This is a genomic window from Gramella sp. AN32, assembly GCF_023718305.1.
Lineage (GTDB): Bacteria > Bacteroidota > Bacteroidia > Flavobacteriales > Flavobacteriaceae > Christiangramia > Christiangramia antarctica.
In genome coordinates this window covers 173,015-531,081 of record NZ_QEYO01000001.1, presented here as the reverse complement: position 1 = coordinate 531,081, position 358,067 = coordinate 173,015, and the positions used below count along the sequence as shown (strand labels likewise).

The 358,067-nt window shown below is 37.6% G+C and carries 305 protein-coding genes, 8 tRNA genes, 3 pseudogenes and 1 CRISPR repeat array (1 of these 317 cut by a window edge); of the genes and pseudogenes, 168 read left to right on the top strand and 148 right to left on the bottom strand.

From position 1 onward, the window contains the following. Positions 1-458: 458 nt before the first annotated feature. The 13 genes and pseudogenes from DHD80_RS02425 to DHD80_RS02365 all read left to right on the top strand — a co-directional run bounded on the left by DHD80_RS02425 (position 459) and on the right by DHD80_RS02365 (position 15,760). Positions 459-638, top strand: coding sequence for a hypothetical protein (locus DHD80_RS02425; protein ID WP_251739315.1), 180 nt, complete (start codon positions 459-461; stop codon positions 636-638). A 6-nt stretch (positions 639-644) separates the two neighbouring features. Further along, on the top strand, positions 645-902 hold the full coding sequence (locus DHD80_RS02420) for a hypothetical protein (protein ID WP_251739314.1): 258 nt from the start codon (positions 645-647) through the stop codon (positions 900-902). Between the two features lie 256 nt (positions 903-1,158). Further along, positions 1,159-1,833 (top strand): annotated as a pseudogene (gene nfi, locus DHD80_RS02415) (deoxyribonuclease V); the annotation flags it as partial. 240 nt (positions 1,834-2,073) lie between these two features. Further along, on the top strand, positions 2,074-5,607 hold the full coding sequence (locus DHD80_RS02410) for a sulfatase-like hydrolase/transferase (RefSeq protein WP_251739312.1): 3,534 nt from the start codon (positions 2,074-2,076) through the stop codon (positions 5,605-5,607). 230 nt (positions 5,608-5,837) lie between these two features. Then, positions 5,838-6,944 (top strand): glycoside hydrolase family 88 protein, encoded by a 1,107-nt coding sequence (locus DHD80_RS02405; protein WP_251739311.1) that lies wholly within the window; start codon positions 5,838-5,840, stop codon positions 6,942-6,944. Positions 6,945-6,995: 51 nt separating this feature from the next. Next, positions 6,996-7,310 (top strand): L-rhamnose mutarotase, encoded by a 315-nt coding sequence (gene rhaM / locus DHD80_RS02400; protein WP_251739310.1) that lies wholly within the window; start codon positions 6,996-6,998, stop codon positions 7,308-7,310. Between the two features lie 23 nt (positions 7,311-7,333). Continuing rightward, a complete protein-coding gene (locus DHD80_RS02395) occupies positions 7,334-8,254 on the top strand; it encodes a DUF6807 family protein (RefSeq protein ID WP_251739307.1) in 921 nt (306 codons plus the stop codon). Between the two features lie 164 nt (positions 8,255-8,418). Continuing rightward, complete coding sequence (locus DHD80_RS02390) at positions 8,419-9,720, top strand: Gfo/Idh/MocA family oxidoreductase (protein ID WP_251739305.1); 1,302 nt, start codon at positions 8,419-8,421, stop codon at positions 9,718-9,720. Between the two features lie 139 nt (positions 9,721-9,859). After that, positions 9,860-11,431 (top strand): ThuA domain-containing protein, encoded by a 1,572-nt coding sequence (locus DHD80_RS02385; protein ID WP_251739304.1) that lies wholly within the window; start codon positions 9,860-9,862, stop codon positions 11,429-11,431. A 199-nt stretch (positions 11,432-11,630) separates the two neighbouring features. Beyond that, positions 11,631-12,653 (top strand): sugar kinase, encoded by a 1,023-nt coding sequence (locus DHD80_RS02380; RefSeq protein ID WP_251739302.1) that lies wholly within the window; start codon positions 11,631-11,633, stop codon positions 12,651-12,653. Positions 12,654-12,685: 32 nt separating this feature from the next. After that, positions 12,686-13,354 carry a bifunctional 4-hydroxy-2-oxoglutarate aldolase/2-dehydro-3-deoxy-phosphogluconate aldolase gene (locus tag DHD80_RS02375; protein ID WP_251739301.1) on the top strand — a complete coding sequence of 223 codons (669 nt, stop codon included), beginning with the start codon at positions 12,686-12,688 and terminating at the stop codon, positions 13,352-13,354. 10 nt (positions 13,355-13,364) lie between these two features. Beyond that, entirely contained in the window at positions 13,365-14,762 is a 1,398-nt protein-coding gene (gene uxaC / locus DHD80_RS02370) for a glucuronate isomerase (RefSeq protein WP_251739299.1), read from the top strand. 5 nt (positions 14,763-14,767) lie between these two features. After that, entirely contained in the window at positions 14,768-15,760 is a 993-nt protein-coding gene (locus DHD80_RS02365) for a Gfo/Idh/MocA family oxidoreductase (RefSeq protein ID WP_251739297.1), read from the top strand. A 177-nt stretch (positions 15,761-15,937) separates the two neighbouring features. Here the strand turns inward: DHD80_RS02365 and DHD80_RS02360 are convergent, their stop codons facing one another. From DHD80_RS02360 to DHD80_RS02325, 8 genes are all read right to left on the bottom strand, one after another. Continuing rightward, positions 15,938-17,233, bottom strand: a complete 1,296-nt coding sequence (locus DHD80_RS02360) for a TRAP transporter large permease (protein ID WP_251739296.1) — start codon at positions 17,231-17,233, stop codon at positions 15,938-15,940. After that, a complete protein-coding gene (locus DHD80_RS02355) occupies positions 17,230-17,709 on the bottom strand; it encodes a TRAP transporter small permease (RefSeq protein WP_251739295.1) in 480 nt (159 codons plus the stop codon). The genes DHD80_RS02360 and DHD80_RS02355 overlap by 4 nt, the downstream gene beginning before the upstream one ends. Beyond that, positions 17,709-18,686, bottom strand: a complete 978-nt coding sequence (locus DHD80_RS02350) for a TRAP transporter substrate-binding protein (protein ID WP_251739293.1) — start codon at positions 18,684-18,686, stop codon at positions 17,709-17,711. The genes DHD80_RS02355 and DHD80_RS02350 overlap by 1 nt, the downstream gene beginning before the upstream one ends. Before the next feature lie 204 nt (positions 18,687-18,890). Further along, positions 18,891-20,087, bottom strand: coding sequence for a DUF4861 family protein (locus DHD80_RS02345; RefSeq protein ID WP_251739291.1), 1,197 nt, complete (start codon positions 20,085-20,087; stop codon positions 18,891-18,893). Between the two features lie 12 nt (positions 20,088-20,099). Then, on the bottom strand, positions 20,100-20,894 hold the full coding sequence (locus DHD80_RS02340; RefSeq protein ID WP_251739290.1) for a gluconate 5-dehydrogenase: 795 nt from the start codon (positions 20,892-20,894) through the stop codon (positions 20,100-20,102). Between the two features lie 2 nt (positions 20,895-20,896). After that, a complete protein-coding gene (gene kduI, locus DHD80_RS02335) occupies positions 20,897-21,739 on the bottom strand; it encodes a 5-dehydro-4-deoxy-D-glucuronate isomerase (protein WP_251739288.1) in 843 nt (280 codons plus the stop codon). Positions 21,740-21,774: 35 nt separating this feature from the next. Next, positions 21,775-22,971 carry a mannonate dehydratase gene (gene uxuA / locus DHD80_RS02330; RefSeq protein WP_251739286.1) on the bottom strand — a complete coding sequence of 399 codons (1,197 nt, stop codon included), beginning with the start codon at positions 22,969-22,971 and terminating at the stop codon, positions 21,775-21,777. 79 nt (positions 22,972-23,050) lie between these two features. Next, positions 23,051-23,878, bottom strand: coding sequence for an SDR family oxidoreductase (locus DHD80_RS02325; protein ID WP_251739284.1), 828 nt, complete (start codon positions 23,876-23,878; stop codon positions 23,051-23,053). Between the two features lie 196 nt (positions 23,879-24,074). On the opposite strand from DHD80_RS02325, the gene DHD80_RS02320 reads away from it, so the two are divergent. The 5 genes from DHD80_RS02320 (at position 24,075) to DHD80_RS02300 (ending at position 31,062) form a co-directional block, all read left to right on the top strand. After that, complete coding sequence (locus DHD80_RS02320; protein ID WP_251739283.1) at positions 24,075-25,115, top strand: LacI family DNA-binding transcriptional regulator; 1,041 nt, start codon at positions 24,075-24,077, stop codon at positions 25,113-25,115. A gap of 510 nt (positions 25,116-25,625) precedes the next feature. Next, a complete protein-coding gene (locus tag DHD80_RS02315) occupies positions 25,626-27,113 on the top strand; it encodes an FGGY family carbohydrate kinase (protein ID WP_251739332.1) in 1,488 nt (495 codons plus the stop codon). Then, positions 27,113-28,420, top strand: a complete 1,308-nt coding sequence (xylA, locus tag DHD80_RS02310; RefSeq protein ID WP_251739281.1) for a xylose isomerase — start codon at positions 27,113-27,115, stop codon at positions 28,418-28,420. Before DHD80_RS02315 ends, xylA begins: the two co-directional genes overlap by 1 nt. A gap of 12 nt (positions 28,421-28,432) precedes the next feature. After that, positions 28,433-29,881 (top strand): D-xylose transporter XylE, encoded by a 1,449-nt coding sequence (xylE, locus tag DHD80_RS02305; RefSeq protein ID WP_251739279.1) that lies wholly within the window; start codon positions 28,433-28,435, stop codon positions 29,879-29,881. 161 nt (positions 29,882-30,042) lie between these two features. Continuing rightward, complete coding sequence (locus DHD80_RS02300) at positions 30,043-31,062, top strand: LacI family DNA-binding transcriptional regulator (RefSeq protein WP_251739277.1); 1,020 nt, start codon at positions 30,043-30,045, stop codon at positions 31,060-31,062. A gap of 125 nt (positions 31,063-31,187) precedes the next feature. Here the strand turns inward: DHD80_RS02300 and DHD80_RS02295 are convergent, their stop codons facing one another. Beyond that, positions 31,188-32,093 (bottom strand): alpha/beta hydrolase, encoded by a 906-nt coding sequence (locus DHD80_RS02295; RefSeq protein WP_251739276.1) that lies wholly within the window; start codon positions 32,091-32,093, stop codon positions 31,188-31,190. Positions 32,094-32,446: 353 nt separating this feature from the next. Here DHD80_RS02295 and DHD80_RS02290 point away from each other — a divergent pair, with 353 nt between their 5' ends. After that, on the top strand, positions 32,447-35,842 hold the full coding sequence (locus DHD80_RS02290) for an MBG domain-containing protein (protein WP_251739275.1): 3,396 nt from the start codon (positions 32,447-32,449) through the stop codon (positions 35,840-35,842). A gap of 150 nt (positions 35,843-35,992) precedes the next feature. Continuing rightward, positions 35,993-36,355: a hypothetical protein gene (locus tag DHD80_RS02285; protein ID WP_251739274.1), complete on the top strand. Its 363-nt coding sequence runs from the start codon at positions 35,993-35,995 to the stop codon at positions 36,353-36,355. A 34-nt stretch (positions 36,356-36,389) separates the two neighbouring features. Here the strand turns inward: DHD80_RS02285 and DHD80_RS02280 are convergent, their stop codons facing one another. The 9 genes from DHD80_RS02280 to DHD80_RS02240 form a co-directional block, all read right to left on the bottom strand. Then, a complete protein-coding gene (locus tag DHD80_RS02280) occupies positions 36,390-37,379 on the bottom strand; it encodes a YpdA family putative bacillithiol disulfide reductase (protein WP_251739272.1) in 990 nt (329 codons plus the stop codon). After that, the gene (rpe, locus tag DHD80_RS02275; RefSeq protein WP_251739271.1) at positions 37,360-38,028 is read right to left on the bottom strand and encodes a ribulose-phosphate 3-epimerase; all 669 of its coding nucleotides are present in this window, start codon (positions 38,026-38,028) and stop codon (positions 37,360-37,362) included. Before rpe ends, DHD80_RS02280 begins: the two co-directional genes overlap by 20 nt. Before the next feature lie 37 nt (positions 38,029-38,065). After that, entirely contained in the window at positions 38,066-38,482 is a 417-nt protein-coding gene (locus tag DHD80_RS02270) for a BLUF domain-containing protein (protein WP_251739269.1), read from the bottom strand. Between the two features lie 196 nt (positions 38,483-38,678). Further along, complete coding sequence (locus tag DHD80_RS02265) at positions 38,679-39,542, bottom strand: sigma-70 family RNA polymerase sigma factor (RefSeq protein WP_011708302.1); 864 nt, start codon at positions 39,540-39,542, stop codon at positions 38,679-38,681. 336 nt (positions 39,543-39,878) lie between these two features. After that, on the bottom strand, positions 39,879-42,161 hold the full coding sequence (locus tag DHD80_RS02260; RefSeq protein ID WP_251739268.1) for a polyribonucleotide nucleotidyltransferase: 2,283 nt from the start codon (positions 42,159-42,161) through the stop codon (positions 39,879-39,881). Positions 42,162-42,360: 199 nt separating this feature from the next. Next, complete coding sequence (gene rpsO, locus DHD80_RS02255) at positions 42,361-42,630, bottom strand: 30S ribosomal protein S15 (RefSeq protein ID WP_251739267.1); 270 nt, start codon at positions 42,628-42,630, stop codon at positions 42,361-42,363. Between the two features lie 112 nt (positions 42,631-42,742). Next, positions 42,743-43,600 carry an acetyl-CoA carboxylase, carboxyltransferase subunit beta gene (gene accD, locus DHD80_RS02250; RefSeq protein ID WP_251739266.1) on the bottom strand — a complete coding sequence of 286 codons (858 nt, stop codon included), beginning with the start codon at positions 43,598-43,600 and terminating at the stop codon, positions 42,743-42,745. An 82-nt stretch (positions 43,601-43,682) separates the two neighbouring features. After that, complete coding sequence (gene fbaA / locus DHD80_RS02245; RefSeq protein WP_251739265.1) at positions 43,683-44,750, bottom strand: class II fructose-bisphosphate aldolase; 1,068 nt, start codon at positions 44,748-44,750, stop codon at positions 43,683-43,685. Positions 44,751-44,794: 44 nt separating this feature from the next. Beyond that, a complete protein-coding gene (locus DHD80_RS02240) occupies positions 44,795-47,254 on the bottom strand; it encodes a BamA/TamA family outer membrane protein (protein ID WP_251739264.1) in 2,460 nt (819 codons plus the stop codon). Positions 47,255-47,392: 138 nt separating this feature from the next. Here DHD80_RS02240 and DHD80_RS02235 point away from each other — a divergent pair, with 138 nt between their 5' ends. Beyond that, a complete protein-coding gene (locus tag DHD80_RS02235) occupies positions 47,393-48,124 on the top strand; it encodes an RNA methyltransferase (RefSeq protein ID WP_251739262.1) in 732 nt (243 codons plus the stop codon). Here the strand turns inward: DHD80_RS02235 and DHD80_RS02230 are convergent. Both DHD80_RS02230 and ubiE read right to left on the bottom strand, forming a co-directional pair. Continuing rightward, on the bottom strand, positions 48,111-48,812 hold the full coding sequence (locus DHD80_RS02230) for a porin family protein (RefSeq protein ID WP_251739261.1): 702 nt from the start codon (positions 48,810-48,812) through the stop codon (positions 48,111-48,113). The two genes, DHD80_RS02235 and DHD80_RS02230, sit on opposite strands and share 14 nt — an antisense overlap. 4 nt (positions 48,813-48,816) lie before the next feature. Continuing rightward, complete coding sequence (ubiE, locus tag DHD80_RS02225) at positions 48,817-49,545, bottom strand: bifunctional demethylmenaquinone methyltransferase/2-methoxy-6-polyprenyl-1,4-benzoquinol methylase UbiE (RefSeq protein WP_251739259.1); 729 nt, start codon at positions 49,543-49,545, stop codon at positions 48,817-48,819. Positions 49,546-49,676: 131 nt separating this feature from the next. Here ubiE and trkA point away from each other — a divergent pair, with 131 nt between their 5' ends. Both trkA and DHD80_RS02215 read left to right on the top strand, forming a co-directional pair. After that, positions 49,677-51,026, top strand: coding sequence for a Trk system potassium transporter TrkA (gene trkA, locus DHD80_RS02220; protein ID WP_251739258.1), 1,350 nt, complete (start codon positions 49,677-49,679; stop codon positions 51,024-51,026). Further along, positions 51,026-52,522: a potassium transporter TrkG gene (locus DHD80_RS02215; RefSeq protein ID WP_251739257.1), complete on the top strand. Its 1,497-nt coding sequence runs from the start codon at positions 51,026-51,028 to the stop codon at positions 52,520-52,522. Before trkA ends, DHD80_RS02215 begins: the two co-directional genes overlap by 1 nt. A gap of 144 nt (positions 52,523-52,666) precedes the next feature. On the opposite strand, the gene DHD80_RS02210 is transcribed toward DHD80_RS02215, so the two are convergent. Next, entirely contained in the window at positions 52,667-53,854 is a 1,188-nt protein-coding gene (locus DHD80_RS02210) for a pyridoxal phosphate-dependent aminotransferase (RefSeq protein WP_251739330.1), read from the bottom strand. 115 nt (positions 53,855-53,969) lie between these two features. On the opposite strand from DHD80_RS02210, the gene rsmG reads away from it, so the two are divergent. Then, on the top strand, positions 53,970-54,599 hold the full coding sequence (rsmG, locus tag DHD80_RS02205) for a 16S rRNA (guanine(527)-N(7))-methyltransferase RsmG (protein ID WP_251739329.1): 630 nt from the start codon (positions 53,970-53,972) through the stop codon (positions 54,597-54,599). Here rsmG and DHD80_RS02200 read toward each other — a convergent pair. From DHD80_RS02200 to pruA, 4 genes are all read right to left on the bottom strand, one after another. Then, complete coding sequence (locus DHD80_RS02200; protein ID WP_251739256.1) at positions 54,596-60,673, bottom strand: LamG-like jellyroll fold domain-containing protein; 6,078 nt, start codon at positions 60,671-60,673, stop codon at positions 54,596-54,598. The genes rsmG and DHD80_RS02200 overlap by 4 nt on opposite strands. 186 nt (positions 60,674-60,859) lie before the next feature. Beyond that, positions 60,860-67,183 carry a LamG-like jellyroll fold domain-containing protein gene (locus DHD80_RS02195; RefSeq protein WP_251739254.1) on the bottom strand — a complete coding sequence of 2,108 codons (6,324 nt, stop codon included), beginning with the start codon at positions 67,181-67,183 and terminating at the stop codon, positions 60,860-60,862. 154 nt (positions 67,184-67,337) lie between these two features. After that, positions 67,338-77,462, bottom strand: a complete 10,125-nt coding sequence (locus DHD80_RS02190; RefSeq protein WP_251739252.1) for a T9SS type A sorting domain-containing protein — start codon at positions 77,460-77,462, stop codon at positions 67,338-67,340. 305 nt (positions 77,463-77,767) lie between these two features. Continuing rightward, positions 77,768-79,396: an L-glutamate gamma-semialdehyde dehydrogenase gene (gene pruA / locus DHD80_RS02185; protein ID WP_251739251.1), complete on the bottom strand. Its 1,629-nt coding sequence runs from the start codon at positions 79,394-79,396 to the stop codon at positions 77,768-77,770. Between the two features lie 137 nt (positions 79,397-79,533). Between pruA and DHD80_RS02180 the strand changes: the two genes are divergently transcribed. Then, complete coding sequence (locus DHD80_RS02180; protein ID WP_251739250.1) at positions 79,534-80,253, top strand: NRDE family protein; 720 nt, start codon at positions 79,534-79,536, stop codon at positions 80,251-80,253. On the opposite strand, the gene apaG is transcribed toward DHD80_RS02180, so the two are convergent. The 3 genes from apaG to DHD80_RS02165 are packed head-to-tail and all read right to left on the bottom strand — an operon-like array spanning position 80,238 to position 82,912. Continuing rightward, the gene (gene apaG / locus DHD80_RS02175) at positions 80,238-80,624 is read right to left on the bottom strand and encodes a Co2+/Mg2+ efflux protein ApaG (protein ID WP_251739249.1); all 387 of its coding nucleotides are present in this window, start codon (positions 80,622-80,624) and stop codon (positions 80,238-80,240) included. The genes DHD80_RS02180 and apaG overlap by 16 nt on opposite strands. 2 nt (positions 80,625-80,626) lie before the next feature. Then, positions 80,627-81,712: a DUF3667 domain-containing protein gene (locus DHD80_RS02170; RefSeq protein ID WP_251739248.1), complete on the bottom strand. Its 1,086-nt coding sequence runs from the start codon at positions 81,710-81,712 to the stop codon at positions 80,627-80,629. Positions 81,713-81,724: 12 nt separating this feature from the next. Then, positions 81,725-82,912 carry a DUF5103 domain-containing protein gene (locus DHD80_RS02165; RefSeq protein WP_347709946.1) on the bottom strand — a complete coding sequence of 396 codons (1,188 nt, stop codon included), beginning with the start codon at positions 82,910-82,912 and terminating at the stop codon, positions 81,725-81,727. A 223-nt stretch (positions 82,913-83,135) separates the two neighbouring features. Here DHD80_RS02165 and DHD80_RS02160 point away from each other — a divergent pair, with 223 nt between their 5' ends. From DHD80_RS02160 to DHD80_RS02125, 8 genes are read left to right on the top strand one after another with little or no spacing between them, the layout of a single operon-like run. Next, positions 83,136-84,479: a Na(+)-translocating NADH-quinone reductase subunit A gene (locus tag DHD80_RS02160; RefSeq protein ID WP_251739245.1), complete on the top strand. Its 1,344-nt coding sequence runs from the start codon at positions 83,136-83,138 to the stop codon at positions 84,477-84,479. A 13-nt stretch (positions 84,480-84,492) separates the two neighbouring features. Then, entirely contained in the window at positions 84,493-85,674 is a 1,182-nt protein-coding gene (locus tag DHD80_RS02155) for an NADH:ubiquinone reductase (Na(+)-transporting) subunit B (protein WP_251739244.1), read from the top strand. Positions 85,675-85,676: 2 nt separating this feature from the next. Beyond that, positions 85,677-86,417: a Na(+)-translocating NADH-quinone reductase subunit C gene (locus tag DHD80_RS02150; RefSeq protein ID WP_251739240.1), complete on the top strand. Its 741-nt coding sequence runs from the start codon at positions 85,677-85,679 to the stop codon at positions 86,415-86,417. A gap of 2 nt (positions 86,418-86,419) precedes the next feature. Then, positions 86,420-87,166: an NADH:ubiquinone reductase (Na(+)-transporting) subunit D gene (locus DHD80_RS02145; protein WP_251739239.1), complete on the top strand. Its 747-nt coding sequence runs from the start codon at positions 86,420-86,422 to the stop codon at positions 87,164-87,166. Between the two features lie 20 nt (positions 87,167-87,186). Beyond that, a complete protein-coding gene (gene nqrE / locus DHD80_RS02140; RefSeq protein WP_251739238.1) occupies positions 87,187-87,801 on the top strand; it encodes an NADH:ubiquinone reductase (Na(+)-transporting) subunit E in 615 nt (204 codons plus the stop codon). A 15-nt stretch (positions 87,802-87,816) separates the two neighbouring features. Next, entirely contained in the window at positions 87,817-89,103 is a 1,287-nt protein-coding gene (nqrF, locus tag DHD80_RS02135; protein ID WP_251739237.1) for an NADH:ubiquinone reductase (Na(+)-transporting) subunit F, read from the top strand. 39 nt (positions 89,104-89,142) lie between these two features. After that, positions 89,143-89,499, top strand: a complete 357-nt coding sequence (locus DHD80_RS02130; RefSeq protein WP_251739236.1) for a Na(+)-translocating NADH-quinone reductase subunit F — start codon at positions 89,143-89,145, stop codon at positions 89,497-89,499. Between the two features lie 3 nt (positions 89,500-89,502). Then, on the top strand, positions 89,503-90,501 hold the full coding sequence (locus DHD80_RS02125) for an FAD:protein FMN transferase (RefSeq protein WP_251739234.1): 999 nt from the start codon (positions 89,503-89,505) through the stop codon (positions 90,499-90,501). Here the strand turns inward: DHD80_RS02125 and DHD80_RS02120 are convergent, their stop codons facing one another. The 7 genes from DHD80_RS02120 to DHD80_RS02090 all read right to left on the bottom strand — a co-directional run bounded on the left by DHD80_RS02120 (position 90,502) and on the right by DHD80_RS02090 (position 96,051). Next, positions 90,502-91,263, bottom strand: a complete 762-nt coding sequence (locus DHD80_RS02120; protein WP_251739233.1) for a methyltransferase domain-containing protein — start codon at positions 91,261-91,263, stop codon at positions 90,502-90,504. After that, positions 91,264-91,827: an HNH endonuclease gene (locus DHD80_RS02115; RefSeq protein ID WP_251739232.1), complete on the bottom strand. Its 564-nt coding sequence runs from the start codon at positions 91,825-91,827 to the stop codon at positions 91,264-91,266. Then, positions 91,820-92,635 (bottom strand): type I methionyl aminopeptidase, encoded by an 816-nt coding sequence (gene map, locus DHD80_RS02110; RefSeq protein ID WP_251739230.1) that lies wholly within the window; start codon positions 92,633-92,635, stop codon positions 91,820-91,822. Before map ends, DHD80_RS02115 begins: the two co-directional genes overlap by 8 nt. 6 nt (positions 92,636-92,641) lie before the next feature. Further along, positions 92,642-93,046 (bottom strand): hydrolase, encoded by a 405-nt coding sequence (locus DHD80_RS02105; protein WP_251739228.1) that lies wholly within the window; start codon positions 93,044-93,046, stop codon positions 92,642-92,644. A gap of 14 nt (positions 93,047-93,060) precedes the next feature. Continuing rightward, complete coding sequence (locus DHD80_RS02100) at positions 93,061-93,681, bottom strand: thioredoxin family protein (RefSeq protein ID WP_251739227.1); 621 nt, start codon at positions 93,679-93,681, stop codon at positions 93,061-93,063. Positions 93,682-93,686: 5 nt separating this feature from the next. Next, positions 93,687-95,204, bottom strand: a complete 1,518-nt coding sequence (gene gpmI / locus DHD80_RS02095; RefSeq protein ID WP_251739226.1) for a 2,3-bisphosphoglycerate-independent phosphoglycerate mutase — start codon at positions 95,202-95,204, stop codon at positions 93,687-93,689. A 76-nt stretch (positions 95,205-95,280) separates the two neighbouring features. After that, the gene (locus DHD80_RS02090) at positions 95,281-96,051 is read right to left on the bottom strand and encodes a M48 family metalloprotease (protein ID WP_251739224.1); all 771 of its coding nucleotides are present in this window, start codon (positions 96,049-96,051) and stop codon (positions 95,281-95,283) included. Positions 96,052-96,272: 221 nt separating this feature from the next. Here DHD80_RS02090 and DHD80_RS02085 point away from each other — a divergent pair, with 221 nt between their 5' ends. Further along, entirely contained in the window at positions 96,273-97,004 is a 732-nt protein-coding gene (locus DHD80_RS02085) for a murein L,D-transpeptidase catalytic domain family protein (protein ID WP_251739222.1), read from the top strand. On the opposite strand, the gene DHD80_RS02080 is transcribed toward DHD80_RS02085, so the two are convergent. From DHD80_RS02080 to DHD80_RS02070, 3 genes are read right to left on the bottom strand one after another with little or no spacing between them, the layout of a single operon-like run. Next, complete coding sequence (locus tag DHD80_RS02080; protein ID WP_251739220.1) at positions 96,985-98,613, bottom strand: L,D-transpeptidase family protein; 1,629 nt, start codon at positions 98,611-98,613, stop codon at positions 96,985-96,987. The genes DHD80_RS02085 and DHD80_RS02080 overlap by 20 nt on opposite strands. A 34-nt stretch (positions 98,614-98,647) precedes the next feature. Next, positions 98,648-98,932, bottom strand: a complete 285-nt coding sequence (locus DHD80_RS02075; RefSeq protein WP_251739218.1) for a GNAT family N-acetyltransferase — start codon at positions 98,930-98,932, stop codon at positions 98,648-98,650. After that, complete coding sequence (locus DHD80_RS02070; RefSeq protein ID WP_347709948.1) at positions 98,922-99,485, bottom strand: ATP-dependent Clp protease proteolytic subunit; 564 nt, start codon at positions 99,483-99,485, stop codon at positions 98,922-98,924. Before DHD80_RS02070 ends, DHD80_RS02075 begins: the two co-directional genes overlap by 11 nt. Positions 99,486-99,532: 47 nt before the next feature. Between DHD80_RS02070 and DHD80_RS02065 the strand changes: the two genes are divergently transcribed. After that, the gene (locus DHD80_RS02065) at positions 99,533-99,985 is read left to right on the top strand and encodes a GNAT family N-acetyltransferase (protein ID WP_251739215.1); all 453 of its coding nucleotides are present in this window, start codon (positions 99,533-99,535) and stop codon (positions 99,983-99,985) included. Positions 99,986-100,032: 47 nt separating this feature from the next. Continuing rightward, a tRNA-Gly gene (locus DHD80_RS02060) sits at positions 100,033-100,105 on the top strand. Positions 100,106-100,400: 295 nt separating this feature from the next. Here DHD80_RS02060 and rho read toward each other — a convergent pair. Next, the gene (gene rho / locus DHD80_RS02055) at positions 100,401-102,113 is read right to left on the bottom strand and encodes a transcription termination factor Rho (protein ID WP_251739213.1); all 1,713 of its coding nucleotides are present in this window, start codon (positions 102,111-102,113) and stop codon (positions 100,401-100,403) included. Between the two features lie 192 nt (positions 102,114-102,305). Here rho and DHD80_RS02050 point away from each other — a divergent pair, with 192 nt between their 5' ends. Further along, positions 102,306-102,716, top strand: a complete 411-nt coding sequence (locus tag DHD80_RS02050; RefSeq protein WP_251739211.1) for a DUF4293 domain-containing protein — start codon at positions 102,306-102,308, stop codon at positions 102,714-102,716. Between the two features lie 59 nt (positions 102,717-102,775). Here DHD80_RS02050 and DHD80_RS02045 read toward each other — a convergent pair whose 3' ends face one another. Beyond that, positions 102,776-103,267 carry a metallophosphoesterase family protein gene (locus DHD80_RS02045; protein ID WP_251739210.1) on the bottom strand — a complete coding sequence of 164 codons (492 nt, stop codon included), beginning with the start codon at positions 103,265-103,267 and terminating at the stop codon, positions 102,776-102,778. Positions 103,268-103,371: 104 nt separating this feature from the next. Here DHD80_RS02045 and truA point away from each other — a divergent pair, with 104 nt between their 5' ends. Both truA and DHD80_RS02035 read left to right on the top strand, forming a co-directional pair. Beyond that, positions 103,372-104,127: a tRNA pseudouridine(38-40) synthase TruA gene (gene truA, locus DHD80_RS02040; RefSeq protein ID WP_251739209.1), complete on the top strand. Its 756-nt coding sequence runs from the start codon at positions 103,372-103,374 to the stop codon at positions 104,125-104,127. Continuing rightward, a complete protein-coding gene (locus DHD80_RS02035; RefSeq protein ID WP_251739208.1) occupies positions 104,117-105,883 on the top strand; it encodes an ABC transporter ATP-binding protein in 1,767 nt (588 codons plus the stop codon). Before truA ends, DHD80_RS02035 begins: the two co-directional genes overlap by 11 nt. Before the next feature lies 1 nt (position 105,884). Here DHD80_RS02035 and DHD80_RS02030 read toward each other — a convergent pair whose 3' ends face one another. The 5 genes from DHD80_RS02030 to folP all read right to left on the bottom strand — a co-directional run bounded on the left by DHD80_RS02030 (position 105,885) and on the right by folP (position 110,419). Continuing rightward, positions 105,885-106,658: a hypothetical protein gene (locus DHD80_RS02030; protein ID WP_251739207.1), complete on the bottom strand. Its 774-nt coding sequence runs from the start codon at positions 106,656-106,658 to the stop codon at positions 105,885-105,887. 683 nt (positions 106,659-107,341) lie between these two features. Continuing rightward, a complete protein-coding gene (locus tag DHD80_RS02025) occupies positions 107,342-108,061 on the bottom strand; it encodes a class I SAM-dependent methyltransferase (RefSeq protein WP_251739206.1) in 720 nt (239 codons plus the stop codon). Next, positions 108,061-108,777, bottom strand: coding sequence for a glycosyltransferase family 2 protein (locus DHD80_RS02020; protein ID WP_251739205.1), 717 nt, complete (start codon positions 108,775-108,777; stop codon positions 108,061-108,063). The genes DHD80_RS02025 and DHD80_RS02020 overlap by 1 nt, the downstream gene beginning before the upstream one ends. Before the next feature lie 5 nt (positions 108,778-108,782). Next, a complete protein-coding gene (cdaA, locus tag DHD80_RS02015) occupies positions 108,783-109,556 on the bottom strand; it encodes a diadenylate cyclase CdaA (RefSeq protein WP_251739204.1) in 774 nt (257 codons plus the stop codon). Positions 109,557-109,594: 38 nt separating this feature from the next. Beyond that, a complete protein-coding gene (gene folP, locus DHD80_RS02010) occupies positions 109,595-110,419 on the bottom strand; it encodes a dihydropteroate synthase (RefSeq protein WP_251739203.1) in 825 nt (274 codons plus the stop codon). Between the two features lie 86 nt (positions 110,420-110,505). On the opposite strand from folP, the gene DHD80_RS02005 reads away from it, so the two are divergent. From DHD80_RS02005 to DHD80_RS01980, 6 genes are all read left to right on the top strand, one after another. Beyond that, positions 110,506-111,069: a DUF1599 domain-containing protein gene (locus DHD80_RS02005; RefSeq protein WP_251739202.1), complete on the top strand. Its 564-nt coding sequence runs from the start codon at positions 110,506-110,508 to the stop codon at positions 111,067-111,069. 4 nt (positions 111,070-111,073) lie between these two features. Next, entirely contained in the window at positions 111,074-112,171 is a 1,098-nt protein-coding gene (locus tag DHD80_RS02000) for a BT_3928 family protein (RefSeq protein ID WP_251739201.1), read from the top strand. A gap of 28 nt (positions 112,172-112,199) precedes the next feature. Further along, complete coding sequence (gene tpiA, locus DHD80_RS01995; protein WP_251739200.1) at positions 112,200-112,952, top strand: triose-phosphate isomerase; 753 nt, start codon at positions 112,200-112,202, stop codon at positions 112,950-112,952. Then, on the top strand, positions 112,952-113,785 hold the full coding sequence (gene prmA, locus DHD80_RS01990; RefSeq protein ID WP_251739199.1) for a 50S ribosomal protein L11 methyltransferase: 834 nt from the start codon (positions 112,952-112,954) through the stop codon (positions 113,783-113,785). The genes tpiA and prmA overlap by 1 nt, the downstream gene beginning before the upstream one ends. 49 nt (positions 113,786-113,834) lie before the next feature. Beyond that, the gene (locus DHD80_RS01985) at positions 113,835-114,110 is read left to right on the top strand and encodes an ATP-dependent Clp protease adaptor ClpS (protein WP_251739198.1); all 276 of its coding nucleotides are present in this window, start codon (positions 113,835-113,837) and stop codon (positions 114,108-114,110) included. A gap of 88 nt (positions 114,111-114,198) precedes the next feature. After that, a tRNA-Arg gene (locus tag DHD80_RS01980) sits at positions 114,199-114,272 on the top strand. Positions 114,273-114,664: 392 nt separating this feature from the next. Beyond that, a CRISPR array of direct repeats spans positions 114,665-123,447; the repeat unit is 30 nt; unit sequence ATTTCAATTCCTATATGGTTCGATTGAGAG. 205 nt (positions 123,448-123,652) lie between these two features. Here DHD80_RS01980 and cas2 read toward each other — a convergent pair. The 8 genes from cas2 to DHD80_RS01940 form a co-directional block, all read right to left on the bottom strand. Further along, on the bottom strand, positions 123,653-123,916 hold the full coding sequence (cas2, locus tag DHD80_RS01975; RefSeq protein WP_251739197.1) for a CRISPR-associated endonuclease Cas2: 264 nt from the start codon (positions 123,914-123,916) through the stop codon (positions 123,653-123,655). A gap of 1 nt (position 123,917) precedes the next feature. Then, positions 123,918-124,922 carry a type I-B CRISPR-associated endonuclease Cas1b gene (gene cas1b, locus DHD80_RS01970; protein ID WP_251739196.1) on the bottom strand — a complete coding sequence of 335 codons (1,005 nt, stop codon included), beginning with the start codon at positions 124,920-124,922 and terminating at the stop codon, positions 123,918-123,920. Continuing rightward, complete coding sequence (cas4, locus tag DHD80_RS01965; protein ID WP_251739195.1) at positions 124,919-125,449, bottom strand: CRISPR-associated protein Cas4; 531 nt, start codon at positions 125,447-125,449, stop codon at positions 124,919-124,921. The genes cas1b and cas4 overlap by 4 nt, the downstream gene beginning before the upstream one ends. A gap of 117 nt (positions 125,450-125,566) precedes the next feature. Further along, entirely contained in the window at positions 125,567-128,344 is a 2,778-nt protein-coding gene (gene cas3, locus DHD80_RS01960; RefSeq protein WP_251739194.1) for a CRISPR-associated helicase Cas3', read from the bottom strand. Beyond that, positions 128,328-129,098 carry a type I-B CRISPR-associated protein Cas5b gene (gene cas5b / locus DHD80_RS01955; RefSeq protein ID WP_251739193.1) on the bottom strand — a complete coding sequence of 257 codons (771 nt, stop codon included), beginning with the start codon at positions 129,096-129,098 and terminating at the stop codon, positions 128,328-128,330. The genes cas3 and cas5b overlap by 17 nt, the downstream gene beginning before the upstream one ends. 32 nt (positions 129,099-129,130) lie before the next feature. Beyond that, a complete protein-coding gene (locus DHD80_RS01950; RefSeq protein WP_251739192.1) occupies positions 129,131-130,054 on the bottom strand; it encodes a type I CRISPR-associated protein Cas7 in 924 nt (307 codons plus the stop codon). 2 nt (positions 130,055-130,056) lie between these two features. Further along, positions 130,057-132,012 (bottom strand): hypothetical protein, encoded by a 1,956-nt coding sequence (locus tag DHD80_RS01945; RefSeq protein WP_251739191.1) that lies wholly within the window; start codon positions 132,010-132,012, stop codon positions 130,057-130,059. A gap of 72 nt (positions 132,013-132,084) precedes the next feature. After that, complete coding sequence (locus DHD80_RS01940) at positions 132,085-132,414, bottom strand: DUF5615 family PIN-like protein (RefSeq protein ID WP_251739190.1); 330 nt, start codon at positions 132,412-132,414, stop codon at positions 132,085-132,087. 98 nt (positions 132,415-132,512) lie between these two features. Between DHD80_RS01940 and DHD80_RS01935 the strand changes: the two genes are divergently transcribed. Continuing rightward, entirely contained in the window at positions 132,513-132,740 is a 228-nt protein-coding gene (locus DHD80_RS01935; protein WP_251739189.1) for a DUF433 domain-containing protein, read from the top strand. Here DHD80_RS01935 and DHD80_RS01930 read toward each other — a convergent pair whose 3' ends face one another. From DHD80_RS01930 to DHD80_RS01885, 10 genes are all read right to left on the bottom strand, one after another. Continuing rightward, positions 132,741-133,370 (bottom strand): plasmid pRiA4b ORF-3 family protein, encoded by a 630-nt coding sequence (locus tag DHD80_RS01930; RefSeq protein WP_251739188.1) that lies wholly within the window; start codon positions 133,368-133,370, stop codon positions 132,741-132,743. Between the two features lie 20 nt (positions 133,371-133,390). Then, complete coding sequence (locus tag DHD80_RS01925; RefSeq protein WP_251739187.1) at positions 133,391-134,212, bottom strand: CRISPR-associated endoribonuclease Cas6; 822 nt, start codon at positions 134,210-134,212, stop codon at positions 133,391-133,393. A 419-nt stretch (positions 134,213-134,631) separates the two neighbouring features. Further along, the gene (locus DHD80_RS01920) at positions 134,632-135,081 is read right to left on the bottom strand and encodes a DUF6730 family protein (RefSeq protein WP_251739186.1); all 450 of its coding nucleotides are present in this window, start codon (positions 135,079-135,081) and stop codon (positions 134,632-134,634) included. A 12-nt stretch (positions 135,082-135,093) separates the two neighbouring features. Then, the gene (locus DHD80_RS01915; RefSeq protein WP_251739185.1) at positions 135,094-135,966 is read right to left on the bottom strand and encodes a relaxase/mobilization nuclease domain-containing protein; all 873 of its coding nucleotides are present in this window, start codon (positions 135,964-135,966) and stop codon (positions 135,094-135,096) included. Next, on the bottom strand, positions 135,963-136,259 hold the full coding sequence (mbpA, locus tag DHD80_RS01910; protein ID WP_251739184.1) for a mobilization protein MbpA: 297 nt from the start codon (positions 136,257-136,259) through the stop codon (positions 135,963-135,965). The genes DHD80_RS01915 and mbpA overlap by 4 nt, the downstream gene beginning before the upstream one ends. Positions 136,260-136,649: 390 nt before the next feature. After that, positions 136,650-137,312 (bottom strand): hypothetical protein, encoded by a 663-nt coding sequence (locus DHD80_RS01905; protein ID WP_251739183.1) that lies wholly within the window; start codon positions 137,310-137,312, stop codon positions 136,650-136,652. Continuing rightward, entirely contained in the window at positions 137,305-138,123 is an 819-nt protein-coding gene (locus tag DHD80_RS01900; RefSeq protein WP_251739182.1) for a hypothetical protein, read from the bottom strand. The genes DHD80_RS01905 and DHD80_RS01900 overlap by 8 nt, the downstream gene beginning before the upstream one ends. Before the next feature lie 36 nt (positions 138,124-138,159). Next, positions 138,160-138,474 (bottom strand): helix-turn-helix domain-containing protein, encoded by a 315-nt coding sequence (locus DHD80_RS01895; protein ID WP_251739181.1) that lies wholly within the window; start codon positions 138,472-138,474, stop codon positions 138,160-138,162. A gap of 78 nt (positions 138,475-138,552) precedes the next feature. Further along, entirely contained in the window at positions 138,553-139,446 is an 894-nt protein-coding gene (locus DHD80_RS01890) for an RteC domain-containing protein (protein WP_251739180.1), read from the bottom strand. A gap of 20 nt (positions 139,447-139,466) precedes the next feature. Beyond that, entirely contained in the window at positions 139,467-140,753 is a 1,287-nt protein-coding gene (locus tag DHD80_RS01885) for a phage integrase SAM-like domain-containing protein (RefSeq protein ID WP_251739179.1), read from the bottom strand. Between the two features lie 811 nt (positions 140,754-141,564). Between DHD80_RS01885 and DHD80_RS01880 the strand changes: the two genes are divergently transcribed. From DHD80_RS01880 to DHD80_RS01870, 3 genes are read left to right on the top strand one after another with little or no spacing between them, the layout of a single operon-like run. Next, positions 141,565-141,807 (top strand): helix-turn-helix domain-containing protein, encoded by a 243-nt coding sequence (locus DHD80_RS01880; protein ID WP_251739178.1) that lies wholly within the window; start codon positions 141,565-141,567, stop codon positions 141,805-141,807. After that, positions 141,779-142,096: a HipA N-terminal domain-containing protein gene (locus DHD80_RS01875; RefSeq protein ID WP_251739177.1), complete on the top strand. Its 318-nt coding sequence runs from the start codon at positions 141,779-141,781 to the stop codon at positions 142,094-142,096. The genes DHD80_RS01880 and DHD80_RS01875 overlap by 29 nt, the downstream gene beginning before the upstream one ends. Then, positions 142,089-143,039 (top strand): HipA domain-containing protein, encoded by a 951-nt coding sequence (locus DHD80_RS01870; RefSeq protein ID WP_251739176.1) that lies wholly within the window; start codon positions 142,089-142,091, stop codon positions 143,037-143,039. Before DHD80_RS01875 ends, DHD80_RS01870 begins: the two co-directional genes overlap by 8 nt. 71 nt (positions 143,040-143,110) lie before the next feature. Here the strand turns inward: DHD80_RS01870 and DHD80_RS01865 are convergent, their stop codons facing one another. Further along, positions 143,111-143,692 (bottom strand): RNA polymerase sigma-70 factor, encoded by a 582-nt coding sequence (locus DHD80_RS01865; protein WP_251739175.1) that lies wholly within the window; start codon positions 143,690-143,692, stop codon positions 143,111-143,113. A gap of 161 nt (positions 143,693-143,853) precedes the next feature. Between DHD80_RS01865 and DHD80_RS01860 the strand changes: the two genes are divergently transcribed. The 6 genes and pseudogenes from DHD80_RS01860 (at position 143,854) to DHD80_RS01835 (ending at position 148,331) form a co-directional block, all read left to right on the top strand. Next, entirely contained in the window at positions 143,854-144,987 is a 1,134-nt protein-coding gene (locus DHD80_RS01860) for a FecR family protein (protein WP_251739174.1), read from the top strand. A 226-nt stretch (positions 144,988-145,213) separates the two neighbouring features. Further along, positions 145,214-146,911, top strand: a complete 1,698-nt coding sequence (locus DHD80_RS01855) for a SusC/RagA family TonB-linked outer membrane protein (protein ID WP_251739173.1) — start codon at positions 145,214-145,216, stop codon at positions 146,909-146,911. Positions 146,912-146,934: 23 nt separating this feature from the next. Next, positions 146,935-147,123 (top strand): annotated as a pseudogene (locus tag DHD80_RS01850) (MFS transporter); the annotation flags it as partial. Positions 147,124-147,135: 12 nt separating this feature from the next. Beyond that, on the top strand, positions 147,136-147,486 hold the full coding sequence (locus DHD80_RS01845) for an L-rhamnose mutarotase (protein WP_251739172.1): 351 nt from the start codon (positions 147,136-147,138) through the stop codon (positions 147,484-147,486). Positions 147,487-147,690: 204 nt separating this feature from the next. Further along, entirely contained in the window at positions 147,691-147,894 is a 204-nt protein-coding gene (locus tag DHD80_RS01840) for a hypothetical protein (RefSeq protein WP_251739171.1), read from the top strand. Then, positions 147,891-148,331 (top strand): PIN domain-containing protein, encoded by a 441-nt coding sequence (locus DHD80_RS01835; protein WP_251739170.1) that lies wholly within the window; start codon positions 147,891-147,893, stop codon positions 148,329-148,331. Before DHD80_RS01840 ends, DHD80_RS01835 begins: the two co-directional genes overlap by 4 nt. Before the next feature lie 86 nt (positions 148,332-148,417). Here DHD80_RS01835 and DHD80_RS01830 read toward each other — a convergent pair whose 3' ends face one another. Both DHD80_RS01830 and DHD80_RS01825 read right to left on the bottom strand, forming a co-directional pair. Next, a complete protein-coding gene (locus DHD80_RS01830; protein ID WP_251739169.1) occupies positions 148,418-150,136 on the bottom strand; it encodes a sulfatase in 1,719 nt (572 codons plus the stop codon). Between the two features lie 460 nt (positions 150,137-150,596). Then, the gene (locus DHD80_RS01825; protein ID WP_251739168.1) at positions 150,597-154,817 is read right to left on the bottom strand and encodes a two-component regulator propeller domain-containing protein; all 4,221 of its coding nucleotides are present in this window, start codon (positions 154,815-154,817) and stop codon (positions 150,597-150,599) included. 262 nt (positions 154,818-155,079) lie between these two features. Between DHD80_RS01825 and DHD80_RS01820 the strand changes: the two genes are divergently transcribed. Continuing rightward, on the top strand, positions 155,080-155,307 hold the full coding sequence (locus DHD80_RS01820) for a glycoside hydrolase family 97 catalytic domain-containing protein (RefSeq protein WP_347709945.1): 228 nt from the start codon (positions 155,080-155,082) through the stop codon (positions 155,305-155,307). A 14-nt stretch (positions 155,308-155,321) separates the two neighbouring features. Here DHD80_RS01820 and DHD80_RS01815 read toward each other — a convergent pair whose 3' ends face one another. From DHD80_RS01815 to DHD80_RS01725, 19 genes are all read right to left on the bottom strand, one after another. After that, positions 155,322-156,059: an energy transducer TonB gene (locus tag DHD80_RS01815; protein ID WP_251739167.1), complete on the bottom strand. Its 738-nt coding sequence runs from the start codon at positions 156,057-156,059 to the stop codon at positions 155,322-155,324. Between the two features lie 328 nt (positions 156,060-156,387). Further along, entirely contained in the window at positions 156,388-156,735 is a 348-nt protein-coding gene (locus tag DHD80_RS01810; RefSeq protein ID WP_251739166.1) for a cupin, read from the bottom strand. Between the two features lie 299 nt (positions 156,736-157,034). Continuing rightward, entirely contained in the window at positions 157,035-159,818 is a 2,784-nt protein-coding gene (gene acnA / locus DHD80_RS01805; protein ID WP_251739165.1) for an aconitate hydratase AcnA, read from the bottom strand. A gap of 60 nt (positions 159,819-159,878) precedes the next feature. Beyond that, positions 159,879-160,238 carry a DUF488 family protein gene (locus DHD80_RS01800; protein ID WP_251739164.1) on the bottom strand — a complete coding sequence of 120 codons (360 nt, stop codon included), beginning with the start codon at positions 160,236-160,238 and terminating at the stop codon, positions 159,879-159,881. Positions 160,239-160,306: 68 nt separating this feature from the next. Next, positions 160,307-160,603 carry a cupin domain-containing protein gene (locus tag DHD80_RS01795; RefSeq protein WP_251739163.1) on the bottom strand — a complete coding sequence of 99 codons (297 nt, stop codon included), beginning with the start codon at positions 160,601-160,603 and terminating at the stop codon, positions 160,307-160,309. A gap of 2 nt (positions 160,604-160,605) precedes the next feature. Further along, positions 160,606-161,514: a tryptophan 2,3-dioxygenase family protein gene (locus DHD80_RS01790; protein ID WP_251739162.1), complete on the bottom strand. Its 909-nt coding sequence runs from the start codon at positions 161,512-161,514 to the stop codon at positions 160,606-160,608. Between the two features lie 68 nt (positions 161,515-161,582). Continuing rightward, positions 161,583-161,972: a group III truncated hemoglobin gene (locus DHD80_RS01785; RefSeq protein WP_251739161.1), complete on the bottom strand. Its 390-nt coding sequence runs from the start codon at positions 161,970-161,972 to the stop codon at positions 161,583-161,585. 81 nt (positions 161,973-162,053) lie between these two features. Then, positions 162,054-162,476, bottom strand: a complete 423-nt coding sequence (locus tag DHD80_RS01780) for a cytochrome C (protein WP_251739160.1) — start codon at positions 162,474-162,476, stop codon at positions 162,054-162,056. A 2-nt stretch (positions 162,477-162,478) separates the two neighbouring features. After that, positions 162,479-162,748, bottom strand: coding sequence for a hypothetical protein (locus DHD80_RS01775; RefSeq protein WP_251739159.1), 270 nt, complete (start codon positions 162,746-162,748; stop codon positions 162,479-162,481). A 3-nt stretch (positions 162,749-162,751) separates the two neighbouring features. Then, positions 162,752-163,765: a cbb3-type cytochrome c oxidase subunit II gene (locus DHD80_RS01770; protein WP_251739158.1), complete on the bottom strand. Its 1,014-nt coding sequence runs from the start codon at positions 163,763-163,765 to the stop codon at positions 162,752-162,754. 14 nt (positions 163,766-163,779) lie between these two features. Further along, positions 163,780-165,588, bottom strand: coding sequence for a cbb3-type cytochrome c oxidase subunit I (locus tag DHD80_RS01765; RefSeq protein WP_251739157.1), 1,809 nt, complete (start codon positions 165,586-165,588; stop codon positions 163,780-163,782). A 95-nt stretch (positions 165,589-165,683) separates the two neighbouring features. Then, on the bottom strand, positions 165,684-166,118 hold the full coding sequence (locus DHD80_RS01760) for an Rrf2 family transcriptional regulator (RefSeq protein ID WP_251739156.1): 435 nt from the start codon (positions 166,116-166,118) through the stop codon (positions 165,684-165,686). A gap of 178 nt (positions 166,119-166,296) precedes the next feature. Next, positions 166,297-167,508 (bottom strand): hypothetical protein, encoded by a 1,212-nt coding sequence (locus DHD80_RS01755; protein ID WP_251739328.1) that lies wholly within the window; start codon positions 167,506-167,508, stop codon positions 166,297-166,299. A 129-nt stretch (positions 167,509-167,637) separates the two neighbouring features. Then, entirely contained in the window at positions 167,638-169,887 is a 2,250-nt protein-coding gene (locus tag DHD80_RS01750; RefSeq protein WP_251739155.1) for a nitric-oxide reductase large subunit, read from the bottom strand. 97 nt (positions 169,888-169,984) lie between these two features. After that, positions 169,985-170,716, bottom strand: a complete 732-nt coding sequence (gene ric / locus DHD80_RS01745; protein ID WP_251739154.1) for an iron-sulfur cluster repair di-iron protein — start codon at positions 170,714-170,716, stop codon at positions 169,985-169,987. A gap of 118 nt (positions 170,717-170,834) precedes the next feature. Next, complete coding sequence (locus DHD80_RS01740) at positions 170,835-171,305, bottom strand: hemerythrin domain-containing protein (protein WP_251739153.1); 471 nt, start codon at positions 171,303-171,305, stop codon at positions 170,835-170,837. 108 nt (positions 171,306-171,413) lie between these two features. Continuing rightward, positions 171,414-172,016, bottom strand: a complete 603-nt coding sequence (locus DHD80_RS01735; RefSeq protein ID WP_251739152.1) for a thioredoxin family protein — start codon at positions 172,014-172,016, stop codon at positions 171,414-171,416. Between the two features lie 12 nt (positions 172,017-172,028). Next, entirely contained in the window at positions 172,029-173,837 is a 1,809-nt protein-coding gene (locus DHD80_RS01730) for a hypothetical protein (protein WP_251739151.1), read from the bottom strand. Between the two features lie 412 nt (positions 173,838-174,249). After that, positions 174,250-176,118, bottom strand: coding sequence for an ABC-F family ATP-binding cassette domain-containing protein (locus tag DHD80_RS01725; RefSeq protein ID WP_251739150.1), 1,869 nt, complete (start codon positions 176,116-176,118; stop codon positions 174,250-174,252). 538 nt (positions 176,119-176,656) lie between these two features. Between DHD80_RS01725 and DHD80_RS01720 the strand changes: the two genes are divergently transcribed. The 8 genes from DHD80_RS01720 to DHD80_RS01685 all read left to right on the top strand — a co-directional run bounded on the left by DHD80_RS01720 (position 176,657) and on the right by DHD80_RS01685 (position 185,063). After that, positions 176,657-177,445 carry a polysaccharide biosynthesis/export family protein gene (locus tag DHD80_RS01720; protein ID WP_251739149.1) on the top strand — a complete coding sequence of 263 codons (789 nt, stop codon included), beginning with the start codon at positions 176,657-176,659 and terminating at the stop codon, positions 177,443-177,445. Beyond that, positions 177,445-179,913, top strand: a complete 2,469-nt coding sequence (locus DHD80_RS01715) for a tyrosine-protein kinase (RefSeq protein ID WP_251739148.1) — start codon at positions 177,445-177,447, stop codon at positions 179,911-179,913. Before DHD80_RS01720 ends, DHD80_RS01715 begins: the two co-directional genes overlap by 1 nt. Before the next feature lie 32 nt (positions 179,914-179,945). Next, positions 179,946-180,278 carry a four helix bundle protein gene (locus tag DHD80_RS01710; RefSeq protein ID WP_347709947.1) on the top strand — a complete coding sequence of 111 codons (333 nt, stop codon included), beginning with the start codon at positions 179,946-179,948 and terminating at the stop codon, positions 180,276-180,278. Between the two features lie 199 nt (positions 180,279-180,477). Further along, a complete protein-coding gene (locus DHD80_RS01705) occupies positions 180,478-181,341 on the top strand; it encodes an ABC transporter permease (RefSeq protein ID WP_251739325.1) in 864 nt (287 codons plus the stop codon). Positions 181,342-181,531: 190 nt separating this feature from the next. Next, a complete protein-coding gene (locus tag DHD80_RS01700) occupies positions 181,532-182,434 on the top strand; it encodes an IS1595 family transposase (protein ID WP_251739147.1) in 903 nt (300 codons plus the stop codon). 85 nt (positions 182,435-182,519) lie between these two features. Next, complete coding sequence (locus DHD80_RS01695; RefSeq protein ID WP_251739146.1) at positions 182,520-183,299, top strand: polysaccharide pyruvyl transferase family protein; 780 nt, start codon at positions 182,520-182,522, stop codon at positions 183,297-183,299. 4 nt (positions 183,300-183,303) lie between these two features. Further along, positions 183,304-184,152, top strand: a complete 849-nt coding sequence (locus tag DHD80_RS01690) for a class I SAM-dependent methyltransferase (RefSeq protein ID WP_251739145.1) — start codon at positions 183,304-183,306, stop codon at positions 184,150-184,152. Continuing rightward, a complete protein-coding gene (locus DHD80_RS01685) occupies positions 184,149-185,063 on the top strand; it encodes a glycosyltransferase (protein WP_251739144.1) in 915 nt (304 codons plus the stop codon). The genes DHD80_RS01690 and DHD80_RS01685 overlap by 4 nt, the downstream gene beginning before the upstream one ends. Before the next feature lie 192 nt (positions 185,064-185,255). Here DHD80_RS01685 and DHD80_RS01680 read toward each other — a convergent pair whose 3' ends face one another. Beyond that, a complete protein-coding gene (locus DHD80_RS01680; RefSeq protein WP_251739143.1) occupies positions 185,256-185,528 on the bottom strand; it encodes an STELLO glycosyltransferase family protein in 273 nt (90 codons plus the stop codon). A gap of 187 nt (positions 185,529-185,715) precedes the next feature. Beyond that, positions 185,716-186,240, bottom strand: a complete 525-nt coding sequence (locus tag DHD80_RS01675) for a hypothetical protein (protein ID WP_251739142.1) — start codon at positions 186,238-186,240, stop codon at positions 185,716-185,718. Between the two features lie 428 nt (positions 186,241-186,668). Here DHD80_RS01675 and DHD80_RS01670 point away from each other — a divergent pair, with 428 nt between their 5' ends. The 13 genes and pseudogenes from DHD80_RS01670 to DHD80_RS01610 all read left to right on the top strand — a co-directional run bounded on the left by DHD80_RS01670 (position 186,669) and on the right by DHD80_RS01610 (position 198,101). After that, positions 186,669-187,934 carry an ABC transporter ATP-binding protein gene (locus tag DHD80_RS01670; protein WP_251739141.1) on the top strand — a complete coding sequence of 422 codons (1,266 nt, stop codon included), beginning with the start codon at positions 186,669-186,671 and terminating at the stop codon, positions 187,932-187,934. 1 nt (position 187,935) lies between these two features. Beyond that, positions 187,936-188,871, top strand: coding sequence for a hypothetical protein (locus DHD80_RS01665; protein ID WP_251739140.1), 936 nt, complete (start codon positions 187,936-187,938; stop codon positions 188,869-188,871). Beyond that, a complete protein-coding gene (locus tag DHD80_RS01660; RefSeq protein ID WP_251739139.1) occupies positions 188,858-189,742 on the top strand; it encodes an FkbM family methyltransferase in 885 nt (294 codons plus the stop codon). The genes DHD80_RS01665 and DHD80_RS01660 overlap by 14 nt, the downstream gene beginning before the upstream one ends. Position 189,743: 1 nt before the next feature. After that, positions 189,744-190,820, top strand: a complete 1,077-nt coding sequence (locus DHD80_RS01655; protein ID WP_251739138.1) for a glycosyltransferase family 1 protein — start codon at positions 189,744-189,746, stop codon at positions 190,818-190,820. Between the two features lie 18 nt (positions 190,821-190,838). Then, positions 190,839-190,937, top strand: a pseudogene (locus DHD80_RS01650) (hypothetical protein); the annotation flags it as partial. A gap of 140 nt (positions 190,938-191,077) precedes the next feature. Then, positions 191,078-191,899, top strand: coding sequence for a glycosyltransferase family 2 protein (locus DHD80_RS01645; protein WP_279346973.1), 822 nt, complete (start codon positions 191,078-191,080; stop codon positions 191,897-191,899). Between the two features lie 30 nt (positions 191,900-191,929). Beyond that, positions 191,930-192,805, top strand: coding sequence for a glycosyltransferase family 2 protein (locus DHD80_RS01640; RefSeq protein ID WP_251739136.1), 876 nt, complete (start codon positions 191,930-191,932; stop codon positions 192,803-192,805). Next, complete coding sequence (locus tag DHD80_RS01635; protein ID WP_251739135.1) at positions 192,802-193,680, top strand: glycosyltransferase family 2 protein; 879 nt, start codon at positions 192,802-192,804, stop codon at positions 193,678-193,680. The genes DHD80_RS01640 and DHD80_RS01635 overlap by 4 nt, the downstream gene beginning before the upstream one ends. 4 nt (positions 193,681-193,684) lie before the next feature. Further along, positions 193,685-194,731, top strand: a complete 1,047-nt coding sequence (locus DHD80_RS01630; RefSeq protein ID WP_251739134.1) for a hypothetical protein — start codon at positions 193,685-193,687, stop codon at positions 194,729-194,731. Then, positions 194,728-195,555, top strand: coding sequence for a glycosyltransferase (locus DHD80_RS01625; protein WP_251739133.1), 828 nt, complete (start codon positions 194,728-194,730; stop codon positions 195,553-195,555). Before DHD80_RS01630 ends, DHD80_RS01625 begins: the two co-directional genes overlap by 4 nt. Positions 195,556-195,566: 11 nt before the next feature. Then, complete coding sequence (locus DHD80_RS01620) at positions 195,567-196,328, top strand: class I SAM-dependent methyltransferase (RefSeq protein ID WP_251739132.1); 762 nt, start codon at positions 195,567-195,569, stop codon at positions 196,326-196,328. Positions 196,329-196,352: 24 nt separating this feature from the next. After that, entirely contained in the window at positions 196,353-197,147 is a 795-nt protein-coding gene (locus DHD80_RS01615; RefSeq protein WP_251739131.1) for a hypothetical protein, read from the top strand. 9 nt (positions 197,148-197,156) lie between these two features. Beyond that, positions 197,157-198,101: a glycosyltransferase family A protein gene (locus tag DHD80_RS01610; RefSeq protein ID WP_251739130.1), complete on the top strand. Its 945-nt coding sequence runs from the start codon at positions 197,157-197,159 to the stop codon at positions 198,099-198,101. On the opposite strand, the gene wecB is transcribed toward DHD80_RS01610, so the two are convergent. Continuing rightward, positions 198,091-199,173 (bottom strand): UDP-N-acetylglucosamine 2-epimerase (non-hydrolyzing), encoded by a 1,083-nt coding sequence (gene wecB / locus DHD80_RS01605; protein ID WP_251739129.1) that lies wholly within the window; start codon positions 199,171-199,173, stop codon positions 198,091-198,093. The genes DHD80_RS01610 and wecB overlap by 11 nt on opposite strands. A 154-nt stretch (positions 199,174-199,327) precedes the next feature. Between wecB and DHD80_RS01600 the strand changes: the two genes are divergently transcribed. The 20 genes from DHD80_RS01600 to DHD80_RS01505 all read left to right on the top strand — a co-directional run bounded on the left by DHD80_RS01600 (position 199,328) and on the right by DHD80_RS01505 (position 222,073). Continuing rightward, a complete protein-coding gene (locus tag DHD80_RS01600) occupies positions 199,328-200,569 on the top strand; it encodes a UDP-glycosyltransferase (protein WP_251739128.1) in 1,242 nt (413 codons plus the stop codon). A 251-nt stretch (positions 200,570-200,820) separates the two neighbouring features. Further along, positions 200,821-201,714 carry a glycosyltransferase gene (locus DHD80_RS19980; protein WP_251739127.1) on the top strand — a complete coding sequence of 298 codons (894 nt, stop codon included), beginning with the start codon at positions 200,821-200,823 and terminating at the stop codon, positions 201,712-201,714. Between the two features lie 35 nt (positions 201,715-201,749). Further along, the gene (locus DHD80_RS01590) at positions 201,750-202,901 is read left to right on the top strand and encodes a hypothetical protein (RefSeq protein ID WP_251739126.1); all 1,152 of its coding nucleotides are present in this window, start codon (positions 201,750-201,752) and stop codon (positions 202,899-202,901) included. 26 nt (positions 202,902-202,927) lie between these two features. Beyond that, positions 202,928-204,004: a glycosyltransferase family 2 protein gene (locus DHD80_RS01585; protein WP_251739125.1), complete on the top strand. Its 1,077-nt coding sequence runs from the start codon at positions 202,928-202,930 to the stop codon at positions 204,002-204,004. 2 nt (positions 204,005-204,006) lie between these two features. Further along, a complete protein-coding gene (locus DHD80_RS01580) occupies positions 204,007-205,014 on the top strand; it encodes an N-acetylneuraminate synthase family protein (protein WP_251739124.1) in 1,008 nt (335 codons plus the stop codon). A gap of 96 nt (positions 205,015-205,110) precedes the next feature. Further along, a complete protein-coding gene (neuC, locus tag DHD80_RS01575; RefSeq protein WP_251739123.1) occupies positions 205,111-206,268 on the top strand; it encodes a UDP-N-acetylglucosamine 2-epimerase in 1,158 nt (385 codons plus the stop codon). Continuing rightward, positions 206,268-206,960, top strand: coding sequence for an acylneuraminate cytidylyltransferase family protein (locus DHD80_RS01570; RefSeq protein WP_251739122.1), 693 nt, complete (start codon positions 206,268-206,270; stop codon positions 206,958-206,960). Before neuC ends, DHD80_RS01570 begins: the two co-directional genes overlap by 1 nt. After that, entirely contained in the window at positions 206,960-208,672 is a 1,713-nt protein-coding gene (asnB, locus tag DHD80_RS01565; protein ID WP_279346972.1) for an asparagine synthase (glutamine-hydrolyzing), read from the top strand. The genes DHD80_RS01570 and asnB overlap by 1 nt, the downstream gene beginning before the upstream one ends. A gap of 48 nt (positions 208,673-208,720) precedes the next feature. After that, positions 208,721-210,106, top strand: coding sequence for a UDP-glycosyltransferase (locus DHD80_RS01560; RefSeq protein ID WP_251739120.1), 1,386 nt, complete (start codon positions 208,721-208,723; stop codon positions 210,104-210,106). Position 210,107: 1 nt separating this feature from the next. Further along, the gene (locus tag DHD80_RS01555) at positions 210,108-211,256 is read left to right on the top strand and encodes a glycosyltransferase family 4 protein (RefSeq protein ID WP_251739119.1); all 1,149 of its coding nucleotides are present in this window, start codon (positions 210,108-210,110) and stop codon (positions 211,254-211,256) included. After that, entirely contained in the window at positions 211,253-212,815 is a 1,563-nt protein-coding gene (locus tag DHD80_RS01550) for a glycosyltransferase family A protein (protein WP_251739118.1), read from the top strand. Before DHD80_RS01555 ends, DHD80_RS01550 begins: the two co-directional genes overlap by 4 nt. Continuing rightward, entirely contained in the window at positions 212,808-213,806 is a 999-nt protein-coding gene (locus DHD80_RS01545) for a glycosyltransferase (RefSeq protein ID WP_251739117.1), read from the top strand. The genes DHD80_RS01550 and DHD80_RS01545 overlap by 8 nt, the downstream gene beginning before the upstream one ends. A 283-nt stretch (positions 213,807-214,089) precedes the next feature. Next, positions 214,090-214,323 carry a hypothetical protein gene (locus DHD80_RS01540; RefSeq protein WP_251739116.1) on the top strand — a complete coding sequence of 78 codons (234 nt, stop codon included), beginning with the start codon at positions 214,090-214,092 and terminating at the stop codon, positions 214,321-214,323. A 110-nt stretch (positions 214,324-214,433) separates the two neighbouring features. Continuing rightward, positions 214,434-215,144, top strand: coding sequence for a class I SAM-dependent methyltransferase (locus tag DHD80_RS01535; RefSeq protein WP_251739115.1), 711 nt, complete (start codon positions 214,434-214,436; stop codon positions 215,142-215,144). A gap of 3 nt (positions 215,145-215,147) precedes the next feature. Beyond that, the gene (locus DHD80_RS01530; RefSeq protein ID WP_251739114.1) at positions 215,148-216,254 is read left to right on the top strand and encodes a glycosyltransferase family 4 protein; all 1,107 of its coding nucleotides are present in this window, start codon (positions 215,148-215,150) and stop codon (positions 216,252-216,254) included. Continuing rightward, positions 216,251-217,312, top strand: a complete 1,062-nt coding sequence (locus DHD80_RS01525; protein WP_251739113.1) for a glycosyltransferase family 4 protein — start codon at positions 216,251-216,253, stop codon at positions 217,310-217,312. The genes DHD80_RS01530 and DHD80_RS01525 overlap by 4 nt, the downstream gene beginning before the upstream one ends. A gap of 277 nt (positions 217,313-217,589) precedes the next feature. After that, on the top strand, positions 217,590-218,669 hold the full coding sequence (locus tag DHD80_RS01520) for an O-antigen ligase family protein (RefSeq protein WP_251739112.1): 1,080 nt from the start codon (positions 217,590-217,592) through the stop codon (positions 218,667-218,669). Further along, on the top strand, positions 218,626-219,642 hold the full coding sequence (locus tag DHD80_RS01515) for a glycosyltransferase family 4 protein (RefSeq protein ID WP_251739111.1): 1,017 nt from the start codon (positions 218,626-218,628) through the stop codon (positions 219,640-219,642). Before DHD80_RS01520 ends, DHD80_RS01515 begins: the two co-directional genes overlap by 44 nt. Further along, the gene (locus tag DHD80_RS01510; protein ID WP_251739110.1) at positions 219,639-220,643 is read left to right on the top strand and encodes a glycosyltransferase family 4 protein; all 1,005 of its coding nucleotides are present in this window, start codon (positions 219,639-219,641) and stop codon (positions 220,641-220,643) included. The genes DHD80_RS01515 and DHD80_RS01510 overlap by 4 nt, the downstream gene beginning before the upstream one ends. A gap of 38 nt (positions 220,644-220,681) precedes the next feature. Beyond that, entirely contained in the window at positions 220,682-222,073 is a 1,392-nt protein-coding gene (locus DHD80_RS01505; RefSeq protein ID WP_251739109.1) for an exopolysaccharide biosynthesis polyprenyl glycosylphosphotransferase, read from the top strand. A 247-nt stretch (positions 222,074-222,320) separates the two neighbouring features. On the opposite strand, the gene lnt is transcribed toward DHD80_RS01505, so the two are convergent. Beyond that, on the bottom strand, positions 222,321-223,916 hold the full coding sequence (gene lnt / locus DHD80_RS01500; protein ID WP_251739108.1) for an apolipoprotein N-acyltransferase: 1,596 nt from the start codon (positions 223,914-223,916) through the stop codon (positions 222,321-222,323). A 135-nt stretch (positions 223,917-224,051) separates the two neighbouring features. On the opposite strand from lnt, the gene DHD80_RS01495 reads away from it, so the two are divergent. Next, entirely contained in the window at positions 224,052-224,804 is a 753-nt protein-coding gene (locus tag DHD80_RS01495) for a CDP-alcohol phosphatidyltransferase family protein (RefSeq protein WP_251739107.1), read from the top strand. On the opposite strand, the gene DHD80_RS01490 is transcribed toward DHD80_RS01495, so the two are convergent. From DHD80_RS01490 to DHD80_RS01470, 5 genes are all read right to left on the bottom strand, one after another. Continuing rightward, the gene (locus tag DHD80_RS01490; RefSeq protein WP_251739106.1) at positions 224,798-226,642 is read right to left on the bottom strand and encodes an asparagine synthase-related protein; all 1,845 of its coding nucleotides are present in this window, start codon (positions 226,640-226,642) and stop codon (positions 224,798-224,800) included. The two genes, DHD80_RS01495 and DHD80_RS01490, sit on opposite strands and share 7 nt — an antisense overlap. A gap of 20 nt (positions 226,643-226,662) precedes the next feature. Then, positions 226,663-227,403 (bottom strand): LPS export ABC transporter ATP-binding protein, encoded by a 741-nt coding sequence (lptB, locus tag DHD80_RS01485; protein WP_251739105.1) that lies wholly within the window; start codon positions 227,401-227,403, stop codon positions 226,663-226,665. 296 nt (positions 227,404-227,699) lie between these two features. Further along, the gene (locus DHD80_RS01480; protein ID WP_251739104.1) at positions 227,700-228,071 is read right to left on the bottom strand and encodes a carboxymuconolactone decarboxylase family protein; all 372 of its coding nucleotides are present in this window, start codon (positions 228,069-228,071) and stop codon (positions 227,700-227,702) included. Next, positions 228,068-228,901, bottom strand: a complete 834-nt coding sequence (tatC, locus tag DHD80_RS01475) for a twin-arginine translocase subunit TatC (RefSeq protein ID WP_251739103.1) — start codon at positions 228,899-228,901, stop codon at positions 228,068-228,070. The genes DHD80_RS01480 and tatC overlap by 4 nt, the downstream gene beginning before the upstream one ends. Beyond that, positions 228,901-229,866: a KpsF/GutQ family sugar-phosphate isomerase gene (locus DHD80_RS01470; protein WP_251739102.1), complete on the bottom strand. Its 966-nt coding sequence runs from the start codon at positions 229,864-229,866 to the stop codon at positions 228,901-228,903. Before DHD80_RS01470 ends, tatC begins: the two co-directional genes overlap by 1 nt. An 83-nt stretch (positions 229,867-229,949) precedes the next feature. Here DHD80_RS01470 and DHD80_RS01465 point away from each other — a divergent pair, with 83 nt between their 5' ends. After that, complete coding sequence (locus tag DHD80_RS01465; protein ID WP_251739101.1) at positions 229,950-232,145, top strand: ATP-dependent DNA helicase RecQ; 2,196 nt, start codon at positions 229,950-229,952, stop codon at positions 232,143-232,145. Here DHD80_RS01465 and DHD80_RS01460 read toward each other — a convergent pair whose 3' ends face one another. Both DHD80_RS01460 and DHD80_RS01455 read right to left on the bottom strand, forming a co-directional pair. Further along, positions 232,146-232,916 (bottom strand): hypothetical protein, encoded by a 771-nt coding sequence (locus DHD80_RS01460; RefSeq protein ID WP_251739100.1) that lies wholly within the window; start codon positions 232,914-232,916, stop codon positions 232,146-232,148. It abuts the gene before it with no gap. Between the two features lie 43 nt (positions 232,917-232,959). Continuing rightward, positions 232,960-233,658 carry a class I SAM-dependent methyltransferase gene (locus DHD80_RS01455; protein WP_251739099.1) on the bottom strand — a complete coding sequence of 233 codons (699 nt, stop codon included), beginning with the start codon at positions 233,656-233,658 and terminating at the stop codon, positions 232,960-232,962. Between DHD80_RS01455 and DHD80_RS01450 the strand changes: the two genes are divergently transcribed. Then, positions 233,658-234,152 carry a YkgJ family cysteine cluster protein gene (locus DHD80_RS01450; protein ID WP_251739098.1) on the top strand — a complete coding sequence of 165 codons (495 nt, stop codon included), beginning with the start codon at positions 233,658-233,660 and terminating at the stop codon, positions 234,150-234,152. The genes DHD80_RS01455 and DHD80_RS01450 overlap by 1 nt on opposite strands. A 502-nt stretch (positions 234,153-234,654) precedes the next feature. On the opposite strand, the gene DHD80_RS01445 is transcribed toward DHD80_RS01450, so the two are convergent. Further along, positions 234,655-235,890: a DUF1343 domain-containing protein gene (locus tag DHD80_RS01445; RefSeq protein ID WP_251739097.1), complete on the bottom strand. Its 1,236-nt coding sequence runs from the start codon at positions 235,888-235,890 to the stop codon at positions 234,655-234,657. 6 nt (positions 235,891-235,896) lie between these two features. On the opposite strand from DHD80_RS01445, the gene DHD80_RS01440 reads away from it, so the two are divergent. The 11 genes from DHD80_RS01440 to DHD80_RS01390 all read left to right on the top strand — a co-directional run bounded on the left by DHD80_RS01440 (position 235,897) and on the right by DHD80_RS01390 (position 248,654). Continuing rightward, complete coding sequence (locus DHD80_RS01440; protein ID WP_251739096.1) at positions 235,897-237,129, top strand: FtsX-like permease family protein; 1,233 nt, start codon at positions 235,897-235,899, stop codon at positions 237,127-237,129. Positions 237,130-237,277: 148 nt separating this feature from the next. After that, positions 237,278-238,258 (top strand): cysteine synthase family protein, encoded by a 981-nt coding sequence (locus DHD80_RS01435; RefSeq protein ID WP_251739095.1) that lies wholly within the window; start codon positions 237,278-237,280, stop codon positions 238,256-238,258. 291 nt (positions 238,259-238,549) lie between these two features. Beyond that, positions 238,550-239,680, top strand: coding sequence for an FIST N-terminal domain-containing protein (locus tag DHD80_RS01430; protein WP_251739094.1), 1,131 nt, complete (start codon positions 238,550-238,552; stop codon positions 239,678-239,680). Beyond that, positions 239,677-241,452, top strand: coding sequence for an ATP-binding protein (locus tag DHD80_RS01425; RefSeq protein WP_251739093.1), 1,776 nt, complete (start codon positions 239,677-239,679; stop codon positions 241,450-241,452). The genes DHD80_RS01430 and DHD80_RS01425 overlap by 4 nt, the downstream gene beginning before the upstream one ends. Before the next feature lie 61 nt (positions 241,453-241,513). Further along, entirely contained in the window at positions 241,514-242,209 is a 696-nt protein-coding gene (locus DHD80_RS01420) for an SGNH/GDSL hydrolase family protein (RefSeq protein WP_251739092.1), read from the top strand. A 47-nt stretch (positions 242,210-242,256) separates the two neighbouring features. Beyond that, positions 242,257-243,528: a DUF2851 family protein gene (locus tag DHD80_RS01415; RefSeq protein ID WP_251739091.1), complete on the top strand. Its 1,272-nt coding sequence runs from the start codon at positions 242,257-242,259 to the stop codon at positions 243,526-243,528. Positions 243,529-243,545: 17 nt separating this feature from the next. Continuing rightward, positions 243,546-243,776, top strand: coding sequence for a PspC domain-containing protein (locus DHD80_RS01410; protein ID WP_251739090.1), 231 nt, complete (start codon positions 243,546-243,548; stop codon positions 243,774-243,776). Then, the gene (locus DHD80_RS01405) at positions 243,776-244,786 is read left to right on the top strand and encodes an NAD-binding protein (protein ID WP_347709944.1); all 1,011 of its coding nucleotides are present in this window, start codon (positions 243,776-243,778) and stop codon (positions 244,784-244,786) included. Before DHD80_RS01410 ends, DHD80_RS01405 begins: the two co-directional genes overlap by 1 nt. 90 nt (positions 244,787-244,876) lie before the next feature. After that, entirely contained in the window at positions 244,877-246,523 is a 1,647-nt protein-coding gene (locus DHD80_RS01400) for an alanine/glycine:cation symporter family protein (protein WP_251739089.1), read from the top strand. A 9-nt stretch (positions 246,524-246,532) separates the two neighbouring features. Then, positions 246,533-247,399 carry a helix-hairpin-helix domain-containing protein gene (locus DHD80_RS01395; RefSeq protein WP_251739088.1) on the top strand — a complete coding sequence of 289 codons (867 nt, stop codon included), beginning with the start codon at positions 246,533-246,535 and terminating at the stop codon, positions 247,397-247,399. A gap of 85 nt (positions 247,400-247,484) precedes the next feature. Next, entirely contained in the window at positions 247,485-248,654 is a 1,170-nt protein-coding gene (locus tag DHD80_RS01390; protein ID WP_251739087.1) for an acyl-CoA dehydrogenase family protein, read from the top strand. A gap of 322 nt (positions 248,655-248,976) precedes the next feature. Here the strand turns inward: DHD80_RS01390 and DHD80_RS01385 are convergent, their stop codons facing one another. Beyond that, positions 248,977-250,707: an APC family permease gene (locus DHD80_RS01385; protein WP_251739086.1), complete on the bottom strand. Its 1,731-nt coding sequence runs from the start codon at positions 250,705-250,707 to the stop codon at positions 248,977-248,979. 68 nt (positions 250,708-250,775) lie between these two features. Continuing rightward, positions 250,776-251,660 (bottom strand): MBL fold metallo-hydrolase, encoded by an 885-nt coding sequence (locus tag DHD80_RS01380; RefSeq protein ID WP_251739085.1) that lies wholly within the window; start codon positions 251,658-251,660, stop codon positions 250,776-250,778. A 150-nt stretch (positions 251,661-251,810) separates the two neighbouring features. On the opposite strand from DHD80_RS01380, the gene rpsU reads away from it, so the two are divergent. From rpsU to DHD80_RS01280, 20 genes are all read left to right on the top strand, one after another. Next, a complete protein-coding gene (gene rpsU, locus DHD80_RS01375) occupies positions 251,811-252,005 on the top strand; it encodes a 30S ribosomal protein S21 (RefSeq protein WP_251739322.1) in 195 nt (64 codons plus the stop codon). Between the two features lie 71 nt (positions 252,006-252,076). Next, positions 252,077-252,964, top strand: a complete 888-nt coding sequence (locus DHD80_RS01370; protein WP_251739084.1) for a tyrosine-type recombinase/integrase — start codon at positions 252,077-252,079, stop codon at positions 252,962-252,964. Between the two features lie 33 nt (positions 252,965-252,997). Further along, complete coding sequence (gene raiA / locus DHD80_RS01365) at positions 252,998-253,300, top strand: ribosome-associated translation inhibitor RaiA (protein WP_251739083.1); 303 nt, start codon at positions 252,998-253,000, stop codon at positions 253,298-253,300. A 103-nt stretch (positions 253,301-253,403) separates the two neighbouring features. Beyond that, positions 253,404-253,477 (top strand) — tRNA-Thr (locus DHD80_RS01360). Positions 253,478-253,676: 199 nt separating this feature from the next. Next, a tRNA-Tyr gene (locus tag DHD80_RS01355) sits at positions 253,677-253,758 on the top strand. Positions 253,759-253,832: 74 nt separating this feature from the next. Next, positions 253,833-253,905, top strand: a tRNA-Gly gene (locus DHD80_RS01350). A gap of 186 nt (positions 253,906-254,091) precedes the next feature. Continuing rightward, a tRNA-Thr gene (locus DHD80_RS01345) sits at positions 254,092-254,163 on the top strand. 57 nt (positions 254,164-254,220) lie between these two features. Further along, positions 254,221-255,408: an elongation factor Tu gene (tuf, locus tag DHD80_RS01340; RefSeq protein WP_251739082.1), complete on the top strand. Its 1,188-nt coding sequence runs from the start codon at positions 254,221-254,223 to the stop codon at positions 255,406-255,408. 159 nt (positions 255,409-255,567) lie between these two features. Then, positions 255,568-255,640 (top strand) — tRNA-Trp (locus tag DHD80_RS01335). A 158-nt stretch (positions 255,641-255,798) separates the two neighbouring features. Next, positions 255,799-255,996 carry a preprotein translocase subunit SecE gene (gene secE, locus DHD80_RS01330; RefSeq protein ID WP_251739081.1) on the top strand — a complete coding sequence of 66 codons (198 nt, stop codon included), beginning with the start codon at positions 255,799-255,801 and terminating at the stop codon, positions 255,994-255,996. 11 nt (positions 255,997-256,007) lie between these two features. Continuing rightward, on the top strand, positions 256,008-256,559 hold the full coding sequence (gene nusG, locus DHD80_RS01325) for a transcription termination/antitermination protein NusG (RefSeq protein ID WP_251739080.1): 552 nt from the start codon (positions 256,008-256,010) through the stop codon (positions 256,557-256,559). Between the two features lie 70 nt (positions 256,560-256,629). Beyond that, positions 256,630-257,067, top strand: coding sequence for a 50S ribosomal protein L11 (gene rplK / locus DHD80_RS01320; protein WP_251739079.1), 438 nt, complete (start codon positions 256,630-256,632; stop codon positions 257,065-257,067). A 20-nt stretch (positions 257,068-257,087) separates the two neighbouring features. Next, positions 257,088-257,786, top strand: coding sequence for a 50S ribosomal protein L1 (rplA, locus tag DHD80_RS01315; RefSeq protein WP_251739078.1), 699 nt, complete (start codon positions 257,088-257,090; stop codon positions 257,784-257,786). Positions 257,787-257,794: 8 nt separating this feature from the next. Further along, positions 257,795-258,316: a 50S ribosomal protein L10 gene (rplJ, locus tag DHD80_RS01310; RefSeq protein ID WP_251739077.1), complete on the top strand. Its 522-nt coding sequence runs from the start codon at positions 257,795-257,797 to the stop codon at positions 258,314-258,316. A gap of 56 nt (positions 258,317-258,372) precedes the next feature. Beyond that, positions 258,373-258,750, top strand: coding sequence for a 50S ribosomal protein L7/L12 (gene rplL, locus DHD80_RS01305; protein WP_251739076.1), 378 nt, complete (start codon positions 258,373-258,375; stop codon positions 258,748-258,750). A 132-nt stretch (positions 258,751-258,882) separates the two neighbouring features. Further along, positions 258,883-262,695 (top strand): DNA-directed RNA polymerase subunit beta, encoded by a 3,813-nt coding sequence (gene rpoB, locus DHD80_RS01300; RefSeq protein WP_251739075.1) that lies wholly within the window; start codon positions 258,883-258,885, stop codon positions 262,693-262,695. A gap of 69 nt (positions 262,696-262,764) precedes the next feature. Next, positions 262,765-267,066 (top strand): DNA-directed RNA polymerase subunit beta', encoded by a 4,302-nt coding sequence (gene rpoC / locus DHD80_RS01295; RefSeq protein WP_251739074.1) that lies wholly within the window; start codon positions 262,765-262,767, stop codon positions 267,064-267,066. A 240-nt stretch (positions 267,067-267,306) separates the two neighbouring features. Further along, positions 267,307-267,621 (top strand): DUF3467 domain-containing protein, encoded by a 315-nt coding sequence (locus tag DHD80_RS01290; protein WP_251739073.1) that lies wholly within the window; start codon positions 267,307-267,309, stop codon positions 267,619-267,621. A 9-nt stretch (positions 267,622-267,630) separates the two neighbouring features. Continuing rightward, positions 267,631-268,647 (top strand): dipeptide epimerase, encoded by a 1,017-nt coding sequence (locus DHD80_RS01285; protein ID WP_251739320.1) that lies wholly within the window; start codon positions 267,631-267,633, stop codon positions 268,645-268,647. Continuing rightward, on the top strand, positions 268,640-269,686 hold the full coding sequence (locus DHD80_RS01280; protein ID WP_251739072.1) for an aminotransferase class I/II-fold pyridoxal phosphate-dependent enzyme: 1,047 nt from the start codon (positions 268,640-268,642) through the stop codon (positions 269,684-269,686). Before DHD80_RS01285 ends, DHD80_RS01280 begins: the two co-directional genes overlap by 8 nt. On the opposite strand, the gene DHD80_RS01275 is transcribed toward DHD80_RS01280, so the two are convergent. From DHD80_RS01275 to DHD80_RS01250, 6 genes are all read right to left on the bottom strand, one after another. Beyond that, positions 269,683-271,050 carry an amino acid carrier protein gene (locus DHD80_RS01275; protein ID WP_251739071.1) on the bottom strand — a complete coding sequence of 456 codons (1,368 nt, stop codon included), beginning with the start codon at positions 271,048-271,050 and terminating at the stop codon, positions 269,683-269,685. The two genes, DHD80_RS01280 and DHD80_RS01275, sit on opposite strands and share 4 nt — an antisense overlap. Positions 271,051-271,145: 95 nt before the next feature. Continuing rightward, entirely contained in the window at positions 271,146-271,523 is a 378-nt protein-coding gene (locus DHD80_RS01270) for a cupin domain-containing protein (RefSeq protein ID WP_251739070.1), read from the bottom strand. Positions 271,524-271,545: 22 nt separating this feature from the next. Further along, entirely contained in the window at positions 271,546-272,934 is a 1,389-nt protein-coding gene (locus tag DHD80_RS01265) for an FAD-binding protein (RefSeq protein ID WP_251739069.1), read from the bottom strand. Between the two features lie 22 nt (positions 272,935-272,956). Next, positions 272,957-273,346 carry a group 1 truncated hemoglobin gene (locus DHD80_RS01260; protein WP_251739068.1) on the bottom strand — a complete coding sequence of 130 codons (390 nt, stop codon included), beginning with the start codon at positions 273,344-273,346 and terminating at the stop codon, positions 272,957-272,959. Positions 273,347-273,493: 147 nt separating this feature from the next. After that, positions 273,494-274,591: a nickel-binding protein gene (locus DHD80_RS01255; protein ID WP_251739067.1), complete on the bottom strand. Its 1,098-nt coding sequence runs from the start codon at positions 274,589-274,591 to the stop codon at positions 273,494-273,496. A gap of 237 nt (positions 274,592-274,828) precedes the next feature. Beyond that, positions 274,829-276,418, bottom strand: a complete 1,590-nt coding sequence (locus DHD80_RS01250; protein WP_251739066.1) for a peptide chain release factor 3 — start codon at positions 276,416-276,418, stop codon at positions 274,829-274,831. A 336-nt stretch (positions 276,419-276,754) separates the two neighbouring features. Here DHD80_RS01250 and idi point away from each other — a divergent pair, with 336 nt between their 5' ends. The 5 genes from idi to DHD80_RS01225 all read left to right on the top strand — a co-directional run bounded on the left by idi (position 276,755) and on the right by DHD80_RS01225 (position 278,549). Continuing rightward, the gene (idi, locus tag DHD80_RS01245; protein ID WP_251739065.1) at positions 276,755-277,273 is read left to right on the top strand and encodes an isopentenyl-diphosphate Delta-isomerase; all 519 of its coding nucleotides are present in this window, start codon (positions 276,755-276,757) and stop codon (positions 277,271-277,273) included. Beyond that, entirely contained in the window at positions 277,270-277,680 is a 411-nt protein-coding gene (locus DHD80_RS01240; protein WP_251739064.1) for a 6-carboxytetrahydropterin synthase, read from the top strand. The genes idi and DHD80_RS01240 overlap by 4 nt, the downstream gene beginning before the upstream one ends. A 1-nt stretch (position 277,681) precedes the next feature. After that, positions 277,682-278,134, top strand: coding sequence for a peroxiredoxin (locus tag DHD80_RS01235; RefSeq protein ID WP_251739063.1), 453 nt, complete (start codon positions 277,682-277,684; stop codon positions 278,132-278,134). Positions 278,135-278,200: 66 nt separating this feature from the next. Beyond that, positions 278,201-278,467: a hypothetical protein gene (locus DHD80_RS01230; protein ID WP_251739062.1), complete on the top strand. Its 267-nt coding sequence runs from the start codon at positions 278,201-278,203 to the stop codon at positions 278,465-278,467. A gap of 8 nt (positions 278,468-278,475) precedes the next feature. Beyond that, positions 278,476-278,549, top strand: a tRNA-Thr gene (locus DHD80_RS01225). A 39-nt stretch (positions 278,550-278,588) separates the two neighbouring features. Here the strand turns inward: DHD80_RS01225 and mqo are convergent. From mqo to DHD80_RS01185, 8 genes are all read right to left on the bottom strand, one after another. Then, positions 278,589-280,085 carry a malate dehydrogenase (quinone) gene (gene mqo, locus DHD80_RS01220; RefSeq protein WP_251739061.1) on the bottom strand — a complete coding sequence of 499 codons (1,497 nt, stop codon included), beginning with the start codon at positions 280,083-280,085 and terminating at the stop codon, positions 278,589-278,591. Between the two features lie 86 nt (positions 280,086-280,171). Continuing rightward, positions 280,172-280,921 (bottom strand): DUF4369 domain-containing protein, encoded by a 750-nt coding sequence (locus DHD80_RS01215; RefSeq protein ID WP_251739060.1) that lies wholly within the window; start codon positions 280,919-280,921, stop codon positions 280,172-280,174. Between the two features lie 53 nt (positions 280,922-280,974). After that, a complete protein-coding gene (locus tag DHD80_RS01210; RefSeq protein ID WP_251739059.1) occupies positions 280,975-282,243 on the bottom strand; it encodes a DUF819 family protein in 1,269 nt (422 codons plus the stop codon). A gap of 65 nt (positions 282,244-282,308) precedes the next feature. Further along, the gene (locus DHD80_RS01205) at positions 282,309-283,115 is read right to left on the bottom strand and encodes an HAD family hydrolase (protein WP_251739058.1); all 807 of its coding nucleotides are present in this window, start codon (positions 283,113-283,115) and stop codon (positions 282,309-282,311) included. Continuing rightward, a complete protein-coding gene (locus tag DHD80_RS01200; protein WP_251739057.1) occupies positions 283,115-283,282 on the bottom strand; it encodes an Arc family DNA binding domain-containing protein in 168 nt (55 codons plus the stop codon). Before DHD80_RS01200 ends, DHD80_RS01205 begins: the two co-directional genes overlap by 1 nt. A 4-nt stretch (positions 283,283-283,286) precedes the next feature. Then, positions 283,287-284,231 carry an alpha/beta hydrolase gene (locus DHD80_RS01195; protein ID WP_251739056.1) on the bottom strand — a complete coding sequence of 315 codons (945 nt, stop codon included), beginning with the start codon at positions 284,229-284,231 and terminating at the stop codon, positions 283,287-283,289. Next, positions 284,228-284,707, bottom strand: a complete 480-nt coding sequence (locus DHD80_RS01190; RefSeq protein WP_251739055.1) for a hypothetical protein — start codon at positions 284,705-284,707, stop codon at positions 284,228-284,230. Before DHD80_RS01190 ends, DHD80_RS01195 begins: the two co-directional genes overlap by 4 nt. Before the next feature lies 1 nt (position 284,708). Further along, complete coding sequence (locus DHD80_RS01185) at positions 284,709-285,569, bottom strand: SPFH domain-containing protein (RefSeq protein ID WP_251739054.1); 861 nt, start codon at positions 285,567-285,569, stop codon at positions 284,709-284,711. A 106-nt stretch (positions 285,570-285,675) separates the two neighbouring features. Here DHD80_RS01185 and DHD80_RS01180 point away from each other — a divergent pair, with 106 nt between their 5' ends. Beyond that, positions 285,676-286,458 (top strand): S1/P1 nuclease, encoded by a 783-nt coding sequence (locus tag DHD80_RS01180; RefSeq protein ID WP_251739053.1) that lies wholly within the window; start codon positions 285,676-285,678, stop codon positions 286,456-286,458. Here the strand turns inward: DHD80_RS01180 and DHD80_RS01175 are convergent. Beyond that, positions 286,455-287,039: an alpha-ketoglutarate-dependent dioxygenase AlkB gene (locus tag DHD80_RS01175; RefSeq protein WP_251739052.1), complete on the bottom strand. Its 585-nt coding sequence runs from the start codon at positions 287,037-287,039 to the stop codon at positions 286,455-286,457. The genes DHD80_RS01180 and DHD80_RS01175 overlap by 4 nt on opposite strands. 3 nt (positions 287,040-287,042) lie before the next feature. Then, positions 287,043-287,402: a hypothetical protein gene (locus tag DHD80_RS01170; RefSeq protein ID WP_251739051.1), complete on the bottom strand. Its 360-nt coding sequence runs from the start codon at positions 287,400-287,402 to the stop codon at positions 287,043-287,045. Positions 287,403-287,591: 189 nt separating this feature from the next. Between DHD80_RS01170 and DHD80_RS01165 the strand changes: the two genes are divergently transcribed. Then, positions 287,592-289,775 carry a response regulator gene (locus DHD80_RS01165; RefSeq protein WP_251739050.1) on the top strand — a complete coding sequence of 728 codons (2,184 nt, stop codon included), beginning with the start codon at positions 287,592-287,594 and terminating at the stop codon, positions 289,773-289,775. On the opposite strand, the gene DHD80_RS01160 is transcribed toward DHD80_RS01165, so the two are convergent. Beyond that, positions 289,772-290,569, bottom strand: a complete 798-nt coding sequence (locus DHD80_RS01160) for a DUF6503 family protein (protein ID WP_251739049.1) — start codon at positions 290,567-290,569, stop codon at positions 289,772-289,774. The genes DHD80_RS01165 and DHD80_RS01160 overlap by 4 nt on opposite strands. 95 nt (positions 290,570-290,664) lie before the next feature. Beyond that, positions 290,665-292,554 carry a molecular chaperone HtpG gene (gene htpG, locus DHD80_RS01155; RefSeq protein WP_251739048.1) on the bottom strand — a complete coding sequence of 630 codons (1,890 nt, stop codon included), beginning with the start codon at positions 292,552-292,554 and terminating at the stop codon, positions 290,665-290,667. A 204-nt stretch (positions 292,555-292,758) separates the two neighbouring features. Between htpG and DHD80_RS01150 the strand changes: the two genes are divergently transcribed. The 3 genes from DHD80_RS01150 (at position 292,759) to DHD80_RS01140 (ending at position 296,038) form a co-directional block, all read left to right on the top strand. Then, positions 292,759-293,430: a TetR family transcriptional regulator C-terminal domain-containing protein gene (locus DHD80_RS01150; protein WP_251739047.1), complete on the top strand. Its 672-nt coding sequence runs from the start codon at positions 292,759-292,761 to the stop codon at positions 293,428-293,430. A 9-nt stretch (positions 293,431-293,439) separates the two neighbouring features. Beyond that, the gene (locus tag DHD80_RS01145; RefSeq protein WP_251739046.1) at positions 293,440-294,747 is read left to right on the top strand and encodes an AarF/ABC1/UbiB kinase family protein; all 1,308 of its coding nucleotides are present in this window, start codon (positions 293,440-293,442) and stop codon (positions 294,745-294,747) included. A gap of 280 nt (positions 294,748-295,027) precedes the next feature. After that, the gene (locus tag DHD80_RS01140) at positions 295,028-296,038 is read left to right on the top strand and encodes a beta-ketoacyl-ACP synthase III (protein WP_251739045.1); all 1,011 of its coding nucleotides are present in this window, start codon (positions 295,028-295,030) and stop codon (positions 296,036-296,038) included. On the opposite strand, the gene DHD80_RS01135 is transcribed toward DHD80_RS01140, so the two are convergent. The 3 genes from DHD80_RS01135 to DHD80_RS01125 all read right to left on the bottom strand — a co-directional run bounded on the left by DHD80_RS01135 (position 296,039) and on the right by DHD80_RS01125 (position 297,283). Next, entirely contained in the window at positions 296,039-296,248 is a 210-nt protein-coding gene (locus DHD80_RS01135; RefSeq protein ID WP_251739044.1) for a hypothetical protein, read from the bottom strand. Continuing rightward, on the bottom strand, positions 296,241-296,486 hold the full coding sequence (locus DHD80_RS01130) for a DUF2007 domain-containing protein (protein WP_251739043.1): 246 nt from the start codon (positions 296,484-296,486) through the stop codon (positions 296,241-296,243). Before DHD80_RS01130 ends, DHD80_RS01135 begins: the two co-directional genes overlap by 8 nt. A 71-nt stretch (positions 296,487-296,557) precedes the next feature. Continuing rightward, positions 296,558-297,283 carry a hypothetical protein gene (locus tag DHD80_RS01125; protein ID WP_251739042.1) on the bottom strand — a complete coding sequence of 242 codons (726 nt, stop codon included), beginning with the start codon at positions 297,281-297,283 and terminating at the stop codon, positions 296,558-296,560. Positions 297,284-297,462: 179 nt separating this feature from the next. Here DHD80_RS01125 and DHD80_RS01120 point away from each other — a divergent pair, with 179 nt between their 5' ends. Further along, positions 297,463-298,044 carry a DUF4136 domain-containing protein gene (locus DHD80_RS01120; RefSeq protein WP_251739041.1) on the top strand — a complete coding sequence of 194 codons (582 nt, stop codon included), beginning with the start codon at positions 297,463-297,465 and terminating at the stop codon, positions 298,042-298,044. A gap of 54 nt (positions 298,045-298,098) precedes the next feature. Here the strand turns inward: DHD80_RS01120 and pheT are convergent, their stop codons facing one another. Continuing rightward, on the bottom strand, positions 298,099-300,525 hold the full coding sequence (pheT, locus tag DHD80_RS01115) for a phenylalanine--tRNA ligase subunit beta (RefSeq protein WP_251739040.1): 2,427 nt from the start codon (positions 300,523-300,525) through the stop codon (positions 298,099-298,101). A gap of 281 nt (positions 300,526-300,806) precedes the next feature. Next, entirely contained in the window at positions 300,807-302,906 is a 2,100-nt protein-coding gene (gene recG, locus DHD80_RS01110; RefSeq protein WP_251739039.1) for an ATP-dependent DNA helicase RecG, read from the bottom strand. 123 nt (positions 302,907-303,029) lie between these two features. Here recG and DHD80_RS01105 point away from each other — a divergent pair, with 123 nt between their 5' ends. From DHD80_RS01105 to DHD80_RS01095, 3 genes are read left to right on the top strand one after another with little or no spacing between them, the layout of a single operon-like run. Beyond that, positions 303,030-305,144, top strand: coding sequence for a M1 family metallopeptidase (locus DHD80_RS01105; RefSeq protein WP_251739038.1), 2,115 nt, complete (start codon positions 303,030-303,032; stop codon positions 305,142-305,144). Continuing rightward, positions 305,145-306,047: a patatin-like phospholipase family protein gene (locus DHD80_RS01100; protein WP_251739037.1), complete on the top strand. Its 903-nt coding sequence runs from the start codon at positions 305,145-305,147 to the stop codon at positions 306,045-306,047. Continuing rightward, entirely contained in the window at positions 306,047-306,970 is a 924-nt protein-coding gene (locus DHD80_RS01095) for a patatin-like phospholipase family protein (RefSeq protein WP_251739036.1), read from the top strand. The genes DHD80_RS01100 and DHD80_RS01095 overlap by 1 nt, the downstream gene beginning before the upstream one ends. Here DHD80_RS01095 and DHD80_RS01090 read toward each other — a convergent pair. The 4 genes from DHD80_RS01090 to DHD80_RS01075 are packed head-to-tail and all read right to left on the bottom strand — an operon-like array spanning position 306,954 to position 310,908. Further along, the gene (locus DHD80_RS01090; RefSeq protein WP_251739035.1) at positions 306,954-307,475 is read right to left on the bottom strand and encodes a hypothetical protein; all 522 of its coding nucleotides are present in this window, start codon (positions 307,473-307,475) and stop codon (positions 306,954-306,956) included. The two genes, DHD80_RS01095 and DHD80_RS01090, sit on opposite strands and share 17 nt — an antisense overlap. Before the next feature lie 12 nt (positions 307,476-307,487). Then, on the bottom strand, positions 307,488-309,083 hold the full coding sequence (locus tag DHD80_RS01085) for an FMN-binding glutamate synthase family protein (protein ID WP_251739034.1): 1,596 nt from the start codon (positions 309,081-309,083) through the stop codon (positions 307,488-307,490). 1 nt (position 309,084) lies between these two features. Next, on the bottom strand, positions 309,085-310,356 hold the full coding sequence (locus DHD80_RS01080) for an amidohydrolase (RefSeq protein ID WP_251739033.1): 1,272 nt from the start codon (positions 310,354-310,356) through the stop codon (positions 309,085-309,087). 9 nt (positions 310,357-310,365) lie between these two features. After that, entirely contained in the window at positions 310,366-310,908 is a 543-nt protein-coding gene (locus DHD80_RS01075) for a DsrE family protein (protein WP_251739032.1), read from the bottom strand. Between the two features lie 146 nt (positions 310,909-311,054). On the opposite strand from DHD80_RS01075, the gene DHD80_RS01070 reads away from it, so the two are divergent. The 4 genes from DHD80_RS01070 (at position 311,055) to DHD80_RS01055 (ending at position 315,244) form a co-directional block, all read left to right on the top strand. Continuing rightward, positions 311,055-313,376: a UvrD-helicase domain-containing protein gene (locus DHD80_RS01070; RefSeq protein WP_251739031.1), complete on the top strand. Its 2,322-nt coding sequence runs from the start codon at positions 311,055-311,057 to the stop codon at positions 313,374-313,376. A gap of 71 nt (positions 313,377-313,447) precedes the next feature. Next, the gene (locus DHD80_RS01065) at positions 313,448-313,660 is read left to right on the top strand and encodes a DUF2945 domain-containing protein (protein ID WP_251739030.1); all 213 of its coding nucleotides are present in this window, start codon (positions 313,448-313,450) and stop codon (positions 313,658-313,660) included. A 26-nt stretch (positions 313,661-313,686) separates the two neighbouring features. After that, positions 313,687-314,307: an L-threonylcarbamoyladenylate synthase gene (locus tag DHD80_RS01060; protein WP_251739029.1), complete on the top strand. Its 621-nt coding sequence runs from the start codon at positions 313,687-313,689 to the stop codon at positions 314,305-314,307. 100 nt (positions 314,308-314,407) lie between these two features. After that, entirely contained in the window at positions 314,408-315,244 is an 837-nt protein-coding gene (locus DHD80_RS01055) for an alpha/beta hydrolase (protein ID WP_251739028.1), read from the top strand. A 271-nt stretch (positions 315,245-315,515) separates the two neighbouring features. Here DHD80_RS01055 and DHD80_RS01050 read toward each other — a convergent pair whose 3' ends face one another. The 3 genes from DHD80_RS01050 to DHD80_RS01040 form a co-directional block, all read right to left on the bottom strand. Then, positions 315,516-316,373 (bottom strand): OmpA family protein, encoded by an 858-nt coding sequence (locus DHD80_RS01050; RefSeq protein ID WP_251739027.1) that lies wholly within the window; start codon positions 316,371-316,373, stop codon positions 315,516-315,518. Between the two features lie 97 nt (positions 316,374-316,470). Next, positions 316,471-317,463: a glycosyltransferase family 2 protein gene (locus DHD80_RS01045; RefSeq protein ID WP_251739026.1), complete on the bottom strand. Its 993-nt coding sequence runs from the start codon at positions 317,461-317,463 to the stop codon at positions 316,471-316,473. After that, entirely contained in the window at positions 317,464-317,910 is a 447-nt protein-coding gene (locus tag DHD80_RS01040; RefSeq protein WP_251739025.1) for a type I restriction enzyme HsdR N-terminal domain-containing protein, read from the bottom strand. A gap of 85 nt (positions 317,911-317,995) precedes the next feature. Between DHD80_RS01040 and holA the strand changes: the two genes are divergently transcribed. The 7 genes from holA (at position 317,996) to DHD80_RS01005 (ending at position 325,144) form a co-directional block, all read left to right on the top strand. After that, positions 317,996-318,997 (top strand): DNA polymerase III subunit delta, encoded by a 1,002-nt coding sequence (gene holA, locus DHD80_RS01035; protein ID WP_251739024.1) that lies wholly within the window; start codon positions 317,996-317,998, stop codon positions 318,995-318,997. Continuing rightward, entirely contained in the window at positions 318,997-319,899 is a 903-nt protein-coding gene (locus DHD80_RS01030; RefSeq protein WP_251739023.1) for a 1,4-dihydroxy-2-naphthoate polyprenyltransferase, read from the top strand. Before holA ends, DHD80_RS01030 begins: the two co-directional genes overlap by 1 nt. Positions 319,900-319,990: 91 nt before the next feature. Continuing rightward, entirely contained in the window at positions 319,991-320,671 is a 681-nt protein-coding gene (locus tag DHD80_RS01025; RefSeq protein WP_251739022.1) for a metal-dependent hydrolase, read from the top strand. Beyond that, the gene (locus DHD80_RS01020; protein WP_251739021.1) at positions 320,671-321,705 is read left to right on the top strand and encodes an o-succinylbenzoate synthase; all 1,035 of its coding nucleotides are present in this window, start codon (positions 320,671-320,673) and stop codon (positions 321,703-321,705) included. Before DHD80_RS01025 ends, DHD80_RS01020 begins: the two co-directional genes overlap by 1 nt. A 7-nt stretch (positions 321,706-321,712) precedes the next feature. Next, entirely contained in the window at positions 321,713-322,657 is a 945-nt protein-coding gene (locus DHD80_RS01015) for a type II CAAX endopeptidase family protein (RefSeq protein ID WP_251739020.1), read from the top strand. A 62-nt stretch (positions 322,658-322,719) separates the two neighbouring features. Next, the gene (locus tag DHD80_RS01010; RefSeq protein WP_251739019.1) at positions 322,720-323,817 is read left to right on the top strand and encodes an AMP-binding protein; all 1,098 of its coding nucleotides are present in this window, start codon (positions 322,720-322,722) and stop codon (positions 323,815-323,817) included. Positions 323,818-323,830: 13 nt separating this feature from the next. After that, positions 323,831-325,144 carry a M24 family metallopeptidase gene (locus tag DHD80_RS01005; RefSeq protein ID WP_251739018.1) on the top strand — a complete coding sequence of 438 codons (1,314 nt, stop codon included), beginning with the start codon at positions 323,831-323,833 and terminating at the stop codon, positions 325,142-325,144. Here the strand turns inward: DHD80_RS01005 and DHD80_RS01000 are convergent. Continuing rightward, a complete protein-coding gene (locus tag DHD80_RS01000) occupies positions 325,134-326,774 on the bottom strand; it encodes a M1 family metallopeptidase (RefSeq protein ID WP_251739017.1) in 1,641 nt (546 codons plus the stop codon). The genes DHD80_RS01005 and DHD80_RS01000 overlap by 11 nt on opposite strands. Positions 326,775-326,832: 58 nt before the next feature. Next, positions 326,833-328,461 carry a carboxyl transferase domain-containing protein gene (locus tag DHD80_RS00995; RefSeq protein ID WP_251739016.1) on the bottom strand — a complete coding sequence of 543 codons (1,629 nt, stop codon included), beginning with the start codon at positions 328,459-328,461 and terminating at the stop codon, positions 326,833-326,835. 175 nt (positions 328,462-328,636) lie between these two features. On the opposite strand from DHD80_RS00995, the gene DHD80_RS00990 reads away from it, so the two are divergent. The 4 genes from DHD80_RS00990 to DHD80_RS00975 all read left to right on the top strand — a co-directional run bounded on the left by DHD80_RS00990 (position 328,637) and on the right by DHD80_RS00975 (position 331,582). Continuing rightward, complete coding sequence (locus DHD80_RS00990; RefSeq protein ID WP_251739015.1) at positions 328,637-328,816, top strand: CAL67264 family membrane protein; 180 nt, start codon at positions 328,637-328,639, stop codon at positions 328,814-328,816. Further along, positions 328,816-329,295 carry a DinB family protein gene (locus DHD80_RS00985; protein ID WP_251739014.1) on the top strand — a complete coding sequence of 160 codons (480 nt, stop codon included), beginning with the start codon at positions 328,816-328,818 and terminating at the stop codon, positions 329,293-329,295. The genes DHD80_RS00990 and DHD80_RS00985 overlap by 1 nt, the downstream gene beginning before the upstream one ends. 59 nt (positions 329,296-329,354) lie before the next feature. After that, a complete protein-coding gene (gene ettA / locus DHD80_RS00980) occupies positions 329,355-331,046 on the top strand; it encodes an energy-dependent translational throttle protein EttA (protein WP_251739013.1) in 1,692 nt (563 codons plus the stop codon). A gap of 335 nt (positions 331,047-331,381) precedes the next feature. Continuing rightward, complete coding sequence (locus tag DHD80_RS00975; protein WP_251739012.1) at positions 331,382-331,582, top strand: hypothetical protein; 201 nt, start codon at positions 331,382-331,384, stop codon at positions 331,580-331,582. On the opposite strand, the gene DHD80_RS00970 is transcribed toward DHD80_RS00975, so the two are convergent. Next, on the bottom strand, positions 331,552-331,785 hold the full coding sequence (locus tag DHD80_RS00970) for a DUF1456 family protein (protein WP_251739011.1): 234 nt from the start codon (positions 331,783-331,785) through the stop codon (positions 331,552-331,554). The genes DHD80_RS00975 and DHD80_RS00970 overlap by 31 nt on opposite strands. After that, on the bottom strand, positions 331,785-333,089 hold the full coding sequence (locus DHD80_RS00965) for a DUF2254 domain-containing protein (RefSeq protein ID WP_251739010.1): 1,305 nt from the start codon (positions 333,087-333,089) through the stop codon (positions 331,785-331,787). Before DHD80_RS00965 ends, DHD80_RS00970 begins: the two co-directional genes overlap by 1 nt. 198 nt (positions 333,090-333,287) lie before the next feature. Between DHD80_RS00965 and DHD80_RS00960 the strand changes: the two genes are divergently transcribed. Further along, on the top strand, positions 333,288-333,737 hold the full coding sequence (locus DHD80_RS00960) for an Hsp20/alpha crystallin family protein (RefSeq protein ID WP_251739009.1): 450 nt from the start codon (positions 333,288-333,290) through the stop codon (positions 333,735-333,737). A gap of 111 nt (positions 333,738-333,848) precedes the next feature. On the opposite strand, the gene DHD80_RS00955 is transcribed toward DHD80_RS00960, so the two are convergent. From DHD80_RS00955 to DHD80_RS00940, 4 genes are all read right to left on the bottom strand, one after another. Beyond that, positions 333,849-335,066 carry a hypothetical protein gene (locus tag DHD80_RS00955; protein WP_251739008.1) on the bottom strand — a complete coding sequence of 406 codons (1,218 nt, stop codon included), beginning with the start codon at positions 335,064-335,066 and terminating at the stop codon, positions 333,849-333,851. Between the two features lie 91 nt (positions 335,067-335,157). Continuing rightward, a complete protein-coding gene (uvrB, locus tag DHD80_RS00950; RefSeq protein ID WP_251739007.1) occupies positions 335,158-337,161 on the bottom strand; it encodes an excinuclease ABC subunit UvrB in 2,004 nt (667 codons plus the stop codon). 98 nt (positions 337,162-337,259) lie between these two features. Continuing rightward, positions 337,260-338,096, bottom strand: a complete 837-nt coding sequence (locus DHD80_RS00945) for an ABC transporter permease (RefSeq protein WP_251739006.1) — start codon at positions 338,094-338,096, stop codon at positions 337,260-337,262. Next, positions 338,096-339,001, bottom strand: a complete 906-nt coding sequence (locus tag DHD80_RS00940; RefSeq protein ID WP_251739005.1) for an ATP-binding cassette domain-containing protein — start codon at positions 338,999-339,001, stop codon at positions 338,096-338,098. The genes DHD80_RS00945 and DHD80_RS00940 overlap by 1 nt, the downstream gene beginning before the upstream one ends. A 184-nt stretch (positions 339,002-339,185) precedes the next feature. On the opposite strand from DHD80_RS00940, the gene DHD80_RS00935 reads away from it, so the two are divergent. Then, positions 339,186-340,250, top strand: coding sequence for a hypothetical protein (locus tag DHD80_RS00935; RefSeq protein WP_251739004.1), 1,065 nt, complete (start codon positions 339,186-339,188; stop codon positions 340,248-340,250). Positions 340,251-341,106: 856 nt separating this feature from the next. Here DHD80_RS00935 and DHD80_RS00930 read toward each other — a convergent pair. The 6 genes from DHD80_RS00930 to DHD80_RS00905 all read right to left on the bottom strand — a co-directional run bounded on the left by DHD80_RS00930 (position 341,107) and on the right by DHD80_RS00905 (position 347,463). Beyond that, the gene (locus DHD80_RS00930; protein WP_251739003.1) at positions 341,107-342,165 is read right to left on the bottom strand and encodes a nucleoid-associated protein; all 1,059 of its coding nucleotides are present in this window, start codon (positions 342,163-342,165) and stop codon (positions 341,107-341,109) included. 131 nt (positions 342,166-342,296) lie between these two features. Beyond that, positions 342,297-342,806, bottom strand: coding sequence for a plasmid pRiA4b ORF-3 family protein (locus DHD80_RS00925; protein WP_251739002.1), 510 nt, complete (start codon positions 342,804-342,806; stop codon positions 342,297-342,299). Positions 342,807-342,920: 114 nt separating this feature from the next. Next, positions 342,921-343,946 (bottom strand): COX15/CtaA family protein, encoded by a 1,026-nt coding sequence (locus DHD80_RS00920; RefSeq protein WP_251739001.1) that lies wholly within the window; start codon positions 343,944-343,946, stop codon positions 342,921-342,923. Positions 343,947-344,185: 239 nt separating this feature from the next. Next, positions 344,186-345,613 (bottom strand): HD domain-containing protein, encoded by a 1,428-nt coding sequence (locus DHD80_RS00915; protein ID WP_251739000.1) that lies wholly within the window; start codon positions 345,611-345,613, stop codon positions 344,186-344,188. 133 nt (positions 345,614-345,746) lie between these two features. Continuing rightward, positions 345,747-346,316 carry an L-threonylcarbamoyladenylate synthase gene (locus tag DHD80_RS00910; RefSeq protein ID WP_251738999.1) on the bottom strand — a complete coding sequence of 190 codons (570 nt, stop codon included), beginning with the start codon at positions 346,314-346,316 and terminating at the stop codon, positions 345,747-345,749. After that, positions 346,303-347,463, bottom strand: a complete 1,161-nt coding sequence (locus DHD80_RS00905) for a glycosyltransferase family 4 protein (protein ID WP_251739319.1) — start codon at positions 347,461-347,463, stop codon at positions 346,303-346,305. The genes DHD80_RS00910 and DHD80_RS00905 overlap by 14 nt, the downstream gene beginning before the upstream one ends. Before the next feature lie 78 nt (positions 347,464-347,541). On the opposite strand from DHD80_RS00905, the gene DHD80_RS00900 reads away from it, so the two are divergent. Next, complete coding sequence (locus DHD80_RS00900) at positions 347,542-348,324, top strand: glycosyltransferase family 2 protein (RefSeq protein ID WP_251738998.1); 783 nt, start codon at positions 347,542-347,544, stop codon at positions 348,322-348,324. On the opposite strand, the gene DHD80_RS00895 is transcribed toward DHD80_RS00900, so the two are convergent. Continuing rightward, the gene (locus DHD80_RS00895; RefSeq protein ID WP_251738997.1) at positions 348,321-349,463 is read right to left on the bottom strand and encodes a CDP-glycerol glycerophosphotransferase family protein; all 1,143 of its coding nucleotides are present in this window, start codon (positions 349,461-349,463) and stop codon (positions 348,321-348,323) included. The genes DHD80_RS00900 and DHD80_RS00895 overlap by 4 nt on opposite strands. A 114-nt stretch (positions 349,464-349,577) precedes the next feature. Between DHD80_RS00895 and DHD80_RS00890 the strand changes: the two genes are divergently transcribed. Beyond that, positions 349,578-350,327 carry a lipopolysaccharide kinase InaA family protein gene (locus DHD80_RS00890; RefSeq protein ID WP_251738996.1) on the top strand — a complete coding sequence of 250 codons (750 nt, stop codon included), beginning with the start codon at positions 349,578-349,580 and terminating at the stop codon, positions 350,325-350,327. Here the strand turns inward: DHD80_RS00890 and DHD80_RS00885 are convergent. The 3 genes from DHD80_RS00885 to DHD80_RS00875 all read right to left on the bottom strand — a co-directional run bounded on the left by DHD80_RS00885 (position 350,324) and on the right by DHD80_RS00875 (position 353,322). Next, a complete protein-coding gene (locus tag DHD80_RS00885; RefSeq protein WP_251738995.1) occupies positions 350,324-351,394 on the bottom strand; it encodes a CDP-glycerol glycerophosphotransferase in 1,071 nt (356 codons plus the stop codon). The genes DHD80_RS00890 and DHD80_RS00885 overlap by 4 nt on opposite strands. After that, a complete protein-coding gene (locus DHD80_RS00880; protein WP_251738994.1) occupies positions 351,391-352,440 on the bottom strand; it encodes a glycosyltransferase family 9 protein in 1,050 nt (349 codons plus the stop codon). The genes DHD80_RS00885 and DHD80_RS00880 overlap by 4 nt, the downstream gene beginning before the upstream one ends. Before the next feature lie 66 nt (positions 352,441-352,506). Continuing rightward, entirely contained in the window at positions 352,507-353,322 is an 816-nt protein-coding gene (locus DHD80_RS00875) for a 2,3,4,5-tetrahydropyridine-2,6-dicarboxylate N-succinyltransferase (protein WP_251738993.1), read from the bottom strand. An 85-nt stretch (positions 353,323-353,407) separates the two neighbouring features. Between DHD80_RS00875 and ruvX the strand changes: the two genes are divergently transcribed. Genes ruvX through DHD80_RS00855 form a run of 4 tightly spaced genes read left to right on the top strand, consistent with a single transcriptional unit; the run spans position 353,408 to position 355,343 of the window. After that, positions 353,408-353,815, top strand: coding sequence for a Holliday junction resolvase RuvX (ruvX, locus tag DHD80_RS00870; RefSeq protein WP_251738992.1), 408 nt, complete (start codon positions 353,408-353,410; stop codon positions 353,813-353,815). Between the two features lie 32 nt (positions 353,816-353,847). Then, positions 353,848-354,216 (top strand): four helix bundle protein, encoded by a 369-nt coding sequence (locus DHD80_RS00865; RefSeq protein WP_251738991.1) that lies wholly within the window; start codon positions 353,848-353,850, stop codon positions 354,214-354,216. Positions 354,217-354,252: 36 nt separating this feature from the next. Next, positions 354,253-354,843, top strand: a complete 591-nt coding sequence (gene def / locus DHD80_RS00860) for a peptide deformylase (RefSeq protein WP_251738990.1) — start codon at positions 354,253-354,255, stop codon at positions 354,841-354,843. A 53-nt stretch (positions 354,844-354,896) separates the two neighbouring features. Then, positions 354,897-355,343, top strand: a complete 447-nt coding sequence (locus DHD80_RS00855) for a DUF5606 domain-containing protein (RefSeq protein WP_251738989.1) — start codon at positions 354,897-354,899, stop codon at positions 355,341-355,343. 466 nt (positions 355,344-355,809) lie between these two features. Here the strand turns inward: DHD80_RS00855 and DHD80_RS00850 are convergent, their stop codons facing one another. Then, a protein-coding gene (locus tag DHD80_RS00850; RefSeq protein WP_251738988.1) for a DUF5686 and carboxypeptidase regulatory-like domain-containing protein crosses the window boundary here: on the bottom strand, positions 355,810-358,067 show its 3' portion. It continues 208 nt past the right edge of the window; the window shows 2,258 of its 2,466 coding nt (coding positions 209-2,466); its start codon lies beyond the right edge, outside the window — the gene reads right to left on this strand; its stop codon occupies positions 355,810-355,812.

The window sequence follows — 358,067 nt, the reverse complement described above, 5'->3', positions numbered from 1 at the left end:
TTTCGTACCGCCTGAACAGATCGATTCATAAGGAAACTATTTTTGATGGCCTGATAGGTAGAATGGTGGAACATCCACCAGTGAATTATGGAAAATTAAAACTCTGTAATTAACGTAGTAACTCTATTAAAATTTAAAAATGAATAAAATAACAATCGACTGTAATAAATAGTTCCTGAAAATATACATTTTTTATAGAAAAACTAAAATTGCTTATTTTAAGCAATCGATTACTTTAAATGATTTACAAAAATTAGTATTAAACTAATTTTACGGTTTCGAATAAAAAAATCCTTTTCGGATTTTTTTATTTAAGGACGACTTTTCATAAATTTTCAGTAAAAAATTATGCAAACTGATAAAGCTTTGTTATTATAGTGCAATTGATCACAAAACTAATATAATATGTTTCTATCCAGGGTTTAGATTTTAATTAGTTTTAGTTTTTTCAAATTTTATTGTTTCCATTTGCGTGTTGGGCCAGACAACCGTATGTTCTGGAGAGCAATCAGGATTATCATTTAGTAGTTTCCAAAAATGGAAATGGAAATTTTGAAACTGTCCAGGAAGCTATTAATGCCATTCCTGATTTTAGAAAAGAGGGAAATAAGAATACTTATAACGAATGGGGTATATAAAGAAAAATGGAAAGTAAGAAAACTGATAATGTAGACGGAGTATCTGGGGCAACCGTGCAATGGGAAAAAGGTAAAGGAATTCCCATTGAAATAAATCATGCCGATCCCAGCAAGCAGGCCCTTATGGATTTTAGGGATAGTATTATAAACAATACGCAGCCAAATTCAAATGTCCATACTGGTAAAAAAGCTGCCATTGCTGTGCAGATGGGATTGGATGCCATGTATAATGATGAAATAGTAAGATGGACATGTTTGGATTAAGTATGAATTCAATTATTTTAACTGCCTTTATCATATGATTTTGTGTAGGGATATTTTCTATTATTTAAAGACAAACCGGAGTGCCTACAACTATTTTTATTTTTCTTGATTGTTCCATCCTCCTTAGAAGCCAAGTCACCGATTATCTTGGGACAATTGAAAAAGGACACTCTAGAGACCGGATCTCACCATGACATGCTAAGAAAATACAAAAGAATTCCTTCCCCATTCCTGGGACCTTAGCCCACAAGAAGCCGTTGATTTACAACGGGAACTAAGAAAGAAAATTAGTATAAAGCCTTTGCAGAAAAAGGTAAATTTTATCGGTGGGGCAGATATCTCATTTAACAAATTTTCTGAAACCGTATATGCGGGGATTGTGGTGCTTCGCTATCCTTCTATGGAACTCCATGCCCATTCGCTCGTTATATCCCAATCTAAGTTTCCTTATTTACCGGGACTGCTTTCTTTCCGGGAAATTCCCGCGTTACTGGAAGCCTGGGAGCAGCTTGACCTGAAACCCGATGTTGTGATGGTAGACGGCCATGGGATCGCGCATCCGCGCAGGCTTGGTATTGCCACACATTTTGGGCTGGTAACCGGATATCCCACGCTTGGTTGCGCCAAAAAAGTGTTGACAGGAAGTTATGTAGAGCCTCATTCATCAAAAGGAAGTACCGTTCCTTTAATGGATGGGAAAGAACAAATTGGTATTGCATTTCGAACAAAGGATAAGGTAAAACCAATGATTATCTCTCCCGGAAACCTGCTTGATTTTAAAGATGCGGAATCCCTGGTGTTGTATTCCATTTCGGGCTATCGACTGCCAGAACCTACAAGGCAGGCACATTTGTTTGTGAATAGGTTAAGGAGGGAGGAGATAAGGCCCGGGGTGGTCCATTACCCCTGGAAACAGGGGAAACTATTTTAAAAGTTTTATTTTCTTAGTATTTATAAGCATTTCTACCTGTGAGATTGCACAAAACCCGATAGTCAGAAATTTTGGAATGTAAATTATTATTCCATGGGTAAATAATAATTTACAAATATGGGATAGTACAGGATACAAATAAAAAAATGAAAATTTATATTTAATTTTTCTATTTGTACAATCGATTGTTTTTTTGAAATTTTTAGTAAATTTAATTTATAAAAGCAAAAGAAATATGCTATGAGTAAATTAGCGGGCCTGTTATCGATAATACTAGTAAGCTTTCCGAGTTTTGGCTTTGCATTGCATCAAATATCATCAAATAGCGATAATAATGGTAAACCCCATATAATCTTTATCCTAACCGATGACCAACGCTGGGATGCTTTAGGCTATGCCGGCAACAAACTCATACATACCCCAGAGATGGATAAACTTGCCAAAGAGGGTGCTTATTTTGAAAATGCTCTCGTGACCACACCTATTTGTGCTGCCAGCCGGGCGAGTATACTAACCGGGCTTTATGAACGTACACACCGCTTTAATTTCCAAACCGGAAATGTACGTCAGGAGTATATGGACCGGTCCTATCCTAAACTTCTCAAAGAAGCGGGTTACCACACCGCATTCTACGGTAAATATGGCATACGAGATGATAGCCAGGAAGCAATGTTTGATGATTACGAAATTTATGATCGTAATAACGCCTACGATGACAGGCGTGGTTACTATTATAAAACTTTAGGAAAAGATACGGTGCATCTTACCAGGTATACCGGTCAGCAAGCGATTGATTTTATTGAAGCTGCCCCTGCTGATAAACCTTTTTGTCTCTCCTTGAGTTTTAGTGCGCCCCACGCGCATGACCCTGCTGAAGATCAGTATTTCTGGCAAACCACTACTGACGGGCTTTTGCAAAACATCACCATGCCCGAACCAAAACTGGGAGAAGATAAGTATTTTGAGGCACAGCCTAAATATGTACGCGATGGTTTTAACCGTTTACGCTGGACCTGGCGTTATGATACTCCTGAAAAATATCAACATAGTGTCAAAGGATATTACAGGATGATTTCCGGTATTGATCTGGAAATTGCCAAAATACGCGAGCAACTTAGAAAGAAGGGAATGGATAAAAATACTATTATCATCCTGATGGAAGATAATGGGTATTTTCTGGGAGAAAGACAATTGGCCGGGAAATGGTTGATGTACGATAACTCTGTACGTGTGCCCCTAATCATTTTTGACCCACGTCAAGAAAAACATCAGGATATAACAGAGATGGCACTTAATGTAGATGTGCCTTCAACAATTTTGGATTATGCAGGCCTAAAAATACCAGAAAGCTGGCAGGGCAAAAGTCTGGTGCCCTTGGTTAACGAAAAGAAAAATACCCTGGCCCGGGATACGGTGCTTATTGAACATATCTGGAATTTTGAACATATCCCTCCCAGTGAAGGTGTACGAACTAAAGATTGGAAGTATTTTCGGTATGTAAATGACAAAGCGCATGAGGAATTATACCATCTCAAAAAGGATCCTGACGAAATAAATAATCTGGCAAATGATGCCAAATACGCAGATGTTCTTAAAAAGCTGCGAAACTCATGTGACCGTCTAATTGCTGAAAAAAGCGATACCTATGCTGAGGGTCCTAGTGATCTTTCCGTAGAATTTATTCGTCAGCCTCAAGGGATTAAAATAGTTGATGCCACACCAGAATTTAGCTGGGTTGTACCGGAAGGAGCAGTTTTTCAGTCGGCCTACCAGGTTTTGGTCGCTTCCACCCGGGAGAATATCGATAATAACAACGGGGATGTTTGGAATAGTGGCGAGGTGCGCTCTGCAGCTTCGGTAGGAATTGAGCACCAGGGGGAGAAGCTCCGGGCGGGCGAAACCTACTTCTGGAAAGTAAGGGTGTGGGATGAGGATAACCGGCTTTCAGATTATTCAACTTTACAAGAATTTACAATAGGTAAACCGGGCAAAATGATCACAACCCCCAACAGTTTCCAGATTGACAGCATTCAACCGAAAAACCTAAAAAAAATTGACGATAAAAGCTACTTTATCGATTTTGGTAAAGCCGCTTTCGCCACGATGGAATTTGAATATGATGCAAAAGAAGATCACATCCTCACCATTCATATAGGTGAACAACTGAATGGGGACAGACTCAACCGCAAGCCTGCCGAAAAAAGCCATATTCGTTATCAGGAAATTCAGGTTCCTGTGAGCCCTGGAAAGAAAAAATACCAGCTTCCCGTTAAAGTGGACGAGCGCAATACGTTGCCCAATAAAGCAGTTGCCCTTCCAGATTCCTTTCCGGTACTGGTTCCATTCCGCTATGTGGAAATTGAGAATGCCCTATCAAAGCTAAATGCAGAAGATTTTACGCAATTGGCTTTTCATGGTTATTGGGAGGATGATGCAAGTAGTTTCAACAGTTCAGATGAAATTTTAAATCAGGTATGGGAACTTTGTAAATATTCTATTAAAGCAACCACATTTGCCGGCCTTTATGTAGATGGGGACCGGGAGAGGATTCCTTATGAAGCTGATGCCTATCTCAATCAGCTAAGCCACTATACCACAGACCGTGAATATGCAATTGCCAGAAGGACTATCGAATACTTCATGGAACATCCCACGTGGCCAACCGAATGGCAACAGCATGTTGCATTGATGTTTTGGGCAGATTATATGTACACGGGAAATACGGAACTCATTGAAAAATATTATGAAGATTTAAAATATAAAACGCTTTACGAACTTTCGAATGGAGATGGATTGATTACTTCCACAAAAGTAACACCGGCATACATGCAGAAATTAGGCTTTGAAGAGAACTACTCAAAACCACTTACCGACATTGTAGATTGGCCTTCTGCTGGTTGGGGCGGGGACGCAAGTAACAAAGGCGAACGCGATGGCTATGTTTTTAAAGATTACAACACTGTTATTAATGCTTTTTACTACCAAAACATGGGGATTATGGCTGAATTTGCTAAGAAATTAGGTAAATATTCGGAAGCTGCAGATTTTGAACTTCGTGCTTTAAAAGCCAAAAAAGCGGTAAACGAACAAATGTTTGATGCTGAAAGGGGTATTTATACAGATGGAATTGGTACAGACCATGCTTCCCTACACGCCAATATGTTGCCTATGGCTTTTAACATGGTGCCTGAGGCACATATAAAATCTGTTATAAAATTCATTAAATCACGGGGAATGGCTAGTAGTGTATATGGTTCCCAATACTTACTGGAAGCTTTGTACAATGCCGGAGAAGCTGATTATGCCCTGGAGTTGCTCACTTCTACTTCAGATAGAAGTTGGTACAATATGATTCGTGTAGGCTCTACTATGACTTTGGAAGCCTGGGATATAAAATACAAGAACAACCTGGATTGGAACCATGCCTGGGGCGCAGTACCCGCAAATATAATTCCCCGTGGCTTATGGGGGATTCAGCCCAAAGAACCTGGATATAAGGTTGCCACGATCAAACCACAAATGGGTACCCTAAAAAATAGCAGCATAGAAGTGCCCACTTTAAAAGGGATAATCAAGGCAGATTTCAAGTATTATAATGACCGGAAAGAAACTTATACATTGAGCATTCCAGCCAATATGGTAGCTGAATTTGTCCTTAAAACAGAAGAAGGTAAGGTGATAATGCTCAATGGAAAAAAAGCACCTTCAGCCTTTGAAACAATACGGTTGACGCCAGGAACACACACAATTGAAGTGGTGGTAAATTCATTTTAAGAGTAAAATTAGGAAATAGGAACTTACATAAATCATAAATGAAAAAATTATATATTTTTTACGTCTTATTAATGATTTGTTTTACAGCTTCGGCACTTGGAGCTTGGGTGTTCACCTAAAGTCAGATAATAATAAAGGAGACTTTTTAGAATTTCAAATTACCGGATAGCAAAAAGGACTTGAAATTCTTAATTTTTAAAAGATATATAAAATTATAATTCTAGCAAATAATGAGAAAATTCACTGCACTTTATTTAAGCATTTTGGGAATGCTACTTTTCCAATCCTGTAAAACGACGAAAAGTATTGAAAAAACAGAAACCGAGGTGAAAATGCTAAAAGCACTGGAATGGCAGGAAGCGAACCCCATCCAGGCACAGAGCCCGACCGATTGGACAAATGGCGCTTATTATACGGGAGTGGCCAAAGCACACCAAAGCACGGGAAATAGAGAATTCCTTACGGCTTTGATTGATATGGGTCAGCGCAACAACTGGCAACCCTGGGAGCGGTACTACCATGCAGACGATCTAGTGATCACCTATCCTTATCTATACTTAGTGACCATTGGCGTAAAAGAAGTTGACCTAAAACCTACTGAAAAAATTATTGAAGAACACTTATATAAACCACATGCCTGGAAAGAGGGAGAAAGGGAGATGGAGAAAATTCTTTGGTGGTGGTGCGATGCCCTTTTTATGGCTCCGCCGGCACTTACCTTGTATGCGGAACTGGAAGACAATCAGAAATATTTGGATGAAATGCACAAATATTATATGGAGACCTACAATTTGCTGTATGATAAAGAGGAGCATTTATTTGCGCGTGATAACCGTTTTTTATGGAAAGGGGAAGATTCCGATAAAAAAGAAGAGAATGGTAAAAAGATCTTTTGGTCACGGGGCAATGGCTGGGTCCTGGGCGGCCTTGCTTTAATTTTAGAGAACATGCCAAAAAATTATGAACACCGGCCCTTTTATGTGAATTTATATAAAGAAATGGCAGCTAAAATAAAAGAGATCCAACCTGCAAGTGGGCTTTGGCATACCAGCCTGCTATCTCCTGAATCTTATGACCACGGGGAGGTAAGTGGAAGCGGCTTCTTTACTTTTGCCCTGGCCTGGGGAATCAACAATGGACTTCTGGATAAAGCAGAATATTCTCCTGTAGTAAATAAAACCTGGAAAGGACTGCAGGCAGCCCAACAGGAAAGCGGAAAAGTAGGTTGGGTACAAAATATTGGTGCCGAACCTAAACCGGCTACAAAAGATAGTTGGCAAAATTATGGTACCGGCGCATTCTTATTGGCGGGAAGTGAAATGCTGAAACTTAAATAAGGATTGCGCATTTAGAATAAGATTTATGCGAAAAGTAAAAAAATTGAAAAGATGCAACGACTTGCTTTTAAAATGCAATTAAAATCGGGCTTTAGAGAAGAATATATTAAAAGACATAGTGAAATATGGCCAGAGCTTAGAGTCTTGCTCAAGGAAGCTGGAATTAGTGAATATTCTATTTTTTTAGATGAAAAAACAAATACGCTGTTTGCATTTCAAAAAGTGACCGGGAGTTCGGGTTCACAAGATTTGTCCGGGTATCCTGTGGTTAAGAAGTGGTGGAATTTTATGGCAGATATTATGGAGGTAAATCCCGATAATTCCCCGATTTCTACAGCCTTAGAAGAAGTTTTTTATATGCAATAACCGCGTTTATGAACTGGAAACTTATGAACATAGTATGTAACCAAAACTTAGGGATTTTCTTGTTCCTCTTTGTTCCATATTTTGGGGTTTCACAAAATCTGGAGTTTCAGGACGAAAAAGAAGGCCTCCTTTTACTTGAAAATGGGCAGCCGCGATACTTTTATCGCAGCCTTCCTTATGGGAATAGTGAATTCACCAGGGCAAATTATATCCATCCGCTTTATGGACTTGATGGGGAAGTTTTAACCGAAGATTTTCCGGAGGACCATCCACATCACCACGGGATTTTTTGGGCATGGCACCAGTTGTATGCTGAAGGAAAAAGGATTGCCGATCCCTGGTTGAACGAGGGGATAACATGGCGGGTTGTGGATACTGAAACCCAGATTAAAGAAAATAGGGCATTACTATTTTCAGAAATTGAATGGATCGAGGTTGAGACTGATAAAGTTGTGATAAAGGAAGATTTAATTGTTGAGTTTGAGCGAATCGGGAAAGATATGTTTAGCCTTAATTTGGATATTGAATTAACAGCTTTGATTGATGGGGTTGCGATAGGAGGTTCAGAAGATAAAAAAGGCTATGGTGGTTTTTCTGCCCGTATCAACCTTCCGGAAGATGTAAGTTTTAGATCCAGAAAGGGAAATGTGGAGCCGACAAACCTAGCTCTGGAAGCCGGCCCATGGATAGATATTTCGAGGAATTTTGGTTCTTCTCGAAATGATCCTTCAGGAATTACAATTATGGGGGAACCGACAAAACTACCCTCGTATAAGGGATGGATATTAAGAAATGCCAACAGCATGCAAAATATGGCATTTCCAGGCCAAACACTGATTGCTATTCCTAAAGGGGAAACTTTAAGGTTCAGAAATCAGCTTTTAATCCATCGTAATTTAAATATCTGTGAAATTGATGAGATGTATAAAAAATTCAGCAATTAAGGATGAAACGGAAATAACGGCGCTGTCATGGTATTTGGTGTAAAGCAGCTTAATGTTGTGACATTAGGCCAGATGAATGAATATCAATTTGTACCGGACAGCGGGGAATATAAAAATGTAGATTTTGATAAATAATTTATGTATAAAAGATTAACCAACGAACTATGAAAAACAATAGCACACAGGATGGGGAAGCCAACAAAATTTCGCGTAGAAAATTTGTTCGAAACACGTCAATGGTTTTCGGGGCCATTAGTATTGTGCCTCGATTCGTCCTGGGACGCGGCTTTACCGCTCCAAGCGATAAAATTAACCTTGGTTATATAGGCCTGGGGAAACAGGGGAATATTTTGGCCAGTAAGTTTTTAACTAATACAAACGCACAAATAGTGGCGGGAAGTGAAGTATGGGATACTAAACGTACTTTTTTTAAGACTAATGTAGAAGCTATGTACGCCCAGCATAGGAACACAGCAGCATATAAAGGTGTAAGGACCTATCTGAATTATCAGGAAATGCTCGAACGTAAAGATATTGATGCAGTGGTGGTAGCGACTCCAGATCATTGGCATGCCCTGCAATGTATAGACGCTATGAAGGCAGGTAAAGATGTGTTTTGCGAAAAGCCCCTTACCAATACGATTAAAGAAGGAAGACAAATTGTAGATACCGCTGAAAAAACAGAAAGGGTTTTTCAAACAGGAAGTATGCAACGTTCCTGGGATCGGTTTATAAAAGCGAAAGAACTGGTTAGTTCTGGTGCTTTGGGCAATATTAAAAAAGTACTGGTAAATGTGGGCGACCCTGCAATAAAATATAATCTTCCCCCAGAACCATTGCCAGAAGGTATAGACTGGAACCTGTGGTGCGGCCCTGCACCGCTTTTGGGATATAACGATAAAATTGCCCCAGCCATAGTCAAAACCTATCCAGACTGGCGAAATTTTGAAGAAACAGGGGGTGGCATCTTATCCGACTGGGGTGCTCATATGTTCGATATCGCCCAGTGGGCACTGGGAATGGACCATACAGGGCCGGTTACCTACATCCCACCTTCAAACCCTACAGCGGTTCGGGGCTTAAAAATGTTTTATGAAAATGGCGTAGAAATGGTGCATGAAGACTTTGGCAGGGGCTGGGCCGTACGTTTTATAGGAACTGAAGGTAGTCTTGATGTAAGCCGGAGCTTTTTGGAAACCACTCCCAAAAACTTGATGGGCAGCACTATTGATACTGAATTCAAAGGCCAAAACAATCATTATCAGGACTGGTTATCGGCAATTAAAACCCGCGGACAAACTATTGCCCCGGCAGAAATAGGGCATCGAACGGCTACGATTTGCAATGTTGCCAATATCGCCTACGACCTAAATAGGCCTTTAAACTGGAACCTTAAAAAAGAGCGGTTTAAAGGAGACCGCCAGGCCAATAAAATGCGAAAAAGGCATAATCGTGATTTTGAATAAATTTTTTTATGTATGTCTAAAATAACTGGAAATGGCTTCCAAACAAGGCTGTTGCAAATAGGGAATCTAGGCAGAGAAAAGAAAAATTAACCTAAGAATTTTAATAGATTTTTATTCATTAGTATATAATCAGCAATAAATGAAATTTAAGTACATTTTTATTGGTATAGTTACATTCCTAATGAATATAGGCTTATACGCTCAAAATCAGGATTTAAAGCTCCTTGCTTTCTCAAAAACAAGTGGCTTCAGGCATAAATCCATCCCCGCCGGAAAGGCGTTTTTAAAGCAGATGGCCCAGGAAAATAACTGGAAGATCGATTTTTCTGAAGATTCCAATATTTTCAGCAATAATGGCTTAAAGGGCTATGATGTACTGATTTTTCTAAATACCACCGGCGATATCCTTAATGAACAACAAGAGGAAGGATTAAAGAAGTTCCTGGCGGTAGGTAAAGGCTTTGTAGGGATCCATTCCGCTTCAGATACCGAGTTGGACTGGCCCTGGTACAATGAAATGGTTGGGGCTGCTTTTAAGGACCATCCCAAAGTGCAGGAAGCTAAACTCATGATTTCAAAAGAAACAGGTCATCCCGCTGCTTCCAGTTGGGATGATACCGAATTTTTCAAAGATGAATGGTATAATTTTCGGGAGCCTGTAGGAAAACATGTGAATGTCCTGGCTACTTTGGATGAACGTAGTTATGAAGGCAAGAGAATGAACATGGAGCATCCTATAAGTTGGTACCACCATTATGATGGCGGCAAGATTTTTTATACCGGCCTGGGCCATACCGATGAAAGTTATGCCGACCCCCGCTTTTACGATCATGTACAGGGCGGGATACGCTGGGCAGCTGGGATTGCTGAAATTGAAGGGAATAAAAATAAAAAATGGACTTCCCTGTTAAATGAAGACCTTCATGATAATTGGGATATTTTTATGGGAGTGCCCCATGCTAGCGTAAAAGGACTGGATAAGGTAGATCCCCAGAGCGATGGTAAAAATGGCAAAGCATTGGGGTTGAACAAAGATCCTAAAAATGTATTTCTCATAGAGATGCAAGACGGGGAGCCCTTACTCCATATTTCGGGGGAAATCTATGCTGCGATTACTTCTAAAAAAGAATATGAAAATTACCATTTAAAACTTGAATTTAAGTGGGGTGAAAAGAAATGGGAGCCACGTTTGCAAAGAAAACGCGACAATGGTATCCTTTACCATGCTACCGGACCATTTAGGACTTTTTGGAATGTGTGGATGCAATCCCAGGAATTTCAGGTTCAGGAAGGGGACATGGGCGATTATTATGCCCTGGGGAATACCGAAATGGATATCCCTTCAATAAAACCTGAAGGGAATAAAGAATTTGATTATAAAAAAGGAGCACCATTGAATCGATTTTCGGCAAATACAAAAGAGTTTATGAACCATGCCAATAAGGGTTTTGATAATGAAAATCCGCATGGGAAATGGAATACCTTAGAGCTTATTTGTTATGGGGATACCAGTTTGCACATTGTTAATGGCAAAGTGGTCATGGCGCTTTACAATTCCAGATATAAAAACAAGGATGGAAAACTTGTGCCTTTAACAAAGGGGCATATCCAGATACAGAGTGAAGCTGCCGAAGCTTTTTACAGGAATATTGAAGTTAAACCTATATCTAAATTTCCCGGGAAGTATAAGAAAGAACTACGAAAAAAATAAAATTACGTATTTATGAAAGTATCTAAATTTTATTTTGGTAAAATCCCCGGCAAGTTTGAAAATGAAAAATTATACGCTGCCCTAAAATAATTAAATGGATTTTAATTCGAACTTTGTAATATGTAATTGATATCCTTTTTAAGGCGGATTATATTTTAGAATAAATTTTAATATTAAATGAAGAAATTGAAAATATTTTATGGATAAAGTAATCACCTTCGGGGAAATCATGTTGCGTCTTTCTACCGGGAATAATCTGAGATTTTCCCAGGCCAGGGAATTTACTGCTAATTACGGTGGTGGGGAATACAATGTTGCCGTTTCGCTGGCCAATTATGGCATTAAAACTGAATTCGTAACCCGCTTGCCAGAAAATGAACTTGGGAATATTTGCTTGGCAGAAATGCGAAAAAACAACGTAGATAGCAACCACGTAATTTCAGGAGGAAGCCGATTGGGACTTTACTTTTTGGAAACCGGCGCGGCATCCCGGGGCAGCAGTGTGATCTACGATCGGGCATATAGCGCTTTTTCTGAAATTGAGCCGGGAATGGTAGATTGGGAAGAGGTATTTAAAGGAGCTACCTGGTTTCATTGGAGTGGAGTAACCCCAGCGGTTTCCCAAAGCGCTGCAGAAGCCTGTCTGGAAGCGGTTAAGACAGCCAGCAAAATGGGACTGACCATCTCAGCCGACCTTAATTATCGCTCGAAACTTTGGAGATACGGCAAGGAACCGAAAAAGGTCATGCCCGAATTATTGAAATATAGCCATGTGATCCTGGGCGATCTGGATACAGCTTTTTTTATGCTGGGTGAAAAATCAGTAAATCCAGATTATCAAAATGCTGATTCTTTACCCGAATTATACAATCGATTGTTTGATAGGTATCCTGATTTAAAACTGATGGCCACCACTCTGCGCTATTCGGTAAATGCCTCCCACCAAAGAATTGGCGGGATCCTTTACGATGGGAAAAAAGTCCATACGGCTGAGGTTAGGGACGTCGCTCCAGTAGTAGATCGTGTAGGCAGCGGAGATGCTTTTATGGGGGGATTGATTTACGGGCTAATAAGCGCTCCGGAAGATACACAACGCAGCTTAAACCTTGCGGTTGCAGCCTGTTGTTTAAAGCATACCATCCCCGGGGATATAAACCTTATTAATTTAACCGAACTAGAAAAAATGGCGGCAGGAGATGCTTCCGGAAAGGTTATCCGTTAAATACTTAATTTTAAAATACTAAATCAAAAAGAATGTCACAATTTACCCGAAACGAAGTAGTCCGGATAATGCAGGAAACAGGACTGGTCCCACTTTTTTATCATTCCGATATCGAACTGGGAAAGAAAATCCTTAAAGCATGTTATGATGGCGGGGCGAGATTATTAGAATTTACTGCAAGGGGCGATTTTGCCCACGAAGTTTTTTCAGAATTGAACAAATATGCCATAAAGGAACTGCCCGGGATGGCACTGGGCGTTGGTTCTATTACCGATGCTGGTGCGGCTTCACTTTATATACAAATGGGCGCGAATTTTATAGTGACCCCAAGCTTGCGGGAAGATATCGCGAAAGTTTGTAATCGGCGTAAGATTTTGTGGTCTCCGGGTTGCGGTAGTCTCACCGAAATCAATGCAGCAGAAGAACTGGGTTGCGAGATCGTTAAATTATTCCCAGGGGCTATTTATGGCTCCGAATTCGTAAAAGCCATTAAAGGACCCCAGCCCTGGACTTCCATCATGCCTACCGGTGGTGTGACTACCGCCGAAGACAATTTAAAATCCTGGTTTGATGCCGGGGTGATCTGCGTGGGAATGGGATCCCAGTTAATTTCTAAACAAATTCTGGAAAAAAGGGATTATATAGACTTAGAAAAGAAGGTGCGGGAAACTCTTGCACTCATAAAAAAGATAAGAAAATAAAACACGTTTGATGAAAACATTTATCCAGGAGGATTTTTTATTACAAAATGAATTTGCAAAAAGGCTCTATCATAATTATGCAAAGGACCTGCCTATAATCGATTACCACAACCATCTTCCGCCAAAAGATATTGCTGAGGATACGCAATTTAACAACATTACCCAGGTTTGGCTGGCAGGGGACCATTACAAATGGCGTGGCATGCGTGCTCTGGGGATAGATGAAAAATTCATTACGGGTAAAGCCAGTGATAAAGAGAAATTTTTAAAGTGGGCGGGGGTGGTTCCCTATACCGTGCGTAATCCTTTATACCACTGGACGCACCTGGAGTTGTTGCGTTATTTTGATATAGACGAACTTTTATCTTCAGAAAATGCGGAACATGTTTATGCCGAAGCTAATAATATCCTGCAACAGGATTCTCATAGTACGCTGGGATTGCTGAAAGGGCAAAATGTAGAATCTTTGTGTACCACAGATGATCCTACAGATTCGCTGGAACATCATAGCCAGATTAAAAAGCAAGCGATAGGTCTAAAAGTATTGCCCACTTTTAGACCAGATAAAGCTTTTGCTGCTGAGAAGGCAGGGTATTGGGATTATATTGAAAAATTAGGCTCGGTAACAAATAGTTCTATTGAGAATTATGATGATCTACTAAGCGCACTGGAAAGTAGAATTGATTACTTCCACAAACATGGTTGCCGACTAGCAGATCACGGATTGGAACAACTATATGTTTTTGAAGAAGGAGCCTTTGATATTCACGCTCTCTTTTTAAAATTGAAAGAAGGAAAAAGTTTGCTTCCTGAAGAAGTCCGGCACTTTAAAATGAACATACTCGTATTTTTAGGTCAGCAATATCACGAAAAAGGCTGGACGCAACAATTTCATCTGGGTGCGATAAGGGATAATAATAAAAGACTGCTTACGCGGTTGGGGCCAGATACAGGATTTGATTCTATCGGGGATTTTTCCCAGGCCAGAGGCTTATCTGGATTTTTAAATTTGTTGGACAGTACGAATCAACTTCCTAAAACGATACTTTACAATAATAATCCTGGCGATAATGAAGTCTTTGCAACCATGGCCGGCAATTTCAACGATGGTACACAAAAGGGAAAAGTGCAGTTTGGTTCGGCCTGGTGGTATATGGACCAGAAAGATGGCATGGAGAAGCAGATCAATACGCTGTCTAATTTGGGGGTGCTTAGTTGTTTCGTTGGGATGTTAACTGATTCCCGCAGCTTTTTATCATTTCCAAGACATGAATATTTTAGAAGGATTTTGTGTAACCTTATTGGGACCGATGTGGCCAATGGGGAGTTGCCTGCCGATGAAAAATGGCTTGGGAAGATTGTAAGTGATATTTGCTATTCCAACGCCAAAGAGTATTTTAAATTCTAGATAGTATGCAGCATACATCGAAGGTAGTATGGGGAATTATTGGTTGTGGCGATGTGGCCGAAGTAAAAAGCGGTCCGGCTTTTCAAAAGCTGAATCATTCTGAATTACATGCGGTAATGAGGCGTAATACTGAAAAAGCTCAAGATTTTGCTTCAAGACATCAGGTACCTAAATGGTATAATAATGCAGATGAGCTTCTTAAAAATGAATATATAAATTCGATATATATCGCCACCCCGCCATCTACACATTTGGAATATACCATACGGGCTCTGGAAGCCGGTAAAAATGTTTATCTGGAAAAGCCAATGGCACTTTCTTATAAGCAGGCAAAAAAAATTACTGCTGCTGTAGAAAAGTATAATTCGAAACTCACACTTGCCCATTATAGGCGACACTTACCAGCTTTTTTAAAAGCAAGACAACTTTTAAATAGTGAAGTAATTGGGGAAGTACGTTTTGCAGACATTCAGGTGCTGCAGCCTATAAAATCTGCGCTTGTGGCAGATTCTGAAACAAACTGGAGGGTAGATTCGGCTATATCTGGAGGGGGATATTTTCACGATTTGGCACCCCACCAAATAGATTTGATGTGTTACTTTTTTGGCCCTTATGATACTGCGCATGGATTTTCGGCTGGCCAGGACAATACCTATAAAGCCGACGATATAGTGAACGGGATTATTTCTTTTCAGAATGGGGTGCAGTGTCGGGGAGTGTGGTGTTTTAATACTGCTGAAGAAAATAAGAAAGAATCCTGTATCATTTATGGTAGCAAGGGCAGGATTGAATTTTCTTTTTTTGGAGACGTGGTAAAGCTGATTATGGAGAATAAAACAGAAGAATTCCGTTTTAAAAATATACCTCAGGTCCAGCAACCTATGATTGCTCGCACTATAGGTTATTTTCTTGGAAAAGAATCAAATCCTTGCAGCTCGGACGAAGGCTTGCAGGTTGCCAAAATTATGGATATTTTCTGTGGTATTTCCGTTTCGTAAATAGGTGTATTTTTCCAAAAATATTTGAGATAAGCATATTTATTTTTGGATATAAACCAGGTTTCCGGCTTTTGAAAAGCAGAAACTCTACAGAAAAATGGATATAAAAACCGCCCAGATATTAAAATCTGGGCGGTTTTGCTTGATTAAGGCTTCAAGTTATTTCTGAGCTAATGATTAAAGATCAAACTGTCTCGGCAACCAAAGGCTTAATTCCGGGATATAAGTGATTAAAAATAATACTACAATCATTATTATAAATAGGGGCATCAGCGGTTTTATAACCTTTTGGATGCTCAAATCGGCCACGCTACAACCTACAAAGAGTACAGAGCCTACCGGTGGGGTGCATAAGCCTATACATAAGTTTAAAATCATTATAATCCCAAAGTGAATAGGATCTATTCCAATATTGGTGACAATAGGTAAAAATATGGGCGTGAAAATAAGTACTGCGGGGGTGATGTCCATAAAAACCCCTACAAATAATAAAATAAGGTTTATAATTAAAAGGATTACGATAGGGTTATCGCTAATCCCCAAAAGGGTACTGCTTAATTCCTGCGGAATATTTTCATATGACATGACCCAGGACATCGCAATAGAAGTAGCAATCAACAAGAGTACAATAGCCGAAGTTTTTATGGTCTCCAGTAAAATAGGGGAAACATCTTTCCAGCTGATTTCTCTATAAACCGCGGCAAGTATAAATGTGTAAACTACGGCAATGGCTGAAGCTTCGGTAGCGGTAAAATAACCTGCTACAATTCCACCAATTACCAGTACCAATAAAAAAAGACTGGGTAAGGCATCTAAAAACCGCTTGAAAAATTCTTTTATCCCAACGGCTTTATCGGTAGGGTATTTTTTTATGATAGAGTAAATGGCAGCTACCATCATCAAAGACAGACCAATTAAAATCCCCGGAACATAGCCCGCCACGAACAAAGCTGCGATAGAAACACCACCACTGGCCAAAGAATAAATGATTAAAACATTACTTGGCGGAATGATCAAGCCGGTGGTAGCGCTCGTAATATTTACTGCTGCACTAAACGATTTGTCATATCCGTCTTTTTCCATCATAGGGGTCATAAATCCTCCTATAGCTGAAGCTGCTGCCACGGCAGAGCCTGAAATAGCCCCAAAGAGCATACAGGAAATGATATTAACAAAAGCGAGGCCACCCGGTAAAGGCCCCACGATGGCTTTGGCAAAATTTATTAGGCGCACCGCGATCCCCCCGCGGTTCATCACTTGTCCTGCCAGTATAAAAAACGGGATAGCCAGCAGGGTGAAACTGTCTAAAGAGGTGGCCATACGCTGCGCCAGGGTAGTAACCGATGGCAAAACAGACATGGTGCTTAGCACCGTAAGAAGTGCAGCTAATCCAATGGCATATGCAATAGGCACCCGTAATGAAAGAAAAACAAGAAAGCTTAGGACTAATATTAAAATTTCAATATGATTCATTTTTTAAGCTTTTTTGAATTATTGACTTTTTCACTGAAAATAAATATGGTATAATAACAGGTAAGTATTCCCGAAATTGGCAGGGCGAGGTAGATATAACCCAAAGGAATTTCTAAAGCTGCAGAAGTTTGCTCAAACTGGAATGTGAGAAGACATAGCCTTATACCGCCAATAATCATTACAGCAAATGCAAAAATGAAAACCGAAATATGGACAATAGCTTCATAAAACAGCCTGTTTTTTTCTACTGCTTTTTCAGGAATGAGATCTATGGCAAGGTGGAGGTTTTTTCCGGTAGCGTAAGCAGCTCCTAAAAGACCAAGCCAAATAAGGGAGAAACTGGAAATTTCATCGGTAATGGTGCTGGGGTCTTTTAATATAAACCTTGAAAATACCTGCCATACTACACTTATCAACATCAGGGAGATGATGAAAATAAGTATTTTTTCCAATAGGGAATCAATGCTTGCTTTCATTATTTTGTGGCTTTTATTTTTTTGATGAGTTCTAACATTTCAGGTTGTTCTTTGAACATATTTATAATTACTTTAGTTTTTTCTTCAAAAGGCTCAATATCAGGATAGATGACGTTCACACCGGCTTTCTTGATTTCTTCCAAAGATTCTTTTTCCGAAGCAGCCCAGAGTTTACGTTGTGCGACCGTAGATTCGGCTGTGGCTTCCTGTAACCATTTTTTTTGCTGTTCTGTTAAGATTTCCCAGGTATCAAGGCCAATAAGGAGGACATCGGGAACAGCGGTATGTTGGTCCATACTGTAGTATTTGCAAACTTCGTAATGCTTGGAAGTGTAGAAACTCGGTAGATTATTTTCGGCTCCATCTACTACCCCTTGTTGCAACGCGGTATATAATTCCCCATAAGAAATTGGGGTTGGCGCTCCGCCTAAATCATTTACCATGGCTACGGCCATATTACTTTTTTGCACCCGTATTTTGAGGCCTTCCAAATCTTTAGGTGAATTTATAGGGTTTTCTTTAGTATAAAAACTCCGGCTGCCGGCATCATAAAAAGTTAAGCCACGAAGCCTGAATTTATTCCCTTTATTTAGTAATTCCTGGCCTATTTCGCCATCAAAAACCTGAAAAGAGTGCTCCTTGTTCCTAAATAGGTAAGGCACACTAAAGACCTTGTATTCAGGAATAAAGTTTTCTAAAACTGCGGCAGATACCTTGGTAATGTCCAGACTCCCAATTTGTAGTAATTCCAGGGTCTCCCGTTCCCCGCCCAACTGGGCACTGGGATAAATTCGGAGTTTTAGTTTTCCCCCAGACTTTTCCTCCAAACGTTCCCCAAGAATTACCATCGCCTTATGCACTGGGTGTTGTGTATCCAGGCCGTGTGCCAACCTCAATATTTTGATTTCCTTGTGAGAATTGCAGGAAATAACCCCTAAAAAGAGTAAGAAAACAGGAAAAAGAAATCTATGTTTCATTCATTATAAAATTTGTGGACCAATACGATTATAAGTTCATTTTTTAAATGATATCTATAGATATTGGTCTTTTTGTTATGTCTATTAAGACTCAAAGTTAATTCCCTTGGGAAAAGCCCAATTGAGTGAATTTTGCCGCCGGCATCTCAGTATTTCAAATCCCAATTAGAGAATGAAAGTTTAAACCAGTTCGCTAGGCTCATACTATTTTTCGGCTATTACTTCAACACTAAGGGGTGAATTTATTTTTTCAGAAAAAGAAGTTAGGTAATTTTCCCATGCTTCTTTTGTGGTAAACTCTCCGCTTTCTTTCCAGCTAAAGCCTGCATAATATACCACTTCGTTATTCCTGGTTTTTAAATGCGCATACAGGTTGCTTAAATCTTTTCTGGAAGTAACGTATTTGTCAAATCCCAATAAAGTATTTCCGGGAGCTACGATCCCAGTCCCCAATTCTGAACCTTCATGGGGTTCCCAGTAACTTACCCATCCCTCTTTTTTGGAGGTCGTAGTTTCTCCTTGATTCTCATGCAGGGTCACGCCCACCGACAAGGTATCTACTTTGTCCACCAAAATTTTGAACTTAGATAGGTTGCTTCCATAATCCAGGGAAATATGCTTTTCTTCTGAAAATTTTTGTCCGCTGCTATCCACGGCTTTGTATGTTAAAACAAAGCTAGTTCTTATGGGGCCATTGGTAATGGTTTTCCATGAGTCAAAATTGGTATTACTAAGGTAGGTACTGTCTTTCTTTAGAGCCGTCCCACCAACCCCGCGGCTGGCACCAACGTGATAGTTATCCAGGCCTTCGCCGGTATCTTCATGGTAACTTCCTTTTCCGGTCACGGTTTTCTCATACCATTTGTCTATAATAGGATATTCCACTTTTTTGAGCCAGGCATCAATCCCGCTGGAAAGTGTTCCTCCTTTAATATTGTCTTCAACCATTTTACGGGCAGTAGGTCCGTAAGTCCTAAAAGCAACCTTGTTATTTTCCCAGGCATAATCGTCCGTTCTTTCGGGAACGAATCTTGAAAAACAACGATTTATAGTGTCTTTTTTTCTTAAGGTGGCTGTTTTTATAACTTTGAATTTTTTTTCTGAAAGGCTTTCCATAGGGGGCTGGAATAATAGCAAATCTATAGTACCATCCCCATCTTCATCTACAAATTGAGAGGTTAAAGTGTCTTTGGTTTTCAAATTTAAAATTTGAAAGTATTGCAGAGAATCGTCGATATTTAGGTTAAGTTTCCGTGTATCGACTTCTACTGTTTCAAAAGACCTATCTATTTTTAATGGGTTTTTCACCAAAATAATATTTTCAGTCTCTTGTTTTTCAGCACAGGAATGAAGAAGGGCAATAGTTGATAAACTTAGCAGTGCTTTAAAAAAATGTTTCATTATTGCGTTATTTTAGTCTTCATTGGAAGGTTTTCCTATAGTGGCCAGAATACCTCCATCTACATATAAGATATGGCCATTTACAAAGTTGCTGGCGCTTGATGACAGGAATATGGCTGCACCTGCCAGGTCGTTGGGATCGCCCCATTTCGCTGCCGGGGTGCGTTGTATAATAAAATCATTAAAAGGATGGCCATCTTTCCGGATTGGTTCAGTTTGGGAAGTAGCAAAATAGCCAGGGCCAATTCCATTTACCTGGATATTGTGCTTCGCCCATTCTGTAGCCATGTTTTTGGTTAGCATTTTAAGTCCGCCTTTAGCAGCCGCATATGCCCCCACAGTGTTTCTTCCTAATTCCGTCATCATAGAACAGATATTAACGATTTTCCCCTGCTTTCTTTTTATCATTCCTTTTACGACATGCTTAGAAACTATAAAAGGGCTCACCAGGTCTATATCTATCACTTGCTTAAAGTCTGAAACTTCCATTTTTTCTAAAGGGATGCGCTTAATGATCCCTGCATTGTTAAAGAGGACATCTATAGGTGCAACCTCTTTTTCTATTTTTTCAATGGCGGCAATTACTTCTTTTTCTTCTGCGACATTAAACTTATAGCCTATGGCACTGATTCCTTCTGCCTTATAGGTTTCTACAGCTTTATCTATCTTTTCCTGTGAGGAATTTCCGTTTACGATAATTGTAGCCCCGGCATTTCCAAGCCCTTTGGCCATGGCCATTCCCAGACCGTGGGTGCTTCCGGTAACAAGTACTGTTTTTCCTTTTAAATCAAATAAATTTAGTGACATAGTTATTTTAATTCGGTGATTTTAGCTACATCCATATCGGTATAATCAAGGTTCTCACCGGCCATTCCCCAAATAAAAGTATAATTGGAAGTTCCTGACCCGGCGTGAATGGACCATGGTGGCGAAATAACTGCTTCGTGGTTTTGCATCCAGATATGTCGGGTTTCTTGTGGCTCTCCCATAAAATGACATACCGACTGTCCTTCGGGTACTTCCAGGTAGAAATAGACTTCCATACGGCGGTCATGGGTATGTGCCGGCATCGTATTCCAAACGCTACCCCTTTTAAGTTCGGTCATTCCCATTTGCAACTGGCAGGTCGTTACGATCCCCCCAATAATCATTTGATTTACGGTACGGTCATTTGCAGTCTCCAAGGATCCCAGTTCCAGTTTGTTCGCTTCAGATAGGCTAACCTTTTTGGTAGGGTAACTGGTGTGGGCAGGAGCTGAATTCAGATAAAATTTGGCTGGGTCTTTTGGATCATCACTTTTAAAGGTAACATCTTTATTACCCTGGCCGATATAAAGGGCGTCTTTATGCTCCAGCTTATATGAAGTGTCATCAACCAAGACCTCGCCACTTGCACCAACATTAATTATTCCCAGCTCTCTTCGTTCTAAGAAATAATCGGCCTTTAAAAGATCGATGGTTTCCAGTTTTAAAGGTTCTAAAGGTACTGCGGACCCAGCGATATACCTGTCGTAATGCGTATGGACCAAATTGATTTTAGCTTGCTCCATAAGATTATTGATTAGAAACTCTTCCCGCAATTGGGAAGTATCATATTTCTTCACGGTTTGTGGAGAAGAAGCATATCTGGTTTCGAAGGATATTGTTGACATTATAATTTTTTTTATAGTTTAATTTGAGCTCTTATTTAATGAGATTCTTGAGATCTTCTAATTCCAAGTTCCAAACCTCTCAATTCGGCAAGCCCTCTAAGCCGACCTATCCCTGAATATCCCGGATTGGTTTTTTTCTTCAGATCGTCTAACATTTTATGACCATGATCTGGTCTAAAAGGCATTCTTACATCTTTTCTGCCGCTTTTTATTCGTTTTTCTTGCTCAGTAATCAGAGCTTTCATTACCGCATACATATCTACATCGCCTTCTAAATGGTTGGCTTCATGAAAATTCCCTTTTTCATCCCGTTTTGTGCTACGTAGATGAATAAAATGAATACGATTTCCCAAACGATCTATCATGCCGGGTAGGTCATTGTCTTCACGAACCCCAAATGATCCCGTGCAAAAAGTAAGTCCGTTATTGGGGCTATCTACGGCCTCATACAATTCCCGGATATCTTCTTCGGTACTTACTACCCTTGGTAAGCCTAAAATAGGGTAGGGTGGATCGTCAGGGTGGATGCACATTAAGACCCCCGCTTTTTCAGCGGCTGGAATTATATGTTTTAAAAAGCTGAACAGGTTGTTCTTTAATTCCTTCGGTCCAATATTATTGTATGTAGCGAGGATATTATTAAAATCCTTTAAAGAATAGCCTTCTTCAGCCCCTGGTAAACCCGCGATAATATTATTTACAAGCTTTTCTTTTTCTTCTTCAGTCATCCTTTCGCCTAAGGCTTTGGCCTCGGCTATCTGTTCCTCAGAATAATTTTCCCTAGAACCAGGTCGCTTCAATAAAAATAATTCGAAAAGTGCGAACGCATTAGCGTCGAATCGTAGCCCGGTAGAACCGTCTTCTATTTCATAATCGAGGTTGGTACGGGTCCAGTCCAGCACAGGCATAAAATTGTAACAAACCGTATCTATGCCACATTGGCCAAGATTGATAATACTTTGTTTGTAGTTTTCAATGAATTCCATATACCCCTCCGTTTGGGTTTTAATGTTTTCATGAATAGGTACACTTTCAACAACCGACCAATTGAGCCCGGCATCTTCTATCTGGCTTTTTCGTTTTTTAATTTCCTCAACAGGCCAAACCTCTCCATTAGGGATATGATGCAAAGCGCTTACTACACCGGTAGCCCCCGCCTGTCTGATGTCAGCTAATGAAACGGGGTCATTTGGCCCATACCATCGCCATGTATTTTCGAAACTTGATTTCATTTTTATTGATTAATTGGAAGAAGTTAAAACTTATTTTTGTTCCTGAAGGTTACTCCAGACCTGTTCCGGAATTCTATATTTAAACGCCGCTATAGGCACTAAAGCCGCCATCTATAGGGACCACAACTCCAGTTACGAAGGCAGAACCTTCCCCGCACAACCATAAGGTAGTACCTATAAGGTCTTCGGGCTCCCCGAACCTTCCCATAGGGGTTTGGTCTATAATTGTATTGCCTCGTGGGGTAAGGCTACCATCTCCTTTAGTTAATAAGGCCCGATTTTGATCGGTTAGGAAAAATCCTGGAGCCAAAGCATTCACACGAATGTTAACTTTGGCAAAATGCACAGCCAGCCACTGGGTAAAATTTGAAACAGCCGCTTTTGCACCACTATAAGCAGGAATTTTTGTGAGGGGTGTAAAGGCGTTCATAGAAGAAATATTTAGGATGCTACAGCCTTTTTTTCCTATCATATCTTTAGCAAAAACCTGGGTGGGCAATAAAGTACCAATAAAGTTCAAATCAAAAACAAATTTAATCCCCTCTGTATCCAGGTCGAAAAATGTTTTAAAATCGGCTTCATTATTTTCTAGGTCCTCTTCTAATAAATGAGTATTGGAAGTGGTTCCTTTAGGGTGGTTTCCACCAGCTCCATTAACGAGTATTTCACAGCTTCCCAATTGCTCATTGATTGTTTTTTTGGCTTTCTCCAGGGAATCTCTCTTTAAAACATTGGCTTCAACACCAATAGCTGTTCCCCCGGCAGCATTTATTTTATCTGCTACTTCGTCTGCTGCTTCCTTTTTAAGGTCCAGAATCGCTATTTTATGCCCTTTTTCTGCCAGGGCTATGGCCAGGGTGCTACATAAAACACCTCCGGCACCTGTTAATACTATTACTTTACTCATATCCTGCTTTTAATTCTTTGTTGGGATTATTCGCTATTCCCAAAAATAATAAAAAATGTACAATCGATTGTATATTTCTGAAAATGTTTAATTTTATCTTTTATTTTACAAATTTAATTAGCGCTTTAATTTCAACCATTGAAAATTTCCATTTCAGGTTAATGAATCCTTTTATTTTTCTTATCCTCTACAACCAATGAAAAAAGCAACCATACATGAAATAGCTAAGGCTTTGAATATTGATAGCTCTACTGTATCGAGGGCTCTCAATAATAATAGTAGAGTTGCAAAAAAAACAAAAGAAAAGGTGTTTAATAAAGCTAAGGAACTGGGCTATAAACCTAATCTTTTAGCATCCAACTTAAGAAAAAACAGAAGTAATACTATTGGTGTGGTAGTACCACGAATCTCCAGGTATTTCTTCTCCACTATTATTGCGGGTATTGAAGAAGTAGCTTTTAAGGAAGGATTTAATGTGGTAATTTCCCAGTCTTTAGAGCAGGTGAAAAGGGAAAAGAAGATAATGGACAATTTTGTTTCCAATAGAGTAGATGGCGTATTGATGTCCATTGCATGGGAATCTAATGATTTCCAACATTTACAGAATTTGGAAGGGCTTGGTATTCCATTGGTTTTTCTTGATAGGCATCCGGCTAGTTTAGAATCTTGTAATAAAGTAATTATTGATGATTATAAAGGAGCTTGTGAGGCTGTAGACCACTTAATCAAGAGTGGTTGTAAAAAAATTGCCCATTTTGCAGGGCCTCAATTTCTTGAAATCTACAAATCGAGGTTAAAAGGTTATTCGGACACCCTGAAAAAAAATAAATTAAAATCGGAGCCTAAACTTATTGTAGCCTCACATTTGATGAAAGACGATGGATTTAATATTATGAGGGATTTACTGGAAAAACATCCTGATATTGACGGAGTTTTTTCAGCTAATGATGAAGCAGCCGTTGGAGCGATAAAGTTTCTAAAAAAGATAGGGAAGAAAGTGCCCGAGGATATTTCTATTGTGGGTTTTAGTAATGATCCGCTTTCTGAAGTTGTGGAACCCCCATTAACCACAGTAGATCAATTTGGTGCTGAAATGGGGAAAAAGGCATGTGAACTGTTAATTCAAAACATAAAGCATCAAAAGGATGATCCTTTTCAATATCAAACAATCATCTTAAGTCCTAAGCTTATTGAAAGAGAGTCTAGCCGGGGAGTAATAGAACGACGCATTAATTAAATACTACTTTTTCAAGCCTGAAATTTAAGATATTGACCAACACTGGATTTAATTTGGGAGAAAACTTTCATCTTTAAATTGAGAAATTCTCAGTAATCCCCCACAGCGCAATGCTTATTTAGTATACAATTTCTTCAATTTTATATATGCGATATTGGGCATAAACAACTTTATTTTTTTAATTAGTGTTTTTTACGAAACGCTTTTCGTAAATTAAAAAATCAATTATACTAAATATAATATATTGATAATCATATATTTAAATGTTATTTCTGAATATTTATTTATTTCGTGTTACGAAAATAAATAAATAAATTTTCGGAAATAATTGGAGTCTCATCTGCCATCTATTATTTTTATCTAATTAAAATATCTCTTTTTTAAAGAATCCGATTTAGAAAAATAGAAAATAATAGGGATTTCGTAAAAATTGATACATAAATTCTCCAAATTCTTAAAATGGGTTTTCTAAGAAGATCACGAAATATTTAAATAATTTAAGTGAACTCAATGTACTATATAGGTTTAGATCTGGGAAGTTCTTCCATAAAAGCAGCGATAATTCAAGCTGATTCAGGAAAGTCTGTTAAGGTAGTAACCGAACCGGAGGATGAAATGGAGATCAATGCCCCACAGGTGGGTTGGGCCGAGCAAGACCCTGAAACCTGGTGGAAGCATGTATGCAGGGCGATAAAGAAACTTTTAAAATCAACTAAAGTTGACGCGTCTACTATAAAAGGGATAGGGATATCCTACCAGATGCATGGTTTGGTGCTGGTAAACGAAAAAGGAAATGTCCTTAGAAATTCAATTATTTGGTGTGACAGCCGTGCTGTAGAGATTGGTAAAAAAGCCTTTCAGGAGATTGGCGAAGAACGATGTACCTCCCATTTATTGAATTCCCCGGCAAATTTTACTGCTTCAAAATTAAAGTGGGTCAAGGAAAATGAACCAACTACTTATCGGCAGGCCTATAAAATGATGCTTCCTGGCGATTTTATTGCTTTTAAGCTTTCCGGGACTATTAATACTACGCTTTCAGGGCTTTCTGAAGGAATCTTCTGGGATTTTAAATCCAATAATATATCCAATAGTCTTTTGGAATATTATGGCCTGGATAAAAGCCTTATCCCGGAAATTGTAGATACATTTTCAGTTCAATCAACTTTATCCAAAGAAGGCGCAATTGCTTGTGGTTTGGCTGAAGGTATTCCCATTTTGTACAGGGCAGGGGACCAGCCCAACAATGCTTTGTCCTTAAATGTATTTAATCCGGGAGAGGTAGCTGCTACAGGAGGTACTTCCGGGGTTTTATATGCGGTAACCGATAGTTTGTCGGCCAAAGAAACCACCCGGGTCAATAATTTCGCCCATGTAAATTATAGCGCCGATGCCCCAAGGATAGGAAAACTACTGAATATAAATGGTGCCGGGATCATGTACCGATGGTTAAAAGAAAATTTGAAAGTTGATTCTTATGAGGAAATGAACCAGTTGGCCTCTAAAGTCAATATAGGATCTGAAGGCGCAATAATTATCCCTTTTGGCAATGGGGCCGAACGTATGCTGGAAAATGAGATGACCGGGATGCAACTTAACGGTGTGAATTTTAATATACATAACAGGGCACATCTATGCCGGGCTGCTTTAGAAGGGATCGCTTTTTCTTTTGTTTACGGTATGGAAATCCTTAAAAATGACGAAACTCCTATCCATGTAATACGTGCGGGGAACGATAACCTTTTTAGGTCTGAAATATTTGCCGATGCCGTAGCCAGCCTTATCAATCAGGAAATTGAAATCTACAATACTACCGGGGCTATAGGTGCGGCCAGGGCGGCAGGTTTGACCGATGGGGCTTATAAGGATTTAAATTCAGTTGTAGCGCAAAATGATCTTGAAAAAGTTTATAAGCCACGAAAAAACCAGGCTGAGTATACGAATGCCTATTTAAAATGGAAAGAACAATTAAAAAACATATTAAAAAATAAACAATAATGAAATACTTTGATAAAATAGGAAAAATCAAATTTGAAGGAAAAGCTTCAGACAACCCTCTTGCCTTTAAATATTACGATCCCAATAAGGTGGTAGCGGGAAAAACCATGAAAGAACATTTTAAATTTGCGGTAGCCTACTGGCATACTTTCACAGGTACGGGTGCAGATCCTTTTGGACCTGGTACCCTGCAATTCCCCTGGGATAAACCATCAGATGCTATTGAAGCCGCCAAAGCCAAAGCTGATGCGGCATTCGAGTTTATTTCCAAATTAGGCTTTGATTATTACTGTTTTCACGATTTCGACTTAATCAGAGAAGGGGCAAGTTTTTCAGAATCGGAAAAAAGACTTTCTACGATCGTGGATTATTTAAAACAAAAACAACAGGAGACGGGGATAAAACTATTGTGGGGAACCGCGAATTGTTTTTCCAATCCACGTTACATGAATGGTGCAGCGACGAATCCCGATTTCAACGTACTGGCCAGAGCGGGGGGACAGATAAAGCTGGCCCTGGATGCTACCATCGAATTAGGAGGCGAAAATTACGTGTTTTGGGGAGGCCGTGAAGGTTATATGAGCCTTTTAAATACCAATATGAAAAAGGAGCAGGAGCATATGGGAATGTTCCTGGCCAAAGCCAGGGATTATGCCAGGGCACAAGGTTTTAAAGGAACCTTCTTCATTGAACCAAAACCTATGGAACCGATGAAACATCAGTATGATTTTGATGCCGCTACCTCCATCAACTTTTTAAGGGAATATAACCTGGATAAAGACTTTAAACTCAATATCGAGGTGAACCATGCTACCCTGGCACAACATACTTTTCAACATGAACTGCAGGTAGCAGCCGATGCCAATATGCTGGGAAGCATAGACGCTAACCGTGGTGACTATCAAAATGGTTGGGATACAGATCAGTTTCCTAATAATGTTTATGAAGTTACCGAAGCCATGCTCGTCTTTTTAGAAGCTGGTGGTGTTCAAGGTGGTGGGGTAAATTTTGATGCTAAAATCAGAAGAAATTCAACCGATATGGAAGATGTTTTCCATGCCCATATTGGCGGTGCCGATGTTTTTGCACGTGCACTTTTGGCCGCAGAATCTATATTGGAATCCTCTGCATATAAAAATCTACGTAAGGAACGTTATAGTTCGTTCGATTCAGGAAAGGGGGCCTCTTTTGAAAGAGGAAAATTAAGCCTGGAAGAGCTCTATGAGCTTGCAAAAGAAAATGGTGAATTGCAACTTCAAAGTGGAAAACAAGAATTGTTTGAAAATATTATTAATCAGTATATCTAATAATCAGCGTTTATGTCTACATCTACAAGTAATGCATATTTACTAAAGCTTACCCTGGTTGCTACCTTAGGAGGCCTTTTGTTCGGTTACGATACGGCGGTGATATCGGGAACGGTGAGTTCCCTGGAAAGCTTTTTCGTCCTGCCCTTTGGTTTAGGGGAAATGGATGCCAATTCACGGTTGGGATTTGTTGTTTCCAGCGCGCTGATTGGTTGTATAATAGGTGGTATTTCCGGGGGTGTTATCAGTAAAAGCATGGGGCGTAGAAATGGATTGCTGTTAGCGGCATTTCTATTCCTGCTTTCAGCGCTGGGATCGGCGATGCCCGAAATGTTTTTTGAAGCTATCGGCGAGGGCGACCATACCTATATTTATATTTTTATTGGGTATAGGATCATTGGTGGAATTGGCGTAGGACTGGCTTCTATGCTTTCCCCATTGTATATTTCTGAAATTGCTCCTGCCAAAATCAGGGGAAAACTGGTGTCCCTAAACCAATTTGCCATCATTTTCGGGATGCTGATAGTTTATTTTGTGAATTATTATATCGCCAGTCAGGGGGATGATACCTGGTTGAACACCGTGGGATGGCGTTGGATGTTTGCTTCGGAAATTATTCCTGCAAGCCTTTTTCTAATCCTCTTACTTTTAGTTCCGGATACCCCGCGTTCGTTGGTGTTGAAAGATAAACCGAAAAAAGCCCTGGATGTATTGATCAAAGTGAATGGTGTGGAAGAGGCCAATAAAATTCTAAAAGAGATAAGAAGTACTGTTGTACACCATTCTGGAAAATTGTTCTCTTATGGGACTACGGTAATAGTTATCGGTATCTTATTATCCATCTTTCAGCAATTTGTAGGAATTAATGTAGTGTTATACTATGCTCCTGAAATTTTCAAAAATATGGGTACCGAGACAGATACCGCATTATTGCAGACTATTATCGTAGGAGCAGTAAATCTTCTGTTCACGGTTCTGGCTATCTTAACGGTAGATAAGTTTGGAAGAAAGCCTTTAATGAGTATAGGAGCCTTAGGGATGGCCTTGTCTATGTTCGCGCTGGGTACCGTATTTTTCTCGCAAACCCTAGGCCTTATAGCCTTAATCTGTATGCTGGTTTATGTGGCCAGTTTTGCCATGAGCTGGGGGCCGGTTACCTGGGTATTGCTATCAGAAATTTTTCCAAATAAAATAAGGGGAAAGGCCATGGCAGTAGCCGTTGCCGCACAATGGATATCAAATTATCTTGTATCCTGGAGCTTCCCACTTATGGATAAGAATTCCTATTTAATTGAAAAGTTCAATCATGGTTTCGCTTATTGGCTCTATGGTTTTATGGCTATTTTGGCCATGTTATTGGTGTGGAAATTCGTGCCGGAGACCAAAGGGAAGTCATTGGAGGAGATGGATAATTTATGGGCCAGAAAGGATGCCCCTTATTTGGAATCTGACAAAGTTTAAATAGTCCTATACCAAAGAAAATATGATACATAAAATCAGAAAAGTTATAGGACTTAAATAGAACGCTGAAGTGAATAAAGGGATGGAACATTGCTTAAACCGGGATCTATTCAAAAATTATTAATTCTCTATATTTAGTCTAAATATACAAGTCCTTCAGGATGACAAAGCTTACTCTAAAAGATATTGCCAAGGTTTTTAATGTTTCCATTTCAACGGCATCAAAAGCATTAAATAATAAAGAGGATATTAGCCAGAAGCTTCGTGGAGAAATTCAACTCTTTGCGGCCGAAAACAATTATCGTCCAAACAGGGCTGCCCAGATCCTAATTACTAAACAATCTAAGACCATCGGGCTAATCCTTCCGAATATATTGAACTATTTTTTTACGCAGGTATTTTGCGGGGTGGAAAAGATTGCCAATGAGCGGGGTTATAAAATTATTACCGGTATTACTGGTGATTCACATCAGAAAGAAGTGGATATTCTCAATTTTTTAGGAGGTGGATCTATTGACGGCCTTATAGTTTCCTTAGCAGAAGAAACCCAACAAGTGGAAGATGTAAAACATTTAGGAGTATTCGTAAACAATAATATTCCTATTGTACTATTTGATAGGGTTACCGATAAAATTGAATGCGACAAAGTAATTGTTGATGACCTCGAAGGAGCCTACAGGGCAACAAAGCATTTCTTAAGTACTTCCTGTGAAACCGTTGCCATGGTTACCCCTATTGGCCATTCCAGCGTTGGAAAATTACGAGAAAAGGGCTACAGGCAGGCTTTGGAAGAACAGGGGATTGCTTATGATGATAAATTGATCTTACGCCTAAGTCCAAAAGACGACCTGGAATTACTGATGTCTTTTTTATTAAATTATAAAAAGATAGATGGAATTTTAGTGCTTGATGAGCTTACGGCCGTGGAAGTCCAACGCATTGTAAAGCAAAGGGGATATGTGGTGCCAGACGATGTGTCTATAATAGGATTTACAAGTGGAATGTTGTCGAAATATGTAACACCTTCCCTTACCGTAATGAGCCAGCATAGTTCTTACATAGGTGAGCAGGCAGCACAAATTTTAATAGATCGTATAGAAAATTCACCTAGATTGGATAAGTATAAAACAAAAATAATTAAAACGAGCCTCTTGGTAAGGGACTCTACAAAAAAATTATAATTCAAACCGGGAATAACTAAAATTGGAAAAAAAATTTAGGTAAAGCATTGTAAATGGAGAGGAAGATGTTTTGAATCCCTCCGGGGTCACTTTTAAAAGCCTGTTGTGTTTTAGACAGGCTTTTATTATAAATTCAAATCCTGTCTTTCCAGAAATTTAAAAATAGTTTGGTAAAATCTTTCTTTTTGATCCAACCAGCCATAATGTTTGGTTTTTGGAAGGAAAAAAAGTTCTGAATTTGGTAAAATTTCATCTGCCTTTTTCGGTATTGAAATGTCAACCACATCATCTTCTCCATGGATAATCAAAACGGGTTTATCAAATTTTTTCATTTGATTTATGACATTAAAATTCATAGCTCTGAGATCTTGCCAAACTAAATTATTAATTTCCATATTTCCCTGAGTAAGCCTTTCAGCAACAACTGGAATATACTCGCGATTATAAACATATGCCGGAGCCAGAAAAGTTGCTCTTTTGTAACGGGTAGAAAAGGAGATATCGCCATTATCAATTTTTTCAGTATAGAATTGGAGCGAATCTCGCTCTAATTGAGATAATCCAGATCTAATATCGAGATTATTCAATAGAGTTAGATCCATTCCTCCCGATGATGATTGAATCATTGCCACTATATTTTCAGGATGTTTTGAAGCATAATAGTATCCCAACATACCGCCAAAAGAATGTCCCATAATTATCCATTTATCGACTCCAAGTTTCTTTCTTAGTTTTTCCATATCTCCTACCATGGCATCTAGGGTTATTGTTTTAGAATTTACATTCTTAAGATAAGATTTCCCGGTGCCTCGCTGATCATATAATATTGTTTTATAATTTTTACTAAGTGCAATAGCCAGAGGTTTAAACCCTTCGCTGTTAAATCCTGGACCACCATTAATGATAAGAAGAGGTGGGCCTTCTCCATATACCGTATAATGAATACTTGTTTGCTGATCCTTAAAGGGTTCTCCTGGAAACAGAAAATGCAGACTATATAAAAATATAATAGAAATTAAAATTGCTCTCATGTCTTGTATTTATAATAGAAAGTTATTTTTTATTTATTGCAGAACTAGAATTTTGATATCAATGCAGCTATAATTGAATTAAAATATTTTCTTTTCAAATAAAATATTTTAATTCAAAACTCATCTTAAATGGAAAGATCTATCTATAACTATCTGTAAATAAGAAAAGTATAATTTATGTACTTAGTCGATTTTAATGAATTATTCTTCGATTATTTCAAATTTTTTAATGATTAAACAATAAAAAAGTATTCATTTGATAATTCTTTTGAAGCTGGACATCCTACTACCCGAGCAAAAGATAGAAGACCCTTGCAGGGGTTAATTTCAGTTCACAACTTAAACCATATTGAATGATGAAAATTCTACCTTTTTTAGGTGCGAATTCCAGGGCGGTTATCCTGAATTTCACCCTTATTTTTCTATCGACTCTTGGATTTGCGCAAAGCGTAACTACAGACAAAGATGATTATGCTCCTGGTGAGTATGTGATAATTACGGGTTCAGGATGGCAAGCCGGTGAAACCGTTAGTTTCCATTTTGATGAAACCCCTAAACCTGCTACTTGTTTGTTATCTCATGATCTATTTGCAGTTGCAGATGCTTCCGGAAACATTTCTAATAGTGAATTTTTAGTAAAGCAAAATCATCTGGGGGTAGCTTTTGTGTTGACAGCAACAGGTCTCACATCTGGATTTACGGCGACTGCTGAGTTTACAGATGCAAATGTAAGAGTTAGAACATCTGGCGGGAATATAACAGTGACTGCCAGACTTAATAATACTTTAAATTGTTCTGGAAGTGGAACGAATTCTAGCGGTACGGCTACTACAGGAAATGATTATTCTATAGCTGTAACAAGTACTCAATCAGTACAACTTACCGCTCCGGCTACAAATTCACTTGGTCAAATTTTTGATGAATGGACATCCAATACAACTTTCAGTATTCCAGATCCTTCTAATCCAAGATTAATTTGTATTTCAGGTAATGTGAGTAATGGTTCAGTAACTTATACAGCGAACTATACCACCTGCAATTCTCCAATAATTACTTCACAACCTACAAGCCAAACAATCACCTATGGAAATGCTAACCCTGTTTTCTCTGTAATAGCTTCTGGGACATCCCCTTCTTATCAATGGCAATATAGAATTAATAGTTCAACTACCTGGATAGCCATTTCTGGTGCTACATCTTCAACATATACTGTTACGAATCCAACTGTAGCTATGAGTGGATACCAATATCGAACTGTAATTTCAGGATGTAATACATCAGTAACCAGTAATGACGCTGTGTTAACTATAAATAAAAAATCAATATTTGGAAACTTCACTGCTGAAAGTAAGGTTTATGATGGAAATAATACTGCCGTTGTTCTAAGCAGTTCCCTTTCAGGAATTGTATCAAATGATGCCGTAGATTTAAGTGGAGGCAATGCTACTTTCGATAATTCAAACTCAGGAACAAATAAAATAGTCACTTTAAATGATTCTTATTTAAGCGGAGCTTCTGCAGGAAATTATAATTTGGTTTCGGTTTCTACAACAACTGCAAATATTACCAAAGCTGATGCTGTCGTTTCAGTAACTGGATATAGCGGAGTGTACGATGGAATAGCTCATGGAGCAAGTGGCACTGCCAAAGGGGTTCAGGATGAAGCTTTAAACGGATTAAACCTTGGAGCCAGTTTTACCAATGTTCCTGGCGGAACAGCCAGCTGGACATTTACCGATGCTAGCGGAAACTATAAAGATCAGTCAGGTTCTGTAGCTATTGATATTACTAAAGCAGATGCTGTCGTTTCAGTAACTGGATATAACGTTGTATACGATGGATTATCCCATGGAGCAAGTGGCACTGCCAAAGGTGTTCAAAATGAAGTTTTATCAGGATTAGACCTTGGAGCCAGTTTTGCCAATGTACCCGGCGGCACTGCCAATTGGACTTTTACCGATGTTACCGGGAATTATAAAGATCAGTCAGGTTCTGTAGCTATTGCTATTACCAAAGCCGATGCAATTGTTTCCGTGACAGGATATAGCGGAATTTACGATGGATTATCTCATGGCGCAACCAGCTCAGCTAAAGGCGTTCAGAATGAAGCTTTAACAGGTTTAAATCTTGGGGCCAGTTTTACCAATGTCCCCGGAGGAAATGCCAATTGGAGTTATACAGATGCCACCGGAAACTATAAAGATCAGTCCGGTTCAGTAGTTATTGAAATTACGAAAGCCGATGCGATAGTTTCTGTTGACGGATATAGTGGTGTTTACGATGGATTATCTCATGGAGCTAGCGGCACTGCCAAAGGAATTCAGGATGAAGTTTTATCAGGATTAGACCTTGGAGCCAGTTTTACCAATGTACCCGGTGGCACTGCCCACTGGAGTTTTACGGATGCTACCGGAAACTATAACAACAAGTCAGGTTCTGTAGTTGTTGAAATTACGAAAGCGACTATAATCGCAACGGCACAAAATTTTTCCAAATATTGTGGTCGGCTTAATCCTTTATTCACTGTATCTTATTCAGGTTTTGTGAATGGTGAGACCATAACTGTTATTGATGTACAGCCTATAGCAAATTCAGTTGCGAATGCTACCAGCACAGGTGCTTCTTATCCAATTACAGTTTCCGGTGGATTTGATAATAATTATCAATTCACCTATGTAAGTGGATTATTAACAATTAATAGTATAACCATAGATGCCAGTGCCAGTAGTAGTCCTGTTAAGGTGAATACTGAAGCAAAATTGATTGCAAAAGTTAATCCAGCTGTTGAAGGTGTTTTGGTTAATTTTAGTCTGGATGGAATACTGAAAGGTAATGCCCTCACTAATGATGAAGGGGTTGCAACATTGAACATCTCAGGTTTGGAAACAGGAGTATATGTAGTATCCGCAATTGCAGGGGGTGGTTGTGATCGCTCAGAAGCATATTTACCGGTATATGATCCCAACGGTGGCTTTGTAACCGGCGGCGGATGGATTGAATCCCCTGCTATCGCAATGTCCTCAGGTGTAACTGGAAAAGCTAATTTTGGTTTTAATGCCAAGTACAAAACAGGTAAAAATAATATTGCTGAGGTAGATGGCAATACCAATTTTCAATTTAAAACTGGTAACCTGAATTTTTCAAGTGAAGGACACGATAATATGTCTTTGGTGATTTCCGGAAAAAAGGCAACTTATACCGGTACAGGAACTGTAAATGGTATAGGAAATCACAGATTTCGTGTGATCGCCATTGATGGTGATTCTGACACTCCTTTAAGCCCCGATCAGTTCAGAATTAAGATCTTTGCAAATGGTTCAACCTCAGATGTATTATATGACAACCAGAGAGATGCTGGAGAAGAGTCTGATCTTGCAACAACAATTTTAGGGGGCTCCATCGTAATTCATAAACCTAAAGGAAGTGGAAAATCTGCAGAAATTGACCTCAAAGTAGTTTCTGCAGCTTCAGCTGAACCCATAATAATCGTAAATTCTTTAGAAATTGCGCCAAACCCTGTATTAAGTATTTCTGAAGTTAGATTTAGTTTAAAAGTGAATTCAAGTGCAAACCTTCAGGTTTATGATTATAATGGAAGGTTGGTTAAAACCTTATTTTCAGGAAATGTTGCTGCATATGAAGTAGTTCAAATAGAATTTAGTAAAGACAATTTAATGGCTGGCATCTATATTTGTAAGTTGACGACAGGGGATGGTCAAACTTATGAAAAACAGATCGCTGTTAAATAAAGCCGAATATGAAATCTTTAAAAGCCTCACTTTTAACAGGGAGGCTTTTTTATTTTTACTTTTTTTTAAGCGTGAGCGTTAAATGTTTTACAAAATATTTTTATAAAAGCAATAAGCCTCTAAATTTACCCCACATAAAATATAAAAGTTATGGCCGCTTATTTCAATAGTACTCAACTTAGATTATCCCTTAAAGAAGTTGTTGCAGATTATATTACAGAATGTAAAAATTGTGGGGAATTAAATCAGGATTGTATAGATTTATTAAGACATAACTATCTGGCAGATTTTGTAGTCTATAATAAAGAAACAAGGTCGATAGAAGTGGGAATTAATAAGAATGAACTTTTTGACGGCTATCCTGAAATTGAAATTTATACATTTCCAATTGAACATGCATTGAAAAAAATAGATCATTCATTTCGTAATAATAATGAAGACCTTGAATTTTACGGTAGATTGATTGGGAGAAGAAAAGGACTTGGATCTAATTCTGTAGTTGTTTTAAACTAATATTATTCCATATATAATCTGAAAACCTCGCTTATTAGTGAGGTTTTTTATTTTTAGAAATATTGTTCATGATCATTTTGGCATGAATTCTAGAATTTTCTATAAACCATTTATGGGTTTCAGTTCCACCGCAAATAACACCGGCCAGATACATGCCCGGTACATTAGTTTCCATTGTTTCATCATCGTATTGAGGGATCTTTTTGCCATCGTTAGATAATTTAATTCCCAGATCTTGTAAGAACTTAAAATTGGGGCGATAACCAGTGAGCAATAAAACAAAGTCATTCTCGAGTATTTTTTCTCCTTCCGGAGTATTTAAAACAACTTCAGTCTCTCTTATTTCCTTAATATCTGAATGAAAATAAGCTTTTATGCTTCCTTCCTCTATTCGGTTTACAATATCCGGTCTTACCCAATATTTTACCCGTGAACCAATTTCCGCCTGACGAACAACCATGCTTACCTCTCCGCCTTTACGATAAATTTCCAGGGCAGCATCTACAGCAGAATTACTTGCGCCTACTACCACAGTCTTTTGGGTGGCGTAATAATGTGGGTCATTATAATAATGTGAAACTTTCGGCAGATCTTCTCCCGGGATATTCAGAAAATTGGGGATGTCATAAAATCCAGTAGCGATAATGATATTTTTCGCGAGATATTCCGCCTTTGTAGTGAACACTTTATGCCAATTATCCTCAATCGTTTCTACGGAATTTACCTTTTCAAAAAGTTTAATATTAATTTCATTTGTCGTAGCGATCCTTCGGTAATATTCTAATGCTTCCCTTTTTACAGGTTTGGGATTACTACTAATAAAAGGTATGCTATCCAGTTCAAGCTTTTCAGAAGTGGAGAAAAAAGTCATGTTAGTAGGGTAGTGGTACAGTGAATTTACCAGGCAACCCTTTTCCAGAACGATATAGGATAATTTTTTCTTTTGAGCTTCTAAAGCGCAGGCTATTCCTATAGGCCCCCCTCCAATAATTACAACGTCGAACTTATTTTCCAGAATTTGCAATTTTTCTCAAGTTTTTGATGGTTTCCGGCTGATTATCAGATTTAAAAACAAAACTACCTGCAACAAGAACATCTGCACCGGCTTTTGCCAATGCCATGGCATTCTCATCAGTCACACCACCGTCAATTTCAATTATGGTGTTAGCATTTTTTTGAGCGATTAATTGCTTGAGCCTATGAATTTTATGGTAAGTATTTTCAATAAAACTTTGTCCGCCAAAACCGGGATTCACACTCATGATAAGGACCAGGTCAATATCCTGAAGAACATCTTGTAAAAGATCTACAGAAGTATGTGGATTAAGTGCAACTCCGGCTTTCATTCCGGCAGCTTTTATAGCCTGAAGGCTCCTATGCAAATGTGTGCACGCTTCATAATGTACCGTAAGAATATCAGCCCCAAGATCTGCGAATTCCTGAATATATCGGTCAGGATCCACGATCATCAAATGAACATCAATTGTTTTCTTGGCATGTTTTGAAATTGCTTTCAGAACCGGCATTCCGTAAGAAATATTCGGGACAAATACGCCGTCCATAATATCGATATGGAACCAGTCTGCTTTACTTTCGTTAACCATTTCAATATCCCGTTGGAGATTTCCAAAATCTGCAGCAAGTAGGGAAGGGGCAATCAATGTTTCGGTCATTTTTATTTACTTTCTATGGCAAACAAAAATAAAAAGATTAAACCGATTTGATGCCTTCTGTAAATTTATTTAGGATATAACGTACAGAACTTTGAATTTTAGGATTTAATTTCTCGATCTGAGAGAGATAGAGATTTATATTTTCGGAATTAAAGCGAGAATTTAAAGAAATAAAATCAGATATATAGGTATCAAACTGATTCTCAGAAACTGATTTCTCGAAGATCACCATGACATTGTGATGTCTTTTATCAATAGCTATCCGGGAAAATAAGCTTTTTATTATTTCTTTTTCTCCTTCAATCACCTGGAAAAAATTTCCTTCAGAGAACAATAATATACCTGTAATATCGTGATCTATATTACATCTCCTGCTAAAATTTAAAATTTCTAAAATTTCCTTTTCTGTAAGCTCGGGATTTACACTGCTTACATAACTAACGGCATAACGCATAAATGGGTTTTATAAATCTGATAGATAAAATTAAAAATCCAATTCGTTAAAATAAAGAAATTTTATACTTAATGAAACAAATGTTAAAAGAAAAAACCCCGGTCATCACTCCGGGGTCATTCATCAATCAAAAAACGAACAGTTATTTTCATACCGGTCATCACTCCGGCACTAAACTGTTGTTGCTTTAAATATCTTATCCAAGATACGTTTTTAAAATTTTACTTCTGGAAGTATGTTTTAACCTACGTATTGCTTTTTCTTTAATTTGTCTAACTCTTTCTCTGGTTAAATCAAAAGTCTCGCCAATCTCTTCCAAGGTCATTGGATGTTGATCCCCTAAACCAAAATAAAGCCGGATAACATCAGCTTCACGCGGAGTTAGTGTTTCCAGAGCTCTCTCGATTTCAGTTCGAAGTGATTCATGTAATAATTCCTTATCTGGATTTGGAGACTCACCAGAACGTAAAACGTCGTAAAGGTTAGAATCTTCACCTTCTACAAGAGGGGCATCCATCGATACGTGACGCCCGGAGTTCTTCATAGATTCCTTAACGTCGTTAATGGTCATATCCAATTCCTTGGCGATCTCTTCCGCGCTTGGTGGGCGCTCATGGGATTGCTCAAGAAAAGCAAAAGTCTTATTGATTTTATTAATAGAACCAATCTTGTTCAAAGGCAAACGAACAATACGAGATTGCTCTGCTAATGCTTGCAGGATGGATTGTCTAATCCACCAAACAGCATAGGAGATAAATTTAAAACCACGAGTTTCATCAAAACGTTTCGCAGCTTTAATTAAGCCTAAATTTCCTTCGTTAATAAGATCGGGAAGCGTAAGGCCTTGATTTTGATATTGTTTTGCTACAGAAACGACGAAACGTAAGTTAGCTTTGGTTAATTTTTCCAGAGCACGGTCATCACCTGCTTTAATCCTTTGAGCCAATTCTACCTCTTCATCAGCGGTAATCAGGTCAACCTTTCCAATTTCTTGCAAATACTTATCCAGCGAAGCGGTTTCTCTATTGGTTACCTGCTTCGTAATTTTAAGTTGTCTCATCTATCTTTCGTGGGATTTTTTATTATGAATAGCTCTTGTACATATTTATACGTAAAAATGTCGCAGAATGTTACAAAAATTACAATTAAATTTATTTGGGCGTTGCACTTCGTGCCGGGCTTTTCGCTATAAGTCCTCGCTGCCGATAGCAGCTGCGGGCTTTCCGTTGCAACCTGCCTGCCGACAAGGCAGGTCCCTAACGCGAAATATTTTTTCCATTTTTTTAGAATTTTCAGGATAGTCGCAATAATTAAGTGCAAATTTCAGTAAGATTTTAAAATTTAAGAATAAAAAAAGCCCGGCAAGTTGCCGGGCTTCTGCTATAATATCAGAAAACTAATCCCTGTCTTCTCTGGGTTTGTCTTCTCTGTCTTCTCTGGGTTTTCTATCGTCCCGGCGATTATCGCGTCCTCGATCGTCCCTTCCTCTACGATCATCACGCCCGCGACTATCTCTGGAACCGCTACGTTTGTCGTCTCTTGGAGCCCTTTCTTTATAACCTTCCGGTTTTTCCAATAAAGCTTTTCTGGAAACCTTGTCTTTTCTCGTCTTAGGATCAAGGCCAAAGTATTTCACATCCAGGGTATCTCCCATTTTAAGGACATCATTTACATCATTGGTACGTTCCCATGCCAATTCAGAAATATGAAGTAAAACCTCGTTACCCGGAGCATCTAAATATTCTACCACTGCACCAAAATCTAAAAGTTTGATCACTTTTACCTCGTATACGCTACCCTTTTCAGGTTTGAATGTAATAGATTCAATTTTGGCCAGCACCTTATCAATTCCTTCCTGCTCAGTACCCAGAATCTCTACAATTCCTTCTTCTGTAACCGGATCTTCGTTGATCACGATCTCGGTTTTAGTAGTTTTTTGTAGTTCCTGGATCACTTTTCCTCCAGGTCCAATAAGAGCTCCAATAAATTCATTCGGAATTCTTCTGGTGATGATCTTTGGAGAATGAGCTTTTACATTCTGGTTAGCTGAAGATATAGTTTCATTCAGTTTATCAAGAATATGAAGTCTTCCTGCCCTTGCCTGTTTTAAAGCATTTACAAGAATCTCATAAGAAAGCCCCTTGATCTTGATATCCATCTGGCAGGCTGTAATCCCATCGGCCGTTCCGGTTACTTTAAAGTCCATATCCCCAAGATGATCTTCATCTCCAAGAATATCAGAAAGTACCGCGTAGTTTTCACCATCAGAAATCAATCCCATTGCAATCCCTGAAACCGGCTTTTTCAATTGTACCCCGGCATCCATTAATGCCATGGTACCGGCACAAACAGTAGCCATAGAAGAAGAACCGTTAGATTCCAGTACTTCAGAAACTACTCTAACCGTATACGGGCAATTATCGGGGATCATCCCTTTGAGCGCTCTTTGGGCAAGGTTCCCGTGACCAATCTCTCTTCGTGAAGTTCCTCTAATTGGGTAGGCTTCTCCGGTAGAAAAAGGAGGGAAGTTATAATGTAAATAAAAAGTTTCTTCTCCCTGTTGCGTGGGAAGATCCACCTGATTTGCTTCTCGGGAAGTACCAAGAGTTACCGTGGCAAGTGCCTGGGTTTCCCCTCTGGTAAATAATGCCGATCCATGCGTGCTGGGTAGATAATCTACTTCACACCAGATGGGCCTGATTTCATCAGTTTTTCTACCGTCAAGACGAACACCTTCTTTTAAGGTAAGATCCCTAACCGCTTTTTTGTGTGCAGCTGAAAAATACCGGGATACAAGACTTCCGTTTTCTTCCAATTCTTCTTCAGAAAATAAAGCTTTAACTTCTTCTTTTAAATCAGCAAATGATTGGGAACGATCTTTTTTAGCAGATGCATCTTTAGCAATATCGTATACTTTTTGATACGTTGCTTCGTGCACTTTTTTCTCTATAGCTTCATCAGTCCTTTCAACTTCATATTCCCTGGTTTCTTTCTTGCCAAATGCTTCAGCAAGTTTCACCTGAGCCTCGCATTGTTTTTTAATAGCTTCATGAGCGAATTTGATAGCTTCAGCCATCTCTTCTTCTGAACATTCGTCAAACTGCCCTTCTACCATCATTACAGAATCTGCCGAAGCTCCAACCATAATATCCATATCGGCCTCTTTCAAAGCTTCACGGCTTGGGTTTAAAACGAATTCACCACCTATTCTGGCAACACGTGCTTCAGAAATTGGCGTTTCAAAAGGAATATCTGAAAGTTGAATTGCTGCTGATGCGGCCAATCCGGCAAGTGCATCTGGCATCACTTCATCATCATGGGACATCAACTGGATCATCACCTGAGTCTCAAATTTGTAATCTTTAGGGAAAAGTGGACGCAATACACGGTCTACTAATCTCATTACTAAAATTTCTTCGTTACTCGGCCTTGCTTCTCTTTTGAAATAACCTCCGGGAAATAAACCTGCAGCAGCAAATTTTTCACGATAATCTAATGTTAATGGAAAGAAATCCATGGTGGTAGGTTTGTATGAAGACACTACCGTACAAAGTAACATGGCGTTACCCATTTGAACAACAACCGACCCGTGGGCCTGTTTTGCCAATTTTCCGGTTTCGAGGGAAATGGTTCTACCATCTCCAAGATCGATAACCTCTTTAAATGTTTTTGGAATCATAATTTTGAATGTTTGATCTGAATAACATCACCAGATCTTTTAGTTAAACAATGGTCTCCGCCATTCCGGGCGGCCGGGTTGTGTGTTGTGTGCAGTTGTGGGTGGACCAATGAAAAACTACCCTTTGGGCGACAATTTTTGAAAACCTTTGCAGGTTCAATCTAAAGTATAAAAAAAGGGGCATAAAGCCCCCTTAAATTTATTTTCTTAATCCTAATTCTTTAATGATGGCACGATATCTTAAAATATCCTTTTTCATTAAATAATCAAGCAGGCTTCTCCTTTTACCTACCAGCATCACCAGTGAGCGTTCAGAATTGTAATCTTTACGATTGCTTTTTAAATGCTCAGAAAGGTGAGCGATTCTGTGCGTGAATAACGCAATTTGACCTTCAGCGGAACCGGTATCGTTTTTTCCTTTACCGTGTTTTTCGAAGATCTCTTGTTTTTTTTCTGTTGTTAAATACATTCCAATATTATTTAAATGATTTTCTTGTATCGACAGTTTTTCTGTCCGGCGGCAAAGATACTCAGAATTTGAAAAGTACCTAGCCTAAATTAAAAATTTATTTGGTGACTTTTTAGGCCCTAACTTTTTGATTCTGAATAAGGTCTATATAAAGGTTTACTTTATTCTTTAATTCAGATCGCTGTACGATAAAATCCAAAAATCCTTTCTCTTTTAAGAATTCAGCAGTTTGAAAATCTTTGGGTAGGTCTTTTCCAATGGTTTCTTTTACTACCCGAGGGCCGGCAAAACCAATTAAAGCACCTGGTTCAGAAATATTAATATCTCCCAACATCGCAAATGAAGCGGTAGTCCCACCCGTGGTAGGATCGGTACAAAGTGAGATATAAGGTAGTTTTGTTTCAGCTAGCTGCGCCAGTTTTACAGAAGTCTTTGCTAATTGCATCAAGGATAATGCTGCTTCCTGCATTCTTGCCCCGCCAGACTTTGAAATTATCATTAGAGGGATGTTGTGCTTTATAGAGTATTCGGCTGCCCTAGCAATTTTTTCACCCACGACCGCACCCATACTTCCGCCAATAAATTTAAAATCCATACAGGCAATCACCAGGTCCTTACCTTTGGACTTTCCTACGGCTGTGCGTATGGCATCAATAAGCCCGGTTTTTTCCTGTGCCGCCTTTATACGATCTGTATATTTTTTTGTGTCTTCAAAATTCAAAGGATCCTTAGAAGTCATATTTTTATCCAGTTCTTTGAATTCATTATCATCAAAAAGGATTTTAAAATATTCTGCACTTCCAATTCTAACATGGTAACCATCCTCGGGGCTTACATAAAAATTGCTTTCAAGCTGTTCCGCATCAACAATTTTTCCGGTAGGTGATTTATACCAAAGACCTTTAGGGACATCTTTTTTATCTTCAGTAGGAGTTTGAATCCCTTTTTGTGTTCTTTTAAACCAAGCCATTTTCTGCAATTTTTCCGCCGTATGGCATTATTGTAAATAAAAAACAGTCTTTCCAAATGATGAAAAGACTGTTTCAATTAATTTATAAAGTGTTTACGTTATTAAGGTCTTCAAAGGCTTTTTTCAGACGGTCTTTAAAAGTAATTTCACCTTCCCGTAACCATTTTCTGGGATCGTAATATTTCTTATTTGGAGAGTCTTCACCATCTGGACTTCCTATTTGGGCAGCCAAATACTCTTTTTTCTCCCCTATATAATCACGAATACCGGTTAAAAATGCATATTGTAAATCTGTATCAATATTCATTTTTATAACACCGTAACCAATTGCTTCTTTAATTTCTTCAACCGTAGAACCACTTCCACCGTGGAAAACAAAATCAATATGATTTTTTTCAACATTATATTTTTTGGTAATATATTCCTGAGAATTCTGAAGGATTTTCGGAGTTAATTTTACGTTTCCAGGTTTATACACCCCGTGAACGTTTCCAAAGGCAGCGGCGATGGTAAATTGATCGCTAACCTTGCTCAGTTCTTCATAGGCATAAGCGACTTCTTCCGGTTGAGTATATAATTTAGAGGCATCCACATCTGAATTATCCACACCATCTTCTTCGCCTCCAGTGATACCCAGTTCGATTTCAAGGGTCATTCCCATTTTTGCCATTCTGGCAAGATATTTTTTACAAATTTCAATATTTTCCTCGATAGATTCTTCGGAAAGATCCAGCATGTGTGAGCTATATAATGGTTTCCCATGCTGCTTGTAGTATTCTTCACTTGCATCTAATAACCCATCGATCCATGGAAGTAATTTTTTTGCGCAATGATCTGTATGCATGATTACAGTTGCACCGTAAGCTTTGGCTAATTCATGAACGTGTTTTGCTCCCGCAATTCCGCCTGCAATTGCAGCTTTTTCCCCTTCATTGCTCAAGCCTTTTCCAGCATTAAACTGGGCTCCCCCATTTGAAAATTGAATGATTACGGGTGCATTTAACTCAGCTGCTGTTTCTAAAACCGCATTGATCGTGTTAGAACCAATTACGTTTACAGCAGGTAATGCAAAGCCTTTATCTTTGGCATATTGAAATATTTCCTGAACCTCTTTTCCAGTTGCTACTCCAGGTTTAATGTTGTGACTCATAATATTTTTTAATTAGGAATACAAAAATAGGAAAATTAACTGTCTTAGAAAGGATAATTAATTCCAACATTGTAAACCGCATTGTTGAAGTTGTAATCTTTAAACCAGCGACTTCCTTCAGGTCTCGCAGGGTCATAGGTTTTAAATCCTACATCAAACCGGAGTACGAAAAAATTAAAATCGTATCGAATACCAAATCCTGAACCAACGGCAAGCTCTTTTAAATCTGAAAATCCGCTGAAAGAATAAGATTCCACATTGTCAAAACGATCCAGGACATTCCAGATATTCCCAACATCTACGAAGAGTGCTCCTTTGATATTATTTAAAAGTCCGAAGCGATATTCCCCATTAAAAGCAAGTTTCATATTGGCCTCGTTAAATTCGAATAGGCTACCACTACTTCCGGGACCCAGATCATAGGCCTGCCAGGCACGGTTGTCATTTGGCCCACCGGCAAAAAATGTCTTGGTGATAGGAATGGAGTTGGCATTGCCGTATGGAATGGCAATCCCTCCAAATGCCCGGGTTGCAAATACATTATCTCCACCCAGGTCCCAATGTTTAATAAAGTCAATTTCAGTTTTTACATATTGGGAGAATGGAACGCCGAAGATCTTATAATTGCCATTTTCATTTTTCTCGAAATTCCCAATTTTAGAAAGAGCAGCCAGGATATTTCCCGCTGTTTCTATTTTAAACCTAAAACGGGTAAATTCTGAATCGTATAGATTTTCCTTGGTGTTCCAGAGATAGGTATAGTTAGAGGCAAAAATCAGGTTATTTTCAGTCAGCCTATCTTTTCGTTCAACAATATCTACAAAATTTAAAAAATCATCCTGCCCAATATCGGTAACTTCAGAATCCTGAATAGAATTGATAAATTCGTCAGTTTCATCTGGAATTTCCAGACGTGGTTCTGATGAAGGATCGTTGAATACAAAAGATGTTCTACGGGCAATTTGAGTCAATTCTTCATAAGAATTTCGGTATACATTGAAGTAATTATCAATATTTAAATTGCGAACGTATTGTATATTCAATAAATCTACGCTGTTGAAAAGCAGTTTTGAAGGTTTCCAGTTATAATTAAGGATTCCTGAAAAAGTTTGTTTATCCAACCCAATATTTCGTTGGGTACTTATTCCCAAACTCATTTCGGTAAATGGGGAAGTATATTTCGGAATAATTTTTTCAGTATTTATAGGAAAGGAAATTCTGGGAAATGAAAGTTTTACATCTGCACCAATTTCAGAAATATCAAAAAAGCGATCTTCAGCACCGCTTTTAGCTGCATCTTTTGAAGAGCCAATACTTCCCCTGGCGTTAATTTCAAAATTTTCAGCCCCTCCAAAAACGTTTCTAATCAATAAGGAACCTCCAAAACCAATTCCAAAATCCTGAATATTACTTTGGGAAACATCAAAATCGAATCCCAGAGAATATTTAGGTAACGGACTCAGAAATATATTGGAAATCAAATCTGTTTCCGTGCTATCTTCAGGATCCAGAGTGTATTGGATATTTGGATATTTAAAAACACGTAACGAGCTAATGCGGTTATACGTTCTGGTCCTGTCGAGGTCCCGATAGATATTTCCGGGCTTTATAAAGATTGCATCGCTAACTGCTTCCGGTTTGAAATCCATTTTTTCGTTGAAGGAATAGAGATTATAACCTTCAAAAGTGGCGCTATCCTGAATAGGTTTATTTCGGTTCTCGTAAGTATAATCGGTTATAATATTAACCTTACTTATTTTATGAACTTTAAATGGAAGTCTGGATACACTATCACCCACATTATTTCGGCGATTTTGAATAATTAGGGTTGTATTAAGAGAGTGATTGGTTTCAACCGTATCTGCATCAAAACTAATGTATTCCTGATCAAAATTATATACGCCATTATTTCTGAAAAGATCAGATAGGCGGTCCCTTTCCGCATTAAAATCCAGCGTATTGTATTTGGTTCCGGAAATGATTTTGCTTTCAGATTCGTGAACTTTATAAATTGAATCCAGTGCTACTGCCGAAATATCGGTTTTGATAGAATCGACGAAGTAAGGTTTGTGCGGAGTAACATAATATTCCACCCTTGCCCGCTTTTCTTTTTCTAAAGGAATGATCTCATAATCTGCTTCAATATTAAACCAGCCATTATTCCAATACCAGGATTTAAGCCTGTTTAAAGATTTTTTTGTTTCTTCCTGACTAACTATAACAGGAGCTTCCCCGGTTCTTTTTAACCAAGTATTGAATTCTTTCCTGGAATGAACAAAGCGTTCAAACTGTTTTTTAGAAAGTAGACTGGTGAGAAATTTCCTTTTTTGCTCATTTTCCAGGTATTTTACCGTTAGAATACTGTCTATATCTGGTCGTGCAAGATTGTAATAATGAAGCTGAAAAGGTATGCCGAGAAACCGGACATTTGGCTCCTGATAAAGCTGGCTGTATATTTTGGAATTTTTGACTACTTCACCATTGCTGAAAATTTCATTTTTCATCAATAATTTTTGGTCTTCTTCGAGTCTTTTTACCGCACTACAGCTTAGAATTACTGAAGTGAATATGAAAAATAGTAATATTTTTGCGAGAAGCCTTTTCAATCAAGAGCAATTATTCGCTCAAAAATACATTTTTTAATGCTTAGCAAAAACCAGATTAAGTTAATAAAAAGTCTTTCTCAGAAAAAGTATCGAAAGAAACATGGATTGTTTGTAGTGGAAGGTAAGAAGGGAATCATGGAATTTTTAAATTCCGGGTTTGAATTGGAGAACCTCTTTGCGAAAGCAAATATTTTTTCTGATAATATGGCCACCATAATTTCTGAAAATGATTTAGGAAAAATATCAAATTTAGTGTCACCTAATGAAGCATTAGCTATTTTTAAAATTCCTAAAGAATCAAATTTTGATAAATCAAGCGGTCTAATTTTAGCACTGGATGGAATTAGGGATCCGGGAAATTTAGGAACGATCATTAGATTATGTGATTGGTTCGGGATTGAAACTTTAGTTTGTAGTGAAGATACAGTAGATTGTTATAATCCCAAAGTTGTTCAGGCGAGCATGGGTTCTCTAGCCAGAATAAAGGTGTCTTACCTTGATTTGGCCGAGTTTTTACAGCAGTCTAAAATGCTAAAGTATGGAGCATTTCTGGAAGGCGATAATGTGTATAGAAAAGATCTAATGGATAATGCTATTTTAATAATGGGTAATGAAGCTAACGGAATTTCTGAAAAAATAGAAGAACTGGTCTCTGAGAAAATCAATATTCCACAATTTGGAAAAAATCAAAATACTGAAAGTTTAAACGTGGCAACGGCAACTTCAATATTGCTAAGTGAATTTAAGCGAAGGACTACTGAAAGGTGAAGTTTAGAAATACCCCTCGGGACGACATTTTATCTATATTTCCGGTATAGATGCTATTGGGATCGGCATCTCGAACCAGTTCATCGTTAATTGTGAAAACTCCGCGAAGGGTAGGGGTAAACTTAAAGTAATACAGGTAAAGGTCGATACCAAATCCAACTTCATAATTATAAGTATTAGCTTTCATCCGAAATTGACCTGCGCTATTGTCATCAGGATTATTTTGATTGCTGGACAGGTTGATGGAAGTAGATACACCACCTACCACAAAGGGTTTGAAATTATTTAAACGATTAGCGCTGAATTTTATTAGAAGTGGAAGGTGAACATAGGTTGAATTTATTTCCCTGTACGTGTTGATGTCAGATTTTAAAGACTGAAAACCACGCGTGCTAAAATTAACACCTGGTTCAAACCTAAGGTCTAAATTGTTATCTAATTTTAAATTTCCCACCAGACCAACATTGAAACCTACTCGGGTTTCCACACGAATATCGGGCTTGGTATCGGGCTCATAATCGATATAATCAAAATCGAAATCATAGGTATTAAATCCCAGATAATATCCCCAGGACCATTTCTGGTTATCGATATTTTCCTGATTTGTAATGGATTCCCCACCAAAAATCTGGGCATTGGAAAACTGAATGCTTAATAAAGCAAGTATCACAAAAGTAGATTTTTTCATCCTATTACTTTGAGGCAGTGTAAATAGTTGAGACTCCAAATGTTTGCGGTAAATCTTCTATGTTTATAAACCCTATTTTCTTTAAAATATTGTTGAACTTTTCTCCATATGGAAAATTTGCTGCACTTTCACTCAAATAGGAATAAGCATTTTTGTCTTTGCTGAAAAGTTTTCCAATCATGGGAAGAATTACACCTGAGTATACATGGTAACCTTGTTTAAAGGGGAATTTTCTGGGGACTGAAGTTTCCAGGACTACAAAAATTCCGTTTGGTTTTAAAACTCTATAGATTTCCTTTAAACCCTTTTCTAAATTTTGAAAATTTCGCACACCAAAAGCTACAGTGATGGCATCAAATTCATCATTTTGAAAAGGTAAATCTTCAGAATCACCCTGAATCATTTCAATTTTAGAATCTAAATTTTTATTAGAAATTTTCTTTCGGCCTACCTTCAGCATACCTTCAGAAATATCCAGGCCTATAATTTTTTTTGCTCCTGAATTTGCCATTTGAATGGCAAGGTCACCTGTGCCGGTTGCAATATCAAGAATTTTTTCTGGATTAGTCTCAGTAACTTTTGCAACTACCTTTTTTCTCCATTTCACATCGGTTCCTAAAGAAATTACCCGGTTCAATCCATCATAATTGTCCGAAATACTATCGAACATCTGCTCCACCTGCTCTTTTTTGGAAAGTTTGGAATCCTTATAAGGAGTCACGTTTTTACCCATAGAAAATCTTTGCGCCAAATATAATTGATAACTCGGAGAATTAAAGGACTATCATTCAAAATTTATAATGCCCTTATCATTTTTCAATTATGATAAATACGTTAACTTTGTTCTATAATCTGATATTTTATATGAAGATAATTATTGCCGGCGCAGGTGAGGTTGGCTTCCATTTAGCTAAATTACTTTCTTTTGAGTCGCAAGATATTACACTTATAGACCCCAATCGTGATAACCTCGTTTATGCTGATACTCACTTAGATATAAAAACTCTAAAAGGTGATGCATCTTCCATTAAAATATTAAAAGAGGCCCAGGTTAAGTATGCAGACATGTTAATTAGTGTGACTGCGAGTGAAGCCACCAATATCACGGTTTGCGTTCTAGCAAAGCAATTGGGCGCTAAACGAACCATAGCCAGAATTTCTAATACTGAATTTCTTGAAAATCAGGAAGAACTGGGATTTGTAAGATTTGGGATAGATGAACTGATTTCCCCGGAAGCTCTGGCTGCTCGTGAAATTGAATTGTTATTGAACCAGTCTGCTTTCAACGACAGCTATGAATTTGAGGAAGGAGCTTTGACCATGATGGGTGTAAGCCTTTCCAGAACGGCAACTTTTGTTGGAAAAACGGTGAAAGAAGCAGCTAAAATTTTTCCTGAACTAAATTTTGTTCCTATTGCTATTCAACGCTTTGGAACCCAATATACCTTAATCCCCAGAGGGGATACCCAATTTAAAGATGGGGACCAGGTGTATTTTATAACCCTTAAGAGTGGTGTTGAAGAGCTATATAAACTCACAGGGAAAGTTCGCCAGGATATCAAAAATATCATGGTTTTGGGCGGAAGTAAGATTGGTAGAAAAACTGCCCGTGATCTCTGTAGAAATAATTTCAATGTAAAATTAGTTGAAAAGGATAAGGATAAAGCATACGATCTGGCAGATGAACTTCCAGATACTTTAATCATCAATGGAGATGGTAGGAATGTTGAACTTTTAGAGGAGGAAAATATTCATGATATGGATGCTTTTATCGCTGTAACGGGTAATTCTGAAACAAACATTATGTCTTGCCTGGTTGCAAAATCAAAGAGTGTAAAGAAAACCATCGCCCTGGTTGAAAATATGGATTATTTTCAGCTAAGCCATTCTATTGGGATCGATACGCTTATCAACAAAAAATTACTTGCCGCAAATAATATTTTCCGATATGTAAGGAAAGGGGAGGTAGTGGCCATGACCAAACTTAACAATATGAATGCGGAATTACTGGAATTCATTGTAAAACCAGATTCGCGGGTAAGTAATCAAAAAATTAAAGATCTCGAGTTTCCTAGATCTGCAATTATAGGAGGAATTATAAGAAATGGTGAAGGTCTAATTGCTCTTGGTGATTTTTTAATAAGACCAAAGGACAGGATTGTTGTTTGTTGTCTTCCCAGATCTATTAATAAAGTAGAAAAATTGTTTCTCTAATGCCCCGACTGAATTATAAGATAATTCTACACGTAATGGGTTTGTTGCTGCTGTGCAATGGGGGCTTCATGTTGCTTGCCACCATTGTTAGCTGGATTTATAATGATGGAGTTACTCTCGAAATTTCTACAGCTGCTTTAATTACATTATTTCTTGGAACTCTTTTAATGTTCACTACACGTGGGCACAGTAAAGAGGTCAAGGTTCGTGAAGGTTATATTATCGTGACTTTTGGTTGGATCTTCATGGCCTTAAGTGGAGCGCTTCCTTATGTAATCAGTGAAACTATTCCACGATTTACCAACGCTTTTTTTGAAACAATGTCTGGTTATACCACGACCGGAGCCTCCATCTTAAATGATATTGAGGCAATCCCAAAAGGAATATTATTCTGGAGGAGTTTAACTCACTGGATAGGCGGGATGGGAATCATTGTACTTGCCATTGCTATTTTGCCATTATTGGGAATTGGAGGGATGCAGTTATTTTCTGCGGAATCTCCCGGCCCCAGCGCAGATAAACTTAAACCTCGCATTACAGATACCGCGAAAAGGCTTTGGCTCATTTATGTTTCCTATACGGTAGCAGAAACTATTTTACTTTGGGTGGCAGGTATGAGTTTCTTTGATGCTATTAACCATGCCTTTAGCACGCTCTCTACAGGAGGATTTTCTACAAAAAATGCCAGCATGGCCTATTGGAATAATAATCCAATCATTCAGTATATTGTTATCATCTTTATGTTTCTGGCAGGAAGCAACTTCGTTCTAAGTTATTTTGCCTTTAAGGGGCGGTTTAGTAAAATTTTGCACGACGATGAGTTCAACTGGTATTTTTACTTCATAGGAGGTTTTACCGTGATTAGTGCATTGGTGATCTATTTTCAGGCAGATGTAAGTATATCTTCCATAGACCATCCTATGGTTTGGGGTGAAGCTGAAAGTGCTTTTAGACATTCATTGTTTCAAGTACTGGCGGTAATTACCACAACAGGTTTTGTCTCTGCAGATTATACCATGTGGACACCTTTCCTAACCATTTTTTTCTTCGGAATGTTTTTTCTGGGTGGATCTGCAGGATCTACTGCAGGGGGCGTAAAAGTGATGAGGCATATTATCATGATTAGAAATGGAATTATTGAATTTAAACGGACCCTGCACCCAAATGCGATCTTACCAACTAGATTTAATGGGAAATCTATCAGCAAAGAGATCGTTTTTAATATCCTTGGATTTTTTATTTTATATATGCTTTCCTTCATCATTGGCGCAGTTGTTCTGGCATCCTTTGGGCTGGATTTTGAAACCGCAATTGGTGGTGCAGCCTCAACTTTAGGAAATGTGGGTCCGGCGTTTGGTGGTTTGAGTCCGGTGAATAACTTCGATATGTTGCCAGATCTTGGTAAATGGTGGTGTGCCTTTTTAATGCTTATTGGAAGACTTGAACTTTTTACCGTTTTAATAATCCTTACTCCATTCTTTTGGAGAAATCGATAAAATTCCTCGACGGCTCACCCTCGGAGATAGTCGGTTTCACTAAATTTTTAATTCAGCTTCTGAAGTTTCTCAATTTCTTTTTAAAAAAACTTAATAACAAAACCGGCACTAAGCCGGTTTTTTATTTCAGAAACAGGGAAAATTTTATTTCAGAATATCTTTAATTCTTTTTAGTGCTTCCGTGATTTGATCCTCGCTTGCGGCATAGGAAATTCTTATGCAATCTGGATTACCAAAAGCTGCTCCGGTGACCGTCGCGACATTGGCCTCTTCCAGTAAAAACATACTAAAATCATCAGCATCTTTAATGGTATGCCCTTTAAATGTTTTCCCGAAGAACGAAGATACATTTGGGAAGACATAGAACGCTCCTTCAGGTTCCGGGGTTATAAAACCATCAATATTATTCAATAAATCAATGATCAGTTCCCTTCGTTTTTTGAAGGTTTCGATCATATGGCTAATTTTCGAAACCGGAGCCTCTAAAGCTGTAATTACCGCTCTTTGAGCAATACAATTCGCACCACTTGTAATCTGCCCTTGCATTTTATTACAAGCTCTGGCGATATAAGTGGGTGCTCCAATATAGCCAATACGCCAACCGGTCATAGCAAATGCTTTGGAAACACCATTTACGGTAACTGTACGATCATACATATGCTCAAATTCGGCTATGGAAGCATGATCGCCCACAAAATTAATGTGTTCATAGATCTCATCGCTTACCACGATGATATCTGGATATTTTCTCAAAACTTCAGCTAGAGCTTTTAACTCTTCCCTACTATAAACCATCCCGCTGGGATTACAGGGAGAGCTATACCAGATCATCTTTGTTTTTGGGGTGATCGCAGCTTCAAGTTCTTCCGGAGTAATTTTAAAATTAGATTTTACTGAGGTTGGCATTTCTACGGGAACACCTTCGGCAAGTTTCACAATTTCAGAATAGCTCACCCAATAAGGGCAGGGCAGGAGTACTTCGTCTCCGGGATTTAAAACAACCATGGCAACATTGGCTAAAGATTGTTTCGCACCTGTGGATACTACAATTTGTGAACGATCATAGGTTAAGTTATTATCGCGTTTAAACTTTGTAATGATAGCATCTTTTAATTCTACATAACCATCTACCGGGGTATAGGAATTGTAATTATCGTTGATTGCCTGTATCGCAGCATCTTTTATAAAATCTGGAGTATTAAAGTCTGGCTCTCCCAAACTTAATCCGATAATATCTTTGCCTTCTGCTTTTAGTTCCCTCGCTTTAGCGGCCATTGCTAAAGTTTGCGAGGTGGCCATACTGTTAATTCTGTCTGATAATTGTTGCTGCATGGAATGTTTTCTTTTCAATTTTTAAAATTCAAAGTTAAAATTTTAAAAACTCTGCGCTGTTTATTTCTGAAAAAAATTCGCACTAAAATTGAATACCTTTGTGAAAATTTTTGAAGTGGAATTAATTACAAAATACTTTCCTGATCTCACTGAAGATCAACTATCCAAATTTGAGAAACTAGAGGAGCTTTATAAAGACTGGAATTTGAAGATCAATGTGGTTTCCAGAAAGGATATCGATGAGTTATACATAAGACATGTGCTTCACTCGCTGGGGATCGCGAAATTTCAGGAATTTAAAGCGGGATCCAAAATTATAGATGTGGGTACCGGTGGAGGTTTTCCCGGTATCCCCTTAGCCATACTTTTTCCGGAGGTGAAATTTCACCTGGTTGATTCTATTGGAAAAAAAATAAAAGTAGTGGATGAGGTGGCTGAAGGCCTTCAATTGGAAAACGTAAAGTCCTATAATAGCAGGGTAGAGGAAGTTAAAGGACAATATGATTTTATTGTTAGTCGGGCGGTTGCTGCGATGCCAACTTTTGTGCATTGGACAAAAAATAAAATAGCGAAGAAAAATAAGCACGCAATCAAGAATGGAATTCTTTATTTAAAAGGTGGGGATTTAAGCGAAGAGCTCAAAGATTATCCAAAATCGGAAATCCAGGAGCTCTCAGCATATTTTGAAGAAGATTTTTTCGAGACAAAAAAACTGGTATACCTTCCTTTAAAATATAAATCCTAGCGGTTGATAATGATCTTTTTGGAATACTGTCCTTTTTCTGAAAATACCTTGACTATATAAACCGCAGAACTCAAGGTTTTTTCTATAGTTAAGTTGATCACTTCCTGCACCGGAGTATTTTCAAATACACCAAGAGATTGCCCGTTAAGGCTATAAAGTTCTACTCTTTCAATTTTTAAAAGATCAGGATTTTCGAGGATAAGAACTTTCGATTCTCTTAGGTAATCGATATTGAATTGGGTCCCAATCAAAATTTCCTCTACCGGAACTTCGATTACTTCCTCGTCAGTCTCATCTACGGCTACTTCTCCGGGTTTAGCAAAAACTATTTCAAACAAATCATTGAATTCCCCCTCTTCAGCTTCGGCTTTAAATTCATTTTTAGAGAGATTGTGATAGGTGCCATTTTCCTTATCGTGTACATAAATATTGAAACTTTTATCCAAATTTTCAAGATTCTCAATTTCTATGGAAAATTCCCCTGCTTCGCCAACGCGAATCCCAAGAGGTAAAACCTGCTCTTTATCAAAATTTGGAACTGCCTGGATCACAAATTCAGATTCGTTAATAAGCCAGTACATATCTTCTAGATTATCTTCGATTAAAGGCGCGTCATAACCAAGATCAAAATTATTTGTAGTCAATTCATCGGCTGTGACCAGGATCTCACGGTGATAGCCTTTAGGGCCACGATAATGCAAGCGTATTTTAAATCTGTTGTCTTTTGAATAAGTAGATTTAAAAGCTTTTCTAGGATTTTCATGACTTAAGAACTGGCTATCGGCTTTATTCGCTTCAGTAACAAAAACTCTTTGCCCGTTAGTGAACTTTACAGTTCCACCGGAACTAGTGCCACTTCCATTTACATCCTGAACTGTACTGATAAAAAATGCCTGTCCCACCGGGATATACCTTCCGGGATATTTATTCGAAATTTCATCATTGCTGTTAATCCTTTCATCTGTGGAAATGGCCCGTACTTCACCGGCTTTATTTGTGATGGCGTAACCACCAACATAGTCGGCAAGATAATGGGAGTTTTCAGGGCCAAAATGATCCCATAAATAAATACTTCCATTAAATGCACCCAAATTATCATCGATAAATTTAGTTCCATCAATTGCTGAAGGATATGGATTTCCTATGAGCAAATTGCTGCCAGAACTAATTTGTAGTGTGATATCGCCGTTGTTAGGTTTTCCCCGGAAGGTATAGTTTTGATAGTCCTGAACATTTGCCCAGCCCATAGTTCCTTTCATAGTATAACCAATACCGGCGGGCAATAAATCAAGTTCACTAACCTGCGACCATTGCACATAAGTATCGGCATCGCCATTAAAGGTATAGAACCAGTAACTGCTAATATGCTTAGGTCCCGAATACGTATAATCTGCATATTCATACCAGTAATCGAATGAAATTGGACCGGGAATCTGAGGATCAGTTCCGTCATTTAAAACTTCTCCAATTTTATATCCGGAATTATTTCCGGTACCTTGTATACTTACAGGGGAAGTCCAGTAATTGTAGTTGAAACTGTTCGCAGTTCCCTGTTGATCACGTTCCAGGTATCCCAAGCTGGTCTCCTCCAGAATACTTCCGGTGGTTTGAACCAATTGTGATTCGCCGTCAAGATCAATAATACCATTTAAATTAAGATAATGTGAAATAGTGAGAGCTTGACCAGTTGCCGTATTATTATCGCCGGTCATAGTTAGGGTGTTGGATTCAGATAATAAGCCAAGCAGATAAATATCATTAGCTTTTGAGTCTATAGTGTGGGATATTTTGGCAATATTCCATTGAATATCAGTCCCATTAATACCTTTATCATTTGGATAGGACCACCAGTTTTCCTGGGCGTTGCCAATATTTTGATCCCACGTGGACCTACTAGTCCAGTCACCATTTCCTTCTGATATATATGGAAGCGGTGCAGAATTATACTGATTGGTTTCTATGTTCTTCAAGACTCCGTTAACTGGCGTAGCTGAAATATCGATTGTTTCATTACTCACTATTTCATTAGGAAAAAGCTTATAATAGCCAATCAAATTATTCCAGCTTGAGCTGCCGGGAACTATATATTTATTGGTAAGCACAGATCCCTGGATTCCCGCACCTATTGCTTCTACCCTTTGGTTCATTAAGAACCTTAATTGTTCAACAGAAATTGCTTTGTTCCAAATCCTAAGTTCTTCCATCCATCCAGTATAGTAATCTTTGGGAATGGCTGCAGAGGTGCTGTCATAAACTGCTCCAAGCATAAATGGAGCTGAACTAGCGCCAGGGTTCATAGCTGAACTATTTCCAACTTTAATACCATCCACATAAAGTTCAACACTTGAACCGTTGAAAATAACTGCGATATGGTACCATCTATTTGTTCCCACTTTACTGGAAGTAGAAACAGAGTTCGCATTCCATCTAAAAGTAGGAGCGCCATTATTGATAATCAAATCGTAACCCCCTGCATTGGGGTTTGAATAATCCCTTTTTGAAAGGATAGTGCTAACTCCGGAAACCGATTTAGGCCTAATCCAGGTTTCTATGGTAAATGCCCCTAAATTTAAAGAGTAAGTATCTCCCATTATTATATGGTCATCAATCCCGTCAAAATCCAATTGGCTACAATTACCTGAGAATGTAACATTCATATCACTACTGGTTGCGCAAGTTCCATCAGGGTGGGCAATAGTCCATCGAAATGTATAAACACCATTAATTCCTGTAAATTCTGAATTAGGGTTGGAAGGATCGGTTATAGTTCCTCCTGTTCCCGAAACTAAAGTCCATTTCCCGGTGCCTGTTACAGGAGTATTTGCATCAAGTGTAGTAGTATTAAAGCCACACCCAAAATTTTGGTCCGGCCCAGTTTCCGAAATTGTAAGTTGCTCGGGTTGGGTAATAGTAACCGTTTTAATAGCCTGGCAACCATTGGCATCAATAACCGTAATAGTATATTCCCCAGCGCTTAAACCGGTTGCCGTTTGTGTGGTTTGTTCTGAAAGATCGTTCCATAGGTAAGTGTAAGGTTCTCCGGTTTGGTATGGTGTTCCCCCGCTACCTGTAGCTGTTACTTCACCAGTACCTCCAAAACATTCTATATTTTCTATGCTCGTGATAATAGTAACGGGGGTGTCCGGCTGAGTAATTGTGACGGGGGGAATTTGAAATATTGTCCCTTCTGCATCTTTTACCCACACATCATAATCTCCCGCTTTTAATATTCTGAAAACATTATCTGTTTGATAGCCATTTACGGCGTTCTGAATGCTGTACTGGTAAGGAGCACGTCCTCCAGAGGCCCTTACTTCAATGGTGCCCAATTCAGAATCAAAGCAAAGCAATTCATTAGGGATTGCTTTGGCAAACAGAGGTGAGCTTATAATTTCCTGATTGTTGCTGGAATAACATTTGGGGTTTGGTCCCTGTCCACACGTCCATTTTTTATTATTTGAAAATGTAAGGTAAATATTGTCCAATATAATATCATCCCCGCAATTCCATTGGATAGGAATTGTACGGGTTGGATTTGGGACTTCCTCTTTAGAATAAAAACAACCGTTTTCTTTTCTTGTAATGCTTTCCCCTGTATCAATGTTGGTAATGGTATAGGTCATTTCAGCATAAAGTGAATATCTGGTGGAATTACTGCTTAAGTTAATATAAATATATCGTTGCTGCCCATCATTGCAATTAGTGGAGGAAGTTCGATTTCCATTGGCATCCCCTACATAATAGTTATTAATTTCAAAATCATTGGAGCCACAATTATCCCGGTAACATTCTCCAACAAACTGTGTATAATTAAAAGTCTTACTTATGTTCTCAGCATCCGTCACTGTAAGTGTTATCGCTTTATTGCCTGTCGTGCTATATTTTACTTCAATAGATCCAGGTCCGGTAGTGGTTACAGGTGTAGCGTCAGTTCCAAAATTCCATGTATAGGTATAAGGTGCGACTCCTCCTAAAGCAGTAAGGTCTTCTATTTCAAAGTAAGAGGTCCTGATTAAATCTTCCTCTCCCCCACAAATTGAAGTGGGGATAATCTTCGCTTCAAGGATTTCGTTAATTGTAAAAGTAGAGTCAAACTTACAAGCATTTTGATCTATTACGGTAACTTGGTAATTACCGGCAGCTAAATCTGTAGCTGTTTTGGTAGTTTGCAAGACTGCTGTCTCCCCTTCCTTTCTCCATTCATAAGTATATCCTGGTGTCCCGCCCGATGCATTTGCAGTTGCCGACCCGGTTGCCGATAAATAAACCGTTGTCCTGGTCGTAGAAATGCTGGCGCTTAAAGCTGCGGAAGGTTTGTTAATCTGCAATTCGCTATTTAAAACCACTTCGCAACCCGGAAATGCCGCATCGCGAATATAAACTGCATAACTTCCAATGGAAAGATTTTGGAAGGATGAATTAGTCTGCCAGATGGTTCCGTTGATGCTGTATTCATAGGTACCATGTCCCCCAATGGGAGCAGATAGTGTAATGGACCCATCAGTTCCCGCAAAACAACTAACATCAGTTTTGCTCAAGGTTGCGGCAAGTATGTCTGGTTGTGAGATTGTTACCGTTTTCTGTAAAGCACATTCTTTTGCATCTTTTATGAAAATGGTGTGGTTTCCGGCGGAAAGCCCGGTAAAAGTAGTTTCTGTGGTAAAATTAGTGTTGTCAATGGAATATAAATAACTCCCATTTCCCCCTGTAGCAGTCCCTACCGTAATTGTCCCATCATTTCCATTAAAACAAGTCACAGCCGTGCTGGAAGGCGTGGTCATTTCCAATACTTCCGGTTCCCCCACGATTACAGTTTGGGTCAGGGAGCAAGCTTTGTCATCTTTTAAAGTAATAACATAGGTTCCAGCAGTTAAATCTTCAAATTTTTGAGAAGTGCCAAATGTCCCGCCATTGATTGCATAACGATAATTACCATTTCCACCGGAAGGGGTTCCTGCCGTAATGCTCCCATCGGTTCCCCCGTTACAGCTGACCGGTGTGCTTGATGCCGCCGTTGCGGTTAATGCCGGAGGTTCACTTACAGTTATATTTTGGGTGATCTCGCAAGCTTTGGAATCTTTAATAGTCAGGATATAATTGCCAGCGGAGATGTTGCTAAAAGTTGCCGTGGCTTGAAAACTTATTCCATCCATACTATAGGTATAGCTTCCATTCCCACCGGAAGGGGTTCCTGCCGTAATGCTCCCATCGTTTCCCCCGTTACAGCTGACCGGTGTACTTGATGCTGCGGTTGCGGTTAATACCGGGGGTTCACTTACAGTTATATTTTGAGTGACCTCGCAAGCTTTGGAATCTTTAATAGTCAGGATATAATTGCCAGCGGAGATGTTGCTAAAAGTTGCAGTGGCTTGAAAACTTATTCCATCCATACTATAAGTATAGCTTCCATTCCCGCCGGAAGGGGTTCCTGCCGTAATGCTCCCATCGGTTCCCCCGTTACAGCTGACCGGTGTGCTTGAAGCCGCCGTCGCGGTTAATACTTGAGGTTCACTTACAGTTATATTTTGAGTGACTTCGCAGGCTTTAGCATCTTTAATAGTTAGGATATAATTGCCCGCGGAGATGTTGCTAAAAGTTGCAGTGGCTTGAAAACTTATTCCATCCATGCTATAGGTATAGCTTCCATTTCCACCGGAAGGGGTTCCTGCCGTAATGCTCCCATCGGTTCCCCCGTTACAGCTGACCGGTGTACTTGATGCTGCCGTTGCGGTTAATGCTGGAGGCTGATTAATTTCTATAATTTTGGAGCCTGAATTACCAAGTCCATCAGTAACATTTAAAGTATAAGAGCCAGAAGAAAGACCAGATATATCCTCGCTGGGGGAACTATAACTTGGGCCAGACCATGAGTAGCTATAAGTGCCTGGATCACCACCTGTTACAGAAACATTGATGGCCCCATCGTTTCCATTATTGCATGAAACAGCTGTAACCAGGTCTACTGTAATAGTAAGACCGGCTAAACTTTTTGTAGATGCTACAATGCTTAAAGAGAAAACCAGAAAAATGATTAAAATTCCTCCGGATTTCGCCGAGGGGGTAATTTTATACATAGGCGGTTAAATAGATTTTCGTTCGGTGAAAATACATAAAAAACCGATTATAGTAGGTCTGTAATTTGAAAAAGATGTGAATAAGGCGCTATTTAACAGGAATTTAGCTCATTTTATCGATTTTTGAAAATATATAGTAAGAAAATACTTTCTATTAAATATTTATTATTGTATGAAACCGGCAATTTATTCGTCGATAATGATCTTTTTTGAATAGTATCCTTTTTCTGTTTGCACTTTTACAATGTAAACCGCTGAACTTAAGGTTTTTTCGATAATTAAATTAATGACTTTCTTTGGTGGCGTATTTTCAAAAATTCCTATAGACTGGCCGCTAATGCTGAAAAGTTCAACACGATTAATTTTTAAGAGATTCGGATTCTCCAGCACCAGAAGTTTAGATTCTTTCAAATAATCCACATTAAACCCATAAGTGGGGGAAATTCCTTCTTGAGGCTCTCCAATGATTTCATCCTGGGGTTCCGCAAAAACAATTTCAAACTGATCATTGATTGCCCCGGCTTCTGCATCAAAAATAAAGCTTGCCTTGGCTAAATTGTGATAGGTATGATTCTTTTTATTGTGAATAAAAATACTAAAGTTATTATCCAGGTTTTCCATATTTTCAACTTCAATAGAAAACTCTCCCGCTTCACCCAGTTTAACCCCTATAGGTAAGACCTGGTCACTATTAAAGTTAGGAACCGCCTGGATTATATATTCATAATCATTAATAAGCCAGTACATGTCTTCTATATTGTCTTCAATTAAAGGGGCATCGTATCCCAGATCAAAATTATTGGTAGATAATTTATCTGCGGTTAGTAATAATTCCCGATTATAGCCCTGTGGGCCTTTATAAAGCAGTCTTATTTTAAGCCTATCATCTTTGGTATATGTAGATTTAAATCCTTTTCTCGGCGTTTGATGACTTAAAAACTGGCTATCTGTAGGATCGGTTTCAGTTACAAAAGCTCTTTGGTCATTTTTAAATGTAATGCTTCCGCCTGCGCCCATATTTCCGGCAGACATATCCTCTACGGTACTTATGAAAAAAGCCTGGCCTACAGGAATGTAATCTGTGGGATATTTATAAGAATTGGAATTATCATTATTGATTCTTTCATCTATCGAAATTGCACGTACAGCTCCAGATTTATTCGTGATCGCATAACCTCCTATATAATCGGATAGATAATGTGTGTCTTCTTCCCCAAAATGATCCCACAAATAAATGCTTCCATTAAATGAGTTGAGGTTTTTATCTATAAATTTGGTGACACTAATGGCCGAAGGATAGGGATTTCCAACAAGTAAATTACTTCCGGTATTAATATTTAAAGTGATGTCCCCATTGTTAGGTTTTCCGCGGAAGGTATAATTTTGTGTATCTGAAATAGATTTCCAGCCTTTACTTCCCTTCATGCTATAACCTAAACCCACCGGCATAATATCATTTTCAGTAATTCCATACCATTCACTGTAATTATCAGCAGAGCCATTATTAAAGGTATAAAGCCAGTAACTGCTTATATGAATTGCCCCGGAATACGAATAATCTGCCCACTCATACCAAAAATCAAATAGAATATTCCGGGGGTTATCTGGATTTGTTCCGTCACGTAAAACTTCCGCAATTTTATATCCGCTGTTATTTGCCGCACCCTGCACACTCACGGGAGAGGTCCAGTAATTGTAATTAAAACTATTTTCAGTACCCTGTTGATCACGTTCTAAGTATCCAGAACTTGCTTCTTCCAAAATACTTCCTTCAGTCTGTACCAATTGCGATTCACCATCAAGATCTATAATCCCATCAAGGGCAAGATAATGAGAGATAGTTAGTGATTGTCCTGTTTTTACGGAATTAGACCCGGTCATGGTTAATTCTTCTGCTTCAGAGAAAAGAGCAAGCAGGTCAATATTGTTCGTTTTAGAGTCGATCTTATGGGAAATCTTTGCAATATTCCAATTTATGGGATTTCCGTTTATTCCTTTGTCATTGGGGTAAGTCCACCAGTTTTCAGTGGCAGTCCCAATATTTTGATCCCAGGTACTCCTGTTAGTCCAATCCCCTCCTGCTTCAGAAATATAGGGCAGGGGCGCAGAGTTATATTGATCGGTTTCAATATTTCTTAGCATTCCGTTTACAGGATTTGAAGAAATATCTATGGTTTCGCTATTCACTATTTCTGAAGGGAACAAGCGATAATAGCCCAGCAGATTGTTCCAATTTGAAGAGCCTGGAACGGTGTATTTATTGGTGAGGACAGAACCTTCAATTCCTGAACCTGTAGGCTCCACCCGCTGATTCATCAAAAATCGTAATTGCTCTTCAGAAACTGCTTTATTCCATATCCTTAATTCTTCCATCCAGCCGTGGTAATAATTACGGGGAACATCTGGATTTGCAGTATCATAGATACCCCCCAGTAAAAATGAAGCAGAGGTGGGGGCAATATTTGCGGCAGTATTGCTGCCAACTTTAATTCCATCTACGTAGAGATAAATTCCCGAACTGTTTGAAATTACAGCTAAATGGTACCAGCGGTTCGTGCCAATTTTACTCGAGGTGGAAACTGAGGATCCGTTATATCTGAATGTGGGCGCACTATTATTAATGACAAGATCGTAACCACCTGAAGTAATATTAGAAAAATCACGTTTGCTCAAGATCGTTTTTATTCCTGAAACAGATTTAGGTTTTACCCATATTTCTATAGTAAATTCCCCTGAACTCAAATCATATGTGTCACCCATGATCACATGATCATCGACCCCATCAAAATCCAGTTTGCTGCACCCTCCAGTAAAGGTGACTGAAGTGCTTTTACTTTGGGAGCAGCTACCGTCTTCGTGAGCAATTGTCCAAATGAGAGTGTAAGTTCCCGGAGGTGCCGAGAATGAGGAATTGGGATCTAAGTTATTTTCAATCATTCCCCCGGCATCTGAATTAAGAGTATCTAAGGTCCATTTTCCTATTCCTGTTAGTGGGGTATTTGCTACTAGCGTGGTGCTGTTGGTTCCGCATTGAAAAGTTTGAGGTTCGCCTACTTCAGGAATGCTTAGTTGTTCGGGTTCAGTGAGGCTTATAGTTCCTAAAGTCTGGCATCCGTTTGCATCAATGACCGTAACTGTATATTCTCCGGCAATTAAATTACCGGCTGTAGCTGTAGTCTGTTCAGTAGCGTCATTCCACAAATACTGGTAAGCTTCACCTGTTTCGAATGGAGTTCCGCCCGCCGCGACTACAGTAGCTTCCCCAAATTCACCATAACAAAGAGGATTTGTTGCAGAAATTTGTAAAGTAAGAGGATTGGTAGGTTGCAATATGGTGACATCTGGAATTGTGATCACTTCTCCATTATAGTCTTTTACATGAACATTATATTGGCCGGCACTTAATCCGCTAAAAGAATCTTCGGTTTGATACCCGGAAGTTGCACTGGTAATGCTGTAGGTATAAGGGCTCATCCCTCCTGATGCTTTTACATCGATAGTTCCGAAGTTATCCCCATGGCATAATATTTCATTTGGGATTGCTTCAGCATATAGTGGGGTTTCTACAACTTCCTGATTGCTGGAGGAATAACATTTTGGACGTGGTTGGCCCTGACCGCAATTAAAATGCTGGGCGTTATTGCTAAAAGTTAAATAAATATTTTGGAGCGTTACAATATCGCCACAGGCAATATCAATTGGAATTGTCCTGGCAATAACCGGGATGTCCTGTCGTTCATAAAAACATCCATTTTCAATAAAGGTTGAAATAGCTCCCGTGGAAAGATTTTTTACCGTATACGTTAATTCTGCATATAGGGAATAGCGGGTAGATTGACTACCGAGATTAATATAAATATATTTTTGATCTGCGGAATTGCAATTGAAGGAGGTGATTTTATTCCCATTTTCATCTCCAATAAAATAATTTTCACCTATAAAATCATTCGATACACAATTGGGACGGTAGCATTGGCCTACAAAATGCTCCAATGTAAAGGTTTCACTTACATTTTCAACATCGGTTACTGTAAGGCTAATAACTTTATTGCCAACAGCCGTGTAATTAATTTTGTGAGACCCGGTTCCAGTAGCATTTTGAGGAACGGCGTTATCTCCAAAATCCCAGGAATATTGATAGGGTCCAACACCTCCAATTGCTGTTGTATTTAGAACTTCAAAATAGGATGTGCGTATGGCATCTTCTTCCTCACTTTCACAAATAGATGTGGGCAGAATTTCAGCAAAAAGTTTGTCAATTATCGTAATAGTTGTTTGGAAGGAACATCCTTTACTGTCCTTTACAGTGACTTCATAATCACCTGCAGGTAAATTAGTAGCGGTTTTCGTCACCTGTATAACGGTAGGACTTCCTGCAATTCTCCATTCGTACGTATAGCCGGGCGTTCCGCCACTGGCATTTGCTGTAGCTGTTCCGGTGGAAGAACCATACGATGTAGTTCTGGTGGTAGTGACATTGGCGGTTACTGCAGAAGATGGTTGGGTTAAGACAACAGTATTAAGGAGTATTGAACAATCAGGATAATTGGCATCTCTTATAAAAACATCATGGGAACCACTTTTTAAATTTTCAAAAACTGCTGAAGGTTGCCAGTTTAAATTATCCAGACTAATTTCATAATTACCGTGACCCCCTGAAAATGAACTAAGAGTGATAGTGCCATCAGCGCCATCGAAACAGCTAATATTCTTTGGAGAAATACTGGCATTTAATAGTTCAGGTCCAGAAACTGTGACAGTTTGCTGTAGTGCACATCCGTTAGCATCTTTTACAAAAATGGTATGGTTGCCGGCTGGAACGTTCAAGAAGGTAGGGGAAGTGGTGAAATCTACATTATCAATCGAATATTGAAAATTTCCACTTCCGCCAGTCATACTACCTACGCTAATTGTTCCGTCGGCTCCATCATAACAGGATGTTGGTATACTGCTAGGAGCGGTCATCACTAAAAGATCGGGTTCAGTGATGACAACTGTTTGAACTATTTCACAATTTTTAGAATCCCTTATTTTTAGATTATAGGTTCCGGCTGCCAGATCGCTGAACATTTTTGATGAGCTAAAACTGCCATTTTCCAAGGCATAGGAGTAGTCGCCATTTCCTCCCGAAGGAGTTCCTGCGGTAATACTACCCTCGTTACTTCCAAAACAGGTAAGATGTACCAAAGTAGGTTCTGTTGAAATAAGTGGGGCTGGTTCATTCACGATAATATCCTCTGTAGCGGTACAAATATTGGCGTCCTTTACATATACAGTGTAGTTTCCGGCAGAAATATTCAAGAAGTCCAAGGTGGTTTGCCAGCTGGTGCCGTCGATACTGTATTCATAGGGTGCAGTTCCTCCCAATACATTTCCTACGGTTATGCTAGCATCACTTCCTCCATTACAGGAAACAGGAGCAAAGGTTGATCCTGATATAACTAATTGTTCAGGTTGGGTTATGGTAATTGTTTCGCTCTTTTCACAAGAGTTTGCGTCTTTGGCATAAACTGTATAATCTCCTGCCGGTAATCCCGTAAATTCTAAAGAATCCTGATAGGAACCAGATGCAATTTTAAATTGATAAGGGGGATTACCACCGTTTGGGTTTGCCGCAGTAATGATACCGGTAGAAGATCCAAAGCAAGAGACCGGTGTAGCGGTTGAGCCGGAAAATATTAATTCAGACTGATTTGCTATGCTTATATTTTCAGTAGCGGTACATCCATTACTATCTTTTACGGTAAGGGTATAGGAGCCTGGACTTAGATTTTCAAAGATTTTTGAAGTTTGATAGGATCTACCATTGATTTTATACTGGTAAGGCAGCGTAGTCGTCGAAGTTCCGCCCGTAGCACTCCCGGCAGTAATTGTTCCCGTATTCTGCCCAAAACATGTTGGCGGGGTAGAGGTAGATCCTGTAATCGTTACCGGATCTGGTTCGGTAAGCGAAATTGTTTTGTAAGCTGTACATCCTTCAGAATCTTTTACTCCTAATATATAATCACCTGCCTCTAGATTGCTAAAATTCTTTTTGTTTTGCCAAACACCACCACTAATATTGTAGGTATACGAGCCACTGCCACCTGTGATATCCATATTTACTACCTGCCCGTCTTTATTCCCTTTACAAGTGGGTTTTGCTAAATCTTCATTTAAGATCTGCAGTTCAGGATTTTCAGTAAGGGTGACGGTAATTGAGCCAGAATTTGAACTTCCGTCGGTAACATCCAGGGTATATGTCCCGGCGAATAAATTTGAAATATCTTCAAGATTGGAGCTATATCCATCTGGGCTCGTCCAGCTGAATGTATAAGTTGATGCATTTCCACCACTAACGGAAACATTTATTATCCCGGTTGAGGTGCCAAAACATGCAATATTGGTTGAGCTTTCCAGAGTAATCTGGATACCTGCTACTTCTTTATTGGAAGCAACTAGAAAGCTTAGCGTAAAAAGGAGGCTTAGCAAGACACCTCTGATTTTCGCCGAGGGAGTAATTTTATGCATAGGCTAACAATAAATTTCCTATCGTTAAAAGTAAGCATAAAATCGATAAAATGTAAAAAAGTAATTTTTATTTTATAATAAATCGCTAGAAAGCAACGATATATGATATTATGAAATGATTTTAATTTATATAAATGTAAGAAATATAGTACTTTTATTTAATGACTATCTTTTTAATATTTATCCCCTCTTCACAAAGAGTATGAACAATATAAATTCCAGATCTAACGGGCCTTATACTTAAGTAAATTTCACTATCGCTTCTTAGATTATTATATTCCTGAATCAGTTTTCCTCCCATATCGAAGATCATCACCTTTTCAACATCAAGCTTATTGTAATTAGATATTTTAACTTTTTTGTCAAAAACACTGTACGATACTCCAATGCCTTCAATAATAGGAAGCTCACCAATGGGTTCCTCAACAGGTTCTTCCACAATTGGGGGTTCTTCATCTACGACTGCTTCTTTAAAGAAAACAATTTCAAATCTATTTTTGATTTCCCCAGCATCTGTTTGGGCAGTATATTTTTCTGTGAAAATAGCATGAATGGAATCCTTGAGTTTGTCCCTTAAATAAACAGGTTTACCTTCAGGCCAGTTCTCTAATTTTTCAATTTCTATTTTGAATTCACCACCTTCTTTAGTTTTTATAGCTAATGGAAGAACCCGTTCGTCTTCAAAATCTGGTACAGCCTGGATTACATAAGGTTGATCGTTGACCAGCCAGTACATATCTTCCATGTTATCCTCAATTAATGGCGCGTCATATCCAAGATCAAATCCATTAGTTGTACTCTCATCTCTTGTTACCAGTAACTGCCTGTTATATCCCGAAGGAGAATAGAAATTAATTCTAATTTTTGCCCTTTCGTCTTTTTGAGCGGTAGCCTGAGCTTTTCCTTTTGAAGGTGTTTCATGGGAAAGGAAAATTGAAGGATCGTTTGATTCTGTTGCATAAATTCGTTGGGTATTGTTAAATACTATATTACCTCCCTGTATATTTATACCAGCTGTTGCTGCTGCCGGATCTGTAACGCTGTTTAAAAAGAATCCCTGTGCAACGGGTATATATTGCATGGGTTCTTTGCCACCACCACCACTTTCAGCGGTAATTCTTTCATCATTACTTATGGCTTCAACCCCTCCAGCCAGGGTATAAGCTGCATAACCGCCTATATATTCTTCAAGGATATGGGTTTGATTGGCATAATGATCCCAGAAATAAATCACTCCATTAAACACATTTTTGGTGTTTCTACCCCCGGCGACGTTTAATAAATTATCCCGAATAAATTCATTTGCATCCATTGCTGAAGGGAATGGGTTGCCCACCAAATAATTTTGATCTGGGGCAATGCTTAACGAGGTCGTAGGAATATCACCATTATTAGGTTTGCCGCGGAAAGCATAATTTTGTAGTTGACTTAATCCTACCAATCCGGTAGTACCTTTCATAGAATATCCTGCTGCAACAATTTCTTTAGTTTGGGAGCCTAAGAAGTTCCAGTCAGCATAAAGATCAGCCTTGCCTGCCCTGAAATCCCAAATCCATTCTCTACTAATAGTGATGGGTGAAGTTAATCCACCATCTGCGGAATAGTAGCCATCAACAAAATTTACCTTAGCGCCAGCTGCAGGATCCCACATTACATTCTCTAAAGTATAACCTGAGTTGTTATCAGTTCCCTGGTCACTTACAGGACTACTCCAATAATTATAATTATAACTGCTTTGTCTTCCCTGTTGTTCCCTTTCCAACCAACCCTTACTGCTATTGGCTAAAATACTACCATGATCCTGTAATAATTGAGATTCACCTTCAAGATCCATATTACCATCTAAGAGCAGATAGTGTGAAATTCTGATTGGATGATCGGCATTGATGGTTAGAACTTTATCAATCGTTTCAGAAAGTATACCTAGCATGGTTATGTCCTTCCCTTCAGAGGTGATATTATGGTTTATCCTGGCAATATTCCATTTGATACCATCGCTATTTGGGGGATCCCAAACTGTTGGTCGGGCCCAGGTGCCATCGGTAGCCCACGCACCATCCTGTCCTGATAAATAAGGGGTGGGTGATGTGTTTTCCTGATCTGTGGTAATATTATATAACCTACCATTAATTCCATTTAAAGATAAATCTGGAGTATAGCCGGCCTGAGGTTCCTGCTCAGCAGGGAAGCTAATTAAACCAGCAGGATCCGGATTATTCGAAATAAGCCTGTAATACCCTGCGAGGTCGTTCCAGGTAAGGTCATAGAACCGAACTCCATCCTGGTCAAGATTAAAATTCCCCTCGGTATAATAACTACCTGCAACAGAAAGGTTAGGGACAACCTCTCCTTCAACGGTATTTCCTGCTCCTTTGGAGGATAGTTGGAGACGCTGATTCATCATAAACCGAATTTGCTTTTCAGTCAATTCTTTGTTCCAGATCCTCATTTCATCGATCCAACCGGAGAAATGATGCTCGGTAGTCTTACTGGTAGAATTCCACCTGGCGCCAATTATTGTTTTATTTGTTCCGTTTCCATTAATTGTTATAGAGCCTGCGCTGTTTCCATCTACGTACAATTTTCCGCTATTATTAACAGCAATATGGTACCATCTGCCATTTGTGGTAATTCCGGGAAGGTTCTCCATTTGAATATCAAATCCGGGCCCTGATATAATACTTCCGGTTGAAGCTTCCGGTCTAATCCAGGTTTCTATAAAATAATTACCGGTAAAGTTATTTCCGAGATCCACATAATCATCTATACCATCAAAATCTAAAGTTGTACAATCAATAACTTCAAATATTGCATCTATATGATTAAGAATACATGGGTTCGCTGGTAGGTCCATTTCACCTTCTACAGGGGTGATCTTAGGAGTAATTTTCCAGCGTAGAGTATAAGATCCACCCATTGTAGGTTGAAAAATGGCGTTTGGATCATTAATTCCCGATAGTTCTGGATCATTATTAAGAAAATGATTTTGAGAAAAAGTATAACCGGCCGGTGCGCTTATAACCTCCCAGGCCACAGTAGAACCATCGCCTTCGGGAAATTCGGTAATTTCACCTTCCTGTGTTCCTGCAGTTATGGAGGCAGATAAATTGACATTTAAATTGCCACATTCACCAACTTCTGCAGTAGCAGTAGATTCGTAGGTATCATAAACATATACCTTAACCGTTTCTGAATTCTCCGCAGTTTCACATGGATCGCCATTCGTATCGAAAACTAAGGCAGTCCTTACTTCAAAATGATTCCATCCAATTTTTTCAGGAATAAACTGTACCGTCTCCTGATTTACTTCTCCAATCTGCAATAATTCATTATCGGGATTCTCAAGACTTTCATCATAATACCAGATAAGTTGAACATCCTGAGGTCCTTCCGGGACTTTAATATTATCCAGGGTCCACACATCACCATCACGCGCCCCGGTATAATTAAACCTGATTCTCAGGTTACTTCTACCCATATAATTACCTAAGTCAATCGTCATTTGGTTAACTCCAGGTGTACCATCTCCAAAATGGTCATAATTTCCACTACTTGCAGGTCCGGTTATGGAATATAAAATGGGCTCGGTGGAATAAGATGAACCCCCATTCGTGGATATTTCAACCTGTATTTTAGCACCTGCGGTTAAGTTGAACGCCTGATCAAAGGTTAAGATCGCCTCATCTATTCCCGTTAAAGAAAAAACCGCTGTTTCCAAGGTGGAAGTATTGTTTCCTGATACAATAGCAAATCCTTTATTCCCCTCCGACTCTAAAGAAGTATCCCATCTTTGAAGCGAGGTTGCATTTGTGTTGATATTTGCGGTGATGAAGTTGTGCGGATTAGTTCTCAACCATTTATCTGGACGAATATTATCTGCATCAGAACTGAAGTTATAATTTGAATTACCATTTTTATCGGTTATTCTCCAGCCTTTATTGGTGATTGAAGAATTATCGAAAGCCCCGCCTTCGAATTTCCCGTATTCTGCGCCATATCCTGTACTGGAGTTTAATGTTATGGTATCCCCAAGACATAAGGTACGTGGATCAACTGAAACAGGGGCGGGTTGAATATCAGAAGGGATTACACTTATAATTGCGGTTTGGGAAAATTTATTTGGTGAACAGGCTCCACTGGTCATTTCAACCCTGAAAACTGTAGTTTCATTATTCACCACACTTTCAATCTGGGATGCAATTAAAGAGGTGCCAATAAAATTTGAACCATCGGAATTTTTAACTATAGACCAGGTAGGATCGGAATCCCCGCGATATCTCCATGCCACAACGGTACCAGCCTCTCCGCTTAATTCAAGGGGAACTGCATAGCCTGAAATTGCAGATTCACAAATCATGAATAGTCTTCCAATATTGGTCCCACCATCAACAAAATTTAATTCTCCGCCTACCGGAAGAGGATCGATAGTGATACTCGCGTAGGTATATTTTGCTTCGCAAACTCCACTTTGTACTTGCGTTCTAAAGGTGGTGGTTTGAGTTAATCCTGAAAAAGCCTGGGTATTAATGGTACCAGATAACGTTGTCCAGGTTGCCGTCTCCCCTTCAGCAATCACTCCCGGAGCACTTTCCCAGCTGATAATTTCACCGGTATAGCCTGATAGGATTAATTGTCCTGATGCATTGCTAATACAAACGCTGGTGGGTGCAGTGATTGTTCCTGCAATTGTAGGTGGATCTACGGTGATGGTTACGGAATCTATGTTAATACATCCAAATTCATTGGTTGCAGTTAAATTATAGGTAGTAGTTGTAGTTGGACTCACTGTAACGCTGCTGCCAGATAAAGGATTTCCAGTGTTTCCCTCCCAGTTCCATGAAAAAGTAGTCGTATTTCCGGTATTAGAATCAGATGCAGTGAGATCAATGCTACTGCCTTCGCAAATAGTAGCATCATCAGAAATGCTGATCACGGGTAATTCTTTAATTTTTACAGTAATGCTGGATCTTGGTCCTTCACATTCGCTTAAATTCGTTTGGCTAACCCAGTAATCCAGATCTCCGGAAGCAGCTGTAGGTGGGGTAGGAGCGGTTTCCAGTTTTTCAATTGAAGTTTCAGAAGTGTACCAGTTTAAGGTATGGTCGGTATCCGGAGTAACGGAAAGTTGTTCCGCAGTTGCGCCCAAACAATAAATTATTTCAGCATTAGTGATCGTTGGTGCAACGGGAAGGGCGTTAATAATAACTTTTATTTCAGCCAGTTCACTCTCACAATAAACCGGAGTTTGAGAAACATAATAGGTAGTGGTACCCACAACATCTGAGGTTGGTGTTGGAGCGGTTTGGGACGGGGTTTCATCATCTAGGCTGTCATACCAAAGAAGATTGGTGCCTTCAGCAGTAAGGGCAACAACATTTTCGCCAATACAATACATTACATCGGCAACAATTGGCGGGGTTGGTACAGGATCAACGTCAAGTTTAAACGAATTTGATGTTGCGATGGGACAGGTAAATCCATTATCGGAACCGTCAATAAGTACCGCATATTCGGCTTCATCGGCTTCTTCAACAGTTGTAATAGTTAATGTACCTTCATATACAGTGAAATTCAGGCCTTCATAATCATTTCTCTCGATTAGTTCGGTGCTGTAATCGCCGGAAATTGTAACGGGAGTTCCATTAGCATATACCCAGGTGAAGTTAAGTGGTGCACCATTGGCATGGGCAACAAATTTAAAAGTGACATCGGTACTTCCATCTGCACACACCTTTACATCTGTTGCAGGTTCAATAATTATAATATCTTCATCAACGTTTAGGGTGGCAGGATCTGAAGTTACAACAGACTCCCCATCTGGAGTACAGGCATTTGTCCCGGTAACCTGTACATAATATTCGCCGGCATCTTTTGAAGTAGCCACATTCAATAAAAGGGTGGCAGCTTTTGCTCCAGGTATTAGGACTCCATCTTTAAACCATTGGTAAGCTAAATCATCTCCGGTCGCAGTAATCGAAAATTCAGCATTTTCAGTAGAACAAATTCCTATATTGGCAGGCTGGCTGGTGATTGAAACTTTTTCGTAAACTACAATATCTAAAGTGACCTCTTTAGCTTCGCAGCCCCCGCTGGCAGGAATCTCATATTTAATTATATAATCATTTGGAGCATTATTAGCGGGAACAAATGCTCCAGTTTGCGGATTGATATCTAAACCCGTAGCACTAAAAATCCCATTCTCATACGCTCCAATTCCACTCAGGCCGGGAGTATGCGTATTGGTATCTGCGGTACAAAATTCAACCTGATTATCGGTAAATGCTATAATTGCTTCAGGATCTGGAGAAACGCTAATAGTTGCTTCCGAAGAAATAGTATTGCTACAATTAGGATCATCGCTATAGGCAATAGATTGGACCGAATAAACATAATTGGTGTTGGCATTGGAAGTAGCTGCCAGCTTGCCGGTATTTAAAACGACACTTCCCGATGCATCTATAGCAACCGTTAAAGGATTGGTGTTATTTCCATTAAGTATATAAGTAACTACAGTATTGGGAGTACCTGTAAAGGTTAATTCCGCCTCTTCTTTATCGCAAATTGAAGAAGTTCCGGTTACTTCCACGCTGGGCGTTTCCCTTACATTTAGTGTAGCTGCATCTGATGTTTTTACGGAACAAAGATTTCCGCTGCCACCGCTTATCTCCACATAATAATCACCGGAATCTTCAATACTCGCATTGTTAAAAGTAAGTGTTGAGGAGATCGCCCCGGAAACCGCATTTCCTGCACCAGGAATGCCTTTAAACCATTGATAGGTATAACCGGAATTTAAAGCCGTCCCACCTGAAGTTGCGGTAAAAGTGATTTGGGCCGTTCCGTTTTCACACACACTAAGATCTTGTGGTTGTTCTGAAATAATGACATTTTCATCTACAATCAATGCTGCTGAATTGGACACTACCGAAGTACATGGTAAAATACCTTTGATTTCAACCAAATAATTGCCCGCATTGGCCGAAGTAATACCAGATAAGTTTAAAACGGCATTAGTGCCCCCGGAAATTTCATTTCCAGCTGCAACAGAATTTTTATACCATTGATAGGTTAATCCGTCGCCAGTCGCACCAACCTGAAACTGTACATCGCTGCCCTCGCAATTTTGAACAGCAACCGGTTCACTGGTCACGACTATTTTTTCATAAATAGATACATCAGCCGTAATTTCTACTTTCTCACATCCACCTGCTACGGGGGTAGAATAAGTCACTTTATAAGTCCCGGGAGTTACAGTTGAAGGATTGAAAACACCTGTAGAAGCATTAATAATTGTAGATAATGCTCCTGTTGCTGTATAAGTTCCATTTTGCCATGCCCCGCTTCCCGCAGTAAATGTTGGAGCCAGGGTGGTAGCAGAGGTACAAACATTTCCATAAGACATGCTTACATTTGGTACGGCATTTACCTTAATAGTAGCTGATCCTGTAAAAGTTTTAGAACACCCTGTTCCTGCAGTATATTGAGAACTTACAAGATTATAGGTAGTATTTGTGTTTAATGCCGCGGTGGTATAGGTGGCAGAACCAGAATCTCCAATTTGAATGGTTTGATTGCTTCCCGTCCCTATTTTATAAGTTACCGTTGTATTGGGTGTACCTGTAAAAACAACATTAGCAGTTTGTCCGGCACAAATTTCAGCAGGTGCAGTAATGGTGATTGTTGGATCTGGTTTAAAGGTAAGGATCATAGAATCTTCACCTGTACCAGTTCCACAAATTCCACTGGTGTTCCCTGTGGTAGGTTTAGGCACCTTCACAGTAATGGTTACTTGTCCTAAATTATAGTCTGCCTGCGAAGGTTTGTAAGTGTAATTAAAATTTCCACGTACGCCAGTCGGCTGGTTAGGAAACGTACCCGATCCGCTAGTGGTAAATGTTGGATCAAATTTCGAACTTCCAAATTCCGCAGAACCTGTTAATGTTATATTCGGGAATGACTGAAGCTTACAAACAGTAATATCTTCACCGGCTGAAGTGACAATATGATTTTGAATTTCAATATTCCCATAAGCTACCCTGTTGCTGGTTCCACAATTATTAACGGCTTCAACATACACAGTTTTCGTACCGGAAACCGCCGCAGAAGAAATACTTACCATGATGGAATTTGTCCCCTGACCGGAAGCTATGGACCATCCAGCATCGGGTAAAATCCAGTTATAAGAATCTGCATTGGAAATGGGGGCAACTGTAAAAGGTATATTTGTTACTGGTGGACATACATTCTTATTGGTGTCCAATTTTGTAGACGAGATGGCACCTAAAGTAACAGGAGGTGCATCTTCAGTAGTAACACTTAAACTAATAGCGCTACTTGGTCCACAACTATTTTCGGCATAAACTGATATATTCCCATCTGTAGTTCCTGCACTAACTTTAATAGAGGTAGTTCCATTTCCTGCCGTAATATTCCATCCTGTGGGTACTGACCATACATAATTTGAAGCATTATTAATCATAGGAATTGAATAGGTAAGCCCGCCTGAACTTGCACAAACATCTATTTCTCCCGAGATCGTTTCTGAATTAATTACAGGCGCTGGTTTTTTAACAGAAACCGCAAATGTTGCATTCACCTCACCACAAAGATCACTTTTGGCCGTTGCAGTAATATTTCCATTTTGATTATAATTTCCCGCCTTAACATTAAGAGTGTTAGAAGCCTGACCTGAGGTGATGGTCCATCCCGTAGGGACGGTCCAGTTATAAGAATCAGCTTTGGCATCGGTAGGAATTGAAAAAACTGCAGGATCACCGGGACAAAATTCATTCCCTCCGTTACTGGTAATAGTAATTACATCAGGTTTTCCATCATCAATGCTTATGGATCTTGTACTTCCGCTAATTGAAGTATAGCTAGCGGGATCTATGCATTCATTTACGGCAATAACCTTAAGATTTCTGGTGCCAGTTGCCCCGGAATTAAAACTTAGAGTGGCCCCGTTTTGACCATTCTGTACTATATTATCCACATACCAAACATAACTATCTGCATATTGTACAGCGTCAACCGTATAGGAAACTGTGGTATTGGGACACGCAATAATTTCACCTGAGATTGGACCCGGATCATTGGGTGCCGGTTCATTAACAGTAACAGCAAGAGACCTTACATCACTATCTAAACAATCATTACTTGCAATTACCGTAATATTGCCATTCTGATTATAATTGCCCGCTGTAACATTAACTGTATTCGTATCCTGGCCAGAAATTATGTTCCAACCGGCTGGGACGTTCCATGTATAGGTGACTGAAGGATCATTCGTAACACTAAAACTTAATGCCTCTCCCGGACAAATTAAACCGGGGTTGGATATGGCTGAAGGGGTAGCAGGCTTTCCAGGCCCTACGTTGATACTTAAAGTTTGGTCACTACTTGCGCCACAGTCATTGATCGCCTTTACTTTTAAAATTTTCCCGTTTCCAACAGCACCAACAGAAATTGATATGGAATTTGAAGTGGAGCTTCCCGTCCATCCTGAAGGGAGTGTCCATTGATAGGATGTGGCCCTATCTACAGCCGCGATCGCATAGGTATGATTGTTTGTATTGGGACATAAAACTATATCTCCGCTAATCGCTGCAGGAGTATCCGGAATAGCTGATTTTAGGGTTATGGGAAGAATATTGCTTTCAAAATCATCCACACAGGGAGTAGATGAAGTCATGAATAATTGTACCTGGTCGTTATTGCTGAAATTATTATAAGAGAATGATGCAGCAGTTCCCTGTTGGGTTCCATTTACCCTCCAGCTATAAGTTGGGCTCGTTCCCTGGTTGCTAGGAGAAGCAGTAAAATTCACCGTGGTGCCAGGGCATATATTCGTATTAGCAGTACTTATAGTTACTGAACCTGTTTTCACCTGGTTTACGGTAAGGGTAGCTGAAGAAGATCCATTATAAGTTTGTTCCTCATTCTGACCCTGACAATAAGTTATATTCAATCTAAACTTGGAATTATTTTGAATCGCAGTGTAATTAATAAGATCTTTTGAATTGGCATTAGTGATATCTGTCCATCCGCCCGAACCTATCTTTTCCTGCCATTGGTAGCTAGGATTAGCTCCTCCTGTTGCTGTAATAGTAGAATTTACAGTAATAGATGCATCTGAACAAACAGTAGAGGAATCCTGAATGCTTGCGCTGATAGTAATACTGCTTGGATTATCTGTGCATTGAGCATTAACCTTAGAAGAATTAAGACTAAGGAAAGAGATAAATATATAAACTAATAAAGAAAGTAATTTTTTCCCCATAGTAACCCAGGTTTAAATTTTCACAAAACACAATATAATGTAGGGTCGTAAATAGTGGGGCTCGGTTCAGTAGTGGGGACTACTGTAAATAACTAAGCGCTTAAATAGTTGGGAGAAAGCGATTTAGTTGATAAATTTATGGCAAAAAATAGTATTTGAGATATATTTTCGCCTAAATGCGTTAATACTCGGTAAGAGTGATAATTTTTTGGATCAACGGAAGTAATTGACTGAATTTTAAGCCAACAAAATAAAAAAACCGTCAGAGCGAACTGACGGTTTTAGGTATGGATATATAATATGTATTATTCTCCAAGAAATGGATACCTGTAATCTTTTGGAGCGTCGTATGTTTCTTTGATTAGACGCGGAGAAACCCATCTTAACAAATTCAATTTTGAACCAGCTTTATCATTGGTTCCGCTTGCTCTCGCCCCACCAAAAGGTTGTTGTCCTACAACAGCACCTGTAGGTTTATCGTTCAGGTAGAAATTTCCTGCAGCATTTTGTAGCATTTTCGTGGCTTTATTTAACTCATATCTATCTCCAGAGAAAACTGCTCCTGTAAGCCCGTAAATACTAGTCTCATCAACCAGTTTAAGGGTGTCTTCCCAGGCTGCATCTTTGTAAAGATAAATGGTAACCACAGGACCGAACAATTCAGTTTCCATGGTAGTGTAATGAGGGTCTGAAGTTAAAATTACCGTTGGCTCAATAAAATAACCTTCAGATTTGTCATAGTTTCCACCAATAACCACTTCAGCATTTTTATCTTTTTTAGCCTGGTCGATAAATTTTGCAAGTTTATCGAAAGAGCCTTCATGGATCACCGCGGTAATAAAATTAGTCATGTCTTCAGGAGAACCCATTTTAAAGGAGTTGAGGTCCTCAGTTAAGTGTTCCTTAATTTCAGGCCAGAGACTTTCCGGTAAATAGACCCTTGAAGCTGCACTACATTTTTGCCCTTGGAATTCGAAAGCTCCCCGGGCGATGGCGGTAGCCACCTGTTTTGCATTTGAAGTTGGGTGTGCGATGATAAAATCTTTTCCACCGGTTTCTCCAACTATTCGCGGGTAGGTTTTATATTTCTGAATATTGTTTCCAATTTTTTGCCAGATACCTTTAAATACCGTAGTGCTTCCCGTAAAATGGATTCCGGCGAAATCTGGGCTTGCAAGAATCGTATCCGTGATCATGACTGGATCACCCATGACCATATTAATAACACCATCAGGAACTCCTGCTTCCTTGAAAATTTCCATAATTACCTGAGCTGAAAATATCTGGCTGTCACTTGGTTTCCATATAGCAACATTACCCATTAAGGCTGCACTTGCTGGTAAATTTCCTGCAATTGCAGTAAAGTTAAATGGAGTGATAGCATATACAAAACCTTCTAAAGGTCTATATTCAATACGGTTCCAAACACCATCAGAGGATTCTGGTTGCTCGTCATATATTTGGGACATGTATTCAACATTGAACCTTAAGAAATCACAAAGTTCACAGGCAGCATCAATTTCAGCCTGATAAATATTTTTCGACTGACCAATCATGGTGGCCGCATTGATCTTTGCGCGATATTTTCCGCCAATCAAATCTGCAGCTTTTAGGAAAACAGCAGCGCGCTGTTCCCAATCCAAATTAGCCCATTTTTCCCTGGCTTCCAAAGCAGTGGCAATTGCCTGTTCAATATGTTTCTTTTTTGCTTTATGAAATACGCCAAGATTATGTTTGTGATCATGGGGAGGATGCATACTTTGAGTGTCTCCCGTTTTCACTTCGTCTGGGCCAATATAAAGTGGCACTTCAACTTTTTTATTATATAAATCTTTGTAAGTAAGTAGTACTTCCTCTCTTTCTGGAGACCCTGGAGCATAACTTTTAACTGGTTCGTTAACAGCTACAGGGACATGAAAAAATCCTTTTCCCATAATTAAATTTTGCTTTTTTTCTGTTCATTTTTAATTCGGCTAAAGGTAAAAAAAATTAAGTGTTTAGAAGAAGGATAGTCGACTGTTCTGCAAGCAAGAACATTTTTTGTATTTTCCCCTGAATTATCAACCAATTTATGTGTACAATCAGTCTTGTCCCTCATCCTGATCATGCCGATGGATTTATTTTAACTTCCAATCGTGATGAATCTTTAAGCAGGAATGCGGTTCCACCGAGAACAGAATATCATAAAGACAAAAAGTTATTTTTCCCAATGGATATTCAGTCCGGAGGAACATGGGTGGGTGTTAGCGACGCAAAGAGATGTATTTGTTTAATGAATGGAGCTGAAAAGCCACATGAAAGAAAAGCGGAATATCGCAAAAGTCGTGGCATTGTGGTAAAAGATTTTCTCGCTGCAGATAGGATAAAGAGATATGCTGAAAGTTATAAATTTGAAGGCATTGAGCCTTTTACAATGATTGTGGTAGAATGGAATAATGGCCTTGCGTTTTACGAACTCATCTGGAATGAAGTTAAACTTAAGGTTAAAAACCTTAAACTGAGAGAACATATCTGGTCAAGCTCACCTCTATATTCTTCTGAAATGCATGCTAAGCGAAAAAAATGGTTTGAAGCCCTTAAAAAGGAAGATGGTTATACCTGTTCAAGTTTAAGGACATTTCACGAGACTGCAGGAGAGGGCGACAAATTAACCAATTTGATTACAGATCGTGGATTCTTAAAAACACAAAGCATTACTCAGATAAAAAATTCTGCGGAAGGAATAAAATTTTGGTACAAAGATCTTTTGAAAAAAGAAGTGACTTTGGAAATGCTTCAGTTTAAAGCATAGGGTACGGCAAATTTGAAATTAGGAATCCTTACCTGAAATTTTTCACCGCTGTTGAGATCTATCATTTTATAAAAACCTTTCATGGCGCCAAAAGAGCCCACAATTAAGCATCCACTTTCGTAGGAGTGACTTTCCCCGGGTTGTAAAACAGGTTGTTTTCCAATAACCCCATCACCAATAACGATTTCAGTTTCATTAAGCGCATCCTTGATACTCCAAAATCTTGATTTTAGCTGAACTGCTTCTGTGCTCCTGTTTTCAATGGTGATTTGATATCCAAAAGCATAATGTACTTTGAAGTTTTTATAAAACAAACCCTGAAAATGAGTTGTTACAGAAATCTTGATGCCTTTGGTTACCTGTTGGATCATAATTAATAAAGAGCTACGGTAAAAAATAAGGAAATTATAAATCCTATAAAAGCTAATGTAAAGAAAATTACGTTTAGGCATAGGAACTTTAAAATGGTTTTAACACGTCCCTGCCCATAAAACCTACGCAATGATTTGTATAAATAGAACAAGAATACCAAGTTAAAGAGGCCTATAAAACTGAAGTTTTCGAAAATAGCCCCTAATAAAACTGCGACTCCGGTTAAGATTAAATAAACACTTTGGGTATAAAATGTAAAGACCAGATGTTCCATATAAGTATATGGCTTCCTCATATATAAAAGCCAAAAAAACAAGGCTAGCACCGGGAGAAAAAAGAAAATGAACAAGGGCATCTTTTGGAGCATATAATTCACAAAAGATCTTGGATTCTTTTTTATTTCATTAAAATTAACAGATTTTTCATAGAGATAATTATTATAAGCGGTTTGTGGATGATGTAAACTATCCAGGGCAATTTTAGGTAATACAATATCTGTGTCGCTATTAAATTCAGTATACAGATTGGTGCGTTTTCCTATCTCCTCAAAAAACCCATAAGAATTTAATTTCTCATCAGTTTCATAATCATCCAAATAGGTTTTTTTATCAGTTTTTATAGCTTCATCACCACTGCTGTCCATATTGAAAGAAAAAGGCACTTTTACCTGCTTTAATTCCTGCTCAATTTCAGCTTTTTCTTCAGGGGTGAGATTTTTCATTGATTCCCGGGGAGATACAGAATCTGAAAAATTCCATTCATTAAAAGTTCCAAAAATCAGGAAAAATATGATGGCAATGCTTAGTAGAAACCGAAACGGATTTACATATTTGACCCGTTTTCCTTCTATATATTCCTTGGCAATTTTCCCTGGTTTGAATAGAATCGTAAAAAGCGTATTGTTTAACCTGGAATCGTAAGCGAAAAGCCCCGAAAAGAATTCGTTGAAAAAGTCCTTAAAACTGAGTTTTTTATAGGAGTTAAGCTGCGAGCAATTCGGGCAGAACCGGTCACTTTTATCCAGGGGATGACCGCAATTAAGGCATTTTTCGCCCCGGTATTTTGCGAGCGACCTTTCTTTCTCCATAAGGAAGAAGGCTTAGTTAGTTATATTTCTTGAATTTGTATTCCCAACTCCTATCAACCTGTCATATCTCGCTCCCGGTGAACGATAATAAGCGTAAATGGTATACAGGTTTTCGGTTTCATCAAAATTACCACTAATTATTCCGTCATCCAACATCCCGTTCTCTAACAATACATACTTATAATTGTAGTAACCCTGCTTGAATAATCTGGCATTTTCGAAATAGCCGGTTTCCGGATTATACTTTAAAAGAGTGCTGTCGTCTAATATAAAATTATTGAAACCGCCATAAAGATGAATTTCAGCATTGGGGGAAATAGCATAATTCTTTAGACGGAAATGCATCCAAACATATTCAGCTTCTGTATCTGAATTTTGTGCCAGGTAATTTCTCACTACAAAAGCACCATTAATATCTGGATTATAAGTATAAGGCTCGCCATTTCTGGTAACATTTGTGTATAAAAAATGATGGTACAATTCTTCCAGTTCCACTTTGGCAATATTGGCATTGGTGACCCTCAATTCTTTATTGTCAAACTGAAGGTATTCGTTGCCACCCCAAAAAGCAGATTCCTGGTCATACCTATAGAGCAATTCATTGGCGATGGTGTACTGGGGTTTCAGGTTGGTGATCGCCGTTTTTAAATTATGGTTCTGAAGGATTACAACTTTTACATTTTGTTCAGGATTCTTCAGAAGAAGATCCGGACTGTTTATGCTGAAATTTACCGTTTGCTTTTCATTGATAAAATTAAGGTCCCGGGCGCGTTTCACTTCAGCACCAATTTGGGCAATCGCCTCATAGATCATAAATTTCCTGGAAAAAACCAGTTCCTTATTGGCGTTAAAAATGTTCAGGATATAATTTCCTGAAACTTTTAAACCTTTGGTATTCTTATTCGGAATAGTTAAAGTGTAATGGGTATAGGGTTGAAGGGTATTCACGGCATTTTCGTAATCGAGAATACGAACGTTGTCAAAACCATTCATATATTCATTCTTGGAAAGGGAAGTAGGAGTCCAGTCGAAATTATAATGATCAATAGTATAGTAATAATCGGCTTCGTCGCCAATTATATCATCAAAGCTTAACTTTAAGCCTGCACCTAACTGAACTGCCGGATTTCCCTGATTCCCCCTTGAATCACCGGTAAACTGAACAGTTCTAATATAATTAGGGGGGGGTACCTCTTCCATGATCTGAGAAAAACAAGACTGTAAACCCATAAAAAGACCAAGAAATAATAAAAATCTTCTCATATATGCGATAATACATAAACCAGGCCGAAATTAGTGATTTTCAGCCATATTATTTTAACACCAAAAGGAAGTAAAATTCTTTCAATTCTTGGGATAGTTGGACTGAAAATTCATAAATTTGCACGACTTTAAACTTAAAATTTAACATACACTCCATCCTATGTCAAAAGACATTCGAATTAAAAGAGGCTTAACTCTTAGATTAGAAGGAGAGGCGGAAAAAGAGCTTGTAAAAGCTCCCAGATCCAAAACTTACGCAATCAAACCGCCAGATTTTCACGCTGTAGTACCAAAAATGGTTGTAAAAGAAGGGGCTAAACTTCTCGCAGGTGATGAACTCTTTTATTCAAAATATACCGAAGCTATTCGTTTTACATCACCGGTAAGTGGTGTGCTGAAGGAAATTAAACGAGGGGACAAAAGAAAAATCCTCGAAGTGATCATTGAGGCCGATGCCAAGGATACTTATCGCGATTTCGGAAAAATGGATGCTTCAACCGCAGACCGTAAAGATGTTTTGGGGAAAATTTTAGAAAGTGGTTGTGGTGCTTTTATCTATCAGCGACCTTATTCTATCGTGGCAGATCCGCAGGATACCCCAAAGGCAATTTTTATTTCCGCCGTTACTACAGCGCCACTTGCAGGAGATAAAGGTTTTATCATTAAAGATAAAATCGCCGCCTTCCAGGAAGGAGTAAATGCTTTGGTTAAATTAACTCCAGGAAAAGTTCATGTAAGTGTAGATGAGAGTTCGGCTCAATATTTAAAAGATATTAAAGGGGTTGAATTGCATCATGTGAAAGGGCCGCACCCCGCAGGAAATGTAGGGGTTCAAATTCACAAAATCGATCCTATCAATAGAGGGGAAAGAGTTTGGACAGTTGGAGTAGAAGACGTTGCTACAATTGGAAATGTCTTCCTCACCGGAAATTATATAGCCCAGCGTACTATTGCATTAACAGGAAGTGAGGCCAAAAATAGAAAATACTATTCTTCAGTAATCGGAGCGAATGTTTCAGATTTTATTGGCGAGGTTTCTGAAGAGATCAGGATTATTTCCGGGGATGTTTTAACCGGGACACAGCTGTCAAACAATCAATATCTTGGGTTTTTGGAAAATGAGATCACTTTAATTCCGGAAGGGAATAATTACAGGGTATTAGGCTGGCTGCCGTTTACCTATAATAATATACATTCGAATTCACATACATCCTTATCGTGGTTGTTTCCGAAGAGAAAATACACTCCTACCACCAATTTAAATGGGGAAGAGCGTGCTTTGGTCGTTACCGGTGAGATGGAAGAAGTTTTGCCCATGGATATCTACCCCATGCAGCTTTTGAAATCATGCATGGCAGGGGATATCGAAAAAATGGAAAATCTTGGGATTTATGAAGTAGCTCCTGAAGACTTTGCAACTGTGGAATATGTGAATACTTCTAAACTGGAAGCACAGGGAATTATAAGGCTAGGTTTAGATTTAATGATTACCGAAGTAGGTTAAAACCTGAAGAATAATGGATTGGATTAGACAAAGATTAGATAAAATTAGAGAACCTTTTAATAAAGGTAATAAATTGGAAAAGTACGCACCGGCGATCAACGCCTTGGATACTTTCCTATTTACTCCAAATCACACTACAAAGACGGGATCGCACATTCGGGACGCGGTAGATTTGAAGCGAACAATGATCACGGTGGTAATCGCACTAATTCCTGCCCTTATCTTCGGGATGTGGAATGGTGGTTACCAATATTTAAGTCAATTGGGCGAAGCGTTCACATTTTGGGATGCCTTTTTACATGGAGCGGGAAAAATCTTACCAATGATAGCCGTTTCTTACGGGGTAGGCCTTGGGATTGAATTTGCTTTTGCGATTTTCAGGGGCCATGAAGTAAATGAAGGATATCTGGTAACAGGATTGCTTATTCCTATGATCATGCCGATTGACATTCCGCTTTGGATGGTGGCATTATCTGTAGTTTTTGCCGTGCTGGTTGGAAAAGAAGCTTTTGGAGGTACGGGGATGAATATCCTTAATCCTGCACTTACCGCCCGTGCTTTTGCATTTTTTGCCTATCCAACCTATATGTCTGGAAATACGGTTTGGGTAAGCAATGCGTATGAAGTTGATGCTGTGACCGGAGAAACTATTTTAGGAAAACTTGCTTCGGAATCTGAAGTTCCTTATTCGGCAATGGATATGTTTACTGGTATTATTCCGGGATCTATTGCAGAGACTTCGACGATCTGTATTCTGGTAGGAGCCCTTATTTTAATATTAACGAAAGTTGGAAGCTGGAGAATTATTTTAAGCGCATTTATTGGCGCTGCCCTAATGGGCTTCATCTTCAATTCCCTTCCTGCTATGGGACTCGAAGGAAATGATCTTACAAACTTCCCCTGGTATTTACATTTAATTGTTGGAGGATTGGCCTTCGGAATTGTCTTTATGGCAACCGATCCTGTTTCTGCTGCACAAACCCTAAAAGGAAAATGGATCTACGGATTTTTAGTGGGATTCCTTTCAGTAATGATTCGGGTATTTAACCCAGCCTATCCTGAGGGAGTCATGCTGGGGATTTTATTGATGAACGTATTCGCCCCAACCATAGATCATTATGTGATCCAGGCGAATATTAATAGAAGAAAGAAAAGGCTTAATAGTGCTAACCCACAAGTGGAAACCGCAATTTAGTTATGGAAGAAAAAGGAGTACAAAAAACAAACAGTAATGGCTATACATTTATGTTTGCCATTATTCTGGTAGTGGTTGTTGCGTCTGTACTGGCGTTTACAGCGACAAGCCTGCAGCCTACCCAGCGTGAAAATGTTAGACAGGAAAAAATGCAGAATATCCTGGCTACCGTTGGAATTGAAACAGACCGGCCCGGAGCAAAAGTGTTGTATGATAAGTATATTATAGAACAGTTAGCATTGAATTCTGAAGGAGATGTAGATGAATCTGTAGATGCATTTGAAGTAGATTTGTCTAAGGAGTTAAAGAAAGATGATGATAAGCAGATTTTCCCTCTCTATATTGCTGAAGTGGAAGGAGAAAAATACTATATTTTACCTTTAAGAGGTAACGGATTGTGGAATGCGATCTTTGGATATATTTCATTAAAGGATGATATTAATACCGTAAAAGGGGCAACTTTCGATCACGTGGGTGAAACTCCGGGCCTCGGGGCTGAGATCACTAAAGAATGGTTTAGGGAAGCCTTTGCAGATGAGAAAGTTTTGGATGAGAATGGTAATATGGTAGGTGTTTCTGTGGTGAAAGGCAATAATGGACCCAGCAAAGATGATAACAAAGTCGATGCGATTTCCGGAGCAACAATCACCGGTGATGGGGTTTCAGATATGATTTCAGAACGTTTGAAACGATATATCCCATATTTCAAAAAACAAGGAGATATTAAAGTAGCAATAAAATAATTATGGCTAAAGAAAAAATACATGAGGCTTCTAAAGCTGAAGAGAAAAAACAGGAAATGATCCTCTTCCTTTCAGATTCAGAAGAGAAAGAACATTTTCTTTCTAAAGGAAACAGGAAATTATTAACTGATCCTTTAGATGATAATAACCCTATTACCGTACAGGTTTTAGGGATTTGTTCTGCCCTGGCGATTACAGTACAGTTAGAACCGGCACTGGTTATGGCTATCGCCGTAATGGGAGTTATGGCCTTTAGTAATATGATCATCTCTATGCTTCGGAATTTAATTCCAAGTCGTATTAGAATTATCGTACAACTTGTAATTGTCGCATCCCTGGTAATTTTGGTCGACCAGATACTTAGAGCTTATGCTTACGATGTAAGCAAACAACTTTCAGTTTTTGTGGGTCTTATTATTACCAATTGTATCGTGATGGGACGATTAGAGGCATTTGCACTTGGTAATGGGGTTTATAAATCCTTCCTTGATGGGATTGGAAACGCGGCTGGTTATGGGTTAATCCTGGTAATTGTTGCATTTTTTAGAGAGCTTTTAGGTTCAGGAAAATTATTTGGTTTTGAAGTTCTTGGCCATCAGGGTTCAACAGCGGCAGAATCTACCGGACTCTACGCTTTTGGATATGAAAATAACGGTCTTATGTTATTATCGCCCATGGCACTTATCGTAGTAGGTCTTTTAATCTGGGCTCAGAGAGCAAGAAACAGAACCTTAATTGAAGAAAACTAATAGTTTAAAGAAATTATAAAATGGAATTAGTTAACCTATTTGTTAGAAGTATTTTCATAGAAAATATGATTTTCGCCTACTTTCTGGGTATGTGTTCTTATCTGGCGGTATCAAAAACGGTAAAAACTGCTGTTGGTTTAGGAGCTGCGGTGATCTTTGTATTAGTTGTGACAGTTCCCATAAACTTTTTACTGGACACTTATTTGCTGCGGCCTGGAGCCCTAAGCTGGTTGGGAGCCGAATTTAAGGACGTGGACCTTAGCTTCCTGAGTTTTATCATGTTTATCGCGGTAATTGCCTCCATGGTACAGCTGGTTGAGATGGTTGTAGAGAAATTCGCCCCGGCTTTATATGGTGCTTTGGGGATTTTCTTGCCATTGATTGCGGTAAACTGCGCAATTCTTGGTGGATCCCTGTTCATGCAACAAAAGAATTTCCTGGGAATTTCTGAAGCCGTCACCTACGGATTAGGAAGTGGGATAGGATGGTTTCTGGCCATTCTTGCTATTGCAGCGATTAGAGAAAAAATAGCTTATTCAAATGTTCCTGCTCCATTAAAAGGCCTTGGGATAACCTTTATTATTACCGGGTTAATGGCATTGGGATTCATGAGTTTTATGGGAATTAAATTATAATCGAAAAGAAGGGTTATGACAGTTATAATAGCGAGTGTAGTAGTATTCTTAATTTTGATCTTATTATTGGTTTCTATATTGCTGGGGGCAAAAGCTAAATTGGTCCCTTCAGGACCAGTGACGATCAATGTGAATAACGAAAAAGATATCGAAGTAGGATCCGGCGGAACGTTGCTTTCTACTTTAGGTGATAATAAATTATTCCTTCCTTCTGCCTGTGGTGGCGGTGGAACCTGTATCCAGTGTAAATGTATCGTAAAAGAAGGGGGAGGGGCGATTCTTCCAACTGAAGAACCACATTTTACCAGGAAAGAAATTGCCAATGGCTGGAGGCTAGGTTGCCAGGTAAAGGTGAAGCAGGATATGAAAATCACTATTCCTGAAGAAGTCTTCGGAATTAAAAAATGGGATGCTACGGTAGTGAGAAATTATAATGTAGCCTCTTTTATTAAGGAATTTGTAGTAGAAATTCCCGAAGAAATGGATTATAAAGCTGGAGGATATATTCAGATTGAAGTTCCCAAGATTGAAGTGAACTTTAAAGATATGGATATTACCGCGCATCCTGAAGAACATGAAACGCCGGACAAATTTAAAGCGGAATGGGATAAATTCGATCTTTGGCCGTTAACCATGAAGAACCCGGAGACAGTGGAGAGAGCCTATTCCATGGCTTCTTACCCTGCTGAAGGACGGGAGATCATGCTAAATGTTCGTATTGCCACGCCACCCTTCGACCGTGCTAAAAATGGCTGGATGGATGTTAATCCCGGTGTTGCTTCTTCTTATATTTTTAGTTTAAAGAAAGGTGACAAAGTAGTAATTTCAGGACCTTATGGTGAATTTTATATCAATGAGAGCGATTCAGAAATGCTTTATGTGGGGGGTGGAGCCGGAATGGCACCAATGCGTTCCCACTTATACCACTTATTCAGAACCTTAAAAACAGGTAGAAAAGTGACCTACTGGTATGGTGGTCGTTCTAAAAGGGAACTTTTCTATACAGAACACTTTAGGGCATTAGAACGGGATTTTCCAAATTTCAAATTCTATTTAGCTTTATCTGAACCTGCAGAAGAAGATAACTGGCAGGTGAAAAGTAATATCGACGATGAAGGTGATGGTTTCGTAGGATTTATTCACCAGGTAGTGATCGATAATTATCTTTCACTTCACGAAGAACCTGAAGAGATTGAATTATATTTTTGTGGACCTCCATTAATGAACAAAGCCGTTCAGAAAATGGGAGAAGATTATGGGATCCCACCGGAAAATATCAGATTCGATGATTTTGGAGGATAAAATACGATCCCGCTTCGGCGGGATTTTTTATATTTAATTATGCCGAAACTTACACCTCAGGAATTGCATAATCTCGCCATGAATATTGTGGGGAAAGACCTCGAAGATCATGGTTATGAATTTTTAGGGGTAAACAGTAAGCTGAAAAGAAACCCGCAGTTTGTTGCCCTAAAAGACAAAGGACTTCATTTTATAATCGTAAGGGCGATAGAATATCCAGATGACCCTAAAGCTTTTGATCCTGTTTTTATGAAAGATATAAAGGATCATGCGCAAAAGTTTAATGCGAAGACTTTCTACGCCGGTGTTGGACTGGCAAATTCAAAAAATTATGAAAATCCCATTACCAGCGATGAAGATTATGTAGTAAATTATGCCGGTTGGATAGAATTTTAGGATATGAAATATTACATTTTCTTTTTCTCTGCTTTATTTCTTTTTTCCTGTAATCCTAAGAATGGTTTAGGACAAGTATATACAGGAGAAGCGTTAGGAACAACGTATAATATTCAATTTTTTTCTGAAGGACCTCTGGAAAATTTTGAGTCGTCTCTCGATAGTATTTTTAGCGTAATCAATCATTCTTTAAGCACTTATACTACAAAATCTGACATTTCAAAGATCAATCGTGGCGATACACTGGTTGTTGTTGATGATCACTTCAGAAAAGTTTTTGAAGCCTCTAAAGATGTCTACAATAAGTCTCAGGGCTATTTTGATCCAACCGTGGGAATATTAGTAAATGCTTATGGTTTTGGTCCGGGGAAACCTATCAAACAACTTGACAGACCTGTTTTAGATTCTTTGCAACAACTTGTTGGTTTTAATAATATTGAACTTAGTACAGATAATACCATTCAGAAAAAGGATGCCATGATTTATCTTGATTTCAACGCGATTGCAAAAGGATATACCATTGATGTGATCGCCGATTTTTTAGAATCTAATGATGTTGATAATTACCTGGTTGAATTAGGGGGGGAATTAAGGGCGAAGGGAAAAAATTTGGATAAGGATGCCAACTGGGTTGTAGGGATAGATGATCCTATGCAGCAAGAAGGGGATAGGGTCTTGAAAGCTACTTTAGAATTGAACAATTCGGCGATGGCGACATCTGGGAATTATAGAAAATTTAGAGAAGATAGCCTCACTGGCCAAAAATTTGTTCATACCATAAATCCTTTAACCGGTAAAGCTGAAAAAAGTAATTTACTTAGTGCTTCAGTCCTGGCTGAAACCTGTATGATGGCCGATGGGTATGCCACAGCTTTTATGGCGATGGGATTTGAAAGCTCCCGCGATTTGGCAGAAAAATTAGACATACAGGTTTACTTAGTCTATTCTTCTGAAAACGGGCAGGTAAAAATTTATAACTCGCCAGGGTTTAAATATCAATAGTTACTTGTAGCAAACAGGAATGATCTCACCTTTTGCAAGCCGAAATTTATCTATTTCGGTATCACTAAATTTTGAAGTGTAATCAACTTCTTCCACTTTAAAGCCTATAGATCTCAGCTTATCAAAATAATCCCTTCCGTAGACCCTAACATGGTCATACTGCCCAAAAATTCTCGCGCGATCTTTAGGATCTATAATAGAATCATCCTGAAAAGTTTCCTGCCGGGTAAGGTCCTGAGGGATTTGTAGAATTGCAGTCCCATCTTTTTTTAAAATCCGGTAAATTTCCTGCATTGCTTTGGTGTCATCTGGAATATGCTCAAGTACGTGATTGCATAGAATAAAATCAAAACTATGATCTTCAAAAGGTAAATCACAAATATCGGCTTTTACATCGGCCAGGGGAGAATTAAGGTCGGTGGTGATATAATCGAGATTCTTTAATTTCCTAAACCTTTTATAGAAAGCCTGTTCCGGGGCAAAATGTAAAACCTTTAATTGGCGGGTAAAGAATTCAGTTTCATTTTTTAAAAAAAGCCATAGGAGCCTATGCCTTTCAAGAGAAAGGGTGGAAGGAGAGAGCACATTATCCCGTTGGTTTTCGTAACCATAAGGTAAAAATCTCCTAAAGGTTTCACCATCTATGGGATCTTCATAGCGAGTACCATTGTAATAAAATTTCAAAAATGGCCTTAGAAGATAGCTGACTCTAATAAGTAACGGCCTAGGAATCGAATTTAAGGCCAGTTTGAAAAACTTCATTTATACTTCTATATCTCCCCAGTTTTCTCCAGATTTTATGCGGTACAGTTGCATTTCTGAAACACCAAATTGTTTGGCCAATATCCTGATGCGGGTTTTCCTGTTTGGATCCAGCAATTTTTTCTTCAGGATCACGGCCTGGGAATAGGTAAGTTTAGAATAGGAAACAACCTTTCTAAGCCTTCGTTTTTCCTTGTTTTCCTTAACCTTTGGGCTATTGTACTGGTGTTTTACCCATTCATCTTTGGTTGCCCAATCAAGATTAACAACACGATTGTCATTTTTCACAAAATTCTTGTGAATTACGTATTTGTCATCTTCTTTCTTGTCTAAAAATAACTCAGCGACAATTCTATGAATGTAATACGTTTTGTGTTTTCCATTCTTTAATCTTACCGCAAAATTTACATATCCACCTACTTTACCGCCTGTCATTAAAGTGCCTTTAGGATCTTTGATATAACTTATCATTCTTCCAAAATTAGACACTTTATAAATGAAGCGGTCTTCCCAGGAATCTTTATGTAGGGTTTTCCAGATTTCCTGTCTGTAACTTTTAATCATAAATTTTTACTCTAAATTGATTTTCTTCGTTGGTTTTAAGGTTTAAAGATTCATAAATATATTGAAAGGTCGATAGCAGCTCTGGCTTACCATCTACAAGGGCAACATTATGTTCGAAATGTGCACTTGGTTTGTTATCGGCCGTTAAGATAGTCCATCCATCGGGCAATTGCTTTATTCTTTTGGTTCCTAAATTGATCATAGGTTCAATAGCTACAACCATTCCTTCTACGAATTTTTTTCCGCGGCCACGTTTGCCATAATTCGGCATTTCAGGATCTTCATGCATTGTTTTCCCAAGGCCATGACCAACTAATTCCCTTACCACGCCATAACCGTGATCTTCTGTATATTTCTGAATAGCGTATCCTACATCACCTGTACGGTTTCCAGATTTAAATTCAGCAATACCCACATAGAGTGATTCTTTGGTGACCTCAAGTAATTTTTTGGTTTCCGGAAGAACTTCGCCTACCTCAAAAGTATAGGCATGATCGCCGTAAAAACCATTTTTAACTGCGCCACAGTCTATCGAGATAATATCCCCATCCTGTAAAGGAGTTTCATTGGGGATTCCATGTACAACCTGGGCGTTAGGGCTCATGCATAAGGTATTAGGGAAATCATAGAGGCCTAAAAATCCTGGCTCGGCGCCGTGATCGCGAATAAACTCTTCAGCAAGTTTATCCAGATATAAGGTGGTAACACCAGGCTTAATTTCCGGGGCAAGAATTCCCAAAGTTTTGGAAACAATAAGAGCGCTTTCACGCATTAATTCTATTTCTTCGCTGGATTTTGGTATTATCATTTTAGTCTAAAATCTTCCGAAAAGTCCGGATTTTTTTTTCTTTTTTAATTTTTGATCAGGTTTCTGTAAAGAGAGGGAATGATAAATTTCACCCCAACCTTTCATGCCCCCAAGATTTCTATCATCAATAAAAATATCGGCAAGGATTTTTCGACTTATAGTGTCATCAAATTCCTCTTCAGGATAACTTTTATTGATTGCATGAAATTTTAAGCCATTCTTCCCGCAAAATTCTACGGCATCATCTAATTTAACTCCATGCCTGTAGGTCCATAAAATTAATCGATGACCTTCTTCCTGAAGTTTTCGCAATGATTCAAATGCGAAAAGCATTGGTTTACCTATTTCAGGAAATTTATTTTCTACAATTGTTCCGTCAAAATCCACAGCAATTGTGAGAGATTTCGGCATAGTTTGTTTTTTAATTAATCTGCGTAAGAGTTTTTATAATTTTCCCCGCTTACAATATTGGCAATGTCATCTTCGATACTATTTCCCTGTGGATATTCTACAAATCGGTTTACTTCTTTACCGTTTTTGAAAAATACAATGGTAGGTACCCGGATAATTTCTAACTCTTCTTCAATATCCAAGGGTGTTTTTTTACCCCGATCTACCGCTATGAGCTGTAATTTTTCATAATCATAACCCGCATTATCAAGAATTTTAAGAAATTTTGGAGTTTCTCTTTTACTATCACCGCACCACGTCCCCATTAATAAAGTAATATCATAGTCATTGATGTTTTCTTTAATCACTTCCATCGCTTCTTTACTGGGAGTGTAATCCTCATATCCGGGAGTGAACCAGGATTTAAATGGTGCCTGTTTTAGCTCTTCCTTATGAAATTTTCCAAGGAGCATGTCTTTGGGAATTTTATGATTTTCTGAAGTTTTTACTACTTCAGTTTCAATTTTGGTTTTAGTATCCATATTTACTTTAGTACTTACAGCCTCTGTTGAAGAAGATGCTGGCTCTGAAGTGGTGGTTTTAGTTGAATTACAACTTATGCCTACAGCTGCAATTAGAATAAAAAGTCTTTTCATTTAAGTTAAATTAAAGGTTCTTCTGTCATCAAATCCGGCTTCGTAATTCCCATAAGCTTTAGGATAGTCGGAGCAATATTCCCTAACTTACCGTTTTTGATAGATTTTATATCCCTATTCATTAAAATTAATGGAACCGGATTGGTAGTATGCGCAGTATTAGGGCTTCCATCGGGGTTTTTCATTACCTCGGAATTTCCATGATCAGCAATAATAATTACGGAATATCCATTTTCATAGGCTGCTTCAGCTACTTCTTTGGCACATGCATCAACGGTTTCACATGCCTTAACCGCTGCTTGAAAATCACCAGTATGGCCAACCATATCTGCATTTGCAAAATTCAGACAGATGAAATCTGCAGATTCAGCATTTAATTCCGGAATAATTTTATCCCTAATTTCATAGGCACTCATTTCTGGTTGAAGGTCATAAGTAGCCACCTTTGGAGAATTGCACATAATCCTGCTTTCCCCTTTAAAAGGTTCTTCCCTTCCTCCGGAAAAGAAAAATGTAACATGTGGGTATTTTTCAGTTTCTGCGATCCTGATTTGTTTTTTACCCTGATATTCTAAAACTTCACCTAAGGTAGCCCGGATATTATCTTTCCTGAAAATTACATTGATATTAGAAAAACTGTCATCATATTTCGTCATGGTTACGTAATACAATGTCATTTTTTTCATATCATATTCTGGGAAATCATTCTGAGTAAGAGCCTGCGTTAGTTGCCTTCCCCTATCTGTCCTAAAATTGAAAAAGATCACTACATCCTTTTCCTGTAGTAAAGCAACCGGTTCATTATTGCTACCAGTTAAAACAATGGGCTTAATAAATTCATCAGAAACATCTTCATTATAACTCTCCTGGATTTTACCAATCGCATCCTGCGTTTTTTCACCTTTTCCCTTTACAATAAGATCATAGGCCATTTTTACACGTTCCCATCGCTTGTCACGGTCCATGGCATAATATCTTCCAATTATTGAAGCAAGTTTGGAATTAGTTTCCTCTAAAAAGGGAAGTAAATCTGCAATAAAATCTTTTCCTGAATGAGGATCTACATCTCTACCATCAGTAAAGGCATGGACATATTTTTCTTTTACGCCTAATTGATCGGCAGCAGAAAGCAAACCTTTGAGATGGTTGATGTGGGAATGAACTCCCCCGTCACTTACCAATCCTATAAAATGAACAGGCTTATTATTTATTTTAGCGTAGTTAAAGGCTTCTTCCAGAACAGGTTCCTGAATTAAGGTGTTTTTTTCAACCGCCATATTTATTTTCACTAAATCCTGATAAACGATCCTTCCGGCGCCAAGGTTCATATGGCCCACTTCACTGTTTCCCATTTGCCCTTCAGGTAGTCCTACGTTCATACCATCGGTTCGAAGGCTAGCGTGTGGAAATTTATCGGGTAAAGAGTCCATAAATGGTGTTTTTGCCTTTGCGATTGCAGAGACTTCCGGATCCTCGGTTATACCCCAGCCATCCAATATCATTAAAAGAACCTTATTATTCATAGGGAAAAAATTTAACCCCCAAAGTTAACAACATTGGGGTATATCATAAAATTTTGGTACTAATGTTTTATTAAATCTACTGATATTCTTCAATGGCTTCCCTAATCTTTTCCTTGCGATTCTCCGGGTCTGGATGAGTGCTTTGGAATTCCGGAACCTGCTGGCCGCCACTTGCTCTTTTCAAAATTTCCATCACATTTATCAGGGCTTCCGGATCATAACCGGCATCGAGCATTATTTTAACACCCAGATTATCGCTTTGAAGCTCATCCCCTCTACCATACTTCATATTTACAAGATTGCCAATAACCGCTGCGGCCTGGGTTGCTCCCTGACTTTCAGATCCAACCGCTACTCCCGTTAAAACAGAATTGGATAAACCCTGCTTCGCCATTCGTTCTGCAGAATGTCTTCCAATTACATGACCAATTTCATGGCCAAGTACACCAGCCAGCTGGTCTTCGTTCTCCAACCGGGAATAGAGTGCATAAGTTATAAAGACTGGTCCACCGGGCAAGGCAAATGCATTGACTGTTTTTGGATCTGCTAAGAGATAAAATTGAAATTCGTAAGGAGAGGAGGAAGCTATGCTGTTATTGACTAATTTTTCACCTAGACTTCTCACTGCATTTTGTTCCTGCTGATTTTGATGTAATCCGCCATACTGTTCGACCATCGCTGATAGACTTTGTTGACCTAAGGCGATTTCTTCTTCAGGTGTTAAATCTACATATTGTTTTTCACCTGTATATGGATTGTCTTCAGAAGAAGAACAAAATTTTATCACGCCAAAAAGAATGATTCCTGCCCCTATGACTAACCTGAGGATGTTTTTTCCGAATCTCATTTATTCAAAACTTAAAAATTTAACATATAAGAATTGGCTGCATTTAAAATATTAACAAACGTATTGCGTTGTGAAGTTAGCATTTTTTAATAAACATAATTAATGGAAGCCGTTATAAATGTCTTAAATGTTAAAAACAGAGATTTTTGTTTCAAAAGATATAAAAATTGTATGTTGGCATAAATTTTGGTTTTTGTTAACAAAAATATAGAAGATTGAATATGAAGTACCGAATTCTTACCGTTGTTTTTGCACTTACTTTTTCCTTTGCTTTTACCAGTGCCCGAGAGCTTAATTCCATTACAGAACCTGTCAAATTAACTGAGAACATTCCTGCCGATATTACAAACGCGGAGATCACCGTTATAGAATTATACAGCAGTTTTACTGAAATTAACAGCTCCATGCCTGCGCTTTCTGTTTTTGAGAAGGCTATTCAGGGCTATCAGAAGCTTGATGCTGAGGGAAAGATTTCTAACCCACTTTTGACTATCATCGATTTTGACCTTTCTTCAGTAGAAAAAAGATTGTGGATCCTTAATATGGATACGCAAAAAGTTGTCTTTAATGATTTAGTAAGCCACGGTAAAAATACCGGGGTGAAATTCGCAGAAAAATTTTCCAACCAGGTTAATTCACATCAAAGTTCTCTTGGGTTTTATCTTACGGGAGAAACTTATTACGGGAAAAATGGATTGTCCTTGTTTATTGATGGGCTTGAAAAAGGCTTTAATTCTAATGCCCGCAAAAGATATGTAGTTATTCATGGGGCAGATTATGCCGAGCCATCCTTTGTAAAAAGAGTGGGAAGATTAGGCAGAAGTTATGGTTGTCCTGCAATTCCAAATTCTATTGCGAAAAATTTAATCAACACGATCAAAGGAAAATCTGTGGTCTATATCCACAAAAGTGATTCTAATTATCAAAAAAAATCTACTTTTTTAAATTCGTAGGTTGCAATAGTTTCCAAATTTTTTCATCCTGATCGTAAACATCATCTACAAATTGTAAGTTTTTATCCTTTACAACTGCTGTCCAGTACAGGTGATGCACACTTACATCTTTCTTCACTTTGATTTCCTTCGTTTTACCTGAAGCTAGAATTTCCTCAATTTCGTCATGATCGTATTTTTTTTGATCATCCAGTAGATATTCCGCTAAGTCTAAAGCTCCCTGAACCCGAACGCATCCAGAACTCCTGGCCCTTGAATTTTTGCTAAAAAGATCTCGGGATGGGGTGTCGTGGAGATAAATTAAATATTTATTGGGATAAATAATTTTTACCCTTCCCAGCGGATTTGATGGCCCGGCTTCCTGTCTATAGGTGAAATTATAGGGAGCATTTGAAGACCAGTCGATATTTTGAGGGTCTAATTTATTGCCACCCTGATAAACTTCAATGTTGCGATCAGCTAAATACCCCAAATTTTTACGGGCCCCCGGGATGACATCATTCTTTTTGATCGTTGGAGGGATCGTCCAGGTTGGATTATAAACTACATAATCAATATGGTCTGAAAATACCGGTGTTTCCCGGGCCTGCACACCTACCATTACATCATGGCGGGCAACAGTATCTCCCTCTTTTACCACGCTTAAATGATATTCGGGAATATTTATAAGTATATAATGCTCTCCCAAATTTCTTGGAAACCACCGCCATCGTTCAAGATTTACGAGTAATTGATGGTATCGATCCTCTGCTGAATAATTTAGATTTTTAATGGTGTTATTGCCAATTAAGCCATCGATTTCCAGTAAATGATCTTCCTGGAAATTCTTAATTGCATCCTGTAATTCTGAAGTAAAATTATCCTCAATAGAATCTGATGTTTCTTTAAAATACCCCAGGTTTTTCAATCTTGTTTTTACTAAAGGAATTCGAGGTTCTTTATCGCCAGGTCTCACAATTTTTCCGGATGGGATTAATTGAAGACTATCTTTTTTGTTGGCTAAATTCTTATAATCCTGAAGATTCCTTTTTAAAGAATAATAAATAGGGCTCGTAGGCTTTAATTTCTCCAGTTCTTTAGAGATTGCTTCAGCCTTGAGCGCGGTTTTTAAACTCTGGCTTAAATCTATGGTGTCCCGATCGATTCCCCAAATTTCAAAGATTTTTTTGGGATCTAATTTTCCGTAGTAAAGATCATGGGCAAGTGTAAAATAGCTTTGCGTTAGAAGGATTTCAAGGTCAAAACGTTTTTTTTCTGAAATTTCATCCAGGTTTGAAAGTGTATTTTTCAAACTTTCCAGATTATAATCCTCAGCATACAAACCTTCTTTTTCGATCGTTTCAATATTTCTGAAAAGGTCTTCCCTTAACTCTCTTGAATTCCATACGGGCTGGAAATCATTTTCAGAATAAAAAGAATATAAAGGGCTTCCATATTCAGCAGAAGTGGAATCGATTTTAATAAAATAATCCTGGATTTGTTTGGCTGAAGTAAGTTCAAAAACTTCTTTTACGTCATTTCTCTCTTCAACACCTAGCTTTTCCTTGTTCTTACAACTGGACGCAAGGAAAAGCACCAGAAAAATACTGTATGCACAAATATGCTTCATGGTGGTTGGGTTCCATTAGAAAAAAGGTACTTAGCTAAGCCCTCACGTCCTGATATGATTTGTTCATATCAAATTGAACTTCAGCAAAGGGACAAAGCGGATCGATCTTAAGGTTGTTTTCACGAGCGTATTCAACGCTTTTTTTAACCAGTTTCGAGCCAATACCCCTATTTTCCATTTCCCTTTTTACTTCGGTATGGTCTATTGTAATGATATTGTTCTTCGCTTTTTGATAGGTAAGTTCGCCAATCAATCCCTGCTCTTCGTTTTCGATATAGAATATCCCTCTGCTATCGGTTTCTTTGTGTTTAATTTCCATTCTCCCTTTTATAAATTCCGTCAACTATACCATATTCTAAGGATTCGTTGGCATCCATCCAGTAATCACGATTAAAATCTTTTAAAACTTTTTCTACAGATTGACCGCAGTTCTCGGCTAAAATTTCAGCACTCAGGGTCTTTGTTTTCAAGATTTCATTAGCTGCAATCTCAATGTTTGAAGCCTGTCCCCGAGTTCCACCACTAGGTTGGTGAATCATCACTTTTGCGTGTGGCTGTATGAACCTTTTACCTTTTACACCTGCGGAAAGTAATATAGATCCCATTGAAGCAGCCAGGCCGGTACAAATTGTAGAAACCGGTGCATCCAGACTTTTTATAGTGTCATAAATGGCAAAGCCATCGGTAACATAACCGCCGGGGCTATTAATGAAAAGTTCGATTTCTTCATCGCCTTCCAATCCTAAATACTCCAACCGATCTATTACATGCTTTGCTGTTTTATCATTTACAGCTCCCCATAAATAAATCTTTCTTTTCCCTAGTAGCTTATTATCAATTAAATCCTGAATCTTACCAGTTTTATTTTTTATCAAATCCATTTGTGCTTGTTTATTCTATTGCAGTAGGAGCTAAAAATATGACTATTTTAGCAGAAAAAAGAATGAACGAACCGGCATTTAACAAGATTTTAAAGGAGGATGTCCACATTATCTTTCCATTTCTGAAAAAACTTGCCAAATCTCCCCTAGACGAGAAAATATTAAAAGAAAGGGTAGAGGAATCTATGACCCAAAATTATGAGTGTTTTGGAGTTTTTCTGAATGAGAAACTTATCGGGGTTTTTGGATTGTGGTTTATGACCAGGCATTACGTGGGGAAAAGTTGTGAAATAGACCATATTATTTTTGATGATGCCTATCGAAATAAAGGCTTCGGAAAGAAAATGCTGGATTTTATTGAAGATTATACTAAAGAAAAAGGCTGCAATGCGATGGAATTAAATTCATATGTAGAAAATTTCCCTTCCCATAAGTTTTTTATGAATTCTGGGATGGTGGCGAGGGGTTTTCATTTCCTAAAAAAGTTTTGATTTGTTTGGAACTTGAAAAAGTTTCCAATTATATTTGTGCTGTTATTGCGGGAGTAGCTCAGTTGGTAGAGCGTCAGCCTTCCAAGCTGAATGTCGCCGGTTCGAACCCGGTCTCCCGCTCTAAAGCTTCATCGTATGGTGAGGCTTTTTTTCTAAACTTATCTAAATATTTCCCCTACGGCTGCATCGGGGTTTCTTCTTCACCTCTCCTTGGGAGAGGTCGTAACTGCTTTTTAGGAGTTACGGGTGAGGGAAAATATAAAATTTCGGTTTTTGGTTGAAAGATCATAATGAAATTAGCGAAATACCCTTATGACTTGTCTGGGGAATAGTCTGTTTTAAGAAATTTTTATTTAAAATTAAAAAGCCGGAAATTCACGAATTTCCGGCTTTCAAGTAGGGATTAAAAAGAACTTTAACCGTTCATGGAGACTAAAAATTCTTCATTGTTTCGGGATTGTTTTATTCTACCATTAATGAATTCCATTGCTTCCACGGGATTCATATCTGCAAGATATTTTCTAAGCACCCAAAGCCTTTGGATAGTGGCTTCATCTAAAAGGAGATCATCTCGTCGTGTACTGGAAGAGATAAGATCGATGGCAGGGAAAATTCTACGGTTAGAAATTCTTCTATCTAACTGAAGTTCCATGTTACCGGTACCTTTAAATTCTTCAAAGATCACTTCATCCATTTTAGATCCTGTCTCGGTAAGTGCTGTTGCAATGATAGAAAGGGATCCTCCATTTTCAATATTACGGGCCGCTCCAAAGAAACGTTTTGGTTTATGTAGGGCATTTGCATCTACACCACCACTTAATACCTTACCACTTGCTGGTTGTACTGTATTGTATGCTCTGGCCAATCTTGTGATCGAGTCTAAAAGGATCACAACGTCGTGACCACATTCTACCAAACGTTTCGCTTTTTCAAGGACGATATTGGCCACGCGAACGTGTTCATGTGCTTCTTTATCAAAAGTTGAAGCCACTACTTCCCCTTTCACGTTACGTTGCATATCTGTTACCTCTTCAGGACGTTCGTCTATTAAAAGGATAATTTGATAAACTTCCGGATGGTTCGCCGCAATTGCATTGGCGATATCCTTAAGCAACATGGTTTTACCGGTTTTCGGTTGTGAAACGATCATTCCACGTTGTCCTTTTCCGATAGGTGAAAAAAGATCCATTACCCTTGTAGAGATAGTACTTTGCTTCTCTGCAATGTTGAATTTCTCTTTGGGGAATAATGGGGTTAAATGTTCAAAAGATACCCGATCCCTCACCACTTGCGGATCAAGGCCATTGATCTTATTTACCTTTATTAAAGGGAAATACTTTTCACCTTCTTTGGGTGGGCGAATTTGTCCCTGAACCGTATCTCCGGTTTTAAGTCCAAATAACCTAATTTGAGACTGTGAAACATAAATATCATCTGGCGAACTAAGGTAGTTGTAATCTGAAGATCTAAGGAAACCATAATTATCCTGCATAATGTCCAGAACTCCTTCACTTTCTATAATCGCATCGAATTCATAATCTGGTTCCCGGTAACGATTTCTGTTATCGCGATTTCCATTATTACCGCGATTATCATTGCGACTGTCGTTCCGGTTATCGCTGCGGTTTTCGTTACGATTATCATTCCTGTTGTCGTTGCGATTATCATTTCTGTTATCGTTACGATTTTCGTTCCTATTATCCTTACGCTTGTCGGTACGGGCATCATTCCTGTTATCAGGACGATTGTCATTACGACTTCGTGGTTCTTTCTTTGGACTGGAGGTAGGATTGGTGTTTTTTGGTGGGCGGGAATCTTTTTTCTCGTCGCCACTGGAATCTGAAGATTTTACTTCGGTAGGAACTTTTGGTTTCCTGGGAGCTTTTGGAGGCCTTTTAACTGAACCAACTTTGTCAGTCTTTGCAGGTTTTCTCTCTTGTTTAACCGAATCTTTTGAATCTTCGGTTAATACCTCTTTTACCTTACCTGGATTGGCTGCCTGATAGTCTAGAATTTGATATACCAGGTCTAATTTTTTTAAGGTTTTGAACTTAGGAACGCTGAGATTTTCCGCAATTTCCTTTAGTTCAGGAAGCTTTTTAGCTTTTAATTCTGAAATTTCAAACATGAATGCGTTAAAATAAATTTTTTCTTTTGGATTGATTAAAACTTTTCGAAGAAGAACAAAAAGTTTTGAGACTTAAGTAACCTTCGTTGAAATGGTTACAAATTGTTCTTGCAATAATACAACTTTATTTTAGACTTTTACACAGGTTTTCTAAAAAGAATCTTTTATTTTTGTGCCCGCAAAGAACTATTTATGCTGCAAAGAATACAAACTATTTATCTGCTTCTTGCCATTTTTGTGAGCGCAGGTTTAATATTTGTTTTTCCAATTTGGGAAAATTCTGCCGGGGAAGATGTTTTCGCCTTAGATGTGCTTATGGCGTTTGGTATGTTTATTGCCTCTGCAGCAATGTCTTTGGTTAGTATTTTGATTTTTAAAAATAGAAAGCTCCAGTTTGTACTGGGCAGGCTCAACATAATTTTAAACTTTTTTTTACTAGGAGTGTTTGTTTATTGGTCTCTAACTTTACCTGGAGAAATGGATATTTCTGAGAAAGGTATTGGGATGTTTCTTCCTATTATTTCTATCGTTTTTCTTGTTTTGGCCAATAAGGCCATTAAAAAGGACGAAGATCTCGTAAAATCTGTAGATCGATTACGATAAGCCTATAATCTTAGTAGTATTAGTGCGTGGAAAACCCGAAGTCTTAGCTTCGGGTTTTTTTATGAACTCAACTCAATTACTTCAAGATCTTTGATCTCTTTGCCTGTAATAGAAAATCGCAACATGGTCCTTTTTTTCTGAAAACCTTGTTTTCCAGCCGCTCCGGGATTCATATGCAAAAGCTGTAAATTTTTATCATTCATCACTTTTAAGATATGGGAATGGCCACAAATAAATAATTTAGGCGGATTTTGCCTGATTTCTTCCCTAATCGCCGGAGCGTATTTTCCCGGATAACCGCCAATATGGGTGATCCATACATCTACTTCTTCACAAAAGAATCTATTGTTTAAAGGAAATTCCCTCCTAATCTTTGCATCATCTATATTTCCATACACCGCTTTAAGGGGTTTTAAGTGGGATAGTTGATCTGTGACCCATAAATTACCAATATCGCCTGCATGCCATATTTCATCTGCCTGGGATGCATAGTGCAAAATCCGGTCGTCCATATGCGAATGCGTATCACTTAGCAATAAAATTTTTTTCATTTTTTACTGATTTTCGGGCATTCCAAAACCTACCTCAAATTGGACATTACCTTGATATAATTGCTTTATCTTTGCCTTTCGCAAATATAAAAATATAGCGACGATTGAGATATTTTATTGAACTTTCATATTTTGGAAAAGCTTATCATGGGTGGCAAAACCAGCCAAATGCGATAAGTGTACAGCAAATGATCGAAGAAAGTTTGAGCAAAGTCCTTCGAAATAAAATTGAAATCACAGGTGCTGGAAGGACAGATGCCGGGGTTCATGCAAAGCAAATGTTTGCCCATTTTGATTTTACTGAAAAACTAGACGAAGAAATTTTGGTCTACAAGTTAAATTCCATGCTTCCTAAAGATATTGCCATTGCAAATATTTTTGAGGTGACTGAAGATGCCCATGCAAGGTTCGATGCTGTTTCCAGAAGTTATGCATACCAAATAATTCAGAAGAAAAGCGCGTTTGAATTTGGCAATTCCTGGTTTGTGAATCAGGAGTTAGATATTGAAAAAATGAATGAAGCTTCAGATGTATTGTTGAATTATAAGGATTTCAAAAGTTTCTCCAAGACCAGGACGGATGTAAAGACTTTTGATTGTGATATTACCGAAGCAAAATGGATTTCAGAAGAAGATCATTTAATTTTCACAATTTCAGCAGATAGATTTCTTCGGAATATGGTGCGGGCGATTGTGGGAACTTTGGTAGAGATAGGACAAAATAAATATCCGGTAGCCCATATGAAAGAAGTTATCGAAAGTAAAGACAGAAGTATTGCCGGGGCATCTGTTCCTGCGCATGGATTATATTTAACCGGGATCACTTATCCCGATTCTATTTTTAAAATGAATGGCGAGTAAAACTGGAAATGCATTTGATATGGATCTATTTAAGCGCTTGCTTAGGTATACCAACCCATATAAACGTATTTTTTATTTTGTGGCGGTTGCGGCGATATTGGTTTCCCTTTTCGCGGTATTAAGGCCAATCATCCTTCAGGAAACGATTGATGAAGCCTTAATTCCTTCAGATTTTGACAGTCTGGTTTATTATGTCTCCCTTATGTTCGGGGTGCTTATCCTCGAAGTGATCTTTCAGTTTGGGTTTATTTACTACGCCAACCTTTTGGGACAGGAAGTGGTACGGGATATTCGGGTGAAGCTTTTCAAACACATGCTGGGTTTCCGTATGAAATATTACGATAAATCTGCCGTAGGCCGGTTAGTGACCCGCGCCGTAAGCGATATTGAGACTATCGCCAGTATCTTTAGTGAAGGTTTATTTATGATCATTAGTGATCTGCTCAAAATGCTGGTAGTTCTTGGCGTGATGTTCTATAAAAGCTGGTCCCTGACCCTGTTGGTACTTACTGTTTTACCCTTTATTTTATATGCCACGCGGGTATTTCAGAAGAAAATGAAACTGGCTTTTGAAGAAGTAAGGACACAGGTGGCGAATTTAAACACCTTTGTACAGGAGCGAATCACCGGAATGAAGATCGTTCAGCTTTTTACCCGGGAAAAAACAGAATACGATAATTTTAAAGAGATTAATGATAAGCATAGAAAAGCCTGGGTAAAAACTGTTTGGTATAACTCTATTTTCTTTCCTATTGCTGAAATGTCTTCCTCCATAACTATTGGTCTTATCGTTTGGTTTGGAGGTTTGCGTATCGTTGCCGGAGATGAAATGAGTTTGGGTATTATTGTGGCTTTTATTGAACTTTCTCAAATGTTATTCCGCCCATTACGCCAGATCGCTGATAAATTCAACACGTTGCAAATGGGTATGGTTGCGGCGAACCGTGTATTTGATATTTTGGATACGGAAGCGCATATTGAAGACAAGGGAACCACAAAAATTGGTAAACTAAATGGGGACATTGAATTCAAAAATGTAAGGTTTAGTTATGTGGAAGATGAAGAAGTCTTAAAAGGGATTTCTTTTAAAGTAAATCCAGGGGAAACAATCGCAATTGTTGGTGCTACGGGAGCGGGAAAATCTACCATAATTAATTTACTGAACAGGTTCTATGAAATTGATGGCGGGGAAATTTTAGTAGACAATATTAATATTAAAGATATAGGGCTAAAATCCCTCCGCTCTGAAATTGCCGTTGTTTTACAGGATGTTTTTCTTTTTGCCGATACGATTATGAACAATATCAATTTAGAAAATCCTGATATTTCTGATGAAAAAGTGATTTCGGCAGCCAAACAAATCGGGATTCATGAATTTATAAACACGCTTCCGAATGGTTATTATTATAATGTAAAGGAAAGAGGGGCGATGTTGTCATCGGGCCAACGACAGTTAATTTCTTTCTTGAGAGCTTATGTAAGTGATCCTAGTATTTTGGTTTTGGACGAAGCCACCTCTTCTGTTGATTCTTATAGCGAACAATTAATTCAGGATGCAACAGATAAGATTACCACGGGAAGAACTTCAATCGTCATCGCCCACCGGCTTGCCACTATTAAAAAAGCCGATAAGATTATGGTGATGGATGCCGGCGAAATTGTAGAAACCGGAACCCATAAAGAATTGCTCAAAAAACAGGACGGCTATTATAAGAAATTATATGAGGTGCAGTTTAAGGTTGAAGAGGCGTTGTAGGTTATTTTAATTTATAGATAGCATATCCATTTACCCGTTGAATCAGTTTTGCATTATTACTTTGAATTAATTCCATAATAACCGGTTCTGGCGGTGATTTTTTATCTGAATGACCAAATTTTTCAGATTGACGGCCTACTATTACACTCCCAGGTTTCCACGAAAATTCCTTCAGAATTTCGGAATTTTTCAGCTTTTGAAAATCCTCTTTTTCATATTTTGTCATTAATAACCAATTTTTAATTGAAGACTTCGCTTTTCGAGTTAACAAAATATGCTCCGTTTTTGAATTTAAATAGTTATTCAATGTTATAATATCATTTGATTTATTCGAGATATATGTAAAAAATAGAACTATCGCTGAAAAAGGTACGATATAGATAAGGTTTTTAGCTTTCGGTCTAATTTTACATAACCAATCGTTTATCTCCATTAATCCAATTCCTAAAATTAAATAAATTCCAGGAGCTATCCATAAAAAAAGTCTGTCTGAAAATGGATATAACTGAAATGCGCTTAGGCTAATTTGAACTAAAATAGCCAGTATATAGATAGAAGTAATCTTATAAAGGAAGGAAGTGTATTGAATCCTAAAATTTAGAAAAAGTTTAAAAATTCCTATAATAAAAATGACCAGCAGGGTATATTGAAGTAGGCCATAAGAAGAAAAGAAAAATAAAGAAATGGAATTTCCCTGTATGGCAATCCATTTTATAATTCCCGCATCATGGGGCATAAATGAACCCTTCCAGTAATGTGTCATGTAGGATTTCATTCTTTCGGCCCCTGGCTGACTCATAAACCATAAAAAATATAGTATGTATGGAACTGGAGCTAGAATATATGGTGAGATTCTACGAATAAATATTTTAGGATTTAATTTTTGCTTCTCTATAAAAGCCTGTATCGTAATAAATAAACCGAAGGCAGTACAAATAAAAATACCAACGTTGCTTAAAAGACAAAAAATGCTAAAAAATAATACTGTAACTCCGAATGGTCTTTTTTCAATAAAATAATTTACTGCTACCAGGCTTAAAAAAAGATCTGCGGAATATTGCTTTAGGGTTAGTGAAGTGCCAATTATAAAGGGGCTAAAACATACAAACGCCAACAGAATAATAAGGATGTTTTTTGAAAACAACCTGATTAGTACCTTATGCCATAAAAGAAGCGTTCCAATAGAAAATAAAAAGCTTAAAATTTTTAAAGAAATATAGGGTTTAGCTAGGTACAATAATATTTTTTCTATGAATAGGAATAATGGAGGTGCACTCTGTAAATTTTTAAAAGGGAATAGGATATCATTAATATCATTTTCGATAATTTCAAGTCCTAAATTTATTTCATCACCATTGAAAGACCACTCAATAAATTGATAGTAAAATCTTAAAAGGATTCCTATGATGATTAAAAACCAACATATTTGATTTGAATATTTTGAAAAGTTTTTCAATTTTATTCTTTTCTACCCACTACAATAACCGATAACCCCACTTGCTTCAAAGTCATAATATCCGCTAATTTAAATAACGGCACCATCTTATTATATAATTTCATCTGCCCTGCGGGGATACTCTCTTTTTTTAAAATTTTCCCACTCAGATACCAGCCGAAAATGCCGGCGAAATTGAAATACTGTCTCCGAATTATTGACAATTTGTTCTGTATAAATATGTTTTTTAGAGTATCTAAGGTATATCTCCTAAAATGGCCAAGATTTTTATCGAATTGATTATATAATTTCTGAAAAGCTGGAACCAGGATGATTAGGTGTCCTCCCGGCCTGAGCATTTTTTTGCAATTTTTAAGAGCCAGGTCATCATTTTCAATATGTTCAATAACATTTAACGCGAAAACAGTATCATAAGAATTTATATGATCAGCATATAAACTTTCAAAGTCCTTGTGGTTAAGGTCGATTTCTTCTACACCTAAAAAATTTGATTTGGTATTATATTTCGCTTTCAGAATTTCACAATATTCAGTTCGTAAATCTGAAAGCATTATTTCTGCACCGTCTTCAATAAATAGTTCTGATATATTACCAATACCGCTGCCTATTTCCAATACCCTGCCTTTTACAAATGGTTTAATGGTATCATACATCCATTTATTAAAAGCATCAGCCTGACTAATTACATCTAAAGTTTGCTTACCGATTGGATCTTCTGCCATTATCGAAAAAGATTGTATTTAAAAACGCATAAAATTGCTTTCATGCCATCTTTCCAGCTAATTTTTTTTCCTTCAGCATAAGTTCTTCCGTAATACGAAATTCCCACCTCGTAAATCCTAATCCCCGGGATTCGGCAAATTTTAGCCGTTACTTCCGGTTCAAAACCAAAGCGTTTTTCTTCCAGGGTGATACTTTTAATGATGCTGGTCCTAAAAAGTTTATAGCAGGTCTCCATATCTGAAAGGTTCAGGTTGGTAAAAGCATTGCTAAGCATAGTAAGAAACCTGTTCCCGATCGTATGCCAGTAAAAAAGTATGCGATGCGCGTAGCCACCCATGAATCGTGAACCATAAACCACATCAGCAACACCTTTAAGCATAGGTTTTAAAAGCAAATTATATTCTTCGGGGTCATATTCCAGATCGGCATCCTGGATGATCAAAAAATCTCCGGTTGCTTCAGAAATACCTCTATGTAGTGCTGCACCTTTTCCTTTATTTTCAGGTTGGTATAAATCTCTAATTGCCAGCGCCGGGAATTCCAGTTTTAACTGGCTGATTAATTCTCGGCTACCATCGGTAGAAAAATCATCGATGATGATCAATTGTTTTTGAAGATCATCAATCAATATTACTTCATTAATTTTTTCCACAATCTCACGAAGCGTCTTTTCCTCGTTAAAAGCAGGCATTACAATGGAAAGAGTTTGGGGCATAGGTTTTAACTAAGATCTTCTTTTAATTTATCCTGCAATTCTTCCATGGTTTCAAACATTACAAACTGCCCATCTTTAATATAAGAAGTCTGGCCGGTTTCTTCACTTACCACGAGAGCGAGCGCATCGGTTTTTTCAGTAATTCCAACTGCTGCACGATGGCGTAACCCAAATCTTAGTGGAATGGAACGATCATTAGAAACCGGTAAAATTACCCGGGTCGCGGTGATCTTATTATCTTCAATAATCATGGCCCCATCATGCAACGGACTATTTTTAAAGAAAATAGATTCAATTATAGGCTGGTTCAATTCAATTTTCATCTTATCGCCAGTGTTTTTTACAAAATCCAGTTTGTTGCTTTTCTGGATCACCATTAAGGCGCCGGTATAAGTACTGCCCATAGTCTCACAGGCCTTTACTATATGGTCGAGTTTAATCTTGGGTTCAAAATCGTCTTTTGTAAATCTGAAACTTCTTAAAAAACGACCCTTCTGAGTAAAATTATTGGAACCAATCATCAGTAGAAATTTCCTGATCTCCTGCTGAAAAACAACAATCAAAGCAAACACCCCAACCCCAACGAATTCTCCCAGCACACTGCTCAGCAATTCCATTTGCAGTAATTGGGTAAGCAGCCAAACCAGATAGATCACCACGATCCCAATAAATATATTTACGGCAACCGTACCACGAACAAGTTTGTAGAGGTAATAGAGTAGGAGGGCTACGAAAACAATGTCCAGAATATCGAGAATCCGAAGATCTAAAATGTCCAAATTTTTATCGGTTTTATGTAAAAATAGAAAATCTAAGTTTAGTTCGTTAGTTCACCTGTTAATTTGATGCATTCCTTTGCTTCTTTAACATCATGTACCCTCAAAATTTTTGCCCCTTTTAATAAGGCAACCGTATTTAAACTTGTGGATCCATTCAATGCTTCAGAAGGTTCAACTTTAAGGGTCTTCCAAATCATGCTTTTTCGGGATACTCCAGCTAAAACCGGAAGGTTCAGGTTGTTTAAAAGTTCGAATTTTGAAAGCAGTTCAAAATTTTGTTGCATGTTTTTTGCGAAACCAAAGCCGGGATCCAGGATAATATCACTGATTCCCAGTTTTCTGGCCGTGTTGATCCTTTCAGAAAAATAAAAAATGATCTCCTTCAGCAAATCTTCATATTGGTTAAGCTCTTTCATGTTTTGCGGGCTTCCTTTCATATGCATCATCACATAAGGCACCTGAAGTTTAGCCACGGTATTTAGCATCCTTTCATCCAATTTTCCTGCGGAAATATCATTTATAATGGAAGCTCCATAATTTACCGACGCTTCTGCAATTTTTGATCTGAAAGTATCAATTGAAATCAATGCTTCCGGGAATTCTGAAAGAATGCTTCTTATTGCCGGCAAGACCCGTTGTAATTCTTCTTCTTCGGAAATATCTTTTGCGCCGGGCCTGCTGCTATATCCGCCAATATCAAGAAAATCGGCACCCTCAGTCAGCATTTTTTCAGCAGTATCTAATATCGATTTTTCTGAAACCTTCCTGCTTTCAGCATAAAATGAATCTGGGGTGATATTTAAAATTCCCATCACCTTTGGGGTGGAGAGATCGATTAAATTTCCTTTACAATTTAGAAACATGTAGAAAAATTAGGCAGAGACTGGTTCGAAATAACTTTGACTATCTAAAATATTTCCCCGAAATTTACGGAAATTACATCTACTTCATGCAGGATACCTCAAAACAATACGACGCGGTCATCGCAATTTGCCGTAGTTTGTTTCTTAATAAAATGCAGGATTATGGAAGTGCATGGAGAATTTTACGTTTACCTTCACTAACCGATCAAATTTTTATTAAAGCGCAGCGAATTCGTAAACTACAGGAAAATACAGTGCGTAAAGTAGATGAGGATGAAAAATCTGAATTTATAGGGATTATCAATTATTCGGTGATGGCGCTAATTCAGCTGGAAAAGGGAATTGTAGATCAACCCGATATGAATACCGAAACCGCGGTTGAATTGTATGACGCGAAAATTGCTGAAACCAGGCAGTTAATGCTGGATAAAAATCATGATTATGGCGAAGCCTGGCGGGATATGCGGATAAGTTCACTCACAGATCTTATTATTCAAAAGTTATTGCGGGTAAAACAAATAGAAGATAATCTGGGGAAAACGCTGGTAAGTGAGGGAATTGATGCGAATTACCAGGATATGATCAATTATGCCATTTTCGCAATGATCCATTTTGAAGAAGCCGAACAAAAAACCAAAAATTTAGCTTAACTGTATGAAAGTGATCGTAAATATTTCAAGGATCTTAGTGGGGATTTTATTTATCTTTTCCGGGTTTATCAAGCTGAACGATCCTGTGGGGTTTTCTTATAAACTTCAGGAATATTTTAGCGCGCCTGTTTTAGACCTTCCTTCCCTCATTCCTTTTGCACTCATCATTGCCATCGTTATTGTTATTTTTGAACTGGTTTTAGGGGTGATGTTGCTTATTGGCTATGCCCCAAAATTTACTACGTGGTGCCTTTTATTAATGATCATTTTCTTTACATTCCTCACATTTTATTCAGCATATTTCAATAAAGTGACAGATTGTGGATGTTTCGGGGATGCTATTCCACTAACACCCTGGGAATCTTTTTATAAGGATTGCATATTATTTGTTCTTATTCTCATCTTATTTTTTAACAGGAAATATATCGAGCCATTATTTCAAACAGCCTTTCATAAGTGGCTCATATTTGCCTCTTTTATTTTGTCCTTTGGATATTCCTATCATGTGCTCATGCACCTTCCGGTTTTTGATTTCAGGCCATATAAAATCGGAAAAAATATCACGGAACAAATGACTATTCCTGAAGGTGCTCCCGAAGCTCAATATGAATATTCCTGGAAATTCAAGGTAAACGGAAAGGAGCAAATTATAACGAATAGGGGCGCTTATCCACAAATAGATGGCGAATTTATAGATGTGGAAACTACTCAGGTTACCGAAGGTTATGAACCTCCCATCCATGATTTCATAATTGAATCTCCTGAAGGAACAATTACCGCTGAGGTGCTGGAGAAAGAAAAACTGGTCCTAATTATTGCCTATAATCTTCGCAATAGTGAAGCAGAAGGTATGGAAGCGGTTAAAAAATTAAGTGATAGAGCATTAAAAGCAGGATATGAGGTTATAGGATTATCGGCGAGTGGAGATGATTTGAAACAGAAAGTAAAGGAGAAATATAATTTTGATTTCGACTTTTATTTAACCGATGAAACTGCCTTAAAAACAATAATTCGGTCAAATCCCGGAATACTCGTATTGAATAAAGGAACGATAACTCAAAAGAAACATTGGTTCGATGCAGAGGATATTGAGCTGGAATAAATAAATCAGAAATTTAAATAACAAAAACATGAGAAAAAAAATAGTTGCAGGAAACTGGAAAATGAATAATGATCTTTCAGAAACTGAAGAATTAATCAGTCAGTTAAAACTTCAAATGGTCAAAGATCCCGAGGCTACCGTGATGGTGGCACCTTCTTTTACCAGTCTTTATCCTGCTTTTCAGGCTTTAAAAGACACCCCGATAGTAGTTGCTGCCCAAAATATGAATGCCGCTAAAAGTGGAGCTTATACTGGTGAGGTTTCAGCATTAATGTTGAAAAGTATTGGTATTAATACCGTAATTCTTGGCCACAGTGAAAGAAGGGCTCAATTTAAAGAAAGCAATGAGATGCTTGCAGAAAAAGTTAAGACTGCGATCGACAATGAAATGGACGTAATTTTCTGTTTTGGGGAAGAGCTAAACGAGCGTAAAGCCGGTAAGCATTTTGATGTAGTAGAAACCCAGTTAAAAGAAAGCCTTTTTCAACTTCCAAAGAGTGCCTGGAAGAATATAATTCTGGCATACGAACCGGTTTGGGCGATTGGAACTGGTGAAACCGCCAGCCCGGAGCAGGCCCAGGAAATCCACGCTCACGTTAGAAGTTTACTGGAGAAGAATGTGGGGAAAGAAGTTGCTGAAAACACTTCAATTCTATACGGTGGAAGTGTAAAACCAAATAATGCATCTGAAATTTTCGCGAAAGACGATGTAGATGGAGGTTTAATTGGAGGAGCTAGTTTAAATGCTGTGGATTTTGTAAAAATTGTGAATGCCTTTTAATGAATGGAAATTATATTGAATTCGATTTTAAAATTGAACCGGTAGAACCCGCTTCAGAAATTCTCATTGCAGAGTTAGGTTATTTAGGCTTTGAAAGTTTTGTGGAGAATGAAGATGGAGTTTTGGCGTATATTCCTGTTGAAGAATATGAGGAAGATCTTTTAGTGAACGTTCATATTTTACAATCTGATGAATTCGAGATCACTTATTCAAAGAAGGAAATCGAGAGGGTAAATTGGAATGAAGAATGGGAGAAAAACTTTCAGCCCATTTTGGTTGATGATATTTGTACTGTAAGAGCACCTTTTCATGCAAAACCAGATACCGAATTTGATATAATTATTGAGCCAAAAATGTCTTTTGGGACCGGCCATCACGCTACTACGCATTTAATGATTCGGCATATTTTGGAAAATGAATGGATAGATACATCGGTTTTGGATATGGGATGTGGCACCGGTGTTCTGGCAATTCTTACCGCGATGAAAGGAGCTTCAAAAATTGATGCAATAGATATTGATAACTGGTGTTATATAAATACGCTGGAGAACGCTGAAAGGAATTCCTGTGATTTTATTAATGTAGAGGAAGGTGGAGCAGAATTGCTTAATGACAGGAGTTACGATATGATATTGGCAAATATCAACCTTAATATATTACTGAAGGATATGCCGGTATATGCCACATGTTTGAAAGAAGGCGGAAAGATCTTTTTAAGCGGTTTTTATGAAGGTGACCTGCCGGCTATAAAAAAATCTTTAGAAGTCAATGGATTGAAATTCAGGGATTATCTGGAAAAAGATAATTGGATTGCGGTAAAAGCCTTTCGATAAATTTTTTGATAATTTGTATATTTGAAGGGTACAGAAAGAAAAATTGGAGATGAGTACAAAAGAAGAAGTTTTAGAAAAAGTTGAAGTTCACGAAAAGGTGAGCAAAAACAATGAGATTGTCCTCTATAATGACGATCATAACACTTTTGATCATGTGATCGAAACTCTTATATATGCTTGTGAACATACCCCTGAACAGGCAGAACAATGCTCCCTCCTGGTTCATTATAAGGGAAAATGCACCGTTAAAACAGGTCCTTATAAAGATCTCGAACCTCGATGTTCCAAATTACTGGACGCAGGATTAAGTGCCGAGATTGTTTAAGCTAAAAAACTGAACGAATGTTTCCCCCTTTTCTAAATAAAAATATATATTTGCACCCGCTTAGCAAATGGCTAAGTTTTAATAATTAGGCCTCGTGGCGCAACTGAATAGCGCACTTGATTACGGCTCAAGAGGTTACAGGTTTGAATCCTGTCGAGGTCACTTTTAATATTTCTTATTCAAACGCAACTCACTGTTTTTCAATCTGTTGCGTTTTTTTATTCTTTAAAAAGAAATTATCTAGTCCACATCTAGTCCACATTCATTTTATTTTTGCTCGGATATGAGGTTTATATTGGAAATCGGTGGTTTTATTAAATCGGTAAAATTGTAGGTTATTAAAGGGGTAGCATAATTCATTAATATCAAAAAGCTTCAAAAGGAATTATTTGAAATGAAGATATTTAAAATGTTCATTTTTATGACATATTTCGACAATGGACACTATTTCACAATTTTTAAAATGATATTTCAATAAATGAACATAAATTAAATCCTTTAGGCGTCACCTTTTCCTTAACACCACAAGTTCGTAGAAATGTTCAAAATATTAATAAATAATTCCCATAAGGTTCGATTGAGAGCCTGGTTGAAGAGCAGCTCTGCCTTCCTGCATAGTAATTTCAATTCCTATATGGTTCGATTGAGAGGGTGAAGGTGAATTAGAGATCGCTTATGTGATCAAATTTCAATTCCTATATGGTTCGATTGAGAGAAAAGAAACTGTGCGCCAAGAAACTATTGTAACTAAATTTCAATTCCTATATGGTTCGATTGAGAGAAAGATGATTTGTATGTAAAAGCAAACCAATGGAATTTCAATTCCTATATGGTTCGATTGAGAGTTTCTTTTTCGAAATTCTTGTCAATTTCCCTGGCAAATTTCAATTCCTATATGGTTCGATTGAGAGTGGTGGGGATTATTAATTTTCCGTTCTTTTCTTTCGATTTCAATTCCTATATGGTTCGATTGAGAGAATAGGCTCCGGCTCTACAGGATCAATTATTACAGGATTTCAATTCCTATATGGTTCGATTGAGAGTGGTTAAATACGGGTTTATCTCGATCATTTTTCCAAATTTCAATTCCTATATGGTTCGATTGAGAGTGAACCTGAGAAACCTAAAGAAATAGTATTAATTAAATTTCAATTCCTATATGGTTCGATTGAGAGGATTGGGAAAATATTTTTCAAGATAAAGAAAATAAAATTTCAATTCCTATATGGTTCGATTGAGAGCCCTTCCTTTAGATGTGCTTTGGTGATGTTTACAAAATTTCAATTCCTATATGGTTCGATTGAGAGCAATTCTAAACCGGCCAATAGTCTGAATTTAGTTTGATTTCAATTCCTATATGGTTCGATTGAGAGTGCCCGTCTTTCCGATATAGAAAGAGAAAAACAAGATTTCAATTCCTATATGGTTCGATTGAGAGTGGGTAATCAAATTCAATCCAATCATACGCATGAATATTTCAATTCCTATATGGTTCGATTGAGAGCTAACTGCGCGGCAGTAGCTCTGACGGTTGCTCCTGATTTCAATTCCTATATGGTTCGATTGAGAGTTCTCCTGCCATAGACTTGAAAGCCGCTTCAACTAAATTTCAATTCCTATATGGTTCGATTGAGAGTTTTAAATATTCAACTGCTTGCTTTGCTAAAGCATCATTTCAATTCCTATATGGTTCGATTGAGAGCTTCCGGGTATCTGCTTAGCGAGTTTAATTTTGCAATTTCAATTCCTATATGGTTCGATTGAGAGGGTGCTGCTACAGCGGCCACGGTACTGCTTAAAGAATTTCAATTCCTATATGGTTCGATTGAGAGTGGAATGAATGGAGTAGTACTCTTCAAAATCTTTCGATTTCAATTCCTATATGGTTCGATTGAGAGCCAATGATAAGGATGTAGAAGAATGGATGGAATCAATTTCAATTCCTATATGGTTCGATTGAGAGCCGATGTGGAGAAAGTACGTGCATTTCTATTCTCCAATTTCAATTCCTATATGGTTCGATTGAGAGGATCCAGGAGGTAGATTTTAAAGGCTTGGAGAATTATTTCAATTCCTATATGGTTCGATTGAGAGTGTAACCGTGCTAATCAATCTGCTTTGTACTATCTAATTTCAATTCCTATATGGTTCGATTGAGAGTAACCCCACAGGGAATAACATTATCACATCATTGGAATTTCAATTCCTATATGGTTCGATTGAGAGCCTTTCTGATGCTGACTACTATTTCAATAACCCCAAATTTCAATTCCTATATGGTTCGATTGAGAGAAAAAATAGATCACGGGCTAATGTTATCAAAAAACATATTTCAATTCCTATATGGTTCGATTGAGAGAACAATCTTCGCCAAATGGATTCGTATATGGATTTAATTTCAATTCCTATATGGTTCGATTGAGAGCGAAAATGAACCAATCCCAATTAATATCTTCAACATTTCAATTCCTATATGGTTCGATTGAGAGGCCTCTCACATGAATAATCTGCAGTAGATTGATTCCATTTCAATTCCTATATGGTTCGATTGAGAGATGGTGGGGGACGTTGTTCTTATCCCCCCATAAAGATTTCAATTCCTATATGGTTCGATTGAGAGTATCCCCATCTGAACTTAGGTTATATAATTTTTCCAATTTCAATTCCTATATGGTTCGATTGAGAGTCGTGAAAATTTCCAGTGAAGAGATCCTGGAGAAAGATTTCAATTCCTATATGGTTCGATTGAGAGCTTTCCAATTCCCTTCTTCTTCATATTCTTCGCTAATTTCAATTCCTATATGGTTCGATTGAGAGTATTTGGAAAGTCTACTATAGTTTCCCCTCTTACAAAATTTCAATTCCTATATGGTTCGATTGAGAGATAATTCCACCACAGGAAAACAAGGCGGTACAGCTAAATTTCAATTCCTATATGGTTCGATTGAGAGCGCAGAATTTGACCCGAAAAACGTAATCTTTGGAAGATTTCAATTCCTATATGGTTCGATTGAGAGTTTAATAACTCAAATATCACATCACATTATGAAACTATTTCAATTCCTATATGGTTCGATTGAGAGTATATCCCCAATTTCTTTCAAATGCTTGGCTACTTCATTTCAATTCCTATATGGTTCGATTGAGAGACAGCCTTTTGCAGAAACGCTACAAGCATATATGAAATTTCAATTCCTATATGGTTCGATTGAGAGATTAGATGCCGTGGATGATATCTTGACTATAACCGTATTTCAATTCCTATATGGTTCGATTGAGAGCTTTCCATGTACCTTAATGAAACAAGGCGAATGCCATTTCAATTCCTATATGGTTCGATTGAGAGCCTGCGGGGTTTAATAAAGAAATAAACGATCAATAATTTCAATTCCTATATGGTTCGATTGAGAGAGGCTGTTGAAGCGCAAATAATTAGCCCTATTAATAATTTCAATTCCTATATGGTTCGATTGAGAGGAAGAGCAGACTTAATCAAAAACTCATTCTTATCAATTTCAATTCCTATATGGTTCGATTGAGAGATGCGCGCCCCAGTAAACTAGCCCCAATTCATTTTGATTTCAATTCCTATATGGTTCGATTGAGAGATCAACTTTTGGTTTTCATCTAGATTGCCATTTGCGATTTCAATTCCTATATGGTTCGATTGAGAGAATGAAGAAAATAACCTGAACGATTAAAATATAATATTTCAATTCCTATATGGTTCGATTGAGAGTGCTAAGAATATAATTTACTGGCTTTGTACTTAAAATTTCAATTCCTATATGGTTCGATTGAGAGATGGTGGGGGACGTTGTTCTTATCCCCCCATAAAGATTTCAATTCCTATATGGTTCGATTGAGAGTATCCCCATCTGAACTTAGGTTATATAATTTTTCCAATTTCAATTCCTATATGGTTCGATTGAGAGTCGTGAAAATTTCCAGTGAAGAGATCCTGGAGAAAGATTTCAATTCCTATATGGTTCGATTGAGAGCTTTCCAATTCCCTTCTTCTTCATATTCTTCGCTAATTTCAATTCCTATATGGTTCGATTGAGAGTATTTGGAAAGTCTACTATAGTTTCCCCTCTTACAAAATTTCAATTCCTATATGGTTCGATTGAGAGATAATTCCACCACAGGAAAACAAGGCGGTACAGCTAAATTTCAATTCCTATATGGTTCGATTGAGAGCGCAGAATTTGACCCGAAAAACGTAATCTTTGGAAGATTTCAATTCCTATATGGTTCGATTGAGAGTTTAATAACTCAAATATCACATCACATTATGAAACTATTTCAATTCCTATATGGTTCGATTGAGAGTATATCCCCAATTTCTTTCAAATGCTTGGCTACTTCATTTCAATTCCTATATGGTTCGATTGAGAGGATCAATCCAACTCCGATATAAGCCGGGTTTGTTAATTTCAATTCCTATATGGTTCGATTGAGAGCCGCGCTCATCCTGGCCGCGGTGTACGGCCTGACCCATTTCAATTCCTATATGGTTCGATTGAGAGAAAACCACGTGCTACCGTAACCTGTATCTATATTTATTTCAATTCCTATATGGTTCGATTGAGAGAATTATTAGTGGTTGCCGATCTAAGAAAACATTTTCATTTCAATTCCTATATGGTTCGATTGAGAGGGTATTTAAAAGCGACCACTTAGGAAGCGCAGATCTATTTCAATTCCTATATGGTTCGATTGAGAGTGTTCCGCCTCCAGATCAACAATTTGATCCAGCTAAATTTCAATTCCTATATGGTTCGATTGAGAGAAGGGGAAACAAAATACTTTAATTCAATCCAGGGATATTTCAATTCCTATATGGTTCGATTGAGAGTCTCTAGTATTCCCATAACCGCATTTAGAAGATAAAATTTCAATTCCTATATGGTTCGATTGAGAGTTTACTAAGTTTGTGGTGATCTTAAATAATATAGATAATTTCAATTCCTATATGGTTCGATTGAGAGGGAGCTAACCGCAGAGGAATTAAAAGCTTTGCCCGAATTTCAATTCCTATATGGTTCGATTGAGAGCCGTAAAGGATCCTTAAAATTGCCGGCTTTATCTTATTTCAATTCCTATATGGTTCGATTGAGAGCACCTTTCAGAAATATCTTTTCTCTTATTCTTTTCAATTTCAATTCCTATATGGTTCGATTGAGAGACAGTTCCAGCCCCTTGCCTTCTTAATGTTATTTCTATTTCAATTCCTATATGGTTCGATTGAGAGTGCTCCATTGGTTATGATTGGGGTTTCGTTTGCTGTATTTCAATTCCTATATGGTTCGATTGAGAGAGCATCTCTAAATTGCGTGTAAATCTCAGGAAATCTATTTCAATTCCTATATGGTTCGATTGAGAGCCTTACCTTGCTCTGTCCTTTTAGTTATCTGACCTAATTTCAATTCCTATATGGTTCGATTGAGAGTAAAATGGAGTCTGTTACTAACGCGCCGCCACCGGAATTTCAATTCCTATATGGTTCGATTGAGAGACGAGCAGAAAAAACCACAGATTAACGTTGAATCTTATTTCAATTCCTATATGGTTCGATTGAGAGATAGCAACAAATATGACCACTAGAATTGTAAACCCCATTTCAATTCCTATATGGTTCGATTGAGAGTTCTACACTGTCGTAGTATGAAGTATCGCCTTCGTCATTTCAATTCCTATATGGTTCGATTGAGAGACGGTCAGCGCTTCGGCTTCTATTTTAGCTTTAGGAATTTCAATTCCTATATGGTTCGATTGAGAGAACAAAGTTTCGACATTAAAAAAAGGTTAGATACCTATTTCAATTCCTATATGGTTCGATTGAGAGCAATACGGATTGCCATTATGGTACGTACATGTTACATTTCAATTCCTATATGGTTCGATTGAGAGATATAGAAGGGAATCAGCGAACTTTCAATTAAGCTAATTTCAATTCCTATATGGTTCGATTGAGAGAAAAACTGTTTTGAAAACTTCTACGGTGTCAATTCTATTTCAATTCCTATATGGTTCGATTGAGAGTTAAGCCATTTAGAACTAAGGTCTACAAGTAGTTGGATTTCAATTCCTATATGGTTCGATTGAGAGGATAGCACCCACATCTAAAGAAGAGGATGTAAACGAATTTCAATTCCTATATGGTTCGATTGAGAGCTATAAGTCTTTCTAATTGTAAATGTTCTTGCTGATATTTCAATTCCTATATGGTTCGATTGAGAGACGATTATGTTACCACCATGCTGAAGGTTAAGGCCAATTTCAATTCCTATATGGTTCGATTGAGAGTAAAATAGAGTCTGTTAATAACGCGCCGCCACCGGAATTTCAATTCCTATATGGTTCGATTGAGAGACGAGCAGAAAAAACCACAGATCAACGTTGAGTCTTATTTCAATTCCTATATGGTTCGATTGAGAGTGGGAAGAATCTAAATTTTAAGGGAGATTGAACGCATTTCAATTCCTATATGGTTCGATTGAGAGAAGTGGACAAAGACTTTTGTTAACAGACCGATGGGAATTTCAATTCCTATATGGTTCGATTGAGAGGTTACCGGAAAAGGCGGGGCTTTCTTAACAAAAAAAATTTCAATTCCTATATGGTTCGATTGAGAGGCACAATAAATTTTACTCCCCTTTAATCGTGTTACATTTCAATTCCTATATGGTTCGATTGAGAGTTCACCGAAAGTGTTCGTGCCACCTCTATTAATGAATTTCAATTCCTATATGGTTCGATTGAGAGCCCACCTATTACATGGGATAGCACACAAGTTAATTTATTTCAATTCCTATATGGTTCGATTGAGAGTCTAAGAAATGGAGGTCAAAAGATAACGACCAACCTATTTCAATTCCTATATGGTTCGATTGAGAGAATTGGTGGTGGTTCTCTTATGAGAGTAATTTCAACATTTCAATTCCTATATGGTTCGATTGAGAGTTTTCGTCTGCATTCTCCAATAACAACTTAACCCTTATTTCAATTCCTATATGGTTCGATTGAGAGGAACCTGGATTTCCTTATGGGGGTGAAATTAATAAAATTTCAATTCCTATATGGTTCGATTGAGAGTCTAAATTTTCTTCATAATTATACCCAAGATACCCTATTTCAATTCCTATATGGTTCGATTGAGAGGGGGCGATGGCGTATATATAGAAGGTGCAGAAGATTATTTCAATTCCTATATGGTTCGATTGAGAGATGCTAAGAATATAATTTACTGGCTTTGTACTTAAAATTTCAATTCCTATATGGTTCGATTGAGAGGTGTTGTGCCTAATTATGATGTTCTTCGGGCAGAACGATTTCAATTCCTATATGGTTCGATTGAGAGGTTAGTGATAGTGTAAGTGTATCTGAAAGTGTAATATTTCAATTCCTATATGGTTCGATTGAGAGCTTAATTCATCAGGTAGTGCTTGCTCTTCTCTTTTAATTTCAATTCCTATATGGTTCGATTGAGAGTGGAACAAATCGGAAAGCAAACACGAATATTTCAAATTTCAATTCCTATATGGTTCGATTGAGAGGGAAGCATTAGCAACCGCCTAATTAGGGTAAAAAAGATTTCAATTCCTATATGGTTCGATTGAGAGATCACGCTATAGATGCTGTTAGATATCACGAAATGAATTTCAATTCCTATATGGTTCGATTGAGAGCTATTCCCTGCTCCAATAGAACCGCCCGGTAATACTATTTCAATTCCTATATGGTTCGATTGAGAGCTAAACAACCACACAGATACACAGGTTCTTTCATAATTTCAATTCCTATATGGTTCGATTGAGAGAATAAATTTCAAGATCATGTTATATCCTATATTCGCATTTCAATTCCTATATGGTTCGATTGAGAGTGAAGTCGCTCAATTACCCATAAACCGAATTTAAAATTTCAATTCCTATATGGTTCGATTGAGAGATGGGAGATAAGGGGCAATAGTTTGGTAAAGGTTATATTTCAATTCCTATATGGTTCGATTGAGAGAAATTTATGACGTCAAGGCCGGGCTGGTTTTTTAATATTTCAATTCCTATATGGTTCGATTGAGAGTACACTGCTTGGGGAAAGCACCGGAACATCTTTAGAATTTCAATTCCTATATGGTTCGATTGAGAGCTTAATTCATTAACAGCTGCCTTTCGCTTATCCATATTTCAATTCCTATATGGTTCGATTGAGAGTTTGCAATTTGCCTCTCCTGGAAGATTATATGCTCTATTTCAATTCCTATATGGTTCGATTGAGAGGATGCGCAGGCGATATAGATCCAAAGGCTTAGTTCCATTTCAATTCCTATATGGTTCGATTGAGAGTCGGCTGAATTACCGGGTTGTCTTCGCTCCCAAAACATTTCAATTCCTATATGGTTCGATTGAGAGCCTACCGGTTGGGCAGTTCTATATAGGGAAATTGCCATTTCAATTCCTATATGGTTCGATTGAGAGTAAAAAACCTATCGAAACCCTATCTGTTAGTGTTAGATTTCAATTCCTATATGGTTCGATTGAGAGTCGGTTTTCTTGTCCGCTAATAAAAAGGTTAGATTTATTTCAATTCCTATATGGTTCGATTGAGAGCTAGACCCTTCTGAAAGCCCTATAGATCACTATTTATATTTCAATTCCTATATGGTTCGATTGAGAGTATGCTTTCTTCAACGAAGGCATGTTTATTTCCAAATTTCAATTCCTATATGGTTCGATTGAGAGGATATCCTATAAGCTGGCTTGAAATGCCGAAAGCATATTTCAATTCCTATATGGTTCGATTGAGAGTTTCACTGGTAATAGTCGTTGTAACGATCCCGGAAAATTTCAATTCCTATATGGTTCGATTGAGAGATATAACATGATCTTGAAATTTATTCAGGATCGAAATTTCAATTCCTATATGGTTCGATTGAGAGTACGCTGCAAATCGTCGTATTCATCCTGCAATAACTATTTCAATTCCTATATGGTTCGATTGAGAGTCTGTCCTTTTAGTTATTTGCGCTATAATTTTTTCTATTTCAATTCCTATATGGTTCGATTGAGAGTTAGCCAAACATTAGCAGACTTCTTAGTAAGAGAAAATTTCAATTCCTATATGGTTCGATTGAGAGTCATTTCTGAAGGTAACTCTTTAACCTGCTCAGGAGATTTCAATTCCTATATGGTTCGATTGAGAGGGAGAAGATCTAATAAAGGGTATATCCCTGAAGGAAATTTCAATTCCTATATGGTTCGATTGAGAGTCCCAATCCAATAATTCAACTGTTTGGCCTTTTAAAATTTCAATTCCTATATGGTTCGATTGAGAGCCGTGGCTAAAAAAATGGCAACGACTTGTATTCTAATTCGTTATGTTATTTAAAAATGTAAATATAGGCATAAAAAAGCGTCAATGCCCAATAGTACAATTTATCCCGGGACTCGACGCCTTTTTATAGACCTGATAATAAGTGGCGTATGTTTCAAAATGTCAAAGAACATTTATTTAAGATGCATTTTATATAGGGCAGACGCTTAGAGAAGGTTGTCCAATTCATTTTTTTCCCTTCCCACGACCTCTTTCTCCAACCAATGTTCTTCCCTGCTTTTAAAGATAATCAAACTATCGGTTTCCTCGTCCATCATCAATTTGGCCTCTGCGATCAATTCTTTGAGTTTTACTTCGGTGATGGCACCTTCAAAAACACTGTTCTGTATCCAGTTGAGGTACTGGCGGCAAAGTTTGAGCATTTTGCCCACCCGCCTTTTGTCCATGTCATATACCAGGATCACATACATGCTACCACCACATTTTAAAGGGTTTGTATTCCTGCATCCCCATCACGTGTTTTACCAGTTTGTAACATTCCAACCGGATCAAACGTTTGTAGCTGATGCTGCGGTCAAGTGTACGGTGCTTGATGGTCTCGTCAAGTTTTTCGTCCCAGGCACGCATTACTTTCTTTCGTCCGGATTCCTTCAAAAGGCAACTGTTCAGTTTTTGGTCGAAGTCGTTTTTTTGAATTATTTTTTTGTTGAGCAGCGAAAATATAAGGCGGTCTGCCAACAGCGGCTTAAAGATTTCGGCCAGATCCAGGGCTAGGGAATACCGCCGAAAACCCGGTTCGTGCAAGAAACTAATGGTGGGGTTGAGCTGGGTGTGGTAGATTTGATCCAAACAGGCCGTGTAACATATCATATTTACAAAAGAGATCATGGCATTCACCTCATTGCTGGGCGGCTGTTTGCTGCGGTTGTTCATTTCAAAATCATTGATGATCTCACCAAACGCGCTATAATAGGCCATACGGATATTCCCCTCGATACCCATCAGTTCGTCGATGGCTCGGGTATGCTGTATTGCCGTGACCAGTTGTTCGATTTGCGTAATCTGGAGATTTATATCCCTTTCGCGCTTGGAATAATATTTTAGATTTTTGAGCATATTAAAGGCAGCCCCTTCAACAAAACTCTGGGCAAGAACCATCCTTTTTTTCTTTGAATTGTAATGCTTCACCTGGTTTACAATCACTTTGCCGCTTAACAAATAGTCCTTGGGCATAAAACTGCCCGTATAATGTTCGTAGTAATCAAAAAAATGTACCCCGATCTGGTGTTTTCCCAGGAAATTGTATAGGGCACTGTTGGCATCGAGACTTCCAAAACAGAACAGGTTTTTTACACCCTCTACCGGAAGGTATTTGGGCTTCCCTTCCTTGCCCTCTTCATCTACGGGCAAGAATTTTAAGGTATTGTCTTTTCTAGAGAGCCTCCCGGGATTGAACAAGTAGTAACTTTTCTTCATGCTTCGTCAATATAACAGAGTTCATAATAAGAACATTTTTTACATATCCTGGCATTTATGGTGGGTGGACATTTTTCCCGCTGTACCAATTCCCGGATATTGGGAACGGTTTCCTCTAAAAAAGCCCGGTCCGGCCCGGTTAGGAATACCTCAGTCGTTTTACGCAGCCTCGGGTATTCTATTTTACCCATCGCCCCTTCGACCCCGTTGAGTTCCAACAGCCAGATATAAAATTTCACCTGCCAGGTATGCGCCTCTTCTACAGATTTTCCCCGCTTGGTCTCGTGGATGGTCTTTTCCTTCTGGTCGTAGAAGTCGATTTTTCCACTCAAGGTCGCCCCGTTCCAATTGGCGGAAAGTTCGATTTCGGTGTATTTATCCGCCCGTTGGGGGTAGCTCGTCTCGTGCAGCAGCTTGCCGTCGTAAACCGTGTCTGAGGTGTGCTCCATGTTGATGCCGTTGGCATGTAGCCAGCACTCGCGGGGGCAAACATGATAAAGGTTTATGAGTGTAGCATTAAGGTTCATTATTACAACGGTTTTATAAAAGCAGGTTTTTGCACATTCGGATGTGCATTTTTGATTGATTTTTGCACATCCGAATGTGCATAATTATTTTTCAAACCAATTACCTCATCAAACATTTTACAACAATTGATTCTCCACACTGTTGAAATGAGAATCATCAATACCTTTAATCTCATCGTAAAAACCCTCCCAGTGCTGTATATAATAATATCCGAAATCGCTTTTTTCCATGTCGGCAAATTCAATGATTTGCGTTTCAAATTTCTTCGTTTTAAAAAGTGAAAAAACATATTTGGCGAGTGTGGATTGAAGTATTTTTATATCCAAATTCTTTTTGAAAAATGACTTTTTAGAGTTTATGAGTTCCACATACAAGTCAAAAACCTGAACACCACATATTTCTTTATCTGCATTTGGCTGAACACCAAAAGTTGCCAAAAAATCCAATTCGCTTGCACTAAATATTTTTTCTTCTGTTCCCGTTTCCTCTCCGCATACCGATACCGGAATATTTAAAGGAATAAAACAACTTATGTTTTCCTGATCAATCAATTGAAATTCGTCTGAAATGGACCTAAACTTTAAATCCTCCACCAAATTGTGGTATTGATTAAAACCGGAAAAGTTTTTATCCGCATTGCGTTTGTCCTTAAAGGCAATTACCTTGTCGTAAAGCAAGTCAAAATTCTTGGTCTCAAGAATCAGCTTCTCTTCTTCTTTGCTGATTTCGGTCCTTGTCATCTTGTATCTCAAATCGTCTCCATAAATCACGGATTCTCTATTGAAATCAAATAAGAATAACTTGCAACCGATCTTGTTTACGTTGCGATTTATCCTTCCTGCCAATTGCTCGTCGCTGTCCAATAAGGATTTGTCCTTAAATCCTATATCCATATCTATGTCCACGCCCGCTTCGACAACTTGTGTGGTAATGAGCAGGATTTTCTTATCACGGTTTCCTTTTCGTTTTAAAAAATTGATGATATAGCGTCGCCTATGCTCTAGGATAGTTCCAGAAAGCACGAAAACCTCGTCGAAGAAACCATTGTGGATTTGTTTGATTTCCGAAAAGAATCGAGTAGCGGATTTTTTGAATATAAATTCGACTATCGTAAAAACGCTGCCTTTTGGTTTGACCGTTCCCAAATCCTTCTTGGCATATTCTTGGGATTCTTCCAATACTTTTTCGGCTAGATAGTCCAATTCTATTTTTTGTTCGGTCAAACTGAAATCAAAGGCAACCCTATCCCTAAAATTAACATTTTGAAAATAGTCTTTACGAGCATTCGGTAGCAGATAAACGATATTTTCAACAGGTATTTCTAGCTTCAACTTATTGATTTTAGGCAAAGTGGCCGACATGATAATGAATCGGATATTGTACGCCCTGGCATATTCCTGAATAAGGTAGATGACCTTATCCCATTGCTTTGGTGAGTAAGACTGCAATTCGTCAATTACCACAACGGAATTCGCCAACCGATGCAATATATAGTTGCGTTCTTTTTCGTTAGTTACCAACATATTAAAGAAACGGACATGCGACAATAGACAAAAAGGATAATTTAAAAAAAGGTGACCTAGATAATTTTTACGCTTGTCTCCATAATCGTCATCTTCTTCATTGTCTTTGAGAAATGAAGTTTTTGAATGTAAGGCCACAATCTCGATCTCCGATAAACCTAGGCTTTGCTGAATGCTTTTGTAGGTTTGATCGATGAGCGTGGTGAAGGGGAATACGTAAAACACCTTGTTGAGCGCGGGATTCGCTTCTAAAAGTTCTAGGGCCACCAACATCGATATATTGGTTTTTCCACCGCCGGTAGGTGCTTCAATATAAAAAATCCTTTCACCAAGGTTCTCTCGCACATTACGAATGGCTTCCGTTGCCATCTGCTGACGGAGTAGATTTAGGTTCTCATTGCTTTTGGTAATTGGTTTTTCTAAACTTAGGGTGTTCAGTTCTTGATAGGTCTTTTTATTGAAGTTTCTTTTTTGACCCTGCTCGTCCAACCAATCTTCCGTTTGTATTCTTTGAACCATTCTGTTGATACGCGTTTTGGATAAAACACCAAAATCCGTTATCCTATCTTGGTTCATATATTCGTTTGTCGCCAAATAATCTGAAGCTGTAAGCAATGAAAAATTTAAACGAAGTAGTTGATAAAACGAAAAAGATTTCGCATACTTGCTATATTGCTTAATATCTAATAATAAGTAATTTAAATCGGATATGTCGTCTGATATTTCCTTATAATCGTAGTTTTCTTTGAATTTGTTCAGAAATGGAAGTAGTGACTTAAAATTGGCACTACAAATGGCCAAATATTCTAAATATTCCTCATTCAGAAATTTACTATGATGCCTAAGAATGATAAAGCTAAAAGAAAAAATTATCAAATAGCTTAAATCTAATTCTTCATTCTCGAACAGTTCATCTGCTTTTTTGATAAGGTGGACATTGAAAATATATGCACTTAGTCTCGAGTGATTCGTTCCGAGTCCATTATAACTTTCTTTTAATTCCTCAAACAGCGGATTTGCCATCTTTACTGAAGAGGCTTGAAAGTTGTCGTTGATTTTTCCATGGTCATGATAGCAAATGGAATAAACAAAAACTTTTTTGACAAACTCGGAAAAGGATGGATGGTTTAAATTTAGGCTTTTGAGGTAATCGTGAATCAATCCATCAATTACGTCATCAACCCCATGAACATCCACAAGTTGAGAGAAGTAGTATTCAACAAGTTTTAAATGCTCTTCTAATGTTTCCTTTTGCCTAATTGGTGAAGTATGAGCCAAATAGTTTTCTACATTATCAAGCGTAATCGATAGGCAATCAGATTGTCTGAACTCCTCAATAATTTGAGAACATGGTTTAATTGAGTTGTACATAACCTTTTAACTCCTTGATGTTGTAAAGATTTGAAATGTTCGCCGAATTTTCCAAATCAAAATTTGTGTAGACCATTTCAGCCAATTCATATTGCATTAGTTCAAGATTGAAATCAATAGGCAATCTTTCAAAATACACAAAGGGTAAGTTCACTTTATCTCTATTACCTCTTTCGGACCTTGGTTCACTGATAATTGGTAACATCGCACCTTTTTTAATAAAAAGAGATTTAATTTTTATTCGCTCAGGTTTTTCGGAAATATTGACTTCATAGTCATATATTTTAAAAGATTTTCTTTCCCACCAAGCAGTAAATTCATTCTTTCCAAAATAAGGAATGAACTCAGTACGGCATCCTTTTAAATTTTCTAGAAGCTGTTCCTGATCTTTATTAGCACTATCCAATAATAAAAAAACACGGTATTGGGGGGATACTAATGTAAGTTCCTCCGTAAGGAAAGTAGTTCCCTTATTGGCATACCCCACCGTATTTGAATATTTGATAGAGGTCTTGGTGAAATTTCCCTTATCATGATTTAAGGGTTCAATACCCACTTTGACCTTGGATAGTTTTTGATAATATTCTGGGAGCTCCCCTTTCTTTTTATACCCTTTTAAACCGATAACTGCCCCCAAAAGACCAAGCAGGGCCGGTTTGTGCAACATATTGTAGGAAACATTGAGGGTATTGTTGGTTTCCGGTTTTCTAAAAAACCCGAAATCACCCTTTAAATCAAATGATACGAGGTGCATGTGTTTTGAGATATTAGAGATCGTTTAAAAAATCAGATAGTTTTTTGCATCGCTATTTCAGGTTCGTTTACCACCTTGGTAACTGCTTTGTTATAATAGATTTCAACCGTATCGATATCATTTTTCACGTCCTCACTCTGTAAATAGGATGTTACTTTTTTAAGGTCTATTGTGCGGTCTTGGTCAATATCTACAAATTCTATAAATGAGGGCATGACCAGTGTAGAACCTTCCTTTAATTGAATCCAGAATAAGAGTTCGTTTTCGGTTCCCGACTTGGCGGCACTATCATAATAACTTGCTCCCTTGCGCAGGCCTTCTTTTAATTTATCGATGTCAGCTGATGTGAGACCCTCGGCATCAACACGGGCTACATCATCGGCAATGTTTTTTGGGTTGACCGAAAAATGGTGTACGTAGTGACCTTCTTCCAGTTTGGACTGTGTTCCCAATGTGGTGTTTCCTTTGTCTCCTTCATTTTCTTTCCCCGGTGTACTTACCGGTGCCATAATCTGTTCAGTATATATTATATTCTCTGGAAAACGATTTAACCCGTGAGTAATTTGGCAGGGGCCATGAATCGAAATATTCTTTTTATCAACTCCACTACCTTTAGGGGCGAATGTGGCACCAAAAAATCTTACGTCTATTGATGATAATAGGTTGTTTAAAATGGTGTTTTTATCATCATTTTTCACCTCTGATCCAAAGACTTTTTTGTACAAACCAACTAGGTCGAAAGGATTCATATCGTTATTTAAACGCTTAAAATAAAAGACTCTTTCACTGGAAACATCTCTCCAAAAATTCCGGATGGAATACTTGAGTGCTTTATCGGTGGCATAAACTTTTCCGTTCGGCAACTTTCGCGGTTGCCCTGAAAAGTCTGCATTGTAATTGGAATTGATGGATTTAATGATTGCAAATCCATAAACACGATTGTTGAATGCTGGCATGATTAGTCGTTTTTAGTTGATATATATTTAATTGATTTTGAGAAAACACCTGAAATAAGTTCAGGTAATAAATCTTTAATATTTTTATTGGTTTCCCATGTTTCTACGAAAGCGAAAACATTTTTGAACCTCAATTCATTGTTTTCTATGGCGTGTTTATATCTGATTACATCATTTGCAATCGCTTTTTGTAACTCATCGCATTTCGATTTTTGAAGATAAGGTTCTAGCAATTGATAGTTTTTGTTTTCGGACGCACTCTTATCTAGCAAATATCCGATTACCTGACCGGCAGCAAAAGCAAAATGTTTGTCCGTAACGTCATCAAGATTGTATTCTTTTCCTGTTGCTACATTTACTACAAAATCTCGATACTCTTTTAATTTACTTGCCATATTTTTGGGTTTTAGGTTGTTTGGTTCATGAAAGTAGTCGTGTAAGCTATACCAAAGATTCAGTTTTTCCTTGATGCCATATTCGCTGTTGTTTTTAAAATCATCCTTTATGCCATTAAAAACCATTTCATCAAAATGTTCTCCGTGAATGGTGTTTCGGTTGGATTTATACACATAATCATAAATGGCCTTTCTATACTTACAGAATGACAAAAAGGTGAAGTCCCTGTTTTCATAATCCTCTTTCTTGAAATCCGAAAAATAATCGACCCTGTGATATTTGTTTTGAATCAAATATTTGAGCACCCTATCCTCTAATTGAAATATGTTTTTGACGGATTTGTAATGTTTCTCTTTTCCACTCTCATATAAATTGAAATAGTTCTCGATTTTAAGACCTCCTACATCTCCCAAACTATATTCAAAACGTGCAACAAAATCAAAGTCATTGAAGACAATGCCATTTTGGGTATTTGACCAATTCAGTAAATAGTAATTCTTAAAATCCTCTTTATGGCTCTGATACAAAGAGTCCACAAGATCCCTAAAACCTAGACGGCCAACTTTATACAATGCAATCACTCTTTTTTTGAACTCATTTTCATAAACAAAAATCGGCAACGGATTCGGTAAAGTCTTACGGGGCAGTATGTTACCGAATTCATATAATGTTCTTGCATCTAAATTTGAAATCCTACCCGTTATGTCAAATGTTGCCGTTTGATGAAGTAAAAAAGGCATATTTGCATTGTAACCATTTTGAAAATCATTCGTTCCGTAGATTATACCTTCTGCATCAGGCTTAGTATTATATTTATCGGTATTGAATAATTTGTCATCCAAATATTTCCCGTGGGTTTCTTTATAAACCGCTAGCGGAAAATCTAGATAGAACAGAATATAATCACTATCCGCCAAAGGTTGAACAGTTAAAAGTTGGGATTGAACCTCCTGCAAACTTTCTTTGAGCAACTCTTTTTCAGACTTATCTAGGGTATCCTTTATTTTATCTTCAATCTTTTCTTTTTTCTGGAATAAAACCTCGTGTTGCCCTGCACGTTGTTTTTGGGTATCTTCTAAAATAACTTTCCAAGACTCTTTCTCAAAAATGGCTTTGAAGCTCTCAAATGCCTTTATTAAGAGTTCATTTTCGGTCAAAAGATCTTCTGCTTTTTCGAAATATGACTCAAAGCGTTCTTGGAGTTGTGGTTTGCCTTTTGCAATATTTGCATCAAACTTGGCACCACCTTTAAGATGCTCTCGTTTAAAGGCCATACAGATTGGCGAACAAGTGTGAATAGCTTTCATGGGCAAATCGAAACACTTATTTGTGTTTACACACCAAGCATTTTCCTGAAGTTTCTTGCATTTTTCAAGTATGGCATCCTGTTCCCCTTTTAATTTTTTGGAATAAAATGCATGCCGAATGGTTTCCGATTTAGTTGTAATTGAACCATCGTCTTTTACTTGCAACAGAATATGAAGCCCTTCTTTTGGGTTTAGGCCAAGACTTTTAAAGTCTTCGCTCAGCGTTCCAGTAAAGTTTATAAGTTCTGTGAGCATAATCTGATTATTAAAATTTCATAAAATTGGTTCGATTATTTTTATTGTTCCTAATATATTTCAATTCCTTCTTTATGAAACTTCTATAATACCTAATGTATCCTTACTTAAAAAATCGATGATTTGCAGCCAGCTTGCATCCAATAGATCCATAATTATACGTGTGCTTGCGTTTCCACATTTTAAAATAATAATCTTAGGTGGGAAACCCCAAATACTTTGAAGCACTTCAAAATCTGTATCTTTTGTCAAAATAGTGTAACCCAAATTTTTAGCGTATTGCCAAATTTCTACATCATCTGCTCCATGCAAATCCTCAGCGTAAACGTGGCGCGCTACCACTTTTTTATTCATAAAAAGTTTACCCAACTTATGCGATAAATTTTGGTCGATTAAAATCATTGTAATATAATCAATATTAGGAACTATAAAAAGACGAATATAAAAATTTTAATTTATATATTAAAAAAATTAAAGTCAGAATTGTTATTTTAGTATCTATGAATTCAGATCTTATATCAATCACCAAAGGAAAACGCTCCGGGCAACCCTGTATCCGCAACCTCCGCATTACCGTAGGCGACATCCTCGGCTATCTTGCTTCCGGTATGACCCAGGAAGAAATTCTGGACGATTTCCCTGAATTGACGCAAGACGATATCCTTGCCGCACTCGATTATGCTTCTCAACAAATCAACCGTACCGGAAGAATTATAACTACCGGCTGATTATGGGTAATCATCCCTGTCTTTCATCTTCCAAACCACCCTTAACCGCTCCCGCACCTCCTCCAGATCAAATTCATTTACCTCCCATTTTTGTCCTTTTTTATAACCCACCCATTCTATAAATTCCTCGTGTTCCGGGTGTTTGCGGTTGTTAATGGCCTCTACCATTTCGTAATATCCAGGGATGCCTCCACAGTCTTCCATGGGTGTATGTCCCTTCCCGGCCAGGCAAACGGGATGTAGGATTTTCTCGTCCGTGATCTCTACCAGCTCTACCGTATGTTCCCAATCGTCCCCAAAATCATAGATATAGGTTGTCTTTTGTTTCGGGGAATGGAAATAATCCTTCAGTTTGATTTTGGAACAAGCATAGCGTTCACCATGAGGCCAGGTCTTGGGATCGCTGAAAGGGGCCTGGTCCGGATACTCGATTCCGTGATCTTCCTGCAAAACGGGGGTGCCATTCCAACCCCCGGGGGAAAATTGGTGCAGGTGGGAGTTGTGCCACCCGAACGCCCCTTGAATCACCCAGTGCAGTTCCAGGAAGGTGAGGGACTCGTTTACCTTTACCTTCCGCCAAATGGGCGGTTTTGAGGAACCTTCCAATTTTATCTTAAAAACGTATGCCATATAAAGTTTGATTTAATTGCTTATGTGTTGTCATGGTTAATTTCCCAATTTTCTTTAATCCCCAGAAACCCGCAACCCAAACTGGTGTACGCCCCGCACCCGGCATTGTACAGCAGTTCCAAGGCTGCTGATGGCCCCGTGGCCCTGATCCCAAAATCACGATAACCCTTGATGCGGGTTTGCGCCTTCGTGCCGGCCTTGATGACGATGAGCCGTGATGCCGGTTTCTTTTTGTCCAGCAAGGTTTCTATATCCATAATGGCCCATTCGGTCTCGGAAAAGTCCAGGCTCGCTGCCCTGCATTTTTCCTTCCAGTTGTAGAGTACCATGGGTTTCCAATTGGGATCTTCGGGCGAGAGGAAAACGTAATTGCCATCGTCGTTTTTCCTACCGCAGACAACCATGGAAAGCACATCGAAATGCAAGGAGTCGATACTGCCGTTTGGGATGTTCAAGGGTAGCAATGCCTCCACCTGTTCTACCAAGAAAAGGGCTTTGCTTGTCCCATCGGCAATGGCGATTTCCCGGTTCAAAAAGATCCCCTTGATAAAATGTTTCGCCGCTTCGGGCAAATAAAAGGAAACGATGAGTTCTGGATTGGAATGAAGGTGCATGCGATCCTTATCCCTTAACTTGAATTTGGCCCTTAAATCAGAAAAAGTAAAAAACTTAAAACGTTTTAACCCATCGCCCACCTGATAGCCTTTTTCATGCAGAAAGGAAGCATATTTTTCATCTGCACCGCTCAAGACTTTATAAATTACCGCGCTCAAGGGGTATTGATAATTGATCGGGATAATCGGGTTCTTGGATATGGGAACAAGTGTAATTTTAAAGCGCATTCATTTTTTTTTTAATACAATGAAAAATGACCGCCATAAAATTTTATAGATGTGGACATTTATATGATTTGGCAAACAGGTTTAGGTGGAAAGCCAATTTAAAAATATTATTTGGAAGACTAAATTTTTCACTTGATTAAATGAGTAAAAATAAAGTTCAATGGTTGTTAGATATTGGCAGCAATTTCGGTCTTTATTAATTTAGGGGTTTGCCCCATATCTACCATAACTAACCTGCGCGTGGTTCCTGTGCTGTTTTTATAGCGTACGGGAAGTTAAGCGTAAAGTAAAAACAGCAGAGGGCGCACCCTCTTATGATTCTTGATTTACAGTAAAAATTTACCAGTTTAAAAGACTTACTGAGGCATTTACTGTAAAAAGTGGTTACTATGCGGCAACGGGGATTGTCATGACAAAAGCTACTTTTTTTCTTCTAACCACTCGCAATAATCATTCATAATTTCAGGCTTCTCTGAGAAATATTCCTGATAGCGGTTATTTTCTGATTTCGTCATTATCTGGAACACTCCAAATTTTTCCTCTTTTGCTGCCTTACAGCTAACTCCAAAATAACCCAAAAGCCCTAACATCAATATTCCAAGTATTCCGAAGATCACGAGCATATAATTTGGAATGATCATCGCATGCTCTAGCTTCTTATCAATACTTTTAAGAGTATCATCCTTTAATTGATTTTTAGCCTCCTGTTTTTCAAGAAAAGTGTTCAGATTCTTTTCCATAGCTTCTGTGCTGATCGGAATGCTCAGGTCGAACAGCTGTTTCGAAATTAATTGTAGTTTTAATATCGAGGTTTTAAAGTCGGCCATCTCATCGGCCATCAATTCCATGATCTCATCTAGTTTTTTCATAGCTTTTAAATTTTAAAATCCCATGCCCATTCCGGTCTCCAGTCCTCTTTTGATCACCTGTTTCAACAGGTCTTTAGCGATTTTTGCAGCCATATTAGAGCTCAATTGTACTGTCTTATCCATCAGTTTTAAGCTGTTAGGCACCTCCTTCATTCTGGTAAATTTTGCGTTTTGGGTGATTTCCCCAATGAGTTTACTACCGGACATAGATCTGTGTACCTCACTTCCTTTTAGACTGGCTCCTTTATACTCAAACCTAAACCCCTGCAGCTGGTTAGATTTATTAATACTTGGAATCACTTTTACGTTAGAGTCCTTCATTTTGCCTATATATTCATCCAGGGATTTAGGCCTGGTTTCTATCACCTTGTTATTGATATGCCTAATAGCCAACCGCTGCCATTTGAGTTCCTGTAGTTTTTCCTGCTGTACTTCCCGGACCCTGGTAAGGCCTAACTCTTTTGCGACATTATCCGCGGCGATCTGACTTCTTTTTCCAATAAAACTATCATTATAGGCTTTCCCATCAAAACCAATCCTATTCACATAGACATGCACATGGGTATGTGCCTTATCCCTGTGTACAAATGCTATGGCCTGCCTGTTTTTTAATTCCATTTCCTTGAGAAATCGGCTGGTGATCTCTTTAAGTTGCGCTTTGCCCATTTCCTGCCCATCTTTAACGGTAGGACTTAGTATAAAACTGAGCGTATTCTGGGTGCACCGTTCATTTTGTGACTGGATGATCTTAAATTCCTCGGTAATCTCTTTCGGGGTCTCCCCGGCCAGGTATTCTTTAAGAACTACTTCGGCATCTTTCTCCTGGTTCCATCCATAATCTATGGATGCCCCGGTGCTTGCTATGGAATGTCCTTTCCCGATCATTTTTTAAAGTTTTTTAAATGTGTCCTGATCTCTTCGGCCAATTCTTTCACTTCCTTAGATAAATTGGGATTGCTCTTTTTGAACATATTGCCGATCCGGCTAAAGTTGTTTTTGTATTGCACCAACAGCTGATAAGATTCCAACTGCTCGGGGGTAATCCGTTCGACCATGTTTATTTTGAAAGCAGTTGCCCGAAGATATTCCGAAAGGGAAATTCCCGCCCTGGCCGCCCTTTTTTTGAGCAGCTTTTTCTCGTAGATCGAGCAGCGTATCTGGATGTATTCTCGTTTCATCTTTTTTTAAAATCTTTGCAACCTGCGGGCGCAAAGCAAGATTGTCATGACAATGACACATCTTGCTTTGCTACTCAAAAATGAATGTGGTTCCTGAGGAAATTTTCAGTTTTAATGATGTTTTTCAATCAATATTTATTTCCCGGCTAACCAATATCCAGGTAGAGATCAATTTAATTTTTTCCAAAAAGAGCAGCTGAGGAGGTAGGCCAAAATAGTATCTGTGTTTAATTTTATAATTATTATCAAATAAGGTCAAATGTGATCTAGGCTTTATTTTGGTCTACTTCCAAATCCTATTTTTAGACGAACCTCTTTTCCCTAAGATGAAATTTTTGCTTCATCGTGGGAAATGTGGTGAGGACTTTTGATTTTATTAAAGTTCCCTTTTTATTCCCTCCAGCTTTTACCTTCCCATTTTATGATATTGAACATTTCTAGCAATCGATCCCCAATATGGCTCCCATATCGTGCGGCAATGGCTGACGGATTTTCATTGGTGGTAACAAATGTTTTAAGTCTTCCCCTATGTCTTTCAAAAAGCAATTTTCCAATAATTTCTTCCCGGTTATATGCTTTATCTTCTTTTCCCAAATCGTCCAAGTACAATTTTCCCCGGTAGTAATTTTCCAGTTTAAAATTACTGGCAGGATCTTTTTTTGCTTCATAATATTTGGTAAGCATATGAACGGTGGATATACGCGGAAACCAAAGTTGAGTATTCTGGTTCTTGCCAACAATTATTTTTCCGGTTTCATGGATGGCATCGAAAAGCGTTGATTTACCTACTCCATAATCTCCATATACCAGCAAACCTTTTTCAAGGCAAGGTTTGTTTTTTATAACCCCAAATTCATTAAAATTGGCTTGACCCAAAAAGTAGCGGAAGATGGTATAAATAATTTTTTCATTTTCGGGATTAATTTTGAAACCAGGTGAATGAATCTGGAATAGCTTCCAAAAAAACTGTTTGCTGATCAAATTTTGATTTCTGCCGATAGGGTTTATCGGCGAATAAATTTCCTGTAAAACTTCTTTATTTGGACTAATCATAACTTCTTACTTTATCCTTCACCCTGATATCCATATCTTTTTCTTTCATCGGCATTTTTCCCTGAGCGATCAGCTGACCTATTTTTTCCTTCAGTTTACCGGTATCCAGAATCACTCCTTTCCAGAAATCATCCTGTCCATTTAGTAGATCATAGGCTATTTGCAATTGTGCTGCGTTGACTCCATCCTTTTCCATCATATCCCGAATCGGCTTTACGCAATCTTCAAACACAGCCTCCTTTGTTTTTTTCAATGGCGCGCCTTTTTGCTCTAAGTTTTTTAAAAAGAGCCTATGAAATTTAAGTGCCCATTTAAAATAAACTTCCTGGTCTTTTTCAACATTAATTTTTTCTACTTCGAGTAATGGCTTTTGGTTTATAAGTTCTAGGTTTAAAGGTTTATGGTTTATAGGTTTATTTATACTAGCAATGCCCCGATAGTTGCTTTGGACCTGCTGGGAATCTTGCTTTGTATAATGCCCAGATAGTGCTTTATTCAATGCCTGGGGCGATGCATCGTCAATTTTTACCAAAGCAATAATATTGGCGGTGTATTGGTTCTTGCTTTTCTGAATCCATCTTATAAATCCCCACTCCACCAAATCCTGAAGAGCCCGGTAGTAGGTTTTGTAATTTTTGATGCCCACAGCTTCCATGGCCAGGTCGGTAGGGAAACCAAATTCTTTTTTCCACCCCAGCCGATTACAACGTTCTATGGCAAAAAAGAAAATAGCACTATGGACTGGGTTGACCTTACAAGTATTTGTAAAGCTGAAATCAAACCAGGCTCTGGAAAGTTCATATCCATTCATAACAGCTAAATTTTAGAAATTGACGGAAATGTTGATTTAATGGATCTGGGGTGTAATTTCTAGTAGCGACTGTTCAATATCGCTTCTTTTGTAGTACACACGCCTGCCCAGTCCATAACGTCTAAGCCTTCCGCTTTTGGTCCAATGATGTACGGTGGAGAGATCAACTTTCAACATTTTGGAAACTTCTGACCGAGTTAGGTACTCTTCCGGTTCTTGTGGGCGGAAATCTTTCTTAAGGCTTTCAATTTCTCCTTTAACACCTAGTAATATATCCTGTACTAATTGTTCTGGAGTGGTTTGGTGAAGTTGGATTACTTTTTTCATTGCATTTGGTTTATGAGTTACCATGCAAATCAATAAAAACATATGACGTACTAATAGCATACTTAATCGAGAGTATGCCTATATTTTAACAAATATGTATGATTAAGGTTTGTTTATCCATTGTTTGAGATGGAATTCCATCTCATCGATCAGTGGTGTTAGATCTGATGATCGTTTCCGCAGGGATTGAAGTTTTTCACGTTTATCAAAAGGCAAATCTAACACCTGCTGAAAAAAATGAAATATCTGTTTTTCCGATATTCCAGAAATTTTTTTTGCTTCAATTAGCCCTTTAACTAATTCGGCCAGTTCCATGGAAGTACCCAGCCATTCAATGTTGTTTTCTTGCCGGAATTTCCCCAATTCCTTGAAACCTCTGGGTAAAGTATTTTCAGAAATTTCACTTTTCGGCACATTTCCGCTCTTATTCTTGTCTAGGGCTAGGATAGTTTCTTTAAAATTCGATGTATCCTGTAGAGCGTATCCCGGTAGCGGATTGTAGGATGTAAAAAATTCGGTAATTACATTGTTTTTTTCTGGAATATGGGTATGCCTCAATTTTTGATGAAAAGCTCGAATAAATTCAAAATCCGGAGTAAGATCAGGTGGATTTTCAATGGGCAACCTAGGCAACTGTTGCTCCACAGCTAACACCCCGGTTATTTTTTGGACAACAGTTTCAAATAATAAGAAATGGTATTTTTCTTTTGTTTTCAATGCCACCCCTTTGTAGTGAAGCGCTCTTTTGTAGGTATTGTTGAAATAGATATCGACTTGATGGGGGAGTGTTTCGTGATTATTTATAAAAATTAGAATATCGTAATATAGGTCCCTGAAAAAAACTTCCATATCTACCTTGAAATCTATACCGCGTGCTTTTTTAAAATAGAAATCATAAAAAGAATTATTGATATCAATACCCAAAAATGCCTTCAATGGGCATTCCTCTAAAGAGGGTTGTTGCAATTGGTTGTATTCGCGACTTTTGACCTTCATAATTTTTTCTAAAAGAGCCATTACTTACTTTGCTCAGCAAAAGATTTCATCGCCTTGGCCAAGGTAAGGGCCTGTTGATTTCCATCTTTTCCTACATATTTTAAAAATTGGGTTTCAGAAGAATGCCCAGTGGCGTTTATCAAAAGGGCGGTATTTATTTTCCCATAATAATTGGTTGCAAAAGACCTTCTTCCAATGTGTGTACTGACTGCTTTATATTTGGGCACTTCCCTAAATTCATACCTATTGGTCTTAGGGTTTTTCCCATGGGAGGTAACTTTATTGTTGATCTTAGCCACACGGCAAACTTCTTTAATAAGAGTATTGTAAATCGTTTTGTTTCCTTCGAGATGGTCGGAAAAAGCAGGCGGGAATTCCCCACCACGTTTGTCCAATATTTCAGTTACTTCTTTGGTTAAGGGGATATAGAGTGCTTTACCGGTCTTTTTTTGGCTGATATCCAGAAATTGCATTCCTTCCATTTCAACTATTTTATTTTTAGAAAAGCGCAGAAAATCGGAAACCCGTTGGGCAGTAAAGCAACTAATAATCAACCAATCCCTGGCATTCTCCAACCTTTGGTCGGGCATTGGGGTTGCTGCTATTTTTTTCAGTTCCTCAAAATTTAAATGGACGTGACTGGTCTTTTGGTATTTCAGGCCTCGGGTAATATAAGGTAATTGGGTACTGGTCAAAATTCCGTTTTCTTTGGCGTGGTTGCAAACGGTCAATAAGACCTTCAGGGTTTTTACTTTGGTGTTATGTGCATAATTTTCCCGATCACACCAACGTTGAAGGGAGAGCGCAAAACGTTTGTCCACTTCGTTGATATAAACGATCCCATGCGTTTTCTCATAACGCTCCAATCTGTGTTTGAATACCTTTATCTTTTTAATGGTGGTGGCGTTTAAGCTTGTCTTTTTGGATTCCAGAAAATAATCAAAATAAGAGAGGAGTGCCTTAGGAATTTCATTTTTACTGCGGGGATAGATAACTTCATTAAGCCATTGGCTATTGATTGTTTGCCCATTTTTGCGGTTGTTGAGCCGTTCGTTAAGTAACACCTTTAGCTGGTCTAGTTTTTTTTGGATGAGGATGAGTTCATTGTTTGCCTTTTGGATCCAGTCTTTGGCGTTTGCATCTGCCCCTGTGGGAATCTTTCGAAGTTTTATCTTTCCTTTACTGAAAAGTTTGGGATCAATAGTCGTCTGAATTTTGCATTTCGCGTCCACATCCCGACCTTCCCGAACGCGCACGTAGATGGGAGCAGGATTTTTACTGGATTGGATATAAAAAGAAATGGTCATGGTTTATAGACTAAAAAATCAATTTCTAATATACATTTTCTAGTCCACATCTAGTCCACATCTAGTCCACAATTGCTCCATAATACCAAATTCAACTCAATTGTATTCCATTTTTAATGGAGATATAAAACGCTGTAAACATGTTGTTTATAAAGGGTTTTGCTAATAAAATAGGGCTTTAAATGCAGTCGTCAAATTCTATAAAACTCCTCCTGTCGAGGTCACAAAAAGCTATATCAAATAGCATCAAAACCACGCAAATCTTAGGATTTACGTGGTTTCATGGTTTTTAGAGGTTCATTTAATTTGATGTTATTAATTCACAAATCGTCAACAAAATTTCTAAACTGTCAACAATGTTGACGATTTGGTAATCAATTGATTACATAGTTTATTTGACTTTCGTAACAATTCAAGTATAAATTTAAAATAAAGTTGTTATGAAGAGCTTCGTGACAAGGGCGAGAAAGTAACGAGCATAGCAATTAAGGATCTCTTTTTAAATTAAAGCTCATCTGTCTATACTTTTCAAGAGCTTATCATTTATCGCTTAAAAAAATTGAAAATACTCATGCAATTGTGTTATTAGAAATATTAAAGTTACAGTAAACCTACCAATAGCCGGAAACAATAAATCTTAATCGATTTATTGTTTTTTTAGATTTCGGAGGGTTTGCACTCACTTAATTTTACTTAAAATGGAGATTAATTATACCTAAATGGGTATAAATTTATTTTTAATATATTGAATATACCCAAAAAGGTATAAAAACTGTATATTGTATTGATTTACTGCCTAATGGGTATAACTATGAAGAATTGGAATAGACATAATGCTATTGCTGAATTTGTCAGAAAACGTAGAAATGAAAATAAAATGACACAGTTAGAGTTATCCGACTTGACCGGTGTTGGACTTCGCTTTGTGCGAGATCTTGAACAAGGAAAACCTAATCTAATGACCGATAAAGTAAATCAAGTATTGCTTTTTTTTGGGCATACCTTAACACCAACAACTATAAGTGATGAGACAAGGAGAAATTTGGGTGCATAATCAAAAAGCAGGAATGCTTACTGAAAATGACGAAGGCTATATATTTCAATATGATAAAACATATTTGTCATTGGAAAATGCAACACCAGTATCATTAACATTTCCGTTACAGGAAACATCTTTTATATCAGAAAATTTATTTCCATTTTTTGACGGATTAATACCAGAAGGCTGGTTGCTAGATATTGCACAAAAAAACTGGAAACTCAACCCGCGTGATCGAATGGGATTACTACTGACCACCTGTCGTGATTGTATAGGAAACATAAGTGTTATGGAAGATGAATAATTGTTTAGCCTGTCATAAAGAACTGGATTCAGTAGATATGCAATATCATCCTGCATGTCTCGATACTTTTTGGGGAAATGACACGCCTGTGTTACAGTTAGACTATAAACTATCTCAAATAAATGAACTTGCCAAGGAAAACGTTGCACAACGGATTATTGTAACTGGTGTGCAACCCAAATTGTCTTTAGGATTCACAACTACTGGAACTGAAAAACGTCTTACCATTGTTGGCGCTTTAAATGGGAGGTACATTTTAAAACCGCCATATACCGAGTATCCCCAAATGCCAGAAATCGAAGCGTTGTCTATGCTTATGGCACAGTCTTGCGGTATTGATACCGTTCCGTTTTTATTAATTCCTTTGAAAGATGGCGAACTGGCTTACTTAACTCGTCGTATAGATCGCCACGAAAAAGGAGAAAAATTCGCCATGGAAGATGCCTGCCAATTTACGGAACGGCTAACAGAACATAAATATCGTGGTTCTTATGAACAAATCGCTAAAGGAATCATTGCCTATTCAAAAAACCCCTTAAAGGATGTAGTTCACTTTTATGAACAAGTCATCGTGTCTTTCTTAATTGGAAATAATGATATGCACTTAAAGAATTTTTCGCTTATCGCGAAAGTATCAAACTCATATGAACTCACACACGCTTATGATATGATTGCTGCACAATTATTATTGCCAGACGATCTAGATGATTTAGCTCTAAACATAAACGGAAAAAAGCGAAAACTAAAACGAAACGATTTTAATGAAGCCATGTTAAAAGCACACATACCAGAAAAAGCGATTGAAAACCTTTGGAAAAGGATTGAAAAAGGGATGCAGGAATGGCCAGGGTTGATTGATCATAGCTTTCTTTCCCAAGAACGGAAAAAGAGTTTTAAAAAGTTGATTATTAGTAAAACAGATAGATTTAAAATGGAATTTTGAGATTATCAACTTTTAGAATAATGACAAATAAAAGCGGGTTAAAAAGCGGATTTATCTCCAGCAGATAACTTTTAATCTTTATTGCCAATACGTAATTTTTTAAATAAAGCAAATAATAGCAAAGTATCATTCTCGAAAGCTTCCCGTATTTTGGTAAATGCAATCCGCATTTGTGATTCAACGGTTTTAATCGAGATTCCCATTTGTTCTGCAATATCTTTGTACCTGATTCCCTGAACTTTATTCATCTGAATAATTTTCTTGCACTTAGGAGGTAAAGTTTCAATTACTTCCTTCACTTTCTGTATGCGTTTCTCCTGAGTTTCGGAATCCTCTTCAATCCTATCCCGTAAGGCATGTTCCCAAATCTCATCTATTATTTTTTTCTGTTTCTTCGATTTTTTAATAGCGTCCATATAGGTATTATAGGCAATGGCATATAGATAGCCTTTGGGTGATTGATTGTCATCGAGTTTTTGTCTGTTCTCCCAGAGGTTTATGAAAGTTTGTTGCACAATATCTTCTGCCTGGGCTTTATTGTGGTTATAAGTCATTATGTAAGCTACAAGCCGGTTGTAGTATGTATCGAATAGATATTTAAAAGCACGTTTTTTTTCTTTTTTTAACATCCTAACTGCTTCTATATCATTCATTTATTTAACAATTTGTTAGTTTTACTTTATGAAATAATATATAGTTTATAAAAAATTTCATAATTTTTTAAGGGTTTATTAAGATTTATCAGTATAGATAGTATCATGTGAATTTAAAGATTGTTAAAATGTAAATACTATCCCGAATTTAATTACAATAAATGAAAAAAAATATTACCAAACTACTTATGGGTTCCATTTCTAAAGATGAGCTCATCGTACTGAGAAAGTGGTTGAATGATCCCGAAAATCAGTCGACCCTTAAAGCCTATATCCAGGATTATCATGATCTAAACCTTGCCGTGCTAAAGGATATAGCAGACGAAGCCTATAAAAAAACAGTAGACCAGATTGAGCGGAAGGAAAAGCCCGTTGAAAGCTTTGCTCCTCACTGGATCAAATACGCGGCGGTGGCAGTTTTACTTATTGGTCTGGGAATTATTTTTCAACAAGGTTTTTTTTCATTCCAGAACGATACCCTTCTCGTTCCCCAAGATGAACCGATTACCCTGCAACTGGATAATGGGGAGATATATACCATCGATGTTTCCCAGTCAAAAGAGGTAAGGGATTCTGAGGGTAATATTCTTGGAAAACAAAAACAACATCAGCTAAGCTATTCCCAAATCTCAGATGTTGAAGAGCTGACTTTTAATACTTTAACCATTCCCTATGGAAAACGCTTTGAACTTGTATTGTCAGATGGTACCCTGGTTCATTTAAACGCCGGAAGTTCTTTGCGATACCCCATAAACTTTTTAAGTAAAGGAAATAGAGAGGTATACCTTAGCGGGGAAGCATATTTTGATGTTGCTAAAGATAAATCCAATCCCTTTGTTGTAAATGTTGACGATCTGGAGGTGAATGTGCTTGGAACAGAATTTAATGTATCAGCATACGAGGAGGATAGCAATATTGAAGTTGTTTTGGTTGAAGGGGCTGTAAGCCTTAGCAGCAATGAAGCCTCTCTTCGTGCGTCCACAAACCTGGAACCAGGCCAAAAAGGATCTTTTGAACGCACTTCCAACAACATGAGTATCGACCAGGTAAATACATCCCTTTATACCTCTTGGCGAGAAGGACACCTGGTATTCCGTAACCTGACTTTTGACCAGATCATGGCAAAACTGGAACGTCATTATCACATAGAAATTGAGAATGAAAATACAGAATTAGGCAAGGAAGTTTTTAATGCAAGTTTTAACGATGTTAAAATAGAGGAAGTGCTGAGTTTTTTTAATGATGTACATGAAATCAATTATAAAGTAAAAAATAATAAGGTAATTATCAGATAAATAAATATTTAATCAATAAGAAATAATAATGATTTAAAAAAGATTACTAATCTTAACTAGGTACACTTTGTTTACAATAAAAACAATGCCGGAAAATGCGCCAACATTTTCCGGCATAAAAGAGTGATCGCAATTATTCGCTAACCACAATTAAACATTTAAAAATATGAAAAACCAATTGAATCAAGAGAGGTTTAAAAGGCCTTTATTGAAATTTGACTTAAAGATGAAACTTACAACCCTACTCTTGTTTGCTTCCTTGGTGGGATTACATGCCAATAACAGTCATGCCCAGACCAGGGTGACATTAAATGTAAAGAATTCAACAGTTCAAAACATTATTGACAACATTGAGTCTACTACTGATTTTAAATTTATTTATAAGACAAAACATGTTGATCTAAATCGAAAATTATCGCTTACGGTAAATAAGGAACATATCGATAAAGTACTCGAAAGCTTGTTCGAAGCGACAGATATAATACCTAAAATTCGCGGAACACATATTATTTTAAAACGTAATAAGGAAAAAAAGCTCACCATTATTAACAGTCGCACTCCGACTTTGGTAGATTTTATACAACAGAAGACTATTACCGGGGTGGTTGTGGATAAATCTGGAGTTCCCCTACCCGGGGTAAATGTGATTGTTGAAGGGACAAATCGTGGAACTCAAACAGATTTTGATGGATTTTATGAAGTGGAAGCTCAACCAGGGGAAGTTTTGGTTTTCTCCTTTCTTGGCATGGCAGCCCAACCCCATACTGTCACTGATGAAACTTCGACCCTGGATATAACGCTACAGGATAATCAGGCAGAATTAGATGAAGTGGTGGTGGTAGGTTACGGTACCCAGAAAAAAGTAAATTTAACGGCTGCAGTTTCAGAAATTGGAGCGGAACTATTTGAAAATAGACCTGTTGCAAATGCCACAAGTGCTTTACAAGGAGCCGCTCCCGGCTTGGTAATAACCAATTCAACATCCGGAGGGCAACCAGGAGCTACCCCTAATATAAATATTCGTGGTTTTCAAGCGACCGATGCTAATGGCAACCTTTCAGATGCATCTCCTTTAATACTTGTTGATAATATTATTATGGATATTAGCAATGTGGATCCCGAGGATATTGAATCTGTCTCTGTACTTAAGGATGCAGCGGCGGCCTCAATATATGGATCAAGAGCTGCAGGCGGAGCAATAATCATAACCACGAAAAGTGGTAAAAACATGGAGGGTGGGGTTCGTGTGAACTATAGTAATAACTTTTCTTTGAGCCAGCCAACTATATGGCCGGAATCTGTTGACGCTTTAACATTTGCTTATGTGATGAACGATGCCAGGGCTAACATCAACGCCAGCCCCTACTGGAATGAGGAACAGTTAGGCTGGATACAGCAAAATATGGAAAATCCGGGGAGTGCGCCAAGCCTTGTGCCAAATGAAGCTGGCACTGCTTGGGATCAAAGTGCAGCAGGCCTTGGTGCGACCGGGGCAACAGATTGGAAAGATTTTTTATTCAAAGATTGGGCGCTAAGGCAGAAGCATAATTTGAGCGTAGCTGGAGGTGACGAAAAGCTCAATTACTACATTTCTTCTGGAATATTTGAGGAAAAAGGATTATTGAGTGTTGGAGACGAAGATTTCCAGAGACTTAATTTAGATGCCAAGATAACTGCAAAACCAAAAGACTGGCTTACCCTGGAACTTTTAACTAAATTCATAAAAAGTGAAACGGATTACCCAACTGACATTGGTAGGGGGAGTACAGCAAGAAACACCTCATTTATTTTTGATAGATTGTCAAAAATAAAACCAACCTTGCCATCAGTAGATCCATTTGGAGAGCCATTAGTTCAGGCATTCTATCCTTTCTGGAAAAATGAACGCTTTCAAACCGAAAAAAATCAGATAGTCACCGCATAATCATTGGCCCCAATAGGCATCCTGCATAAGTTGGAGGTGCCTTTATGCCTTATTTACAAGGGTATATTCTGGACTTCGGCGGGCCGGGTTATGTTGATACTCTAATTCTGGGGGTTCCTGAAGTGAATTTCTCGTTTATTCTCCCTCTAATATGTTTTGTAGTAATTGGTATCTACGGAAGACAGGTTTATAAAGTTTATCACACAAATTAATTACAGAAGAAAATGAGTGCTATAAAAAGACTATGTTATTCTTGCGACCTAAAGAATGACCCGCAACTGATTGAAAAATATAAAGAATACCATGCCGCGGGCAATGCCTGGCCAGAGATTACCAAAAGTATTAAGGATGCCGGGATTATAGATATGGAAATCTATCTTACCGGCAACAGATTGTTTATGATCATGGAAGTCGATGAAACTTTTGATCCTGAACAAAAGGCGAGAATGGATGCAAGTAATCCAAAAGTTCAGGAATGGGAAAAACTGATGGATACTTTTCAGCAGAGATTACCCTGGGCTGAAAATGGTCAAAAATGGGTGCCTTTGGAGAAAGTGTTTAAGTTGGAAAAATAAAATATTTCATAGTTTAATTCCTTTTATTTTTTATTCTTTTTTGGTGTAATCATATTGCCTGAAAATGCACTTTATTAAGAAGTTAATATGTTTGAAAAATTTTATGTAGAAAATGTAAATAATGGACTTTACCTTCTATAAAAAGTTAGTAAGCATTTTGAGAGAAACTTTAGGCTTAATTATAAAATTTGAGTAGATTTAAATATGCAAATCGAAAGAACAAATAAGGAAATATTAATCCGCTTATCTTCTGGAACAGATTTGGTCGGACTTCAGCGAATTTTAGACTATTTAAAGTTTCGTGAAATAGCCTCGAAAAGTAAAGCATCTCAAGAGCAAATTGACGAACTTGCCACAGAATCTAAAGAATCCTGGTGGAGTAAAAATAAAAGTCGATTCGGGAAGTGAAAATTGTAGTAGACACCAATATAATTTTCAGTGGACTTTTAAGTCCGAATGGAACGATAAGCGACCTCTTACTAAATTCTTTCGATGTTTTTGATTTCTATTCGCCGACATTCATTCTTGAAGAACTCAGCAATCACCGAGAAAAACTTCTCAAAATAACCGGTTTTTCAGAAAAGGAATTGGACTTCCTTCAAATTACTATTTTGAAAAAAATTGACCTGATAGATATAGAATCCATTCGGAAATCAACTTTTGAAAAATCAATCGCATTGACTAAAAACGTCGATGAGTTTGATGCACCTTTTATTGCTCTTGGGCTAGAATTAGCCTCCCCACTTTGGACAGGTGACAAAAAGCTGATTAAGGGACTAACCAAAAAAGGAATTGATTGGATTTTAACGACCGATATCTTAACAAAGATAAGAGCTGCGCATTAATATATGAAAATCAATCACACCTAGGAAGAGGAATAAAAAAGGGGAACTATTGTTCCCCCGAGGCTAATCAAACTATAATATAAGCTTTAATCATCCCAGTGTTCATCTATAACTTTCTGGATGTGGGGATAATTTTTATCGGTCTCGTTGAGCTCTTGCCTTAGATCTTTCAACTTAATTTTTAAATTGGAAATGATCTCTTTATAATAAGGATCGTCATACGCATTATCCATTTCGTAAGGGTCGTTCCTTAGATCATAAAATTCCCAGGCCACCGGGGTGTGCCTTGTAAAATCGTTCCCCCAGCTGTCTTTGTTCCAGGTCGCATCTGGATCATCGGTATCTACCCAGTATTTACCATAAAAGAAAATAAGTTTAAAGTCTTTTGTCCTTATGCCAAAATGCGCAGGATTGCCATGTTTATGGGCCATATGCATCCAGTAACGATAATAGGTGGCGTCCTGCCAGCCTTCCGGTTCTTCCCCGGTTTCGAGGATGGATTTAAAACTGTGTCCCTGCATATAATCAGGGGCTTTTCCCCCGGCTAATTCTATAAGGGTAGGAGCAAAATCGGTATTGTTTATAATGGCATTGGTACGGGTGTCGGGTTGTATGGATTTGGGGTAACGTACAAAAAATGGCATACGCATAGATTCATCGTACATCCAGCGTTTATCTATATAATCATGCTCTCCAAGCATGAAACCCTGGTCTCCGGTATAGACAATAATGGTATTTTCCAGTAGTCCTTCTTTCTTCAGGTAATCAAGCAAACGTTTCACATTATCATCCACTCCTTTTACGGCGCGAAGATATTTTTTAAGATAATCCTGATAAACGGTACTGGCATATTTTCGTTCTTCAGCATCCAGTTCAAAAGGAATATGCTCACTAATATCAATATCTCCTGCATCCCGGTAATTTTTATAGATTTCTTTTTCGGGATAAATGTTCATGGCCTGGTTCCTTACCAAATTCCTTCTGGAAACCGATGAACCTATAATTCGGGTAAGGGAATCGTGGGCGCCTCTTGTCGCGATGGAACCATTATTGGCATTGTAATACATGCTGGCCGGTTCTGGTATAAAGGCGTTTTTAAGATATTCTTCGTACCTGGGAGCATGTTCAAAATCATCATGAGGCGCTTTAAAATGGTGCATCAGGAAAAATGGCTTATCCGGGTCACGCTTATTTTTTAACCAGTCTAAACTAATATCGGTAATTATATCGGTGGAATGTCCCTGGGTTTGAACTACATTTTGTGGCCAGGGCTTCTCGCCGCGGATTCTAAAATCAGGATCAAAATATTTCCCTTGTACGGGTAGTACTTTATAATAATCGAAGGCAGCGGGTTCGTCATGCAAATGCCATTTTCCCACGAGGGCAGTTTGATAACCCAGTTTGCTCATTTCTTTGGGCAGATATTGTTTTTCCAGAGGAAGTGTTCCTTCAAGATCTATCACCCCATTAGTCTGTCCGCGCTGGCCGGTTAAAATAGCTGCACGGCTAGGTACACAAATAGAATTGTTTACGAAGGCATTGTCAAAGATCATCCCGCTACGAGCTAAACTATCCAACACAGGTGTAGGATTCAGTTGAGCAAGTCTGCTACCGTAAATCCCGAAAGCCTGGGTGGTATGATCATCGGCCATTATATAGATGATATTAGGCTTTTTCTTGCTGTTCTTTGAAACATCAGTCTGGGCATTTGCAGCACAGGAGATAAAAAATACAATAGGTATTACTAGAAAGTAATGATGCTTCCTAAAAATAGCTTCAGAAATTTTGAGAATACACTTCTTCATACAAATATGGATTAATCCCACGGCTTATATATTTTGAAATAACAAAGTAGGTAAATATTCGATTTTTGGCATAAAACGAAAGCTACGTATGTTTAAAAAGCTATCTCAAATGATTTTCAGGCACTTTTAAGTGTTTTTTCTTAGAGTTAAATGGCTTGTAATCAATAATTAAATATGAAATGCCTGTCCTGTATAAAACCTAATAAGCAAATTATAACTAAAATTGTCACGTCGAGCATTTGGACTTCGCTCAATACAGGCTCAAGTCGAGACGTTTTTGTTTAACCTTTCGACTGGGCTCAAGGTGACAAAAACTAACTTTTAGGTGTGTCTATACGAACAATCATAAAATATGATATTTAAAGAATAGGGTAGGTGAGTTACTAATTAAATCTTATAGCTATTTTTATTCTTAAAAAGTTTGATTTTAAAATAATTTTGGCTGAATTTGAGAGCATGATCAGGTTTTATGTAATTTATTAACGTATTCGCTAGGAGTCTTACCGAACTGTTTTTTGAAACATTTAGCGAAATAGGAGGCCGTATTAAAACCTGTCATATACATGATTTCTTTCACAGAAAGGTCGCTTTTTTCCAGCAACTGCACCGCTCTTTTTAACCGGATACTGCGAATAAATTCACTTGAAGAAAGACCGGTAATTTCTTTTAGTTTCAGGTAGAGATTGCTTCGGCTTAGTCCCATTTCCTTAACAAGCATTTCCACACTGAAGTCGGTATTCATCATGTTGATCTCCACAATATCCATAGCTTCCTGCAGGAATTTTTCATCGGCTGAAGTTACTGTGACGTCTGCTGGTTTTAGAATGATTTCTCGGTTGAAACGTTTCCTTAAATGATTTCGCTTGGTAATAATATTTTTCAGTTTTAACTGAAGTAGCTCCAGGTTGAAAGGTTTTATTAGATAATCATCGGCCCCGCTTTCCATGGCCACAAGTTCACTCTCCTGGGAATCTTTTGCAGTTAAGAGTAAGAATGGAATATGGCTGGTAGCCTGATTATTTTTGCAATGCTGGCAAAATTCTATGCCATCCATTTCAGGCATAATAAGGTCACTAATGATAATATTGGGAACTATTTCTTTGGCTTTTTCAAAACCTTCCCTGCCATTTTCAGCTTCCTGAATATTGTAATTATACTGTAAACTTTGCCTTATAAACTTCCTGATATCCTTATTATCATCTACCACCAGTATTATTGGTAATTCAGGCCTGTCTTTAAATATGTTTTTATCATTTTTTTCATCACTTAAAGAAATGAGGTAAGACGAAGAATTGGCCGGATTGAGAAGAATCTCTTTATCTTTCCCTTTATACAGTTTGATGCCCTCTTTATTAATATAGGAGCTTTTATCTTTGGGGAGGCTTATAACGAAGGTAGAGCCTCCCTTTTCATTTTTATCAATATTTATAGTGCCTAAGTGTAAATCTACCAGGCTTTTAGTATAACTAAGACCAATGCCGGTTCCCACCATTTGTTTTTCCTTAGAAATATCTTTGCTATAAAACCTTTTAAAAATCCGCTCTTTTTTAGCTGCTGAAATTCCTGCGCCGGAGTCGGTCACTTCTATAACGACCATATCTGAAGGTTGTCCAGCTATCTGCTTTTTCTCGATTTTTATTTTGACTAAAACGTAACCATCCGCAGGACAGAATTTAAACGCATTAGATAGCAGGTTGTTCATTATTTTCTCTAATGCATCAGGATCAAAATGTGAGGTGATAATATTCTTTTCAGCTTCGAATTTATATTCGATATTCTTCTTTTCGCTTATAAATTTAAAAGGCTCGCCAACTTCTTTTAAGAATTTTACAATATTGCCTTTTCTAACGGTCAGCTTCATTTTACCCTGATCCATCTTTTCAAAATCCAGTAACTGCGTCAATAATCTTAATAAGTATTTGGTGTTTTTGTACATCATAGCATATTGGTTCTCAATAATACTATAATCCAGGTCTTTGCCTTTTTGTTGCAGATATTCCAGAGGCCCTTTTATTAAGGTAAGGGGCGTGCGAAATTCGTGGGAGACATTGGTAAAGAAATCCATTTTCATCTGTTGCAATTCTTCATTCTTTTCCTTCTCTAAGTGCTCCATCTCCAGCTGATATTTTTTAGTAGTGCTGATGATCGTGTATTTAAGAAGTGCATATAACAAGGCAATAAATAGTAGAAAATAGATTATATATGCAGTATTGGTCATCCAGAAAGGAGGGGTCACTTCAATTCCCAATACTGCAGGGGTGGGATCCCACACTCCATCATTATTGGTAGACTTAATTTTTAGGAGATAGTCGCCCGGGTTTAAATTAGTATAGGTGGCGAAACGCTTTTCAGAATCTGTATAAATCCAGTCGTCATCAAAACCTTCTAATTTATAAGCATACTTGTTTTTTTTAGGGGAGGCATAATGAAGTCCGGCAAATTCAAAAGAAATATTATTCTGACTGTATTTTACTTTTATATTTTCAGTTTCAGTAATAGATTTATCCAGAATAATTCTTCCGTTTAATTTTTCATCTATTTCAACGGGTTTATTCGCAATGGAGAAATTGGTAATTACCGTTTCGGGAGGGTAGGGGTTCGCTATGATTTTATCAGGGTAGAAGGCATTGAATCCATTTATTCCCCCAAAAAGCATTTCACCGTTATCCCGCTTTAAAAATGCCAGTTCCTGAAATTCATTATTCTGAAGGCCGTCGTTAACATTGAAATTTTTAAAAGTTTCCTTTTCCGGATCAAACTTTGAAAGTCCTTTATTGGTAGATAACCACAAATTTCCATTTTCATCTTCCAGAATTCCTTTTATAAAATTATTTGGCAAGCCATCTTCTTCAGAATATGAAATAAACCGTTCAGGTTGGGACTGTGACGCAGGAATATATTTATTAAGCCCGCCACCAAAGGTTCCAATCCATAGAACCCCATTTTTACTTTCATGCAGGCTTAAAATATAATCATGGCTAATACTGGTAGTATCATCTTTTTGGTGTTTGTAATTGATGAAATTAGGATTCTCTTTTTCAACCTGATTCGGTTTTAGCCGTGCCAATCCATCCCCTGTGGCAAACCAGATATTTCCCTTACTATCTTCAAAGATGCTCCGAATAATATTATCTGAAATGCTGTTAGGCTTATTTTGATCATTTAAGAATTGTTGTTTTTTAAATCTGTCAGGAGATTCTTTGTCTTTTATCCATCTATGCACCCCGCCACGATAAGTTCCAATCCATAAATTTTCGTTGCTGTCGGTTAAAAAGGAAAAGACACTGTGTTCAATTTCAGGTATTGGAATTATGTCACTTTCAACAATTTTTTCAGGATTTGAAATATCCAGTTTATAAAGGGAAGGAGTGCCTTCAGCACCAATAAGTAGCGTTTTTTTATTACCAATTGTAATTTCTGATAAGGCAAAAGGCTTTAGAACGGTTTCAAATTTTTTAAAACCTGAATAATTCCGATTATATTCCTCTAAGAGCATATTCAAGCCTCCTCCTTCGGTTCCTATCCATAAAGTCCCGTTGGAATCTTCATACATAGCCCTTATCTTATCATAGCTTAAACTATTTTCGGCTGTAGTTTTTCGTATATGCCGAAAATCTTTGTGCCCGGGATCAAATTTATTTACACCTCCACCATTGGTGCCGACCCAAATAATTCCGGTGTCATCGGTATAAAGTGATTTTACAATATTCTTGCTTAGACTGTTCAAATTTCGGGGATCATACTGAAAATGATCTGTGACTGCCGGAGATTTCCCGTTTTTTAGATAAATCAAACCTTTGTTGGTGCCAGCCCATACATTGTTCTCTTTATCTATTTGAAGATCGTTAAAGAAACCGTCGATCAGACGAATAACATTTTTCTTTTGCTTGGTTTGGTTAGGTAAAAAATAAAGCCCGTCTGAAGTTCCGAAAAATAATTTACCGGCCTCATCCTGCGCAATAGCTTCTACCATGTTTGCAGGAAGATTTATTTCTTCATTTACTTTTGAAAAACTAAAAGAGCCTCCATCGTTCGATTTTGAAGAATACAAGCCTATTTGACCACCTACCCATATCTGACCGGAGCTGTCTTCGAAAATCGAATAAATATTATTGTTTTCGGGACTTTCCTTATCTTTTTCCATATAAAAGCGCTGAAAACGATATTCATTTTTAGATTTGGTTAGATCTAGCAGGTTCAAACCGTTCCGGGTTCCTATCCATAGGCGGCCTTTTTTATCTAAAAGCAAACAGGTAATATGATCATTGCTTAAACTGTTTGGATCATCTTTGTCATTTTTATAGGAGGTAAAAGTATCTTTGGTTTTATCGAAAAAATTAAGCCCGCTGCCCGTGGTACCTATCCATAAATTGCCTTTTTTATCACCCGTTATGGAAAATATTAAATTACTGCTAATTGAATTTTCGTCCTTTTTTGGCTTATAAACCGTAAAATTATAACCATTAAATTTATTAAGTCCGTCATGGGTCCCAAACCAAATGAACCCGGTTTGGTCCTGATAAATAGCATTGATATCACTTTGGGACAGGCCATCGTTGGTAGAAATTCGTTCAAAACTAATTTGGTTTTGAGCGGATACATTTAGAAAACATCCTAAAAACAATAACAGATTTATAATTAGTCTGTAAATTAGAATTGTCTGTTTAATTAATGGAAGCATAGAATTTTTAAAAGACTGTAAGGACTGAAATTTCTGGAAAAAATAGGCCTTTATATGATCAAATCATTGATTTTATTAAATGCAATTTAGGGATTATGTGAAAAATGCTTATTTCAATCATACGAGAGTTGGAAATTAAAAAAATGCTATCAAATTATTCGTAGTATTTATAAAATTATAATTTGTTGTCTTAAGTATTGGACTCTGAATATGCTCTGGGAGTTACTTTTCATGTTGCACTTTACCCCGTGGATGGCAACGAATGTTTCCAAATTTTGTAAGTTCTGAAGCGGTGCTGGCATCAGAAAATTTAGTTTTTCGGCAGGATGCTTTAAATAAGCATGCCCTGAATACCACACTCTTGCCCTTTACCAGAAATGCCGTGGGAGTTATGGATTTTGCACCTGTTTTTCTGAATAAGAAATTATCCAGGGAGCAAAACGAAGGTACGGTGCGCAGTACAATAGATGCTTTTCGCAGTTACTGGTGAGGTAGTTACCGGGCTTATAAATTCTTCACTTCAAAAGTAATAGGCAGGTTATAAAGAACGCTAACGGGTCGGTTTCTTTGTTTCCCCGGCATCATTTGGGGTAATAATTTTATAACCCGCTCGGCTTCTGCTTCCAGGGCTTTATGGGGACCGCGGGTCTTAATATCGGTCACTTTACCGTTTTCGTCTATTTTGAAGATCACGAAGATACGGTTAATACCATATAGGTTTAATTTATCGCCCAGGCTGGTATTAAACTCATTTCTTACCAGTTCATTAATTTTGGCCGACATACATTTTTTTCTTGCTTCATTATCCCCCTTATTTTCACAGCCGGGATACAGGGGAACCTCTTCTATAAGTACAAAAGGAACCGCTTCCACTTTCTCTTCTATTTTTTCTTCTATGATCTCAGCAACTTCTACTATTTTTTCCATCCTTTCTTCCTGGTTGGTTTCAGTAGATCGTATCTCGGTTTCTTCAACTTCCAGTTCATCGGGTATAACCTCAATGAATTCGGGAATTGGAGGAGGAGGAGGTGGCGGTAGTAGCTCTTTAACTTCCGTTACCGGGATATCTTCCAAAGTAAGCTCCGGGACGGCAGTTTCGTAGCTTATAGAAGAGGTTTCGCGAACATTAAACTTCCATTCGATACCATAATAAACCAATGCCAGAACGAAAATCAAACCGATCTGGAAGAATATCAAGCTTTTACGGCTTAAATCTGCCCTGGGATTTTTCTTGACTTGCATGACCAATGATTTAAAAGTCTACTAAATACTAGTCTTGAAGATACTTTTAAACCTCGCTAGAAAATATGATAAGCGTCATATAACAAGGTTTTTAAAGCCTATTTAAAACCTCTAAAAGTCCGTGTGGTCTTTTGAGTTTCCCTGCATTGTTTTAGTCGTAAAATCCTCTGAAACTCTTCTTAGAATGTTATAATTTTTTTATTTTTTTCAGGTTTCATAAAACTGTTACTTATTAAATACTCGCATATGGATCTTATATTTAAGTTTTATCAGATGTTTTTAGTCAACGTCTAACTTGTGGGATAGATTCCAACCATAAAAACGAGAGTTATGATGAACTTTTCGCAACATCTTCTACACGCTTTGCGGTATCAGCTTTATTTAGACTTAACCTTACAATACTGTCTTTTAAGGCCGTAAGATCGTGGGACACACTGGCTTCCAAAGCGAGCAAATCACCTTTGTTTACAGTATAAACTTCCCCGTTAACTCCAAAATCAATACTGCCTTCAAATATTTCCACCACTATGGGAAATGGCGTATGGTGTTTTTTCATGACCTGGCCTTTTTTAAAGGCAATCCTTATTTCTTTCCCGGTGTCGGTATCCAGTAATACGTTGATAACAGGATGTTTTTCATTATATTCAAGATCGTTTGTTAAAGATGCTGTTTTCATAAATCTGGTTTTTCTTATTTAAATTACTTCTGTCAATTCTTCCCTGTTTTTAGAAAACAGGTTCAATCTATAAAATTCCCCGAGGGCTCAGCCTCGGGGTTTCCGTTTCACCTCTCCTCCTGCATCCGACGAGTGAAGCGAGAGGAATGCAAAGGTCAGAATTGCTTTTTCGCAGTTCTGGGTGAGGGGAAATACAATCCCGAAAGCTTTCGGGACGGTTTTTGGCCCAGAGGCCAAAATGAAACCGGTGAAATATCCCTACGGCTTGCCTCGGGGGGATAGTCGGTTTCAAGAAATTTTTATTTACCTAAAAACTGGCGTAAAACGTATTGTAAAATCCCGCCGTTTTGATAGTACTCTATTTCGATATTTGAATCTAATCGGGCAATAGCAAAAAATTCAATTCTTTCACCTTCTTTATTTTCAGCGGTTACATGCAATTCTTTTCGCGGTTCTAATCCTTCTGAAATGCCTAAAATAGTGAAGCTCTCTTCCCCGGAAACACCTAAGTTTTTTGCATTTTCGCCCTCCTTATACTGAAGTGGAAGCACACCCATGCCCACAAGGTTGCTGCGGTGGATACGTTCATAACTTTCGGCCAAAACACATTTAATACCCAATAGAAACGTTCCTTTTGCAGCCCAGTCCCGGGAGGAACCACTGCCATATTCTTTTCCGGCTAGTACAATTAGCGGGGTTTTGTCTTCTTTATATTTTTCGGCGGCGTCAAAAACTGTCATTTCTTCACCTGAAGGAAAATAGCGGGTATATCCGCCTTCTTTTTCCGCCAGTTGGTTTTTGATTCGCACATTGGCAAAGGTGCCACGTACCATTACTTCATCATTTCCGCGACGAGAGCCGTAGGAATTGAAAGCTTTTTCCTCGACGCCGTTTTCTAACAAATATTTTCCCGCTGCCGAACTTTTACTGAAAGCACCTGCAGGGGAAATATGGTCGGTGGTAATGCTATCGCCCAGTACCAACAAAGCCTTTGCTTGTTTTATATCCTGAAGAGCTTCCGGATTTTCAGAAATATTTCTGAAAATGGGAATTTCTTTGATATAAGTGGAATTTGCATCCCACTGGTACACCTTATCTTCTGGTACCTGAAGGCTTCTCCATATTTCATTTCCGGCGAATATCTCCCCATAATTTTTTTCAAAATCACCGGGGGAAAGCACGTTCCTTAAAATTTCATTGATCTCATCGTTGGTGGGCCAGATGTCTTTAAGATAAACGGCTTGCTGATTTTTATCGTAACTAATAGGGTCGTTCAGCATATCGATGTCTACCCTTCCGGCGATGGCGTAGGCCACAACCAGCATTGGGGACATTAAAAAATTCATTTTTACCTGTGGGTGCACCCGTGCTTCAAAATTACGGTTCCCTGAAAGCACTGAAGCCACAACTATATCATATTCATCTACAGCTTTTGATATTTGTGGGGGCAGGGGCCCGGAATTGCCAATACAAGAAGTACAACCATAACCTACCAAATGAAATTGAAGTGCTTCCAGGTCTTTCATCAGATCGGCTTTTTCCAGGTAATCGGTAACCACTTTAGAGCCAGGTGCCAGGGAAGTTTTTACCCAGGGCTTAACGTCGATTCCCAATTCCCGGGCTTTTCGGGCTACCAAACCGGCACCTACCATCACAAACGGATTCGAGGTATTGGTACAGGAAGTAATTGCTGCGATAGCTACCGAACCGTCTGAAAGCATGAATTTATCCTGTCCGCGGGTAATCCAAACAGTTTTAAGAGCATTTTTATCGGCTTCTACTTTGGTATCGGGCCTTGCAGAAGGAGGTTGAGGAACAGGTTGATTTCCACCTTCAGATTTCCACCTGCTGATAGAATCTTCCAATTCCCTGTTATCAGGATGTACATATTTCCTTCCAAAAGAAGTGTGGAGTAGATCGATAAATTTATTTTTGAAATCCTTCAGAAGAATTTTGTCCTGGGGCCGCTTAGGGCCGGCAACGGTTGGTTCAATAGTAGAAACATCGAGTTCTACCACTGTCGAATATTCGATCTCTTCTTCATCTTTGCGCCATAGCATATTGATTTTGCAATACTCTTCAACTAATTTTACCTGTTCTTCCTTTCGATTCGTCTGGCGCATGTAATCCAGGGTTTTATCATCAATAGGAAAGTAGGTAATGGTACAGCCAAACTCGGGGGACATATTTCCAATGGTAGCCCGATCGGGAACGGAAAGATGATCCAGTCCGGGTCCAAAAACTTCCACAAATTTGCCCACCACCCCGTGTTTTCGGAGTAAATTGGCAATATTCAGAACCAAATCTGTAGAGGTGGAGCCCAAAGGTAATTTCCCGGTGAGTTTAAGGCCTACCACTTCGGGCATTATAAAATAAATGGGTTGACCTAAAATAGCGGCTTCAGCTTCAATTCCGCCAACTCCCCAGCCAACCACTCCAATACCATTTACCATCGGGGTATGGCTATCTGTGCCTACCAGTGTATCTGGAAAAACTTTTCCATCCCTTTCTACCACTCCCTGCGCAAGATATTCCAGGTTTACCTGATGGCAAATTCCCATTCCCGGAGGCACTACACTGAAATTATTAAAATTTTGCTGCGCCCATTTTAAAAACTGGTAGCGTTCCTGGTTGCGTTTGTATTCTTCTTCCATATTCCGTTTATAGGAATAATTTGTCCCGAAATAATCTACTTGTACCGAGTGATCTACTATCAAATCTACGGGGATGAGAGGGTTAATACGATCTGCATTTTTCCCTTTTCGTGCAACTTCTGCTCTTAAGGCTGCCAGATCGACCACAGCAGGAACTCCGGTAAAATCCTGCATTAACACCCTTGCAGGTTTAAAAGGAATATCCTGTTCTGATGCTTGCGGCTTCCAGTTCAGGATGATTTCTATATGTTCTTTGGTTACCGAGAAACCATCGAAGTTACGCAGGGCATTTTCTAATAATATGCGAATTGAGAAGGGAAGTGACTTTATTTTATGTCCTTGCTTCTCCAATTCTTGTAGGCTGAAATAAGTTAGATTATCCCCTTTTAATTTAAATGATTTCAGGGTTTGGAATGGATCGTTGGACATAGTTGTTAATTTTTAGGTTTCTATCAGCAGCTGTTCTCTATTTTTTGTATTATGACGATTTTATAAGGCATTCAATACCTCTTTTAAAATCACCGCCTGGTTATGTTTTTCGTCCTTTGCCCCGTATAAAAGACATACCCGTTTGTCTTGCGCCATTTCTTTAATGCGCTCCAAATCTTCTTGTTTGTCTTTTAGTTCTTTTTTATAGCGCTTGGTAAATTCATCAAATTTGTCCGGGTCGTGATCAAACCATTTTCGAAGTTTATCTGAAGGTGCCAGATCTTTATTCCATTCATCTAATTGCGCATCTTCCTTTGATACGCCCCGCGGCCAGATTCTATCGACGAGCAACCTATAACCATCGTTGTTCGCTACATCGTCATAAACCCGCTTTGTCTTGATTTTTAATTTCTTGCTCATGATTGGTTTTTAGATTTCTATTTTTTAGAAATGCATACATCAAATTTTTAGGTTGGTTTTAGCATTATTTATTGGTTGAAATTTATTTCAGAATCTGTTGCCATGATAGCAATGGCTTTAAAATCCTGTATAATCTCGAGGCTGTGTTCTGCCCCGGCCGGGACAATAAATACAGCTCCCTGCCTTAACCTATGGTCTACATTAGGCATTTTTAATAGAGCTTCGCCCTCCTGAACAATAATTACAGCTTCTTTGGTGGTATGGTGCGGTGGCATTCTCATTCCCGTTAAGGCAGTTACCTGCAATGTTTTTAAAGCACTTCCTTTATCCAGGGGCGTTAATTCGGGTTTTTGTATCTTTTCCATATCTATATCTTTATTTTTTCTTCCTCTAACGAATCTTCTTTTGTCCACAACGAAGGGAAGAATTTTCGCTGCTGAAATTTAGGGTGCAAATATTTTTTCCATTCTGAACCTCCGGTGGCCGCTTTATTTTCCCCTTTTTTGTCAAGATAATGTTGCGCGGTGTTAAGGTGTACCAGGGGCCATTCTATGTTGTAAAGTTTATCGAACTTCAAGAACTTTTTTTGTAATGCTTCAGTAGGCTTTTTAAGCCTCAGAAATTTTTCTTCCAGGCTTTGACCTTGGACTTTCTTGGCTATTGTAATTAAGCTGTCGAGGTATTTTTCTTCAAACTGAAGCATAGTCAGGGTTTTGTTACCCGTTTTTTTGTTGATACCGGCTTCTTTCCAATAAATATTTTCAAAATAATCTTCTATGGAAGGGGAGCCAGGCAAGTGTTTTTTTTCTTCCTGTTTTACCAGGTTTTCCAGCCTGGTGCAATAAATTTCAATATATCTAAACTGTGCGCTTTGGAACCCACTTGCGGGGGCCAGGGCAGTTCTAAACCGGTTATAATCCTCATAATCCATTCCATCTTTCATAATATCAAAAGAGGTAATGAGCATGCTTACATAGCGGTTCATCCTGTTAATTCTATCCAGCCATATTTCTTCGGAAAAACTATCGGTTTCAACAAGTTGTTTAATTTCGTGAAGCAGCATTTTTAAAAGAAGCTCGGTCATTTGATGGTACATAATAAAGATCTCTTCATCTTTAAAATTGGTGCGCGGCCTTTGCAGGGATAAAAGTGTTTCCACCTCAATGTAATCCCAATAATTGATTGGTTTGGAATGCAATAGCCCTTCTAAATAGGTTTCAGGATTCTCGCCTAATTCGCTATATTTTTGTGCTATTTTCTGATTTATACGCGACATATTTAAATTTTAAAAAGCTTGTTTCCGAAGAAATAAAAATCCTCGCTACCGTATTTTTATAGGGATTATTATATCAAAGGTTTCGAATTGGTTTGTTGATAATGGGCAATTTTAAACTGGAACATTTCGGCCATTTTGGTTGCGCGCCATTTAGCTTCATCCGCTTTCTCACCATCAAAAAGTTCATCCAGGGTTTCATAGAACAAATCCAGCCACCGGTCAAAATGCTTTTTACTCACCGGAAGGTTGATGTGGGGCATAAATGGCGCCCCGTAATAGGTATGTTCCCCCAAAAGCACCGTTTGCCAAAAAGTGTACATTTTCTCTAAATGTTTGGGCCATCGATCCTCAATCACCTGGTTAAAAATTCCTGCCATGAGTTCATCCTGCTGTACTTTAGCATAGAAGGTGTCTACCAGTTCCTTAATATCGTCAATATTTGAAATATCTTTTTGCATTAATCTTTAATTTTTTTCCTCGTTTATGGGTTTTTTGAGACTTGCTCAGGATGTTTGATCTGCCATCCGGGTTATATATAGCTAAAAAAATGATTTATAAAGTTCCGGGCTCCAATACATGATTATATAGAATAGTCCGAAAGCCAGAAATATAATTAACAGCGCCCACACCCAGGCAGGAATGGCTTTTGGTGTTTCAGAGCCCCGAATCACAAAAAAATCGTTGGTCTCGCTCCCATAGGCATTGATGGTAATAGGGATTTGGGTATCTATTATTTCATTTTCAATTAAACCCACAACCGAAATTGCCGGGCCATTTCGCACTACAAAAGGAATTTCCCGAATCCCCTCAACTCCGTTGGAGGATTTGGCCACAATTTTTAACGTATGCTTGCCATCAGGTATTTTAGTACTGTCAAATACGAATTTTACCGGTGGCGCAAAAGCGGCAAATGGCTTTGGGTCATCATCCAGAAATACTTTTATGATCCTATGGTCTTCCATTTTTAAAATCCTTCGTTTTTCACAATGTTTTTAATATGTCCCGGGTTGTTCTCTTTTGGTTTTATGAGATATTTGACGCTTAGAAAAAGAGTGATCCCCACAATGATAATTGCAGACCAAATGATTATGTAATCCAATGTTCCGGATGGACCGGCACCATGGGTAATATTCTCAAAACCTTTGGGCTGATTTTTTTTACACAGCTCACATGCAATGGCAAAATCAAAACTTAATAAAAACACTGCCGTTAATAGAAGAGTGAACTTTTTCATTTTCTATTGGTTTAATTCATTGTTGATGTAATCCCTTATTTTTTTCACATCTTCTTCTGTAACCGCAGGGGCGTCATTACCCCAGCTACTCCGCTCGTGGGTTGCAATGGCCGCAACTTCAGCATCGGAAAGCTGATCGGCAAAAGGGGGCATCACTGCAAATTCACTTCTTGCGTCATATCCCTGGAGGATAATTTTAATTAGCATTTCCGGGTTTTCATCATTTACAAATCCGCTGCCAGCCAGGGGAGGAAAGGCTCCGGGAACTCCTTTCCCATTCGCCTGGTGGCAGGCAACACAGGTGGCATTATATAATTTTGCACCATTAGGACCGGTACCAGTGTTGCCGTCGCCCATATTTCCGGTTTGTATTTCCTTTAAGGCCGGGATAAATTGTGGAACACTTCCATCGGGTAACTCTGTTTGTTTCAAAGATTTTAAATAAGCTACCAGGTCTAAGGCTTCCTGGGATGCTATGATTTTTTTCCCGGGTTTATTAAAAAATTCTTTTGGAATAGAGAGCACAACATCTTCTTCGGTAACCGCAGTACTGTCTACTTCTTTGAATAACCAGGAATAGGACGGCATGATAGATTCTGAAACTACCGAACGCGGATTATATAAATGCATTAAATGCCAATCATCACTGGGTTGCCGTGCGCCAATATTTGTCAAATCCGGGCCCGTACGTTCACTTCCCAAAACTGATGGGGATTGCCTCCATACATCCAGGCGCTGTTTGCTGTAATAATAATCTGATGGGAGGGAAGGCCGGTCACCCCACATATTATCCATTTCAATACCACGTACCTGTTGGGTATGACAGGCAGCACAGTTTTCAGAAACATAAACCCGCAATCCTTTTTCTTGCTGACTTGTCAATGCTTCTTGCGATGGTATTGGAACTGTGGCCTGCATTTGATACGCAGGAACGATTGCCACAAGAATGCTTAAAGCCACAAATATGATAAGCGCTGCAAGCACCAGGTTTTTATGTTCTTTATGAAAATTGAGCATTTTTAAAAATTATATTAAACAGTAATCTCTTCTACAGGTTTTGTGGCTTCGGATACCAGAACCTGTTTCCGGTTTTTAACGATGTAATAGAAATTATACGCAAAAATGAGATGGGACGTAAACATAAGCGAACCACCAATAGCCCGCCATACCCAATAGGGTTTCATCAATATTACAGACTCAATAAACGCATTTCCTTCTATCCAACTTAACCCCTTATAGGTGCCACCTACCATAAGTGAAACCATATAGGCAAAAAGGCCGATAAATGCCATCCAAAAATGTGCTCCCACCAATACCTGAGGTGGTTCTTTCCCGGTCAATTTTGGTAGAATGGCGTAGATCGCGGCCCATAAGAAAAATGCTATTATTCCATACATCGTCATGTGGGAATGGGCCACATTGAAATCGGTGAAATGCCATACATAATTGGTAAAACGAAATGCCTGGAAACTTCCCTGGGTAGAGCCTACAAAATAAAACAGGGTACCAACCAGAAAAAAAGGCAATACATAACTTTTGGAAATATGGCTCCAGCTCCCTTTCATCGTCATTAAAAAATTAGTGGTACCAGCCACCACCGGAATAAACATTCCCGCACTAAATACAATGGCGGTTGTTTGTAACCACCAGGGTAGGGGACTAAATACAAAATGATGCGTCCCAATCATCGTATAAAAAAGCATTTGGGTCCAAAAAGCCAACACTCCCAGGGAATAGGAATAAATAGGTTTGTTTAAGGCTGAGGGTAAGTAATAATATACCAGGCCCAGGGTGAAGGTCATAAACCACATTCCCACCCCCTGGTGCATATAATAGCCCTGGATTACGGTTTCTCCCAGACCATTCTGATAAAAAGGCAAATAGCCTATAATGGCCAGAACAATAGTCCAAACCAAAGAAGCGAGAATAAACCAGTTGGAGATGTATATTTCTGAAATTTTTCTATGGGCAACAGTTTTGTAAAAATTAAAAAAAGTGATCACCAGGGCGATGGCAAAGAGCAGCATTACCGGCCATATATATTCACGATATTCACCACTCCCGTTATTAATCCCGGCCATTAAAAAAATACTACCCAGTATTACAGAAGAATTGATAAGTATCCATGCCCGCCAGGCCCATTTATAGCTATGGATTATAGTATTGGAGGTACGGGCGATCACAAAATAGCCCAAACCAATCATAGCCAGGGAAGACCAACCCCAAAACACCATATTGGTATGTACAGGGCGTAACCTTCCAAAAGAAAGCCAGGACTGGTTATCCATTTCGGGCCATATAAATTTCATTCCCAAATATTGTCCTATCAGGGTTCCCAGTACCAACCAACAAATAGCAGCCCCTATGTAATAAATCACAATTTTTTTAAGGGGTTCCGGGGTTTCCAGACTAAGGGAAGTTTTCTTTTTTTCGTCAAAATAGGCATTATTGGGATCGTTCGTAATTTTTTGAATCAAACCTTTTTTATCGAATACTTCATTGTCTCCGCTTAACTCATTTCCCTTTAGTTTATAGTGAAGTGCAGCTTTTCTTTTTTCAAGAATGGTATCAATATGACTCTCTTCTAAAGCAACTAGTTCATCATCAAATGCCGTTCGTGTTTTAACCTCCTGTCTCTTTTTAATTGCATCCAGATATGAATTGATGTGGGTTAGAAAAATAATGATGGCCACCACCAGGACAATCGTAATTAGTACGATTGTGCCTAAAATGCCCGGGCTGGTTATCCAGCTCTCTGTAGAAACATTTTTGCCCTGGGCATGGATAATACCCGGTAAGACCAGCGTGAAAATGAAAATTATAAAATGGAATATTTTCATAAAACAGATATTAAGACCTTTTTGTCATTTATTTTAAATACCTCTACGGCTTGCCTCGGGGATAGTCAGTTTTAAGAAATTTTATTATAAAACTCTTATCGTTTCAAATAAGTTAAGCCTACTTCCAATCCAGATGCAAGTTCATATAAACTTGTATTTTCAAGCATATGTTTAAGTTCATCCCGAATTCCAACAAATTTGTCATGTAAGGGGCAGGGCTGCTTAGCATTACACTCATTAAAGCCTAAGGCGCAACCTTTATAAATTGAGTCGCCATCTATTGCATAAACAATATCGGCTAGCTTAATAGCATCAATTCTTTCCTTCTGTATTTGAAACCCGCCATATGGACCTTTGACAGATTCCAAAATATCGTTCTTGGCCAATTGATGCAATATCTTAGCGGTGAAAGCCACGGGCGAATCAATTTCGCTTGCAATCTCTTTAAGGCTTACCCGTTTTCCTTCCAGGGATTGTAGTGCTATATAAGTACTGGCTTTAATACCATATTCACAGGCTTTTGAAAACATTTATTTTAGAATTATAATTATTTCAAAGGTAGGTTATTTTCTTATTTCGGACAAAGTTATCATAAATAAGAAATCTAACTTTAATTTTCCAATCTAAGGCTGAATTTCATTTTCTGAAATATTCAGAATTATAGAAATAGTAAAGAGCTCTTTAGAGATTATCATAAAATTGGCAATTTCAAAACTTAGTATTAGAAGTCAAATTTTTCACCAATAAAATACCCACGGCCAGTGGGATCAATGCGCTTATTATGGTTAACAGTACAGGGTATTCAGCAAAAGAAGGCCATCTTAGCCAGAGTTGCATGCCTCTATAAAAAATTAGTAATTCAGAAAAGATAAAGCCTATAAGGTATAAGATCAATATTTGCCAATTAAGTCTTACCAATTTAAAGTGTTCCAGAAATGCGAACAGGCACAGGCTCACCACTCCCAGAAAAGTCCAATGCAAATAACCAATCACGAAATCTTTATAAAGAAGGGCCAGGTTGGCAAAATAGGGGAGCGCGCTTAGGAGTTGAAATAGAATTTTAACTGTCAATAAAAGTCCGCTAAGCTTTAAAAGTTTCAGCACCCTCGGGGATAGCTTCTTTTTAAAAACCGGCCATGCGTCGTGAAGAATTCTGAAGAAATAATAGAATGCAAGCATCTGTACTATGGCGCCCACTGCCGCCAGGATATAAAAAATAACGGGTGGTTTTGTCCATAATACCGAAAGGAAAAAGCTTAGAATGATGCTGATGTTGAGCAGTAGAAAGAAGCTACGGAACTGTTTCCGGTCTGTTTTAACAGAAAGCTGTTCCATTATGTAAAACAAGATTCCGATGAGCGCCAGTATAAACCAGCCGTTATATTGAAAGTGCAAATAGAAGTAGATTGAGAGCTTATACCAGACAGAAGCCTTGCCCAGGGTGGCCATAACACCCCCAACCGCCCACGGCCCAATGCTGGATAAAATCATATACCAAATTGAAGCCTTTATACATACATAGGAATTAGCTTTTTTATACTTTTTGGGAATATGTTTAAAGATAAACCAGGCCAGCCAATACGTGGCGATAAGAAACAGCGTGGAGAAAATTATAGATATAAATGCGTAGCCCTGAAATGGAAAACTAAGCAGCATGCCTATAATACAAATATTGGTGAACCAGATAATACGTCTATAGAGACGTGATTTTCCGGTTTCCGATAAATAGAGCTTATAGATTAGGGTGACCAGCGCTATATACACCCAGCCCAGTAGGGCGACGTGGGAATGCGCATGCACTATAAACCCGTAATTTGCCGGAATAGGAAAAATATAGAATAACCTCAAAAAAACGCCCATTAAACCCACTAGCAGAAAATAGGCCAGGGCAATGTTGGTATGTTTTTTTAAGAGCTGCACCAATAGATAAAATTTTCAGAATTATTCGATGTAAATATAAAAAGGAGCAGTTTAAATCTAACAAATTACAGGCTCTGATTTTCCCGCATAATTTAGATTTTAAAACTGCCCCCTTCTTTTTTAAAACCCCTACTTTTTCTCTATTGGGATTTCTTTATTCCGGTTTATGGTAAATACAAACCATACAAAAGCTATTAACCCAATGGCAAAAATAGTGTCTCCTATTACCCGTAGCCATCGTAGTGTGTCCATGCCGGGTTGCTGCATAAATTCTGCGGAACGGGCATACCACATTCCTTCATTCACGCTGGCTATGGTTTGCAGTAAGCCAATTGGGAGGACGCTTAACAACACCATCAATAGTAAACCGATGTTTATGGACCAGAAACTAAAACTCAGCAATTTGTTGTTCCAAATTTTAACCCGGTATAAACTACGCAGTACAAAAAGCATCAGTCCAATCCCCAGCATTCCATAAACCCCGAACAATGCGGTGTGGGCGTGAACGGCGGTAGTGTTCAATCCCTGCATATAGTACAGGGCTATAGGCGGATTAATAATAAACCCGAAAATCCCTGCACCCAGAAAATTCCAGAAGGCGACGGCGATGAGGCAGTAAATAGGCCATTTATAGTCTTTAAGCCATTGGGTCGCCTTGCTAAGCATATAATTTTCGTAAACTTCATAGCCAATTAATACCAGCGGAACAACTTCCAAGGCACTGAAGGTGGCCCCAAGAGCCATGACCGCGGTAGGGGTGCCACTAAAATAAAGGTGGTGGAAGGTTCCCAATATCCCACCAGATAAGAAAATGATAGTTGCCAAAAGAACGCTTAGGGTTGCGGTTTTGGTACGTAATAATCCTAGCCTTACAAAGAGAAAAGCCGAAACCACCGTAGCGAAAACTTCAAAAAAGCCTTCTACCCAAAGGTGCACCACCCACCAGCGCCAGTATTCGGCTATGGCCAGGTTGGTTTGGCGACCCCACATCAAACCGGCTGCATAAAACAACGCAATAGCTGCGGAAGAAACCAAAAACATGATCAATAAATTCCTTTCTGAAGTTTTGCTTCTAATTACCGGTAAAAGTGGCCTTACCATAAGTGCGAGCCAAACAAATAATCCTACCAGCAGAAAGATTTGCCAGAAACGGCCAAGATCAACATATTCGTAGCCCTGATGCCCAAACCAGAAATTTTCAGCCAGCCCAAGTTTTTGCATTACTCCCATCCACTGTCCGGCCATGGACCCAAGTACAATAATAAGCAGGCAGATAAAAAGGAAATTGACCCCAAATTTTTGATATTTTGGATCTTTCCCGGAAACCGCCGGGGCAATATAAAGACCTGTGGCCAGCCAGGCCGTCGCGATCCAAAGAATTCCCAGTTGCACATGCCAGGTCCTCGAAATTGAATAAGGCAATATGTCGGCTAATTTAAAGCCATAAAAAGCATCGCCTTCCACACCATAATGGGCGGTAACCACTCCAAAGGTTACCTGCACCAAAATAAGCAGGCTCACCACCCATAGGTATTTCTTGACGGCGAGCATAGACGGGGTAATTGATTGCCGCATTAAAGGATCTTCGACCGGCCTTTCCGGCTGCTCTTCCTCCTTCATCCGGGCGTGGTAAAAGATCATCATTCCAATACCAAAGAGAAGCAGGATAATGCTAAAACCTGTCCAAAGGAGCAGATCCCCCGTAGCTTTATTGCCAATAAGATCATCTGGTGGCCAGTTATGTGTATAGGTAACATCAGATCCCGGCCTTTCTGTGATGGCCGCCCAGGAAGCCCAAAAGAAGAACCCGGTCATTTGTCGCATCCTGGTTTCATCCTTTATCGAATTCTTGGGAATGGCATAATTATTCCGAAGCTCATCCAACTCGGGATTCTCCATAAACAAGCCTTTGTAATAGCTATTCAAATATTCCACTGCTTCGGCTCGAATTGGGGAAATAGTGATTGTGTTATCGGCTTCATTATAGGTGTTTTCGCGCATTTCTATCTGCAACCGCCGTTCCAGCCCCGCTTGCTGTTCACTGCCAAGATTTTCATAGGATATCGAGTATTCCTCCTCGGACCAGTGATTCAGGATATACAATGCTTCCCGGTGTAACCAGTCTGCAGTCCAGTCCGGGGCGGTATAGGCCCCATGCCCCCAAATAGAGCCTACTTCCTGGCCCCCCATACTCTGCCATACATTCTGGCCATCTTTAATATCCTGTCCTTCAAAAACCACCGTACCATCTGAACTTACAACCTGACTGGGCATTGGAGGCGCTTTTTGGTAAATCTCAAAACCGTAATAACCCAGAACGGCAAAGGAAACACTAACAATAAACGCAAAAGCAATCCAAAGTTTTTTTTCTTTAGACATAAAAATTAATTTTAGATGAGGATGATTTTTTAATAAGAAAACCTATCAGGTGCCGACAGCTATACGGGATAAAACCAGATAAATTTAAGTGTATATTCTATTTTTCGCTATTAAGCTCTTTTTCCAGTTCTGCAGATTTTGGGAACAGGATGTTGTTTTCTAAATGTATATGTTGGTGAAGATCGGTTTCAAATTCCTGAAGTAAGGCAAAAGTTACTCTATAGGTGTTACAGGCGTCCTGGGGAGGGGTGTAGTTATTGCTTAAATCATCGATCAATCTAAAGCGTTCCCCTTCGGTTTCATGTTCCATCATCATCATTTGTATGGGGTTTTGCACGGTTCCAAAATGTGGTTTCTCCAGCTTGTTTCCGGTCTGTTTTGCCTGCACCATTTTACGAATTGCGGGGAAAAGGATGATTTCTTCCTTTTTCATATGCGCTGCAAGTTCGCCAGCAGATTTGTTGAAATGTTCTGTGATCTCAAACAGTTCAGGATGACGCTCCCCGTGGACCCTGCACAATTTTTCCAGGTAAGGCTTTAATACCGGAATTTTTTCTTCTACATAACGATGGTGCTTTTTCTCGATATAATCTGCCAGAAGATCTAAAGGCCAGGTTTTATAATCAACCGTGGCTTTTTTTACTTCCTGCTGAATCGCATTAATTTCGTTGATAAGCACTTGAGCCTCTATTTTACTTTTCTCTGCAGCCTCCTGGATGCTCCTGTTTCCCTGGCAACAGAAATCGATTTTATGATTTTTAAAAATTTGCGCGGTTCGGTAGTCTTCTGCTACAATTTGTCCGATTGGTTTTTCTATTAAATTTTCCATATTACAGATTTATAATTTTTAGTATTTATTTCAAATTTCTACAACACCTGGAATGTAAAATATGATCTTTATCATAAAATGACAAATTTGTCCGAAATAAGAATAAATTTTTTTCTGTTTAATTTTTTTCCCAGAATGTATCCATGTATTCTTCTTTAGATCCTATCTCGAAATGTATTTCCTCAATTTTTTTGAGTTCCTGTTGTGTAGCCACTTTTTGGATTTCAGCAAACAAGACTCGTTCTTCAAAGCGGATATGTGCCTCCAGTTCTTCTTCTAAAAGACTTAGGGAATTTTTGGGATTGTCCTGATCGTGAAAAAGGCGTTCAATACGACGGTGTTCTTTTAAAGCACGCACTATTAGTGCATCCCTGACGCCTAAAATTGGAAAAATATGATCTTCTTCCAGTTTAAAATGCGGTTCGATTTCATGCACAAAGAACCAGTCTGCATAAGCTTTTAACCGATTTACAGAAATATTTCCTGCAAATCCTTTGCGCAGTTTCCAAGAAAATAGCAAACCAAAATGATGTTGGCGGCTAAGCGGTTTCAAGGCTTCGTGACGTTTTAAAGGTTTTTTATCATCCATAATTTAATTCGATTTAGTGCTTTAAAAATGTATGCCCGGACAATATCATTATTTTCTACATATCCGGCAATAAAGTCCTCTATGTAAAATAAAAAACTTATTCTTTGTTTATATAGTTTCAGACCTCATTTCACAAAACATCATTTCCTGCAGGATGGCATTTCCTTTATCTTTGTTGTACCAAACCTGAAGATCTGTTTTAAGCTGATCATCTATGGCGCCATGTTCCTGAATATAGGCATCTACCACTTGGGTCGCGGCTTTGGAGCGCGGCCCCCAATAATCGATTAGGTGATAGTTTTTATCAAGAATAATGAGCTTGGGGATAGAACGCGATCCTTTGGTGAGGAAAGCATCTATAAGTTCGGGGTTCTCATCGCGTAAAACTATTTTTAGTTCTATTTTCTCTGAATTTTCAGCAATTTTATTGAAGAAAGGAAGGCTTTGGGCGGCATCACCACACCAGGGTTCGGTGATCACCAGCCAGGTTTGCTTTTCATTGATTTCCTGAAAACATTGCCTTTGCCCTTCTGAAAGTTTTATGGTTTTATCCAAACGTTTACTTCGGCTAAAATTGAGTTTCGTATAGTTGATTTTCTCTGAACTAGGCTCCCCAGTGGTTCTTCCTTCAGTTACCAGTTGTTTAAAAAGCAAATTATATTCAGCATAGCTCATAGCCCTGGTTACAGATTGTTTAATTAATTCTTCCATATTATATGAAATTTAAATGACTTTTTTAAACAAAGTTGTTTTGGTATTGCAAACTGTTAATTCGGCAACTTCCAAAGATTTTTCAAATGCTTCCTGATTGCTGTCCAGGACTTCTTTTTTCAACAATTCCCGATAATAACCTATTCCCTCTAAAAGATTATTACAATATGTTTCCCAGTTTTTAAGCATTCGTTTATCAGGATTTTGTGTACGGGCAATTTGCTGTTCAAGAAAATCGATATAAAGTTCCAATTCCTTAACAAACATGTGGGGCCTGCCTGTTTGATGCATAAGGTTGGAGCGGCCGTAAATATGGTCAGTCATTTCACGTAAAGTGGAAACTTTTGAGAAATTTATAATATTGGGACCGGGACATATAGTAACTGCCTTTTGTTTTTTCAGGAATGGTACTTCATATTTCAATGGGGCCGCGTTACTTAATCCTACACAGAGGCATTCCTTACTAAGCAAATCTTCTTTTTGTTGCTGGTACTCTGCATCAGGCAAATTACTTTCTTCCAGTTGCTTTAGCTTCAATTTTTGATATTTTCGGGAAGCGGTGCAGATTGGCTTTTTGGTAAATTCGGTGTTGGAAACCAAAAATTTCTCGGTACACGGACTCCCGGGAGCGCCTTTTTCGATGCGGTTGAGCCTTTCGGTTTCTGCGCTGGTACCTTTTAAATAATTAAAACCAACCCCAAGCGGAGAAGACTGGCTCCTTATAACATCCTTTTCTTTAGAGTTTATCAGCAATTGCAATGTTTCCTCATCTACCGTAGTAGCTTCCGGACATAGCAAAAATGGTGTTCCCCAGCCTGTACTATCCACTTTATAATAACTGTGCAGTAAATTATCTTCATCAGAGGTGCCAATCCCACCCTGTACGGTGATTTTTATAGGGTGGGGCTTAGAAAAGTCCTGTTTCCCTTTTTCAATTATTGCCGGGTTGTATAAACTGAAAAGATTTTCCTGAAGTTCTTCCTTTTTTTCTCTGAATTCATTTAAAATCGGGCCCATCAGTAATCCCTGGGTGGCGAACACATGGCCGCCACAGTTCAGTCCAGATTCAATCCTGAATTCACTTACCCAAATTCCTTTTTTGGCCAAATATTTACCCTGGATAAGTGCCGACCGGTAATCGCTTACTTTTATCACTACTTTTTTATGAAAATGTCCCCATGCTATCGCGTCAAATTCCCTAAAATCCTCCATATAATTGAACAATCTTGGGTTCATTCCCGCGGAGAAAATAATGGATGAATTGTTTAAATCACTCGTGGCATAGGCTTTTAAAGCGGTTAGAGCATCTGAAGCATTAGGTATAGGGAGATCCTCTTTACCCAGATTGTCCTTGTCCACTTTGGTCATTATATTGACTTCAATAGCGCCGGGCCTCATTTTTTCTTTGAGTATATTTTCCAGGTTTTCCTTTTCGGAAGGATTTTCTGTAAGCAAAAACTTTTGAAATGTTTTTTTGAGTTCCCCGGTATCTGGAAGCATCTCAAAATACTTCATGAGATCTGAACCCAGCGTAAAAGTAGAAGCCTTAATTTTTTCAAATTCAGTGTTTACCAGTTTTTGCATTAGGTTCAAATAACTGGTGATTCGTTTTACCCGGTAATCTTCTTCTTTGATGCCTATAGAAGTATAAGCTTCACCGTTTTTCTGGGTGTAATGCTTCCGCATTGCTTCCATTAAATTATCTTCTATGATAGATATAGCCGAATTTATACCATAACAGGCCACTTTTATGGGGGAATCTATGGAATATGCCAGGCCCATTACGGGAATGTGAAAATTATGGGGTGATGATATTTGCATGAAATATTTGTTTTTTATGGGCAAAGATGTTCAAGCTTTTCTATCTATTATATGACGCTGGTCATATATTGGTGGATTTGGTAATCCTTTCCTCTCGAATTCGATATAAAATTTGTTTTTTATTATAAGCTTACCCATTTAGACACCTAACATAAGTTTTTGAACGAGAAACTGCAGACTAGCTTTTTTGTTTCTTTTTCAGCAATGGAAAAAGAAAAGAATGAAAATATGCTTCGACTGCGCTTGCGATGACGAATAAAACTAAAGACTAACTTAAATAGTCGTTCCGAACGAAGAGAGGAATCTCATGATCAATTAGCAATAACCAATTTACCGAAATCCTGCTTGCACATTTCGACTCCGCTCAATGTGACAAAGAATTCGTCATTCGCCCGTGATGACATTAGTGTTATTATTCCATTTTTTCCATGATCTCAAACCATCTTTCAGTTTTGGACTCGATGTTATTTTCCACCTCACTTAATTTTTTAGATTCCGCGGCAATTTCTTCAGTACTCAGATCTTCCAGAAATTTTTTCTGAATAGTTTCCTTTTTCCTCTCCAAAGTGGCAATTTCCTTTTCCAGTTTGCTAAACTCTTTTTTTTCAGCATAACTTAGGTTGGCCCCGGCATTATTTTTATATTCTTTTTTGTCCTCTTTTGTATTATTTTCTTCAGAAGAAGTTTTGTCCGGTTTAGGCTTAGATTGTAAATATTCCCGATAATCGGAATAATTTCCGGGGAAATCATTTACTTCAGCCTGTCCTTCAAAAACAAAAAGATGATCGGTTATTTTGTCCATAAAATAGCGATCATGAGAAACTACGATAATACATCCCGGAAAATCGAGGAGAAAATTCTCCAAAACATTCAGGGTCAAAACATCAAGATCGTTGGTGGGTTCATCCAGAATTAGAAAATTTGGATTCTGAATTAGCACCGTACAGAGATAAAGCCGTTTTTTTTCACCACCACTCAGTTTTTCAACAAAATCGTATTGTTTTTTGCGATTGAATAGAAAGCGTTCCAGGAGCTGTTCCGCGGAAATTTGTCGGCCTTTTTTAAGCGGAATGTAATCCCCAAACTCCTTGATCACCTCAATCACTTTTTGACCGGGTTTAATTTTAATCCCTTTCTGCGTATAATAACCAAATTTCACAGTTTCGCCAATGACGATCTTTCCGGTATCGGGTTGTAAGTTGCCCGTTAACATGTTAAGGAAGGTAGATTTCCCGGTTCCATTTTTACCGATGATCCCCATTCGTTCGCCTTTTTGAAACGTGTAACTGAGGTTTTTTATCAGTTGTTTTCCGCCTAACTCCTTGGAAATATTGTGAAGTTCCACGATTTTGCTCCCCAGTCGTTCCATATTCAGTTCCAGCTGAACTTTATGATCCTGCCTGCGCTGACTGGCCCGATGTTTTATATCGTGAAAATCATCAATTCGGGACTTAGACTTAGTGGTTCTCGCCTTTGGCTGCCTGCGCATCCAATCCAATTCCTTTTTGTAGAGCTGCTGTGCCTTATCTGTATTGGTATCTTCCAGTTGATGTCTTTCTTCTTTCTTATCGAGGTAATACGAATAATTTCCTTTGTAAGTATAGAGTTTCCCCTCTTCCAGTTCGATGATCTCGTTGCAAACCCTTTCCAGGAAATAACGATCATGGGTAACCATAAAAATGGTGAAATTTTGATTCTTGAAATAGTCTTCCAACCACTCGATCATGTCCAGGTCCAGATGGTTGGTAGGTTCATCCAGAATAATAAAATCAGGTTTTTTAAGCAGCATTCGGGCCAGGGCAAGACGTTTTTTCTGGCCTCCGGAAAGATTTTTGACTTCCGCATGCAGATCTTCCAGGTTGAGTTTATAAAGAATTTGTTTGTATTCCGTTTCGAAGTCCCAGGCATGGTTAGCTTCCATGGCATCCATCGCTTTTTGAAGCGCATTTGCGTCATCTGGATTTTCTAAGGCTTTTTCATATTGTGCCACTACTTTGAGTGTGGGATTATCGCTGGAAAATATGCTTTCTTCAATGGTTAAGGTGGGATCCAAATCTGGCTCCTGCGACAAAAAAGCAACCCGAATATCATTTCGGTAAATCACCTGGCCGGTATCGGGGGAGTCTTTTCCAGAAAGAATATTGAGCAGGCTGGTTTTTCCGGTGCCGTTTTTGGCCACAAAACCTACTTTTTGATCCTTATTAATTCCGAAACTAATATTTTGGAAAAGCTCGCGCTCTCCGTAGGCTTTGGCAATATTTTCAACTGAAAGGTAATTCATTTATTATCTGTCGTTAGTCGTTAGTCTGTGGGGTGTTGAAAAATGTATAATGTAATTAATTTCTCTTCACTCTTCACTGCGAAGATCTCGGCGGCAAAGTTATCAGGAATAAAGTAATAACACATCTTCGGGCTTGGAAAGTTGGAATGTATTAATACATCAATTTGAAAATGTAATAATTTGAAAATTTGAAATATACCTTTAATCAAAAATCTGAAATCCGGAACCTGGTTTCACGTCACTGCGAAGGAGCATAGCGACTGAAGCAGTCTCTTTAAGTTGAGTTTAAAAAATGGGATTGCTTCGCTTTGCTCGCAATAACGTCTCTAATGAAGTTTAAAAGTTTAAAATTGGGAAGTTGGAGGCTGGAGGCTGGAAAATGTGTCAGCCCAACAACTACCAACTAACAACTACCGACCAACGACTACCAACTACCGACTCCAGAATTACAGAAAATACAAATCAATGAGAAATCCTTTACATTATTTTATTATTTGCCTGTAAAAACTATATTTGTTAAAACTATGTGAAGCCCTTTATGCGATTTAAATCATTTTTGTTTTTATTCGCTGTCCTACTAGCCCTAACCTCCTGTGTTTCTACTAAACAAATGTCTTATCTACAGGACTACGGGGAAGAAGTAGATAGCATTGTACAAATACAGCGTTTGCGTAATCCCTATCGTATTCAGGTTGGGGACCTTCTAAGTATTCGAGTGAAAGCACTGGACCAGAATATTGTTGGAATGTTCAATCCTATTGGAAGTGAAAATCCCAATGCTACAACAGAGGAGGCGGTTTATTTTGACGGCTTCACTGTAGACGAACATGGTAATATTCGTGTTCCCACCATGGGGGAGATGAATGTCTTAGGATTTACAGAAAAAGAAGTCCGTGAAAAAATAGAAAAAAAACTACTGGAAGAATATTTTCGAGAAGAAGCGAATATTTTTGTGACCGTAAAGCTTGCCGGAATTCGATATACTACATTAGGTGAAATAAGTCAGGGTAGTCAGGTAGTCTACAAAGAACAGCTCACTATTATGGAAGCCATCGCCAATGCCGGTGGAATTTCAGATTATGGAGATCGGGAAAAAGTCCAGATCATTCGGCAATATCCCCATGGGGAAGAAGTACATACGATAGATGTAACAGATTTAGATGCTTTAAATAGTCCCTATTACTATATACAACCCAATGACATGATCGTGGTAAATCCATTACCCAGAAAAGCGTTGGGTCTTGGAACTAGCGGGCTTGAAGTTTTTAGAACCGTAATAAGTCTTATTACCTTAGCTACTTCAATTTACTTTCTAACGACAAGATAATGGCGCATGAAGATGATCACATATCCGATGTAGGTTCGACCTTTGATTTTAAGGGTTTTCTGCTGAAAATTTTAAGTTACTGGCAATTGATTTTACTATCGATTGGGATAAGCCTCTCCGTAGCTTATTACAATAATGTTCGTAAGCTCCCGGTTTATCGTTTGGATAATATGATCTCGATAAAAGACGATCAAAATCCATTTTTCACTTCTAATACCAGTTTAACTTTCAATTGGGGGGGGACGAGCGATAAAGTAAGCACTGCTATAACTATCTTAAATTCCCGTTCGCATAATGAAGAAGTTGTTGAAAAGCTGCAGTATTATATTAACTATCTGGAAGACGGCGAATATCAGCGGGTAGATGCCTATGGTAAAACTCCATTTAAAGTAGAGGCAGATACCGCGGCATTTCAGGCCAATAATGTTACCATGACGGTTTCTATGTTAGATGAGAATTCATTTAATATACAAGCCGATATTCCTAACAATCTTGCACGAACCAATTATAGAAGTAAAGAGACCGATACCAGGCTAATGGAGGCCAACAAATTTAATCGTGATTTTAAAATAGGGGAACATATTAAACTTCCCTTTTTCTCAGGTATTTTCCAAAGGACAAATCAACCTATACAAATTGGTAAAAAGTTTTATATCAGTTTTGGGGGATTTGACGGCACTGTGGGAAGGTATAGGGGTGTAAGTGTTGCCCCTCAGGGAAATGGATCTTCAGTGCTTCGCTTATCCATGACCAATTTAAATAAAGCCAGGATTGTGGATTATTTGAATGGTACTGTGGCGGTATTGAGCAATAATATGCTGGAACGTAAAAACTTATTTGCGACCAAAACAATTAGATTTATAGACAGTACACTAACCGCACAACAGGATACCCTAAAAATTGTACAGGATGAATTGAACGCTTTCAAAAAAGAGAATTCTGTCATGGAAATTTCAGCAGAAAGCGGGCAGTTATCTAGCAGACTTGCAGACTTGGATTTAAACAAAGAACAAATCCGCAGGAAACTAAAATATTACGAAAACCTGGAAGACTATTTACAAAACAGGGAAGATTATTCCAATGTCCCTGCACCTTCTGTAGCAGGAATCGATGAAGGTAGTATTTCCAGTGGGGTATCAAAGATTATCAGTCTTGCCGAGGAAAGACGTAATTATGAATATACCTTGAGGGATAATTCCCCTATATTCGATGATATAGACCGACAAATAAACTCGATAAAAGCTATAATTCTTGAAAATATTCAGTCCTCTAAAGGACTACTGAATAATGAAATAAGGGATATTAACGGTCGGATTTCCAGGATCGAGGGTGAAGTAAAAAAACTTCCGCAAGATGAACAGGATCTTTTAAGGATACAAAGAAAGTATGCCATAAATGAGCGTACCTATAATATGTTTCTGGAAAAACGGAGCGAGGCAGGTTTGGTAAAAGCGGCCAATGTAAGTGATGTTTTAATAATTGATAATGCCAAAGATACAGGAGGTGGGCGTATAGGACCAGATACCCAACTTAACTATGTCATGGCTGTGCTTACCGGCGGACTTATTCCCCTGACTTTTGTCTTTCTACTGGTTTTTCTTAATACCAATATTCATAATGCCCAGGAAATTACCCGCTTATCTCCAATTCCAATAATAGGTTTAGTAGGTAAAAATAAGTCGGATACCAATCTAGCTGTATTTAATGCTCCAAAATCCTCTGTTTCCGAAAGCTTTAGAGGTGTGCGATCCAGTCTCCAATTCCTTTATAAGCGCCAGGGGGTTACCGGTTCAAAAACCGTGTTAATCACCTCTTCAGTTTCCGGGGAAGGAAAGACCTTCTGTGCCATGAACCTGGCTACGGTATTCGCGTTAAGCGAAAAGAAGACGGTCCTGGTTGGGGTAGATTTACGTAAACCAAAGATATTTGATGATTTTAAACTAAACAATGATTTGGGGATTGTGAATTATATGATCGATCAGGCAACCGCCGATGAAATTATTCAGCACAGTGAAATACCCTATCTTGATGTTATTACCTCCGGGCCTGTTCCGCCAAATCCATCGGAGTTATTGATGACTGAAAAGATGGACGAATTAATGAATAAGTTAAAAGCAGAATACGATTATATAATTTTAGATACCCCACCAATAGGTATGGTTGCCGATGCATTGAATTTGGTGAAATTTGCCGATGCCACACTTTACCTTATAAGGCAGGATTATACGAAGCGGGGCATGCTTGAAACGATTAATGAAAAGTTTAAAAAGGAAGAGATCAAAAACATAAGTTTTGTCTTAAACCATTTTGTTCATAGCGCAAAATATGGCTATGGCTATGGCTATGGCTATGGTTATGGTTATGGTTACGGTTACAATCGATATGCGAAAGGATATTATGGGGCCACTCCTTCCCGCATGCATCAGCTGAAAACGTCCTGGAAAAAATTTATGAGAAATTTTGAGTGAACAAATGTTTGTTGTTTATAGTTTATGGTTGAATTATAGGTAAGATTGAAAGATTTGAGGATATTGAAAGTTGGAAGTTACCCCAAATTATTTGTCAAAAAGTAGAAACAATCTTTATCGAAACTGATTTCGGTAAAAATTTTCAATTGCGTAATCAGATGGAAAAAAGTTCAGAATCAAGAATGGACAATATTGCTGAAGGTTTTGGTAGAGGCGGAAACCAGGAATTTCATAACTTTTTAAGTTATTCAAAAGAATCGGCTACCGAATTAAAATCCCAATTATATGGAGCTTACGACAAAAAGCTTATTTCTAAAGCTCAGTTCGAGAATTTATCTGTCAAATGTGATGAAGTTGAAAAATAACATGGGTGCATTCATGTTTTACCTAAGAAAATCTGGTTTAAAAGGTGTCAAATTAAAAAAAGATTAGTTGGTTTTAAACACCAAACACCAAACACCAAACACCAAACACCAAACACCAAACACCAAACACCAAACACCAAACACCAAACACCAAACACCAAACACCAAACACCAAACACCAAACACCAAACACCAAACATTGAACAAAGCGAACCAAGACGACTGGCTATACGAAATAACCCCTAAGCGGAAACTGATAGACCTCAATTTCGTGGAGATCTGGAGATATAGAGATCTTCTTCTACTCTTTGTAAAGCGAAATATAGTTACGGTTTATAAGCAAACCATTTTGGGACCCCTATGGTATTTTATACAGCCGCTTTTTACTGCGGTCACTTTTACCCTGGTATTTAATAATATTGCAAATATTCCTACCGGCAAGGTGCCTCCCTTTCTTTTCAACCTGGTAGGAATCACCGCATGGAATTATTTTTCTCAGTGTTTTACTGGTACATCTGATACCTTTCGCGCAAATGCAGGTATTTTTGGAAAAGTGTATTTTCCCAGGGTTATAATGCCATTGTCTAATGTGATCACAAATCTATTTAAGTTCGGGATTCAAATGGGAGTTCTAATAATTGTTTATTTATATCTAATTTGGAATGGTACAAATATAAGTCCTAATTCAAACCTGCTCTTATTTCCGGTTTACGTTTTAATGATGGCGCTGTTAGGTCTTGGATTGGGGATGACGATCTCGGCCTTTACCACCAAATATCGTGACCTCACTGTATTAGTTGGTTTTGCAACTTCTTTATTGGTGTACTTTTCGGCAGTACCATATCCGCTTAGCGAAGTTTCTAAAAAAATGCCGGAATGGGCCTGGTTAGTTAAATATAACCCTTTAACTCAGATCATTGAAGGATTTAGATTTATGATTCTTGATACCGGAATATTTACCTGGTCCGGTTTCTTTTATACGCTTATTATCTCCCTGGTTTTATTCCTTTTTGGACTTATAATATTTAACAGAACTGAAAAGAATTTTATAGATACTGTATAATTAAGTGAAGAGTGAAAAGCGGAAAGTTGAAATTCTACCTCACATTGAGCGCAGTCGAAATGTGTAAGTTAGATGCTTAAAAAGTGAAAAAATGGAAATCAGAAATTTTCTCTAAACTTTTAAAAGGACGATTTAAATTTTTTGAGTTATTAATTTAAACACCGTATATTAAATCACTAAAATAGGCACTATGGAGATATTTAAAGGAGAAAATATACTGGACTTTGCAAAAGAATTCCCCGATGATGATTCCTGTAAGGCATATTTGGCGCAAGAAAAGTGGTGTGATGGGTTTATTTGTCCTAAATGTAGCCATACCAAAGGATGCGGAAAAGCCGGTCATAAATATCATTGTTATTCCTGTGGAAACGTGGAGAGCGCAACGGCCAACACCCTGTTCCATAAGGTAAAGTTCGGGCTTCGCAAGGCTTTCTTTATCGTTTTTGAAATGACTGCCACTACCAAGGGCATGTCCAGTATCCAGATTGGAAAGCGGTATGGGATAAGCCAGACCACGGCATGGTTCTTTATGCAGAAGGTACGCGATACCATGCAGAGCAGTGAACAACACTTATTGACCGGTAGGGTTCATGTGGACGAGTTCGTGGTAGGTGGGAGAGAGGACGGCAAGCAAGGGCGCAGCTATGACACCAAGAAAAAAAAAGCGGCGATCGCCGTGGAACTCACTGAGGACAATAAGATAAAAAGGGCTTACATAAGGTTCATCCAAGATTACTCCTCTAAATCCTTGAAACCCTTGTTCGAGAAGCACATTGCCAAGGATGCAAAGGTAACCACTGACGGCTGGCGGGGATACAACCCAATTGCCAAAGACTATGACATAGAACAAGTGCCCAGCAACAAGGGCAGGAATTTCAAAGAACTGCACACTGTTATAGGACAGATCAAGTCATGGTTGAGGACGATACCCTCCCACATAAGCAAAAAGCACGTCCAAGCTTATTTTAATGAGTTTTGTTACAGGATCAATAGATCCATTTTCAAGGAATCTATATTCCATAAAATCATTCAACGAATGGTTGGGGCAGCACCAATTTATCAAACCCAAATTATACGGAACGTAACTTTATAACTCGATAAATTTTATTTTCAGACAAGAGACAAGTATGCCTAAAAATAATAATATACCCCTTTTCTGGTGGAGTGAAACCCGACTGATGGGTAAGCATAAAGAGAATTATGGAGATTTGCTGTCTAAATATATTGTTGAAAAAATCTCTGAAAAGCAGGTCAAATGGGTACATCCCAAAAAACAACCATGGTATAAATTAAATAATCGAAATTATCTTGCAGCAGGTAGTATTATCCACCATGCTAATAAAAACAGTATAATTTGGGGAAGTGGTATTATAGATTTTGAGCAAAAAGTGGTTAATGCAGATTTTCGCGCCGTAAGGGGCCCTGAAACACGCAATTATTTAATTAATTTAGGCTATGATTGTCCAGAGGTATATGGAGACCCTGCGATACTCTTGCCGAATTTTTATATACCACAGGTTAAAAAGAAATTTAAACTAGGAATAATTCCACATTATACTGATTATAATCAGATTATTCAATTGTTCTCAAAAAACACGGAAATTAATATTATAGATTTAATGACCAATAGCATTGAGAAAACAACCGATGAAATTTTGAGTTGTGAAAAGATTATTTCTTCCTCTCTACATGGATTAATTGTACCTCATGCCTATGGCGTACCCGCTGTCTGGATTCCATTTTCCAATAAGCCATTTGGAAATGCAATAAAATATAAGGATTATTATAATTCTGTTGGGTGTATAAATTATGATGCTCCAGTTTTTAAATCGAACTATCAAATCGAAGATTTTATAAATCTTTTCAATAGTCTTTTTAATTTACCTGAGAAATCTAAAATTGTAAAGTTGAAAGAAGATTTGATGGCTTCTTGTCCATTTGTAAAAATTACGAGCTAGGCTTATGCATGAAGTAGCAGATCATAATCAGGACAGAAATAAGGAACATTATGAGAAGTTGTATGCAAATTATAATATTGCCAATACGCTATATTGGTTAAAGAATCTGGATCGTTTTTTGGAAAAGGCAACAACTACTGAAACAAGTTGGTATGCTTTGTATCAATTTGAGTTCAAAGAAAGGATAAAAGATAAATCAATTCTGGAAATGGGCTGTGGGGATTGTGTAAATGCTGCAATAATGGCTGGGCTTGGTGCAAAGGTATCCGCAAATGATTTAGCTTCAGCGAGTGGCGAAATTATTCGTAATTTGAATAAGAACCATGGCTTTAAATACCCAATAAAGTTTATTGAGGGAGATTTTTTAAATAATGGTCTTGAAGAAAGGAGTTTTGATTTTATTGTAGGGAAAGCTTTTCTTCATCACCTGGAAATTCCATTAGAAAAGAAATTTTTAAAAGAAACTTCCCGACTTTTAAAGTCAACTGGTGAAGCCCGGTTTTTTGAGCCTGCGGTCAATTCCAGAATTTTAGATGAAATTAGGTGGTATATCCCGGTCAAAGGGCGACCATCAAAATTTAATAGGAAAGCATTCAAGAATTGGAAAACAGAAGATCCCCATCCTGACCGCAGTTATAGTTCGATACATTTTGAGAATGCAGGGAAACAATTTTTTAAAAATGTAAAAATTGTACCTATAGGAACATTGGAAAGATTTAGTAGATTGTTAAAATGGGGTGAAAAAAGAAATAATTTTAAAAAATGGGCTCTTAAAAATGAACAGATACTCCCTCAATTAATTAATAAAAAATTTACCAGAAGTCAATTAATTATTTATCGCGAACCTAAATGACAGATGTTACTGTTAGTGTGTTTATGCTGACCTATAACCAAGAAAAATTCATTGCTCAGGCTATTGAAAGCGTTTTGATGCAAAAGTTGGATTTTGCTTTTGAATTGGTGATAGGAGAGGATGCCAGTACAGATAAAACCCCTGAAATTTGCAAAAAATATGAACGAAAATACCCAGAAATCGTAAAATTAAAATCTCACCGGGAAAATATAGGTTTAATTGAAAATTTCATTCAAACTTATAAGCGCTGTAAGGGGAAATATGTGGCAATATTAGATGGCGACGATTATTGGACAGATCCTTATAAACTAATAAAGCAAGTTGGGTTTATGGAAGAAAATCCAAATTCAAAAATTTGCTTTACCAGGATTAAAAATCTGTTTCCAAATAATTATTTGGTAACTCGCCAATGGAAAAACCTTAAGGATCCTTCTAATTTTGACGATCTAATATTTCACAATATTATACCATCGGTTTCGGCATTTATAAGAAAAGAAGATAATAGCCTGCCATCATGGATTCATCGTTTTCCATATGGTGATTGGCCATTATACCTTTGGTTGCTTAGAAACGGAGGAACCATAAATTTGATTGAAGGTATTACTGGAGTTTATAGGAGGGAAATTGGAGTTTCTGAAAAAATGAGAAAAGTTCCCAGTAAAATAGCAAAAGTCAATTTAGGTATTGTAGAAGCTGTCCAAAGTGATCAAAATTTTAAACATAGATCTAAAATTATTGTGACAAGCCTTACTAAACATCGTTATGATTTAATGGCATGTTATTTTCGTGAAGAAGAATTCTTTCGTTCAATTCATGTCGCTAACCTGATTTTTTGGAAAGAGCCTTTAAAGGTTTTAAAATCCTATGTATATCTTCTTAAAAGAAAGTTTCTAGTAAAGAATAGTTTGTAATTTAAGCTTATGAAAAGCTACATCAATGAATAACCTGCAAAGCAAAAGGTGAATATTATTTATTACTCACGAAACTTCAAGGAATGGTGCCCCAACTAATATTACAGGTGTGAGTTACAACATAGATGCATTAAAAGTTTATGCACCAAAACGATTGTCCTAGAAAATGGGGCGGTTGTTTGTGAAGAGCTTTTAATCCTGTAAATATTTTACATCACTTAACCAGGCCTTTAGCGTAATTAATTCCTTTTGTAGAACTATATCATGTTTTAATAAAGCCTCATATGCCAATAATAAATTATCAGTTAATTGCTTTTCAGGTGATATCACAGTGCTCACAATTTCTATTATTTCATCACAGTGTTTGTACATAGGGGTTTCTGAAATAAAATCTTTAATATAATCATGAGGATTCCTTTTCTGTATAACGCTGGCATTTGTAAAACCTAGCTGATAGTTAACCACATAATTGGTTGAGCAACCAGACCTCTTAAAATATCAATAAAGCGGAAGGTGACATATGAAGGCAAATATAATAAGGGGAATAATTGCTTAATGATAATTGTATTTTGAGTGTTAAATGGACATATAGTCCCTTTAGACAGGACAACTGGTGCTCTATCGTTAAAATAGCATAGCTCACACTGGTTAATCAATATATAGCATCTACATCAGGGTCTTCGTCTGCTAATCCCTGCCAGATTCCAACATTACAATTTTTCTCATTGAGGAGTACCTTAAAATCAAATCGTTTATTGATCAAATTCAAAGGTAATCCTCTTGGCCATATTTTTTGATCGGTAAAAAGCTGATATATATTAACAAATCCTTCATTTTCTTCTATACAGTCATATTTGTGTTCATTTAATGGAAAACTCCAGTTTTGTTTAGGAATATTATCATCATCGGTATCTATTCTTAAATCAGCCTTATTTTCCATTGCCAATAAATAACCCAGCATTTTCCTTGAATAATGATTGTAAGGTAGGTGTTGAGTTAACTGATAGCCCAATTTGTTTTGCTCATCTATGGACAAGTAGGTAGTATTTTCACAGTGCCAGTTTTCAGGGGATTTTTCATCGCCAACTACAATGAGATCATAGTCTTTAAATTTGGCAAAAGCCTTAACCGCTTCAGTTGGTTCAAAAATACTGGTTATGATGATAGATCTTTTCATTGTATTTCTTTCGATAAATTAGTTTGGCTTGACGTATAATGTTGTAAGCTTCCCTTAAATTAGAACTGCCTAATTTTTTATATAAAAATTGTCTTTTGGGGCATTATGCCGTGTAGGGCTTTCAACTAAAGGCAGGTTTAAGGAGCTTGATAGCTCATTTTCCCATTCATAGATAATATGCCAGCTAGGCCAGTTTTGATAGTGTCTGTCAGAAAGAATTCTGGTTAACTTCATAAAAATCTTATGTTATCCCTGGTTTTAGTTAAACTATACCCTACAACTGTAGTTGAATTCTTGTTAGATTATAATTAAAACAACCTATCTGTAAACAATAAAACTATAAATTTAAAAAAATAGGCTTATTGCTAGCCTATTTTTTTATTTTACACCTAAATTTACTCCCTTATAATTTTTTTTAAGCCCTGTTAATGAGCACAATTCTAAAAGCCGAAAATATTAGCAAACAATACCGCCTGGGAACCGTAGGATCGGGAACCCTGGGCGATGACCTTAAACGCTGGTGGTATGGAATTAGAGGAAAAGAAGATCCATTTCTACAAGTGGGAGCGGTGAATGACAGAAGCTCTGTGGCAAATGAAGATTACGTTTGGGCACTCAGGGATATCAATTTTGAGGTAAAGCAGGGAGAGGTTTTAGGGATCATAGGGAAGAACGGAGCTGGAAAATCCACCTTGCTCAAATTACTTTCACGGGTGACCGCTCCTACTACCGGAAGTATAAAAACCAGAGGCCGAATCGCATCTTTACTGGAGGTGGGCACCGGCTTTCATGGCGAACTTACCGGCCGGGAGAATATCTTTATGAATGGCGCCGTACTGGGAATGACCAAAACAGAGATCAAAAATAAGCTCGATGAGATCATCGCCTTTTCGGGATGCGAAAAATATATTGATACACCTGTAAAAAGATATAGCAGTGGGATGACCGTTAGGCTTGGCTTTGCCGTAGCAGCACATTTAGAGCCGGAAATTTTAGTGGTAGACGAAGTGCTGGCCGTGGGGGATGCTGAATTTCAAAAAAAGGCTATCGGAAAAATGAACTCTTTATCCAAAGGAGAAGGGAGAACCGTTTTATTTGTAAGTCACAACATGGCTAGCGTTAAAAGTTTGTGTACCAAAACTATTGTTCTGGAAAATGGGACTGTAGTTTTTGAAGGGGATTCGAGTGAGGGAATAGACCACTATCTTCAATTAAATAAAAATTCAGGCTTTGTTGGAGAATACTCAAAACATGTAGAAGAATCCGGAATACAAAGTCTTCAATTATTGGATAAAGGCAACAATAACCGGGCTGAATTTAGTTTCGATGAAACTATCAGTATTAATTCAAAAATTAAAATCAAGCAGAAACACTTGAATGCTCATCTGGGATTTAGAGTAATAGACAAAAATGAGAAAATCATATTTTCATCTGAAATTAAATTATCAGATAAAATTGAAAATGAAGGACATCATGCTTTTAAGGTTGAAATTCCCGCGTCTTTATTAGTCCCTGGTTTTTATACTCTAAGCTTTGCTTTACATCAGCCTAATATTAAGGTTTTAGACTATCTTGAAAATTGTCTTTCTTTTCACATTGTTGAAACTGGCTCTGATTTTCATATTTATCAGGGACAAGATTTCGGATGCATATTTGTTGATTGTTCCTGGAAAAAAATAAATACAACCAATTGAAGTGAAAAAGTTACTTAAAAAAATATACCGAAAGGGCTTAGAAGGGGATGTTCCAGCCAGGAAATCAGATTGTGTGAATTGTGTAACATCTTTTATGTATACAAATATTATGTTGCAAAATGGAAAGATCTGGTCTGAGCTTCTTAAGCAAAAAAACATAGAATCTATACAGGATGCTGAATTTAAGGTTTTTTCTCAATGGGGAGATGATGGAATTATTCAATATCTAATTAACTACTTAGATATTAAAAACAAAACATTTATTGAGTTTGGGGTAGAAGATTATCAGGAAGCTAATACAAGGTTTCTTTTAATTAATAACAATTGGTCTGGCTTGGTAATGGATGGTAATGAAAATAATATCGTAAAAATTAAAAGTGACGAGATTTATTGGAAATATGATTTGGAGGCAAAAGCTGCATTTATAACGGCTGAAAATATTAATCAACTTATCAAAGAAGAAGGGATCGATGGTGAAATAGGATTGTTACATATTGATATTGATGGTAATGATTACTGGATTTGGAAAGCTTTAGAAGTTGTGAATCCAATAATAGTAATCGTTGAATATAATAGTGTGTTTGGCAGCGAGAGAGCTATAACAATTCCGTATAAAGCAGATTTTAATTGGACAGAGACTCATTATAGTAATCTTTATTTTGGAGCATCAATTCCGGCTTTTTATGATTTGGCTAAGGAAAAAGGTTATGATTTTATAGGCTGCAATAGCGCTGGTAATAATGCTTATTTTGTAAAAAAAGATTCTTTAAAGAATTTGAAACCACTAACAGTGCAAGAAGGTTTTGTTAAGTCAAAATTTAGGCAATCCAGAGATCAAAATGGAAATTTAAATTACTTAAAAACAGAAGAACAGTTTACTACATTAAAAGAGCTTCCTGTTTATAATACTAGATCGAAAAAAGTTGAAACTATCTAAATATATCTTTAAAACTAAAAAAATAAATATTGATTCTATTTATCAAATAGGGAGTTATGAATTGAGACTACCACATAATCATCCATTACCAGGGTTTCAAAAAAATCATAGGTTATATGATAGGTTTCTACCAATTCTTGTTAAGTACTTAAACCCAGAAGGTATTATAGTTGATGTTGGTGCCAACATAGGTGATACGACAATAGCAATACTACAAAACTGTAAAAATTCAATTTTTGCTATTGAACCATCGGCTATATTTTTTCCTTATTTAGAGAAGAATGTAAATAAATTACCTTTATCCGAAAAGAAAAGAATTTCCTGCTTCAAAAAATTTATTGGTACTGGAAATATTAAAGGAGAGTTTTCACATGGTAATGGAACGGCAAGGATAAAAGAAAAGATTAATTCGAGTTCAATTAATTTCACCTCACTTGCAGAAATAGTCAATAATCAAAGTTCTATTGAATTAATTAAAGTTGATACTGATGGATATGATTATGATGTTTTAATTTCATCTGAAGAAATATTAAAGCAATCAGAACCAATTATTTTTTGGGAGAATCAAATGTTTGAAGATTTTCAAGCGAAAGGTTTTGCAGAACTTTATGATAGATTATGGGATATTGGATATAAGTATATATTTATATTTGACAACTTTGGAAATTTATTGTTAGAATTATCTGATTTTGAAACGTTAAAAAAAATAAATTCCTATGTTTCTACAATGGATATGGGAGATTCTACCAGAACTTTTTTTTATACTGATATCCTGGCAACTACAGAAAAGAATTTTTCTAAGACACAACTCGCGATAACAAATTTTAAAAAAGATTGGATAAATAAAACAAGTAAAAATTCGAAAAACTAAAGTGAAAGTACTTATAGATAATCAGGTTTACGAAAATCAAAAATTCGGAGGTATTAGTCGATATTTTAATGAGTTGCAGCGTGAAAATGGTAATATGGAAAGAATGCCACTTTTTCAACATAAACCTTCAGTAAAAAAAAGTATATATGATAGGCTAAGGTCTAAATTTAAACTTATTCCTGTTATAACTAAACAGGAATTTTCGAGTAAAGATGAGTTTTATAATGCTCAATTAAATAAGCTGGATTATGATGTTTTTCATCCAACATATTATGATAACTATTTTTTAAATAGCCTTAAAAAACCATTTGTGCTCACGGTTCATGATATGATTCACGAAAAGTATCCTGAATACTTTGGTACCAGTCCTGATTCAATAAACAAACGCCGACTTTGTGATGTGGCAGATAGAATAATTGCTATCTCAGAAACAACAAAAAAAGATATCATAGATATTTTTGGGACTTCGGGAGATAAAATAAAGGTAATTCACCACGCTACTAATTTTCAATCTATTCAGTCTTTAAAACCTCCCTTTAATTATGAGGAAAAAGAATATCTTTTATTTACTGGGAATCGTAATGCTTATAAAAATTTCTTAACTTTTTTGATTGCTGTAGCTCCCTTGCTCAATAAAAATAAAAACCTGATCCTTATTTGTACGGGGTCTGGCTTCAATGACATTGAAAAAAAATGGATTAATGATCTCCAACTTAATCACGGAGTAAAACATTATTACTGTAGTAATGACAATGAGTTAGTGTATCTATACCAGAATGCGAAATGTTTTGTATTTCCATCTTTGTATGAAGGTTTCGGGTTACCACTGTTAGAAGCTTTTGCCGGTAAATGTCCGGTAGTAAGTAGCTCAGGAGGATCATTAAAGGAAATTGCCGGTGACGCAGCGGTTTATTTTGATCCTAAAGACATTAAATCTATAAGGAACTCTATTTACAAAGTAATATCTGACAAAGGATTACAAGAGGAATTAATAAAAGCGGGAGAAAACCGATTGAATGGTTTTTCATGGGAGAAGTGTCGGAAAGAAACTATGGATCTATATTTAAGGGTAATTTAATTTAGAACAACAATATCTATGGACTTAAAGCCATATAATAAAAAAGTCCTAATTCTAGGAATTACAGGTCAGTATGGTGCTTACCTCGTAGAATCCCTGCTTAAAAAAGGCTATAAGGCGGTGTCAAACGTCGATCTTTCATGTTTAATAAGAAAGGATAGATCTCTATATCAGGATCTGAAAAGGATGTCAAGATTAAACTGTATAATAGAAATCTAACCAGCATATTTCAGATTTCAGTATAAATTTTAAATAAAATGTCTAAGCTGCCGCTAATATCTATTATTACTGTAAACCTGAACGATCTGGAAGGTCTTAAAAATACGATGACAAGTGTTTCTGAGCAAACCTGGCAGGAATTTGAATTTATAGTTATAGATGGAGGCTCTACCGATGGCAGTAAAGAATATCTTGAATCCCATCAACACAAAATAGATCTTTGGGTAAGTGAACCGGATAGGGGAATCTATAATGCAATGAATAAAGGTATTGGAATGGCTTCTGGGGAATATTTGTTGTTTTTGAATAGTGGTGATTCACTTTGTAATGAAGATATATTATCCAAAGTATCGCGAGGCTTATCAGCTGGTTTAGATATATATTACGGCAATGTTTTTTTAATTGGAAAGGGAAGAGAAAATGAACTACTGACTTTACCGGAAAAACTAAGTTTCAGTTTCTTTTGTGTTAGTACAATAACACATCAGGCGGCTTTTATAAAGAAATCTCTTTTTGAAAGTATTTCTTACTATAATGAGGATTATAGATTAGTGTCTGATTGGGAATTCTTTATTTGTGCTATCTGTAAATATAATTCTAGTTATTATCATTTAGATATGCCGGTGGTAAATTATGATAATAATGGATTATCAAGTGGATTAAATTTTGAGCTTTTACTCGATGAAAGAAATGACGTTTTGACAAAAAAATTTCCTCTTTTTATGAGTGATTATTTTAAGATGGTTGAAGCGGAGCAAAAAATAAAATCAAAAAGGTTTCAGGCTTTTTCGAAATTAGAAACAAAAACACTGGCAAGAAAAATCAACTCCGTCTTGTTCAAATTATTTAAATGCTATTAAGGTAAATAATACCTGATTAATTAAATTTTAATGAACCCACTAATTTCTATTATTATTCCTACTTATAACCGGGGTCATCTAATTGGAGAGACTCTGGACTCTGTTTTAAGGCAAACCTATAACAATTGGGAATGTCTTATCATTGATGACGGTTCAGAAGATAACTCCGAAGAAATTGTCAACGCTCTTAATGATCAGAGATTAATATATTATTATAAAAACCATGGAGAAAGGAGCTCGGCCAGAAACTACGGGTTAGAAAGAGCTCAGGGAAAGTATATACAATTTCTTGATTCTGATGATTTACTGCATAAAAAGAAACTGGAAATATCAGTATTTGAAGCTGAGAAGAATTATACGAAAGAAAAAATCATAATACTGTCTAATTTCCAAGTATTGATGGACTCCAGTAATATTACATCAAATCCCTACTGTGAAATAAATGAAAATCTTCTAAATTATAAAGATATACTTTACAAATGGGATGATATTTTCACCATACCAATTCATTGTGGACTATTCGATTGCAGATTGTTTGAGGAATTTAAATTTCCAACCTATATAAATTACAAAGAAGATTGGTTAATGTGGCTTTCACTTTTTCAGCAAGATGTTAAATTCTATTTTATCGATGAACCGTTGGCGTTTTATAGAATACGTAAAAGTATTTCCCAAGAGGAAAAAGTTAGTAATATAAAAAAGGAAATGCGAGTGCTTCAATATCTAGGAGAATTCATACCTGCAAAGGACTGTGCTGATTTTTATTTTTATACGATAGAGAAGAAATATAATCAAATTTTACAACTTCAAAGGTCTTTAAATAATCACAAAAAGACTAGAACATACAAATTTTCCCGAGTATTAAATAATTTAATTACTCACTTTAGAGATAAATATCAGCAATGAAAAAAAAAAGAATCTATGCAATTATTCTTAATTATAATTCAGCTGATGAGTCTATAAGACTTTTTAAGGATTTGAGAAATTTACATCCCAACGATTTAGGGATTCTGGTAATTGATAATAGTTCCAATCCTACGGAAAGGACCAAACTTGAAGATAAGATTCCTCAAAAATATTTAATATTTAATTCGAAAAATCGGGGATATGCTGGGGGGAATAATGTGGGAATTGAACATGCCCTCGAAAAGAATGCAGAATATATTTGGATACTGAATCCCGATATTCGAATAGAAAATACCAGTCTTCTGATTTTAAAAGAGACGCTTGAGAAAGATAAAACCCTGGCTGCTGTCGGTCCTCGAATTATAAAAAGGGAAAATCCCGATACGATTTTTTCTGATGGAGAGTTAATTGATACCAGCATAAACTTCCATACAATTCATAAGAACTTTAACAAGAAAATAAATAGCCAGTCTGTAATACTAGATTATGATATCGATTATATAGACGGTAGTTGTATTCTGTTTAATTCACAGGCTATTAAGAAGGTAGGGCGTATTTCTGAAGATTACTTCTTGTATTTTGAAGAAACTGACTGGTGCACCAGGGCAAAAAGACTTGGGTGGAAACTTGCAGTGAACCGTAGAGCATTGGCTAATAATCTCACCAGTGAAAAAAAAGAAACCTATCATTATTTCTACACCAGGAACAAACTCCTTTTTTCTAAAAAATTTGATCTCAATTATGAATCCTTAAAGAAAAGGGAGATCAAAACAATTGTAAACGAGTTAAGAAGCAGACTTAAAGGAGAATATTTAAAGCCATATTTTTTTTCACGGCTCAAAGGATTGATCGCGGGAATAACACAGAAAATATAAAAATTTGAAAATATTCCTTCCTTTTAAAAAAGACATTAATCCCTACCTGGAGAATACACAAAAACTTTCTCAACATGAATATATTTACTCAAATTTCAGAGATTATAGGGTAGATTTTGATATTGTAAATATTCATTGGCCAGAAGCAATATTTGGATGGCACGAGCCTTCAGAAGCTGAATTAGCTGAATTAAAGACAGCATTTTCAAATTGGAGAAAGCATTCTGTATTGGTCTATACATTGCATGATGACAAAAGGCATAAGGGCATGACCCGAAATTTCAAAAAATTATTTCAGCTGGTAGAAAATTATGCGGAGGTCTTTATTCATTTAGGAGAGTACAGCAAAGTAATATACCAGCAAAAATTTCCTGAGGCTGTTCATAAAACCATAAATCATCCATTGTATGAAGATGCATATCCAATTTATGACAAAGGAGTCGCAAGGGATAACCTGCAAATTGATCAGGCGGCAAAGGTAATTATAGTCCCTGGGAATATCAGAAATGATAAGGAAAAAAAGATGGTTTTAAGGTCTTTTAAAAGTCTCAAATTTGAAAATAAGGTCTTGATAGCTACAGGTATGAGGGCCGAACTAAAATTTGATTTTCCCGGTCGTGTGAGGTTGAAAAAGATTATTGATGTAAAAGAGCAAAAGGCTAAATGGTTTAAAGAAAAATATCAGCCTCCTGAATATTATTTTAGTTATAAAAGGATATCTTCACGGGAGCTTGGTTTAAAAATGTCTGCAGCAGATATCGTATTAATACCCAGAATTAATAATTTGAATTCAGGACTGTTTTTTTTAGGCTTAACTTATAAGAAAGTGCTGCTGGGGCCGGAGATAGGAAATATCGAGGAACAACTTCGTAAATTCAATTTTCCTGTTTTTGACCCTTCTTCAATACGTTCGATTAAAATGAAAATTCATGAGGCTTTTGAATTATCCAAATCGGGGTATTCATGGGAGGAAGATAAATTAAATGCTTATAAGGTTAAAGAAGTAGTTCAGGAACTGGATAAATTTATGATTAAAATATGTAATTTATGAGTTCTAAGGTCTCCATAATCATACCATGTTATAATGATCACGAATTCATAGAGAAGAGCGTTAACTCGGCAATTGTTCAATCTTATCCTAACAAGGAAGTGATAGTGGTAGACGACGGCTCTAATAATAAGACAAAAGCCGTTTTAAAAAAGTTAGAGTCAAAGATTGATCATTTGATTACTCAAGATAATTTAGGTGTGAGCTCGGCTAGAAATAGAGGAATAAAAAGTTCATCAGGAAAATATATTTTGAACCTGGACAGTGATGATTATTTTGAGTCAGAGTTTTGCGAAAGAGCTGTAACCGAATTTCAGAAGGATCAGGATATAGAAATCGTAACCTGTTTTGCGAATTGGTTTAGGAATGAAAAGGAGTATAAATTATTCAAACCTAGAGGAGGGGGACTAAAAAATATTTTAGTCAATAATGTAGCTATGGGATCTTCTATGTTTTTAAAGGAGCGTTGGCAAGATGTAGGCGGTTACGATGAAACTATGGTTGATGGCTATGAGGATTGGGAGTTTTATATAAGGCTTTTGAAGGACGGCGGGAAAGCAATGGTGATCCCTGAGATTCTGTTTAATTATCGCAATAAAGTAAAATCGAGAAACGATAATGCAAATTCTCTAAAATACGAACTTAGACAATATATCTATTTAAAACATTCAGAATTATATAAAGACCATTTTAAGTCTTTCGTAATTCATATGATGAATATGATGAGAAAGGAGGAACTGGATAAACAAAAATCCCTGGAAAGTTTAGAACATAAGCTTGGAGAAAGAATATTATGGCCTTTCAGAAAAATTAAAAACTTAAAATGAACTCTTTGTTGATGAATTATAAGAGATTTATACCTGATCCTTTAATTAGCTATATGAGGGGTAAAAAACAATACTTCCTGGGTAAGTATTACCGTAATGATCTAACAAAATTGGCCCAGCTTCATTTATGCGATAAATGGGGTACGCACTTTTATACACCTCACTACGATTCTCATTTTAAGAATTTTCAAAATAAGAATATTAAGCTTCTTGAAATAGGAGTTGGGGGATACAAAAATCCAGATAGGGGAGGAGCTTCACTTAGAATGTGGAAGGATTATTTTAAAAAAGGTGAAATTTATGCTATCGATATTCATGATAAATCTTTACTGGAAGAAAATAGGATAAAAATTTTAAAAGGTAGCCAGACCGATACACAGTTCTTAGACCGAATTTGTAATGATATAGGAGAAATAGATTTCATTATAGATGATGGGAGTCATATGAACGAAGATATCGTGAAATCTTTTGAACATCTTTTTCCGAAACTTAAAACAGGGGGGATTTACGTGGTTGAAGACCTCCAGTGTGCTTATTGGCCCTGGTATGGAGGTGATAGCGAGGATATGGACAACCCTTTAAGTGCAGTAAATTTTTTTAAAAGTTTAATTCATGGAATCAATCATGCAGAATTCTTAAAACCTGGCTATGAGCCAAATTATTTTGATCAAAATATAACTTCTATGCATATTTATCACAATATTATATTTATTCATAAAGGTGATAATACAACGCCATCCAGTCACCTTATTAATAATAGACTTCCCCATTAGATAGTCAGACTAATCTTTATTAGATTGAAAATTAATCCAGATAAAATAACCATAGCAACTACTGTAGGTAATTGGGATCTTTACCAAAAAACGGTAAAATCCTTTCCTGAGAGAGTTAAAAAATATGCAATAGACGGAAGTAAAGGATTTTATGGATTGAGAAGCCTAATATATATCATTAAGAAATTGAAATCTGAGGATATGGAATGGTTGATCCTGGCTGATGAGGATGTGGTTTTCACACAGCCCGATAGGACGTTTTCACTTATAAACTTCATGAAAGAACATGATTATACCGTTTGCGGAATGAGAGATGGGGGGACTTTACACTGGCGTAATGAGAACCCCTTCTCTATTAATACATACTTCACCATTTTAAATTTACAGAAGGTTTATGAAATTTTTGATGAGAAAGAAATATATCAGAATCAATACATCCTGGAGAATGAATTTGACCAGGATTTGAATAAAGTCAATTTTCAGAATTATAAACCTTTTTCACTTTTTGAAGAATACTATTGTTTCTTTTTCTGGTTGCTAAGAAATGGAAAAAAATTTTTTTATTTAAATGCCGATAACCCTTCAAATGATGAAACTACTGCGGTATTTGATAATGAAGGAGAAATTTTTTTATATCACGCTTGGTATGCCCGGTTCTATAATGAAAATAAGATCCATACCGAGAGAATAGAAGATATGTTGAAAAAGGGGAAATATGTAGAGCAAACATCCTCTCCAATTATTATAAAAGATCGATATTATCATCTAAGGTATTTTTTCTATAAGATCTACAGGGATATTTTAAGAAAATTGCGCTAACAAGAATATATGGCCAAAAGTAAAATCACTCCTGTAGTTTCAATAATAATGGCTACCTATAACAGGCTCCATTATATAGAGGAGTCTTTGATTGCGATTACGAATCAAAGTTTTAAAAACTGGGAATGCATCATAATTGATGATGGAAGCAGTGATGGAACAAAGGAATTTTTGGAATCATTTATTCGAACTGATTCCAGATTTAAATATTACCGAAGAACTAATGATTTTGCTAAAGGTCTTCCCGGTTGCAGGAATATGGGATTGGAAAACGCCATAGGTAAATCCATAGTTTTTTTTGATGATGATGATATAGCGCATCCAGATTGTTTAAGATGGAGTTTTGAAGAATTGGTTAAAAATGACGCGGATTATTGCAGATATGGAAGAAGCGTATTTTTCAACAATTTTAGGAGGGAGTTTGATCGACGACAGAATTATAGTGTGAGTGAACATAATCCACTTAAAGTTGAAAATATGATAACTGGTAGAATACCTTTTAATTCCTGCCAGGTTTTGTGGCGAACAGAAATTTTTAAGAATGAAAAATTTAATGAAAGTTTGTTGTTTGCAGAAGAATGGGAATTATATACTCGATTATTGCTGAAGGAACCGAAAGGAATTAGCATCGATAAGAATTTATACTTTGGAAGAAAGCATTCAGAATCAAATACAGGAGAATTCAAGAATTCAAACTCAATACGGGTTAAATCCAAAGTAGATGCGGCCATTTCGATTGTGAATCATTTAACAAAGGCGGAAAAATTTCCTGAAAATCTCTTTAAATTCTTTATCCAAATGGGATTTGAGTTACAATCTTATTCTCTGATAAAAACGGTTTTAAATAGGACAGACGCAAAATTGATTACTAAATTAAAATATAAAATAGGATTTATATTTTATCCCCTTATTCGACCTTTATTGAAACTTAAGGGTAAAATGATCAGAGCTTAATACCGGCTAAGCCTTGTAATATTCTTTCTCCTGTTTTTCCATCCCAGTATTCTGGAACCTTACCTATCTTCCATTGGCCAGTAGAAATTCTTTCAAAATATTTACTAATTTTATCCGGATCGTTTCCGGCTAATTCATTTGTTCCTTCCCGAACAGTTTCAGGTCTTTCTGTAGACTCTCTGAGGGTTATGCAAGGAACCTTGAAAAATGTAGCCTCTTCTGTGATCCCACCAGAGTCTGTTATTACGGCTTTTGATCTTTCAACCAGATAATTGAATTCGAGGTAACTTAATGGAGAGATAAACCGAATATTCTTTACTTCTGAAGTAAGGGTTTTTATTACTGCCTCTGTTCTTGGATGTACAGGGAAAATTACCGGAAGGCCTTTAGAACTATAGTTTATTTCTGCTAAAATATTTTTGAAAGTTTTCTCCTCATCAACATTATTAGGCCGGTGTAACGTCATGATAAAATATTCTCTCTCATTTAATTTAAAAGTATTCCAACATTCTGGTCTTTTAAAATTCTTCCGATTTTTCACGAGTGTGTCTATCATAGTATTTCCCACAAAATAGATCTGGTTTTCATTTTTACCACTTTTTAGTAAATTATTCGACGCATTTCGTGTAGTGGTGAAGAAATAATCAGAAATACTATCGGTTACAATGCGATTAATTTCTTCAGGCATTGTATTATCCCCAGATCTAATACCTGCTTCAATATGTGCTACCTTAATATTTAACTTCTTAGCTACAATAGAACAGGCCATTGTTGAATTAACGTCACCTACCACGATAACTAGTTCTGGTTTGGACTTCTTTAAAATTTGCTCATAGCCAATCATTATAGCCGCAGTTTGTTCGGCATGAGAGCCACTCCCTACTTCTAAGTTAAAATCGGGTTTAGGAATGCCTAACTCTTTAAAGAAAATACCGCTGAGTTTTTCATCATAATGCTGGCCTGTGTGTATAAGCCTGAAGTCAAAATTATTCCCGATAGACCTATAGGCATAATAAAGAGCGGCGATTTTCACAAAATTAGGTCTTGCGCCGGCAATAAGGTCAATTTTCATTTGTAAATGATTTTCTCAAAACTAATAGAAATTTTTGGCTATTGATTATTCAATTATATTTTATTCCTGAATGTTTAAATTGTGAGAAGCTCTGTTATTCGAACGATAACTCCTGAAATTTATTAGATTTACAGGAGCCATTTAAATAATTGATTTGTCACAAAGAATTTTAATAGTTGCTGAATCTATTGATGTAGAGGACAGTAGCGGTACCAAAGGACGTGTAGCTCTAATTAAAAACCTTTCATTATTGGGTTATGAGGTGACGGTATTCCATTATACCAGGAAAGAAATTAAACTAGAAGGAATTAAAACTATTTCTATTAAAGAAATTCGAAGTGGATTTCTATTTCTTTTAAGCAGACTTGAAAGACAGATAAGGTACAGATTTAGACTAAGGTTGAATAAATATATAGAGAATTATTTTGGATTTTCATTCACCTTGTTAAACGATAGCAACAGTATTGCAAAAGCATTAGGTAAAGTTTCGGTATCAGAATACGATATAATTGTTACATTAAGTAAAGGAGGTAGTTTTAGGCCACACCATTCGGTTCTGAAATTACCCCAATGGCATAAAAAATGGTTGGCTTATATACATGATCCTTATCCCATGCATCACTATCCAAAACCTTATACCTGGCGGGAATCCGGATCTAAAAAAAAGGAAGAGTTTATCAGTGAAATTTCGAAGAATGCAAGATGGTCAGGATTCCCGAGTTTATTGTTGAAAGAATGGATGGGACAATTCCATCCGAACTTTCTAAAAACCGGAGTCATTATTCCGCATCAAAATTTTTATAGTGATACTCCAGATATTGCAATTCCGGAATTTTTTAATCCAAACGAATTTAATTTACTTCATGCCGGGACACTTTTAGGTGCGCGTAATCCTGAATGGTTATTAGAAGCATTTAAAAATTTCATTTCGGAAAATCCCGATGCAAAAGCATGTTCCAAACTCTTATTTATAGGCGGTGAGAACCCTCATGTCTCGGAGAAATCAGCCAATGATAATATTTATGTCAGCAAGGGATACATGAAATTTGAAACAGTTTATAGTTTGCAGAATAAAACAGCTGTAAATATAATTTTAGAAGCAAAATCGAATATAAGTCCTTTTCTTCCTGGAAAGTTCCCACATTGTGTAGAGGCCAATAAACCAATTTTATTACTCGGACCTCAAAAAAGTGAGGCTAAAAGATTACTGGGGAGTGATTACCCCTATTGGAGTGAAATAGACGATATTAATAAAATTAAAGAACATATTGAATCACTTTATTTTCAATGGAAAAATGACAGCTTTAAGGAGATTTCAAATAGAGATTCTCTCTTAGGATATTTAGGGCCGGAATATTTAAAAGGAGTTATAGAATCACTTAATATTTCGCAATGAAAATCTTAATGGTCTCCATATTTGCACCCCACTTTTTTAACTGGACTAACCTTTTAAAATTGTCACATCACGAGGTATATTGGATTGATGTATTTGATTCGAATACCAGGGTAAAAAAAATAGATTTTGTTCATCAGTTCATTGGATGGAAAAACAGAGTTGATTATCCTGGCAGGTATTGGTTAAAAAAAAATATTCCTGCACTATATAGAACGATCAATATGGTTAACCAAAGAGATTTAACGGAGTATGTGGAAGAAAAGATCAAAGAAATTCAACCTGATATTGTCCAGAGTTTTGTGCTCCAGTCTGGAGCATTACCAGTTTTAGAGGTTATGAGAAAATTTCCTGATATTAAATGGGTATATTCTGCCTGGGGAAATGATCTCTATTTTAGACAGCAAAACGAAAAGGACTTAATAAATATTAAAAAAGTCCTGCCGGAGTTTGATTATATGTTTGCTGATTGTAAGCGGGATTTTAAAGTTGCACTTCAACATGGGTTTAAAGGTAAATTCCTTGGGGCTTTTCCTGGTGGAGGAGGATATGATCTTGAAGAGTTTGAAAACCTTATGGAGCCTTATGTAAGACGCAAGGTGATCTTGATTAAAGGATATGAGGGAAAATTGGGGAGATGTAACGTTGTGCTCGAAGGTTTACTAAGCCTAAAGCCTGAATTAGAAGAATATCAAATTGTCGTTTTCGCAGCAAATCAAAAAGTAAAGAACTTCATTTCAAAAACCCGTCTGGATAGATGGGCGAATTTTAAGTGTTATGGAAATATCCCTCATTTTGAAGTAATGAGCTTAATGGGAAGATCAAAAATTTATATTGGTAATAGTATTTCTGATGGTATGCCAAATACTCTTTTAGAAGCTATTGTAATGGGAGCTTACCCAATTCAATCTAATCCTGGTAAGGTTACAGAAGAGATAATAAGTCAGGGGAATGGTGGTGGATTATTAATAGAAAATCCTATGAATTCTAATGAAATTAAAGAATTAATATTACAGGTAATAAACAATCCTGATAAAATTAAGAAGGAGGTACAGTATAGTTTATTAAATATACGTCCACAGCTGGAACGGAGTCGAATTCAATCAGGTGTTATTGCCTGTTATGATCTAATACAAAAAGAATTGTAGATCTAATGATTGTAATATATCCTCAAAAAGTAGAAATGGAAAACGACTCTGTTTTAATTACATCCAGGGTGTTCTTTGATAACAAGGATCATTTTTTATGGTATAAATTCCCTTTAGAATATAAAGAATTCATAATAACTGGAAACCTGGATGCTTTTTTAGTAGGTCTCTTATTCCTTGGTCTTGAAAGGAAAGAAAATATAAAGATCAAAGGGAACGTTTCTGAAAAATTATTTTATACAATCAGGCATTATTTAATTCCCGCACTTGCCAGTGCCAATTCAGAATATGTTAAAATTGATATATTCGCAGATAATCTTAACGGTAATGATTTAAATAAGGCTGCTATAGCTGGTACAGGTTTGTCTTGTGGGATAGATTCATTTGCAACATTTTATGATCATATTGATGAAAAAGGTTCATTTAAGATTGATTATTTTACGTTTTTCAATGTTGGATCTCATGGAGACCTTGGGGGGAGTCATGCCAGAAAGATTTATGAATCAAGGCTTGAGGGAATCAGGAGTTTTGCTGCTCAGGTAAACAAAAAACTTATTACTGTGGATTCTAATTTAAGTGAAATTTTAAAGCTTAATTTTCAACAAAGTCATAGTTTAAGAAATATTTCATGTGCTTTGCATTTACAAAAATTATTTAAGAACTATTTCTACGCTTCAGCCTATAAACTCGATCATTTTAAATTAAACCCCAAAGATACAAGTGATTCAGATTTTCTTTATTTGAGATTTTTAGACACCGAATCCACAAGTTTTTATTCTTCAGTAGCTCAGTATACCCGTGTAGAAAGGACATTAATGGTAGCTGGGTATTCAGATACATATAATTATCTTGATGTTTGTACCAATCCCTGGGAGAATATTGATGAAATTAATTGTTCCAGATGTTATAAATGTTTAAGAACACAATTGACCTTGGACATAGCAGGGAAATTAAAAAATTATGAAGGTGTTTTCGATATTAGTTTATTTAAAAAAATAAAAGCAAGGTATATTGGTGAATTGCTATTTAAGAAAAATAAGTCTCCACTGGACAGGGAGGTTCTTGATTTTATGAAGGAACGAAATTATACTATAGATCCGGAGGTCTATTTTTTTGGAATTTATAGTCTTTATAGGATAAATAAGATCATATTTAAAAAGAATATCAAGAAACTGTTTGGAAGATAAATTTTTCGTAAAAAATAAAATTGAGAATGATCACATTTATATACGCAAACAGAAATCGAGACCTTAATAGAATAAGGCTATCCCTGGATTCTTTACAATCACAAAAAGAAAAAAATTTTTCCGTCAGTTTTGTTGACTATGGGAGTGATCCAAAGTATGTAGATGAATTGGATAGTCTACTTTCAAAATATCCATTTGTTATTTTTTTTAGATTAAATGTCTCCCATTTGCTTTGGAATAAAAGTAAGGCCTTGAATTATGGGATTTTGCAGGTTTCAACTCCTTTTATTTTTATTGCTGATGTAGATCTTCTATTTCATCAGGCGACAACAAAACAGCTTGAAGAAAATTGCGATTTGACAGGTTTTGGTCTTTATTGCCTAAATTATCTTTCTAAGGAGGTTTCGGCAAAATTAATCAAAGAAAATACTTTCACGGATCTTCAGGTTGAAAGAAAAGGAGATGTAAATGGGATGATACTCGCCCCGAAAAAAGCTTTTATTAAGGTTAATGGTTATGACGAATTCTTTCATTTTTATGGAGCTGAAGACGTAGACCTGTTTGATCGTATTGAACGTGCGGGATATAAAAGAAGAAAATATCCTGAGAAATTATTTTACCATTATTGGCATCCTAGTTTCCATGGGTCCGATGATAAAATTATTACTCAAAAACCAAGGGTAGAAAATATCATGCGAATCAATGAGCAGCATTATTTTATGAATAATAAGCTCAAAGTTATCAGGCCAAGAAGACAGCCGGAAATAGGGAGCGTCATCAAAATGGAAAATAGTGATTTGCTGAAAACACCTGATAAAATCTATCATATTAAAAATATTCTTGCTCAGGTTGAACATTTTATCCATGAAGTTATGCCCGCTGAAAAAGGAGTGATTTGTGTAGTTTTTGAAGGAGATCCTTATTTTTTTTCAGTAAAGCATAAGGTAAAAAAGCTATTGAAAAAGCAAACTCAACCTTATCTTTCAATGAAAGAAGTAAATGACATGCTTCTAAAAAAAATAGTATTTGAATACAGGAATGCCAACTATTCTTTTAAAATTGCAGAAGATCTTAAGAGCATAGATTTTAGAATTCAACTCTAAAAATGGGAACACAAATAGAAATAATAGCAGAAGTTGGTCAGGCCCATGAGGGTAGTATAGGAATGGCATTAAGTTATATAGATGCCCTTGCTCAAACAGGATTAGATGCCGTGAAATTTCAGGTACATATTGCCGAGGCGGAGAGTAGTATATATGAGTCTTTCAGGATTAAGTTTTCTAAACAGGATAAGACGAGATTTGACTACTGGAAAAGGATGGAGTTTACTATAGAGGAATGGAAGATTCTAAAAGAAAGATGTGATGAGAAAGGTTTGGAATTTCTGGCATCACCTTTTAGCAATGCTGCGGTAGACTTGTTGGAGGAAATTGGGTTGAAACGTTATAAAATTGGTTCAGGAGAAGTGAATAATTTTCTTCTTCTGGAAAAGATAGCACAAACCGGCAAGTCTATTATTCTTTCTTCCGGGATGAGCTCCTTTGAAGAACTTGATGATACGGTAAGTTTTTTAAGGGAAAGAAAAATAGAATTCTCTGTTTTGCAGTGCACTACCTCTTACCCCACCATACCAGAAAATTATGGGCTAAATGTCATTAATGAACTTAAGGAGCGATATAAGGTGAAAGTTGGATATTCGGATCATTCAGCGAAATTAGAAACCTGCATTGCGGCTACTGCTATGGGTGCTGAAATTCTCGAATTTCACGCCGTATTCAGCAGAAAAAGCTTTGGGCCTGATGCATCTTCCTCCCTGGAAATAGATGAAATTGCGCAACTGGTTTCCTCTGTTAAGAACATTTCAAATGCATTAAAATATCCTGTTGATAAATCTGATAATAGTGCTTTCGGAGAATTGAAGTCAATATTCGAAAAATCTCTTGCTGTAAATAAAGACCTTAAGAAAGGACATATAATAAGGTTTGAAGACTTAGAAACTAAAAAACCTAAAAGAAAAGGCATAGATGTTGCAAACTTTAGAGAGGTAATTGGGCAGGAGCTCAAAACTGACCTCAAGAAATGGGAATTTTTAACCAAAGAACATATTCAATAAGGCATTCATCATTTATACAAATGCGTATTTAGAACGGGAATATCGCTGAAATCCCATCATTTTTTATAATTTTAAAATTACCATAAGTCCACTATAATGCCGAAACGTAAAATCTGTGTAGTAGTTACAGCCCGTCCTTCTTATAGTCGTATAAAATCGGCACTTACTGCAATCAAAGCCCACCCGACTTTGGAACTTCAACTGGTAATAGCCGGCTCTGCTTTGTTAGACCGATATGGGAATGCAGCTGACTTTATTGAAAGGGATGGTTTTAAGGCTGCCGCCAAGGTTTTTATGGTGTTGGAGGGTGAGAATCCTACCACCATGGCTAAAACTACAGGAATAGGAGTTATGGAACTTACTAATGTTTTCTATAACCTTCAACCTGACGCTGTGGTTACCATTGCCGACAGATTTGAGACTATCGCCACTTCAATTGCCGCGGCTTATCAAAACATTCCACTTGTGCATATTCAGGGAGGTGAAGTGACGGGAAGTATTGATGAAAAAGTTCGTCACGCCAATACGAAACTGGCTGATCTTCATCTCGTTTCAAGTGAAGATGCCAGAGGTAGGGTGATCAAATTGGGTGAAGACCCTGAAAAGGTTATAAATACCGGTTGTCCTTCTATAGATCTGGTTAAGGAGATATGTACTGAAGAGAATCTCAATTTCGATCCTATAGAAAAATACGGAGGGGTTGGGGAAGATCTTGACTGGAAAAAAGGTTATGCGGTAGTTATGCAACATCCTGTAACTACCGAATATAAGAAAGCCAGAGAGCATATACTTGAAACTCTTGAGGCAATAAATAAACTGGATTTTCCTGTCTTCTGGTTTTGGCCAAATGTCGATGCAGGCTCAGATGGAACTTCAAATGGGATCAGAACTTTCAGGGAAATGGTTAAGCCAAAAAATATTCATTTTTTCAAGAATATGGATCCCCTGGATTTTTTGAGGCTGCTGAAGCATTCGAGAGTTCTTGTGGGTAATTCCAGCGCCGGGATTAGGGAATGTTCTTACCTGGGAGTACCTGTTGTTAATCTTGGAACCAGACAAAACCGAAGACTGCGTGGTAAAAATGTAAAGGATGTTCCCCACCAAAGAGATAGAATATATGAAGCGGTTAAGGAGGCTTTTCATTCAGATAAACATCCTATTTCCCAAATATATGGAGATGGCGATGCCGGAATTAGAATTGCCGAGATCTTAGCAACATCAGAACTCAGCTTTAGTAAAACCATAAGTTATTAATGAGAATTCTTGGAATAATACCGGCAAGAGGCGGAAGCAAAGGAATTCCTGGAAAGAATATCAAGCTACTTGGAGGAAAACCGCTTTTGGGCTACACTATAGCTTCAGTTTTGGACTCGAAACTGCTTTCAAAATGTATTTTGAGTTCCGATTCTGAAGAAATTATTAAAACAGGGAAACAGCTAGGGGTGGAAGCTCCTTTTATAAGACCGGCTGAATTTGCAAAAGATGATACTCCATCTATTGATGTTGTACATCACACTCTTGCATTTTTCGCTGCATCCAATGAATATTTTGATGCGGTTTGTCTGCTTCAGCCTACAACGCCATTTAGGAGCAAAGGTTTAATAGATGATGCTATCAGGAGATTTGAATCTGGAAGTTATGATTCACTTGTAAGTGTTCGCGAAGTACCCCACGAATTCAATCCACACTGGACATTTGAAGAAAAAAATGGCAGATTACAGATCGCAACTAGAGAGAAGAAAATTATTTCTCGCCGGCAGGAACTACCAATAGCATTCCATCGGGATGGTGCTGTATATCTTACTAAATCAGAGGTTATACTTAAGCAAAACTCCCTTTATGGAGATGCTATCGGGTATGTTGAAAATTCCTATTCAGATTATGTGAATCTTGATACCGAAGCCGATTGGGAGAAAGCAGAGAAAATTTTAAAAGCTAATTCTTAATGTGCGGAATAGCGGGAATTATATCGTCATTTGACAGGAAAGAGACATTAAAAAAAATGCTTGAGTTACAGAGGCACCGTGGTCCCGACAATACTGGTGATTATATCGATAGGGGCTATGCCTTTCTTGGACATAACAGGCTTTCTATTATAGATCTAAGCGATGCAGCGAATCAACCATTTTCTGATAATTCCAGTCGATATCATCTTACTTTTAATGGTGAGATATATAATTACAAGGAATTAAAAGCTGAAATAGGCTCAAAATATATCTTTAGAACAAATTCAGATACTGAAGTCTTACTGGCGTCCTTTATCATTTATGGAAAGAAATGCCTGGAAAAACTAAACGGGATGTTTTCTTTTGCTATCTGGGATACTAAAGAAAAGTCATTATTTGCCGCCCGCGACAGATTTGGAGTTAAACCATTTTATTATTCGGAAGCTGCTGAAGAATTTTACTTTGCCAGTGAGATAAAAGCTATTCGTAGTATAAAATGGGCCAGACCTAATGAAAAAGTATGGGTGAATTATTTTTGTTTTGGCTCATATGGGGCACCTTCAGAAACCTTTTATGAAGATATAGCTCAACTGCCTGCCGGGTATTTTATAGAATATAAAAATTCTAACCTTGATATAAAAAAATGGTATGATTTTCCGGAGCGGATAAAAAATCTTTCGGATAATTATTCCACCTCTCAAATTAAAGAGAAATACTTGGAACTTCTTATCGATTCTGTTAGGTTAAGATTTCGGGCTGATGTTCAGGTTGGGTTCAATATTAGTGGAGGTGTAGATAGTTCTTTATTGCTTTCGCTGGTTAATGATTACCGTAGCAATAAAAAAATTAGAGCCTTTACATTTTATACGGGAGATGAACGTTATGATGAACTGCCATGGGTAGAAGAAATGATTAAACAAACAGGGAATCCTTTGGAAAAGGTTCAGTTAAGGGTAGATGAAGTTCCCAAATATGCAAAATTATTGAGTGACCTTCAGGAGGAGCCTTTTGGAGGAATACCAACAATAGCCTATTCGAAAATTTTTGAAAAAGCCCAGCAACTTAATATAAAAGTACTTATGGATGGTCAGGGAATGGATGAACAATGGGCCGGTTATGATTATTATACTTCTCAATCAGAACAAGTAATCCAGGGAGCTGGTAAAGACAGTTCTTTTAAAACTAACGTGCTTAATAAGGATTTTATTTCCTATGCGCGAAAACCTGAGTATTCCGCACCTTTTGAATCCCGATTAAAAAATGTACAATACCGCGATCTTTTTTATACCAAACTTCCAAGGGCCTTAAGGTTTAACGATCGTATTTCTATGGCCTTTAGTACAGAGTTAAGGGAGCCTTTTCTCGATTATCGCTTAGTGGAACTAGCCTTTTCTCTAGGTGACAATTATAAGATTCAGGGGGGGACGCATAAATATTTATTACGAGAAATTATAAAAGAATTTATTCCAGATAAAATATCGGAGGCTCCAAAAAGGGCATTGCAAACACCGCAAAGAGAATGGTTGGGTAATGAACTTACTGATTTTGTAAATGAAAGTCTGGCTCAGCTGGAACGGTCTGATTTTCAATCATGGTTTGACCATGATCTCATTCAAAAAGAATGGAGACAATATAAAAATGGTAAAAAAAATAATAGTTTTTTCCTGTGGCAATGGATAAATACAAGTCTTATCGCTTCCAGTACTCATTAAACTTCATAGTTTTCTATATTTGAGTTGTCCTATAAACCAAATCTGCATTTGAGATCAAAAAAACTATTAGTAATAATTCCGGATGGAGTGAGCCTGAGGAATTTTGTCTACACTCGATTTCCGGAAAAAGCGATAAAAGAGGGCTGGGAACTCGTGTTTTTGAATTTCACCAATTTTGATTTGAGTGAATTAGGGTTTAGGGAGATAAAATTAAATCCTAAGAGTTCAGCTCTGACTGACCTTTTAAAACGTGCGAAGATTCTTATTGAGTTGGATCTGTTTAAAAATAAATTTAATAATCCCGTTTACGAAAAATATAAATTCTCATCTTCTCGAAAAGGTTTCAAAAGTAGAATTAAGAACTTATTAGTTAACCTTCTGGTGAAAAAATATGGTTCTGAAAATGGCTTGACAAAACTTAGGGAGAAAATGAAAGATACTGAACGACGAACTGATTATTATAAAAACTGTAAAGAAATATTAGAAAGAGAAACTCCTAATGTGATTTTATGTACAAACCAAAGACCGGTAATTGCTATATCTCCCATGACTTCAGCCCAGGATTTGGGCTTGACTACATCATGTTTTATTTTTTCCTGGGATAATTTACCAAAGGCTACAAAGATAATTGACTCACATTATTACTTTGTTTGGAGTGAATATATGAAAGATGAAATGATGAATTATTATCCTTATATTAAATCTAACCAAATAAAAGTAACCGGAACTCCACAATTTGAAATATACAAGGATAATACTATTGTAATTGACAAGAATAAATTTTTTGAAAAATACGGTTTGGATATGGAAAAGCAATACCTGTGTTTCTCAGGTGATGATATTACCACTTCTCCACATGATGAATATTTTTTGAAAGATGTTTCAGAGGAAGTAGAAGACTTAAATCAAAAAGGATATAATTTAGGAATTATTTTCAGGAGATGTCCGGTAGATTTTTCAAATCGCTATGATGCTATATTAAAAGAACATGAACGTGTAATTGTACCTATAGATCCTGCTTGGACTAATTCTGGAACATACTGGAATCAGGCTATGCCAACAAAAGATGATCTTGTTTTACAAACAAACATTATTGAGCATAGCTTTATGGTAATAAATGTAGGGTCTTCAATGGTTTTTGATTACGTGGCAAAGGGTAAGCCATGTGCATACCTAAATTACCTCCCTCTAATAAAGAATTTGAGAAAGGATATTCGAGAGGTATATAAGTATACACACTTTGAATCTATGCCAGATAAAAATTCAGTTTTCTGGATTAATAAAAAATCTGATATACCTTCAATTATTAAAAGTGCAATGGAAAATCCAGGTTTTGTTGTTTCCCATGCTGAAGACTGGTTTTTGAAGATAAATAATTTTTATACTGAAGATGCATCAAATCAAATAGTATATCAACTAGACCATATATTATAACATGCACATTTCTTTCTTAACTCCGGAATATCCTCATAGTTTATCTGGACCTTCTGGAGGTTTGGGCACGAGTATTAAGAATCTCGCGGAAACACTGGTGAATAAAAATGTTGAGGTTAGTGTAGTAATTTATGGCCAGTCTCAAGCTGCAGAATTTGATGAAAATGGAATTCATTTTTATTTTTTGAAAAATCAGCGTTATGCTATTGGCGGCTGGTACTTTCATAGAAGATATATTCAGAAATTTCTGAATCAGATAATAAAGCAGAAAGATATTGATTTAATAGAAGCAACCGACTGGATAGGGATTACGGCTTTTATAAAACTTAACTGTCCTTTGGTTATCAGGCTAAATGGTTCGGATGCTTATTTTTGTAAGCTGGAAGGTAGACCTCAGAAATTTAAGAATCGTCTTTTTGAAAAAATTGCACTAAAAAAAGCTGATTCACTTGTCTCGGTGAGTAGATTTACTGCTGAAAAGACCAGCAGTGTTTTCGGAATAAATCGAAAATATGAGATCATTCCCAACAGTATTGAGCTTAGAAGTTTTTCAGTTTCCAATAGGAATGAAAAAACCAACAGTATCCTTTATTTCGGAACGATTATTAGAAAAAAAGGTGTTTTGGAACTGGCTTATATTTTTAATGAAGTTATCAAGCATAAGCCTGAAGCAGAATTAATTATGGTTGGTAAAGACGTTAAAGACGTCCGGGAACATGAATCTACGATAGAATTGTTCAAAAGGATTTTATCTTCTGAAGCATTGAAAAGATTTTCATATCAGGGAGCAGTGGCTTACGAGAAAATCACAGAATATATAGAAAAAGCTTCGGTGGTCGTGCTTCCAAGTTTAGCGGAAGCCTTACCTATGACCTGGCTGGAAGCTATGGCTATGGAAAAGGCTCTGGTAACCTCCAATATTGGCTGGGCAAAGGAAGTCATGGTAAATGGTGAAACCGGTTATATGGTAAACCCAATTAAGCATTTAGAATATGCTGATAGAATTATCCAGCTTATTGAGGATCCTGAACTAAGATCGGTATTTGGAAAGAATGCCAGGCAGAAGGTTTTGGAGGAATTTAATGCAGATGTGGTTGCAAATAGAAATATTGTATTTTACAAATCGGTTTTAAAACTTTCAGGAAATTGATCTTTCTACATCATCGTAATGCTAAGGAGGTTGCTTCTGCTTATAGAAATGGAGAAGAATTGGAATGTTCTTCTAGGGACCTATCAGAAGCTTTTTGGAGCCTCTGTAATATTTATCCCGAAGAGTTAATAATATGGATCGATGATGAGGTTAAGGTGGAACTAAATGATGATTTAACTGAAATTTTTCCGCACGATCTTGTCATGTCTTCATATTCGATTGTTTCGCAGTATCTTCCAGAAACTATTGGATATGTAGATCAATTGCCCTTTGTTAATCCTGATTATGATGCAAAATATCCTACCTGGAGAATGAGTACGGATCTGGGAGGAATAAAGGCGAAGACGGCGCTGCAATTCCAATCAATATATGGTGACATCAAGAATTTTGGATTGCTGTTAAATTCTATGGCCAGGACAGGACAGCAAAATTCGCTGTTTTGTTATAGTGATCCTTCCTTTGTCAAAACCCTATCTCCAGTTCCGGATGAATTTAAAGCAAGTACAGGAGAGGTTTTTAATTTTGTGGCAATGCATTATAAACGGGAATGGCTACTTGTATTACTTTTTTGTTACTGGAAGTTTGAAAAAAAATTTCCTGTTTTTTTCTTCTTACATGGTTTAGGGCACAGGTCGTTTTTTAAAAAGATCGTAGATCTATCATCTATTTCACTAGAATCAGGGGAAATAGATCTTAATAAGGAGACGGTGGATGTTATTATTCCTACCATGGGGAGGCCAGGTCATTTAAAAAATGTGCTTGAAGACCTGAAGTCCCAAGACCATCAACCCTCTAAAGTAATTATCGTAGAGCAGGAGCCTGACAGGAATTCACAAACTCAATTAGATTTTTTGGTAAAGAATGGTTGGCCTTTTGAAATAGTTCATCATTTTATACGTAGGACAGGAGCCTGTAATGCCAGAAATCTTGCCTTGCAATCGGTAAATGCAGATTATGTTTTCTTTGCTGATGACGATATCCGATTTCCTTCAGATCTTTTAAGTCAGTCCCTTAAGGAGTTAAATAGGTTAAAAGTTGGAGCCTTAAATTTAAATTGCCTCCAACCATCTGGTAAAACTATATTTCATAAAATAAAACAATGGGGAGCGTTTGGTTCAGGAACTTCCATTGTTAAATCTGAATATGCTCTAAAATGTAAATTTGCAGAGGTTTTGGAACATGGTTTTGGAGAAGACATAGATTACGGACTCAAATTGCGATCGCAGGGTTCTGATATAATCTATCATCCCAGAATAAAGATCAGTCATTTAAAGGCAGATATTGGTGGGTTTAGGGGAATTCAAAAGCCCGAGTGGGAAAAAGCTACACTAAAGCCAAAACCCTCGCCAACTATGATGCTTCTGGTTAAAAGATATTATTCCGTAAAAATGATGAGAGGATATAAAGTGAGTCTTTTTTTAAAATATTACAGAGAGCAACCCGTTAAAAATCCTTTTCACTATTTTAAACTGATGCAAGAAAGGTGGAACGTGAGTGAAGAATGGGCTAAAAAACTATTGGATCGGACTAATAGTAATTTAAATTCCTCTCATGAATAAAGAGAATAGATCATTAAACTTTAGTCTTATAGTTTGTACTTATCAAAGAGCTGAATCACTGAGGCGTTTGCTGGATTCGGTAAAAATTCAAAGTCGTTATCCTAATAAAATTTTAATTATAGACGGCTCAGAGGATTCACAGACAGATGAAATGCTAGAAAAGGAAAATTTCAATAGACTTAAATATATAAGGGTTGGACAAGAGTACCGGGGGTTAACAAAACAACGTAACTACGGAATAGATAAAGTAGATAATAACTCGGAAATAGTTTGTTTTCTGGACGATGATATCGTTCTTGAAAATAATTATTTTGAACAACTTCTAAATACTTATAGAGTTTATCCGGAAGCAATTGCAGTAGGAGGCTGGATAAAAGATGAAACAGTTTGGGAAAAAGTTAAAGACGATTATTCACCGAAATTTGATGAATTTTTAATCGATGGCTATGTGCGTAAACTGGGCCTTAGAAACGTTTTAAGGAAAAGGCTGGGTTTATTATCGCATCTGCCTCCTGGGGTTATGCCGGAATTTTCTCATGGTTTTTCTACGGGTTTTCTTCCACCATCCGGTAAAATTTATGAAGTGGAATATTTTATGGGTGGTATTTCTTCCTATAAAAAATCTATCTTCAGTGAAATAGGATTTTCTGAAAAATTTGCCGGATATGGTTTGTATGAGGATATGGATTTTTGTTTAAGGGCTTCTCGATTGGGAAAATTATATGTAAACACTTCTGCTAAAGTGGCTCACCTTCATGAAGAATCAGGAAGGCCAGACTATTTTAAATATGGGAGAATGGTTATTGAAAATGGTTATCATGTTTGGAGATTAAAATATAAGAACCCAGATGTTACGGCAAAAGTAAAATGGTATTCCATACATTTTTTACTTCTGTTTATCAGGTTTTTTAATGGAATTAAAGATAGGCGAGCCCTTGAGGACGCGAAAGGCAGGTTTTCAGCTTTAATAGGATTATTAATTAAACGATAATTTATATGTATATCTGTTTTTATCATACTATTTATCTCGTCGCCCTGAGACCCGTGATAAAAAAATATCTAGCGTATAAAATTGACGTATTTTTTAGAAGATCTAATGAGATGCTGAAACAAGTTCAGCATGACGGCAATTCTAGAAACCAGCATCGTCACCCTGAACTGGTTTCAGGGTCTATATTATAATAATGATTTGCAGTGTTATAAGATTCTGAAACAAGTTCAGAATGACACCTTTTTTCCTTTATAATACTTTACGGTCTAACAATAATTTATTAATGCAAACTTATTTTATATGCTTCAGCTTAAAAAACTCTTCGGGTGCAGAGTATTTTGTTGCATTAAGCAATAAACTTGCTGAAAGGCATCGGGTTTTTATTTTAACCTACGATTCAGAAGTACATCCCTTCGAAATAGACCCGGGAATTGAAGTTTTAAAATGGCCTTCAGTACGGCCTACAGGAATAAAAGGCTATTTATTGAAATTAATTAATGATTTAACTAATAGTTAAAAAGTTAGAATTAGCTTAAAAAATTGAAAGGACAAGAAAAAATAAATACACGGCAGAAGGAGTTCTATCAAAGTTTTAAAAAAAACTTCGCTACTAAATTGTGGTTTTCCTTGAGAAATGGAATTCTTACCAGATTTAGAAAGACGATAAAAGTAGAAAAATTCATAATAGAACAGCATGCTGAATGGATTGGGGATCTAAAACATCAAAAGGTACTGGATCTTGGCTGTTATGCCGGGAATTCGCTGAGTCTCTACCTGGCTCATAATGCAAAGGAATATATTGCCATAGATCTTAGTGAACCAGCCATTACAAAGCTTAACAAAAGACTGGTCAAGTATCCTAACGCAAGGGCTGAGGCTATTGATTTTTTATCAGATGATTTCCGGGAGAATAATTTTGATCTGATTTATGCATACGGGGTGCTGCATCACTTTAAGGATGTGGATGAATTAATCAATATTCTTAAGAGTAAACTTTCAGAAAAAGGAAAAATTGTTAGTTATGATCCCACTTCAACAAGTAAACCGGTATGGTTGCTCAGAACAATTTACCGCCCTTTTCAGAGCGACCGGGATTGGGAATGGCCATTTACCGAATCTACAATCCAAAAATTTTCCGAATCTTTTAATTTGCTTGATCGAAGAGGTGTTCTGGGAAAATCAAAATGGTTCTTTCTTTTGAATCTAATCCCAATCTCTTCCAAGAAGCGCACCCAAATTGGTACGGCATGGCATCTGGAAGACTGGGAAAAATCCAGAAAATCTGATAAACATTTTTTAAAATGTATGCAGGTAAGCCTGTATTTACAAAAGAAATAATCCATGAAGTTTGGTATTTTTACACATGCAGGGCATTTTTGTGAGGAAGACAAACTCTTTGCTTATGGCCCCTATGTGAAAGAAATGAATCTTTGGATTGATTATTTTGATAAAGTCCTGGTTCTCGCACCGCTAGCCTCAGAATTACCAAAAAATATTGATGCGCCTTATAAACATGAGAATATAGTTTTAAAAGAATTACCTATAATCCACTTTGAAGAAGATGGATTTTTAATAAGCTTAAAGAAAAGTTTTAAAATACTACTCAGTTGCATTACTGAAATGAGATCATGTGATCATCTGCATATAAGATGTCCCGGAAATATTGGCTTAATAGCTTTGATTGCCTCCATATTTTTTCCCAAAAAACCAAAAACAATTAAATATGCCGGGAATTGGGATCCTAATAGTAAACAACCTTGGAGTTATCGATTTCAAAAATGGCTTTTAAATAATCCATTTTTGATCCAAAATAAAAAAGTACTTATTTATGGTAAGTGGAAGAAACAGCCCGAATATATTCTATCCTTTTTTACCGCAACTTTTTCTGAATTGGACAAAACCGCTATTGATAAGAAAATAGATAACAATTTAACTTTTATCTATTGTGGAGGCCTTGTCTCCGGAAAAAATCCCTTTCTGGTTGTCAAAATTATTCATAAACTGATTTTAAAAGCTTGCCCGGTTCACCTTTTATTATATGGAGATGGGTCATTGCATTCAGAAATTAACGATTATGTTCAAAAGCATGGCCTTTCAGAAAATATAAAATTAATGGGGAATAGACCGCAATCAGTTTTAAAAGAGGCTTACGAAAAAGCCCATTTTTGCATATTGCCTTCTAAAAGCGAAGGGTGGCCAAAAGCGATAGCCGAAGGTATGTTCTATGGTTGTGTGCCTATAGCTACAAAAGTTTCCTGTATCCCCTGGATGCTTGATTTTGGAAATCGTGGAATTTTAATTGAAGAGGACTTGGAGAGTGCGGTTGACGAAATTTTAAGAATCATAAACCACCCTGTAATTTATCAGGAGATGTCTCAAAATTCTGTGAAATGGTCAAGAACCTATACTTTAGAAAAATTTGAAAAAGCAATTCAGAAAATATTGTGAAGATACTACAGCTTATAGACAGTCTTAGACCCGGAGGAGCAGAGAGAATGGCTTTGAACTATTTTTTGGCACTGGAAAGAGAAGGCCACCACAGCTTACTTGTTGCCAGTAGGGAAGAAGGTTTACTTGCTGAACAGGTAGATAAAAAGGCTAATTATCATTTTCTAAGAAAGTTGAATGCATTTGATTTTAGAGCTTTTTACAAATTGAAAAAAATAATTTCAGAAAATAATATTGAGATTATTCAGGCGCATAGCAGTTCCTGGTTTTGGGCAGTTTTGTGTAAAATAACGGGTAGCAAAATAAAAATAATCTGGCATGATCATTATGGCAATAGTGAATATCCGGATAATAGAAAGAGCAGATTACTAAGAAAATTTTCCAAATACTTTGACGGTATTATCAGTGTTAATGAGAAATTGATGAAATGGTCCCGGGAAAAGCTTGAATTTAATAAACCTATTATTTACCTACCAAACTTTGTAAACGAGAAATCAAGAAATAAAAAGGGACTACAGGGCAACTCAGCCATAAAAATTATATGTGTAGCTAACTTGAGGCCTCAGAAGGACCACTACACACTTATTGAAGCATTCCGTGAGATACAAGACAAATATAATGTTACTTTGCACCTTTTTGGAAGGGATTTTAATGATCAGTATTCTGGTGAATTATTGAATATGATTGAAAATAATTCAGCGATATTTTATTATGGTGAAGTAAACCCTGTAGTAGACTATCTTGGCGATGCCGATATTGGAATTCTCTCATCAAAGTCTGAAGGCTTGCCCCTCGCGCTTTTAGAATACGGGATGGTTGGTCTACCGGTTATTTGCACTGCCGTAGGAGAGTGTGAAAGAGTCGTGGGTGGGGATGGAAAAGTTGTGCCGCCTAATAATCCTGTAAAGTTATCAGAAGCGATTAAAGATTATTTAGATAATCCGGAAGAAGCCAAATTAGATTCTCTAAATTTCCATACTAGAATTGAAAAGGATTATTCAGAGAAAGCAGTTTTAAAAAAATTTTCAATTTTCATTCAAAATTTGAAATTTGAATAAGGCAGACTATATAAACAATCAATTCTATATTAGGATGTTAATCCTACATATAGGATATGGGTTATTGATATATCTCATTCCGTCCTTATCAAAAATAATTGTGCTCATTATAATGGGATCCTTTCTTTTTGTGATCATAGACAGGAAGAATAAAGGGAATGAAGCCTTAATGGCTGCGGCATATATAGCGGGTGGTGAGGTCTTTTTTAGACAGACCGGATCGCTATTTTTTTGGGAAACGGGTAAATATGCAGTTATTATTTTTCTATTGATAGGAATGTTTTTCAAAGGTGCCAGTTCCAAAACTATACCTTATTGGCTTTACCTCCTCATTCTTTTCCCCGGGGTTTTAATCGCTTCCTTCAATTTCAGCTATGATGCGGAGGTTAGAAAACTTATCGCATTTAATTTAGCCGGGCCCGTTTGTTTAGGTATTTCCGCTCTCTATTGTTATTATAAAAAAATAAAAATAGAAGATTTGCAGAGAGTATTATTAATGATCTTAATGCCCTTAATCGCTCAAATGGTTTATTTATATTTTCATACCCCCAGTATGGATGATGTGAAAATAAGTTTAAGTGGAAATTATGCTGCTACCGGGGGTTTTGGTCCTAACCAGATTTCAACAGTTTTGGGAATGGGATGTTTTTTAATTGCCACCAGATTATTTACAATAAGAAATAAACTAATAAACTTAATTGATGTTATCCTATTAATTTTAATGGGTTATCGAGCAGTAATAACCTTTAGCAGAGGAGGGATTTTTACTGCCTTAGCCTCTATAGTTGCGTTTTTAATATTTTTCTACTATAAACAAGATTCTAAAAAGCTTGAAGGTTCAAACCTTAGGATTATTTCTATGGTTGCTATTTTTACTGTAGTTTGGTTGTTTTCCTCTTTTGAAACTAGAGGTCTTATAGGTAATAGATATACTAACAAGGATGCTGCAGGGGTACTCAAAGAAGATATAACCACAGGTAGGGCTGAATTGATTGAAACTGAATTAACAGCGTTCTATAAACATCCGCTTTTAGGAATTGGCGTGGGAAAAGGAATAGAATATAGAGAAGAAAATCTGGGAATTGTAATTGCAAGCCATAATGAAATTAGTAGATTACTTGCAGAACATGGAGTATTGGGTATTTTTGCATTAGCAATTCTTTTATTTGTTCCAATAATTTTCTGGTTTAAGTTCAAGAATAATTATTTTTTTTTAGCATTCGTGGCTTTCTGGTTTTTGACAATAAACCATTCAGCAATGCGAATTGCAATGCCTGCTTTTGTTTATGGACTTGCACTTTTATATATAACTGATGAAAAAAAGGATCCTGTACATAGGAAACGACTTGCAGGTTAATAGCTTTACCGCTACTTATATATCCTTCTTCAGTAAAATGTTGCGAAAAGAAGGCTATACAGTCCGTACGGCATCGACCCGAAATAATAAAGCCTTGAGGCTTGTAGAGATGTTAGCTTTATTGGCGAGGTATAAAAAAACCACAGATATCGTCCTTATAGACACTTACGGTGCAATGAATTTTTATTATGCCTATTTGGTTGGGAAAACCTGTGAGCTTTTAAAGATGGATTATATTCCCATCCTTCACGGTGGTAACCTCCCGGAAAGGCTTGAAGACTCAAAAAACTTTAGCAAAGATTTATTTGGAAATTCTTTGGTGAACGTAGCACCATCAAAATATTTATTCAATGTTTTTCAAAAACATAATTTTAAAAATACCCAGATAATCCCAAATTCAATTCGGCTTAAAAATTATCCCTTTAAAGAAAGAAATGATTTTCAGCCAAAACTGCTCTGGGTAAGAAGGTTTCAGAAAAGGTATAATCCAATCTTAGCGGTTGAGGTGCTAAAGATTATTAATGAGAAGATTCCCGGTGCCACTATGTGTATGGTTGGGCCAGATAAAGATGGCTCTCTTCATAACTGTAAAAAGTTGGGAAAAAAATACGGTTTGGAGATCACTTTTACTGGAAAGTTAAAGAAGAAACAATGGGCTAAACTTTCCAGGGATTATGATTTTTTTATAAATACAACTTCTATAGACAATACCCCAATTAGTGTAATTGAAGCCATGAGTTTGGGACTTCCAATTATTAGTACCCGGGTTGGCGGAATGGATTATTTGATTGATAATAATGTTGATGGTATCTTAGTTCTCGAGAATGATGCCCAGGCAATGGCAACCGAAGTTTTAAGACTGATAGAAAACCCAGAAACCGCTCTTGAACTAAGCCGAAAAGCCAGGGCAAAAGTGGAAGGATTTGACTGGGAAATTGTAAAAGAAAAATGGAACCGACTTCTCGAAACTTGATAGTATACATTGGAAATAAATTACAGAAACATGGTTATTCTCCTACAACCATCGATACGTTATCAGAAAAATTAAAGTCGAAAGATTTAAAAATAATTGCAGTCTCTTCTCAGAAGAATAAAATTCTTAGAATTTTTGAAATGCTTTCCACAATTTTTCAATACAGGAAAACAGCCAGGAAAATTCTAATAGATACCTACAGTACCACAAACTTTTGGTATGCGGTTAGTTGCGGGCAATTGAGCCGTATGTTAGGTTTGCCATATGTATTTATTTTTCATGGGGGAAACCTTCCGGAAAGATTTGAGAAAACTTCTTTCCTAATAAAAAGAATCTTCTCAAATTCTGAATTAAATATTGTACCCTCATTATATCTTTTCAACCAATTATCAAAATTTAAATTAGGGACCTTAAAAGTTATACCGAATAGCATTGATTTAGATCAGTATAAATTTAAGAAGAGAGAAATGTTCAAACCGAATTTACTTTGGGTACGTTCATTTTCTGAAGTTTATAACCCAAAACTAGCGGTAGAAGTATTAGGAAAAATGCTTAAATTTTATCCGGATTCCAGGTTATGTATGGTTGGCGCGGAAAAAGATGGGAGTTTAGAAAATCTGAGAACTTATTGTGAAGAAAATAATTTGCCGGTAGTTTTTAAGGGTCATCTTTCAAAGTCTCACTGGATAGATCTTTCAGAAGAATACGATATTTTTATAAATACTTCCAGAATTGACAATACCCCCGTGAGTGTACTGGAAGCGATGGCCCTGGGGATGGTAATAGTTACAACCAATGTAGGTGGAATTCCGTATATATTAAAGCATAATAAAAATGCTATTCTGGTTAATTCTGATGATGCGTTGGAAATGGCTGAAGCTATTGAATATCTATTAGAAAATCAGGAGGTCACCAACAAGATTGCTCATAAGGCCAGATTGGAAGCTGAAAAATATGATTGGGAAAATGTAAAAGCTGAATGGATGAAGTTGTTAAGTTAAATTTGATATATTTATCCGTTGATTGAGTCCGAATATCGATGTCTAAAAAACCACTTTTTCATTTAGAAATTTCTGAACGTAAGTTATTACTTCGTTTATTTGATAATTTAGGGATTTTAATCACTTTGGCTCTTGTAGGTGTAATCTTTCAATTTGATTATTTTAGAATTGATGAGAATTATTGGATTTGGACGGGATTACTGTTATTATACTTAAACCTATTCGCTTCCATTTTTGAACTATACAACCTGCAAAGAGCGGCACGTTTTGACATAGTTGTCAAGAACGTTTTGCTTACTACGACAGCTACGGTCATATTTTATATTCTTACGCCTTATTTTAGCCCAAGTCTTCCCGAAAATCGCCTTCAGATTTTATTCTTTTTCATATCCATTGCCGGAGCTCTATTACTTTGGAGATTTGCTTATATCAATTTAATATCTACGCCAAGGTTTAATAAAAGGATTCTGGTGGTGGGTGATTCATTCGACATAAAACTTATTGCGAGTTCGCTTCAGAAAACAGATCCCAATTTTGTGGTCGTAGGCTATATAAATACAGACTATTCAGCTAAAAATGATTTTGATTTGAAGTTGCAGCGTTTTAAAGTTGAGGAACTGGATAAAATTATTTACGAGCATCATATTAACGAAATTGTAGTAGCCAGTTCTTATCAAAAAGGGATTACTTACAGTTTATATTCCCAACTAACGAAATTGCTAAAGACCGGCTTCCCTATTAAAGATTATACCCAGGTCTATGAGGATATCACCCAAAGAATTCCAGTTCAGAATGTGGATGAAGATTTTTATAGATATTTTCCTTTTAGCCGAAATAATCAAAATCAGCTTTACAATATAGCCTATCGTTTTTTAGATATTATCGTTTCGGTTTTTGGAATTTTATTGGGGATTATTATTTCCCCACTTATTATTTTAGGAAACCTTCTGGGTAATAGGGGGAAGTTGCTTTATAAGCAAAAAAGGGTAGGCAAGAACGGGTGTAAGTTTCAAATTTACAAACTACGTACTATGACCAAAGATGCGGAACTATATGGCCCCCAATACGCACAGAAAAACGATTTAAGGGTAACGAAATTTGGTAAATTTCTTCGTAGGACCAGGATAGATGAAATTCCACAATTCTACAATATTTTAATTGGCGAGATGAGTCTAATTGGTCCACGACCTGAACGCCCTGTATTCGTAAAGGAGCTTTCAGAAATAATACCTTTTTATGAAATTCGGCATATCATTAAACCAGGTTTAACCGGTTGGGCGCAGGTAATGGCAAACTATGGCAATTGTCATGATGATAGTCTGGAGAAATTGCAATACGACCTTTATTATATTAAGCACAGGGGTTTGTTTTTAGACCTTACCATTATCCTAAAGACTCTTAGTACTGTTTTGTTCTTCCGCGGACAGTAGAATTTTAGTTGAAAGTTGGAAAGTAAAAAGTGAAATTTTTGTCACATTGAGCGCAGTCGAAATGTACCAATATTAATGTATCAATGTACCAATGTACCAATTTGAAAATGTATCAATTTAAAAATAATTTTGGACTAAAGACTAAAGACTAAAGACTAAAGACTAAAGACTAAAGACTAAAGACTGGAAATGAAACTTCCAGCCTCCAGCTTCCAACTTCCAACAAACACTTTCAATTATCAATTGATCAGGAGGGTCTCTTTCTTTTATATTTAATAACCGAAAAGAGAAAAATAAACAAAGCCAGAAACTGAGCGATCCTGGCTAAATAATCGCCATGTTTTACATAAAATGTCTTTTCTGAATTTATGGCTACATCTCCCACGAGAAATCCACCTTGATTATATTCCAGTTTTTCAACAATATCTCCTTTAGAATTGATAATGGCTGAAATTCCGGTATTAGCACTTCTGGCAACATATTTACGATTTTCCACTGCACGGAGCTTTGCATAACTCAAGTGTTGTTTATGGCCCTGCGTATCGCCCCACCAGGCATCATTGGTAATGATACTTAAAAAATTCGCCCCATTTTCCACATAATCAGTAACATATTCCCCATAAACCGATTCATAACAAATGATAGGCGCTATATAAATTGAATCTTTTAACCTGAAAACTTCCCTGTTTTCCTGGGTTGTTTTCATGGCCACCGTTCCGCCTAAATCTATCATTACATCGCCCACGATTGGTTTTAAAATATTCTGATATGGAAAATTTTCCACCCCTACCACCAGTTTAGATTTGTGATATAATTGGATACTGTCCGCAATATTATTCACCAAGAAAGCTGAATTATAATCATTGTACCAATCGTTCGCCCGAAGGTAGTTGGATTGTTTTCCCACCCGATTTTTATCACTAAACCGATCAAAAATTGAAATCCCTGAAAGAAAATTTAATTGCGCATTCAATTTTGCAATTTGGGATCCATAATATTCAGCTTCGGAATAACCCACTTCCGGTAATTTAGTGCCCGAAGCGAAAACAGTCTCTGGTGCAATGACTACTAAAGTTGAATCTGTCACTGCTTCAGAAGACAATTTATAAAGCAACTTGCCAATCCTAGAATCTGTTGTATTGTATTTTTCAGTATATGGATTGATATTTGGCTGAAGAATCAGAACTTCAATTTTATTTTCAGATTCTTCATAATTGAAATATAAAATATAGGAAAGCAGTATGGGGAGCCCAATTATTAAGGCAATTTTCAGGATCCCTTGATATAGAATGCTTTGTTCTTTAAATTCCTTGAATAATAGAAGGCTTTTAAAAACCATAAGGTTTGCGAGGAGGATCCATAAAGTACCGCCAAAGGTGCCGGTGAATTCATACCATTGGATCCAGGGTGTATAGTCAGAAAAAACGTTTCCAAGATTGAGCCAGGGCCAGGAAAAATCCCAACTGAGATGTAACTTTTCAAAAACCATCCAAATGCTCATTAGGAATATAGCTGACGCAGTAAAACCTGTACGTTTCGCCACTATGTGATAAAGCAGAAAAACAACAGCCATTAAAAATGAGTTGGCCAAAATAGCAAAAACTCCCCCGAAAGGTGTAGAGAAATAAAGCCAGTAGGTGGTAAAAAGGTTCCAAATAAAAAAACTTACATAAGCAGTACCAAAAACCTTCAATTTTCTCCACTTAATTGAATAATTCCTTATGCTAAATTCTACGTAGAGAAGTGGTACAAAGGAGAAAAAGATGAAAAGCGGAAAACCAAAAGTTGGCCAGCTAATCGTAAGAAGTATTCCGCTTAAAACTGCGAAAAGAAAGTTTTTCATTTATAAAGATTGTTTTTCAAAAATAGGAAAATGAATTTTGCTGCCGTTCCTTCCATCATTTTCCTTTAGGTTAATTTAAGATTCTTCTTTATATATCGTTGCAAAATATTAGATTAGTATTTTTGAATTTAAAATATGAGCATCAAAAGACATATTCCCAATCTTATCACCTTATTAAATTTATTCTGCGGTAGCCTGGCCATTATCTTCGCCGTAAAAGGCAATCTGGTCTTAGCGGCCATCTTTGTGGCAGCTGGAATCTTTTTTGACTTCTTTGATGGTCTTGCCGCCAGGGCACTCAATGTAAAAAGCGAGTTGGGTTTACAGCTGGATTCATTAGCCGATGTGGTTACCAGCGGAGTCGTGCCGGGAATTGTGATGTACCAGTTATTGAATAAGGCCTTGCCGAAAACACTTCAGTCAAATTCAGATTGGGATGCAACTTTTATGGATATCCAGATAAAACCCTTTGCGCTTATTGGATTATTGATAATTCTGGCCTCCGCGTATAGATTGGCAAAATTCAATATTGATGATCGCCAAACTGATTCCTTTATCGGGCTCCCAACTCCTGCGAATGCTCTTTTTATCTTGAGTCTGCCTTTAATTCTAACCTTCCAAAACCAACCTTTTGTGACTGGTTTGTTATTGAATGAATGGGTTTTGGTGGGAATAACTATTTTGAGCTGTTATATGCTAAATGCTGAAATTCCCCTCTTCGCCTTAAAGTTTAAGAACTGGAGTTTTGGGGAAAATAAAATGAGATATTTATTTTTACTCTCCTGTATTCTACTAATTGTTTTTCTGAAATTTTTAGCAATCCCGATAATTATTATATTATATGTTGTTTTATCATTAATAAATACAACGTCGAAGGCTGTTTACTGATTACGTTTTTTTATTAAATTCATTTCCGCATTCAAAGCTGCACCGGCAATGATATCCATATTTGCAAAAGGCCAGCTTTCCAATTTTTGTCTTCTTGAAGTTAAATCACGATAGGTTTCATAGTATTTATCCGTAAGATTATTGTCTTTATAATAATCATCAAAGTTTTGTAAAACTGATTTTTGCTGATAAACCTCCACCCAATTCACAGATTTAAAAAGGCGATACCTCAAATCTGGATTTTTCTTTTTCATTAAACGCTTTACTAAAAGTTCATCAATCTTGGATCGCAGGCCCCAAATAGGAATTTTTATAAAGTTTGGAGAATTTTGAGGGACTATAGGAATTTGTCCTGTAGGAATTTTAGAAAATTTTTTGAGATCTTTTTCCTGATTCAATAGCTTATCGGTAAACCTGTAAAAAAGCCTTAAATTAGGATGGATATTGCTTGTCCTGGTTAAAATTCCACGGGACATGCCCGGACTAAAGGCATAAAATTTTTCGTTACAGATCCTTACCTGTTTTGAAAGAATGTGCCGGGTATAGGTATACCAGGAAAATAACTCATCAAATAATTCTTTAAAAGGTAAATTATGGGATGCTATCCTATCGAATAATTCATTTAAATCCTCCTCAGATTCACGCATTATTATCTCCTTATGATCTTTGTTGGATAATCTTTCAAACCAAACGGGATGATGCCAGGGTAATGAATTTTGTTTCTTTTCTTTTTTCCATTCTGAAAAATTGGAAGGACTCGCCCCGGTTAATTTCACCTTTTCTTTTAGAATGTAATATTTGAAAAAATTATCTTTTCGTGATTTTAAACTGCTTAATTGAGAGATATTTCTGGCCGGCAATCCCTCACAAAGCTCCCCGAAAATTAGGGGTTTTTTGATTTTAGGATCCACATTTTCTAAGATTTCCAGCCAGGAATTCAAATTCACCGCTTCGGTTTTTAATTCATTTTCCTCTAAAATTTTATAGGATGGAAAATATAATTCGGGATGATAAAAAGTGTGATGTTCTGCGTTTTTAACCTTAGCAAGTTTTGAAGCTATTTTTGCCTCGTAATTATCTTTATGTCCAAAGGTGAGGCAATTTATTTTTTTTGAATCGGGTATAGAAGCCAGGGCAATTCTACTATCTATCCCACCACTTAATGCAATATTTACTTCGTCAAATTTTTTAGTTACTGCATTTACCTCTTTTTTGAAATGATCCCAATAATCTGAAACCATCCCGCTTTTAAGCTTGTCATTGGAGATATTCTGATAGAGTGAATTATCATATTTTTTTTCAATGATCTCAAAATTGTAATCAAATTTGATTTGTTCCCCGGGGAGCAATTGTTTACAATCCTTTAAAATCGTGCGGGAACCAAGATTGATAAAATTAGGCCCCACAGATTTTTGAAATATTCCCGTTTGGTCGTATCCAGCATTGGAATATCTTCCTATTAAAATGATACTGTTGGAGATGAAAATATTATTATCCTTTATAAGATAATAAAGAGGGTAGATGCCAATTAAATCTGAAGAAATTATTAATTGCTTTCTAATGGAATCGATGATGAATGAACAAAATGTTCCCGTAATATTATTTGGGGGCGGCCAGTTTTTAATTAAGCTTTTAGTGGCAAATAGATGGCTTTTTGAAGAATCTTCGTTTAAATCTAATACATAACCATCGGTTATAAATGATATCTCAGCATTAGAGTCTATACAGTTTTGATCATTTATTTTTAGATGGAAAGATTCAATTTCATGGCTGAAAGTGGTTCCATAATCATCAATTAATTCCGGATTTAAATTTTTATTTGAAAAAATAAATTTCATGCCGGAATATATTCAGTGATTTAATTAAACAGCTTTTTCTTTCTTAATTCGAAATTTTGACCCAGATATACCTTACGCACCATTTCGTCTTCGGCGAGTTCTTCCGGAATTCCGTGTTTTAAGATACTTCCTTCGAACATAAGATAAGTGCGGTCTGTAATGGCAAGGGTTTCCTGAACATTATGATCGGTAATAAGGATGCCGATATTTTTATCTTTTAATTGAGCTACAATCCGCTGAATATCTTCAACCGCCACCGGGTCCACCCCGGCAAATGGTTCATCTAAAAGAATGAATTTTGGATCGGTCGCCAAGGCTCTGGCAATTTCTGTCCTTCTGCGTTCCCCGCCACTTAAAAGGTCTCCGCGACTTTTCCTGATATGCTCCAAACCAAATTCGTGTATGAGCGATTCCATTTTGGCAACGCGTTCCGTTTTGTTCATATCGGTAAGCTCGAGAACGCTCATAATATTATCCTCGATGCTCAATTTTCTAAAAACGGAAGCTTCCTGGGCAAGATATCCAATACCGTTCTGAGCACGTTTGTACATGGGAAATTTGGTGATATCTACTTTATCGAGAATGATCTTTCCTTTATTCGGTTTTATCAAGCCTACGATCATATAGAAAGAGGTAGTTTTTCCGGCACCATTCGGTCCAAGCAATCCCACGATCTCCCCCTGGTTTACTTCAACTGAAATGCCTTTTACCACATCTCTTCCCTTATATGTCTTAACTAAATTTTCGGCTCGTAATTTCATTCTTTAATGTATCAATGTACCTATGTATCGATTTGGAAATTAGTTAATTTGGAAATTTGAAAATGTTCCTAAAAATTCAAAATTTCGGTCTCCAGCATCCAGCTTCCAGCTTCCACATTTCGACTACGCTCAATGTGACAAATTTCTACTTTCTAATTTTCGCTTTTTTCCAGCATCCAGCTTCCAGCCTCCACATTTCGACTGCGCTCAAGGTGACAAAAGCTCCACTTTTTTCCAGCATCCAGCATCCACCTTCCACATTTCGACTTCGCTCAAGGTGACAAAAATTTCACTTTTCACTTTTCACTTTCCTCCTTTAACTTATCAGCTTCTTCCAGGGCTTCCCAGTATTCAAAGGCACGTCTTAAATGTGGAATTACTATAGTTCCTCCAATGAGTGTACCAATACTCAGCGTTTCCATAACTTCTTCTTTGGAAATCCCTTCATTATAACTGGACTCCAAATGATATTTCACACAATCGTCGCAACGTAGAACCGTAGAAGCCACAAGGCCAAGCAGTTCTTTTGTTTTTTTATCCAAAACGCCTTCAGAAAAGGCATTTGTATCAAGATTAAAGATCCTTTTCAGAATTTTATTATTGTCTGAAAGAATTTTATCGTTCATCTTGGAGCGATACGAATTAAATTCGTCCACCTTATTTATCATAGTTTATTTTTTTTTAATTCTCTTTTATAGATCACCTTAGAAATTACGATACTTACTTCATATAAGATCAATACCGGGATGGCTACAATAATCTGGCTCACAATATCTGGAGGTGTAATTACTGCGGAAAGAACCAGAACGATCACCAAAGCATATTTACGGTAGGTCCTTAAGAATTGCGGGGTTACCACTCCAACCTTGGTAAGGAAGTAAATAACTATGGGTAATTCAAATATTAATCCGCTCGCTAAAACTGAAGCTCTTACCAGACTAATATAACTATCTAAATCAAAATCGTTAAAGACCGTTTCACTTACCTGATATTTTCCGAGGAAATTGATGGAAAGTGGCGTAACCACATAATAGCCAAAAAGGACTCCCGTAAAAAATAAAACGGACGTGATAAAAATAAAGCCTTTTGCATATTTTCTTTCCGTTTCATGCATGGCAGGCGCCACGAATTTCCAGAATTCATAAATCACATAGGGAAAGGCAATAATAAATCCTGCGGTGATCGATGTCCAAACATGTGCAGAAAACTGGCCTCCCATGGTCCTACTTTGGATCCTAAAAGGCATTTCAGGATCACAAAAACCACCATCGATCCCAAAAATGCCAGATAGGTGGCATAAAACTTTATACGAAATGAAATCACTGTGGGACGGGCCAAATAAAAGCACATCAAAAATGAAACTTTTTAATACAAAAGCTACTACGCCTGCAACAACAACTGCCAAAGTTGCCCGTATTAAGTGCCATCTAAGTTCTTCAAGATGATCTAAAAATGACATTTCCTGACCTTCCTCAGGTTGTTGGCCAATTCTTTCCATTATAAAATTCCTTCTCTAATTAAATTATGCAGGTGAACAACACCTGTATATTTTCCGTTCTCCACAGCCAATAACTGGGAAATTTTATTCTTTTCCAATATTTCCAGAGCATCTGCCGCCAATTCATCCTGCTCAATGGTTCTTGGGTTCCCGCTCATAATATCACTGGCCTTAAGGCCTTTGATCTCCTCATGATCCTTAAGCATCCTCCTAATATCGCCATCAGTAATGATACCTACGATTTTTTCACCATCAAGGACTGCCGTAACCCCAAGCATTTTTTCGGAAATTTCAATGATCGTGTTGGCAATGTTGGTTTCTGGGGTAACTCTTGGAACCATGTTTTGCGAAGTGATGTCACTCACCCGCATATATAATTTTTTCCCCAGCGAGCCCCCCGGATGGTATTTTGCAAAATCTTTTCTTGTAAATCCTTTTAAATTTAATAAACATATGGCAAGCGCATCGCCAATAACCATTTGAGCGGTTGTACTTGTGGTTGGCGCCAGATTGTTCGGGCAGGCTTCATCTTCAACATAAACATTCAGGACAAAATCGGCTTCCCGGCCTAGAAACGATTCTTTATCGCCGGTTAATCCAATTAGCGGATTATTAAAATTTTTAATCAAAGGTACCAGCACTTTAATTTCGGGACTATTTCCACTTTTTGAAATACAAATTACTACATCATCATTCTGAATAATCCCTAAATCACCATGAATAGCATCTGCCGCGTGCATAAAAATAGCAGGAGTTCCTGTGGAATTTAAAGTAGCAACAATTTTAGTAGCGATAATGGCACTTTTCCCAATGCCGGTAACCACAACCCGACCCTTGGAATGATAAATTTTCTCTACTGCTAAAGAAAACTCCTCATCTATCAAATTCTCAAGGTTGGCAATCGCTTTGGCTTCGTGGGAAATGGTTTCTTTTGCGGAAGAAATGATTTGCTCGCTAAGTTTCAAATTAGATTAAATTATGAATTGCAGGTACTAAAAAATACGTATATTAGGTAATACAAATGTATATAAAATTGTAACACTATTTAATGGGTTTGACTGAAATTGATTTACACAAAGAACTTAAGAAATACTTTGGATTTAGTCAGTTTAAAGGGCTTCAGGAAAAGGTCATTACCAGCATAGTAAATAATCATGATACTTTTGTGGTAATGCCAACCGGGGGCGGTAAATCTTTATGCTACCAACTTCCAGCCCTTATAAAGGGTGGGACCGCCATCGTTGTTTCCCCCCTTATCGCTTTAATGAAAAATCAGGTAGATGCCATTCGTAGTATTTCTTCGGAATATGGTATTGCGCACGTTTTAAATTCTTCGCTGAATAAAACTGAAGTTAAACAGGTTAAAGACGATATCAGTCGAGGGATTACCAAGCTTTTATATGTTGCTCCTGAATCGCTTACCAAAGAAGATTATGTTGATTTTCTAAATCAGCAGGAAATCTCTTTTCTCGCCGTAGATGAAGCGCATTGTATTAGCGAATGGGGCCATGATTTTAGACCTGAATATCGAAATCTTCGGAGTATTTTAAAAAGAATTGGGGATAATATCCCGGTAATTGGGTTGACTGCCACGGCGACTCCCAAAGTACAGGAAGATATTCTGAAAAATCTGGGGATAACCGATGCCAATACCTTTAAAGCCAGCTTCAACCGTCCAAATTTATATTACGAGGTACGACCAAAAACCAAAAATATCGATGCTGATATAATTCGTTTTGTAAAACAGAATGAAGGCAAATCAGGGATTATCTATTGTCTTAGCCGCAAAAAAGTTGAAGAGATTGCGCAAACCCTTCAGGTGAACGGCATTAAGGCAGTGCCTTATCATGCGGGACTGGATGCAAAAACCCGCTCCAAGCATCAGGATATGTTTTTGATGGAAGATATCGATGTGGTGGTGGCAACCATTGCTTTTGGAATGGGGATCGATAAACCGGATGTTCGTTTTGTGATCCATCACGATATCCCCAAAAGTATTGAAAGCTATTATCAAGAGACAGGGAGAGCAGGACGAGATGGGGGGGAAGGTCATTGTCTGGCCTTTTATGCGTATAAAGACATTGAAAAACTGGAAAAATTTATGAGTGGTAAGCCTGTTGCAGAACAGGAAATTGGTCATGCGTTGCTTCAGGAAGTGGTCGCTTTTGCTGAAACTTCAATCTCCAGAAGAAAATTTATTTTGCATTATTTCGGGGAGGAATTCGATGAGAAGACTGGGGATGGCGGAGATATGGACGATAATGTTCGTCATCCCAAAAAGAAATATGAGGCACAGAAAGATCTCGAGCTATTGTTAAATACGATTTCAGAAATTAAGGAACTTTATAAATCCAAGGAGGTGGTGAAAACCCTAATCGGAAAAACAAACGCCCTTATCCTTTCCCATAAAACAGATGAGCATCCTTTATTCGGAAAAGGCGCTTATAAGGAAGGAAGTTATTGGATGGCGATGATACGACAGGCTTTAGTTGCCGGATATCTCAAAAAAGATATTGAAACTTATGGAGTGGTAAAACTTACAGATAAAGGAAGGGATTTTATTAAAAAACCTGTTTCTTTTATGATGACGGAAGATCATGCTTATACTGAAACCGATGATGAAATTGCGGTTGCCGGGCAGTCAGGAGCATCTGTTGATGAGGTGCTGGTAAAAATGCTGAAGGATCTTAGGAAAAAAGTTGCCAAAAAGAAAGATTTACCCCCGTTTGTGATCTTTCAGGATCCATCTTTAGAAGATATGGCGCTTAAATATCCAATTTCAATAGAAGAATTGGGCAATATTCATGGAGTTGGTGAAGGGAAAGCAAAAAAATATGGAAGTGAATTTGTGGGCTTAATTGCTCAATATGTTGAAGATAATGATATTTCCCGTCCAGATGACTTTGTAGTAAAATCTACGGGCGCAAATAGTTCCCTAAAACTTTATATTATTCAGAACGTTGATCGAAAATTGCCTTTGACAGATATTGCTTCAGCAAAAGGGATGCAAATGCCTGAATTTATTAAAGAAATGGAAGCGATCGTTTATAGCGGTACAAAATTAAATATAGATTACTGGGTAGATGATATTTTAGATGAGGAACAACAGGAAGAGATTCACGACTATTTTCTAGATGCCCAAACCGATAAGATTGATGAAGCGATGGATGAATTTGATGGTGAATATGAAGATGAAGAACTTCGGTTATACCGTATAAAATTCATTAGCGAGGTGGCGAATTAATTATTTCCCGCCAATTGACTGTAAATCTTCAATACATTTCCCCTGAAGTTCCGGGACCACCTGTCCCACTTCATTAAGAAAGTTAAACCCAAATTCCAGCGACGCCCTCATTAAACAATTACCTGTAGAACAGTGCCCATCATTATCAGGGTCTTCGTGATTTTGAACCATAGGGGTGCCCAAATTAACGAGACCAAATAAATGGCCAAATTCATGATTTAACGTGGCAGTTTCGATAATATACTTTGGAGGGGCTCCGGGACGATTGGCAAAAGCCTGGATCGTTTTTTCATAAATGACCATGGAGGTGTTTCTAAAACTGGATCCCAAAACAAATTTCTCCGCCGTGTCATCTTCATTGCTGCCATCAGCAAAATAAATATAAAGGGCAATTTCATCTCCAGCATTGTAAGCGGTCCTTTCAGCTTTTTCAATAGCTGCAATTTCAGAAATTTCAAAGGGTGCTTTGCCAGAGGAGCCGACACTTCTTACCATAATATTTATTCCGTCTGGTTTATATATTCTGGACTCCAAGAAATCTTTGAAGGCCGCAATTGTTCTATCCTGGGGTTTTGAACCTTCCACATACACGATCTCTATATTCATGGAGGTATACTTAGCATCGCTTACAAGATCTGCGGCAGATTTACCAGTAGTAAGTAAGTTCGCAGTACGATCTATAGTATCAGGTCCATTAGGATCCTCTTTTGTACAGGAGGTAATGAAAATTAAAAAACTTAAAAAGTAAAGGAGTTTTTTTACGGAATTCATTTCAATTTTTAAAATTTGGTTCAAAAATAGAAAATTTTTGTGCTTATAAGGCTTTCAAAACACATAAGAAATCAAAATGCGGTCCATCTTTAACGATTTCACAAGAGAATTTATTCTCTGCGGCAAGTTCTTTCAGTAAAACCTGATCGATAAAAAGCCACTCAAACCAATCGGTGCTTTCGTCTTTATAACGCATCCTGTACTGCATTTCTCCATAATAATTTTCAGAAAAATCTTCAGGATCTTCAAAGAGGAATTTCAAATCTGAAGAGTCCATTATTACCTGTCCGTTTTCGCTTAAAAGATTTCTGCATTGATTAAAAAATTTGGGAATGTTTTCAAGATTACCAATAATCCCGCTTCCGTTCATCAAAAATAATAAGGTGTCGAATTGATCGTTTTTAAGCTCGAAGAAATCGGCTACTACGGCATTTACTCCCCGTTCTTTTGAAATTTCTATTGCACCCGGGGAGGTATCTATGGCAAAAACAGGTAATTTTTTTTCGGTTTGAAGGTAGAGACTGTGGGTCCCGCTTCCGCAGCCAACATCTAGCGTCTTTCCCTTACAAAGTTTTAATGCAGTTTGCTCAATGATGGGCATTTCTTTAAAACTTCGGAATAAATAATCCACGGGAATTTCGTCATCGTCAAAATCTGGCGATAAAACTGTGATAGGTGTGCGATCCTGATGATGGAAATAGTTTTTGATGGCGTTGCCAATTATATCTTTATTTTTGCCCAATGGAAGATTTTCTAGAAAGTTTACCGGAAAAGGCCAAAGATAAGAAGAATGAGAATAAGAAATTCTTCAGCAAATTAAAGAAGCGGCCGCCTAAAAACCTGGATAAACTGATGGTGGAACTGCATGAAGAGGAATTTTCCAGGACCAATTGCCTTACCTGTGCAAATTGCTGTAAAACCACCGGGCCTCTCTTTACCCAAAAGGATATAGAAAGGATAAGTAAACATTTTCGTATGAAGCCCGGCCAGTTTATTGACACCTATCTTCGGCTCGATGAAGAAAACGATTATGTGTTACAAAGTGTTCCCTGTACTTTTTTAGGAGCCGATAATTATTGTTCTATTTACGAAGTGCGGCCTAAAGCCTGCCGGGAATATCCTCATACAGACAGAAAGGATTTTCATAAAATTTCAAATATCAATATTAAAAATACTGCCATATGCCCCGCCGCATATAATATTGTGGAAGAGATGAAGAGGAGAATTAAAGTTTGAAAAGTTTCTGGTTCTGGTTTCAAATTTTAGTTATGTGATGTCTGTTTTTGCGTCTTTGTGAGACCCCTGAAAAAATTTATCTAGTGTAGGAATATGTCGTATTTTTTAGTATATCTAATGAGATGCTGAAACAAGTTCAGCATGACGGCAATTCCAAAAACCAGCATCATCACCCTGAACTCGTTTCAGGGTCTCTAATATGTAACCAAATAAAAATACGTCAATGGTAGCGAAGCGTGGTGATCTCTACTTTGAAAAGACTGCTTCGGTCATTGTATTCCCTCGCAGTGACGATCTTATGTAATGTGTCATTGCGAGCGAAGCGCAACGGAGCGAAGCAATCTCGTGATCATTACTCAAATCATAGGACAATAGGTGGGATATTTAGAATTTAGAATTTGAAATTTTTGCCAGTTCTACAGAAAATAGTAATGGAAAAGTGATTTTTTAACTACGAACTACGAACTACGAACTACGAACTACGAACTACGAACTACAAACACTAATAAAGCAGATATTTTGTTCTAACTCCCTCAAACTGTTTCAATCCTTCTTTCCAGCTATTTCTAATCTCATCTGAACTTAAACCCTGCTCAATCTGTTTTTGCAGCTGATCTGTTCCCGCAAGTTTTACAAAAAACGAATTAAAGAATTTAGAGGTATCTGAAGTATTTTGATAGGCAGAAATAAGCCAGTCTAAATTAATATGATCTAAAAAATCATTTTCTGAAAGATCCTCACCAATACATTTTTTCCCTAAGTGTTTCGGATTTTGTGCGCCCTCCATCGCCATTGGAGTATAGAAAAAATGATAGTTTTCAGCATTTAAAAATGGAGAACCATAAACCTGGAATTGTTTGGTAGTGCCTCTTCCCGCATTTACATTGGTGCCTTCAAAAAAGCACAAACTGGGATAGAGATTAATGGCCAGGTCATTGGGTAAATTTGGGGAGGGTTTTATAGGAATGGAATAAAAGGTCTGGTGATCGTAATTTTCAACTTTGATCACCTGTAAATTGGTTTGAACTCCATTTTTCAGCCATTTTTCACCGTTGATCATTTGAGCGTATTCGCCAATGGTCATTCCATGGACGATAGGAATAGGATGCATCCCCACAAAACTTTGATTTTTCAGTTCTAAAATGGGTCCGTCTATATAATGCCCGTTTGGGTTGGGCCTGTCTAAAATCAGCAGGGGAATATTATTTTCCGCGCAGGCTTCCATAATGTAGTGCAGGGTTGAGATATAGGTATAAAAACGTGCGCCTACATCCTGGATGTCGAAAATCATAAGATCGATTCCTTTTAAACTTTCCACGGAAGGTTTTTTGTTATTTCCGTAGAGGGAGATAAGAGGCAGTCCGCTTTTCGAGTCCATCCCATCATTAATTTTTTCTCCGGCATCTGCCGTTCCCCTAAATCCATGTTCCGGCGCGAAAACCTTTTTAATATCCACTTGCAGTGATTGAAGCGAATCAACCAGATGCACAAATTCACCCTGCTTATTTCGAATCACCGAAGTTTGATTTCCAACCACTCCAACGGACTTATTTTTCAGCAAAGGCAAATATTCCGAAACTCTTTCCGCACCGGTAATAATTTCAGCTTTAACACTGTCCTGAAGTTGCTCCACATGCGTTTCTTTTTTATCATTATCCAATTGCTTGCTGGTGTTTCCGCAGGAAACAATTCCTATAAGAAAGAATAAAAATGTACTTTTGAGCAATCGCTTAAACATAGGAGATTGAATTTTGAATATTTTGTTGTAAAACGCCTAATTAGCGCGAAAAAGTATAAAAGTAGCATATCTGCCCCTATTATAAAAATAGCGATTGCCGCAATTGCTATTGGGGTAATTATGATGCTGGTTTCTTTCGCGACAGGTCTTGGTTTGCAGGAAAAGATTCGCGATAAAATTTCGGCATTTAACGGGCATATCAATATTTCCAGTTACGATAATAACAGCTCCAAAGTTTCCCTGATCCCGGTTTCGATAGAACAGGATTTTTATCCTCAATTTAAAACCGTAGACGGTATCAAACACATTCAGGCAGTTGCCACCAAATTCGCGGTGATTCGAACCGATACCGATTTTGAAGGTATTATTGTAAAAGGTGTTGGTAAAGATTACGACTGGGGCTACTTTAAAGATTTTTTGATCAAAGGGAAATTGCCCGATTACAGCGATAAATTAAATGATCAAATTTTAATTTCTGAATATCTGGCCAATAGGCTTCAAATTAAAGTCGGAGAGCGGGTTCCCACCTTCTTTCTAAGGGAAGGGAGTGAAACTCCCCTGCAGCGCGGGTTTGAAGTAACCGGAATTTATGATAGCGGCTTTCAGGATTTTGATGAATTATACGTATTGGCCGATATTAGGCATTTACAGCGCATCAATAAATGGACAGATAAACAGGTTGGGAATTTTGAAGTTTTTGTAGATGATTTTGATCAATTAGATCAAAAAGGCAATGAGGTTTATGAGAACACGGGTTCTTTTTTGGATACTCAAACGATCAGTCAGAAATATTATACCATTTTTGAATGGCTTTCGTTGTTCGATTTTAATATTGCCCTCATCATTGGGATCATGATCCTGGTTTCCGGAATTAATATGATCACGGCACTGCTGGTTTTAATTCTGGAAAGAACACAAATGATAGGAATTTTAAAAGCATTGGGTTCTGATGACTGGAGTATTCGGAAAATTTTTCTTTATAACGCGGGATATCTGATCATTCTGGGGCTTTTTTGGGGAAATTTAATTGGGATAGGGCTTTTATTGCTTCAGAAATATTTTAAACTGATTCCGCTGGATCCAAGGACGTATTACGTGACTGAAGTCCCGGTATATATTAATTGGGATTATATTTTGGCGGTAAATCTGGGAACTTTACTTTTATGTATGGTCATGCTCTTAATTCCGTCTTTAATCATTTCAAAGATAACACCGGTAAAGGCGATAAAGTTTGACTAGTAAAAAAGTAGAACGTAGAAAGTGGAAATGTTCCAATGTATCAATTTAAAAATGTAAAAATACCCGAAATACTAAATACTAAATCTGAAACCAGAATTCAGATACTTCTTTAAACGAACAACAAAACATTATACATCAAACATTGAAAATGGATTACGCTGAAAATATATTGGGAACTATTGGGAATACGCCCCTGGTCAAAATGAATAAGATTGTTGAAGATATCGATGCACTGGTTTTAGCGAAATATGAAACTTTTAACCCCGGGAATTCGGTTAAGGATCGTATGGCGGTGAAAATGGTAGACGATGCTGAAGCTCAGGGCAAATTAAAACCAGGCGGAACCATTATTGAAGGAACATCGGGGAATACCGGGATGGGACTTGCTTTGGTTGCTATTGTAAGAGGCTACAAGATGGTGTGCGTGATGAGCGATAAACAAAGTAAGGAGAAAATGGACATCCTTCGGGCCGTGGGAAGTGAAGTAGTGGTTTGCCCTACCGATGTTGCTCCGGATGATCCAAGATCGTATTATTCCACTTCCAAAAGACTTGCTGAAGAAACCCCGAATTCCTGGTACGTGAATCAGTATGACAATTTATCCAATGCCAAAGCACATTATGAAAGTACCGGACCGGAGATTTGGAAACAAACCGATGGAAAAGTCACCCATTTCGTGGTGGGTGTTGGTACCGGTGGGACTATTTCCGGCGTTGGAAAATATTTAAAAGAACAAAATCCCGATATCAAGGTTTGGGGAATCGACACCTATGGTTCAGTTTTCAAAAAATATCACGAAACGGGAATTTTTGACGAAAAAGAGATTTATCCTTATGTAACTGAAGGTATTGGGGAAGATATCCTGCCAAAAAATGTGGATTTCAGTATTATTGATGGGTTTACTAAAGTGACTGATAAAGATGCGGCGATTTATACCCAAAAACTGGCCAAAGAAGAAGGTTTCTTTCTGGGAAATAGCGCGGGAGCGGCCGCAAAAGGTTTACTTCAGTTAAAGGAACATTTTACCAAAGATGATGTGGTGGTGGTTTTATTTCATGATCATGGAAGCCGTTATGTGGGTAAAATGTTTAATGACGACTGGATGCGGGAAAAAGGCTATACAGATTAAAAAATAAAAAAAATTAAGAAAATTCCTACTTTTATCGACATATCTTTGTTTGAGGTAAGGATTTACGATTTTCTTGCAACGAATTAATAATTTTTTTTAGGATATTTTTTATATCCTAGGTTCAACATAGAGTACTGGCGATTATTTGGTTGCCTGTATACCAGAACCTTCCCCTTTGTTTTTACTTCCTATTTGTGCTTGAGAAAATATCCTAATAAATAATTATAGTATATTTAGATAAAAAGCGCAATAAACAGACAAATTACATTAGTTTGTCTCAAATGTTTAAATATGAAGGTAGAACAGGTTTCCCTAAACAATGCTTCATGGAAAAAAGATTTAAAAGGGCTTAACAGAAAAGCCGGACTGTTGCTTATTTTTATGTCACCATCCTTTTTACCAAAAAAAGAATTTTTGACAAAAGTCAGGGAACAATGGCCAAATGCTATCATTACGGGCTGTTCTACCGCCGGGGAAATTTCCGATATTTATGTGAACGACCATTCGGTTTCACTAACAGTTATTGAGTTCGAAAAAACTACCTGTAAAAAAGTATCGGTCAAAATAAAAGGGATGGATTGTAGTTACCATGCTGGGAAGGAATTGGCCAGCCAATTGAAAACTGATGATCTTAGACATATATTGGTTTTGAGTGATGGTTTAAATGTGAATGGTGCAGATTTAGTTTCAGGGTTAAATTCTGAGTTAGCAGACAACGTCTGTATTTCAGGAGGTTTGGCGGCCGATGGTTCCGACTTTAAGAAGACTTTCCTCATTGACGATGGAAGTATGGAGGATAAACTTATAATAGGGGTAGGCCTTTATGGAAAGGGCCTCAAAGTGGGTTGTAGCTCTAAAGGTGGTTGGGATAGTTTTGGAATTGAACGTAAAGTTACTAAATCAAAAAAAAATGTATTGTATGAATTGGATGGAAAACCCGCTTTAGAATTATATAAATCTTTTTTGGGTGAAGAAGCCAAAAATTTGCCCAGTTCAGGATTGATGTTTCCCTTAAGCTTAAGGGAGCATGAAACCTCCCCTCCTGTGGTTAGGACTATATTGGCCGTAGATGAAGAAGACCAAAGTTTGACTTTTGCAGGGAATATACCTGAAAATTCGTATGTAAGGCTCATGAAAGCCAATATAGACAGGCTCATTTTAGGGGCGCAACATTCAGCCCACGATGTTGCTAAAACCATGGATAGTAAGAACAGTGAACTTGCGATTTTAATTAGTTGTGTGGGCCGTAGGTTGGTCTTAAAGCAACTCATTGAGGAAGAAATTGAAGTGGTGCGTGAAACTTTGGGGCCGAAACCTGTTATTACCGGATTTTACTCTTATGGGGAGATTGCCCCCTTCAAAGAATTTTCAGCCTGCGAATTACATAACCAAACTATGACCATTACTAACCTTTCAGAATGAAACCCCCCAAATTTCACCGGCTATTAAACCGTCAGCTTAAAAAAGTTGGCTTGGACGATATGGACCCTGATAAATTATCAGAGTTCTTAAACCTGGTGAACGACGCTTATCAAAGTTTCGACAAAGATATCCTGCGTGTGGAAAATATACTTGAAGAGAGTTCCAAAGAATTATTTATTGCCAATCAAAACCTTAAACAAGAAAGGGATACCACCCAAACAAAATTGAAAAATATTGTTGATAATGTTAAAGGGGTGATTTTTGAAACCGATCTGGAAGGCAATTTCACCTACTTGAATAAGGCCTGGCATAAATATGTGGGAGTGTCGGTCCAGGATACTTTGGGGAAAAATTATAAAGAATTTCTAAATGGGAAAGATCAAAAATTAAATGAAAAATTAGAGAAATACCTTCAGAAGAAGCAGAGCTACTTTAAAACTATTTTCAAATATCAAACCGAAAAAGAGAAAAGTATTTGGGTAGAATTAAAGTTTGTACTTGTTACTGATAGCACCGATTGGAAAACCGGCTATATTGGGACTATGATTGATGTAACCAATCTAAAAGAGGCCGAGATAGGCTTAAAAAAAGCCAGTGCGGCCAAAGATAATTTCCTTTCCACTATGTCCCATGAGATCAGGACCCCATTAAATGCCGTGACAGGCCTGGCCAATATTTTGCTAATGGAAGAATACCTGCCTTCACAGTTGGAAAACCTTAAAGCTTTAAAATACTCTGGGGAACATCTGCTGGGGTTGATCAATGACTTATTAGATTTCCATAAAATACAATCTGGAGAGGTTGAACTCATAGAAAATGATATTAATCTAACCCAACTTCTTAAGGACATTAAAAGCCATTTTAAACTAAAGGCCGATAAGAAAAATTTAAATTTTCAGGTTTTAGTAGAAGAAGATGTGCCTTTGAATATTAAAGGTGATAAACTTAAGCTTACCCAAATATTGAACAACCTGCTTAGCAATGCACTAAAATTTACAGAGGAGGGTAGTATTATCCTTAGGGTTTCAAAGTTGGCAATAGAAAAAAATAAAGTAAGGCTGGAATTTAAAATTACCGATACGGGTATTGGTATTTCAAAAGTAAGGCAGCGGTCCATTTTTAAAAGTTTTATCCAGGAAAATCAAAATACCTCTTTAAAATATGGAGGGACTGGACTTGGTTTGGCCATTAGCAAAAAATTGCTCAACCTACAGGGAAGTGATTTAAATGTAGAAAGCGAGCCTGGAAAAGGTGCCAGCTTTTCTTTTAAAATAAAATACAAAGTAAGTAATGAATTAGATTCTTATAATCCTGCCGCGATTAGATCAGAACCAGATTATAAACCCTTGTACCTTGATGTATTGATAGCGGAAGACAATAAAATAAACGTGTTGATCCTTACACGTTTTTTTGCCAAGTGGGAGGTTAGTTATAAAGTTGCTGGAAACGGTGAGGAGGTACTGGAAATTTATAAGGATTCTGATTTCGACCTGATTTTAATGGATATCCAAATGCCCATCCTGGATGGTTATAAAACTACCAACAGCATTAGAAATTTGCCTGATAGCAATAAAGCAGAAATTCCTATTATAGCCCTTACCGCTTTCGCCCAAACCGATATTAAAGAAAAAACGGAATCTTATAAAATGAATGGTTTTCTGGGTAAACCTTTTAACCCTTTGGAACTATACAATATATTAAAATCCTACACTACCCCAAAAACAACAAAACGAAAGCATCTTTCCAATTCAAATTTGCCAATTAAAGAATAAAATTCATTGAGAAATTTCAAATTGATTTAAAATAAACTATTTTCAATTTTAAATTATTTCCATGAAAAAAATATACCTATTAATATTTTCAATTATTATCGCGTCTTGCAGTTCTACGCAGGATACAAACACTACTCCGGAACTGGAAAATCCTAAATATTCTTACCTCGCCCTGGGGGATTCTTATACGATAGGTGAAAGTGTTCCTGAGGCAGAAAGATGGCCGGTACAGTTAACCCAGCATCTTCGTGATCGGGGTTTTGAGATGGCTGCACCCAAAATAATTGCAAAAACCGGTTGGACTACCGGAAATCTAATCTATGCCATAGATGAAGAACTAAATGTTCAAAAAGATTTTGATATTGTTTCCATTCTTATTGGCGTGAACAATCAATATCAGGGAAAACCAGTAAGTGAGTATGAAGCTGATCTTCGGAAGATTTTTAACAGGGCGGTAAACCATTCCAAAAATCTGGAAAAAGGAGTCTTTGCGGTAAGTATTCCGGATTATGGGTATACTCCTTTTGGGGAATCCAGGCAGGAAGAAATAAGTGCAGAAATTGACCAGTTTAACGAGGTTTTTCGAAGAATAGCCGGCGAATTTAATGTTGACTTCTATAATATTACCCCAATTTCGAGACAGGGCTTAGAAAATCCAGATCTGGTCGCCAGCGACAACTTACATCCCAGTGGCTTGCAATACAGATATTGGGTAGATGAAATTGTTACTGAAGTCGCTGCAAAACTTTCCAATTAGGCGCAACATTTATTTCCCAAAATATTTTCATTTGCTATCTTTAGTAGATGAAGGAGGAGTTGCTGTACCATATTTGGAAATTTAAAAAGTTTCACTGGGAAGCTGCCTTTACGGTTACAAATGAGGCCCTTCATATTATCCATCCGGGGTCCCAAAATTCACTTGCCGGCCCAGATTTCTTTAATGCCAAAATCAAAATTGGCGGGCAGCTTTGGGCCGGAAATGTTGAAATACATTCAAAAGCATCCCACTGGTATGCGCATCACCATGAAATAGATCAACAATACGATAATGTAATTTTGCATGTGGTTTGGGAAATGGATGCTGAAATCTTCCGGAAAGATCAATCTGTTATTCCAACTTTAGTTTTAAAACCTTTGGTGAACCCTGAATTACTGGAGAACTATAAGGAACTTTTAAAAAGGAAACATTCAAAAATTAATTGTGAGAAGGATTTTGGAAGCTTTTCAGGTTTTCAAATTTCGCACTGGTTAGAACGTTTATATTTTGAAAGGCTGGAGCTTAAATTTTCAGAAATCCAGTTAATGCTGGATGAGCATTCAAATCATTGGGAACAGGTTTTTTTTATTCAGCTTTTTAAATCTTTCGGCTTAAATCATAATGGATTATTTTTTGCTGAAGTTGCCAAAGCGATTGGGGTTAAAACAGTTCAGAAGCTGGCCGGCGACCAATTTGCTATGGAAGCACTTTTCCTGGGGATGGCTAATTTAATTACTGGTGAAGACCAATATGCCCAGGATCTCAAAAAAGAATTTCAGTATTTAAAATCAAAATTCAGCCTTAAAGAAGTGAGTCTGGTTAAAGCTCAATTTTTCAGGTTAAGACCCGATAATTTCCCAACGATTCGTTTAGTGCAGCTTGCAGCAATCTTTGCTAAAAATTCTGGTTTATTCAGGAAAATTATGGAAGCTGAAAGCATTTTGGCAATCTATAAAATTTTGGATATTGAAGTTTGCGCATACTGGAAAGAGCACTATAATTTCGGAAAAAATCATCCTCCAAAAAAGAAAAAACTCTCTAAAAAGTTCATGGATCTTATTATTATAAACGGTATAGTTCCTATTCGCTATGCATACTCTAAATCATTTGATAAGCATATAGACCTGTCTCAAAATTTATTAGAAAAGTTACCTTCAGAAAAAAATGCTATTATTGATCTTTTTGAGGGTTTACGTCCAAATACCTCCCAAAATGCAATGAATTCTCAGGCCCTTATCCATTTAAAAAGGAATTACTGTGACCGCAATAATTGCTTGCATTGTGAATTGGGGGCATCTTTATTAAGAAAATCCTTTTAAAAAATTAAATTTGGAACATGAGAGAGTGGATTCAGGGTTTTAGATATTTTTTGGAGAAACATGGCTTCTATGTTTCCTCAAGACTTGCAGACAAGCTTGGAATGAGGGCTAAAAATGTTCGATTATTCTTTATTTATGCTTCATTTTTCACCATGGGTGCAGGATTTGTAATTTACCTCACCCTGGCTTTTTGGCTAAAGTTGAAAGACCTTGTGTATACCAAACGGACTTCGGTTTTTGATCTTTAATGATGCAAAGATTCATTCATTCCAAAATAAAGCTCGCCCTCGGTTTACTTTTTATGCTGGTAATTGGCGGGATTCTGGGTTATAAGATTATTTCAGAATATTCCTGGATCGATGCCATCTACATGACCGTGATCACGATCACCACGGTTGGTTTTGGAGAAATAAACCCGCCTACGCCAACTGAAAAGGTCTTTACTACCATTCTTATAATTTCGAGTATCATTATAGTTTCCTATGCACTTTCAGTAATTACAGAATATATCGTAAGTCGCACCTCTATCAAGGATTTAAAAAATAAACGTATGCAGCAGAAAATTGATGATTTAAAAGATCATGTGATCGTTTGTGGTTATGGCAGAAATGGTCGTGAAGCCGTGGATAAACTGAAGAGTTACAAACAGGATTTTATGATCATTGAAATAAACCAGGATATTATTGATGCCGATGAGCACGGATTCCTTTTTATCTCCGGAAATGCGAATGAAGATGAAATCCTGCTCAAGGCCGGGATCGAAAAGGCAAAAACACTAATTTGTGCCATGCCCGAAGATGCAGATAATCTCTTTACCGTCCTTTCCGCAAGACAATTAAATAAGGAACTTATCATAATAAGCAGAGCTTCCGAAGAAACTTCGGTTAAAAAGCTAAAACTGGCGGGAGCAGATAATGTAGTGCTTCCCGATAAAATAGGCGGAAGCCATATGGCTTCACTGGTGGTGGTCCCAGATCTGGTAGAATTCCTGGATAATCTTGCCGTATCAGGAAGAAAGGATAGTATCAATGTGGAGCAAATTCCCTTTGAGAAGGTATGTTCAGACGGAATTGAAAAAACTATCGCTGAGACCGATATTCGTAAAAAAACCGGCTGTTCTATTATAGGGTATAAAGGACCTGAAGGTGAATATATTGTTAATCCTGAAGCCAATACAAAGTTGATCAAAGGTTCAAAAATTATTGTAATTGGAAGGCCAGATCAAATTACAGTTCTAAAAACTGAATTTGGAATTTAAGAAATTGTTAAGGTTTGGCATAAAGTTTTTTGAAAACCTTAAGTTTTTTTGCATCTTGCCGCATCATTATATCAAAACATAAAAAAATACATGTTTAAAACATTTTCCAAGCGAAATTTATTTTCAATTTTAGGGGTATTATTTCCTTTGTTCAGTTTTGCTCAGGCAGAAGAATCATTAAGTCTCTCAGATAAAATTGATCAAAGCTTTTCAAATTACACCAGCTGGTTTGTAGATCTTATTTTTTATGAAATTCCTTTTAGTGAAGCTTTTCAAATCCCCTGGGTATTAATTGTTTTGATAGGAGGTGCACTATACTTCACTTTCTACTTTAAATTTATAAATTTTACTGGCTTTTTAACTGCAATAAAAGTTGTTCAGGGTAAATATGAAGATATTGAAAAACATGGTGCGGATACGCTGTATGCAGATCCAACTCCGAACACAGATGAGAATATCTTTGAAACCATGCGTGATGATAGCGCAGATGGGGAAGTTTCCCACTTTCAGGCCTTAACCGCAGCACTTTCTGCGACTGTAGGATTGGGTAATATTGCCGGTGTTGCCGTTGCTTTATCTATCGGTGGACCGGGTGCAACATTCTGGATGATTGTGGCAGGACTTCTGGGGATGGCTTCAAAATTTGCGGAATGTACTTTAGGTGTAAAATATAGAGATGTGGGTCCAGATGGAACGGTTTACGGTGGCCCAATGTATTATTTGAAAAAAGGCCTTGCTGAAAAAAACATGGCGGGACTGGGAAAAGTTTTAGCAGTGATTTTTGCGATTTTTGTAATTGGAGGTTCTTTTGGTGGAGGAAATATGTTTCAGGCCAATCAGGCAGCAGCGCAGTTTACACAACTTTTTGATATTAGTGGTGGAAATGCCGGTTTCTTTTTTGGTATTGGAATGGCTGCTTTTGTAGCTGTGGTTATTATTGGTGGAATAAAAAGGATCGCTTCTGTGACTGAAAAAATTGTTCCTTTTATGGCGGGTATTTACGTGCTGGCAGCACTTATAATTCTTGGAGCAAATTATCATCATATTGGTGATGCTTTTAGATTGATCTATGAAGGTGCATTTTCAGGTCTGGGTATTGCCGGTGGCCTCGTAGGGGTAATGATCCAGGGGATAAGAAGGGGGGCTTTCTCCAACGAAGCCGGTGTTGGTTCTGCCGCGATTGCCCACTCTGCGGTAAGGACAAAATATCCTGCAAGTGAAGGAATTGTTGCTTTATTAGAGCCATTTGTAGATACTGTAGTGATTTGTACCATGACCGCATTGGTAATTATTATCACCAATTTTGAAAACGGATTTATGGAATATGGAAATGAAATAACTGAAGGAGTAGAACTAACTGCTACTGCTTTTGATACTGTAATTCCCCATTTCTCAATTGTTTTGACAATTGCTGTGATCCTTTTTGCCTTTTCAACCATGATTTCCTGGTCTTATTATGGAATGCAGGGATGGAAATACCTTTTTGGTAAAGGAAAAATGATCGATTTAGTTTATAAAATATTGTTCTTATTATTTGTAGTAGTAGGTGCGTCTATCAGTTTAGGATCTGTGATCGACTTCTCTGATGCGATGATCTTTGCTATGGTAGTTCCTAACATTATTGGGGTTTTATTGTTAACTCCGGTAATCAAGAAAGAACTCACTAAATACATGAAAGCAATTAATAAAAAGAAAGATGCACTTGATGAAGGTGCGACAGATTATAATAATTTGTAATATTTAAACATGTCATTTAAATCCCATTTTGCGCTAAGTAGAAGTCAGCAAAATGGGATTTTTGTTTTAGTAGGAATTATCATTCTCCTTCAATTAGGCATCCATTTTTTTGATTTTTCTGAAAAGAGAGGAACTGAAAAAGATTCTCCGGAAATTATCGCTTTCAGAAAAGAATTAGACTCGCTTAGAAAATTATCTGTTACCAAAAAGGATACGATTTATCCATTTAATCCGAATTATATTACTGACTTTAAAGGGTATCAGTTAGGAATGTCCGTCGAAGAAATAGACAGGCTTCTAAAATATAGAACCGAAAATAAGTGGATGAACTCGGCAGAAGAATTTCAAAAGGTAACCAAAGTTTCAGATAGTTTCCTGAATAAAATAGCTCCATCCTTTCGCTTTCCGGAATGGACCCAAAAAGCAAATTCAGTAAAACAGAAAATTGAGTTTACAAAATCGAGTGGAACTATAGTGGTCGCCGATTTAAATATGGCTTCAGCAGAAGATCTTATGAAAGTGAACGGAGTAGGGGAAGTGCTTTCGAAACGAATTGTAAAGTACCGGTCCAGCCTGGGTGGATTTGTGAAAGAAAGTCAACTTCAGGATGTTTACGGGTTATCCCCGGAAGTGATAGCGAAAATTCTGGAACGCTTTAGGATCATTGCCACACCTAAAATTGAAAAGATCAGTTTAAAAACTGCCACGGCAACACAACTCTCGGAAATACCACATATAAATTACGATTTGGCTAAAAATATTGTGAGTTATAGGAATTTACATGAGGGTATTACATCCTTTGAAGAATTATCAAAAATCAACTCTTTTCCCTTCGATAAAATTGATATAATTCGATTATATTTGACCATTGACTAATTATACGGAATATATCGGTTCCAAATTCATAATTACATAATCAGAATTTTCACATTTACCGGTGAAGGCATATAAGAATTTATAAATGGATCATAGATATTTTACTGAAGAACACGAGTTATTTAGAAAAAGTTTCCAGGAATTTTTGCAAAAAGAGGTGGTGCCGCATATAGAGAAATGGGAGGAAACAGGCACCATCGAACGATTTATCTGGAAGAAATTCGGAGAGATGGGATATTTTGGTTTGAATCAACCTGAAGAATTTGGGGGAATGGGCCTTGATCTTTTCTATACTGTAATCTTTCTGGAGGAACTTCAGAAGATAAATTCAGGTGGGTTTGCCGCAGCAATCTGGGCCCATGCTTATCTGGCCATGACCCATCTTAAGATTGAAGCCGATGATAATTTAAAAGAGAAATATCTAACTCCGGCCATAGATGGGGATAAGATTGGATGTCTTTGTATTTCTGAACCCTTTGGAGGATCAGACGTGGCAGGGATGCGGACTACCGCGACCAAAGAAGGCGATCATTATGTGATCAATGGTTCTAAAACTTTTATCACAAATGGGGTCTATGCCGATTTTTATATTGTTGCCGCCAAGACTTCTCCCGAAAAAGGAAGTAAAGGCATGAGTATTTTCCTTTTGGATAAGGAATTTAAAGGGATTTCAGCAACCAAACTTAATAAATTAGGCTGGCGTGCTTCTGACACTGCAGAACTTGCATTTGACAATGTAAAAATACCTGCGGAATATTTACTCGGCGTAGAAGGGAAAGGTTTTAGCTACATCATGCAGCATTTTGCGTTGGAACGTTTGATTATGGGAATTAATGCCCATGCGAGGTCAGAATTTGCCATAGAATACGCTATTGGTTATATGAAAGAGCGGGAAGCCTTTGGTAAAACCCTGGATCAGTTTCAGGCGCTGAGACATTCAGTAGCTGAAATGGCAAGTGAAGTGGAGGTTATCAAAGAATTTAATTATTCCGTAGCTAAGCGTTTGAATGATGGGGAATATGTGGTAAAAGAAGCAAGTATGTCTAAATTACTAGCGACCAAGATTGCCGATGAAGTGATCTATGAATGTCTTCAATTACTTGGAGGTTATGGATATATCGAAGATTATCCCATGGCCAGAATGTTTAGGGATAGCAGGCTGGGGCCAATTGGTGGTGGTACTTCTGAAATTCTAAAAGAGATTATCGCAAAAATGGTGATCGACAAGAAAGAATACAAGCCTGCAGCTTTATAAGCATTTTTGCGAAAATTCATTTTTCGTGCAAAAATGGTGATCGATAAAAAGGAATACAAGCCTGCGTCATTATAAACATTTTCGCGAAAATTCATTTTGGAGGACTCGCAGTGATTTGTGGTTATGCGTCATTCCGAGCGAAGCGAAGGAATCTCAATATTCATAACTGAATACTCAACAGACTGCTTCGTTGCACTCGCAGTGACGTTTGATAATTACTGAAGACTGGATCTTCCAGCAATGCTTTAGGTTTACGCGTCATCCCGACCGTAGGGAGGGATCTCCACTTGAAGGGAGTAATAACATTAGAAAATACAATCCTTTATATGATCAGCCTTACTTCCCCGAGTTCCTGAACCCGGTAAGGAAATTGTTCTCCCGGTGCACCTATAAACATGAAATTCGTAGGAATCCCCCACTTTTCAGATAATTCATGCACCTTTTCTGGGCCAAATTGGCCACGTTCAATAACAAATTCAATATGAATATCTGGGTAGGCACGATCCAGAACTTCGATATCCTTTTCAAGATTGGGTGGAGGAGTTTCTCCTTCAGGGAGAACGGTGACCAATTTTATTCTTCGTGTTGGTTCATTTTCAGAAATGTAAAGCATCACCTTGTTTAAGCTTTCCACATTATCACCAGCGGTAAAAAAAACAAATTGTTTTCCGCTTATTGAAGCCAATTTTTGAATGGCCATTTTATGGAAAGAATGAAAAATTTTGCTGTCGTGAGGTAAAACTTTGCTGATAATAATAAGAAAACCACGAATTAGATAATGACGGTATAACATGAAATAGACCACCGCTAAAGTTGGTAAGAGGTATTCAACAAATGTCCACAAGTAAGGAGGGTTTAAAAGGATATTTCCAACGATTGCTGAAAGTACAGCGGCAATAGCAATAAAGATGGCAAACCAACCGGCTTTTTCTGGTCTGGGTAATCGCTTTCGATTGATTTTCAGAAGAACATTTCCTAATCCAAATAACGCCATTACAAATAAAAAGGCAATCGTATAAATTCCTGCGAGTTTGGCGAGATTTCCTTTGGTTACAAACAAAATGGAAACAGCCAGAATAAAGAATAGGATAAAGATAATATAAGCGCTATTTTTTTTGTTCTTCTTTAAAAGTACTCCTGGTAATATTCTGTCGAGCGCCATTCTTTCCATTAATCCGCCCACTCCTACATAAGAGGTTAAAACTGCCCCGCTTAAAACCAGGGCTGCATCCAGACTTACTAAGAACGCCAGCCAGTTCCCACCCGTTGTACTTCCCAGAAAAGATAAAAGTGCTTCCTCATGATTGGCAACTACACTAACTGGTAATATAGCCAGGGCAAGAAATGCAATAAGCGGATTAAATATGCTTACCACAATCCACATATTTCTAAGAGTCTTGGGGAACACTCCCGGCTCTTGTTCTTCCACATAATTCGCTGAACTCTCAAACCCACTAATTCCAAGCATTGCTGCTGAAAATCCGAAGAAAAGCGCCATAGTAATACTACCTTCTATGGGAAGATGAAAATTCTCCAGTAAAACCTCAAACCCCTGATTCAGAAAAAAATAAATACAAAATCCTGAAAGTAACGTAAGGGAGCAGAGGTGAAATAGGAATATGGCAATGGCAACTTTTGAGGATTCTCCAATTCCAAGTATAACCAGTCCCATAAAAAGGGCGAGCAAACCTATGGTGACCGGTAAAATGGGTATCATTTCCCAAATGCTATGGGCATAACGTACAGCTTCAGTTGCCGATATTACTGCTGTCGCCATATAAGAAAGCACAGTTAATGCTGCCGCCAGGGCTGCTGTAGATTTCTTTGTAGTATTTAAAAGAGCGTTGTAAGCTCCACCATTTAAAGGTAAAGCTCCCACAACTTCCCCATATATTTTTCGGAATAAAAAAAGAACCACGGCAACCATTAATAAGGAGATCCAGGCATATTGACCGGCATAAACTATAGCGAGTGCCGAAACATAGAGACAGGAGGAACTAATATCGTTACCACATATTGCTGTGGCTTCCAATTGATTTAATTTCTTAGGCATTTTAAAGCTTATATATCAAATTTAAGGAAGATAAATCGCTTTGGTTTTAAGATGAAGTTAAAGAAATATTATTCCTCAATCTGCTTAACCAGACTGTTGTAAAAAGTAGTGCGAATTTTAGGTCCGTTAATAAATGAATCCTTCATTTCATCATCTGTATAAAAGTCTGCCGTTAGACTTGTATCTGCAACGACTTCTTCCAAAGATTTTCCTGCAGCAATAGCCATATTGATCTTATCCCGAATTCCTTCCAGCATTTTCAGATAATTTTCATAATCTGCATATGTAGCAATTTCCCCATGTCCCGGAATGATTTTAGTATTCTCATTGATAAGAGCAAGGCCAGATTTGGCTGCCTGGATATTACCTTCCACACTTCCTCCGCTTTCTAGATCTATATAAGGAAAACTGCCATTAAAAAAGGTGTCCCCGGTATGTAACACATTGCTTTGCGGAAAATAAATCAGGGCATCACCATCGGTATGTGCGTGATGTACATGAGAAACGATAATATCATTTTCGTTAATGTGTAGACCTAGATTTTGATCGAAGGTGACTATGGGAAGACCATTAAATTCTTTAGGAAGGGTATCGTTTTTAAGGCGATTTCTCACATTTTCATGCGCAAAGATCATAGCACCATCTTTTTGAAAATTAACATTCCCTCCGGTGTGGTCTCCATGATAATGGGAATTAACCAGATACTTTACAGGAGAATCACTAATAGTTTTTAGCTGTTCCTTGATCCTTTCTGATAGGGCTGCAAATTGATCGTCGATCATAAAAAGGCCATCATCGCCGGTCAATAAGCCAATATTGCCGCCGGCTCCCGTTAAAACATAAACATTTCCATTTACAGGGGTTATTTTGATTTCAACATTATCCAGATTTCTTTGCGAAAAGAGGGCCGAGGTTGAAATAAGCAGAATACAGAGAATCTTTATAGTTTTCATAGTTTTGTTTTTAACGTAGATGAAGTTAGCAAAAAAGAGAATAGGATGGAGTATGCTCAATTTCATATTTATATTCAGAAATTTTATTGCTCAGTTATAAAAATGCGCTATCTTTGCAGCCGATTCCAAAAGAGAGGAGGTGATGACACTATGTTAATTATACCAGTTAAAGACGGAGAAAATATAGATAGAGCTCTTAAGCGTTTCAAGCGAAAGTTCGACAAAACCGGAACTATGCGCCAGCTAAGAAGTAGGCAACATTTTTCTAAGCCATCTGTAGAGCGTAGAGCTCAAATTCAGAAAGCAGAATATATTCAGCATCTTCGAGACGCAGAAGATATTTAGAAAGATTATCTAAGTATATAAAACTGTTGATACGATGAAGTTTAGTAACTTCGTTTATCAACAGTTTTTTTATGCCTTTTTCTGCCTTCCTCGAATATCTTTCCCTGGAGAAAAAATATGCCGCGAATACGCTGGCCGCATATAGTAGTGATCTTAAAAAATTTCAGAAATTTTTAATCGCTGAATTTCAGGAAAACGATCCTGTTCAGGTAAATTATTCTCAAATAAGGTCCTGGATCGTAAAACTTTCCGAAGATGGGGTTTCAAACAGAAGCATTAATAGAAAGATTTCTACTTTAAAGACGTATTATAAATTTCTGCTGAAAACTTCTCAAATTGAAGTTTCCCCCCTGGTTAAACATAGAGCGCTAAAAACTTCCAAAAAAATACAGGTGCCTTTTTCAGAAAATGAAATTATAGAAGTACTTGAAAGTATAGATATTTCAGAGTTTCCAGGAATACGCGACAAATTTATGGTTGAACTTTTTTATAGTACAGGCATAAGAAGGGCAGAGCTCATCAATATTAAAGTTGGGGATCTGGATCTCGAATCAAATGTTTTAAAGGTTTTAGGTAAAAGAAATAAAGAAAGGTATATTCCTTTAATTCGATCAGTAAAGATATCTGCTAAAGAATATTTAAATAAACGCCAGGAATTCAATGAGAATGCTGTGTCTTATCTTTTTCTCACCAATCGCGGGGAGAAAGTATACGAAACTTTTGTTTATAGAATTATAAATAATTATTTTAGTGAAGTGTCTGGGAAATTAAAAAAGAGTCCGCATATATTGCGTCATTCCTTTGCCACACATTTATTGAACCAGGGCGCCAACCTAAATGCGGTTAAAGAATTATTGGGACATTCCAGTCTTGCCGCAACCCAGGTGTATACCCATAATAATATTGCCGAACTAAGTAAGGTACACCAAAAGGCTCACCCAAGGAACAATAAGCACTGAAATCAATCATTGTTTAATTTAAATTTATTGGATATGAAAATGAATTTGCAGTCTGTGAACTTTAATGCTGATCAAAAACTTATAGACTTTACTCAGAAAAAGTTAGATAAATTAGAGATCTATTTCGACAAGATTATTTATGCTGATGTTTATTTTAAAGTTCAAAATACGAGTGGAAAAGAAAATAAAATCACTGAAATTTTACTTAGCATTCCCGGCGGGGATATTATGGTAAAGAAAACGTGTAAAAGGTTTGAAGAATGTGTTGATGATTGTGTGCAGTCCTTACAAAGGCAATTAATTAAAAAGAAAGAGAAATTGAGTGCTCATGTTTAGCTAATTTTTTTCAATTTCTTTTTTGATAAAGAGATAAATTTATATACATTTGCAGTCCGTTAGAAATAGCGGACTTTTTTATGCTGAAAAAGTAGCGAAAAAGGCCGATGTAGCTCAGCTGGCTAGAGCAGCTGATTTGTAATCAGCAGGTCGTGGGTTCGAGTCCCTCCATCGGCTCTTGAAATTTTGAAATACCGGATTTGAAATTCGATTTTTATAATAAGCATCTGATGTTGACTATTTTAAAAATTCTGAAAGATAAAATCTAAAAATGCTTTGGATGTAGCTTTTAAATTGCTTTATTTTGCAGCCGTTTAAAATTCATCCTGAAGCTCAGCTAAATTAGCTGTGGTTCTATGAAATAGTGGATAATTTTGGGGAGATACTCAAGCGGCCAACGAGGGCAGACTGTAAATCTGCTGACTACGTCTTCGCAGGTTCGAATCCTGCTCTCCCCACAAATCAATTCAAAATTCTGAATTTAACATTCAAAATTAACTTTGAATGTTGAATTTTAGATCTTGAATTATCCGCGGGAGTAGCTCAGTTGGTAGAGCGTCAGCCTTCCAAGCTGAATGTCGCCGGTTCGAACCCGGTCTCCCGCTCTAAACTCAAATCAGGGTTTTGCCGCAAGCTAGCGATAAATGGACTTTAGGGTTCTATTCATCCCGGCTTATAGTAGTTGAATTGCTATGTGAGTTGCTACGGTAGTATTACCTCAATTCTGATTTTATCTGTAGACCTTTATTGGTGTACAGTGTTTTTGCTGTTTAAGAACAGTATAATTTCAGGCCGACGTAGCTCAGGGGTAGAGCGTTTCCTTGGTAAGGAAGAGGTCACGGGTTCAATTCCCGTCGTTGGCTCTAGTTTTGTATAAAATTGAACACTAATATATAACTAAGATTAAATAAGTATTAATTATGGCAAAGGAAACATACGATCGTTCCAAACCGCACTTAAATATCGGTACCATTGGACACGTAGATCACGGAAAAACTACCTTAACTGCAGCTATTACTAAAGTAATGGCCGATGCTGGTTATTCAAAAGCTTCAGCTTTCGATCAAATCGATAACGCACCTGAAGAAAAAGAAAGAGGTATTACTATTAACTCTTCACACGTTGAGTATTCAACCGCTAACCGTCACTACGCTCACGTTGACTGTCCGGGTCACGCGGATTACGTAAAGAACATGGTTACTGGTGCTGCTCAAATGGATGGTGCTATTCTTGTAGTGGCTGCAACTGATGGGCCTATGCCACAAACTCGTGAGCACATCCTTCTAGGACGCCAGGTTGGTATTCCAAGAATCGTTGTATTCTTAAATAAAGTTGACCTTGTTGATGATGAGGAACTTCTTGAACTAGTTGAAATGGAAGTTAGAGATCTTCTTTCTTTCTATGAATATGATGGTGACAATGGCCCTGTAATTTCAGGTTCTGCACTTGGAGCTCTTGAAGGAGATGAAAAATGGTCGGCTACTGTTATCGAGCTTATGGAAGCTGTTGATACATGGATTGAATTGCCAGAGCGTGATATCGATAAGCCTTTCTTAATGCCTATCGAAGATGTATTCTCTATTACAGGTCGTGGTACTGTTGCAACGGGTCGTATTGAGACTGGTGTGGCTAACACTGGAGATTCTGTTGAGATCATTGGTATGGGAGCTGGAAAATTAACTTCTACAATTACCGGGGTAGAGATGTTCCGTAAAATTTTAGATAGAGGTGAAGCTGGTGATAACGTAGGTATCCTACTAAGAGGTATTGAGAAATCTCAAATCTCTAGAGGTATGGTAATTACTAAGCCAGGATCTGTAACTCCGCACGCTAAATTCAAAGCTGAGGTGTATATCCTTAAAAAAGAAGAAGGTGGACGTCACACTCCATTCCATAACAATTACCGTCCTCAGTTCTACGTACGTACAACTGATGTAACTGGAACAATTAGTCTTCCTGAAGGTGTTGAGATGGTAATGCCTGGTGATAACTTAACTATCCATGTTGAGCTGCTTCAGGCTATCGCTATGAATACAGGACTGCGTTTCGCTATTCGTGAAGGTGGTAGAACTGTAGGTGCAGGGCAGGTTACTGAAATTCTAGACTAAGTTTAGATCATATATATAAAGGTATCCTGCAATGCAGGATACCTTAACTTATATTTACGGGTTTACCTGCCTGCCGGCAGGCAGGGCTCAGAACTGAGCTTGAAACAGTGTAAGTCCTTATCAGGAAAATTGCAAATATTTTCTTGATTAATTAGAAATACGGGTTTAGCTCAGTTGGTAGAGCACTGGTCTCCAAAACCAGGTGTCGGGAGTTCGAGCCTCTCAACCCGTGCTGAATTTAAAGTATTGAATTGCATAAGGCGAGAAGCCTGTCCTGAGCGAAGCATAAGCGGAGTCGAAGGGAGCCTCTCAACCCGTGCGAAGAATTTTGAAGGAACGGAAAAGGTGAGTACCGGATCAGATTCTTAATCCGTTTAAAAAATTAATACAATGGCAGGAATTGTTAATTACATATCAGAATCTTATAACGAGTTAAAAAACCACGTTACCTGGACAAGTTGGTCTGAAGCACAACGCTTAACAGTGTTGGTAGCTGTATTTTCCATCATATTTTCATTAGCAATTTGGGGTGTTGATACACTTTTTAGTGGTGTTATTGAACAGTACTTCGAATGGGTTAAATCATAATAACGGTAACTATGGCAGAGACAAAAGATAAGAGTTGGTATGTGGTTCGAGCCGTTAGCGGTCAGGAAAATAAAGTTAAGGATTACATTGAGAAGGAGATCGAATATTTAGGTCTTCAGGATTCAGTAGATCAGGTTTTAGTTCCTACTGAAAAAGTTATTCAGATTCGAAACGGTAAAAAGATTAATAAAGAGAGGGTTTATTTTCCAGGATATATCATGATCCAGGCAAATATTGGAGGTGAAATTCCTCATATCATTAAAGGCATCAACGGTGTGATTGGTTTCCTTGGGGAAACAAAAGGTGGGGATCCTGTGCCCCTTCGAACTTCAGAAGTAAACAGAATGTTAGGGAAAGTTGATGAACTTTCGGTGAAGGCAGATAATGTGGCTATTCCGTTTACAATTGGTGAAACTATCAAAGTAATTGATGGGCCGTTTAATGGATTCAACGGAACAGTTGAAAAAATAAATGAAGAAAAACGCAAACTTGAAGTGATGGTGAAGATTTTCGGAAGAAAAACACCATTAGAATTAAGTTATATGCAGGTAGAGAAAGTATAAAGAAAATTGTTACATATTTTTTGATAGTTTTTAGCTTCCACTGATTAACTATCACTCAAAAATTTGAAAAATGGCAAAAGAAGTAAGTAAAGTTGTAAAACTACAAGTTCGCGGAGGTGCTGCTAACCCATCACCACCAGTTGGACCTGCTTTGGGTGCTGCCGGAGTAAACATCATGGAGTTCTGTAAGCAGTTTAATGCTAGGACCCAGGATAAGCCAGGAAAAGTATTGCCTGTTGCAATTACAGTTTTTAAAGACAAATCATTTGATTTTGTTATTAAAACCCCACCTGCAGCAGTTCAATTGATGGAAGCGGCAAAAACTAAAAAAGGTTCCGGTGAGCCTAATAGAAAAAAAGTAGCAAGTGTTTCTTGGGATCAGATTAAGGCTATTGCAGAAGACAAAATGCAGGATTTAAATGCATTTACCGTTGAATCTGCGATGAAAATGGTTGCTGGAACAGCGCGTTCTATGGGAATAACCGTAAAAGGTAATGCACCGTTTTAATCTTATAAAGACATTAGAAAATGGCAAAATTAACTAAGAAGCAAAAAGAAGCTCAGTCTAAAATCGAGAACGGTAAAATGTATTCGGTTGCAGAAGCTTCAGCTTTAATAAAAGATGTTACCAATGCAAATTTTGATCCTTCTGTAGATCTTGCAGTTCGTTTGAACGTAGATCCGCGTAAAGCGAACCAAATGGTAAGAGGTGTAGTAACCCTTCCACATGGGACAGGTAAGGATGTAAAGGTGTTGGCCCTTGTAACTCCAGATAAGGAGCAGGAAGCTAAAGATGCCGGAGCAGATTTCGTTGGTTTGGATGAATATCTTGATAAAATCAAAGGAGGTTGGACAGATGTAGACGTAATTGTCACTATGCCAAGTGTAATGGGAAAATTAGGTCCCTTAGGTCGGGTTTTAGGACCAAGAGGTTTAATGCCCAATCCTAAAACCGGTACAGTGACAATGGATATTGGTAAAGCAGTATCTGATGTAAAAGCGGGGAAGATCGATTTCAAGGTAGACAAAACAGGGATCGTTCACGCGGCAATTGGGAAAGCATCTTTTGATGCAGAGAAAATTGCTGGGAACGCGAGAGAATTATTAACTACGCTGGTAAAATTGAAACCTCAGGCGGCGAAAGGACTATATATCAAAAGTATATTCATGTCCAGCACTATGAGCCCGAGTGTTGCAATAGATACTAAAAAGTTTACTGAGCAATAATAGAAATTATGACAAGAGAAGAAAAATCAAAAGTTATAGAAGATTTAACTGCCCAGTTAGCTGATTCAAATATTGTTTATTTGGCAGATATTTCTGGTCTTGATGCCGGAAGTACTTCAAACTTACGTAGAGCTTGTTTTAAAGCAAACGTAAAACTGGCAGTAGTTAAAAATACATTGCTTGCAAAAGCTATGGAAGCCGCTGATAAAGATTTCGGTGAACTTCCTTCAGTTTTAAAAGGCAATACTTCCATCATGTTTTCTGAAACCGGTAATGCTCCGGCGAAAGTGATTAAGGAATTTAGAAAGAAATCTGATAAGCCTTTACTTAAAGGAGCTTTTGTTGAAGAAGCCGTTTATGTGGGTGACGACTATCTTGAGACACTTGTGAATATCAAGTCTAAAGAAGAAGTTATTGGCGATATTATTGGATTACTTCAATCTCCTGCTAAGAATGTTATTTCTGCACTTAAATCAAGTGGAGGAAAACTTGCAGGGATTCTTAAAACCCTTTCAGAAAAGGAAGAATAATTTAGTACGCACTTTTTAACAATTATAAATTAAAGAACATTTTAAAACGATAGAAAATGGCAGATTTAAAAGATTTCGCAGAACAGTTGGTTAACTTGACCGTAAAAGAAGTAAACGAGTTAGCAACTATTTTAAAAGATGAATATGGTATCGAGCCTGCAGCAGCTGCTGTAGCTGTTGGTGGCGGTGGCGCTGCTGGTGGTGAAGAGGCTGCTGAAGAGCAGTCAGAATTCGATGTAATTCTTAAAGCTCCAGGTGGATCTAAACTTGCAGTTGTAAAGCTAGTTAAAGAACTTACAGGTCTTGGTCTTAAAGATGCTAAGGAATTAGTTGACAATGCTCCAAAACCAGTAAAAGAAGGAGTAGCTAAAGACGAAGCTGAAGCGCTTAAAAAACAACTAGAAGAAGCAGGAGCTGAGGTTGAGCTTAAATAAGCTTGACAAAAGCAATATTATTTAGGTTTAGACCTCAGGATTCGTTCCTGAAGGTCTAAACCCTTTTGCGTATATAGAACTAAGATCTTAAAAAACGCAGTATTTTTTAATAAATTATAATCCCGTCCATTGATGTTAGCAAAGCAAACTGAAAGATTGAGTTTTTCTTCTGTGAAAAACAAGCCTGCTTATCCGGACTTTCTGGATCTGCAGATCAAGTCCTTCCAGGACTTTTTCCAGTTGGAAACAAAATCAGAAGAACGGGGAACTGAAGGCCTTTACAACACCTTCCTTGAAAACTTCCCCATTACGGACACCCGTAATCAATTTGTACTAGAATTCTTAGATTATTTTGTGGACCCGCCAAGATATTCCATTCAGGAATGTATTGAACGCGGATTAACGTATAGTGTACCGCTTAAGGCGAGACTTAAGCTATATTGTACAGATCCTGAGCATGAAGATTTTGAAACCATCGTACAGGACGTATATCTAGGGACGATCCCTTATATGACCCCAAGCGGAACTTTCTGTATTAACGGTGCAGAGCGCGTAGTCGTTTCTCAGTTACACCGTTCACCAGGAGTTTTCTTTGGACAGTCTTTCCATGCAAATGGAACCAAACTATATTCTGCCCGTGTTATTCCTTTTAAAGGTTCATGGATTGAATTTGCTACCGATATTAACAGCGTGATGTACGCGTATATCGATCGTAAAAAGAAATTACCTGTAACGACACTTTTCCGTGCGATTGGTTATGAAAGAGATAAGGATATTCTTGAAATATTCGATCTTGCTGAAGAAGTAAAAGTATCGAAAACAGGACTTAAAAAATATTTAGGTCGTAAACTTGCGGCAAGGGTATTAAATACCTGGTATGAGGATTTCGTAGATGAAGACACCGGTGAAGTAGTTTCTATTGAGAGAAACGAGATCGTTTTAGACCGTGATACAGAATTAGAGAAAGATCATATAGAAGAAATTCTTGAAACCGGAAGTAAGACTATACTTTTACACAAAGAGGAGAACCAAACCGGGGATTATGCGATCATCCATAATACGTTACAAAAAGATCCTACCAACTCTGAGAAAGAAGCGGTAGAACATATTTATCGCCAGCTGCGTAATGCCGAGCCGCCAGATGAGGAAACTGCTCGTGGAATTATCGACAAGCTTTTCTTCTCAGATCAGCGATACAGCTTAGGAGAAGTTGGACGATACAGAATGAACAAAAAACTGGGTCTTGATGTGGAAATGGATAAGCAGGTGCTTACCAAACTCGACATTATTACTATTGTTAAATATTTAATTGAGTTAATTAACTCAAAAGCAGAGATCGATGATATCGATCACCTTTCTAATCGTCGTGTTAGAACTGTTGGAGAGCAGTTATCTCAACAATTTGGTGTAGGTCTTGCCCGTATGGCTCGTACCATTCGTGAGCGTATGAACGTTCGTGATAACGAGGTATTTACCCCGATAGATTTGATCAACGCGAAGACTTTGTCTTCTGTGATCAACTCTTTCTTCGGAACAAACCAGTTATCGCAGTTCATGGACCAAACGAATCCTTTAGCTGAAATAACGCACAAGCGTAGACTTTCCGCATTAGGACCAGGTGGTTTATCAAGGGAAAGAGCAGGGTTCGAAGTACGTGATGTTCATTACACGCACTACGGAAGGTTATGCCCAATTGAAACACCGGAAGGACCAAATATTGGTTTGATCTCTTCACTTTCAGTATATGCGAAAGTAAACGGGATGGGATTCATAGAAACTCCATATCGAAGTGTGACTAATGGGAAAATCAATATCATTGATGAACCTATATATTTAAGTGCGGAAGAGGAAGAAGGCAAGAAAATCGCCCAGGCGAACATTCCCTTAAAAGATGATGGAACTATAGATACAGATCGTGTAATTGCACGTATGGAAGGTGACTTCCCGGTTGTGGATCCAAAAGAGGTACATTATACCGATGTGGCTCCAAACCAGATTTCATCTATTTCTGCTTCATTAATTCCATTTTTGGAACATGATGATGCCAACCGTGCACTGATGGGATCTAACATGATGCGTCAGGCAGTACCTTTATTGATCGCCGATTCCCCAATTGTGGGAACTGGTCTTGAAAGACAGGTAGCTACAGATTCCCGTGTATTGATCAATGCTGAAGGAGAAGGTGTGGTTGAATATGTAGATGCAGAGATGATTACCATTAAATATGACCGTAGCGAAGAAGAGCGTATGGTGAGTTTTGATGATGATGCGAAATCTTATAACTTAATCAAATTTAGAAAAACCAACCAGGGAACCTGTATCAACCTGAAGCCAATCGTAAGTGTTGGGGATAGGGTTAATAAAGGACAGGTACTTTGCCAGGGTTATGCTACAGAAGCCGGGGAACTTGCTTTAGGTAGGAACATGAAGGTTGCCTTCATGCCTTGGAAAGGTTATAACTTTGAGGATGCGATCGTAATTTCAGAAAGAGTAGTAAGAGATGATATTTTCACCTCTATCCATATCGATGAATATTCGCTTGAAGTTAGAGATACAAAACTGGGTAATGAAGAATTGACCAATGATATTCCCAACGTTTCTGAAGAGGCTACAAAAGACCTTGATGAGCATGGAATGATTCGGGTTGGTGCTGAAGTGAAGCCAGGTGATATCCTTATTGGTAAGATTACACCAAAAGGGGAAAGTGATCCTACGCCTGAAGAAAAACTATTACGTGCGATCTTTGGTGATAAAGCGGGAGATGTAAAAGATGCTTCATTAAAAGCGTCTCCATCTTTAAGTGGAGTTGTAATTAACAAGAAGTTATTTGCACGAGCCGTAAAAGATAAGCGTAAGAGGGTTCAGGATAAAGAAGATGTTTCTGCACTTGAGAAAAAATATGATGCGAAATTTGCGTTACTAAAGGATAATTTAGTAGACAAATTATTTACGATCATTGGGGGTAAAACCGCTCAGGGTGTTCAAAATGATCTTGGTGAAGAAGTACTTCCAAAAGGTAAAAAGTATACATTGAAAATGCTTAATGCAGTTGACGATTATACGCATTTAACCAGTGGGACATGGACGACAGATGATCACCTGAATGAATTGGTTGCAGACCTTATCCATAATTATAAAATTAAAGAAAATGACCTTCAGGGGAACCTAAGAAGAGAGAAATTCACCATTTCCGTAGGAGATGAACTTCCTTCAGGGATCCTAAAACTGGCTAAAGTTTACATCGCTAAGAAACGTAAATTAAAAGTTGGGGATAAAATGGCAGGACGTCATGGGAACAAAGGTATTGTTGCCAGAATTGTGCGTCATGAAGATATGCCATTCCTTGAAGATGGAACACCGGTTGATATCGTGTTGAACCCACTTGGGGTACCTTCACGTATGAACATTGGGCAGATCTACGAAACTGTACTTGGTTGGGCAGGTCAAAAACTTGGTAAAAAGTATGCGACCCCAATTTTTGATGGTGCAACTATAGATCAAATCAACGAGCTTACAGATGAAGCCGGAATTCCAAGATTTGGACACACCTTCCTATATGATGGTGGAACTGGAGAACGTTTTGACCAGAGAGCAACTGTAGGTATAATCTACATGCTAAAACTAGGTCATATGATCGACGATAAGATGCATGCGCGTTCTATCGGGCCATACTCACTTATTACCCAGCAGCCGCTTGGTGGTAAAGCACAGTTTGGTGGTCAGCGTTTTGGAGAGATGGAGGTTTGGGCTCTTGAAGCTTACGGTGCATCCAGCACTCTTAGGGAAATCTTAACCGTGAAGTCTGATGACGTTATTGGAAGAGCGAAGACCTACGAGGCTATTGTAAAAGGTGAGCCAATGCCAGAACCTGGATTGCCTGAATCTTTCAACGTGTTAATGCACGAATTGAAAGGTCTTGGATTGGATATTAAGTTAGAAGAATAAAAAAAGTTTACAGTATTCAGTTAGCAGTTTGCACTGCGACTGAATACTGCATACTGAATATTGGAAAATATGGCTAGAAATAACGATAAGAATACAATACAGAGGTTCAACCAGATCTCTATTGGTTTAGCTTCACCGGAGTCTATCCTAGCGGAATCCCGCGGTGAGGTTTTAAAGCCAGAAACTATCAACTACCGTACACACAAACCTGAACGTGATGGTTTGTTTTGTGAGCGTATTTTTGGTCCTGTAAAGGACTACGAATGTGCCTGCGGTAAGTATAAAAGAATACGCTACAAAGGGATCGTTTGTGATCGTTGTGGGGTAGAGGTTACAGAAAAGAAAGTACGTAGGGACCGTGTGGGTCACATTAACCTTGTGGTTCCAGTGGCACATATCTGGTATTTCCGCTCTTTGCCTAACAAAATTGGTTATTTGTTGGGGCTTCCTTCCAAGAAACTGGACATGATTATCTATTACGAAAGATATGTGGTGATCCAACCCGGGAATGCGAAGAATGAAGATGGAGAACCACTTAAGAAAATGGATTTCCTAACGGAAGAAGAATATCTAAATATTTTAGATGCACTTCCTCAGGAAAATCAATATTTGGACGATAATGATCCAAATAAGTTTATCGCTAAAATGGGGGCGGAATGCCTGATCGAAATTCTGAAAAGAATCGATCTTGATGAGCTTTCTTACGAACTAAGACACAAAGCGAATAACGAAACTTCCAAGCAACGTAAGACTGAAGCGCTTAAAAGACTTCAGGTTGTGGAAGCTTTCCGTGATGCCAACGAAAATCGTGAGAATAATCCTGAATGGATGATCATGAAGGTAGTACCGGTTATTCCACCGGAACTTAGACCTTTGGTGCCCCTTGATGGTGGACGTTTTGCGACTTCAGATTTAAATGATCTTTACCGTCGTGTAATTATTCGTAATAACCGTTTGAAGCGTTTAATGGAAATCAAAGCTCCTGAAGTGATTTTACGTAATGAAAAACGTATGCTTCAGGAATCTGTGGATTCATTGTTCGATAACACTAGAAAATCATCAGCAGTTAAGACAGATTCTAACCGCCCGCTTAAATCCCTTTCAGATTCGTTGAAAGGTAAGCAAGGTCGTTTCCGTCAAAACCTGCTTGGAAAACGTGTGGATTATTCGGCACGTTCGGTAATCGTTGTAGGACCTGAACTGAAAATGTTCGAATGTGGTCTTCCGAAGAATATGGCAGCAGAGCTTTACAAACCTTTTATCATCAGGAAACTGATTGAAAGAGGGATTGTGAAAACCGTAAAATCTGCCAAGAAAATTATAGATAAAAAAGAACCTGTAGTTTGGGATATTTTGGAAAATGTTCTTAAAGGACATCCTGTACTGCTAAACCGTGCTCCTACATTGCACCGTTTGGGGATCCAGGCATTCCAGCCTAAACTTATTGAAGGGAAAGCGATCCAGCTTCACCCACTGGCATGTACCGCATTTAACGCCGATTTTGACGGTGACCAGATGGCCGTGCATTTACCATTGGGGCCTGAAGCAATTCTGGAAGCGCAACTTTTAATGCTGGCTTCCCATAATATTCTGAACCCTGCAAATGGTTCACCAATTACAGTACCTTCCCAGGATATGGTTTTGGGTCTTTATTATATGACCAAACTTAAAAAATCTACTGATGAAGAGCCGGTAAAAGGTGAAGGATTAACCTTCTATTCTGCGGAAGAGCTGGTAATAGCTTACAATCAGAAAGCAGTAGATCTTAACGCAGGTATCAAGATTCGTACAAAAGATTATAACGACCAGGGAGAATTGGTAATGCAAATTATCGAAACTACTGTGGGTAGGGTTTTATTTAATGAAGCCGTACCTGAAAAAGCTGGTTATATCAATGAAGTATTGACCAAAAAGTCGCTGCGTGATATTATTGGTAGAATCTTAAAAATTACCAGTGTTCCTGAAACTTCTGAATTCCTTGACGAAATTAAAGGTCTTGGTTATGGTTTCGCATTCCGTGGTGGACTTTCCTTCAGCTTAGGTGATATTATTATCCCTGAAGAGAAACAATCCATGATCGATGAAGCCAATGAGCAGGTTGAAGGGATTATTGGGAACTATAACATGGGTCTTATTACCAACAACGAACGTTATAACCAGGTTATTGATATCTGGACGTCGACGAATGCCGGTCTTACGGAGTTAGCGATGAAACGAATTCGTGAGGATAAACAAGGTTTCAACTCGGTTTATATGATGCTTGATTCCGGAGCCCGTGGTTCTAAAGAACAAATTCGCCAGTTAACCGGTATGCGTGGTCTTATGGCCAAGCCGAAGAAATCGAATTCCGGAGGTGGTGAAATTATTGAAAACCCGATCCTTTCTAACTTTAAGGAAGGTCTTTCAATTCTTGAATACTTTATCTCTACTCACGGTGCGCGTAAAGGTCTTGCCGATACCGCACTTAAAACTGCCGATGCTGGTTACTTAACCCGTCGTTTAGTAGATGTTTCCCAGGATGTGATTGTAAATACTGCAGACTGTGGAACGTTGAGAGGAGTGGAAGTGAAGCCACTTAAAAAGAATGAAGAGATCGTTGAATCTTTAGGTGAAAGAATTCTTGGACGTATTGCCCTGAATGATTTGGTCAACCCATCTACAGATGAATTGATCGTAGCTTCAGGTGATGAGATTACAGAAGAAATTGTGGAAATGATCGAAGCTGCTCCAATCGAAAGCGTAGAAGTTAGATCTCCACTTACCTGTGAGGCCAAGAAAGGTATTTGTATAAAATGTTACGGTCGTAACCTGGCCACGAATAAAATCGTGCAAACAGGTGAGGCGGTTGGTGTTGTGGCAGCTCAGTCTATTGGTGAGCCTGGTACACAGTTAACCCTTCGTACATTCCACGTGGGAGGTATTGCAGGTAACATTTCAGAAGAAAACAAACTGGAAGCTAAATTTGGCGGGGTTGCAGATATTGAAGATCTTAAAGTAGTTAAAGGAGAAACAGCAAGCGGAGATTTATCTGATATTGTAATTTCCCGTACTGCAGAGATCAAAATAAAGGATAAGAAAACCGGTGTGGTTTTAAGTACCAATAACATTCCTTATGGTGCGCAGATTTTAATCAACGATGGAGAAGCGGTAAGTAAAGGAGATGTGATTTGTTCATGGGATCCATATAACGGTGTAATTATTTCTGAATTTGCCGGTAAGATCAAGTATGAAAATGTGGAACAGGGTGTAACTTACCAGGTGGAGATCGATGAGCAAACAGGATTCCAGGAAAAAGTAATTTCTGAATCCCGTAACAAAAAGCTTATCCCAACTTTACATATTTTAGGTAAAAAAGACGAAATAATTCGTTCTTATAACCTTCCGGTTGGGGCTCACCTTATGGTTGATAATGAAGAAAAAATTGGAGTAGGTAAGATTTTGGTTAAGATTCCGCGTAAATCATCTAAATCTGGTGATATTACGGGTGGTCTTCCAAGGGTAACCGAGCTTTTCGAAGCACGTAACCCATCGAACCCGGCAGTAGTTTCTGAAATTGATGGAGTTGTTTCCTTCGGAAAAATCAAACGTGGTAACCGTGAGATCATCGTAGAATCCAAGCTTGGTGAAGTGAAGAAATATCTTGTAAAACTTTCTAATCAAATCCTGGTTCAGGAGAATGATTATGTAAGAGCAGGTATGCCACTTTCTGATGGTTCCATCACTCCGGAAGATATTTTGAATATCAAAGGACCTAACGCGGTACAACAGTATCTTGTGAACGAAGTTCAGGAGGTGTATAGGCTTCAGGGTGTGAAAATTAACGATAAGCACTTCGAGGTTGTGGTAAGGCAAATGATGCGTAAAGTAAGAATCGTTGATCCGGGAGATACTATTTTCCTTGAGAACCAGCTGGTACACAAAGATGATTTCATCAACGAAAACAATAAGTTGTTCGGGATGAAAGTAATCGAAGACGCTGGTGATTCTGAAAATATGAAGGCAGGTAGAATTATTACTCCTAGAGATTTAAGGGATGAGAATTCTATTTTGAGAAGGGAAGATAAAAATCTTGCTACGGCGAGGGATGTAATTCCTGCAACGGCTACCCCAATATTACAGGGTATTACCAGGGCATCACTTCAAACCAAATCATTTATCTCGGCTGCTTCCTTCCAGGAAACTACCAAGGTATTGAACGAAGCTGCAGTAAGCGGTAAGATCGATGAACTTGAAGGCTTGAAGGAAAATGTAATTGTAGGACATAGAATTCCTGCAGGTACAGGGATGAGACGTTATGAAAGCATTATTGTTGGTTCTAAAGAAGAATTCGACCAGATGATGGAGAAGAAACAGGAAGTGAATTATAACTAATTCCTGATAAATATTCAGAAAAAGGCCCGCAATCGCGGGCCTTTTTGTTTTTATAGCGATATTTGAGATATGAACAATTTTCTGAAACCTGTCTTATGAGTTAGTAGCTTGGGGAATTTCAGAAATTATCTTTTATACTATAAACGCAGGGGGCTGACTAAAGATTGGAGTCTCTAGTCACAGATTATATTTTTTATAAAAAGTATTAATCCTTAAATTGAAACGTAAAATTATTAAATAATGAGCGACGAGAAAAAACAGAATAAAGGCAAGATCAACATTGAATTAGATGATGTGGTAGCTGAAGGTATCTACTCCAATTTGGCAATTATCAACCATTCAGTTTCTGAATTTGTAGTTGATTTTGTGAATATAATGCCGGGAAGACCTAAGAGCAAAGTGAAGTCCAGGATCATTTTAACCCCTCAACATGCCAAAAGGCTATTAAAAGCTTTGGGCGATAATGTGCATAAGTTCGAGCAAGCTCACGGCGAAATAAAAGATTACGACAAAGCCCCGCTTCCTTTGAATTTTGGTCCAACCGGTCAGGCATAGGTTATGGGATTGCAGCTTGAAATTAAAAAATACGTACTCCAGTTAAAGCACACCTTTACTATATCCCGTGAATCCCACGATACACAGGATACTTTAATAGTTTGCCTAACCAGGGATGGCCATACCGGCTACGGGGAGTCTACGTCTAATCCTTATTATCGCATCACTTTAGAGAGTATGCAAAAGGAGATTGAAGCTATTCGACCGGAAATTGAAAAATTTCCTTTTGATAAGCCGGAAGAATTCCACCAATTTCTTCTAAAAAAAGGATTATCCAGTTTTGCTGTCTGTGCTCTGGATCTTGCTGCACATGACCTTTATGGTAAGTTGAAAGGTGAACCTCTCTATAAGATTTGGGGCACTTCTATTGAAAATTATCCTATCACCAACTTCACAATAGGTTTAGATAAAATTGAAGTTATGCTGGCTAAAATGAAGGAAAAACCATGGCCAATTTATAAGATCAAGCTCGGGACTAAGAATGATCTGGATCTTGTTTCTGAACTTCGGAAGCATACCAGTTCAGTGTTTAGGGTAGATGCCAATTGTGCCTGGGAGGTAGATCAAACCATAGCGTATTCAGAAAAACTGAAAGAATTAGGCGTGGAATTTATTGAGCAGCCCTTAGTAGCAAATGATCGAAGAGGTTTGAAAAAAGTAATGGAAAATTCTGCTTTACCAATTATAGCCGATGAAAGCTGTATTGTTGAGGAAGATGTTGAAAAATGTGCCGGGATTGTAGATGGAATTAATATCAAACTTACCAAATGTGGAGGTTTAACGCCAGCATTAAGAATGATTCGTAAAGCCAGAAATTACGATTTAAAAGTGATGGTTGGCTGTATGACTGAAAGTTCGGTGGGCATATCTGCAATTGCACAATTACTGCCCCAGTTAGATTATGTAGATATGGATGGAGCCATGCTCTTAAAAGAGGATATCGCCCATGGAGTCGTGATAAAGGACGATGCTAAAGTAATCTTTCCTAAACTTAATGGCAGCGGAATCACTTTGCTTCATGAATAATTATTTAGATCACTCGCCGGGTACCAAATTCAAAATAGAGGGTAGGGAAAATTTATATTTTGGCGGTACGTCTTATTTGGGCTTGCAGAACCATCCTCAATTTTTGCAAATATTGAAGGATAATATTAGTGTTTTAGGTTCCAATTTTGGTGCCTCGCGGAAAGCAAATATTCGCCTGAATGTCTACGAGGATTTTGAAGATCATATTTCACTTAAAAGTGGGAGCGAAGCTGCGGTAAGCTTTTCCTCAGGATTTTTGTCGGGATTGGTGCTCTCTATCTTTTTTGATGCCCCAAACTTTCAAAAGTTTTACGCACCTAACTCGCATCCAGCTCTACATTCCGGGCGCACGGTAAATGCCACTTCATACGGGCATCTAAAAAATGAAGTTGAATCTACTTTGGATAGGGAAAAATTTCAGCCGGTAATTTTTCTGGATACTATTGATTTTACCGGAAATAACTATCCCGATTTTACGGAACTTCAAGAATTACCACTTGATAAATGTATTCTGGTTGCAGATGATTCACATGGATTTGGGATCGTTGGTGAACATGGTTTTGGGAATTTTCAGAAATTAAAATCTTTAAATCCTAAAGAGCTCATTTTTTGCGGTTCGCTGGGAAAAGCACTGGCAACGCCTTGCGGAATAATCTTAGGAGACTCTGACCGAATCGAACAGATAAAAGCGACGGAATTGTTTGGTGGTGCCAGCCCGGCGTCCCCTGCTGCGCTAAAAACTCTTTTAATGGCTGAAGCGCTTATCAGAAAACAACGGGAAAAACTTCAGCGGAATATTGAAATTTTCAAGAACGAAATTACTAAAGATTTTGTGGCTGTTATGCTGAAAAATCATCCGGTTATAACGTACCATGATAGTCCACTTACGGCATTCCTCGCAAAAAACGCCATAATCACTACTAATTTCCATTATCCCAATGAAGATTCAGCATTAATCAGCAAAATTGTGATTTCTGCGGAGCATTCAGAAAATGAAATACATTCACTTACCAGTTTGATAAACCGCTTTTATTCCTAAAGGTGTTTTTTAAAATAAATTTTTGCTGCTTTCATGACTCTGGGTGCCATGATTAGGGTAGCGATCATGGTTGGGATTGCCATCAGGGCAAAAAATCCATCTATCAAATTCAGGATAAAACTTAATGACGTGGTTGCACCCAGTAAAATACTTATGATATAAAAGTAGTTATAATATTTTTTGTTTTTTGCCCCCATTAGGAAGGAGAGGCACTTCGTGCCGTAATAACTATAAGAAAAGAGGGAAGAAATACTGAATGCGAGAATACACAGAAGTAACAGATAATTTCCAATATAAGGAATCGCCTGATCGAATGCCGCAGCGGTTAAACTCACGCCATTTACATCTTCAGTTTGCCAAACATCGGTAACCAAAATAGCCATAGCGGTGAGGGTACAAACCACCAGGGTATCAATCGCAGGGCCCAGCATGGCAATTAAACCTTCGCGAATAGGCTCGGTAGTTTTACTGGCGCCGTGAGCCATCGTCGCTGTTCCAATCCCGGCTTCGTTTGAAAAGGCTCCTCTTCGAATTCCCAGTAAGATCAGTCCGCCCAATACACCTCCTAAAAGTGGTTCCCCTTTATAATTATTGGCCGCAAAAGCATCGGTAAAGATGAGTCCAAAATAATGCACCACCACATCTGAATTTACAAATAAGATGATCAAAACCGAAATGAAATATAGCGCGACCATTGCAGGCACTAATTTTGAAACCGTTTTACTAATGCGATCCAGTCCTCCAATGATCACTACCGTGGTGATAAGTGTAAGTACGATCCCGATAATCAAATTTGTTGTAAAACCGGTCTCAATATTATTTGGCTCTAACAAGATGAAATTTACCGCCTGGGTCAACTGGTTTACATTGAAAACCGGTAAAGCACCTACTAATCCCGCGATCGCAAAAAATGCTGCCAGGGGTTTCCATTTTTTCCCCAGGCCTTCAACTATGAAATACATCACCCCGCCCTGGAGCTTCCCTTCAGTATCCCTTCCGCGGTACATCACCGCAAGTGTATTTGTAAAGAATTTGGTGGCCATTCCCACAATAGCACTCACCCAAAGCCAGAAGATCGCACCGGGCCCTCCAATGGCAATGGCAACAGCCACACCGGCAATATTCCCCATTCCCACAGTAGAAGATAAGGCCGTAGAAAGCGCCTGAAAATGATTGATATCCCCGGGATCATCTGGGTTATTATATTTTCCCCTTAAAACTTCTACAGAATGGCCCAAATACCGAAAGGGCAAGAACCGGGAATAGATCAGTAGAAAGGTTCCACCTCCAATTAATAATATCACAAGAGGAATTCCCCAGACAAAAGAGGCAAATTCAGCAATAAACTGATCGATTTGATCCATAAATAAGCTTTGTCCCGAAAATACTAAATTTTATTAACGAGGCGCTTTGGGATCATCTTTGATTGTGAAATAATGAATTCTGCCCATATTATTTTTTAAGCTTTCATTTCAGCCATCTTTTGACCTACATGCGTGATTACCTCAGTATATTCTTTTGTGGGACTAAATTCTATAAATTTAATATTCTCCAGTACAATAGCCGTATGACCTGCAGGCCAGTAATAAAACTCTCCTGTACTTACGGTTTCATCTTGCCCATTGTCATATTTCAGCAATATTTTTCCTTCCAGTACGTAGCCCCAATGTGGACTATGACAACTGTTGTTGTTTAAACCCTTTAATAAGGGTGTGAAATCTGTCCCTTTAGGCAATTCGTTAAAACCCATGGTAATACCTCCACAGTCTGGAATTGCACGCATAATGCTCCCGGGAGCTTCCATAATAACTGAAAGGTCTTCTTTTCTAATTTTCATAATATTGGTTTTAAAATGTTAATTATTCAGGCACGATATTTTGATTGACCCTGAATAAATTATGCGGGTCAACCTGTTTTTTGATTTGGGCAAGACGCTTATAGTTGGATTTATAACTGGCCTTAACTCGTTCCTGCCCTTCTTCCATCATAAAATTGGAGTAAGCACCACCTGATGAATAGGGGTGTAAAGCTTCCCAATAATCTTTACACCATTGGGTGATTTTATCGGCATTTTCAGGATCCGGGTCTACTCCCACAATTACACCGGCATATTTTGCATCGCGGTAAGCCCATGGCGTTTCAGCATTCCCCACTCTCGCGGCCGCCCCACTAATAGGATATAAATGCATTTGGGAAAGCGGCGTAGGTATATTAGAACCAAACTTTAAATGTTGCTGTCTTATTTCCGGTCCTAAATCCTTAAAAAAGTCAGCGCGCCAGTACCATTGTAAGCCGGCCGGTAATAATCCATCGAATAAGGTCTGCAGCGTTGGATAGGGCATTTCGCCTAAATGTTCAAATATAGGATTCATGGCTAAAACAGGCTTAAAAACGTCTTTAGCCTTCTCCAGGTTACCGGTGTAGCACCAAACTATTCCACAGAATTGTTTATTATGTAAATGTTCAGGGAATGGAGGGCCTGGAATAATCATGGTTGCGATAAAGCCATTCAATCCATCTGGTGCCTTTTCAATAAAATCGTGGTACCATTCCATTATTTCATCAATTTTTTCAATAGGCCATAACGTAGGGCCGGCGAAAACATTTTTTACTTGATGCGCCTGAAATTTAAACGAGGTGACTACTCCAAAATTTCCACCTCCACCGCGAATGGCCCAAAACAAATCTTTATTTTGATTAGCGTTTACGGTTATAAAAGTTCCATCTGCCAGCACCATATCGGCTTCCAATAGATTATCTATGGTAAGGCCATATTTCCGGGATAAATAACCCACGCCACCACCAAGGGTTAATCCCCCAACTCCGGTAGTAGAAATAATGCCTGCGGGAACTGCAAGTCCAAAAGCATGAGTGGCATGGTCCACCTCTCCCCAAAGGTTTCCGCCACCAACCCTTACAGTGTCATTAGATGTATCCACGCGCACATATTTAATTCCCGAGAGATCGATTACCAGGCCGTCATCACATAAACCCAAGCCACCACCATTATGGCCTCCACCTCTAATTGCTACCAACAAATCATTTTCCCTGGCAAAATTTACGGAGGCAATAACATCTGCAACATCCAGACACAATACCAACATAGCCGGATGTTTGTTGATCATAGCATTGTAAATTTTCCTGGTCTCTTCATACTGCACATCATGGGGCAAAATTATTTTTCCTCTTAATCGCGCAGCGAAAATTTCGATTTTAGAGGAAAGAGGGTCCTGTATTTTAGAAGCCATAATATTTAATTTTAAAAATGAATTATTTAGAAATGATCATGCTTTTCAATGACCAAAGAATGGCAAGCACATCTTTTTTAGTATCGTCATTGAAGGACTGTTTATCAAGGGCAATAAAAATATCATCTATTACATGCATATATTCCGCTGGGCTAATGTTCATTCCCGTATGGGCAGTGACCATATCCTTACCAGAGTATGTCACGGGACCACCGCTACCGGCACTAAAAAAGTCAATAGTATGTTGCTTAATTTTGGCGAGTCGATCCGGTTCTTTTAAAAAAGGCAAAAACCTTGCATTGATAGCCGGATTTTTCATGTGAGCATCTACGGTATCCTCAACAAGCTTAGAAATACCTAATTTGCCTCCCAATCTTTCAAAAAGAGTAGTTTCAGTAAGTGTTGTTTCCATGACATCAGTATTTAGTTACCTACTAAAAGTAAGCAGCTATACTAACACATAATTCTACATTTAGTTCAAAGAATGCGATTATTAGCTCATTAGGTTAAGCTTGCGAAGTAATGTCTGGTAATAGAAGTTAAGTAGAGTATTTAATGATTAATGCTGATAAGATTTCAGATAATTAGAAGGAAGGATCCCGAAGGTATTCTGAAAACATTTTGAAAAATATGCCGGACTATTAAACCCAGTTTCAAACGCAATTTCTGAAATATTATCTATCCTTTTATTCAGGAGCTTAAGCGCATTGTTTAGCCTATAATCTTTAATGAAAGTATTGGGGGACTTCCCGGTTATTGCCACCATCTTTCTGTATAACTGTGATTTACTATAGCCTAAAATTTTGACATAGTCTGATGCACTTAAAGAAGTATTGCGCCATTCGCGCTCGGTATGGTCCATTAAGAGGTTTAGAAATTTTTCATCATTTGAATGCAGCACATTTATGTATTGCTTATCGATAGAAATATTCAAATTTTCGCTTTCATATAAATCCTTAACCTCTGCAGATAATACAATCCCACCTTTTACCACTGTGCACAAACGTTCGGCAGTTTTTATGGTATCTTCAAAAAGCCCTTCTTTTTCACTAACGGGAACGCCCCCACTTAAACCCATTTTTAATTGCGTATAAGGATGATCTTGAGTATTGATCACTGTATGAATTTCCAAAGCACATAATACCGCATTCGTAACCGAATCGAAGGAAATTAAAAAACAGTCATGTTTTTGTTTTACAAGCCTCCCTTTAAAATGATCTATGGTTTTAATAATGGAGCTGTTCTGTTTTTGAATTAACAGTTTTATATTCTTAAGATGGAGACTGTTTAATGGTAAATGCTTTATTCCCACTACCATGATGATTCTGTAGGCTGGATCATTTATAATATTTAAAGTTGTTTTTTGTGATTTTTTTGGATCTTCAATACGGCCCAAAAATGATTCTACTATCGCTCCATCCACCTCAATAATCTTGTGGGGAACTTCCCCATGTGCCTGGTCGTGCATGGCCTTAATCGCGGCCTGGTCTGGTGCTTCCACTAAACAAAAAGCCGTTTTTCGTTTATCGTCAAACCAATAGGTGAGGCCTTTACAGTTAAATTTATGCTGTATTTTTAAATCCTTTTGGTGTAAATCTGCAACAATTTCAGCAGTTACTTCTTTTGAAACATCATGACGATCCATGTAAATTGGCATGGCTTGAATTTTAGAGAATATTTTCTGTATGTGCTAATAAAGTATTTAGTGTAATCTTCTAAATTTTAGGGGGTTATATAAAAGTACTCTATTTTTTTGATATGGAAGTAACCGCTGGTTCAAAGTAGGGAAGTGCAGGTATAGTGAGCCCCTCCCAAAAAGAAATGGAATTTAGGCCACTCACATGAAAATTTGCCGTGGGAAGTATCAATAAATATTTTAACCTCTACAGAATTCTTAAAATTCGGAAGTATAATGAAATTTTAAAGATGGATATTTTTGCTGGGTCATTTGTAAAGAGAAAGGGGAATCTGCCAGAAAAACCAGTTGACCAGATTTATCCTTTGCCAGATATTTTGATTTTACCCTTTTGAACTCCTGGAATGCCTCACTTTTTGGATCATTGGGTTCTATCCAGGTTGCTTTGTGCACATTTAGGTTTTCATAGGTACATTTAGCGCCATATTCATGCTCCAATCTGTATTGAATTACTTCAAATTGCAGTGCCCCCACAGTTCCAATTACTTTTCTGCCATTTAATTCCAATGTAAAAAGCTGGGCTACACCTTCATCCATCAATTGGTCGATACCTTTTTCCAGTTGTTTGGATTTCATGGGATCGGCATTATTGATATATCGAAAATGTTCCGGAGAGAAACTGGGAATTCCTCTATAATTTAAATTTTCACCTTCGGTTAGAGTATCACCAATCTTAAAATTCCCTGTATCATGTAAACCCACAATATCACCTGGATAGGAGACGTCAACCACTTCTTTCTTTTCAGCAAAAAAAGCATTGGGCGAAGAGAATTTCATATTCTTGTTATGCCGCACATGCAGGTAGTTTTTATTCCTTTCAAACTTTCCTGAGACGATTTTTATAAAGGCAAGACGGTCGCGATGCTTGGGATCCATATTGGCATGGATTTTAAAGACAAATCCGGTAAAATCTTTTTCTTCCGGTTTCACCAGTCTGGTATCACTTTCCTTTGGTCTTGGCGGGGGCGCAATTGTAATAAAGCAATCCAGTAATTCCCGAACTCCGAAGTTATTTAAAGCCGAACCAAAAAATACAGGTTGTAATTTACCGTCCAGGTAATCCTGTCTTTCAAATTCTGGATAGACACCCTGCGCAAGTTCTAATTCTTCCCTTAAGGTATTCGCAGATTTTTCACCAATAAGTTGATCGAGATCCTGGTCATCCAAATCATCGATCTCGACAGTTTCTTCAATATCTTTCCGGGGATCTCCGGTAAACAGGTTTACATTTTTCTCCCAGATGTTATAAATACCTTTAAAATCATAACCCATTCCAATAGGAAAGCTAAGCGGGGTCACGGTTAAATTTAGTTTTTGTTCGATTTCATCAAGTAATTCAAAAGCATCTTTTCCTTCACGATCCAGTTTATTGATAAATACGATCATGGGAATGTTCCGCATACGGCAAACTTCCACAAGTTTTTCAGTTTGTTCCTCCACACCTTTGGCAACATCTATCACTACTATAACACTATCTACGGCAGTGAGGGTTCTAAAGGTATCTTCAGCAAAATCCTTGTGACCGGGAGTATCAAGAATGTTGATTTTGATGTCTTTGTATTCAAAAGCAAGTACCGATGTAGCTACGGAAATTCCACGTTGCCGCTCAATTTCCATAAAGTCAGATGTGGCCCCTTTCTTTATTTTATTTGATTTTACGGCCCCGGCTTCCTGGATCGCGCCACCAAATAATAAAAGTTTTTCAGTTAAGGTAGTTTTTCCCGCATCTGGGTGTGAGATAATCCCGAAGGTCCTTCGTTTATTAATCTCCTTTTGATACTGCTTCATATGAGTTCTTTGCAGCCGCAAAAATAAGATTATTTTGAGGAAAAAACATTATGTTTTCAAGGGATTGCAGATCTTTGATAGGAAGCTTTCTTCTTTTCAAATTAGGGTAAAAAAAAGATGGAATCCCCTAATTCCATCTCTTTCTTTTCATAGCAAAGTTCCCCAACTATTACTGTAAATACTTACGAAGCTAAGTTCAAGTTGGTTTTAAAATTTTTAGAGTTTAACATTTGCTAAAATTGGGGCATGCTAAAAAATCGTTCTATATTTCGGAAAAATGGCTTATTATTGATGCTTACTGTTTTTAAGCTTGTAATTTTGCGTTAAAGAAAAAGAATGAAAGAGGAAAAGGTTATTTTGGTGAATGAGAAAGATGAGCAAATTGGTCTTATGGAAAAGATCGAGGCTCATCAAAAGGCGTTGCTACACAGGGCGTTTTCAGTTTTTGTTTTCAATAACCAAAATGAATTGATGATCCAGAGACGGGCCATGTCTAAATATCATTCACCAGGATTGTGGACCAATACCTGTTGCAGCCATCAAAGGGAAAATGAGTCTAATGTGGAGGCGGGCATGAGACGATTAGAAGAGGAGATGGGCTTTACAACCCCTCTTAAGGATTCAATTTCTTTTATATATAAAGCACCGTTTGATAATGGTTTAACCGAACATGAATTTGATCATATCCTTATTGGAAATTTTGACGGCGTACCCAATCTAAATCCTGAAGAGGTAGAGGACTGGAAATGGGTGGGGCTGGAAGAAATTAAAACAGATATGCAAAAGCATCCTGGAATTTATACAGAATGGTTTAAAATCATTTTTCAGAAATATTATTCCCACATAAACCCATGAAAGTAACTGTCCATAGAAAAGCCCATTTTAATGCTGCCCATCGATTATTTCGTAAAGAATGGACTGATGAGGAAAATCTTGAAATTTTCGGGAAATGCAGCAATCCTAATTTTCATGGCCATAATTATGAATTGGTGGTATCAGTCACCGGAGAAATTGATGAAAAAACAGGTTTTGTCATGGATCTGAAGGTATTAAAAAACCTTATTTATGAAGAAGTTGAACAGGCTTTTGATCATAAAAATTTAAATGTTGAGGTTCCGGAATTTTCAAATTTAAATCCCACTGCAGAAAATATAGCGGTAATAATTTGGAATAAATTAAAACCAAAGATCAAAAGCGAACATGAACTGGAAGTAACCCTATATGAAACCCCAAGGAATTTTGTAAGTTATAAAGGTGCATAATATGAAAATAGGGGAGAAGGTGCCGGCAATCTGTTTAAATGATGAATCTGGAAAACAATTTTGCCTGCAGAAATTCATGGGAAAAGAAGCCCTGGTCATTTATTTTTATCCAAAAGATTTCACCCCGGGATGTACCAAAGAAGCCTGTAATTTTCGGGATAGTTATGAAGGTTTCCAAAATTTAGGAGCTGAAGTGATTGGGATAAGTTCAGATTCTGAAGCTTCACATTCCAAATTCAAGGAGCGATATAAATTGCCCTATATTTTACTGGCAGATCCTAAGAAAAAGGCCAGGAATGCTTTTGATGTAAAATCGAGTTTATTAGGTTTATTGCCCGGTCGGGAAACCTTTGTTTTCGATAAAAGTGGAATTTTAATTCATAAATTCCATAGCAGGGATTCTTCCATCCATATGCCGAAAGCACTCAAGATCTTAAAAAATATTTCAGCTTAATTTTCTGAAAGAATTACAATATTATATAAAAAAATAGATTAAATTCGCAGCCGAAATTTAAGACAAATGGCAAGTAAAAGATTATTAAAAAGAGATGTGAATTATGTAATGGGAGACATCATTGATGCTGCTTACATTCACCAAATGGCACATCCAAAAGAAGATGCGGCGAAGAGTGAAGCTATCGTTGACGAGGCGATTAAGGAATATGATGAATTGATCTCACGCATTAATAAAAAAGATGTGGATAATAAAAAATCACATTTTAAATCTATTGAAAAGGATCTTGAAACTAAAGCGAATGCTTTAGTAGAAAAGGTAAATGCACTATAATTTCAAAGGCCGATGTAGCTCAGCTGGCTAGAGCAGCTGATTTGTAATCAGCAGGTCGTGGGTTCGAGTCCCTCTATCGGCTCAAGATGAAAACTTCTCTTTTTGGGAAGTTTTTTATTTCCTAATGTGAAGCATCCAGTTCTAATGTTTCCGAATTTTCTGCCTGTACTTTTCTGAATTCTGCTTCAAAATCCTGTATATCCCGATTCCAAAAAGGGATCATGCTTTTTAGCTTTTCCTGATATTTTTCAGTTTTAACCCTTTCAGGAAAGGCGATTTTTATTACTTCCAACATAATATGCACGGCCGTTGATGCACCGGGTGAAGCGCCTAATAAAGCGGTGATTTTTCCATCCTTGCTATGCACCACATCGGTTCCAAATTCCAGGAGGCCACCTTCTTCCCTGTCTCTTTTGATAATTTGAACCCGTTGCCCGGCAATCTTCAATTCCCAATCTTCCGCTTTGGCATGTTTTACAAATACCCGTAAATCTTCCATTCGGTCCTCATGGGTCATGGTCACCTGTTGCATCAAATATTTCGTCAAGGGTAAATTATGCCAGAAAACGCCCCATATAGAGGGAATATTATCAAGTTTTATTGATTTTGGAAGATCTAAAATCGATCCTTCTTTTAAAAATTTGGTACTGAAACCTGCAAAGGGTCCAAATAACAATTCTTTTTTTTCTTTGATATAACGGGCATCTAAATGGGGAATAGACATTGGCGGCGCATCTATTCCGGCTTTACTATATACTTTTGCATGATGTTGATCTATAACTTTCCGGTTTTTACAAAAAAGCCATTGCCCGCTCACCGGAAAACCTCCATAACCCTCTTTCTCCTTAATTTCTACTTTTTGTAATAAAGGCAGGGCTCCACCACCGGCTCCAATAAATACATGTTCTGCATCGTAATACGTCTTATCACCGGTCTTTAAGTTTTTGACTTCTACTGTCCAGTCTTCGGGACCATCAGGATCTATATCCAGTACTTCATGTTCAGTTAGGATTGGTACTTTAAAATTGACTTCTAAAATGTGATATAACTGTTTGGTTAAACTGCCAAAATTGACACCGGTGCCCATTTCCATCCTGGTCGCAGCCATAATTTCATCTTCACTGCGCCCTTCCATAATTAACGGAAACCATTCTGCAAGGATTTTATGATCTTCAGAATATTTCATACTATCAAACATGAATAAATCGCTCATGGCTTCAAACCTCTTCTTCAGGAAATCTACATCTTCTTTCCCGCGAACCCAGGCGTGATGTGGAATGGAATGAATAAAACTCTTGGGATCTTCAATTAGTTTTTGATGTACCAGATGTGACCAGAATTGTTTTGACTTTTCAAATTGCTGAAATATTTCGATTGGTTTTGAAATATCTACCTTGCCCTGTTCATCCTGCGGGGTATAATTTAATTCACAAAAAGCTGAATGGCCTGTTCCTGCATTGTTCCACGCTTTTGTGCTTTCCTGGGAAACTTTTTCCAGCCTTTCAAAAATAATAATTTGTATTTCGGGATCTACTAATTTTAGGATGAGGGCAAGACTTGCACTCATGATTCCGCCGCCTACGCATATAAGATCGTAATCGCGATTGGTACTGTTCATAATAACTGTTTTCTCAAAATTAAAGCTTTGAGAAATCAATTAAAGCCAAGAAAATATTAAGAATTGATGAGTGCTTTTGAAAAAAATTAAGATTGTTCGTCCTGAGATTGATCTTCAACTTTTTTATCTAGTTTTTCCAGTTTACGGCGTTCTTTCAGAAAAGATTTTAGCTCTTTGCCGTATTTGGATTTTCTCACTTTAGGATTGAGTGATTTATAGATCGTGTCCAGGTACTTGATATTTGCATCGAATACTTCAGAAAGCGCCAAATATGGCGCGATTTCATGATCTTTATTAGTTACCGCGAAGTTTACGGTGTAAAGATATTTTCTGCGAAGCAGGCGATCATATTTTTGATCAATTTCTATTAACTGTTCATCATTTTCAGCCTTTTCAGCTTCAAAACTCGCTTTGATCAAATCCAGGTTTTGGTCATTAAACCTGCGAATAACCTTTCTATATTCTTCCAGTTTTTGGTGGTTGACAGAACCTTTAATATCAGCCTGGGTTTCAAATTTCTCCAGAGAACTATAAATGGTTACATTCCCGGTATCGGCAAAAAACTCAATCCTATCGTCATAAAGGTTATTATCTACCTTATCCAGAAATAAATACATGATCTGCGGACTTTCCAGATAAGTTTCCAACATAAAATTGGCATCGCCATTCACCACCATAGAATCAAGGTTTACCAAAGAAGTATCCTCTATCTTCTGTAAATAAAGCGTTCCTTTCTTTAAACCTTTAATTTCCCCACTAACGGTAAGGTTGCTTTCTTTTTCTGAACATGCCACAAGGCTAATTAAGAATGCTAGGAAAAGAACTGGTTTTTTCATTTTAGTGAGCTGCTTTTTGAGAGCGCAAATATCTTATAATTTTCTGTTTTAAACTAACCGGCTGCGGCTAATTGCATCAAAATTGTACAAAGAATTGCGCCGTAGGTACCTACAACATAACCAAAAACTGCCAGTAAAACCCCAACGGTGGCAAGTGAGGGATGGAAAGCTGCTGCTACTACCGGGGCAGATGCTGCCCCGCCAACATTTGCCTGGCTGCCAACGGCAAGGAAGAAATAGGGGGCTTTTATCAATTTTGCCACAACGATTAATACAATTACATGAATGAGAATCCAAATGAATCCAATTCCCAATAATCCGGGATTTTCAAAAATTTTACCAAGATCCATTTTCATTCCAATGGTAGCAACCAGGATATAAATAAAAATGCTTCCAAGCTTGCTGGCTCCTGCACCTTCATAAGTTTTAAATTTAGTAAATGAGAAAATGATACCAATCGCGGTTGCAATGGTGATCATCCAGAAAAACTGGGAAGAAAATGAAGAAAGAGCACTTTTACCTTCACTAAAAATTTTAAAATTTGCGATAAGATATTCTGAAATATTATCGGCTCCAAAATGGGCAATTCCTACCGCTCCGAAGGCAAGCCCAAACATGATCATATAATCTGGTAAGGTGGGGTTTCTTACCACACTATCAGCATAAGTACTCACTTTTACTTTTAGTTCTTCAATCGCTGAATTATCAGCTTTTAACCATTTGTCTATAGCTTCACTTTTACCAATTCCCATCAGGATGATCGCCATCCATACATTGGCAATAACAATATCTACCAGTACCATTCCGCCGTATAATTCCGGATTGTATTCATAAATTTCAAGCATGGCTGCCTGGTTTGCACCTCCGCCTATCCAGCTCCCGGCGATGGTGGAGAGTCCGCGCCAAATAGCATCTGGTCCTATACCGCCAAGGGTTTCCGGAGAAATTATAGACATTATTAATATGGCAATAGGACCTCCAAGGATAATTCCCATAGTTCCGGCAAAGAACATGATCAAAGCTTTTGGGCCCAGGTTGAAAATAGCTTTTAGGTCGATACTTAAGGTCATTAGAACCAAAGCGGCGGGAAGAAGATACCTGCTGGCCATAAAATATAACTGGGAAGTTGAATCATCGATCCAGTTGAGAGAATTGAAAATTGCCGGAATTAGATAGCACATGAGAAGTGCCGGCACTACAGCATAGAATTTTTTCCAAAAACCGCCTTCTTTGGAAGAAGTATAAAACACAAAGCCAAGTGCGATCATTAAAAGACCAAACACAATGGCGTCATTGGTAAAATAGGTAGTAGTTTCTTCCATAGAGCTTTTTGATATGGCTGGCAAAATACAATTTTTATGTAATTAGCCGCTTAAATGGAGGAAGTCTATAATTTTAATAACTGTACTATGGTGCTGGCTACTCCATCTTCTTTGCCGGAAGCAACAACCCGATGCGCGACTTCCAGAACTTCAGGTTTTGCATTTCCTACCGCCACGCCCATTCCCACGCCTTGGAGCATCTCAACATCATTATAATTATCACCGAAAGCCACCGACTGTTCCAAAGGAATGTTGAAATGGTTTTTCAAAAGAAATTCTACTGCCGTTAATTTGGAAATTTTTTTAGGGGCAATTTCTATATACGTAGGTTTTGATCTATAGAGGTGGAGGTCATCAGGAAATTTTTCTTCTAAATACTTATAGATCTTTTCCACGCTTTCTTCCTCACCCATGGCCATAATTTTATGGATCCCTTTAGATTCTTTGTCCCAAAGTTTATACACATCCATATTCGATTTCATTTCCGGTTGAACTTTCGTGTTATTGATTTCTCTTTGCGCCCAAAAATCATCACTAGGCACATACCATTCATCATCATGGAAAAGACTTAAATGAACCTGATGGTTTGCATTGAATTGTATAAGCTCTTCCAGAATGTTGATTGGAATTACGGTAGAATGAACTGTTTTATTATCTACTTTAATTAAACCTCCATTGTAACTTATAAACGGTAAATGTAAAATTCCCAGTGATTCCTGAAGATGCCTCATGGCTGCAGGCATGCGTGAAGAGATCAAAATAAAAGGAACTTCCTGAGGGAGTTTTTTTATCGTTTGGATGGTAAAATTGGATAATTCTCTATCGGCATTTAATAAGGTGCCGTCTATATCTGAAAAGATGATCTTAAACATTATTCGGATTTTTGGGATTTGGGTTGTCTTTTCGCATCTTTTAAAGCCTTGTTTAGCATCCACTCGATTTGACCATTGGTACTCCTGAATTCATCAGAAGCCCATTTTTCGATAGCTTTCAGCATATCTTCGTCAACCCTTAAGGCAAATGCTTTTTTCTTCCCCATAATATTATTCCATGCTTTTCACAAAAGTGGAAATGGTTTCAACTAATTGCGGATGGATCTCGCGATTAGGCTCATTATAGCTTTTTGTATTGGTGAGGGCATCATGGCTTTGAATACTTCGGAAAACATGGTTCATGTCCTCTAAAATTACTAATTGGGATTCTGGATTTGCTTTCTTCAGCATTTCTGCCTGGTTTACATCCACCTGAATATCTGAAGTGCCGTTGATAATTAATATGGGCATATCCAGTTCTTTGATTTCTTCTGAAGGATCATACTGGATCCAACTGTATAAATAAGGTTGAACGCTTGGTCTAAAAACCGATTCCAGCATAGGGTCATAATTGGCCACTTTTCCTTCAGCTTTTAAAATATCCAAAGCTGCACGTGTTTTTTCCCCAAACTCCGGGGACATTTTGGAAATTTGTTCCGTTAAGATATTATCGATAGGTTCCCCGGCACCGGCAAGAGAGATAAAGGCATCGGCCTCTTTTTTTGCAGCCAGCATTCCTATTAAAGAACCTTCGCTATGACCGGCAATAATGAGCTGGTCAAAATCTGAATTTTCATCAAAATAGCTAATGATATCTTCCACATCTTTTATAAAATCTTCAAACTTTAAATCAGATTCTTTTAGCTTTAATTCATTCATTTTGAAAATGCGTTTATCAAATCTAAAAGAGGCAATGCCATCTTCAGCAAGTTCACGGGCAATTTTTTTCATCCCGTCGTTATTCCCCATAGGCTGATTTCCATCCCGATTGGTAGGCCCCGAACCCTGAACGAATATTATTAGTGAAGTAGCTTCAGCATCGGCAGGGGTGGTTAAGGTCCCATCGGTGAACTGATTGATGCTAATTTCCTCTTCGGAATAGTTGAGTTCTTCCTGAGCTATTAGAGAATAACTCATAAGTAGTAAAGCTAAGATGTAGCTTTTTGTATGTTTCATATTTCTGAATTTTTTGTATATCTGGCTATAACTTTTTTCGCGTCTTCAGGTTGGTGAGTGCCAATCAAAAAACGTTCTCCCTTTTTCGATACAATTTGAATCCCCTCATCCCCAGAGGTATTATAAGCTGATGCTTTTCCAAAACCTCTAATTCCCCAGCCGCCATATTCCCTAACCGGGGCATATTTTCGTACATATACTTTTTCCATTTCTGCCCAGGAATACTTTCTTGTAAATATAAAAGCTGGGGAAAATGCTGCGGTGATTCCTTTTTGATCGATTCTTGTTTCTAATTTGGCTACGATAAACAAAAAACAAACCAATAAAATAACTACAAATCCGAACACGGTTTCCCCAACGCCAGAACCTGCTGTGTAATTTCTATAAAGCGCTATTGCGGAACCAATTAACAATACCCCGAGTAAAAGCTTGATCCACCACTGATCGAATTTCTGTATTTCTTTAAAAACTCTCACGCTAGTGGTTTAAAGTTCCAGCATTGATAACCGGCGCAGCATCCCGGTCACTACATAATACTACCATTAAATTACTGACCATAGCGGCTTTTCTTTCATCATCAAGGTCTATGACATTCTTTCTGCGGAGATCTTCCAGGGCCATTTCCACCATACTTACGGCACCCTCCACAATTTTGTGACGGGCAGCAACAATGGCAGTAGCCTGTTGTCTTTTCAACATGGCGCTGGCAATTTCATTGGCATAGGCTAAATAGCCAATCCTCGCTTCCAGGACTTCAATACCTGCAATATTCAAACGTTCTTCCAGTTCTTTTTCAAGTGCTTCGCTTACTTCATTCACACTCGACCTTAAAGTGATATCCTCATCTAAACCTTCATCGGCAAAATTATCATAAGGGTAAAGACTTGCCAGTTTACGTACGGCGGCATCAGTTTGGACTACGACAAAGTTTTCGAAATTATCCACATCAAAGGAAGCTTTATAGGTATCCATAACCCTCCAGACTAAAATGGTGCTGATCATCACTGGATTTCCCAGTTTGTCATTCACCTTTAGCCGTTCACTATCGAAGTTTCTTGCTCGCAGCGAAATTTTCTTTTTAGTGTAAAAAGGATTTACCCAGAATAATCCATTTTTTTTTACAGTTCCATGATAATCACCAAAAAGTAAAAGCACCCTGCTTTCGTTTGGGTTTACCAGGATTAAACCGGGGGCAAGAAGGATGGCCAAAAATGTTAAACCTAATGCCCAGGTATAATCCAGAGTAGCGAAAATTATTATTCCTCCAAATAATAAGATTATAATTAAGAACAACATAATGTAGCCGTTTACTGGTTTGGTTAGTTTTTCGAGTGTCATAATTGTATGATATTAAAATGATATCATAAATATATGATATTAAATTATATAAACCCTCTATTAAATTAACTTTTTTAGTTTGCTATCTTTGCCAAAAATTTATCTCATGAAATTGTTTCCAATTATTTCCTTTATTCTAATGCTAAGTTTTTCAGTAAATGCTGCGGAAGGTAACTGGGGTAAAACCGGTCATAGAACCACTGCAGAAATTGCCCAAAATCATTTAAATAAAAAAACTTCGAAAGCCATTGATGATCTTTTAGATGGATTTAGCCTGGCGTTCACGGCAAATTATGCAGATGATATTAAAAGCGATCCTGCCTATAGAAAATATGGGCCATGGCATTATGTGAATATCGACCCGGATGCAAAAGAATATACTTTGGAAGAGGCCAGTGAAAGTGGGGATCTTGTCCAGGCGATCAACAAGTGTAAAGAGGTATTAAAAGACAGGAATGCTTCTAAAGAGGAAAAACAATTTTATTTAAAAATGTTGGTGCATTTCGTAGGTGATCTACATCAGCCTTTTCATGTGGGGCATGCTTCAGATAAAGGAGGAAATGATGTACAGGTGCGCTGGTTTAATGAGGGATCTAATATTCACCGGGTTTGGGATAGCGAAATGATCAACTTTTACCAGATGAGTTACACAGAACTTGCTGATAATACCAAAGCAATTACCGAACAGGAGATTAAGAACATTCAAAAAGGGAAATTGCTGGATTGGGTTTATGAGTCTCGCGGCATTGCCGAAAAATTATATGGCGGTGTAAAAATCGGGGATAAGCTGGGTTATGAATATATGTATAATAATATGGGACTGGTTTTAGATCAATTACAGAAGGGTGGCTTAAGACTTGCCAAAATCCTGAATGACATATATTCTTAGTATATTTTTCTGAAAGTTAGATTAATCCTTTCATCAATATCTTTCCTTGTTTTTGGAATTTGATGTTTATAATAATGTTGGGTTTCGCCCTTCATGAGCAATAAACTGCCATTTTTTAAAAGAATTTTCTTTTTAAGATTTGAATCATATTTATGTTTAAGATGGAACCAGCGTTCGCCTCCAAAACTAATGGAAGCAATTTCAGGGTTTTCACCTAATTCTTTTTCATCATCTGAATGCCAGCCCATACTATCCTGGCCATTTCGGTAAAGGTTTGCCAGGCAGGTGGTGAATTTAGTATCGCTAAATAGTTCTACAGCTTTTTTTATTTTCAACAATTCTTCAGTCCACTCCAGAGGTTGCATCGTTAACCCGGAATAGGTATACTCTTTTTCTGAATCGCCATATAATGCAGTTAATCGAGGTTGCAGGATTTTTTTTCCGAATAGTTTGATTTCATCCTGCTGCCACTTAAGTGAAGATTTTAATTCTTTAAAATAGTCATTTGCTACAGTTTTGAAAAAAAAACCTGGAATATAGACCAGATCAGCATTTGGTAATTTTATATCTTCAACTTCCACTTCTCAATATTTTAAATAAAACCATGCCCAGCCTATTAAAATAAATTGCAGGGGTAAACGTAACCAAAGAATCCATTTGGGCAATCCTGCCGCAGCCTTTTCCGAAGAAAGCATATAAAAATGGACCAATAGAAAAAGCAGGAGCATTAAAATTATTCCGTAAATGGCTACATTTTTTGTCTGAGAAAACAGAAGGGCAATTCCTAAAATAATCTCTGCGGCCCCGCTTAGTAAGACCAGGAATTTATGGGCCGGCAGATACCTTGGCATGATGCGCAAATACATTTTTGGTTTAATAAAATGCATTATTCCGGCAATTATATACATAATGCTCATGAGATAAAGATGCCAGGGATATTGCATAATTTCCATTTTTTCAAAGTTAACATTAATGCCAGGATTAGGAGAAATTATGAATTGAGAAACAATAAATGTTGTATAATTATCTAAAATAAAGTATTTTCACATTGCCCAAAAATCTATAAATACTGCCTGCGTTTGAAAAAAGTATACTTTTTTACTTTAATGGTGTGCTTTTTCACGTGCATCTCTATGGCACAGAATTCTAAGCCTGTTTCTAACGACAGTCTTAAAAATCTGTATACTTCCATTGATGATGATCTCTCTGGTTTACGATATCAGCAAGTAGTACAGAAATCCCACGATCTTATAAATCTTGCCAAAGCTGCGGAAAATAATTATTATATAGCCTATGGCTATATTCTTTTAGGACATGCCTATATAGATCAAAGGGATTCTACCAGGGCAAGGCAAAATTATGAAGTAGGTTTAGACTATGCCCTAAGGACTGAAAATAAACCTGAAATACTCATTGCCAGTTATAACAATCTTGGAAATATTTATTCTGAAATTCCGGAAACCCGGCAAAAAGGGATAAATTTTTATAACAAAGCCTATGAAATAGGGAAACAAATTGAGGAACCTTCAGAAATGCTGGTACCTAAAAGTAATATCGCCTGGACTTATATTGATATGGAACGATATGAACTGGCGCGAAAACATATTCTCGAAAGCCTCGAACTTGCAAAAAAGGTTACCGATGAAAATGGTGATCCTTTTTTCAATCCGTACATAATTTCTAATCTATATACCCTTAACGGAAGATATTTTAACAGTCAGAAACAATACGATTCTTCCAGGTATTACTTTGAAAAATCTATTGAATTAGCTGAAGAGGATACCCTGGTGTTGAACTTAAGTGATACTTATTTGAGATATGCCAATGCTTTGAAATCCCAGGGTGATTATGAGGCTGCTTTGGAGGCGTTGGAGCACCACAATAAATATAACTCCAGGATTTTCGAAAAGGAAAAATTAAAAGAAATTGAAATTGCTAATGCAAGGTTTAATATAGATGAGTTTAAGAAGAACCTGGAAATTGCTAAAAGAGAAAAAAAATATCAGGATCAAATAATAGCAAAAGGCAAGGAGAAAGTGGTGGTGATGGTACTTTCTTCTATAGTACTTGTGTTTATTTTATTTTTTCTGAATCGTGTAAATGGTGATAAAAAGAAGCTTATCGATAAGCTGAAGCATAAAAACAAACAGTATAAACATGCAAAAATTCAAGCGGAAAAATTAACCTTATTAAAAACTAAATTTTTCAGTACCGTGAGTCATGAGATTCGAACTCCGCTATATGGGGTAATTGGAATTGCTTCATTATTGATGGAAGATATCAGTTTAAAAAAGCATCAAACAGATCTTCGCTCCTTAAAGTTTTCTGCAGATTACCTATTAGCCTTGATCAACGATGTACTCCAAATGAATAAGATGGAATCTAATGAAGTTAAGTTAGAAGATGCATCCTTCAACCTCCAGGATTTGATCAATGGTATTTTAAATAGTTTTGAATTTACCCGAATTCAGAATAAAAATGAGATCAACATTGAAATTGGGGATAAGGTTCCCCTGTTTTTAATTGGAGATCCTGTAAGGCTTTCCCAGGTCTTAATGAATCTGGTGGGGAATGCCATGAAATTTACCGAAAGAGGCACTATTTCCTTACGCACTGTTTTAAAAGATATGGATGAAGATGAGGCTGTCATTCGTTTTGAAGTACAAGATAATGGACCTGGAATTCCGCAGAGTAAGAAAAAGATCATATTCGAGGAATTTTCCCAGCTAAAGTCCAATAACTATAATTATCAGGGAACGGGACTTGGTTTGCCTATTGTGAAAAAATTACTGCTCTTATTTAATTCGAAGATTGACTTGCAAAGCGAAGAAGGTGTTGGCTCAACTTTTAGTTTTGAAATAAAATTTAAAATAGACAAAACGGCTAGCCTTGCGATTCCACAAAAAACCAGTGAACCTGTTATAGATCCATCAACTCCGGGTAAAATCCTGATTGTTGATGATAATAGGATTAATCAGGTAGTTACTAAACGCATCCTGGAAAAGAAAAACTTCGAATGTGAAGTTGCCGGAGATGGTGAAAAAGCAGTAGAATTGGTAAAATCAGGAAACTATGACCTGGTCCTTATGGATGTAAATATGCCGGGCATAAGTGGCCTGGAAGCTTGTATGCAAATTAGAAAGTTTAATGAATCTATTCCGGTTGTAGCATTAACAGCGGTCGAGGTTGATGAAATACGCCAAGAAATTCATGCTGCAGGGATGAACGATATTATTGTTAAGCCCTATGATGTTCAGTATTTCTATCAGATTATCTATAAATGCATTACGAATAAGCATCATGCGGCTCAGGCCTAATCTATTTTTTTTGCATTTTCAGGTATATTGAAATATTCCTCCTTCATTTCTGAAAATTTGATGTTGCTAATTTTAGCTTCACCAATTTTATCTTCCAATCCGTTTTCGAAATTCCAGTTGTGAAAACTCCAGGTATGGGCAAAAGGAATATTATTGATATTTTGATAATCGCTATAAACGATCGCATGCGGATTTTTCTCTGCCTCATCTTTAGCCGAAGAAAATGTAACAATATAGGCAGCTGCTTTCAACATTTTTGTTTCAGGATCCTGATAAACCATGTACCAGTCATCAGGCGAATCACCTGTACCGCTCTCGAAAGTCAATTTGGAAACAGGATATTCCATACTATCCAGTTTCATCTGGGTTTCTTCAGCCCATACAGTTCCGGGATCAGTTAATTTGAAAGGAATAGAGAAAAAGTAGGACCAGGTGAAAGCATCAAATCTTGCTGAATTTTCATCTATTCCTTCAGGTATCGCATACATATTCGAGCCATCAAAAATAATCTGGGTACTGTCATTTTTTACCACTTTGATTTTGGATGAATTAGGAGTTTGAAATATACGGGCATTTAATCTACTGTTTCCATTGAACGTAAGATTAATGTCGAATGAGACCACATCCTTTTGCATGTATGCGGCTTTATGATGAGCTTTCTCAATATTTTCAGAAAAAGTCAAAACTTTGTTTATACTATCCTTCTCAATTTCCGCAGCTTCTGAACTTTCAATTTTATCATTTTTACAGGAAATAAATAGAATTGATAATAAAAATAAATAGTGAATTTTCATTTTAATTTTTTTGTAAAAGTAGTAAACTGAATTTTATTCATAAAAAAGCCGCCTGCATCCAACAGGCGGCTAAATATTCAAATTATAAATAATTTTTATTTGACCATTTCAAAACTTCTTTTGATAAAAGCGGTAAGTTCTTCACCCTTCAGCAGGTTTTGAGAAAGCCTGGCAAGATCCAGCGCCTGTTTAATAAGTCGTTGTTGTTTCTTTTCAGTCTTCGTGTTTAAAATGGTACCAATTAATTCGTGGTTGGTATTTACGACCAGATTGTACATTTCTGGCATATTGCCCATTCCAAACATTCCGCCACCGCCGGTTTGCTGCATTTCTTTCATTCTACGCATAAATTCGGGTTGCGTGATGATGAGTGGAGAAGAATTGCTGTCCATAGCTTCCAACTGTATAGAATATTTTTCTGAAGGGATTACTTTTCCAAGATCAGTTTTTAGCTGCTCTTTTTCTTCATCAGAAAGTTTGGAGATTTCCTCTTCATCTTTCTTGATCAAATTGTTTACATGATCTGAATCTACCCGCACAAAAGAGATTTTCTCTTTAGAAGTTTCCATTTTCTGCAATAGATGGGACACGATTGGAGAATCTAATAGCAAAACAGTATAACCTTTATCTTTTGCCGCTTCGATATAGCTATGCTGCTCATCTTTATTGCTGGCATAAAGAATAACCAAATTACCATCCTTATCAGTCTGCTTTTCTTTAATCTCATTTTCCAGTTCCTCGAAAGTGTAAAATTTCCCATCGGTTGTTGGATACAAGGCGAATTTTTCAGCTTTTTCGAAAAATTTATCTTCCGTAAGCATTCCGTACTCGATGACGAGCTTTATATCGTTCCATTTCTTTTCAAAATCTTCACGATTATTACTGAATAAACTCTTTAGCTTATCAGCAACTTTTCTAGTGATATAGCTGGAGATTTTCTTAACCGCGCCATCTGCCTGTAGATAAGACCTGGAAACATTCAATGGAATATCAGGTGAATCGATCACACCTCGAAGCATGGTAAGGAATTCAGGAACAATGCCTTCCACATTATCGGTTACATAAACCTGATTCTGATAAAGCTGGATCTTATCCTTTTGCACATTCATGTCCTGGCCCATTCTTGGGAAGTAAAGGATTCCGGTAAGATTAAAAGGATAATCTACATTTAGATGAATATGAAATAAGGGATCTTCAAATTGCATAGGATACAATTCCCTGTAAAACTCTTTGTAATCCTTATCCTCAAGATCTGTTGGTTGTTTTGTCCAGGCCGGTTCAGGATTATTAATAATATTATCTACAGTCTCGGTTTCTGGTTTTGCGTCCTTTTCAGCATCTTCCGGTAGGGGAAGCGTTTCTTCTTTAGTTCCAAATTTAATGGGAACTGGCATAAATTTGTTATACTTACTTAGGAGCTGCTCGATCCTGTGATCTTCCAGAAATTCTTTCTCGTCGTCATTTATATGAAGAATGATCTCCGTACCATGTTGCTCCTTATCACCTTCAGTTAAGGTGAACTCGGTCGTACCTTCGCAAATCCAATGTGCGGGTTTGGAATCTTCCTGAATAGATTTGGTTTTAATTTCCACTTTATCGGCTACCATAAAGGCAGAATAGAACCCAAGACCAAAATGACCAATAATCCCACTATCCTTAGCAGAATCTTTATATTTTTCAAGAAATTCTTCAGCTCCTGAAAAGGCTACTTCATTAATATACTTTTCTACTTCTTCCATGGTCATCCCAATTCCCTGGTCGATCACATGAAGGGTTTTATTTTCCTTGTCAACTTTTACTTCTATAACAGGCTTTCCGTATTCCACGGTAGTTTCTCCCAACCTGCTAAGATGTTTTAATTTTAAAGTTGCGTCTGTCGCATTCGATATAAGCTCTCTCAAAAAAATCTCATGATCACTGTAAAGAAATTTTTTGATGAGCGGAAAAATGTTTTCTACTGATACATTTATTTTTCCGGTTGCCATAATTATATTTTTAAATTTTGATTCGTACTCTATATGGCAAAAAAAGTACCATTAGCAAACCGCTGACAAACTGACATTCACTGTAATTTTTTAAGAATATTTCGTCTAAGCTACAGCAGATTAAAAAGGTGTTTAACAAAGTTTTGTTTATTGTTTTTTCAAATATTTTAAACAATAGGTTAAATTTGATAAAGAGAAAGAATTATGGCGAAGACAACCTCCAATAGTAAAGTTAAAGCAAAGCCAGATAGCGATGCGCTCATTGCAGCTTATATGGATTATGTGCTGGTCAATGAAAAAACCCCAAAAAGTGTGTATAAATTCTCAAAGGATAACGGTATCACTGAACAGGATTTCTATCAATACTTCGGAAGTTTTGAAGGTTTAAGAAAAGAAATCTGGGTACGGCTTTTTCAGAATACGCTGAACGTGATTCAAAAATCTAAAGAGTACAAGAATTTTGATAACAGGGAAAAGCTACTCACCTTTTTTTACACCCTTTTTGAAGTGCTGACTGCCAATCGTAGTTATATTTTATATGCACTTCATGATCATGATACTCCCTTGAAAAATCTGGCGGAACTGAAAAATTTCAGAAAACATTTAAAGCTTTATGCAAGAGACCTTATTGAAGAAGGCAATATGAACAAGACAGCTCAGTTCCTAAAACAGAGTGAAACTATTTTTTCAGAAGGCGTCTGGATTCAATTTTTATTCCTCCTAAAATTCTGGATGGATGATAATAGTGCCGCCTTTGAAAGTACTGATATTGCCATCGAAAAATCTGTAAATACGGTTTTTGATGTTTTTGATAATACACCCCTGGAAAGGTTAGTAGACTTCGGAAAATTTTTGTGGAAAGAACGAATGGCTTAATATAAATTGATGAAAACTATTGATAAAATACCTACCGGAAAAATTGGGAGAACTTCAAAAATGGTTAAAACCGGGGTGAAAATAGGAGGGAATTATCTTAAATATTATAGTAAAAAAGCCTTTAATTCTAAGCTTACGCGCGATGAACTCGATAATGATAATGCTGAGGATATTTATGACGGCCTAAAAAGCCTAAAAGGAAGTGCTTTAAAGGTTGCACAAATGCTTTCTATGGAGAAGAGTTTGTTGCCGAGTGCTTATGTGGAAAAATTCAGTTTATCACAGTTTAGTGTCCCGCCGCTATCCGCGCCGTTGGTTCGAAAAACATTTAAAAAATATAATGGAAAATATCCTGAGGAATTATACGATACGTTTACTCCCAATTCCGTAAATGCTGCGAGTATTGGGCAGGTGCATAAAGCAACGAAAGGTGGAAAGGAACTGGCGGTAAAGATTCAATATCCCGGAGTTGCAGACAGTATAAGTTCAGATCTTTCGATGGTTAAACCTATTGCCATTAAAATGTTTAATCTGCAGGGAAAAGATTCAGAAAAATATTTTAAAGAGGTGGAAGGAAAGTTGCTGGAAGAGACTGATTATATATTGGAATTAAAACAGAGCAAAGCGATTTCTGAAGCCTGTCATAATTTGCCAAATATCAAATTCCCTAAATATTACCCTGAATTGTCCAGTGAGCGCATTATTACGATGGATTGGATGCACGGGGTGCATCTATCAGAATTTGTAGATGCTAAGGCGAGTCAGGATTTGAGAAACAAGATCGGACAGTCCCTATGGAATTTCTATATGTTTCAAATTCATGGTTTGAAGGAAGTCCATGCCGATCCTCACCCCGGGAATTTTCTGATTGATGAGCAGGAAAATCTTATCGCCATCGATTTTGGGTGTATCAAAAAGATTCCGGAAAGTTTTTATGGACCCTATTTCTCATTAACTAACAGGGAGAAATTGAATGATGCTGCCTATTTTGAAAAGAGACTTTTTGATCTTGAAATTTTAACTGAGAAAGATACAGTAAAAGAGATAGCGTATTTTAAGGAGATGTTCTATGAAATGTTCCTCATGTTCTCAACTCCATATCAAAAGGAAAAATTTAACTTTTCTGATCCCGATTTTTGGAATCATTTAACCAAATTAAGTGAAAGTTATTCCCAGGATCCGGAACTAAGAAAGATGAATGGGAACCGTGGCAGTAAACATTTTTTATATATGAGCCGAACGTTTTTTGGACTGTATAATTTGCTCCATGATCTCGAAGCAGAAGTTGATATTAATGAATTTAGAGAGTATCTCTAGATGTTGATTTATTGGTTAGGTTGTGAAAAAGTAGAATGGAGCCCTAATAACACTTTGCTTTTTCAATAGAAAGCCCTGCACTTCGTAGGGCTTTCTATGTTTTTAGAATATGGGTATTGCCATAATTCCGTTTTAAGTTTCTTAAACAGCATATTTTGTTTAGCTGAAATTTTCATTTTTTTTAAAAGATTTCTGAAATTAAACTTTAGTATATTACGTGCTGAATTTATTGAATGTTCAGTTTTTGAATGAAATATTCTCAATTACACAATAATCTTCTATGTATCAAACAAAAATCGCCGGTTTAGGCAAATATGTTCCAGAAAATATAGTGACCAATGATGATCTGTCCAAAAAGATGGATACTAATGATGAATGGATCACCGAGAGAACCGGTATAAAAGAAAGAAGACATATTAAAAAAGGGGATGGCAACTCCACAGCCGTCATGGGCGTAAAGGCGGCTAAAATTGCTTTAGAACGTGCTGCGATTTCAAAAGACGATATAGATCTTATTGTTTTTGCCACCCTAAGCCCAGATTATTATTTCCCCGGTTGCGGTGTTCAGGTACAGGAAATGTTAGAGATTGATACCTGTCCCGCCTTAGATGTTCGTAACCAGTGTAGCGGTTTTATCTATGCGCTCTCCGTGGCCGATCAATTTATAAAAACAGGCATGTATAAGAATGTCCTGGTCATTGGAAGTGAAAATCATAGTGGCGGGCTCGATTTTACTACACGGGGAAGATCGGTTTCCGTAATTTTTGGCGATGGGGCAGGGGCCGCAGTTTTGACCAGAAGTGATCATAACGGGCAGGGAATTCTCTCCACACATTTACATTCTGAAGGAAAACATGCGTTGGAACTATCTCTTAAAGGACCCAGTACCAATTACTGGGTGCCTGAAATCATTGCAGATAATCCCCAGGGAGATGATATTCCTTATTATCCCTATATGAATGGGCAGTTTGTGTTCAAAAATGCCATTCAGCGATTTTCTGAAGTGATCAATGAAGGTTTGCAGGCAAATGGTTTGGACGTAGATAACATTGATATGTTAATTCCCCATCAGGCAAATTTGAGGATTTCACAATTTGTTCAGCATAAATTTAAACTGAGTGATGACCAGGTTTACAATAATATTCAAAAATATGGAAATACCACTGCGGCATCTATTCCCATTGCTTTAACTGAAGCCTGGGAAAATGGTAAAATTGAAGATGGGGATATTCTGGTGCTTGCTGCTTTTGGCAGTGGGTTTACCTGGGGAAGCGCCATCATTCGCTGGTAATTAAACTCCGCGAAAATATTTATAAAGATCATAGATCCCCAGAATGATAAATGCAATGGCCAGCACCAGGCTAAAGGTATCAATTTCGGGTTCATTTAATTTTTGATAGGTCCTATAACTACCATAACCTAGAAAGGCAATTCCCAGAACAAGATTCCAGATATTTCTTTTTTTAGGTTCTTCTACTTCTAATTCTTGTTGGTTATCCATTGGGGTAGTCTTCAGGAAAAGTATCCATCGCTATTTTTTTAGCTTTCGTATACTCTTCATTTAATACAAAAAGTTGAACCTGGCCGGGCAATCCGCCCCCAAATCCTGCACGTAGCCCCGAATCAAAATCGTTACGGACTCGTGAACTTATTTTTTCTTTATTGAATAGATCCTGTAGGAATTGTACGTTCGTTTCAGGACCGGTATAAATTCTTTTATAATCTTTTTCTTCGCTCATAATCCTAAATTTACTTCTAAAATACGAACAAGACTCAGGATAGCGTCAGCATTTAAACTGAAATTAACGTTCTAAGCATTGTAAAGCTTACTATCCCAGATTTCAGTATTAAAATTTTTCCCATTTTTGAATCCGTAGAAAATTGCAATTCCGGCAATTGCTTTAAAGATAAAAAAGAAAATCATCAAAAATTGAGCGGTAGTTTGATTTTGACTGAACATTCCTTCAGGAACCAGCAAGGCACAAAGAAAACTTATCGCCAGAAGCAAAACGATGAAATTCTCAAGCGATTTATAAGGCCACATGAGCATTTTTCTGAAAGGATGAAGGTCATTGCCCCATTTATGGATTAGATAATAATAGTCATTGCCAATAGGCGCAAAAAGCAAAGGATCGTCTGCATTCTTCAGTTTAAAAAGTTTTGAAGGCGCCACAATTTTAAAAGCTTTAAGTTGAGTGTCATGAATTTTTTCAAGTGATTTGATTTCTATTAGCACTTCATAAGGTAAATCACCTTTGAAATACCGGCTATCCAGAAAGCGCAATCGATAATCGACGCAAATCTTATAAATATCATTAAGATGGAATACACGCTGATAGTCTAAATGATCAATATTGAAATTATTAACCTTTATAGAATGTCCCGATTCAATCTCGTTCAGAATAACCTGATCTTTTTGATCATTCTGAAGAATGATTTTTTCGATTATCCTCATGAGATCCTTTTCTGTACTGTGGCGGTCCCGTAATTTGGTGAGTTTTTTTTGAACGTTGGTTCGGGGAAGTTTCAACTGCATAATCAATTTCTTTAACCTCACTAAAGTATCAAATAAAGCTGATAATAACAACGATGAATCGCTAGTTGTTTTTGTTTTTAAGCATATATAATTCCCAATAGCCGTTAAATAAAAGTAAAATAACTTAAAACCTTTTGAGAAGCCCTGCTTTACAAGTACATTTCAATAAATATAATGTTATGAAAAATTTGAAAATAATTGCACTGTTTGCTTTTGCCTCATTCATTCTTACTTCCTGCGGTTCCAGTGGGCCTTCAGCAAAAGACGATGCGAAGAAATTAAGCAGTTATAATACCTACGCATATATCCCGAATAAGGATACCATCCTGAGCCGTGATTATGATAATGACGCCATTCAGAAAACGATCATTTCTACGATCGATGCGAATATGAAAGAAAAGGGATATCAGTTAGATAAGGTACAGCCAGATGTTTTGGTGTATGTACATACCATGTTCGATGATAAGGTTGCCGTAAATGCCAATCCTGTTTACACGAATTATTCTTATTACCGTCCCGGATTTTATATAGGACCTTATTATAAGAATAACATTTATGAGAATTATTTTACCATTCAGCGTATCAATGGCCCACGAGTTAATCAGGTTCCGTTTAAGGAAAGAACGATCGTGATCGATTTTATCGATAGAAAGACCAATGAGATCTTATGGAGGGGGACCACCAATGAAAACATTGAAAAGAAAAGGATAGATCGGGAAATTAGAGATTATATAGATGAAATTTTCAAGAGTTTTCCATAAACTGAAAAGCAACAAAAAACCGGCAAATTTGCCGGTTTTTTATGTTATAAATTCTTAGCGTAATTCGGCATTAAGTTCTTGTTCGAACCTATACTGAAGTTTGCTCATTAATTTATCTACCTGTTTATCTGTGAGAGTTTTATTTTCATCCTGAAATATAAAACTTACCGCATAACTTTTCTTTCCTTCCGGAAGATTTTTACCCTGATAGACGTCAAAAAGGTTCACCTCTTTTAGTAATTTCTTTTCCGTCTGTAGGGCAATAGTTTCAATCTCCGCATAGTTTACTTTTTCGTCAAGAAGCAAAGCAAAATCCCTTCTGGAACTGGGGTACTTTGGAATGGAGGTGACAATTTTTTTCTTATTCTGAAGTAATTCCAAAATTGCTTCCCAGTTAAAATCGGCATAGATCACTTCCTGATCGATATCAAAATGCTTGAGAACCGATTTTTTTACTGTTCCAAATTCCACTAATCTCGATTTTTTAGAATTGTACTCAATACCTTCAGAAAGCACCGAGCTTTTCGTCGCCTTTGAGCTGAAAGATGTGATCCCGACTTTCTGAAATACGGAATTAATTACACCCTTGGCATAGAAAAAGTTCTCCTGGGATTCATTTTCCGTCCAGCTTTCTGCTTTTTTAGGCCCGGAAGTAAACAACGATAAATGCTTGTTTTCAATCCTTCCGCTTGAATACGAATGATAGGTTTTCCCGAATTCGAAGATCTTGATATTTCTTCTTTTTCGGTTAATATTATAGCTAATGGTTTCCAAACCTGAATACAATAGACTCTGTCTTAATACGGAGAGATCCTGGCTTAAAGGGTTCAGCATCTCCACCTGATATTCAGCGTTAATATCTTCGCTTAATTTGTTGTAGGTTGGGGTAGTTAGCGAATTGGCCATCGTTTCATAAAATCCCTGTCCCACCAGTTGTACCGCTATTAAATTCTGAATCTTGTAATCTTCGAATTTTGAAGAATTCGCTACGGAAAGGCTTAATTTATCACCAACTTTTATATTGTTATACCCATAAACCCTAAGAATTTCCTCAATCACATCAGATTCGCGCTGTACATCTACGCGAAAGGAAGGAATAGTCAGACCCATCCCGGTTTCGGTAATATTATTTACCCGAATGTCCAGGGATGCCAAAATTGATTTAATCGTTTCTTCTGCAAGATTTTCCCCAATGAGTTTATTCACCTTTTCAAAGGTTAGGAACACCTGAAAGTCTTCAATCTTTTTAAAATAAAGATCATCAACATCGCTGGTAATTTCTCCGCCGGCAACTTCTTTAATGAGCAGGGCCGCCCTTCTTAGCGCATATTCTACAGAATTGATATCAATTCCTCTTTCAAACCTAAAAGAAGCATCGGTATTCAGTCCATGTCTTTTAGCCGTTTTACGAACACTAACCGGGTTAAAATAGGCACTTTCCAGGAATATGGAAGTAGTTGCTTTGGTCACCCCACTATTCAATCCCCCAAAAACCCCGGCAATACAAAGCGGTTTTTCAGCATCACAAATCATGAGATCTTCTTCGCTCAACTCTCTTTCAACTTCATCGAGCGTAGTAAATTTTGATCCTTTTTTAAGGGTCTTAACCTGAATCTCATTTCCTGCGATCTTGGCGGCATCAAATGCGTGAAGGGGTTGTCCCAACTCATGCATCACATAATTTGTAGCATCTACGACATTATTTTTAGGATTGATACCAATGGCCTTTAACCTGTTTTTTAACCATTCCGGAGAATCTTCTATTTTAAGGTCAGATAGGGTTACGCCGCAATATCGTGGGGCAAGATTAGAATCTTCAACTTTGATCTGAATTTTCAGGCTTCGGTTGTCTGTATGAAAACTGCTTACTGATGGAGTGATCAACTCCAGATTTTTACCGTTCTGTTGATAACCGGCTTTTAAATCTCTGGCAACGCCCCAGTGGCTCATCGCATCAGCGCGATTAGGGGTAAGGCCAATTTCAAATATTTCATCATTTTCAACTTCAAATAAATCAGCTACCGGTTTTCCCGGCACTAAATTCTTATCCATCACCATAATACCTTCATGGCTCTCTCCAAGACCCAGTTCTTTTTCAGAACAAATCATTCCATAACTGGATTCGCCGCGAATTTTTCCTTTTTTGATTTCCCAGCTTTCGCCATTTTCGTCATAAAGCATGGTTCCAATTGTGGCAACCGGCACTTTTTGACCTGTGGCTATATTTGGCGCACCGCATACAATTTGTACAGCTTCGCCATTCCCAAGCTCAATTTTGGTAAGGTTCAGCCTATCTGCATTGGGATGTGATTTACACTCCAGAACATGGCCTACCAAAACGCCTTTCAAGCCGCCTTTTACACTGCTAAAACTTTTTATACCTTCAACTTCAAGTCCAAGATTGGTAAGTAATTTACCTGTTTCTTCAGCATCTTGGGGTAACTTAATGAATTGCTTCAGCCAATTGTATGAAATTTTCATATCTCCTTTTTTCAGGCAGCAAAGATAGTATTACCAATTTTTAAAGCATAATTATCTTGAAGAATTAGAACGGAATAAAAACTGGCTGAGGTTTCAACTAGAATTTCTGTGTAGAAGGTAACCCGGTGAAATGGAATAAGGTGGGTAACAGTTAAAAGTAGAAATATCCACCAGAATGTATCCTACATTCTTTTAAAAGATCAATATTAAATGTAAGGGATTATAGAGTGATTGTAGGATAATTTTTACTTGAAATCTCGCTTTTTAACCTATAATAAGGGTTAACTTATATAATTCCAAATAGTTTTATTTTTTACCAAGCGTGAATATGCTTGTTTTATAGCGGTATTTTTTTCCATGGAAAGATTTGGGTCTTCTTTTAAAATCTTATTTGCATAATTCCTAGCCGTCTGAAGAATGGAATTATCTTTAACAATATCAGCGATTTTAAGGGTTAAGACACCGCTTTGTTGGGTTCCCATTAAATCCCCGGGGCCGCGTAATTTCAGGTCTACCTCCGCAATCTCGAAACCATCGTTGGTAGACGTCATTGTTTCCAGTCTTGTTTTACTATCGTTCGACAACTTGTGGCTGGTCATCAAAATACAAAAGCTTTGTTCAGCGCCTCTTCCTACACGACCTCTAAGCTGGTGCAATTGAGATAATCCGAAACGTTCCGCACTTTCAATAATCATAACACTGGCATTAGGAACATTTACCCCAACTTCTATTACTGTTGTTGCCACCATGATTTGAGTTTCTCCACACACAAATCTGTCCATTTCGTAATCTTTATCTGCAGGTTTCATTTGCCCATGTACAATAGAAATTTGATTTTCCGGGAATGCTCTGGCAATACTTTCGTACCCATCCATTAAATCTTTATAATCCATTTTTTCCGATTCCTGGATTAACGGATATACTATATAAATCTGCCTTCCTTTTTCAATCTCTTCTTTAATAAACCTAAAAACTTTTAGACGATTGCTGTCAAATCTATGCACTGTTTTTATCGGTTTTCTTCCCGGGGGTAACTCATCAATAACTGAAATATCAAGGTCGCCATATAAGCTCATGGCAAGGGTCCTTGGGATAGGTGTTGCCGTCATCACCAGAACGTGTGGGGGAGTGGTATTTTTGTTCCAGAGTTTCGCCCTTTGCGCAACTCCAAAACGGTGTTGTTCATCGATAATCGCAAGCCCCAAATTTTTGAATTTCACCTTATCTTCCAGTAGCGCATGGGTGCCGATTAGGATGTCTATTTGCCCATTTTCTAATTTTTGATGAATTTCCCTTCTCCTTGAAGTTTTGGTTGATCCAGTTAATATATAAACACTGGTTTTCAAATTATTACATAACTCTATAATTCCATTGTAGTGTTGGACTGACAAAATTTCAGTTGGAGCCATCAGGCAGGCCTGGAAACCGTTGTCAAGTGCTATAAACATGGACATTAGAGCGACAATAGTCTTTCCCGAACCTACATCTCCCTGGAGTAAGCGATTCATTTGTGCACCACTGCCCAAATCTGCTCGAATTTCTTTGATGACATTCTTCTGTGCTCCGGTTAATTCGAAGGGTAAATGTTGCTTATAAAATGTATTAAAATTCTCTCCAATTTTATCAAAATTGAAGCCCTTGATTTTCTGTTTGTGAAGTATATTTTTTCTTAATAATTGGAGCTGGATAAAAAATAATTCTTCAAATTTTAATCGAAATTGTGCCTTCGCAAGCAGCTCCTGGTTTTTCGGAAAATGGATATTAAAAAGGGCTTCAGATTTTGTTATCAATTTCAGATTCCCAATCAATTCCGCATTAAGGCTTTCTGAAAAATTTAAACCGGTTTGCTGCAAAACTTCCTGCATCAATTTCATAATTACCCGGTTGGTAATTCCTTTTTTTTGCAATAATTCTGTAGAAGGATAGATGGGTTGCATCGCCGGTCTTAAACTTTTTTTGTAGTCTTCCAGTTTTTCTAATTCCGGATGGGGCATACTGAAAGTGCCATTAAAAAAATTTGACTTTCCGAAGATTACATAAGGAGTATTTAATTGAATATTTTCCCTAATCCATTTATGACCACGAAACCAGACTAATTCCATTTTTCCTGTTTCATCGATAAAATCTGCAACTAAACGTTGACCCCGCTTTTGTTCAATTGCTTTAAGATGTACGATTTTACCAATAACCTGTACTTCCGAAGAGTTCTGTTGTAAATCTTTTATTTTATAAAAACCAGTTTTATCAAGATATCGATTAGGAAAAAAATTGATCAGATCTCGATAGGTACGAATATCGAGTTCCTTTTTTAGCGTCTCTGCTCTATTTGGGCCAACCCCTTTTAAGTATTCAATAGGTGTTTGCAGAAGATTCTGATTCATATAAACGAAGATATTAAAACCCTAGAATATAAAAATGTCTCTAACGAACTAAGGACTAATGAAGAATTTCCAGTTAGGCAAACGGCAATTTTGTATTTTGCAGGAATTATTCGAATTTGTAGTATGCGTAAATCGTTTATCTTTTTACTTCTAATTTCCATTCTTCCCCTGCAAGCTCAGGAAATACTTAAGTCCCAGTCTAATTGTTTTGATTTTACCAGGTTGGACGCTGTAGTTAAAATCAGGCCGGAGATAGGCGAAGTTACAGGCGAATTGAATTACTTTTTTGATGTGCTACAAGATAAGGATACATTATTTTTAGATGCAAAAATGATGGAATTTGGTGATGTTTTGCTCAATGGGGATGAGGTTAATTTTTCAGCAAACGACCAGTTTTTATTTATAATTTCAGATTTTTCCAAATCTCAAAATAATCGGCTTGCTATAAATTATGCGGCCAAACCAACTTCTGCAATGTATTTTATAAATTGGGATATTCCTTCTTCTCCTGAAACCAGACGGCAGGTTTGGACGCAGGGCCAGGGAAAATCAAATTCCAATTGGATCCCGAGTTTTGACAATCTTTCAGAAAAAGTTGAATTCGACATAAGTTATGATTTTCCGGTAGGTTACCAGGTGATTGCCAACGGTATTTTAAAGTCCCGGGAAAAATTAAATGATTCTTTGGTGCGCTGGTCTTTTGATATGGCTAAGCCTATGAGCAGCTATTTAATAGGAATGGCTGCCGGCAAATACTCGAGTGTCACGAGAACTTCAACTTCCGGTGATGCGATGGAACTTTACTTTTTACCTGAAGATGAATCTAAGGTTGAGCCTACTTACAGGTTTTCTGAAAGAATATTTGATTTCCTTGAAACTGAAATTGGTATCCCTTATCCCTGGCAGAATTATAAACAAATTCCTGTATTAGACTTTTTATATGCCGGGATGGAGAATACGGGAGCTACGCTATTTTCCTCTTCTCTGGTTGTAGATTCTATCGCTTATAATGATCGCAATTATATTAATGTAAATGCCCATGAATTAGCGCATCAATGGTTCGGGGATTATGTAACCGAGAAAGATGGAAAAGATCATTGGTTACATGAAGGTTTTGCTTCTTATTATGCATTATTGGCGGAAAAGGAAATTTTTGGAAGCAATTATTATTATTGGAAATTATATCAGACTGCAGAGAAATTAAAGGAACTGAGCGATAAAGGTAAAGGTGAGGCACTGGTTCGATCTGGTGGATCCTCATTAACATATTACGAGAAAGGGGCCTGGGCCTTGCATATTTTGAGGGAACAAATTGGGGATGCAGCTTTTAAGGCGGGCATTAAGAATTACCTTCAAAAATTTGCTTACAAAAATGTATCCACGGCCGACTTTTTAAAAGTAATGCGGGAAACCTCGGGAGAGGATCTCGCCCAGTTTGAGGCGGACTGGTTAAAGCAATCGGCTTTTAAGGCTGATATCGCCCTGGAATCTTTGCGTAAATCAACCTTTATCGAGAATTATTTAAATCTGGCTGCACTTAAAAAATATCCGCTGGAGGAAAAATTTGAATATTTAAACGCTGCTTTGGAATTCCCGGTAAACGATTATTTGGGCCAGGAAGTAGTGCATCAAATTGCCGGTTATAATTCACCTCAGGCCATCAGTTTATTGAAAAAAGCTTTTAACTCCAATAATTTGTATGTGCGACAAAGCATTGTGATGGATGTTGAAAATATTCCGCAACAATTAAAGCCTGAATTTGAAAGTTTACTCAATGATGAATCGTATTTAACCCAGGAAGCTACCCTTTATAAATTGTGGCAAAATTTTCCTGAAGATCGTTTCAGTTATCTGGATAAAATGAGGAATAGCATTGGTTTTTTCGAGAAAAATGTGCGCATGCTCTGGCTAACTTTAAATCTGGTTACGCCAGATTATGAAACCGAAAACAATTCCGGTTACTATAAGGAATTAGTCGCATATTCCTCTCCGGTCAATTCTTTTGAGATTCGCCAAAATGCTTTCAGTTATCTTTATCAAATTGGAAGTTATTCTGAAGAGACCTTGTTGAACCTTTTAGATGCAAGCGTTCACCCAAATTGGAGGTTTAGAGACTATGCCCGAAAAATGATGGACGAATTGCTGAAAGATGAAAAATATAAACAGCAACTAATTGAAGTTTCTGAAGGGCTGGATGAAAGAAAAGCTACTTATCTTAATTCAAAAATAAAAGCATAGATGCGCGCTCTGGTAATTTCTGGTGGAGGAAGTAAAGGAGCGTTTGCCGGTGGGGTAGCACAATACCTTACAGAAGTTTTAAATCGTGAATATGATTTATATTTGGGGACTTCAACCGGAAGCCTACTTATCTCTCATATGGCCCTGGATAAGGCGGAAAAGGTGAAGAAAGTATTTACCTCTGTAAATCAGGATAGTATTTTCAGCAATAGACCGTTTATGATCAGGAAAAAGCATGGTCATGATAACATAAGTATTAACCATTTTAAAGTGTTGCTGAATTTTTTAAAAGGAAGTAAGACCTTTGGGGAAAGTGAAAATTTAAAAAAACTTATTTCTGAAACTTTTACGGAAGAGGAATTTGAACAACTTAAAAAATCACATAAAGATGTTGTGGTGACCGTTTCAAATCTCTCCCTTAACGAGGTGGAATACAAATCGATCAAAGATTATGAGTATGAGGATTTTGTGGAATGGATCTGGATTTCGTGTAATTATACGCCTTTTATGAGTTTGGTTACAAAAAATGGATGTGAGTATGCCGATGGGGGTTTGGGCTCCATGGTGCCCATTGAAGAAGCTATAAAACGTGGCGCGACTGAAGTTGATGCGATCATTTTACAAACTGAAGTCACCTATTTTAACCGAATGCCTTCCAGAAATGTATTTTCCTTAATTACGAATTTATTTAGCTATATGCTGGATAGGATCGAGACCCAAAATATTAAAATTGGAAAATTCGCTGCGGCCAACAATGATGCGATCATTAATTTTTATTATACCCCAACGATCCTCACCACAAATTCACTGATCTTTGACGAGACAAAAATGATCCGCTGGTGGGAAAGCGGATTTGAATTCGCTAAATTGCAGAACAAGGAGTTGAACGAAATTAAACCTTAATGCGTGCACTTGTAATATCTGGTGGCGGAAGCAAAGGTGCTTTTGCGGGCGGAGTTGCCCAATATTTAATTCAGGAGAAAAAGAGAAATTACGATCTTTTTCTGGGTACCTCAACCGGAAGTTTACTTATTCCGCACCTTGCCGCCGGCAATCTTCAGAAAATTTACGAAATCTATACCAACGTTTCCCAGCGTACCATTTTCAGTATCAATCCATTTGTGGTAAAGAAAAAAGAAGGTAGGGAATACGTGACCATCAATTATTTCAATATGTTCTGGCAATTTGTGAAAAAGAAAAGAACATTTGGGGAGAGTAAAAATTTGAGAAGGAATATCCGGAAAAACTTCACCCATGAAGATTTTGCTAATTTAAAAGGTAAAGTGAAAGATGTAGTGGTGACCGTTTCGAATTTGTCTAAAAACAGGGTGGAATACAAATCCATTCACGAATTTGAATATGATGATTTTTGCGACTGGATCTGGATTAGCTGTAATTATATTCCGTTTATGAGCCTGGCAAATAAGGATGGTTTTGAATATGCCGATGGTGGTCTTGGCTGCGTGGTGCCCATTCGGGAAGCAATTCGCCGCGGCGCTACCGAAGTGGACGCCGTTATCCTGGAAGCTGAAAATATGGAATATAATAAAGTCCTGGGCCGAAATCCATTTTCATTGATGCTCAATCTCTTCGGCTTTTTACTCGACCAGGTAGAATATCACGATATCGTGGAAGGTAAACTTGCCGCGCTCAATAAAAAGGTAAAACTGAATATTTATTATACCCCTACAAAACTTACTGAAAATTCTCTTGTTTTCAATAAGGTAGCCATGAAACAATGGTGGCAGGAAGGTTTTGAATATGCTGAAAAAAAGGAATTGGAAAGAAGATCTTCCCGTTCTTCCTGGTTTAAGTTAGGTTTCTAACTTCTTTTTTAATAAACCCTAAAGCAGCATCTGAAGGAGTTTGTTTTTCCATTAGCGTCTTTAGAATAGTTTCCCTAAGATCATTAGCTGAATTTACATTTTCTGAAGCTGCAACTTTTCTTATCATAGCAATAGTGGCGTTTTTTGCAGTCTTGATATAATCCCAACAGTCACTTGAAATATAGATTTGCTGGGCAAGATTATGTTCAAATTCCTGTTCGATACTGGCAATGAGTAAACTCGCATAAAGATCGGCTTCATCAGAATTTGGTTTTATCCTGAAGAGTAATTTGCCCGGGGATATTCTTTCCAAAAATAAAGCAAGTCTTTCGTAAGCCTGCAATTTTAAGGGTAAAGCTGTTTTTTGATTTTCTTTATGTAAAAGAAACCTTCTTCTTGCGTCTTCATTTTTCATGTAAGTATGAAAAAAATAGAATGAAATTGCGCCTACAATAAGGGCGGGTAAAATGGCAATTAGGAAGAATGTATAATCGGGTACGTTCATTTGTTAAAAAAATTAATGGATAGCGTCTTCTGTTTGTCTAAGTTTTTCAAGATTAAGATTGCCGCCAATATGGGGACAATCCACAAAATCTTGATAGGATTGGAAAGGTACTTCAACTTTACTATATCCAAAAGTCTCCTGGAGGGTTTGTGCCAGATTTTTGTCACTCAAATTAATGTCGGCATCGGTCATTTTAAATTGTGAAGGATGCTCATATCCGCAGGCATGGGTGATTTGCAGTAACTCTTTTCTAAACTTTGTAAAGTAAAAGTTGGCCCGCATCGCTTTATCATTAATGTTAATACCCGCCTGCAACCATTTGTTCTGAGTGGCCACACCCGAAGGGCAGGTGTTGGTATGGCAGCTTTGCGCCTGGATACATCCCACGCTCATCATCGCTTCCCGGGCTACGTTAATACAATCTGCACCAAGGGAAAATGCCATGGCCGCTTTTGCCGGAAAGCCGAGTTTTCCCGAGGCCACGAAGACAATCCTTTCCGTTAGCTGATGTTTTTTGAAAACCTTATATACATCTGTAAAGGCATAGATCCAGGGAAGGGATACATGATCTGCAAAACTTGGTGGTGCGGCACCGGTTCCGCCTTCCCCACCATCAATAGCAATAAAATCGGGACCGTGATCCCTTTCTTTCATTTTCTCAGCCAGTTCTTCCCATTCGCCCAGTTTGCCAATTGCCGATTTAATTCCTACCGGAAGCCCGGTGGCGCCGGCAATCTCTTCAATAAAGTCAAGCATCCCGTCCAGACCTTTAAATGCAGAATGATAGGCCGGTGAAATGACATCCTTTCCCATGGGAACATGCCTAATTGCAGAAATTTCTTTGGTTATTTTGGAAGCAGGAAGAACTCCACCTTTTCCGGGTTTCGCACCTTGTGAAAGTTTTAATTCTATGGCTCTTAATTGTGGATACTCTTCCACCATTTTCACCAGCTTTTCCATGCTGAAATCTCCATTCTCATCACGAACTCCAAAATATCCTGTTCCAATTTGAAAAATGACATCGGCACCTCTTTTGTGATAAGGGGAGAATCCTCCTTCACCTGTATTGTGATAAGATCCTGCCAGTTTACAACCTTCATTTAAAGAGGCGATCGCCTTTGCGGAAAGCGATCCAAAACTCATCGCGGAAACATTTATAATGGAAGCAGGTCTAAAGGGTCGCCTTCTTAAATTATATGCACCCATTACTTTTGCGCAGGGAATAAGTCCCGAGTTTTTTAAATTAGGATGGCCTGCCGGAAGTTGATATGGCAGCATGGCATTATTAATAAATACATAATGCGTGGAATAAATATCCTGATCGGTTCCGAAGCCTTCATAATTATTTTCATTCTTTGCTGATGCATAGATCCACCCGCGCTCCCTACGATTAAAAGGTAATTCTTCGCGGTTATTTGCAACGATATATTGTCGAAGTTCCGGCCCTATACTTTCCAGCATATATCGAATGTGGCCTACCACGGGAAAATTGTGTAGGATAGTATGCTTTCGGTTAAAAAAGATGTCAATAATTGCGATGAATACAAGGATTGCCAGGATCCAGGCCCACCAGGGAATTTCCCCCAAAAAAGCCAAAATTTCTTGCATATTAATTGTTGAGGTAATCTAATGTAAGCTGGGTCATTGTTTTTACTCCAAGCAAAAGTCCACTTTCATCGATATAAAAATCAGGAGTATGATGTCTGGTTGCTTCAGCATTTAAAGGCTGGCCTCCTAGAAAGAAATAAAGTCCCGGTACTTTTTCCTGGAAGAAAGAAAAGTCTTCGCCTCCTGTAGTCGCTTTGACCAGTTTTACATGTTCTTTTCCGGCAACCTTCTCCAAAGTGGGGAGCATTTCACTGGTAAGCTCAGGATCATTATAAGTGATCGCGGTGTTATTCTGAATTTCAATGCTAGCTTCTCCACCATAAGCTTTGGCAATGGCCGGAACCAGTTCGCGCATTCTTTCCAGTATTAATTTTTTGTTTTCGGGATCTAAGGTTCTCACGGTGCCAATCATTTCCGCAGTTTCAGGAATAATATTAAAACGAACACCACTGGTAATTTTTCCCACTGTAATTACGGCAGCAGATTCGGTTAATTTTGTATTTCTACTAATGATAGTTTGAAGGCCATCGATAATTTTTGCTGATATCAATATTGGATCAACCCCGGTCCAGGGTGCCGAGCCATGCGCCTGAATTCCTTTCACGTTGATGACAAATCTTTCGACTGCCGCCATGGTGCCTTCAGGTTTATAATTGATCGTGCCAACTGGCGTATCTGCAGAAATATGTAAACCAAAGATCGCGTCAACATCAGGATTTTTAAGCACACCTTCTTTAATCATCAAAGCAGCACCACCTTCTTCCCCCGGTGGCGGCCCTTCTTCCGCAGGTTGAAAAATGAATTTTACGGTTCCATTGATTTTGTCTTTATGCTGAGAAAGAATTTTAGCAACACCCATTAAAATGGCGGTATGCGTATCATGGCCGCAGGCATGCATCACGCCGGTTTTAGTGCCCAAAAATTCTGTGGTGACTGTAGATTTAAAAGGAAGATCCACATTTTCAGTAACCGGTAAAGCGTCAATATCGGCTCGTAAGGCAAGTGTCTTTCCGGGATGATCACCTTTTAAAATTCCCACAACGCCGGTCTTTCCTACTTCCGTAGTAGTTTCAATACCAAGACTCTTTAAATGGGCAGCAATTTTTTTCGCGGTTTCAAATTCCCGATTGGATAGTTCGGGATTTTCATGGAAATCCCTACGCCACTCGATCACTTTGTTCTCGATATTATTAAATTCTTTTTCAGGGATAGTGGTTTGTGCCTGTAAAATTCCTCCTAAAATTATGGAAGAAAGCAATAGTAATTTTTTCATATTCTGTATTTAAAAAGCGATTAACCTATAATTGTCATTTTGTAGCTGAACTAAAGCCGTCATGGCTGAAAGGGCGAATTGTACATCTTTATGCACCATCTCCTTATTGATCCCTTTGGCAGTAGCACTTTGGCCACAAACAATGATCTGGACATCGTTTTTAGCCAGCGCATCTAATAAAGGAAGGTTGGGATTGGAAGTTTGATCTTTAAAACGTTGAATATAATATTCGTTTAGTAAAAGGTCGTTGGGTGCGGCACCATGAACCACGATCGCTACTTTCATATTTTCCGGATGGACTCCGGCCTTTTCATGCATATTTAGATATCGAGCTACGGTTTCTATTAATTTATTCACTTCAGAAGCCTCAAAACTACGTCCCACATCGAAGACAACTTTCATATCATGTAAAGTATCTGTTTTAAAATCTGGTGATTCGATGGGAATGGTTTTTCCAAAATCCGGAATAAGATCTCCATTTTCAGGTTTCTGGGCATTTGTTATGAAGCTGCTTAGTGGAATTAGCATCAAAAGTAAAAATTTCTTCAGCATAGATCGGTAAAAATTCTGTGAGATTTTAAAGATATTAAAATTAAGGCAACCTGGGAATCGTGGATAGATTTGTTTACAAATGAAGCGCATTGGGGTTTAGTTTTAAGCTCATTTTAATTACCTTCCCTTTTCAAAAATTTAACGAATTGGAAGCTTATTTAGCCGGATTGAATGAAGCACAAATGGCGCCAGTGCTCCAAAAAGATGGCCCTATGATCGTGATCGCGGGTGCAGGTTCTGGAAAAACCAGGGTACTTACCATGCGAATCGCCTATTTAATGAGTAAAGGTGTAGATCCTTTCAATATTTTGTCCCTTACCTTTACCAATAAGGCGGCACGGGAAATGAAGAAAAGGATCGCCAGCATCGTTGGTAACAGCGAAGCTAAGAACCTGTGGATGGGAACTTTCCACTCCATCTTTGCCAAGATCCTAAGATTTGAAGCCGATAAGCTTGGCTATCCTTCAAATTTCACCATTTACGATACGCAGGATTCTCAAAGTGTCATCAGGGCAATTATCAAAGATATGCGCCTGGATAAAGATGTTTATAAATATAAACAGGTTTATAACCGCATCTCTTCCTATAAAAACAGTTTAATTACGGTAAAGGCATATTTCCAAAATCCTGAATTGATGGAAGCCGATGCTATGTCTAAGAAACCGCGTTTAGGTGAAATTTATAAGGCCTATGTGGAGCGATGTTTTAAGGCCGGAGCGATGGATTTTGATGATTTATTATTAAAGACCAATGAGTTGTTGAATCGATTCCCCGATGTTTTACATAAATATCAGAATCGTTTCCGCTACATTTTGGTAGATGAGTATCAGGATACCAATCATTCCCAATATTTAATTGTTCGTGCACTTTCAGATAAATTTCAAAATATATGTGTCGTAGGTGATGATGCCCAGAGTATTTACGCTTTCCGAGGAGCCAATATCAGTAATATTCTGAATTTTCAGAAAGATTACGACGAGGTGAAAATGTACCGGCTGGAACAGAATTACCGCTCGACCAAAAATATCGTAAATGCCGCGAATTCAATTATAGATAAGAATAAGACCAAACTCGAAAAAGTGGTTTGGACCGCCAATGATGATGGCGGGAAAATTATTGTAAACCGATTATTGAATGATGGGGAAGAAGGCAGGTATGTAGCAAGTTCAATTTTTGAGCATAGAATGCAAAACCAGATGAACAATGGTGATTTTGCAATTTTGTACAGGACCAATGCGCAGAGCAGGGCGATGGAAGATGCCTTGCGAAAACGCGATATTCCATACCGTATCTATGGCGGACTATCTTTCTACCAAAGAAAAGAGATCAAAGATGTTTTAGCTTATTTACGCTTGATCCTCAATCCCAAAGATGAAGAAGCTTTAAAGCGGGTGATCAATTATCCCGCGAGAGGAATCGGGCAAACTACCATGGATCGCTTAGCCATTGCAGCCAATCAACAGGGGGTTTCCATTTTTGAAATTATTCAGAACCACCAGCAATTAAATTTGAATATAAACAAGGGAACCCTAACGAAGCTGGAGAATTTCGTGAACATGATCAGGAATTTTGCGATCAGTAATGAAACGCACAATGCTTTTGAAGTTGCTGAAATGGTCACCAAGAAAACAGGGCTGGTACAGGAACTTAAAAAAGACGGTACTCCTGAAGGGATCGCGAGAATTGAAAATATCGAGGAATTACTCAATGGTATTCGTGATTTTGTGGAAGAGCAAAAAGAACTTGCTGATACTACCGGTTCACTTTCAGAATTTTTGGAAGATGTAGCCTTGGCTACAGATCTCGATAAGGACACTGGTGATGATGACCGGGTAGCTTTGATGACGATACATTTGGCGAAAGGTCTCGAATTTCCATTCGTTTATATTGTGGGCATGGAAGAAGATCTTTTTCCTTCAGCCATGAGCATGAACACACGAAGCGAACTGGAAGAGGAACGCAGGCTTTTTTATGTGGCTTTGACCCGAGCGGAAAAACAGGCATTTCTAACCTATACCCTTTCCAGATATCGTTGGGGTAAACTGGTAGATGCGGAACCAAGTAGATTTATTGAAGAAATAGATGAAGAATATCTGCAGAATATGGTTCCGACAGATAATTATAAATACAAACCCCTTATCAATACAGACATTTTTGGTGATGATGTAGATAGATCCAAATTGCGCCAGAATAAACCAAGGAGTGGAACACCGCCACCTTCGCATAAACCCTCGCCGGAACAGCTTCGGAAATTAAGAAAACTAAAGCCTCCTTCTGCAGAACCTGAAAAGGCCAGAAACACCTTAGATCTTTCCAAAGGAACAGAAGTGGAGCATTTACGCTTTGGAAGGGGTGTGGTCGTAAAACTGGAAGGTGTGGGAATGGACAAGAAAGCAGAGATAGATTTTGACGAGGGAGGAATTAAAAATCTTTTATTGCGCTTTGCAAAACTGAAGGTCATATCCTGATGTGTCGTTAAACTTCTGTTAGTACAAGTCGCCAAAAGGGGCTTTCTTTTTATCTTGAAGATAAAAAGCTTATGATCAGGAAAGGCACAAAAGTTAAGTGGAAATGGGGAAATGGAACTGCTGAAGGGGAGGTTACCGCTACTTATTCCAAAAAAATCACAAAGACCATAAAAGGCAGCGAAATTACCAGGGAAGGGGAAGAAGGTAATAAAGCACTTTATATAAAACAGGAAGATGGAAGTCGGGTTCTTAAATTAGAAAGCGAAGTTTCAAAAGCCGATTAATTACGTACCAATCAAAATATTAAATTATGGCAGAATTGTTAAGAATCTACGAGGAAAATCCCAACCCAAAACATATTGCCAAGGTTGTTGAAGTTTTGCGCAATGGAGGTTTAATTATTTATCCCACTGATACTGTTTATGGATTAGGCTGCGATATCACTAATAATTCGGCTTTGGAAAAAATCGCCCAACTTAGGAATGTAAAGCTGGAGAAGGCTAATTTTTCATTTGTTTGTGAAGACCTGAGCAACCTTTCAGACTATGTAAAACAAATTGACACCGCTACTTTCAAAATATTAAAAAGGTGTCTTCCAGGGCCCTACACATTTATTTTGCCTGGCGGAAACAATTTGCCCAATGTTTTTAAGAAGAAAAAAACGGTAGGAATTAGAATCCCCGATAACAATATTTGCAAAGCGATCGTAGCAGCCCTCGGAAATCCCATTGTATCTACTTCAATAAAAGATGAAGATGAAGTGTTGGAATACACAACCGAACCTGAATTGATCAAAGAAAAATGGGATAATAAAGTGGATATTGTGATTGATGGTGGAGCAGGAGGGAATATCGCATCCACGGTAATCGATCTTTCAGCTGCCGAACCTGTAATAATTAGAGAAGGCAAAGGAAGTATAGAAATCATGTAGCGTCTTGGCACATTATTATGTAAAAGCGTTAAAAGCGTTTTAAAAGAGGGTTTCTTTTCTGAAAGGAAACCCTCTTTTATTATATTAAGAAAAAACAGTTATGAGTTATATAGAAACAACCAGTATTGAAAAAGGAAAAAATGTAAAACTCTATTATCAGGATTATGGAGAGGGCAAACCGGTAATATTAATACATGGTTGGCCATTAAGCCAGGCGATGTGGGAATATCAGGTGGATGAAGTGGTGAACGCAGGATTCAGATGTATCGCGTATGATCGCCGGGGTTTTGGTAATAGTGATAAACCCTGGGGAGGTTACGATTATGATACGCTTGCAAAAGATTTAAACGACCTCATTGAGAATTTAGGGTTAAAAGATGCGATTATCGTAGGATTTTCTATGGGTGGAGGTGAAGTTGCACGATATATAGGAAACTACGGAACTTCAAAAATATCCAAAGCTGCCTTAGTTTCTGCAGTACCACCATTTATGCTGAAAACTTCTGATAATCCTGATGGGATTGAGAGAGAAGTCTTTGAAGATTTTAAAGCTGAAATTAAAAAAGACCGACCTGGATTTTTAGCTGGATTCGGTAAAAACTTTTTGAACTTTAATAAGAATAAAGATAAAGTGAGCGAGGAAATGGCAGATTATTACTGGTCCATTGCCTGCAAAGCTTCACCTAAGGCAACCCTGGATTGTATAGATTCTTTTGGATTTACCGATTTTAGGGAAGATTTAAAGAAGTTTGATGTTCCAACCTTAATTGTTCATGGTGATGCTGATGAAATTGTACCTATAAATGTTGCAGGAAAGAAAAGTGCAGAGCTTATTACGAACAATACTTTTAAGGTTGTCACAGATGCGCCACATGGGCTGGTGCTAACCCACACCAATGAATTCAATAAGATTTTACTGGATTTTCTTAAATCCTAAATCAATTAAACAGATTTAAAATTTTGAATAAAAAATTGATGAAGAAATTGGGGCTCGTAAATGAGCCCTTTTTTTACTAAATGCTCAACAACGGCAAGTTTGAGGAAGGTTAGAAAATTAGCTGATACGATCAACTATTCTGATAGAATTAACTGTACAGGGACTTTTCTATCTCTTCTAAAATAATATAAAATATTAAAAATCAATATTTTAAACTATAAAAATAAAAAACCCCGCGATTGCGGGGTTTTCAATATGAATGTTTCAGAAATTAGTTCTGATTTTGCTGATCAGCATGCGTTGCCTGCTCCATTCCTTCTTCGATCATACTATAGAATTGATCTAATTTAGGAAGTACAACGATTCTTGTTCTTCTGTTTTTAGCACGGCCCTCAGGCGTATCGTTGCTGGAAAGTGGTACATAGTAACTTCTACCAGCAGCCGTCATACGAGCTGGCTCAACACCAAACTCATCCTGAAGAACCCTTACAACAGAAGTAGCTCTTTTTACACTAAGATCCCAGTTATCCTGGAACATTGCAGTGCTAATAGGCTTATCATCTGTATGTCCTTCTACCATAAACTCGATGTTAGGCTTGTTTTTTACTACTGTGGCAACTTTACCAAGTACTTCTTTTGCACGTGCAGTAACATTGTACTGGCCACTATCGAATAAAAGTTTATCTGAAATAGAAACATATACTACCCCTTTTTCAACATTTATCTCGATATCCTCGTCGTTTAGGTTCCCTAAAGCTCCTTTTAGGCTGGTGACCAAAGCAAGTGTTACAGAATCTTTTTTGTTGATTGCATCCTGCATGGTACGAATGGCAAGATCTTTTTCCTTGATACTTTCTAAAGAACGTTCCATGTTTTCAGCTTCCTTTTTAGAAAGCGTAGCTAAATCCCCAACATTATTTAATAACGCAGCATTTGTGTTATTAAGCCTGGAAATATCTCCCGTCATTCTCTCCTTGTCTTCAAGACAGGCATTCAGTTTAACGGTGGCAGAATTAAGTTGGTCCTGAGTTTCTCTTTGTTTGGTTTCCAGTTCATTGTATTTTTTCTGTGAAACACATGAAGAAAGCAAAATGGCTGTAGATGCCATCAAAAGCATGATTTTTTTCATAATAGGTTTCTTAATAATTTAAATTTGTTAGATCGATCAAAAATATCAAAAAAATTACGAGTCCGAAAGCGATTTTAACATTACTTTCTGAAAACGATTATATTTGGTCAAATTTCGATTTTCTTTTAATAAAATGTGCATATACAACGGAAGTCGCATTGTAATATTTTTCTGAATTCTCTAAAACTTTTCTTTTTCTTTTCATAACTGAAAAATTTCTATAAAAACTAAGGTGCGCTTTGAATATGGCGGAAATGTGATTCAGCTTTCCTTCAAAAAGAAATTTCACCGCAGCAACACCATCTAAAATCATCCTTGCAAAAAGGATAATATATAAATCTTTTATGGGAAGGTTCTTTAATAACATATAAAGGCTGTTGCGATAATTGAAGAAGGTTTTTTTAGGATTCAGTTGTTGAAGCGTGGCGCCGCCAACATGGTATACCTTAGATTTTGGTGTGAATTTAATAGTGTAACCTTTATTGTGCAGCCTCCAGCATAGGTCGATCTCTTCCTGATGTGCAAAAAAATCTTCATCCAGTCCGCCATATTTATTAAAAATTTCAGTTCTAATCACGAGGCAGGCACCACTTGCCCAGAAAACTGGAATTTCCTGGTCATACTGTCCTACATCTTTTTCAAGTGATTCAAAAATTCTTCCGCGGCAATAAGGATAGCCAAATTTATCGATAAAACCCCCAGCAGCACCGGCATATTCAAAATAGTCCTTCCTTCTGTAATCGAGGATCTTAGGCTGAATTGCTGCTACATTTTCAAATTTTTCAAAAATACTTAAAAATGGTTTCAACCAATTTTCGGTTACTTCCACATCGCTATTCAATAATACCGAAATATTTTCAGGAATTCTTTTCAAGGCCTGATTATAGCCACCTGCGTAGCCGAGATTTTCGGCATGCTTAATTATTTTAATTTCAGGATAGTGTTGCTTTAGAAAGGAAACAGAACCATCAGTAGAATCGTTATCGATTACATAAAGGGCAGCCTGTTCAGAATATTTTACCACGGAGGGCAGGAATTGTTTTAATAATTCCTTTCCATTCCAGTTCAAGATGAGTACCGCTATATCCATTTATCGATTAAATTCAGGAAGATCTTTTAGAAAAATATACGTTTCAGCTTCAAAATCCATTTTACAAAAGAAATGTTCGATCCCATTGGTGATCATTAAAAAGTTTGCCTTGAGCGTAGAATTATAACGGGCGATCTGGTCGAAGGTGTGCTGGGTAATCTTAACCTTTGGCGCTTTACATTCTACGATGAGGTTTACATTGCCTTCCGGTTCAAAAACCACGATATCATATCTTTTGGTAAGATCTCCCAGCTTTAATTGTTTCTCCACGTTGATCAAAGACTTCGGGTAATTTTTTTCATTTTTTAAAAACTGAACGCAATGTTGCCGCACCCATTCTTCTGGAGTTAGAATGACAAACTTTTTCCGAAGGTCATCAAAAATGGCTATTTTATTTTGATTATTTTTGAAGCGAAACGAATAAGCAGGGAAATTCAGTTTTTGCATAGGTCAAAAATAAGAAGTTTAAGCTTGTTAGCGAAAACCGAATACAATTGGTTTACTTTGACCTTAGTTTCCACAAAAATCCTTTATGGACGAAGCCAAAAAGATTGTTACTGATATTCAAAAAGGGCAAATTCATCCTATCTATTTTCTTATGGGTGAAGAACCCTATTATATCGATAAAATTTCTGAATTTATATCCAGTACTATTTTAACTGAAGAAGAGCGCGGTTTTAACCAAATGACCGTGTATGGCCGGGATGTAACGATAGATGATATTGTGGGCCATGCCAAGCGATATCCAATGATGGCCGAACGGCAAGTGGTGATCGTAAAAGAAGCCCAGGACCTTTCCAGGACTATTGAAAAATTAGCTGCTTATGTTGAGAACCCCCAGCTTACCACGGTTCTGGTTATTTGTTATAAATACAAAAAATTAGATAAACGCAAAAAACTGGGAAAACTCATTGCCAAAAAAGGAGTTTTATTTGAAGGAAAGCGACTTTACGAAAATCAGGTGGGGGACTGGATCATTAAAACTTTAAAAAGCCGGGGATACAGTATTTCTCCCAAAGCATCGCAAATGTTGGTGGAATATCTGGGAGCAGATCTAGGGAAAATCGATAATGAACTGCAAAAATTACAACTCATATTCCCCCAAAGTTCCACCATTACTCCTGAGAGTATTGAAGAAAATATTGGGATAAGTAAAGATTTCAACAATTTCGAGTTACGAAATGCCATTGGCACGCGGGATTCTTTAAAAGCACATCGTATCATTAATTATTTCGCACAAAATCCGAAGGACAACCCCATTGTAGTCACAGTCTCCCTCTTGTTCTCTTATTTCTCACAGATACTCCAGTACCACGGTTTACCAGATAAATCTAAAGCTGTGGTCGCAAAAAGACTGGGGATAAATCCTTACTTTGTAAATGATTATGTAATTGCTGCGCGAAATTATCCCATGAAGAAAGTAAGCCAGGTGATAAGTTTGATTCAACAAACCGATGTAAAAAGCAAAGGCGTGGGAGCCAATATTTCACAAGGAGATCTTTTAAAAGAACTTCTGGTTAAAATTATGCATTGATGAGAAGAATTTCAACCTGGGTCAGTGCGGCAAGGCTTCGTACACTTCCTCTTTCGATTTCAGGTATTTTCGTGGGAAGTGCTTTGGCGGCAAAGGCCGGGAATTTTAATTTTTCTATATTCACTCTGGCGTTGGGAACAACCTTAGGTCTTCAAATTTTATCAAATTTCGCTAATGATTATGGCGATGGGATCAAAGGAACCGATAATCATGAAAGGGTTGGGCCACAAAGAGCTTTGCAAAGTGGGTTGATCACACGCAAGGAAATGCTCTGGGCAATTGTTATCACCGTGATCGCCACTCTCATCATGGCCATGCTATTGATCTATGCCTCTTTTGGTTCAAAGAATATTATTGCCTCCGTTTTCTTTTTCATCTTAGGACTTGTCTCTATTGCAGCAGCCATAAAATATACTGTTGGAAATACAGCGTATGGCTATAGGGGAATGGGTGATATTTTCGTTTTTATTTTTTTCGGGTGGGTAGCTGTCTATGGTTCTTATTACTTATATCAACAGGATCACGCGTGGATTAATTTGCTGCCAGCCACCGCCATCGGGCTGCTTAGTGCCGCAGTGCTGAATATTAACAACATGCGGGATCGAAAATCTGATAAAAATGCAGGGAAGATCACTCTCGTGGTAAAATTGGGGAAAGAAAAGGCCAAAACATATCACTACCTGTTGGTGGTAGGTGCTTTGTTTTTTCTGCTTATTTTTTCAGCAATGGTATCCCGTGAATTGAATGATTTCCTTTATATTTTCGGTTTTATCCCGCTTATCATTCATATTTTTAGAGTGGTAAAGAACGAAGATCCAAAAGAACTGGATCCGGAATTAAAAGTGGTGGCGCTTTCCACTTTTTTTATTTCCATTCTTTTTGCGGTGGGTATCCTTCTTTAATTTTTAGCTTGAGTTTAACAAAATTATATAGAGCTCAAAATCTCAGGTTTAGGGTGGATTTCTTAAATTAAAAAACCAAAAACGAATTGTTATGAAAATTACATTTTACGGTCATAGTAGCCTGGGGTTAAAAATTGAAGATATAAATATTATTGTTGATCCATTTATTACGGGGAACGATAAAGCAAAAGATAAAGTTGACATTAAAGATGTAAAGGCAGATTATATCCTGTTAACCCATGCGCACCGGGATCATATTTTGGATGTAGAAGCCATTGCCAGAAATACGGAAGCAGTGATCGTTAGTAATTTTGAAATTGCCAGTCACTATGAAGCCAAAGGTTTCGAGGTTCATCCCATGAACCACGGTGGAAGCTGGGAATTTGAATTCGGGAAAGTGAAGTACGTAAATGCAATTCACACCAGTTCCTTTCCAGATGGTGCTTACGGCGGGCAACCCGGGGGATTTGTGATCGAGGGGGAGCATAAAAATATTTATATCGCCGGCGATACAGCGCTTACTTTCGATATGAAATTAATCCCTATGCGTATAAAACTTGATCTTGCCGTATTGCCTATTGGGGATAACTTTACCATGGGTATTGAAGATGCCATCATCGCAGCAAACTTTATCGAATGCGATAAAATTCTGGGTTGTCACTATGATACTTTTGGTTATATTGAAATTGACCATGAGGAGGCAAAAAGAAAATTTTATGAAAAAGGAAAAGATCTTATGCTTCTAGAAATAGGTGAGTCTATAGAATTATAATGCACGCAACATATCATAAGTATAATTTAAAATTTAAACGCCCCAGCGGAACTTCCCGGGGCGTCCTTACTGAAAAAGAAACCTGGCTTCTTCAGATTTTTGATAAAAATCGCAAAGGTATTGGGGAATGCGGAATTCTACGGGGTTTGAGCTATGATGATCGTACAGATTATGAGGAAAAGCTGAAATGGGTCTGTGATCATATCTCGTTGGGCGAAAAAGAGCTTTGGGAAAATTTAAAAGAATTTCCAAGTATCCAGTTTGGGGTGGAAATGGCTTTTAAAAGTCTGGAATCTGAAAACCCATTTTTATTATTTCCTTCGGAATTTACTAAGGGAAAGTCTGGAATGGAGATCAATGGTTTGGTTTGGATGGGAGAACCAGACTTCATGAAAAAGCAAATTTCAGAAAAAATTAAAGCCGGGTTTTCCTGTATAAAACTGAAAATTGGGGCAATAGATTTTACTGCTGAACTTGAATTGCTCAAACAAATACGGACTAAATTTTCCGAAGAAGAAATTGAAATTCGGGTTGATGCCAATGGAGCTTTTAAACCTACTGAAGCTTTACAGAAATTGGAAAAGCTTTCCAAATACAAACTTCACAGTATCGAGCAACCCATCAAACAGGGCCAGGTGGAAGCAATGCGGAAACTCTGTCTTCAAACGCCCTTGCCCATAGCTTTAGATGAAGAATTGATTGGCATTACCTCTGTAACAGAAAAGGAGGAACTTATACTAATAATACAACCTCAATATGCAATTTTTAAACCCAGCTTAATTGGTGGTTTTCGCGGCACTAGGGAATGGTTAGAAATTTGCGAAAATAATAAGGTGGATTGGTGGATTACCAGTGCTTTGGAGAGTAATGTGGGATTAAATGCCATCTCCCAATGGACATATACTTTAAATCCCAAATTGCCCCAGGGATTAGGCACGGGAGGCTTGTATACCAATAATTTTGAATCTCCGTTAGAAGTAGAACGTGGAAAATTTAAATATGATCCATCGAAAGAATGGAACTTTAATCTATAGTAAATAAATGTTTATAAGTCAGGTTTTTAAGTACAAGCATGAATTCTGGAGATATCTTTTAGGTTCCGCAATCATTTTTATGGGTGTTATGCTAGGGCAAATTCCTATCACCGCAGCTCTTTTCTTTTCCATAGATCTAAAGGAATTGGCAAATATGGATGAAAGCGAAATGCTGGCGCAATTAGACCCAAACCTCTCTCTTTTTCTTATGTTGCTCGTTTTTGCGGTAGGCCTGGTTTTCATTTTGGGAGTTGCCCGGTTTTTACATAACCAGCCAATTAGAGCCTTGACTACCAGCAGACCAAAAATTGACTGGAGCAGGTTTTGGTTTGCTTTTATATTGGTAGGATGTGTTCTCCTCGTCCTGACCTTAGCCGATTATTTTATGAATCCCCAGGATTATGTACTCAATTTCCAGCCCATCCCATTTTTGATCTTATTGGTGATTGCGGTGATCTTTATTCCGTTGCAAACAAGCTGTGAAGAATATCTCTTTAGAGCTTATTTAATGCAGGGAATTGGAGTGATGGCGCGCAATAAATGGTTGCCTTTAATCATAACTTCTGTAATCTTCGGGGGTTTGCATTTCTTTAATCCCGAAGTGGAGAAAATGGGAAATATCATCATGGTCTATTATATAGGCACCGGGTTCATGCTTGGTATTCTCGCTTTAATGGATGAGGGGATTGAACTCGCTTTAGGCTTTCACGCCGCGAACAATTTAATAACCGCATTGCTTGTCACTGCAGACTGGACCGCGTTCCAAACTTATTCCATTTTCAAAGATATTTCAGAACCCACTGCCGGCCTTGATATATTACTTCCTGTACTCGTTATTTATCCTATTTTCTTGTTCATTTTTGCGAAAAAATACAAATGGAATAATTGGAAAGAAAGATTATTCGGCAAAGTTGAGGAACCTGCAGAATTGAAAGTTTCCGAAGAATTTTAAATAGTTCATATCTATTTGTTAACTTTAATTTGTTTGTAATCAATTAACTTTGGTTTTGACCCATGCCATACAAATTTCAAATTCCGGAAACCCATCCTAATTTCAGGTTAAACAAGCGTCATTATTCTAATTCAGAATTGCGACAGGTTGCCAAACATTTTATTGAAGAAGGCGAGCCTTATGAGGAGAAAGTTGGTAATTTTCTTTTGGACTGGTTAAAGCCTCAAGCCTATATTTTTGCACATACTTCCGGGTCTACAGGCGCGGCGAAAAAGATCAAATTGTATAAAATGCACATGGTGCATTCCGCAAAAGCGACCGCGAAATTTTTCAAGCTGGAAGAGAACAGCACGGCTTTGCATTGCCTGCCTTCAGAATATATTTCCGGTAAGATGATGCTGGTTAGGGCCATGGTTTTAGGCTGGCAACTCGATTTAGTGCCTCCTACATCAAATCCACTGGATCAAATTTTTAAGGTTTATGATTTTTCTGCGATGACGCCTTTTCAATTAGATAATAGTATCGCCAGGCTTCACCTTATAAAAAAACTGATCATAGGAGGCGGAACGGTTTCTCCTAAATTGAAGAAAATGGTTGCCGATTCTGAAAGTGTGATTTATGAAACGTATGGAATGACCGAAACCTGCAGTCATATTGCGGCGAAACGCTTGAATCCGAAGAAAAAGAAAAATACAAAGAGGCCTTTTAAATTAATGCCGAATATTAATATTTCCCAGGATGATCGTGGATGTTTGGTTGTAAAAGCCCCTAATATTTTAGATGAAGTCATTATCACCAATGATATGGTGGAAATTGTAACGTATAAAAAGTTCTTTTGGAAAGGTAGATTTGACAATGTGATCAACTCTGGCGGGGTGAAATTATTCCCTGAACAAATAGAACGAAAACTGAATAAAATCCTTGACAACCGGTTTTTTATAAGTTCCATGAAAGATGATGCATTGGGTGAGAAGCTGGTATTGTTTGTAGAAGAGGATTTTTCAGAAGAAAGATTAAGTCAATTGGAAGAAAATATCTCTAATCTTAAAGGACTCGGTAAGTACGAGCAACCAAAAAAGATTTATCTTATAAGGAAGTTTGAAGAAACCCCCAATGGTAAAATTCACCGGGACAATACAATTCGAAGCCGCGTGAGCTAATCCTAAATATTTTATGAAGAAAATTATAATTCTAGCCTTTATGCTCTTTTTCGGTGTGGGGCATTCCCAGGTTTTGCCTGAACGTGAAAGGTCAAAGGTCATCGATGAGGTGCTGGCCGAACGTTTTGACCAGGTGCTTCCGGGGTTGATGGACCGCAGTGGGATCGATATGTGGATTTTAATAAGCCGGGAATATAATGAAGATCCTGTTCTAAAAACCATGCTGCCTTCTACCTGGTTACATGCACGACGCAGAACCATTCTGGTATTTAATCGCATTAAGGAAAATGACTCTGTAGAAAAACTGGCAATTGCGAGGTACAATATTGGGGAAAATATTACTTCAGCCTGGAATAAAGAAGAACAACCCGATCAATGGAAAGCCTTGATGGATATTATTTCTGAAAGGGATCCTCAAAAAATTGGCCTGAATTATTCAAATCACTTCGGAATCGCCGATGGAATCGTAAAAACCGATCATGAAGATTTTATGGCAAATTTACCGGAAAAATTTAAAGAAAGAATAGTTTCTGCGGAAGACCTTGCGGTGGGCTGGATCGAAACCCGAACCTTTCGGGAAATGATCCTGTATAGCACTTTGGTGGAAATCACCCATGATATCATTGCAGAAGCTTTTAGTGCTGAAGTGATCAAGCCGGGAGTAACCACCACAGATGATTTGGTTTGGTGGCTTAGGCAAAAAGTGACCAATATGGGACTGGAAACCTGGTTCCATCCAACGGTAGATATTCAGCGTAATGAAGAGGCTTTGGTAGATCATATTACCGCATTTTCAGATGAGAACGGGAGTAAGCTCATTCAGGAAGGCGATCTTTTACATTGTGACTTTGGAATTACATATTTGAGATTGAATACCGATTGTCAGCAAATGGCTTATGTTTTAAAGAAAGGTGAAACCGCTGCTCCGGAATTTTTAGTGAGCGCATTTAAAAAAGGAAACGATCTTCAGGATATCCTGACTTCAAATTTTGAAGAAGGACTTAGCGGAAATGAGATCTTAAAAACCAGTTTAGATCAGGCTGAAAATGCCGGGTTAAAAGCCAGTATTTATACGCATCCTTTAGGCTTATACGGGCATTCTGCCGGGGCAACCATTGGTATGTGGGATCAACAGGATGGAGTTCCGGGAACCGGGGATTATCCACTATATAAAAATACTGTTTACGCCATCGAATTAAATACCGAGGTTAAAATTCCCCAATGGAATAAAAGTATAAGAATTATGCTGGAAGAAGCCGGGTTTTATGGAGAGGATGGATTTCGCTATGTAAACGGAAGACAAAGAAATCTAATTCTTATTGATTAGCTTCCTTTTTCACCTCCACATAAAATTCCAAAGAATTTAATTCAATTTCATCAACTTCAGCATCTTCCAGTTTTTGCCATGCTGAAGTCGCGTTGAGCCGAATTTCTTCTTCATCTACGAAAACATCTACAGGCATTTTAAAGTCCTTTACATCAGCTTGCCATCTATAAAGTACAGCATCATCAGCGGCTTTTAGTTCCAAAATTGGAAGAGCGGTTTTCCGAAGATATTGCTCGAAAACAGGTTTTAGATCAACCTCTGTAGCCGCATCAAAGAAATCTTCCATCTGTTTAGAATCGATGGTTTGATGTCTAAAAGTTTTGGTATAATCCCTTAAAGTATTCCACCAAAGTTCATCGTCGTTGTAAATACTTCGAATGGTATTTAATAGATTGGCACCTTTAGAATACATATCGCTGGAACCTTCAGCATTTACACCATATTCTCCAATGATTTTTGTCTTATTTCCTATGTTATTTCGAATTCCTTTGAGGTAAGCCAGCGCGTCTTCTTTTCCCCACTGGCATTCAATAAAAATGGATTCAGTATAACTGGTAAAACCTTCGTGGATCCACATATCGGCAATGTCATTAGCGGTTATACTGTTTCCATACCACTCATGACCAGATTCATGAATAATGATAAAATCCCAACGCAAACCAATCCCGGTACCGGAAAGATCACGGCCTAAATAACCCTTTTGATATTTGTTTCCATAAGCCACGGCAGACTGGTGCTCCATTCCCAAATAAGGGGTTTCTACCAGTTTATAGCCATCTTCTTCAAAGGGATACGGACCCATTTTTTCATAAAAACAAGCCATCATATCCTTAACTTCCTCAAATTGTTGTTTTGCTTTTTCAAGATTGTAGGGCAGGACATAATAATCCAGGGTGAGATCATTATAGGTATCTGAAAAATGCTCATAATTAGCGATATTGAGCATAATATTGTAATTATTGATAGGGTTTACCACTTTCCATTGCCACTCGGTAAAACCATTACCTAAATCTTTTTCACCAACCAATCTACCATTGGAAACATTCATTAAACCGTTTGGAACTGCAATATCGATTTGCGCTTCCTCCGGTTCATCGCTTTGGTGGTCTTTATTTGGATACCACAAACTTGCCCCGGTTCCCTGTACGGCAACACCCACCCAGGGGTTTCCATCTTCATCGGTTTCCCACACAAATCCTCCATCCCAGGGTGCATTTTTCGCCACCTGCGGATTCCCATGATAATAAAACTGAAGTGAATCTTTGAGCCCTTCTTTTAAAGCTTCGGGAAAATCGATAAAAACAGCGTTAAATTCCCGTTTGTAGGCGAGCTGGTTTTCAGCATAAACAATCGAATCGATTTGCATATTCTCAAAAAGATCCAGTTGCATCGTGCTTAAATCATTTAAAACTTCAAAAGAAATAGTATTAGAACCTGAAATAAATTTTTTATCGGGTTCAACTTTTAGCTTCAGATGATATTTTAAGACATCATAATTGGTCCTTTCAGGTCTTAGAGAGCCTCGAAGTGAATCTGCCTGGGTGAAATGCGTATGATTTAAACCTACGACCTGGGCATTTAAACTAAGTGTGGTCGTTATTAATATAAAAGTTAGTAGGTTTAATTTCATTAGTTAAAATTTAAGTTGAAGTAATAACAAATTATCTCCCTTGGGGTTAGAGGAATTTTTAAGTTTGAATAACCCCTAAATTAAAATCTTTCTCAATGGGTGCATGGTTTGCAGCCTCAATTCCCATAGAAAGCCACTTTCTGGTATCTATAGGATCAATGATCGCATCTGTCCACAATCTTGCAGCTGCATAGTAGGGTGAAGTCTGCGCATCATATCTGGCCTTGATTTTATCAAAAACTTCTTTTTCTTTTTTTTCGTCTACTTGTTCGCCTTTTTTCTGAAGGGAAGCCGTCTCAATTTGAGCTAAAACCTTAGCGGCCTGAGTGCCGCCCATTACGGCAAGTTCTGCGCTGGGCCAGGCGAAAATAAGCCTGGGATCGTAGGCTTTTCCGCACATGGCATAATTCCCTGCTCCGTAAGAATTGCCAATAATCACGGTAAACTTTGGAACTACCGAATTGCTTACTGCGCTCACCATTTTAGCACCATCTTTAATAATGCCGCCATGTTCACTTTTACTACCCACCATAAATCCGGTAACGTCCTGGATGAAAACCAGTGGAATTTTCTTCTGGTTACAATTTGCAATAAATCGGGTGGCCTTATCGGCAGAATCAGAATAGATCACTCCGCCAAATTGCATTTCTCCTTTTTTGGTCTTCACAATTTTCCGCTGATTGGCTACAATTCCTACGGCCCAACCATCAATACGAGCGTAACCCGTTAGGATAGTTTGACCATAACCCGCTTTGTATTCTTCAAATTCAGAATCATCTACCAGTCTTTTGATGATCTCGTGCATATCGTATTGATCACTTCTTTTCTTGGGTAGAATCCCATAAAGTTCAGCAGCATCAAATTTTGGTTTTATAGATTTTTTTCGGTTAAAACCTGCCTTATCAAAATCACCAATTTTATCCATGATATTTTTGATTTTAGTAAGGGCATCTGCATCATCTTTCGCTTTATAATCGGTTACTCCGCTAATTTCACTATGCGTGGTGGCACCGCCCAGAGTTTCATTATCGATACTTTCACCAATGGCTGCTTTTACGAGGTAACTTCCGGCAAGAAAAATAGATCCGGTATTTTCAACAATTAAAGCTTCGTCGCTCATAATAGGCAAATAGGCACCCCCGGCAACACAACTTCCCATCACCGCCGCGATCTGGGTAATACCCATACTGCTCATTACCGCGTTATTTCTAAAAATCCTTCCGAAGTGTTCTTTATCCGGAAAGATCTCGTCCTGCATTGGGAGAAAAACTCCTGCGCTATCTACGAGATAAATAATGGGCAATCTATTTTCTATGGCGATTTCCTGGGCTCTTAGATTTTTTTTTCCAGTAATGGGAAACCATGCACCTGCTTTTACGGTCGCATCGTTAGCTACCACGATACACTGTTTTTCTGAAACATATCCAATTTTAACCACGACACCGCCGCTGGGGCAACCACCGTGCTCTGTATACATGCCATCACCTGCAAAAGCACCAATTTCAATAGCTTTTTTGGGATCATCCAAAAGAAAGTCAATTCGTTCCCTGGCGGTCATTTTACCTTTGGAATGATGTTTTGCAATTCTTTTTTCTCCCCCTCCTAACTTTACTTTCGCTAATTTTTGTTTGAGGCTGGAAGCAAGCAGTTTATTATGATCTTCATTTTTATTGAAGTTGATATCCATATATTTTGAACTTTTTATAGAAAATAGATTATTTTGATATAAAAATTATTAAAAATTCCTTTCTTAGAAGAATATTTTTGCGAATAGTAGTGTGATCACTGTTTGGCTAAAATACAAAAAGACGCCAATTGAAGAATCATTTAAATAGACGATATTTGTTATTAATCACGGATTTATGGGAATGAATAAAAACACCATTTTTGGGTGGGCATCTTTTATGATGTTCATTATTGGAGCGGCATTGGTTTTACTCGGGGTTTTAAAATATATTGAGTACGCTATAGGATTTTCTACTGCCGGAATTGGTTTTTTTGCAATTTCCTGGGTTTTTAACGCTTTAAAAGGCAGGGTATAATGCAATTTTCTAATCGGGAACGAGATCTTTTAATTAAACATCTGGAAGGCGGCCAGGCATTTATTTCTATTGATAAAGTCCTGGAAAATGTGCCTTTTAGTAAACTGGGGAAAAGGCCTTCAGGCTTGCCGTATTCTTTTTACCAGATCTTCTGGCATATGGTTTATGCTCAAAAAGATATTCTGGAATATACTGTTTCTGAAATCCACAAAGATAGAAACTGGCCTGATGATTACTGGCCAAAGCAAACCGGTCCTGAATCGCTGGATGAGTGGAAACAATTGAAAGAGGATTATTTTAAAGATCAAAAAGAATTAAAAGACGTTATCAATAATTCTGAAATCGATTTGAGTACTTCGGTTTTAAATTCAGAAATGCACAGTTACTTCAGGGAAATACTACTCATCATCGAACATAATTCCTACCACACTGGACAGCTGGTAATTTTAGGGCGTTTATTGAATGAGTATTCCTCTTGAAAATTCTGAAATTTTCAGGATATTTGCGCTTCAGTTAAATAAATTCAAAAATCATATAAATGGCAGACGATAATAAAGTAATATTTTCGATGTCTGGAGTGACCAAGTCTTTTCAAAAAACAGGTACTCCGGTTCTTAAAAATATATATCTCAGTTTCTTTTACGGGGCAAAAATTGGAATCCTTGGATTGAATGGTTCGGGAAAATCTACCCTACTAAGCATCATTGCAGGAAAGGATCAAAATTACCAGGGTAATGTGGTCTTCTCCCCAAATTATTCCGTGGGAATGCTGGAGCAGGAACCCAAACTGGATGATGAAAAAACTGTTTTGGATGTGGTAAAAGAAGGGGTTGCTGAAACTGTTGGCATCTTAGACGAATATAACAAGATCAATGATATGTTTGGTCTTCCGGAAGTTTATGAAGATGCTGATAAGATGCAAAAGCTTATGGATAAGCAGGCTGAACTTCAGGATAAGATCGACGCTACCAATGCCTGGGAACTGGATACCAAGCTTGAAATAGCCATGGATGCCTTGCGTACGCCTGAGCCGGATAAAAAGATTGGGGTGCTTTCCGGAGGGGAGAGAAGGCGGGTTGCGCTTTGTAGGTTATTGCTGCAGGAGCCTGATGTATTGTTGCTGGATGAGCCTACGAACCACCTGGATGCCGAATCTGTTCACTGGTTAGAACATCATTTATCTCAATATAAAGGAACTGTAATTGCCGTAACCCACGATAGGTATTTCTTAGATAATGTTGCAGGTTGGATCCTTGAACTGGATAGAGGGGAAGGAATTCCATGGAAAGGGAATTATTCCTCCTGGTTAGATCAAAAATCAAAAAGACTTGCCCAGGAACAAAAACAGGCGAGCAAACGCCAAAAAACTTTGGAGCGAGAGTTGGAATGGTCGAGAATGAATCCCAAAGGAAGACAAGCGAAACAAAAAGCACGTTTGAATAATTATGATAAATTAATGAGCCAGGATCAAAAGCAAATGGACGAAAAGCTGGAGATCTATATACCAAATGGTCCAAGACTGGGAACGAATGTGATCGAAGCTAAAGGGGTTAGCAAGGCTTTTGGGGATAAATTATTATATGAAGATTTAAATTTCAAATTGCCACAGGCAGGAATTGTTGGGATTATTGGACCGAATGGTGCCGGTAAGACCACCATTTTTAAGATGATCATGAATGAAGAAGAGCCGGATAAAGGTAGCTTCGAGGTTGGGGAAACTGCGAAAATATCTTACGTAGATCAAAGTCATTCCAATATTGATCCTGAAAAAACCATCTGGCAAAACTTTAGCGATGAGCAGGAATTGATCATGATGGGCGGGAGACAGGTAAATTCCAGGGCTTATTTGAGCCGATTCAATTTCAGCGGAAGTGAGCAAAACAAGAAAGTGAATATGCTTTCCGGGGGTGAGCGAAACAGGTTACATTTGGCCATGACCTTAAAAGAAGAAGGTAATGTCCTGCTTCTGGATGAGCCTACCAACGACCTGGATGTAAATACACTTCGTGCTTTAGAAGAAGGTTTGGAAAATTTCGCCGGCTGCGGGGTGATTATTTCCCACGACCGTTGGTTCCTGGATAGGGTTTGTACCCATATACTTGCTTTTGAAGGCGATTCCCAGGTTTATTTCTTTGAAGGAAGTTTTTCTGAATACGAGGAGAGTAAACAAAAACGACTGGGCGGTGATTTAATGCCGAAACGAATTAAATATAAAAAATTAGTGCGATAGTTTTTGGAATAAGGCCTTCGACTCCGCTCAGGCTGACAATATTCTTGACTACGCTACTATTGACATATATTTTGGTTACGTATTATAGACCCTGAAACCAGTTCAGGGTGACGATGCTGGTTTTTAAAATTGCCGTCAATGGTAACTTGTTTCAGCATCTTATTAGATATACTAAAAAACACGTTCAATTTCCTACGCTAGAAAATTTTTTCAGGGATCTCAGGCTGACATTTTGCTTTTGACTGTGATGGGGATGAAATTTGCCTTCGACTCCGCTAGGCTGACATTTGACTGGTGACAGCGCTTGAGCTAGGGACTTATTAAATAAAAAAGGAATGAGAATTACTGCTAATTCTCATTCCTTTTTTAATTTTGCTTACCGCTTACCGCTTACCGCTTACCGCTTACCGCTTACCGCTTACCGCTTACCGCTTACCGCTTACCGCTTACCGCTTACCGCTTACCGCTTACCGCTTACCGCTTACCGCTTACCGCTTACCGCTTACTATTTCTTCGGCATGGGGCCACGCAAATGAATGATGAGTCCGTCCAAAAAATTGCGCAAAAACTGATCCCCGCATTCCATATATTTTTCGTGGCCTTCTTTGCGGAAAATAGCTCCTAATTCACTTTTACTCACTTTAAAATCTACGAGGCTACAAATTTCCACAATATCATCATTGGTTAATTTATGTGCCACGCGAAGTTTTTTAAATATATCGTTATTGGTTAATCCCATTAAGCTTCAGTTTTAGGTTGTGGTAAATTTAGCCTTTTGGCGAGTTTTTTTATATGATTCACATCAACTTTATTGTTTATTGCTTTTTCAGCATCAACCAGTAAATTTTGGGCTTCGGCATTAATACTGTCTTCATAACTCTCATTTTTGTGTTCCTGTTTTTGTAAATAATAAAACATGAGCAATAATTTTTGAACAAGGATCACATCATGCTTACAATAAGTGCGTATGGAAGCCATAATGTTGTAAAGCATTATATCGAAGTCTACGGTGTTCAGTTTAACAAAAATCTTTCCTTCTCTTATAATTTTGCTGGTATCCTTTTTCTTCATGCGCAACGCCAGCAATTCAGAAAGGTAATCTATCCCATTAATAGCAGTTCCCGGATCGTTAATCCCCGGTGACATAGCTTTTACGATGATTTCTGTAATTTGTTTAAAAGCAAGGGCATAATTATCGGCAACCAGTTCTTCCCTGGCAAAATTGAAATTAGGATGAATTTTATTTTCAATTTTTTTATCAATTTCTCTGTTAGTTTTAAACAGAGGGATGCCGTGTAGCACAAATATTCCTTTAACCGGTAAAATATGGATCAATATATCATGTTTCTGGCAAATATCTACAAGATTAGTAAAAGAGATATTCTGAAGATACCCGCTTTTTTCTGAATAGTATTCACTCCAATCGCTGGTATCGGGAAACTCCTGAAGATCATCTTCTTCATGTTCTATTAGATCATTTAATCGTCTTTTGGCAGTGGCATAAATATTCTGAAGAATATTACTAATCTGAATACTCTGGGAGATATTATGTATAAAATAGATAAAGGCCCCAATACTAACAACAGTTTCGAGAATACCCAGCAAAACAGAAAATCCGGGAATTTGATATTTATCCCCTGTGGGCTGAATGGAAAAAAGTACGAAAATGCAGTAAATAATCGTAAAAAGATAAATTCCTAAGATTATCTGATGTCTTTTGTCACTAATCAATCCCGGTAAAAGACGTGGTGAATAATTACTGGAAGCCTGACTTAATAAAAGCATCACCATGGAAAAACTAAACACCACCATGGATATTAATCCGGAAATTAAAGAACTTAGGATGGTCATCGCCGTGTCCCCGTTGTCGACTACAAGGATGGGGAAATGCTCAATTAAGTATTTTGAAATTCCCAGGTTTTCCAGGTAAAGCATCAAAATGGCAAAATGAAATCCCAACAATGCAAATACGGTGGGGTAAAAAGCGATTTTACTTTCAACCACGTTAAAAAATGAACGTGTTCTATTGTATAATTCCTTCATGAATTCAGTTAAGGTCTGATAAAGTTAAGAATATCGCATTAGAAGGAAATGATTTCCGTAATTTTTAAACAAACATGACATTAAGACATGTTTAAAACAATCAATTCAGACAAATTAGCAGGTAATTCTAAATGGTATTTTGTTTGTTCTCTTTCTTGAAAATTTTAAAAATTATTATTAACCTAAAAACTTATAGTGATGAGCTTAATTAAAAGAAACGAAAATCAAACAGGATGGTTGCCTTCAGTTTTTGATGATATGTTTAGGACTGATTGGTTGGGTGATAATGCGGTGATGAATAATATTGGTAGAAATGTTCCCGCCGTAAATATCCATGAAAACGATGATTCATTTGAAGTAGAAGTGGCGGCACCGGGTAAAACCAAGAAAGATTTTGATATTGAGGTAGAAAACAATATTCTAACAATTTCTTCTGAAGATAAAGAAGAAAAGGAAACTACCGATAATAATGGCAGGTGTACGCGAAGGGAATTTAGTTACAGTAATTTCAGGCGAGTCTTTACCCTTCCCAATATCGTGGAAAGTGAAAAAATTAATGCCACTTATAATGATGGGGTGTTAAAGATTTCTGTTCCAAAAAGAGAGGAAGCAAAGGCAAAACCAAAACGCCTGATTGAAATTAAATAAATTCTTATCGTACTTTTTAAGTACATGAGCTTGAAGAATTTAAGTAATTTTATTATCATTAGACCTTCCAGGTTTTCAAAACCTGGGAGGTCTTTTATTTTAAATCAGTTTTTAGTAATCTATCAAGAGCCATCTATTTCCGGCACTTTGTATGGTAAATATTTGCTGAGGTTTTATCGACACTATTTTTGAATTGGTCTTTACATCGAATAAATCATCACTCCCTGAAAATATAAAAGATTTCTCAGAATTCCCTGGCCAGTTAATCAACCTTATAATTCTTCCTTTGTTAACTGAGGAAGGTGGAATGACAATCCCGGATATCTGATTGTTGATCCTTAAACTACCAATTTCATCAGTGATCACAAAATCCCCTGTTGCGCTAGTAGTTGATGAATAATTTTGAAATCCGGGATTGGTCCATGAAACCTGTCCGCTGGAATTGGTCGCCATCACCTGTCCTTCCAGTCCGCGATTTAAAGGAAGTACATATTCAGTTTCTGTGGATGTTCCAATGCCGACCCTTCCCACAAAATAGCCGGCAAAGACATTACTATTCGCATCGCCCAGTGCAATACTATATATTCCGAAAATATTACCTACACCCTGAATACTTCCAATTTCAGAATAAATACCATAGTTGTTACTTTTAGCTCCAAATGTTCTACCTACCCGATTGAAAATTCCGTAAATGTCGTTGGTGCCAGTATTTTGATAGCTTTCATTAAAAATTCCATAATGAATTCCCGTTCCCGTACCTCCAACATTATTTTTGAAACCATATTTATTACCATTGGTGGCACTTCGATTATCGCTGATAATACCGTAAGTAGTTAAATTATCTGTGGCAGAATTTGCGTTATCTACCTCCAATCCCTTCTTCAAAGTAAGATCTTTTCCCGCACCAATGGCAATTTGAAGTCTGGAAGAAATTTGATCTGTCCCAATACCAATGCTTGCATCGCGATAGATATTTTCTGAAATATTATTCGGACTTTGAGATGTTCCCGGTTTATAAAAATTTGCGGTACCGCTATCCACGGAAAGGGATTTCCATTTACTATCGGTTGCGTTCCAAAAATAGAAGCCAGAGTTAAATCCTGTAATATTTTTGGATAGGAACGCCAACATCCCATGCTGACTTGGATCAGGATTTTCCGAAGGAAATTTTTCGATCCGGGGAATCAATAAACCATCAATGGCGGCAGGATTAGCCGCATTGGTCGCAATAATATCTAATTGGGCTTTAGGATCTGTTGTACCAATCCCAACCTGGGCAAAGGCAAAATTGATCGCGATAAGCGTAGTGATAATGCATAAGTTTTTCATAGCAAATAAAGGTTTATTTACCACTTCAACATTACTAAATGTCTTAGAGTTAACTAAATATAAAATAAATTATAAATAGAGATTCTTAAAATTATGCTATTTCTTCGAGCTTGCCCTGAAGTGATTTAATCTCATCGCGCAACTTTGCAGCCTGCATGAAATCGAGCTCTTTTGCGGCAGTTTCCATAGATTTTCTCTTCTCTCTGATCCTCTTTTCGATCTGGGGTTTTGTTAAATATTCAGGTTCACCTTCCGCAGCTTTGAGATCCAGGGATCTTTCGAAATCGTAAATGTCCAGTTTTTGTTTAACCAGGGCACTGTCAAATTTCTTATTGATCGCTGTGGGGGTAATATTATTTCCCTTATTATATTCGATCTGTTTTTCCCGGCGATATTCAGTTTCATCAATGGTTTTCTGCATGCTCGCAGTGATTTTATCAGCATACATGATCGCTTTTCCTTCCACATGCCTTGCGGCCCTACCAATGGTTTGGGTAAGGGATCTATTACTTCTCAAAAATCCTTCTTTATCTGCATCAATAATGGCGACCAGTGAAACTTCCGGTAAATCTAATCCTTCTCTTAAAAGGTTAACTCCCACAAGCACATCGAAAATTCCTTTTCGTAAATCCTGCATGATTTCCACGCGTTCCAAAGTATCAATATCAGAATGTATATAACGGCAACGCACATCGATTCGGGTGAGGTATTTCGTGAGTTCTTCAGCCATTCTTTTGGTAAGTGTTGTAACCAGGATACGCTGGTCTTTTTCTACGCGCACATGAATTTCCTCGATCAAATCATCAATCTGATTCAAACTTGGTCTCACCTCAATTATTGGATCCAATAGCCCCGTAGGTCGAATTACCTGTTCCACATACACCCCTTCACTTTGCTGAAGTTCATAATCTGCAGGGGTAGCACTTACGTAAATCACCTGATTTTGAAGAGCTTCAAATTCTTCAAATTTTAGCGGACGGTTATCCATCGCGGCAGGAAGTCGAAAACCATAATCCACCAAAGTTTCCTTTCGGGAACGGTCACCACCATACATAGCATGGGTTTGCGGGATCGTTACATGGCTTTCGTCTACAATCATCAGGTAATCATCCGGAAAATAATCCAGTAGGCAGAAAGGGCGTGTGCCGGGAAGCCGGCCATCCAGATATCTTGAATAATTCTCAATTCCCGAACAATAGCCCAACTCACGAATCATTTCCAGATCAAAATTTGTTCTTTCATCCAGTCGTTTGGCTTCCAGCGTCTTTCCAATTTCCTGAAAATAGGTGGTTTGTTTTACCAGATCATCCTGAATTTCCCTGATCGCCCCCTGTAGCACATCTGGAGAGGTCACGAACATATTTGCGGGATAGATATTCAGGCGTTCATATTTTTCAATAATATCGTTGGTTCCCGGATTAAAAGCTTCAATTTCTTCAATTTCATCCCCAAAAAAATGAATTCGGAAAGCATTGTCAGCATAACTTGGAAATACATCTACCGTATCCCCTTTAATTCTGAAATTTCCGCGGGTAAATTCGGCTTCGGTACGGCTGTAAAGGCTTTGTACAAGGCTTTGTAAAAATTTCGTTCGCGAAATTTGCATATCCCGCTGTATTGAAACCACATTCTTTTTAAATTCTACCGGGTTTCCAATCCCATATAAACAGGAAACAGAAGCTACCACGATCACATCCCTTCTTCCGCTTAGAAGCGAGGAAGTGGTGCTAAGTCTTAACTTTTCGATCTCCTCATTGATGGAAAGATCTTTTTCGATATAAGTTCCAGAACTGGGAATAAAAGCTTCCGGCTGATAATAGTCGTAATAGCTCACAAAATATTCCACGGCATTTTCAGGGAAGAACTGCTTAAATTCAGAATAGAGCTGAGCTGCCAGCGTTTTGTTATGGGCAAGAACCAATGTAGGTTTTTGCACGTCTTCAATCACATTGGCCACGGTAAATGTTTTCCCGGAACCGGTAACCCCTAATAAAGTTTGATATCGGTCATTTCGGTTAAGCCCCTGAACCAGTTCTTTAATCGCGTTGGGCTGATCGCCAGTAGGTTTATAATCGGCTTGAATGCTGAATTTCATGTGGTATTGTTCTAAATCTAAGCTGCACGAAATTAAGCAAATATCAAGCCTTTATCAACTTTAGAAATGATTAGTTCTAGGCGGATTAAAATCTGTTTCTAGAGGTCTCTTTTCCGCAACAGCCAAAGGGATAAGTAGACAAAAATTAGAATCCAAACGATCACGATCAATAACTGGTACCAATGAATATTGTAATCGATATTAAAATCAGCTCCCATCTGGTTGGCCGCAGTTTGTACTGCTTTAAGTCTACTGAAGGGTTCTCTAATTAAATTCCCCATGGAGGCAAGTGGAAAAAACTGAAGTATATTATCAGCAATTTCAGTGCCTTTGAAAAACTTAAATTTCAACAGGGCATAAAAAATTCCTTCAAGAATATACCATACGATTAAAAAACCAAGGGCAAAGGCAGAACGTTTTACTAAAATGCCCAAAAACATACAGAAAGCGAAAAATCCGGTAAGTTTAATGAAATAAGCCAAAAGGTATTCAAGATCTGTAAAAACGATAGAGATTTCAGTAAAATCTGAAAAAGAATATCCCAATAAAATGGTGACGATAAAAACAAAAAACGAAGATATCCCGGCAAAAACCAGTACGGTTAGAAATTTGGAAAGGATAAATTCCTTTTTACTTAAACCGTCGATCAGGTTTTGTTTGATAGTTCTATTGCTGTATTCGTTGGACATCATGGAAACGATGACAATGGCCAGGAATAACTTCAGGAATGCGGCGATATAGGTATTAAAGTGCCAGATGTAGGGAAAGTTAAAAATACCCTGGTCTGCCACCCGAAATTCGATATTTCCAATATTAAATTCAATAGAGGCAATCAGGGCAATAAAGGTGATCAAAACGAAATAGGAGATGATCAAAATTTTTGCAGATCGACTATAGCGAAGTTTATTAAATTCTATTTCAAGTAATCGTAACATTAATTCTGGGAGGTTTGGTTAGTTAATTGAAGGAATTGTTCTTCCAGGCTTTCTTTTCTTTTCAGCAAAAAGGATAGCGATAATCCGTTTTTAAACAGATATTCGTTGATCTCATCAGCTTCCATGGGATCATCAAGAAATGCCGTAAGCATCCCTTCTTTGTCCACTATTTTACCAATTTTTGGGTGTTTGCCCAGTAAATTTTCAAGCTGGAGCATATCCTTTGCTTTTAGCTCAAAAAACCCGTGACTGCTCACAATTTCATCTACCAGCCCACTATATAATTTTACACCTTTCCGAATAATCACTACATGGGAACACACTTTCTCCACTTCATCCAGCAAATGAGAAGCCAAAAGGATCGTTGTTCCTCCAGAGGCAATATTTCGAATAATCTCCCGAATTTGGTGAATTCCCTGCGGATCCAAACCATTCGTGGGTTCATCCAGAATTAAAATCTCAGGATCGTTCAAGAGGGCAGAGGCAATAGCTAATCGCTGCTTCATTCCCAATGAAAAAGTCTTGAATTTACTGTCCTTGCGATCCAGCAGGCCCACTATTTCCAGCTTTTCCTTGATTTTTTTAGGATTTGTTCCCTTGATCTTGCAAACCAAAGCGAGGTTTTGGACTGCAGTCATGTAAGGGTAAAAGTTAGGATGTTCAATGATGGCACCTACTTTTTTTAAAGCATTATGCGTAGAAGTGTTTCCATCAAACCATTGATAATTTCCGGAGGATTTGTTTACCACATTAAGGACCATGCCCAGAGTGGTTGATTTTCCACTTCCGTTAGGCCCTAAAATTCCGTAGACATTCCCTTTTTCTATACTAAAGGAAAGTTGATCTACAGCGGTAATTTTTCCGAACTTTTTGGTTAGGTTGTTTAAGCTTAAAATTGTTTCCAAGATCGTTATATTATTTATTCACTATGTGGATTTAGAATAACCTGCGTTATAGCGGACATATTCCATTAGGTTAAAATGACCCTCTGTTTTAACTGGGGATACTTTTTAAATACGACGGCTAAAATAGGATTTTGTTACATGTTTCCGCATATTAAGCTTATTTTTGAGAAAACTGAACAAATTTATGGAAGAGAAATTAATGTCTAAAAAAAAACCATCCTTCCCAATCAATGATCGGTTTAATAGATATCTCGCCAAATACAATCGCAATACAAAAATCCCTGTTTTTTACGATGATCTTCTTAGATTTTCAGGTTCGATCGTGGTGTACGATCAACATGACGAAGACACTTTTTGGGTGCGCTGTTATTATTCTGATGCCGATAGAACAGAGATCGATTATAGTTTGAAAAAGGTGTATACCATATTACATTCTGATGGTGGTGATGAATCTCTGGAATTTCTGAATGTGGATGCTATCGACTATTGCACCTTCGGAAATTCAAAACCTTTCAGAATAAAAATTAGAAATATCCTGAATGACAGTTTTATTTATTTCTACGTAAAAAAGGCCGATGCTTCCAGGCTTTATGGGCTCGAACTGGAACATTTGCTTTCACCTCACCGAATTAATTTTCTGGTGTATAAAGATACCCTGATTGAAGAGCATATTGTGGGGATTCCCGGAGATGTCTTTATTGAAGATCATTTGCCGGTTTGTGACCTGAGAGCGCAAACACAAATTGCGAAACAGTTCGTAAAATTCAATGAACGCTGTACGGTAAGGCTTTTGGGCGATATGCGTTCTTACAATTATGTGGTAATCCCTACCCATGATTTTGATCATGTGGAATATCAAATACGGGCAATTGATTTTGATCAGCAGTGTTACGAAGGAAAATTAAAGGTATACCGGCCACAGTTTTTTAAAGAGAATTTTACGATGGTGCAGCTTGTAGCAGAAAAACTGGAGAATTCTTCCATCGAGCAATACCGAAAAGAAGAACGTTCGCTTCTGGCAAAAAGGATGATCAATACGAAAAGCCGTTATAAGGAATTAATCAGGTGCATGATTAATGATCATGTAAGTTCCCGGGAAAATGTTTTGGAACTTCGTAACCAGCTTTATGACTTCACCAATGATATGAAGTTTAAGCGCGCCAGCACCATGGGTCAGATTCTTAGGACTGCATTGGATTTCGTGAAAAGAAATTACGAGAATGTGAATATGCAGCGGATGTTGGACTAGAGTTGGAAAGTCGGAAAGTGAAAATGTAGCAATGTATCAATAGAACAATTTGAAAATATACCAATTTAAAAATTTGAAAAATATTTCCGCGCCAGAAAAGAAAATAGAAAGAATTAATATACCTGTATCTACCATCCTGACTCCCGGGGGCTTGCGCTCCGCTCGTAGTGACGTTCAAATTTGCTTCTTTTCACAAAATTGTTCCAGTTGTATTTGTCACATGAGCATAGTCGAAATGTGGACTGTTTGTCATCGCGAGCGCAGCGTGGCGATCTCTTAAAAGGATTTATTCTTTATATGTGATTGCTTCGGTCACTTCGTTCCCTCGCAATGACGAATGCTTTGTCACATTGAGTCGAAATGTGGAAACAGGATTCCTGTTAGTTGCTCATTCCTATGAGATTTCTCCCTACGGTCGAAATGACCGGGACGATATTTTTTTAAATTATTTACTATTCTGAAGCATTTAATAAAGTGAAAGCCATTCCGATCCCGATGGTTCGGGAGAGGAATCTCCTAAAGACTGCTTCGCTCCGCTCGCAGTAACGTTTAAATTAGCTTCTTTTCACAAAATTGATCGAATACGTATTTGTCACGCAGTCAGAGTGCCTTTTTAAGAGTTTCAAGTTGTACTTCTGAAGGGTATTGATGACTCTTTTGTAAAGTGAGATTTCTCCCTACGGTCGAAATGACCGGGTCGATTATTACTATTCTGAAGCATTTAATAAAACGGAAGTCATTCCGAACGGAGTGAAGAATCTTATGGAGAGACTGCTTCGCTTCACTCGCAGTGACGTTCAAATTTGCTTCGCTCCGCTCTCAATGCCATTCTTAAAATTTAACTTGCTAAAAAACACTAGTTTTTCTCCTCTTTATTGAAATAAACCAAATAGTAATACATCTGTTTTTCCTCGTCCCAGCCTTTTTCTACAAATTTTTCAGCAGATTCTGAATTCACAAAATCCATTTTGATTTGAATATGGGTATCGAGGTTAATCACACTCTTGATCTTTTTTCGGGCTTCAGTAACGGCCTTATTCGCAATAGGAAAAGTGGTGAGATCTTCCACCTTGAATTTTGGCGCTTTTTCAACTTTATAATTTTGAAATTCCGGAATTAATTCAGGATTCTCGATCACAGAATTCATGAAATTGGTCTCTTCAAAGTCATCATTCTTGGCAAAATAATCCATACTCCGGTTCATGAACATCACTTCCTGTTTTTTATCTTCCGCAGGAAATACCACGTCTTTGGCGAAGTTTTTACAGAAATTAAGATAATTCTTGGTAAAGTAATTTTCATCTGCCAGCACATCTACGCCAAGGAAATTTTCCAGCCAGTATTTGGTGTCGTAACGGTTAGAATCTACGGAAAGAATTTTATAACCTTCCTCCTCATTTTTATTGAAAATCAGCGCGCCTTTATCTAATTTATTCAAATTGATTCCCTGCTGAACGATCATTTCCAGATTGCTGGATTTTTGCTCAAACTGAAGAAAGTCATGTTTTAACTCAGATTTAAAAATTCCAATTGCGGAAACTTTTTCATTATCCAGTTGCATATTCTCAAAATATACCACGTAAACTTCCCCACTTTTTATATGCGGGTGCGTGGACTGCTCATAAAGCAGTGTGCCTATTTTTTTAGAATATTCGTGAGTGTTTAGCGGATCTTTAAAGATCTCTTTAGAAAGATTATAAAGTTCATTGAACTCAAGATCATGTTCATGATGAAATTTGTAATAAGATTCTTCTTTTTCGCGGAAAGGTTTTAGGAAATATTCCTTTATAAGTGGGGTAATCTCATCATTCAAATGATAGGTAGAAGCCGATAAAAATATATTCTCACCTCTGTTTTTGTTCCCAACCCGGTGAATAGAAAGGGATTCAATTTGTGCATTAAATAAGTTGATCATTCGGAGTTAAAAAGTTAGAAAGTTGAAAGTTAAAAAGTGAACAGTAAACTTCACCATCATTATGCTTAGGATTTTTTCACCGCTCTTTTGGAGAGGTCGGAACTGCCTTTTAACAGTCGGGGCGAGGCTAGCTAATTCCAGTTCTCATCAAAAGAAAGGTCGTCGTAGTCATCGGTATCAAAATCATCATCAAAATCACCGTTAAGTTCATCACTTTCGCCAACGAATTCTTTTTCCGGAGCAGCATCGGGAAGTTGGCCATGCACATACATTAGATTGGGATAATCCCTTCCTTCTTCCGGCTCAGTAATTTGAGCAAGTTCCACAAAAAATGTCCACATGGTTAGGAAATCGTACACATAGATCATTTTAGTCTGGCTGGCAGAAAGAATACTATCCAGTGTCGTCTCATTCATCAGTCTGATTGTTGAATCGTTGCCACTCATATCAAACTGGTGAATTTCTTCTCCCTGTGTCCATTTATCATCACTTAAGTAGAAAGAGGCCATCTCGGTCCCATCAAAACCAAATGACTGAACGATGGAATTATGAAGATCTTCCAGGGTGCCTTCCTGAAGCATTTCAATATCCCTAAATACATCATCATCAGCGTCAAGAATTACTCTAAATCTATAAATCATAGCTAAAAATTTTGGGGATCAAATCCTTTAGGATAGGACCACAAATTATTCGGAAAAAATTAAATTTTAGATGATAAAATCAGGGCATTTTTTGAACCCGTTTAGTGGGCAAAGTTACAAATTTTTAATTTTTCTTTCCGCATAAAAGCATTCCAATAACAGGTAAAATTGAAGGCCAAAAAGGAATGTAGCGATCACTAAATGTAGTGGCTGTGATAACAGCGGAAAATCAAAATTGTACATCGCCACACCGGTGATAATTTCGATAATAATAAGATCTATGACCCAATTTATTTTAGAGAATTTGAGATGAAGGTTCCGATTTTGCCACCAGAGAAAAAGGTTCACTAAAAGCACCAATATTGAAAACGAACGATGAACATAGAAGGTAAGGTTTGGATGATCCAGCCAGGCCGATTCCATTCCATAGCCCATGGCCCTAATTTGTTCATCTACAAATTGCCTTACCTGAGTTCCCATAATAATTTGAACCAGCGTTAAGATAGAGGCCAGGATCAGGAGGTTCTGAAAAACTGTAGTCTTTTTATGCTCATTTTTTATTTCGGAAGAGAAGTAGAGTAGGTAGAGTAGCACCGCTACGATAACAAGGGCCATCACCATATGAATAGTGATCTTTACCGGGGCCAAAACTGAATAAACCACGGTCGCACCAAGCCAACCCTGAAACCCCATGAGGAATACACATAGCCAGGAAAGTATAGTGATCCTTTTTCGAAATCGGAATTTTTTGAGCGAAAGCAAGGCCATAATGAACACAGCCAATCCGGCTAAAGCCCCCGTTAACCTGTTTATATATTCCACCCAGGTATGCGTGGGATTAAAAATCGCGTAATCGTGTTTTTCATAATTATTCCAATTCGCTTCGGAATATATTTCTGAAGTGGTAAAATCTTTTGCGGCCACTTTTAAAGTTTCGTCAACGATGATCACCTGACCTTCTTTGTAGGTTCTATTTGGCTGAAATTCAAGTTCAGTTCTTTCTGAAGGCGGGATATAATAGCCGAAACATTTGGGCCAGTCTGGACAACCCATTCCGGAACCGGTCATTCTTACCACTGCGCCGGCAATAATGACCAGATAAACAAGTATTAGCGATATTTTAACCCAGTTTCTATACATTTTAGAAGTTAGAAGTTAGGCCTTCGACTGCGCTCAGGCTGGCACATTTCATTTTAATTTTCAAGTGAAGCCTTCGACTGCGCTTAGGCTGGTACATTTCATTTTATTTTTAAAAGTAAGGCCTACGACTGCGCTTAGGCTGACACTACTTTTATTAAATTAAGGACTCTGCTCAGGCTGACATCAAATAATTTATTCATTTCAAATTTTCAAATTCCCACATTTTCAAATTAATTACATTAATCCACAGTCAATCCTAATAATTCCCCTTTTTTCAGCATAAAATTTCGGGCAGCTTCATATTCGTTTGGAATATCACCTTCAAGAATAGCTTCTTTTATCGCAGCTTTTATTTGCCCGACTTCCCTGCCCGGTTTTATTCCAAATGTTTCCATGATTTCTTCACCGCTTACCGGTGGTTGGAAATTTCTCACATGATCCCGTTCTTCAACTTCCTGGATTTTTTCCCGTACTACCTGAAAATTTTGATGATATTTTTTAAAACGCTTTGGATTTTTGGTCGTAATATCCGCTTCGCATAATATCATTAGATGGTCAATATGATCACCAGCGTCAAAAATGAGTCGGCGTACAGCAGAATCAGTCACGCTATCATCAGCAATGGCAATAGGCCTGGAGCTTAATAAAACCATTTTTTGCACAAATTTCATTTTCTCATTGAGGGGAAGACGAATTCGTTTAAATAGTTTAAAGACCATTTTAGCTCCTACAAATTCATGTCCGTGAAAGGTCCAGCCAATTTTTTTATGAAATTTCTTAGTAGGCGCTTTACCTATATCGTGTAAAAGTGCCGCCCAGCGTAGCCAGAGATCATCAGTTTCTTGAGAAATATTATCTACTACTTCCAGAGTATGCCAAAAATTGTCTTTATGCGTTTGCCCTTCCACTTCATCAATTCCTTCCAGGGCAGTAAGTTCCGGAAGAATTTTTTTAAGCAAACCTGTTTTATATAACAGGGCAAAACCCTTTGAAGGTTTTGGACTTAGCAGAATTTTATTCAATTCGTCGACAATTCGCTCTTTCGAAATTATTTTAATTCTATTGCAGTTTTCTTTAATAGATTTTAATGATGCTGCTTCAATCCTAAAATTTAATTGCGACGCAAAGCGAATCGCACGATACATCCGCAAAGGATCATCTGAATAAGTGATATCAGGATCTAAGGGAGTTTTGATTATTTTCTTTTGAAGATCATGGTAACCATCAAAGGGATCCAGTAAATCACCAAATCCGTTCTCATTGAGTCTTAAAGCAAGCGCGTTAATAGTGAAATCCCTTCGATTTTGATCATCCTGCAGCGTGCCATCCTCCACAACCGGTTTTCGGCTATCCTCGCGATAGCTTTCCTTTCTTGCACCTACAAATTCAATCTCCATATCATAGGCGCGAAGCATAGCAGTTCCAAAATTTTTAAAATATTGAACCTTTGGTTTATGCTGAAGCTTTTCTGAAACTTTTGCAGCGAGGTCCATACCGCTTCCCACGGCCACAATATCAATATCTTTTGGTTCGCCACGCTCAAGAAGATGATCCCGAACAAAGCCTCCTATAACATAGGCTTCTACCTGCAGTTCATCGGCAGCTTCAGCAATAATTGAAAATATAGGATGTTGTAAAGCTTTCCTGTAATTGTGGTATTTCGGCATCTCTTACTTTAATAATTTTTCCACTCCTTCTTCATCTGGCCTAACTGCCGAAACAGGCAGCATTTTTCCTTTTCTCCCTCTCCTTGGGGAGAGGGGTGAGGAGAGGGGCAAATAAAAAATACTTTCAATTTTTTTATTTGCGTATCACTTTCACCTGCCCGTCATTGCTCAGCTTAATTATTGCTGATGGTTTAGGCGACTTTTTTGAACGGTCCAAATTTACTACATAGTCCACACCTTTTAAAATTTGAGGCGTGATTTGATCGAAAGATTGTGGCGTTGGCTGGGAACTAATATTTGCTGAAGTAGATACGATTGGTTTTTTCAACTTTTTGATGAGTCCGGAGCAAAAAGTATCCCGCACAACACGAATTCCCAGCGTATTATCATCACTTACCAGATTTTCAGCAATATGATAAGGCTGATCGTAAATGATCGTCGTTGGTTTAGTTGCATATTTTAGAATATCATAGGCTGTTTCAGGCACATTTTCCACGTACTGCTCCAACATTTTAAAATTGGAGACCAGGCAAATTAGTGCTTTGTTTTCCTGACGTTTTTTCAAGGCAAACACCTTATCTACAGCATCGGCGTTGGTGGCATCGCAGCCAATTCCCCAAACCGTATCTGTAGGATAGAGGATGATGCCGCCACGTTTTAGAACATCTATACAATTCCAAATTTCCTGATCAAACTTCTCCATATATAATTTCTTTATAAACTTCCAAGGTTTTTTGAGCCATGATGGCGGAAGTGTAGTTCGTATGTAATTTTTTAAAGGAAACTTCCGTAAATTTTTTCCGAAGTTCTTTATCTGAATGCAAAGCTATTAATTTATCTCCTAAACAGGCAGGATTATGGGGATCACATAAATAGCCATTTTCCCCATGCTTAATAATTTCGGGAATTCCCCCAACGTTGGTGCTTACTACCGGAACCTCATAATAAAAACTTTCATAAATAAACTGCGGAATTCCTTCACTTTGGGAAGTCAAAAAGGAGATATCAAATTGCGGAATCACCTGAGAAGCCTCGGGCAGAAAGTCTAAAAAACTGATATGTTTTTCCAAACCTTTAGATTTGATGCTTTCAAAATAAGTTTGAGACCGCCTGGTGAAACTTCCAATTTCCACAAAATGGAAATCTTTGCGATTTAGTTTATTGATAACATAATCTACGGCATCAATATAATTCTGCAGATTTTTCGCACGAATATGGTTGGCAATGGTGCCCACCAAAATTTTATCCTTTGGGATATTCAATTTTTTCCGAAGATCGATTATTTTGGTTTCTTCTTTCGGAACCCTGGTGCCGTGGTAAATGGTAACCAGTTTTTCTTTATCCTTAACGCTTTCCGAAGTAACGCTTTTTGTTCTTTCTGAAACACAAAGGATTTTTGCGATATTGGAATGGTTGTATTTATAAAGCGTGCCTTTTCGGTTTTTAATAGCAAATGATGTTTTTTTGCTTAACACGAAAGGAGGTAATTTTGCCAGTTTTGTCGCCATTACGGAAAGGGTTAATGCCGTGGAATCATGAATGTGGATAAGGTCAATTTTCAATTTTCTGGTAAGCCTTATGATCTTTGAGACATACCGGAGGTCAAATTTTATGGCCAAAGATGCGGTATAAAAACTAAGTTTTTTTTTCTTTAAAACTGCATGAAATTCTGATTGCCTGGGACAAAGTATGTAATTATTTATTTCTGAATCGATCTTAGTCAATTCATCACATAAATTCTCAATATGATTTTCACCGCCACCCCAGTTATAAGTCGCGGAAAGATGTAAAATATTGAGTTTGTTTCTTGAAATAAGTTTTGAGGCTTTGTTAATACTGCAAAAATACATTTTCTTCAACAGCTATATATTATATTGAAGTTTATATAGATTTAAAAATCCTAATTTTGAACTTTCAATTTAGATTTCATGAATAATGCGCTTTTGATCTCCACTTACAACTGGCCCGATGCTTTACATCTGGTCTTAAAAAGCGTGGAAAAACAATCTGTAAAACCCGATGAAATCCTTATTGCCGATGATGGTTCATCAAATGAAACCAAAGATGTAATTGATATTTTCAAAAAGTTGGGATTGCCCATAAAACATATTTGGCAGGAAGATGATGGTTTTAAACGTACGTCTATCTTAAATAAAGCAATAGCCGCTTCAAAGGCAGATTATATTATCCAGATTGATGGGGATTGTATTATTCATGAAAAATTTGTGGAAGATCATCTCATTCTTGCAAAAGATGATACTTTTCTATTTGGAAGCCGGGTTAATATTAAAGAAAATGCCGTTGCAGAGGTATTTCAAACAGAACAGACCCGGTTCAATTTCACTTCAAATAAAATTTCCAGGAAAACACGCAACCTACATGTTCCCCTTTTTCGTGATTTATATACTGAAACTACCGAATTGAGCAAAAAAGTTCGTGGCTGTAACCTTTCTTTTTGGAGAAAAGATTTTATTAGCATTAATGGTTATAATGAAGAAATGACCGGTTGGGGAAAGGAAGATTCAGAAATGATCATCAGGCTTTTAAACTCCGGTGTGAAAGGGAAACGTTTGCGGTATGGTGGAATTTTGTATCATATCTGGCATAAAGCGAGTTCGCGAAGCCAGGAAAATATCAATGAAAAAATTGAGGCGAAAACTGCACAGGAAAATCTGAAACGCTGTGCAAAAGGGATTGATCAATATCTTTAAGTTTGTCTTTCTTTTTCCAAAAAAGCGATAATCAATTTGGCGGCCCTTTCTGAAGCCGTACTTCCAGGTTCGGAATAGAAATTTTCACTATCTATTTTCTTTTGAATCTCCAGATAATTCTTTTCAAATTTTTGCTGAATATTTTCCAATGCATCTTCAAGTTGTGAAACATTTTCAATGACTTCACCCAATTTCCAAAACCTGAACTTTATATCATTTTTGTAATCAAAATGATTGGGATTAAGAAAAATACAGGGTCGTGGTGGTTCATGGATGAATTCGTAAACCTGGCTGGAAACATCGCCAAGATAAATATCAGCACTGTTTACATAGCTCATATCAACACTTTTTGGACTGCCCAGATCTATTAAAATATTATTCGCATTAAAATATTTCTGGCCAATTTCAGCTACTGAATGTCCACCCTTTAATTCTTGAAACAAGTGCAGGTGCGGAGCGAAAATCAAATTATATTCAGGATGTTCGTAGAAAAAATTCAGCACTTGAAGTCCGCTTTTTTTCCACGAAGTTACTTCCGGGTCAAAATGTGGATTATAGATAATCGTTGGATGAGCATTTCCGAAGAATTTTTCCTTTTTATTTTCTGCAATAGCATCATGTTTGGGGTATCCGGCAACTACAGGGTGAGCACCTAGAATACCCATTTTTTTAAATTGCTCGTACATAAATTCTCCATACAGAAGTTGAAAATCAAACTCCAATTGTTTTTCATTATAGCTGTAGGAACGGCCGGGCGCACCATGATCAAATTTCAATAATTTGAGCCACTTTTTTTTTCTATTCTTTAGAAAATACCGGTGAAAAAAGTCGCTAAAAACAATCGCATCAAAATTATTTAGAATATATTTTTGATTTTTCCTGATCCAAAAACCTTTTCTGGGAAGTTCCCTTTTCTTCAATTTATCAGTAAATGCACGAAATGCAGAGGTTTTTAGTTTTTCAACTTTTACATTTTCCCCGCCAAGTTCTTTCAGACTTTTAAAAAGCAAAGGATCACATTTTGGATGGGTGAGGATACTTACCTCCTGGGTTCTGGAAAGTTCGATCGCCACCGTAATAAAATGATAGATATGATGGATTTCGTCGAGAAAAAGAAAGGCGATCTTAAAAGGTTTCATTGCTGAAGAATTTCTGGCAAGGTAAATAATTTCAAAATTTTAAATTCAATTCCATATACTTTGAAAAAGTTTATAAGCCAATGCTTCGCTAAAACATTATTGTATTTTTGTATTATGAAATCGGTTGTTTCTAAAAAATATGATCCCGAAAAAGTCCTTGCGCTCATAGAGAATTTCAAAAATTCTGGAGAGGTTTTAAGCAGTGGCCGAAATGAGATTAGACTTTTTGATCTCGATGGAAAGATACTAAATGTGAAGTCGTTTAAAGTTCCAAATTTTATTAATAAAATCACTTATAAATATTTCAGGAAATCTAAAGCCCAGCGTTCTTATGGATATGCAAATGTATTAAAGGATAAAAAGATTGGCACCCCAGAGCCCATTGCCTTCTTCGAAAATAGCGAAGGAAATACTTTTCAGGAAAGCTATTATGTTTGTGAACATTTAGATGCCGATCTCACTTTTCGAGAGCTGGTATCCAATCCTAATTTTCCCGATCATGAAGAAATCCTTCGCGCTTTCACCCGCTTCACTTTTAAGCTCCACGAAGAAAATATTGAATTCTTAGACCATTCGCCGGGAAATACTTTGATTAAGAAGAATGGTGGGCATTATGATTTCTATCTGGTGGATCTCAACCGCATGAATTTTAAAGAAATGACTTTTCTGGAGCGAATGAATAATTTTAGCAGGTTAACTCCCAAAAAAGAAATGGTGGTGATCATGGCCAACGAATATGCTAAATTCGTGAATAAACCGGAAGAAGAAGTTTTTGGAAAAATGTGGTTTTTAACGCAGCAATTTCAGGAACGGTTTCACCGGGAAAAAAGATGGAAGAAAAAATTGAAATTTTGGAAAAACTAAGTTTCTTTTTTTAAAGTATAAGGAGCTGAAAAACTTTTAAAAGTCCAGTAGCCTAATGTCTTTCTAACTTTATACTTTCTTATAAGATTTAAAGGCTTTGATTTTAAATAAGATTTGTCCTCATGAAGAAATTTTATACAGGCATCAATGACTCTTTTGCTTGATTTGCCGTCTTGATACGGATGAGAAAATTTTGCAAATTTATCGATTTCTTTAATCAAACCTACCGGATAATCTAAGGCTCTTTCAAATGCACCTTCAATATCAGAAACTTCTGAAACATCTATTAAATAAGGTCCGGGCATATTATTCTTAAAAGTGACCACTAGTTTTCTCTGCAATAAAAATTCAATAATTGCCGAAGTAGTATCAGAGAACATGATATCAGCTTTTTTGAATAGCGGAATCAGATTTGTAGTATCGTAGAATTTGAAATTTTCATTCTCCAGACTTCTGAATTTTTTAACGGTTTTTGCTTCGAGTTTGGGATGTAGCACCGCCATGAACTGATATTTACCGGTTTTTGATAATCTAGCTATTTCTGCCAACACATCATTTTTTAGTGCCAGGCTGTAATATTTCGTAAAAGTGGAAGAGATCAAAATGACCGGTTTCTCATTCTGATTTTCTTCCAGGGGAAATAGCGGATCCATTTTGGACCAGCCGGTTTCTATTACTTCAAATGTTTGATATTTCTTTTGCTGTTCTTTGAAAGGAACTGTACTGGAGGGTCCCTGAGTGCAATAAAGATCGAAGAAGCCTCTGATGGTAAATTGATCGGTTCCTTTGCGTTTGTTCGCCGGAAAACCATGAAAAACCTGCACTTTTAATCCCGGGAAAAAGTCGGGCACGGTATCGGTGATGGCTAGAACGAAATGCGGATTATAAGCTATTGCATCTTCTACGCTTTCAATAAGTTCTCCATGCTGCGGAAATAACTTTTTAGGCTCTTCCATTCCAGAAAACCACTTTACAGTATCACTTCTTTTTTGAATTTCCTCCTGCAGCGGGTTTCCAATTGGGATCGCATATGCGTGGTTAATATAAATCAGGAAGCGATACTTCATTTCGAGTTATTTTTCAGAAATTGATGCAGGTCATTTTCGATTAGTTCGGGAAGGAATTTCTGATAAAAAGGCTCCCATTCTTTTTTGAGTTGTTTTTCAGGTTTGACTTCAAATAATTTCGGTTTGTAATCTTTCAAATGTACCGAAACGTTCTTGTTGCCATCCTCATACATATTCCAGTTAGACTTATTTAAAGGAGGAGCAAAGATTGCAAAAGACGGAACATTCAGTGCTTTGGCCATATTCACGCCTCCGCCTTCATTCCCGATCAGGGCATCACAGTGATAGGTAAGCGCTAAAAACTCCCGCAAATTCTTTCCGTAGATATTTAAATGAATATGCTGTTGAGTCCCTGGCTGGCATAAATCGAATAATTTTTCGATCTCTCCGCGTTGCGAGGGCATATAGTTAAAAAGCAATTCAGCCTTAGTGCTGCCTACAATTTGATCCAGCAATTTCGCGAAATAAGGAAGGGGATAGGTCTTCTTGTGGTTACTTCCCAAAGCGCCGATCATGTAGATCGTTTTATTCAGATCAATTTCAGAAGCAGTTAAAGTAGCTTTTGCTTTTTCGATCTCTGTTTCGGTAAGATAAATTTTAGGTTTTATTTCCGTAGGGAAATCTGGAGAAAGTGGAGAAAGCATTCTTAGCCTTTTCTCAATAGCCGAACCTGCTATGGTTTTAGCCTGGATATTTCTGCTGAAAACATGTGTGGAGACACGCCTGGTGTAAAATTTATCGTAAGAAACCTTAATTTTCGCCCCGGAAATTCCCGTGAGCATGGCTGTTTTTAGATTTGAAAGCACATCGATGACCACATTGTATTTTTGGGCTCGAATATTCTTAGCCAGTTCTGAAAACCTTTGATCTTTTTTATAAACGATTACATAATCTATAAAAGGGTTGTTTTCTACTATAGGAAGCGTGTGCTCGAAAACTAGATAATGTAGCTCGGCTTCAGGATATTTCTCACGCAGTGCCTCAAAGAGGATGGAGGATGTAAGCACATCCCCAATCATTTTCATCTGTATGATCAATATTTTCATCCTTTCCTAATCTAATATTTTTGGTCTTTATGATTCCCCTCCCTTTGGGAGGGACTAGGGGAGGGTTTACACCGCCACGCTATATTCTCTTAAAGCGTCGTTCAGGGAAGTTTTTTTATTGGTGCTTTCTTTTCTCTTACCAATGATCAATGCACAGGGCACCTGAAAATCCCCGGCAGGGAATTTCTTGGTATAACTTCCCGGGATCACCACAGACCGGCCTGGTACATAGCCTTTGTATTCTTTAGGTTTATCACCAGTTACGTCTATGATTTTTGTAGAACCCGTCAGCACGACATTTGCGCCCAAAACCGCTTCTTTTTCCACCCGAATTCCTTCCACGACGATACATCTTGAACCGATAAAAGCGTTGTCTTCGATGATAACAGGAGCCGCCTGTAAAGGCTCTAGCACACCGCCAATTCCCACACCACCGCTCAGGTGAACATTTTTACCAATTTGCGCACAACTACCCACCGTGGCCCAGGTATCTACCATCGTACCCTCATCTACATAAGCGCCAATATTCACATAACTGGGCATCAAAATCACTCCAGAAGAGATATAAGCGCCATGTCTGGCTACGGCATTTGGTACGACCCTGATTCCTTTTTCTTTATAACCTCTTTTTAAAGGCATTTTATCGTGATATTCGAAAATTCCGGCTTCCAGTGTTTCCATTTTCTGAATAGGAAAATAAAGCACAACTGCTTTTTTAATCCATTCATTTACCTGCCATCCCCCTGAAACCGGCTCAGCAACACGAAGTTCTCCTTTATCTAAAAGGTCGATCACTTTACGTATCGCATCTGTAGTTTGTGTATCTTTTAATAGGTCTCTGTTCACCCAGGCATTTTCGATTATCGCTTGTAATTGCTCCATTTTTAATTTTTTTCAAATATAAGAGCTACGGGCCAATATCTACAGACAAACCAATATAAACCTTACCTTTGTTCAAATTTTTGAAATGGCCAGAATACTTGCCTTGGATTTCGGATTAAAACGAACGGGAATTGCGGTTACCGATGACCTGCAACTCATTGCGTCCGGTTTAACTACGGTGGAAACCAGGAATTTGATCGAGTTTCTTCAGGCTTATTTTCATAAAGAAAATGTAGAAAGAGTTTTAGTGGGGGAACCCAGACGTATGGATGATTCGGCTTCTGGTATTGAAGCAAATATTTCAGAATTTTTAATTTTTTTTGAGAGTAAATTTCCGCAGATGCCGGTGGAGCGAGTAGATGAACGCTTTACGAGCAAAATGGCTTTTCAGAGTATGATAGACAGCGGACAAAAAAAGAAAAAAAGAAGGGATAAAGCTTTGATCGATGAAATTAGCGCGACTATTATTTTGCAAACCTGGCTGTATAAATGAATAATGTATAAGGAATATTGATTAATTGTTAAATGAAAAATGAGTTAATCCTCCGCACAAAAAAATTTGCTCACGAATGTGTGAAGATTGCCATTGAACTTTCGAAGTCTAATTCAAAGCTCGGAAATCATATAGAAAATCAATTGATTAGATGTTCCACTTCTGTTGCCGCTAATTATAGGGCCGCTTGTTTAGGCCAATCAAAAAAGGCGTTTATTTCTAAACTAGGGATCGTGATCGAAGAAGCTGATGAGTGTATTTTTTGGATGGAATTTCTTCAGGATGAAAATTTGAAAAATGACGAGCAATCAAACAAAATGCTGAAAGAGGCCAGAGAATTAACCAGTATCTTCATCGCCTCAAGAATTACAGCAGTTCGAAATCTACACGAAAACAAATAGATTATTAAATTTGCACTATAAAATATTCAATTTAAAATGATCGTACCTATAGTTGCCTACGGGGATCCGGTATTAAAAAAGAAGGCTAAAAACATTGAAAAGGAGTATCCAAAACTGGATGAATTGGTGAATAATATGTGGGATACCATGTTCAATGCCAGTGGGGTAGGTCTTGCGGCTCCGCAAATTGGACTACCCATTAGCATGTTCGTGATTGATCCTGCACCCTTTAGTGAAGATGAGGAACTGGAGGAGGAAGAGCGCGAAAGTCTTAAGAATATGCGTAAGGTCTTTATCAATCCAAAAATTCTGAAAGAAGAAGGCGAAGAGTGGGCTTTTAATGAAGGCTGTTTAAGTATCCCCGATGTTCGCGAAGATGTTTTCAGAAAACCTGTTATTAGCATTGAATACTTTGATGAACAGTGGGTAAAACATACAGATTCTTTTAGCGGACTCGCCGCCAGGGTGATCCAGCACGAATATGATCATATCGAGGGAATTTTATTTACAGATAAGCTTTCCAGTTTGAAAAAAAGACTGATCAAAGGCAAACTCGCCAATATTTCCAAAGGAAAAATAGATGTGGATTATAAGATGCGCTTTCCTAATATGAAAAAAGGGCGTTAATGTTTTTGATAATTGAACAGGGCAATTGATATTTGCCACTTAAAAAATTGAATATGGGATTAGATAAAATTCTGGCCATTTCCGGAAAACCGGGACTTTATGAATTAACTGCTCAAACCCGAGGAGGGTTTATTGCAAAATCGATGCTGGATGGTAAGAAGATTGCTGTAAACATGCGTCACAATGTGAGCATTTTAAGTGAAATCGCCATCTATACCTATACGGAAGAAGTACCCCTTGGTGAGGTTTTTAAAAAGATCAAAGAAAAGGAAAACGGGGAAAAGGCATTAAGTCACAAAGCTTCAAAAAAGGAGATGGAAAATTATTTTTCTGAAGTACTGCCAGATTATGACGAAGATCGCGTTTATGCCAGCGATATGAAGAAAATGTTGCAATGGTATAATTTATTGGTTGAAAATGATTTTACCGATTTCTCTAAAGAAGACGAAACTGAAGAGAAAAAAGATTCTAAACCTAAAGATAAAGACGAAGAAGAATAGTATTCTAAGCCTTGTAAAAATATTAAAAAGGTCTAAAAAATCTAAAAAAGCGTCATCCTGAGACCCATGATAAAAAAATTATCTAGCGTAGAAAATCGACGTATTTTTTAGAAGATCTAAGGGGAGATGCTGAAACAAGTTCAGCATGACGGCAATTTTAAAAACCAGCATCGTCACCCTGAACTGGTTTCAGGGTCCTCCAATACGTAACCAAATAAAAATACGTCAATGGTAGCGGAGCGAAGTAAATTTGAACGTCACTGCGAGCAGAGCGAAGCAGTCTCTCTATGAGATTCCTCACTTCGTTCGGAATGAGTTGCTAACTTTAAAAAGAATTTTATTTTTTTATTTTAAAACGATGGACTTTCAGTCCATCGTGGCTTATTTCAAGATCTCATTGAATTTAAAATTAACCAGGTAGAAGCTGAAACGAGTTCAGCCTGGCGACAATTTTAGACCTTTTTTATTAAAATTTTAGTCCGAAAACAAAGGAGCCATCTCGATTTCCATTAAATTCAGAAATGACATAGTCTAATCTCAATACCCGGAATTTCCCAAAACCAAGATTATCAACTCCTACCGAATATTCTGAATAAGGATTTGTACCTGCTGTAGACAATCGATGCGCTCCAACGATTAAATTTAAATTAAGCTTATTGATCAAAGGCATTTTTCCCAAAACCCAACCCTGGAAATCGTGCTCCGCGTGAAATTCAGCAAAATTCCGGTTGGTGCTAAATTGATAATAGGGCATCAGGTTAAATTTACCCACATAACTTCCAAAACCAATCCTGGTTTGATTTGCATCGAAATGTTTATAATCTACCAGGCTAATATCTTCGGCGTTAGAGAAAATTCCGCCATTTATTTTATAACTAAAGGAACCTTTGTTACCTAATTTCAGGGTTTGGCGTGCTTCCGCAGTAAAAAGATCAAAATTGTAATCGTCGATACTGGCAGCAAAAGCTTTTTCCCAGCCAAAGTTTAGCCGGGGATATTTGTTTGTATAAACGTTGTATTTGCCATTAGGATAACTCATGTATTTTTGCCCAAAAACTACAAGCCCTGATAAACCAAACTTCATTATATCATGTTCAGCAAAAGCTAAACTGCCAAAATTATCCGGCTGCAAGGGATTATTTGAAGTATACATTTTATCCTCCCGATCAATAAAAACATGATTGGTATGATTCACGAGCGCTTTTCTATTCTCCCAACTCATTCGGGAATTTAAGCGCAATCCTGTAAAGATTTCCTGCCCATAGCCAATTTTCGCGTATCCAAGCTCATAGAGTTTTAGGTAATTTTGTTCAAAGAAAATTGTCGTGATATTATTGAGAAGAGGGGAAATAGGCAGCAAATTATTGATCTGTGCTGTTTTCACACCACCTTCGATCTCCAATAAGGGGCGGGTAAAATTATTAAATTTCTTTCTGAAACCTCCGCTGATCCTAAATCGTTCCTCGCTTAAACCATAGCTCATATTAGAGGATAGTTGCCAGTAATTTTCCTGATCCTCACCGGTACGCTGTGAATACGTAAGATCAATATTGGTGTTCCAACCCTGCACTGTATTAAAAGCTATCCCGGTAATTGGCGCGCCTATTGAGAAATATCGGTTCTTCCAGGAATTTTGATACGTATAACCAAACAAAACATCGGTTAAGCCAAATTTATTCCGAACGTGATCGATGGAATCCTTATAAGGTTTGGAATCGCGTACTATCTGAATACTGTCTTTTTTTACATAATCTTCAATCTCCTCGGTAGTTAAGGGTACAGGTCGAATTTCTTCCCAGTAAATTGAATCCTTTTTATTTGCTGCATCGCCAAAACTCAGGATTTCTTTCCCGAAACTTTTAGCGTTGAAATCAGGCTGAAAATTATAATTACTGTACACCGCTGTAAACCTTCCATTTCCCCCAAACCCAAACATTTTAAAACTAAAATCAACCGCCTGCGAAATTTGAATATAAAGTTCATTTTCAGGCGAATATTTATAGTTTTGAGTAAAGACAATTTCTTCAACAGGAGGGATTTGAAGCGCTTTTCCTGTAGTAGAAAGTTCTACCCCATAAATTTGCCAAAGGTCTTCGACAATATAAATCAAGCCCGAAAAAACGCGATCGTTCTCCCGCCTGGGAACCACTCTAATTTTATTGATTAGATTTCCCTGATTGTCATAAAAAACTCCTTCAAGCTGATACTTGTAATAATTGAAAGCATATTCGGCGATGGGAGAAACCATTTCACTGTTTATTTCCAGCGTGTTCTCATAAAATGAAAAATAGGCTTCCTGGGCGGAATTTAAACTGAAGCCATTATCGTTACCACTCACTTTGGAAGCAATGATCTTTTCTTTAAAATCATCTGGTTTTTGAAAGGCAATTTCTGAAATAGTTTCACTTAAATAAACAATCCCACTTCTTGTAGAATCCAGCCCGCCACCTAAATCACCAATATCCTGACCGAGAATTTTTTCCGGGGCATTCTCAATGCGCCACAATCCGCGAGAGTAAAAGTCGGCGGTAAATGAAGCCAGTTTTTCAGCGTTAATTTCCCTAAAATTTATCGCCTGCCTGATAATTCTATTGGCAGGATTTTCATTTGCATCTACGGTAATTTCATTGAGAGAAGTACTTTCAGCAAAGAGGGTGGCATTTTGTTCAAAAGGAAACTTTTCAATAGATACCTTTTTTTTGATCGTTTTATATCCTAAAAATT

Excerpts from the sequence above, each read along its gene's own strand:
- DHD80_RS01425 (WP_251739093.1), top strand. The coding sequence starts at position 239,677 with ATGAAACCCCCCAAATTTCACCGGCTATTAAACCGTCAGCTTAAAAAA.
- DHD80_RS01015 (WP_251739020.1), top strand. The coding sequence starts at position 321,713 with ATGTTTATAAGTCAGGTTTTTAAGTACAAGCATGAATTCTGGAGATAT.
- DHD80_RS02420 (WP_251739314.1), top strand. The coding sequence starts at position 645 with ATGGAAAGTAAGAAAACTGATAATGTAGACGGAGTATCTGGGGCAACC.
- DHD80_RS02270 (WP_251739269.1), bottom strand. The coding sequence starts at position 38,482 with ATGCGTTATGCCGTTAGTTATGTAAGCAGTGTAAATCCCGAGCTTACA.
- wecB (WP_251739129.1), bottom strand. The coding sequence starts at position 199,173 with ATGAAAATTGACCTTATTGCCGGCGCAAGACCTAATTTTGTGAAAATC.
- fbaA (WP_251739265.1), bottom strand. The coding sequence starts at position 44,750 with ATGAGTCACAACATTAAACCTGGAGTAGCAACTGGAAAAGAGGTTCAG.
- DHD80_RS01795 (WP_251739163.1), bottom strand. The coding sequence starts at position 160,603 with ATGGAAAAGATACAAAAACCCGAATTAACGCCCCTGGATAAAGGAAGT.
- nqrE (WP_251739238.1), top strand. The coding sequence starts at position 87,187 with ATGGAATTAGTTAACCTATTTGTTAGAAGTATTTTCATAGAAAATATG.
- DHD80_RS02240 (WP_251739264.1), bottom strand. The coding sequence starts at position 47,254 with ATGAAAAATGAAATTTTCAGCAATGGTGAAGTAGTCAAAAATTCCAAA.
- DHD80_RS01410 (WP_251739090.1), top strand. The coding sequence starts at position 243,546 with ATGAGAGAGTGGATTCAGGGTTTTAGATATTTTTTGGAGAAACATGGC.
- DHD80_RS01270 (WP_251739070.1), bottom strand. The coding sequence starts at position 271,523 with ATGAAAATTAGAAAAGAAGACCTTTCAGTTATTATGGAAGCTCCCGGG.
- DHD80_RS01640 (WP_251739136.1), top strand. The coding sequence starts at position 191,930 with ATGAACCCACTAATTTCTATTATTATTCCTACTTATAACCGGGGTCAT.
- DHD80_RS02170 (WP_251739248.1), bottom strand. The coding sequence starts at position 81,712 with ATGGAGAAAGAAAGGTCGCTCGCAAAATACCGGGGCGAAAAATGCCTT.
- mqo (WP_251739061.1), bottom strand. The coding sequence starts at position 280,085 with ATGAACAGTACCAATCGCGATTACGATCTTATATGCGTAGGCGGCGGA.
- DHD80_RS01385 (WP_251739086.1), bottom strand. The coding sequence starts at position 250,707 with ATGCCTAAGAAATTAAATCAATTGGAAGCCACAGCAATATGTGGTAAC.
- rplJ (WP_251739077.1), top strand. The coding sequence starts at position 257,795 with ATGACAAGAGAAGAAAAATCAAAAGTTATAGAAGATTTAACTGCCCAG.
- DHD80_RS01230 (WP_251739062.1), top strand. The coding sequence starts at position 278,201 with ATGGCAAGTAAAAGATTATTAAAAAGAGATGTGAATTATGTAATGGGA.
- DHD80_RS02105 (WP_251739228.1), bottom strand. The coding sequence starts at position 93,046 with ATGCCGAAATCTCTCACAATTGCTGTGGATTTTGACGGAACAATTGTA.
- DHD80_RS02315 (WP_251739332.1), top strand. The coding sequence starts at position 25,626 with ATGTACTATATAGGTTTAGATCTGGGAAGTTCTTCCATAAAAGCAGCG.
- DHD80_RS00995 (WP_251739016.1), bottom strand. The coding sequence starts at position 328,461 with ATGGATATCAACTTCAATAAAAATGAAGATCATAATAAACTGCTTGCT.
- DHD80_RS02100 (WP_251739227.1), bottom strand. The coding sequence starts at position 93,681 with ATGAAAAGACTTTTTATTCTAATTGCAGCTGTAGGCATAAGTTGTAAT.
- pheT (WP_251739040.1), bottom strand. The coding sequence starts at position 300,525 with ATGAAAATTTCATACAATTGGCTGAAGCAATTCATTAAGTTACCCCAA.
- DHD80_RS01215 (WP_251739060.1), bottom strand. The coding sequence starts at position 280,921 with ATGAAAAAACCAGTTCTTTTCCTAGCATTCTTAATTAGCCTTGTGGCA.
- DHD80_RS01730 (WP_251739151.1), bottom strand. The coding sequence starts at position 173,837 with ATGCAAATATCATCACCCCATAATTTTCACATTCCCGTAATGGGCCTG.
- DHD80_RS01780 (WP_251739160.1), bottom strand. The coding sequence starts at position 162,476 with ATGGAAGACCATAGGATCATAAAAGTATTTCTGGATGATGACCCAAAG.
- rpoB (WP_251739075.1), top strand. The coding sequence starts at position 258,883 with ATGTTAGCAAAGCAAACTGAAAGATTGAGTTTTTCTTCTGTGAAAAAC.
- DHD80_RS01210 (WP_251739059.1), bottom strand. The coding sequence starts at position 282,243 with ATGGAAGAAACTACTACCTATTTTACCAATGACGCCATTGTGTTTGGT.
- DHD80_RS02210 (WP_251739330.1), bottom strand. The coding sequence starts at position 53,854 with ATGCAGCAACAATTATCAGACAGAATTAACAGTATGGCCACCTCGCAA.
- uxaC (WP_251739299.1), top strand. The coding sequence starts at position 13,365 with ATGAAAACATTTATCCAGGAGGATTTTTTATTACAAAATGAATTTGCA.
- DHD80_RS02375 (WP_251739301.1), top strand. The coding sequence starts at position 12,686 with ATGTCACAATTTACCCGAAACGAAGTAGTCCGGATAATGCAGGAAACA.
- DHD80_RS02385 (WP_251739304.1), top strand. The coding sequence starts at position 9,860 with ATGAAATTTAAGTACATTTTTATTGGTATAGTTACATTCCTAATGAAT.
- DHD80_RS01920 (WP_251739186.1), bottom strand. The coding sequence starts at position 135,081 with ATGAAAAAACTAGATGAGATCATGGAATTGATGGCCGATGAGATGGCC.
- DHD80_RS02190 (WP_251739252.1), bottom strand. The coding sequence starts at position 77,462 with ATGGGGAAAAAATTACTTTCTTTATTAGTTTATATATTTATCTCTTTC.
- rplA (WP_251739078.1), top strand. The coding sequence starts at position 257,088 with ATGGCAAAATTAACTAAGAAGCAAAAAGAAGCTCAGTCTAAAATCGAG.
- folP (WP_251739203.1), bottom strand. The coding sequence starts at position 110,419 with ATGTTTCTAAATTGTAAAGGAAATTTAATCGATCTCTCCACCCCAAAG.
- DHD80_RS00895 (WP_251738997.1), bottom strand. The coding sequence starts at position 349,463 with ATGAAACCTTTTAAGATCGCCTTTCTTTTTCTCGACGAAATCCATCAT.
- DHD80_RS01880 (WP_251739178.1), top strand. The coding sequence starts at position 141,565 with ATGAAGAATTGGAATAGACATAATGCTATTGCTGAATTTGTCAGAAAA.
- DHD80_RS02065 (WP_251739215.1), top strand. The coding sequence starts at position 99,533 with ATGACTATTTTAGCAGAAAAAAGAATGAACGAACCGGCATTTAACAAG.
- DHD80_RS02145 (WP_251739239.1), top strand. The coding sequence starts at position 86,420 with ATGGCTAAAGAAAAAATACATGAGGCTTCTAAAGCTGAAGAGAAAAAA.
- DHD80_RS01725 (WP_251739150.1), bottom strand. The coding sequence starts at position 176,118 with ATGAATTACCTTTCAGTTGAAAATATTGCCAAAGCCTACGGAGAGCGC.
- DHD80_RS02290 (WP_251739275.1), top strand. The coding sequence starts at position 32,447 with ATGATGAAAATTCTACCTTTTTTAGGTGCGAATTCCAGGGCGGTTATC.
- DHD80_RS00855 (WP_251738989.1), top strand. The coding sequence starts at position 354,897 with ATGGGATTAGATAAAATTCTGGCCATTTCCGGAAAACCGGGACTTTAT.
- DHD80_RS01195 (WP_251739056.1), bottom strand. The coding sequence starts at position 284,231 with ATGAAACATACAAAAAGCTACATCTTAGCTTTACTACTTATGAGTTAT.
- DHD80_RS01060 (WP_251739029.1), top strand. The coding sequence starts at position 313,687 with ATGGCAGAATTGTTAAGAATCTACGAGGAAAATCCCAACCCAAAACAT.
- DHD80_RS00910 (WP_251738999.1), bottom strand. The coding sequence starts at position 346,316 with ATGGAGAAGTTTGATCAGGAAATTTGGAATTGTATAGATGTTCTAAAA.
- DHD80_RS01620 (WP_251739132.1), top strand. The coding sequence starts at position 195,567 with ATGAATTATAAGAGATTTATACCTGATCCTTTAATTAGCTATATGAGG.
- gpmI (WP_251739226.1), bottom strand. The coding sequence starts at position 95,204 with ATGAATAATAAGGTTCTTTTAATGATATTGGATGGCTGGGGTATAACC.
- tpiA (WP_251739200.1), top strand. The coding sequence starts at position 112,200 with ATGAGAAAAAAAATAGTTGCAGGAAACTGGAAAATGAATAATGATCTT.
- DHD80_RS02405 (WP_251739311.1), top strand. The coding sequence starts at position 5,838 with ATGAGAAAATTCACTGCACTTTATTTAAGCATTTTGGGAATGCTACTT.
- map (WP_251739230.1), bottom strand. The coding sequence starts at position 92,635 with ATGATAATACCAAAATCCAGCGAAGAAATAGAATTAATGCGTGAAAGC.
- DHD80_RS02325 (WP_251739284.1), bottom strand. The coding sequence starts at position 23,878 with ATGAGTAAAGTAATAGTATTAACAGGTGCCGGAGGTGTTTTATGTAGC.
- DHD80_RS01185 (WP_251739054.1), bottom strand. The coding sequence starts at position 285,569 with ATGACACTCGAAAAACTAACCAAACCAGTAAACGGCTACATTATGTTG.
- DHD80_RS02295 (WP_251739276.1), bottom strand. The coding sequence starts at position 32,093 with ATGAGAGCAATTTTAATTTCTATTATATTTTTATATAGTCTGCATTTT.
- DHD80_RS00880 (WP_251738994.1), bottom strand. The coding sequence starts at position 352,440 with ATGAAAATATTGATCATACAGATGAAAATGATTGGGGATGTGCTTACA.
- DHD80_RS01480 (WP_251739104.1), bottom strand. The coding sequence starts at position 228,071 with ATGATAAATAAGGTGGACGAATTTAATTCGTATCGCTCCAAGATGAAC.
- DHD80_RS01290 (WP_251739073.1), top strand. The coding sequence starts at position 267,307 with ATGAGCGACGAGAAAAAACAGAATAAAGGCAAGATCAACATTGAATTA.
- DHD80_RS01160 (WP_251739049.1), bottom strand. The coding sequence starts at position 290,569 with ATGAAAATTCACTATTTATTTTTATTATCAATTCTATTTATTTCCTGT.
- DHD80_RS01625 (WP_251739133.1), top strand. The coding sequence starts at position 194,728 with ATGAGTTCTAAGGTCTCCATAATCATACCATGTTATAATGATCACGAA.
- DHD80_RS01140 (WP_251739045.1), top strand. The coding sequence starts at position 295,028 with ATGTATCAAACAAAAATCGCCGGTTTAGGCAAATATGTTCCAGAAAAT.
- DHD80_RS01265 (WP_251739069.1), bottom strand. The coding sequence starts at position 272,934 with ATGGCTTCTAAAATACAGGACCCTCTTTCCTCTAAAATCGAAATTTTC.
- DHD80_RS02345 (WP_251739291.1), bottom strand. The coding sequence starts at position 20,087 with ATGAAACATTTTTTTAAAGCACTGCTAAGTTTATCAACTATTGCCCTT.
- cas2 (WP_251739197.1), bottom strand. The coding sequence starts at position 123,916 with ATGTATGTGATCCTGGTATATGACATGGACAAAAGGCGGGTGGGCAAA.
- DHD80_RS00885 (WP_251738995.1), bottom strand. The coding sequence starts at position 351,394 with ATGAAGTATCGCTTCCTGATTTATATTAACCACGCATATGCGATCCCA.
- prmA (WP_251739199.1), top strand. The coding sequence starts at position 112,952 with ATGAATGGAAATTATATTGAATTCGATTTTAAAATTGAACCGGTAGAA.
- DHD80_RS02395 (WP_251739307.1), top strand. The coding sequence starts at position 7,334 with ATGAACATAGTATGTAACCAAAACTTAGGGATTTTCTTGTTCCTCTTT.
- DHD80_RS01395 (WP_251739088.1), top strand. The coding sequence starts at position 246,533 with ATGTCATTTAAATCCCATTTTGCGCTAAGTAGAAGTCAGCAAAATGGG.
- apaG (WP_251739249.1), bottom strand. The coding sequence starts at position 80,624 with ATGATCCAACAGGTAACCAAAGGCATCAAGATTTCTGTAACAACTCAT.
- DHD80_RS01870 (WP_251739176.1), top strand. The coding sequence starts at position 142,089 with ATGAATAATTGTTTAGCCTGTCATAAAGAACTGGATTCAGTAGATATG.
- DHD80_RS01670 (WP_251739141.1), top strand. The coding sequence starts at position 186,669 with ATGAGCACAATTCTAAAAGCCGAAAATATTAGCAAACAATACCGCCTG.
- DHD80_RS01020 (WP_251739021.1), top strand. The coding sequence starts at position 320,671 with ATGCACGCAACATATCATAAGTATAATTTAAAATTTAAACGCCCCAGC.
- idi (WP_251739065.1), top strand. The coding sequence starts at position 276,755 with ATGAAAGAGGAAAAGGTTATTTTGGTGAATGAGAAAGATGAGCAAATT.
- DHD80_RS01255 (WP_251739067.1), bottom strand. The coding sequence starts at position 274,591 with ATGCCAATTTACATGGATCGTCATGATGTTTCAAAAGAAGTAACTGCT.
- DHD80_RS02320 (WP_251739283.1), top strand. The coding sequence starts at position 24,075 with ATGAAAAAAGCAACCATACATGAAATAGCTAAGGCTTTGAATATTGAT.
- DHD80_RS02050 (WP_251739211.1), top strand. The coding sequence starts at position 102,306 with ATGCTGCAAAGAATACAAACTATTTATCTGCTTCTTGCCATTTTTGTG.
- DHD80_RS01050 (WP_251739027.1), bottom strand. The coding sequence starts at position 316,373 with ATGAAAAAAATCATGCTTTTGATGGCATCTACAGCCATTTTGCTTTCT.
- DHD80_RS02215 (WP_251739257.1), top strand. The coding sequence starts at position 51,026 with ATGCCCCGACTGAATTATAAGATAATTCTACACGTAATGGGTTTGTTG.
- DHD80_RS00970 (WP_251739011.1), bottom strand. The coding sequence starts at position 331,785 with ATGGGATTAACCAATAACGATATATTTAAAAAACTTCGCGTGGCACAT.
- rpe (WP_251739271.1), bottom strand. The coding sequence starts at position 38,028 with ATGACCGAAACATTGATTGCCCCTTCCCTACTTGCTGCAGATTTTGGA.
- DHD80_RS02045 (WP_251739210.1), bottom strand. The coding sequence starts at position 103,267 with ATGAAAAAAATTTTATTGCTAAGTGATACGCATTCGCATATGGACGAC.
- DHD80_RS01720 (WP_251739149.1), top strand. The coding sequence starts at position 176,657 with ATGCGATTTAAATCATTTTTGTTTTTATTCGCTGTCCTACTAGCCCTA.
- DHD80_RS01895 (WP_251739181.1), bottom strand. The coding sequence starts at position 138,474 with ATGGTAACTCATAAACCAAATGCAATGAAAAAAGTAATCCAACTTCAC.
- DHD80_RS01570 (WP_251739122.1), top strand. The coding sequence starts at position 206,268 with ATGAGAATTCTTGGAATAATACCGGCAAGAGGCGGAAGCAAAGGAATT.
- DHD80_RS01760 (WP_251739156.1), bottom strand. The coding sequence starts at position 166,118 with ATGTTTTCAAAAGCCTGTGAATATGGTATTAAAGCCAGTACTTATATA.
- DHD80_RS02115 (WP_251739232.1), bottom strand. The coding sequence starts at position 91,827 with ATGATTAAAAGTTACAGACAGGAAATCTGGAAAACCCTACATAAAGAT.
- nqrF (WP_251739237.1), top strand. The coding sequence starts at position 87,817 with ATGACAGTTATAATAGCGAGTGTAGTAGTATTCTTAATTTTGATCTTA.
- DHD80_RS01855 (WP_251739173.1), top strand. The coding sequence starts at position 145,214 with ATGAAACTTACAACCCTACTCTTGTTTGCTTCCTTGGTGGGATTACAT.
- DHD80_RS00905 (WP_251739319.1), bottom strand. The coding sequence starts at position 347,463 with ATGTATTTTTGCAGTATTAACAAAGCCTCAAAACTTATTTCAAGAAAC.
- accD (WP_251739266.1), bottom strand. The coding sequence starts at position 43,600 with ATGGCTTGGTTTAAAAGAACACAAAAAGGGATTCAAACTCCTACTGAA.
- DHD80_RS01400 (WP_251739089.1), top strand. The coding sequence starts at position 244,877 with ATGTTTAAAACATTTTCCAAGCGAAATTTATTTTCAATTTTAGGGGTA.
- DHD80_RS01915 (WP_251739185.1), bottom strand. The coding sequence starts at position 135,966 with ATGATCGGGAAAGGACATTCCATAGCAAGCACCGGGGCATCCATAGAT.
- DHD80_RS02130 (WP_251739236.1), top strand. The coding sequence starts at position 89,143 with ATGCCGAAACTTACACCTCAGGAATTGCATAATCTCGCCATGAATATT.
- nusG (WP_251739080.1), top strand. The coding sequence starts at position 256,008 with ATGGCAGAGACAAAAGATAAGAGTTGGTATGTGGTTCGAGCCGTTAGC.
- DHD80_RS02390 (WP_251739305.1), top strand. The coding sequence starts at position 8,419 with ATGAAAAACAATAGCACACAGGATGGGGAAGCCAACAAAATTTCGCGT.
- DHD80_RS02035 (WP_251739208.1), top strand. The coding sequence starts at position 104,117 with ATGGCGAGTAAAACTGGAAATGCATTTGATATGGATCTATTTAAGCGC.
- DHD80_RS01445 (WP_251739097.1), bottom strand. The coding sequence starts at position 235,890 with ATGTTTAAGCGATTGCTCAAAAGTACATTTTTATTCTTTCTTATAGGA.
- DHD80_RS01030 (WP_251739023.1), top strand. The coding sequence starts at position 318,997 with ATGAGAAGAATTTCAACCTGGGTCAGTGCGGCAAGGCTTCGTACACTT.
- DHD80_RS01460 (WP_251739100.1), bottom strand. The coding sequence starts at position 232,916 with ATGAATTCCGTAAAAAAACTCCTTTACTTTTTAAGTTTTTTAATTTTC.
- DHD80_RS01590 (WP_251739126.1), top strand. The coding sequence starts at position 201,750 with ATGGAAAACGACTCTGTTTTAATTACATCCAGGGTGTTCTTTGATAAC.
- rhaM (WP_251739310.1), top strand. The coding sequence starts at position 6,996 with ATGCAACGACTTGCTTTTAAAATGCAATTAAAATCGGGCTTTAGAGAA.
- DHD80_RS00915 (WP_251739000.1), bottom strand. The coding sequence starts at position 345,613 with ATGCCGAAATACCACAATTACAGGAAAGCTTTACAACATCCTATATTT.
- DHD80_RS01540 (WP_251739116.1), top strand. The coding sequence starts at position 214,090 with ATGCAAACTTATTTTATATGCTTCAGCTTAAAAAACTCTTCGGGTGCA.
- DHD80_RS01025 (WP_251739022.1), top strand. The coding sequence starts at position 319,991 with ATGAAAATTACATTTTACGGTCATAGTAGCCTGGGGTTAAAAATTGAA.
- DHD80_RS01900 (WP_251739182.1), bottom strand. The coding sequence starts at position 138,123 with ATGAATGGATATGAACTTTCCAGAGCCTGGTTTGATTTCAGCTTTACA.
- DHD80_RS01370 (WP_251739084.1), top strand. The coding sequence starts at position 252,077 with ATGCCTTTTTCTGCCTTCCTCGAATATCTTTCCCTGGAGAAAAAATAT.
- DHD80_RS01010 (WP_251739019.1), top strand. The coding sequence starts at position 322,720 with ATGCCATACAAATTTCAAATTCCGGAAACCCATCCTAATTTCAGGTTA.
- DHD80_RS01250 (WP_251739066.1), bottom strand. The coding sequence starts at position 276,418 with ATGAAGCAGTATCAAAAGGAGATTAATAAACGAAGGACCTTCGGGATT.
- DHD80_RS01690 (WP_251739145.1), top strand. The coding sequence starts at position 183,304 with ATGCATGAAGTAGCAGATCATAATCAGGACAGAAATAAGGAACATTAT.
- DHD80_RS01090 (WP_251739035.1), bottom strand. The coding sequence starts at position 307,475 with ATGAACGTACCCGATTATACATTCTTCCTAATTGCCATTTTACCCGCC.
- DHD80_RS02300 (WP_251739277.1), top strand. The coding sequence starts at position 30,043 with ATGACAAAGCTTACTCTAAAAGATATTGCCAAGGTTTTTAATGTTTCC.
- DHD80_RS01810 (WP_251739166.1), bottom strand. The coding sequence starts at position 156,735 with ATGAAAACAGCATCTTTAACAAACGATCTTGAATATAATGAAAAACAT.
- ubiE (WP_251739259.1), bottom strand. The coding sequence starts at position 49,545 with ATGGGTAAAAACGTGACTCCTTATAAGGATTCCAAACTTTCCAAAAAA.
- DHD80_RS00960 (WP_251739009.1), top strand. The coding sequence starts at position 333,288 with ATGAGCTTAATTAAAAGAAACGAAAATCAAACAGGATGGTTGCCTTCA.
- DHD80_RS01715 (WP_251739148.1), top strand. The coding sequence starts at position 177,445 with ATGGCGCATGAAGATGATCACATATCCGATGTAGGTTCGACCTTTGAT.
- DHD80_RS01065 (WP_251739030.1), top strand. The coding sequence starts at position 313,448 with ATGATCAGGAAAGGCACAAAAGTTAAGTGGAAATGGGGAAATGGAACT.
- DHD80_RS01200 (WP_251739057.1), bottom strand. The coding sequence starts at position 283,282 with ATGGGGAAGAAAAAAGCATTTGCCTTAAGGGTTGACGAAGATATGCTG.
- DHD80_RS02230 (WP_251739261.1), bottom strand. The coding sequence starts at position 48,812 with ATGAAAAAATCTACTTTTGTGATACTTGCTTTATTAAGCATTCAGTTT.
- DHD80_RS02360 (WP_251739296.1), bottom strand. The coding sequence starts at position 17,233 with ATGAATCATATTGAAATTTTAATATTAGTCCTAAGCTTTCTTGTTTTT.
- DHD80_RS01685 (WP_251739144.1), top strand. The coding sequence starts at position 184,149 with ATGACAGATGTTACTGTTAGTGTGTTTATGCTGACCTATAACCAAGAA.
- DHD80_RS01585 (WP_251739125.1), top strand. The coding sequence starts at position 202,928 with ATGATCACATTTATATACGCAAACAGAAATCGAGACCTTAATAGAATA.
- DHD80_RS02165 (WP_347709946.1), bottom strand. The coding sequence starts at position 82,912 with ATGGAAGAGGTACCCCCCCCTAATTATATTAGAACTGTTCAGTTTACC.
- DHD80_RS02120 (WP_251739233.1), bottom strand. The coding sequence starts at position 91,263 with ATGAAGTTTTTCAAACTGGCCTTAAATTCGATTCCTAGGCCGTTACTT.
- DHD80_RS01515 (WP_251739111.1), top strand. The coding sequence starts at position 218,626 with ATGAAAAAAAGGATCCTGTACATAGGAAACGACTTGCAGGTTAATAGC.
- DHD80_RS01390 (WP_251739087.1), top strand. The coding sequence starts at position 247,485 with ATGGATCATAGATATTTTACTGAAGAACACGAGTTATTTAGAAAAAGT.
- DHD80_RS01490 (WP_251739106.1), bottom strand. The coding sequence starts at position 226,642 with ATGAAATTTATTTTTTCAAATAAAAATTTAAATCCGGAATTAATTGAT.
- DHD80_RS00920 (WP_251739001.1), bottom strand. The coding sequence starts at position 343,946 with ATGTATAGAAACTGGGTTAAAATATCGCTAATACTTGTTTATCTGGTC.
- rplL (WP_251739076.1), top strand. The coding sequence starts at position 258,373 with ATGGCAGATTTAAAAGATTTCGCAGAACAGTTGGTTAACTTGACCGTA.
- DHD80_RS01645 (WP_279346973.1), top strand. The coding sequence starts at position 191,078 with ATGTCTAAGCTGCCGCTAATATCTATTATTACTGTAAACCTGAACGAT.
- DHD80_RS01930 (WP_251739188.1), bottom strand. The coding sequence starts at position 133,370 with ATGGCATACGTTTTTAAGATAAAATTGGAAGGTTCCTCAAAACCGCCC.
- DHD80_RS01165 (WP_251739050.1), top strand. The coding sequence starts at position 287,592 with ATGGCACAGAATTCTAAGCCTGTTTCTAACGACAGTCTTAAAAATCTG.
- DHD80_RS00965 (WP_251739010.1), bottom strand. The coding sequence starts at position 333,089 with ATGAAGGAATTATACAATAGAACACGTTCATTTTTTAACGTGGTTGAA.
- DHD80_RS02200 (WP_251739256.1), bottom strand. The coding sequence starts at position 60,673 with ATGTATAAAATTACCCCCTCGGCGAAATCCGGAGGAATTTTAATCATT.
- DHD80_RS01925 (WP_251739187.1), bottom strand. The coding sequence starts at position 134,212 with ATGCGCTTTAAAATTACACTTGTTCCCATATCCAAGAACCCGATTATC.
- DHD80_RS01800 (WP_251739164.1), bottom strand. The coding sequence starts at position 160,238 with ATGAGCAAGAAATTAAAAATCAAGACAAAGCGGGTTTATGACGATGTA.
- ric (WP_251739154.1), bottom strand. The coding sequence starts at position 170,716 with ATGGAAAATTTAATAGAAAAACCAATCGGACAAATTGTAGCAGAAGAC.
- cas3 (WP_251739194.1), bottom strand. The coding sequence starts at position 128,344 with ATGTACAACTCAATTAAACCATGTTCTCAAATTATTGAGGAGTTCAGA.
- DHD80_RS01775 (WP_251739159.1), bottom strand. The coding sequence starts at position 162,748 with ATGAAAAAGTTCACTCTTCTATTAACGGCAGTGTTTTTATTAAGTTTT.
- rho (WP_251739213.1), bottom strand. The coding sequence starts at position 102,113 with ATGTTTGAAATTTCAGAATTAAAAGCTAAAAAGCTTCCTGAACTAAAG.
- DHD80_RS02020 (WP_251739205.1), bottom strand. The coding sequence starts at position 108,777 with ATGCCCCAAACTCTTTCCATTGTAATGCCTGCTTTTAACGAGGAAAAG.
- xylA (WP_251739281.1), top strand. The coding sequence starts at position 27,113 with ATGAAATACTTTGATAAAATAGGAAAAATCAAATTTGAAGGAAAAGCT.
- asnB (WP_279346972.1), top strand. The coding sequence starts at position 206,960 with ATGTGCGGAATAGCGGGAATTATATCGTCATTTGACAGGAAAGAGACA.
- DHD80_RS01555 (WP_251739119.1), top strand. The coding sequence starts at position 210,108 with ATGCACATTTCTTTCTTAACTCCGGAATATCCTCATAGTTTATCTGGA.
- trkA (WP_251739258.1), top strand. The coding sequence starts at position 49,677 with ATGAAGATAATTATTGCCGGCGCAGGTGAGGTTGGCTTCCATTTAGCT.
- kduI (WP_251739288.1), bottom strand. The coding sequence starts at position 21,739 with ATGTCAACAATATCCTTCGAAACCAGATATGCTTCTTCTCCACAAACC.
- DHD80_RS01170 (WP_251739051.1), bottom strand. The coding sequence starts at position 287,402 with ATGCAATATCCCTGGCATCTTTATCTCATGAGCATTATGTATATAATT.
- mbpA (WP_251739184.1), bottom strand. The coding sequence starts at position 136,259 with ATGAAACGAGAATACATCCAGATACGCTGCTCGATCTACGAGAAAAAG.
- DHD80_RS00925 (WP_251739002.1), bottom strand. The coding sequence starts at position 342,806 with ATGATTTATAGATTTAGAGTAATTCTTGACGCTGATGATGATGTATTT.
- cas1b (WP_251739196.1), bottom strand. The coding sequence starts at position 124,922 with ATGAAGAAAAGTTACTACTTGTTCAATCCCGGGAGGCTCTCTAGAAAA.
- def (WP_251738990.1), top strand. The coding sequence starts at position 354,253 with ATGATCGTACCTATAGTTGCCTACGGGGATCCGGTATTAAAAAAGAAG.
- DHD80_RS00865 (WP_251738991.1), top strand. The coding sequence starts at position 353,848 with ATGAAAAATGAGTTAATCCTCCGCACAAAAAAATTTGCTCACGAATGT.
- DHD80_RS01790 (WP_251739162.1), bottom strand. The coding sequence starts at position 161,514 with ATGTCGCGTATAAATCAGAAAATAGCACAAAAATATAGCGAATTAGGC.
- DHD80_RS02355 (WP_251739295.1), bottom strand. The coding sequence starts at position 17,709 with ATGAAAGCAAGCATTGATTCCCTATTGGAAAAAATACTTATTTTCATC.
- DHD80_RS01120 (WP_251739041.1), top strand. The coding sequence starts at position 297,463 with ATGAAAAATTTGAAAATAATTGCACTGTTTGCTTTTGCCTCATTCATT.
- DHD80_RS01095 (WP_251739036.1), top strand. The coding sequence starts at position 306,047 with ATGCGTGCACTTGTAATATCTGGTGGCGGAAGCAAAGGTGCTTTTGCG.
- DHD80_RS02350 (WP_251739293.1), bottom strand. The coding sequence starts at position 18,686 with ATGAAACATAGATTTCTTTTTCCTGTTTTCTTACTCTTTTTAGGGGTT.
- DHD80_RS01635 (WP_251739135.1), top strand. The coding sequence starts at position 192,802 with ATGAAAAAAAAAAGAATCTATGCAATTATTCTTAATTATAATTCAGCT.
- DHD80_RS01105 (WP_251739038.1), top strand. The coding sequence starts at position 303,030 with ATGCGTAAATCGTTTATCTTTTTACTTCTAATTTCCATTCTTCCCCTG.
- DHD80_RS00990 (WP_251739015.1), top strand. The coding sequence starts at position 328,637 with ATGGGAATGAATAAAAACACCATTTTTGGGTGGGCATCTTTTATGATG.
- DHD80_RS00875 (WP_251738993.1), bottom strand. The coding sequence starts at position 353,322 with ATGGAGCAATTACAAGCGATAATCGAAAATGCCTGGGTGAACAGAGAC.
- DHD80_RS01240 (WP_251739064.1), top strand. The coding sequence starts at position 277,270 with ATGAAAGTAACTGTCCATAGAAAAGCCCATTTTAATGCTGCCCATCGA.
- DHD80_RS01815 (WP_251739167.1), bottom strand. The coding sequence starts at position 156,059 with ATGCAAGTCAAGAAAAATCCCAGGGCAGATTTAAGCCGTAAAAGCTTG.
- DHD80_RS01100 (WP_251739037.1), top strand. The coding sequence starts at position 305,145 with ATGCGCGCTCTGGTAATTTCTGGTGGAGGAAGTAAAGGAGCGTTTGCC.
- raiA (WP_251739083.1), top strand. The coding sequence starts at position 252,998 with ATGAAAATGAATTTGCAGTCTGTGAACTTTAATGCTGATCAAAAACTT.
- DHD80_RS01735 (WP_251739152.1), bottom strand. The coding sequence starts at position 172,016 with ATGGAAGAATTAATTAAACAATCTGTAACCAGGGCTATGAGCTATGCT.
- DHD80_RS01450 (WP_251739098.1), top strand. The coding sequence starts at position 233,658 with ATGGAAGATTTTCTAGAAAGTTTACCGGAAAAGGCCAAAGATAAGAAG.
- DHD80_RS01610 (WP_251739130.1), top strand. The coding sequence starts at position 197,157 with ATGGCCAAAAGTAAAATCACTCCTGTAGTTTCAATAATAATGGCTACC.
- DHD80_RS01260 (WP_251739068.1), bottom strand. The coding sequence starts at position 273,346 with ATGGAAACAACACTTACTGAAACTACTCTTTTTGAAAGATTGGGAGGC.
- DHD80_RS02380 (WP_251739302.1), top strand. The coding sequence starts at position 11,631 with ATGGATAAAGTAATCACCTTCGGGGAAATCATGTTGCGTCTTTCTACC.
- DHD80_RS02340 (WP_251739290.1), bottom strand. The coding sequence starts at position 20,894 with ATGTCACTAAATTTATTTGATTTAAAAGGAAAAACAGTACTTGTTACC.
- DHD80_RS01495 (WP_251739107.1), top strand. The coding sequence starts at position 224,052 with ATGAGCATCAAAAGACATATTCCCAATCTTATCACCTTATTAAATTTA.
- uxuA (WP_251739286.1), bottom strand. The coding sequence starts at position 22,971 with ATGAAATCAAGTTTCGAAAATACATGGCGATGGTATGGGCCAAATGAC.
- DHD80_RS01545 (WP_251739117.1), top strand. The coding sequence starts at position 212,808 with ATGAATAAAGAGAATAGATCATTAAACTTTAGTCTTATAGTTTGTACT.
- DHD80_RS01075 (WP_251739032.1), bottom strand. The coding sequence starts at position 310,908 with ATGCTGAAGAAATTTTTACTTTTGATGCTAATTCCACTAAGCAGCTTC.
- neuC (WP_251739123.1), top strand. The coding sequence starts at position 205,111 with ATGCCGAAACGTAAAATCTGTGTAGTAGTTACAGCCCGTCCTTCTTAT.
- DHD80_RS01765 (WP_251739157.1), bottom strand. The coding sequence starts at position 165,588 with ATGAAAATATTCCATTTTATAATTTTCATTTTCACGCTGGTCTTACCG.
- DHD80_RS01430 (WP_251739094.1), top strand. The coding sequence starts at position 238,550 with ATGAAGGTAGAACAGGTTTCCCTAAACAATGCTTCATGGAAAAAAGAT.
- DHD80_RS02235 (WP_251739262.1), top strand. The coding sequence starts at position 47,393 with ATGCTTAGCAAAAACCAGATTAAGTTAATAAAAAGTCTTTCTCAGAAA.
- DHD80_RS01785 (WP_251739161.1), bottom strand. The coding sequence starts at position 161,972 with ATGCAAAAAGATATTTCAAATATTGACGATATTAAGGAACTGGTAGAC.
- DHD80_RS01435 (WP_251739095.1), top strand. The coding sequence starts at position 237,278 with ATGGATTACGCTGAAAATATATTGGGAACTATTGGGAATACGCCCCTG.
- DHD80_RS01695 (WP_251739146.1), top strand. The coding sequence starts at position 182,520 with ATGGGTAAGCATAAAGAGAATTATGGAGATTTGCTGTCTAAATATATT.
- DHD80_RS02075 (WP_251739218.1), bottom strand. The coding sequence starts at position 98,932 with ATGGAAATTAAACACAAAGAAACCGATAGCAGAGGGATATTCTATATC.
- DHD80_RS01080 (WP_251739033.1), bottom strand. The coding sequence starts at position 310,356 with ATGAAAAAATTACTATTGCTTTCTTCCATAATTTTAGGAGGAATTTTA.
- DHD80_RS01860 (WP_251739174.1), top strand. The coding sequence starts at position 143,854 with ATGAAAAAAAATATTACCAAACTACTTATGGGTTCCATTTCTAAAGAT.
- DHD80_RS01420 (WP_251739092.1), top strand. The coding sequence starts at position 241,514 with ATGAAAAAAATATACCTATTAATATTTTCAATTATTATCGCGTCTTGC.
- DHD80_RS02260 (WP_251739268.1), bottom strand. The coding sequence starts at position 42,161 with ATGATTCCAAAAACATTTAAAGAGGTTATCGATCTTGGAGATGGTAGA.
- DHD80_RS01885 (WP_251739179.1), bottom strand. The coding sequence starts at position 140,753 with ATGACCATTTCTTTTTATATCCAATCCAGTAAAAATCCTGCTCCCATC.
- DHD80_RS02160 (WP_251739245.1), top strand. The coding sequence starts at position 83,136 with ATGTCAAAAGACATTCGAATTAAAAGAGGCTTAACTCTTAGATTAGAA.
- DHD80_RS01085 (WP_251739034.1), bottom strand. The coding sequence starts at position 309,083 with ATGCAAGAAATTTTGGCTTTTTTGGGGGAAATTCCCTGGTGGGCCTGG.
- DHD80_RS00890 (WP_251738996.1), top strand. The coding sequence starts at position 349,578 with ATGAAATCGGTTGTTTCTAAAAAATATGATCCCGAAAAAGTCCTTGCG.
- DHD80_RS01520 (WP_251739112.1), top strand. The coding sequence starts at position 217,590 with ATGTTTTTCAAAGGTGCCAGTTCCAAAACTATACCTTATTGGCTTTAC.
- DHD80_RS00975 (WP_251739012.1), top strand. The coding sequence starts at position 331,382 with ATGAGAATTACTGCTAATTCTCATTCCTTTTTTAATTTTGCTTACCGC.
- cas5b (WP_251739193.1), bottom strand. The coding sequence starts at position 129,098 with ATGCACCTCGTATCATTTGATTTAAAGGGTGATTTCGGGTTTTTTAGA.
- ettA (WP_251739013.1), top strand. The coding sequence starts at position 329,355 with ATGGCAGACGATAATAAAGTAATATTTTCGATGTCTGGAGTGACCAAG.
- holA (WP_251739024.1), top strand. The coding sequence starts at position 317,996 with ATGGACGAAGCCAAAAAGATTGTTACTGATATTCAAAAAGGGCAAATT.
- DHD80_RS01770 (WP_251739158.1), bottom strand. The coding sequence starts at position 163,765 with ATGCTCAATTTTCATAAAGAACATAAAAACCTGGTGCTTGCAGCGCTT.
- DHD80_RS01040 (WP_251739025.1), bottom strand. The coding sequence starts at position 317,910 with ATGCAAAAACTGAATTTCCCTGCTTATTCGTTTCGCTTCAAAAATAAT.
- DHD80_RS01945 (WP_251739191.1), bottom strand. The coding sequence starts at position 132,012 with ATGCTCACAGAACTTATAAACTTTACTGGAACGCTGAGCGAAGACTTT.
- DHD80_RS01055 (WP_251739028.1), top strand. The coding sequence starts at position 314,408 with ATGAGTTATATAGAAACAACCAGTATTGAAAAAGGAAAAAATGTAAAA.
- DHD80_RS02085 (WP_251739222.1), top strand. The coding sequence starts at position 96,273 with ATGAAGTACCGAATTCTTACCGTTGTTTTTGCACTTACTTTTTCCTTT.
- DHD80_RS01875 (WP_251739177.1), top strand. The coding sequence starts at position 141,779 with ATGAGACAAGGAGAAATTTGGGTGCATAATCAAAAAGCAGGAATGCTT.
- DHD80_RS01125 (WP_251739042.1), bottom strand. The coding sequence starts at position 297,283 with ATGCAGTTGAAACTTCCCCGAACCAACGTTCAAAAAAAACTCACCAAA.
- rplK (WP_251739079.1), top strand. The coding sequence starts at position 256,630 with ATGGCAAAAGAAGTAAGTAAAGTTGTAAAACTACAAGTTCGCGGAGGT.
- DHD80_RS02180 (WP_251739250.1), top strand. The coding sequence starts at position 79,534 with ATGTGTACAATCAGTCTTGTCCCTCATCCTGATCATGCCGATGGATTT.
- DHD80_RS00930 (WP_251739003.1), bottom strand. The coding sequence starts at position 342,165 with ATGATCAACTTATTTAATGCACAAATTGAATCCCTTTCTATTCACCGG.
- DHD80_RS01905 (WP_251739183.1), bottom strand. The coding sequence starts at position 137,312 with ATGATTAGTCCAAATAAAGAAGTTTTACAGGAAATTTATTCGCCGATA.
- DHD80_RS01530 (WP_251739114.1), top strand. The coding sequence starts at position 215,148 with ATGAAGTTTGGTATTTTTACACATGCAGGGCATTTTTGTGAGGAAGAC.
- rpsU (WP_251739322.1), top strand. The coding sequence starts at position 251,811 with ATGTTAATTATACCAGTTAAAGACGGAGAAAATATAGATAGAGCTCTT.
- DHD80_RS01700 (WP_251739147.1), top strand. The coding sequence starts at position 181,532 with ATGGAGATATTTAAAGGAGAAAATATACTGGACTTTGCAAAAGAATTC.
- DHD80_RS01405 (WP_347709944.1), top strand. The coding sequence starts at position 243,776 with ATGATGCAAAGATTCATTCATTCCAAAATAAAGCTCGCCCTCGGTTTA.
- DHD80_RS01825 (WP_251739168.1), bottom strand. The coding sequence starts at position 154,817 with ATGCTTCCATTAATTAAACAGACAATTCTAATTTACAGACTAATTATA.
- DHD80_RS01150 (WP_251739047.1), top strand. The coding sequence starts at position 292,759 with ATGGCGAAGACAACCTCCAATAGTAAAGTTAAAGCAAAGCCAGATAGC.
- DHD80_RS01045 (WP_251739026.1), bottom strand. The coding sequence starts at position 317,463 with ATGGATATAGCGGTACTCATCTTGAACTGGAATGGAAAGGAATTATTA.
- DHD80_RS01180 (WP_251739053.1), top strand. The coding sequence starts at position 285,676 with ATGAAATTGTTTCCAATTATTTCCTTTATTCTAATGCTAAGTTTTTCA.
- tatC (WP_251739103.1), bottom strand. The coding sequence starts at position 228,901 with ATGGAAAGAATTGGCCAACAACCTGAGGAAGGTCAGGAAATGTCATTT.
- DHD80_RS01935 (WP_251739189.1), top strand. The coding sequence starts at position 132,513 with ATGAATTCAGATCTTATATCAATCACCAAAGGAAAACGCTCCGGGCAA.
- DHD80_RS01830 (WP_251739169.1), bottom strand. The coding sequence starts at position 150,136 with ATGAAGAAGTGTATTCTCAAAATTTCTGAAGCTATTTTTAGGAAGCAT.
- DHD80_RS01135 (WP_251739044.1), bottom strand. The coding sequence starts at position 296,248 with ATGGATAACCAACAAGAATTAGAAGTAGAAGAACCTAAAAAAAGAAAT.
- DHD80_RS01820 (WP_347709945.1), top strand. The coding sequence starts at position 155,080 with ATGTTTCCAAATTTTGTAAGTTCTGAAGCGGTGCTGGCATCAGAAAAT.
- DHD80_RS01415 (WP_251739091.1), top strand. The coding sequence starts at position 242,257 with ATGAAGGAGGAGTTGCTGTACCATATTTGGAAATTTAAAAAGTTTCAC.
- uvrB (WP_251739007.1), bottom strand. The coding sequence starts at position 337,161 with ATGAAATTCAGCATTCAAGCCGATTATAAACCTACTGGCGATCAGCCC.
- DHD80_RS01985 (WP_251739198.1), top strand. The coding sequence starts at position 113,835 with ATGAGTACAAAAGAAGAAGTTTTAGAAAAAGTTGAAGTTCACGAAAAG.
- DHD80_RS01000 (WP_251739017.1), bottom strand. The coding sequence starts at position 326,774 with ATGAAATTAAACCTACTAACTTTTATATTAATAACGACCACACTTAGT.
- DHD80_RS01130 (WP_251739043.1), bottom strand. The coding sequence starts at position 296,486 with ATGAGCGAAGAAAAAGATTATAAAAGAATTTATACCGGTCCTGAAACG.
- DHD80_RS01275 (WP_251739071.1), bottom strand. The coding sequence starts at position 271,050 with ATGGATCAAATCGATCAGTTTATTGCTGAATTTGCCTCTTTTGTCTGG.
- DHD80_RS01845 (WP_251739172.1), top strand. The coding sequence starts at position 147,136 with ATGAGTGCTATAAAAAGACTATGTTATTCTTGCGACCTAAAGAATGAC.
- rpoC (WP_251739074.1), top strand. The coding sequence starts at position 262,765 with ATGGCTAGAAATAACGATAAGAATACAATACAGAGGTTCAACCAGATC.
- DHD80_RS01740 (WP_251739153.1), bottom strand. The coding sequence starts at position 171,305 with ATGGATGATAAAAAACCTTTAAAACGTCACGAAGCCTTGAAACCGCTT.
- DHD80_RS02150 (WP_251739240.1), top strand. The coding sequence starts at position 85,677 with ATGGAAGAAAAAGGAGTACAAAAAACAAACAGTAATGGCTATACATTT.
- rpsO (WP_251739267.1), bottom strand. The coding sequence starts at position 42,630 with ATGTATTTAACAACAGAAAAAAAACAAGAGATCTTCGAAAAACACGGT.
- acnA (WP_251739165.1), bottom strand. The coding sequence starts at position 159,818 with ATGTCCAACGATCCATTCCAAACCCTGAAATCATTTAAATTAAAAGGG.
- DHD80_RS02265 (WP_011708302.1), bottom strand. The coding sequence starts at position 39,542 with ATGAGACAACTTAAAATTACGAAGCAGGTAACCAATAGAGAAACCGCT.
- ruvX (WP_251738992.1), top strand. The coding sequence starts at position 353,408 with ATGGCCAGAATACTTGCCTTGGATTTCGGATTAAAACGAACGGGAATT.
- DHD80_RS02410 (WP_251739312.1), top strand. The coding sequence starts at position 2,074 with ATGAGTAAATTAGCGGGCCTGTTATCGATAATACTAGTAAGCTTTCCG.
- DHD80_RS01205 (WP_251739058.1), bottom strand. The coding sequence starts at position 283,115 with ATGTTTAAGATCATCTTTTCAGATATAGACGGCACCTTATTAAATGCC.
- DHD80_RS02125 (WP_251739234.1), top strand. The coding sequence starts at position 89,503 with ATGAAATATTACATTTTCTTTTTCTCTGCTTTATTTCTTTTTTCCTGT.
- DHD80_RS01005 (WP_251739018.1), top strand. The coding sequence starts at position 323,831 with ATGAAGAAAATTATAATTCTAGCCTTTATGCTCTTTTTCGGTGTGGGG.
- DHD80_RS01145 (WP_251739046.1), top strand. The coding sequence starts at position 293,440 with ATGAAAACTATTGATAAAATACCTACCGGAAAAATTGGGAGAACTTCA.
- DHD80_RS02365 (WP_251739297.1), top strand. The coding sequence starts at position 14,768 with ATGCAGCATACATCGAAGGTAGTATGGGGAATTATTGGTTGTGGCGAT.
- DHD80_RS01380 (WP_251739085.1), bottom strand. The coding sequence starts at position 251,660 with ATGAAAACTATAAAGATTCTCTGTATTCTGCTTATTTCAACCTCGGCC.
- DHD80_RS00955 (WP_251739008.1), bottom strand. The coding sequence starts at position 335,066 with ATGAAAAACTTATGCATTATCACTACGCTTATCGCGATCAATTTTGCC.
- DHD80_RS02005 (WP_251739202.1), top strand. The coding sequence starts at position 110,506 with ATGCAGGATACCTCAAAACAATACGACGCGGTCATCGCAATTTGCCGT.
- DHD80_RS01505 (WP_251739109.1), top strand. The coding sequence starts at position 220,682 with ATGTCTAAAAAACCACTTTTTCATTTAGAAATTTCTGAACGTAAGTTA.
- DHD80_RS02080 (WP_251739220.1), bottom strand. The coding sequence starts at position 98,613 with ATGAAGCATATTTGTGCATACAGTATTTTTCTGGTGCTTTTCCTTGCG.
- DHD80_RS01235 (WP_251739063.1), top strand. The coding sequence starts at position 277,682 with ATGAAAATAGGGGAGAAGGTGCCGGCAATCTGTTTAAATGATGAATCT.
- DHD80_RS01580 (WP_251739124.1), top strand. The coding sequence starts at position 204,007 with ATGGGAACACAAATAGAAATAATAGCAGAAGTTGGTCAGGCCCATGAG.
- htpG (WP_251739048.1), bottom strand. The coding sequence starts at position 292,554 with ATGGCAACCGGAAAAATAAATGTATCAGTAGAAAACATTTTTCCGCTC.
- lnt (WP_251739108.1), bottom strand. The coding sequence starts at position 223,916 with ATGAAAAACTTTCTTTTCGCAGTTTTAAGCGGAATACTTCTTACGATT.
- DHD80_RS01840 (WP_251739171.1), top strand. The coding sequence starts at position 147,691 with ATGCAAATCGAAAGAACAAATAAGGAAATATTAATCCGCTTATCTTCT.
- secE (WP_251739081.1), top strand. The coding sequence starts at position 255,799 with ATGGCAGGAATTGTTAATTACATATCAGAATCTTATAACGAGTTAAAA.
- DHD80_RS00935 (WP_251739004.1), top strand. The coding sequence starts at position 339,186 with ATGGAAGAGAAATTAATGTCTAAAAAAAAACCATCCTTCCCAATCAAT.
- DHD80_RS01280 (WP_251739072.1), top strand. The coding sequence starts at position 268,640 with ATGAATAATTATTTAGATCACTCGCCGGGTACCAAATTCAAAATAGAG.
- xylE (WP_251739279.1), top strand. The coding sequence starts at position 28,433 with ATGTCTACATCTACAAGTAATGCATATTTACTAAAGCTTACCCTGGTT.
- DHD80_RS02000 (WP_251739201.1), top strand. The coding sequence starts at position 111,074 with ATGAAAGTGATCGTAAATATTTCAAGGATCTTAGTGGGGATTTTATTT.
- DHD80_RS01890 (WP_251739180.1), bottom strand. The coding sequence starts at position 139,446 with ATGAAGGTCAAAAGTCGCGAATACAACCAATTGCAACAACCCTCTTTA.
- DHD80_RS01465 (WP_251739101.1), top strand. The coding sequence starts at position 229,950 with ATGGGTTTGACTGAAATTGATTTACACAAAGAACTTAAGAAATACTTT.
- DHD80_RS01940 (WP_251739190.1), bottom strand. The coding sequence starts at position 132,414 with ATGATTTTAATCGACCAAAATTTATCGCATAAGTTGGGTAAACTTTTT.
- pruA (WP_251739251.1), bottom strand. The coding sequence starts at position 79,396 with ATGGGAAAAGGATTTTTTCATGTCCCTGTAGCTGTTAACGAACCAGTT.
- DHD80_RS00945 (WP_251739006.1), bottom strand. The coding sequence starts at position 338,096 with ATGTTACGATTACTTGAAATAGAATTTAATAAACTTCGCTATAGTCGA.
- DHD80_RS01950 (WP_251739192.1), bottom strand. The coding sequence starts at position 130,054 with ATGCCAGCATTCAACAATCGTGTTTATGGATTTGCAATCATTAAATCC.
- DHD80_RS02155 (WP_251739244.1), top strand. The coding sequence starts at position 84,493 with ATGGATTGGATTAGACAAAGATTAGATAAAATTAGAGAACCTTTTAAT.
- DHD80_RS02090 (WP_251739224.1), bottom strand. The coding sequence starts at position 96,051 with ATGAGATTCGGAAAAAACATCCTCAGGTTAGTCATAGGGGCAGGAATC.
- DHD80_RS00985 (WP_251739014.1), top strand. The coding sequence starts at position 328,816 with ATGCAATTTTCTAATCGGGAACGAGATCTTTTAATTAAACATCTGGAA.
- DHD80_RS01750 (WP_251739155.1), bottom strand. The coding sequence starts at position 169,887 with ATGTCTAAAGAAAAAAAACTTTGGATTGCTTTTGCGTTTATTGTTAGT.
- lptB (WP_251739105.1), bottom strand. The coding sequence starts at position 227,403 with ATGAAATTACGAGCCGAAAATTTAGTTAAGACATATAAGGGAAGAGAT.
- DHD80_RS02285 (WP_251739274.1), top strand. The coding sequence starts at position 35,993 with ATGGCCGCTTATTTCAATAGTACTCAACTTAGATTATCCCTTAAAGAA.
- DHD80_RS01675 (WP_251739142.1), bottom strand. The coding sequence starts at position 186,240 with ATGAAAAGATCTATCATCATAACCAGTATTTTTGAACCAACTGAAGCG.
- recG (WP_251739039.1), bottom strand. The coding sequence starts at position 302,906 with ATGAATCAGAATCTTCTGCAAACACCTATTGAATACTTAAAAGGGGTT.
- DHD80_RS00900 (WP_251738998.1), top strand. The coding sequence starts at position 347,542 with ATGAATAATGCGCTTTTGATCTCCACTTACAACTGGCCCGATGCTTTA.
- DHD80_RS02025 (WP_251739206.1), bottom strand. The coding sequence starts at position 108,061 with ATGGCAGAAGATCCAATCGGTAAGCAAACTTTAGATGTAATTAGTCAG.
- DHD80_RS01865 (WP_251739175.1), bottom strand. The coding sequence starts at position 143,692 with ATGAATGATATAGAAGCAGTTAGGATGTTAAAAAAAGAAAAAAAACGT.
- DHD80_RS02195 (WP_251739254.1), bottom strand. The coding sequence starts at position 67,183 with ATGCATAAAATTACTCCCTCGGCGAAAATCAGAGGTGTCTTGCTAAGC.
- cas4 (WP_251739195.1), bottom strand. The coding sequence starts at position 125,449 with ATGAACCTTAATGCTACACTCATAAACCTTTATCATGTTTGCCCCCGC.
- tuf (WP_251739082.1), top strand. The coding sequence starts at position 254,221 with ATGGCAAAGGAAACATACGATCGTTCCAAACCGCACTTAAATATCGGT.
- DHD80_RS02030 (WP_251739207.1), bottom strand. The coding sequence starts at position 106,658 with ATGAAATCCTACATGACACATTACTGGAAGGGTTCATTTATGCCCCAT.